Origin of the sequence: Paenibacillus sp. FSL E2-0178, from assembly GCF_038593005.1 — a bacterium.
GTDB classification, from domain to species: domain Bacteria; phylum Bacillota; class Bacilli; order Paenibacillales; family Paenibacillaceae; genus Paenibacillus_AQ; species Paenibacillus_AQ phytohabitans.
Genome location: NZ_CP151953.1, coordinates 1,556,740 through 2,018,112, shown reverse-complemented (window position 1 = coordinate 2,018,112; position 461,373 = coordinate 1,556,740). Strand labels below are relative to the sequence as shown.

Genomic DNA, 461,373 nt, shown 5'->3' with positions numbered 1-461,373 from the left:
AGCGGCGAATGCGCTGCTGGACGCGCATCCGTACCTCAGCCCGGGGTTTGCGCTGCAGAGCCGGGATGAGGCAGGCCGCAAGCTGCTGCATGGAATATTCATCTTCAATTATTCGGCCCTGGCCAGCTGCGGCTTGTCGGCTTCGGCGATCTCCGGCCTGAAGAATGCGATACCGAAGCTTGTCTGTGGTGTAGCCGACCAGTTGTTCATGGATGACCGCCAGCAGACCCTGCAGGCGTATTATGATTACGACGAGATTGAGTTTACCGGCAAATAATACAAGAAGAGGCTGTACCGGGGGTCAGGAAGACCTTTGGTACAGCCTTTGTGCTGTGGAGCGTGTCCAGAGAATTGGCCTGGTCTTACATGCTGCTGCCTGGCAGCCGGGTCTAGGTTGTGATCCTGGCATACACCGCGAAGAACAGCGCCAGCTCGCCCATGATCAGCACATTCGGAACATGGATTACGAGATCCAGCACGTAGAAGCAGATCAGGATAGCGGTGAGCAGCGCCAGATGCTTAGCCCCCAGCCGGTGCTGCTTATGTCTGAAGACATGGAAGACCAGTGTAGTCGAAGCGAAGTAGAGCAGGACTGAGCCGAAGAGCAGATTCAGCATCAGGTCATAATGAAGCTTATTCAGGAAGAGCAGCTGGATCGATGCGGCAAGCATACATAACGACAGATAGATAAACAGATGTCCGTAGATAATGGTCTGTCCGGCCGTTTGAATATGCATATCCACCTTCTTCTCCAGGTTATCATAATACTGCCACCACATCGCGATAATCAGTACGAAGGTGAGGGCGGCGAAGCCGACAGATTGTCCGGTCCAGGTACTGGACTGCAGTACGGCAAGAATGCTGACGACAGATTCACCCAGGAGAATTAAAGCGAACAGTGAGAACCGCTCCAGCAGATGATGGGTATTGGCAGGAGTCTTCACAAGAATCCGCCGGCCGGTCAGCGGGAGGATAATATCCAGCGCAATCCCGGCGTACAGCACGGCATACCGGAGCCAGGAATCGAAGAACAGCGAACAGGCCGAAATCACCAGTCCGATCCAAAAGCGTGTTCCTAAATAACGGGCGGTATTCCGCAGATGGCCGCTTTCTTTGGAATGTGCGTAGTGATACTGGACGGCGGTCATGATCCGGAGTCCGAGATAGCCAATCAGAAACGGCAGATAGTTGGCATCGAAATCCACAGACAGGCTGGCTGTCATGATCAGCACGAAGAATAATTGGATGATCAGAAAAATCCGGTGTGCCACCGTATCCTGTCCATAACGGTTGACGAAAAGCGTCTGGCCTACCCAGGCCCACCAAATCGGAATGAAGATCAGTACGAATTTGCCCAGTGTCTCAAGAGAGAGAACCTCGTCTTCTACATGCAGGAGCACATGGCTGGCCTTGGAGACCGCAGCGACAAACAGCAAATCATAGAAGAGCTCCAGCCAGGTTACTTTTTTGATAATCATTCTGCAAGCCTCCTTTGCCGTATGTTTACCGGAGCAGTCCGGTTAACAAGTATAATAAAGGCTCTGGATAGAAGAAGGCAAGACAGCAGGTGGATTAATCCAGGTTCATTCCGGCGGCAATTGACCTGGGCTGCGCTCTCACGGATAATATAGAGGTTCATATTCTTTACAGGATCGGGGTAGAAGCATGTCATATCGTAATATGGAAGAATGCATTATTGACTTGGAGAAGCACGGGCATTTAATTCGCATACATGAGGAAGTTGACCCGCATCTGGAGATGGCGGCGATCCATATGAAGGTCTATGAAGCGGGCGGTCCCGCGCTGCTGTTCGAGAATGTCCGGGGCTCGAAGTACCGCGCGGTATCGAATCTGTTCGGGACGATCGAGCGCAGCAAATTCATCTTCCGGGATACCTGGCAATCCTCCCAGGATGTTATCGCTTTGCGCAGCAATCCCATGAAGGCGCTCAAGCAGCCTTTCAGATATATTGGAACCGCCCTTGCAGCCAGAAAAGCACTTCCGCTGAAGAAACAGGGCAGTGCTCCTGCCGGTTTCGAGGAGATTCAAATCTCCGATCTTCCCCAGATCAAGCACTGGCAGGGAGACGGAGGGGCATTTGTTACGCTTCCGCAGGTGTATTCGGAAGATCCGGACAAGCCGGGGATCATGAACTCCAATCTTGGGATGTACCGGATTCAGCTTAGCGGCAATGAGTACGAGATGAATAAAGAGGTCGGTGTGCATTACCAGATTCACCGCGGCATCGGCATACATCAGTCCCAGGCCAATAAACGCGGCGAGCCGCTCAAGGTGAGCTGCTTCATCGGCGGGCCTCCGGCGCATACGCTGTCGGCGGTGATGCCGCTGCCGGAGGGCCTCAGCGAGATGACCTTTGCCGGCCTGCTGGCCGGACGCCATTTCCGCTACACCTATGTGGACGGATTCTGCATCAGCAGTGATGCCGATTTCGTAATTACCGGGGAGATTCATCCCGGTGAGACGAAGCCGGAAGGTCCGTTCGGGGATCATCTGGGCTACTACAGCCTGACCCACCCGTTTCCGGTGATGAGAGTGCATAAGGTCTACGCCAAGCGAGGGGCCATCTTCCCGTTCACGGTCGTCGGCCGTCCGCCGCAGGAAGACACCGCCTTCGGAGAATTGATTCATGAGCTGACGGGCGGGGCAATTCAGTCTGAGATTCCCGGCGTTAAGGAAGTTCATGCCGTAGATGCTTCTGGCGTGCATCCGCTGCTATTCGCCATCGGCAGTGAACGCTATACACCTTATCAGCAGCTTAAGCAGCCGGCGGAGCTGCTGACCATCGCCAACCGCATTCTCGGAACCGGACAGCTCAGTCTGGCGAAATATCTGTTCATCACTGCAGAAGAGGACCAGCCGGTCAGCACGCATGATATTGAAGGTTTCCTGACGTATATCCTGGAGCGGATTAATCTGCACCGCGATATTCACTTCCAGACGAATACCACCATAGATACACTGGATTACTCCGGCACCGGAATCAACAGCGGCAGTAAGGTGGTATTCGCTGCGGTAGGCGAGCAGAAGCGGAGCCTATGCACGGAGGTGCCTGAGATTCTGCAGGCACAGCAGAACTGGGGACCGGCTGCCATGATTATGCCTGGCATTGTGGCGCTGCAGGGCAAGCCGTTCGCGGATTATCAGTCAGCCGCGCAGGAAATCGCCAGCTTGTGTGCTGCCATTGCAGAGCAGGGGCCGCTCGATTCCTGCCCGATGATCATTCTGTGCGACGACAGCGGGTTCATGTCAGAGCATCTGAACAATTTCCTGTGGGCGACCTTTACACGGAGCAATCCCTCCCATGATATCCACGGAGTGAACAGCAGGGTGGAGCATAAGCACTGGGCCTGCGATAATATCATTATCGATGCCCGGGTGAAGCCGCATCAGGCGCCGCCGTTAATCCCGGACCCTGAGGTGCAGAAGAATATACAGCGGGTATTTGCTCCCGGAGCCAGCTTGGGCGGTATGCGGGGATAGAATGTGCTTACTCCCTTACGGGCACCTCGACTTTAATGTATTCACCTTCACTGTTTAAGACGGCGATTGCCTCTGCTGTAGGGATATCATTAATGGCGTATAGCTTGCTGCCTTCAGAGAAGGTAGTGGAGAAGTTGTTGGGAGTATCTGCGATAGGCTCCAGGGACTGCAATGTGATTTCGCCGATTTGTTCCCCTACATCAGTAACCAGTGTTTTCGTAATTTGATAGATCCGGTCATTCCATTTGACACATGGAAAGGCAATGGACCCCGCAGTGCGGACCTCTACGTGTTGGCTAGAGGGACCCGGCTGCGGGGTTTGTACTTCTTGGCCGGCAGATGAGCAGGCAGCGAGGAAAATTATGCTTGCGGCAACAATGAACTTCTTCATTCGTCTGGTTTGCTCCTTTCAGTAAGCTTATAGATGGAATAACGTCACTTAATTCTGCCCATATCTCCGATATCCCGTAAGATGGGTTAAATTAAGTGTTGTTTATCCAACTGCAACTCCAATGAGGAAGATTTCCCCGGAATTAGTTGACGTTTATCCACTTGTTAGCTTGTCTTGAATTTGTTCTATTCACTCTCCGCTGTCAGGCAGTGTATAGGTGTGCACAGTTTCTTTGCTGCCGTCCAGATAGTTAACCGTGAAGGTGAACATATTGCCCTCACGCTTGGTGAACTTAATATGGTCCCCGGGGAACATATAATCTATTTGCTCCACATCAAGCTGGCGTTCAGCACTAAGCAGCTCTTTGTACAGCAGGGTTTGCTCGCCGGTAGTACGATTGACGAGTGTCAGGAGGGCTGTATCCAGAGGGCGGACCAGCAGGACATCCTTGAAGACAGCTTCGACATTATAGTAGACATCTTTCGTGACGGTTGCACCCATCAGGTGCGGTAAATCAATCGTTTCACTGACCGCTCCCGTTCCATCCTCAATCAGCCGCAAAGTCTGCCCGTCATTCAATACCAGCTTCCCCTCAGACCACTGGGCGGCTGTGCCGAAGGAGGTGTAGGTATCTATATGCCCCTGACGAATGACGCTGCCATTTTTCAAAAGATAGGTGTAGTACCCGGCATGCAGATGCGGTTCGCGTAAACATTGCTTACACGCAGCAAAGTCAGGCCTGCCGGTGTATGCTCGAAGGTGAAGTCAATAACATCCAGACCTCTGCCCAGCGTAGCAAGCTTGTGCTTCGTGTTCTGCTTGGTGGTGAGGTACAACTCACCGCTGTCAAGGGATAGGGAATACACTCCGCCCTCGAAGGTTTCCGAATAGCTGCGGTACATATGCAGATGATTGACCAGCAGAGTCTTCTTTGCAGGGTCCCACCGGACAGGTCCCCCTTCAAGTGCCGCTGCAATAAATTTAACAGGTACATACAGCTCTTGATTTGACATATACGGAGTGCCGCCTAGCGGAACCTTCTGCCCGTCGAGCACACCGGTGGAGCTGCCCAGCTGCACACTGAAGCTTTTATTCCAGCCGCTGAATGTTGCAGTTTTAGACGCATTGTTCCACAGGATCTCAATTCCGGTAGCTTTCACCAGATTGGCGGGCATGTAGGAGATTCCATTCTTGATCTGTGCGTTCCCCGCTGAACTCCCCGATATACCGCTCTCACTGCTATAGGTAAAGTAGATCTTTACCTCAGACACAGACTTGGCGGAAGCCGGGACTGCCGGTGTGCCCGTTGCCATTGCAAGCGCAAGTGCGGGAAGGAGTAATATTTGCCGGGTAATCTTCATCGTTCCCATCCTTTCTATGAAAGCGTGGTTGCCATGGCTCTGGCATTAATCTTCTGTTCCATATAAACGAATATATAGACGAATATAACCATGGAAGGTTTCGGGTGTTTGTAAAAATATGGACGAAGTGATGTTGAGTATGCCCAGTCTCCTATGGATATGCTACTATGTTGTTTAGAGTGGCAGAATAGCGCTTTCATCCGAAAAGGAGCGAATCATATGACCAAAGAGCTTTGGCTTAATCTCCCTGTAAAGGATCTTAACCGTTCGCGGGAATTCTTCGGCAAGCTGGGGTTTGCGTTTCATCCGCGGCATGAAGGCAGTGATGAGATGGCGGGACTAGTCATCGGGGATCAGAAAGTACTGGTAATGCTGGTTCCGGAAGCAACGTTCCGCAGATACACCGGGCAGGAGATTGCTGACACCTCGCAAGGGACAGAAGTTCTCTTCTCTATCGATGCTGCCAGCCGGGAGGAAGTAGACGAACTTGTCCGTAAGGCGGAGGAGGCGGGCGGACATGTTTTTGGCAGGCCGAAGGCGGCGGGCGGAGGCTGGATGTACGGCGCAGGCTTCGCTGATCCCGACGGACACCGCTGGAATGTGCTCTATATGGATATGGATCAGATACCCGAAAGTTGAAATAAGGGAAAGTATACACTGTATGCAGGGGGAAACAAAGATGGATGTATTAGAAACGCAGCGGTTAATCTTACGGAGCTTCAGAGCAGAAGACGGGGACGATCTGCATGCCTATCTCTCGCAGGAAGAGGTTGTGAGATTCGAACCTTACGGCGTATATGACCAAGCTGCAAGTAAGGCCGAGGCAGAGCGGCGGGCAACCGATCACGCCTTCTGGGCCGTATGTCTGAAGGACAGCGGCAGACTGATCGGGAACTTGTATTTCCAGCAGCAGAACCCGCCGCAGTTTCAGACGTGGGAGCTGGGCTATGTGTTCAACAGTAACTATCAAGGAAAAGGCTATGCGGCAGAGGCTTGCCGTGAGCTGCTGGCGTATGGCTTCGGCACGCTTGGAATCAGACGTGTAACCGCACATTGTGATCCGGATAATCATCCTTCATGGCGGCTGCTCGAGCGGCTGAAGCTGCGCCGGGAGGGTCACTTTCTGCAGACAGGTTATTTCAAGCCTGATGAACAGGGCAACCCGGGATGGCATGATACCTATGCCTATGGTTTGCTTGGGAGCGAGTGGATGAGTATGAACCAAAGGGATGATGTTACCGGCAGATCGCTGTGAGGCTGGCGGGATACGTTCATTCCTTATGCTAGATTCGTTTAAGGCAGGATAGAGCCTCTTAAGTTAGCACTCTTGGCATAAATGTTGTACATTGTGCAGCTTTGATTCCTGAATATCTGGGTGTTCGGGAGGATTGTTGTATGAAATACAACAATAGTTCTGCTAAACCGCCAAGTGGGGGAGAAATGTTGCATTTTCTACAACAATATTGGTTTTTGGACTGGTATAGTGAGGAGAATGTTGTATTACGTGCAGGATTTTACAAAATCTTCGAAGATAGCCCCCACAGCCCCACTGTGTGGGGCTATTTCACGTATACGGCAGCGGCTTTACATTCAGTTTATGTAAATCTTCAAGTGAGCAAATACTCGTCTCCTATAGTAGTTAAAAAAGTAGTTAAAAAATAAACTATAGAGTATAGGAGTGACAATCACTTGAATTCATCCAGTAAAGCCATCCTTTCTCTTCTCCTCGCCGCAGAGCTTGCGGCCGGATCCGCATGGGCAGCAGGCCCGGTAGCCGCCGCCCCTTCGATACAGTCAGGCACTCCGTATAATGCTTCCGGCAGCTATGATGTTGCCGTTCCGCACATTGTCGTCAACCAGATTTACGGCGGTGGGGATGCCGGGACAACAGAGGGCTACTTCTCCAAAGGCTTCATTGAGCTATACAATCCTACAGATGCGGATGTGAATCTCAGCGGCTGGTCGGTGCAGTATTCCGATCCCGGCAAGAACGGTGTCTGGAGCAAGCTTGCACTGACCGGCACCATAAAAGCACACTCCTCCTATCTTATTACGGACGGTAAAGTGAACCCCGTCTATCAAAGTGACCTCAGCGGCAAGGGTGATCAGAGCTGGGATGAACTTCTTTTTAATAATCAAGGCATGAAGGTGGTCCTTCTTAGCAGTTCCGCTCTACTGGAGAACGCAAATCCGTTCCTGGACAAGTCACCGGATTATGTAGATATGATCGGTACAGCTGGCAATGACAACGGTTCGACGATCGATGGCTATGAGGCGGATTATCCTACGGGCAAAACCGGCGGCACCTCCAAGCAAAAGTCAGTGCGCCGCATGGATTACGTGGACACCGACAACAACAAAGCGGATCTTGCCCAGATTTCCTTCGCTGATCTTGATGGGGCGGCAATGAACCGGATGAAGCCGCATAACAGTGCCGATGGCGCGTGGGGGATAACGGTTCCTGCCCTGGGCATAGCGACCGCTTCCTTGCCTCAGGCGACTGCAGGGTCGCCCTATTCCGTATCGCTCTCAGTATATGGCGGAACACAGCCGTATTCCTACTCCGCAGCGGGTCTGCCTGACGGGCTGAGCATTGACTCCGTATCCGGTGCAGTTAGCGGCACTCCGCTGAAATCCGGAACGGCAACGGTCATTTTCTCAGTGTACGACAGCACTTCTCCTTCCATTAAGTCTGATGCGATGCTCCCGCTGACGGTCCAACCTGAGGCTGCTCCGCTTACGGAGGATGTCATCAGCATCACCAAAATTGGCGGGTATGCGGTCGGTACGACCAGTGAGGATGGCGGTGTAGCCGAGATCATTAAGTACAACCGTGATAACGGGAAATTCTACCTTGTCAACGGCTCGACCCATCCGGCATCGGTGGACATCGTGAATCTGAAGGATGGCATTCACCCGGAGAAGGAAGCCAGCATCAATGTGGAGCAGCTGTCAGAAACCGGAGGCTTCAGCTACGGTGACTTGACGAGTGTCGATATCAACACGGCCACCAAGCGGATTGCTGTTGCTGTACAGGAAGAAGATGCGCTGAAGAACGGTAAAGTGCTTGTACTGGATTATGACGGCAGGCTGCTGGAACAATATGAAACCGGCGTACAGCCGGATATGCTCAAATATACGGAAGACGGCCGCTATATTCTTACGGCAGACGAGGCTGAACCCCGCACACTTGCGGGTGATCCTGAAGGCAGTGTAACGATCATCAATACGGCTACCAAAGCAGTGAACCTTGTGAAATTCAACGATCCGGGGGTTATTGATGACCTTGTGCACATCCGTGGTGCTGTTGATCCCAAGACCAAGCTGATTACCGGGAAAGGGAGCAAGGCGGATGCTATACGCGATCTGGAGCCGGAGTTCATCGAGCTGTCCGGGGATCAGGCAACAGCGTATGTCTCGCTTCAGGAGAATAACGCGATTGCCGCGGTTGATGTTGTCTCCGGGAAGCTGCTATGGGTCAAGGGTCTTGGATTCAAGGATTTAAGCAAGCCGGAGAATAAGCTTGATTTGATAAATGACAGCACGATCCATCTGGAGAATGTGCCGTTTAAAGGAGTCTACATGCCGGACGGCATCAGCCAATACACAGTAAACGGCAAAACCTATTTGTTCACAGCCAACGAAGGGGATGCCACCGAATGGGACAGCAAGGAGAATGCAACCAAGATCAGCAAAGTGAAAGGTCTGCTGAATCCGGATTCTGCTGCGGCCAAGTTCCTGAACGGCACCACGAAATATGACGGGGTAGAAGTGATGTCTGATATGGGCAATGAGGACATCTATCTGTACGGAGGCCGTTCTTTCTCGGTATGGGATGCGGCTGACATGAAGCAGGTTTATGACAGCGGCAGCGATTTTGAGCAGATTACTGCGGAGCGTCTGCCCGGCTATTTCAACGTAAGCAACAGCAACACGACACTTGACAGCCGCAGCTCCAAAAAAGGGCCGGAACCTGAATATGTCAAGGTAGGCATAGTGGGGAAAAGGGCGCTGGCCTTCACCGGACTAGAGCGTATCGGCGGTCTGATGACCTACGATGTAACCAATCCCGGGCAGCCGCAGTTTGTGAATTATATCAATTCCCGTGAATTCACGCCTAAGAATAATCTGGAGACCGACACCGGGCCGGAAGGGATTGATTTCATCCCGGCAACGGCAAGTCCGACCGGTCTGCCGCTCGTGCTGGTCGCCAACGAGGTCGGGGGAACGGTTGCCGTCTACCAGCTGAACGTGACGAAAATTACACTGGACCAGTCCTCGTTGTCTCTGACAGCCGGAGGAACGGCAGCAGTGCTCAAGGCGACGGCCCAGGCCAGCGGAGGCACGAAGGGCACGCTCAGCTGGAGCTCATCCAATGCTGCTGTCGCTTCTGTCGATCAGACAGGCAAAGTAACACCGCATGCCGCGGGAACGGTTGTTGTCTCGGTATACAGCGCGGACGGCTACGGTGTAGCTGAATCGCAGGTAACGGTTGCGGCTGCTGGTCCGGTTGCCAGCTTACCGGGGGCGGGTTCTTCCGGTGGAAGCGGGGTTTCACCAGCTGTAGCAGGGGCTGCAAACGCAAGTGCTGCAGTTACTATAGAAGGCGGCAAAGCGGTCATGGAGCTGAAGGGACAAGTAGATGCTGAGGGTAAGCTCAGCCTGTCGGTAACCGCTGCTGAAGTGGCAGCAGCACTTGAGACCCTGAAGACTTCAAATGCCAGGGAGCTTGTATTGCATATCATTTCGGGTCATGCGGCCGAAGCGGTGTCCCTGAAGATTCCAGCCGCAGCATGGGCTCAGATTGCCGGCAGTTCACTGGAGGCAGTGAGTGTGACCGGAGGACCCGGTACAGTTACCTTCGACCGGGCTGCCTTCTCCGCCATTCACACGGCGGCAGGCAACGAAGATATCAGCCTGACCCTTGCCAAAGCCGAGCTCGGCAGTACCTTGACCGGTCAGGAAGCGGTGGGTTCAGCCAGCATCATTGGCAGCCGGCCGGTGCTAAGTCTAATGGTTCAGGCCGGAACGCAGACGCTTTCGAGCTTCGGTGAAGGTAAGGTGGATGTGAGCATCCCTTATACACTGGCGTCCGGTGAAGATGCCAATGCGGTTGCTGCCTATCAGGTGAGCGCAGGCGGCGAACTCGTTGTCCTTCCAGGCAGCAGCTATGATCCGGTGAACGGCCTGCTCTCCTTCTGCACGAATCATTTCTCGGTGTACGCGGTTGGCTACAATAAGCTTGCATTCGCGGATACGGCAAGCAGTTATGCCAAGGACTCCATTACGTATCTTGCGGCACGCGGCATTGTTACCGGGGTCTCCGCCGAGAACTTTGGCCTGAAAGGCAAGCTGAGCCGCGGCGATGCCGCGCTACTCCTGGCCCGTCTGGCCGGGGCAGAGCTGGAGTCCTCAGCTGCCGGCAGCTTTACGGATGTGAAGCCGGGGGACTATTATGCGGCCGCTGTGGATTGGGCGAATCAGAGCGGAATTGTCCAAGGAACGGGAGACGGAAGATTTGAGCCCAAGGCACCGGTCACACGCGAGCAGCTTGCGGTAATGATGATCCGTTTGTCAGATTCATTAAAATGGAGTCTGCCGGCAAACGGCGGCTCAACGGCCTTTGCAGATCAGCAGTTGATTAGCTCTTATGCGGTGGAAGCCGCAGCTGCTGCAGTGCAGGCCGGCATACTCTCCGGTCAGGCGAGCGCTGACGGCAGTGTCAGCTTCGCACCGAAGGCAGCCGCTACACGTGAGGAAACGGCGCATATGTTAGCCAAACTGCTCAAAGCAGTGCAGTAATAAACCATTTTAAATGATTCCTGAGGGGTGTTTAGAGGCCATGAAGCGGCTTCTGGACACCCCTTTGCCGTTAAAGGGAACAGTTAGATGCATCATGGAAAAATCCGGAACTTCGGGATAAGCTACAAGGGACGCATAAGGATGAGGATGGAGCGTGGAGCTGACCATGAAGATTAATCGTTTGCTGGGCATCGTAGTCTATCTGCTCAACCGGGAGACCGTCAGCGGGCGGGTGCTGGCCGGGAAGTTCGAGGTCTCGGCGCGGACCATTCAGCGGGACATTGAAGCGATCAGTCTGGCCGGGATTCCCGTAGGTTCGCTGCAGGGGCTGAACGGGGGCTACTACATCATGGACAGCTTCAAGATGAACAGGCAGCTGCTTCAGCCGCAGGATTATGCATACATTCTGGCAGCGCTGAGAGGTTTCGTGTCCGGCTATGACAGCAGGCAGGCTCAGGATACGGTAGAGAAAATGGTTGCGCTGTCGCCGGATAATGCGGCGGTTCCGCAAGCTTTTCAGCTGAATCTCGGGGTGCTTCAGGAAGGTGTGGGGACCGGCGAAACCATCGCTGTACTTGAACAAGCCATCCGTGAGAAGTATGCTGTCCTATTCCAGTATACGAATGCCCATCTCGAGGCTTCCTCCAGGCGGGTAGAACCGCTACTGTTGACGTACAAGTGGTATGCCTGGTATTTATTTGCCTATTGCTGTGAGCAGGAGGATTACCGCCTGTTCCGTCTGTCGCGGATGCGTGATATCTTAGTGCTGTCCGAACCGATCCCTTCGGATCATGGAGATGCGGAGCTTCTGCTGGCTGGGCATGGTGACAACCGGGTCTATATACATATTAAGCTGCTCAGTCCGGTAGAGTATAGAGTGCTGCTGGAAGAGGCTTTGCCGAATGCCAGATTGCTGGAAACACGCGGGCAGAAGCTGGTGATGGGCTTTACGGTGCCTGAAGAGGAGCAGGGCTGGTTCGGCATTATCCTGCAGCACAGCCATCAAGTCACTGTTCTGGAACCGGAGTCACTCCGGGAGAAGCTGCTGGCCAGGGCCAGAATGATTCTGGATACCTATAGCTGAATGAAGACAGAATGCTGTCTTATATAGCCCTGTGGTGACCGCCTGCCGCTTTGGTCCTATGCTGCCGCTTCCTGATTGCGTTTTTATAGTAAATAATTCGCATGATTTGCATTAGCCCTTCCGTTCTCCCCTTCGGAGTACAAGAAGGGCTAAATTTTTTGCTGAACAATGTCGAAAAAAAGAGTAGAGCTACGATGACATCTGCGTATAGAATAGATAAGCGCAGATTTCTTTTGCAGAATGATAAATTGATTGAGGCAAGGGTGGTAACGTCAGATGGATACACATAAAGCCAACACATGGTTAGGAGGATTGGCCGTCTACATTGTTGCCTATTTGGCAGCTGTGCTGCTGGATAATCATCTGATGTTTGGAATCGTCACAGTCATAGCGCCTATGCTGGCCTGTCTGTATTACCGGATATCCGGCCCGCCTCCCGCGCTGCTGAGAAGGCCCTTCCGGCTGATCAGTTACGGGTTTTTCCTGTGGATGATCTGTGATGCGCTGCTGCTGACAGGGTTATACGGCTTCCATTTCTCAGCTGACGACACGTCAACTTTCACCCTGACCGCACTTACGCTCTATTCGGTCACAAGAACGATTATTCTTGTTGCAGTCCTGCAGATGTATGGAATCTTCAGACAGGGCATCAATAAATTACAGGTGCTGTGGGATCAGATCACAACGCTGGAATGCATTGTGGGCAGTATCTGGTTTGTCTTTTTTCAGGACGGGTCATTCCGTTTGGCGGATATGAATTACCGTACCCTGATCCTCTTCTTCTATCTGCTGGCCCCCCTGCTGACCCTGGCCTCACTGATGCTGATCTGGGTGTACATGAAGCGGGAATACCGTACAACGGGCTTCAAGCTGCTGATTGCCTCCATTGCCCTGGTATCCTCCGTGGATCTGGTCCAGGCGCTGAATAATGGGATTATGTCCGGCTACCTCATAGACGGGCTCTATAAATTATCCATTGTGTGCATAGCCGCAAGTTGGATTCTGGTGCGCCAGTATCCGATACAGGCGGAGCAAGGCATTGCCGAACCCCAGCCCGTGACGGAAGGCCGGACCTTGAAGAGCGGAGTGCTGTTCATGGCGTATCCGGCACTGATTTTTATAATTAAAGGATTCTCTGTATATGTGTTTCTATATTTCACCATCATTATCATGGCTTATTTCATCGTCCGGCTGTATGCCAAACAGATCGCCTATACGAGAAAATTGCTGGACACCGAAAGGGAGTACAGCGAGAAGCTGCGGCTGTACATGGATGTGGTTGAACAATCCCCATTGTCTATAGTCATCACCGATATGGATAGCCTCATCGAATACATAAACCCTTATTTCACAGAAGTTACCGGTTATTCCAAGGAGGAGGCCGTCGGCAATAAACCGTCGATTCTGAGGTCGGACAAGAACCAGGCTGAAACGTACCGGAATATGTGGGAGACGCTGATACTTGAGGGCAAATGGCAAGGGGAATTCATTAACCGTAAGAAGAGCGGGGAAGAGTACACGGAAGCCGTCATTATCTCTTCTATTAAGAATGAACGGGGCCAGACCACACATTATGTGGGCATTAAGGAGAACGTCTCGGAATATAAGCGGATCAAAAAAGAGCTGTCGGACCAGCTGTATTTCACCTCCCAGCTGGTGGATACTTTACCGCATCCGCTATTCTATATGGATGCCGAAGGGAACTTTCTCGGCTGTAATACGGCCTATGAAGAAGCGTTCCAGGTATCCCGCAGGGTCTTTACGGGAACTCCGATGAGCCGGCTGCCGCATCTCTCGCAGGAGGGCTTCGGAATTCTGAGTGAGATGAAGGATGAAGTGACGGCCAGCGGACTGCCGGCGACCCGGCAGATCCAGCGTAACTTCGCCACCGGGGAAGAGCATGATATTCTCTATTCCCTGTCTGCTTACCGGTTATCTGACGGTACAGTGGGCGGTTACCTCGGGATTCTGACAGATATCAGTGATCTGAAGCATAAAGAGAAGGAGCTGCTCAACAGCCGCAATTTCCTGGATGCGATTATCAACCATATCCCGGTCATGATTAACGTCAAGGATGCGCAATCCTTGAAGATATTCAAGGCAAATCAGGCGGGAGCGTCCTTCCTCGGTATGACTCCGGAGGAGATGGAAGGCAAGGATAATTACGATTTGTACCCTGAAGAGCTGGCGGGTAAGCTGAACGGCAGTGACCGGAAGGTACTGGAGACGGGCAGGCTCTTCAGCGAAATTGAGATTGTTACCGATGATGCCGAGCTATGCAATCTGAAATATGTACTGGCTTCGAAGGTGCCGATTCTGGATGCAGAGGGGAAGCCCCTCTATCTCCTTAGTGTGTCCGAGGATATTACTGAAGTGAAGCGCAAGGAGGAGGAGCTGAAATCCGCGCTTAATCTGGCGGAAGAGGCGACAGCTGCCAAATCGCAGTTCCTGGCGAATATGAGCCATGAGATCCGGACACCGATGAATGCCATTATCGGGATGGCTTACCTGGCGCTGAAGACAGAGCTGGATCCCAGGCAAAGTGACTATATCTCCAAGATTCATAATGCCGGAACTTCACTGCTCGGTATTATTAATGAAATCCTCGATTTCTCCAAGGTGGAGTCGGGGAAGCTGGAGCTGGAGAATATTGATTTTGAGCTCCCGGATGTGATCGGGAATGTGGTCGATATCTCAGGACAGACTGCACTGGACAAGGGGCTGCAGATGTCCGTTCAGCTCCCTCCGGATGTTCCGCGCCAGCTCAGCGGCGACCCGCTGCGGCTGGGGCAGATTCTTACTAACCTTCTGAGCAATGCCGTTAAATTCACCGAGAAGGGTGAAGTGGTTATTCTGGTAGAAAGAATCAGCATGATCGACAGCATGACGAAGCTTAAATTCAGTGTGCGGGATACAGGGATCGGCATGAGCAAGGAGAGTGAAGGAAAGCTGTTCCAGGCGTTCACGCAGGCGGACAGCTCTACTACAAGAAGGTTCGGGGGCACAGGACTGGGTCTGGCCATCAGCCGGAAGCTGGTGGAGATTATGGGCGGCAGCCTGTGGGTCGAGAGTGAGGAAGGGCAAGGGAGTACCTTCGCCTTCACCGCCTGGTTCGGAATTCCTGCGGTGCAAGACTCAGGGGCAAGGGCAATGAGAGATGAAGCAACTGGTGTGAAGGACAAGGATTACGGCCTGTCCGGTGTACGGGTACTGCTGGTGGAGGATAACGAGATTAATCAGCAGATTGCGGAAGAACTGCTGCTGAGCCAGGGAATGATCATCGACATTGCCGGCAACGGAGCGGAAGCCGTGCAGAAGATTGAGGAGATGTCCGCGGATCAGCCTTATCAGCTGGTGCTGATGGATCTGCAGATGCCGGTCATGGACGGGTTCGAAGCGTCGCGGAGGATCAGGGCGGCAGAAGCTGAGCTGCCGATCATTGCCATGACCGCTAGGACCATGCAGGAGGAGCGGGAACGAAGCTTCGCGGCTGGCATGAACGGCCATGTGGCGAAGCCGGTCGATCCGGATATCCTTTTTGCCAAGATTAGCAGGTGGACATCGGATGTTTCCAGGGAGGAGCAGCCGGATTACGATGAACGTGAGCACGGCTGTCCGCAGGAGGCGCAAGGGACTTCCGGATTCCGCATAGAAGGTATTGATACGGAGAACGGCCTGAGACGTGTCGGAAATAATGAGGCGTTATATATACAGCTATTGCTGAAATATTCAGAGAGCCAGCTCGATACCGCCCGGAAGCTCCGCAGCTTCATTAAGCAGGGGGATGAGGAAGCCGTGTATATGCTGGCTCATAGTCTGAAGGGAGTAGCCGGTAACCTGGGGGTAAAAGAAGTGCAGAAGCTTGCCGATTCGCTGGGCAGATTGCCGAATTATCATGAGCAGCCTGAGAAGCTTGAGGCGCTGGTGCTGAGGCTGGAGGCGGCTGTGCTGGAGAGCTGTACAGCGATTCGCGGGCAATGGGGGTCTGACGAGCCCTCTGCCGCCCTGATGGCTGAGCTTGATCCGGAATCGGTTGCACAGCCGCTGGCTCCTATGGCCGGGAAGCTGCTCGGAATGCTGATGGACAGTGACAGCGAAGCCGTTGATTATTTCATTTCGGTGCGTAGCCAGCTTGCAGGATATATGCAGCCAGAGCAGCTGGTTCAGCTGGCTGACTGTCTGAACCGGTTCGAATATGAGGCTGCGATAGAAATGATTGAAACGGTAATACAAGAAAGTAATTATGAACAGAGGTTGATATAAATGCTGGACACTAGACCTGTAATCCTGGTAGTTGACGACACGCCGGACAATATCTCACTTCTCAGCGGGCTGCTGAAGGAGCAATACAAAGTAAAGGTAGCCACCAACGGGGAAAAAGCATTACAGGTGGCCAAAGCCTCACCTCCTGATCTGATCCTGCTGGATATTATGATGCCGGTTATGGATGGCTATGAGACCTGCCGCCGGCTTAAGGAAGACGGGGAGCTGAGAGAGGTTCCGGTAATCTTTTTGACGGCCAAGGAAGAGGTGGAGGATGAGAATCTGGGATTTGATCTGGGGGCCGTAGATTATATTACGAAACCGATCAGTTCGCCGATTCTGCTGTCCCGTGTCAAAACGCATCTCACCCTGAAGCAGTCCAAGGATTTCCTTGCGGACAAGAATGAGTTCCTTGAGGCAGAAATCTCCCGGCGGATTAAGGAAATCTCACTCATCCAGGAAGTCTCGGTTATGGCGATGGCGGCGCTTGCCGAAATGCGTGACTCGGAGACCGGCAATCACATTCAACGGACGAAGCTCTACATTGAAGAGCTGGCCACCCAGCTAAGCCGGACGGGAAAATATGCGGAGGTGCTGAGTCCGGAGCATATTAACCTGATTGTGACTTCCGCGCCGCTGCATGATATCGGCAAGGTGGGCATTCCTGACCACATCCTCCTGAAGCCGGGGGCGCTGACCCGCGAGGAATTCGAAGTGATGAAGACGCACACGACACTCGGCAGGGAAGCCATTCTGCGGGCAGAACGGCTTATGGACAAGCCGGAGACTTTTCTGCGCTTCGCCAAGGAAATTGTCTATTCCCATCATGAGAAATGGAACGGAACCGGATATCCCGAGCAGATTGCCGGTGAACAGATTCCTCTGTCAGCCCGGCTGATGGCGGTAGCCGATGTCTACGATGCGCTTACGAGCAAGCGGGTATATAAAGATGCAATGCCGCATGAGGAGGCGGTCGGCATTATAGTAGGCGATGCCGGAATACATTTCGATCCAGACATCGTGAAGGTATTCATGAAGAACAAGCATAAATTCAAGGAAATCGCCGAGCGGTATACCAGCGAGCTGGCAGGATGACTGGTCATGGATTGGCAAATTTTAAGGTTATACAGATCAATCTGGAGGACCGTCCGCTGCATATACGGATTGCGCAGATTGTTTATTTTGAGGGGGCGCTTGCTTCGTATTTGTAGGTAGGCGGTATGAAATAAGCTATAAGCTATAAAGATCTTTTTCTATCCCTTACGGGGTGGAGGAAGGTCTTTTTTTAGAAGCGATTTGGAGCCGCCGACCCGGGGCACAATCTGCTGCTTCGTACGCCTTGATTAGGGGGCATAAGAGAACGAGAGTGGAGACGAGCCGAATGTATGCGAAAAACCGAATACAATGTGCCAATGGTAGGGTAGACGAGCCGAGTTATTTTACTTTTGATGTGCCGCTTGATTCGCCCTCCGGGCGATTTTGTTATTACTTTGGAGATTAAGCACCGTTATCTTGGGGGGAGAGGGCTGGAGGCGGAAATGTAGGGGATAAATGGATGCTTGCTTTAAAGTGCACTTTAAGGATTATGATGGTTCATGAAGGTGAAGGCGATGAGGCAGGTGAGTTTGTCGGTTCCTATTAGTTATGTAGAGCCGGGTAGCCGGCCATGCGCCTGGAAAGAAACTTTACTTAGGAGGTACAACTATGCACAAGTATATAAATAGCAGCGCAACACCACAGGCTCCGATTGGGAGCGGTTTTGGTGCCGGGACTACGGCGGAACAAGTAATCGGCAACCTCAATTTGAGCGGAAAAATAGCCATCGTAACCGGCGGATATTCCGGCATTGGCCTGGAAACTGCACGTGTACTCGCCGGTGCCGGAGCTACAGTCATTGTACCGGCACGGACACCGGACAAGGCCAAGGCTGCAGTCGCAGGAATTCCGCGTCTGGAGCTTGAAGCCCTTGATCTCATGGACCCTGCTTCCATCGACAGCTTCGCCCGGCGTTTCCTGGATTCAGGACGGCCGCTGCATATGCTGGTTAACAGTGCCGGCATTATGGCTGCACCGCTGGCGCGGGATACCCGGGGCTATGAATCCCAGTTTGCCACCAACCACCTGGGGCATTTCCAGCTTACGGCCAGGCTCCTGCCGGCATTGAAGCAGGCAGGCAATGCCCGTGTTGTATCCGTAACATCGCGGGCACACCGCCTGGGCGGTGTCGATCTGGACGATCCTAATTTCATCTACCGTGAATATGACAAATGGACCGCCTATGCCCAGTCGAAGACGGCAAATGTACTGTTCGCCATAGCATTGGATGAGAGGGCTAAGGGTCAGGGAATCCGGGCCTTTGCAGTGCACCCAGGATTAATTCCATCCTCCGGCATTGGGCGCTTCTTGGAAGCGGAAGAGATTGGCGTCAAGCCGATCCCGGAGGCGCAGGATGTGAAGCATAAACAGCCGGCTGGCAGTGCCGGAGCAGACCGGATGAAGACGGTGGAACAGGGCGCGGCAACCAGCGTCTGGTGCGCAGTAAGTGAACAGCTGGCAGGTATGGGGGGAGTCTACTGCGAGGATGTTGATCTGTCTGAAGCTGTCCCGGCTGGCAGTGTGCAAGGCTCCGGGGTATGGCCCTGGGCAGTAGACCGGGAGACTGCGGAGCAGCTATGGACGCTCAGCGAGAAGCTGACAGGAGTGGAATTCGCGATTTAAGCGGATATTCTGCTGCGGGAATTCAGCGGACGATCCGCAGGTGAGAAGCTAGGGGAAGCACCACGCTGGCTCAGGGCACCCAGGTACTCAAGCACTCAAGCTTGACTTAAAGTGCATTTTAACCCCTATACTATAGGAAAAACTTGATCACTGCCGTGATCTGAGGGAAGTGACCGCTTTGAGTATATTGATCAAAGAAGCTGCGGCCAAGCTGGGGCTCCCCGCCCATACCATCCGCTATTATGAGAAAGAAGGGCTGCTGCCTTCTCTACAGAGGGACGGGCAGGGGAACCGTGTTTTTGAACAGGGTGATCTGGACTGGATCTCGCTTATGACCTGCTTCCGGGCCACAGGAATGCCAGTGGCCGGACTGAAGCAGATTGTTAACCTAGCCGCAGAAGGAGATTCCACGATACCCGAAAGGCAAGCCATTCTGGAGGCCCACAAGCTCGAGCTTCAGCGCAGGCAGGAGGAGCTGGACCGGGCTTTTACAGCGGTAAATATGAAGCTGTCACGGTATGAGACAATTCTGAAAGGCCAGCCGGACCCCGATGCAGGTAACCCTATGGGATTGTGCTGAACCTAGCTTTTATAGAGCATCGAGCTTCTGAACTTGGTCAAATATAGCTTCACCTACTGCCTGCGGCTGCTCTTGTCAATATAGTGGAGACGGTGGCCTTTCACTTCCGCGTAATACGAGTCGAACGGGAAGTCCGCGCGGATAGGAGGGGTGTCAGAACGAGCTCCGCCGGTTGATTAGTTGCTGGCAGTTCCACTATACTTCAAATTTAAGTCTATCTCCGCAAAAAAGACACTCCCGGGTCCGGGAGCATCTTATGAGTATCGTTATACTATTTTCTTAACAATAATATTCAAATATATACAGACCTAACCCTCACCCGCACCATGACCCATAGTAGAAATTAATTGGGAGCTATTAAGATCTGTTGTGAATCCGATACCTCCAACCGGTAAAATAATTACAAGTAGCAGACTAAACGAAGTTAGAAACATGATGAACTTTTTGGTCATTTGGATCCTGCACCTCTCTGATTAGAAATTTATACTGCACTTGCTCTTCTTCGCTGGCTTCATGCCGGTGCTGCTCAAACAAATTCACACATTTAATGATTAGGCTTTCATTATTAATTCTAACGGATGATTCCAAACTTTTGAGTATTACGCTAATTCCATCGTGCCGTTTGTTGTGCAGATTATACATGGCTAGCTCAGTGAGGAATCTGGCATGCTGGTCTGCAATAATCTGATGATTATATTTGCCGAAGCCGGAGTTGTAAGGTTCATAAGGAACATGCTTGGAAAACCTGGCAAGAATGTAATCTATATTCCATCCGTAGCGGTTTGCTGATTTAATGATATTATAGACAGCTGTAAAAACCTGGCCCTCGTGGTTAGAGATATAGTCTACATAATCCTGCAGCCCCTCATATTGCCCGGCCATTACACGGTAGAGGTGGGTGTTTGCCGTTCCCCAAAGCTTAAATTGAGCTAACGTCTCCCGGACCTCATCACTGTCTTCCTGTATCCAGTCTGCCTCCATATATTGTGGAATAAGATTCAGAGCCGCTGTATAGTCCCCATACTCTTCCTGCACACTGGAGCGCATAAGATAGGAATATAGAATGTAGAAGTATAACGGTTTCTCAGGAGCTTTCTCGCTTCTGTCCTTGCGGCCGGCGGGATACTGGAAATTGTAGCTGAGCGTAGCCAAACGGAGCATCTCCAGTGCCAGCTCATCTACCTTGTCCCACTTGTGCAGTGAATAATAGACATGCATCAGGTGTTTCAGCCCATCCAGCTGATCCGCTACCTCTAACCGCTCAATATAGCATTCAAAAAGAAGAGCCGCCTGCAGATTGAGGACTTGGCTGTCACCAATGGAAATGCGGAATAAGCGGTATTGGCATATAGCTAGCCGTTCGGAATGCTGATACTTCTCACTTGCACTCACATTCTTGTACAGAACCGCAGCTGCCTGCCATTGGCCCTCCTGAAACAAGCCTTCGGCCACTTCAAACAGCATGGGTGCATAGATTAAATTGTCGAGCAGATTCCTAACCACAAGTTCAATACAGTCAAGCCGCCCAAGCGCTGCTGAACTCAGAATGAACGGGCGCAGTCGCCGCCAGGTTGGTGCTGAATGATAGAAGCATTCATCCACATACAAACTATAGAAATGGTCCTCCGGTACTCCCATCCCCTGGGTAATCAATTCCAAATGACTCATGGCGATCGGCTGCTGGCCGTTAAGCAAACGGCTGAGCGTTCCCGAATTAATGCCGGTCTGTATGGAGAATTGATTAATGGACATATGCTGTGCAGAGAGATAAGCCTCTAATTGACTGCGAATCGTGGCTGCAGGCTCCAAAGAAACACCACCAATCTAATACCATAATTTAGGTCCTTAATGTTATAAGTGTATAATATGCGCCATTATACCACCGGTCAAGAGTGTGATTGGTAGAAACAGTGAACAACAGGAAAAAGCATCCCCAATGTAACAGGAACGCTCTCCCGAATTTTTGCAGATGGTGATAGGAGACGCTTAGCTTCTGAAGCTGGACTAGGCAGTGAAAATACCCGCCCCTCCTTTGCTCTTCCGGCTCTCGATCACCTCTTCGTAATCCTTGATCAATCCGTCGAAAATATGCTCCCAGGAACGTCCGAGCGCGAGGCGCCGCCCTTCCCGGCCCATAGACGCCCGCAGTGCATGCTGGGCGGCTAGGATACTAATCCCGCGTGCCAGCGCTGCCGGATTACGGGGTTCGAACGGATTCCCGGTGACACCGGGAACGACCAGATCCCTGGTACCGCCAGCATCTGCGGCGATGACCGGCAGCCCCGAAGCCATGGCTTCAAGCACGACATTGCCGAAGGTTTCCGTGCAGGAAGGGAAGACAAACAGGTCGGCTGAAGCGTACAGCTCCGCCAGCTCTTCGTCATGCTTCGCACCGGTAAAGGTTACGTTGTCCGGTGCCTGTGATCTGAGCTCAGGCAGGAGCGGCCCGTCTCCGACAATCAGCAGCTGCACACCGGAGCGTACGGATTCCGGCAGAAGCTGCATGGCGAGCAGCAGGGTGGTGATATCTTTTTCCGGGGCAATCCTCCCGACATAGAGCATAACCAGAGGCGCGCGCATACCATACCGCTCCCGCAACTCTTCACTTCGTTTCTCAGGAGAATAGAGAGTGCAGTCGACGCCTCTGGACCACAGGCGCAGTCTCATGAAGCCCTCTGCGCGCAGCGAGGCTAATGTCTCCTGGGAAGGGGCCAGCACAGCATCGCAGGAACGGTGAAACCACTTCATATATTTCCAGTAGAGCGGGACAATTCTTCTCATTTTGTAATATTCCAGGTAACGGTCGAAGTGGGTGTGGTAGGAGGCAACATGAGGGAGCTGCTGCTTACGGGCATAGCGGAGGCCGGATAAGCCGATGTTGAACGGGGTGGCCAGATGGATCAGATCAGGGGCGAAAGCCGTTAGCTCACTTTGAATAGAGGACATGCCCGGCAAGGCCAGCCTGCACTCGGGATACAGAAAAAACGGGATGCTGGCGATGGGGCGGACGGGATCTGGGTAGCTGCTCTCCGGTGCGGACTTAGGGGTAAACAACAGATGCTCAATCCCCCTGCGGTGCAAATGGCCGGTTAACCGGCTAAGCGTGCGGGCAACACCATTGGTCTGCGGAAGAAACGTGTCCGTGAATAGAGCCAGACGCATCGGAATCCCTCCCTGTATTCTTGTTGCCTTGAGCTTAGCAGGCGAATATTTCATGGAGATCAACCGCAGGTTAAACATCTGGCATAGAGGAAGATTGGGGAGTTTCGAATCCGCTTTTTTTTCAAGAAGGGATGGAGCGGGTATACATAGGTATCAGGAATGAAGGAGGTAAGAGGATATGAATAAAGATCTGCCGCCAGAGGTTCCACCGAAAGTTGTACCCGAAGTGAAGCCGGACATGATCCCTGAACCGGGACCGGTTGTGATTCCGCCGGAGGTTCCTCCGCAGGAGCAGCCGGAAATCATTCCGCAGACCCCGCCGGAGATTATTCCGAAGGAACCTTTGTAATTGTTGATATAAGCCGGGCATGGAACGGCATCGGAATTATCACGACATCGGGATAATAGGAACAATACGTGACAATAGGAACATTACCAGTGATTATAGGAACAGTACGTGATGATAGCAAAAATATAGGATGGATTACGAGGAGCGTCCGGGATGATGTTGTTCCAAAGTAAACATTGTAGTTGCTTCGCGCCAGTAATATGATTTGTCCTTTTCGCTGAAGTGGACTGAGATTCCGCTATTTCAGCAAAAAACCTCCATATGGCGGGTATGCGGACTGAGAATCCGCTATCTTGTTCAAATGGGGCTGAAATGAGGAGTAGTCGGACAAATAAGCGATTCTGAGTCCGGTTGGGCGGGTAATCGGCTTGTTTTGCTCAAATAGCGGATTTTCAGTCCGCATCATCAGCTGACGGGTCATGAAGTGACCGTCAAGCGCGGCCGGGAGCGGCGAAGTTACTGCAAAGTACCGCCGGGAGCGGCCAAGTTACTGCGAAACGCGGCCGGAAGCGGTGAAGTTACTGCAAGGTGCCGCCGGGAGCGGCGAAGTTACTGCGAAGTACCGCCGGGAGCGGCCAAGTTACTGCGAAGCGCGGCCGGAAGCGGTGAAGTTACTGCAAGGTGCCGCCGGAAGCGGTGAAGTTACTGCAAGGTGCCGCCGGAAGCGGCGAAGTTACTGCAAGGTGCCGCCGGGAGTGCCCAAGTTTCTGCCAAGCGCCCACCCGTTCCCCGCGCCGCCCCCTGGGCGGCTTCATTGCCCGGTTGAAACGGCGGCAGAGCCGGGTGAGACGCTGACTGCGATCAGCTGCCAGGCAGGCTGGTCCAGATGGGCTCTGCATATTGGTTCTGCAGGTTCATGCTGCATTCCTTGCCCGTATCATAAGAGCGGTCGCCCAGTACTGTGATGAACTGGTCGAGCTTGTGCCTTGCCGCGTCGTCGTCCGTACATTCCAGCCAATCAGCGAGCGCGGTGAGCACGGTCCGGCCTTCCTCCAGCGCCTGCTCCCACAGCTCCCAGACAGATTCCGTCCGGACCTCGGAATACAGTGCGGAATGCCGCCACTCGGAGTGCCGGTCATTCAGATAATCCAGCTGCTCTTCATGGGCAGTCAGCTTCCGGGAGAACAGACGGCGGGTACGGCCCCAGGCGAGGGCCTTCTTCCAGCCCTTCGGATCATAAAGACATCTGTGAGCCAGCACCATATCCCGATAGGAGCTCTGCCAGATCTCGGAGGGCAGCTTGCCCATGGCTTCCGGGTAGTGCCGGAGTGCAGTGGTGTGAAGAATATGATGAACCGGCTCAGACAGCCGGGGACCTGCGTCTATTCTTGTCCAGGCGGCATTCTGCCAGGTATTGACGCCCCGCAGCCGCTTCATGAACAAGGTATCCAAATCGATTTCGAACCGCTGGTGATCGCGGAATTTGTAGCCTGCCTTCCAGTTAATGTACGGATGCAGGTTCCGGTCCAGCAGATGATGGGTCAGGAAGCCAAGGAAGTAGAGCCGGGCCTGGTCTGCCTCCGGCCCTTCGAGAGTCCGCGCAGCTTCCCAGCAATCAATAAGCACAGGCCCGCAGTGCTGCGTATGCATCAGATCCCCGAGATGGAGGGCCCCCGCATCCTTGCTCCAGGGCAGAAAACTATGATACAGCAGGAAATCCGGGCCCTGACAGCCGAGATTATACAACTGTTCCTGCGGCTGAAGCTTATGTAAGAACGGGAACCGGCTGCGGAATTCCCCGGCCAGCTGTTGCCCGTATTCGAGATGCATCCAGATATTAGGCATGATTAATCCTCCTACAGGTTTTGTGAGCTCAGCTTAGTTATGATCTGAATCCATTGTAACGCCTGCATGTTAAAACAAAATGAGAAATGTGGATGAATTTTATTCCATCTGTAGACATTGCAACGGGCATAAGAGTATTCTTATATGGCTTTAATACAACCACAGCTATGAATTTACAACTGGCATTAGGAGGTATGTACGTATGAAGTCCAGTCTCTCTGACCTTATTAGAATACCTCCGGGATTCTGGGCAGGCATAAATCACTTAGGAATTGCCTCCCGCGACGTGGCCCGCCATGCACAGCTGCCGTTATCGATAACAACGGAATCCTCAGTCACCACTGCCCAATATTTCGCAATCTGGCAGGCGTATTCCGAGCTCACCGGAGACACTGCAGAGGGGATCATCAAGCTTGCAGCCGCCTTTGAAACCACGCAGTACCCTCCGACCGTCTTAGCAACATATCACGCCCGTGACTACCGCGATGCTCTGTACCGCATGGTCAGATACAAGCAGCTGTGTCCTCCCGAAAGCCTGCGGATCACGGAGGAGAACGGGCATTGTACAGTTGAACTGGAATGGCTGAATACCGAAGCATCCGGTCCTCCGGTGCTGGCGGGGATCACTTTGGCCTTTCTTCTGGAGCTTGGGAGGAAGGGGACAGGCCGTCCCTTGAAGGCACAGTCCGTCGAATTTACGCAGTCCATGGGCGATGAACGGGTCCTCGAAGCCTACTTCGGCTGTGTAATCCAGGCAGGCGGGCAATGTAACCGGCTGACGCTGCATCGAAGTGATCTGGACCTTCCCTTTGTATCGTATAACGAAGAGCTGCTGGAGATCCTGACACCCGCTCTGGACCGGTCACTCGTTGAACTGCATGACAACCGCTCTATTACCGGAAGAGTCAAAATGGTCATTAAACACAGCCTCGCAGGAGGATGCCCCGGCATTCAGGCTGCTGCGAAGCAGCTTAAGATGAGCGGCCGGACCCTGCAGCGCCGGCTGACTGACGAAAATACGACCTTCAAGCAGCTGTTGACAGAAGCCCGGCATGAGCAGGCCCGGGAGTATCTGGCAGACCCTTCGCTTGATATTAAAGAAGTGGCTTACCTGCTTGGCTACGAGGACCAGAACTCCTTCTACCGTGCTTTCCGTCTGTGGGAGGGGGACACTCCTTCGAAGTGGCGTGCTGAGCATCTTACGGATGCCGGCATTTCGTGAGCAGTATTTTTTGGCGTGTTAAACAAGAAGTTTGGCATATGGGGCTAGTTACTGAATAATCCCGGCGGGGTACAATAATCACTATCCGGAACACAGGAATGTCCGAATAAGGAGAAGTGGATTATGGATATGGGATTAAACAACACAACAGCATTAGTTACAGGATCTACGAAAGGCATAGGGAAAGCCATTGCTATAGAGCTTGCCAAGGAAGGCGTTAACGTATTGGTCAATGGACGAAATTACGAAGAGGCAGAGCGGACCGTCAGTGAATTGAAGATGAATTTCCCGGACACCACTCCTCAGAATGCCGCTGCTGATATAGTGGACGCTGCACAAAGACAAGCTTTATTCGCGAAATTCCCCAGCGTTGATCTTCTGATCAACAATATGGGCATTTATGAATTGATGCAGTATGAGGATGTTGACGATGACATATGGGAGAAGTATTTCCGCACGAATGTGCTTGCTGCAAACGGATTAACGAAATTATATATCCCTGGAATGTTGAAACAAGACTACGGCCGTATCCTCTTCATCGCCAGTGAAGAAGCCGTCATGCCTTCAGGACAGATGCCTCAATATGCAATGACCAAATCCATGCTGCTGTCCTTGTCCAAGAGTCTGTCCAAACTGACAGCAGGAACTGAGGTCACGGTTAATACAATCATGCCTGGACCTACACTGTCTGAGAATGTGCAGCAAATCATTGACGGGATGTATCCTGATGAGAAATTGACGTTTACAGAAAAAGAGAAGAAATTCATGGCTGCAAGTCTGCCGCAATCTGAATTACAGCGTTTCATTAAGCCTATGGAGATCGGCAGGCTGGCTGCTTTTGTATGCAGTCCCTATGCGGCAGCATTTAAAGGCTCTCCAATCCGTATGGATGGGGGAATGGTGCCGGTTATTTACTGAAGGAGGATGCACGAACTACGACAAATGGAGGCCGGCCTATGGTGAGGAATTATTACAGGACATTATAGGGACTCTCAAATTGGGCAGGGGAAAAAGATATTAAAGAACCATCGATAAGAGTATAGATCCCTCTCCTATATTAATCCATTATATCAAACGAAAGAGGGCAGGAGGCACCCTGGGGTGCTTCTTGCCCTCTTTTGCAAACGCTGACCAAACGATGCCCTTTTCTGCGTGGTTGGCTAGTGCATCACCTGACCGCCGGTTACATTGATAGCCTGGCCTGTCATGTAGGATGCTTTATCGGAAGCGTAGAAGATAACCGCATTGGCGATATCGTCATAGGTGCAGCCTCGTTTAAGCGGCACTTTGTCCGTATACACCTGCTCCACTTCGTCTGGAGCAATGCCTAGTTTAGCGGCATACTGGGGAAGCAGGCTTTGAAACATTGGTGATTTCAGCAGATTTCCAGGCATGATCGCGTTTACGCGGATATTGTGTTCGGCCAGATCCAGCGCTAGACTCTGGGTAAGACCCACGCCACCGAACTTTGAAGCGGAATAAGCGGAGTTATGCTTACTTCCGACTTTGCCTGATTTCGAGTTGATTTGGATGATGTTGCCGCTGCCTTGCTCAATCATGACTTTGGAGACCTCGCGTGCGCAGAGAAAATATCCGGTTAGATTGACATCAACGGTCTGATTCCAATCTTCAAGTCCGAAATCCGTAATTTTACGGCTTTTGGCTACACCAGCCACATACACCAGCAGATCAATCCGTTTAAGGGCAAACACAGCTTGCTGGACCATTTCAACAACCTCAAGTTCGTTCGTGAAATTCACCTGAACTGCCAAGGTTTCAACCTTATATTGCTCGCTTGTTTCCTTCGCAACTCTTTGGGCATTTTCTTCATTAATATCCGCGACAACAATTTCATATCCTTCTTCAGCCAACCGATGACAGAGCGCCTCGCCCAGACTTTGTCCGCCTCCGGCAACCAGTGCTACTTTTCTCTCACTCATATCTCTATCTCCCTTAATGATTTATTTTTTTATAATTTCGATTTCGCTGCCGATTTCGGGCTTGTGAATAGCGGTATTCTCCAAGTACAGCGTTCCCGGAAGGCCTTCGTCTTCCTTGCCGTCAAATTGAAGCGTGATATGTCCAAGCTGTTGCAGGTTCAGGGCCACTTTATTCCCAACGGATGTGATGGTGTAAGATTTTCCTCCGAGACGAAATAGATCTCCTTTTTGAATCTCGCCATTCACTTTCGAGAGCTCAATCAGCAGGCAGTATTCCGCCACGTCCTCGGGGGCATTGTTTCCGAACAGCACAAACACTTTATCTTCCATAAAATCAAAAGCTGCTGATCCGAATTTTGTGATACGGGTCTTATATATGGTCTGCATTACGCGTACCTCCATTATTGATATAATCCAAAGCTGGCTAGCCAGGCGATAAACACCGTAGGCGCACCGGTAAGAAAACGCGAGTAGAGTACCGAAGGAACTCCGACTTCAATCGTCTCAACCTCGGCTTCAGCGAGTCCAAGCCCTACAGGCACGAAATCTGCAGCAGCCTGGGAATTGATGGCGAAGAGGGCCGGGAGGGCCAAATGGGCAGGAATGTTGCCTTTGCCGATTTCAACGCCAATTAATGTTCCGATTACCTGCGCTATAACTCCTCCAGGTCCCAGAAACGGGGAAAGCAGAGGGAAGGAGCAGATCAGCGATATGATCAGCAAACCCGGAAGCGATCCCGCCAGAGGAGAGAGGAATTTGGCAATGATATCTCCGATGCCTGAAGCATTAATAATACCGATAAGCATGGCTACAAAGGCCATAAAAGGTAGAATAGTTTTAATTACAGTCTCAATTGTTTCCCGGCCTGCCTGATAAAAGACACCTATAATGGATCCCATAGCCATACCTACACGGGCAAGCAGACCTTTTGGCTTATGCTGTTCACTAATTTTCTTGTTTGCGCTATACTTAGGTTGTGTACTTTCTTTATCAACGATTTTTTCGGCTTGGGCTGTATGGGGTGTTCCAGCACCTTCATACGGCTCAATGTTCGAAACCTTAACCCCTGAAACATAAATATCTTCTGTAATATGTTTGGCTAAGGGTCCGCTTTTGCCGGTCGGTAGCAGATTAAGGGTCAGAATCCCTTTTTGCGGATATAGGCCACATCTTAAGGTTCCGCCGCAGTCAATAATCACACAAATGATTTCCTGCTCAGGGACACTAGTTTTGAATCCATCCACCAGCTCAGCACCCGTTAATTCTCCGATCCGATCTGCGATTGCCGGCCTTGTTCCTCCCGTCACGTAGACCACTTTGTTTTTCGCTTCTGTCGGGGTAATGATGAGTGGGCCGCCAAAACCGCCGGGTCCGGCTGATACCCTCACTGATTTGTAAGTCTCCATTTTATTTCTCCCTCCTTCCTAAAGATTCACAGTCTCTTTTAATTTGACACTTTGCTGCTTCGATACATAAGCTGTGGTTAAATCTGTGACCCAGCCTCTGAGGAAGTTCGTTACTATACCCACGAGGAAGTAGCGTACTGCTAACTCCGTAGTATCGAGTCCCAGAGTGGTTATGCCAGCCGCAATGCCCAGAAATACGAACAGTTCACCTGGATTCACATGTGGAAACAGTCCGTTATGGGTATGGCAGGAATAAGAAGCTGCGGCATAATAGCTGGGTTTATACTTCTCTGGCAGAAATCTCCCCAAAGATAAGGTCATCGGATTCGCCAAAATGAAAGTACCTAGGACAGGAAGAATGAAATAGCGTGTAAAGGGATTTTTGGCTGATTTACGTGCGACTTTTTCAACCTTGTCCTGGCCAATCAGTTGAATCAGCGAGTTCATGGCTACCAGTAGCATAATAAGCAGGGGAATAATTCCTGTGACCAGACTCATAAATGTTTCGCCGCCGGCACGGAACAAATCCATGAATCCTGAAGCTAAATTTGTAACTACATTCATACTAACCTCACCTCTTTTATTTTTTCGCAGGCATTAACCGTTCAAGCCAGGATTGTCTGACCTTAAGCTCACCTCCCTTCAGGATAATATCGCAGTTGTTCAGCGCATCCATGATGGCGGCACGGGTCAGCTGGTTGCAATGTAGCATCTCTTGCTCAGTCAAGCCAAGCAGATGCCGGCCTTCAAATCCCTTGAGATGCCGTACCCTTGAAAAGACTGTAACACCTTGCATTTGAGCGGCCTGCAGAATTCGGGCATCCTTATCAATAGCGAACATCACCACTGTTCCGGCTCTGATCTTTCCGGTTTTTTTGCCGATGGCTACGCGTCCAAGTCTTCTAAGCTCTGTATATTTTTTATTGAAATTTCTGATTTGCAGGAGTCCCAGCATTCCCTGCAGCAGCCAGGCGAGAGCGGCTATTATAATCAGTAAGCCCATTCGGATCATTCCCCTCCGTAGTAGAGTGTTATACCGCTGCATCCCCGGCCAGCCGGAGTACCTCGGCAGCGGTCTCTTCGTTAGTGACCAGGGCATTGATATATTTGCCGCGGATGGCTCCAAGAATCGAAGGTGCTTTCTCGATAGACTCGGCTAGTGCCAATGTAATTCGGGTATCACGCAGCCGTTCCAGTGGAATCGCAATTGTACGCTCGGCCAGCTCCGAATTCACCACATTTCCTTGTGAATCATAGAATCTGGAACAGATATCACCGACGGCATCATGGCTGTTCAGATGCTTGATTTCCTTATCTCCCAAAAAGCCGGTCCAGATCATATTGGAGTTGCTGATAGGGGCGCCAATACCAACTACTGCAACAGTAAGCTTATCCCATAAATCAGTGATTTTGCGGAAGTAGTTGGAGTTGATAATTTCATTCCTGGTTTCTTTGCGTTCGAGAACTGCCGCTGCATCAATCATATGTGCTTCCCCGCCAAAATCCGTTGCGATGCTGTAGACGATGGCATTGACGTGATATTTGGTTTCCATATCACCAGGGCCGCCGACAAGAGGCACGAAATGTGCGGAGCGCTGCGGGCAATCGTTAAACTCTCCGATGAGGCTGCCCATTGTTCTTCCCCAGGCAAACCCGACCACATCTTCGTCTTTAATCATCTTGCTCAGCAGTTCCGCACCAGCTCTGGCCACAGACTTAATTTTGTCATTACCGGACATACTCTCATTGGAAGCGACAATGATCACTTCATGGAGACCAAACAACTGCTTAAGGCGGCTTTCCATTTCAGAATGGGTACTGGCCTCATCTATAATGTTGATCTGTACGATGCCCTCATCCCGTGCCTTCTTGAGCAGACGGCTGATGGAGGTGCGGTAGATTCCCAGACGTTTGGATATATCGCTCTGGGTCAAATCCTCCAAATAGTACATTTTCGCGACCTGAACCAATATTTTCTTCTCATCATCGTTCATTAGAGTTACCTCGCCCTCATGTCACTTGCACAAATGTGCTAGTTGTTTAAATCAAATGTGCAATTATCTTGGATTTAGTATACGCTTACAGTTACTTCCCGTCAATATCATTGCCATAATTTTTTGCGATTTTTCGAACCTGATAAGGAAAAGGTATATTCACACATTTTAAAAATGAACGATATAGGACTGTTAGCCGTCCTCATTGGGTTGGGAGGTAAATTGAAGAATGAAAAACAAACAACATCCAATCCAAGTATCACCGGGAAAGGATGTTGTAAGGGGGGACTTAACCACTAGTATCAATCTTCAATTCTATACATGGGGTTCGGGGAAATCATGGACAGGAAATCTCACCTTTTCACCATAGCGTTCTGTACCAGGTAACTATCAACATATTGCTTGAATTTCATAATCTTCTGATCTTCAAGCTTCCACATATGCACAAAATCTGCTTCGAAGTATTTACCTGTTTGTTTATATGTTCCTGAATATACACCTACTGCAATGACGGTATCGCCATCTTCATAGAACTCGCTGACTTCTGCCGTGTATCCATCCCATTCCGTTCCCAGGCGAAAAAACACATTTTTAGAGATTTCATCATATATAATATATGTTCCAGCGTAGGGGAATCCTGCTGCCTCTGTCCATTCCGCATGTTCAGCCAAATAGGTTTGATACTTCGTACCATTCTCTTTAGAATCTCCTTCATAGGTGCTTTTGATGATTTCCAGATTACTCAGCATGGTTCACCCCAAAAGCTTTAGCGGCAAGGATCAAGCCAATTTCTACAGTCTTCAGTTCTGGAAAGCACGATTATACATTCGTAATGATTTGATCTGTTGTCGGTGATTCGCTTAATACTTCATCAAAAGCAATAAGGTAACGGCGGGTATGTGCAATTGCTTCAGGAGTATTCTCGGTATTATAAGCCTGATGTCCTGCAACCACGATTTCAGGATTCAGCGACTGAAGTTCATCCAGAGTCTGATGCCATGCCTGACGGGATTCTGCATTAGTCTCGAGTGTCCATACAAAGGTGTCATTATATACAATATCTCCGGTAATAAGCCCTTTAATTGACGGAATCCATACATAACTGTTATTTGGGGTATCACCTTGCAGGCGGCCCTTGATTTTCAGTTCGTTCCCTTCCAGTTCGATAACATCCTGAACGAGTATATCTGGAATTACTGGTGCGTCTGGAACGTTATTCCCCACAGTAGGCTTCCATGGATCAATCTTTTTGGCGAACGTATTCTTAATGTCCTCAACTGTTTCTGGCAGAGCGAGTACCTGGGCTTGAGGATAAGCCGATTTAACGACCTGAAGGCCGAAATAGTGGTCTGGATGAAAGTGGGTTACGTAGATGTGCGTCAGGTTTTTGCCCAGCTCGAGCAATCTCGCAGTCAGGCGGTATGCATCGCTGAGCAAAAACTGAGCATCGACCAGAACGGCATCCTTTTCCCCGTATACAATAGTAGAGTTGACGTTAAAGGCTTGAGCGGAACCTGTAAATACTTCTATGGATAAGTTGGGCATGATTATTTTCTCCTTAAAAATCGTCGGTTTTGTATTCACACCACTTTTTATTGTCAAGCATCTTATTCAATGAGAGGCTACTTCTCAGTTGCCAAAGTCTGACATGCAAGAGCATCTGCCAAATATAAACTACGTGTAGCTGTCGGTTCTTCTTGCAGGAGCTTTGTACTGGCCGCCTATCTATAAAAAGGACATAGCTCAAGGAATATCCCTGATCTATGTCCTTTGTTAATTGAAATTACAGGGTTACTTTCTCCATTTTCTGGCCACCCAAATTCACAATCGCTTCATTAAAATGAAATTCGTATACTTCAAATACTTTACCTGCTTCTTGGAGGATATATTCAAAGCCTGGATTGTTCTTAGTAAATCCGTCTTTCAAGTCGTAGACTGAATGCTCGCTTTTCTTGACGATAGCGTCTGTCACTCGTACCACCCGGCCCGTTGCATCAGGTATAGTAGTAAATGCTACTTTATCATTGGATGTGAATTCTGCCGTTTTCGGGGACTCTTTGGTGGTAGGGACATACACAATGCCCGTGCCCTCATCGTAGAAGTGACTCATTAGTCTGACATTTGGTTTATTGTCTTTTGCGGATGCCAAGGCAAAGTATGCGCTGCCCCCCATTATTTCTTTGAAGCCCTGTAAAAATTCCATGTTCATTCTCCCTTATATATGTATTTAACCGTGGGTTAACGGTTAATTGGATGATACCATATAGAATTATGACAACTGTATGTCATGGTTTTTGTACTACAATAAATAAAAGTGATGATAATGAAAAAGAACGGGGGGCATCATTTAGTAGGATATCCATGTAGAGAAGGTGGCTTTGCCGCTCTTGATTACTATATTAAAAGGACATAGATCAAGGGATATCCCTGATCTATGTCCCTTATAAATTGAAATTACAGGGTTACTTTCTCCATTCTCTGGCCCCCTAAATTCACAATCGCTTCGTTAAAATGAAATTCATACACTTCAAATGTATGACCTATTTCTTTTAGGATAAACTCAAAGCTTGGATTGTTCTTAATGAATCCGGCTTTCAAGTCGTAGACAGAATGCCCGCTTTTCTTGACGATAGCGTCTGTCACTCTTACCACCCGGCCGGTTGCATCGGGGATGGTAGTAAATGCTACCTTATCATTGGCTGCGAATTCTTCTGTTTTCGGGGACTCTTTGGAGGTAGAGACGTACACAATGCCTGTGGCTCCATCATAAAAGTGACTCATTAGTCTGACGTTTGGTTTGTTATCCTTTGAGGATGCCAAGGCAAGGTATGCGTTGACCCCCATTATTTCTTTGAAGCCGTGTATATATTCCATGTTCATTCTCCCTTGTATATCTATTTAACCTTGGGTTATCGGTTAATTGGATAATACCATACGCAATTATGACAATAGTATGTCATGGTTTTTGTGCTACAATAAATAAAGGTGATGTCAATGAAATTAGAGCGCTTAATTTCCATAATAATGATTCTGCTGGAACGAGATAAAGTAAGCAGCTCCCAGTTGGCCGAAATGTTTGAAGTCACGCCACGCACGATTTTTAGAGACATCGACTCTATTAACCAGGCCGGTATTCCGATTGTTACCTATCCCGGGGTTCATGGCGGAATAGCCATTATGGAGCAATACAAAATTGAAAAAAGACTGTTCACCGTTTCGGATATTACAGCTTTATTAACAGGTCTGGGGAGTATTCACACGACAATGGTGGGCGAGGAAATCCTGAATGCCACGGCGAAAGTGAAAGGTCTGATTCCGGAATTACAGGTGCGGGAGATTGAGCAGAAATCGAGTCAGGTTATCATCGATCATACACCCTGGCTGTGCAACAAGAAGCAGAAGCTTTACTTGCAGGAAATCAAGACGGCGCTGAATGAGCAGAGAATGCTGTCATTTATGTACAGCGACCAGCAAGGAACTAAGACCCGCCGGAATGTTGAACCGTACCGCCTGGTGCTTAAGGAGAACAATTGGTATTTGCATGGATATTGTTACTCCAGGCAGGATTTTCGTATTTTCCGTCTATCCCGTATTACAGAACTTGAGCTTGAGCCTGATACCTACACACCGAGGGAATTTGATCCCAGACCCATACGCCCGCCGGAGCAAAAGATGATCAACCTCACGCTGCTCATCAATGCTTCTTTACTGAATCTAATGTTGGAGTTATGCGGTGAAGACAATGTGGAGGCTTGCGGAAATCAGCAATTCATTGCCCGGTTTCCGTTCTCGGAAAATGATTTCGGGTACAATATGCTTCTGCGGATGGGGGACCAATGTGAATGTCTGGAGCCTCCGCATGTGCGGACCGAGCTTATACGGAGAATTAAAAAGGTATTGAGTATTTATGAATCAGGCTGAGCTGTTTGCACCAAAAAAATGTCACGCGGGTTGACTTTCTGACTGCATTTAAAGGCTCTCCAATCCGTATGGATGGGGGAATGGTGCCGGTTATTTACTGAAGGAGGAGGATGTATGGATAAACGGTTAACATTCAATGAGGATGCGGCGAATTACGATAAATGGAGACCGGCTTATTGTGCGGAATTATTCCGGGACATTATAGCGTATTCCCGGATCGGGCAGGGCGGGAAGGTCATTGAAATCGGGATCGGAACGGGCCAGGCTACCCGGCCTTTTCTGGAAACGGGCTGCGAATTAGCGGCCATTGAACTGGGGGCAGACCTTGCGGAATACTCACAACTAAAGTTCCGGGAACACAAGAATTTCAGAGTGCACAATACGACATTTGAAGAATTCACAGGCCCGGACGACAGCGTAGACCTCATTTACTCCGCTACTGCATTTCATTGGATTCCAGAGGACGTTGGTTACCCGAAGGTTCGTGAATTGTTGAAGAAGGGCGGAACAGTGGCTTTATTCTGGAACCGGCCTTTTGCAGCGCGGGAGGATGACGAATTACATCAGCATATTCAGCGTATTTACCAGCAGTACAGGCCCTCAAATACCAAATTAATCGAACATGATACGGAAAAATACCAGGCCATCTCACAGAATCTGCGTACCTACGGGTTCAAAGATATCCAGTTCAAGTTGTATCACCTAACCAGAAGCTTCTCCTCGGCGGATTACATTGCCCTGCTTAATACATATTCAGACCATAGAAGCATGCCGTCTGCTGTTAAAGAGCCGTTTGAGGATGAGATCAGAGCGGCGATTATGAAGTCCGGTGATGTGTTAACTATTTATGATACAATCGACCTGCATTTGGGCAGAAAATAAAGGATTTCCGATTATCGATTTCTGCTAGCTCGGTGGAATAGGTCATCTGCAATGACAATGAAACAGCGGCAGTTCAGGGACATTTAGGTCCTTGGCTGCCGCTGTTTGCTGTATCAGAGGGGCGTTTAGTCGATACTGATCAAGTCGCGGAATACGCCGGGAAAAGAATCAGGGACCGCAATCGCGCCGACAGTCTTCTCATAGAAAGGCACTGCGTCCACGACCCAGCCGATGATGGCGTAGCCATAGCCGTTCCGGTGCATCGCGGACAGGCATTCCAGCAGCAGTGCCTTCCCGATGCCGAGGCCCCGGTAATCCTCCAGCACGCCGGTCGGGCCGAAGAAGTTCTTCACAACAACATCGTGACAGGCAAAGCCGATCACTTCGCCCTGCTTCACGGCAATATAGCAGTGGACAGGCAGATGCGCGAAAGCCGTCTCACATTCATTCCGCCAGCTATTCGTGAAATGGCGGCCGACAAAGTCCACAATGGCCTGCTTATCCCCGGTCATCGCCCGTTTAATGGCAATTCCTTCTCCCCGCAGACGTTCCAGCAGCGCACTATTATCCGGCAGATCATATAACTTCACAAGCATATCAGGCATCAGCTATCCCCCGCTTTCTGTTCAATCATCTCAAGATCTGTAATCATCCCGCGCAGGTCTGCTTCGAATAATTCCGGCCGGTAGAACCGGGAGCGGATGAACAGCTCCGCCATCTGCGGCGGAAGCAGCTCTGCAAGCACGCTCTGCATCCGCTGCTTGGCTCTGAATAGATCGCCGTATCCGCTCCTGTACTTATCCCGGAGGAAGGTAATGACTTCCTCACTGCCTGGCGACATCGCTCCGCGGAAGAGGAACGTATGCAGCGGAGAGCGGCGCTGCGCCGGGATCTCATACTGAATCATTGCATCAATCAACTCGGCAGTGAGGCGGTTCTTCTTCACAGCCGGAAGCAGCTGCGGAATCAGGGCATAATAGTCGGTTACCGCATAATCTGCCCATTCTTCTCCACTCAGCTGGGCCGTATCAAGCCCGTGGAACTGGTGCAGAAAACGGGCCAGGAAGGATGAAATATCCGCCTTGGCATTCCAGCTCTGCTCTGCGGCAAAAAACGCCGGATAACGCGAGGTCTCGAACAGGCCGTAGGGACTGCCCAGTGAGAACGGGCATCCCCAATTCGTATGAATGATCCCGTCCAGCTGCTCCGATTGCGCCAGCTGAATCCAGTCTAGCACATTCTTGATCCGGTTATGAATGACCGGATAATTCTGGTCGCCGTTATCATCCCAGCAGCGGACAGAGGAGGCGCCGATGGTCTCGATGCCAGCGTCGCGCAGCTTGTGGAGAATGAGCCGGGCATCCGCCTTCATCCGGTGCCCGCCGTAGATCCAGACCACCACTACGACACGCTTGTCGAGTGCGGCGATCTCGTCCAGGGTGGCGTGCATGATCATGTCATGCCAGATCATTGGTGTTTTGCCGAGGCTGATTGTCTTCTCAGCCAGCTGATTGACAAAGCGGATGAAGGAGGCCTCCGGAGTAAGCCCGGAATTCCGGCAGTCTTCACAGGTGCCGAGCGTCCAGACCTCATCACAGCCCAGATGGAGATAATCGCTGTGCGGATGAAGCGCAGCCACTTCCTCCAGAATGCCGGCCATCATCTCGAAGGAGCCTGCGCGGTGCGGGCATAGCTCCGACACGGTCTCGGGGACTTCGCGCAGCCCGATATAGACCGGATGCTTCAGAATATATTCCAGATGCCCGAAGGACTGCTGCTTCGGAATCACGGTGACGAAATGGTTATGTGCAGTCTGCAGGAGCTGACTGTGTTCTTCTTCGGTGAAGGCGAATTCGGGATGGCGCAGGAAGCTCAGCTTGCGGAACGGCAGCTTGTCCTCATATTCGATGATCAGCGTATTGATCTTGTAGCTGGCCAGCTCTGCGATATATTCTAGCATATGCTCATAAGTCGGATAGACTGTGCGCAGATCAAGATAATCGCTGCGCAGCCGCAGATCCGCCCAGTCGGCAATGGTCACCGCCGGCACCGAGCCGCCCCCGGCAGCCAGCAGCTGATCCAGTGTCTTAAGCCCGTAGAACAATCCGGAAGCGCTAAGTGCGTATAGTTCAACCCGGTCTGTATCTGTAATCAGTACGTATCCGTCATGCTTGCCTTCTACCCGCCGGGCCATGCGGGGATTGAAGCGGGTTCCCTCCGAGACCAGCGCATATACTGCGCTGCCTCCAGGCTCCTGAACCTCTGTCACCCCCGCGAATATTCCTTGCGCTGCCGCCAATAACCGGACATCATTCCCCGGACTCCATAGCTGCGCCGTCCAGCCGCGGATGCCGCTGACCGGTTCCGGTCCCCGGCTCTGCACCACCTGAGGCTGCGGAATCAGTGGAATGTTCATAGCCAGCGGACCCGGCCCTTGAAGCGCTCAATGAAGCGGTTATTCCATTCATCCCCGCCGGGAGCATTGCCGCTGCGCCAGACCGGCACCTCAATCCCTTTTTCCCCGAGACAGGCAGCCGTGGTCATCATCAGTGAATTCAGCAGGAAAGCGTTGGCGAAGGTTGAGGTCGAGCCCATCTTCGGTTCAATCCCCTCAATATGCAGTGCAGCATCGCCCGGCTTGACCTTGCTGTCCAGAACATAGTCGCACAGCTCATACAGGTTCTGCCCCGAAGGATGGCGGGCAATATGATTCTTGGGGGTTGCTTCGGCATGGCCGACAGAGGTAACGGCAATCGTTGTAACCCCCCGGCGCCGCGCCTCCAGGGCAGCATCGACACAGGCGGTGTTAATGCCGTATGCATTGGCAAGAATCAGTATGTCACCCTCGCCCAGCCGGTTATCTTCTATAACAAGTGTTCCGTAGCCGGGAGTACGTTCAACGGCCATCGAGCGCAGAGCGCCGTTCGAGATCATCGTGCCTTCATCTAATATAGCGCTGATATGCATCAGGCCGCCTGCGCGGAAGAAGACCTCAGTCGCATTCATGTTGGAATGCCCGCCCGGACCGTACAGATAGACCAGCTTATCCTCTGCAATATGATCCGCAAGCAGCTCTGCCACCTGCACCAGCTTCTCCCTCGGCTCACTCCGTATCTCATTCAGCAGTTCTACAATGCTTTCCATATAAGCGGACATAATATCTGACTTTGCGTTCATTTACATTCCTCCTAATTATGTGCTTGCCTAGAAGATAACAAAGCGGGCAGGCGGAGTAAATCAACTATTTTGCGCAAATCGGCACCGTTTTTGACTGATTTGGCCAGCTGCATGCCATGATGTGTGCAAATCGCTGATTGGGACAACGGCAGGTAAAAATTTTTCTGAACGGGTCAGGATCGTGACTTATGTAAAATTCTTTGCTTTTCTATAATGAGAGATAACATCACGCAAGAGGGGGGACAGAGCCTTGAAGACGTCAGTTGCCTTGCCACAGTCCCGGGAGAATCCGGTCATCCGCCGAAACAAACGGAAATGGAAAGAAATATGGATGGGTTATCTGTTCACCGGGCCCATGCTGCTCGGAGTAATTGTATTTACGCTGATCCCTATGATTTTCTCCTTCATACTCAGTTTCACCAAGTGGTCGTTCGTCACCGGGTTTGACAAGATCCGCTGGAACGGACTGGACAACTTCCGCCAGCTGTTTCAGGATGATGTGTTTCTGAAGTCGCTGGGCAATAATTTCATTATGCTGCTGGCGGTACCGGTGGGAATGGCTATAGCGCTGATCCTGGGGGTGATAATCACCAATCATGTCTACGCGCCGGGTGCGTTCAAGGTCATCTACTTCATGCCCCAGATTTCCAGTGTCGTCGCTGTCGCAGTAGTGTGGCAGGTTCTGTTCCATCCCTCCTACGGTCCGGTTAACGGTTTCCTGTCGGCACTCGGAGTGGACAACCCGCCCAAGTGGCTGGCCGATCCTTCGTATGCGCTTCCATCGGTCATGCTGCTGATGATCTGGATAGACCTCGGGGTCTCGCTGATTATCTACATTGCCGGGATCAAGAATATTCCTGCCGATCTGTATGAAGCGGCGACGATCGATGGTGCTTCGAAGTTCGCCCAGTTCCGCTCCATTACTTTTCCGCTGCTGACGCCGACGACCTTTTTCCTGCTGGTGACCGGAATTATCGGCAATTTCAAATCCTTCGCGCTGGTCAAGGTGCTGACGGAGGGCGGTCCGGCCAACTCTACTTCGGTTGTGGTTTATGACATGTATCAGACCGCATTTGTGGATCTTCAGACGGGTTATGCTTCTTCCATGGTCATGGTTCTGTTCGTTATCGTACTCGCCATCACCGGCTTGCAGTGGCTGGGACAGCGCTATTGGGTCAATTACTAGAAAGGGAGGGACCCCTGTGAAATTAAAGAATCTGGACTGGGGAAAAGCGGTCATCACTCTACTAATGGCGCTGCTGGGCATCGTATTCCTGCTCCCTTTTATATGGATGCTGTCCGCTTCGCTTAAGCCTGAGGCTGATGTGTTCAAATATCCGATCGAATGGATTCCGCAAACCTGGAGAGCATCGTTCAACTACCACTCTGTGTGGTTTGGCAAAGCGAACTTTACCCTGTATTATTGGAACTCCATCAAAGTCACAGCACTCACGACACTCCTGTCCGTAGCCGTCTCCAGCATGGCCGCCTACGGCTTCACCAAAATCCGCTTCCCGGGCAGAAACGCATTATTTGTAGTGGTGCTGGCCACTTATATGATTCCTGCGGAAGCCACGCTGGTGCCGCTGTTCATCATGTTCCGCACCATCGGCCTGTATGACACCCATCTGGGCCTGATTCTGCTGGGCGGGTTCAGCGTACTGGGAACCTTCCTGCTCCGCCAGTTTTTCGCTTCACTCTCGAATGAATACATCGAATCCGGGCAGATCGACGGGGCGGGCCATATCCGCATTTTCCTCTCCATTCTGTTTCCGCTGGTCCGGCCGGCGATTGCCACTTATGCCATTCTGCGGTTTATCTGGACCTGGAATGATTTTCAGACGCCGCTGGTCTTCCTGAACAGCAAGACGCTCTATACCCTTCAGCTTGGCATGAATGCCTTCGCTGACCGTAACGGCGCATTCTATTCCCTCATCATGGCGGCTTCCGTCTCTGCAATCGTACCGCTGCTCGTAGTGTTCATCCTCGGCCAGAAGCAGGTCATCGAAGGCATTTCCTTGGGGGGGGTGAAGGGGTGAAGGCTGGCAAGTTCCCGGAAGTTGCATAACCGGAGGTGGGTGGAGCGGACGTGACTGTCAGTGAGTTGAACTTGAAAACTGACTAAAAGGATAAGTGACGGAGGGGGATTTTGGAACTGGAAGAGCGAATGCGTACGCCTTTGTCACCGGATTTCTACCGCGAAGAGCGGTTTAAATCAAGAAATCTGGGGACAACAGCGGCTGGAAGTCCAAATATTCACCGCAGTTACGATTAACCTATAGGAATATTTAAAGTTCAGCATACACATCGATAAGGAACAGCTGCCGGACAAGCTTCATAGGCAGGGAGAACTCACATTAGAAGGGGTGTTATTAATGAAAAAGAATGTATTCGCGTTGGTATGGATCACCGTGCTCCTTGTAGCCCTGGCGGGCTGCGGCAATTCGAACAACACTAATAACGCATCTCCCACTAATAGCAGCACTGCTGCACCGGATGCGGCGGAGAGTGCTGCACCTTCTGCAGAACCTGTCACGATCAAAGTCGCCAACTGGTCACCTGCGGCGGATATGGAGCCTATTCTGCAGGCGTACGAGGATTCCCATCCGGGAATTACACTGGAATACGTGGAGCTAGCTGACAACGGCGATTCCGTGGCCGGGATGAAGAAGCTGGATCTCCTCGTTGCTTCCGGCGAGAACCTGGACGTTGTGTTCATGCCGGGTGCAACCGACTACTCACAGCGTGCGGGACTCGGACTGCTGGCTTCGCTGAATGACCTGATCAGCAAGGAAGGCATCACGCTGGCGGATGAATATACGATTGATCCATCCGTAGACGGACAGGTGTATGCACTTCCCGATACACTGGAGAATTATTTCGTCCTGCTGAACAAGGACAAGCTGGATGCGGCTGGACTGGCTGTGCCTACGGAATGGAGCTGGGATGACTATCTTGACTATTCCGCCAAGCTGACCAGCGGTACCGGGCCGTCCAAGACCTTCGGCACTTATTTCCATACCTGGGCGATGTACTGGGAGCTGGCCATTATCAACCAGGAGAAGGACAACAATCTGGTCAATAACGGCATCGTAAATATTGACAGTGCGGGTATCCGCCAATCGCTGGAGCTGCGCAGCAAGGCAGAGGAATCCGGAGTGGCTGTACCGTATGCGGATACCATCTCCCAGAAGCTTGCTTACCGTTCTGAATTCTTCACCGGACATGCCGCGATGATTGTGACCGGCAACTGGATGATTGGAGAAGCGGGCGGATCGGAGGAATTCCCGGCTACATTCACCACTGCCTTTGCACCGATGCCTTCCAACAGCGCCGGACAGCCTTCCGGAGTCAGTATTGCCAACGGCAACTATGTGGGCATTCTGGAGAAATCGCAGCATCAGCAGGAAGCCTATGATTTCATCCGCTGGTATTCCACAGAGGGTGAGCAGATGCAGAATGTATATTCCGCCTGGAAGAAGCAGGATGTCGATCAATACATCGCCGGAGTGAAGGCCTCTGCTATGAGCCCGGACAAGATTGACGAAACCTCACTAGCCTATGTGATCAAGAATGCCAAGCCGGCTCCGCTAAGTGTGCCACCGACCTATCAGGGCGAGCTGGAAACTGCTTTTACCAAAGAAACCGAGCTGTACATCCTGAAACAGCAGGATCTGGAAACTACGGTCAGCAAAGCGCAAGCTGAACTGCAAAAGATCGTGGATGCCAATAAGTAAATAAGCCGAACCGTCACATTTTGTCGAGATATTACTGGGAAATGAATTACTGGAGGCGGAAAGCTGATATGATAGAAGCAAAGAAAACGATCGTCTGATTGTGAAGGGGGGATTGCCATTGCTGCCAAAAGGATGGAAACTCGGTTTTCGCAACAAGCTGCTCGTCGCTTCCTTGCTCTGTCTGCTGCTTCCCGCCTCCATTACCCTGTATATTTCCAATTCCTATACCGAGCACATCCTCCGCTCCCAGGTGATTCAGAATGAACGCCGTTCGCTGGAACAGGAGAGCATGTATATCTCGAACCTTCTCAGCAATATGGTGCTGGTGTCGAATTACATTCAGTTCGATCCCGGGATTACGCTTATTCTCAAAGAAAATTGGCAGCGCAGTAAGCTGCATCAGCCGGATACAGCCAAGAATGTACTGGAATTCAAAGAGGTTACCGAAAAGCTCGAAAGCGTGACCTCCATGATGGAGAAAACATTTGTCACCGTGCTTACCTCAGACGGCCAATATTATTCAAATTATCCTTACGCCAAGCTGGATGTCGGCGCCCTGCTGCTCCAGCCCTGGATGGAAAAAGCCCGTCAGCAGCCTGTCTTCGATCTCTACTGGGCAGGTGTGCTCGATAACTATATTCCTACCGTTGCCCAGACCAGCCCGCAGGTGCTGACGATTGCCCGCAATCTGAAGCTGTCCTCCAATTCCACTTATGCGACGGTCATTATCAGTATCGCCGAGAGCCGGATCAGCCAGATCTTCAATGATAACCGTAAGGGCCAGGAGACACTGCTGATTGCACCTGACGGAACTGTACTGGCCTCCCTGGACAAGACGAGGCTTGGTCAGCCTTTTACACTTGCGGATGAACTGACGGGCACAGCGGATTCGCGTTTCATGGACTACCGCAATGAGCAATATCTGCTCAGCAGCCTGGATATTCCCTATGGGAACTACCGGATCGTCAGCCTATCGCCTTACCGCGAGGCGGTCAGCCAGATCAGTGCAACCCACCGCTGGAGTACAGCCGTGCAGATCGTGTCGGGAGCGTTCTTCCTGCTGATTCTGGTCCTGCTGGTCCGTCAGTTCACAAAGCCGGTAATCAGGCTGGACAGCGTGGCGGCCAGAGTAGAGCAGGGGGAGCTTGGCATCCGTTCCGGCGTGCGCGGGTATGACGAGATTGGGCGGCTTGGCAAGTCTTTTGACCATATGCTGGACCGGGTGGAGAAAATGATCGAACAGATTAAGGTGGAGCAGGCGCAGAAGCGCAAGGCCGAGCTGGCGATGCTGCAATCGCAGATCAATCCGCATTTCCTGTTCAATATTCTTAATTCCATCCGCCTGCGCATTATGATGCGGGGGGATGAGGAGAATGCGGAGCTGCTGTTCTCGCTGTCCCGGCTGCTGCGGATGACCATTCAACAGCGCGATGAGTATACTTCTCTGCATGAAGAGCTGCATATTGTCAGGAGTTATGTGGAGCTGCTGAATTTCCGCCAGGCCGATGAAGTTACGCTGGATACAGACTGCACCTCGGAGAGCCTTGGGGTGATAATCCCGCGCTTCCTGCTGCAGCCGGTCATCGAGAATGCTTATATTCACGGCCTGCGCCAGGAGAGCGGACGCATTCTGATCCGTACCTGGACTCTGGACAGCCGTCTGTTCATAGCGATTGAAGATAACGGCCGGGGGATGGATGAGATTACCCTGAACCGGCTCCGGGCTGAGCTAGGCTCTGAGCTGCCGGAGCAGGAATCTATGCCGTCCAGCAGACTGGCCCATATCGGAATGTCGAACGTATACGAGCGTCTGTATCTGACATACGGTTCAGCCTTCCAGGTTACCATTGACAGTATCCCCGGACAAGGGACAACCTTCCTGTTTGTGCTTCCTGAAGAAATTCCGGATCAAGGTTAGGAAAGGGAGAGTGGGAACGATGTATAGCGTGATGCTGGTGGATGATGATTATCCGGTACTGGACTTTCTCTCGGCAGTAATTCCCTGGAACGAGCTTGGACTGACCCTTCATTCGGCCTGCAAAAATGGTCTGGTTGCCCTGGAGAAAGCGCAGGCTGGTATGCCGGATATTGTGATAACGGATATTGGCATGCCTTATATGGACGGCATTGAGCTGATCCGCGAGCTGAAGCTGATGAACGAAGATTTACGCGTTGTGGTGCTGTCATGTATGGATGATTTCACGTATGCGCAGCAGGCGGTGAAGCTGATGGTGAGTGATTACATTCTCAAGGAGATGATCAGCCGCGAGCTGATTACCGGTCTGCTGCAGGAGATTGGCGATGAGCTGCGGCGCAGGGATGCGGACAAAGCCCAGACGCTGAAATGGAAAAGCATGGCGGAGAATCAAAAGGTGCTGCTGAAGCAGAGTGTGCTGCGGCGGATTGCCGCCCGGGAGCTGCCGGACACCGAATGGCTTCCGGATGCCGCCGAGCTGGGGATTATACCCGATTTGACGGCGAATGTAGCCGTCCTATGCCGGGTCAGCGGCAGTACCGGGGAGCCGGTCCGGGATGATCTTGCGCTAATGGCACTGGTGGAATCCGCCGCCGAAGCGGTGCTTCAGGATGGAACGGCCGCCGTATGTCTGCCCTACAGCGGGCGGGACTGCGTGCTGGTCTTCACCGGAGGGATGGGCAATGGCGCAAGTGCCGGCCATATCTCCATGCTCGGCAAGCTGCGTTCTGCGGTTCAGAGCATGCCGGGGGTAGGGGCATCCTTTCAATATCTGTGTATTCCGCCCGGCAGCGGGCATTTCCGTGAAGGGATTATAACGCTGCTTACACAGGGGCGGGAGAATGCCTTTTATCTGAAGCCGGGCGAGCTGACCGGGCTGAAGGAGCTCCAGCCGTTCACCGGTGAGGATCTGTTTCTGCATTACACCGAAGCCTCCCGGGAGATCCGGGAAGCGTTCCTGGAGGAATCGGCCGGGAGGCTGGAGGAGCTGCTGTCCAAATGGATGGATTATATCCGGGTGAAGCGCTTTGCTCCGCGCCAGGTCAAGGAATGGGTGCTCAAGCTGCTCTATGATAACCAGATGCGGCTGATGGCCCGGCAACAGTTCCAGTCAACCTTCTCTCTGGAGATGCTGCATGACACTATCACTGCCATTGAGCATATTGACAGCCTGGAAGAGTGGTCCCTGCAATTCTTCTATGAACGTCTGCCGGTGATCCGGGAGATGTACCAGGAGACACGGCGGGATGAGATCAAGAAGGTGAAGCAGTATGTGGACCGGCATCTGAACCGTAAAATTACGCTGGAGGAGGTAGCCGAATACACTCATCTGAATTCGAGCTATTTCAGCCGCCTGTTCAAAAAAGAAACCGGGATGAGCTTCATTCACTATGTCACCCATACTAAGATGGAGCATGCCAAAGAGCTGCTGGACCAGTCTCCGCAAAGTGTGGAGCAGGTCGCCGAGCAGCTGGGCTACGAGAACAAAAGCTATTTCACCAAGCTGTTCAAGCTGCATACAGGCTTCACTCCGGGTGAATTCCGGGGTGAGGAAGGAACAAGGAACGGACAACCACAAGGCACAGGGAGGAACTACTCATGCTGAAAGTGACACCAATCCATACCGAAATGGCAGGTTCCATGCTTGTCCGTGTGTTTGAGAACCGGCAGCTGCTGGGATCTGCGGCAGGGCGTGAAGCAGCCGCGGCGATCCGGGCGCTGCTGGCGTCCAAGACCTTCGTAAGAATTATTTTCGCCGCCGCCCCTTCCCAGAATGAATTCCTTGCCGAGCTTGCCGCAGCCAAGGATCTGGACTGGAGCCGGATTACGGCCTTCCATATGGACGAATATCTCGGACTCCCGGAAGGCTCGCCGCAGAGCTTCGGCAGCTTCCTCCGGGAAGCGCTGTTCGACAAGGTGAAGCCGGGCAGAGTTCATTATATCAATCCTGCCGCAGAGCTTGAGGCCGAATGTGAGCGTTATGGCAGGCTTCTGGAAGAAGCTCCTATTGATATTGTCTGCCTCGGCATTGGCGAGAATGGCCATCTGGCCTTCAATGACCCTCCGGTTGCGGATTTCCATGATCCCCGGCTGGTCAAAGCGGTGATCCTCGATGCCGCCTGCCGCACCCAGCAGGTGAATGACGGATGCTTCGCCAGTCTGGAGGAGGTTCCGCAGCAGGCCTTGACCTTGACGATCCCGGTGCTGCTCTCCGCCAAGTGGCTGTTCTGCATGGTCCCGGGCCCGACTAAGCGCGGTGCAGTTACCCGTACGCTGCATGAATCCGTCTCCACAGCCTGCCCGTCCACAATCCTGCGCAGCCACGGGGATTGCCGGCTGTTTGTGGACACAGATTCCTTCGGAGCGGTTGTGCGATGATTGTGGATGCGCTGCATTACCGTACAGGCGAGCCGGTCCGTATCCATCTGGAGGGCAGCATTATTGCTGCCATTGAACCGTTGGATGGACCACTACTGCTGCCGCCGGACGAGTTGCTGGAGCTGCCGGTAGCCACGCCCGGCCTGGTAGACCTGCAGATCAACGGCTTCGGTGGCCATGACTTCAATCATCCGGTGCTGACCGCGGAGGCTGTCAAGGAAGCCATCCGCGCCTTGTGGACCGAAGGGATAACCACCTGCTATCCGACCGTGATCACCGGTGCTCCGTATACGATTCACGGCGCCATGCGGGCGATTGCCCGGGCCTGCGAAGAGGATACTGCCGCCTCTGCGACGATTGGCGGCATCCATCTGGAGGGGCCGTTTCTCTCGCCCGAAGACGGTCCGCGCGGAGCGCATAGTCTGGAGCATATCCGCCCGCCGAGTACGGCCTTGTTCGACCAGTGGCAGGAGGCGGCAGGCGGGCGGATTTCCATCGTGACGATGTCCCCCGAATGGGAAGGAAGTCCGGAGTTCATCCGCCACTGCGTGCGGCAGGGCGTTACGGTCTCCATCGGGCACACCTCGGCAAGCCCGGCGCAGATCTCGGAGGCGGCCGCTGCCGGAGCGCGGCTGTCCACGCATCTCGGCAATGGGGCGCATGCCATGCTGCCGCGCCATCCGAATTATCTGTGGGCCCAGCTCGCGGAAGAAGAGCTGTGGTGCACTCTGATCGCCGACGGCTTCCACCTCCCGGATGAGGTGCTGAAGGTGGCGATGAAGGTCAAGGGCAGCCGGGCGCTGCTGATCAGCGATGCCGTTGCCCTCGCCGGCCTGCCGCCCGGCAGCTACGACACGCCGGTCGGCGGCCGCGTCGTGCTGACCCCGGAGGGCCGGCTGCATCTCGCCGGCCAGCCCGGGCTGCTGGCCGGTTCGGCGCAGATGCTGCTGCGCCACATTGCGCGCCTTAGCGCCGCGGGCCTGGCCGATCTGCCGGACGCCTGGGACATGGCGTCCGTGCACCCGGCAGGCTTCATGGCCCTGCCGGAGGCAGCGGGCCTGGCCGCCGGCGCGCCGGCGGATATTGCGCTGCTCCGCCGGGGCAGCGCGGGGCCGTCGTTGGCGGCGCTCTGCAAAGCCGGCGAATGGGTGTACCGCCGGGGCTGATACCCGGCGGCAGTTTTTTTGCCGGGAGGGGCTGCGGGGTGCTGTGCCCGCCCCCGCACCTGCACTCGCGAGCGCATCTGCATCAGCACCTGAACTTACATCAGCACCCGCTCCCGAACTAGCTAACGCACCTGCCCCCGCACCCGCAGAAGCTAACTGCCCCGCACTCGTACTAGCTAATACACCTGAACCTGCATCTGCCCCCGCACGCGCACTAGCTAACGCCCCTGCATCTGCATCAGCAACCTTACTACCACTAGCTAACGCACTTGCACCTACATCAGCAACCGTACTACCACTAGCTAACGCACCTGCACCTACATCTGCCCCCCGCATCCGCACTAGCTGACACACCTGCATCTGCATCAGCAACCGTACTACCACTAGCTAACGCACCTGCACCTACATCTGCCCCCGCATCCGCACTAGCTAACACGCCTGCACCTGCAACTGCCCCTGCGATCGCACCGCCACCCACAACTTTTTGCCTGAGACAAGTTCATGCTATAATGGTGCGGAACACACTCCATGGATGCAGAGGTGATTAGAAAGTGGGATATAAGGCAGGCCAGCTTTTTGTTAATTTGCCGGTGAATAATCTGCAGGATTCGATCAACTTTTTTACCGCACTCGGATTTGAGTTCAACCCGCAATTCACGGATGAGAACGCAACATGTATGATCATCAATGATAATACGTTCGCCATGCTGCTGACCAAAGAATTCTTCAACACCTTCACTTCGAAATCAGTTGTGGATACTGCCGGACACACGGAGGTCATCCTCGCCTTCTCCGCAGCAAGCAGAGAGGAAGTAGACGAGCTGGTGCATAAGGCACTTGGGGCCGGCGGGAAACCGTTCAATGATCCGGTCGACCATGGGTTTATGTACAATTGGAGCTTTCAGGATATCGACGGACATCTGTGGGAAGTCATGTATATGGATGAGAGCGCGCAATAGCATAGTGGATATAGGTGTGCATGAGGACAGGCTTCCGGATGCGGGGGCTTGTTTTTTGTTTGATTCTAGAGGAATATGGTGAGAGTTCTCCTAGGCCTAGCCGGGTTTGCAGTGACACGATTACGGTATGCGGTATGCTTAAGTGCACTTTGTACAACTAAATCGCCTGATTTTCAACCAATTATTCGTTTAGTTGTATTCCGTGCAATTAAACTGCCCCTTATAGATGGGTTACGCCGCTTCGGGCAGATATAGTTGTACAGAATACACTTATATGAGGCATGCCTGCCTTTTCGCGGTTTTTAGTTGTACAATGTACAACTATCCTTTAAGTTTCCAGTTGAAGCTGAAACCGAATACATAGATTCTGCATGAAATAATGAACTCACTTCATTAGTTCTGAGATTGTACCAAGCCGGGCATTGTAGAATGGAGGAGGCGTACCTGAAAGACAGATTACTGGTGGTGTTCTGGAGCGAATGGCCGTCAGTGTGGCAGGACCGTCAGCTCAGCAGATGGCGATCAGCAGGAGAATGCGGACTGAGAAGACGCTATTTTGCCCAAAACACTGCATTCAACGCCCAAACGGACTGAGAATCAGTTATTTTGTTCATTCGAGCCTAAAATGTGGAGCTGGCAGCCATATAAGCGATTCTGAGTCCGCATGACCCGTAAAACCGCCTGTTTTACCCAAATAGCGGATTCTCAGTCCTATTCACGATCGTATACGCTCGTGAAGCTATTCATCCCCTGCCGAGTCCTGCCAAGTCCCGCCCAGCTCCCGCCGAGTCCCGCCCAGCCTCGCCGAGTCCCGCCGAGTCCCGCCGAGTCCCGCCGAGTCCTGCCAAGTCCCGCCGAGTCCCGCCGAGTCCTGCCAAGTCCCGCCAAGCTCCTGCCAAGTCCCGTCCAGCCTCGCCGAGTCCCGCCCAGCCCACGCCGAGTCCCGCCCAGCCCACGCCGAGTCCCGCCCAGCTCCTGCCAAGCCCCGCTCAGCTCCCGCCAATCCCCGCAAATTTCCCGCCAGTCCCCGCCAGCCCCCTAAATCACTCTCCCGCCAACTTCTCTAAATACAAGCAGTGCAGGATTTAATACTCCAGCAGGCGCCCGTTATCATGCCATTGGCCGTACATTGTATTGGCTCTGGTGTTTGCGATGAATTTCTCCAGTCTGCGCTGAAACACTTCAGGCTGATGGATATAGCTTTGTATGGTATCGATCCGCACCCGCCGGTAGAGCGCCGGAAAGGCCATGAAGTTCTCATATATCTGCGTTTCCTCTTTCAGCTTCTGTTCGATAACCTCATCTATTCTAAAAGAATTAATGTCCATATCAGGAAGGACCCGCCGTCCTTCCTCACGCATCAAGCCCAGCTTCTCCAGGCGGCGGACACGCTCTTTATTAAGCTCAGTCCATGAGCTCCGCTTGCTGCGGGGAGACAATCTCTGGACCAGCTTCGCTTCAGCGTTCATCTTCTTCACTCCATCGATCCAGCCGAAGCACAAAGCCTCTTCAACGGCGTCCAGGTACAGCAGCGTACCCGGGATTGGCTTCATAGTGGCTTCGACCCAGCAAAAGGGTTCAGCCGTACTATTCATAAGCAGCCAATTCCGCAAATCTTCCCTTGATGTAGCCGCAATCCAATTTTCAGCGCTCATAGTTACTGTACACTCCCTTCTGTCAACTTTATTACCCCAACAGGAACCTGCACGGACGTTTTACGTGAATGGCAGTTTGTATGGCGGGAAGACTCCCGCTTAAGTGCTAACTGTAGTTTCTCCTAGTCCAATTTGTACAATTATATTGAGCTGTCCCTGCAAGATACACAACTATCCGTTAGGTCACGATCCGCTTGAGAACGGTAGAGCTAGCTCTTCATTGATTGCACTTTGTGCAACAGATTCTGCGTTATCCTGCGCTAAAACCAGTTCTAATGTATTTCATACAATTGATTTCCAGCTATCTGCCCAAATTCACCAATTCCATAGATATCTATTGTACAAAGTGCTGCAGATTCTATTTTTCGGCGGATTTTAGAGCGATCTGTTGTACGAACCTGGCCCTCACAAGAAGACCAGGCAGCTTAGCTTAAAGGTGAAACAGTGGTGGAGAACCGATCGTGGTTCGTTGAGGTAATCCTGCACGAAATACAACATTCCCCTCGTCAGAACCGGCCCTGACCGAAAATTGTTGCACAAAAGGCATCAATTGTCCTCAACCAAGCAGCTAAACGGGGGAATTGTTGTACCGCATACAAGAATCCTTACGGGTACCCCAGTAACGATGAATTAATGTTGCAAAACGTACAACAACATCGACTTTTCAACTCATCGCTACAAGAATTATACTGACAATCAGCCCGGACAGGAAAAAGTAGCTCCCGCTAACCAGTCCGTAGACCAGCGGCCGGGGAATATTGGGGTTAATCCCGGTATTCACGGTTGTGGCCGCCAATAGTCCTGCTCCGACAATCCCGCCAAAGATGAGAGCATCAGCAAGGGTTTCGATCTCGAACGCATAGAACAGTACCGCCATCGCCACTGTTGTTACCAGTCCGCATACCAGGGGACCCAAGATGAAGCGGAGCGCCGGTTTTTCTTTGGAAGTAGAAGGATTCATATGTTGTTTCGTATGATTAACATTCCTTCCATTTCCCGCTGAACCGATACCGTCCTCCTTAAGGACGGCAACGCCGTTTCCACTTGGCGCATTCTCTTTTCCCAGAGCGTAGGCATACGCCTTGCCCCAGACCACAGTAAACCATAGGCCTCCCACCAAAGACAGCGCCAGGGTCCCGAGCACAACAGCCAACCCATTGATTTCCTGAATTACATTAAACATAATGTCCTCCTCGTGTGTTTAAGTCTGCTTACATCATAAAAAAAGAAGTTTGACAACAGCGTGTCATACTTCTTCATAAGGTTTGAGTGCGTTTTGCAGATGCTCTTTGATGACGGCGCGCAGGTTGAGGGGTTCGAGGACCTCGGCACCGCTGCCGAAACTGAGCAGAATGGCCCATAACCAGCGTGCGCTGAGCGGCTGATATACCGGAATGCGCATCGTCATACTTCCGTCTTCGTGAAACTGTTTGTCCATCTGCTGAAACTGATCCAGCGCGTCGGCCAACGCTTCCGGCCTTACCCGGATCACTACATCCTCCAGCTGGTTCTGCCGTGCGTGCTCTGAGGAAGCTGCCTCTTCCGGCACCTCCGGGTGCGGTCCGAAAGTATCCCCGGTCAGCATCAAATTCATCAGCCGGGACAGGCGGAACTCGCGATAAGCCTGACGGGTGCGGCAATATCCGAAAATGTACCAGTTCCGGTATTTGAAATGAAGCCGCAGCGGCTCGATATCACGGCCCGTACGTTCATTCATGGTGTCGATATAATCGAAGCGGATCACTATGCGCCCGGTGATGGCAGTCCGTATATGACGCAGCGCATCGGGTTCCGTCCGCAGGGTGTCGAGATCTACGGACAGGCTCTGCGTCAGATGCTCCGGTCCGATGGTCTGCAGCCGCTCAATAGTCCCCTGCGCACGCCCGTCTTCAAACACGGTAGAAAGACTGCGGAGCACGGTAATCAGGGCGTTAACATCATAAGTGCCGAGCAGGCTTTTATCCATTTTGTAGCCGTCCATCATACCATATCCGCCTTTCATCCCCTGATACGATACGACCGGGAAGCCCGCTGCACTGATTACATCGATATCCCGGTAGATGGTCCGCTGCGATACCTGGAACTCTTCAGCCAGCATGGCCGCAGACAACACCTCGTGATTCAAAAGCTTATAGATTATAGAGATCAGCCGTTCCAGTTTCATAGGTATACATCCCCGTCCATTGGTTCTATTTCCTTAAATATTGACGTTTTGTTAACAGTTTCGCAACATATTCTTTACGCTCAGCATACACAACTTAAGAGAACAGTTAATATCCGGCTTCTACAATGAGGATATTAGCAGAATATACCTATTGTAAAGACAAGCTAGATATGAAGGGATGATACTTTTGAAGGGGAACCTGCTGCACTTTTCGATGAAATGGAAGCTAATCTTCAGTTTCTCGGCAATTACGCTCATTTTTCTGGGCGTGGCTCTGTACCAAGGACATAAAATTAACCAGGTAGAGCTATCTATGGAACAGCAGAAGAGCGAAATGGAGAAAAGAATTACAGTCTCAACCATCACCCAGCTGCTGCAGGAGCTGAACCGTGCGGAGACTACCTTCGCTGAATCCAGTGATTTGGAGCTGGCGGAGCCATTACAGGAGAAACAGCAGCAGATGTTGGCTGAACTTGCCAAGGTGGAATTTGAGCAGGACACACCAGCATTCACTATGCTTGGACTTCTGGGCACTCAGGCCGCAGAATATGGGGAATTCATTACGGAACTGCTCGGAGCAATGTCGGATGAAACACTTGATCCACTAACTGTACTGGAACAGATTGATGTTATACATACGAAGGCGCTTGCGCTGAATCAATCCATGCTTGAGACAAACGGGAAGCTGTATGAGGCAGCCGCCGACAATGCAGAGCAGGCGCAGACGGTTTCTTTTAACCTGCTGGATGATACGGTCTCAATCGTGGCCTATGCTGCAGGCGGAGTGTTCCTGTTCATGCTGGTGCTGGCCTGGCTGCTGATCCGCTCATTCCTGTCGCCGGTCGGCAGGCTGCAGGCTGCACTCAGGCAGATTGCCGACGGGGATCTGCGGCAGCAGATCAACTCCCCGTATAATGATGAGCTGGGCCGGCTGAGCCATCACTTCGATCATATGGTGGGCAGAGTTCAGGGCATGCTGCGGCAGACCTTGTCTGCTGCGGGCTCACTGGCTGACTATTCGCATTCTTTTCAGCAGTCATCGGCGATTACCGCGCATACGAACCGGGATATTGTCCGGACGATTCAGGAGATTTCGCTGGGTGCCGACCAGCAGGCTGTTCAGTCTGAACAGAGTACGCTGCTGCTGGAGGAGCTGGCCCGCGGGGTACAGGATATTACCGAGTATACGGATGTGATGCTGACGACAAGTGAAGCGGCTAACCGGAATACGCAGCAGGGTTCAGATACCGTTACTGCCCTGCGCCAGATTTCACAGCGTTCCCGGGAGTCGATCAGCAAGGTTTATGTGGCGCTGGAGCAACTGGTGAACCAGTCCAAGGATATTTCACGCATCACCAATTCAATCACGGAGATTTCGAAGCAGACGAATATTCTCTCGCTCAATGCTGCGATCGAGGCAGCGCGGGCCGGGGCATCGGGAAAAGGCTTCGCCGTTATTGCCGATGAAGTCAGACATTTATCCGTGCAAACGAATGATTCCTCCGTGCATATCAGCCGGATTATCCAGGAGCTTCAGGCCGGCATGGCCGATTTCCAGGGATATATGATGGAGACCAGAGAAAGTCTGGAGCAGCAGGATCACCAGGTGGCGGAGACATTGGCATCCTTCGGGGCGATCGATGAATCCATTGCGGGCATCAGCACACAGATCGGGCAGATTCACCAGAAGGTGGAACAGACGCGTACGATCAACTCACGCCTTGCCGAATCTGTGCATTCCGTAGCCTCCGTGGCGGAGCAGACAGCGGCAGGGGTACAGGAAGTGAATGCCTCCAGCACCCAGCAGGATAAGGCGATCAGCGACATTGCACGGCAGGCGGAGGAGATTCATGAAATCTCGCAGCGGCTGTTCCGGGAGATCAATGTGTTCAAAATTGCGGACGGGCCTGAAGTGCGAGTGGACGAAGAAACAGCGGCAAAGGCTGGAGCGAAGATAGAAGCGACAGAAGTTGCGAGGACGAATACGTATACGAAAGAAGTGGACAATACGGTAGAGAAGACTTTGGAGAAGACTAAGGAGCAGACATCGGAGAAGCCGGAACCCAAGTCAGAAGCCGGAACGTTTGCGGAGCCTGAAAAAAGGACCGGAGCCGGAGTTCACCGGCCTCAGTCTGGAGTATTACGGGTGATGGAGGAATCCGCATCCGCAGACGGGCGGAGTGAATCGGAGGCTGATTTACTGGTGCTGGCGAAGTGAATGATTCAGCGAAGTGACCAGCTCCGGGAACCACCCGGATAATGTCAGGAAGCTGAAGCCCGCGGAGCGGGCTTTTGCCGTATCCATGACCCAGGATTCTTCGATGCCAAAGGGAGAGCTGTCCGAATCTGCGGTTTCCCGCCGGACCACGGCAGGTTTACCTGTTGCCGCTTCAACAATGGAGATAACTCCGCCGATGGTCAGTGTACCGTCCGAACAGGCATTCACCGGACCGATCAACGTGGAACTGCCCAGCCAGTGCAGGAAATCAGCGGCTTCATCGGAACGGATGAACGAGATCTCCGCTTGCGGATTCGGGATACCGATCGGCTGCCCTGCCTGTACATGCTCTATATGAAAATGCAGCCTGCGCGTATAGTCATCCGTGCCCAGCACAATCGGAAACCGCACCGCGGCCACCGGGAAGTCCGCTGTCTGCAGCAGAACGGTCTCGGCCAGTCTTTTGCCTTCCTGGTAACTAAAATCGGCCTTCCCGCCCAGCTTCAGCGGATAGTGTGCAGGATCGAAATCCGCTTCAGTCAAGATATCCGGCTGCGGATTATAGACAGACAGGCTTGAAGTCAGAATATACCGCTTCGTCCGGCCGGCAAATATCCGCACCGCAGCCGCAGCCTCATCCGGTGAGAAACAAATATTATCGTAGACGATATCCCAGTCTATATTCCTTACAGCACGCTCCAGCGCAGCTTCATCGGTGCGGTCCACGGCCAGCCGGGTTACCCGGTCACCGAAATCATCCTCTGTTACACCACGGGTCAGAATGGTTACCTGGCTGTCCCCGTCCCGGAGCAGCAGCTCCACCAGTCTTTTACCAAAAAACCGCGTTCCTCCGAGTACAAGTACCTTCTTCATTTGGCTACACTCCTAAAGTTTTGTGTGCGGGCTAAGATTCCAATGAATAAAGTTAAGCTGCCATCCGCAGCCCGGCATAGGTGCTGCTTCCATTCAGATAGGAGAAGCTTCCGCTTCCGGAATACAGGGCATGCACTGTGGTGGTGCTTACAGCAACAGTTACTTCTGCAGCAGTCTCCTGGCGGAGCAGCTCCAGCATCAACGGAATTTGACCCTGCTCATAGGCATGGGCCAGCGCCCGGAGATAAGCCCGGTAATCAGCATCCGGCGGAAGAGCGGGCCCCTCATTCTCAGCCAGTTCTTCCCGGACCCTCGATAAGGCCAGGCGTGCCCGGTGCAGAGCCGCCTTGACTGCCCCTTCGGTAGTGCTTAAGGTTCCGGCTGTCTCGGCGGCTGAATAGCCCAGAACATCACGGAGTACGAAGGCGGTCCGCTGCAAAGGGGAGAGATGCTTGATCAAGGCCTGAAAGGCCAGTTCGATTTCGGTGCGGTCTCCTTGCGCAGCCGGTGAAAGGGCTGAATCGGCCGGGGTTTCTGAACGTTCAAGCGCACGGATCAGGGAGCCTTTGCGCCGTGCGGCATCAATCCACGTATTCTTGGCAATCCGCAGCAGCAGGGCTTCAGGATTGGGGCTCAAGGTGAACTTGCTGTATCCGAGTGCCTTGGTCCAGGTCTCCTGGGCCAGATCTTCAGCGTCGAATGGGGAACGGGTCAGCGACAGGCAATACCGGTGCAGCGCAGTCCCCAGCTCCTGCAGACTCTGCTTATCCATATCCGCCCTGTCCGGCATACGGTGATGTTCAAGAATCGTCATCTTGGCCCTCTCCTTTGTGCTTTTTTGTTATGTTCTTGTATTCAGCTTATATAGCCATTGCTTCTATTATATAAACGAATGGCACTTTGTAAAAGATACGCTATCCCTGTATACCTGCCGAATTCCGTATGCCCGTATCTTTAAGCTTCCCTGGTCCGTCTACAGGATATATACACTAAGACAGATCAGAGGAGGCACAACCTAATGAGTATTATACCTTATGTCATTGAACAGACTTCCAGAGGCGAACGGTCCTACGATATTTATTCCCGGCTGCTGAAGGACCGGATTGTGTTCGTGGGTGCGGCAATCGATGACGGGCTGGCCAACAGCATTATTGCCCAGCTGCTGTTCCTGGCGGCGGATGAGCCGGATAAGGATATCCAGATGTTCATCAACAGCCCCGGGGGCTCGACTACCGCCGGCTTTGGTATTTATGATACGATGCAGGTAATCAAACCGCAGGTGAATACGATTTGCACCGGTTTTGCGGCTTCCTTCGCTTCGCTGCTGCTGTTGGCAGGAGCTACAGGCAAAAGATCCGCACTGCCGAACAGCGAGATCATGATCCATCAGCCGCATGGCGGTGCACAGGGCCAGGCCAGTGATATCGCCATCAGCGCAAGACGTATTCTGCAAATCCGGCACAAGATAGTCCAGATTACGGCGGAACGTACCGGCCAGCCGGCGGAGAAGGTGGAGAAGGACATGGACCGTGATTATTTCATGTCAGCTGAGGAAGCACTGGAATACGGGATCATCGACACGATTATTACCCATCTGTAGACGAAGGAGCGGATTAAGATGTTATCAGCATTGAAAGGGCAGGAAGTAACGATTCATTTTTTGGATGGAACCAGTGTCAGAGGAGGGGTTCTGGAGGAGCTGGATGAGAGGTTCGTGAAGTACAGCACGGAGTTCCAGACCCTCTACATTCCAATCACCTCGATCCGTGCAGTAGATGTGCAGACCAAAGAACGGGAACGGCCGCGTGTCGGTTTCGGGCAGTAGACAGTACATTCTCATAAAAGCAATCTAAACCCCCGGTTCTCCGCTCTATCAGGGAGAAACGGGGGTTTTTGGTTGGCATAGTGCAACTGCTGCTGATATTGCTGCTCAAGCTGATATTGGGCCTTAATATCCGCTTGAGGTTTATCCTCAGCCAGCCGCAGGGCTGCTGCGGTGCGAGGGCAGGATGAGTGCAGGAATCAATGCGATCACGGCAAAGCCGATCGACCACCAGAAGGCCGCATCGTATGCCCCGGCAATGCTCTGGAGACTTGAGGCTGATTGCCCGGCCAACTGGTGCTGGGATACAGTGGCCAGAATCGCTGCCCCGAAGGCGCCGCCGATCGTCTGGCAGATCCTCATGGAGATACTGGCATGGGGGATCTGATCCTTGCGCAGCCCTATATATGCGGATACCATTACCGGAATCAGGAGTCCGTTCAGGGCAGCCCCCCGGACTACCAGTGCTGCCGCGAGCAGGATCAGATTCGTATCCGAACCGGCGAAGGCAAAGGGAAGTGTCGCGAATATAGTGACCAGCAGGCTTAGAATGACGATGATCCGCGAACCGGTGCGGTCGGACAGACTGCCGATCCAGCTTCTGGTGAGCAGCATACCTATTCCTTGGGGAATCATCATCATTCCGGTATACAATACACTTTCACCGCGTACCTGCTGATAGTATAATGGCAGCAGGAGTAAAGCCCCGTTCATGACCATGCCGGACAGGAATACGGTGACATTCGATGCTGAGAAAATGCGCGACTTAAACAGACGCAGATCCAGCAGCGGTTCTATGCGCGTCCGCAAAGCGTAGACAATGAACGCGGCCATGAGGACAAGGCCAATCACCAGGGGAATCACCACTTTGCTGCTGTGCAGCCCCCCATAGGTGCTGATTTGGGCGATCCCGTAGATGAGGATAGCAAAAGCAGGGGACAGCAGCAGCAGACCGGTAAGGTCAAGCGTCTGTTTGCGTGTGGACGGCTCATCCGCCGGAATGCCGCGCCAGGCCAGCAGTATTGCGATAAGGGTAATGGGAATGTTCACGTAGAAAATAAAGCGCCAGCCCAGGCTGTTGATAATGACCCCGCCCAGCACGGGACCGAGAATGGGCCCCAGCAGGGTGGGAATGCTGATGATTGACATGATCCGTCCGATGTTGCGGCCCCCGGCAGTCTGGACAAGCACGGTTTGCAGGGTCGTAATTAATATTCCTGCGCCTACGCCCTGCAGGAGGCGGAAGCCGATCAGGCTGCCGGGATTCCAGGCCAGGGAGCAGAGGACCGAACCGGCCAGGAATACGGCGAGTGAGAACATGTATACTTTTTTGCCGCCGAAACGGTTGACTGCCCAGCCGGACACCGGAATTGCCATACCCATGGTCAGGACGTAACCGGTAATGACCCACTGGATAACGGCAACGGAGCTTTGCAGGTCTGAAGTAAGTGTCCTGATGGCAACGTTGATCATCGTGGAGTCGAATAACGGCGCGAGTGCACCGAAGACGAGAATAAGGGCTACTTTAAGAATGGCGGGATCAAGCTTCTCTTTCTGTGCTTTCTTGGGCTTGCTTCTTTGGTCTGACATAAAATTGCTCCTCTCAACATAATAAGGTACGGTACGTTGCGTACCTTATGTGAATAAGATAGAGTAAAAGCAGCCAGAATGCAACAAGAGAATTTTCTGCCCATTTTGTCCGCCAGAGGCAAGCCGCGTCTATACTGAAATATCCCGAAAGTAGGAAATGACATGGACGATATCAAACAAGAAAATCAGCCCAAAGGCGGACGCCGCCGCGGGGAGGTTCTCGAACAAGCCATACTGCAGGCCGCCTGGGAAGAGCTTGGCGAAGCGGGTTATGCCCGCCTGACGATGGAGGGGATTGCGGTCCGGGCGCAAACCAATAAAACCGCACTCTACCGCCGCTGGCCGAATAAAGCCAAGATTGTTGCAGCCGCGATTAAGAAGCATATGCCTAAGACTGCTCTGGCCGCTCCCGATTCAGGCGATCTGCGTACGGATATGCTGCAGCTGTTTGAGAGCTTCGCCAGGCCTTTGCAGGGCATCGGAGCTGAGACGATCCACGGTCTGCTGGTGGAGTATCACGGCGATAACCTTATTGCACTGCTGCCGAAGATATTGCCTCCCAAGAGCGGAGGCAAGCTGAACGCGATTATGAGAACGATTCTGGAGAACGCGGAGAAACGGGGAGAGGTCCGGCTGGACCGCATTCCGGACCGGGTAATTATGCTTCCCGCCGATTTATTCCGCTACGAGCTGCTTACCACCCATGAACCTGTTTCTGATGAGACAATCACCGGTATTATTGATGATATCTTCCTGCCGCTGGTCCGGATCAGGTGATGGGTCCCCAAGAGCACAAACAACCGCCGATACCGGAATATCATTCCGGTATACGGCGGTTGTTTGTGTTGAAGGCTGAAGCTGGTAAGGAAGTTCATTCACAGCGGAAGCGGAGATGGAAGCCGCTATCTCGGGGGCAGTGAGAAGGCAGGGTCCAGGCGGTGCACACCTTTGGGAGTATATCCAAGCGATGAGCTTACACCGCACAGGTCAGCCAGCAGATAGAGGATGCTCAGCCACATTTCGGTTCCCTGCAGACCCGTGTCCTGCTGCTGTGATAACTGGAAGGCGAAGCCGCGCTGCGGAACCCAGAATTTCAGCACTTCGCTGAGCATATTCTCCGCCCAGCTGCGGATCTCTGCACGGCGGTAATCGGTCTGCTTCAGGCAGAGCCAGAGCGGATGGACCACATCCAGCACGTTGCAGGCGTTAAGCACCTCTGCACGGAAGAACCGGCGGTCCCTGCTGTGGGCCAGCACGGTATCGATACTGCGCTCCGGATACGGCAGAGGAAGACCGAACTGCGCATAGGTCGCTCGGGTGAGCCGGTAGAAACCGTTCACCGGCTGCAGCCAGCCTTCCTTTGCGGTAGGGAGGCCCCAGAGGCCGGAGTCCCGGCGGCAATGGGTCGCCAGCCAGCCGAACAGATCATCCGGCCGTTTGCGGGACCCGAATGTCTTCAGGTTGTGGTACAGACCTGTGGCATAGCAGTCGATCCAGTCTCCGCCGCCCCAGGCGTTGTCCTCCCATGGCAGGTCATTCAGATATGGATACAACGCAGCGGTTTCCATATTCTCAGCAACGGTAACCGGATGAGGCAACGCAGAACCTAGCACTTCCAGTGCGTAGCCTACAGCGAGAAGATGGTACCGGGAGAGATGGTCGGTTAACAGCTCAGGCTGATCCTCAGGTCCGGGCGGAGTCCACGGGTCGGGCAGCAATCCTGTCCCGGCATCCTGGAATCCCTGCAATACAGCGGTAAGCTCTGCCCGCGTCCAGCCGGGCGGCAGGCTGCCGAACATCGCGGCAATCTCCACCGCATCGCAGTAAGCTCTAACCGTCCGCTTATATCCGGGCCGGTCGCGGAAGAATTTCTCTTCCCCCGTTGACTCTGAGTAGTACTCCAGCAGCGGGATCAGCTGGTCTCCTGCCAGCCTGCCGAAGTCAGCCAGCTGCTGTGAGAGCAGGCTGTATGCCGGTACACTTTCAGTAACTGGTTTCGTGTTTACGGCAGTGTCCTTATCCGCTGTAACAGCTGTATCAGCCGCATTTATACCCGTACCTTCTTTCACTGCTGTTCCTCCAGGTTGTGCATCCATTGTCATCCCTATATCCTCCTTTTGTTCAACTGCCGCGGCAATTGCTGCTGTATCCCCGGCCAGCCGGCTGCGGATTAACCTGGCCGGATTGCCGCCCACAATACTGTAGGCCGGCACATCTCTGGTAACTACGGCACCGGCGGCGACAATGCTGTGCGAACCGATCTGCACACCGTCCAGAATAACGGCATTGGCTCCAATCCATACGTCGTCCCCGATGACAATCCCTTGGACAGTGCAGGGCTGGCGGAAGACAGGGATATCGGTGGAGGCGAATCCGTGATTGAACCCGTACATACTTGCATGTGAAGCAACTCTTACGCCGTTTCCCATGGTAATATCGCCTGAAATTACACTGTAGCTGTTGAGTGAGCAGTCGCTGCCCATGACGAGCCGGGCACTGCGGACAATCGCTCCGCCGGCAATATAGCTCCGGTCGCCCATCTGAAGCTGATCCGGCAATACCACCGCCTGCGGCGAGACATAACAGGCTTCACCGAAGGTACAGGAGTATTCAGCGGTTAGCTGCTGCTGGTATAGGATCTGCTCTTGCTGCTCCTGTGCGGAGGGGCCGATCCAGGGCATGTAATCGAGCGCCTTCCGTGAGGCGGAACGTTGTTCGGGCATCTCAGTCTCTCCTCTATCACATAAGTCATTATTTCCTTAAGTGTAGCAGTAGAGGAAGGGAAGGGACATGGCATAAAGAGCATGATTAGCTTGTCAAAAACGCTTCAACATCTTATGCTGATTTCAGAGATGCTGCAGAAACGGGGGAGTCAGAGGGTGGAGAAGATTATACAGAATCTGGCCATAGATATTCACTGGATTCACGATAAGATCACGTTCCCGCACTGGAGGGATATCCGCCAGAATATCAATGTGCATAGCTTCTACTGGATTCAGGAAGGTCAGGGGATCTTCCGTACGGACAAAGACTATCCGGTATCGGCGGGAATGCTGTTCTATCTGCAGCCGGGGCTGGCTATGGAGATGAGCTGCGGAAGGGAGGAGCCTCTGCGGATCACGATGATCCTGCTCTCGCTCTATACCTTGTCGCCTTCGGCGGATAATCAGGGCAGGATAGAGCCGCTGGATGTGCTGCCGCTGCAGTTTATGCTGAAGCCGGAGGGGGAACAGGGCAAGCAGCTTGGTCATATGTTCCATAAAATTGCTGCGGATTGGGTCCCCGGAAGCACCGGGAGCCAGCTGATGACCCAGTCCCTGCTCTATGAGCTCATGTACGAATTGCTGCAGGTTCAGGCGAATGTCCAGCTGGGCCGGGGGCAGGGCTATGAGCTGTTTTTGCGGATCAAGGATGATATTGAACGCCGTTACAGTGAGCCTTTGCTTATTCACGAGCTGGCGGTGCGTTACGGGATTTCCTCCTCGTATTTACGCAGTCTTTTTCAGCAATATCTGCACAGGAGCCCCAAAAGCTACTTAAGTGAAATCCGTTATGAGCATGCAGGGAAGCTGCTGCTGTACACCAGACTAACCTTGAAGGAGATTGCAGCGGCCTGCGGTTACAGCGACGAATTTCACTTCAGCAAAAGCTTCAAACAACAGAACGGGCAGCCGCCTTCGGCTATGCGGACCCAAGACCATGGGAAGAGCGGATAATGCGTACCGGTTAAAATAATTCCTGTGACATTGCCAATGAGAATGATTATCAATATACTAAGGGTAGTTTTCATAACATTCGTTCAGATTTGGTGGTGTGCACTGTAATGGAACTTATCCAACAGAGAACTTCTATAGATAACCAAGATGATCCGGTCGATTGGGACCGGTTGTCTTTCCGGCTTCTGTCTGTACAGGCGCTGAAGGGAACGGGGGAGGTCCATCTCGCACAACAGCTGCTTTTCTCTTATGCCCTTGCAGTCGTGACAAGCGGTTCCGTCCAGTTCATTAGTGATCACAACCAGTATGAGCTGGCGGCAGGTTCAGCGGTGCTCTGCCTGCCAGATCAGACCTGCGGAACGGTACAGCCGGCCGGGGGACTGGAGATGTATATTTTCTATTTCGATGTGTACTGTTATGGCAAGTCAGGCGATATCGGAAGTTGTCTGCCGGTTAAGGATAGCGGGTTATACCAGGGGGACGGCAGGCTGCCGTTTCATCCGTCGAAAGAGATGTCGGCCAAATGCAGCAGGCTGTTTCTGCTCTCCGAACAGGGTGAACAGAGCATCGGCTTCCGGGCACAGATTGATTTTCAGGAGCTGCTGTACGATCTCCGCACGCGCAGCCTGCACCGGCCCAGAGATACGAATTCGGCGCTGGAGCAGGCGAAGCAGTACATAGAGGCCCATTATACAGAGGCGTTAACCGTAGAGCAGGTGGCTCAGTCCGCCGATTTCAGCGCCAAATATTTCGTTGACCTGTATAAGAAGAAATATGGCAAAAGCGCGCTGGAATACGCAGCCGAGCTGCGCATCGGGCAGGCCAAGCGCCTGATGGCGGAGAGCGGCGTTAAGCTGCGGGACATCGCTCACAGGGTCGGTTATGCCGATGAATTCTATTTCAGCCGCAAATTCAAGAAGATGATCGGCATGCCGCCCGCAGTCTATATGAAAAGCCGGCGGCGCAAGCTGGCCGCCTACACGCCCGGACTGCTTGGACAGCTGCTGCCGCTGAATATCACTCCATATGCGGCGGCACTGCATCCGAAATGGACCGAATATTACTACCGGAACTACCGCGCCGATATTCCTGTCCATATCAGCGCCTACCGCAACAATCAGGATTGGCAGGCCAATATTGAAGTGCTTAAGCAGTCTAACGCAGAGCTTATCCTGGCCCCGGCAGGTCTGGCAGATGATGAACGGACAGCGCTGGAGCAGGTTGCTCCTGTGAATTATCTGACCAGTGACAGCGCAGATTGGCGCGGGCAATTTCACGAATTATCCCGGCTGCTGGGTGAAGAGTGGCAGCGCGAGCAATGGCTTGCTGCCTTCGACTGGGAGGTGAACGCCGCTAAAGACCGCTTGCACGAAGGGCTGGGCCAGCAGACGGTTACAGTTATCCGTATGCTGGGCAGCCAGCTGTTCCTGCACTGCAACGAGGGAATGGCGAGCATATTGTACCGTGAGCTGGAACTGCACCCGGCTTATGAGTGTGAGGCAGAGGTATATAATGTTCCGGTCACTCCGGCGATGCTCGCGGAGCTGCCAGCGGACCATTTACTGATGCTGATCCGTCAGGAATATGACACGCTAAGGGAGTGGAGGAAGCTGCAGAACGACCCCCAGTGGATGAAGATTCCTGCAGTCCAGCGGCATCACGTACATGTCCTGAGCTCTGATCCCTGGCGTGAGGATTCCGCATATGCGCAGCTGCGGATGCTGCGGCAGATCCTTCAGCTGCTTCCGGCCAATCGTCCATAGTTGTTCCGCATTTTGTCCATGGTGCAGGGGACCCCGCTTCGTTATACTCGTAATTGATAATCATTATCAATACAAATGTACATAAAGAGTGGGATGACATGAAATGGACAGGCGGAATTAAGACGGCCTCCCTGCTGGTGCTGGGGGTTGTCCTTATCATTATTATTAGCGTGTTATCTGTAGCTTACGGAACGAAGCCAATGAGCTTCGGTACGGTGCTTAATGCCATTTTCCACGCCGATCCTGAGAATATTGACCATGTGATTGTGCGGACTTCTCGTATCCCGCGCACAGCAGGAGCGCTGCTGATCGGGGCATTCCTGGCGGTGTCGGGAGCCCTGATGCAGGGGATGACGCGGAATTATCTCGCTTCTCCGTCCATTATGGGGATCAGCGACGGCTCAGTGTTTGCAGTTACGCTGTGCATGGTATTCCTGCCGGGCGCTTCCTCCATGACAATGATTGTGTATTCGCTGGCCGGCTCTGCGCTGGGGGCATTGCTCGTCTTCGGTACGGCCAAGCTGCTGCCCGGCGGCGTATCTCCGCTGACACTGGCAGTGCTCGGCACGATCATCGGCACCTTTCTCGGCGGGGTCTCGCAGGCGCTGGCTGTCTACTTTCAGGTGTCGCAGAATATCAGCTTCTGGTACAACGCCCGGCTGCATATGATGGACCCGGCTGTGATCAGGCTGGCGCTTCCGTTTGCCGCTGCCGGTCTGGTGCTCGCACTGCTGATGGCAAGACCGGTGACGATGCTCTCGCTTGGAGATGAAACGGCCGCAGGCCTTGGACTTCGGGTGGGAACCATCAAGATGCTGACGATGCTGAGTGTGGTGCTGCTGACCGGGATTTCCGTAGCGATAGCCGGCAAAATCGCTTTTATCGGCCTCATTATTCCGCATATTGTACGCTTTCTGGTCGGGCAGGATTACCGCAAGATCATTCCGTTCACTGCGTTTGCCGGAGCCCTCTTCCTGACCTTGTGCGATCTGATCAGCAGGTATATTAACTTTCCGTTTGAGACACCGGTCGGTGTAGTTACCGCATTGTTCGGCGTCCCCTTCTTCCTCTATCTGATCAAAACGAGAGGGGGAGGCCATCATTCGTAAACATTCCAAGGATTCGAACAATTCTAAGGACGCGAAGAACTCGCTGTTAATGAAGCCCAAATCCAAGGCACTGGCCTTCTGGGGGCTGTTCCTGCTGCTCTCTGTTCTGATTGTCTGCGGGATGTATGTCAGTCTGACCAATGGCACCTTTGATATATCGGCGAAGGATGTCGTGCGCACCTTGCTGCGGATTCATCCTGTGGCGGATCATGATCTCGTCATCTTCGAATTCCGGCTTCCGCGCATTCTGCTCGGGGCACTGGTCGGCTTCGGGCTGGGAATCGCCGGGGCTGTACTGCAGGGCATTACCCGCAACTCCCTGGCAGACCCGGGAATTCTGGGCATTCATGCCGCTGCCGGGGCTTTTGTCGTCGTGTTCATGTTCTTTGTTGGCGGCACCATGAAAGCGCCCGGCTGGATTTCGGTCATGAGTATGCCGATGTTCGGATTCATAGGGGGCCTGTGCTCCATCGTTCTTCTCTACCTGTTCGCAAGAAATCAGGGGGAGTTCCACCCGCAGCAATTAATTCTTGTCGGGATCGCTTTGGCCTCCGGTTTCGGTGCGGTAACGCTATATGTTTCCCTGCGAATGGACCCGGAGAATTTCGAGATGGCTACCGTCTGGCTGGCCGGGAGCGTGTATAATGCGAACTGGAGACAGGTGCTCTCCACACTTCCGTGGCTGCTCATTCTGACTCCGGTAATCTGGCGCCGCGCGCCGGTGCTCGATCTGCTGCAGTTGCATGAGGTCAGTGTCAAAGGCATGGGCGTGGCGGTGGGCAGGGAACGGCAGATTCTGCTGCTGTGCTGTGTAGGGCTGGTCAGCGCCTGTGTGTCCGTGTCGGGCAGCATCGGCTTCGTCGGACTGATTGCTCCGCATATTGCACGGCGGCTGATCGGTAATAGCTACAGGTACATCGTGCCGTTGTGCGGCCTGATCGGAATGCTGATGGTGATAATTGGTGATTTTATCGGCAAAACCGTTTTCGCTCCCGTTCAGCTGCCGGTAGGCATTGTAATCTCCATCATCGGCGTGCCGTATTTCATATTCCTGCTGTTCAGAAACCGTGCCAGATAAACGCACCGCTTGCTGACGGAGGCCTAAAGGAGAAGTCACAGGATGGGAATAAAGTATATTCACATAGAGATACACGGCTGGAAATTGACTATACGTTTGCCATTCAGCTACGGTACGGAGCACAGGCGGTTTCCGGTAGCGTACCTGCAGGACGAAGGCAGTGTAATGAAGCATACGGCGAATTACCTGGACCATTTGTTCAGATCGCAGCAGCTGAATGAGCTGATCCTTGTCGGCGTTGCATCGAAGGACCGGAATCATGACTATACCCCGTGGCCCCTGCCGGAAGTGACCCCAGGAGCACCCTCGTTCGGCGGCGGAGGAGAGGATTATCTGCGGGCACTGGCGGAGGAGATCAAACCTTATATCGACAGCCATTATCTAACGTTACAAGAAGCCCGGTATACGGGGATTATCGGATACTCTCTCGGCGGACTGATCTCGTTGTATGCCTCTTACCGCTATCCTGAAGTGTTCGGGCGGATAGGCCTGTTATCGGCATCCTTCTGGTATGAAGGTATCCTGGACTACATGCGGGATCATCCCGTAGACAGAGCAGGGCAGCGGATATATATGTACTACGGAGAGCTGGAAGGCTGCTATAAGACCAATGCGCAGAAGGAAATGGCCGGACGCTCCAGGGCGGCGCATCAGCTGCTGCTGGAACAAGGCTTCAGCGGCGGTGATTTACTGCTGGAGTGTGATCCGCAGGGAACCCATGACCTGATGTTCTTCAGCCGGCAGTTCCCGCCGGCGCTGAAGTGGCTGTTTGGCGGGGCGTAGTCAGAATTCATATGTTTTGAAGTCCCCGCCAAGTGCCTTACTGTTTAAAGTTCTCCGCTCCCGGGACAATTTCAATATTAGTGATTAGATCCTTGGCAACAGTAAAGAAATAATAAAACAGTTGAGGACTACCCGTGAAGATACCACTGGTTAATGAACTTACAATTATTATTCCGTGTTTATTTTCCGCGTCAATCACTTTGGATTTCAATTCAAATTCGACAGATTTTTCACGCCATTCTTTAATTGCTTCAATTCCATTAAAATGATTGTTTTCACCGCTATCGTGGATGTGTGCATCTTTTGCCATGCAAGCATCTATGACCGTAGTATCATTGCTGTTTAACGAATCCATATAAATTTCAACAGGTTGCGGTAGTTGTTTTGACATTGTGTTACCTCCTCTTTTTTATATCCTAACATGACTAACTAGACTACTATATGTCACATTACCTATTACAACAGCCGGAACAACGATACACGCAATTCTGTATAAAAGCTTGACCGCACCCCTCAGAGCCCCATCTGCGGGGTTTATTTCTGCGTTCAGAGTATTGGATTACCTGCGTTACACATAATAACTCTATGGAGCTGCTGCCGGCACTTCCTGACGCAGCTGTGACGGTCAAGCAGTTAGTGCGGAGCGAAAAAGGGGTAAGTTACTATAATGTGCGGTATTTGCAGTTTTACACAACCACTTGGAGGTGAGCGGATTTGATCGGAATAGAGAGGGAAGACCAGCCGTTTCCACTTAATTTTAAAATAAATCGTATGAAGATTTCTTCTGCTGTGATACAATTATCCAGTTGGCCTTGTGCATGGTTAATCGTCCGGTGCTCTTGATGAGCCCGTGATTGAATGAAGCTAATAAGCGCAGGAAAACGAAGCATTCCAGTGTATTGCTGTGAATTACAGAGTATTAATGGAGAAACCAACAGATTTTACACGGAACATATCATTTTTTGTCGTTTTTTATTGATTTATTGAGAAGGTTTCTGTATAATCAGCCTTGTTGATTTTTCATAGGATGTAGCCTGTTCAGCTTGATGAAACGAAACGACTGACAACGAAACGGATCCAGAGCAGCAAGGCTAATAACTAATAACTTAAGCAAAATTAGGGGGTTATTAATTTGGGAAAAGCGTTAATTATTGGCGCTGGCGGTGTAGCGAGCGTTGTTGTTCATAAATGCTGCCAGAACCCGGATGTATTCGAAGAGATCTGCATTGCCAGCCGTACGGTGTCAAAATGCGATGCTCTGAAGGAGAAACTGGACGGGGGCCTGACAAAGATTTCTACGGCCAAGCTTGATGCTGACAACACGGAAGAAGTCATTGAACTGATCAAGAGCTTCCAGCCGGATGTCGTGATTAATGTCGCTCTCCCATACCAGGATCTGACGATCATGGATGCCTGCCTGGCTACCGGAGTGCATTATGTAGATACAGCTAACTACGAACCGCAGGATACCGCGAAATTCGAATATTCCTGGCAGTGGGCGTACAAGGAAAGATTCGAGAAGGCCGGAATTACGGCGCTGCTCGGCAGCGGTTTTGACCCAGGCGTAACCGGTGTATTTACGGCGTATGCGCAGAAGCATTATTTTGACGAAATTCATACGATTGATATTGTGGATGCAAATGCCGGTGACCATGGTTATCCGTTTGCGACCAACTTCAATCCTGAAATCAATATCCGCGAAATTACAGCGAACGGACGTTACTTCGAGAATGGCGAGTGGATTGAAACTGCACCGCTGTCCGAGAAAAAAGTCTACGATCTCCCGGAGATCGGTCCGAAGGATATCTATCTTTTGTACCATGAAGAGCTGGAATCCCTGGCTGTTAATATCCCTGGCGTGAAAAAAATCCGCTTCTGGATGACCTTCTCGCAGAACTACCTGACTCACTTGAAGGTGCTTGAGAATGTCGGCATGACCTCGATTGAACCGATCAATTATGAAGGTAAAGAGATCATTCCTTTGCAGTTCCTGAAGGCCATTCTGCCTGACCCGGCTTCCCTGGGCCCAAGAACCAAAGGTAAAACGAACATCGGCTGTATCATTCAAGGTACTAAAGACGGCCAGCCAAAAACTTATTATGTCTACAATGTCTGCGATCACGAAGAGTGCTACAGAGAGGTTGGCTCCCAGGCCATTTCCTACACTACCGGCGTTCCTGCAATGATCGGGGCTATGATGATTATCAAAGGCATCTGGAACAAACCGGGTGTACACAACATCGAAGAATTCGATCCGGATCCGTTCATGGATGCACTTAACAAACACGGGCTGCCTTGGCAAGAAGATTTCTCGCCGACGCTGCTGGATTAGGGCTTAAGTCATGAAGGATAAAGATATAGATATTGATATCAGCGCGCTGCCGTCCCCTGCCTATCTCGTGGACGAGCGTCTGCTGACGAAGAACCTGGAAACTCTGAACTACGTGCAGGAGCAGAGCGGAGCGAAGATTCTTCTCGCGCAAAAAGGCTTCTCCATGCATTCCATGTACCCGCTGGTGGGTAAATACCTGCATGGCGTAACCTCCAGCTCCCTGTTCGAAGCCCGCCTGGGCTTCGAGGAAATGGGCAAAGAGGTCCATGTGTATGCGCCGGCCTATGTAGACCGCGAGTTCGATGAGCTGCTCGGCTACACCGACCACATTGTGTTCAACTCGTTTGACCAATGGAGCCGGTTCAAGGAACGGGTGCAGAACGCACCGAAGAAGATCAGCTGCGGCATCCGCGTCAATCCGGAGTACTCCGAGATTGAAGTGCCGCTGTATGATCCTTGCTACAATTACTCCCGTATGGGCGTAACCCTGCCGAACTTCCGGCCGGAGGAGCTGGACGGCATCGACGGGCTGCATTTCCATACGATGTGCGAACAGAATTCAGACACGCTGGAGCGTACGCTTAAGGTTGTGGAAGAGAAGTTCGGCCAGTATCTGCACGGCATGAAATGGCTGAACTTCGGCGGCGGGCATCATATTACCCGACCTGACTATGACCTGGAGACGCTGATCAAGTGCATCCGGCATATGAAGGAAACTTATGGCGTGGAGATTTACCTGGAGCCGGGCGAAGCAATTGCCCTTAACACCGGTTACCTGGTGGCGACTGTACTCGACACGATGCATAACGGTATGGATATCGCGATTCTCGATACCTCAGCCGAATGCCATATGCCGGATGTGCTGGCAATGCCTTACCGTCCGGGCATCATCGGTGCCGGAATGCCGGGCGAATTCGCCCACACCTACAGACTCGGCGGCATGACCTGCCTGGCAGGGGATGTCATCGGGGATTATTCCTTCCCGGAGCCGCTGAAATACGGCGACAAGCTTATCTTCCTCGACATGGCGCATTATTCCATGGTGAAGAACCACATGTTCAACGGCGTGAACCTGCCGGCCATCGCTTCCTACAATGAGGAAGAAGGCATCAAGGTCATCCGCGAGTTCGAATATAGCGATTTTAGCGGCCGTTTGTCTTAAGTTAGTATAGAAGCGTTCCATCAGCTGCGGCTGATGGGGCGCTTTTTTGCGGTTTGAGGGGGGGAGGCTCAGCCCGGAGCTGCGATCCTGCGGCTGGCAGGTTGCTGTTTACTATTTGCACACTGTGTATTGCCCATTGCGCCTGATTGCTCACCAACTGCTGCCTATTGTCCATTAACCGTTCCCTGCCCATCAACCGCTCATTATACTACTTACAACCAACATAATGCTCACCATACAACACACCATACAACGCACGATACAACCTATGATAAAGGTCAGCGTACAAAACGCCATACTGCTCACCATACAACACATCATATTACTCAACATACAACCACCATACGACCCACGATAAAGCTCAACGTACAGCACGCCATACTGTTCACCATACGACCCACGATAAAGCTCAACGTACAACACGCCATACTGTTCACCATACGACCCACGATAAAGCTCAGCGTACAACACGCGATACTGCTCACCATACAACACACTATACTACTCAACATACAACCTACGTTAAACCTCAGCGTCAACACGCCATATTGTTCACCGTACAATACATCAATACAACCAAGCGTACTATCCGCTACTTACAGCCCGCCACTCCTGCTGCTCCCTAATCCGCCGATCTGCCGGAAATGTTGCATAAAATACAGGCGTGTTGATTACCCAGATACTGGATTGATTAATTCACAGAAATCTCCAGTATTTCTCCGGAGCAAATCAAACTGAACCTGCCACTCGACCGGAAGATTCTGGTTCTGCAGGAACTGCATAAATTCCAAGAAAGTAAGCTTTACGAAGCAAGGGACTTTGTCTTTCATTACGTCAAACAACCACTTTAAAAGAACATAGACCATGAACGCCGCAAACAACTGATTGTAGACCGAATTCTTTGTTTTTCCAAACAATTTAGGTACATTGAGATGCTGCTTGATCCAGCGGAAAAAGACTTCAATTTGCCAACGGGCTTTGTAGATTTCGGCAATGACTTCTGGGGACTCTTCTCTTAAATCGGTGACCACTCGGACCACTTGGTTACGGTCATTTTTGAATTCAACCACACGTTGACGCTCCGCAGAACGGCACTTTCCTTGGCCGATATTGCAGATGATATCTCGTACAATCTTGGGATCTCCTTGGAGTTGGCAGGTGTGTATTTCCGGTTCGACTAAGTGTAGATTGTCTTTAAGCCGAATCACAAAGGACTGGCCTATGGACACATAATGATCCAATCTCCCGATTTTCCCATAGGCCCGGTCCTGTACTATAATATAGTCTGGATTTGCCAATACTTCGCCTAACGGAGCGTCGTGGCGTCTGGCGATCGTTTCTTCCACCTGAAGGGGAGACTGCTGAGCATAGGAGAAGGCCGTGTGCATTTTGAGGCCCCCTCTGTGCTTTTTGTATTTCGCAAAGGACAGTTGATGGTTGGATGCCGTGATCGTCGTAGAGTCGATTAGTAATAAATCTTTGGGAAGATTCAGGTGACGCCGGGTTTCGCGATTACATTTTTTCACCAGGAGTCGAAAGACTCGTTTAAAGATCTCATAGGGAACCTCGCCGGCTTTTTTCGAGAGGGTTGAGTAGTGAACAGGAACTAAATCATGGGTTGGAGCTAGCCTTGCACACTCACGAAAACCGTCCCATTTCAGATAACTGGCTTGGGCGAGATAGTGCAGCATGGTATACACCGTGAATTTAGTTGCAGTGTCCGTATAGTCTTTCTCTTGCCCGGTTAGTTCGGCTACTTCTTCTTGGGTTAAAACTTGTTTAAATACAGCTAAGAATGGGTTATTCTTGTTCATGAGGTCGCCTCATTTCGGTTTGGTTTGGTGGTACTTACCATTACCCGAAATGGCGGCCTTTTTTGTCCTTTTTTTGGTAAATCAACACGCCTGCATAAAATACAACAATTCGCGGTGTAGATCGGCTAAATAAGGGAAATCTTGCACAAAATACAACATTTTGAAGTCTAGATCGGCTAATCAGCTTAAAATCTTGTAAAAAGTACAACAATTCGTGAATGCGACCGCCAAATGGACGGAAATATTGTAAAAAGTACAACAATTTGTGAATGCGATCGCCAAACGGATGCAAATCTTGCAAAAAGTACAACAATTTAGCTCCGTTGAGCTCCAAAAGGAAGCGAAGGAAGCGAAGAAAGTGAAAGAATCAAAAGAATCAAAAGAATCAAAACAGTCAAAGGAAACAAAAAACCTAAAAACTCCCTAATGTGAGTTTTTGCTGCGGGAGAAGGGACACTGCTGATGTGAAGCGTTCTGGCTTTTTTACGGTGATGTTTACTTGTAAAACATACTTAAAAAAGTTTGTTACATTGCCCTTAATCTGCATCTGGCGTAGCATTGAACAGAGAATGATTTGAACGTGAAGGGAGTGAGCGGCATGATTAAGATCGGCCGGGTTATACGAACGGGGAGCTGCAGCAGTTGCGGTGAGAGAAGCGCAAGACAGAAGAAGGAACAGAGAAGAACAATGAGTAAAGATAAAGGAAAGAGGATAGAGACAGAAAGCTGAAGACTGCGAGCCCAAGAATGGCGATTCAAGTTAATGCTGCGTCTTCCTCTGTTGACTAACCTATAGGGAGCTGCTATGCATGCTGAAATTACAATATCTACACAAGAATGAGGAACTGGCGGCGATGCTGCTGGGGAATTGGGAACATGATCCGGAGTCACTGCATCTGTTCCAGTATTACCGGATCTCTTCCAATGCGGTGTATCCGTTTGAGAACACAGGGCATAGCCAATTGCTGCGGTTCGCGCCAGTAACTGAGAAGCAGAAGGACAATATACTGGCAGAGCTTGAGTTCATCGCTTACCTGCGGGAGCACGGGTATGGTGTGCTTGAAGCAGTAGCCTCGCGCACAGGATCAGAGCTTATTGAAGCCGAGACCCCATGGGGGCCATACTATGCTTCCGTATTTAAGCGGGTAGCTGGGGTGCAGCTGGGCAGCACAGAGCTTAGTGATCACATCATATATAAATATGGTGAAGCGCTGGGCCGGCTTCATCAATTGTCCAATGAATACACGCCTGTACAGCCTGGCAGATGGACGCACAAGGCTGTGCTGGAATGGATTCTGTCCGTGTTGGCTGAGTTTCCCGGGGAAGAAGCGGCTGTGGCCGAGGTAAGGTTGCTGGAAGAATATTTTGCCGGACAACCTGTCACGCCTGAGAATTACGGGCTGATCCATTATGACTTTGAGCCCGACAATGTGTTCTATGATGAGGGCTCGGATACCATCAACGCCATCGATTTCGATGATGCGATGTACCATTGGTACGCTATGGATATTGAACAGGCACTGGATAGCCTGGAGGGAGAGGCAGCGCCGGAGGAATATGAGCACAAGAAGCAGATCTTCATGAACGGCTATGTCAGCCGCCGCCCGCTGCCGCAAGACGGACCCTCCATGGTAGCATGTAGACGGTTCGCCGATCTGTATGGCTATGCACGGATCTTGAGATCCGCAGCGGAGCAGGCAGAGAATGAGCCGGATTGGCTGACTTCGCTGCGGAGCCGGCTGGCAAATGCATGTGCGGCCAGGGCTTCGCGGTTTGGCGGGCCGATCGGGTAAGCATAATCTGGAATTAAGCTGACCTGTACAGCGGCCCGGCCCGGCTGAGTGGTGTCAGCAGACAAATCAGTAGTAGGCTTACCTGGAAACTGAAACAGCGACAGCAAAGGACGATAGAATGAAGTCCTGGACTGTCGCTGTTTTATTTAACTACCATTATACTACATTAGAATTCATCAATGATTTCTACGACTTCGATTATACCGTTAATCAGCAGCTCAGGAAGCTGGTTATGGTTATTGCCTTTCCAATATTCCCGGGCTTGTTCGATTTTGCGGGAGAAAGGGAGGCCATCCTCTTTTGGCAAAAGAGTACCGTCACCTTCAAAGATCCTCCCGTTCACGCGAAGTTTAACGATCTGCAATACTTTTCGATGATGAGAGACGAAGATTTCTTTCCATTTCAGAGCGTCTTCATAGCTCTTTGCAGCATATAAGCACGACAACCGGGAAGGATATTCAGGATATTCCTGCAATCTAACCATTTCAACGAGTGCTTCTCTTATCGCCCGGATGGTCTGTCCCATATATCTAAGAGCCACATCTGCATTCTCTTTATCCATGCTTATGCCGTCATTTGTATAGTGACCGTGCAAAATTTGCATAAAGTCTTCACCTTTGGAATTCATCTGTTCCTTCTCAAAAAAGAAGTGATATAAGGTGTTTTTTTGGTTTTGGTCAAAATTGATGATCTGCCCCAGGTTCATTTTGTTCCGGGTTACAATGTGATAAACATACCATTCGTTATCTTGCATAGACTGCTGCTCCCCCTATTTCAGACTTATTGCAATTCTGCTCTCCAGCGGCAGCCATTCAACCGTGGCCCCGAGCTGTTCGCTGATGAAGCGCAGCGGCAGATAGACGGCACCATTGACTACAAAAGGCGGAGTAAGCAGTGTAATGCTTTTACCATTTACTGTTGTGGCTCCACTCACGGTATTAATCACAATCGTCAATGGCGATTTGTCTTTCCCGGTGCCGGTAATGGTCGCTATCTTATCCATAGAATAACCGACGGTGGCCCCCATCTTGCTGAACAACGAGCGCAGCGGAATGAAATTCTGCCCGTTCCGGGTAATTACCCCGTTCGTGAAGGCGACAGATTCGCCGTTCAGGGTGACAGAAATCGGTTTTTGCATCGGGACAGGGTTTTTATAGCTGAACTCATAGGTGCCGTACCCGAGCTGAGCATTCTTGTTCACACCCCAGCCCCAGAGGGTGCCGTCTTTCTTTTGCATAATAATATGTCTTCCGCCGCCCTTCATGGACTGAACATCGGAAGTGAGCAGAGTGAACGGAGCGTCCGGGGACATCCGGGTCGTTTCAGTAGAAGCCGCATATACCTTACCGTCTGAGGTCAGCGCAACAATAGAGTGTTCGACGATGTAAGCATCGGTCACCTTGCTGATTCCTGAGAAAAGGACGGGAACGGGTTGATCCGCATAAGTAGTTCCATCGGAGTATCCTGTGACCGTTGAGCCCCAGAACCATAAACGGGATTGCCCGTCAATGGCGAGCCGGGTACGTCCGTTGTTGCGCAGAATACTTACGCTGGATAAGGCGGGCATGCGGGTGGCTGTAAGCTTAGAAGCATCGCCTAGAGTCTCCGGTTGATAAGAATTCTGGATAGGCCAGGTCCAGACGCTGCCGTCCTTGCGGAGTGCGTAATTCTGTTCAAGCTGGGTGATGTCCGTCAGACTAGCTACAGGCGTGAGGGTGGCAAATTCGTCAAAGGTGGTCCATACTGTACCGTCCGTCTTCAAGAACAGGAAACGCCGCCAATAGCTTTGCCCGTTACTCTCGCTGTATCCGGAGACAGCAGCAACTTGATCTATACCGGGGACTGGTGAAAAAGAAGTCGTCTCCGCACCGTCAGGTGTCGTCACTGCAATAAACACCTTGCCTTCTCCGGTGATTGCTACTCGGCGGCTCTCCAGGCTTAAGAAGTCCGTCATATTCGTTAATTCAGCGATCGGAGTCACTTCTATTTCCAACGTCCGGGCGTTGGTCTCCCAGTTCCAGACAGAGCCGTCCCTGGCCGTAACCAGTGCGCTGTTCCACAGGGGAAAAGAAGCTTGTACATCACTTAACCCCTGAACCTGTGTAGGGACAGATTTGGTGTCGCCCCAGACCCAGAGGGAACCATCATCCTTAATCAGATCATTGGCTCCATAAGAGGCGATCCCGGAAGCACTTGCGGCTGAGCCCGTCTCAGGATTACCAATGCTCAGAACTGCGGTCAGACCCATGATCAAGCTCACAAGCAGATTTCTTTTTTTCATAAAAGCACCCACTACCCTCAATGTTATTTTTACTGATATAGGTAAATAAAAGAATATATTTCCTTCCATATAGACGCTGTATGAGGGCGGAAAGTTTCTTTGAAAATTAACCGTTCATAGCCGGCCCTCCTGTGTTACAATGATTTAGTCTGTTTTTTGTGGAATTTGATTTGTGCACCGATATTTAATAAGCTGTACCCGGCATTGTCCGTATTTGAGGAGGAAATCAGCGTTAATGAAACATGCACCTTTTATAGCCGTGGAGGGTCCAATTGGAGCCGGTAAAACAACCCTCGCCACGATGCTCGCCAGCGAAATGCAGCTTCCGGTCATTAAAGAAATCGTGGATGAAAATCCGTTTCTGGACAAGTTCTATCAGAATATGGACGACTGGAGCTTCCAGCTGGAGATGTTTTTTCTCTGCAACCGGTTTAAGCAGCTTGAAGACACTACGACCCAGTACATAGATAAAGGTAAGCCGGTCATTTCGGATTATCATATTTATAAGAATCTGATCTTCGGGGAACGGACATTGAAGGGATCGAAACGGGACAAATACCGGGAGATCTATCATATCCTGACTGATGATTTTCCGAAGCCGGATATCATCTTCTACATTCGTGCCGATCTGGATACGCTGCTGGCCAGAATTGCCAAACGCGCCCGTACGTTCGAAGAGATCATTGCGCCTGCTTATCTGCAGCAGCTGATCGAAGATTATGACGATGCGATGGCTTCACTGGCCCGCCGCGAACCCTCTACGGTCATTATTACCATCGATGGCAACAAGGTCGACTTTGTAGAGAACCCGGAAGACTTCGCCGCAATCGCGGAACAATTAAAGGAGCTTATGAAATGAACTCATACAACATCCCGGACAATGCAATTATCACGGTAGCCGGCACGGTGGGCGTCGGCAAATCGACACTGACCGCAGCACTGGCGGAACGCCTGCAGTTCCAGACGTCACTTGAGCAGGTAGATCATAATCCGTATCTGGAGAAGTTCTACCATGACTTTGAGCGGTGGAGCTTCCACCTGCAGATCTATTTCCTCGCGGAACGCTTCAAGGAGCAGAAGAAGATGTTCGAGTTGGGCGGAGGGTTCGTGCAGGATCGTTCGATTTACGAGGACACAGGGATTTTTGCCAAAATGCATGCCGATCAGGGCACGATGTCAAAAACCGATTATGAAACTTACACCAGCCTGTACGAGGCGATGGTGATGACGCCGTATTTCCCGCATCCTGACGTGCTGATCTATATTGAAGGCAGCCTGCCTTCGATTCTGACCCGGATCAATGAGCGCGGGCGCGAGATGGAGATTCAGACGGATGTCTCCTACTGGGAGCATATGCATGACCGGTATTCCCAGTGGATTAACGAGTTCAGCGCCTGCCCGGTGCTGCGACTGAACATTGACGAATATGATGTGAAGGATGCTGCCTCCATGGCAAATATCCTACATAAGGTCGGCGCGGCGATTGGCCGGGCTCCAGTAGGGAAGTAAAGGTTTTATTTTAGCGGATGGTTTGTGAGATTGATAAGAGATAGGGATGTTAAGAAGCGGCACCAGTTCATCTGGGGCTGCTTTTTTTGGTGCGCCTCACAGTCGCACCATCTAGGTGGTTCAAATCCACCCGGTAACTTTACCCTTTAAAGTGCCGTAGCCGAAGTAGATATCCGGCAACCGAAGGTTGCACGGATAGGCAGGGTGTCTTCCGTGAGGAAGAATCCGAAGGGCCTGCAGGCAAAGTCCAGCCCGGAATGCAGTGAACCAGAGGTGGCGGCGATGTCGGGCGACCCGCCCGAAAAACGGGGAAGCCTATACGAGAACGTATATTTTACAGGAAAACAACCAAAGGGAAATGACCTGTAGAACTCATCGACGTGATTAGGGTCAGGATGGATGGAATAGAAGGTGCAGATAACTGAGGGAAGTCTCGTAGTCTCCTTGACGCAAACGCGGACAAGGTAGGGGAGGTATAACCGAAAGGGAAAGCCAAGCCGAAGGATTGCGAGATGGCGGATCGTTTCGTAGTAGTGAGTAAATCCGGGCCAATGAAAGCTGGTAACAGACTGGAGGAGAAAACCCGGATGAGTATGCGCCTGGATTTTTTTTTTTGAAAGGCAATTAGCCAGAAAAAAAAGTGGTGTCGCATACCCTGCTCTCACTCCAAAAGAGGAGAGACAGAGGCGAAGGGAACGTGCTTCGTCAAAGCCTGTGAGTGTTCGTGAGTGGAGATCGTAAACGTCTTAAACCAGCGAGGGTTTGACCGAGGGGGTACGTCCCGCCGAGAGCGAAAGAGCGCTTGGGGATGAGGCAAACTGGCGACCTGAGTACATCCAGGGCAGCAGGAGCGATTGAAAGTTTTTTTTTCTAACACGCAGTTGCCGGGATGGAATAAGCAAGGAATCGATCTATGTAGCGGAAACAAGACCAGCTTGGTGAGTAGCGGTAAAGGTGGTGAAACACCAATGAAACCGAAAAGACGTTATTATTCCTTAATCGATAAGGTTTACCAAATGAACAATCTGCACGAAGCCTGGCTATCGGTAAAGAAGAATCAAGGAAGTGGCGGTGTGGATGGCGTCAGCACCCTAATGTACGAGAAGAATGTGAGCATGAACCTAAGAGAACTCCAAAGGTTATTGCAGCAGGGGCGTTACGTTCCAGATCCCGTGAGGCGGCATTACATCGAGAAGGAGAATGGGAAGTTAAGGCCGTTAGGCATTCCCACGATCCGGGATCGGGTATGTCAGCAAGCGGTACGCCAAATCATTGAGCCTATCTTTGAAGAGGACTTTTACTACTATAGTTTTGGGTTTCGGGCAGGATACTCGGCGCATCAAGCCATACACACGATCCGGCGGGCCAAACGTAACGGATATGAATATGTAGTGGACCTGGATATTGTATCTTTCTTCGATGAAATTCCCCACGAAGGACTCATGGAGAAGGTAGGAGAGCGGATCACCGACGGAAAAGTGCTGACGCTCATTCGCGGATGGCTAACGGCGGGAATCATGGAAGATGATCAGTTCCATGAAACGGAAATCGGGTCTCCACAGGGCGGGGTTATCTCGCCGCTGCTGGCAAATATCTATCTGAATACGTTTGACTGGGGAATGAAGGAGCAGGGATTTGCCGTTGTCAGATATGCAGACGATGCTGTGATCCTATGCAAGAGTAAGGAGAAGGCAAAAGAGGCATATCTGGCAGCAAAGAAGATCCTGGAAGAGGACCTAGGGCTGCGGATGCACCCGGAGAAAACCAAAGTGGTGGATTTTAAAGAAGGATTTCGTTTTCTGGGATTTGACTTCAGGAGGAACTATGTGAGCTTGCCGGAAGCGAAAATGAAGAAATATAAGGAACAAATCCGAAACGCGACCCGAAGGCAGCAAGGAACCAACCTGGAGGGAATGCTCAAGAAGCTAAACGAAATCATCCGAGGATTTGGAAACTATTTTGGGATAGGAGATGTAAAGAAAAAGTTTGAACGTCTGGATAAATGGACGCGGATGAGGGTGCGAGCCTTCAGGCGCAAAAAGAAATCTACGGAGTCAAACCGGTTGATTCCAAATAAGGAACTGGAAGCAGCGGGAATGGTATTTCTAACAAGCTTACTCACCACGCGTTCCTAATTCAGGAGTGAAATAGGCAATCCGGCGATGGATGAAGGAAACTCACTCCTGAAGATGGGGAACTGACGAAGGAAAGCCGTGTGCGGGAAATCTGCATGCACGGTTTGACGGGGAGTCCGAGGGAGTAATCCCTCGTCTTACCCTACTGTTTTTAGACATTTTTTTTAAAGAAAACGCGACTTTTTTCATATTTTCGGGACATTTACCCTATTCAGGACCATTTGAAACGACTTTTGTCGAGAATTGTTAAGAGTTTGTTTAGAGCGGCCTGATAGAATGGATCGCAGATATGATAATTGCAGTAATAAGAATTTAATTGTTTTTGGTCCGCGGGAAGGCAAGCGAAAGGAGAATGCGGGAGCTAAGGGAGCTAATAGAAACTGCAGCGAATCTTGCTACACGCCGGACAGGAAATGATGAACGAATAAGGGGGAGCATCACATTGTTAATGAGCAGGAGATTGAAGAAATATACCTCGTTAAGTTTGATTCTCAGCATGTTGTTGTCGTTAATACCCGGTTCCTTTAGTGGCCTGGCAGAAGCTGCGGGTGATGATTTTGAGGTAACGTTTGCGAACGGACAACATGTCGGCAATCTAAGCTACGCTGCGGACAATACTTTTCTCAACTTTTATACCAAGGTGGAAGGCTTCAAGCAGACAGAGGAAGACAAGGATGCCAAATACGATTGGGCCAAAGGAGATATCTTTGCCGGTGTCGATGATAATGAAGCAACGGTTAAATTCCAGGTGAATGTAGCCGACAATACCATTCTAAGGAATATGGCGGAGAGCGGACATGCCGAGATGCTTACAGGGTTTGCCGTGCTACGGCGTCACTCCGGGTTCTTATGGACCCGTCATTCGTCCATTACCGTAAACATTGACGGAAAAAATATTATCAATGAACGAACAGGCAGCAGCCAGCGGTATAACAAGTCGGCCAAGGCCATCATCAAACCTAATTCTGTTATTACCATTGAGGTCTGGGGCGAAGGCGATGACGACGGTGAAGCAGCGGGTGTGCGCGGGTTCTACCTCAAGTTCCAGGATCTCAAGCGTCCGGTCATCGATAACTATACATTCACTGGCAACGGTGCTGAACGGCTGAACGAGAATATTAATCAGAAAGAGCTGTATGTAAAAAGAGATGAGAACATCACGCTCAGCTACAATTTCAGTGAGCCGGTCAGACCGACTACGGTAGTGAAAGATAACTCTGACTACTTCCTGCGGCACAAACTGTTCATTAATGATCCGGACACCGGACTTCCGGCAGCCGGACAGCAGCAGTATCTGCAGAATACAAGCTTTACTAGGGATACTTTAACTTCCTACCAAAAGAAAATTTCCTACAAATATACAGGAGTTCCTTTTCATAACAGCAGTAATCTTCCTCTGAGACCGCTAATTACCGGGGGAACCACCGGCGGGGCGCAAATGGATCTGTCGCTGGATAATAAATTGAAAGAAGCCGTGCTCAGTGATGCGGCGGGGAATAAAGCAGTTGTAAATCTCAACACTGTACCGAGCAGCGGCAGCAATGCCTGGCTGAATAATAAAAGCGGGAACCCGTTTGATTTCGATCGGGGCGGCTTTCGCGTCATCGTGGATGCAGTGCGACCGAAGTATTCCAAGACTGCTAACGGCATTCAACCGGAGATTCTGACTGGTGTGACGCTGAATAAGGGAGATGTTATTGACTTCACCCTGCAGATGACGGAAGAGGCAATTGCCAAAACCGGCTGGGATGAGAAGAAAACCTTCATCCTATTCAATAACGGAATGAAAGCTTATTATGTTGCAGGCAAGAATACAAGAAATTGGAGCTTCCGTATGACAGTGCCTGACGGACTAACTGTGGAAACACCGTTGCTCAAGGCCATCGCCGTATCTAATGATGCCAAGGGCGGCAGCTTGCCTATCAATATGGATACGGATGTTATCCAGGATTACGCAGGCAACCTGATGATTCAGCCCGCTAACTTCGATGGAATACATGAAGAGAAGATTCCTAATATTGATGGCGGTGACTTCTCGCTCGCCAACTCCAAGATTGACTGGGCGAACCTGTTCATCGACAATACAAAGCCGATTATCGGGTACCGGTTCGAGGCACAGGGCGCGAGTGATACAGCCTATTCGAAAAAAGGTAAGGTAACGATCGATGCCAATGATCCTTCGATTAAAGTACCCCACCTTGATCCGACTGAAGCAGACCGTGGTGCAGAACGGCCGAGCCGTGGAATCTACCGGCCTTCGAATATGAGTGCGGAAGCATCGCCTTCCGTTGGACTTGTCTACTACTGGTGGAGTCAGGATAAAGCGGATCCGTTTGCTTCTGTAGCCGGAGACAATAACGCGGCACTCAAGCGTTACGCGCTATCCGCCAAACAGCCTTCGGAAGAGCTGTATCCTGGAGAATTCGAGAATGTGCAGCTGTCTGTAGTGAATAACAAGACCAACCTGCTCTCTCCTCCGCCTGAAGCGTTCGAGGCCGGAAACAGCGGTGAATGGTATCTGCATACCTGGACAGCGGATATGACCTGGGATTCGGCCAGAGAACTGATGCAGTACGAGAAGAAAAAAGCTTATGTGGCGAGCCATCAGGCGCAGTATGATGCCTGGATTGCAGAAGCACCGGGTTCAAAGGCAGATAAAATCTTCTATGCTGACAATCAGGCGCTGGCCGCTGTTGGACAATACGGCGACCTGAGTGTCTGGAAGGTTGACGATTTCAAACAGGATGATTCCAACTGGACCCATGAAGTAGGTATCCTGAAGCTGGACAACCAGGGACCAGCCATTACAATGGCCGCAGAGGACAGCACCACTGTGCAAGCTCTTGTGAAGGACCCGCATAGCGGAGTCAAGAGCGTGCAGTATCAATGGGTGAAGGACGGGGATTCACCGCAGGAGATCAAGTGGGCCGATACATCATACTCCGGGACTACTGTAACCCGGTCTACCTATGAGGATATTGATGAGGATGGCGCTTACTGGCTCTATCTGAAGGCACTCGATAATGCGGGCAACGAAACGGTCAAGACACCGCAGGAAAAGGCGGTTGTTGTGAGTTCAGAGGCTACGATTCCGACGCAGTTCACACCGGAAGCTAATCCTGACTACGTTCGGAGTCATGATGTTATGTTCCAGATCAGCGGAGTGACCCCGGATTATGTGGGCTATGCCTTCAGCAGCAGCTCCATTCATCCTGAGTCCGACAATGAATATACAGGCCTTGAAGCAAGTACGGAGCTAATACAACCTCTGTCCGTGGACAATTCCTTAGACAGCGGGGAAGAGGCTACTCAGCCTGAAGCTCCAGCAGAGCCGAATGCTCCGGCAGAACCGGAAGTTACGGCAAACATCGGACCGGTGGCTATTCTTAAGCTCCTGTCCGAAGGACCGGTTCAGCCTGAACTGACCCCACTGGCGGCACCAGAGAGCGGTGCCGAGCCGGCAACTGCACCTGCTGCTTCAGCAGGCGCCACTGAACCGGCAGCAGAAGCAACAGAAGATAACACGGATTCCAAGCTGGCAGCGACGGGACTTAATGCTTCTGTAAGTGAAGCCACCTATAGCTATGTCATTCCGGCTAAATCTGAACTGAACGGAACGCAATACATTCATCTTATGGTGAAGCACAGCGACAGAACGTATTACTATTCGAAAGCTTATTATTTTGACAATGAAGCACCGGTGGTGTATTTCAGCCCTGATGCTATTGCTTACCCGTTGCCGCAGCAGAAAACGCGGATCAGCGTGTCGGAATTCTATAGCAAAACAAGACTTGTCAGCAAATATAAATGGGTCAAACAAGAAACAGGTGCAGAAGTACCTACAGAGTCTTCTACAGAATGGAAGGACGTTCCGGCAGGCGGTTCGGTGTCCATAGACGACAAATCGCTGGACGCGGGACAAATTGCTGAATACCGGTTATATGTACTCGCGGTTGACGGGGCAGGCAACAGCTCTGTGACGGCAAGCGGAGGAACCTTCAAGGTATCAGCATCTTCCAAACCGGAGGCACCTGTATCCGATGCGAAGTCTTCCCTTATCTATCTGTCCGGTGATGCAAAGGATGGATACACAGCGATTGTGAAGCTGAGCCTCGAGACAGAGGACAAAACGGGATATGAATATTCGGTATCACCTGATAACGGTGCAAGTTGGATCAACTGGAAGCCTTATACCAACTTCGTAGCCGTGAAGGTTCCGACTGGTGATCCGACACAGCTGCAGGTGTGGGTCAAGTACAGAACACCGGGCGGGTTGATCAGTGAAGCGGCCAAGCTTGATATCGAAGGCGCTTCTACAACCGAACAGCCCGTCTATGCGCTTGCAACGCTCAGCGTGAACAGTCCGGTAAATGCCACGGTTGGGGCAGATATTGAGTTCACGCTTCCGCCGGGTATCCGCGTGATGCCTTCGAAGATTAACCCTTCGGTGCCTGTGCGGACCGGAAACTCATTCAAGATCTATGAGAATGGCTATTACAGCTTCGATCTGACCGATCTCGGTGATCCGGACCGGACAGATACCCTGTATCTGGTTGTGAAGAATATTGACGGTACGCCTCCAGAGGGAACAGTTGAATACTCGAACATGGAGCGTACGAACGGTAATGTGGTTGCTTATCTTCAGAGCACCTCTGAGCCTGTAACGATTACGAACAATGGCGGCAAAAATGCCTACACCTTCAAGGAAAATGGCACCTTCGTCTTTGAGATTAAGGACGCGGCCGGGAATACAAATACCGTCGAAGCCACGGTAAAGAACATTAACAAAGAAGCTCCGAAGGTGAAAGTGGTCCGTTCCTACCAATATGGCCTGAACGGCAGCAGCACCTTCAATACCGTGAAGGATAATAACGGCAATGTACTATTCTCCACCGGCACTACAGTAACGGTTGAGAAGGCAGATGCCTCGGCTAAAGCTATTAACATTATCAGTCAGGCCAAGAGCATTACACTGACTGAGAATGGAACAGCCTCCTTCACAGTTGTAGATGAGTACGGCAATACGACAGTCATTAAAGAGAAGGTTACGAATATTCTCTCCGCACCGCCTGAAGCTGATAAAATTGCCTACACCTTTGTAGATGCGGAAGGCAAAGCGGTTCCGGCCGATCAGATTGTTACGATCGGCGGACAGAAATATGCCAAGGGTAAAGTGAAGGTTACGATTAGCGGCAGCGTCACAGCACCTAATAAAATGTTCTTCGGAGTAAGACCTATTGAGGGCGGAGCGGCGTATTCGAATCAGATCAGTAAAGCTGATGGAACGTTCAGCTACTCACGTGCCTTTGAGAGCAGCGGGTCAGCGGTAGTCGCCATCTCGGATCTTCTGGGCAATGTGAACAAGGTTCCGGTTACCATAGCGGGTCTTGATAACACACCGCCTGAGCTGACACTGAATAACGAAACAGCAGGTATTGTCCAGAACAAGAAGGACTTTAACTTCCGCGCAGATCTCGGCGGCTTCACAGTTTCCGATAATGTATCGGAAGCAGCGGATGTGAAGGTATCGGTCAGCGGGCTGGATCTGAGCAAGCTTGGACGCCAGCGTGTAGCTTATACGGCGGTTGACCAGGTAGGGAATGAGACGGTTGTATATCAGGATGTGGTGGTCGTGAAGGATGGCGGACTGCTGATCTTCGGTAACGATACCTTAATCTCGGCATCCTCCGGCGAGTCTGCACTGTTCAATACCAATACACTTACCTTTAAGGTATCAGGCTACAACATTATGAAGGTAGCCGGAGTAGACAAGGTCAATCAGGCAGGAACATTTGATATTCTGTATTACCCTGGTTTGTACCGCGAAGGACAGCTGAAGCTGGTGAAGCAGAAGCTGACTTATGACGAACTCGTGAGCAGTCAATTTAAAGTCACCTTCCCGAAAACAGGCTGGTACACGATTGTCGTGAGAACACAGGAGCGGGACCGCGAGTTTGCCACCTTCTTTATTGGCAACATGAAATAAATGAAAGATAAACAGGGGGAATACATGGTGAAGCTGCTCAAACGCGCTACCGCGCTCATGCTCACAATAATCATGGTATTTCTGTCCACCTCCGAGAGCTTTCATGCGCTTGTGGAGGCGGCCAGCAGTACAAAGACAACTGTTGTAGAGAATAACTTTATTAAGGTTACTGTGGATAATGAAACCGGACGCTACGGGATTCGGACCGTGGATGGCCAGCCCATCCGCAAGAATGACAACAACGTAAACTTGCTGTTCCAGGGAGATGATCCGGAAACGTCGTTCACGACGTTCCGGATTGACGGAACTGATTATATTTACGGGAATAAGTACAAGTTTGACAACAGTCATTATTCAGAGACTACTACACCCAAGGTGGTAGAGAATTCTAATGGCACGAAGCAGCTGGAGATGATCTGGAAGATTAAAGGCGTAGAGATTAAGCAGATTCTGATGCTCTACACCGACAGCAAGGATGCTGTCAATTCCGGAAATGTCAACATCCGCTATGAAGTGAATAACCGGAGCAATGCGCAGGTAGAGATCGGAAGCCGGATCCTGCTGGATACGATGGTCGGCGGCAACGACGGGCCGCAGTTCCAGATTGGAACAGCTTACAAGTCACCGCTGCAGGTAGAGCGGAAGCTGGTGCATAATCCGGAGGATAATGCCGGAATCCCTGAAGAGGACAGAGCTTACTTCAAGATTCCTTCTTACTGGGTAATGCGCGACAAGCTGGATTTGACTAATCCCCAGGCAACCAATGTCGTTGCCTATGGCTTCAATAACTTTGCCGAACAGAACATTAATATTGTGGATGAAATGATTGTCGGTCACTGGAACGGCCTGGCGAATACGAAATGGGATTATGAAGTACATCCCAACCTGGACTTCACCAGAGACACCAATGATTACGGCACGGCGGACTCCGCCGTTGCCTTCTATTGGAACCCGGATAAAGTGGCAGCCGGAGGCTTCCAGAGCTTCGAAACTGTCTATGGACTTGGAGAAATAACTGCTCCGGATAAAGTGTTCTCGATCCGCTATGTAGACCAGGTTCAACAGCTGGCTACGGCTGCGCTGGAACAAGGGGAGACGGTTCCGTCGAAGTATGTGGATAACGGAGTCTTCACGATCACAGCCGAGGTTGAGAATCTGCAAGCCTACAATATGGAGCACTCCAAGATCGAAGTGGAGATGACGCTGGAGAGCGGTCTCAGCTTCGTCAGGCAGGATGAGAGCGGCAAAGACGTCCTGGACGCAAATGGCAAGCCAGTCCTGGAGAATGACCGCAGCAAAATGCTGGAATTCAAAAAGTCAGCCTCTCCTGAGGAAGCTGCATTGGGAATTGAGCCGAAGTACAAGCCGGGTGATGCCATCACTGCGACTTTCCGTGTTCAGGCTAAAGGCAGACCTTGGCCGGTAACGCGGGATTACATGATTTCCGCGAGAAGCCCGGAAACACAGGGCAAGATTGAGGGCATTGAGGATGAAGGCATCAAAGCCCAGTATGAGTCGAGCCGTACAAACTTCATTCTGCTGCCGCCGGTAGGCGAAGCAACGGCTACGTATTCATACGCTCTGTCACCGGCAGAGCTGTATAGCTCAGATGTGAAATATCTGACTGTGAATCTGTCGAACATTGAAGCCTATAATACGGGCAATGCAACCACAGCACCGAACTTTGACCTGTACCTCAAGGATCTGGTATCCGGAAGCCGGTACAAGGTGAATGTGCAGGATGCAGTGGTTATGCAGCCTACAGACGATGGTTTCTCAGGTGCCATGCGGATTACTTACCGCGGCGGGGAACGGGTTGATGAAGGCGGCAATGTGCTGGAATCCGGACTGGGACCTGAGCTGCCGCTGGGTGAATACGCAGTGGAGATCGACTATAAAGGCGATGCGGGAGGCGACGAGGAAGTAGCAGCCCTTTACGATATTACTACCCCTCAATCCTTCCTGGTTACAGATAATGATGAGACGCGGATCCGTGAAGCCGGAGTTATGGCTGTGTACAGGGAAGCTGTGGATATCAGCGGCCTCGCGAACGGCGCCTCTGTAAAGGATGACTTGCTGGATCAGCTGAACTCGCTGTTCCCTGGTGAGCCATTTAAGAACGGCTCGTTCCTGTACTCTGCTGTCACCGAGTATAAGAAGACCAAGGCCTTGTTCGGAGCAGCCAGCAAGGCGGTTGATCCTGAATTTGATATCAGTGAATTCATGGATGATGAAGCGCTCAAAGAGACTCCGATGTATGCCTACAAATTGTTTGCAACAGAAGAGGACTTTGAAGCCTTCCAGGAAGAAGCAGAATCCGAGGACCCGGAATTCGACCGTGAGGTTCTGGTTACGGTCCGCGGAATGATCAAGCAGGTCGGCACGGGTGATGAAGAGCAGGTCATCGTGGATACCAAGACAGAACCGGCAATTATTAATGATGCTGTTGCCTATACAGGCAAGGATCTGGCTTTTGTACGCGGCAAGCTGGACATCTTCGGAAACAGCCTTCCGGGCGATCTTCCCTTCCTGGATACCTTGTTCATCAAGGGTGACGGAACGCTCAGTGTAGCGAGCAGCGGCTTCGTCTTCCATAAAGGTGAATGGACGCTTGATTTCTTCAACGGCTTCTCCAAATCCCTTGGAGATGAGAACTACAATCCGTCCAAGGTGGAGACGCCAGAGGATGACGATGAAGAGGAAGAAGGCAGTAAGGAAGATAAAGGAAATGACGGTAATCCGGAAGACGACAGCCAGAACGGCAGTCTGAAATGGGCTATCGGCGGTGTGGGCGACAGACTGAATCCGCTGCGCCAGGTCATGATCGGGGATGTGTACTTCAACAAGCAGTCCTTGTTTGGGGCTCCAAGCTTCGCGATTGACGGCTTTGGCTTCTCCTTCAATGATTTCATTCTGAGAGAGAATGGGATTTCCTTCGGCGGCTCATTGTCCCTGAAGATCATTAACTCAGAAATTAAGAATGTCATATTCAACAGCGCAGGCTTCTATGGCGTAGATGCCTCACTCGGCTTCGATCTGAATCAGGAGATGGGCTTGTTCGGACCGGATAAGAAGAAAGACGCGGATAAGAAGAAAGGTCCGGATGCTCCCAGCGGCAAGGTTACCATCAAGCATGCCGTGCAGGGCGGCGGAGTTGGTAATGAATATGGCCTGGAGTTCGCGGCACAGCTGAAGAACATGCTGGGTGTGGAGATTGAATTCTCGCTCAAAAAGGTAAAAGACGGCCGGATTCTTCCGGATGTAATCGCCTTTGGGGCTGAATTGCCGGCTCCGGGTATTATTGTCACCGGTGCAACCTATCTGACCGCTGTACGCGGTGCAGTGCGCGAGCTGGCGGATACCATTGCCGGCGGTACGGCGCAGGACCCGTTCCCGCTGACGATTGAAGCTGGCGTAGGCATGCGGTTCGGGATTGCCCCGGCGTACTTCTTCGGGGATGTTGACCTGACGGTGAAGCGTACCGGCCTCAAGGTGGAAGGACGGCTTGACTTCTCCGCAGACGCAGAAGCTGAGAAGGATGACCGGCTTCCAATGCTCACCAAAGCGCTGCTTGAAGCGCAATGGGTGACTCCATGGTTCGTGCGGGTAGAGGCAGCTATGGATATCGGCGGCTGGGATATCATCATCGGTAAGGCGGGAATCTTCGTCGGACAGAATCTGGAGAAGAACCGCACTGACTTTGAAGGCTATATCGGCTCCAAAGTACAGATCCCGAATAGTGTACCGGTTGTCGGTGGAATGCCGCTGTCCAGTATGTTCCTCGGGGTCAACAATGATAAGGTATGGGGCAGTATCGGCATTCTCTTCATCTCGCTGGGTATTACCTACTACTGGAGCGGAGGCATAGAGTTCGGTACATCAAGCGATCAGCTGCCGGAAGGTATGATTCATCTCGTAGTGGATGATCCCGATAATGGACCGCGCCTAATGGTTATTGGTGAAGGTGTAGAGACTCTTGCCACTTCGGCCGCCCCTGCTGCTGAGGAAGAGAATCAGGAGATTATCTACCGTGAAGTAGCAGAAGGTGTGAAAATTGTTGAGAACGGATCGGTTAATGTCGGCGTAGGCGGCATTGCGGTCAAGAACGGCGGCAGAATCCATGAGATTCCTATGGGGGCTGCAACCGGTAATGCCATTATCGAAATGGAATACAGCAGTAAGGATATGCCGGAATTTAAGCTGCAGGATGCAGCGGGCAAGGATTACCCGGTGGTATTCGAAACCTTTGCTAATCCGGACAAGCCTAATCCTAAAGCTAATGCTTTTACACAATATATTCCTGCAAGTGATGTATCACCGGATCCATCCAAGCTTAATGCTGAAGTGGATATCCGCAGAGCTTACATTATTATCCCTGAGAATGAAGCTAAGAAAGGCGGAACCTGGACGCTTACTGCAGTCTCGGCTGTAGAAACCAAGCTGATGAATGTTCCAACCCTGCCTCAGCTCAGCGAAGTAAATCTCGCTAAGGATAGCTCGAATGTCAATAAATTCACGGCATCCTGGAAAGTAGCCAACGCAGCAGAAGGAGATACAGTGAATCTGTACTTGGCTGAAGATGCGGTAACCACTGAAAAGACTATCGTGGAAGGGCAAGAGGTGCTGTCACCGGGAGATCCGGGGATGCTGATTGCCAAAGATGTGCCGGTTGGTGCCGGCGGTTCTGTCAGTGGTGGCATAACCAGCGGCAGTACAGTAATTGATGTAACGAATGTAACGCTGATGGGCAATCCCGAGGATATCCGCGGGCTGCTCAGACAAGGCAATTATTATCTGCGGGCCGAGCTGAAATCCAGCGCTACCTTCGGCACGAAGACTTCACCGCAGCGATTCGAGCTCATTGATCCGCTCGCACCGCAGGTTGTCAGTGATGTCTCGGTTGTACCTGCCGGTAACGGATTGTTCTCACTCTCCTTCAAGCCGGGAGCCAAAAAAGCGGGACATAACGCTTACGAGCATAGCTTCGTCATTGATGCTCAGGTCCAAGTGAACGGCAAGCTGGAGACTTATTCTCCATTTGGCGAAATTTTGTACACCGAAGAAGAACTTCAGCCTTACTGGAATGCAGCAACCGGTAAATATGAAGGTATTCTGATCGGAGGCTGGAAGGCCCTATCCACTTCGGATGAAGTGAATACGACCAGCCTGGAAGGAACGGTTACGGATGTGACCAAGGTGAAGTATACCGGTCTGGAAGTTGGAACGGAGTATGTTGTCGGTGTCACTGCAGCAACAGTTCCAACTGAAGATGCGGACAAGAATCAGAACTATCACTATGCTGAGCACCAGAACAGCAGCAAGAAGCTGCTGCCGGTTCCAAGCCTGCCGAAGCTTACTGTGGCAAGCGGATCTGGTACCGTGCAGGATACCGGAAATTACATTAACCTGCTGACCAGTGAAACGAAGCAGAAGCTGACGCTCACTTCAGACCAGTCCAATGTGACGGTGGAGGTCTTTAATGCTGAGAAGTCCATCGGGTCGGTAGCTTTGACGAACAAGGCCGGCGGCGGAAGCCAAGGCGTTCTGAATCTCGACCAGTTCCAGACAGACGGGCCGTTCGCTCTTGAACTGAGAGCCAGAAACATGACGACCAAGGATATTTCGGTCACGATGCTGTATATGACTGTAGATACGATCGCTCCAGTCTTGTATCTTGATCAGCCGGTAACGGGTGAACGTACCGCAAACGGCGCTGTTCATGTAGCAGGAACTACAACAACAGGAACTGTGCTGACAGCGAAATATACAGTGAACCAATTGCAGCCGGATGGCAAATACAAGGAAGTGGAGATTCCTACTACCCTTAAGGTGGACCCGCTGACGGGGGACTTTAATGGAACTGTGGAGATCAAATCCGATGAGCCTTCCGTGGCACTTAACATTGTTGCCTCCGATGAGGCAAAGAATCTGAACACAGCGGTTGTGGATATCACGAACGCTGGTTACAAGGTTCCTGTAGCACTGGTTTTGAAGGGAATGGAAAAGGACCTGGAGCCAGGGCAAACAGGCAAAGTTCAGGCTTATCTCAAGGTCTCGGATGGACAGGACGAGAATACCGGCAAGCCGAAATTCAAGGATGAGCCAATTGCAGATAAGGATCTGCAGAAATTGACTTATACAGTCGCCGTAGGCGATGCAGTGTCCTTGTCAGCAGAAGGCAGTGTTACGGCGCTTGCCACAGGCTCCAGCTTAATTGAAGCAGAGTATAAGGTGTCCGAGGGTGTAACGCTCAAAGGCATGGTTGCGGCCACAGTAGCCGTACCGAAACCAGAGAAGCTTGGTGCAATTCAAGCCAGCACTTCTTATATTTATGCAGACAGCAGCCGAACCAAGATCACCATTACTTCCTCCGGGGATATGACCGGACAGCAGATTGCGTATAAGGTTTATCGTTCCGGCGCCGTGCTGCCGGCCTTCGATGATAATGTCAGCTCTTGGCCGCTCCTTCCGCTGGACGGTATAATCAGCGCTTCTTACGGTGATGTAATCGTGCTCGCTAAGCGGACATCTACCGATAAGCTGGTTAAGGCAGCGGGTCAGGTTACAGCAACTGTATGGTCCAGCAGCGGTGCTGGAACAGGCGGTGGCAGTGGCGGCGGTGGTGGTGGCGGAGCTGCCACACCAGGCGTAGTAGAAGAGCAAGCACCAGATACAGCCGCACAAGTAACTGTTAACGGACAGCCGGTTGTCACAGAATGGAATGGGCTTACAGCGGTAATCCGGATTACCGATAAAGAAGCCGCAGCGGGCAGCGATCTCACGGTTAGTTCCGCAGATCCGGCTGCAAAAGCATTCAGTATCCATGTAGATCAGAATGTTGTGAAGCAGGCCGTTGCAGCGAAGAAGAAAGTGATTATCGAGGTGCCGATGGGTCGTTTGGTTCTTGAACCTGAGAATCTTACCGCATTAAATGGTGAGCTTGTGGTGGGCATTGGCCAGAACAGCACTGCAGATCAGCAGGCCATGAAGACCATAGCCGATCAGCAGGGCTTCACGCTTATGGCCGCAGGACAGGGTGTTACGGTAACGGCTAACCTGCCAGCAGGCAGCTGGACACCGGCACTTGCAGCCAAGATTGCCATTCCTTCGCCGCTTGCAGCAAACGAAATTACAGCAATTGTGCTGAAGGATGCAGCCGGTAACTGGACTACTGTGCCATGGAAACTGGACAGCAGCGGTACGGCAGTGAATGTGCAACTGACCGGAGAAGGCAGCCTCTACTTCATCCGCAATCAGAAGACCTTCAAGGATATGCCTGCAGGCTGGGGCAAGGACGGTATTGCAGCAGCCTCCGCCAAGCTGTTCGTATTAGGCAAATCTGCAGATACCTTTGATCCGACCGGCAAAGTGACCCGAGCAGAGTATCCAACGATTCTGCTGCGCGTCGCAGGTCTGATGAACAAGCAGGCACCTTCTGCAGGCTTCAGTGATGTCGGCAGCAGCAGCTGGTATAACCGCAGCGTCTCCATAGCTGCACAGCTGGGTATTGTCACCGGATTCGAAGGCGGCAAGTATGCGCCTCAGGGTACGCTGACACGAATGGAAGCCATGACGATGCTGGGCAGACTGCTCACCCTTGTCAGCCCAGGCAGTGAGATCAGTGATGCAGAAGTAACAGCAATTCTGGCTGGTTTCACCGATAAAGATAAAGTTCCCGCATGGGCAAGACAAGCAGTAGCATTGAGCATCAAGAACGGCATTATCCTTGGGGAAGGCAACAAGGTGAATCCGTCCAGTCCGCTTACGCGTGAACAGGCGGCAGCCATTGCTATCAGACTTGATCAATTGATTACAGCCAAGCAATAACAAGAATGTGCCCGTACCGCCTATTGTGGAGTGCGGGCACACTCTGCTGGGAATTCATAATACTATTTGGGTGGTGTCAAAATGGCTTTGAAGCGGAAATCAATTATAGGGTATTTAATAGCGCTGGCAGTGGTTGTCGTTGCGGCAGTTGCCGGCGGAATCATGGCTAAGGCTGATCCGCAGACCTGGGACAGCATGGCAAAGACCGAATGGTATATATCTACCAATGATACCTTCAAAATTGATAGTGAGGATAAGCTTGCGGGTGTTGCCAAGCTGGTTAATGAAGGCACTGGGAATGGTCTGCAAGGCAAAATTCTTGAAATTACGCGAGACATGGATCTCAAAAACTATCAATGGATTCCCATTGGTACAGCCGAACATCCATTCAAGGGTACTCTGATCACTGAGGGTGGTCTAATCAAGAAAATCTCCAATATGAATGTCGTTACAAATTTGTCCTATCAGGGTCTGGTAGGAAATATGGAGGGCGGGACAGTCGGCGGTCTGACTTTTGAAGAGTCTGGCTCCATCACTGTTACCGGTGTAACCTATGATGTATATGCAGGCTCTGCAGTAGGTAAAATGAGCGGCAGCAGCATCGTTTTCGATATTACCAACAATATCAGTATCAGCACTCATGCTTCTCCGTACCGCTCCTTCACGGGCGGAATTGTCGGAATGGGCGAAGGTATGATCTCTAACTCTATCAACAACGGAACCATTACGGCGCAAGGTTCAGCTGATATCGGCGGGATCCTGGGCTACGGTGAATCCAGAGGCATCATCATCAAAAAAGTGGTCAATAATGCAGCAATTCTCGCACAAGGTACTGACAGTGCCGTTCTCACTGCAGGCGGGATTGCTGGTCATACTACAGGACCGCTTAGTCTGAATGATGAAGATACTCCGATCATCAATAATGCTTCTGTCACCATCGCCGGCGGAAACCGGGTTGTGGCAGGCGGAATTGCCGGTAAAGTGGACAATACCGTAGTATTCTCTAACATGACTACCAATAAGGGTGCAGTTACGGTTAATGCAACTGCGGCAGAAGGCTCGGCAGCCGGAGCGCTTGTAGGAGCAACGGGTACGGTGGTCAGTCCGGAGGTTGGGATTACGTTTGTAAATACCGCACCGGTAGTGAATAACGGCGGCAAGAATGTATACACAGGAGGAATTGCCGGATACACCGGCAGCAAATTCACCTGGACACATGCTTACATCAACACGCAGCCGATTACAGCTACAGGTGCACAAAATGTATCCACTGGCGGATTTGTCGGACATGCTGCAGGCGGACTGGTAACCAGCAACGCTGCAGCAGGGGTGTTTGAGAATAAAGCGCTTGTCTCGGTTAACGGAGGAACAGGAATCTATACTGGCGGGATTGCCGGTTATGATGCCGGCGGGAATATAGGCCAAGCTTCCTCCACAGGTGCACTGAATGTAAAAGGTACAGCGGATGTATACACCGGCGGTATCGTAGGGTATGAAGCCGGCGGAACGATTACATCATCAGTAACCGGCAAAACCGCAAGCGATCTTCTGGCGATAACTTCGGATGGTACAATCGGCGGAATCGCCGGTTATCTGGAAGGTACCCTGAATGATTCTTCTGTTAAATATGCAACACTGCAGGTAACTTCTGCAGGCGGGATTGCCGGGGGGATTGCCGGTAATGCACAAGGAACCATGAACAACATCACTGCCGGAGATGCTTCCTCGGCAAGCTACAGCACGTTAATTCTGAAAGCTGTGGTAGCTGCTCCGGCAGACGGCCAGGATAACATCACGTTCGGCGGACTTGTAGGCGTGAACACTAAGCCTCTGGTTCTGACGGGCGGTAAGGCTGCCCGGATCAGCTTCCTGAATGAGGCCGGCAAAAGCGGATATACCATCGGCGGCGCAGCCGGTAAGCTTACTGCGGATGCGGTAATTGGCACTGTCGCCGTGCCTGCGGAAGTACAGGATTTGCTGGTTGAACTGAAGGCCGACAAGGTCAGCTTCGGCGGCGGCGCAGGGCATAACTCGGCTGCCCAGTTCAACGGACACACGAGCCGTACTGAAATTAAAGCTACAGGTGCTTCGGTAAAAGCTGGCGGAATGTTCGGTGAGAACCATTCGGCAGCAGCGGCTCCGTTCAATCATGCGGAGAATGTAGTCATCACTTCAACGGGTGCGGATAACGTACTCGGCGGTAATACCGGTCTCAATACCGGTCAACTGGTTAACGCTACCGTTACCCGGCTGTCTATTGAGGCGAATGGTGTACGTGCTGAAGCCGGCGGGATTGCCGGACATTCGGAAGGACCGGCAGCTCCTGCTGACCGGGCGGGAATGAAGTCAGCTGTGCTGAATGTTCCCGGGTATGACCCGATGATTACGCTGACTGCTGTGGAATCCAAAGCAGGAGCGATCGTAGGGGCTGCGAAAACTACGGATATTACTAATCCGGAGGTGAACGCAGCGGATGACGCGCAGGTGTTCATTCAAGCGCAGGCAGCTAAACCGTCTGTCGGCGGCTTGGCAGGTACACTTGAGAACAGCGCTATCTACAGTGACAGCAAAATAGTGAACTTGGAAAACATGTTGATTCTGGTAGCGCCAGCCGCTACAGATGCCTATATTGGCGGTATTGTCGGCTACAATGAAGCCTCCAAGCTTGACCGTCTGGTAGGTACAACGGTTAATCTGACGATTAATGCACCACGTGCTACTGCAGGCGGGGTGGCAGGGTACAACCACGGTAGTTCTTCAGGAATTATTGCGAACAGTTATATAAGTGCTCTGAATCTGAAGGCTAACGCCGGAGCAGTTTCATCTTATATCGGGGGGATTGTGGGCTTGAATGATGCCCAGACAATTGATCCCGTATTGAATCCGGCCACAGCGGTTAGTACGATTCAGAATACGCGCACACTTGGAACTGTATCCGCTGTTTCACCTACTGCAATCGTGGGCGGGATGGTCGGCGAGAACCGCACTCTGATTGCCAATAACAGCATTACTGATAAAATCACAGTAATCTCCAGAGGCAATTCTTCCATCATCGGCGGCTTGGCCGGGATGAACACGGCATCAGGAACTCTCTACTATACGTACTCCAATGCCAACTTGACCATTGAGGGTGTAGGCACACTGGCTGGCGGCTTGGCTGGTGAGAATGCAGGGGCAGTACTCGGCTCCTATGTAGATATCGACGTTACAGGCAATGCAACTGGAACAGCAAGCGGTTCGGTCTACCTGGGCGGACTGATCGGCAGAAACACAGCCGGTACGGTGGAGCAATCTTATACCTCCTCCAAGGTTACGGCAAACGGCGTATATACGAATGTTGGCGGTCTGGTCGGGGAACACTCCGGCGGTACCATCAAGAACTCTTATGTAGCCAAAAGTGTAGCAGCTGCCAAAGCCAATTCTTACGTTGGCGGTTTCATCGGCAGAATAACTAACGGTAAAGTGAACAATGTATACTCGGCGGCGGAAGTTACTGCTGGTTCGGGCGCTTATGCCGGCGGCTTCGCCGGACGTTATGACAATGCAAGCAAAGAGCTGCTCTACAAGTCTTATTACATTAAAGATGAAGCGCTCAACATCAACTCTGACCTGCCTGATTTCGCAGAGGGCAATCACCGCTGGCTGAATGTGCATGTGCGGCTGACTACGATCCTCTCGGAAACGCTGAAGGACAGAACGGTCTTCCCGGGCTTGTCAGGCTGGGATTTTGAAGGCGCATGGAAATACGGCTCGCTTAACGCAGTATACCAATATCCTGAAGTAAACCGTGCAGCCAATACCGGCGGTGATATCGGCAATGATGTCAATGCCAATATCAACTGGTACATGAAGGATAAGGATGCTATCAACTTCCAGATTACTACGGAAGCAGAGCTTGCCGGTCTGGCAGCAATTGTCAACGGCACGATTGCCGGAGCGGACAAATTCGACTTCACGGACAGAACGGTGACGATCATGAATCCGATCCATATCCAGTCCAAGCAGTGGGTGCCGATCGGCAACAAGGAAGCCAATCCTTTTGAAGGAACCTTCGAAGGAAACAATCACTTGATCGATGGCTTAACCTTGCAGCCGGTGTACACTCATTCCGGATTGTTCGGAGTCATCGGTACGAAGGCGGTCGTCCAGAATATCAATCTGGAGCCACTCTCTGTTGCAGGCAACCAGTATACCGGAGTCCTTGCCGGGATGAACCTGGGTACAGTGAACAATGTGGATCTTAAGCTGCTTGGCGGCGTGAAGGTCAGCGGCGGAATTGTCGGGGGGATGATCGGCAGCAACTCGGGCAGTATTACCGGGCTCCACCTTACGCTGGACGGCGGAAGCCGGATTGAGACGGTTGCTGACCACGGCATTGCCGGTGGACTGATCGGTGAGAATACAGCAGATTTCACAGCCGGGACTTATACCATTAAGGATATAGACGGAAGCACCGGCAGCGCTGCTGATCATGCGATTGTCGGCGGACTTATCGGAGTCCAGACGGGCGATGTAACAGGTCTTGAGCATGAAGTGAATTCGCGGTACCGGGTTTCGGCTACGGGGATGGAATCCACTGTCGGCGGACTCATTGGCCAATTCACCTCGGGCCAGGCGAAGGATATTACGCTGACCTTCGCTGACGGAATGCTTGAAGCGCGCGGACTCGGCTCGATTCTCGGCGGCATCATCGGCCAATCGAATGCCGGAAACAGCATCAGCAATGTCACAGTGACAGGCTTCGGAAGCGGTGTGCAGTTGACCGCCAACGGTACTGCCGGTGGTGTTGTAGGTGTTAAAGAAGGCAAGCTGGGCGGAATGTTGGCCCGGTCCATTGATCCGGGAAACAGCTTTGACATTGAACATGCAGCAGTTGAAGGCGTGAAGCTGTCTACTACGGGCGACAGCCTGAAGGCTGTTATCGGGGGGATTGCCGGATCGGCTGTCCATACGGCGGTTCATGATGTCCGGTTCAATGCTTCTCTGCAGGCCGCAGGTGAAGAGATTACTGCGGGAGGTATCCTGGGAGAGAGTGTGAATTCTATCCTGTACCATGCTGAGGCATCACCTGATCTTCAGGTTGCAGCGAAGAACGGCGATGCAGCAGTCGGCGGGATTGCCGGAACGGTCTCTGCGGATGATATCCACCGGGGCTATGATTTCGGCAAAGCCTATCCGCTGTACAGCGGCATTTACATTGCCAAAGTTCAAAGCGGCAAGATAACGGTCACTGGAGCAGACAATAGTGCTGATCTCTATGTGGGCGGTGTGGCAGGCAAGAACGACAATGCCTCAATCTATAGTTCAGAGGTTGCTTCCGGGCTGAATGTAACCGGCGGCAACACAGTAAATGCAGGCGGAGTTGCCGGATACAGCAGCGGTATCATTGTAGATACCATCGTGAAGACCGGTCTGCATGCGGATACCAGCAGAGTGTATAATGCCGGCGGACTTGTCGGCTGGGGATCAGGCGGCGAGATTCATTACAGCAAGGTGATCGCCGGATCTGGACAAGCTCTGACGGTTGGCACAGCGTTAACGCTGGGTCAATCTGTACCGGCGACACATGCCGGCGGGGTAATCGGTATGGGGGATACTATCAAAATTACGCATACCCATACGGATATTCCGGTACAAATCACCGATACCAATCAGGACAATACCATCTATGCGGGCGGTTTTGCCGGACTTCTGGGTGATAATGGTACGCTTGCAGGACAAATTCAGAAATCCTATGCAGCAGGCAAGCTGAATGTCAGCGGCAGATTAGGCTCTTATGTCGGCGGCTTCGCGGGTTCTGTAGATCATTATTCGATTACGGACTCTTATGCTTCCGGTGACATCAGCAATACCGGCTTCGACACACGCAGCGGCGGTTTCGCAGCAGCGGTGGAGAGAAGCGGCAGCATCAGCAATTCTTACGCATTGCAGAACAAGATTTCTACAGTCGGAGTGAAGTCTTCGACCCGTTCTTACAACGGCGGCTTTGCCGGTTATAATGACGGGACTCTGACAGGCGTCTATGCCAATGTTCCGGAGATTTCCGTTAATGTAGCAGGCAATAACGTCTCTACAGGCGCACTGGTCGGCTATAACTTCCGGGACGGCAAAATTACCGGTTCGTCGTATACGACAGGTACGCTTACGGCAGGACTGAAGGCAGTAGGCCACAATGCAGGTGCGGCAGCTGGCGCTGTGAGTTCAGCAGCGGTTAATCCGCTCAGCTCAGGCACATGGATTATGGATTATGATACCTCCTTCCTGAACGATCTGACAGACGGAACAATCACGGTCCAGACTCCGCTGCAGCTCGCGGGTGCAGTCATGTTCTATAACGAGACAGGCCTGAATTATTACAAGCTGTTCAACAGAACAGCTGACGACAAACCGGAGCTGGCAACCATCCTGCTTGGGGCGGATATTAATCTTGCCGGAAGCACTTGGACCGCTTTTGACAGCTTTAAGGGAGTATTTGACGGTCAAGGCTATACGATCAGCGGACTTTCACTGAAAACCCCAGAGCAGCAGACGGCCGGATTCATAAAAGAAAACTATGGCCAGATTCTGAATGTTAACTTTACCGGAGCGGATATTTCCGGCGCAGTAAATTCCGGTATTGCTGCAGGGATCAATCACGCAGGTGCAGTAATTCGCAAGGTTAACGTCAGTGGTTCTGTAGCTGGCAGTGCCACGGCAGGCGGAGCTACAGGTGTGAATCTAGGCCTCATTGAGAAGGCTGCTAATGACGGAGTGACTCTTTCGGGACAAGGCCGTAAAGGCGGAATTGCCGGACGCAACGCCGGAGTGATTCACCAGGCAGTGTCCAAAGGCAATATTGATGTTACTGCCACACTGGCAACCGGCGGCATCGCCGGCGAGAACAGTGCGGAAGGTACAATTTCAGAGTCGATTGTCTATGGCGATATCCATGTGGCTTCGGCCCAGGCTATAGCCGGAGGGATCAGCGGTCTGAACGCGGGAGAGATCAAGAACAGCTATTCTGCCGGTGCCATTTACGCAGAAGGAATGTCTACAGCATGGGCTGGCGGTATCGCCGGTCTGGCGGAGAGCGGAGCGATTACTTCTTCCCTGAATACCGGAGAAGTGAAAGCTGGAGTGAAAGGCAAAATTCTTCCGCTGCAGGCCTTCTTCGGAGGGATTGCCGGACAGAAGTCTGATCATGCAACCATCAGCCAATCCTTGTTCAACAGACAAATGCTGAAGAATAATATTGCCTTCTACAATCTGGATGGCCAAGCAGTGGCTGGCAACAGCAGCAGTGCAATGGGGCTGCTTGGCACAGAGCTTACCAGCTCGAATCTTCCAGCAGGTCTGGATGCCGGAATCTGGACAGCACAGAACACATTCTATCCGGTACTTCTGGCCTTTGACGGAACAGAAGAAGGAACTCTTGCTTCAGCGGCCGTAATACTGAACCCGCAGGATCTGATTAACCGTGTAGGTTCAGCATTCAGCTTGAGCGGCAGCGGAGCACTGGTATGGAGTGCAGATCCGTCCAAGGCAGATGTGAACGGTGCTGCAGGAAGCTTGAAACAGGGCGGCAGCGCAGTGCTGAAGGCAACAGCCGGAGGACAGAGCAGAAGCATTACAGTTAATGCGGCTGCACTGCAATACCCTGGCTCGGCAGCTGCACCAACTGCAACACCTGCGGAGCTGAGCTTCTCGACGGAAGTGAAAGTAGAGCTGACAACAGCGGAGCCGGGTGGCCAAATTTATTACACGCTCGACGGCACAGATCCTACGGAAGCTTCTCAGCTATACAGCGAAGCGATTGTGCTGAAGGACAAGACGACTGTTAAAGCCATCACCATTGTTCCGCGCAAAGAATACAGCAAGGTATCGGCCTGGACCTGGACGCTATTAGTTTCCAGCGGTGGTGGAGGCGGCGGCGGCGGTGGCGGTGCAGTTGTGCCGACCCCGACCCCAACACCAACTCCTGTTCCGGTGATTACCGCTATTGCCGGTACTACGACGGTGAATGGAGACAGTGAAGCTCCAGTGAAGATTGCCAAGAACAGCAAGCTGAAGCTGACCGCTCCGGAAGGGCAAACGATCTACTATACAACGGACGGAAGCACGCCGACAGTAAACAGCACGAAATATACCGGTGAGCTGTTGATTACCAAGACCATGACGATCAAAATGATCACAGATAAAGATGATACTGTGACTACTATTGAGTATGTAGTGGAGAATGCGAAGTACAGCCTGAAGAGCAATGCAGGAGAAATTAAGTACATCGCTGCTTATCCGAATGGTTTGTTTATGCCTAATGCAGCCATTACCAGATATGAGCTGATCCAATCCCTTGCTCCGCTGCTGGATATGGAAGACGTGAATGTAGGAAACCTGTTCAATGATGTAAGTGCAGGCAACGAGGCTTTGACCGGATTCTTCGCTTCGGCAGGCATTATTGAAGGCTATCCGGACGGCGGCTTTGGCGGAACGAAGGGCTTAACGAGAGCCGAGTTCTCCAAGATCATGACTACAGTGCTGAAGCTGGATGTTACAGATACCGGAGTTACGAAGCAGTCGGATCTGAAGGGCCACTGGTCAGAGAATTATGTGAATGCCCTGTCCAAAGCAGGTTATGTGCAAGGCTTCCCTGACGGCACATTTAAACCGGGATCACCGATTACCCGTGCTCAGGCTGTAGTGCTGATCAACCGGATTGCCGGTACGAAGAAGCTGGCTGTAACTGCAGTACGCTTCAAGGATCTTCCGGCAACACACTGGGCTTACAAAGATATCATGTCGGTTGTGCAATAATTTGTAATTCTTTTATGAAGGAGATTGGCGGATGAAAACAAAACTGCTTGCCGTAAGCCTGATCTTCTCGTTGATCTCGGCAGTGCTCTTCTATTCAGGCACTACCAGCGCCGATACACCAAGTGTGTATAACGCTGAACAGAGCTACGGAATTGCGAATGAAGCCATGTTCTATCTGCGGGTACTCAAAAGTGACGGCACCGCAAGTTCCACGGGGACAGGAATTATCCTGTCTCCGGCCGGAACAGCGGCAACGGCGTATCACGTGGTCAAAGGCGCGGAGCGGATGGAAGGGGTGATGGCGGATGGTAGTATTATCAGTCCGATCAAAGTCACGAAATTCGATGAGCTTAAGGATGTGGCTGTTCTTGAACTGCCAAGTCCTGCTGCTATGAAGCAGAAGGGCAATGCATATGCATATCTTCCTCTGCGCAAAGACGTGCTGAAGCATGGAGAAGCTGTATTCGCACTGGGCTATCCGCTTAAGAATACAGCGATCATCACCGAAGGGATTGTCAACACGCCTGCTGCGGAGATCAATGGAAGAAGCCGGATTCTGACTTCGGCCCAGGTGGCAAGCGGGATGTCCGGAGGTCCGCTGCTGGATACACATGGCCAGCTTGCGGGAATTATCTCCGGTTCGCTGCGGACCATGAACAACATTCATCTGGTTGTAAATATGGAGGATCTGCACAGCCTGCTGCCGGCAAACTTCAAGTAAAGTTCACTTCAGAAGCAGCTTAGACAACAATGAAGGCTGCAAAATAATAATAACAATGGCTGTCCTCTGACGTTTGGAGCAAACGGGGGGACAGCACTTTTTTTAGACACCTGTACCGATAGACTGCGTAATTCACCCGTCCGGAAGGAGGAGGAACCCGAGTGATCAAGGCATTTCTGCTGGATATGAACCAGAAGGATCTCTATAAGCTGTCTTCCATGCTGCAGCATACAGGCAAGGTGAATGTGATTGGAATGTCGGCCTATCCCGAGAATGTTGTGGACAAAATTGTTCTGCTGCAGCCCGATGTGCTGTTCCTGGATCTTCAGCTGCCCGGCCAGCAGGGAATAGTTGTAGCCGAACGTGTAAAAAAGAAGCTGCCGGATATTCAGATTGTGATTGTCACCGAGAGCAAACAGCATGCCCTATGGGCCTTCGACCAAGACATTGTGGATTATGTGCTGAAGCCCCTGGAGGAGGTCCGCCTGGGCCAGTCACTCGAGCGGCTGCATAAGGGAAGCTGAAGCGCCAGACTGAATCAGGATGCCGGAAGGCTCTCTCCATGTTACAATAAACGGATAAGCAGAAAGGATGGGGTGATTTTAGTTGAAGTATGATTTTAACCGTATCATTGACCGCCGCAATACCCGCTCATACAAATGGGACCAGTCCGAGAAGCTGTTCGGAGACAAGGAGATTCTTCCGCTTTGGGTCGCGGATATGGACTTTGAGAGTCCCCCTGCCGTGAAGGAAGCGATTCTGCGCCGTGTACAGGAAGGGGTGTACGGCTATAGTGTGACGAGTGACTCCTACAAGGAGGCGATTGCCGGGTGGTACCGCAGCCGTCATGACTGGGAGATTCAGAAGGAATGGATCACCGATTCTCCGGGAATTGTGACCTCGCTCAGCCTGTCCGTAGAGCTGTTCAGCCAGCCGGGAGATCAGGTGATTCTGCAGTCGCCGGTCTACTATCCTTTCTATGATGTAATCCGGATGAATGACCGCAAGGTGGCGATTAACCCGCTGAAGCTGGAAGAAGGCCATTATGTTATGGATTATATCCAGCTTGAAGAACTGATGGCCGGCGGCGCCAAGCTGCTGCTGCTGTGCAGTCCGCATAATCCTGGCGGCAGAGTGTGGGAGCGGGAAGAACTGCTGCGTCTTGGTGAGCTGTGCCTGCGGTATGGTGTAACGGTAATCTCGGATGAGATCCATTGCGATATGGCAATGCCGGGCTACAAGCATATCCCGTTTGCGTCCCTGTCGCCGGAGCTGTCGGATATTACACTGACTACGCTGGCAGCGACCAAAACCTTCAATCTGCCGGGCCTGCAAACCTCGTATATCGTAACCTCTAGTCCCGAGCTGAAGCGGAAATTCGAGTACAAGCTGAAGGCACTCAGTCTGCACATGTCGCCATTCTTCACGCCGGAGGCGGTTGAGGCGGCTTATAATGAAGGCGGAGAATGGCTCGATGAGCTGGTGCAGCATGTCAGCGGCAATGCCGAGTATGCTATCAGCTACCTCGCCGAGCATTTGCCGCAGGTGAAGCCAATGAAACCCGAAGCCACCTATCTGCTGTGGATCGATTGCCGTGCACTGGGGCTGGATGCGGACGGGCTCAAGAAGCTGATGTACCGTGAGGCCAAGGTGGCTTTTAACGAAGGTTCTGTCTTCGGTACGGAAGGCCAAGGCCATCTGCGCATTAATCTGGCATGTCCGCGTTCCATTCTTGCCGAAGCGCTGGAGCGGTTCACTCAGGCTGCTGCCCGTTATGTTCAGCAATAAAGCATATACGTATGCCTGTAGCTGCGGCATATAGTTGCATACTTTGCAATTACAAACAGCGAAAAGGTAGCGTACCATAAATCAGACGCTATATTAAAACATTTACAGTGATCAAGAAATCCGCGCCCTTAGGGGTAGCGGATTTCTTGTTATACCGCTGTCTGAGAAGGTTGAAGGTGTCCCGCCAAACTCTGCGTGAACACCCCTTGCTGCCCCTTCCCGGCATGCGCATCAACCACAACCGCTTATTGAGCAGACCGCAGAGCCGTGATAAGATGGGCAGTACGGCTGATAGTGTAAGTATATATAGAGAGTGGGAGAGATAGAGATGAGTAGCAGCAATACAACCCGGATGATTATTGATTGTGATACAGGAATAGACGATGCTTTGGCTATTCTTTATGCCCTCCGCACACCGGATGTGGTAGTTGAGGGGATTACGACGGTGTTTGGCAATATTGATGTGCTGCAGGCGGCGGATAATACGCTGCGGCTGCTTGCCCTCGCAGATCCCGGATACGACATCCCGGTAGCGCTTGGAGCGTCCAAGGCACTGGTGCGCGAACTGACTGGCTTCTCAACCCATGTGCATGGGGAAAATGGGATTGGCGGCGTTCAGCTGCCCCCTTCCCGGCAAGTGCCGGTGCAAGAGACGGCGGCGGAGTTCATTGTGCGGATGGCGGATGAGAACCCGGGTGAGATTGTGCTGGTAACGCTCGGACGGCTGACCAATCTGTCGCTCGCGCTGGATTTGGACCCGCAGTTGACCTCCAAGCTGAAGAAGGTAGTGGTCATGGGCGGCACGGTCTTTAAGCCGGGCAATGTGACTCCGGTAGCCGAAGCCAATCTGTGGGGCGACCCGGAAGCGGCTGACCGTGTATTCACCTCTGGGCTGCCTGTGCTGATGATCGGGCTGGACGTTACACTGCAGACACGGATTACCTCAGAGCATCTTGAGCTGCTGAAGCGCCATGGACGCGAAGAGAACAAGTCCATCATAGACTTCATGGAGGAGTCACTCGAATACTATTTCAAATTTTACCGGGAAGCCAACTATCTGATCAATAGTGCGCCGCTGCATGATCCGCTGGCCCTCATGGCTGCGCTGCAGCCGGATCTGGTGACTACGCGCCGGATGAAGGTTCGCGTGGAGCATCAGGGAGAGTTCACCTCAGGTATGGTCGTGGCAGATTTGCGGCCGCAGCCGAAGGTCGGACATTTCATCGAAGTGGCGGTGGATGTGGAGGCTGAACGGGCAGTTGGCGTCTTTTTGAGCGCGTTTATGTGAGTGTGAAGTAAGTGAAATGAAATTATGCATCAGCTACCCTACTTCAATAGCAGACAATTGAATCTCCCAATAGTTACAATCTCTTAATTTGCTATAATTTCCCGGTTTGGTAAAATGGTAGGGGATGTAAGATTGAGAGATTCATAATCTATCTATAAGAGAATGGGGAACTTATTAATGAAGCATCTGGCTAAAATAGTATTATGCGCAGCGATCGCACTGGGTAGCTACTCGGCACTCCCTGCAAGTGCTGCACAGGCGGCACCAGGCGGTGTCAGTATTCTGCTGGACGGCTATCCGCTGCCCTTTCCGGTAGAACCGGTAGTCATGAGCGGAACGACAATGGTACCTTTCCGTGCAATTTCTGAGGCACTGGGCATTGGGGTGGAATGGAACCAGGCGGCCCGCCAGATTACCGCGACGCAGAAGTCCGCTGCTGAAGCAGCTCCGGCAAAAGTTATCCTGACCCTGGGCAGTAAAAATGCATCCGTGAACGGAACCGTAGTGAAGCTTGATGTAGCGCCGCAGAATATCCGCGGGACGACGATGATTCCGCTCAAGTTCTTCAGCCAGCAGTTTGGAGCGGTTGCTTCCTGGAACCAGGCTTCCAAGACCGTATCCATTACATCGCCCAAGCGGGATCTGTACACTTTAGGATTCTATGCTCAGAAGGCCTACAGCGAAGTGTCGCTGATTCCAAGCTTTGATGCGGTAGCCTTTGGCTGGAGCCGGATTGACCCTGCCGGTCAATTCACTACAACCGGTAAGGATTTCTGGTGGCCGGAGGCTGCAGGAGAGGTGACGCCGGAATCCATTGTCCAGAATGCAGCAGCGGGAGGTACAGCCCCGTATCTGATGGTCTACTCCAGTGACTCAGCTCTGGAACTAAGCAAGAATCTGGAGGACCCGCAGCTGCAGCAGCAGACCATCGCCAGCATCGTGGACCTGGCCTCGCAGAAGGGATTTCAGGGCATCGGACTGGATCTGGAAGGACTGGGCTTGACCGGAGATAAGGCGCTTGTGCAGAGCCAGTATAATGCTTTTGTCAAAAATCTCTCCGTGGCCGCACGCGCGGCCAGTCTGAAGCTGACGGTGATTCTGCATCCGCTCAACAGCTCCTACAAAGGCTATGATTACAAGACTCTGGCTTCGCTCGCTGACGATCTGGTCATTATGGCCTATGCCTACGAGGGCGAGAAGGGGCCGGAGCCGATGGACAAAGTGGATGAAGGTATCCGGCTAGCCCTGCAGCAGGTCAGCAAAGACAAGCTGATTCTCGGCATTTCAGTATTCAGTGAGAATGATTCCTCCGTCAACGCGAAGATTGGCCTGGCCAAACGTTACGGCCTCAAAGGAATTGCCATCTGGCGTCTGGGTCTCATTGGCCAGCCGGTGTTCAGCAGAATGGGCGAATCGGTAGAATGGTAGCAGCAGGTGCTGCAAGTAATTATGCAAGGATAGCTATAATTAAATCTGGCTGAAGAGAGACTGCCGTATGGTGATATTAACCACGCGGCAGTCTTTTTGATGAATATATAATTGTATATTTTCATTTATATGAGTCCTCCCCATGCTTCTGCTTGTTATGCAGCCCCCTTGCATACTCAGCTTGGCGATATCAAATGTCACATTAACCTGACGGGCAAACCTGTATAATTTTAAAGGTTGACCTTTAAATTGACGATTCTAAATATAGGAGGACTATAGAGCATGAGTACGAAATACAAAGCACTGGAACTGGATAAACCGATGACTTATGAGCTGGAGGGGCTGGAAGTCGGGGTCACCTCGAACTGCAATTTCCGCTGCGATTACTGCTGCGCTTACAATAGAAATGATGGACAGAGCATTAACGGCAAGGAGGTTATCCGCATTCTGGAGGAGCTGCCTAATCTGAAGCGTGTGCGCCTCTCGGGCGGAGAGGTGACGCTGAAGTTCCAGGACTGCGTGGACATTGTGGCTTACTGCACCTCCCGCGGGATTCAGACCCAGCTGAACTCGAACGGCAGCCTGCTGAATGAAGAGCGGATCGGGCAGCTGGTGGATGCAGGCCTGACTACGATACATATATCCTTCAATTTCACCACTGCCGAAGCATTCTCTGCTTACTACAATATCCACACAAGCGTTTATAGCAAAATCAGAGAGAACATCACCATGTTCGCCAAAACAAAGGTAAATGTGGTCCTGGAAACGCTGCTGTTCAACGAAACGCAGGACAATATGCGCGAGATCAGCGATCATGTCTATTCCATGGGCGTAAGAACGCATGAGATCCAGAACAGCATTATTATGGGGCATACCGGCTGGAAAGCGATCGCGGCCCGGGAACAGCTGAAGAATGCCGTGAACGAGCTGATTGCCCGTAAACCGGCGGATACCACCCTCTATTTCACATGTATGGACCGGTTCATGGAGGCTATGGGCTTCGAGGAACAGCCGGGTGTCTACTTCCCGCACTGCATTGAGGGCATGAAGCAGCTTCACCTGCACGGCAATGGCGATATTCTGATCTCAGAGCTATGCCACCCGGTTATTATCGGCAATATTTACAGCGGCACCTCGCTGAAGGATCTGTACAGCAACATGCCTGCACCGCTCGAAAAGTATCTGGAGAAGCGGCCTTGCCCGGCGCTTGATGCGCTTTTCCCGCAAGGGGTATAGTCCGGACGCAGCAGAAGAGCTTATGAGCCGATATTGATATAACGCATTATATCAGGCAGGATTGCAGCACAACCGCTGTGGTCCTGCTTTTTGCTGGGAATGACTTTGAATGACAGGTATTTCTGACTTTATTTCAACTATGAATGAAAACTTTCATGTATAATCATCAGCATGAGCTGTATAACAATGCAGAAACCTTCTGCTTCATTACTATAGAAATAGAGATAACACATATGGACTGGGAGGATTTCATCATGATTTACGGGTTTTTACTATTGCTGCTGGCCTGCTGCTTCCAAGGCAGCTTCGGGCTGGGGATGAAGAAATACCAGCCGTTCTCCTGGGAAGCGTTCTGGACGATTTTCTCGCTGGTAGGGATATTAATTATTCCGGTAGTCTGGACATGGATTGAAGTGCCCAACTTCTTCAGCTATATCCGGCAGACGCCTGCTGATGTGCTGTGGACGGCTTCCTTCTGCGGTTTCCTGTGGGGCATCAGCTCGATTATGTTTGGCAAAGCGATTGATTCCATCGGTGTCTCGCTGACCTACGGTGTTAACATGGGGATATCGGCATCGCTGGGTTCGCTGATTCCGCTGTTCATCTTTGGTAATATCCCGGCGGCTGGCTCATTTACGGTACTGCTGACCGGCACAGCAATTATGCTGGCTGGTGTTGCCGTGATTACCAAGGCCGGATTGCTCAAAGAAAAGATTATCACCGCTTCCGGCCAAGGGACAAGCTCCGGTACTAACCTGACCAAAGGCCTGATTATCGCTTCAGCTGCCGGACTAGGCTCTGCTGCGATGAATATCGGCTTCTCCTATGCGAGTCAGGCGGCGGATATTGCCGTTGCCGATGGAACAGCCAGGATTAGCGCCAATCTTATTTCCTGGGTAATTACGCTGTCCGGCGGCTTCATCGCTAACTTCGCGTATGCTTTTATCCTGTTAATCAAGAACGGGACCTATAAGGATTATTTCGCCAAAGGTGCAGGCCCGGCCTACGGCAAGGCGCTGTTAACCGCTGCAGTCTGGTTCCTGGCACTCGGTGTCTATGCCAAGGCAACCGCATTACTCGGTCCGCTAGGCTCTGTCGTGGGCTGGCTTGCCTTCAACGGATTGTCGCTGATCATCAGCAATGCCTGGGGACTTAAGGACGGAGAGTGGAAAGGGTTCGCTGCTCCCAAGAAGCTGCTGCTGTGGGGGAATATAATATTGATTCTGTCCTGGATTGTGGTGGGGATCGCCAACAGCATGGCGTAGGATATTCCGCAAATTGGCAATTTTCCACTCTTCCGGGCGGCTTGGTTCTGTTATGATTTCATTAGAGGTGTTAACCAAGACCAAGAAATCTGCAGAGAAGGAATGTGTGGCCCGCCATACATAGAGGGATACAACATGCTTAGTGCAATAAGACGCGGATTAATATCTTCCAATGTTGTGCTTGAGAAAATCATGCCGCTGCTCACACCTACAGCCATTGTGGTTGGTGTGCTTAACGAGGCGGCGCTGCTGCCGTTTACCTGGCTGGTGCCGTGGATTTTTGCTTTTATGACGCTGATCGGCAGTCTGAAATCTAATTTCCGTGACTTGCTGGCAGTGTTGGCTAAACCGCAGAAGCTGATCATCCTGCTGATTATTCTGCATATTGTGATGCCGCTGATCGGCTGGCTGGCAGCGATGGCTTTTTTCCCCGGAGATCCGTATACAGTTACAGGGTATGTGCTGCTGTTCGCCATTCCGACCGGTGTTGTCAGTGTGGTCTGGGTGTCGATGCATGGCGGGAATGTTGCTCTTACGCTGGCGCTGATCCTGATCGATACACTGCTCTCGCCGCTGGTTGTACCCGGCACGCTGTATCTGCTGATGGGGGCGAGTGTGCAGATTGAGATTGGGGAGATGATGCGGGGCCTGCTCTACATGGTGGTGCTGCCGTCCGTAGCGGGGATGCTGCTCAATCAGTTCAGCAAAGGCAAGGTTACGGCAGTCTGCGGACCGCCGCTGGCGCCGTTTGTCAAAGTAGGCCTGTTCATCGTTGTGTCGATCAATGGCGCCAGCATTGCCCGTTATCTGAAGCATCCGGATGGCAAGCTGGTCCTGATTATTGCCGTTACCTTCGTTACAGTCTTACTGGGTTATGTCATCGGTGCTGTAGTCTCACGCCGTTTCCGCTGGGATTATGAGAATACTGTTGCCGTTCAGTTCAACTCCGGTATGCGCAATCTGAGTGCAGGTGCGGTACTGGCAGTGAAATACTTTCCGCCAGCCGTTGCCCTGCCCGTGATTTCAGGTATGCTGTTCCAGCAGATTCTGGCTGCCTGCTCCGGCATGTTCATCCGCAGCCGGGCCAAACGTCTGTTGCAGGCCGGACTGAAGGCGGAATCCCTGGGAGGGCCAAAGGTCACTCCTGCCGAGGGTCGCATTTCGTTATAAACGTTACCTGGAATCCCGCAATTCCTCCTTGTTCGGTACCGCTGTAAGCGGCTGGGGGACTTGCGGGTTTTTCGGGCTGAAAAGAAATGAAAATAGTTATATTTCACTATGATTCGACAAAATGCGATATTATTTCCGAAAATTCGTCTAGGAATATTAATTATTTCTGTGGGAAATCCGATAGTAATTGTAATAAATGTTACAGTTTTTAGCTGTTTAGGTACTAGTGGATTAGATAAAGGCGGAAGGGTGTAGAAAACTATGAAGATTCGTATGAAGCTATCGGTTATGATGATTGTCGTTACACTAATTTCTACAGCATTAATGGGGATTTTTACGTACACCAAGTCCACTGGCACCATCTTGAATCTGACTGAAGCTTCTATGGCACAAGTAAACACTAACAAAGCGCAGACTATTGCGGCCATGATCGATAAAGAGAAGCGGAGCATGCAGCTCGTTGCAGGTGAAAGCGAAATCGCGGAACTGCTGCTTCAGGCCGGAAACGGCGAACTTACTACCGGAGATGCACTGCAGAATGAAGTGAATGTGAAGCTTCAGGGCTTAGTCAAGGATGCAGGCAACCTTGAGCATATGTTTGTAGTTGATATGAAGGGAGTTGCGGTTGCAGACAGTGATACCAAGCTGGTCGGCACCGATTTCAGCGAAAGAAACTACACGAAGAATGTATTCAAGACAGGTGAAGCTGTCGTCAGTGAGACCTTGAAATCCAAATCCACCGGAGCTTATGTATTGGCCTTTGTTCATCCTGTAAAGAGCGGGGGCAAGATGATAGGTTTCGTCGCTTCGGCGGTTAATGCGAACAGTATTATTAAGTATCTGGCCGATGCGAAGGTGACCAATGCGCCTTCATCTTACGCCTACCTGGTGGACGAAACCGGCAATATCCTCTACCATCCGGATGAGACGAAGATCGGTTCCGTGGTTGAGAATGCAGCGATCAAAGCTGTTGTGGAGCGTGTGAAGGTGGGCGAGACCGTACCGGATGGAACGGTGCAGTACACGTATGAGGGCGCGGAGAAAAAAGCGGCGTTCACCGTTCTCCCGGAGACTCACTGGACCCTGGTATTGACCGGAGATCTGGAGGAGATCATGCTGCCTGTACAGAAAATGACGAATTTTATTATTTTACTCGGAGTGGGAAGCCTGCTGCTTACGCTGTTGATTGGGGTTACTGTAGCTACCCGTATCTCCTCACCGATTATCAAGCTTACCCAGCTGATTAACCGCACAGCAGAGCTGGATCTGAAGTATGACAACCAGTATGAATACCTCACCAAAAATAAAGATGAGACAGGCACCATTGCCAAGGCAATGTTCCATACCCGCGCCGTTCTGCGTGAGATGGCCGGAAGCCTGATCTCGATTTCCTCGAAAGTGCTGGATAATGCGGAGACGCTGGAGAAGCTGTCCATCGACGTCAGAGAGAATGCGCATGATAATTCAGCCACTACGGAGCAGCTGTCGGCAGGAATGGAAGAAACGGCGGCATCTACCCAGGAGATGACGGCAGCGATTCATGAGATTGAGAACAATGTCAGAATGATCTCCACCCGGGTAAAAGAAGGCTCCGGTGTATCCGGCCAAATTACGGAGCGTGCATTGGCGCTTCAGCATGATGCGGTCACATCCACCGAGAATGCCAAACAGATCTACGGCTCGGTCCGTGGTGAGATGCAGAAAGCTATAGAGCAATCGGGAGCCATCAACGAGATCAATGTGCTGGCGGATACGATTCTCTCCATTACAAGCCAGACGAATCTGCTGGCACTCAATGCAGCGATTGAAGCTGCACGGGCGGGCGATGCCGGGCGTGGATTCGCCGTTGTGGCGGGTGAAATCCGCAAGCTGGCCGAGAAGTCGTCGGAGACTGCGGCAGGCATCCAGGGCGTCGTCAAGAATGTCTACAGCTCCGTAGAGCAGATGATCGAGCATTCCGAAGCGATGCTGACGTTCATTGACCAGAATGTGCTGGGCGATTATGAGCGGCTGACCGAGGTCAGCCAGCAGTATAACAGCGATGCTTCCACAATTAACGAGCTGATGAACCAGTTCGAGGAGGCAGCCGATCACCTGAACGAAACGGTATCCAGCATCGCCATCGCCGTCAATGAAGTGGCGGCTACCGTGAACGAGGGCGCGATTGGTGTGCAGGATATCGCCGAGAAGACGGCGGATATTGTGGAGAAGACCTTCCATGAGGCCACCATGGCTGATGAGAATACGCAGAGCGCCAAGGAGATGCAGGTCCTGGTAGAGAAGTTCAAAATCTAAGCCGGTTTCAGCAGATTTTTACCCGCGCTTCATCTGATTTTAAGCTTTCGGGTTTATAGTAATCACATAACCCCCCTTTAATATAACTTAGACCCCGCCGGACGCTGGTGGGGTCCCTTTTTTTGTTGGTGCCGCGCAACCGTTAAGATTGAAATTCGTATCCAGGAAAATTGAGGTTCAAGTATGCTATATTAAATATAACCCAAGTCAGATAATGGAAGGAGGACGCTTCATGAGAAGATTAATGCTCAGCTCTACGCAAAGTCTATGGACGACATGGCAGTGGTTGTTGTGTAGAGCTGATAGCAAGTCTCCGCTGCAACGATTTGCCGCATAAAATGGTCTGTTCTATAGACTTTGCTGCCTTTACAAGTTCACTACTTTAAAGGAGCGGAGCTATATGAAATATGTAAATGCAGATCTGGTATTACCGCAGCAGCTGCTGCAGGAAGTACAGAAATATATGCAGGGCGGGATGCTCTACATCCCCAAGCCCGAGGGACAACGGAAACGGTGGGGGGAGAACTCAGGCGGCAGAACCTATCTGACGGCCCGGAACCAGTCCATTCGTGACCATTATGCCGGAGGCTTAAGCGTAACCGAGCTTGCCGAGCAATTTTGCCTGTCGGGTGACAGCATCAAGAAGATTGTATATGGAAGCAAGCAGATATGAGCAGCACTTATATTGAAATGAGAGAAGGAGTCGAACAGGACTCTTTCTTTTTTTGTGCAAAAAATGAATTGCAGCTGTTTATTATCTATGTCCTTCCGGTGAGCCGCCCATATAATTACAGACATACATATGCGGGAGGCAGGAAGATGACGGAACATAGTTTATGGAGCGGAATTACGGGTGAGCCCTCTCGGTCCCTCTGGAGATCGGGCAGGAATATAGCACTCCGGGCATTGGCAGAGTATGATCTGGAATGGAACAGGATTGAGCTTATCGGGATGTCGGATAGCGGCACCTTCCGGATTGAGACTGCAGCTGCCGGCAGCTTTCTGCTGCGAATTCATGGTGAGCGCTTCAGCCGGGAGGAGATCCTTTCGGAGCTGGAATGGACCCGGTATCTCAATCAGACGGCGGGCTTTGTGGTCCCGCAAGGATTGGCCAGTTCCGGCGGCGGCTATATCCTGGAGACTGGAAGCGAAGAGCGGCAGCTTGCCTGGGTAACGGTGATGCACTGGGTGGAAGGGGAGCCCGTAGAGGGCAATCTGCCGGATGATCATATCTTCAGGATGGGGAAAATGCTTGCCGGTATGCACGAAGCGGGTACACCGTTCGTTCCGTCTGCCGGCTTCACCCGTCCGGTATGGGGAGCAGCCAGCTTCAAGCTGGAGTGGAGCAAACTGGAGGAGCATCACGCGGTAATGGTAACGGAGGAACAATGGAAGCTCTATCAGGCTGCTGCCGCAAAAATACGGATTGATCTCGAAGCCATGCAGCCTGACCCTTCCATTTACGGCTTGATTCACGGAGATTTACATAGCGGAAATGTTGTTTTTGACCAAGGCGAGCCGCGTGCGATCGATTTCGGCCGCTGCGGATACGGATATTTCCTCTATGATATGGCCGCCGCACTGTTGGAGCTCTCCCCCGGGCAGCGCGGCAGCCTGATCCAGGGCTATAGCAGTGTCCGGGAGCTGGAGCCGGATTATGAACGGAAGCTGGAATGCTTCTTCGTTATGATCATGATCGGGAATTACAGCCATCACATCTCTAATCCGGATGAAATCCCCGGTCTGCGGGAAGAACAGCCGTATGCACTGGCTTATCTGAGAGAATATCTGCAGGGTGAGCGTTTTTTGTTCAGACGCATCGAACCCTTCGTGATAGAGTGAGGGCAGCGTCCAGTTGTACTTAATAAATAGCAGAGCCCTTTGCGGTCTGCTTCTTCAATATCAGCTGTTCCCCGGTGATAATGCCGGTGGGGCAGCTTTTTTTGATGTACTGGGAGGTATCTGATCAACCGTTTTATTGTGTAGTTTAAGAAATTATGCCGGAAAATTATGCGATGTTTGATGAGATTCCAGCAGTGAGTTATGGAGGAAATGAGCTGTAAAAGCAATGTGTCGCAGCGAGGGTAACCGAGCCAATTGTATGCGGAAAACCGAATACAATGTGTCGCTGCGAGGGAATAGGGTGGAGGAATTGTGCCCTCAGGGCGATTTTATTCTCCGGGAGCCGCCGTTGGATTCGGACCCCATGAGCGTTGAAGTCATCCGGCAGACCTCAGCCACGAGCCCGCCAATCTGTAAATATGTCCATTGATCCTAGACTGAGGACATTTTTTGCGATCCCCCGGGGAGGTAACATAAAGACATCAAAGAGCAGTCGTCTTTGAATCACGGGTAAAAGGGGAGTACACAGATGAAACGATCCATGCAAAAAGTAACATCACTATTACTGATGGTTATGATGCTGGCAATGGTAGTAGCCGCCTGCGGCGGGAACAATGCGAAGAACAACAGCGCAAATGCCGGTAACAGCGGCAAGGAGACGCAAGGAGAAGGCAGCAGCGGCGGCAAGAAGACAGAGCTTCTGTTCTGGTCACCGTTCTCCGGCTCGGATGGCCCGTTTATGAAGAAGATCGTAGATAAATACAACAGCTCCCAGGATAAATACAAAGTGAATTTCGTGATCCAGCCCAATGGTGAGTATTACAAGCAGCTGGATGTAGCGCTCAGCACCGGTAAGGAACGGCCGGACCTGATGATTATGCACGTGGATCAGGTGCCGACCTACCAGAGCAAGGATCAGCTGCAGCCTGTGGATGAGCTGGCGGCAACTGCCGGAATTAATTCTGCTGATTTTGCCGAAGCCCCGGTGAAGTACGCCACCATTGACAGCAAGCTGTACACCATTCCGCTCGACATTCACCCGGTGGTGATGTACTACAACAAGGATCTGTTCGAGAAAGCAGGAGTCACTGCCCCGCCAACAAACCGTGCTGAATTCGACGCGGCCGTGGAGAAGCTGACGGATAAATCCAAAGGAGTCTACGGATATGTAGTGCCTACCCTTTGGCCGCAGCAGTTCATCTTCCCGTCGCTTGTCTGGCAGAATGGCGGAGAGCTGTGGAATGGAACAGACGTAGCTTACAATTCCCCGGAAGCTGTAGAAATGGTACAGTGGCTGCGCGATATGGTCGACAAGGGCATCTCTCCGGCCAATGTGCAGCAGGACGGCGAGAACACCCTGTTCCTTCAGGGCAAGAACGCGATCCAGTTCAACGGACCGTGGATGAAATCGCAGTTTGATGAAGCCGGACTCAATTATGGCGTAGCCGTTATGCCGCAGATCGGCAAAGCGAAGCAGGCTATTTATGCAGGCTCCCACGGCTTTGTGGTTCCGAAGGCTGTGACAGACAGCAATACGCTAGCCGGCATCGGTGATTTCCTGAAATATGTCTCCGGCAACTCTCTGGACTGGGCCGAATCCGGTCAGGCGGTAGCTTCCAAAACCGTTATGGACAGTGCAGAATTCAAAGCTATGGAGTTCCAGAGTACCGTATCCCAGAGCTTCTCCTCCGTACAGTTTGCACCGAATGTGCTGAACTGGGGCACCATCGTCGAGCCGGTGTGGAGCGAGCTGAGCAATGCCATTCTCGGCAAAAAATCACCACAGCAGGCCATGGATGATGCTGTAGCCAAATCCCGTCAGGCGATGAAATAGCACTCATGACGAAGTGAACTTTTCGGTAAGCAAAAGCGGGAGCGCGGAATAGCTTCCCGCTTTTCTTTATACGAAGGAATGGAGGAATCTCTTTTGAAAAGCACATGGACTTCCCGCTTCACCTCATTTCTGTTCATACTGCCCTACCTTGCAGCCTTCGGATTGTTTCTGCTGTTTCCGATCCTGTACGGTGTTGTGATCAGCCTGCAGGACTTCGAGCTGCTGTCTGCCGCGCATCCCTTTGTGGGACTGCGGAATTATATAACGATTTTTACCCCGGGGACTTATGAGAACAGTATCTTCTTCCGCGGGCTGTGGACGACTTTCCAGTTTGTCCTGTACTCCGTGCCGCTGCTGATCGTTGTGGGGCTGGGAATGGCGATGCTGGTCAATGCACTGCCGGCGAAGCTCCGGGGGTTATTCCGGACGTTCTATTTCCTGCCTTATGCCTTGTCGGCTTCGGTTATGGCCGTGATCTGGCTGATGATGTTCGATACCAATGCCGGATTCATTAACAGTCTGCTGCAAAAGCTGGGCCTGACGGGGATCCCGTGGCTGACGGCTACGCCTTGGGTGTGGATTGCGCTGGTGCTCACGACGCTCTGGTGGACGATCGGGTTCAATATGATTATTTTTGTGAATGCGCTCAACGAAGTGCCTGAAGATTATTACGAGGCTGCTGCTATTGACGGGGCGGGCGCGTGGAGCAGGTTTGTGTCGATTACACTGCCTTCGATCCGCCCGGTGATGCTGTTCGTGATGATTACCTCAACGATCGCGTCCTTCAACATTTATGCCCAGCCGTTTCTGCTGACACGCGGAGGGCCGGGAGACACCACCAAGGTGCTGCTGATCAATGTGCTGGACCAGGCATTCGTGCGCAAGGATATCGGCTCAGCTTCCGCGATGGCGATTCTGATGGCGCTGCTGATCATGATGGTGTCCATCGTGCAGTTCCGTCTTACGAACCGGAAGGAGAAGGTATAAATGGGAAAAGTCAAAAAAACCGGCCTGCTGCTGCTGGCCATTCTGATTGCACTGTTCGTGCTGCTGCCGCTCGTGTGGATGCTGTCCACTGCGTTCAAAAATGACTTCGAAGCCCTCTCCGGGCGGATGAATTTCTTCCCGCAGAAGCCTACCCTTGATAATTTCGTTCAGGGGCTGAGCGGGGAGCTGATGAATACGCCGATTCTGCGCTGGATCATCAATTCCCTGTCAGTAGGGATTGCGGGCACAGCTATCGTGCTGCTGATTGATTCGATGGCGGCGTTTGCCCTGGCCCGGCTGCCGGATCTGCCGCTGCGCCGTACGCTGCTGTCCATGTTCATTGCCTCGCTGATGATTCCCAGTGTGCTGACCTTTCTGCCGATGTATATTGAGTTCAATACACTGGGGCTGATCAACACGTATCAGGCGCTGATTCTGCCGGCTACAGCCGGGGCATTCGGCGTGTTCCTGCTGTATCAGTTTTTTGTCTCCTTCCCGAAAGAAATCGAAGAGGCGGCACGGATCGACGGGGTGAACAAATGGAATCTGTATGCTAAGATCCTGCTGCCTTCCGCAGTGTCGATCATGATGACGCTGGGGATTTTTACCTTCATGGGGATCTATAATGACTTTGTCTGGCCGCTGTATGCAACCACCTCGCCGGAAATGCGGACGATCACCGCAGGGATTGCCATGATGGCCACCGGAAGCTACACCCAGAGTTATGGTAAATTAATGGCCATGACCACTATCGCTGCGCTCCCGGTACTGATTATCTTCATCGTCGGCCAGAAGTCATTCGTTAAGGCGATTACGAGCTCGGGTGTGAAATAACGGGTGATAGGAGGGATGCGGATGAGTATGAAACCTGATAGTCCGCACAAGGCATGGACAGGTAAAAACTCACGTAGAATAGTCTACTCGCTTGCGGCGATTATGTTACTTATACTGGCGGGAGGTGCTTATTTAGTGCTGCAGCACAATAATAGCGGGACAGATGAAGTCTATAACGGGCATGGCGGGACGTTCAAGAACACGCTTGCTGAGATTGATACTCCGGATCCGAGTGTGATCTACAAGGATGGATATTATTACATGACCTTCACCCATAACGGAACGGATATTATGGTGATGAAGTCACGCACAATGGATTTCCGCCAGGCCGAGCGGAGAGTGGTATGGTATCCGCCGGCGGAGACCGCCTACTCGGCGAATCTCTGGGCGCCCGAGCTCCAGTACATCCGGGGCAGCTGGTATATCTATTTTGCTGCGGATAATGGAATGAATGAGAATCACCGGATGTATGTGCTGCAGGGAGACAGTGGTGATCCGCTTGGCGATTATACCTTCAAGGGCCAAATAACCGACGACACCAACAAATGGGCGATCGACGGGCTGGCGATGGAAGTGGATGATGAGCTGTATTTCGTCTGGTCGGGCTGGGAAGGCGAAGTGAACGCTGCGCAGAACACCTATATTGCGCCGATGAGTGATCCGCTGACGATCAGCGGACCAAGGGTGCTGCTCAGCGAGCCGCTGCTTCCGTGGGAGCAGGCCGGAGGCCCGCCGTACATCAATGAAGGCCAGTCGGTCCTTCATCACGACGGCCGCGTCTTCATTGTATATTCTGGAGCGGGAAGCTGGACTCCGTATTACAACCTGGGCCTGCTGGCCCTGAAGCCCGGCGGGAATCCGCTGGAAGCAGTGGACTGGACCAAGCCGGAGCAGCCGCTGCTGGCGATGGATGAAGCCTCCGGAGTGTACGGGCCGGGGCATAACTCGTTTACGGTATCGCCGGATGGCAGCGAACAGTGGATTGTCTATCACGCGACTACTGGAGCGGCGGACGGCTGGAACAACCGCAAAGCACGGGCCCAGCCGGTCAACTGGGACGATGGCGGCCTGCCGGTGTTCGGGAAGCCGCTGGCGCTGAGCACGGCGCTTGAGGTTCCCGCTGGAATGGGAGTATTCGAGGCTGGGAATGCCATCCGCAGCGGGAACCGGCTGGAGTTCCCGTCCCTGCCGTCCACGGTGAATAGCGATACCCCGGTGCTGGTGCATTATGTGAATCCGGGTGGAGAACCGGCGGAGGCGGCAGTTTCAGTGAATGCTGGAACGCCGTCAAAGCTTCAGCTGCCGCCTACCGGGGGAGGCCAAACCGGATACGCCTATCTGAGCTTACCGTTCACAGCCGGGATGAATACAGTAGCCTTTGAGCTGCCGGAGGGAAGCGCAGCTGAACTGAAGGCCATAGAAATTCCCCGGTATGAAGGTGAAGCCCAGGCGATGGAGGGGGATGCTGATGCGGAGGATAACCCGTATGCCTCAGGGGGGGCAGCGGCAAACCTCAGCGGAAGCGATGCAGCGCTGCGCTTTAGCAATATTCATGTTCCGCGAAGCGGGGCCTACACTATCTCCGTAGCTGTTCTTAATGCTTCGCCGGACGCGAAGCTGGAGGTGGCGGTGAACGGGGATTCTACGATCGTATCGACCCTGGAATCTCAGGGACGAAACCAATTATCCTTCATGGAGCTGGAGCTGCAATTGCAGAGCGGTGCGAACGAAATCATTCTTTTTGACAGACAAGGCAGCTTCGGTATAGATTATATGGATATATGGCAGAAGATTGACTGAGCCGGCAGATTCATAGAATGCAAGCAAGACGGGGGCTTAACCATATGAGAGATACGAGACGCTTTAGCGGACACAAACGGAACAAACTGATTGCGCTTTCAATTCTGCTGCTGGTTATGCTTCTGGTGCTGGTGATGGGCGGCTGCGGTACAGACGGGGCAGAGGAATCCCCACAGGCTGCTGCTGAGCCGGTAACTCTGGAGTATTGGACTCCATTCAGCGGCGGAGACAACATTTTCATGACCGAGCTGGTGCAGCAGTTCAACCGGGAGCACGGGGATATCCGGATCGATCAGATCAATTCCCGGCTTGATGATTATTATTCGCGGCTGCGCACGGCGATTCTGTCCGGTAATGCACCGGATTTAGCCATTATTCACGCGACCAATCTGCCGCAATTCGTGCAGAACGGTTATATTGAGCCGCTTGACGGACTCGCTGCGGATACCGGGCTGGACTGGGGCCAGTTCAATGCCAAAATCGCTGAGTCCACGGTCTACGGCGGTGCCCATTATGCTGTACCCCTGGATACGCATACGTTAGTGCTCTATTACAATAAGAAGTTTTTAAAAGAAGCAGGGCTGCTGGATGCCGGGGACAAACCGCTGATCGGCAAAGGAGAGCAGGGGTTTACGGAGTTCCTGCAGCAGTTGAAGGCGGAGTTACCGCCCGGTGTGGCTCCGCTGGCTCTGCCCAGCACACGTATCGATTCCGTGTGGCTGTGGTGGAGCCTGTACAATCAGATGCAGGACGGCGGTGTCTTTTACAATCCGGAAGGTACACAGGCGGTCTTTAATAACGATGAGTCGCTTCAGGCACTGGAGTTCGTGAACAGCCTGTATCAGCAGGGGCTGATTCCGCCGGATATCAACGATGCATTCAAGCTGTTCTATGACGGTGAGGCGGCTATGCTGATTACAGGTGTGTGGGGAACTGGTGCTTTTGAGAAAGATGAGCAGCTGGAGCTGGGCGTCGTGCCGGTTCCGGTCATCTATGATCATCCGGCGGTCTGGGGAGATTCGCATACGCTGGCTATTCCGGCCAAAAGTGAGATGAGTGCGGAGAAGCGTAATGCTGCTATGATTTTTACCCGCTGGGCGGTGGAGCATGGAGTGATGTGGGCGGAAGCAGGGCATGTGCCGAGTTCCCGGAAGGTCGTGGAGAGCGAAGCTTATGCTGCACTGAAGTTCCGCAGTGATTATGCCAATACCGCCTACTCCGTAGCCTACTGGCCGAGAAATGTGAAGCAGTGGAGTATTAATGAAGAGATTATCCGGCAGTTTGAGAAAATGATCTACAAGGAGCAAAGCCCGGAGCAGGCTCTGCAAAATGCGGTGGACAGCATTAACCTTCAGCTGAAGAAATGACTGAGAGGGATTAAAGGGGAGAATGCGGTTGAAATCATTTCGCGGCTGGTTCAGGAATCTGGCGCTCGCGCGCAAGCTTATTCTTATCAATGTGGTATTCATTGTGCTGCCGCTGGGGCTGATGGGCTATTTCGCCTTCGCCCGCTTCACCGAAACAACGGAGCGCAAGGTTGGCGATTATCAGCTACAGACGCTGAAGCAGCTTACCCTGAATATCGACACCTATATGAATGAGCTGAACCGGCTGACCGTGATGCCCTATCAATATCCAAAAGTAACCGATTATCTCGCAACCAAGCGCACCTCCGGTGAACCGCTGACACTGGATGAGATCAGCGGACTGAACAGCTTCGTCACTCAGGTGTTTTTGAACGGCCGGGTAGATATTCTGGGTGTCTCATTATACGGCACCGGCGGTGCCTCTTATGTGGTCATGCCGGAGAGCCAGTATGTGACGACCTATAAGCTCGATGAAAATGTCAGCTGGCTGAATAAGTTCAAGGGTCACTACGGGCAGCCTGTGTATGTTGCCACACATGACTTAAGCTCAAGCGGCGGAAATGTGTATCAGGCCTTCTCCATTGTGCGGGAGCTGCGCAGCTTCGATGACGGGGTGACCCTCGGGTACATTGTCATTGATGTGGACCCCAAGTTCATCAGTGAGATTCTGTCCAAAGTAAAGCTGGATGCCAAGGAGCTGCTGTACATTACGGATGATTCCGGCAAACTGGTCATCGGTAAGGATCATGGACTGCCACAGGCAGCGCCTTCCCTGTCTCCGGATAATGCCAGTGAAGGGGTAAGACATGTGAAGTCGGAGGGGGAAGGGCTGCTGATGGCCCACGTAACTTCTGAAGTGACCGGCTGGACCACGGTGGGCGTTGTACCGGTCTCCAGTCTGATGAAAGATACCGAGGTTCTGCGCACCTACATTATTCTCATTGGCATCATCTCTGTAGGTCTGGCCCTGCTGCTGTATGTGTTCATCGCCTACCGGATCACCCAGCCGCTGCGCAAGTTGAGCCGGCTGATGCGCAGTGTCGAGCGGGGAGACCTCAGCAGGGCTTTTCCGGTGAGCAGTACGGATGAGGTAGGGATGCTGGGCCATTCATTTAACGGTATGCTTGCCAAGCTCAGCGAGCTGGGGTATCTGCTCTATGAGACGGAGATCCGGGAGAAGGATGCGCAGATTGCCGCGCTGCAGAGCAAGATCAATCCGCATTTTCTGTACAACACACTGGGCTCCATCAGCATGTACGCCGAGCTTGAGGGAAGTCCGGAGATTATTACGATGTCCAACAATCTCAGCAAGCTGCTGCGCTACAGCCTCAGCGGGCGCAAGGAGCATGTGACGCTTCAGGATGAGCTGGACCATGTCGGCGGATATATGGCAATCCAGCAGATGCGCTATGAAGAACGCATTCACTTCACGATGACTATCGAACCTTCGCTGCTGGACTGTGAGGTCATCCCGCTGATGATCCAGCCGCTGGTGGAGAATGCAATCAATCATGCACTGGACAAAGGTGTTGGCCGGGGCCGCATTTCGCTGACCGCGGACAGCAGCAGTCAGGTGCTTAAAATCACTATCGAGGATGACGGCATCGGCATGAATGCGGAGGCGCTTGAGGCGCTCCGGCTGCATCTGCTGAATACGAAGGAACTGGGTGGACGCTCAGGCAACGGTCTGCTGAATGTTCACCGCCGGATTGTGCTGCATTATGGCGATGAATATGGTCTTTCGCTGGAGAGTATGCCGTATCAGGGCTTCAAGGCAGTGCTGAAGCTGCCGGTTATTACCCATCAGGGCAGAGCAAGGGAGGATGACGGAGTTGCCTAAAATACTGATTGTTGACGATGAATCTGTCTTCCGCAAAGGTCTGCGCAAAATGATCACCAGCCTGGAGGGAAACTGGGAGGTGGTCGGTGAAGCCACTGACGGCTATGATGCGCTTGACAAGCTGGCCGAGCTGTCACCTGAAGTGCTGCTCACCGATATCCGCATGCCGCGAATGGACGGAATCCAGCTGCAGCAGATGGCGGGAGGACGTTTCAAGGGTCTGATGACCGTCGTGGTCAGCGGCTATGACGAGTTCGCCTATGTGCAGCAGTCGATGCGCCAGGGAGCGAAGGATTATCTGATGAAGCCGGTCGAACGCCAGGAGCTGGGGCGTGTGCTGGAGAGACTGGGGCGGGAACTGGCCGAGCGCAAGGCGCTTCCGGCGCGCAAAGATGAACCGTGGCAGGTCCAGCCTGTGCTGAAGCGGCATGTGGCCGGTCATCTGATCGAGAGTCTGCTGAAGGGCAAAACAGAAGACAGCGACCTGCAGCTGCTGCGGGAGATGGGTTTTGCCTTCGGGCATCCCTACTTCATCTGCATGGTGATCAAGCTGGATAAGCATTCGGTGGAGAAGGAGCGTTATCAGCGGGGCGATGCCTCCCTGTTCCTCCTGTATATCCAGCAGGTAGTCCAGGAAATGATTGACCGCCATGCTACAGGCATAAGCTTCGTGCTGTCGGATACCGAGGTCGTGGCTTTGCTGAACATAGCTGAGCCGCAGCATTCCTTATCGGCACCGGGAGCTCTAGGCGACCTGATCCGCAGGCAGATCCGCTCTTTGTCCAACCTGACGGTAACCATCGGGGTGAGTAATCCGGCGGAAGGACTGCCGGGCATTCCGAAAGCTTATAATGAAGCCGGAATTGCCCTCTTATACCGGCTGATCGAAGGCGGTGACAAGCTGCTCGATTATGCCAAAATGACAGAGCGCCCCCATTCCGGAAGCGGACCCTTGAAATGGTCATGGGAGATGCTGGAGAAGTCGATTACCGGGGGCAGAGTGGCCAGTATCGGCCCGATTGTTGAACATATGATTGAAGAGCTGTGCAGTATGGCAGAATCGCCGGAGAGCATTCATCAGCAGATCTGCAAGCTGCTGCTGTACTATTACGAGCTGTCCGAAGAGCTTAATGTTACCGAATCCTGGTTGGGGTCAAAGGATATCCGCAAGGTGCTGTTCGATGTATGCAGCCTCTCCTCGCGGCAGGAGCTGGCCGAGAAATGCCGGGGGCTGCTGCTAACCCTGACTGCCTGCATAGCGAAGTCCAGAGAGGTGAAGGATATCGATCCGGTAACTGCCGCCCAACGCTATATTACCCAGCATTATGATCATCCGCTAAGCCTTAAAGAAGTGGCGGACGAGGTGTATTTGAACCCGGCGTATTTCAGCAATCTGTTCAAGCAGAGGACCGGCGTCACTTTTATCGAGTTCCTGACGCATATCCGGATGGAAGAGGCCCGCAAGAAGCTGGCCTTCACAGGTGAGAAAATCAGCAGGGTCGCTGAGGAGACAGGTTTTGGAAATGTGCGCCATTTCAACCGGGTGTTCAAGAACTGCTGCGGTCTCTCGCCCAAAGAATACAGGGACAGCACTCGTAACGTACAGGCGGCTCTAATTGATAGGAAGGACTGACAGTAAGGACTAGTGAGGATTAAAAGGACTAGTAAGGACTAATAAGACTGTAGCAAGGCCGGATCGCATGAAATCTAATAACAAGGGAAACTGGAGGATGAAATAATGACGAATCAGCAACGTGCGGAATATCCGCGTCCGCAATTTGTACGCGATAATTGGGTGAATTTGAACGGGGAGTGGGAGTTTACTTTTGACGATGACAATGTAGGCAGCCGGGAGCAGTGGCATCTGGGAAATAAACCGCTGGCTCAGCGGATACAGGTTCCGTTTGCTTTTCAGAGTAGCCTGAGCGGAATCGGTGATCCCGGATTTCATGACATCGTCTGGTACCGGCGGGAGCTGGAGATTCCGGAGAGTTTTGTAGACCAAGAGATTCTGCTGCATTTCGGCGCTGTGGATTACGAAGCCTCCGTCTGGCTCAACGGGATCCTGGTGGCGAAGCATGAGGGCGGGCATACGCCGTTCCATGCCGGGATTAGCGCCGCACTGGCGCCTGCGGGCCAGCCTAATATTCTGGTGGTCAAAGCTGTGGATTACAGCAAGGACGTGACTTTGCCTAGGGGCAAGCAATACTGGAAAAGCGATTCGGCCAGCATTTTCTATACCCGGACAACGGGGATCTGGCAGACGGTGTGGATGGAGGCGGTATCGTCCGTCTATCTCGGCAAGGTGAAGCTGACGCCGGATATTGACCGCAAGAGCATTGAGATCCGTTCCTTCATTAAAGGTGCGCTGACCAGTAATGGAGAGCTGAACAGTGATTCCCTGAAACTTAAAGTGGAGATCACGTTTGAGGGTCAGCCGATTTCAGGTGATGTGTACTCTGTGCGCAACCCGGAAGAGTCCCGGAGCATTACCCTCAGTGATTTCAACGACCATGGGCACGGGCACTGGTGGTCGCCGGAGCAGCCGAATCTCTATGATGTTACCTTCACCCTGCTGGATGGCGGGAAGGTGCTGGATCAGGTAACCAGTTATTTCGGTATGCGCAAAATCTCGGTCGAAAGCGGCAGACTCTGCCTCAACAACCGCCCTTATTTCATGAAGCTGGTGCTGGATCAGGGGTATTTCCCGGACGGCAACCTGACACCACCCAGCGATGAGGCGATCCGCCGGGATGTCGAGCTGACCAAGGAGCTGGGCTTCAACGGTGCGCGCAAGCACCAGAAGCTGGAGGACCCGCGTTACCTGTACTGGTGTGACAAGCTGGGCTTACTCGTCTGGGGCGAAGCGGCCAATGCCTATGAATACTCGGAAGAGTATGTCCGCCGCTTCACCCAGGAATGGCAGGAGAGCATCGAACGGGATTACAACCATCCTTCGATTGTGGTTTGGGTTCCGCTCAACGAGAGCTGGGGCGTGCCGAACATCGCTGCCGACAAACAGCAGCAGCAGCATGCCCAAGCGATGTACCACCTGACCAAGTCGCTGGACGGGACGCGGCCGGTTGTCTCCAATGACGGCTGGGAGCTGGTCACCACAGACCTGTTCAACATCCACGATTACGAGTGGCGGCGCGAGGTGCTTGAGCAGCGCTATTCCTCCGTGGAGCAGGCCGTCAGCGGCCTGCCGGGTAACCGCAAGCTGGCGGTAGAAGGTTTCCCGTATGCGGACCAGCCGATTCTCATCACAGAATTCGGCGGCGTCGCCTACAAAAAAAGCGACTGGGACGGCTGGGGCTACTCCGGCGCAGAGAACGACGAAGACTTCGCCGCGCGTCTGCGGGCGGTGATACAGCCGCTGCTGCTCTCCGGGGTGGTGCAGGGCTACTGCTACACCCAGCTTACGGATGTGGAGCAGGAGATCAACGGCCTGCTGACGTATGACCGCGTACCGAAGTTGCCGCTGGAGCTGATCCGCGCGATTAATGAGGGGAAATAGGCTTTAGTCGTAATGCGTACTGGTGAAAATTATGACAGACACGAGAAAGATGCTTTCCGATATGGAATCTCATACGGGAGGCATCTTTTTGTTTATTAGAAATTTTGTATAGCAACTAAGTCTTGATTGATTACGATATACCAAATATTAGTACATAGATCATATTAAGTACTGTTAAAATTATGTAGAATTATTAATAATAATCTATTTTTGATAATCTTAATAAGGAGCTAATATTATGTTTCAAGTATTACCCTCTTTTAAGAGTAAAGAAAAATTGAAGTTTGAAAATTTATATACGAAATATAGATATCTATTATATAAGTGTGCTTTTGATATCCTAAAAAGGCAAAACTTAGCCGAAGATGCTACAAGTGAAGCTTTTATTAGAATATTTAAGAATCTGGATAAAATAAATGAGAATAATGAGAAGGAAACTATTGGTTTCATGGTGATCATTGTTAAGAATATATCCCTTACAATGTTATCTAATGAAAAGAGAAATAAAACGTTATTTTTTCAAGAGATTGATGAGGATATAGAAGAACATTTCAATTTGGAAGATGCAGTTATATCTAACCATCAATATAAGGAAATAGTCGAAGCAATAAGTAAATTAAAAGTTGAATTAGAAGCACCGTTTCTGCTCCGGTACGTTTATGGTTACTCCAGTAAAGAGATCGCTGAGATTCTGTGTATCTCTATAAATAATGTTGATGTAAGAATTTATCGTGCGAAAAAAGCCCTTGCTGATATTTTAGGGAAACGGGGTTTAAAAAATGGATAACGTAAAGTTAAAAAAGGAACTTTTTGATCTTATAATAGAACATGCGGCAACAGAATATTTATACGACGAAGCAGATGCGCTAAAAATAAAAACTGAAAAAAGTTGTGATGTCAAATTCTCTGATGGTTTTGAACGGAAAATAGATGTTTACATTCAATTAGAAAAGATTCGGCATGTGAGAAAAAGATGGGCAAAGCATCTGAAAGTTATTGCTGTTGCGGTAGTGATTTTTTCCTTGATTACCATATTGTCTATAAATAATGTAGAAGCATTTAAAATAGATTTTTATAATGTTTTTTACTCAGAGAAACCTAATTTTGTTGAAGTGAAAGCTATTAAGGAGGATTCTGATCTAATAATTGAAAAACTGCCAGACGGGTGGGATCATATCTATCTTCCGGACTATATTCCCTTGAATTACAGGTTTGAAAGTAGTTCCAATAATTCAAGTACCTTTAAAATAATATTTCAAGATAAAACAGATAAAAAGCTGGTTTTTAAGCAGAAAAACTATGTAAGGGATAAAACAGTGGCAGATAATGAAACCTCGAATTTTACAAGTATAACTATTGGCCATACGAAAGGTTACGCAGTTGAAAAAAATGGCGAGATTTTTATGTCATGGCAAAATCATAATTATTCGTTTGAGTTAGTTGGTTCAATAGATATAAAAGAATTAAGAAAAATGGCTGAAAGCCTTAAAATTCATAACTAAACATTTATTTCTATAATAAAAAACAGAAGAAGCAACAGCTTCTTCTGTTTTTTATGTTTTTTAGGAAAATGTGTAAGATATAGTGTTTGTTTGTAGTTTTATATATGAGAAGAAAAGAGAGGAGAGGTAGAATTTGTATGAAAAATAGATTTATGGCACTCTTTGCACTGCTTATGTTATTTCTGGTTCCTCAGCACATGTATGCAGGTGAAGTCAATGCGACTGTGAGTAATTTGGATCAGGATTACCAGATTCAAAGATTTAAGATCATTACCAACGTATCATTGAGGCTGTTTATCAGCAGTAGTGGTATCGCCGAGATGGATGTAGATTTAACTGCGTTTCAAGCTGACAAGACCTCTATAGTCTGTAACTTGCAGCAGTACAAAGATGCGGGATGGACCACACTAAAGACATTTAGTAATTCCATCAATAGCAACGATCTTAATTTGTTTCAAACATGGGCTGTGGCTAAAGGCAACAACTATAGAATTGAAGTTCATGCAACAGCCTATCTAAACGGTACTTCTGAGAGTACAGTACAGTACTATTACGCCGATTATTAACTAAAAGCAATGAAAGATATTGAAAATAGGCAGAGGTGAAATAAATGAGGAAAGCATTGTATTTAACTTTTGTTGCTTTATGGACTCTATGCTTACTTTTTGTATCGCAACCTGTAAGTTCTTACTCTGCAGGGAGTCAATCTTTGTATCAAAAGGTGGATATCTCGAATCCGATTACACTGGAATCTTCTATGTTGTACACAGGAGGCCCCTTGAACTCTGGCGAGGACCTCTGGTTTTCTTTTATTCCCAAACAGACTGGCAGTTATGAAATATCAGTGCGAGGGGAAGGTGGATTGTCTGGAACATTGTTTGACGCACACAGTTCTAAAATCATTATGCAAAATGAAACCGTTGAAGGCTCAGATATTTTGAAGCTAGCTAATACATGTTTAGCAGAAAAAAACTATTTTATAAAAGTATCATCAATACATCCAGGCGCATTTATCAATCAGTTGGAAATAGCTATTGAAGAATTACCTGCTCCTAACGATGAGTTCTTTAATGAGCAGTGGTCATTATTTAACCCGCTGAACGGAATAGATATTAACATCATTCCAGTATGGAAAAATTATAAAGGTTCAATTATTACTATTGGTGTGGCAGACACAGGGGTTGATTATCAGCATCCGGACTTAATTAACCGGTTGGATATGTCCCTTGCTTATAACTTTACCCATGATATGAAGGATGTCTTTCCAGAAAATGAGAAATCCTCTGCTTCTTCGGCCAGAGCGGGTCATGGTACTCATGTATCAGGTATTATATCTGCTCAGAGTAACAACAATCAGGGAATAGCAGGTATTACTTCGCAAGGTTCAGTAGTACCGCTTAAAGTGCTTGGGAGCAGACTGACAGATACCAGTGTGTATAACGGATCCATTGCTGCTTTTGTCAAAGCGGTAGAATATGCAAAAGCAAATGACATCCGAATCATCAATTGCAGCTTTGGCGGAGCAAATCCGGCTGTAACTGAGCAGGAGGCAATGTACCAGGCTAATGATATTTTATTTGTTATCGCAGCAGGGAATTCAGGGAGTAACCTGGCAGATTATCCGGAGTATCCAGCATCATATTATCATGACAATTCACTGGTTGTTGCTGCACAAAATATGGAAGGGAACTTAGCCGCTTTCTCTAATTATGGCGGACCAACCGACATAGCTGCACCGGGTGAATCTATTATCAGCACTTTTCCTAATTCGTTATATCTTTATAATAGCGGAACTTCAATGGCAGCTCCTGTTGTATCTGCGGTATCCGGTTTAGTTTGGGGGAATGCACCTTACTTGACAGCACTTGAAGTTAAGGAAATTGTGACAGATGTGAACAATGTAACTTTAGTAGATTCACTTTCAAATAAGGTACACAGTGGCGGTATGGTCAATGCTTTCAAGGCTATGATGTCTGCAGAACCCAGAACGGAGTCTCGCAGATTTGAGAATAAAAAGCGTGATATTTTTGGGAAAAATCTTAAATCATCTATCGACTCATACCTGCAAAAGGCAGATGAAGCTCTGAAAACAAACCAAATTATTGTCAAATTTGCTGCAGGAGTTAACGCGGAAGAGTACATAAACACGCTTGAAAAGGAAGAATTACTCACGGGAGTTCATTTCATTGATTACCTAAGTTCTGTTGATGCTTATGTACTTCAACTTTCAAACATGGAAGAAGCAGATAAAGCCATTACTGCTCTAAATAATTCCAACAATATTCTGTATGCAGAACCAAATTATTTAAGAGAATCAAATTAATTGGAAGGTTATTCACTGAATTACTTTCTTTATTGAAGGAATTTAGTGTTCATATACAACCCGGAAAGGAGATGATGCAACATGCGGGAGCCGCCTTTTTCTTATTTTGACGTACTAAATGTAAGGCTCGTGAATAATTCTATAATAAGAAGGAGTTAATTATGAAAAAGTTGATCGCAGTTCTTTCTTTGTTTGTATCCTTGTCTTTGACAACCAGCGCGTTTGCATCTGAAGTAGCACCAGTAAATGTTGTGGATAATAATTCGTACGGCATTACAGTGGAAGCACAGTTTGACGCTGTGAACAGTGAAATTTCGATTGAGCTTCCCGATGAACGTACTCCGCAATCTTTAAGTGATGTTACGAATTCTGATGATGCCTATGTCAAAGTGACGTTGAAAGCAAATTATTACTTTGATGCCTATACAAACCGCTTTACCTGGAGCACTATTGATAAGGTATTGGTAAATGCTAAATCTGGATATAGTTATAACAACCCTATTTACTCAGCCTCTTTTTTAGATGGTAATCGGACTTATGGAATTAGGCTGAGTGGGACTTTGGTTAATACTAAGGACGGCACCAGCAAGGATTATCCTATGTATGTGGAGTTTTACTTAAACCCGCAGACCGGTGCAATTTCGACAATATTATATTAAGAAAACGAGGAGGATTATAGTGAAAAAGTTTGTGAAAAGTATCACCCTTGTCGCCAGTTTTTGTCTTCTACTCAGCAGTGCCAATATAGTTAGTGCTTCAGCAACGGAAGCGAAAAGTGCCCAAACCAGCATTCAGAGCACGGCTACAGTTAACTTTTTTCAGAATATACTAAATAATGGAACACTGTCGGCTGATAAACAGTTAATCACATATGACGAAGCTGTATATGTGTATTCCGATATTGTAAGACATGCCAATGCTGAATCAGAGGTCCCCGAAGATGACAGGAGCCCAAGTGCAGGTTATTATATTTCTAATGATATTTCTTATGAATACACAGATATCAGTAATCCAGTTGACACACTGGATGCGACACCTGGTCAATCATTTTCTTTTTCGGCAGGTAACTCATTTGCAGCAACTGCCACCGCAACTGCTACATTAAAAGCATCTGAGGTCTTACAGATCGGGGTTTCAAACGGATACACTCAAACCTATACATTAACAAAAACGATATCAGACAAGAATAATACAAATCAAACCAAACGATATGGTCTATGCAAAATATATCGTGTTCATACATTTGATATTTATTATAAAAACATTTTTGGAAGCAATAGCTTTATTACGGCAGCAGTGTTTTATGAACCAGTCTCAATGGTTGTACGGGCGTTGAACTAGAATTCCGGTAGCTGTTCAAAAAAAGTAAACGTACAGATATAGAGATTGTACAAGAGCATCTCGTATGCTTAGTGTACAATCTCTATTGGTGTTATGCTGGGAAACTAACCGGCAATCCGCGCAACCGCCTCCCCCACCGTAACCAATCTCTCGCTCCCCAGCGTCATATCCTTGAGCCGCAGCTTGCCCTCAGCCTCTTCACTCTCACCAACCATAATGACATACCGGATGCCCTTGGCACTCGCTGCGGCCAGCGTTTTTTTGAGCTTGCGCGTGCCGGTGTCTACGCCCGTGCGGATGCCGGCGGCCCGCAGCGCAGCGGCGGCAACCAGAGCCTGCGGCAAATATCCGCCTATCGGAATGATCAGGACGCCGGAACGGTCCGCCGTATCCGCCGGACGTTCGCCCAGCAGGGCCATGATCGACTCCATGCCGAAGGAGATCCCGACCGTCGGGTACACGATATCATCACGCCCGACGAGCTTCCCGATGATCGCATCATATCTGCCGCCGCCGCCCAGGCTTGAGGTATAGCTGCCGGAAGCGTCGAAGATTTCATAGACGGTTCCGGTATAGAATGAGAGGCCGCGCGAGAGAAAGGCATCGAAGACGCAAACGGCGCCTAGTCCAATCGCGTCAATCAGCTGCTGCAGCGCAAGAACCTCCAGCGCCCCGGGCTGCCCGTCAAGCTTATACTTCTCCACCAGCCGCCCGAACCCTGGATTGTTAAGCGTAAGCAGCTCCGAAATCAGCTGAACCGTGTCTGCCGTCAACTGTTTGTCCCTCAGCTCTGCCAGCACTCCGCCGCTGCCGATCTTCGCAAGCTTGTCGAGGGTCAGCATGACGGAGAGCTGATCCTCCCCCGGAACACCGACCGCACCCAGGATCTCGCCCAGGAAGCGGCGGTTGTTCCACTTCAGCACCACAGGGATTTTCAGTCTGCGGAAGACCTCCGCTGCCAGCTGCATCAGCTCAGCTTCGGCCTGCGGGCCGGCAATACCGACCACGTCGGCGTCACATTGCAGGAACTCGCGCAGCCGTCCTTTTTTGACCGGCCCATCCCGGAAGACCTTGCCGATCTCATAGCGGCGGTAAGGGAATTCGATCCCTGGATTCAAGGCAATCACCTTGGCAAAAGGGATCGTCAGATCGTACCGCAGCCCCAGCCTGCGACCGCCCTGATCGGCCAGCTGGTACATCTCGCGCAGAATCTCATCACCGCCGGCGTATTTGGAGGTCAACAGCTCCAGCTCATTGAGCAGCGTTGTATCCATTGACTCGAACCCGTACAGCTCGAACAGCTCCTGAAGTGTAGTCCGTACATTCTGGCGGATGGCCTGTTCACGGCCGAAGTAATCATAAGTTCCTTTAATATTTTGCATCATTAGCAGCTCCTTTGTATTGAATTCTGGCAAGCAGAAACAACTTTGCTGTCCTTTTAAGGACGGTACCGTTTCAGCGAAAAATATAAGGATAATGAATAGCGCGAAGCCTATATATTCTTATATTTTTAAATAAAAAACGCGCCGGACCTCTTGGTCCTGCGCGCTTCGATATGCCGCAGGGAGGTCAAACGCGAAATGCGTTAGCCCTCCCTGAATGAATTCAGGTGTGCTAACGCTGCTTGTGATGATGAAGTTGATTCGGTATGATGGACAAGCGGTTCATTTGAATCAATTCCCTTCAGCCTGGATTACAGCACATTATAGCGGATCAGGGACGGCCGCGCAAGACCCGCATTCCCTTCAATCAAAAAGGAGCAATCATAATGGACCATATACAACTCATCACCGAAGCAGAGAACTTCGCCAAAGAGCAACTAGGCTTGGATACCACCGGCCATGACTGGTTTCACACTAACCGTGTGCGCAATACAGCGGCGCTGATCGCAGGGATGGAGGGGGCCAACGTGGTGATCTGCACAATCGCCGCGCTGCTGCATGATGTGGCCGACGAGAAGCTGAATCCCTCCAAAGAAGCAGGACTGCTCAAAGTACATACTTGGCTGGCCGCACATCTCCCGGATGAAGCTGCAAACAAGCAGATTATGGAGATCATCTCGACGATGTCCTTCAGCGGCGGCGGTGGCGCACCGATGTCTACGCTGGAAGGACAAGTGGTGCAGGATGCGGACCGTCTGGATGCGCTGGGGGCGATCGGGATTACGCGTACAATGGTCTTTTCAGGAGCCAAAGGCCGTCCGGTCTATGACCCGGAAATTCCGCCAAGGGACGAATCGCTGAAAGAGGAATACCGCAACTATTCCAAGGGAACGGCGGTCAATCATTTTTATGAGAAGCTGCTTAAGCTGAAGGACCTCATGAATACCTCTTACGGCAAACAGCTGGCGGAGGAGCGGCATCAGTTTATGCTGATTTTTTTGGAGCAATTTTATAAGGAATGGAATCAAGGGGCAGAGTAGGTGTTATAATGGAATAATGCGCAAGATGGATGGAACGCGGGAGACCCCGCTTGAACCGGAACAATCGGCATAGAAGAGGTTGGATACAATATGAGTGAAGTACAAGTACAGTTTAGTGATTATGGTTTAAATGAAGAGATTATCCGCGCGCTGGAGGTTCTGAAGTACGTAGACCCCACCGAGGTGCAGCGGAAAGTCATTCCGGTAGCGCTGAAGGCGCAGGATCTGATCGTGAAGTCACAGACGGGTAGCGGCAAAACCGCAGCGTTCGCCATTCCGCTCTGTGAGCTGGTCGATTGGAATGAGAACAAACCCCAGGCGCTGGTGCTGACCCCAACCCGGGAGCTGGCACAGCAGGTTCGGGAGGACATTACGAATATCGGGCGCTTCAAGCGGATTAAGGCGGTAGCGTTGTTCGGCAAGCAGCCTTTTGCCCCGCAGAAGATTGAGCTGACTCAGAAAACGCATGTGGTCGTTGGCACGCCAGGCCGTGTATTTGACCATATCGACCGTGGAACGCTGAATCTCAGCCGGATTAAATATCTGGTGATTGACGAAGCGGACGAAATGCTCAGCATGGGCTTCATTGAGCAGATTGAGAAGATTATCAAGCAGCTGCCTAAGGAACGTGTAACGATGCTGTTCTCGGCGACGCTGCCGGAAGTGATTAAGAATCTGTGCCGTAAGTACATGACGGAGCCGGTGGATATCGAGATCGAAGCCAGCGGAATTACGACGGCGTCGATTGAGCATGCGCTGATTGAAGTGAGACAAGCTGCCAAGTTTGGACTGCTGAGCGACCTGCTGACGGTGGAGAATCCGGATAGCTGTATTATTTTTTGCCGTACCCAGGAGCAGGTGAACGCCCTCTTCCGCGGAATGGCGGATCTGGAGTATCCGGTGGACAAAATCCACGGCGGCATGGAGCAGGACGAGCGTTTTGAGGTCATGAATGCATTTAAGCGGGGCCAGTTCCGTTATCTGATCGCCACCGACGTTGCAGCCAGAGGGATTGATATCGAGAACATCACCCATGTCATTAACTACGATATCCCGCTCGAAAAAGAGAGCTACGTCCACCGCACCGGCCGGACCGCCCGCGCAGGCAAAAGCGGTAAAGCGATCACCTTCGTTACGCCGAACGAGCACAAATGGGTCAAGGAAATCGAAGGCTACATTGGCTTCACCCTGCCGGAGATGAAAGCTCCTTCAGATGATGCCGTGGCCTACGCCAAACCGGCCTTCGATCTGAAGCTGGGCAAGCAGCAGGTCCGCAAAGCCGGCAAAACCGAGGTCATGAACCAGGACATCATGAAGCTGTACTTCAACGGCGGCAAGAAAAAGAAGCTGCGCGCTGTCGATTTCGTCGGCACTATCGCCAAGCTTGAGGGCATCACAGCGGCGGACATCGGAATCATCACGATCCAGGACAACGTAACCTACGTCGATATTCTGAACGGCAAAGGCTCGCTTGTGCTGCAGGCGATGAAGGAGACGACCGTGAAGGGCAAGCTGCTGAAGTGCCATATCGCCAAAAAATAAGCCGTTTCAAAGAGCTGTCACACCAATTGTTATACGGGGTGGCGGCTTTTTTGCGATTTATGATGTATGAGAGCCTGCGAACAAATGTATGCGAAAAACCGAGTACAATGTGCCACGAATGGAGTAGACGAGCCGAATGTATGCGAAAAACCGAATACAATGTGCCACGAATGGAGCAAACGGGCCGAATGTAGGCGAAAAACCGAATACAATGTGCCACGAATGGAGCAAACGGGCCAGATGTATGCGAAAAACCGAATACAATGTGCCTCCGGGAGGGTAATCAGGCCAAATGTATGCGAAAAACCGAATACAATGTGCCACCGCTAGCTGGGGAAGCCGATTATCCGGGAAATGTTGGAGGTAAAGGAGCAGATACGTTTAGCGGCGCCAAGGTTTTGTCCTGAGTGATACGTATGCTCCAGGACAACGTGACTTTTGCGGCTGCAAAAATCGCGGAGATCACGTAGATTTCAACATAAGTTATATGCACGATCTGGATGGGCGTGCTGTAAACTTGGCCGAAACGAGGATGAACTGGACTGAGTTGAACTAAACTGAACTGAAACTACCTAACCAAGGAGGATGGTGGACTATGAAAAGTGTGAGAAGCCGCGAGTTTGCCGTGCCCTTTCTGCAACGTCTAATCCAGGTGGATACCTGTAATCCTCCCGGCAATGAGCACAAGCTGTCTCTGCTGCTGCAGGAGGTGTTGCGGGAGCTGGGCATATCCAGCAGCATTACGATTGTGGAGCAGGGCCGGAGCAACCTGGAGGCGGTGATTGCCGGCTCCGGCAACCTGAAGCTGATGTTCTGCGGCCATCTTGATACGGTCAGTCCATGGAGCGCAGCAGCAGGCAGCTATCCCCCGCATGGTGCGGTGATTGAGGGGGGCCGGATGTATGGCCGGGGCACCTCGGATATGAAAAGCGGCCTGGCCGCCATGCTGCTCGCCGCAGCTTCCCTGCACCAGGACGGCATCCGGCTGGCCGGTGATCTGCTCTTCCTGGCGACCGCCGGGGAAGAGGTGGACAGCTGCGGCGCACGGCTGTATGCCGAGCAGCACAGGCACGACCTGCCGGAGCTGGACGGCCTCGTCATCGGCGAGCCAACCGGCAGCCGGGTGGCGGTCGGTCACAAAGGCGCCCTCTGGCTGCGCATCTCCCTCTTCGGGCGCAGCGCCCACGGCTCCATGCCTCAGCTCGGCCTCAATGCGGTGGAGGGCATGATGGAGATCATCGCGCTGCTGCACCGCCATGCGCTGGAGTGGCAGGCCACTGATCCGGTTCTTGGTTCCAGCAGCTTGTCTGTAAACAAGATTACCGGTGGTGTACAGACCAATGTGGTCCCGGATTCCTGCACCATCGATGTGGATATCCGCACCGTTCCGCCGCTGGAGCATGGTCCGCTGCTGCGGGAGATCGAGGACAAGCTGCAGGAGATTCAGCGGCTTCATCCGGACTACCGTTATCAGGTGGAGCAGCTGCTGGACCGGAGTGTGGTCTATACTGATCCCGGCCAGCGTTTGATTACTACGGCTTTGGAAATTGCTGCGCAGCAGAGGCGGCAGGGCCAAGCGGGAGGCCCTGCTGAAGAAGCAGAAGGTGATGCGGCAAGAGACGTAACTCCAATTCAAGGTGTACCCTATTATACGGACGGCTCCGTGCTGCATAATAACGGCAGGCTCCCGGTTCTGATCTACGGACCGGGCGACCACCGCCTCGCCCATCAGCCGGATGAATGGGTGGATATTGAGGCCTACCTGGAATCAATCGACTTTTATAGAGAGCTGGCGATCCGTTTTCTGGGCAAGGCGGATGATTAGAAGACGCAACGCTGACGAGGCAGATGCCACTCTTAAACGAACAAACTGAGGCATAGGTAACCCTGCAGTTTGGTTGATTGTACTTTATACGCCGTTTCTAAGGTTGTAATAAACTTCGGATTTCGTCGCCGACAATTCTGGTATCCCAAGGTGAAAAGAACACATTGACACCATCATCAACAAGAGTAAAGGAAAAGGCAAACGGCTCGCCGGTATATAGGACTACCTGATAATATTCCGGATCACCGTCCTTATTCTGAGGGCTGTAATTTTGGGTGTTTTTTCCGCTTTCCAGCAGGTGAACGAAGCGCTTGGTTTCATCATCGGTTAGAGTTTTGTAAGGCTTCACATCATCCTGATGATATAGTTCAACCCGCTCTATATTGTGTTTAATGACGTCGTTATATCGCTGCTGCAGGTTATTGGCGTAATCATCCTCTACATATAAGCGGTATCCGCCGATGCGTGTTTCATCTTTGGCGGCAATAACTTCGTCTGTCTTAAAGCCTTCAATGCGGTATAGCTTAGTTCCTTTTTCCAAAAAGGCAGCATCACCATCCTTCGTCTGGTAATGAGGATTAGTAACGACATCCGCGACTTTAAAGTTTACTTCGCCAACAGTTTCCGTGGTGACTTGAGCCGGATTCTTAATCACGTTTTCCCAAGATCCGGTGTAGGAATGTCCATTTAACTTTAGGAAATCCACCCAGTCAATTGCAGAGCCGCCCTTAATCCGAGTACTGCCCGAGCAGCCGCACAGGACTATAACAGCCGTTAGCACGATGAGTATTTTTATTTTCATCCTAAGACCCCCGTTTTCTTGAGTTGCATTACTTATACTAATTGACGAAACTATTCACGGGAGGTTGCGGGAATGAGGCCCGTGAACGCAAAAAAACCTTGCGAAGTGCAGCCCGCAGGCCGCATCTCGCAAGGTTTTTGATGTATACTCTTAAGCATTATACTGCGCCTGATACAGACGGCTGTAGGTTCCGCCGGCATTAACCAGATCCTCATGGCGGCCTTCCTCGGAGATGCCGTCCTCGCTGACCACGATAATCCGGTCGGCATTCTTGATCGTTGTCAGGCGGTGGGCGATGACAAGCGTTGTGCGGCCCACGGACAGGTCAGCCAGCGACTGCTGAATCGCCGCTTCGGTCTCGGTGTCGAGGGCCGAGGTGGCTTCGTCCAGAATCAGAATCGGCGGATTCTTGAGGAACATACGGGCGATCGCCAGGCGCTGCTTCTGTCCGCCGGACAGCTTGACGCCGCGTTCCCCGATAACGGTATCCATCCCGTTCGGCAGGCTGTTGATCAGCTCCTCCAGGTGAGCCTGACGTGCGGCCTGCCAGATCTCCGGCAGCTCTGCATCCAGCTTGCCGTAAGCGATATTCTCACGGATCGTGCCGGAGAAGAGGAACACATCCTGCTGCACGATCCCGATCTGCTTCCGCAGCGAGCTGAGCTTCATATCGCGGATATCGATCCCGTCGATGGAGATGGCTCCGCCGGTCACATCATAGAAGCGGGGAAGCAGGCTGCAGATCGTTGTTTTACCGGCGCCGGAAGGTCCGACGAAGGCAATGGTTTCACCGGCGTTAACGTTCAGGCTAATATCCGCCAGCACCGTACGGTCCGCTTCATAGCCGAAGCTGACATTGCTGAAGCTGATATCCCCGCGGAGTGAGCTTACTTCTACAGCATCCGGCTTGTCCGCGATATCGGGCTCGGTATCAATGACTTCAAGATAACGCTTGAACCCGGCAATCCCCTTCGGATAGCTCTCGATGACGGAGTTGATTTTCTCAATCGGGCGGAAGAAGACGTTAGCCAGCAGGATGAAAGCGACGAATTCCCCGATCTCAAGCTCTCCCTGAATGAAGAACCAGGCGCCGCAGACCATGACTACAATGGTAATCAGACGGGTCATCATATAGCTGACCGACGAGCTTTTGGCCATCAGCTTATAAGCCATCAGCTTGGTCTGGCGGAACTTCTGGTTGTCCACAGCGAACAGCTCTTTCTCATATTCCTCATTGGCAAAAGACTGAACCACACGAATCCCGCCGACATTGTCCTCGATCCGGGCATTAAAGTTACCCACATTGCCGAACAGACGATGGTAAGTTTCCGTCATATTGCGGCCGAAATGGATGATGACCCAGGCCATAACCGGCACGATGATGAAGGTGATCACAGCCAGCTGGAGATTGATATCCGCCATCAGAATAAATGCACCGATCAGTGTCATGACAGCGATGAACACATCCTCCGGCCCGTGATGGGCCACTTCGCCGATATCGTTCAGGTCATTGGTAATTCTGCCGAGCAGATGACCTGTTTTGTTATTATCGAAGAAGCGGAAGGACAGCTTCTGGATATGATCGAACATTTTTTTGCGCATATTGGTCTCAATGTTAATGCCCAGCATGTGCCCCCAGTAAGTGACAACATAGTTCATTGCCGTATTCAGCGCGTAAATTCCGAGCAAGACCACACAGGCAATCAGAATCAGCGGCCAGTCCTGACCCGGCAGCAGATCATCAATGAATTTATTGACCGCTACGGGAAAAGCAAGCTCCAGCAGACCGGCACCTACCGCACAGGTGAAGTCGAGGATAAACAGCTTCTTATAAGGACGGTAATAGGAGAAAAAACGACGCAGCATCTCTTGTTCACTCTTTTCTGTAGTGTTATGTATCTGGTTATTGAGATTGATTCTCAAGTGAACCTTATTCTTAGGATACTAAAGAGGGTTACATGATTTGTCAACGGTAAGATGTTTAAAATTACATGTAATTCATCTGATTTATTACCATTTCACCCAGTCGTGAAAGGCTATTTCCACATATTTTAACTGTATTCAAGTATAAAGGAGGAGTTAACATGAGCGAAAATGTTGGGGGATACGGCGGAGTATTCACTTCCACTGGCGCGATTCTGGTTCTGTTCATCCTGCTCGTAATCATTACTAAATCCTTCTGGATTTAATTAGGCTTCACCTATCTGTGCTGCCGCCGGTCCCGGAGACCGGCGGTTTTTCCTGTTGCTGATTTTGTTCAGGCGCATTGTCAAGCCTCTGAACTAACTTTAAGTTGTGCAGCCTTCAGCGTAAAGAGATATAATGGCCACATGTGCCATGGATCTGAACGTCTACTACATACAGCAGCTTTATTCCCTGACAAGCCCCCGGCTTGACGGGTGTTTTGCTGCGGCCTTGGAGGAACAACATGAAATTCAGCCGTCAAAAAAGCAACATAGCGGGGCCAGGCTTGTCCGCGCATGATTCAAATACCGCCAGCCGTTGGATGCTCATCACCGGTATTATTTGTGTCGCAGCTGCGCTGCGTGCCCCGTTCACTTCAGTCGGACCTCTGCTGGAGATGATCCGTGATGACCTGGGATTGTCTAATACCCTGGCTGGAGCGATCACGACCTTGCCGTTACTGGCCTTTGCGCTATTATCTCCGTTCGCTCCTCAGCTTGCCCGCAAAGTTGGACTTGCCAATATCCTCATGCTGGCTATGCTTACGCTGTCTATGGGGATTCTCGTCCGTTCAGCTTCCGGAACGGTTACCTTGTTTGCGGGTACGACAATGATTGGCCTGTCCATTGCCGTCTGCAATGTGCTGCTGCCGGGACTGATCAAGGGGAAATTCCCGCACCGTATCGGCCTGATGACCGGAATCTACACGGTCTCCATGAATATATGTGCAGCTGCTGCTTCAGGAATCAGTGTTCCTTTGGCCTCACATGCGGGGCTTGGATGGAGGGGAACCCTGGCTTTGTGGTTTATCATCTCTGCGCTGGCTACCCTGCTCTGGATTCCGCAGATGAAGAGCCTTAGCCCAAGCGGTACAGGCGCCGTGCGGTCTTCGGCTGTGCGCGTATGGCGCTCCCCGCTCGCCTGGCAGGTTACATTGTTCATGGGGCTGCAGTCTTTGCTCTACTATGTCCTGATCGCCTGGTTTTCGGTTATTCTCGGGGAGCGGGGAATGTCCTCCAGCCATGCGGGATGGATTCTCTCACTGATGCAGCTGGCACAGCTGCCGTTTACATTCTTTGTACCGCTCTGGGCCGGACGGATGAAGAACCAGCGTTTGCTGGTAGTTATTACTTCTATCCTGTTTATCATTGGCATCCTTGGAATTTGGCTGGGCAGCACGGAGCTGATGGCGGTGTGGGCGGTATGCATTGGAATCGGCGGGGGATTCGCTTTTGGACTGGCGATGATGTTCTTTAGCCTGCGCACCCGTACTACGCAGGAAGCCAGTGAGCTGTCGGGCATGGCCCAGTCTGCCGGTTATCTGCTGGCCGCGATGGGACCTGCACTGTTCGGTCTGCTGCATGATGCTACGAACAGCTGGAACACACCGCTGGCACTGCTGGCGGCAGCAAGCGTGCTCTTGTTCGCGGCAGGAATGGGAGCCGGACGCGACAGATACGTGGGTGACAGGGGATAGCGGATTATAATGAACACGGATATATTTATTATTTTCATGGATTACCTCACACATTCCATTTACAAACGGATGGTATATTAAGGATATCCTCAGCTTGTATGTGCTATATATGTTTATGAACTATGGACTCCGCCACTTGCTGGCGGGGTCAATTTTTTTGATAACTATAAGAATTTATATGTTTCACAGGATCACTTATCCTTCTATTTCTCGCTGAAACGTTACCGTCCATACACAAGGGCGGCAATGTCGTTCCCGCTTACAGCTAAATTCAATACGCTTAGTTTGTATAAGATTTTGGCAGAGAAAGTGCATTGAAAGCTGATCAGGACATGCTACTATTGTCATTAAGATTACATGAGAATGATAATCAATGAAAACAGACATAGGAGTGAAGAGAGAAATGACAAACCGGGGCCGGAAGTTTATCTGGACAATCGTACTTATGCTGGCAATGTCCGCTTTGGCGGCTTGCGGGACTGCTAACAAGGCTGCGGAGGGCAACGCTGTCCAAGCAGGGAATGCAGCGGAAGAGGCAGCAGTAGCCAGTACAACTCCTACAGAGAGCAGCAATAATGCCTCAGAAGAAGGAGCGACCCGTACGATTACCGGAGAATTCGGAGATGTAGAAATTCCCGTAAATCCTAAGCGGGTGGCGGGGATCTATGTAGAAGATTATCTGAAGGCACTTGGCGTTACTCCAGTGGTGCAGTGGTATCATCCAAGCTGGGGCAAGCAGGATTATCTGAATCTGGATGTGCCTGAATTCGATATTAGCGGCAGTATGGAAGCGTTGCTCGACAAAAATCCCGATCTGATCATTACCGATGGCGGTGCAGATGCCGCTAAGTATGAACAATATTCCATGGTGGCGCCAACCTACCGTCTGCCGGAGAGCGTGCTCCAGGATTCAAGGCTAATGCTCACAGCGATTGCCGACGCGCTGGGTATTCCGGAGAAGGGTGAGGCTGTGCTTGCGGAGTATGACCAGAAGGTAGCCGATGGTAAAGCCAAGCTGCAGCAGGCTCTGGGACAGGAAAAGGTAGCTGTAATCCGGCTTAATGTCGCGGACAAAACCTTTGCTCTTTTTGGAGTCAAAAACCGCTTTACCGGTGTGCTCTATGATCAATTCGGTCTGACACCTGTCCCGATGGCCGCTGAGATGACGGAATATCAGTCCATTATTTCCGAAGAAGTGATACCAGCGCTTGAAGCGGATCACATCATTGTATTCCCTGACAACGGAGACTGGGATACTGCGGCTAATCAGGAGGCGATCCAGATTCTCGATGGCCCTCTGTGGAAGAACCTGCCTGCGGTGAAGAACGGGAACATCTACAGAATGGAACGTTCCCACTGGCAGTCCGGTGCCATCACGGCAAATACGATGAAGCTTGAGGATCTGCTGAAGGTCATGGTGAAATAACATGATTTTGATGAAGCAAGTGAAAAGAAGGTCTATCAGCACAGTTGATAGATCTTCTTTTTTGTTTTACACTGAATTGGTGATAATGATTCTCAATAAGGTGGGGTAGAATGGCGGATCTAGTACAGGAAAATACCGGAAGAAGGCTATTCTATAGCCTGATTAACATAGAAACCGTTGCCCAGTCCCCGTCTGAAAATGAACCGACAGATGTGTACAAGGAACATACATTAATTATAGTTTCGGAAGGGCAAGGCTGGCTCAAAGCGGATGATAGGCAATATCCCTTGGAGAAAGGTGCCGGATTTCTGATAGAGGCCGGATCACTAAACAGAATCCGGGCCGGAGAGCGGGGACTGAGCTTTTACCGGATTGGCTTTGAAGTTATTCATACCGGAGGGAGCAAACCTAACGGAGTGGAAAGGAAGTCTGGAAATGGCATGCTCCGGCCGGGATTCCTTAACTGCAGACCTTATTCACAGTGTGTACTGCTGCTGGATTCCATTTATCATAGCCGCAGGAGTGCCGAGGATATTGAATGGTTTGCGGCTCAGACCCGTTTTCAGGAGCTCCTGCTGCTGATCATGCGGGCGAATTCTCCGGCGATGAAGACCAGGGATGATCATGAGGCGGTGGAGCGTTCGATCCGCTATATGGAGGACCATTTCAATGAATCCTTATCGGTCGACCAGCTGGCTGAGCTTGCAGGGATTGGCCGTGCGCGCTATACCCAGCTTTTTAGAGAGATTACCGGTCAGATTCCCTTGGAGTACTTGAATGGACTGCGTATTGAACGGGCACAGCAGCAGCTGCTGCTGACCAGGGACCGCCTGCATGATGTTGCACTGGCTGTCGGCTACAGCAATGAGTATTATTTCAACCGCCGCTTCAAAGGAACAGTTGGTGTAACTCCCGGCCAATACAGGAGCCTTCATCAGGAGGGAGTCCGCGTATTTGCCCCTTTTCTGGAGGATTATCTGCTGGCATTAGGGATTACTCCGGTGGTGCAATATTGTCATGCCCAGTGGGGGAAGCAGGAGTATCTGGGTCTTGATCAGGTTCCTGCCTTTGATATTTCGAGCGGAGACTGGCAAGGACTCTCCCGGTATATGCCCGAGCTGATTATGCTGGATGACGGCTTTCAGCGCTGGCAGCTGGGGGAATGCCGCCAGGTGGCCCCACTGCTCCGGCTTCCGTTCCATCAGGAGGACTGGCGGGCAACGCTCCGCTCCGCAGCCGCTGTCTTCGGCAGAACGGAACGGGTGCAGGAGGTCATCGGCCATTATGAGCAGCAAGCCCGGCAGGCCAAGCGGATGCTCAGCCGCAGCATCCGGGGACAGACGGTAGCGTTACTGCGGATTTCCGCTTATGGAGTTGCTCTGTATGGCTGTGATGAGCTGGGATATTCAGCAAGCGTTCTGCATGAGGATCTGGGGCTCCAGCGGCATGGATTGGTCAGCTGGCTTACCCGGGGACAAAAGCGTGTGAACCTGAGCCGTGAAGAATTGTCTGAGCTGACTGCAGATCATCTGTTTATAACTTTTGACAAGCAGGAAGGTGAAAGCCGGGAGCTGCTCGATACACAGCTATGGAGAAGCCTGCCCGCTGTGCGTAACCGCTGTGTGTACGAGGTTGATTTCATGGCCTGGATGAATTATGGTGTGCTGTCCCATCAGCGTAAAATCGAGGATGTGCTGAAGGTACTGGCGTAGACACCAGTCACAATCTGCGGATTGGTGAAGCAACAGCAATAAGCACCTCGATCAGCTTGGCGGCGGCGGCCAGCAGAAATACTGCACCGGGGGCCAATGCACCGCTCATCCAGCCGCCGAGTAATGCACCGGCCGGCATAGCCGTGCGGGTGAAGACTCTGGAGAAGCTTAGCACTCTGCCGAGCAGCTCGGGCGGAACCTTCTCCTGGCGGATGGAAGCGGACAATACGGACCAGGAGGTGTTGCAGGCAGCGACCAGGCCGAAGCCGATTCCCGGCGCCAGCCAGGAGTCGTTGAAGCCGGCCAGCACAAATCCGCAGGTTCCGGCCAGCAGCAGCACCGGAATCAGGCGGCCGCGCCTGAAATGCCGGTCGAGATATATGACCGCAAGGCTCCCGGCGACTCCTCCGGCAGCGAGCAAGGTATATGTCATGCCCATTTGACCTGTAGTTAAATGAAGATTGGTAATCAGGTAGTAGGTCAGGGTGGCATACGCTGCACTGTAGCCGAAGTTGCCGATGGCTGCCTGTATAGAGAGGGCCAATTGGACCGGGCTGCGTATCAGCCAGAGGAAGCCTTGGGACATTTCGGCGGCAAAAGCAGGCTTGGCGCTGCGTGACCGTGCGGGTTCCTGCGGAAGCCGGTACAGAACGCAGAGAATGACCGCGAAGGAAGCGACATCCAGCCACAGGATGGAAGTAATGCTCATAAGTGAGGCCAAGCCTCCCGCGACCGCCGGTCCGAGCATATCGGCCAGCTGGCCTGCGGTCTGAACTCCGGCATTCCCCCGGGTTAGATTCTTCCCGGACAGCGACGGAATGAGGGTTACAACCGCTATATCATAACCCGTTGATACAATGGATAAGAGCAGGGAAATGACGTACAGATGCCAAATGGCGAGCAGTCCGTAATGTGCCAGTATAGGAATGAGGGCAATGAGCCCCATTCGGATCAGATCGGCGCAGAGCATCAGCCGCTTGCGATTGAACCGGTCGAGGATCACTCCGGCAAAAGGGGCGAACAGTATGACCGGCAGCACACTGACGGCAAACAGCGAGCTCATTACCAGCACAGACCCGGTCAGCCTGTAGGAGAGCAGCGGCAGACAAAAGGTGTATAGGGCGTCTCCGATTCTGGAAATGAAATATCCGGTCAGGAAATGCGCCAGCTGGAGCGGGCTTTGCGGCCGGGAGGGACGCTGTGGTTCTTGCGGCAAAGCAGAGGCTGGATAAGCAGAGGAACCACGGGCGGTCTTCATAATCGTTGCCTCCAATAAGTGGACAATACGGTGAAGCTGCCGTATAAGCTGAACAGAACCAGTATGATTGCGGTGCCCAGGCTCAGGAACCGGCTGAAGCTGCCGGACAGCCTGCCCCTGATCAGGGAGATCAGGCCGGATAACAGCAGCCACCAGGCGAAGGAGCCCAGAGCAATCCCTGCCGGAAGAAACAGGGAGGCGCTGATTGCCTGGCCCAGTGAAGCGGCAAGCGCCATGAAGGACAGAAGTGTTGCCGGATTAGCCAGAGTCAGCAGGCAGGCGGAGGACAGGCTATAGATAATTCCGCTGCGCACGGCTGTTGTTACCGGATCTCCCTTGGCCGGAGCCGTCCATAGTGCCTTCAGCCCCAGATAGCCGAGAAACAGGCTGCCGAGCAGTCGAAGCGGAAGGGCGTAGACGGTGGTGAAATCATTCACAACCCGGAAGCTGGCAACGGTCACCAGCGCATAGAAGGCGTCAGCCAGCGCAATTCCGGCACCCGTAGCGAGACCGGCAGTGAAGCCGGACTTCAGGGTACGGTTCATGCACAGCAGAGACATCGGGCCGACAGGAGCGGCAATAATGAAGCCGAAGCTGAGGCCGCTTAACAGGGCCAGCCATGTGTTCATGGTGTACGTTCTGCCGGGGGCAGCGGTACATGCGGAGTTTCTTTGACCGTTCCGAGGATAATCGTAGTGCGGGTCCGCACGATACCCGGCAGGCCTTTGATCTCCTCGCTGATGATCCTGTCCAGATCCCTTGTTCCCCGGCAGCGCAGCTTCAGGATGTAATCATCATCCCCGGCAGTGTGATGGCATTCCTGAACCTCGGGCAGCTTCATCACGAGTTCTATGAAGCCTTGCCGGTGTTCCGGCCGCTCCAGCGATACGGCAATCAGTGCAGCCAATCCGTATCCGGCGGATTCAGCGTCAATCAGCGCCGTATATCCGGTAATGACACCTTGCTCCTCCAGCCGCCGAACCCTGTCTGCAGTGGCAGGAGAAGAAAGACCCAGCAGTCCGGCAAGCTCGGACCAGGTGATCCTACCGTTATTCATTATTGCCGAGATGATCTTGTAATCTAAAGAATCCATGTTATTCCTCCTTATATTATTAATCCATATGAGGAATATACATTATAATAATAAGTATTTCAATAATATTCCATACATATTATTGGTGGGCATTGAGTGGATAGCAGGACTTTCATAGTGCTGTAATAATCACCAATAAATAATTCTTGCAATTTATATTCAAAAAGAGTATAGTCTTAATTACGGTGATTGAATCACTGAACTACATAATATGCGGTCATGGCGGAATTGGCAGACGCGCTGGCTTCAGGTGCCAGTGATAGCAATATCGTGGAGGTTCGAGTCCTCTTGACCGCATCTGTTTTACAAATATGGCTCGTAATTGCTCAGGCAATTACGGGCCATTTTGATTTTTGAGCTAATGGGTGGAATGTAGGCTGGAAAGAGGCTGGGTGGGTGAATGAGGGGCAGAAGTGCCCCTGAATCCGCCGGAATTGGGCGGCAAGCGGAAATGAGGGGCAGAAGTGCCCCTGAATCCGCCGGAAGTAGGCGTTGTGGGGAAATCAGGGGGTAAAGTTCCCTCTGAGTCCACCAAAAGTAGCCAGATGGGCCGAATGTATGCGAAAAACCGAATACAATGCACCAGCGATAGGGCAAATGAGCCGGATGTATGCGAAAAACCGAATACAATGCACCAATTATAGGACTGATGTGGGCGGGAGAGAAACGAGAAGCCGCAAAAGATGCTACCCGGTAAGGGGAGCATCTTTTTTTGCGTGATGTGCGTGATATGCGTTTTGCGTGATGTGCGTGATGTGCGTACGTGGTGTGTGTGAATGTGCGCTATGTGAGGCGAAGCCTGATGCACTTACAACTTCATGCCGATCAACTTGCGTAGCGCGATGGCCTCTTTAAATGCCTTATTCACTGCCCGCTTCTCTGTTCCTGCTTCCGCAGGAACAGACTCAATACAACCCCGCAAAGTGCCAGACTCAGCGGAAGAAGGAAGGTGTCGTGGAACCCTGCAACCATCGCTGCAGTACGGGCAGAAGCTGCAGCGGAGCCGGCCTGGCTTATGTGCTCAGCAATGTTGGAAGACAACAGACCGGAGATGATGGCAATGGAGAAGGAGCCGACAATCTGCTGGGCGGAGGTGGTCAGCGGGGTTACCCGGCTGATCAGGTCTTTGGGTGCCGACTTGAGTACATGGGTGCCGAGCTGCATGGTGGTGAGACCCTGGCCCAGTCCCAGAAGGGCGAAGGATCCAATCATCGCATAGATCGTCGTATCGCTGTCCAGCCGTGACAAAAGAACGAGTGCAGCCGAGAGCAGCACAAGACCGGAGAACACAGGAATCCGTGCTCCGTATTTGTCAAGAAGTCTGCCCCCAGCCATAACGCCGGCGAAGCTGACCAGCGCCTGCGGGATGATCATCATCCCGGACTCCAAGGAGGAGAAGCCTCTAACCTGCTGCAGATATAAAGGAATCAACAAGATCGAACCGAATAACGCGATCTGGTTAATCCAGACCAGAATAATGCCTTTGGTGAACTCGAAGGAACGGAAGGATCGCAGCTCAAGCAGCGGCTCCTTCTGTCGCAGCTCTACAACAATAAATAATGACAGAGCAACTAAGCCGAAGATAAGCGGCAGCAATGTATAGGAGTCTGTCCAACCCTCCGCGCCACCTCTGTGCACTCCGAAGACGAGACTGGAGAAGGCCAGCGGGGAGAGGATCATTCCCCAAATGTCCAACTTGGCGGAGGTTCCTTTTTCGGAGACCGGAAGATACTTCATCCCTAAATAGATTGCGATCAGGCCGATGGGCAGGTTGATCAGGAAAATCCAATGCCAGCTCACATATTCGAGCAGCCATCCGGATAACACGGGGCCGAGCAGCGGAGCGATCAGCATGGGCATGGCGAGGAAGCCCATCAGCTCGCCTCTTCGCTCAGGCGGAGCGATTTTGAAGGATAAGGCCATGCCGATAGGAGCCACCATGCCGCCGCCAAGACCCTGCATAATCCGGAAAACAATCAGCTGAGCCGGGGACTGGGCCGCTGCACACAGCAGGGAGCCGATAGTGAACAATAGAATGGATACAAGAAAAACACGCTTAGCGGTAAATCTGTCCGAGAACCACCCTGCGAGCGGAATGATCATGGAGGTAGCCAGCGTGTAGCCGGTAATCGCCCATTGGATGGTCTTTAGGCTGGTGTGAAATACATTCTCCAGCTCAGGTATTGCCACATTCATAATGGTATTGTCCAGCATAACCAGCAGCATTCCGGCAATGAGCGCGAAGAGTACAGGGATAAGCGGTTTGATCGAAAAAGGCTTGCCGCCTTGCAGGGCGGCTTCTGTTGCGGATGGATTCATTGCAGTACACGTCCTCTTGAAATTAATATGGGTCATCCTGCGAAGCTTGAATAATGATCGGGAAGCAGCTGTCCCCTCCGGCCGGTAAGGATCTCTGCACCCTTAATCTAACGGTGTGAGATTAATATAGCACTGTCTTTTTTCACTGTAAAGGAAAATATCTAACGGTGTAAGTTTATTTTGCCGCATGAATTATCTAACGATGGTAGACCCTGTTTGCTGGATCGCTTAGAATAGAAACAGCTTGTACTCGGGAGGGCTCGTATGAGAATCAAAAATCTGCAAATTACCGAACCAAATATCATCAAGGCAGCCTGGGAGCTGCTTGACCAAATAGGCATTGAGGATTTCAGTATGAGGAAGCTGGCGGATCTGCTGCATATCCAGGCCCCTTCGCTGTATTGGCATTTCAAAAGCAAGCAGAGCCTGTTTCAGACGCTCGCCAATGAGGTGGCGAAGGAGGCCCTGCAGTCTGCTAAGCTCGAAGGAGAGTGGGAAGAGCAGCTGTTTCATTGTGCGTCGATGATCCGCAGCGTAATGATTAAGTATCCGTGTTCCGCCCAGCTCTTAATGAGAACGGTACCTTCCGAGCCGGACTATCTGGCCTTAATCAACTCGCTTCTGCAGATCGTGGATCATCTTCCCGTCAGCGACAGCGACAAGTTTTCCTCGATTGCCTGCCTGCTGAACTATGTGATTGCTTTTGAACTCGATAAATATGAGCAGCGCAGAGTCGATACAGCCATGAAGAAGGAAGCGGAGGGCGGAGCGCAGGGAATGTTTATGGATTCGCTTGCACGTCTGTCCGGAGGAGGGCCGAACGTGGTGCAGCGTATGCACCATAATGGCTTATTCCGCGAGCTGGGTTCGGATAACATGTTCCGTACAGGCCTGAAAATAATCATTGCAGGAATCGCACAGCTGGCCCAGCAGCAGGCGCGATAATTCATATGTTTTGGGGTCCCCACTTGGTGGGGTTCTTTTTTGCGGACAGACTGTAACCTTTTGCCGGAGGTAAACGAATAACCAGTAGATGGCTCAGCGGGAGAGGAGGCGGCGTAAGACGAACGGAAACGGAAGAGAACATGCGGAAGACCCTGAATCAGAGGAAGCGAAGGATAGTTCCGCGGAAGAAGAGGCTGTACTGGTCAGGTTCCGGGACGGAAGCCTTGAGGCTTTTGAGTGGCTGGTGTGTAAGTACCGGAAGCCGGCGGTACGTTTTGCGTACCACTTGACCGGAGATTATCATACGGCCGAGGATCTGGCGCAGGATTGTTTCGCTTATCTGCTGGTATATCCGGAGAAGTATGATCACCGTGCATCCTTCCAGACCTATCTGTTCACGATCCTGCGCAATAAAAGCATTGATTCCATCCGCAAGCGCAGCAGACAGCGTACCTTGACCGCGGAAGAGAGTCATAATCCGGAAGACCGCAGGACACAACGTGATGGTCCGGCAGACCGCGGCGGATTCGAGAGATACGGCAGCGTGCATACACAGGGAACAGACGATCCCGAGCGGCTGGCTATTATCCGTGAAGAAGACCTGGAATGGCGCAGAAGGCTGCACCAGATGAAGCCGGATTACTGCCAGGCGGTCTATCTGGTGGATGTGGGACAGATGTCTTATGAGCAGGCGGCAGCAGTAATGCGACGCAATATGGTTAGCTTCAAGGTGCTGCTGCACCGGGCGCGCAAGAAGCTTAGGCAGATTTACGAAAAGGAGGAGTGGGATTGTGAGGTCAAACGAACCGGAACAGTTATTTCTGGATGAGGTCTACCGCAAAGCCCGTCTGCTGGAATATGACAAGCGTGATGCAGAGAAAGTGCTGCATAACCGCAGGTTGCTGGCCAGACGCAAGGCAATGACAATATCATGCGTCACAATCTTTACGGCTGTTTTTGCCCTGATGATCTCGATTGGAAAGATCGATAAGGAACTATGCGTGGCGCTGTCACTCCTTCTGTTCGCAGCAGGTCTGCTGATTGAGAAGCTTGAATTGTCGTGGAGTCCGGAGAATGACGGGTGAACAGGGAGTTATAAGAACGGGGGAGAAGACTGGGATGGAGCTAATTATTAATCATTTAACCAAGACCTACGGAAACAAACAGGCATTGCAGGATATCAGCTTCCGGGTGGGCGAAGGCATTCACGGCCTGCTCGGGCCTAACGGAGCGGGCAAAACCACGCTGATGCGTCTGCTTGCCACCTTGCTGGAGCCTACCTCGGGTACGGTGGAGATTGGTGGAGTTACCTTGAAAGATAAGGCGCAGATCCGCGAACTGGTTGGCTATTTGCCACAGGAATTCGCCTTTTATCCGGGGATGACGGTAGTGGAGGCGATGGATTATCTGGCGCTGTTATCGGGCATAGCCGGCCGTGCGGAGCGGAAGCGGAGAATAGACAATCTGCTTGAGCTGGTTAACCTTACCGAGCAGCGCCGTACCAAGGTGAAGGCATTATCCGGGGGAATGAAGCGCCGGCTCGGCGTAGCCCAGGCAATGGTGCATGAGCCGAAGCTGCTGATCGTGGATGAACCGACTGCAGGGCTGGACCCTGAAGAGCGGATCCGTTTCCGGCGGCTGCTCAGCCGGTTTGCCGAAGGCAGAATTGTTCTATTATCCACGCATGTTGTTGAAGATGTGGAGTCCACCTGTGAGCAGATGACCGTGCTGCATAAGGGGCGTCTGCGTTATCACGGCAGAATAGGCGATTTGACTGCTGCGGCCGCCGGCCGTGTCTGGATAGCCGAGCTTGACCGGGTAGAGTGGGAGCGGGACCGCGACCGGTTCCCGGTACTGTCCGCTGTGCCGGAAGGAAGAAATATGCGGGTGCGGGTGCTGGCAGATGAACAGCCTTATGCAGGGGCACAGCAGACCGCGCCGTCGATTGAAGATGCTTATCTGCATCTCATGCGCAGGGAGGAATCCTTCGTATGATGGCACTGATCGGCAAAGAGATGCGCATGACGCTGCGCAGCCTGGTTTTTTATCTGTTTATTATCGCGAGCGTGTTCTTCTATTTCACCTCTTATGCTACGGAGGAAACCTGGGGCGAGCTGGGTTCCCCGGTTATAAGTACGCCGCAGAATGTAGGTACTATTGAACACCCGTATTACGGCTGGAAGCAGCCGGCGGATACCCGCGATTTGGCCGAACAAATGAGGAAGGAAATGGGCTGGAATCTGGATGCCGGAACGAGCCAGAAAATCAGGCTGGGTTTTCCATTCAAGGTTAAGCTGAACGAGAAGGAGAAGACAGCCCTGTCTGCAGCGATCTCCCAGCTGGATGAGGTTCTGAAGAATCCGGATAAATATACTATGGATGAGGTATACACTATCGCCGAGTCAGTGAACAATCAATTGGGCGGGACAAGTATATATCAGCAAGGGCTGGGGGAATTCGGTTCTGCCATTGAGTCAGTTGATGAAGCCATAAAGGCGCAGGAAGCGGATCTTGCCCGCTATAACGCTAAGGTGGATGCAGGTGAATTGCTGCCCGGAGCCGCACGCTACTTCAGTGATTATCTCTCGCTGCCAGCAGGGATCTTTCCGGTCTTTCTGTCTGCCTTTCTGCTGCTCCGGGACCGCTCCAGCCGGATGAATGAATTGATTTACAGCCGCAGGATTTCGCCATGGGTGTATGTCGGTTCGAAGTTTATTGCACAAGGTGTCATGTTATCTATGATCTACCTCATCCTGGCTGTCATCGGCGGCTGGCAGACCGTGGATACACTGGGGCTTACCGGCCAGACGGGACAGGCTATTGTAATCTTCCTTGGATACACAGCATGGTGGCTGCTGCCGACGTTATGGATTTCCGTTGCCTTCGGGATGTTCGGCTCGATGCTGTTCCGCCGGGGGATCGTACCCATCGCCCTGCAGATTGTCTGGTGGTTCATGTCGGTGCTGCCGCTGTTAGGCTCTTATGGGCTGAACCGGCTGTTCATCCGCTTCAACTCGCCTAATGACTACGAGTTATACTGGAAGTGGACGGATGAGATTGCACTTAACCGCAGCTTCTATTTGATACTCACCGTACTATTGGCTGCAGGAGCCGCCTGGTTATGGGAAAGAAACCGCAGCCGGCTGGATTCAGCCAAGATACTGAGCAGGAAGACCGCTAAAGGAAGTGTGGCGGCATCTGCAGCGGAGGCGCTTAGATGAGCCGGCAGATCATCCGCCCGCTGGCCGGGTACAACCTTAGGCTGACTGCACATTATTCCTGGCTCCTGTCCGCAGTGCTTCTGGCTGTCGTCCCGTTCTTCATGGAGCCGGCACTGATGAACAGGGTTCAGGCTGCGAAGCTGGGGGAACAGCTGATCAGCTTTGTGGGATTGATTGTCTTCCCCCACCTGGGCCTGCTGGAGGATGGCGGGATTGGTGAAGTGCTCTATGCCAAGCGGGTAAGGCATCATCCGGTATTTCTTTTCCGCTGGCTGCTCACCGTTCTCTATATCTTCCTTGTGGTGACTGCCTTATTCACATGGATGCATGGGAGCGGTGCTGATTTTGAACTGTGGCCGATCATCGGCGGGACGGTGATTACCGCAGTTGCGATAGGATCAGCGGGACTGACGGCTGCACTCTTGATCGGCAACACCTCAGCCGGATACATTGCCGGATTCTCCTGGTATCTGCTTGATTTCATGACCAAAGGCAAGCTGACCGGCCGCTTTTATTTATTCGGCCTGATAAATAGCGAATGGGATAATGATAAATGGCTGCTGGCAGGAGGTTCATTCGCCCTTGCGCTGTTCTGCGCCTTCTGGCTGCCGCGCAAGAGACTAGACTAGTAGAGGCCAGGCCCGTCTTATATCAGGAACAATCCAATATAATAAAAATCATATAACAACCGCCTTGACGTCATTTTAGTGACCGGGGCGGTTTTTTGACGCATTGAATATATTGCCTGATTATTGGAGTGACTTCAGAGCTGGAGCATATTATCCGAAAAAAAGGTATACTGATAATAATTTATGTCCCCCACTTTCACAGAGGAGGCTCGGAGCTTTGTCTGATACACTTTTTAAGCATTTGTATTTACGGTCTTCCATAGGCTATGCGGTAGTATCCATTGACGATGGTACAATGCTCATGGCCAATCCTGCCTTTTGCGGGATGTTCGGATATACAGAGGATGAACTTAAGGATCTGCGTTATTTGGATATTGCCTATCCGGAGGATGAGCATACCGTGGATCACGGCCTGATTATGAAGTATTTGCTGCGCAGTCCCGGCGCGGCTGTAGATAAAGAGAAGCGGTTTGCACGCAAGGATGGGGAGATCATCTGGGTGGCGCTGCATATATTTTTGATCTTTGACGAATCGACAGGCAAGCCCCTGCAGCTGATCGCGGAAATGACGGATATTACCGCACGCAAGGTAGCGGAGAAGAAGATTGAGGAGGATCACCAGCTCTACAAGCTGATTACGCAAAATACTCCGGACATGATCTCCTTTGCCGATCCGGATGGAACCTTGCGATATGTTTCTCCCTCTGTTGAAAAACTGATGGGTTATTCCGCAAGTGAGATGATCGGCAGGAAAAGGCCGGAGTATTATCATGAAGTTGACGCGCTAGAGATGACCGAGCGGGGGAAGCTTTACTCGGACAACGATGTCTTTACCCGCCGGGCAAGGCATAAAGACGGCCATTACATTTGGATTGAAAGCTCGTTTCAGGTTATGCGGGACCGTGAAGGTGAAGTGCAGCAGGTACTGACCATTGCCCGTGATGTTACAGAGCGGAAGAAATATGAGGAGATGCTGGCGTCTGCGCAGGAGCTTGGGCAGATGGGTTCGTGGGAATGGAATTCGGTCTATGCGGAGTTGACGGTTTCCAGCCAGATGAGGGCTATTTTTGAAATGGGCGGCTGTCAGGGCAGTCATACCCGGATTGATTATCAGCTGCTCCTGGATTGTGTGGTGAAGGATGATCTGGGGGCGCTGCGTGAGGAGCTGCACCATACACTGAAGTCAGGCACCCAGGGTGAGGCGACCTTCAGAATCAGGAACGGCAGCGGCGGGCGTAAGGTGATCTATGCGCACTGGGAGGTTATCCTGGATGCAGCAGGCAAGGTTCAGCAGATCCGCGGCATTGTGCAGGATGTTACGGAACGCCACCGGATGGAAGAACAGCTTCGTGACAGCGAACGGAATTACCGCCTGATCTCGGAGAATTCTCAGGACTTTATCTCACGCAATGCGACAGATGAACAGGCGACCTATCTGTATGCTTCCCCGGTCTGCCAGCAGATGTTCGGATATACTCCGGAAGAAATGGTCGGCACGAATGGGATGGATTATATCCATCCTGACGATTTTGCCTGTGTGCAGGCTTTTCTGGACGACAGTAAGAAGGGCTTGAAGCTGGAGCCTATCGTCTTCCGTTATCTGTGCAAGGACGGCTCTTATCTGTGGGTGGAGACTACGCTGCGGCATACGGAGACGGGAACCCCGGGAATTACAGAGATGATTGGAGTTACCCGGAATATCTCTGAGCGCAAGCAATATGAACTGAAGCTGCTGGAAAGCGAGAACCGGTACAAGTCGCTTTTCGAATATAATCCGTCCGCGATCAGTGCAATGGATCTGCAGGGCTGCATCCAGTCGCTGAATGCCAGTCTGCAGCAGCTCACCGGCTATTCCCGTGAAACACTGCTGCATTCAAGCTACAGTGAGATTATTGATGCGGATGAGCTGGCATTTGTGAATAACCGTTTTCTTGCCGCTGCCGGGGGGATGGCCCAGACCTTTGAGACCCGGATCATCCGCCGTGACGGGCAGACGGTTGAGGTTGGCATGATTTATGTGCCTATTCTGCTGGACAGCCAGGTGGTAGGCGTGTTTGCTATCACGAGCGATATCACCGAACGCAAACGGCATCTGGAACAGATTGAGAAGCTCAGTTATGAGCATGCGCTAATATTGAATTCGGTTTCGGAAGGGATCTTTGGCATCAATCTGCAGGGGGATACGGTCTTTATTAATCCGGCGGCTTCCATTATGCTGGGTTACGCTCCCGGAGAGCTGGCCAGCAATATCAAGCTGCAGACGATCGCCCAGACCTGGATGGACGGGGAACTCTACCGCGGAGGGCATAGGACCCTCGCAGAGCTGCTTACGACTAATCTCTCCTATGAGCGGGAGCAGGAAGGGGTTTTCTGGAGACAGGACGGTTCCAGCTTCCTCGTTAAATACCGCATGACGGCATTATATGATAACGGGGAACGCAAGGGTGCGGTAGTGGTATTCCGTGACATTACCGAGGAGAAGGCGGTTGTGCGTGCCAAGGAATCAGCGGAGCAGGCCGACCGGGCCAAATCAGAATTCCTGGCCATTATGAGCCACGAGCTGCGCACTCCGATGAATGGGATTATTGGCATGGCTGATCTGCTCTCGGGGACAGAGCTTACGGAAGAGCAGGAATACTACACGCAGATTATTAATAAAAGCGGTGGAGCACTGCTGCATATCCTGAATGAGGTGCTGGATTTCAGCAAGATTGAATCCGGTATGATGACGCTGGATCTGCAGCCGGTCGATGTCCGGCAAGTGATTCAGAATGTATGTGAACTCTTTTATCCGCGGGTCAAAGAAAAAGGGCTGACCCTGCGCAGCGAAGCAGCCCCGGAGATTCCCGGTCTTGTAATAACGGATGAAATCCGGCTGCGGCAAATTCTCGTGAATCTGGTCGGCAATGCGGTGAAATTCACGGAAGAAGGGGAAGTCGGTATTTCGGTGAAGCTGGAACCTGTACGGGAACCCGGGTCAATGATTCTCAGATTCTCGGTGACAGATACCGGTATTGGAATTCCGCAGGACAGCCAGAGCCTGTTGTTCCAGTCGTTCTCCCAGCTGCATCCTTCCATTAACCGCAAATACGGCGGAACCGGACTGGGGCTGGCCATAAGCAAGAAGCTGGTCGAGCTGCTGGATGGTGCGATCGGTGTGGACAGTACCGAAGATGAGGGCTCGGAGTTCTATTTCACGATTGAGGTTATGCCGTCTGGTGAGGTTGCGGGGCCTCCGCTGCCCCTGGAGATCCTTGCAGCGGAAGAGTATAAGAACGGAATTTTTGATATGGATTATCCGGAGGGGCAATATGGTCCGCTGTCGATCCTTATTGCTGAGGATCATCCGGTGAATCTGCATCTGCTGCAGAAATATTTGAATAAGCGCGGCTATACCTCGGATGTGGCCCTGAACGGGGAGCAGGCGGTTCACGCTGTGCTGACACGGCAGTATGATCTGGTATTCATGGATATTCAGATGCCGGTGCTGGATGGTATTGAAGCTACAGGGCGGATCCGCGAGGCGATGGGATTATCTCCGGTTATTATTGCAGTTACTGCCTTTGCCCGGAAGGAAGATAAGGAAATGTGCCTTCGAGCAGGGATGCAGGACTTCATCTCCAAGCCGATCCGGGTGGAAGAGCTGGACAGGGTTCTGCGGGAATGGTCGATTAATCTCCGGAATTAGCAGGCAGAGACATGAGGAGGAGCAAAGAGGAATGAGATGGATCATCTATATTTTATTTGCCATACTCTATGGGCTGACAACGCTATATGGGCTGGGGCCGGTGCTGCTGGCTGACGGATCGTTCCGGGAGCGGATGCTGACACTGGCCATTGTACTGCTGATCTATGCCGGAATTACCTGGTGGCTGCGGAGTTTGCTGAAGCGGCTGGGCAGACGTTGACAATCTTCCCCTGGCTAAACTATTATTTATAGGGATCGTAATTATTACGATTATAAAATAGTCAGTGAGAGGGTTACGGTATTGAAAACCATGAAACGTGGCGATTTCATCATGATCCTGGTCGTATTGCTTGCCGCCGGTTCCATTTACGGCTATAAGTGGTTCTCGAATCACAATGAGCATTATGCACAGGGAGATCTGAAGGCTGTTATTACAGTGAACGGCAAGGCGTACAAGACGGTAAACCTGACCAAGGAAGAACAGATTATAGAAATCCGTACCAAGTTCGGCCACAATACCCTGAAGGTGTTCGACTATGGGATACAGATGACTTACTCGGATGCTCCTCTGACCATTGCGCTGGATATGGGGTTCATCTCCAGGCCCAAACAGCAGATTATCTGTATTCCGGCCCGGCTTCTCATTGAGGTCGTAAATCCCGGTTCATCCATTGATGACGATGATGCGCTGGATGCGGTGATCTAAGCTGGCACTCAAGGCTGCAGCTCCTCCCAGGCCGCTGCGGCGTCGGCACTAGTGTATACATAAGGTGTGGACGGCTCAGGAACTGCGGTTAGGACTTCCGGAGTAATCTGCAGTGTCTCCACTCCCTGATAGAGCACCACATGAAGCTTGCCCCGAACCTCAATCCAGGTATCGGCGGGCAGGCTTATTTGTGTTCCCGGCTCCAGCAGAATACCGAACGGAGTGGCATCCGCCGTGCAGCACTGGACGAGGAACCGGCTGACCGCATAGCTGGTCTGGCCGGCACCCTGCGGCTCTCGGTAGAGAAAGCCGGATACCGAGATTTCCCTGCCCTCAAACTGTGATTTATACAGGTTGAAAGCGCCCAGGGTCTCAGAGAAAATCTCCGGGTATACAGGAATAACGGACTCTCCGTACAGCTTGCCGGCCAGCTCGGCAAATTCCGCCTCATAGGGGTTAGAGGGAGTGAACTTCGCGCCGCTGCCGGACTCTGCGGCTGTATAAGACAGGGTGAGGCCTTTTCTGGCCGCTGCAGCACTTCCCAGTGCGCGGTCAGGCAGGAGAAACCCGAGTAGCAGCGGAAGCAGGAACAGGCTGTATAGTGCGGAACTGCCCAGCCCGGAACGGGGCAGGCGGTGCTCACAGTCGCACAGGACACTGCTTTTGCCAAGGACGGCTTGAAGCCCGAGGCTCAGCGCCATCAGGGAGAGCGGAACCGGACACAGCCTGATCCAGCGTGCCAGCTTGGGGGCAACGTAGTAATGAAGCGCGTCCTGCTGGACCAGATGTCCGATATAGAGGGCGAAGGCGAGCAGAATAACCGCCCTCAGTAAATAGTGAAACCGGATGCTCCGGGCGTTATTCATACGGAACCTCCTAAGAGTTTGTGAGGGTTGCTCCCTGAGTTTCTGCGGACAAACTGCATCGGAAGCATATGCTGAGTTTGTGAGGGTTGCTACAGCCAGAGTGAAGCCAGCACCGAGCCGGTGAAGACGGCCGAGACAATCAGGAAGAACAGATAAAGCGCGAATCTGGTTTTGAACAGCGACAGCAGCATCAGCGAGTTTTTGAAGTCGAGCATCGGGCCCAGCACCATGAACGCCAGCAGTGATCCGGCCGGAAAGGAATGCAGGAAGGTAGAGGCGACGAAGGCATCTGAGGTGGAGCAGAGCGAGAGTACAAAGGCCAGCCCCATCATGAACAGGTAGGAGCCCAGCGGGCGCTCTCCGATAGCGGCCAGGCTGCCGTGATTCATGAAGGTTTGGATACCGGCGGTTAACAGGCAGCCGATGATCAGATATTTGCCCATTTCAAAAAACTCATCCGACGTATGCACAAAGACTGCGACTACCCGCCCGCCGCGGGTGGTGCCGTGATGCTCCTCGCCGCCCTCGCGGGGGATAGACAGACGCAGCGGTGATTTGCGGATGGTGGCAAAGATGACAAGGCCGATTAGGGCGGATACGGCAAAAGCCAGTCCCATCCGCGCATAGGCCAGTTCCGGATGGGAACGGAAGGCCGTCAGGGTGGCCCCGTAGACGACCGGATTCAGGATCGGACCGGACAGGATGAAGACGATGGCGACGTAGAGCGGCATGCCTTTGTGCATTAACCGGCGGACAAGCGGAATCATCCCGCATTCGCAGACGGGGAAAATGATCCCGAGCAGGCAGCCGAATAGAATAGCCGGAACCGGATGGCGCGGAATCCAGCGTGAGATCATCTCGTCCGGCACGAAGACGCGGAGCAATGAGGAGAGCAGCGCACCCAGGAGCACGAACGGCAGGGCTTCGAGCAGAATGCCGAGAAACGCTGTTTTGAACGTGTCCACATAACCGTTGTTAAGCAGCTCCGGATGACCGGGGAGCCAGAGAATGCCAATCGTGAGCAGGAAGGCAGCGGGAATGAGCAGCGGCAGTATTTTGAACGGAGAAAAGGTTGTCAAGGGCTTCATCGGCTCCTTCCCGCGCCTGATATTAGCTGAACAAGGCTGCCCAGCGGCGGCTGACCGCCCTCTCGTCCAAATTCAGGCCGATGCACACAATGTAAGGCTGGCCCGGATAACGCGAGGCTTCCCAGGTTGTGCGGTGCCCCGCATATTGCACAAGCTGCACGGAATCCTGCTCCGCAAGCTGGACATGACCTTTGGCTCTAAGCAGACTGTCTCCCCATTCCCGGAAAAAAAGCTCCAGCTGCTCCCGGCGGATCCTTCCGTTTCCCCCCTGCGGTACGGTCAGCGTAACTGCCGCTACCTGCGAGTAGGAGGTGCTTGGGCCGGACTCGGGCTCCTGTACAGCAGTCGCGCTCCCCCCGTAGCCTGGACTGGTTCGTTTAAGCGATGTGCCGTTTATAGTACCCGGTCCGCGCTGCGGCGCAGGCCTCCGCAGTTCACGGGCGGCGATGCCTGCCAGCAGCGGGGCCAGGTTAATCTGGCTGTAATGGGTAAATACAATTTCCGATTCAGAGTTTTGCTTATAGACCATTTTCTCGATTTTCCATAGGGTTTCCGGTTCGACCAGATCGCTTTTGTTCACGATAATCAGATCGGCCACCGTGAGCTGCTTGCGCAGAGTGCGGACCAGCTGTTTATCGGCAGAGAAGCGGCTGTTATAGTCCAGCGCATTCTCGGCATCTAGCAGCGTGATGGTAAAGTGCAGCTTCAGCCGGTCTGCTAAAGGCATCTCCAGCAGCGATTTGGCAATTTCATCGGGGTCCGCGACGCCGGTAAGCTCGATGTAGATGATATCCGGACGGCGCGCCAGCAGGGCGGCCAGGCTGCGCGGCAGCTCTTCCTTACGGCTGCAGCATACACAGCCGTCCAGCAGCTTTTCCACACTAGTGCCGGTATTCTCCTGCAGAATATAGCCGTCGACATCCTTTTTCCCCAGCTCATTCATGACTACGCCGGGATTAAGCCCCCGCCGCTTGCTCTCCTTCAGCAGACTTAACAGCAGAGTAGTTTTTCCGCTCCCCAGAAATCCGCTCAGTATGATCACAGGTATCTTCATGGCTCACTCTCCCGCTTCGTTCTTGGAATTGCAAGAATCATATTTTCTTTGTAATACAACCTTCGATGCATCTTACCAGAGCAACCGTCTGTTTCCTGCTGAAACGGCCCAGCTCTTGAAGGAGGCCAAGCCGTTTTCACTTGTAATTCCATCTATACGTAATTCCTCCGCAGGAAAGACCACAATTCTAAGAGAGTTGAAATTTTGCGGATCACCAGTTGACAGCGGACAGGCGGACCATGTAGAATGTGTAAATCGTAATAATTACGATTAAATATGAAGGAGTTGAATTCAGTGAGAGTAATCGTTACCTTGGCCTGCACAGAGACTGGCGACCGCAACTACACCACTACGAAGAATAAGAGAACCACGCCCGGACGGCTTGAGATGAAGAAATACTGCCCGCGCCTGAAGCGTGTAACGCTGCACCGTGAGACCCGCTAAGGATGCTGAGCCATACCTTGGGAAGGAAGAAGTTCTGATAGACGGACGGTGGGTGCGCTGCTGTCCTAAACTAAATTTGTGTAAGGAGTAAATCAATGAAGAGAATACCTGTTACTGTACTCAGCGGATACCTCGGTTCCGGCAAAACGACACTCCTGAATCACATTCTGCATAACCGCGATGGCCTGAAGGTGGCGGTCATTGTGAATGATATGAGTGAGGTGAACGTGGACGCGGGCCTGGTGAAATCCGGCAATACCCTCTCCCGGACTGAGGAAAAGCTGGTGGAAATGTCCAATGGCTGTATCTGCTGCACGCTCCGCGACGACCTGCTGCGGGAAGTGAATAATCTCGCGTCGGAAGGACGTTTCGATTATATTCTGATCGAGTCTTCCGGCATCAGCGAGCCGGTTCCGGTAGCCCAGACCTTCACCTATGCGAACCCGGAGCTGGATATTGATCTTACTGAGCTTGCCAGACTGGACACGATGGTTACGGTAGTCGATGCCAACCGTTTCTGGCATGATTTTGCTTCGGGGGACAGTCTGCTTGACCGCAATATGACTGCGGGCGATGGCGACTTCCGGGATATCGTTGATCTGCTGATTGACCAGATTGAGACCTGCGATGTGCTGCTGCTGAACAAATGCGATCTCGTGGACGAGCAGGAGCTGAACAAGCTGGAGGCTGTGCTGCGCAGGCTTCAACCGCGCGCGAAGATCATCCGTACGGTTAATGCGGAGGTCGACCCTTCAGAGATCCTGAATACAGGTCTGTTTGATTTCGAGCAGACCAGTCTGTCCTCCGGCTGGATCGCAGAGCTCGGCAAGGAGGAGCATACACCGGAGACGGAAGAATACGGCATCACCTCCTTTGTCTACCGGCGCAGAACGCCGTTCCATCCGCAGCGGCTGAGCTTCTTCTTCAGCAACTGGCCGGCTGAGGTAGTCCGGGCCAAAGGTCTGGTATGGCTGGCCGCGCGCGGGGATCTGGCCGCAACCGTCAGCCAGGCGGGACCGTCCATTCAGTTCGGTCCGGCCGGTTATTGGCTGGCGACGATGCCGGAGGACCAGCAGCAGGAGGTGCTGGCGGCCGAGCCGGATGTGAAGGCGAAGTGGGACAATCAGTGGGGCGACCGGCTGAACGAGATTGTGTTCATCGGCGTCAGCATGAACCGTGCAGACATCGAAGCCCGGCTGGACCGCTGCCTGCTTAGCGCGGAAGAAATGAAGCTGGACTGGAACGAGTTCAACAATCCGCTGCCATGGCCGGAAGAGGAGCTGCTTACGGCCGGGCAGGAATAGAGGGCTGAGGAGGAGCGTGCAGCGGGCGGAAGGTTAGGGTTTAAGAATTGAACTCGGGTGATACAGAGGATTTATATCCGGGTGGAATACAAGACAGGTATCTGGAGTTACGGTGGTATGCAAGACTAGTATCTAATTACGCGGAAGAGCCGGAATCGGGACTGTCGGTTCCGGCTTTTTGCTGCCTAGATTACGATGTTAATCAGTTTGATTACGATTAATTTTCGGTTTTGGGTTTACAGATCGTAATTATTACGATAATATCAATGGAGTCAAAACGTAATTGTTACGAATAAACTCATTATCTGCGAATGTTAATAGACTTTGCCGGTGCATCAGCTCCGTCTGAAGTTGAATGAAGAAGGGAAGACGATACGCTATGATTTTGTCATCCATGCAGGATGTTGTGTTCGGCTACGGGAACGAGCCGGTCATTGACCGCTTGTCGCTGAATATTGAAGCCGGGCAGTTCATCGGGATCACCGGCCCCAACGGAGCGGCGAAGACAACGCTGCTCAAGCTTATGCTGGGCCTGCTGAAGCCCTGGAGCGGAACGGTCTCCCTGAACAAGGAGCTTACCGGCGGGGGCGGGCTGGTGATCGGCTATGTGCCGCAGCAAGTCGCCTCCTTCAATGCCGGATTTCCCAGCAAGGTCATCGAGCTGGTCCGTTCCGGCTGCTACTCCAGGCTGGGATTGTTCCGCCGCTTCACGAAGGAACAGGAAGCGCTGGTGGAGAGCAGCCTGCGTCAGGTCGATATGTGGGAGTACCGCAACCGCAGAATCGGCGAGTTGTCCGGCGGGCAGAAGCAGCGGATCTGCATCGCCCGGGCGCTGGCCCAGCAGCCGCAGGTGCTGGTGCTGGATGAGCCGGCAACCGGCATGGATACTGCCAGCCGCAGCGGCTTCTACAAGCTAATGCGGCATTATGTCAGCCAGCATGGCCGCACCGTCATTATGGTTACACATGGCCTGGAAGAGACAAGATCCTATCTGGATACGGTGATCAGCCTGGAACGGCAGGAACAGGAGGGCTGGACATGCTTGGTTACGAATTCATGCAGCGTGCATTTTGGGCAGGAGGCCTGATCGGCATTATTGGTCCGCTGCTTGGCGTATATCTGATGCTGCGCAGGCAGGTACTGATGGCGGACACCCTGTCCCATGTCTCACTTGCAGGTGTGGCGCTGGGTTCAGTCCTGCAGTGGAACCCGGCCATCAGCGGTTTCGCTGTGGCCGTAGCCGGAGGGCTGGTTATCGAGCAGCTGCGCCGTTCTTACCGTACATACAGCGAGCTTCCGGTAGCTATCATTATGACCTCCGGTCTAGCTCTGGCCGTCGTGCTGATGAGCCTGAAGCAGAACCTGACCAAGAGCTTCAGCTCTTACCTGTTCGGCTCCATCGTTGCCGTGAGTGAAACCCAGCTTAAGCTGATTGCCATCGTGGCCGCCGCCGGACTCGTCTACTTCATTGTGCTGCGCCGGCCGCTGTACAACCTGACATTTGACGAGGAGACCGCCAGCATCGGCGGAGTCCATACCGGATTACTGTCCTTCTCGTTCGCCGTTCTTACAGGCATGACCGTTGCCGCAGCCATGCCTGTTGTAGGTGTGCTGCTGGTATCCGCTCTTATTGTGCTTCCGGCATCCATTGCGCTGCGGATTGCATCGGGTTTTACCGCAGCCATTCTGATTTCAGTCGTTGTCGGTTTGACCGGTGTGTTTAGCGGCTTAACGGCTTCGTATTATATCAACACGCCTCCTGGAGGCACGATTGCACTTATTCTGCTCGTATTTTTGCTATTTGCCATTGCTGTGCAACGACTGATTACCTTGAAAAACCGCCGCAACATAAGAAGTACTAAAGAAATTAACAAAAAGTGAAAGAAGCGGAGGGGAAATTTGGAACTGTAGGAGCGATAGCGACCGCCTGAAAGCTTTCCGCAGGAAAGCTCGCTACGGAAGCATAATCAGTCAACGGATTTCAACCGCGAACAGCGGTATAGATCAAGAAATCTGGTGACAACAGCGGCCGGAAGTCCAAATGTTCACCGCAGTGACGACTAAGCTTTCTAGTTCAAATCTTAAGTACGTCTTATATACATTCATAAATCTACAACCATTTAAGAAAAGGGGTCTCCAAAAAATATGATGAAGTCCAAATCAAAGTCCAAATTCAAAATCCGCCACCTTGCTGCCTTGTCTCTCACCGCTATGCTTATTGTCTCCGGCTGCGGAAACAATACTGCAGGCAATGCTGCCTCTACCGGCAGCCCTGCTAACGAACCGTCCTCTGCGGCTGCAGCTACAACCGTACCTGCGGCGGACAAGCTGAATATCAAGGTCAGCTTCTATCCGATGTATGAATTCACGAAGAATATTACCGGTGAGCTTGCGGATGTGGAAGTGCTGATTCCGGCCGGCACCGAGCCGCATGACTGGGAGCCGACCGCTAAGGATATGGCTGAGATTTCTGATGCGGATGTGCTTGTCTATAACGGAGCGGGAATGGAAGGCTGGGCGCAGCAGGTTGTGGACGGGGCTTCCGGCAGCAAACTGATTACCGTAGAAGCCAGTAAAGGGCTGGAAATCATGGAAGGAACGGAAGAGGAAGAGGGACATGACCATGACCATGAGCATGCCCATGAAGAAGGCACAGTGTCCGGCGAGGCTGATCACGACCACGAACATGACCACGAGGATGAACATGGGGAAGAAGCACATGCTGGAGAAGGCCATGATCACGGCGGTCTTGACCCGCATGTGTGGCTCGCCCCGGCTATGGCGATCCAGGAGGTCCGCACGATTGAAGCGGCTTTATCCGCAGCCTCACCTGAGAATGCAGCAGCCTTCAAAACCAATAGCGAAGCCTATATCGCCAAGCTGCAGCAGCTGGACCAGGAGTTCAAAGACGGGCTGAAGGATACGAAACGTAAGGACTTTATTACCCAGCATGCCGCTTTCGGATACCTGGCCCGTGAATATGGTTTAACTCAAGTGCCTATCGCCGGGTTGTCACCGGAGCAGGAGCCTTCCGCTGCTCAAATGGCAGAGATCGTAGAATTTGCCAAGGCGAATAACGTAAAAACGATCTTTTTCGAAACTCTGGTATCCTCCAGTGTGGCTGACACTATTGCCCAGGAAATTGGAGCCAAGACAGCTGTACTGAATCCGATTGAAGGACTGACGGAGGAAGACACCAGGAATAATCTGGATTACTTGGGCGTTATGCGCCAGAATCTTGAAGCTCTGAGCGCGGCGCTGAACGAATAAGAAGAAGAGAGGCTGATCCATACAATGGCTAAGAAGTCGAAGGTTGTCAAGGAACTGAAGCGGCAGGAGCTGGTGGCGAAATATGCGGACAAACGCAGAGAGCTGAAAGCGGCGGGAGATTATATGGCGCTGCAGAAGCTGCCCCGTGATTCCTCGGCTACCCGTCAAAAAAACCGGTGCACCGTCTCCGGCAGACCACGAGGGTACTTAAGCAAATTCCATGTTTCCCGGATCGTCTTCCGCGAGCTCGCACTCCAGGGACAAATTCCCGGTATCACCAAGTCCAGCTGGTAGACCGTTAACTTCATAGATGCTCTGCCGCAAGACGGCTGATTCTCTGGGATACAGGGGACCAGCCGTTTTGCCATATTCATTGACTTTGCCTGATGCAGCGGAGTGAATTATGATAGAGGAAAAAGATATTCCGCAGCTGAAGGAGGCTTCTAAATGAGCTATACCGATACTTTTATCCGTGTTGCTGAAGATTGCCCGGCAGAAATTGGCACAACCCCGGTCTCGGGACGGCCGCTTCCGCCCGCTCATGTCATTCAATACCAGCTGCTGGCCGGTGCTCCTTACCAATATAACCATGAAGAATTGCTATATCAGGTACATGTGCGGCACAAAGAAATTCCCGAAGAGGAGCGGGATTCACGCCGGGAGGAAATTTGGGCAGAGCTGTTTGCGAAGAATCATCCTTGCCTGCGGGCCTCCATGCTGCCCAAGAAGTACGGCTGGGGAGTCCACTATGATGCTGAAGGCAAAATCGCCTTGTACGCCAAAGAGTCTCCAGAGTACGATTATTATACTTCCAGCGGTGAAGCCGGGGTGAAGCTGCTGAATGCTATGCGCAGTAAGCGCCGCTGAGCAGGGAGCCGGGAGCGGGGAGCCAAAAGTACAGCATCACAATTTCCTGGATAGAAAGAAGGAAGCGTTATGTCACAGTATTGGAGTCAGCGGTTTGCCCGGGAGGGGATGATCTGGGGGAGCCGGCCCAGTCCGACTGCCGGGTGGGCCAAACAAAGGTTTATGGAAGACGGGGCATCTTCCGTCCTGGTTCCGGGTGCCGGTTACGGGCGGAACACCAAAGTGTTTGCCCCCGAATTTACCGTTTACGGCATAGAATTAAGTGAAGCCGCGCTGGAGCTGGCCGCAGAATGGGATCCCGGGACAACCTTTATCGCCGGATCTGCGCTGCAGCCGCAGCTTGAACATCCGGTGGATGCCGTGTATTGCTATGACGTGCTGCATCTATTCCTTGCGGATGACCGCCGCAGGCTGATTGAAGTGTGTCTTAAGCAGGTGCGCTCCGGAGGACTGCTCTATTTCACCAGCTTCTCCGATGAAGATCCCAATTATGGGTGTGGGAAGGAGCTTGAACCGGGCACTTATGAATACAAGGCAGATAAGTATGCCCATTTTTTTAGCGACGGCGATATAAGAGGGCATTTTGCCGGTACTGAGATTCTGGAGACGGGTGCATTTACCGAACCGCTGGAGAGTCCGCAGGGCGGGACCCATGAATACATACTAAGATACATTCTCGCACGCAAAAAATAAACAGGTGCAGGAGCGCAGCATCAAGAGGCCCTTCTCCAAACAGGAGGAGGGCCTTATTCAGACGTTTATTCAGGCGGTTACACTAGTGAAGCTCACAATCGGCGAACAGGATATGGCGCGGAATCCGGAAGAAATTCTCGGCTTTCTCCTGCAGCGCCAGCGTAGGCAGATGGCATTGGTGCAGCCACTTGCGGAACGTGCCGGGATGGACACCGATCCAGATGCTGACATCAGTTACCGAGAAGTCATACACCATGCAGAGTCCGGTCAGGATAGCATTGCTTTGCGGTGAACGGGCAATCGTTCTTTTCATGAAACGGGACGGGGTCGGCTGGCACACAATCGGACTCTGCCGCAGAAGAGCTTCATTGAACAAGATATGGGACGGATAACCGAGCAGGCGGCAGACCTTGTCCAGATTGGTTCTGGAGGGAATGCGGCCTTCATACACCCATGCGCTTACGCTGCGCGAGGAAACGGATAGCTCTTCTGCAAGTCTGGAGAGCTTCATGTCCTTAGCCATCAGAATGGCCAGCAGAACGCGGTTGCGGATCTGGCTGCGCTTTGGCCGGCGGAATCTTTTGACACGTACACCTTGTCCAAGATATTTGCGGTTGATCAGAGACCAGGCCTGAATTTTATGTGGTTCTTGCTGATTCTTAGGCATAATTCCTCCGATATACTGAATTAATGAAGTGGTAATTCTTCTAGTTTAGCTGTATATGACTTTAACATTACACCAATGCTTTCGTCCAGATCAAATGCCTCCGTTTCGTGCAGCGCTAAGTTTCTTTCAGTAATGCTGCTGTTTATGATATATTTTTAGTAATCAAATTTATATTAATCAAGAGCTGGGAGCGAGATAGATGATCAAGCATATTGTATTCTTCAAATTAAAGGACCGGTCCCCGGACAAAGTACAAGAGACAGTAGCCGTTCTACGCAACATGGAAGGAAGAATTCCGCAGCTTATCTCTATTGAAGTAGGAGCTGATCTGATTCACTCCGAGCGTTCGTATGATATTGCCCTGGTTACCGTTGTAGCCTCCATGGAAGATTTACAGGCTTATCAGGTTCATCCGGCCCACAAGGAAGTTATCGCCCACATTAACGAAGTCAAAGATGTTTCTGTGGCTGTGGATTACGAGATTTAGGCAGCATATGATCTGCAAGGCTGGAACCCATTAAGTACGGAAAGCGGTGACGGTTATGCGTGAGCTTGAGTATCCAATGGAAGCGTTAACGTATCTGGTTGTATTTTTGGCGGCTTGCTTCATTATGCTGTTCTGGCTGAAGCGCCGGGGCAAACGCGGGAAGTAGCGGCAGTTATTGAGTGGCAGGTCAAATTACCGCAGGGTGGAGGGTCATCTGTGTATTATGTCAACCGGAAGCAAATTGAAACGATACTTGAACAAATCCCTGATCTGAATAACGGTCTCCGGCACGCGGCATCTTCCTGGGATGGCAGTACGATACTTGGTCTTGTACAGGAACGCTGCCTGCATCTGGCGGTAGAAGTGGTTACCGATGTGGGCAGCTGTCTGATCGACGGGTTCATTATGCGGGATGCCGGGAGCTATGAAGATATTATTTCCATTATTCATGAGGAAAAGGTGCTGGGTGACAGCGGGATTTACCCTGATCTGACCTCGCTGGTAGCCCTGCGCAAGCCTCTGGTTCAGGACTATTATGTGTGGGAACGGAAGGCGCTGCATCCGCTGACGCTGGTGCTGCCGAATGTGCTGGAACAGTTCGCCTCCGAGGTGCGCGGCTATCTGGACCGGGAGCTGGGAATTGAAGTAACGGTGTAATCATAACGTAAAGTATGTAGTCAGACAGAAAGGAGGTCCTTTATGGCGAAGAAGGGTCAGGAAAGCGGTTCGACAAGGCGGATGATTATGACGCTGCTGAAGATGAAAGGGCCGCTGACAATCGGCGCTCTGGCGGAAGAGCTGGGCATTACCGAAATGGGCGTCCGCCGCCATGTGCTTCAACTGGAGCAGGAGTCGCTTGCCAAGACCAAGGTGGTGCGCCAGGCCATGGGACGTCCTATGCATGTATACTCACTTACCGAGCGGGCGGAAGATCATTTTCCCAAAAGCTATCACAATCTGGCGCTGGAGCTGCTGCGGGAGCTGGATCACGGGAGCGGGCTTGATGCGGTTAATGTGCTTTTTGAAGGCCGCAGGCGGCGTATGCTTGCCCAGTACACCCCTATGATGCAGAACCGCGATCTCGAGCAGCGTGTTGCCGAGCTGTCAGCGATTCAGAATGCCGGAGGGTATATGGCGGAATGGAGTAAGGAAGAGGACGGTTCGTATGTGATGCGTGAATTTAACTGTCCCATCCGCCAGGTCGCTACCCAGTACCGCAAGGCCTGCCAGTGCGAGCAGCATTTGTTCGAGGAATTGCTGGATGCGAAGGTTACCCGCAGTGAATGTATGGCGGAAGGCGGCCAATGCTGCCGTTATGCAATCACTCCGAACAAAAAGGAGAAAACTTCGGAAAACTCCAAATGATCAGTCACAGGACAAACTCTCTATGCTTATGATATACCAGAACTAGGCGATCGCCCGGGCGGCCGGGCAGAGGCACTTTGAATCCAAAGGAGAGATTGATGATGAAAAAGGATACCAAAAGCTTGCTCTGGGGTGTGCTTGCCGGCAGTGTGGTCGGAACGGTGACAGCATTGCTGTTCGCTCCTAAACCAGGTAAGGAGCTTCGCAAGGATATTGCCGAAGGAACAACTGAAGCGGTCGATAAGGTCCAGGAAATCGCCGGTCAGGCCAGTGAGAAGACTACAGAGATCTACGGCAAGGCTAAAGAAGCTGTAATATCGGTCGTCAGTGAAGTCAAAGAATGGAGCAAAGCCGTCACGGATACAGTGGAAGAAGCTAAGACGGCTACCGTAAGCGGAATTGCTGAAGAGGCTGTGGAAGCCTCAGAAGCGGATGAAGTTGCTGAGGCTGCTGACGCTGTGCTGGAAGAGGAAGCCGCTGAAGCTGAGATAGAAGCTGAATCAGACACGGATAGTGCTGTAGCTGAAAAGGTTGTTGACCGCAAAAGTGAAGGCGAGCTTTCCTAAGCTTACCCAACAATAGAGGAGCCGCTTTCCGCAGACTGGCGGGAGGCGGCTTTTGCCGTTCCTGTCCCTCCCCAGGTCTGGCCTGTTCCGGCCCGGGGCTGTGCCTGATGAATCCCTTACTTGAACTAAGCCGGTAAATGGGGTATTATCTGCAATTGGGGCTGAAATCCTGGTACACTTTATTCCGGCCTTACATAAGCTACACAAAACAAGTTAAAGGATGCGGTGTGTTCGTGCAGCAAGCAATAGCTATATTAGACTCAGGTGTGGGAGGATTGACCGTTGTCAAGGAAGTGATGCGACAGCTCCCCAGGGAGAAAATCATCTATTTCGGCGATACGGCGAGAGCTCCGTACGGACCCCGTTCGACTGAGGAAGTGAAATTGTTCACTGAACAAATCGTGGACTACTTAATTCAATTTAATCCTAAAATGATTGTTATTGCCTGCAATACGGCAACAGCGGCAGCTCTTGATTATATCTCCGCCAAGGTAGCCATTCCTGTGATCGGAGTCATTCACCCCGGTGCCCGCGCAGCCATCAGCGCTTCCAAGAATGGCCAGGTCGGCGTCATCGGTACCATCGGTACGATCAAAAGCGGTGCATATACGGCGGCGTTGAAGCAGCTGTCACCGTTCGTCCAGGTGGTCAGCCAGGCCTGCCCGGCGCTTGTCCCCTTTGTAGAACAGGGATTGTTCCGCTCGGAGGAGAGTCACCTAGCCGTAGCAGAGTCGCTGAACGGCATCAAATACGAGCCGATTGATACTCTGATTCTGGGCTGTACCCATTATCCGTTCCTGGTCGAGCCGATCGGTAAAGTAATGGGGCCGGGAGTCAAGCTGATCAGCTCGGCAGACGAGACGGCGCGGGAGATCAGCACCATTCTGTATGACAAAGGCCAGCTGGCGCGCGGGGATGAAAGCCCGATCCACCAATTCTTCTGCAGCGGCGATGCTGAGATGTTCCAGCGGATCGCCCGGGACTGGCTTGGCGAGCAGATTAGCCGTACCCCTGTAGTATGGCAGGTATCCTCGATGTAGGCTGGGATGCTCTCTGTGGTGAATTGAATAGGGACAAACCCCGAGGCATCATGGGGCGGATGTTACAAGCCGGGAGCGGGATTCCCGGCTTTTTGTATGTTCAAATCCTTCATGACATGGAGCTGCTGCTCATATACTAGGCTAGGGCTGTGTCCCGCCTGTATTCGCGGAGAGACCCGGACAGGCTGGAGGGGACGGCGGCTCAAGAGGGCCGGGAGGATGAGACATATGCAGCAATATATTGCCCGCAGGGGAGATACCGTAAGCCGTATAGCCGCAAGACACGGACTGACACCGGAGCATGTCATTCAAGGAAATCCATGGGCTGGAAGCCAGCCTTATTTATATCCGGGGCAGGTGCTGTTCCTGCCGTCTGCTCCGCGTAAGCGTTATGCGGTGCAGGAAGGGGACGATGCACACAGCATCGCTTCCCTGTTCGGTGTGGGGATTGACGAACTGGAAATGCTGAATCCGGGGGTAAGCTCGGGGCGCATATGCCTGCCGGGCAAGGTGCTTGTGATTCCGGCCGCAGCCCGCCGTGAGGAAGTCTATCTTCGCGGTGAATACGGACCGGCTGACCTGGAGGCGGATACCGTCAGGCTGGCGGACAAATATCCATTTGTCAGCACTGAAACCATCGGCACCAGCGTGCTCGGCAAGCCAATCACTCTGCTGCGGATCGGCAGCGGTCCAAGGCATCTGCATGTGAATGGCGCGCTGCATGCCAATGAATGGCTGACCTCGCCTTCGTTGATGCGCTTCATTGAAGAATACGCAGCAGCTTTTGCTTCGGGCAGCTCGTGGCATAGCCATCAGCCAGCGGACTGGCACCGGGACTGGACGCTATGGGCCGTGCCGATGGCGAATCCCGATGGTGTCGAGCTGGTGCAGGAAGGCGCGCTGCCGGATCATCCTTATTATGCTGCGCTGATGAAATGGAACAGCGGCAGGCGCAGCTTCCGCCACTGGAAGGCCAACATCCGCGGCGTGGATCTGGGCGATCAGTTCCCCGCCCACTGGGAAGAGGAGCGCGACCGGCGGCAGGTTCCCGGTCCGGCTCCGCGGGATTACAGCGGGCATGCCCCGCTCTGTGAGCCGGAGGCAGCGGCGCTGGCTGCTCTGGCCGAGCGGATTCCCGGCGATGCGGCCGTATCCCTGCACAGCCAGGGTGCAGAGATTTACTGGAACTACCGGGGCTACGAGCCGCCGGAGAGTAAGCGTTGGGCAGCGGGGCTTGCGGCAGTGAGCGGCTACCGGGCGGTCGAGCTGACCGGCAGCGATGCCGGATACAAGGACTGGTTCATCCAGCGCTTCCGCAAGCCGGGATTCACGGTAGAGCTGGGCATAGGCAAGAATCCGCTGCCAGCGGCTGATTTTGAGGATATGGCCCTGGAGACCGGACTCATACTCGGGGCGATACTCTCAAATTTGAAATAATAATGAAACAATGTCTGCAAATTTGCGTAAGATAACAGCAAAGGGCACGGCCGCAATCCTCCCTATCAATCCTCCGCGGCTGTATCCTTTTTTATTGTATTGCCGGTTGGAGACAAGCTGGTTGGAGACAAATCGGATCCATGGACCCGATTAATAGGCGCAATTATTAGGCGCAATAATTAACTCAATAATAAACGCACTAAGAAATCGTTCCTTAAAGAGCGGGCGGGCTGACCCCCCGACGCTTAAGGGGCGGTTTCTTTTTGTATTCGCTGGGGAGTAGGGGGGGAATGAGGAGCAGAAATGCCCCTGATTCCGCCTGGAGTGGGCTTGGTGAGGTAAATGAGGAGCAGAAATGCCCCTGATTCCGCCGGAAGTGGATTAGATGGACGAATGAGTTAGACTAATTTTTCCGGAGACTGCCGCTTGGTTAGTGGCTTGCCAAAATTGGTTACTGGTGATGCGGCAGCGGGCGCTCTAATGGAGGGACGCGGACTGAGAAGCGCTTATTTCACGAAAAAACTTAATAAGGGGGCTGAAGCGGACTGAGATTCCGTTAATTTATTCATTCGGGCTCAAAATGAGGTATATTCGGATACTTAACGGAATCTGAGTCCGTTTGACAGGAGATTTCGCCTGATTCCATCATTTAGCGGAATCTCAGTCCTCATCACTAGCTGAACCCGGCTGGGGTTCCGCTAGTAAACGCAAAGACAATGCACGCGCGCAGAGCATACATACGTCCATTCCTCCACACACCGCCACTCTCATACAAAGTGCTAACGTTACTCCAACGGCCTATACCAACTCGAACACCAACTCCAGCTCTAACTCTAGTTGGAAATCGAACTCCACTTCGAACGCCAACTCCCCAGCTCCCGCTCCAACTCGAACTCGAACTTAAGCTCCAACTTAAGCTCCAACTCGAACACCAGCTCCAACTAGAACACCAACTCCAGCTCTAACTCTAGTTGGAAATCGAACTCCACTTCGAACGCCAACTCTCCAGTTCCAGCTCAAACAACCACTCGAACCCCAGCTCAAACCCCAACCCCAACCCCAGCTCGAACTCGAACCCCAGCTCGAACTCGAACCCCAGCTCGAACTCGAACCCCAGCTCGAACCCCAACCCCAACCCCAACCCCAACCCCAACCCCAACCCCAACCCCAACCCCAACCCCAACCCCAACCCCAACCCCAACCCCAACCCCCTGAGTCTCCCGCCTAGGCATTTTATAGTCAAAATAATGCACATCAAGCCGTATGAAAGCTATACCGTACTCGCAAAAGTCTCTTGCTAAAATTAGCTTATAGAAAAGTGGCGGACGGATTCACGGAAAGAGGGCCGGCCGCCGGGAAAGTGAGGACCATATGGATAACGATACGTATACGCTGAAAAGTAAACAGATCCCGCTGAATTCCTCCTACGACGTCATTGTAGTCGGAGGCGGACCTGCGGGCTGCACCGCCGCAGCTGCGGCGGCAAGAGAAGGGGCACGGACGTTGCTGGTCGAGGCGACCGGCAGCCTTGGCGGAATGGGAACATCCGGCCTGGTGCCGGCCTGGTGCCCATTCTCGGATAAAGAAAAGATGGTCTACCGGGGTCTCGCGGCCAAGGTATTCAATACCTTAAAGGCGCAAATGCCGCATGTCCGGGAGGATGCGATGGACTGGGTGCCGATCGAACCGGAGAAGCTTAAGCGGGTGTATGACGATCTCGTAACGGAGTCGGGTGCGCATATCCTGTTCCTGACCGCGCTTGCGGATGTGGAGAGAGACGACCACGGCAACATCACAACACTACTCCTCCTGAACAAAAGCGGCCTGCAGGCCTTCCGCGCTACCGTCTATGTCGATTGCACGGGAGATGGCGATGTCGCCGCATGGGCAGGCGCCGAGTACGAGATGGGGGACGAAGCGACCGGCGAGCTTCAGCCGGCAACGCATTGCTTCATCCTTGGCAACGTGGATGATTACGCGTATTTGAACGGGCCGAAGCTGCATGCGGAGAACCCGCACAGCCCGATCCATGAAGTGGTCCGGTCAGGGGAATACCCGGCAATTCCGGACACCCATCTGTGCAACAACATGGTGGCTCCGCGTGCCGTTGGCTTCAACGCCGGACATCTCTGGGGAGTCGATAACACGAATTCCTTCTCCGTATCCGGGGCGCTGGTTGAAGGACGCAAGATGGCGGCTGCCTACCGTGACATGCTCGCCGCTGTCCATCCCGCGGCCTTCGGTAACGCGGTAGTGATGAGCACAGGCACGCTGATCGGAACGCGGGAATCCCGGCGGATTACCGGCGATTACGTCCTGACGGCGGAGGACTACATCTCACGCAAAAGCTTCGACGATGAGATCTGCCGCAACAGTTACTTCATTGATGTGCACGGCACACAGAAGGAGCAGCAGAGCGGCAGCGGGTCCAGCCAAGCGATCACGCTCTACGGTCCGGGCGAATCGCACGGCATTCCGTACCGCTGCCTTACGCCGCGCGGACTGCGCAATGTACTGGTCGCCGGCCGTTCCATCTCCTGCGACCGCAGGGTGCTGGGCAGTGTCCGGGTGATGCCGGTCTGCCTGGCAATGGGCGAAGCTGCCGGACTCGCTGCAGCACTGGCTGCCGCGCAGACCGGCGGTGACGTCCACACCATCGACACCGCCCGTCTGCGTACCCGTCTCCGGGAAGAAGGCGGCTATCTGCCGGACAACCAAGCTGAAACTGCAGGGGAGAGAATGCAATGAGTGAATCTGCTGTTACCCGTAAGACAACCGGGGCTGAGCCCAAAACTTACTGGACACGCAAAAGAAGGGAGCAGCTGGCGGGGTGGCTCTTTATCGCTCCCGAAGTGATCGGTATGCTGGTGATCGCCGTGTTCCCGCTGCTGTTCAGCCTTTTCCTCAGCTTAACGGAGTGGAATCTGGTCGGAGGCTTGTCCGCGATCCATTTTGTCGGCCTGGACAACTTCATCGAGCTGTTCCGAGACAACCGCTTCCTGCTGGCACTGAAGAATAACGTGCTGTTTACGATCGGCACGGTGCCGGTCACGATGCTGCTGGGGGTGGTGCTCTCGGCGCTGATCCATAAGAAGCTGTATGCCAAAACCTTTTTCAAAGTTGCCTTCTTCGTGCCCTACATTTGTTCAACCGTCGCGATTGCCGCCGTCTGGCAGGCGCTTTATCACCCGTCCAAAGGGCCGATCAACCAGATTCTGATGCAGATCGGCTTGTCCGAGCCGCCGCGCTGGCTGGTCGATACCAGCTTCTCGCTGATCGCCATTATGATTATTTACGTCTGGCAGCTGCTGGGCTATCAGATCATCATCTTCCTGGCCGGCATGACGAATATTCCGGAAGAGCTGTATGAAGCCGCAACGATTGACGGTGCGAGCGGGATCGGACAGTTCCGGCGGATTACGCTGCCGCTGCTGGGTCCGACTACTTTTTTCCTGGCGATCACCAGTACGATTTCGTCCTTCAAAATCTTCGACATGATCAAGTTCCTGACGGACGGCGGTCCCAACTATTCCAGTACGGTCATTGTGTACCAGATTTATGAGGAAGGGTTCGAGCGCTTCAAAATGGGCTACGCCTCGGCGATGTCCTGGGTGCTGTTCCTCATCATCATGCTGGTTACGTCGATTACCTGGATGACACAGAACCGCAAAGTCCATTATTAGTCTACGGCGAAAGGAACTAAGGCAATGACAATGAGAAAATTTAAGACCGGCAATCTGATCTTTACGGCCCTGTTCGCCCTGCTCTCGGTATTCTTTCTGATGCCGCTGGTCTGGATGCTGTCCGCAGCCTCCAAGACGGAGAAGGAGGTCTGGACCTTCCCGATTCAATGGATTCCGACCGACTGGAATCTGGTTGCTAACTTTAAGGCCGTGTGGATGGGCGACGTCGCGTTTGGACTATTTTATATGAATTCGATTAAAATCGCCCTGATATCCACCATAGCTACAATTGTGATATCGGCCATGGCAGGTTACGCGCTCGGCAAGCTTGATTTCAAGGGCAGAACCCTGATTTTCACCCTGATGCTGGCTTTCATGATGATCCCGGAGCAGGCGACACTCGTTCCGCGCTATATTATGATCAAGGAGCTGGGACTCTACGATTCGCATGCAGCGCTCATCCTGATGGGGATGTTCTCCAGTTATTTCACCTTCCTGCTGCGCCAGTTCATGATCGGCATTCATAATGATATGCTGGAAGCTGCCGAGCTCGACGGTGCCGGATTCTTCCGCATCTTCTGGAGTGTTGTGCTGCCGCTAAGCCGGCCGATCCTGGCTACGGTAGGGATTATCAAGTTCATCTGGACGTGGAATGATTACCAGGGACCGCTGATTATGCTGAATTCGACCAAGCTGTATACCATTCCGCTGGGGATGCAATTCTTCAAGGAAGAGTTCGGTACACAAATCTCCGTCATGATGATGGCTTCCGTAGCTGCGATTCTGCCGCTGCTTATCTTGTTCCTGGCCCTGCAAAAGCAAGTCATTGACGGCATTGCCATCGGCGGGGTCAAAGGTTAAAGTAATATCTCCGGGCAGCTATCCCTGCCCGGACCGGAAGGTCAAAAAAGTGTACGCGCACACCGCAAAGCTGTACACGGTGTGCGCGGGCCTTAGATTGTATAATGAGCCTGCAGACAACAAATCAAGGGGGAATTGCTTTGAAAAAACTATCTTTAGTATTAGCAAGTATGATTCTTATGCTCTCCGTTACCGCATGCGGAGGGAACGGCAACAGCAGTAATTCAGCCGCCACCGATGCGCCGGCTTCAGCTGATCCGGCTGCCGGAAGCAGCAGTACAGAACAGCCCGCAGGCAAGGCGAAGATCAAATTCTACACGTTCAAGGCCGATAAGCCGGAAGAACCGATCTACCAGGCCGTTCAGGCGTATAACGAATCCCAGGATAAAGTGGAAGTCGAATATGAATCACTGGTTCAGAACAGCGACAGTACTGATTTCATGAAGAAGCTGGATATTCTTGTAGCCGGCGGAGAAGTGGTCGATGTATTCATGACCGGTAATGAGGATGAACTGCTGGAGCGTGCTTCACGCGGTGTTGTGGAACCGCTTAACTCTTTCTTTGAGCAGGAGAGCATTACACCTGAGGATGAATATTCCAAGCTGCTGAAGCTGGATGACAAGGTATACGGCATTCTGCCGAGCTCCACCCAGTGGCTGACGGTCTTTAACAAGGATCATCTGGAAGCAGCCGGGCTGTCCCTGCCTGAGATGGGCTGGACCTGGGATGACTTCCGCGACTATGCCAAGAAGCTGACGACACCTGAGCACTACGGAACCTACTTCCACACTTGGGGTGAATATCCGAACATCATCGCTTACACCGAGAAGCCGCATCCGCAGCTGAGCGCAGATCTGAAGCCGATTTTCGATGATCCGTCCTTCGAGTACTTCTTCAATCTCCGCCGCACTATGGAGAAGGAAGATAAGAGTGTTGAACCGTATGCCGATGTGCTTGCTTCGAACTATCATGTGCTGCAGCAGTTTTTTGCCGGAAATGCCAGTATGCTCGCTGTACCAAGCTATGCTGTCCGGGCGGCGCTGAATCTGGAGAAATTCCCGCATGAGTTCCAGACGATGTACGCTCCGCTGCCGCGCTCCGTGGATACGCAAGAGATCGGCATGACGAATATTTCCGGCGGCGGCCTCGCTATGGGCGCGAAATCGGAGAATAAGGAAGCCTCCTATGATTTCATCCGCTGGATGTCCAAGGAATCCTATAAATTCACGAAAGAAATTCCAGCCTTCAAGGGTGTAGACGGAGCAGAGCTAATCAACGGCTTCTTCGGCGAAAATACAGATTTGATCGACACCGCATCGCTGTCCAAGACACTGTTCGATCCGAATATTCAAATGCCGGATACCTTCAGCGTCCCTTACGGAAGTGAGCTGAAAGCGATTGTGGAGAATGGCTTCGCCAGCTTTATCCTGGATAACCGCAGCTTCGATGAGGTCAAGACTGAAATGACAGCCGAAGTGGAGAAGGTAGTTCAGGCCAACCAGAAATAATGAATTAAGCTAAAGGCGGCAGCGATTATGGATTATAATAGGGACGTTGAATTTACATTACAGTACAAGGTGGATACGTTATGAAATGGTTAAGCCGTTTTTCTTTCCATCGCAGACTGCAGTTCACGTTCCTGATCCTGATCCTGCTGCCTTTTATTGTCGTTACCTTCTGGTCGTACACCTCTGTGAGAGAGAATGTGAGTGATAAAATCTCGCGTGCAGGCGAAGAGACGCTGAAGGTTATCGGGAGTCAAATTGAGAAAACCGTAGACAGCATCTCGTTTGTCTCGGTCTATTTCTCTGAGGCATATGATCCGGCCGTGCTGGAGAGTCTGCGCTATTTAAAAAACACCGGGAACTTCGGGAATTACGGAGTGTATACCCACTACAATAAACTCAAGACTACGGCCAATATATTGTCCGTACAGTCGCTGGATGCCGATCTGCAGATTATGCTGGTCAACCGGGAGAACCGGATTCTGATCGGCAACCAGAATATTCCCGTCTTTTCGGTCCTGCCGGAGCAGCTTCTAGAGGAGAGCAGCAAGCTGAATGAGCAGGAGAAGATCTCACTGCAATGGTTCCCCTACGGCGGCGACCCCTCTGCACCGGATTATTATTACGCTGTACGCTTTATTACCGATCCGCTGAATCAGGAGAAGCTGGCAACGCTGTACGTGGGCATTCCGAGCCATTATTTTCATAACCTGCTGGATACGGGCAATAGCGCCAACATTCTCTCCCTGGCTGACGGGCTGGGCAGAAGCATCGCGGTCACGGGCGGAGCGGATACTCCGAAGGAGAGTCAGATGCTGGTCAGCGAGGTCCGTATTCCAAAAGTGGGCTGGCTGCTCACCAGCAAGACGCCGCGCAGCTCCATCGACAGCCATATCAACCGGGAGTTTCTGGTCTCGATTTCGATCGTCGGTCTGTTCTTTCTGGCGTTTCTGATCCTGTCCATGCTGTGGGCCGGATATATCAATAAGCCGATCAGTCTGCTGCGGGCAAGCGTCAAGCAGTATGTCGGCGGCAACCGCGCGGTGCGGATTCCGGTCCGGGGCAAGGATGAAGTGGCAGTGCTGTCCTCAGCCTTCAACCAGATGCTGGATGATATGAATCAGCTGCTTCAGCAGGTCGAGAGTGAGCAGGAGGAGAAACGGCTACTGGAGCTTCAGGCCTTGGCGGCGCAGATCCGGCCCCATTTTCTGCTGAATACGCTCAACTCGATCAAGGTGGATCTGCTGCTCTCCGGGGACCAGCCCCATGGTGCGATGATTGATGCGCTGATGAAGCTGCTGCGCGTATATGTTCATGTAGATAAGCCGCTGGAGCTGGCGGAGGAGTGCAAGGTGCTGGGCAGCTATGTGCAGGTGATGCAGATCCGCAACCGGCTGGATATCGCTTTTGAATGCGTGCTGGACGAGAAGGTAGGCGAGGTTATGCTGCCAAGGCTGCTGCTGCAGCCTATTGTCGAGAATGCCATCAGCCACGGCTTCTCTGCACGTCCGGCGAAGCCGGCGATCCTGCTCGAGGCAGCGTTTGAAGACGATATGCTGAAGATCAGCATCAGCGATAACGGCCGGGGGATGCCGGAGGATAAGCTCCAGCGTCTGAACCGGCGGCTGCAAGGAAATGAAGACACGGCCCTGTGGCCGGAAAAAGGGGTCGGACTCGTGAACACGGCACGCCGGCTGCAGGTGCTGTACGGATACCGAGCGCGGCTGAGCGCGCAGGCAAGAACAGATGAGGATGGCATGACTTTTACCCTATATATCCCCATAACCAGTGAGAAGGAGGCGGTTCCCCTTGATGACCCTGATGCTGATTGATGATGATGTCCCGATGCTGGAATATGTAGAATATCTGCTCGGGTCACTGGGACTGGAGCTGCAGCTGGTGGCTTCGGCCTTCAGCAGTGAGGATGCGCTGGAGCAGTTCCATGCGGCTTTGCCGGATGTCGTCATTATTGATATCGGCCTGCCGGGCATGGACGGCCTGGAGCTGGCGGATGCCTTCCGTATTACGAAGCCGGAGGTGCGCCTGATCTTCCTGACCTGCTATGAGGATTTCCATTACTCGAAGCGGGCCATCCAGCTGGAGGCGGATGATTATCTCATTAAGGATGAATTATCCCCTGAACAGCTGAAGATCAGCCTCAGCAAAGCGATGAGCCGCTTCAAGAGCCGTGAAGAGCTGCTGGAGCGTTATTCCTTCCGCCAGGCGATTGAGCGCAATAAGGAAGTGCTGAAGCAGAGCTTCCTCAAGCAGCTGCTGTCCGGTACGGCAGATCAGGAGAATACGCTTGAATTCGGACAGCGCCTCGGGATCTCCTGGAAGCATCCTTATCTGCGCCACGGGTTTATCCATATGGATGCCGCCTTTGTAACCGAGCGTTACCGGTACAAGGATATACCGCTGATTCATTTTGCCGTGAACAATATAGCGCTGGAGCTGTCCGCCGGAGAAGCTTCCATTACTCCGATTATGAGCAGAGACGCAGACATTTATCTGGTTTGGAATGTAGCTGACCCCGGCTGCGCGGGGAACGGGCTGACTGATTTTATGCAATCCGTGCTGGACAAGGTAGAGCAGTACCTCAAGATTACCCTGCGGGGGTTCTATTCCGGGGCATCCGTGCCCTTGCGGAACTTCGACTCGCTGTATAAGAGGCTTATGGACAGCCGCGATCACAACTTCTATCAGGCGGTTACTCCTATTGCTGTCCTCGATGAACAGGCGGATTTCGGGCAGACCGCCGAATGGCGCGGAGATAAGGAACGCGGGATGCTGTCGCTGGCGCTGGAAGAAGGGCATGCCGCCTGGATTGATCTGGCAATCAATCAATGGACGCAGCAGGTCACCACGGATAAGCTGCTGCCCCGGCTGGTGAAGGAAGCCTGCGGCAATTTTGTGCGCCAGATGGCCTTTGAAGCCGGAGGCCTTGCCGAGGAGGACTTCTTCACCCAGCTGGAGCAGACGGTTCATATCCAGGAGGCTGCCCGCCTGACCAAGCGGGAGCTGCGGAATCTGTGGAGACAGCATACGCTGGCACCCGTGGCGGCGCAGGAGAAGGATATCCGGCTGCAGGAGGTGGACCGCTTCCTGGAGGAGCATGTCGACCAGATGGTGACCTCGACCGATATGGCGGAGCATCTGCATCTGAATGCCAGCTACTTCTCCCGCTATTTCAAGAAGCTGTCCGGCATCAATTTCACCGACTACGTCAATCAGTACAAAATGAATATGGCGATCACGATGCTGGCACGGCCGCATGAGACGGTGGAGAATGTAGCCTACACGCTAGGCTTCTCCGATCGGGCTTATTTCTCCAAAGTGTTCAAGAAATACAGCGGGAGAAATCCCAGTGAATACAAAGCCGGGCCGGTAGAAGAGGGCGGCGCTGAGGAATGAAAAGTCCAAACTTTTCACCGGAACAGGCAATCAGGCTGCACGCTCAGGAGCCCTCCATCTCACTATAATGGTGAGGAAAAAGGAAATAACAAAAAGCGAGAAGGATCGGAGGGGCGCGAAGAGCGGTACCATTCAAGAAATCTGGGGACAACAGCGGCCGAAAGTCCAAATATTCACCGTAGTGACGACAGAGCTTTAAGTTAGTTTTTTAAGTTCAGGTTATCTAGTATAGCTTCAAGGAGGAAGAACGATGAATAGAACAACGTTTAGATTACCTGCGGAAGAAATCGCCGTTTCGCATGAAGTGGATGTGCTGGTTGCAGGCGGCGGACCTGCGGGCGTGGCGGCTGCGATTTCCGCCGCCAGAAGCGGAGCGCGGACGCTGCTGATTGAGCAGCGCGGCTTCCTGGGCGGCATGGGCACCGTTGCCCTGGTACCGGCCTTCTGTCCCTACAGTGACGGGGAGAAGGCGGTGGTGCGCGGCATAGGCCTTGAGCTGCTGGAGCAGATGAAAGCGGAATGTGAGCCGGAATTCCGCGAACGCTTCGGCGCTGAGCTGGACTGGGTGCCTATCGATCCGGAGGTGCTTAAGCGTGTATACGATGATGCTGTGGCAGAGAGCGGAGCCGGGGTGCTGCTGCATACCATTGCCAGCCAGACTGTGATGGACGCAGACGGTCGCAAGATCGAAGGTGTCGTAATCGTCAACAAATCCGGCCGGAGCCTCATCAAGGCGAAGACGGTGATCGACGCGACAGGCGATGCCGATCTGGCCGCCCTGGCAGGAGCGCCGTTCCATAAAGGCGGAGAAGCGGGTGAGCTTCAGGCGGCGACGATGTGTTATCTGCTGGCTAATGTGGACCGAAAGCGCTTCCTGAAGTATTTGGATGAAAGCGGCGACACCGATCAGATCCATCGGGCGGTGCAGCAGGCCCAAGCGGACGGGAAGCTGCCGCAGGGCCGGGATTCGGTCTCTGGCCTGTCCTGGGTTGCCGATTATCTGGTCGGCGTCAACTTCGGCCATGTCTTCGGCATCGACGGCTCTAGAGCGGAGGATTTGACCCGGGGCGCCGTGGAAGGCCGCAAGCTGGTCCTCCGCCAGCTGGAATTCTTCCGGGCGTACGTGCCCGGATTTGAACAGGCCCACCTCGTGTCCACCGGAGAGCAGATCGGCATCCGTGAGACGCGGCGGATTGTGGGCGATTATGTTCTGACACAGGAGGACTTCATGAATATGGTGTCCTTCCCGGATGATATTGCCCGCAACAGCTATTTCATCGACATCCATATGGCGCGCAGCAGCGGAGCCATGCATATTCACCATCTGCCGCCCGGCGAATCCCACGGCGTTCCCTACCGCTGCATGCTGCCGGTTGGTCTCGATAATGTGTGGGTGGCAGGACGCGCAGCCTCCTCGGACCGTGTAGTGCAGGGCTCACTGCGTGTGATGCCCAACTGCTTCGCTATGGGGCAGGCGGCGGGAATGGCGGCAGCGATGGCTGCCGGTACGGACAGCCAGAGCCGGAAGGTAGATATCACCGCGCTTCAGCGCGGGCTGGTTCAGCAGGGAGCCTGGCTTGGTGAAGCATTGGCTGCTTTATAACTAATTGCGGGAGAGTGATTAGAATGACACGAACAAGTAAACGGGGCAGGCTGACCATCCTTGGCATCGTCGCATTTCTGCTGTTCAGTCTGGTATCGGGAGCATCAGGACCTATGGCCGCCGCCGCAGGGACGACGTATTACGTCGATTCTGCCCTGGGCAGCGACAATAGCTCCGGTACCAGTGAAACGGCAGCCTGGAAGACGCTGGGCAAAGTGAACAGCACTACCTTCAGCCCGGGTGACCGGATCCTTTTGAAGGCAGGCGGCGTGTGGACTGATCAGTATCTTGATCTGCAGGGCTCAGGCTCTGAGGGGAACCCGATCACAGTAGACCGCTACGGGAGCGGAGCCAAACCGCTGATTCATTTCGGCAACACCGCCGTGGGCGGTGAAGGCTTCGGGGTCAGATTGCGCAATGTCTCCTACTGGGAGATCAATAATCTGGAGATTACAAGCGGACAGCAGCCCACGGATATGCGGAGAAACGGCGTGCTGGTTGTGGGGGAAGGAGCAGGAGCGGGGAGCTTCCGGCATATTTATATCCGCAATCTCGACATCCACGATATCTTTGGCACGGACCGCAGAACAGGCGGAATTAATGTTCATGCCCGGGGAGCCAACACCGCACCGGAGAGCACCTGGGACGATATTCTGATCGAGAATAACACAGTCATCAACGTGGCGGATACCGGGATTCAGACGATGACGGATGCTTTTTTCAATAGTGCATGGACTCATAAGTTCGATGCTTTCAGCAATGTCGTGATCCGGGGCAATGTGGTGGAGAAAATCCACCGGGACGGCATCCTGGTCAGAGCCAGCGCCTCGCCGCTGATTGAATACAACAAGACGAAATCCATCGGAGAAGCCTGCGAGGTGAATACATCCATCGTCAATTACCTTGAGGATATCACTGTTGTTGCGGCGCAGTGGGCTTATTATACCAAGGGTGCTATATTCCAGTACAACGAGGCCTCCGATACCCGGATGCTGGGCGGAGACGGCCAGCCGTGGGACTTCGATATTGAGGTGCACGACAGCATCTACCAGTATAACTATAGCTATAACAACGAGGGCGGCACACTGCTGGTCATGAACAACACGAATAATAATATCTTCCGCTACAATATCAGCCAGAATGATAAGGATGCGAACGGGGTGTTCCATCTGGTGAACGGCGGCGGCAATCTGTACATCTACAACAATGTCATCTACCGTTCGGGAACACAGAATAAGGCGCTGACCCATGCGAGCAATACAGGAATGGCCTATTACACTAATAATATCTTTTATAATGCTGCCAGCGGGCAATACACGAACAGCCCCAGAATGACGTATGACCACAACAGCTTCTACGGGTTGAATTCGGGTGTTCCCAGCGATCCTAACAAAATCACCGGCAATCCCGGCTTCGTCAGTCCAGGCACGGCCACAGGACTCGCTTCGGCAGACGGTTATAAGCTGGCGCAGACCTCTCCGCTGATCAATGCCGGGGCGGTGGTTGCAGGCAACGGGGGTCTCGATTACTTCGGAAATACACTGTATAACGGCCTTCCGGATATCGGTGTATTCGAGTTCCAGGGTACAATCACACCGCCGGTTACGCTGCTGCAGGATGATTTCGAGGATAACAATTACAGCGGCTGGACGACTTCAGGCGGGGCGTGGAGCGTAGCGGATGACGGTACGAAAGCTTTGACGCAGACATCGTCGTCAGGGGAAGCGCTGGCGTATACCGGCGATGCCTCCTGGAGGAACTACACGTATTCGGCCAAAATTAAGCTGCTGAATGCCTTCGGCAACGCTGGACTGCTGTTCCGGTATGCGGATGCCTCGAATTATTACATGTTCAGACTGAATGATTCAGGCGACAAGGCGGAGTTGTTCAAAAAAACAGCCGGAACGCTCACGATGGTAAGCAGTGCCAATGTTGCCGTTACGCCCGGCCAGTGGACGGAGCTGAAGGTAGTGGTCAGCGGCAGTACGGTTACGGCTTTTGCAGGCGGTACCCAGCTGATCCAGTGGACCGATACGGCGGCGCAGCCGGCCGGAGGGAAGATTGGGCTACGGATGCATTCCAGCACCGCCCGGATCGACGATGTTGAGGTTACGGAATAAAGTTTAGCGGGATGATCCGGTCAAATTTTAGTTAAAAATGAAACGATTTCTGCAAATTTGCGTAAGATAACAGCAAAGGGTATGACCGCAATCCTTTCAACGGGTGTTTGGCGGCTGTGCCCTTTTCTCTTTTCTAATGATATAAGCAAATGAAGCAGGGAGGACTACTCAATGAAATTCAGAAAACTGTTGTCGCTCAAACAATGGTCTCATATATTCCGCAGCTCCTGGCAGTATATCATTTCACCGAACGTCTCTATGGGAGATAAGCTGCTGTTCACTATTCCGGCGCTGCTGTACTGGGTGCTGCCTGACTTCATGCCGTTCATACCAATAGATGACATCGGGGTAACGATGCTGCTGATGGGCTGGTTCGTCTCGCGGATGGACCGCAAATACCCGGCGCTGAAGAGCCTAAGATGACGGTTTTACGACAATTTTGACTGCTTTATCTGATGTATTTCTGCAATATGGTTGCTTTTACATCCTATATTCCTTAAAATGAATTATTGAGTATTTAAACTATAGATGCCCGGGAGATGGAATCGAATGAACGTCAAAATTACCCGCAATGCGGCTAAAGTGATAAAGAAAACTATGGAGCTTGAAGGCAACAGCGAGCTTAAACTGCGCGTAGCGATTACGCATTCCCACGGTGACCATGCCCACTACGGCCTGGATCTGGACACGCCTAAGGAGAACGACGTAGTCATCTCCACCGACAAAGAAATCGATGTTATTCTTGATCCGAACCAGCCGCTGCTGGACGGTGTGAAGATTGATTATCTCTACTTCCCTGAGGAAGGCTTCGTTATTACTAATCCGTCTAAAGGAAATCATGGCGATCACTAATTGATCCGCCCGTATTTTACGGACATAAAGAAGGGTTGCTCCATGGCTAACGATATAAGATTATGTGACGAGTGCAATCATATCAAAATGAAAAGCATCGTGCCCAAGCTGCTGAAGATGGCGCCAGACGCCGAGATCAAAACAGGCTGTATCTCCTACTGCGGACCCTGCGGCAAACGCCCGTTTGTCTATATCAACGGCCGTTACATCAGTGCTCCGACAGAAGATGAGGTGCTGGCCAAAGCGGAAGCTTTCGTCAAACAGCCGGCAGTGAAGAAATAGATCAGGTCTGACAGTATAGTTTTGATAGTGTGATAGAAAAAATACAGCCTCCGCATAAGTTTGCGGGGGTTGTATTATTGTGTGATTGTATGCAAAAAACTGAATATATTAAGCTGCTACATGCTGCTGCGAGAGTGAACGGGCCGAATGTATGTGAAAAACCAAATACAATGTGCTGCTGCGAGAGTGAACGGGCCGAATGTATGTGAAAAACCAAATACAATGTGCTGCAGCGAGGGGAATCGGGCCGAATGTATGTGGAAAATCAAATACATTTATTTTCTGTATTGTGTTTGCGGATTAAAAGTGGCACACTAGCGATAGATACAATCAACGCGGCAAAGAATGCCCCATCTCCCTTCCCTACCGGAAGGAGGTGGGGCTTTGTGCATTCAAAGACTAATATCATCGCAAAGTGAGGGGACGGAAATGGGCTTTGCAAGGGAACATGAGCAGTGGCTGCTCAAACATCTTAAACGGAGAAAGGGAGAGCGGCTTGATGCGCTAAGGCGGGGGCATGGCTATGGTAACCGATTATTTGTCGAACAGGTGTGGTGGCCGCTTGCCGGACATTTTCACGGACTGCATCCGGAATATGAAGTTAAGGACTGGCGTGGCCGATCCTATTTTGTTGATATTTTATGGGAGGTAGGTTCCTCGCGCATTGCATTTGAGATTATGGATTATGGGTCGCATGGCATGGACCGTAGCAAATACCGGATGGACCTGAACCGCGGCCTCTTTCTGCAGTCACAGGCTTGTACTGTGCATTATATTTCTCTGGATGAACTTAAGGAAAATCCGTCATTTATCCTTTCTGTGCTGCGGAACACGTTGTTTCCTTATTTGTCAGCAGAGATGCCTGCTCATAGAAGCACCGAGAAATCGTATTCCAAAATCGAACGGGATTTGATGCGCTCCGCCATCCGTCATCATCGTGTTCTGCGTCCGGTGGAGGCAGCGAGAGAGCTGGAATTGTATATTACAACAGTCATCAAATATAGCCGCATGCTGGTGGATAAAGGAAAGTTTCGCCCAGTGGCAAGAGGCGCATCACAGCGAATTAATTACTACGAGTACATAGGTACGCTCCAAAGTCCTGATCTAGTCTGATAATCGTTGCGACCACAGATTATATATGAAAAACCAAATACAATGTGCTGTAGCGAGGGTGAAGGGGCCGAATGTATGTGAAAAACCAAATACAATGTGCTGCAGCGAGGGTGAAGGGGCCGAATGTATGTGAAATACCAAATACAATGTGCTGCAGCGAGGGTGAACGGGCCGAATGTATGTGAAAAACCAAATACAATGTGCTGCAGCGAGGGTGAGCGGGCCGAATGTATGTGAAATACCAAATACAATATATTGCAGCGAGGGTGAACGGGCCGAATGTATGTGAAAAACCAAATACCTTTGGCCGTTTACGCTTATTGTGGCGTTATATTGAGGGAATTCTGTGCTTCAGCAGCTGGTTTAGCATAAACAAGCCTTAAGTCCGCAGCGCAACCCCGCTTCACGGAACTTAAGGCTTGTTAGGTGTGAGTTACCGGGCGGCATGACAGTTGGTGGAACGTTGTACGCCTCCTACTCGATAGGCCGCCAGTCTAAGTCACAGCTCCTCCTAATTACGCGGAGGCAGCGGGCCGAGGTATTGATAGTATTGGCATTCAATCCGGCCATTGTACAGCTTGCGGCGCTTGTCCGCTTTACGTCCGTAGTATTGCTCGAATTCCTTATACGGGCTGATGGCGAAGAAGGACCAGGTTGGCAGATAGAGCATCATCTCGCCGAATTGGCGGGTCAGCTTCTCCACTTCCTTATCGTTACTTATCCGCTCCCCGTATGGAGGGTTCGTGATAATACAGCCATACTCGCCTTCCGGGCGGGCCTTGGCGGCAGCGATATGCTTGAAGGTGATCTCACCGGAGAGTCCGGCGCTCTTGGCGGCGGCTTCGGCAATCTCAATCGCTGCCGGATCAATGTCAGTTCCGGTCAGCTGCAGCGGGTAGTCGTCGCGCACAGCGTCGAAGGCTTCCTCGCGGGCTTCCTCCCACAGGCGCTGCGGGATCTCCGGCCAGTGCTCGGACGGGAAGGAGCGGCGCAGACCCGGCGCGATATTCCAGGCGATCATTGCGGCCTCGATCAGAATCGTGCCGGAACCGCAGCATGGATCGTACAGCGGCCGGTGGCCGTTCCAGCGGCTGAGCTGGATCAGGGCCGCAGCCATGGTCTCCTTCAGCGGCGCTTCGGTGGCCTGGCGGCGGTAGCCGCGTTTGTGCAGCGCCGGTCCGGTGGTGTCCAGGGTGATCAGCGCGATGTCATTCAGCAGAATGACTTCAACCACATAACGCGGCCCGTTCTCAGGGAACCACTCGGTATGGTAGGACAGCTTCAGCTTCTCGACAATCGCCTTCTTGACGATACCCTGGCAGGCAGGAACACTCGTCAGCTGTGATTTGTGGGAGCGGCCTTCTACCGGGAATTCGCCGTTCTCGGGAATCCAGTCCTCCCAATTAATCGCTTTGACGCCTTCGAACAGCTCGTCGAAGGTTTTGGCCGGGAACTGGCCCATTTTGACCAATACACGGTCAGAGGTGCGCAGCCATAAATTGCAGCGGCAGATGTCGATGTAATCTCCGCTGAATAATACCCGTCCGTTCTCGACCGTGGTCTCATAACCCAGTTCGTTTAATTCACGCGCTACTACAGCCTCCAGCCCCATGGGGGCGGTGGCGATCAATTGTAATTTGCCCAAATGCTCTCAACTCCGTTTAACTTGTGGATAAATACGCAAAGCCAGTACAATAAGAGAAGCTTGCTCTCCATGTGAATGTGAACCATTAGAACGTTCAGATATCAGTATAGGGTAATGAAGAGATCTACACAATGCCCGTTCACGCTACACAAAATGAAATTTGAAGGAGAATACATATGCAGAATCAGGAAGAATACAGTGAACAGCTATATACAGAGGATGAATTACTATTAAAAGTCAAACAGGCCATCGCAGCAAACGGAATGCCGGAGGTGTCCATCGCTCCAGGCTACGGCAGACTGCTGACAATGCTGGTTACCCTTTCCCGCGCCACCCGGATACTGGAGATTGGTGCGCTGGGCGGCTACAGCGGAATCTCCCTGTGCCGTGGTTTAACGCAGAGCGGCAGCCTGACTTCCCTGGAGCTTAAGGCTGACTATGCCAAGCTTGCCCACAGCCATCTGGAGCAGGCGGGCTTCGGGGACGCGGTAGAATACAAAATCGGCCCCGCGCTGGACAGCCTGAAGCTGCTCGAAGCGCAGGGCCAAAAGTATGATTTCTTCTTCATCGATGCCGACAAGGAGAACTATCCGAATTATCTGGAATATGCGATCCGGCTCGCTTCCCCGGGCGCAATTATTGCCGGTGACAACATTTTCTTGCGCGGCCGCACGCTGAATACAGAGAAGAACGGACCTGCCGTTCAGGCGATTCGCCGCTTCAATGAGATGATTGCCGGCGATCCCCGCCTGACCAGCACACTGCTGCCGGCCTACGACGGACTAGCCTTGGCGATGGTTAAATAGCTTGTCCTCTGCAGGCTGAGCCCATATGCTCCACGCATACCAAAGCCTGCTAACGGAACAACCGGGGTTCTGTCTTCTTGTATAACTTGAGCCTTACCCAGACCGTATTAATCAGCAGGAACGCGCCGGAGATGATGAACAGCCCTTCGATCCCGATATATCCGGACAGGAAGCCGCCGATGACCGCGCCCAGCATATTGCCGAGTGCCAGTGTGCTGCTGTTGAAGCCGAAGGCCCGGCTCTCCTTGCCGTCGGGCGTATAGGAGCGGATGAGGGCGTTGACGCTCGGCAGCAGGCCGCCCATGAAGACACCCATCAGGAAGCGGACGAGGATCAGCTGCCACACGCTGGTCACGAAGGCCTGCGGGATAAGGAACAGCGCCGCGCCAATCAGCGCATAGGTCAGTATCCGGTGGGCGCCGACCTTGTCGCTGAGCTTGCCGAGCAGCGGAGAAGCCAGCATGTTCGAAATACCGGTGACGGCACTGACCATGCCTGCCCAGAAGGCAATATTCACAGCGGAGCCGTGCAGCTTCTCCACGTAGAGCGGCAGCAGCGACATCGGGCTGATCATGGCGAACTGCAGCAGGAACGTTACGCCGAACAGTGCCGGCAGCTGCGGAACCTTAGCCAGCTCCTTGAAGCCTTCGAGCACAGAGACCTGCGGCACCTGCGCAGCTTCCACCCGGTCGAATTTCTCCTTGACCAGGAATAACGCCAGCAGGGAGGCGACGAACAAGAGCGCACCCACGACATAAAAGATCGGGCGGAACCCGATCCAATCCGCCAGCAAGCCGCCGATCAGCGGACCGAGAATTGTACCCGCTACAGCGCCGGACTGCATCAGTCCCATCGCGAAGCCCATACGCGGCTTCGGGGTGGTTCCCGAGACCAATGCGATGGAGGCGGGATTGAAGCCGGAGATGGTTCCGTTTAGCAGGCGGAGCAGCAGCAGCTGCATCGGGGACTGCGCGAAGCCCATCAGCACGATGACAATTGCCATACCGAAGCTGGAGCGCAGCAGCATGATTTTGCGGCCGTATTTGTCGGCAAGCTTGCCCCACAGGGGCTGAAAGATGAACGAGGTCAAGAAGTTTGCGGCAAAAATAAGTCCGGCCCACATCCCTATCGCGTGATCTCCGGTCACACCCAGGTCTTTAGCGAGATAAAGGGACAGAAAAGGGGTAATCATAGTCATGCCGGCATTCACCAGAAACTGGCCAAACCAAAGCACCATGAGGTTGACTTTCCAGGTCTCCCAATTCTTCAAAGTGCTTTCACTTCCTTTCAGGGGATTCAAAGATAAATAGTTCACGAAAAATTGACATTATATCAGTATATCATAGTTTTTTAGCCGTGCAGTGCAACACTTGTCATAGTAATGTCATGGGATTGTCATTCCCTTAAGGGTGAAGCGGTTGTTACCCGCTGGCAAAAGGGGCATAATAATGATATGTGTTTTCTAAATATACTATCAAATCTAATGGAGATCTTATCATGACCTACAACGACACTTTTATCCGCGCCTGCAGACAGCAGAGCACGGAGCACGTTCCCGTATGGTACATGCGGCAGGCCGGCCGTTATGATCCCGAGTACCGTAAAATCAAGGAGAAATACTCGCTGCTGGAGATCTGCAGACAGCCGGAGCTTGCAGCTGAAGTAACCTTGATGCCTGTGCGCAAGCTGGGTGTGGACGCGGCCATCCTGTATTCCGACATTATGAATCCTGTAGCTTCCCTTGGCGTGGACTTCGACATCGTGAAGAATATCGGCCCGGTCATTGAGAATCCGATCCGCTCGTCGGCGGATGTCGACCGGCTGAAGCCGATTGATGTGGAAGGGGATCTGGGCCACATTCTGGAGACGATTGCCCTCCTCGACAAAGAGCTGGACGTGCCGCTGATCACTTTTGCAGGAGCACCTTTCACCATCGCCAGCTATCTGATTGAAGGCAGACCCTCCAAGAGCTATCACCGCACCAAGGAAATGATGTTCAGCCAGCCCCGCGTGTGGGAGAAGCTGATGGAGAAGCTGGGCGATATGGTTATCGCATATCTTCGCGCCCATGTCGCAAGCGGCGGCAAGGCGTTCCAGCTGTTCGACAGCTGGGTTGGCGCGCTGGCCCCGCGTGATTTCGAAGCATATGTGCTGCCGACAATCACCCGGATTTTTGCCGAGCTGTCTGATCTGGACGTTCCGAAGATTTATTTCCCCGGTGTCAGCTCAGGGGAGCTGCTCCCCAGCCTGGCCAGGCTGCAGGCCGATGTGATCGGACTGGACTGGCGTGTAAGCCTGACCGAAGGCAGACGCAGAACGGGCGGAGGATTCGCGATTCAAGGCAATCTGGATCCTTATCTGCTGACCGCACCAATGGACGTATTGAAAGAACGGGCTAAAGAACTGATCGATGAAGGCATCAGACAGCCGGGTTATATTTTTAATCTGGGCCATGGATTATTTCCTGAAGCTTCATTGGACACACTTAAGGAATTAACGGATTATGTACATGAGTATTCGGCAGCGGCATTGAAACAGGCAGCAGGACCGCTCGCGTAATTAAAGCAAGGTACATGAGATAGCAGCAATTGCTGCTCTCTTTGTTTTTTATGAGCATAATGGAATTGTGAAATGAGCAGGCGCAGGACATTATTCGTAAAAGGGGATGGAAACCGTGACCACCAAAATTGGAGTACTCGTGATGTCGTACGGCACGCCTGAAAGTCTGGAGGATGTGGAGGCGTATTACACGCATATCCGCAGAGGCAATGCACCTTCCGCTGAACAGCTGAAAGAGCTGAAGGACCGCTACGAAGCCATTGTAGGAGGCGTGTTCCCGCTCAGGGAGAATACAGACCGCCAGGTGGAGGCCCTGCAGGCCAAGCTGAACAGCGGGCAGATTCAGTATGTCTGCTACCAGGGGCTGAAGCATGCCAGACCTTTCATTGAAGATGGTGTGGAGGCGATGGTCCGGGATGGGATTACCCAGGCGATAGGCATTGTGCTGGCCCCTCATTACTCGGTGATGAGCGTTGGAACCTATATCAAGCGGGCCAAGGATAAAGCGGATGCCTGCGGAATTAATATGGAATTTGTCGAGAGTTACCATATGCATCCGGAGCTGATCGATGTGCTTAGCCGCCGGGTGACTGCGAAGCTGGATGAATTCGAGGAAACCGGAGCTGCGAGGGATGAAGTACGTGTACTGTTCAGCGCACACAGCCTGCCGGAACGCATTCTGGCTATGGGCGATCCGTACCGTGACCAGCTGCTGGAAACCTCCAAAGCCATTGCCGATCAGGCAGGTGTGGAGTCCTGGCAGTTCACCTGGCAGAGCGCGGGCAGAACTGCAGAGCCGTGGCTGGGTCCGGATATTCTGGATACGATGCGTGAGCTGGCCGAAGCTCAGGTGAAATATGTGCTGTCTGCTCCCATTGGCTTCGTGTCTGACCACTTAGAGGTCCTGTACGATCTGGATATCGAGGCGCAGGCCTTGGCTTCAGAGCTGGATATGCGGCTGCTGCGGATTGATTCATTGAACAGCGATCCGGCGTATATGTCTGTGCTTAGCGATGTGGTGCGTACGAAGGCCGGACAGTTACAGGTGAAGCAATCATGAGTGGTTCACCGCGCAAGGTAGTAATTATCGGCGGAGGCCTCAGCGGCCTCAGTACCGCTTACTACGTCCGCAAGTTTTACCGGGAAGCCGGGGTTCAGACGGAAATTATATTGATTGAGAAGGATAAATGCCTTGGCGGCAAAATCGAGACCCTGCACCGTGACGGCTTTGTCATTGAGAAAGGCCCGGACTCCTTCCTGGCCCGCAAAACAGCCATGGTTGATCTGGCCAGAGAGCTGGAGCTGGATCACGAGCTGGTGACCACGAATCCGAATGCCAAGAAGACTTACATATTGCAGCGAGGCAAGCTCCACCCGATGCCCGCAGGGCTTGTTCTGGGGATTCCTACAGAGCTGAAGCCGTTTCTGAAGAGCGGACTCGTCTCCTTCGGCGGTAAAATGCGGGCGATGATGGATTTCGTACTTCCGCCGCGCCGCAGCTCCGAGGATGAATCGCTCGGTGACCTGATCGAGCGGCGTCTGGGTACAGAGGTGCTGGAGAATATGACCGAGCCCCTGCTCGCCGGTATTTATGCCGGGGACATGCGCAAGATCAGCCTCCAGGCTACTTTTCCGCAGTTCGGCGAGGTCGAGCGCCAGTACGGCAGTCTGATCCGCGGGATGACGACCGGCAGGAAGCCGGCGGAGACCCATACCGGAACCAAGAAAAGCGCGTTCCTGACTTTCCGTCAGGGGCTGCAGAGCCTGGTGCATGCCCTGATCCATGATCTGCAGGATGCCCAGCAGCGGACCGGAACGGGAGCGGTGTCCATCAAAGTACGGAGCGGGGCGGGGGTATCCGCAGAGGCCTCTGCTGCACCGCGCTATGAGGTGGAGCTGGACAACGGTGAACTGCTGCAAGCTGATGATATCTATGTAACCGTACAGAATTTCGCTGCCGCAGAGCTGCTGCGTCCGCATGTGGATGTATCCGCGCTGGATGCTGTCAATTATGTGTCAGTGGCTAATGTGGTTATGGCGTTTACCAAGAAGGATATCGTTACCGAATATGACGGATCCGGATTCCTGGTCCCCCGCAAAGAAGGGCGGAACATCACGGCCTGTACCTGGACTTCTACGAAATGGCTGCATACCAGCCCGGATGATAAGGTACTGCTGCGCTGTTACGTCGGACGGTCGGGGGATGAACAGAATGTAGACCTGCCGGATGAGGCGCTGGCTGAACTGGTGCGCAAAGACCTGAAGGAAATTATGGGGATCTCTGCAGCTCCCCTGTTCACCGAGATTACCCGGCTCAGGCATTCCATGCCGCAATATCCGGTAGGCCATCCCGGCCGGATCGCCGGCCTGCGAAGTGAGCTGGAGGAGAAGCTGCCGGGTGTGTATGCTTTTGGCGCCGGCTATGACGGCATCGGCATGCCGGACTGCATTAAGCAGGCGAAGCTTACGGCTGAGACTGCTGCAGCCCATTTAGAGAAGCTGCCGGAACAACCGGCGGCTGTAACGGTATAACGGAAGCGGTGGAGCGGAGCAGTGGCGCTTCACCCTTTTTTTATTGGGGAATTTATAAAGTGCCGGAATAATCATTGAAGCCAAGGCCACGCTCCGCGGGGCGGGAAGACTATGGGTAACTTTGGAGCGACACGGAAGAGATATGCTATAATAGAAACACTTTAAGGGTAAAGGAGATTACCAGTACTCATGTATCCGCCGAGGTCACGCAGTAGACAGAGCAAGAAACATAGCAGCAAAAAGAGGCGCAGAACGGTCTGGGCATGGTTTAATGTAGTGTTGCTTCTGATGATAACTGGCCTGCTGGCCTATTCTTTCATGGATAACAAAGATAAGGAGAGTTCAGCTCCTCCGGTAGCAGTGACTGAGCCGTCACCTTCGCCTGAAGCTTCTGCAACAGCGGCAGCTCCTGTGGAGGTGGCACCTACAGCAGAGGCTACAGCCAGTCCGGAGCCAACACCAGATGCAACACCGGAGGCCACTGCGCTGCCTACGGAGACTGCGGAAGCCGTGATTACGCCTGTTCCAACGGTTAAGGAAGCGGCAACGGCTGAACCCCAAGCGACAACGGGAAATCCTGGCGGCCTGATATCAGGCTTGCCGGAGAACTCTTCCGGCGGTACGGTGAAGCTGAATTTTGCCGGAGATGTTATCTTTGCCGGTAAGGTAGCGGAGCTGCTGCAGAAGAAAGGGTACGATTATTCTTACAGTGCACTTGACGGGATGTTCAAAAAGGATGATCTGACCGTGGTCAACCTGGAGACGCCGATCACTACTGGCGGTGTAGGTGCCGCGAACAAGCAGTTTGTATTCAAGGGTGCTCCCGAAGCGCTGGATGCACTGAAATCAGCTGGCGTAGATGCGGTCAATCTGGCTAATAACCACACGCTGGATCAGGGGGAAGAGGGCTTGCTGGATACCCTGAAGCACCTGAGCAAGCGGGGCATTCCCTATGTCGGAGCAGGGAAGAACAGCAAGGAAGCTTACTCTGCGCAGTATTTTGAGCGGCAGGGTATCAGGATAGCCCTGCTCGGGTTCACACGGGTGATGCCGGTGATCGAATGGAAGGCCGAAGCAGGCAAGCCGGGCCTCGCCTCTGTCTATGACAGCGCAGAAGCACTCAAGGCCATTGCCGCTGCCAAGCAACAAGCCGATCTTGTCGTAGTCGTTGTCCATTGGGGCAAGGAGCGGATGGAGCAATATGACAAGACCCAGCAGACGCTGGGGCATAGCTTTATCGATGCGGGAGCCGATCTGGTGATGGGCGGACATCCGCATGTGCTGCAGGGGATTGAGCCTTACAAAGGGAAATGGATTGCCTACAGCACAGGCAACTTTATCTTCACACGTTCCAGTCTTCCGGCAACCTGGGAGACGGCTGTATTCCAGGCGGAATGCAGCAAGGAGGGACAATGTTCCCTTAAGCTGAGTCCGATGGATGCTGAGCTTGGACAACCGGTGCCGATGAATGAGGCGGATGGACAGCTTTTGCTGCATAAGGTGGAATCCTTATCTTCCGGTCTGGTCAAGATCCGCAATGATGGTACCGTTGTGCAGTCGGCCCAATAAATCCTACTTCTGCTGGAGGTGCCAATGATGATGAATAACATGTGTGTCGCCCACCGCGGATTTTCCGGCAAAGCCCCCGAGAATACGCTGGCGGCCGTCCGGATGGCGATAGCCCTGCCTTTTGTGCGGTGGATGGAGATTGATGTGCAGCTGACGAAGGACGGCGTGCCTGTGGTCATCCATGATTATTCGCTGGACCGCACGACCAATGGACACGGCAAGGTGAAGAACATGGATTATGAACATATACGGCGTCTGGATGCGGGGAGCTGGAAAGGGCGTGCTTTTCGCGGAGAACGGGTGCCCTCCCTGGAAGAAGTGCTCAGCCTGGCGTCCGGCAGACTGCGGCTTAACATTGAGCTGAAGACCAGCGGGGAGATGTACCCTGGCCTTGAGCAAGCGGTCATCGATCTGGTGAATACCATGGGAATGCGCGAGGATGTGGTGCTGACCTCCTTCGACGCCGGTGTGCTGCAGCGGATTAAGGAGCTGGACCCGCGGTTCCGTACCGGTCTGATCTATGATTCCAGGTCCGGCGATCCGGCCAAAAAGCTGAACGAGCTGGGCTGCTCCTTCTTATCCATCAGCTCCGACCGGCTTAGCCCGGTTCTGGCGAAATCCCTGGCTGAACGGGGCGTGAAGATCATGGCCTGGACAGTGAATAAAGGTAAGGAGATGCGGCGCTTATCCGCCATGCATTCGGATATCATGATCTGTACGAACCGCCCGGATATTTGGGGCGATATCTTTCTGCAGGCCTGACTTAGGATATAGACTAATCCATTTAAACGATCTATTCATTCTAATAATCTGAGAAGAAAGTGAGCTGAACGATCAATGAGTAGAGCGGTCAATAATGTGTACTGTGTGGGACGCAATTATAAATTACATGCGGAGGAACTCGGCAATCAGGTGCCGGCCGAGCCGCTGATCTTCCTGAAGCCGTCGCATGCTGCTGTTGCGCTTGATAAAGCGATCATCCATCTGCCCAAAGATGCGGGACTGATCCATTATGAAGGTGAGCTGGTGCTGCGTATTGCGCGTGATTACGTACCGGGGATGAGTGTGGAGGAATTGGTGGATGTGATGGCGCTGGGCCTCGACTTCACGCTCCGTGATGTGCATAATGATCTGCAGAAAAAAGGCCTGCCCTGGACACCAGCCAAGGGCTTCAAGAATGCGGCTCCGCTGACTCCCTACATTGCATTTCCGGAGCAGGAGGAGCTGGAAGCAACGGATTTCACCGTCCGCAAGAACGGAATTGAGGTCCAGCGCGGGAACGTGCAGAACATGATTTTCTCGCTGCAAAAAATTGTTGAATTCATTGCCTCCCGCTACGGGCTCGGCAAGGATGATATCATCTTCACCGGAACTCCTGCTGGCGTGGGACCTGTAGTGCCCGGCGATTCGTTCGAGCTGTTCTGGGGCGATACGCTAATGGGCACCTGCCTGATCGGTTAAGGCGATGCTATCAGGACTTGAAGTGCTGCAATGGCTGATCGGGGCCTGCGGTGCGCTGCTGGTCGCCGGGGCCGCTTACTGGAAGCAGTCGCTGAGCCTCTCGGGCATGCTGGCGGCGATTGTGATGGGGACGATCTACTTTGGGGCAGGCAATGCCTTCTGGTTCGGCATTCTGCTGCTGTTCTTCATCTCCTCCAGCCTGCTGTCGAAGCTTCATCATGAGAATAAGGCCGAGCTTGAGGCCACCTATGATAAGACAGGGCGCCGGGATGCCGGCCAGGTCTTCGCCAACGGCGGACTTGGCATGCTGCTGGTGCTGCTTAACGCGATTTATCCGCTGGAAATCTGGGGCTTTCTGTTTATCGGAGTCATGGCTACCGTGACCTCCGATACATGGGCAACAGAGATTGGGACGCTCGCTAAGCGGCCTCCCCGGTCTGTACTGACCGGGAAGGTGCTGCAGGCGGGCACCTCCGGCGGTGTATCGCTGCCGGGCACGCTGGCCGCCGCTGCCGGGGGTGCGCTGATCGGCGCAGCCTCCTGGCTGCTGCGGGCAGCCTCCGGCATGCCGCCGCATTCTCTGCTGACGCTGGCGCTTGCCGGACTGCTGGGCGGACTTGCCGGAGCTTTTGCCGACTCGGTGCTGGGGGCAACCGTGCAGCGGATGAACCGCTGCACGGTCTGCGGCCGCGAGGTGGAAGCCTCGATGCACTGCGGTAAGCCGACCGTGTACGCCCGGGGCTGGCGCTGGATGGACAATGATACCGTGAATGCTGTAAGTTCAATTATAGGCGGCGTGGTGGCCCTGCTGGCCAGCTACATAGGAGCGGGATAGGAGATAGGCGGGCCTTAGTTACGTTATCCGGCTACAATTTTATTATACAAGGTTGGGAGGTGAACCGTTGAGCAGCGCATCCGTACACAAACATGCAGCTATTCTGGATGCCGCTTACGAGCTTTTCGGTTCAGGCGGCTTCTACGAAACGAAGATGTCGGAAGTGGCAGAGCGTGCCGGAATTGCCAAGGGCACGGTCTATTTATATTTTGAAAGCAAAGAAGAGCTGTTCATGGCGGTTACCCGCCGGGATTGTGAAGGGTTCCTGGAGCAGCTTGAAGGCAAGCTGGGCACCTGCTCCAGACTGGCGGATAAGCTCTCCGTTATTGCCGAGCACCATCTGTTCTATTATTATGAACGCAAGCAGCATACGAAGCTGTTCTTCCGCGCACCCAATAATAATCCTGAGCTGGTAGACTATATGGCGCAGTTCATGGAAGCCTATATGCAGGCGGTAGTGAAGGTTCTGCTGGAAGGCGGGGCATCTGAGCCGGAATTGATGGCGCAGTCTTATATCGGTATGCTGGACCGTCTGAAGATGGATATCCTGTTTAACCCCGGCTTTGCGGAAGAAGATGCGTATAAGCGGGCAAAGTTTGCTGCGAACCTCTTCATCACAGGGGCGCTGGGCAACTTGAATTCGGCACTCGGTGACCTTCCGTCTGAATAATCCTAAGAGATACTGCCAGACCTGGTTTATAAATATAAGGCAAGCGAGGACAACTGATGAATATTATGACCGTGGAACACCTCTCCAAGAGTTACGGGGAGAAAACATTATTCCTTGATGCATCCTTTGGCATGGACGACAGGGACAAGATTGGCGTCATTGGTGTCAACGGAACGGGTAAATCGACCTTTCTGAAGATTATCGCCGGGCTGGATACACCGGACGCCGGACAGATTGCCATCGGCAATGACGTGCGTGTACAGTATCTGGCGCAGAATCCGCCGTATGAGCCTGGTAATACCGTGCTGCAGCAGGTGTTTGCCGGAGATGATCCGGAGCTGGCTACGATGCGGGAGTACATGGAGATTATGTCTCTGTTGGAGCAGAAGCCGGGTGATTCCGGGCTGGAAGCCAGACTTGTGCGGATCGGGCAGGCCATTGATGCCGCCGGCTCCTGGCAGCTGGAGAGCGAAGCCAAGATTGTTCTGACCAAGCTTGGAATTACACAATTTGATGCCCTGATGGAGAACCTCTCCGGCGGCCAACGCAAGCGTGTAGCGCTTGCCGCAGCGCTGATCACGCCTTCAGAGCTGCTGATTCTGGATGAGCCTACCAACCATATCGATACGGATTCCGTAGCCTGGCTGGAGCAATATTTGCAGAAACGGCGCGGGGCGCTGCTGATGGTTACGCATGACCGTTATTTCCTGGAGCGCGTAGCCAGCGTAATGCTGGAACTGGACGGAGGGAGCCTGTACCGCTATGAAGCGAACTACTCCCGCTTCCTGGAGCTGAAGGCTGACCGCGAAGAGCGCGAAGCCTCGGCGGAGCAGAAGCGCAAGAATCTGCTGCGCACCGAGCTGGCGTGGATCCGCCGCGGAGCCAAGGCACGCTCCACGAAGCAGAAGGCGCGAATCGACCGCTTCGAGAAGCTGAAGGAGAGTACAGGCGGCGCTTCATCAGCCTCGATGGATATTTCCGTGGCCTCCACCAGGCTGGGCCGCAAAATCATCGAGATCCAGGATCTCACGAAGTCCATGGACGGCCGGACATTGATCAAAGACCTGACCTATATCGCGGTGCCACAGGACCGGGTGGGCATTGTCGGCAAGAACGGCAGCGGCAAGTCAACGCTGCTCAATCTGATCGCCGGCAAGCTTACGCCGGACAGCGGCGAGGTTCAGCTGGGGACAACCGTGAAGCTCGGCTATTTCACCCAGGAGCATCAGGATATGGATCTCAGCATGCGCGCAATTGAGTATGTGAAGGAAGAAGCGGAAATAATCAAGACTGCCGATGGCAGTGTCATCACCGCCGGGCAGATGCTGGAACGGTTCCTGTTCCCGCCGGCGATGCAGTGGACCCCGATCTCCAAGCTCTCCGGGGGCGAGAAGAGACGCCTCTACCTGCTGCGCGTGCTTATGGGAGCGCCGAATGTACTGCTGCTGGATGAGCCGACGAATGATCTGGATATCGGAACACTGGCCGTGCTGGAGGACTATCTGGATGAATTCCCCGGCGTAGTCTTTACCGTATCGCATGACCGTTACTTCCTGGACCGTACCATAGATAAGCTGATTGCCTTCGAGGACGGATCAATCCGGCTGCATGTCGGGGATTATAGTGAGTATGAGGAATGGCTGGCGAAGAACGTGCCGTCCAGCGGCGGAGGCTCCGGCAAGTCAGAAGGCTCCGGCGGCCGCAGCGCTGCCGCTGTTGAGCAGAGCGGGAATGCAACGACTGCCGCGCCGTTCCGTGAGAAGCTGAAATTCACCTTCAAGGAGCAGAAGGAATACGAAGGGATTGACGAAGCCATCGAACAGGCCGAGCAGCATCTCGTAGATATCTCGGCACAGATGGAGGCGGCCTTTGCCGACTCCGGTAAGCTGCAGGAGCTAGTGGATAAGCAGCGGCAGGCCGAAGCGGAGTTGGAGCGCCTGATGGAGCGCTGGACGTATCTGAATGAGCTGGCGGAGAAGATCGCGGGTAAGGCGTGAGTTTTGCAGCGCTGCGGGGCTGGGTTGAGGTTGTGACAAACCTATCTCTGCTGCTCTCCTTCGTTGCGATATACAATCCTGCCCAAAATACAACATTTCCCTCATTTTATCGGCCCAAATCCCCGATTGTTGTATAAAAGGCAGGATTACAACTTTTTCAAGCGGCTTGGCAGGATTATTCTTGTATTTTGTACAACAATCCTCCTGAACAACTGGTTATTCATGAATCAAAGTTGCAAAACGTACAACATTTATGTCCGCGCTGCTGCTTCATAACTCTAAGAAGTTTCAATTTAGCCTGCAACGGATCAAGTGTGGGGAATTGACGATTGTCGTATCTCCGCCAGTCTCTCAGCAACTGGCCGGTAACTTGAAGGGGAGTTAAATCTTAAGAAGGAGGACGCTGCCAGTGACAATTACAATTGAGGCTGCCATAGCGCTGCGGACCTCCGGACAAGCGGAGGAAGCGAGAGTCATGCTGCTTCAGCTGCTGTCAGCGGATGACAGCAATGCCGAGCTGTACTATCAGCTGGCCTGGACACATGATGTGCTCGGCATGGAACGCGAGGCCGTGTCCTATTATGAGCAGAGTCTTGCTCATGGTCTTCCGGATGAGGAGCAGAAGGCAGGCGCAATGCTGGGACTGGGAAGCACGTACCGGACGCTTGGGGCGTACTCACAGTCCCGGGAGCTACTGGAGCAAGGTGTGCTTGAATTTCCGCATCGTGCGGAGTTCAAAGCTTTCCTCGCCATGACACTGCATAATCTGGGTGCGCATGCAGAGGCGATGGAGCTGCTGCTTAAGCTGTTGTCCGAAACCTCTGCCGATGCAGGTATTCATAGTTACAGTAAGGCTATTATGTTCTATGCAGATAAGCTGGAGCAGGTATGGTGATATGAACGCGTAATAGGAAACCCGGCACCTGAAGTTCAGAGGCCGGGTTTCTTTTTGCGCTCTAGACGGAAATACAACATTAGATTTCCCTGAAATAGCTATGTACTATATTAGACGCACTAAAAATAACAACTAGCGAAAGAAGCATAATCAGTCACCGGATATCCACCGCGAACAGCGGTAATAATCAAGAAATCTGGGCGCGGGCAGCGGCCGGAAGTCCAATGGTTCACCGCAGTGACGACTAAGCTTCAAATTCAAATCTTAAGTGCATCTTATATAGTAAATTTATGGTAGAATATTCTTGTGTATATGTGCTTAAATATAGAATAATTGTGGCTTCGATCTTACTGTTTGCGGAGGTGTGAATGATGAACATACGACTGAGAGATATAGGCTTAAGTGTCATGTTTGTTTCTGCTGTTTTCTTCTTCGGAAGGCCGGATGTGCCCGATGAAACCAATGATCACATAGAACACAATGCAGAGGCGCTCAAATATTACAATAATAGCTCTGCACCAGTTATAGCTCACCCTATTTCAACTGATAATAAGCTGTCCCGGAGGCATGAGGAAGCTTCAGAACAGAATCTGACTATAGCTGTAGTTGACTCTGGCAAAGGCCCCGTGCAGCTCATTCCGGTCTATAAGAACGGGGATACACCGCAAATTGAACTTGTGCCATCCCGGTAAATTTCAAAACATTACATTCTACTGTTGGATCAGTTGTTAATAGCTCAAACCTGAGAGTGAAGCGGACTGAGAGGCCGCTATATCTTCAAAAATACTCTTTTGGAGGGATGAAGCGGACTGAGTTTCCGTTATCTTATTCATTTAAGCCCGAAATGAGGCATAATCGGTCATATAAGGGCCTCTGAGTCCGCTTGGACAGCGAATCTGCTGGATCTGCCTCAAATAGCGAATTTTCAGTCCTCTTCACCCGGGAATTATTATTCTATAGTGAAAAAAGGTGTACGTGTCTCTCGCAGATACTTTCCTTAGTTCAGCTGATCTTATTCAGTTAACAGAAAGAGTGCTGTGCCAGTTATGAATAGAACTGGCACAGCACTCTTTGGTGTTATAGCTTAGGTTTAAGCGCTGTGGCGAGCAGGAAGGTCAGTGCCCGGGTATAGCCCCCGGGCCCCGGTTATTTCCCGCCCGCTATGGCAATCATCTGCACGACCGGCCGCGAGTCGCCGGTCAGCACCACCTCGTCAGCGTTCATCTGCGATGAACCGTCTCCGTCGAGGAAGATCCCTTCCCGTCCCTCGCCGGGGACGGCCCGCTGCACAGCGGTGCGGAACTCCGCCGCCGTGCAGAGCGAATTCGTGACGAGCAGCCACAGCTTGCCGGACTGGTCGTAGACCAGCCCGGAGCGCAGGCGCCGCTCGCCCTCAAAGGGAAGATGCTCTGCGGCCGCCGCAGCTGCCCACAGCTCTTCATGCTGCAGGTTCATGCTGATCCCGCCCTGCGCCCAGTAATTGCCGCGGTCACTTACCGCCAGGTCGCCGCCGGAGGCAACGACCTGTACGCTGAACGCTCCCGCGGCTCCATCCCACACCAGGGTTCCACGCTCGTACTTCGCGTTGAACCAGCCGGAGCCGTAGCCCTGCGGTGCGCCGTTCACCGGCACGTCGTTCATGATGGCGATGGACAGCAGGTCATCGCCATAGAAGAAGCCGCCATTGATCCCATAGGCGGCAATCTGTCGCAGCGGCTGCCCTGCGCGCCGCAGCACAATGTCCTCCGGCTTCACCGCCATCATATGCAGCTGAATCTCGTCTGAACTCTCCGCATAGGTGTAACTATGAGGGAGGCCGTCAAAGACCTCATGCTCATCATCATCCGTCAGCCTAAGCGCAGCCAGGATGACCGCAAACAACACCAGCAGGACAACTGTGGTAACCACAATCCACCACCTGCGATGCCCCCGCAAACTCTGCAGCCATCCCCCAAACTCAAATCGCGCCGACACAAGCATCCCTCCGCAAACTCCGCAGCATGTCTAATAGCCTTCATAGTCTCCATGATTCAGTCCGCATAGCCTAAGCTCTCCGCAAACTCCGCAGCATGTCTAATAGCCTTCAAAGTCTCCATGATTCAGTCCGCACAGCCTAAGCTCTCCTTGAACCCCGCAGCCATTTCTCTAGTTCAGTGCGCCCCAACATAAGCGGCAAGCAGCTTAGCCGTATTCAGCACGGCCTGCTTGTGTGTACGCTCCATAGAGTGGGAGGCATGCACGCCCGGACCGATCAGCGCGGCCCGGATGTTGTTCCCGCCACGCAGCGCCGCTGAAGCATCGGAGCCATACTGCGGATAGATATCTACCGCAAAAGGAATTGCCAGCCCGTTCGCGAGCTCAATCAGCTTGCTGGTCATGGCATAGTCATAAGGTCCGGAGGAGTCTTTGGCACAGATGGAGACATCGGTCTCCTTGCAGCTCAGATCATCACCCATAGCGCCCATATCCACTGCGATCATCTCGTTAATCCCGCTTGGAATCCAGGCTGCGCCGTGTCCGACTTCTTCGTAATTGGAGATCAGTAGGGACAGGTTATGGAGCGGCTTCCAGCCTTCGCGCCGGATGCTCTCCAGGAGGCCGAAGATGGCCGCTACGCTGGCTTTGTCATCGAGATGACGGGACTTCACATAACCGCTTGGCGTCAATACCGCACGGGCGTCAAAAGAAATGAAATCACCCACAGCAATGCCCAGCTTCAGCACATCGTCTTTGGTCGAGACCATTTCGTCAATACGAATTTCCATGTTCTCTTCTACGCGTTTGAAATCGCGCGCATCGGCATACACATGCACGGAAGGGTGGCTGCTCAGGATTGTACCGGTGTAGGTTAATCCGCTGCGCGTATGAATCGTGCAGTACTCATTCTCGATACTCTGCATGCTGAATCCGCCGACAGAGGTTAAGCGCAGGGAGCCGTTTGGTTTAATGGAGCGGACCATGGCGCCCAGTGTATCTACATGGGCACTGATCCCGATGGTGCGCGAAGGATCAAGTCCGGGAACAGTCAGGATCGCCCCGCCTTTCTCATTCCAGCTCAGCGGAATATTCAGTGCAGCCGCTTCTTCGGCCACAAGAGTCATCACCTGGGCGGTGAAGCCGCTGGGACTGGGAGTGTCGAGCAGTTTTTTGAGCAGGGTAAGGATATATTCTTCATTAGGCTGAATGTTAAGCAAGGGGTGTTCCTCCTATTCGGTGTATGGTTATACCTGGGCTGATCCTTCTGTAGAGAGGACATCATTAGGGACATTCAGAGAATCCATGGCATTGCCTGCATCACGGAGCTTGGTCAGCTCTGCGTTCAAGCTTTTAATCTGCTTCTGCAGCTTATATTGGCGGAAAATCCCGTAGGAACCTACAACAACGCCGCCGATCAGCGCGCAGCCAAGAATGACCAGAATAAGCGGGATGCTGACAACGTCGAAGCCGAAATTAACCGGTACCGTATCCACGTTCATGACTGCGAAAACAGCGGTCAGCAGTGCAAAGAATAAACCTAATATAAGTGACCATTGAAATTTCATAGTACTTCCTCCTCGGGCCATATTGACAATACAAATCCCCTGCCCGCAAAGGGCAAGGGATTACTGTAATACTAAGCTTTCTGCCTTACTTGGTCAACTGTTCCATCTGTTCAATCACACTTTCAAAGACGCTCATTGCTTCGCGGATCGGTTCAGGTGAAGACATATCGACGCCGGCTTTGGTCAGGATATTAATGGAATAATCACTGCCGCCGCTCTTCAGGAAGCCCAGGTAACGGTCAACCGCCGGTTTGCCTTCCTCCAGAATCTGTTTGGCGAAGCTGGTCGCCGCCGAGAATCCGGTAGCATATTTGTAGACGTAGAAGCTGTTATAGAAATGCGGAATCCGCGCCCATTCCATCTCGATATCCTTATCCACGACCATATCCTTACCGTAATACTTCACATTCAGGTCGTAGTAGATTGCAGAGAGGTCCTGAGGAGTAAGCGATTCACCTTCTTCAGCACGCTGGTGAATAATCTTCTCGAATTCGGCGAACATCGTTTGCCGGAACACGGTAGTGCGGAACTGGTCGGCATAATAGGTGAGCAGGTACATTTTTTCCTTCGGATCGGTCGACTTGTTCAGCAGATAATCCATCAGCAGGGCTTCATTGGTGGTAGAAGCTACCTCTGCCAGGAAAATGGTGTACTGGGCATCCCGGTATTTCAGCGTCGTGTCTGAATAGTAGGAATGCAGGGCGTGGCCCATTTCATGTGCCAGTGTGAACATGCTGTTGAGGTTGTCATTATGATTCAGCAGCACGTAAGGGTGGGTGCCGTAAGCTCCCCAGCTGTATGCGCCGGTGCGTTTGTTCTCATTCTCATAAATGTCAATCCAGCTATTGTCGTAGCCTTCCTGCAGCACGCTTAGGTAATCCTCGCCGAGCGGCTTAAGGCCTTCCTTAGTGATCTTCTTGGCTTCCTCAAAAGTAATATTCAGCTTGTATTCGTCCACGAGCGGAGCGAACAAATCGTACATATGTAACTCATCTACTCCAAGCAGCTTCTGGCGCAGCTTCATATAACGGTGCATCAGCGGCAGGCTCTCATGGATGGTGTCGATCAGATTAGTGTAGACTTCCTTCGGAATATTGTCACCGTAGAGGGACATTTCCAGCACGGAAGGGTATTTGCGCACGCGCGAGTAAAATACATTCTTGTTCACATTCGCACTAAGCGTAGCAGCGATGGTGTTCTTTTGCTTGCCGTAGGTCTCATAGACCGCTTTGAAGGCATTCTTGCGCACTTCACGGTCCGGGCTTTCCAGGAACTGGATGTAACTTCCGTGGGTGAGCTCAACTTCCTCGCCATCTTCATTCTTGACCTTCGGGAATTTCAGATCCGCGTTGTTCAGCATGCCGAACACAGTCTGCGGAGCCTGGGCAAGAGTGCCCACCTGAGCGAGCAATGCTTCTTCCGCTTTGGAGAGGACATGCGCTTTCTCACGCTTCATTTCCGTTAAGGTGAAGGTGTAGTCAGAGAGAGAAGGATCGGCAATGAACTGGTCCAGTGTTTCGTTTGGCAGAGCCAGAATTTCCGGTGTGACAAAAGAAAGAGCTTCCCCGGCTTCAACGCCCAGCTTCTTGGCTTTTGAGGAGAGTGCCTGATACTTAGGAGCCGCCGTATCTTCATCCTGGCGCATGTGCGCATAGACATAGAGGCGTTCAGTCAGCAGGGACAGCTTATCGTCCAGCTCGAAGCATTTCTTGAGGGCCTGAGGAGAATCAAGCTTGCCCTGGAAGTCAGAGGCGCTTGTGATTAGCTCCTTCACTTCCTTGTATTCGGCATCCCATTGTTCCTCTGAAGCAAACATATCTTCAAGCTTCCAGCGGTTCTCGGCGGGCACTTCACTTCTCTTGGGTAATTGTTCCATAGATATAATCCTCCTCGGTTGATGGGATGCAGCAGACATAGTCTCGGCTTGCGGCACTGCTGCGGACACATTCCCCGGCAGCAGGCCGAGAATAAGCAGCAGCGGGAGGGATTTGGAAGTAAACGACATGACAGCAGCCTCCTGAATCTTAAAGTAGGCTTAGTATGTCCTGCCAAATCCTGATTATTAATCTTAAAGTTACTTGCGGTGAAATTATGCGAGCATGCTGTAAATAATGAAGACAAAAGCGAGTGCAATCATGATGACTGCAGTTAAGGCCATGCCGCGTTTCAGACGCGGCGGCATCTTGTCCTTGCTCATAACGAGCACGGCACCCAGACACAGAACGACAATTACATAGATTACAAGGTTCTCATTGTTCATTCCCGCTTATACCTGTTTGAAGGCAGCGATGATATTCTTGTACTCTTCTTCATTGTCTTTGTAGGACTCTTTGTTGAAGCGGTTGTTGACCCACTGCATCATGGCCGGACGGCTCATGAAGGTATGTGTTTCTTCTCCCCATTGATCGGAAATTTCACGAAGGATAATATAACGTCCCTGAACTTCCACTGTCATCATATTCCATTTGTCTGTTTTGTATATTTCATGTTTTTTGATCATTATCATTACCACCCTGGCGATTTTTGGCTTTTGGCTCAATGATAACGCACCGGAGAAGGGAAAAGCAAATTAAATCACGAATACAGGGAAAAGATGGATTGCTTTACAAGTATAGATGGAGTATAATGTAAGCATACGCCATATATGGCGGTATTTTTAGGAGGTTGTTCATTTGAAAGGTACAGTAAAATGGTTTAACGCAGAAAAGGGTTATGGTTTCCTTCAAGTAGAAGGCGGCGAAGATGTATTCGTTCACTTCTCAGCAATTCAAGGCGACGGTTTCAAGACTTTGGATGAAGGCCAAGCGGTTGAATTCGATGTTACTGACGGTAACCGCGGTCCACAAGCAGCGAACGTAGTTAAATTATAAGATACGGTTAGGCAGAGCTTCTGCCAGCCGCAATATATATATTTGATGCAACACGCATTTGCATGAGTAGCAACAAGCAACTTAAGCAGCACACAGTTCTCCCGGGAACTGTGTTTTTTTATTTCTTCTATAGAATTAAGAAAGCCATGCTGTTCCCGGGAAGGGATAGCATGGCTGATTTTATAATTGCAGGTATACGGAAGCGGATTATCATCATAGCCTGTCACAATACAATACTCAGAGCGGAGTCCTGGCTTTTCTCCGGAACGGCCGGTCGGGGCCTCCCCCCACATCCATCAGATGCTTGGACAGGAAGCCGATAAAAGCAAGAATCGAGAATCCGGTAGCCACCATATAGAATACAATCCGTCCGGCATCCTGATAGATCAGGCCGCCGAAGGTACCGCTAAGCAGACCGGCACCGCTGGACCATACAACCGTGAACAGTGCCATTCCCGTTGCCCGGAGATGATCCGGGATAATCCGCGTGATATAACGGACGGCGGTTACATAATAGATGCCGAAGGAGACGCTGTGCATAGCCTGAATGGCAACTACAGCTCCCGGCTCCTGAGCCAGTGACATGAACAGGAACCGCAAGGCAAACATCAGGCTTGCGAAAGCAAGCAGCGGCAGTTCCTTGAACTTGTCACCGTATTTGCTCAGCAGGAAGAAGATCGGGATCTCACTAAGAGCAGAAGCCAGCAATGCCCAGCCGATAATCTCATCCCCGGCATTCATTCCCTTGAGGCTGATGGTCAGAAAGGCTTCATTCATGCGGTAACCGATAGCGAGCAGGAAGACACAGCTGAAGAACCACAGCACTTCTTTTTGAAATAGAATTTCTTTAAGTCCGCCGCCTTTAAGCGGTTTGCCGGAAGCGTCCCCGCTTACGTCTGCGGGAGCTGGCTCGCTGCGTTTCACATCCTTCAGTCCGAAGGTAATAAGCAGTGCGGTCACGACAATCACGATGCAAATGCCTACACTATATTCAGGACCAAGTGCTCTCAGCACATAACCGATCGTTAGGGCGAAGAACGAATACCCGAGCGAGCCGAATACACGGATTGCAATGAAGTTCCGGCCGTGACGCTGGGCAATTTTGATAGCCATGGTGTCCGCAAGCGGAAATACAGGGTAATAGAAGAAATAGAAAACGGACAAAATAAGCATAACACTCGAGAAATCTGCGGCTCTGGCGAGAATGATAGCGGTTACCAGCTGGCCTCCGAGCAGGAGGGCCATGATCTTCCGGACAGTGCCCAGACGGTCACTCATCATGCTCCAGAACAGATTGGAGAGAATGGAGATCAGCGGGCCGACAGAGTAGAGCAGACCCATCTGCGGGCTGCTGAAGCCCAGATGTGAATAGAATAAAGGGAAATAGGATACAACCAGCACACTGGTGCCGTATAGGGTGAACATAAAGGATCGCAGCCAGTTTTGATCGCTATATTGGCCGCCGCTCCGTCCTGCATACATGAACCTGCACTCCTCCGGATATGAAATAAGCCTAATCTCATACATTTAATGTCGAACGGGTAATAGTATAGCATAAAGCTGGTGAGGCAGGGGTTACGTGGAAAAACGTTTTTCTGAATCTTTCAAGGTTTTGCGAAAGTGATTTTGTTGTTTGTACAAATACGCTCTGCATATTATAATAATGATGATTTGGATAAGGAGACAACAATGTGGAGGCACTGTCATTGAATGAATTTGAGCAAGGCCGTTACCTTAGTCCGCGCGGTCCCATTGGACTGATGAACAGGGTCTACAAGTACGTGCTGCCGGAAGTGCGGGCATGCCTCGATTTCTGGCGCCAGGATGCAGAAGGGATTCCCGATCCCGAGCTCCGCAAGCAAGCGCTTGCCAGCATTGAAACGAAGCAGTTTCATTGCGAAGGCGGCGGTATTTATGCCGCCGGCAATTTGTCGATGAGACATATACTGATTCCGCTAATTGTTGCTTATCAGACGATCAGTGATTATTTGGACAACCTATGTGATCGCAGTACTTCGCTTGACCCTGCCGATTTCCGGCTGCTACATCAATCCATGCTTGATGCTATTAACCCTGAGGCGGAGCCGGTGAATTACTACGCGCTGCGCAGTGAACAGAATGACGGCGGATATTTGTACAGGCTGGTCCGCAAATGCCAGGAGATGACCTCTCAGCTTCCCGGATACGCAGCCGCCGCTGCTGAGATTCATGATCTGGCCGTATTGTACACCGATCTTCAGGTCTACAAGCACATTCGTCCGGAGCTCAGGGAAGCTGCCCTGAAGGAATGGTGGGAGAGAGAGGGCCATCGTGCACCTCATCTCGGGTGGAATGAGTTTGCAGCCGCAACCGGTTCAACCCTTGGCGTCTTTATGCTTTTTTTGGCCTCATGTGATCCCAAGCTGAGCCTGAACGCATCGGCTTCAATTCGTGCTGCTTATTTTCCTCATGTGTGCGGACTGCACATTATGCTGGATTATCTGATTGACCAGGACGAAGACCGGGCAGGCGGAGACCTCAATTTCTGCAATTATTATGATGACACTGATACTATGCTGAATCGGATCGCTTCCATCGTGGAGTGGGCCCGCAAGGATGTCCGGACTCTTCCCGAGACCTCAATGCATCGTATGGTCATCGAGGGGCTCTTGGCACTTTATTTATCCGATCCGAAAGTCAGCGAACAGCGGGAGGTTCGCTCTGTATCCAAACGGCTGATGAGAAAAAGCCCGCTGACCCGGCTATTCTTCTTCGTTAACAGCCGCTGGATACGCAAACACATGTATTAGTCGCACTAGATGCTGCCGGGGCTCTTTCCGACACGGAGGACATCCGGCGCAAATTTAAGGAGGAACAAACAGAATGGCAAACGTAAAAAAAATCGCAGTACTAACCAGTGGAGGAGATTCACAGGGCATGAACGCCGCTGTACGTGCGGTTGTCCGCAGTGCGATCTACTTCGGAATTGAAGTGTTCGGCATTCAGCGCGGATATCAGGGTCTGCTCAACCGTGATATTTTCCCGATGGATCTGCGCAGTGTGGGTGACATTATCCAGCGCGGAGGTACCATTCTGCAATCTGCACGCTGTCTGGAGTTCCTGAAGCCTGAAGGCCAGCAGAGAGGTGCTGACATTCTTAATGAAATGGGCATTGACGGCCTGGTAGTCATCGGCGGTGACGGTTCTTACAAAGGAGCCAACAAGCTCAGCAAGCTGGGTATTAACACCATGGCTCTGCCGGGTACCATCGATAATGATATTTCCTTCACTGATTACACGATTGGCTTCGATACAGCCGTTGGCGTTGTAGTGGATGCGATTAATAAGCTGCGTGACACCATGTCTTCCCATGAGCGTTCTTCGATCGTGGAAGTTATGGGCCGCCATTGCGGAGACATCGCGCTGCATGCAGGTCTTGCCTCCGGTGCAGAAACGATTCTTGTACCTGAAATGCCGTATGACCTGAATGAAGTAGCCGACCGGATGAAGGACAATTTCGCCCGCGGCAAACGCCACAGTATTGTAATTGTTGCTGAAGGCGTAGGCAAAGGCGAAGATGTGGCACAGGCGCTCAAGGACCGCCATGCTTCTCTGGATGCCCGCGTAACTGTTCTTGGACATATCCAGCGCGGAGGTACACCTACTCCTGGTGACCGCAACCTGGCCAGCCGTCTGGGTGACTTCGCAGTCCGCAAGCTGATTGAAGGCGAATCGGACAAAGCATGCGGAATTATCAAGGGTGAACTGACTCTTACTGATATCGATACCGTAGTTAACACGAAGAAAGACTTCGACACGGATCTGTATGAATTGGCTTCCCGTTTGTCCCAATAGAAACAGCGAACTATTATTTAATATGTTTAAACCCGCCTGGAGACAGGCGGGTTTGTTGCATCTTAGGGACCCAGGACCTTCAACATTTCTGAATTCCTGCACTAAATACAACAATCCCCGCAGTAAATCGACTATATTAATGAATTGTTGTATGAAATGCAGCATTTCCCCTCCTCCAAGCAGATTATCGAAACAATTCTTGTATTTCATACAACAATCCTTCCTAAATCCCAGAAATGTATGGACCCAAGTTGTAAAAACTGCAACATTTCATCTATTCAGAATGGGCTTAAGAAAATTACCTTGCCGCTGCGCGGGTGAACTAAGGATCCAACGCCCGGACTTCTGGGCTAAAAAAAGAACATCCCTCCGCCAACTTGGCAGCAAGGGATGTTCTTCGTCTGAGCTAACTAATCGGATCTAACTAATCACTTGCACTATACTTACTTGCACTTTCTGTGAACTATTTCTGTGAACTATTCCTGCCAAATGCCTTTGTAAAGTTCAAGCCTTCTCAACAGCGAATCTTCGTTGCACTCTGACCAGCCGCGACAGCAGCAGAATAGCTCCGATAGCCAGACCCGTAATCAGCCCAATCCAGTAGCCGTAAGCGCCCAAATCAGTATAAGTCGCGAGCAGGTATCCGACTGGAAGACCAATCACCCAGTAAGCAATGAAACAAATGATGAAGGCAGGATTGACATCCTTATACCCCCGCAGTACACCTTGAATTGGAGTTGCGATGGCATCGGAGATTTGGAAAAAGATTGCATAGATCAGGAAATGCTGAATTAGCGATATCACTTCAGGTTCATCCGAATACAGCCCGGCGACATGGCTGCCGGCAAACAGCAGCACCAGCGCGGTAAGCAGGGAGAGGACCGCTGCCGTTCCAATGCCCATGATCCCGTACTGGCGGGCATCCTTAAGCCGGCCGGAGCCGCTCTCGAAGCCGACAAGTATCGTCAGACTCATACAGATGCTCAGCGGAATCATATACAGGGTGGACGCGAAATTGATCGCTGCCTGGTGGGCTGCAATAGTAACCGTATCAAAGCGGCTCATAAGCAGTGTTACGGCTGAGAAAACCGCAGTTTCAAAAAAAATTGAGAAGCCGATAGGCACACCGATCTTCAGCAGTTCCTTAAAGCTGCTCAGCGACATGGCATGAAATTTGCGGAAGAGCTGCAGACCCCTGAAAGGCTCGGCACGATAGATAAAGACCAGGGCAATCAGGAAGATTACCCAGTATGTAATGGCTGAGGCTACACCGGCGCCTACTCCACCAAGGCGGGGGAAGCCGAAGTTACCGAAGATCAGCAGGTAATTCAGTCCCACGTTAACCGGAAGAGCGATCAGTGTGATGAACATCGAGACACGGGTCTGACCCAGTGCGTCAATGCAGCTGCGGACTACGGTATAGCCGAACAACGGAATGATGCCAAAAGAAATCGCCCGCAGGAACCGGAAGGCGATATCGCGTACCTCTGGCTCCAGATTCATGAAATTGAGTACCGGCGATAGGGCCAATCCGCCCAGAATGAGCACCAGCACCGATACGAGCAAGGAGAGCCACATGCCTTGCATGACCTGATGGGCAACATCTTTATTGCGGCGGCTGCCGATCAGATGGGAGACAATCGGCGTGATTCCCATTAGAATCCCGCTGAGTCCGGTCTGAATCGGAATCCACAAGCTTGTGCCGATAGCAACACCGGCGAGATCGTTCGTGCCGAATTTACCGGACATGTTCGTATCGAAGAAAGTAATGGCTGACAAGGCGATCTGTGTAATAAGGATCGGAAGCAGGATATGCAGAAACTGTCCGGCTTTTTGTTTAATGGAGGATGTCTGTTTCATAATAGTGGGTGCCTCGTTATCTTAATAGTAGTTGTAGGATGTACATGCTTAATTCTCAGTAAAAAACCCGGCAGCTGCCGGGTTCCGGATCGTCTTATAGTGATGTCTTATGGTGATTGGATACATCAGATAATTGCTGTAAGCTTATTGTTCGTAATCCACTTCCGAGGTATAACGGTTATTGGCGTTCCAGAGCAGGAATTCATCCACGTTCTCGTCCTTCAAGGCGCGGATCTGGTCTTCAACCTGCTTCTTGCCGTATTTGACATAATGGCCACTGCCGAGCCAGCTGGCGGTGAAATCCTGAATCCATGGACGAATTACAGGCTTGTAGCTGCCGAGCGGATCAAGCTTCTTGTGCGTATCGACCATTGAGCCTTTGATTGTAGCATAAGGGTCCTTGTCCGGATCTTTGACGTCAAACCAGCCGGTAGAGTAATGGCTTGGATAGATCATCGGGCTGATGACATCCACATTTTTCGATATTTTGACGAAATCCTGGCCAATGCCCTCTGCTGCAGGAACTGAAGCTGCATAGCCGAAGATATCAACAGATACACGTACGCCCAGCGGCGCGAGCTCTGCTTTGGCATATTTGACAAAGTCGGCAATGATTTCTACACGCGGTCTGTCACTCTTGGTGTATTTCAGTGTATCTGCACGTTTCTCGAAGCCTTCAGGGAAGCGTACATAGTCAAATTGAATTTCCTTGAATCCGAGCTTCGCGGCTTCTTTGGCAATATCCACATTGTATTTCCACACCGCTTCATTATAAGGATTCACGAAGCTGTCTCCGCCCTTGTTAGCCCAGACTGAGCCGTCGGTATTTACAAAGGATAATTCCTTGTTCTTCTTGGCCAATACAGAGTCCTTGAAAACAACAATCCGGGCAATCGGATATACGTCATGCTCCTTCAGACGTGTCATCAGCTTGTTGATATCTCCAATGAACGGCTGGGGATGTCCCATTTGCTGGAGCTCTGTGTTATCCGTTTTGTATGTGATGTAACCGGCGTCATCCTTGATATCGATGACCATGGAATTCAGCTCCGTCTTGTCGAGCAGGGCGAGCAGGGTTTCCATGCGTTCGCCCCCGGCGCTGTAGGCTGTTACATAAATCCCCTTAACCTTAGGTGCATCCGGCTGCGGATCGGTATGAAGTGCTGCGTCTGGTGTTGCGCTTGGTGAAGGTTCCGGCGCTGCCGTGCTGCCAGCTCCACCCGGTGTAATCGCTGTTGATTCTGGATTCGTAGTGTGTTCTGCGACGATGGGGGGATTCATGGCGCTCTGCAGTGCTGCTGCCACATCAGCGTCGTGGCCGTTATTCGGCACACCAACGCCTCCCAGGGCCATCATCAGTAATGCCCAGGTGATGTTCATTCGTTATTCGCTCCCTTTATGTACATTCCCTTAAAGTATAAAGTAACGGGTGCACTCAAAAAGAACAGACTTGTAACAATCCCCGTAATTTTTGGTGTCATAAAAAACCGCTCTTGTTGTTTATAAACGGGATGTACGGATTTTGAACCGCTGAATTAAAAAGTAAATGCCGCTCGGATCCGGCACGAAGGCCAAATCCGAAGCGGCAACTATAAAAACTTGCTCTTAGGGCAGCTTGCTCAGTGAAGATACGCAGAATTCTGATGCTCGCAAATGCTGTAATGGATGATATCCATGGCATCTGCCGGTTCCAGAATACTCAGACCGTCACGCAGAACGATTACAGAATTGAGTTCGTCCTGCTTCAGAAACGGTATCATATCGGGATACCACCTCATGACGATTGCTGACAGTTTTACCGTTTCCATTTCCACAAAAATCACCCTTTCCTTTTTCGAATCGAACTGAATTAGAATTCAGGGTCCACCCGGAAAAACGAAGTGCCTGGAAAAAAGAGGGGTAAATCACAATCTTCATGAAATTAGGGTCCTGCGTGGTACTAATATATCACAATTTTAAAATATGCGCATTTTTTTCGGAGCCTATCTTTTGCGGAAAGACCCCATAACCCCGACTGTTTCAACGATGTTCACAAAAGCCTGCGGGTCGCTTGTTTTGATGATCCGTTTGAGCTCTGCGAGTTCGTACCGTGTGGTCACTGTCATTAGCATGTCCCGTTCCACATGAGAATAAGCACCTTCCGTCTTAATCTTTGTGACACCGCGCTGAAGCCCCAGCAATTGCTGCAGAAGCTCATCCGTCCGGGTTGTTACTATATAGACGGTGACTTTGATGTGGCTGACATGAATCAGATCAACGACCTTGCCGCTTACATAAATGGAGACCATGGAAGCAAGTGCCAGGTTCCAGTTGTTATCGAAATAAGCTGCGGCCAGAATAACGAGCCCGTTAAGGCCGACCAGGACATTGCCAATCGGGAAATCGCGGTAACGTGTAATAATCGAGCCCAGAATATCGAAACCGCCGGACGAGCCGCCCACACGGAAAGACACTCCGGCCCCGACACCTACAAGCACCCCTCCGAAGACGGAAGCGAGCAGCATATCCGAGGATACCTGATGCACCGGTACCAGGGTCATCAGCCAGGTTGTGGCTCCGACAGAGAGGATACTGAGGATGATGAACCTCCGTCCGAGCTGGAACCAGCCGGCGGCAAGCAGCGGCACATTGAATAGTAAATACAGCAGGCTGATATTAAATGGAGTGAAGTAACCGACCAGCATGGCAAGGCCCGATACTCCTCCACTGAGCAGTCTGTGCGGGATCAGGAACAGATTGAAGCCGCAGGCAATCATCGCAGAACCGAAGATTACGGCCAGATAACTCCCGAATAGTCTGAGTTTCAACAAACAAATTCACCTCTATGTTTAATGTAAGTTTTAATGTAAGTAATGAAAGAAAGGAATGTACTGGTATTCCTGATCGGGTTTGTGATATAATGTATAGGATATTCTTGAGTAGGACGTTACAATGGTATTTTTGCATTGCTTAGAATGCGAAGTTACAGTTGTCAGGTATATGTAGTGGCCTGATCATAGGACATTTTTTTGTCCCAATACGCGCTAAACCATGCAGGAAATACGGCATGATTGGACAGCCTATAAATGTGTTTACCGCTACTTAAGAATACAGACAAGCATGTGGAATGTCCACTGTATAGAAGGAGCATGAATAATTTGAAAACATTCGCAGAATTCGGCTTGGAGCCAAAAGTGCTACAGGCAATCACTGAACTAGGATTTGAGGAAGCAACACCCATTCAGGAGCAGGCAATTCCGCTTGCAATGGCCGGATCGGATCTGATCGGCCAGGCACAGACGGGTACAGGTAAGACCGCTGCTTTCGGGATTCCCCTCATTTCCAAGATCGTCCGGGAAGAAGAAAAAATCGTTGCGTTGATTATGACGCCTACACGCGAGCTTGCTATCCAAGTAGCGGAAGAAATTGGCAAATTGACCCGCTTCAAGGGACTTCGTTCACTGGCTATCTACGGCGGGCAGGATATCGGCCGTCAAATCCGCGGACTTAAGAAGAAACCACAGATCATTATTGGTACTCCTGGACGTCTCCTGGATCATATCAACCGCAAAACCATCCGTCTTGATGATGTACAGACCATTGTACTTGATGAAGCTGATGAAATGCTGGATATGGGATTCATGGAGGATATCCAGACGATCCTCAAGCTCGTTCCGGAAGAACGCCAGACGATGCTCTTCTCGGCTACTATGCCTCCTAACATTCAACGTCTTGCCCAGCAGTTCCTGAAGAATCCACAGCATGTATCCGTAATTCCTAAGCAAATCAGCGCACCGCTAATCGATCAGGCTTATATTGAAGTTCCTGAACGCCAGAAGTTCGAAGCGCTCAGCCGTTTGATTGATATGGAGTCCCCTGATCTGGCTATCGTCTTCGGCCGTACCAAACGCCGGGTAGACGAGCTTGCTGAAGGATTGCAGAAACGCGGATATTCCGCTGATGGCCTGCATGGTGACTTGTCGCAGAACCAGCGCGATGCTGTAATGCGCAAATTCCGCGACGGCAGTATTGATGTACTGGTTGCTACAGACGTTGCAGCCCGCGGTCTGGACGTTTCCGGTGTAACTCATGTAATCAACTTTGACCTTCCGCAGGATCCGGAAAGCTATGTACACCGTATCGGCCGTACCGGCCGTGCCGGTAAAGAAGGAACTGCATGGTCCTTCGTGACTCCTCGCGAAATGGATCACCTGCACCTGATCGAACGTGTTACCCGTCACCGCATTACTCGTAAACCGCTTCCTACTATGGCTGAGGCTATTGAAGGCAAACAGCGCATTACAGCTGAACGTCTGCTGGCAATGGTTGAGGACGGCGGCGAACTGAACGAATACAAAGGTATTGCCATTCAATTGCTGGAACAATATGATTCTGTACAGCTGCTATCCGCAGCTATGAAGCTTCTTACCGGCGATAACAAGGATGCGCAAATCGAGCTGACTCCTGAAGATCCGATCCGCGCGAAACGCCGCGGAGGCAAGAACGATATCCGCAGCGGACGCAAGCCTAACGGCGGCGGCTATGGCGGTAACCGTACAGGCTCCGGAACTGGCAGCAGCAGTGGCGGCGGCTATCGCGGTAACCGTGATAATGCCAGCAGCGGCGGAAGCACACGTGGCGGCTACAGCAGCGGCTATGGCAGCAACAGCGGCAGCAGCTACGGCGGCGGCTACAAAGGCAACCGTGATGCGGGAGCAGGACGCGATGGCGGTGCAAGCCGCAGCGCAGACCGTAAACCTTCGGCACGCCCAAGCAGCACAAGCACCCGTCCGGCTAAACAGGATTACGACGTTTAAGCATTGCGTTTGACATAGGAAGAAGACGAGCGACCGCGAGCGGTTCTCGTCTTCTTTTTTTGCAGAGATAGGAAATTATATGCTTCTAGTAATACCTTATCCTTATCATGCACGTTTAGATGAAAGTGCGGGTAATAATGACGAGCAGAATGAACAGGACCAGAATGGTGCCGGTGGAAGTCCAAGGATTGCAGCAACCGGGTGCGGACATGGGGTTAACCTCCTTTAAACAGTGGTTGTTGTGGTTACGATTCTAATATATGGACGGATCACAGAGCTTGCGTAGACACTTACCTATAACTTGTAAACTTGGGCGCTGGAAAAGTCCGGGTCAAATAGGGTATAGTTAAGATACGCAGTATGCGCTAGATAGACAGGAGGAAGGGAATTGGAGTTTAAGGGAGCAATGGGCGGTTTATACCGCATCACAGAATGGATATCACGTATTGCCTTCAGTAATATTTTGTGGGCACTGTGTTCGGTTCCGTTTCTGTTCGCAGGAGTTATGAAGATGATTATGCTGGGTTCGGAAGCAGGCGGACCGAATGAGCAGATCACGCTCAACTGGGTACTTGGCGTACTCGCGCCATTCACTGTATTTCCCGCTACGGCGGCGTTGTTTACAGTGGTGCGCAAATGGGTGATGGGCAACACAGATGTAAGCACATTCCGCACTTTTTTTCAGGGGTACAAAGAGAATTATTTCAAAAGCATGCTTGGAGGTATTATCTACACCCTGCTGTTCGTGATTATGTACGTTGATGTTACCGTATACATGACACAAATGGCCAATTTCAAAATCGTCGGTATCCTGATGCTAGTGCTGATGATTATTTTGTTCGTTTCCATGTTCAATTTCTTCTCGATCGTGGTTCATTACCAGATGACCTTCAAGGAAGTGGTGACCAACTCCATTCTGTTGACCATCGCCCGGCCGATCCGTGTATTCTCTACACTAATTGGTTCAGCGGTTCTTCTCTATATAGGTCTGCGGTATCCGGTGCTCTACGCTCTTTGTATTCCTACATTCATTGCTATGCTTGCTTTCTTTAACTTCTATGCAACCTACAACAAGCTGCAGCTGCAGGTGGAGAAGAAGAAGCTGGCTGAAGAGCAGGCGGCGCTGGAAGCAGCCGAGAATGAAGGCATGCCTTCTGACGAGGATGATGAGGAAGCGGAAGAGGGTATTAACCTCAAGAAGAGTTAACATTCCGGTAACCGTAAGATCAATAATTTTGACGGAAATTTATTCCAGTGTTAATTAAAGCGCATACAGGTTTACTTTTTCGTTAAAACGCAATATAATATTAATAAATCCTGCGATGTACGTTATGGTTGCTCGTTGTTTTGAACCAATGATAATGTCTTGGGAGATCTACATGAAGCGCGGCTGAACAGCCCTGTCTATACGACTTGGGGAATTCAAAAACGACTTCTGCGGTCACCCACCTGCTATAGCAGGTTCAGAAGACACTGCAGCCGGACGGCATAGGCGGGTTTTCTACTGTTTTTGACAAGGCACCCTGTTACCTGCTCACTGCAGGAGTAGGGTGCCTTTTATGGTGTGTGTTCCGGTTTTTTTGTGAGCAGTACTTGTAAGTGCATTGCTGTACCCGCCAGCTAATGGAAGCGGGATGTTAGGACTGCCCTGCCTGGCTGGGCTATTTACCCGGACAAAGTGCGCTATGCTCTTTTGTTCCGGGGATAAGAGTGTTACACTTAGAGTAATGAACTTGGGATTTGAAGAGGGGGAAGAATTTTGTCGTTGAAAAGAACCTTGGTCGGTTTATTTCGCAGTCATGACGGAACAAGCGACCGTGCAAAAGATCCGACACTCAAAACACGTTATTACACTCTTTCAAGAGACAAGGCGTGGGATGAAGTATCCGCAACGCTGAAGAAGATTCCTGGATTCAAAGTGCTTCACGAAGTACAGTCTGTAGGGGAGATCACCCTGGAGAAGAGAACGGCATTCGGCCGCACATTGGATATCACCGTATCTGTGCTGAGTACCTCTCCGGTACGCTGTGCCGTAGATATGTATTCCGCATCCAGAGGATCGCTTGGCGATTTGGGTGCCAATTACCGTGTCATTCAGCGTTTGTACCAGTCACTCGATAAGAAGCTGGGCAAATATAAGGCTGACTAAGAGCAAGCTGCACTTTTCTGTCCAGAGATTGTATGCGGTTTCTAAGCGCGGTACAAGCCGTGCCGGGCATTAATAAATAGGGCTCATCATACGCAAAAAGCGGGAGAAGGATGACCTTCTGCCGCTTTTTTTCACAAAAGTAAGACTGAAAATGTATAAGTATGGTGCGCTTGCGGTTACAGCAGTGCCCGAACAGCAGAGATGGCAGCTTCATAGTCCGGATGCTCTGCCATTTCGCCAAGATATTCAACATAAGCCAGCTTGTCATTCTTGTCCACTACGAAGATGGAACGCATATCCAGACGGAATTCCTTGATCAGTACGCCGTAGGCTTGTCCGAAGGAGGTTTCCTTATGGTCGGAGAGTGTAATTACACTGTCAATGCCTGCAGCGCCGCACCAGCGTGCCTGAGCGAAAGGCAGGTCTGTGCTAATAGTGAGGATAACCACGTCATCGCCGAGACCGGCAGCCTCGCTGTTGAAGCGGCGGGTCTGTGCATCGCACACACCGGTGTCGAGGGAAGGCACAACGCTGATCAGCTTTATTTTGCCGGCATAATCACCGAGTGAAGCATCTTCCAGCAGATTCTTGCTTACCACGAATGCCGGTGCGGAATCTCCTGCCTTCAGTTCAGGTCCTACGAGAGTAATGGGATTGCCTTTAAAAGTAGCTACGCCTGTTCTTTCTTGCGTCATGTCCTTGTTTCCTCCTTGGATTGCAATATTGGATTGTTACTGCCACAATAAATTATAATCTTTTTAGAAGCTGAATGTCGAGCCGGACAAACATACATAAAAGGATGGGTGCTATGATTTTCATACGATACGAGAAGTGGAAAAGTTATCTCCGGTATTATCCGGTAACCTGTGTGCTGATTCTGGCCAATGTGCTGATGTTCATTGTACTGTCGCTGAATGGCGGCTCAACGAATCTGCAGACTCTCGTGAAGTTCGGGGCAACGGTAAATGTCGGACCGGAGAAAGAAGAGCTGTGGCGCTACGCTGCGGCCATGTTCCTGCATAACGGGTTTGCCCATCTGTTCTTTAACAGTTTCGCCCTGCTGGTATTTGCGCCTCCCCTGGAGCGGCTGATGGGCTGGTGGCGGTATGCGCTGCTGTATCTGGCCGGCGGGTTCCTGGCGAACCTTCTGGGGGTTGCCGTCAGCGGCCGCGGAGTAGTAGAGATCGGGATTGTCTCTGTAGGCGCCTCTGGAGCCATCTACGCCGTTTATGGAGCATTCCTCTACATTGCGTTACTGCAAAGAACGATGATGGACGAGGGCTCGCGCAAGACGCTGTACGGCCTCCTGGTGATGGGGATTATTATGTCGTTTGCCACACCGCATGTAGATTATATGGCCCATATCGGCGGTCTGGTAGCCGGCTTCTTCATTTACGGACTAATGATCCGCGTGTTCAAACGAAACCGACGATAAGAGAGGGTGTAGACGTGGAGCTTAGACAGCTGCAGTATTTTCTAAAGGTTGCCCAAAAGGAACATGTCACCAGAGCGGCGGAGGAGCTGCATGTCGCACAATCTGCAGTAAGCCGCCAGATTCATCAGCTTGAGCAGGAGCTCGGTGTAGATCTGTTCATGCAGAAAGGGAGGAACCTGCAGCTTACTCCCGTCGGACAGCTCTTTTGCAAAAGAGTAGAGTCGCTCCTTAATGAACTGGACCGTTCGGTGGCGGAGGTTCATGAATTCCTTGATCCGGAGCGCGGGGAGATCCGCATCGGGTTCCCGCATAGTCTCGGGACCCATCTCATTCCTTCCATTGTTGCGGAATTCCGCCGTCATTATCCGCATGTTAAATTCCGCTTTAAACAGGGGGCCTATCCGTCGTTAATTAAGGATGTGATTTCGGGTGAGGTGGATCTGGCCTTCATTTCTCCATTTCCGGAGAATGACGGGCATGTGGCCGGAGATATTGTGATGACTGAAGAGCTGTTCGCCATTCTGCCGCAGAATCATCCGCTGGCCGGAGAGGAAGTGATCCGGCTGGAACAGCTGCGGGAAGAGAAATTCGTCTTATTCAGCCAAGGCTACTCACTGCGGCCGATTGTATGGCAGGCTTGTCTGCAGGCGGGGTTCAAGCCGCAGATCGCTTTTGAAGGCGGGGAGACAGATACGATCCGCGGTCTGGTAGCTGCCGGGATGGGAGTAAGTCTGCTGCCGGAGATGGCGTTCTACCAGACCAATCCGATGCAGCCGGCGCAGGTCCGGGTCGTTGAACCCTCGGTTACAAGAACGGTGGGGCTGATTCACAGGGCGGACGGCAAGCTGCCGCTGGTGGCCCGTTCATTCCGTACCTTCCTGCTAACATATTTCAAAGACAGACAGCAAAACAATACCCCGGTCGGCTCATAGCCTACCGGGGTATTGTTTGTAATTATCTAAGGGTCCGCACTTAGTCGCGGTTCCCCAGGAACATGAGGATCAGCCGGATAAGCTCGAGCAGCGAGACTAATGCTGCTGCCACGTACGTGAGTGCTGCGGCATTCAGGACCTTGGCGACCCCGCGTTCCTCTTCATTGCGGATGAAGCCTTGCTGGACCATGATCTGGCGTGCCCGGCTGCTGGCATTGAACTCAACAGGCAGCGTGACAAGCTGGAAAGCTACTGCGGCCGAGAAGAAAATGATCCCCAGACCAATAAGATTCAATGAGCTGAAAATAAAACCGGCCAGCAGCATAAAGGGTGCAACACCTGATGCGAAGTTAACAACCGGGAACATCCGGTGGCGGAGTGTCAGCATCGGATAATGTTCCTTATGCTGAATCGCATGGCCAATCTCGTGACAGGCGACGGAAACCGCTGCGATGGAGCTTTCATAATATACGGGCTCAGACAGCCGGACAACACGGTTGATCGGGTCGTAGTGGTCGGAGAGGGTACCCCGTACCGGTTCAATAGGCACGTCGTACAATCCGTTGGCGTCAAGCATGCGGCGTGCGGCTTCATATCCGGTCAATCCATTCATGTTGGGCACCTTGGCCCATTTCTTGAAATTACCCTTGACCCTGAACTGGGCCCACACGGAGAAGATAAAAGCGATAATTAATAATAGATACATTAGGGGCATCATATGTCTCATTCCTCCACTTTAAGTTACAAGCTGTTACATTGGCGGCCCCTGCGTCAGCAGAAGCCGGATCGCTTCCATGCAGGCAACACCTTGCGGAATTAATGCTGCTAATGCCCGGTTGGCCTGTCCGGGCTTCAAACCGCTAATTACCGGTTCAAGAGCCTTGACCTCGCGTTCAAGCTGCTGCATCTGAATCTCAAGCTGAACCAGCTTGCCCGAGACCTCGGCTTCCGGTGTAGCTGCGTTCCATTTGCCCATCAGGGATTTGATTTCTTCCAATGTATATTTCTCCTGCTTTAGCTGATTAATACGTTGTAAATTGATCAAGGTTTCATGACTGTACAGCCGGTAGTTCTTCATGCTTCTTGATTCGGGTGTAATAAGTCCGAGCTTCGTATAATAATCAATGGTACGCTCACTCGTGCCGGCCGCCTTGGCCAGCTCACCAATACGATAAAGGGTCATATCTCCAAGTCATCTCACCTCGCTCGAAGCGGCAGGCTGTAATACAGCGATGTGCCCTGCTTCATTTATTATTCTTATAATTAATGATACCAAATCGCAAACCATACAGTCAAACGTCACACTTACTTAAAGTATATGCTGTAATTTCTGAAAGATTCGCTGTTTATTTATATGAGGGATACCTTCTTTGCGGAGTGCGGGAGCACAGATTTCCATAATGGTGGGGATTCAGACAGGGAAGGCAAAGTTTATATATAACACGACATGTGATGTATGGACTTAAGAACCCAAAATATCCCGGATATTCTAATCAGCCGCTTGGGAAAAGCGGTTAAACATATTTTATATTGAAGATAAACAAGGGTGATGTCAGGTAAAATCCGGCGTGAAAAGGTATGTTTACTAACTGATATTAATAAAAATACATAATGAAAGATCTTGAATCCTACGCGAAGTGTATGCGCTTGCATCCTTGACTGGTATGGAAGTTGGCGGTTTCTGCGGATTATCTGCGATCTGGCGGGGGAATTGTCATACGGTGAATAAATCGTGAGCTTCCGATAATAAATTAAAACATTCAAAAAAATAGTCTTGTCAATTTCCCTGACTTCTGATTATAATGACATTAAGAGTTTCACGCTTTGTTAGAAAATATAACATTGGGGAGTGGGGTAAAGTATGAAAAAAAAGATGTTGATGATGTTCCTGGCCATGGTTACACTGATGATCTATCCGGTCAGCGCATTTGCAGCTGAGGGTCCGGCAACACCGGATCTGCAAATCGGACTTGACACTGCGTTTACGTTCCTGGCATTTATCCTTGTATTCTTTATGCAAGCTGGTTTTGCAATGCTTGAAGCAGGTTCGGTCCGGATGAAGAATGCAGGCCACGTTGCCGGTAAGACGGTATTGACACTGGCCATTGCAAGCTTGTGTTTCTGGGCTCTGGGCTTTGGTCTTGGCTTCGGTAACGGCAATAGCTTCTTCGGTACTACAGGATTCTTCTACGGTGGAGATACAACGGCTTCCTCGTTCGAATCCCTGTTATTCTCCGATGTCACTCTAAATGTTAAATTCCTGTTCCAAATGGCTTTCGCAGCGGTTTCTCTGGCGATCGTATCCGGTGGTATGGCGGAACGTGCGAAGCTGAGCGTATACATCATCTTCGGAATTCTTTTCTCAGTAGTGATCTATCCGGTTGTAGCTCACTGGGTATGGGGCGGCGGCTGGCTGGCTGAGCTGGGCATGCAGGACTATGCAGGTTCCACGGTTGTCCATCTTACAGGTGCAACTGCAGCTGTTGTGGCAACAATCCTCCTTAAACCCCGTCTGGGCAAGTTCAATAAAGAAGGCAAACCGGTTATCATTCCTGGTCACAACCAGGTATTCACAGTACTCGGTGTTATCATTCTCTGGTTCGGCTGGTTTGGCTTCAATCCGGGTAGTGCATTGTCCCCGATGGGCGGATTCTTCGGCCACGTGGCTCTGACAACGAACCTGGCTGCAGCGGCAGGCGGTCTGGCAGCACTGATTGCTTCCTGGCTGTACTTCGGCAAGTCGGACATTCCGGCAATGCTGAACGGTGTTCTGGCTGCACTCGTTGCGATCACTGGTGCCTGCGCATTTGTAGAGCCTTGGGCGGCAATTCTTATCGGCTTTGTAGCTGGTGCCTTCACATTCATGACTTCGCAGTGGCTGGAACGTGCAGGACTTGACGATCCAATCTACGCCTTCTCTGTTCACGGTATTGCAGGGATGTGGGGAGCGATTTCTACAGGCTTGTTCGCAACACCTGAGCTTGTTGAAACTGTTGGTGTTGGTAAGGCCGGCCTGTTCTACGGCGGCGGGCTACACCAATTGGGAGTACAGGCGCTTGGTGTAATCGGTACCTTTGCTTTCGTGGCAGTGATGTCCTTCATTATCCTCTACGTGATGAAGATGGTTATCGGACTTCGTGTAACGGAAGAAGAAGAATTGATGGGTCTGGATATCAGTGAGCATGGTACTTACGGTTATCCTGAACAAATGAAACTGATTACAGAATCGGAATCCAAACCCTTGAAATAATTATATCTTCTACTCAATAGGGAGGCGGACCGAGTGGCTTCGATGGAGACAGCAGACTGGAACGAAGATGAAAGATACTTGTCCATCGTAACGGCCGGTTCGCCGCAGGAGCTTAAGGCCAGGCGTACCGCTTGTCAAAAAGTACTTCTGGAGCAATTAAACGTTATTCCGGTTGAGGAATGGATGTGCCGGGTGAATGCAATGCATGATCAGATTGCAAGAACAGCGGTACACATATGTGAGGCGCAGATGAAGGAGGCGGGCTATGGCCTGCCTCCCTGCGCCTATTCCTTTATTGTATTCGGCAGTGCAGGCAGACAGGAAGCTACGCTGTGGAGTGATCAGGATAATGGTTTGATTGTAGAAGGAGAGCTGGATGGGCTCAAGAAAAGCTATTTCGAAGCCTTTGGAGCCATGTTGTCCGATGTGCTTGAAACTACAGGATACGAGAAATGCGACGGCAAGGTGATGTGCTCCGAACCTTTGTGGCGTAAAACACTGCCTGAATGGGAGCATCAGCTGGCGGGATGGATGGAGCAGCTGGAATGGGAGCCTGTCCGTTACCTGATCATAGCTTCTGATATGCGCCATGTGGCCGGCAGCGTAGAGTTGTCCGCGAAGTGGAAGGAAGCCTTTCATGCCGGGTTTGCAGACAATCACAAACTGACAATGGCTGTGCTGCGCAATACCGTGCGTCATAAAGCAACGCTTAATCTGCTTGGACAGGTGCTCACGGAGCGGTTTGGCGATTATGCAGGCGGTTTTGATGTCAAATACGGGCTTTATATCCCGCTTGTCAATATTGTCAGGCATTTGTCGCTGCTGCACAGGATAGAGGATTCTTCGACGCTGAAGAGGCTTGAGCATTTGGCTGAACTGGACAACTACCAGCATCTTGAAGAGATCCGGCGGGCATTTCTGACGGCCTTGAAGATGCGTGTGAATACGCCTTATACGGTAGAGGACGGCTTGCTTGCAAGCAGTGATTACTATGCCGAGAATGATCTGAAGAATAAGCAGCTTAGAAGTGAGCTGCGGGAAAGTCTGCTGCTGGTCAGGCGCCTGCACAAGGCCCTGCAGCGTCAGCTCCGGTCCGCGGAAAGGAGACAGCCATGAAGGAGCCGAACAAAGGCGGAGGGTTCTGGAACAACCTGAGACAAGGTGGAATGCCATCCGCCATCGCTTCCATGAGAGGCGGAGAATCGGCGCAGCAAACCGCACAGCAGATGGCTTTTATCCGTTCTCTTATGCGCGAAAAACGGCGTCCGGAAGTGCTGCACACGCCGCTCTCTGAGCTGGAGACCGTTATATTTGATCTTGAGACTACCGGCTTCTCCCATCAGGGCGGGGATGAAATTATGTCCTTCGGGGCGATCCGTGTGGTAGGGGAAGAGATTAAGGAAGACGAATGTTTCTACACGCTCGTGAATTGCGGGACGGCTATTCCTGATAATATTACCAGGCTGACCGGGATCTCAGAGGAAATGACATCCAGTGCCCCGTCTTTGATGGACGGACTGCACAATTTCATGTCCTTTGTCGGACAGAGAGTACTGGTAGCGCATGGAAGTGCACATGATAAATCTTTTCTGAATGCCGCCTTATGGAAAACCTCCAAGGTCCAGCTGACCCACCGGGTACTGGATACGATGATGCTGGCCCGCTGGCTGGAGCCGCACCGCAGTAATTACACGCTGGATGAGCTGCTGGCCATCCACGAGATCCCGATTGAAGGCCGTCATCATGCGCTGGAGGATGCCAAAATGACGGCGAAATTATGGGTAGCTTATCTCCGGCAGATTTCCCAGAAGAACCAGGTGGAGACACTGGGCGATCTGTACGCTTATCTAAGCAGGACTTAAGGGCACATGCTGTAAGGCAGGTGTCTGTACAGAGCCATTGCTGTCCGTACGCTGTATTAGGAAGCCGTTCAACAGCGGAGTATCGGTATGACCGGTTCCCGGAGAGCCGATCAGGTATACCTTGAACTCAGGCCCCAGCGAAGACAGGCCGTTCAGATCGGCAAGAGAAGGCCAGGGCGCAGCATGCGGATGGGAGTGGAAGAATCCGACAGGTGCGGGTTCACGGTATACGGCTCTGATCCATTCTCCGGGATCAGGTACGAAAGAATGCAGCGGGTCAGGCGCTACGTTGCGTACCGGCACATAGTTGTCGATACACATGCCGCCCGCTGCGGCAGCTCCCAGCAGGATTCCGCAGGCTTCCTGCGGATAACAGGACAGCAGATGCTTCCCCAGCATATGCTGTACGGAAGAGCTCAGTCTGATGGACTGGGGGATTCCCTGGCTCGCTGTCATATCTTCACCCCTCTCTCTTCATGGGATTTCGTCTTTGACGGAATCCTCTTTTTTTATTGCAAATAACGTTTGAAACTGCAGCAGGTGGGGGTACAATAGAGGAAAATCCTCTAAGCAAAGGAACTGACTCCTATGAAAGCAGTCCATAAACGGAATTTGACTGTTCTGGCCCTGATTGTTTTTCTGGCCGTTCTTGCCATAGAGCATAGAAGCAAGGCTGAACCGAAAGCGGTCGCGGTCCTTCAACAGCAGGCGGAGCCGGAGACTGGTGCTTACGCAGGCTTGAGAGCCCCTTCATTCATCCTGCAGGAAGGCGACAAACAGTATGAAGTCGGGGGAGCAAGGGAGAAAGCGGTAATGCTGAATTTCTGGGCCTCCTGGTGTGATCCCTGCCAGCAGGAAGCTCCGGAGCTGAACAAGCTGGCAATGAAATACAGCGATGTGCTGGATATTTACGGCATCAATGTTACCAGCCAGGATTATAAACCCAACGCAGAACGGTTCGTCAAAAAGTACATGCTGGCTTTTCCGGTGATGTATGATCTGAAAGGCCAGATCTTCGATAAATATAATGGAGCTGTATTCCCGACCAATGTACTAATTGACAAGAAGGGTGTAATTAGCGAGATCATTCTGGGTGTCCTGACCGCTGAGGAACTGGAGCAGAAGATTATCTCCTTAACCGGCTCCTGACGAGGCCGGCAGCAAGGTGCTGCAAAGCCCCCCGGTGCGGATGTACTTCCGCACCGGAGGGCTTTTGCTTTTGAACAACCTATGGATAAAGGCAGTTAGTGATTGACTAAGCCTCTCGGCTCACTGCTGGCCTGGGTGCCCTGATCCAGTGAAATCTGTCCGAGCAGGGCATAGCGCATAGAATCGACCAGTGCCTCCCAGCTCGCTTCAATCACGTTGCTGGATACGCCTACAGTGCTCCAGGTGTCTCCGTAGTCTTTGGATTCAATGAGTACGCGAACCTTCGCTGCGGTCTGGTCCTGCTCGTCAAGCACCCGGACCTTATAGTCGGAGAGGTGCATATCCTTAAGCTGCGGGAAATACGTCTGCAGCGCCTTGCGCAGCGCGTTATCCAGTGCATTGACCGGACCATTGCCTTCTGCCGCAGTGTACAGGTTCTCGCCGCCGACCTTCAGTTTGACGAAGGCTTCAGAGACGACGGGCCGACCGGCAGTTTTCTCTACCAGCATCTTGAACGACTCGAAGGTGAACAGCTCGTTCATCTCCCCGGTAGCTTCCCGGAGCAGCAGTTCAAGCGAGGCATCCGCCCCTTCGAACTGATATCCCTGATGCTCCAGGTCCTTGATCTTATCAATAACCTTGCGGGCCTGTTCGCTGCTTGGGTCGAGACTGAGCCCCATCTCCTGGGCTTTGGACAGCACATTGCTCTGTCCAGCGAGTTCAGAGACAAGCACACGCTGTTTGTTGCCGACCAGCTCGGGAGCGATATGCTCATAGGTACGCGAATCGCGCAGAATGGCCGAGACATGGATGCCGCCCTTATGGGCAAAAGCCGCGGTTCCGACATAAGGCTGGTTTACCGGCATGTTCACGTTGGCGACTTCGCTGATGAACCGGGCGGTGTTGGTTAATTGGGGTAACGAATCTCCAGGTATACAGTAATACCCCATCTTCAACTGCAGGGTTGGAATGATGGAGCACAGATTGGCGTTGCCGCAGCGCTCGCCATAGCCGTTAATGGTTCCCTGAACCTGGCGTACACCCGCGCCGATTGCGCTTAAAGTGTTAGCTACCGCAAGCTCGCAATCGTTGTGTGTATGAATGCCCAGAGCAGCCCCCGGAAGCTGGATGCCCATGCCGGAGACAATCTCCTGAATTTCATGCGGCAGGGTGCCGCCGTTCGTATCGCACATTACAAGCCAGTCGGCTCCGGCTTCGCGGGCACGGGTGAGTACGGCAGAAGCATATTCGGGGTTGTTCTTATACCCGTCGAAGAAATGCTCCGCATCGAAAATGACCTCAAGTCCCTGACGTTTCAGGTAGGAGATGGAGTCGCCGATCATGGCCAGGTTCTCTTCCAGTGTAGTCTGCAGCGCAGTATGGACATGGAAGTCCCATGACTTCCCGACCAGGGTCGCTGCCGGAACACCGGCATCAATCATTCTTTGCAGCCCGTCGTCGTGCTCCGCTACTGAATTCTTGCGCCGGGTACTGCCGAATGCCGTGATTTTGGCATTCAGGTGGAGCTCCTGGACTCTTTTGAAAAATTCGATGTCTTTGCTGTTGCTTCCCGGATTGCCGCCTTCAATATAATGGACACCCAGATCGTCGAGTTTCCGGGCAATCTTCAGCTTGTCATCCGCCGACAGACTGATCCCTTCGCCTTGAGTGCCGTCGCGCAGGGTAGTATCGAAGATGGAGATAGACTTAGACATGAGTGTCCTCCTAAAAGTGTTGTTTGGCATAACTTCCTTGAAACCGCTTCGTGCAAAACTGGCCTCGGAAGCATTAGCATAAGTTGTAGTTGTAGTTAGCATACACATATATGAAATTAATTTTTATATTATAGCATTTTTACGCGGGAAAGTAACAAAGAACTTTTCACTTAAACGCCATAAGAGGCTCTTCTGCAAGTTGACCTCCCGCAAGGTGAAGAGGTATGCTGACAATAACAATGGAACCCTGAAGATAAGAAGGTAGATACCATGCAGAATGTGGATCAGTATTATCCGGCAAGCGGCAGGGTTATTCTACATGTGGATATGAATGCCTTTTACTGCTCGGTGCATGAGGCGGAGGATCCGGAGCAGTATAAAGGTAAAGCGACGGCCGTTGCCGGGAGCGTGGAGTCCAGACGTGGGATTATCGTCACTTGCTCCTACGCCGCACGCAGGCTGGGCATCTCAACCGGGATGCAGGTGCAGAAGGCGCTGCGAATCTGTCCATCCTTAATCCTTATTAAGCCGGACTTTCATTTATACCGCAAGTACTCGAATGCATTTATGCAGATTGCCTACAGCTATACTCCGCTGCTTGAAGCGGTATCGATAGACGAATGTTATCTGGATATTACCGGTTCGCGCCAATTCGGGACCCCTCCGCAGATTGCCGAGACGCTGCAGCGGCGTATTATGGAAGAGCTGGGTCTGCCCTGCTCCATCGGGATTGCCCCCAATAAACTGCTGGCGAAGATTGCCTCTGATCTCAAAAAGCCGAATGGCATATCCGTGCTGCGGCTGCGCGATGTGCCGTCCATTCTATGGAACAAACCCTGCAACGAGATGTTCGGAATCGGCAGCAAGACGGCCGAGAAGCTGAAGAAGCTGGGTATTTACAGCATTGGACAGCTGGCGGCAGCGGATGAGGCGATGCTGGTCGGACATTTTGGCGTGATGGGCTCGTGGCTGAAGCGGGCCGGCAACGGGATCGATCACGGGGTAGTGAACCCTGAGCGGGAACAGAGCAAGTCCATCGGCCACACGACTACGCTGCCGCGGGATGTGGTGGGGCTGGCGGAGGCGCGTCCGATCCTGCTGAATCTCAGTGATCAGGTGGCGCGGCGGCTGCGGAAGCAGGGTCTGGTCGCTGCAGGGGTGCAGCTAACGATCCGTACACCGGATATGAAGACGATTACCCGTTCGCGCCAGCTGGAGGCACCTACAGAGAGCGCTGAAGACATCTATAAGGCTGCCCTGGACCAGTTCGCGCGCCACTGGAAGGGCGACAAGCCGGTGAGGCTGCTGGGGGTGACCCTTCAGGGCCTGACACTCAAGGAGGATTCCGCCATTCAGCTGGACTTGTTCGATTACGAACGGCAGCCGAAGAAGGAATCACTGAATAAGGCGATGGATATGCTGCGCAACAAGTTCGGCGAGAATGCGGTGCTGACAGCAGGGATGCTCACCGACAGCCACTCGGCGCGGCTGCGCAATCACAAGGAGCGGGGAACCTCGCTGCAGAAGGACAATCTCAGTGGTGCGGACCGGGATACCGACTGAGATATCGGCCCGGAATTGCAGCCTGGATGCGGCCGTTTAATAGGGCAATACTGTAAACACATTGAAAATTCATTGAAATTGTATCCTATTTATATTAATATGAGAAAAATAACAGGCTGCTACTGCAGGCTGTATTGTTTAACGGGAGGCAGAGATAAAATGGCTAAGTACACTTGGGTCGAAAAAGATACATGCATCGCTTGTGGTGCTTGTGGCGCGACGGCCCCTGATATTTTTGATTACGATGACGAAGGTTTGGCAGAAGTGATCTACGAGAATGACGGTAACCACGGGAATGTAGTGATTCCGGACGACTTGTTCGATGACCTGCAGGATTCCGCTGACGGATGTCCAACAGACTCCATTAAGATTGCGGATGCGCCGTTCAACAAAGAAGGCTAAGTCCGGACTTCAATTCATCAGTACCTAATGTAAGGATCGGATATAGGGTGATACTTATATTTGATCCTTACATTAACATAAAGGCATCTCCTGACCGTGATAAATGCGGCTTGAGATGTCTTTTTTTAATGTCCTGACCGATATAAAATATAAAGAAACTAAGTTGAATCATAGATTCCCGGAGGCCAATGTGAAAAATTCGCAGCATCTTAAAGCATATGTGCAGATGCATCCTGATAACAAGATGGCATGGTACTTGCTCGGTAAGGAATACTATAAGAACGGTCAGCAGGGAAAAGCCAATTACTGCTTCAACCAGGCCGGCGAAGTGTATGAAGCTTTTGAGCACAGCAAGGTGCCGGCCGATATGCTGAAGCAATATGAGGATGGGCTGCTGCAATCCGCCCGGGAACGCCAGGCAGGCAGGCTGCGGAAACGCCGTGTGCTGCTGGCCTTGATGCTTCTGCTGCTGTTGCTGATCCCGGCTGCAGTGGCACCGGGGGTAAGTCAGGAAAGCTCTGAAGCACCGGACGGGGAGAATGCGGCTGTTGCCCTAACTGAGCTGCCGGCATCAGATGAAGAAGAGACTACGGCAGTTCAGCCAAGCCTGTCCTTCACCGCTGTAGGGGCAGATGCCGTTTCCGGCGGCCAGGGACTGGCGGGTATCCTGCAGAAGGCACAAACGCCTTCCGCCACGGCGATGCTGAGCATGGAGCGGGCGGGCAAGTGGCTGGTGTGGAAGAAGAAGCTTCCGCTGGCGGCTACGCTTGCCAAGAGCGGGGACGGACGCGTAGTGTACCAGTCCTATAATCCGGCTGTATGTGACTGCCAGCCGCCTGATCCGGCGGAAATCAAGAAGGAGGCGGAGCTGTGGCAGGAGAAGCAGGAGGAGCTTGCCGTGCTCTGGAGTGCCATGCGGGCCTATAAGACGGGCAAGGGGGCCCTTCCCGGTTCGCTACAGGAGCTGGCGAAGCCTTTTCCGGCCAACTGGCTGGGCGGCACGACACCGCTGATGAAGGAGGAGTTCGGTCCGCTCCGCGGGGCAGCAGCGGGACTTGCTGCAGTGCCAAGCCCCTCTCCGCAGCCTGCCGTAACACCGGCCGCCGGTTTACCGGGGCAAGGTCAGACAAGCGGGGGCAGTCCTGAGGCGGGCAGCGGAGCCGGCGGGGCGGATATGCCCTTTTTTACAGCACCGCTCACGATTATTGTAGATAAACAAAAACACCGTCTGGCAGTAACCAGCGGCAATATTATTCTGCGGAACTATGCAGTTGGACTTGGCGGTGACAACACACCTGAGGGGAATTTCGTCATTCGGGATAAAGTGGTCAATCCGAATGGACGTGATAACGGAGAATTCGGCAGCCGGGGCATGCAGCTCTCGGACAGTAATTATGCGATACACGGTACGAATGAACCGGAAAGCATCGGGAAGGATGAATCACTGGGCTGTATCCGGATGAGCCGGAAGGATGTGGAGGAGCTGTTCGCGATGGTGCCGATGGGCACGAAAGTACAGATTAGTAAAGGGGTTCTGCCTGAGGAGCTAGCCGTGCCGGAGGACCGGTTCCCTTCGGATGCGCCCCCAAATCAGACCAACCCCCATAAGGTCTACCATTGGTTGAATTAGTTCCCTGCTACGAGAAACAAAACGACAATGAGAAGAACCAGCAGTACCAGACTTGCACTGATCCATAGGATTGCCTTGCGGTTAACCTCTTCTTTTTTCTGCTGCAGGGTAGGAGGTTTGCGTTTAGTTGACATATTGTCATCCTTCTTTCTCTCTTTATCTGTGATTACCCTTACATTGTAATGCGTTTACAAGAAAATTACTATACTCTGAGGGACAGGCTGGAACAATCGCTGCGGCAAAAAACTTTTCTTTTCACCCGGAAACGGATAAAATTAAGAAGAAACCTATAGATACGGGAGTCGCCCTGCGATTTGTGGTTCCCTTGAAGGAGCGAGAACGGTGCTGTATCGACATTTTGGTAAACCAATTTTCTTTAAAATGGACCCGGAGAAGGCGCACCATCTCGTCATAGGCGGACTAAATAAAGCGAATTTAGTTCCCGGCGGAAGTGCGGCGATGCGCCTCATGTACGGTGTTCCTGAGACTGCTGATCTGGCAGTGGATCTGTTTGGCGTGCATTTCCCCACACCGGTAGGCTTAGCTGCAGGACTGGATAAGAATGCTGAAGCGGTAGGAGGCTTCTCTTCAATCGGCTTCGGATTTATGGAAGTGGGCACAGTGACGCCGCTGGGCCAGCCGGGCAATGACAGCCCCCGGTTATTCCGCTTATTGCCCGACAAGGCGCTGATTAACCGGATGGGCTTCAACAATGAAGGCGCAGCGGCAATGGCTGAACGTCTGAAGGGGATGAAGAAGCGCAGGATTCCGGTTGCGGTCAATATCGGGCGCAACAAGGCCACCCCGAATGAATTGGCGCATGAGGATTACCGCCAGTGTATCCGTACGCTATATCCGTACGGTGATTTTTTTGTGGTCAATATCAGCTCGCCGAATACGCCGGATCTGCGGAGTCTCCAGCATGGCAGCGAGCTCTCGAACCTGCTTAGCCAGGTGAAGGAAGAGATGGAGCTGCAGCGGGAGAAGACCGGAGAAGCCAAAGGGCTGCTGGTGAAGATTGCTCCTGATGTCAGCGACGCCGAGCTGGAATATATGGTACATACAATCACAGAGGCTGGGATGGACGGTGTGATTGCCACCAATACGACACTCGTCCGTGAAGGGCTGAAGAGTGACAAAGCCGGTGAAACGGGAGGACTCAGCGGCCAGCCGCTGCGTGACCGTTCCACAGAGATTATCCGCAGAATCTACAGCCAGACCGGCGGCAAGCTGCCGATTATCGGCTCGGGCGGGATTTTTACAGCCCAGGATGCTTATGACAAAATCCGGGCAGGCGCAAGCCTGGTCGAAATTTATACAGCACTCATCTATGAAGGACCGGAGGTTAACCGCAAAGTGCATGCCGGATTACGGCAGCTGCTGCGGCGGGACGGTTTCCGGGGGCTCCTAGAAGCGGTGGGCGCTGATCATCACTGAAGGATGAATGGACAGGAGGACAAGGCGATGGACGTCAGGGACTGGGGAACTTTTCTACTTCCATATGAACAGACTGTGGAGGAATTGAAGGTTAAATTTAAAACAATGCGCTCGGAACTCAAGAAAAGAGAAGAATATACACCGATTGAGTTCGTAACCGGACGTGTCAAACGGCTGTCGAGCATACTCGAAAAGGCTAAGCGGTTAAACGTGAAGATGGAGGATCTGGAAACGGGCATTGAGGATATCGCCGGCATTCGCATTATGTGCCAATTCGTCGAGGATATCCGCAGAGTGGCGGAGTACATCCGCGCCCGCAAGGACCTTGAAGTGTTATATGAGAAGGATTACATCACCAACTACAAGGAAAGCGGATACCGCAGCTTCCATATGATTATCAGATACCCGGTACAGACTGCACTTGGACAAAAGATTGTACTGGCCGAAATCCAGATCCGCACGTTGGCGATGAACTTCTGGGCGACCATTGAGCATTCGCTGAATTATAAATACCGCGAGAGCCTGCCGGATGAAATGCGGGTCCGCCTGAAGACGGCAGCGGAAGCGGCATCGATACTGGACAGCGAGATGTCCAGTATCCGTGAAGAGATTCTGGAAGCCCAGAAGACCTTCGAAGAGAACTCGAATACGACGACCCAGCTGCTCAAAGCCATCCATCAGCTGTATTTCTATCACCTCGTGAATGAAGCGATTGAGTGCCAGGAGCGGTTCAATGCCATCTGGCAGGTTCAGGATATGGATGCTATGCGGGAGCTGCTGGATCATGTGCGGGAGCTGCTCTCGAATGCCAAGAAGGGCAGCCAGCCGGATGGCCTATGAGCCGCTGTACCTGGAGTATCTGATCTATTTCAACCGGGACAGGGATTACTTCGAATGTCATGAGGTGCTTGAGGAGCTATGGCTGGAACAGCAGCGCGACCCGCTCTACAAAGCATTGCTGCAGGTAGCGGTCGGACTGTATCATTTCCGTAACGCCAATGTGCGCGGCGGACGGATCATGCTGAGGCAGTCCTATGAAGTACTGCGTCGATATCCGGCGGTTACCTTGGGGATTGATCTGGCGAAGCTCGTGCAGGAGGTGGGAGAGTATGCCGCCCGGCTTGAAGCTTATGAAGATCAGCCGTTTCCCTATTATGATCTGACGATCCGTATTGTTGACCCTGTGCTGGAAGAAGCGGCGGGAATGACTGCTCAGTCTCTTAAGCCGCAGCTTCCCCAGCGCCGGGGGCCGCAGCGGCCGGATAGACCCAGGCATAGAGCAGAATGAATATAGCAAGGCATAGAGCGGATTGAATATAGGAAGGCAACATTAGGAGCACCCGCAGGGGTGTTCCTTGATTATTTGAGCAGGAGGACGGCATCATGGCGGTACAACTGCCCGGGCTTTTCATGGAGCGCATGAAAGAATTGCTGGGAACTGAGTACGATCAATTTGTGGATACATATAAGCAGTCCCCCTACGGAGGAATCCGCGTAAATACGCTGAAAATTACTGTGGACGAGCTGCGCGGACGATCCCCTTTCGGGCTGGAGCCTATTCCCTGGTGCCCTACCGGTTTCTATACCGGAGAGGGAGCCAGACCCGGCAAACACCCGTATTATCATGCCGGGTTATACTATATCCAGGAGCCCAGTGCCATGGCACCGGTCGAATTGCTTGGCGTTCAGCCGGGTGACCGGGTACTGGATCTGTGTGCCGCGCCCGGCGGCAAATCCACGCAGATTGCCGCCAAGCTGCAAGGCGAAGGTATGCTGGTTACCAACGACCTGCATCCGGAACGGACGAAGGCACTTGCCAAGAATCTGGAGCTGTACGGGGTGCGTAACGGAATTGTACTGAATGAGAGCCCGGAGCGGATTGCCGCCGCATTTCCCGGGTTCTTCGACCGGATACTGATTGATGCGCCTTGCTCCGGTGAAGGCATGTTCCGCAAGGACGAGGATATGGTCAAGCAGTGGGAACCGGAAACTCCGGCCAAATATGCCGGTATGCAGCGGGAGATCCTTGCGGCGGCAGCGGCAGCGCTGAAGCCGGGCGGAACGGTCGTATACTCGACATGTACGTTCGCCTTGGAAGAGAACGAAGAGATGATTGACGGCTTCTTATCCGGTCATCCGCAGTTCTCGCTGGTACCGGTGGGCGGCAGCGGCTCTTTTGCTGCCGGATTAGGTCCATTGCCGGGTGCTGCACGGCTGTGGCCGCACAAGGTCAAGGGCGAAGGACACTTCATGGCCGTGCTGCGGCATGACGGAAGTCCTGATATAGCTGGAGAGGCAGATATAGAGGCGAGAGCAGACCTCATAGAAGCAAAGGCAGACCTCATAGAAGCAAGGGCAGACTTCAAAGAAGCAAAGACAGACTTCAAAGAGGCGCCCGTATCCGTATCTCCGCGTAACTGGGATACCAGGTCCGCTTCCCCTGCCAAAGCGTCAGCCGGCAGAGCAGATAGCGGGCGCGCAGGCAAGGGCGGACGGGGGCTTGGCAAAACTGGAGCTGCTGCCGGACGGCAGGTCCAGGGAACCGGAGAAGAAGCATCACTTGCGGTGTATGCTGGTTTTATTCAGGAGCTGCTTGGGAAGCTGCCCGCCGGATATCCGATATGGTTCGGAGATCACTTGTATATCTCGCCGCTGCCGCGTGAAGCGCTGGACGGACTGAAGACGATCCGTCCGGGCTGGTATGTCGGACATATGAAGAGCGGCCGATTCATTCCCGGCCATCCGCTGGCAACAGCCTTGCATCCTGCGGAGAGCAGCCGAAGTGTGTCGCTGTCCAGTGCAAGCGGTGAAGCTGTCTCCTACCTGAAGGGAGAGACCTTGTCGATTCCGGAAGAGCGCCTGTCCATTAAGGCCGGACATGCCTCCAAGGGTTACATGCTCGTCTGCATTGACGGCTTCAGCGCAGGCTGGGGCAAATGGCAGGACGGTATGCTGAAGAACGAATATCCCGCAGGCTGGAGGTGGACATAGGTTATGAGTGGAGCAGGAAATACGAATAAGAAGCAGCGGATCGATAAAGTATTGTCCCATATGGGCATTGGCTCACGCAGCGATATCCGCAAGCAGGCGAAGCAGGGGCTGATTACGGTGAATGGCGCTGTTGTCAAAGACAGCGGCTTTCATGTAGACCCCGGGCAGGACGTGATCGAGGTTGGCGGTGAGCCGGTTCTCTACCGGGAATACATCTATCTGATGATGAATAAACCGCCGGGCGTCCTGTCCGCGACTGAGGACAAACGCGACCGGACGGTTCTGGATCTGCTTAAAGCTGAGCATGCGCTGTTCGAGCCGTTCCCGGTGGGACGGCTGGATAAGGATACTGTGGGCCTCTTGCTGCTGACGAACGACGGCAAGCTGGCTCATGAGTTGCTGTCCCCGCGCAAGCATGTACCCAAAACCTATGAAGCTACGGTCGAAGGTGAGGTCGATGCGGCGGATGTGGCCGCTTTTGCAGCCGGAGTGGAGCTGGAGGATGGGTATGTGACACTTCCGGCAAGCCTGAGGATTCTGAGCAGAGAAAGAGGCAGCAGGGTGCTGTCGTATATCTCGCTCACGATCACGGAAGGCAAATTCCATCAGGTGAAGCGGATGTTCGTGGCGGTCGGGAAGAAGGTTGTCTTCCTGAAGCGCGTATCGATGGGTGAGCTGAAGCTGGATGAGAGCCTGCCGCTTGGCGCCTGCCGGGAGCTGACTGCTGAAGAGCTGGAGCTGCTGCGCCGGGGCGGGGCGGAGGAATAAGCTGGCGGGTATAAGTGATGCAGCGGCATATCCAGCAAATGAAGAGCGGACCTGGCAGATTGCCAGATCCTAAAGAGTGGAAGGCTAATACAACTTCGGCGGACCGCCGGGGCTTGGGCTTGCATGCAGTATAGCTGAAATGACTGTACGCCGGACCGTAGCGGATACTAGCTAGTGCAACTTCAGAACTGAAAAAGTGAGTGTATTCAACAACGCTGCTTTTGATGTGCTCAATCCAAATGAAAATTCAGAGATAGTTGTATAATGTACAATTAAAAACAGCGAAAAGAGATGCTTACGTCTTATAACTGTATTCTGTACAACTAAATCTGCCCGAATGGGTGAAAACCAAGGCGCAATGGCAGTTTAATTGTACGAAATACAACTAAACGGAGAATCGGTTGTAAATCAGACGTTTTAGTTGTACAAAGTACAATTAAGCATATTGCATACCGTAATCGGGTTACTGCAAACCCTCAGCAAGCGATGGGCCAACGTAGTTTTCACTGGTTTATATCTGACGTTAGACTATTGTGGAGATCTGGATGGCGGTGTATCAAGTCGGGTGCCTTTATATGCGGGCATTCACGCCGATTCCAGCTGCTGTGGAGGTGCGTGTTAGCGTTAAGGTCCTTTAGAACGAAAATACATTCTTGTTGGCGTAAATGCAGGTGTTGCAGTGTAGGATAGGAACAATTACGTGGATTGAGTTCAGGAGTTTTGAACTGACGGATGGCTCGCTTACGATACCTCCGAGACTCACGCACTATTCAGCCGATTTTGGGCAGCTGCGCGGGTGAAGGATTTACACAACCTTTGATATAAACGGAATCGTAGCTGATGGGGTACAGGTAAGCTTTTGATATAGAGTGTGTTGTAGATTATACAGAGAAATAAGGATGGTGGAGTATGAAATACAAGCTGATAGCACTTGATGTGGATGGAACGCTGCTGAACGATGATCATCACTTAAGTGACGAGAATAAAGCGGCCATTGCCGAGGTTACCCGCCAGGGCGGCCAGATCGTATTGTGTACAGGACGCAGCCCGCAGAATTCGATTCCGTTCATGGAAGAGATGGGCTTGTCGGGATATGTGCTGGGGCATAACGGAGCGGTGACCGTGAGTGTGAAGGACCGAAAAGTACTGCACCAATATGGAATGGACGCCAGGGGGCTCGATCCGTATATTGCGTATTGCCGCGAACATGATATTCATTTCGACGTTAACACTGCATTCGATATGTATGTCGATAATGTCGAGAACTTGACCAAGGAAGCCAACTTCATGTATGAGCATTTCCGGATTATGCCTGCATCTCTGCCGGCCTGGGAGGATTTCCGCGAACCGATTGTGAAATTCACCGTGTTCACGCAGTCTGATATTCTGGATGAAGCGCAGCGGGAATGGTCTACCTGGGGAGAGCAGTATAACATTCTGCGCAGCGGAGAGTTCTTCGTGGACTTCATGCACCCGGAAGCCTCCAAAGGCAATGCCCTGAAGAACCTGGCCGCAGAGCTGGGCATTCCCCAGGAGCAGGTCCTGTCGATCGGCAATTATTATAATGATATTTCTATGCTGACGTATGCCGGCCTGGGTGTTGCTATGGACAACTCACCGCTTGAGGTCAAGGCAGCAGCAGATGCGCTTACCGGAACGAATAATGACAATGGCGTGCGCGATGCGCTGGTGAAATACTGCCTGTCTTCCTGACTTCTGTCTTGATTGGCCCCGGCGGTGTGATAAGTGGAAAAACGTCATCTAATTATGCAGAAATCTCCGGACACAGGGCAGCAGTTGGAAAAAAGACACTTAATTCCACTCCCTCTGGAGAATATCGGGAATATGGGCGGATTTAGTGACGATTATCCACTTATTATTGGCAAAGCAGCAGAGACGGAATGATTAAGTGTTGAAAATCCAACTATTCCCACAGCCCGGGCTGCTTCGTCGCATTCAGGATCAGTGAAGCTTGCAGAAGACGAAGAACACATAAAGCATGGTTCAGTGCCTTGGCGGCTCTGTGCTGTGCTTTTTTTGTGGAGTTCCGTTCAGATAAAGACGCAAATAAAAAGTGAAAATGTAAAGTGGAAATGTAAAGTGCAAATGAAAATTGCAAATAAAAAACGCAAAAAAGCAGCCTTGCCGCTCCTGAAAGGAACGGCCGGGCCGCTTGTGTCTATACGCTATGCTGCTTAAGCGGAATTAGACAAACAACGAACGGGAAATGATAACGAGCAATATGAAGAGCACCAAAATCGCACCGGTCGATGTGAAGCCTGGAACTGCACCCATGTCTGATTCCTCCCTTGACTCATGTCTGTTCCCATTGCCGCGTTAGTAGTTCAGCGGAGCTCCATGGGATAATGACATCATATGCGTAAGGAGGCTCCCTGAACTGGTCAGCAGCCTAAACCTCATCAATATGGGCTTTCAGAATCCGCAGGCCCTTGGGCAGATGATTCTTCAGCTGGCCGGAGCTGGCTTTGCCCCAGCCTACGGGCAAGCCATCCACACTGACCAGTGTCCAGCCATGCAGGCTGGCCGGAACGGGCAGACTCTCTCCGCGCAGCCAGGCCTGGATTTCCGGACCCCCGGCAGGCATATCATAGCTCCGCGCCGCCTGATCCGGTCTCAGCGCCATAGCCAGAGCGTGGGCGGGTTCAATCCGGTTTTTCTTCAAGTGGGCAATATGCAGTCCGGCACGCGGAACCTTAAGGCCGTCCAGCAGGCCGGTGTGCAGCCGGTCATTGAATGCTTCAGGCAGCAGATACAGGGATTCACCGAAGAGAAGCGGTACGCCGCTTCCGGCAAACCCGGGCAGTTCTACCGACGACCAGCTCATAAACTGCTGATAGGCATCCCGGAGCGAGGAGCTTACTTTCGGACTGTTCTTGCCGCGGTCTCCGCGTTTGCTGCGGCCCTGACGCTGTGCAGGTTCGGCATCTTCCTCTACAACTGCCTTGCGCAGCAGGGCTACGAAATGCCCTTCGCCTTTTTCCAAATGAGGCCACAGCCGTTTCGTAACGATCAGCTCCATATCGGGATAGCTCTGTATGAAGTGTTCGATCGTCTCTTCGTTTTCTTTGCGGTTAAAGGTGCAGGTCGAGTAAGCCATACTGCCGCCCGGCTTCAGCATCAGGTAGGCATCCTGCAATATATCCCACTGTCTGGCCGCGCACATCTCCACATGCTTCGGTGACCATTCGCTTACGGCGGCAGGATCTTTGCGGAACATTCCTTCACCGGAGCAAGGCGCATCAAGCATAATCCGGTCAAAAACTTCAGGGAACCGCTTGGAGAGTTCCCCCGGGGTTGCCGAGGTGACAAGCGCGTTAGCTATCCCAAGCCGCTCTACGTTTTCTGCGAGTATTTTGGCCCGTTCCGGATGGATTTCATTGGATATCAGCAAGCCTTGTCCCTGCATCAGCGCGGCAATATGGGTGGTTTTGCCTCCCGGTGCGGCAGCCAGGTCGAGTACAGTCTCCCCGGGAAGCGGTCCAAGCAGCTCAGCTGCGGACATTGCCGAGGGCTCCTGAATATAATATAGTCCGGCGGTATGATAAGGATGTCTCCCCGGCCGTGCAGGCTCTTCATAATAAAATCCTGCAGGACACCAAGGGACCGGCGACAGGCTAAATTGGGATATTGCTTGTTCCGCAGCTGTGCGGCCCGGATCTGAAATGCTTTTTAAACCATTGAACCGCAGACCCTGGGTCCGCCGTGCATGATAGCTCTCCAGAAAAGCGTCTGCCGTATCCCCCAGCATCTCTCTAATGTCAGCGGTGTAAGCGGCAGGCAGCCGTTCTTCATTCATACGTCATTCTCCTCTAATCAAAATCCAAGATAAGTAAAGCTGTCATCTTAGTTGCTGTTTCAGGTAGATACCGATAAAATCAAAGTATGGACCTTAGCGTACCTGTAATTGTACTTCTACATATACACAACTATATCATAATTGCCGGGTCTCACCGTAATCAGGGCAATTGTAAAGGGAGATGTACCTTATGAACTTGCTGCAAGCGCTATTCTTCCCGCCGGAGCAGCCCGGTGGTGTATCTTCTATGATCCCTTATCTGCAGGAACGCTTCCGGTCCAGCCGCTGGGAGATGGATTTGTTCTGGCTGCCCAAACGGATCCGGGGTAAGGGACGCGAAGAGATTGTCTTTGAAACCTTTGACTGGACACAGTACGGCGAAAGTCCGGTTGTGCAAAAATATATCCAAACCTACCGTGATTATATTTGGTGGACGAAGCTGCGGATGAGCAAAAGCTATGATCTGATCCATGCCCATCACCCGATTGCCGGGCTGGCGATGAAGAGAATATATCCGGAAATTCCATTAATTCAAACGCTGCACTCCAGCTATGAACGCGAGCTGATTCTGAATGGAGCTATCCAGGAGGGCGGCCTGGAGCATCAGTTTCTGGTCTCGATTTACCGGGAGCTGGAGCATGTCAGCGACAGGCTGATGACGGTTTCGCGCGCTTTTGCCGAATATTTAACTCCATATATAGATCATCCTGCGAGCGTCGGTGTCATTCCCAACGGGTTCGACGAGAAGAGATTCAAGCCTGTGCCGCATGACAATGATATTCCGCAGCTGGTCACTGTTACCCGTCTGGTACCGGCCAAAGGGATAGATACACTGTTCAAGGCATGTGCCGAGCTCAAAAAGCGGGGTCATGAATATGTGCTGCATATTATCGGGGACGGACCGAGCCGGGCGGAGCTGGAGCAGCTGGCGCAGGACCTGGGGATTTATAATGAAACGATCTTTTACGGCTATACGCTGCATCCGGAGGAATTCATGCCGTTCTTTGATATTTTTGTCCTCCCTTCGCGGGCGGAAGCGTTCGGGTCAGTTTTTGCGGAAGCTGCACTCAGCTGCCTTGCACTTGTCGGGACGAATGTCGGCGGGATTCCCGAGCAGATTGAAGATGGCGTCAACGGGCTGCTGGTGAATCCGGATGATGAGCTTGGACTGGCAGATGCCCTTGAGAAAGTGATCAGTGATCCCGGCTACCGTTATGAGCTGTCCCGTTCGGCCTGGGATAAGGCCAAGAGCCTCTATTCCCTGACCCGGGTAGCCAATGAACTGAAGAAGACTTACCTGCAGTTTCAGCCGGGAATGAAGGGGTGAGGGTATGATTCCTTTTCGATTCCTGCATGCTGCGGATCTGCATCTGGATAGCCGCTTTGCAGGGCTGTCCCATCTTCCGCAGGCCATACGCTCCTATCTCCGGGAGTCCACCTTCGCCGCCCTCGGGCGGCTTGTTGGCGTAGCTATAGAGCAAAAGGTAGATTTCCTAGTGATCAGCGGGGATGTCTATGATGTCTCCGATGCTTCTCTTCAGGGTCAGCTCCGGTTCCGGGAAGCGCTGGAGGAACTCGGGCTGCACGGGATTCAGGTATTCCTGATTCACGGAAATCATGATCCGCTGGACGGCCCGCGTCTGGCAGAGGCACCGCCTGATCATGTTACAGTGTTCGGCGGCAGCGAACCGGAACAGGCTATCGCCCGCCGCAGAGAGGATGGCAGGGAGGTAGCCGTGATCAGCGGAATCTCCTATCCAACTGCCAAGGTGACTGAGAATACGGCGCTGCGGTATAACCGTCAGCCGGGCAGCAGCCTGTTCCACATTGCCCTGCTGCACGGCAATGTGGACGGGGATCTCCAGCATGAGACGTACTCTCCGTGCAGCCGCAAGGATCTGATCGGCAGGGGCTACGACTATTGGGCGCTGGGGCATATTCATAAACGCAGTATTCTGCATGATCGTCCGCCGATTGTCTATCCGGGAAATATTCAGGGACGAAGTATTAAAGAGACTGGCCCTAAAGGCTGCTATACCGTTAATGTGGATGCAGAAGGTGCTGCGTCGCTGACCTTCCATGAACTGGACAGTGTGCGCTGGCAGGTCCGTGAGATCCCGGTGGAGGGTCTGGCGGATGAGGCTGAGTGGACGCGGGCCGTTGAGAATGCGGTTGAAGACCTCCGGGCAGAAACACCTCAGCTGATGTCTGTCGTAAGGTTCCGTCTGACCGGGCGGGGAGCTGTACATAAGGTGCTAACGGAGAAGGGGGCTGCAGATGATCTGCTCGTTGAGCTGCAGCGGAGGGAAACGGTCCGTGCGGAACGTAAGGAGTATGCGGGGCTCGTATGGACCGAAGGCTTCTCTATAGAAACGGGACTGGCTATTGACCGGGGCCGTCTGCTGCTGGAGGACAGCTTCCTCGGCGAAATGCTGCGGCTTGCCGGACGGAGCGGCGGGAACGAGCAGGAGCTGGAGGAACTGATCTCTACCGCGCTAAGGCCGCTAATGGAGAATCAGGAGCTGCGCAAGCTGCTCATGTCCACAGGGAGCGAAGAGAAGCGGGAGTGGCTGGGCAGTGCTGCGGAGCTGGGCATTGTGCTGCTCAGCGGAGTAGAGGAGCAGGCTACTGTGCCGCAGAGTCCTGCGGCAGGAGAAGAGGTTGTGTCTGCCCGGGCCAACGGACCCTCGGAAAGAGACGGAGCCGGCGGATCAGCGGTGAATATGGTGATGCCGGAGGAAGAGGACAGTGACAGGGAAGCGGCAGACCTGACTGTATGGCGGGAGCGGGGGGATGCTGAATGAAAATTGAGTCTTTGCGGATTGACGGCTATGGCCGTCTGGCCCGGCGGGAGATGAAGCTGAACGAAGGGGTCACTGTGCTCTTCGGGCGTAATGAAGCCGGCAAAAGCACTACCCTGCAGTTTATCCGCGCGATGCTGTACGGCATCCCCGGCAGGGCGTATCCTGCCGAGCGGTATGAGCCGCTGCAGGGCGGAACACATGGCGGGGTGCTGAATGCGCGTGACGATACAGGCGCCCTCTGGACGATCCGCCGGTTTGCTTCCGGCGGTGAAGGACCGGGAAGAGGAGAGAAGCTGCAGATTACACTTAGCCATCCGGATGGAACCACTGAGGAGCTGCAGCAGGCTGAGCTGGAGCGCCGCCTGCTGGGCGGCATCTCGCGGAGTATGTTCCGCCAGCTGTTCGCCGTCTCGCTGGACGAGCTGCAGGAGCTTGGCGCGCTGCAGTCCGGTGAGATGAGCAGCTACCTGTTCCATGCCGGGATGGGCGGCGGCGGTGAGATTATGCGGGCTGAGAAACGCTTGGTTCAGGAGGCAGAGAAGCTCTATAAGCCACGGGGCAAGGTGCAGGATGCCGCCAAGATTCTGCAGTCTATTGAGAAGCTGGAACGGGAGGTAGCGGAGAGCCGTTCCTATCTGCCCAGATATAATGAGAATATCCTGGCTCTGGAAGCGGTAGAGCAGAAGCTGTTACAGATGAAAGATAGCCGGGAAACCGCGGCAGACCGGCTGCTTAAGCTGCGGAAGGCACAGGAAATCCGCGAGCTGTGGCTGAAATGGTCTGAAGCCCGGCTTGAGCTGGCAGAGCTTCCGCAGATCGATGCGTTCCCTGAAGCTGGAGTGGACCGCTGGAAGTCACTGGAGGGTGATCTGCGGGGGTTGCAGGGCGCGGCGTTCCGCCTGGAACGGCTGCAGGCAGAGCTTGCGGCTGAGCTTGCCGCGAATCCGCCTGATCCCCTGCTGGAGCAGCAGGGGCCGGCTCTCGAAGCGCTGGACCGCAGACGGGGCAGCTATGAGGACAAGCGCACGGAGCGGCAGCGGCTGACGGGTGAGCTTGCCGCGCTGGGCGAACAGCTCCAGCGTATCCTGCGCAGCATTGGCGCGGGCTGGAGCGCCGCTGAGCTGGCGGGCTTCGCAGCCAGCGCGGCGGACCGGGAAGCCGCGCGGCGCTACGCTGCGTCATTTGCCGGATACGACCGGCAAATGGAGACCAGAGGCGTGGAGCTGCTGAGCCTCCGCGCCAGAACGGCCGCAGCCAGTGCTGCGCTGCAGGCGGCTGAGCGCCAGCTTGCGCGCGAGCACGCGAGCGGCGCAGCGGACTTCGCGGGCATTGCGAAGCGCAGCCCGCGTGAACTGCTGCAGCTGTGGGACGAGCTGCAGCAGGCCGCAGAGCGCTGGCGCGAAGCGCTGCTCAGCGGCTCTGCAGGCGGCGCGGAGGTCCCGCGCCGCAGAGGCACGGCCGCCGGGGACAGCCGCCCCGGCGGGAACGGGCGCCGGGCGCAGCGCTACCGGCGCCTCCTGCAGGCGGGCGCAGCGCTTACGCTGCTGCTGCCGCCTGCGCTATGGCTGACCGGCGCGCCGCCGGTCAGCGCGTGGTCCGCGCTCGGCCTGCTGGCCGCAGCGGACCTGGGGCTGTGGGCCGCCATGCGCGCAGCGGCGGCCGTTAATCCGCCGCCTGCACCGGGCGGCGGGGAGGCAGGCAAGGCCGCAGCGGAGATGCTGCGGCTGCGCGGGCTTTTGCTCTCCGGGGCGAAGCCGGAGAGCGGCATGCAAGATGCCGGCGGGCTGGAGGCCGGGATGAAGGAGCTGCGCCGCCTGATGGAGGCGTGGAACGCCTGGCGCCAGCGCGTCGAACGGCAGACGGCCGAGGTCGAGGCCTGCCGCACGGAGCTCGCGGTGCTGGCCGGACAGGAGCGGGTACTGGCAGAGGAGCTGGACAATGCCGAAGCCAGCTTCACAGAGCTGGCCGCTCGTTATGAAGAATGGCTGCGCCAGCGGGGGCTGCCGGAAGGGCTGTCACCGGACAGCCTGCCGGATATCTTCGCCCTGGCGGAGCAGGGCAATGAACTGCTCCGCCAGCAGGGCAAATTATCCCTCCGGCTCAGCGGACTGGAGTCAGAGTGCGCTGCTTATGAGCAGGAAGGGATGATTCTGCTTAGGGATACTGAGGCTGCTGCCGAGGCCCGCAGGGATCACTCCTCTGTTACTTTGATCTCTTCCGCACATCCCGACTCACAATCGGGCCCGCAGCCGGAGCCCCAAGCGGAACCTCCTGCCGGAGTCCAGGCTTCAACTCAAGCTTCACCGGATTCTCTTTCATTGCTAACCTGGCTGGAGCTGCGGAAGCGGGAATGGGAGGCGCTGAAGACAGAGCTGCTGCGCAGGGAGAGTATAGAGGCGCGGCTGATTGAAGTTCATGAGGAGCTGGCTGCGAACGAGAGGGAGCAGGAGGAGCTGAACGGGCGGAGCAGCAGGCTCCTTCAGGAAGGCGGCGCTGAGGACGGTGAACAATTCCTGCGCCGTTCATCCGCCTGGATGAGGCATAGTGAGCTGACGCGGTCGGTACGGCAGTGGGAGCTGGCGATGTTTGGCGGATGGGAGCAGGAAGGCAAGGCAGAGCTGCTCTTGCTGCTGGAGCATCACGATGCACGGCTGCTTGAACAGGAACGTATGGCGGCGGAAGAAGCGGTGTTGAGCCTGGAGGAAGAACGCAGTTCCCTGCTCCAGCAGCGCGGCAAGCTGCTGCAGGAACGGGAGGACCTGAGGGGGCGGTGCATGGAGGACTCGGCGCTTCAGCAGCTGGAAGAACAGCGGGCGGCGCTGCATAATCTGGCCGGGCAATATGCGGTAACGGCGCTGGCGGCCGAGCTTATGGGACGGACGCGGCGGATCTATGAACAGGAGAAGCAGCCGCAGGTGCTGCAGCTTGCCTCTGTATATTTCTCCAAGCTGACGCATGGGGAGTACCGGCGGATCGTAATGACTCTCGGGCACAAGGAGCTTAAGGCGGAGCATAAAGATGCCGGGCTGATGGACAGCGGGATGCTTAGCCGGGGGACGGCGGAACAGCTGTATCTGGCGATCCGGCTGGCACTTTCAGAGACCATGAGCAGTCAGGTGAACCTGCCTCTGTTCTTTGATGATCTGTTTGTAAATTTTGATGAACACCGCCTGCATGCGGCTCTTGGATTACTTGGCGAATTGTCGGTATCCCGGCAGATTGTGATGATGACCTGCCACCGGCATGTAGCCGAAGCAGTTGCAGGAATTATTCCTGCCGCTGCGGTTATTTCCGTGTAGTCCGGATCACCGGCTTAACCGCCACAATGGTGATGCCCTTACCTCCGCTTCCAGAGGCAGGCGGACCGCTTGGCCGCGGCGGCTGTGACATGGGGGCACGCATCAGCATGACCGCCCACACCAGGCACAGGGCGCCGAAGATCGGGTAGAATACCCCGAGCAGGGAACTGAAGCCGAATTGGCTGAACACATAACAGACCAGCATCAGCAGCGGGGTTACCAGGGCTGGAGCGACCGGCAGGCGCTGCTGCAGTTGAACGCTAACCCCATAGATGTCAGCAACGAAGGTACTGAAGATTTCCATGAAGATCAGCAGCAGAAAAATCGTCTGCACGATGGGACCCAGCCGGAAGGCGATGCTGCCCATCGGAATCTCGAACTGCAGAATTCCCGGCATCTGTGAGCTCATGGCAAAATGGGCTGCCAGCAGCATGAATCCGATTCCGGCTCCGCCCAGAATCCCTCCGCGTACAAGCGCCTGCTCGTCTTCAGTATGCCGGGCCAGCGGAACAAGCACAGCCTGGGCCATGCCGAGATTGAAGGCGGTATACAGGAGCGGAGACATCCAGGCACTGAAGAAACTGTGGTCTGTCGGCAGGAACAGGAATCTTTCTGCACCGGGTACACCCAGCGTATTAAATACAATAATCAGCGACAGAGTAAGCATCAAAGGGACCACCAGGCTGTTGATTTGCAGGATTCCGGAAATGCCGCGCTTCAGGAGCAGGTAGGACCCGAGAATGGTGAGCAGCAGCCCCGCCTGATAGGGCATTCCGAGATGCTCCTTAAAAATAGCCCCGGCACCCGCCAGCATGATGCTGTTCACGCCAATCAGAATAATCATGGTGAACAGGCTGATGCTGGAGCCAACCTTTTCTCCAAACAGATGGCGGTTGAAATCTTCGTAGGAGTCTGCCTCGATCCGCCGGGCGATAATCATCATTTTGGTGCCGAGCCAAATAAATATCGCGGTGGAGAACAGGATGGTCAGCAGGGCCCAGTGGCCGTATCTTGTGAAGAAACGGAGAATTTCCTGGCCGGTGGCGAAGCCGGCACCCACAATGGTGCCAATATAGGTGAAAGCGATCTGCAATGTGCGGACTCGGGACTTCATGGCTCTCCTCCTCTGAATGCTGCGAAGATTTAAATAGCGGTGCGGGCAGGATTGCCTTGTGCAGTCCGCATAGTACAGGTTATGATGAGGAACAGAAGGACATGACTTCCGCCTTGTGAATAAGCTGGTATTACAGTGGAACGTCTGGAATTATAAAGGTAATGGAGGTTCAAAGTCATGGAAATATTGAAACAGCGGATTTTGGAGGAAGGGGTCGTCATTTCGGATCAGGTGCTGAAGCTGGACGGTCTACTCAACCACCAGGTTGATCCGATGCTGACGATGGAAATGGGACGGGAGTTTGCCCGCAGATTTGCTGATGCTGGAGTGACACGCGTAGTTACCGTGGAGTCTTCGGGTATTGCCGTGGCATTTGCCACCGCTTATGAGATGAAGGTGCCGCTGGTCTTTGCCCGGCGCAAAAAAACGCTGCTCGCTGATCCCGATGCCTTATGCGAACGGGTGCCGTCTTTTACCAAAGGGATCGTCACGGACATTATGCTGTCCCGCCAATACATCTCGGAGAATGACAAAATCCTCTTCATCGATGATATTATCGCCAACGGCGACGCCGCGCGCGGCCTGATCAAGATCATCCAGCGTTCCGGTGCCGAACTTGTGGGTCTGGGCGTAGTGGTCGAGAAAAGCTTCCAGGCTGGCGCCCGTACAATCCGGGAACAGGGTATCCGTCTGGAGTCGCTTGTCGATATTACCTCACTTAGTGAGGGAACGATTACTTTTGGGTAAGATTAAAGTGACAAATACAGGAACATAGCCTATTTTTGAAACATCTGCTTTTCACCCTATAAGTTTTCCTTTATAATAAAAATTAGACATGAGAGAGGAGGCGTCACAATGGGGAAAGAACCGGTGACAGAGCAATTTTTTATTGATAAACTAACCGAGGCTAAGGATCACTTCGAACGTGCGCTGGATTGCAAACATACGGAGTTCGACGATTTGTATCCCTATATGATCGAACATCCTCAGTTTTTCTGGTACAAACGCTACGTAGCTTGGTCGGAGCTTCTGACAATCACAAGTTTGTGTGAAGAGCTGTCCTTCAACTGGAGACAGAAATTCACCGATCATCAGGTAGAATATCTGGAACAACGGGTGATGTCCGCTAAAGTTCTTGACTTCTGGTTTGAGAAGAATGAAGCGCTGATATAAGAACTTCATAAGACATACAGACTTACCCAGTTCGTAACTAGACCCGGATGATTTATCATTTGGGTCTTTTTCATGATTCGATTTAGGCAAATATTGGACAAGCTAAGGACAGAGAGGGGAGTAGAACAATTATGATCAGTGATGAACAGCTGGATGCCTACCGGATTTCCGGTGAAAGGATACGTGTTGTGCGGGATGGACTGGAGAGCAATGATGTCAAGGGGATTGTGCTGGCCTGGGATGAGTCCCAGGTAATGATCCGGCGTCCGAATAAGCGTGTTGTGAAGCTGGACCGGAACTACCTGTATCAGCCGTTCAGCGAGCCGAGACCGGAAGCAGATACTTTGTAAAAAGCAAACAGGATTCGCTAGATGCCGTTTTTAAATACAGCTTTACACTCAGCTGAGTACGCTCCAGAGCGTACTTTTGCTGATTTTGCAGGACCCTTACATTGAACTGCCTAAGGAGGAGCATATGAACCATCAGAATAAAATCTCTGTCGTCACCGGCGGTGCTAACGGAATTGGACGCTGTATTACGGAGGAGCTGCTGAAGGCGGGAGCGGTGGTTGCCTGTATAGATACTGATCTTGCGGCCGGACACTGGCTGGAGGAACGGTATGGAGCGGAGCGGCTTTTTTTCTATCAGGGAGATATTGCTGAGCGTTCGGTTATTGAGGATTTCACCGCACAGGTTATCAGCAGATTCGGACACGTGGATTACCTGATTAACAATGCCTGCATCAGCAAAAAAGGCCTGCTGTCGGAGTGCAGCTACGAGGATTTCGAATATGTGCAGCGGATCGGGGTTACTGCACCGTATTATTTGACACTGCGGCTTAAGGAATATTTCGCTCCGGGAGCATCCATCGTGAATATATCTTCAAGCCGGGAGCGCATGTCCCAGCCGGATACGGAGAGCTATACTGCCGCCAAAGGCGGCATCGGTGCGTTGACCCACGGCCTTAGTGTAAGTCTGGCCGGTAAAGTGCGGGTGAATGCGATCAGCCCCGGTTGGATTGATACCACTGCCTATCATGGTACGGGAGAAGCAGCGGCCCCGGTTCATTCAGAACCGGACCGGCTGCAGCATCCGGCCGGACGGGTCGGAACACCGCCGGATATCGCGGCTATGGTGCTTTTCCTGTGCAGTGATGCTGCGGGGTTCATCACCGGGGAGAATATAAATATCGATGGCGGAATGTCCAAGCTGATGATCTATCACGGGGACGAAGGCTGGACGTATGAACCGGGAGGTCGGTCATGAAGCTGCCTGTAATTAAGAATGCGCAGGAGTTAGCTGATCTGGTACGTGAGATCGGTTTCCTTCCGTTATTCCGCTGTGAGATTGATGGTTTCTCCCTGCAGGAGTGTACTCCTGCGGGCTACTGGTTCGTGAAGGATGTGGAAGGACCGTGGGAGTGGCGTGAGGAAGTTGCGGCAGGGGGCGAGATCGCTTATGCGAAGCTTTTTAACAAAAAAGCCGGGTTTATCAGCAAAGCATGGTACCCTGACTTCGCCAATTACCGCAGGGACGGATACGACTTCGACGCCAGATATGATGATGGACTGGCCTCCATGCCCAGCAAACAAATTATGGATGTGTTAATGGAACACAATGAGGGACTGCTCTCCAATGAGCTCAAGCAGCTGGCCGGCTTCGGGAAAAACGGGGCCAAGGGCTTCGATACCGCAATGACGCATCTGCAGATGCAGACCTATATTACAGCCAGCAGATTCGAATACAAGCATGATAAAGAGGGGCGTCCGTACGGCTGGGGAGTCGGGCGGTATGCGCTGAGTGAGCATGTATACGGGGAAGAATGGGTTACCTCGCGTTACGCTGATAAGCCTGCGGACTCGAAGTCACGGATTGCTGAGCATGTGGCGAAGCTGTTCCCGGCTGCGGGGATGAAGGAGATTGAAAAGGTCATTAAGTAGAAGAGCGCTGGGCGCGATACAGATTGAACTTTTAAATTCTTGGTTATGGGTTGCCGTGACTACAGAGAATAGGTGAATTCCGGCCGCTATTGCCGCAAGTAATTCGTATCCCGATATTTGTATCAGAGATCACATTGCTTATAAAAATCCTGCACAGAATACAACATTTTCCTCCGGAATTCGGCCCTAATCCAAAATTGTTGTATAAAAGGCAACATCTCTCTTTGTTCTAGCGGTTTGGTGGAGGAATTATTGTATTTCATACAACAATCTGTCCGAATGCCCAGGTATCGAGGTATCTAAGTTGCAATACGTACAACAATTATGCTTATCGTGTTAATTTAACAATCTCAGGCTCGCTCTGCGGACAACGGGACAGGTATGAGGAAATGGAATGGTTCCGCTTTTGTTCAAATTCAAACTATATGGAAACTGTAGGGATGTGTAGGCACACAAAGAGCCTCGTCCAGTAAATAGGACGAGGCTCTTTGTGGATTAACCAGTAACGGCCTAAAAGGACAAGGCCATCTGCTCGACACGTTCTTCACGGGGAAGAACGGAGGCAAGCTCGGCACCCAGCCCGAGATAAGCGCGCATGCGCAGCATCATCTCATTACGGAAGCCGGGCCATAGGATATGGATATCCCCGGAGTATCCCCGGCAGGTATACTCGGCCGTAACTCCGCGCTGATCCTGGCGGATGGTATTGATCTTCAGCTGATGCGAAGTAAGCTCACGGGTAACCTCCTGCAGCATCAGCGAAGTCTTCTTCGTGGCGCTGGAGACCAGCTCCATGTAGAGCTGGGGAGTCTTGAAGAGACCGCTCTTACCAATAACTCGGCAATCGCGCTCAAACACTTTATGGATAAACGTTAGCAGCAGATAGCTTCTGACAAGGGACAATTCGTCTTTGGTTATATCTTCAGGAAGTGTTGGTGTGATTAGGGTGTTTCTCTTGGTAGTCGCCATATAAATCACCTCATTTATAGTATGCGAACCTTTGTTCTCATTATACATCCTTTGGGTAAGTAAATGCAATATTCATCTTGAAAATTATTGGAAATAATCAAAAATTAAAAAAAGATAAAAAGGTTGACTCTGAAATCCCAGCATGATAAGATCTATCTTGTGACTGCGTAAGCAAGTCAACCTAATATGCGGTCATGGCGGAATTGGCAGACGCGCTGGCTTCAGGTGCCAGTGATAGCAATATCGTGGAGGTTCGAGTCCTCTTGACCGCATCACTGATTTCAACAAAAGACCCGTACATTTTACCTTATAGGTAATGTACGGGTCTTTTGTTGTGGAGAATTGGAAATGAATACAGGCGGAGTCAGTCCAGATGGATCAGTATAGGCATTGTGTTAGGCAACATTTGTCTGGTAATATTATACACATGGAAAATTTTACTGGGAGTTCGATTGTTCAAGTCAGAGAAGAAATGTACGCCTCAACAAAATGGGCAAATAAAAGGAGGTCATTATGTGACTGCTGCAATAATTTTTGCATCAAATAAGTTAGGGGTAGTACATGACGATCAAATGCAGTTGATGCTTGATAAATTTAATTTAGGTAAACTTATTTCTTTCCAAAAAACTGTGAATGGTGCTATGGGACAAACGATGTATGTTTCCTCAAACGAAGGAGAATTTATTCTAAAAGGAAATCCATTGTATCCCGGACAATTCATTGAGGAAAAGTACTTTATAGAAAACATACATAAAAGAACGAATGTAACTGTTCCTACTCCCTATCTAATCGATGATTCAGAAGAGATATTTGGATGGAGCTACTCTTTAATGCCTTGCCTACAAGGCGAACATATGAATTCAGAACATCTAAAGATCACACTAAGTACAGCAGACAAGTTCAAAATAGCAGAATTAATTGCGAAGACTTTAGCTGATCTGCATAGCTGGAAAGTTACCCGCTTCGGCGAACTCGATACCAATAATCTCAATATTGCTGCCTTTGAGGGAAGTTATACGATATGGCTGTATAATCGAATTAAGTTTTGGTTAGAAGATGCTAAGAAGTATTCAGTAATAACAGATGAAGATTTAAGATGGGCCAATTTATTAATGGAGGACTCCAAAGAGGCATTTGATGATTTTACCTCTCCAAGCTTCGTGATGGGCGATTTCAAGCCTGGAAACTTCCTCATACACCCAGGAATGAACAGCTGGGAAATAAGCGGCTTATTTGATTTCACTAATTCATATTTTGGAGACCCTATTTCTGATTTGATAAAGATGATTACGATCTATTTAGATAACGGTGAAGCCGAACTCGCTAGTCATCTTTTAAAAGTTTATTTCGATGGTTCAGAAGAAAAGGAAGCCTTAAAAAAACGTATCAAAGTACATATGCTTCATCAACGAGTCTTGGATTGGGGCTGTGCAAAAGCAATGAATATGGTTACTTGGGATAATGAGTTGCCATTTTCGCATTGGGTAGAGAGCTATACCAATTCAGTTGCAAGTCTACTGGAATGAAATGGATGGATGATGTTATTTTAATCAACTAATCGGCGGAATACTTAATATTATTTTATAAATGTGAAGGAGGAGGTTTTTATAATGAGAGAAAGACGATGGGGGATTGTCAATCCTGTTGGGCTGCCGAACGGCTTGCGGGTTCTTAAAGAAGGTCAGAAAGTTGCATTCGACCTATTCGAATTCCCGAATCTATCAGACTCCCAGCGAAGAACAGCTAAGAATGTGCAAATTTTAGAGGATTGAAGGTGTCATGATCCTAAACAATATGAGGTAACTAAACAATACCAACATTTTTTAAAGGAAGAAGCAATTAAAACCTATCAACTTAAAACCAGCGTTGTCTTTTCTGTTCTCTTTCCGATTTTCTTTGGATTATTACTCGGTTTGCTAAGATTCTTTGAATTACTGCGGAAGACTGGAGAATGGACAATAAATTGGCTTAAACTCTGTATATTCGGCATTCCTTCACTCTATGTCTCTTTACTTCCATTATTATTTTGGTCGGGTCTATCTATTTCTTATTATGATTTACCTTTGGGCTACCTTGTGATCACTCCGGGAACAACAGCTCATACAATTAGCGGTCTGATGTTCGGTTTTTTATTATTCTACGTAATTGAAAGGAAAATCAAAGAAGCGTAGCACCGGGAGTTTCGCATGGTATTCTAATAAAAGGGATTTGACCAGGAGGGACAACGTTGACGGAAATAAAGTATCCAGTTAAAAATCCATCAAGGATTGGAACCATTATAGGCATGATTGCTATGATATCGAGTCAATCTGTTCTTGTAGTGAGATTATGGGATCAGAGTGGGGTATTCTACACTTCGTTAACAGTGGTTCTTTTGGGTTTAGTTCTACTATTACTTGCATTGTACAGAACCTTTTTTAAGAAACTAACCGAGTTATGCTTATCTAATGAGCAAATTATATTAAACGGGAATATTGTTGATTCAAAGGATATTAAAGTGATAATGATCAGGGGTTACTTTAAACCTGTTATTGGGATATTACCTTACAGGAGGAAGATCGTCCCATTGGATATGGCATTCAGGTATTCAAAGGATGAAGATAAAGGTATCTTGGATTTAAAGAGTTGGGCAAAAATGAACAATGTAAAGATGGTCAATAAATCATTTCAAACATGGATATAAGTGCATTCTAAAGTGTTTTTCGGTACGGTCTGCGACCAGAATTATCTTATTCAGAGGACGAGCTTAATCAATGTGACATGCTTGTTCGTTACGCGATTATGTGGTGGACTTGCGGACATGAGGGGCGTTATTTAGGATAAATGTCAAAGAAAGGGCGATAGTTTGAGGGAATAAGTGCATCTCAGTCCGCAAGACTCATAAAACATCCTATTTTCCGGATATAACGTCTCTGGTGTCCGCAAGGAGTAGTGGCAGCATAGACGTATAGTTCGATAACTCAAACCTCAACTAACCAACTAACTCCCAACCCAACCCAACCTCAACCCCTAACCGCGCTCCCAGCTCCACTTCAGCCGTCAGCCGCAGAAGCGCCAACAACTTTCTTCATACCAACCCAAGCTAACACCATCCCTATCAATATCGCTCCAACCCAGCTGTTTTCAATCCATCTATTCCCACCACACGTCATCCATCCGCCATATGTCATTATTAGCCTCAGGTCACCGATCCGCCTCGAATCATCCACTCGGTCTAGCGCCAGCATACCCAGCACTAATTATCCCCCCGTGTGTCCTTCCTGACAGTAACTCCTCCTGATAAGGAGGTATCATGTTAATATCGCACTTTTTCCTGCGGATAAGTCACTGGTTCACCCGGCAGAATCAACGTTTATCAGTGTTTTTGAGGCTGACAAGGCAGTGGAATTCACCGCGCAGAATTGTATTGACGCCTGAGCAACTAACATGTTAATATTTTCCCGAGACAAACTAACATGTCAGTGAGGCTATATAGCATGTTAGCATGTTATTCATATATTCCTATTACAGGAGGTTATTTTGTGGATGTGGCTAATGTTGTAATCGGTTTCATTATGGTTTTATCATTTTTTGGATTGGTGTGGTATTGCGTCAAGGGGTATAACCTCATGGTGGGTTTCTTCGTCATGTCGGTCCTGTGGACCTCGATTGCCCTGATCGGCAATTCTATTCATCCAACCTCCGTTATGGAGGGCAAGACCTTTATTGACGTCCTGACGAACGTCTTCCAGACGGGGCCGGAGAACTACGGTAAAGCGATTCTGGTTAATATCTTCTTCGGCGCCTTCTTCGGCAGAGTCTTGATCGACACAGGAATTGCTGCAACGCTGATCCGTAAGGTGGTAGAGCTCGGCGGAGACAAACCAAGAATTACGATGTCGCTCTTATGTATTGTTACTGCGGTAATCTTCACCTCTATGACCGGTATCGGTCCGGTAATCTCCATTGCCGTAATCGTACTGCCGATCATGCTGTCGCTGGGTATTCCTTCACCGATTGCCCTGTTCTCCTTCATGGGCTCCATTATGGCCGGTATCTTCGGGAACATTGTTAACTTCAAGCAGTATCAGGCTATTTTTGCTACAGCCAATGAAAGTTATGCCAGCTACGACTACAATACATACTTCAAATTCGGCATGATTGCGATGGCTGTCTCCCTGATCGTTGTTCTGGTGGTGTCTAACCTGTCGATGAACAAGAAGGTCTCACGTGCCTGGGCAGCCACTCCGGATGCCGGAGCTACGGTTGATGCCCCTGCAATCTCCTGGATTTCCATCATTCTGCCGGTAATCGGTGTAGTGGTGTTCAAACTCCCGATTATCTTCGGATTTATCGTTGCCGGTCTGTTCGCCTTACTGACCTGCGGCAAGTTAAAGGGTGGTTTTGCAAGCGTTTGCAGAATGCTGTCTAAGCAATTCGCAGACGGGGCCATCGATGTGGCGCCTATGATCGGATTCCTGCTCACCCTGTCCATGTTCAATAATGCGGCAACCTATGCTTCCCCTTATTTCAAAACCTTGCTTGACGGTGCAATGCCTCAGACGGCGTTATTGCTCTGTATCGTATTCGCCATCCTGACACCGCTAGGCTTCTTCCGCGGCCCGATGAACCTGGTCGGTTCCGGTTCGGCCATTCTGGCAGTAGTTGTGGCTACCGCAGCCTGGCCTGTACAGTTCCTGTATCCTTTGTTCGCCATCACTACAGTAGCGCCGCAGCATTTGGACGTTACCCAATCCTGGGTAGCCTGGGGCTTCGGATATACGAAGGTTCCGGCCAAGGAATATATGAAGATGTCCATTCCTACAGGCTGGATTATCGGGATTATTCTCTGCGCGATTGTATTCTTCATGTACGGCAATTTGGTGTAGCACCGCTTATGTCTTAACAGAACCGGCTGCTGCGTCCCTGTCCGTCAGGAGCCGGTTATTCAACCTTCAGTACAATTAATGAAGAGAAACGGAGAAATCATATGGGTAAAATGGTTAGAATGGGGATCGACGTCGGTGGAACACATACAAAAGCAGTTGCCATCGACAACGAAACACATGAAATTATCGGGAAATCGTCCGTCAAGACTACGCATGATCATGCGAGAGGTGTAGCCGCCGGTGTTGTGAAATGTTTTCAGAATTGTCTGAAGGAAAATAACATTAAGCCGGAAGATGTAGTCTTCGTAGCTCACAGCACGACGCAGGCAACCAATGCGCTGATTGAAGGAGATATCGCACAGGTTGGCATCATTGGCATGGCTAAGGGCGGCCTTGAAGGGTGGCTGGCCAAACGTCAGACCAAACTGCAGAACATCGATCTGGGTAACAGCAAAGAGATCAAAATCTACAATAGCTTCATTAATATTAAGAAAATGTCCGAAGCCTCCGTGCTGCAGGTCATCGATGATCTTAAGCGTCAGGGAGCACAGGTGATTGTGCCTTCCATGGCTTTTGGCGTAGATAATGGCAGACCTGAAGAGCTTGTATATATAGAAGCGGAGAAAAAAGGCATCCCGACCACCATGGCATCCGATATCACCAAATTGTACGGGCTCACCCGCAGAACTAGAACAGCAGCAATCAATGCAAGCATTCTGCCCAAGATGCTGGATACCGCCAATTCAACCGAACAGTCTGTAAGGGAAGCCGGCGTCCATGTACCTCTGATGATCATGAGAGGCGATGGCGGGGTTATGGAAATCAGCGAAATGAAGAAACGTCCTGTGCTTACGATGCTGTCGGGTCCGGCGGCCTCAGTCATGGGGTCTTTGATGTATCTGAGAGCCTCTAACGGTGTGTATTTCGAGGTGGGTGGAACCACAACCAATATCGGGGTTATCAAAAACGGCCGTCCGGCCATTGACTATTCAATCGTCGGCGGTCATCCGACCTATGTCAATTCACTGGATGTGCGCGTCCTCGGTGTCGCTGGCGGCTCCATGATCCGGGCGAACAAAAGCGGAGTAGTGGATGTCGGACCGAGATCGGCACATATCGGCGGCCTGGATTATTCGGTATTTACCGACCCGGACAAGATCAAGGGTGCCAAGGTCGAATTCTTCTCGCCCAAACCGGGTGATCCGGCAGATTATGTGGCCATCCGTCTGGAGAACGGGGAGCGTGTGACGATCACGAATTCCTGTGCTGCGAACGTGCTGGGCCTAGTGAAGCCGGAGCATTTCTCCTACGGGAATGTGGAAGCCGCCAGACAGGCGATGCAGGCATTAGCCGATTATTGCGGAACCACGGTCGAAGATATTGCCAAGCAGATTATGGAAAAAGCGTATGCGAAGATCGAACCGATCATTCTGTCGCTGGCCGAGAAATATAAACTGGAGAAAGACCAGATCTCTCTGGTCGGAGTTGGCGGGGGAGCCGCTTCGCTCATTGTCTATTTCTCTGAGAAAATGGGCCTGAAATACAGCATCCCTGAGAATGCTGAGGTAATCTCGTCCATTGGTGTTGCCCTGTCCATGGTGCGGGACGTGGTAGAGCGGATCATTCCATCACCTTCCAAAGAAGTGATTGCCGCACTCAAAATGGAAGCGATGAACAAGGCGATTCAGAGCGGAGCCACTCCGGAAAGCATCGAGATCCATATCGATATCGATCCGCAGACGTCCAAGGTTACCGCGATTGCTACGGGTTCCACGGAAGTGAAGACGACCGAGCTGCTGAAGGAATGTGATGAAGCGGAGCTCCGCGAGCTGGCCGCGAAGGATATGCGTATTTCCATCGACCGGACACAGCTGCTTGAGAAAACGAGGTATGTCAGCATTTTCGGCGAAAAGGTTGACAAGGCCGGTGAAGCGGGTGCAGTCCGCATCCTGGACACCAAAGGGTTCATTAAGGTGCAGCGAGGCCGGGCGATGGCCCTCAAGACAACTGCCGGAGATTACCTGAATGCCGTCAAAAAGCTCTGGGAGGCTATGGCCGTCTACCAGACCGAACTGATTGCCCGGCCGGACTTCTATCTGTGTATCGGTGCCCGGGTGATGGACTTTACCGCTTCCGATTTCGAACAGCTGGAGCTGCTGATGGATATCGAAATTTCCACGTTTGAGCCGGATACGGAGGTTATCGTTGTCGCTGCCAATGTCAAGCAGAGCTAACGCTAATCTATTGAAGTTATTCATAGCCATATTAATGAAGGAATGAAGAATGGGGGCAGCATGCAGGTGCAGATGAAGCTGGGTGTAATGATGCGTGATTTGCTGCAGGTAGAGGATGAGGCTTGGGGGCTGTACGCTTTTTCCAGGGACATTCTGAACCGGCGCATTCTGCCTGAAACCAAGACAGAGATGATTGCCAAAGCTACAGCCTGCGGCAAAGCCTATGCACAGCGGATCATCCGTGAATACGGAACCCGTGATGTCCGCGTGATCGCGGACAAATTGAAGCTGAAGCTAGAATTTCAAAGTGCGCTTATGACAGGGAAACGTGTGCTTTTTGCCTGCTATACCCCGCCGTACACAATCGAAATTATGGAGGAGCCCGTGCGCAGAGCGGCGGAGCTGGTCCAGGAGGAAGAGCCGGCGCTAGTTGAACTTTTTCAGCAAGCTGGTATAATGAATACTATCCTTGGACACGAAATTTTTCATTTTGTAGAAGACCAGTTTGCACATGAAATCTACACCCGGACTGAGAAGATTCTGCTATGGAACCTGCTTGGGTTCAAGAATTATTCTACAATACGCACCTTGAGTGAAGTGGGAGCCATGGCCTTTACACAGGAACTGAATAGACTCAGCTACGCGCCGTTTATTCTGGATGTTCTGTTGTATTACAGCTATGATACTGCCAGTGCGGAGAAAATATATCGTGATGTACTAGGAGTGAGTTCAGGAAGGTGTAGGGAACCCGTTGAAGATTATTAATAACAGTAATTCACTAAATGATGTAACTTACAATAAAATAAGAGAAGACATCATGAATATGACGTTGGAGCCGGGAATGGATGTCAGTGTGCAGAAGCTCTCTGAACGCTATGGCGTAAGCCGGACACCGGTACGGGAAGCAGTAGTCCGCCTTCAACAGTCTGGACTGGTGGAAATATATCCTCAGCGCAAAACAGTAGTCTCCAAAATTGATCTGCAGCGTGTCCGTGAGGAATGGTTCATCCGCACATCGCTTGAATCTGCCGTGATCGATGAATTCATCCGCAAGTGCAGTGAACTTGTAGCGGATACGATGCAGGAACTGATTAACAAACAGAAGAAATATATGGACAAGAAATATTTCCGGGAATTTTACTTCAAGGACAATCGTTTCCACCAGCTGATCTTTCAGACGGCCGGGGAAGAGCTATCCTGGTTCACGATTGAAGAGGTAGCCTCGCACTATAACCGTATCCGTCTGCTCTATGGCAAGATGGAGGGCGTGCAGCAATCCGATATTGATAAACATGTGAAGATGGTAGCGGCCACCCGCAAGCGTGATGTGGAGGGTATGCGCAAGATTGTGATGGAGCATTCCAATACATTGCTGGAACGGGTACAGGTGATGTCCAAGCAATACCCGCAATTTTTCTGAAATATGGTAAGCATATGTTTAAGGCGTATCCTTGAAGCCTGCTCCGTTTGGAGTATGACTTCCGGTATACGCCTTTTGTTGCGGTGCAATACCTACAGCCTCTTAAGCCGCCGGTAATACAGCCAGGTTCTGCCTGCGAATGAGCCGAAGAGAAGGATACTGAGGAACATAAGTGAAGTATTCCATGCCCGGGAAGCGGTGATTCCGTCTTGCAGCATGCCGTCAATAAATGCCGTCACATTCAGGCTGTAGAGCAGAATCATTGGAAGAAACAATGCTGTATAGCTGATGGCAATTTTACGGGCGTGCTTCAAGCGGTGGTACGGGTCACTGTAGATTTCCGGTTGTTCAGCACGGTCCAGCTCCTCCCGGCTCCAGAGGGTCCATTTCTGCAGAGAAGAGGATGAGCTATAGACCTTATCCCAGCCTGCCTGCCGGTGCAGCTCGAAATATTCTTCATCGCCAATGACCTGATAGTCGGCGTGATACTTCATGATACGTGGACTGCTTTTGCTGAAATGGAACAGGGTGCCTCCCGGGCCGACTTTATACAGATTCCAGCCCAGCCGTTCCTTATCCTCCAGCCATTCCTCCAGCCGGTCAGGAGCGTACATCCAGCCTAACTTCAACTTCGTCATCGTAACACCCGCTGGCTTCTGCGGTTCGTGAGACTTCTTGAAGTCCTCATGATTCAAGAGTAACGCCTTGCTGGCCGCCCGGAGCTTAATAATAGAGTAGATTGCAAGTACGAGCAGGATTACAGCCAAGGCTGCTGCGGCCCAGGTAACCGCCCACATAGGACTTGGCTGTACCTGAAGTGGAGTATCCTGGCTCAAGGAGAAGCCTAGAATAATCAGCGGAATCATTGCAATGAGCAGCAAATAAAGAAGTATTCCCATAAAAAGATATGAGATCTTGCGGTTTCGCCTCAAGAAATGCTTGCGGGAAGGGTAGGCCTTAATCTGTGACGGCATCTGATCATTCTCGTAGACGGTCCACTTGCCTTGCTGCAGGCGTTTGCTCCAGCCTTCAGCGGCAAGAGAGGAGGACATGGAAGGCTGGGAGGACGGAGCATAACCGATCTGATAAGAACGTTGTATCGGTTGATCTTGCCGGAAGGTGAACCGCCGGAGCAGCAGATTCCACTCCGTCAGCACCCAACCCTGACTAGCCATATCGGCCAGCCAGGCTTCTGACTTGGGCAGGTCGTAGCTCCAGAAGGGCCGAAATACCCTTTTCATACAAATTCCTCCTCACTGGTAATGGCATTGCGGTGAAGTTCCTTTAATCTGCTGATTTCTGCGCGCATTACTGCTTTCCCCAGATCTGAAACCTCGTACACTGTTTTTCTCTCTTCATCAGCGAATACAACAATCAGACCATCCTTGTTCATCTTCGTCAAAGTTCCATATACCGTACCGGAACCCAGTCTAAGCCGTCCCTCAGACAGCTCATCCACATGCTTGATGATTCCATATCCGTGGCGGGGTATGGTTAGGGACAACAGAATATAGAAGGCCGTCTCTGTCATCGGCACGTACTTTTTCAGAACTTTATCCATTGTGGACAACACATTCACCTGCTTCGCCAGTTCATTGTGCATAACTCATGGCCTTCAATACAATATGTCTTGCCGTGACTATGTCATAACGTGACTATATCACGATGCGACATAAGTTTCAAGGCTAGCGGCAATTAATGTGCCGTCAGAGTCAGCGGTTGACATACAGGCTGCCAGATCTCAGGAACCAGCTGCGGCTCCGAACAATAAACCGTTTGCAAATACCGGCTGAGCGGGGATATTTGTCCTTCGACCAGCACTTCCTTGATCTCCGATGGTTTGGTGGGTATCGCCTGCCCGGTTGCTGACATGAACTCTGTAAGGGGCAGCAGCATCCCGCAGCTTTTGCGGTAGGACATCCGGTGCGGGAATCTGGGCGAGCTGCCGGAATCATATTTGGATAGCCTGATCTGATCAAACTGTCCGGTGAGCAGTTCGCTGGCGTTGAATTTTAGGATGGCAAAAACTTCACCGGGCTCTCTACGGGAATACATCGCCGCCATCGCCAGGCAATCCCGCCAGGTCGGCCACAAGAAGACATGGCGGTCAAGGCAGAGACGGAATTGTTCAGGAGTTGTGCTCGGGTCCATCGCTTCAGGTGTGATGCGCAGATGGGAATTCAGGACAACCGGCTGACCGGCGTATTCAATCTGGAGGGCTGTAGTTCTGCGTGCTCCGGCTGCATGATCTGGACTTAATACGGCTGGGGCGAATAATGCGTCAAGTGCAGCCATGGCGGGCAAATTCCGGGCCCGGGTGAAGTGGTATAACGAAGTGCGGAGCGGGCTTTTGGTAATGGCTGCAATCAGTGAATGTTTCATAGTGTTATTTTATCCTTTGCGCGAAATCAATATTTTGTTATTTTAGAAAAGGAAATGCTGAAAGGGAAAGGATGAGAATGATGAAAGCTGAAGCACTCGAACATAGCAGAGTGGAGGCGTTTTTGAATTTTTGCCGGAAGCACCGGGACGAACTGGATGATTCTTATCTGATCGATGAGGAGCTTGCCGGATTCAGGCTTTCACCGGACCATCCTACATATATTGTTGCCAATTCCTCAGGTCAAATTACCGCAGCAGCCTCGCTCATTCTGAATGATTACAGCCGCAGAGGGCGCAAGGCCAGATTCAGAATCCTTCATGCGGACACCGAAGATGTAAATGTATACCAGGCTCTGCTAGAGGCGATTCTGCCCCATGCTGCCGGAATGGATAAGCTGAATCTGTTTGTTCCCGCGGTAAATACTGCGGCGATGGAGGCGTTGGCAGCCGTGCGGTTTGCGGTGGAGCGGTATACCTATGTCCTCGTAAGAGAGGAGCCGCACATTCCTGAGGTCAGCCTGCCCGCCGGTTACGAGCTCATTCCCTTCCGCGCCGGAACGGATGAAGCCGTCTGGTGTGAAGTGCGAAATGCCGGTTTCGCTAAGCTGCAGGGCAACGAGACGCCGGCCACACCAGCGATGGTGAAGCAGATGATCAGCGGAGCCGACTATATAGAAGGCGGCTTATTGATACTGTACCATAACGGAAAACCCGTGGGAATTGTACGCGGCTGCGCCGATGAGTATGAGGATAAGCCCGCCCTGAGTATCGGGCCGCTGGCAGTATTGCCGGAGGCTCAGGGGAGAGGGCTGGGCAGAATTCTGCTGCGGGCGGCACTCCGGTTCGCGGCAGAACAGTCGTATGTGCGCACCGTCCTGTGTGTGAATGCAGAGAACGAACGGGCGCAGGCTTTGTATATTGGGGAAGGCTTCAAGCAGGCGGAAGCCCTTGCCTGCCTGACTTACACGGTGAGTGAAGAAGGGTAGCGGGGGGCTTGATGCTATATGCTATGGAGTGGAGGCGCTGATCGGGGGAGGGAGAGTTGGATTGGTGATGTAGAGTTGAGATGCTGATTTCTCCCATCCAACCGTGACGGACTGTAGGGACCTTATTTTGCAGGAATCTGCAAATTTAGAGATGAAGCGGACTGAGAATCGCCTATTCAGCTTAGAACACCAGAATTATTCCCGTCATTCAGCGCATAGCGGAATCTCAGTCCGCGAAGCCGGCAAAACAGCTGTTTTTCCCGAAATAACGGAACCTGAGTCCGGGTGGAACGGCTGTTTGTGCTGCCTGTGTGCTGTTATTCGTGGTCTGCTTGCATCATCGGCCCCTTATTTATTGCCTTCTTGCAGGAGATGCACGTTGGATGTAGAAATTCAGGTCAGCAGGTTATTCAATCCAGTAAAAACCATTTACTCTCCATATGCACCATTATATTGTCAAACTCCGTCTAACCTGGACAGATTCACTATTGAAGGGGACAAGGAAATGAAAAGACTGGTGATTGTGGATGATGAGCCGTCGGTGGTGAACGGGTTGCGGACCTATGTGGACTGGGCGGCACAGGGGATTGAGCTGGTTGGAACCGCAGATGACGGGGACACGGGGCTGGCGCTGATCCGTGAGCTGAAGCCGGATATCGTACTGACGGATGTCCAGATGCCGTCCATGGACGGCATCCGCATGGCGGCTGAGGTCCGGGCGCTGCTGCCGGAGGCCAAGATCGTCTTCATCAGCGGCCACAACGATGCCGGATACCTTAAGTCCGCGCTGCAGATGCATGCGGCGGATTATATTTTTAAGCCGGTTAGCCGCAAGGAGCTGTCGGTGGTGATGGGCAAGGTGACTGCTGCGCTGGATGCGGAGACGCAGGAGCGCAAGCGGATCAAGGAGATGCAGGTGAAGCTGACGCAGAGCATGCCGCTGCTGCGCGAGAAGTTCCTGCTGTCCGTAATCAGCGATGGTGTTCATACCGCGCATATTCAGGACAAGCTGGAATTTCTGGGCTTGCAGCAGCTCGCGGCGGACAGCTACATCCTCATGGTCATTCTGCTCGATGATGTGCCGCAGGTGCTGGACACCCGCAGCGAGCAGGACAGACAGCTGCTGTCCTATACGGTGCTGAATATCATCCAGGAGCTGATTGACAAGCAGATGCGCGGCGTGACCTTCGAGAAGGAGCCGGGAGAGTACGTCGGGATTCTGCTGGCCGGACAATTGCAGCCGCAGGAGTTCAGCGAATCTCCAGAGAATGACCTGCTGGTGCTGGCAGAATCAATCCGCAGCAATCTGCGGCAATGGCTGAAGCTCAGTGTAACCATCGGTGTCGGCGAGGGGGTTGAGCACTTGCCGGAAATCCCGTCCTCCTACAAACAGGCGAGGGATGCAGCTGACCAGAAGTGGTATCTGGGCAAGAACCGGATTCTGACCATGGACAATATCGTGTCCGGAGAGCGCGGCGAGAATCTGCGTTACCGGTACGAGCCGGAGTGGGGGGAGCGGGTGTGGTCTGCCCTGAAATCCGGAGACCGCGGACGTCTGCAGACGGAGCTTGGTGACATCTTCAGTCTGCTTGGGCAGAACCGGGGACAAGGGGCGCGGTATGCGCAGAATGTCAGTCTGCATCTGATTCTGCAGTCCGGCCAGGTGCTGCTGGAGCTTGGCGGAATGACGGAGGAATGGGAAAAACGTGAGACGGCCGCCTGGAAACAGGTTGCGCGCCAGGAGACGATGCAGGATCTGCTGGGATATACAGAAGCCTATTTGCTTGAGGTCTGTGATTTCGTCGGGATGAAGCGCAGCGGCAAGACAAGCGAAGTGATAGAACGGGTCCGTCAGCTGATTGGAGAACGGTACCCGGAGAATCTGGCAGTGGCGGATATTGCGGCAGGCGTCTATCTCAGTCCGACCTATGTCCGGCTGCTGTTCAAGCAGGAAACGGGCGAAACGCTGTTCGAGTATCTGACCAAGGTCAGAATCGAGCAGGCGAAGAAGCTGCTTAGAGACCCGCAGAACAAATTCTACGAAATCTGTTATGCGGTCGGCTACAGCGATCCCAGCCATTTCAGTAAGCTATTCAAGAAAATAACCGGAATTACCCCCAGCGCCTACAGGGAGCAGAGTCTATGAGCAGGGGCAATCCTATGAAGATCAGGCCGCACAGGAATGTAAGCATGCCATATAAGGAGGCTGTGCAGTGAAAAAGGGCTGGAGCTATTTGACCGGACTGGGCCAGGGGATTCTGGCGGCAAGAAAGTGGCTGATTGCCTATGTGATACTCATTCTGCTGCCGGTATCCGTCATGCTGGCTTCCTTCTATCAGCGGTCCAGTGACATTCTGGAGCAAGAAGTCACCAGTACGATGCAGCTGACCCTTAAGCAGGCAGGGATGAATCTGACCTATAAGCTGGATCATATCCGTGACAGCAGCAATTCGGTGTTCATGAACCAGGTACTCTACAGTAATCTGCAGCAGAAGGACAGCATCACCGATGAGCTTAACCAGCTTAAGGAGCTGCGCAATTTAGCCGAAACCGCCCAGGAGAATGAGGATATTTTCCGGCTGCGGTTTTTTGTTGATCCTTCCCGGATGTACGGAGGCGACCGGGTGAATCTGTATCCGCTATCTGAGATAGAGCATTATCCGTGGTACAGGCAGGTGCTGGAGGCCGGGGGCGGTATGGTCTGGACCGGGGTGTATGAGGAGAGTTATATCGATTTCGGTGACAAAAAGATTTTCTCTGCCGCAAGGATGCTGCGCAATCCCAAGGCATATGAAGAGACCATCGGCATACTGGTGATGGATGTATCCCAGGATCTGATCGCAGAAGTCATGTCAGAGCTTCATTCCTCGGACAGCTATGCCCCTTATCTTCTGGATAGTGAGGGCCGGCTGATCTACAGCACCGGGGAGAACGGTCCGCAGGAAGTCAGCATGCTGCCGGAAGAACTGCTGGATACGATTAATCAATCGGAGGAGGGAATCGTTAAGCGGACCCTTGGGCGTGAAGAGGTTAATGTGGTCTATACCACGATCGGAACTTCAGGGTGGAAAATGATCTCCCAAGTCTCTGAATCAGAGATTTCGCATAGGGCAACAGCAATGAACCAGTTCACCAGCATTGCCACGCTGGCAGGGATCACGGTCATGTTCCTGGTACTCGTGTTTGTGCTGCTGATGTTCCTCGTGCAGAACATGCAGCGCAGAGTGCAGATGATTCTGCGGATGATCCGCAAGGAGGGCATCGGCTGGCTGGAGGATAGAAGGACAATGCCGGACGGGGACTTCCGGCTGCTGGAACGCAGTGTGGACCATCTGATCCACAAGGTCAACCTCCTGATGGAGGAATCCTATCAGGCGAAGATGCAGGAGCGGGAGGCGCAGCTGAGAACCCTGCAGGCCCAGATTAATCCGCATTTTCTCTATAATGCGCTGGATATGATCAACTGGTCGGCAATTTCGCATGATGCGGAGGATACGAGCCAGATGATTGAGGCGCTGGCCCGCTATTTCCGGCTTAGCCTGAATCAGGGGCGGGATAATGTCAGCCTTGCCGATGAACTGAATCTGGCCAAGGTGTTCATGGAGATTCAGCAGAACCGCTTTCCGTCCACCTTCACCTTCAGCGTCCAAGTAGAGCCGGGACTTGAACAGTATATGATTCCCAAGCTTACCCTCCAGCCGCTGGTGGAGAATGCGCTGCTGCATGGTATCCGCAAAACCCGCAAGAAGCAGGGGAATATCGCCATAACAGCCCGCCGGGAGCAGGAGGACATCCTTCTGGCGGTGTCCGATGACGGGATCGGCATGAGTCCGGAGCAGGCCAGACGGCTGCTGCTGGAGCCTTCCTCCGAGCTGCGCAGTGACGGGATGCCGGGCTCCTTCGGCCTCTATAATGTCAACGAGCGGATACGATATTTTGCCGGCAACCGGTATGGCTTGTCCATTGAAACCGAACCCGGCCAAGGAACTGTGATCAACATCAGAATTAAAGCGGTTCCATTCGAATAATCAGATTGCCTGATATACAGTCGCGTAAGACCAGAAATAATCAGATTACCATCTACAACCGCCCCCCGGTTTCTCAGTATAATCAACTCACAAACAGATGGGGGTGAATGAAATTGGGTGGGAGTGTCACGGATTTGAACCGGAAGAGCAAACTTCAGGCAACCAGAATCAGGTCCGCCAGCAAGTGGAGGCTCGCCTGGAGAAACAGGGATTATTATGTACTGCTGATACCCGGTCTGCTGTTTCTGCTGCTCTTCAAATATACACCGCTGTACGGAGTGCTGATCGCATTTCAGGATTTCAACATTTTCGAGGGCATCAGAGGCAGTGAATGGGTAGGGCTGGAGCAATTTCATAAGCTTATCCAATCAGACGAATTCGGAAGGGTATTCATGAATACACTGCTTATCAGTGTGTACAAGATTGTCCTGCTGTTCCCGGTGCCGGTCCTCATCGCGCTGGTGCTGAACGAGGTCAGGCTGATGTTCTTCAAACGGACGATCCAGACGATTATTTATCTCCCGCATTTTCTGTCCTGGGTGATTATTTCCGGATTGTTCGTCACCATCCTCTCCACCTCGGGCGGACTGGTCAATAATATCATTCAGTGGTTCGGCGGAGAACCGGTCAGCTTTTTTGTCAGCAATGATTATTTCCGCAGTGTGGTTGTCTTTACGGCCGGCTGGAAGGAATCAGGGTGGAATGCGATCGTCTTTATTGCCGCCATTGCCGGGATCGATCAGGAGCAATACGAGGCGGCTTCCATTGACGGGGCGGGGCGAATCCGCAGAATGCTGCATATCTCACTTCCCGGCATCCTGCCGACTGTAGTGCTGATGTTCATTCTCCGGCTGGGCTCGGTGCTCGATGCGGGAACGGAGCAGATTCTGACCATGTACAATCCGGTAGTCTATGAGACGGCGGATGTGATCGGTACCTTCGTCTACCGCATCGGGCTGGGCAAAATGGATTACAGCTTCAGCACGGCGGTTGGCTTGTTCAACTCGGTGGTAGGCTTCATCCTCATCGTTTCGGGAAATTATATCAGCCGGAAGCTGCTGAACCGCGGAATCTGGTAGGCGGGAAGGAGACAGTATAATCCATGACCAAACGAACCAAAGGCGACAGGCTGCTCGATATCTTTGTCTACCTGTTCCTGATTGCGCTCGGAGTGATGATGCTGCTGCCGCTGGTTAACGTATTATCGAAATCGGTCAGTGAGGAATGGGCAATTACTTCGGGAAAAGTAGGCATTCTGCCGGTAGGCTTCCAGCTCGACACCTTGCGGGAGGTTATCTCTTCCTCAATGTTCATCCGGGCGTTCTGCGTATCCGTAGGCGTCACGGTAGTGGGCACCCTGATCTCCATCTTAATGACGGCACTTACGGCCTATCCGTTATCCAAACGGAATCTGCCGGGCATTTCCTTTTTCATGGTGCTGTTCATCTTCACGATGCTGTTCAGCGGCGGGCTTATTCCCAATTACCTGCTGATGCGCCAGCTGCATCTGATCAATAATCTGTGGGTGCTTATCCTGCCCGGAATGATCAGTGTATTCAACATGCTGGTGATCAAAAGCTACTATGAGAGTCTTCCCGAAGCGCTGGAGGAGTCCGCGCGGATCGACGGGGCCAAGACGTACACGATTCTGTTCCGGATTATTCTGCCGCTCAGTATGCCGGTGATTGCCACGATTGCGCTTTTCTATGCCGTCGGGTACTGGAATGATTACTTCGGGCCAATGATCTACATCAACGATACCGCGCTTAAGACCTTGCAGCTCTATCTTCAAGATGTGGTGATGGACGCCAGTGCAGCCAACGCAGTTAATAAAAGTGTGGATGACCTGATGAACATGTCGCCGGAGGGCATACGCGCCGCAACTGTTGTGGCTTCAACGGTTCCGATTCTGTTCGTATATCCGTTCCTGCAGAAGTATTTCATCAAAGGTGTACTGATTGGCTCAGTTAAAGGCTGAGGCGGATTTTGTACGAAGTAAGACTGGAAGCTTAAGCACAAAACTTATAGGGGGTTATCTTAATGAAACAGACGAAGTGGCTGTCACTCCTGCTGAGTACCGGGCTGCTGCTCGCTGCAACTGCCTGTGGTTCTTCTAACAACACGAATAGTAATGGGGAGAACGCTTCAACAGCAGCACCAGCTTCTGCAGAAGCAACTGCCGCACCGGGAACGTCAGAGAATGCTGCCAAGCCGGAGTTGAAATCGCTTAATCTGTGGTCGAAGGATGATTACAATACGTATCCGCTGGCCAAGGTGATCGAAGAGCGGACCGGCTATAAGGTGAAGTATGAGATGCTTCCCGCTGACAAGGCGATGGATAAGCTCAATCTGCTGATCTCCTCTGCCGAGCCGTATGATGTTATTACCATTTCCGGTGAAAAAGCCGTGTATACCGATTATGCCAAAATGGGCGCACTGGTGGATCTGACCCCGCTCATCGAGGAGTTCGGCGATAATATCAAAGCTTCCATCTCCCAGGCGTCCTTCGATGCAATGAAAATTGACGGCAAAATCTATGGTATTCCCAACAGCTCCTCACAATTTGCCGGCGCCGATCTGATGATCCGCCAGGACTGGCTCGATAAGCTGGGGCTGAAGACGCCGACTACACTGGAGGAGTTCACCGAAGTACTGAAGGCCTTCAAGGAGAAAGATCCTGGCGGAACCGGGAACAGCGGCGCCCCGATGTCAATCGATGGTGCACTGGCAACAACGGCGAATATTACAGGGGCCTTCGGAATAGGCACGAGCTGGAATACGGTGGACGGCCAGCTGGTTCCGGCCCCGCTGCATCCGGGCTTCAAGGAATATTTGACGTACATGTCCGATTTGTATAAACAGGGTCTGCTCGATAAAGAATTTGCCGTGAACAAGGATGCTACTCTGAAGGAGAAATTCACCAGCGGCAAAATTGGAGTCATTCAGCTGCCTTGGTATGATATTCCCGGAATTGCCGATGCCCTGACCAAGAACTTCCCTGATGCCAAATATGCTTACCTTCCTGCCCTCAAAGGTAAAGACGGTCAAATGGGCCTCGGCATGAGCGGCGGGTTCGACCGCATTACTTTCATTCCGAAATCTGCGAAGCATCCTGAAGATGCGATGAAATGGATCAACGCCAAGCTGGAAAAGGAAACCTTCAAGCTGATCGCCATCGGTGAAGAAGGCAAACATCATACGTATAAAGACGGCGTATACAGCCCGATCCTGCCGCTGTTCACGGACGAACGCGGTAACGCCAGCAATTATCTGACCGGTATAGACGAGAAGCTGTACCCGATCTACTGGCAGGCCCGGGTGCAGAAGGATGCGCGTCTGTTTGCAGGCTTCTCTTATCTGAACAATGAGCTTCCGGCGGAAGCGAGAATTGCCGATCCGCTGGCGCTGGCACCATCTCTGCCGGAATATTCGAAGAACAACGCTTCGCTGAATCAGATGATTAATGATTTCGCCGTCAAAGTCATTGTCGGTGAAGAGTCCCCGGATGCTGTGGCTGATTTCGCCGGGAAATATAAAGCTGCAGGCGGAGAGGCCAGCACCAAAGAGGTAAATGACTGGTATGCTACAGTGAAGAAATAGAATCAAAGAAAACTTTTTAGGAGGTAAAAGAATGAACAGCTACAGGATGCGGAGCAGTGAAATTCCGCTGCAGGATTCCTGGGATGTCATCGTTGCAGGCGGCGGGCCGGCGGGTTGTACGGCGGCCGCTGCAGCAGCCCGGGAAGGGGCAAAGACGCTGCTGATCGAAGCGACAGGCAGCCTGGGCGGAATGGGCACATCGGGATTAGTGCCGGCCTGGTGCCCGTTCTCGGACATGAAGACGATCATCTACCGGGGACTGGCGATGAAGGTGTTTGAAGCCTTGAAGGCGCAGATGCCGCATGTAAGCCAAGAGGCGATGGACTGGGTTCCGATCGAACCGGAGAAGCTCAAGGTCATCTATGATGAGCTGGTAGCCGGAGCCGGGGCAACGGTGCTGTTCAATACGCAGCTGGGTTCCGTGGAGGCGGATGAGGAAGGTAATGTGCTGGCGCTGATCACTGCCAGCAAGAATGGACTGCAGGCGCTGAAGGCCAAGGTCTATATTGATTGCACGGGCGATGCCGATGTAGCGGCCTGGGCGGGAGCGGAATATCTCAAGGGTGATACGGCAACCGGTGAGCTGATGCCTGCCACGCACTGTTTTACCTTGGGCAATGTCGATGAATATGCTTATCTGAACGGTCCGCTGCTGCATAACAATAACAAAACCAGCAAGATCTTCGATATTCTGGGCTCCGGCAAATTCCCCTTGATTCCGGACTCGCATATCTGTAACAATGTCATTGCTCCCCGGACGGTGGGCTTCAATGCCGGCCATCTGTGGGATGTGGATAATACGGATGCCTTCTCCGTATCCGCTGCATTGATGCAGGGAAGGAAGCTGGCCTCCGTCTACAGGGATGCACTGGCCGAGTTCATGCCTGCTGCGTTCGGCAGCTCTTACGTAGCCAATACCGGCTCGCTGATGGGGGTGCGGGAGACGCGGAGAATTACCGGAGACTATGTGCTGAGTGTGGATGATTACGTTAACCGCCGCAGCTTCGCGGATGAAATCTGCCGCAACAGCTATTTCATTGATATCCATGGGACGGAGAAGGAAGAGAAGCAGGCGGGAGGCAAGCCGGAGGTCATTAAACGCTACGGTCCGGGAGAATCGCACGGCATTCCATACCGCTGCCTGACGCCGCGTACACTGAAGAATGTGCTGGTCGCGGGACGCTCGATCTCCTGTGTCCGTGAGGTGCAGGGGAGTGTCCGGGTGATGCCGGTCTGTCTGGCAATGGGCGAAGCAGCCGGGATTGCCGCAGTACTCGCCGCGGAGCTTCCCGATTATGACGTGCATGCGGTGGATGTAGCTGTGCTGCGCAAGCGGCTGAAGGAGGAAGGCGCTTATCTGCCGGATGCCACAGACGGAACAGGATTTGGTGATCCGGGTGCGGCGGCAGGAGAAGAGGAAGAACCGGTGAGGTATCACTGAGATACGAAGCAAAATGACGCTTAGCTAGCTTGAACTGAAGAAGACAATAACAGATGGGAATAACGGAGGGGGATTTTGGAACTGTAGGAGCGACAGCGACCGCCTTTGTCACCGGATTTCTACCGCTAGAAGCGGTAACAATCAAGAAATCTGATGACAACAGCGGCCGGAAGTCCAAATATCCACCGCAGTTATGAACAACATCCCCATTGGAATCATTTCAAGTTCAATCTATATAGCTAGCATTTAGCTGTTTCCAATCAGGCAATCTTCCGGGCGGCGGGGGATTGCCTGTCTTGTTATACAGGAATCGTACACCTTGCGAAAAACCGAATACAATGTGCCAATGATAGGGTGGACGAGCCGAATGTATGCGAAAAACCGAATACAATGAGCCCATGATAGGGCAGATGCGCCGAATGAGGCTGCATCCCTCTGATTCCAGCGGATGCAGCCCCAAGTTAGTTGCTGTTAAAAATACTGATAATCCGGTTATTTTACCGTGGCTCCGTTAACCTTGCGTTTGAGTAGGATCGCGTTGATCTCGCCGCCGGCGAGGATAATAATCGAGCTGATATACAGCCAGATGAGCAGAATCATTACGCCCCCGAGACTGCCGTAGGTTTTGGTGAAGTCACTGAACTGATTGACGTAAATGGAGAAGAGGACTGATGTAATAATCCAGCCGAGGGTCGAGAACAGCGCACCGGGCACCACCTCACGCAGAGCCAGCCTGCGGCTTGGGGCGATCCAGTAGAGCAGGGTGAACACAATGAACATGACCAGCAGCGGCACGGCGTATTGCAGCAGATCCCATAGCTTCTGGAAACCGTAAGGCAAATCGGTCAACAGGAAGACCTGTGTCTTGAGCCATGTACCAAGGACCAGCAGCAGAATGCTGAGCAATACGACAAAACCGATCGTCAGGGTAGCGAGGAAGGCGATCCCTCTTATTTTCCAGAAGGCCCGGCTCTCATCAATGTCGTAAGCGCGGTTGAGCCCCTTAATGATTGCATTGACCCCCTTGGAAGCGGCCCAGAGTGTTGCCAGCATACCGAAGGATAACAGCGCCTGACTGCGTCCCTCGGACACATCCTGCAGAATCTCTTCTATAATAGAGACGGCTTCGGCAGGCATCACCTGTTCCAGTTGCTGGATTTTGTCCTCCAGGGAAATATTCGCGTACCCGATCAGGGTCATAATGAAGATCAGAAAGGGAAACAGCGACAGAATTAGATAATAGGTCAGCTGTGCGCTGATCCCCTGGACGTCATCGGCTTTGATTTTTTGCAGCAGCTGTTTGATGAATGTGAATGTGCCGCCGGAACCGGCAGTCCTTCTGCTCATATAGCCCTCCTTCACTTATTGCGGTATAGGCTTGTTTATGAAAATATATCCATATATATGTGTCCCGCACAAAATTATCCTTAGGATCAGCAAGCTTGGTCTTATTTTAACACAGTGGGGTTGAAGAAGCAGAACGGCGGCGGTCCATCTTTTACCGGACGTTCTTTATAAGCTGAGGTAGTTGTGAAAGGAGATGCTACGCATGGCCAGAACCAAAAATCAGATGTTGATGGGATACTGCTCAAGCCGATGCATCTGTTCTGGGACCCGGGCTACGAGAATACGTCCGTTTCACCGAGCTAACGGTCTCCAGTGCAGTTATTTACTAGTATCCACCGGAAATCGGAAAAAAGACTCGACGAGAGGGCTTAAGCGCGCTGTGGTCCGTTAGCTGAGCTGAATGAGCCTAATTCAAGACATTAAGCGCCATACGATCCGCAGCGGCTCAGAGATAGCATGTACAAGCAATTATGATCTCAGCGGCTCGCCATAGCTGATATGCCAGTGCAGATGCTTCGAATCCTGATAGTCTCCAAGGTTCGTGCTCACTCTGCAAGCCCCATACTCTCCGGTTACCTGGGCGGCCACCTGCTTAATTACTCCGATAAGCTCAAGCAGCAGGTCATTATCACTGTCTTGAAGGGTGGTAGGCTAGCACATTGTCCGTTTCGATTACTTTTTGCACAACTGTTTTACCGCTTAATACTTCATCACAGTAGAAATCTTCAGTCATATGTATCCTCCTTGGCAATGAGTGTCCTCTTGTATTTTACTGGAAATCTCTTAGAATTATATGTGTGAAATCATAGCACTTGCTGAGAGCCGGTTCATTACTATTTTGCCAAAAGGAGATTGTTCATGAAGCTGCTGCTGGAGGATTATGAGGTTATACGGCGATGGATGTACCGCAATGCCCGCCCGCTGGACCTGGCGAGATGGAAGTTTCATTTTGAAAAGGGCGGAATACCGCCTGTGCTGGAAGCATTATCAGCCTATCAGAATGAAGACGGGGGCTTCGGACATGCCCTGGAAGCGGATGCCTGGAATCCGGATTCCACACCGGTCATGGCGGCAACGGCTGTGGAGAGACTGCTGGAATTGGAATTTGAAAATGGTGGCCATCCGGTGGTGCAGGGCATTCTGAAATATCTGGACAGCGGTGCGGACATGGAAGACCGGACTTGGAGGAATGTGGTAGCCTCTAACAACGATTATCCGCATGCTCCTTGGTGGCATACAAGTTCAGACAGTACTGCCCGCAGCATCTATAACCCGACGGCAATTTTGGCCGGATTCATCCTGAAGTATGCTGACAGGGACAGTGCACTGTATGAACGGGGGATGGACATCGCCCGTGAATTGACGGAGCTATTCCTGCAAGATCCTGCCCTTGAGATGCATCCGCTGAGATGTGTTGCCACGCTGCTGGAATGTATCGCCTGGGCGGAGCTGCAGGAGCAGTTCCCCTACGTTTCCTTGAAGGAAGCGGTCAAGATGCAGAGCACCCAGCTCATCAGCCGTGATGAGGGGCAATGGAACGGGTACAGCTGCAGACCGTCCTTTTTCCTGAAGTCGCCGCAAAGTCCGGGTTATGCAGAGCTTGCCGGGCTGATGCACCAGGAGCTGGATCATCTGCTGGAGACCCGAAATCCCGAAGGGGTCTGGAACCTGACCTGGACCTGGGCCGGTTATGAGCGGGAGTTTGCTATCAGCGAGAACTGGTGGAAAGCACATATTGTTATAGAGAATATGCTGCTGCTGCGGGAGTTTGGACGGATAGCAGAGCTTTAGGGATCAAAAGAGCAGCTGATCCTGACGAAACTTCCGGAGGCTTTTTCCGCTTAAACAGCGGAGAGGACGGACTGATTGTGAAAAAGCGGAGCGTTCGCCTTTGTGCCCGGATTTTTACCGCTAAGGAGAATAAATAGAATCTGGGCACAACAGCGATTGTAACAACGGTCCGTTCGTGGAGCGTCCGCCTATGTGCTCACGTTGATCCTACTTAAAAACCTCTTTGGTATGTGCAGCATTCCCAATGAATCAGGAGCTGCTGCCGGCCGTGCGGAACTCCTGCTGATAAATGGTCTGGATGTTCTTCAGAATAGTGCTGCTGTGCTCTGTGAATTTAAGCGGGGTCACCTGATTCTTGATCAGGAACACACCGGGCTTGCGGCTGTGCTCGCCGAGTGCAGCCTGATATAACAAGCCAGCTCCATGAGTGGGTTCCGGAAAGAACATGCGGATAACCGGTCTCAGCCAAAAAGGAATTCCGGATTTCTTGCCCCCGCGGATCGTATTGTTACCTCCGGGATCGGCACTGCGGATCAGGATGCCTTCCGCCGCAAGCGCCGGGGCAATCTCGCTGGTCCACAAGGATAGGGCAAGCTTGGTGTCCGCATAAGGCCCGGTCAGCTTTTGGAACTTGGCAGGATGCTCCAGGGCGGCCGGATCGAATTTGCGTTTCATCATAAAAGCGTTGGAAGAAGTATTAATCACTGTGCGCAGTGTGCCTTTCAGGATCAGCGGCTTCAGCTCCATCGTGAGGATATACGGAACAACCGTCTGCAGTTCATAGTGCAGCTCACGTCCCTGCTTGGAAAAGCTTAACTCCGGGAAGCTGCCGCCGGCATTATTGAACAGCAGATCAATCTGCTTTTCATGGCTTGTAATATCCTGCAAGGCACGCTTCAACTGGGCGAAATCGGAGAGGTCCGCCTTGTACGTCCGCAGCTGTCTGCTGCTGAGCGCCTCACGGATAAGGGAATCGTCCTCTGGAAAACCTGAACGGATGAGCGCGATAATCTCCCAGCCTTCGCCCAGCATTCGGCGGGTTAAGGCGAGTCCGATTCCATTATTCGCGCCGGTGATCAGCGCAGTGCGTTGTGCTTGTTGTATAGTCATAATAAAGGCTCCTTTGGAAATGTAATGGTGAATGGTGCCCATTGTATAACTTGGAGCCGACTCCAAGTCAAGGCCGGAAATTAACGATTGACTTGGAGCTGACTCCAAGTTATACAATAGAATGAACTGAAGACCATACAATTCAAATGAGGTGGGCCTATGAGTCTGGCTGATGCTAATATCATTCAAGGATATTCAATCAAAGAAACAGCCGAGCGGACCGGGATCCCGGAAGATACCATCCGGTATTACGAGAAGATCGGACTGCTGCCGCGGGCGCAGCGCAAGGGAAACAGCCACCGCATCTACAGCGATCAGGATCTGGAGATGATGAAGCTGATCAGTTGCCTCAAGAAGACGGGGATGTCGCTGGACGACATGCGTCCATATCTCAACCTGTCTCTTGATTCAGACCTGTCCGAATATCCGGAGCTGCATGAGATGATCCTGAATCATAAACAGAAGATCCTGGAGCAGATCGCTTCGCTGCAGCAGATTGTGGATTTTATTGACACTAAGATTGAGCATGGCAATCTTAGACCGCAGACATGTGAGCTGACCGGCGATACCCGCAAAATGCCTGAACGCCGCAAACGCTGACCTTATTACCGCACAGCCTCATTCCAAATCACTTTGGAGTGGGGCTTTTTGCTAATATTACGCAGGCATGCAGCTGTTTCACGTGATAACTCACCTATCAGGAAATAATACAATGGAACAATGTGTATAACTCCTATGAAGCGGCTAAAGCGCCGGGAACAGCAGCATTAGTATGGACTTGCTAAGTCGGCGGCAGGAATTAGGTGGATTTTCAACACTTGCTCATGACCGGAAGAGCCCCTCCCAGACAACAGTTGGAAAACCGGCACTTAATATGCGGCATAACGTTCAGCGTGGAGGGAATGCATGAGATTAAATGACGTTTATCCACTTACTTGCCTCAGATGGTCCAAAAGATCGAAATTAAGATACGTTTTTCCAATTGCTAATTTTGCAGAGCGGATGTGGCCCCTGTGAACGACATCGTATCTAACTACTATTTATATAACTGCTATTTATGTATCTGCAATTAACATAGGGATCAGCGGAGTTTGGTCATTGCCGGATTCCAGATTCTTCCTTAGAATGAAAAGAATTAGAACAGGAGGAATTCATCATGTCACAGATCATCTATTCACCGTCAAAATATATTCAGGGCAGCGGGGAGATTACAAGGCTGGGGGTGTATTGCCTGCAGATGGGGGCGAAAGGAGCCTACGCAATAGTAGATCCCTATATTCTCTCCTTGTACAGACAAGAGATCAGCAAGGGCTTCGCGTTGGAGCAGATTCCGCTGCTGCTGCGTGAATTCAAGGGCGAGTGCAGTCTAGCACAGGTGGACCAGATTGTGGCGGAGCTGGGTAGCAGCGGTGTGGATGTCATCGTGGGTATTGGCGGGGGCAAGACACTGGATACGGCAAAAGCCGTCAGTCATTTCGCCGGGCTCCCGGTGATGCTGGTGCCGACCGTAGCGTCAACGGATGCGCCTTGCAGCGCCCTGTCGGTTCTCTACAGCGAATCAGGCGAATTCGACCGGTATCTGCCGCTGCGCCGCAGTCCGGATATCGTGGTCGCGGATGTGGAGATTATCGCCAAAGCTCCGGTAAGACTGCTTGCTGCCGGAATGGGCGATGCCTTGTCGACGTATTACGAAGCAAGAGCCTGCAGCAGATCCGGAGCAGTTACCAGCGCGGGAGGTACAGGCACTTTGGCTGCCCTGGCGCTGGCCCGTACATGTCTGGATACGCTGCTCGCCGACGGTGCGCAGGCGCTGCAGGATGCCGCTGACGGATGCGCCACAGCCGCAGTTGAACGTATTGTCGAAGCCAATATATATCTCAGCGGCATCGGCTTTGAGAGCGGCGGACTGGCAGCGGCCCATGCCATTCATAACGGGCTGACGCTGCTTGAGGAATGCCGGACCGTGCTTCACGGGGAGAAAGTGGCGTTCACCACACTGGTGCAGCTGATCCTTGAAGGAGCAGCGGAAGCCGAGATCACCGGGGCGGTGGATTTCTGCCGGGGGGCAGGTCTGCCTGTAACGCTGGCGGAGCTGGGGTTGGCAGGTGTTGCACAGGACCGGCTGCTCTATGCCGCTGAGGCGAGCTGCAGCGAGGGCAGTCCGATGGCCAACATGCCGTTTGCCGTGACACCGCAGCAGGTGCTGGAGGCGATTCTTGAAGCCGACCGCCGCGGGGCAAAGGTTTCTTAAAAGATAATTTATATGTTTTGGGGAGTTAGTTTAAGCCTTGTTAATTATTGCGTAAGTTCAGCGTACATATTTATCCTCCGTGAGCCAAACAATGAGAACAATTGTTGAATCACGAAGGAGGTGTTCCATTTTGGAGAAAAGCAATCACAGCGTGAAGCACATCATTCTCTATCCTTTGGCCGCCGTAGTTGTTCTGATGACCACGCTGATTCCGTCAGCGCCTCAGTCCGTATCTGCCGCATCGCAACCTGGTGGGCACTCTGCCCGTAACCTTGAAGCTGCAGTCTCCACGCTCCGTCCGGTAACTGATACGCATGCAGACAGCAGCGGAAACAGCGGTTCAGTTGACCGGCAAGCGGAGAATAAGAAGTTGCCCAACCGGGTCGCCATCATTGTTGATGATTTCGGCAATAACATGCGGGGCACGGAGGAGATGTTCAAGCTGCCGGTCAAGATTACTGTTGCGGTGATGCCATTCCTGCCCTCGAGCGAGCAGGATGCACGCCGTGCACATGAGCTCGGCTTCGATGTACTGGTACATCTGCCCATGGAGCCGCGCCAGGGTAAGCCGGAATGGCTTGGACCAGGAGCGGTGCTGACTAGGATGAGTGATGCAGAAGTCCGCCAGCGGGTGGAGGCAGCGCTTGAGAATGTACCTTATGCGATCGGCATTAACAACCATATGGGCTCCAAGGTGACCGGTGACGAGCGGGTGATGGGTATTGTGCTCGCGGTCTGCAAGGAGCGCGGCCTTTTCTTCGTAGACAGCCATACCAATTATCGTTCCGTTGCCGGGAGAATGGCTCGGGAGATTGGACTCCCGCCAGTGGAGAACCACATTTTCCTGGACGACGTGCATTCTGCCGGCCATGTGGCTAAGCAGATGAAGCTGGTCCAGGAGCGGGCCCTGAGCCAGAGATACTGCGTGACGATTGGCCATGTCGGCATTCAAGGCAAAGAAACCGCAGCGGGCATCCGCAGCGGCATTGCCGGAATGAAGGACAGCGTTGAGTTTATCGGAATCTCCGAGCTTGTCCGGGAAGAGTGGAAATGGAATTCGCAGGTCACACTTCCATAAGGTACGCGGCAATTCCATTGGCAACCGCCTCGGCAATCTCTTCCTGACCCTTCGGGGTGCACAGCTTCTCGCGATCCGCCGGACTGCTTACAAATCCCGCCTCGACGATAACCGTTGTGGCGGTTATTTTGTTGAGCAGGTAGAAGGGTTTGCCTTGTCTGGGGTCGTTCTTCATTCCATACAGCCCGTTCAGCTGATCCTGAATTAATCTGGCCAGCAGGAAGCTGCGCCCTTCCTGGCGGTACAAGACAAGCGGACCATGCTTGGAGGGTGACTTTGCCCAATTGATATGAATGCTGACCACGACATTCGCCGGCAGCGTTTCGGCCAGTTCCTTGCGCTGGGCCAGATCACGCAGGTGCCGGGATTTACTACGCAGCCAGAGATTCTCATCGCTCGGCGCATAATCGCCGGTCCGGTTCAATATGGCATCGAAGCCGTCACTGCGCAGCAGGAGAAACAGCCGGCGTGAGATCGCCAGAGTAATATCCTTCTCCAGGATGGTGCCGTGTGAGGTTCCGCCGTCAATCCCTCCGTGTCCGGCATCAATCAGAATGATCCGCTGGTCATGACCGAGCATATGCTGGCGGTCTGACGGGTTGTCGGTTAAGTGGTTTACTCCCGGTGTGGCGGCCAGGATGGTCCCTGCATGTCCAGCTGTCAGCAGAGTCAGCACCGCTATCGAAGCCAGTATCCTCCGCAGCCCTCGCCCTAGCCGGAAATGTTGCCCAGGACGGCTGGCCCCTCCTGTATGATCTTCTTGTAAATGTTCCGAAATTCTCAAGTGAATAACCTCCCTGCCGGAATCATCCTCAGTATCTTTGGTGGAATCTCTGTTAGATTGTGCCTTAACAGCCAAACCTATACGAAGGTTAGCGGTTCCGGTTTAGAGAGCGGGGATTTGGAGCACACTAAAGTCATGGAGAAAAGGCAGGGCGGCAGGCGGCGACCCGCCAGCGCCTGCATGGGAGGGATAGTAATGGCATCCAGCGGAGATGATCTGGTGAAATACATTACGGAGAAAGTAGTCATATATATGGAGGACCCGCGCGCCGTACATGCACGGCGGAAGGCAGAGAAGCAGCCATGGGCCGAGAAATGGTTCGGCACGCTGCCGCTCGCCTGGTCGGTCTGGCGCAGCAAATGGAGCCGCAAGGATCGGGAGTAGCCAGCTTAGCAGCGCCGCAGCTCCCCCGAATTCCGAAACAGCCTTCCCTTAAAGCCGCTTGACACGGCTGAAGGGAAGGCTGTTTGGCATGTACAGCTGTATATAGGATTATCGCTGAAACCTTCAATATTAATGCGGTGCTGCGCCGAGCGTCGTTCCTCCTGATAGCGGCAGCGGCGGCTTGTGGAAGGTTCCGTACTTCTGGAGGGCCGTGAGCGGGAGGTACCGCTTCGCCCCTGGACCGGCAGCGGCGTATATAACTGCCGGTTCAGCACCCGCCTTACCGGCAGAGGCCGGAAGCCAGCTCTGGCAGCCTGTAATCATGAACGGAGCACCCAAGGCATCATTGCGTCCTGTCGACTGGAAGGCAAGGCTGCCGCGGCTTTTAAGCAAAGTATTTAAACTGCCTTCGCTGATAGTCTTCAGCTCAGGAGCAGTCAGCCACAGTAAATCTGCATACGGGTCATCCTGCCCGCCGCTGAGCAGAGCGGGCAGAGGAGTGCGGACTTGTTGTCCAGACCCGGTGTAGATCACCAGGGCATTAGCATCAAGCTGGCCGTCCAGGATTCTGTTTGCCTGGCTAAGGCTCCAAGGCAGTACCTGCAGTACTGAGGCATTGAGATACAGCGTCTTGTCCGCAAGCGTGAGCTTCCAGACCGGCAGCAGCGGAGCGTACAGCGCCGATAGTTCTATTTTACCGGAATAAGAGGAGGTAATCAGTCCTTCCTGCACCAGATACTGGCGCAGATCACTCATACTATAAGGGAGACCAAAGGTACCGGCTCCGTATTCACTCAGCAGATATTTGCCCCCGTCCGCAGCAGATATAATGAGGTATCCGATCCGCTGCTCCCCGTTCATCACATTGACCAGCCAGCTGCGTGTGCCCGGCCCGAGTGGATAGACCTCAGTTCCGGCATTCTTCCATTCCTTAAACGGAGCATCCGCCGACAATTGGCTAATTGTGAGACGGGTGAAATCCTGCAAGGTTTCAGATGCGGGCGCCTGTGTCATCACAAGTCCGGGCAGCAGCTCCTGCAGGACGGCTTGTGTGACAGTGGCCCGGCTGCCTATTGACGCGAGCGCCGGAGGCGGGGAGGCGCTGGCGGCGAACAGAGTCAGCCCGAGAGTCAGACAGAGGAGCAGGCGGGTACGCCGTCCGAGCGGCCCCTTCTGCTTCGCTTTGATTTTCATGTTATCGTTCACCTTTCCTGTTCCAAAGGTTAATCGCAAGAATTACCGGGTCCGGCAAACCGGAGCCCGGCAGGTTCTGCTTCATACTTTTAATTGTAGGGGACAAGCCATGAAAAGGCTGTTGCTTACTGTCGCGGCAGCCTGCAGGAATTCCGCTGTTTTTTTGTTTGCTTTTAGCGAGCCGGGTCGCATTCTATGTGCTGCGCAGGTGAAACAGCCCGTACGTTACGGCAGAAACTGCAATCTGCGGCTCATACTGCCAGGTGGTCTCTTTGCGGCGGCGGTTGTATTGCTCCTCTATGCCGAGGCGTTTCTCCTCATCCTGCTCCTTCAGCAGCTCCTCATAATAGATATCCACGATGCTCAGCTCCAGCCGCAGGCGTTCGCGGGCTTCCTCGGCCCAGGTGTAATCCAGCAGAGCCAGCTTCGAGGTCAGATATCCCTCCAGCCTGTCGGCTCCGGCAGTAACGGACAGCTCGGAAGGCTGGATGTGGATATTCTCCGGCAGCCTTGGCGTAAGCTCCCGCGAAGCCAGCCGGGCCTCGAAGTCCGGAACAATCAGCCCGGAGGTCAGTGACACCGCGATGAAATGCAGCTCTTCACGCTTAAGATCACAGGTCATCTCCACCTTATAGCAGACGGCAAGCCAAGGCTCGTAGGCGGCTGAGAACAGCGTGGTCCGCTGCCGGAGTCCCGGGTCCTCGAACAGCTGCAGGCATTTGCCCTCATCCCGTGCCGCTGACCAGATCTGCCGCAGGCGCTTGCTGCCGTAGGTCACATCCTCGCGGCGGATCATGCCCGGCCCGATGCGCGGCAGCTGCGGGACGATGCCGAAGTACCGGGCGAGGATGCTGTCCTCCGGATCAGCGGAGACCCCGGGCGGTACCACGCCTCCGGGTGCAGCTGCCGGTGCGGCGCCAGGCTCCGCGCCTGCCTCAGCATCCGCAGCACCCGCCGTGCCGATGCCGCCCGGCAGAGGTCCTGCCGCCGGGCGGACCGCCCCGCCGCGCGGCCGGGCTGCAGGCGCAGCTGCCTGCGCGGCCAGTTCATCGTACTTCTCCGGATCGAAGACGAAGCTGAAGGACAGGGTCTCCGGATCTACGCCGGTGCGCTCCACGAATCCCCAGTAATAAGGACGGTCCGTCAGCATCCGGTCCGCGCGCGGCGAGAGCTTCACCGTCACATGCAGCGGAGAGGATTCGAGAATCGTGCATTCTGTCGCTTCCAGATAATCCATGACCTGCTTGCGTACTTCAACAGGGGTTAGCATTAAGGAGCCACCTCGCTTTCATCCAGATTGGCATGGGTCAGCTCGCTGATCGTGTCACCGATCTGATCCAGCTCGCTGCGCAGCTCCTCGTCGCTGCGGGCCTCGAGGACGATTTTATATAAGCTTTTCTCAAGCGACTCCTTCTTCTCGAAGCGTTCCAGGATGACATCCAGCCCGCCGATAACCATCTCGAACATATTGATTTTTTCGTGCAGCAGGTGAAGAATATGCTCCTCGATCGTGCCTTCGGTAGAGAGATTGTAGATGACTACATCGTTCTCCTGGCCAAGCCGGTGTACCCGGCCGATCCGCTGCTCTACGCGCATGGGGTTCCAGGGGAGGTCGAAGTTGATCATATGGTGGCAGAACTGCAGATTGATCCCTTCGCCGCCTGCTTCCGTAGCAATCATTACCTGGGCGCGCCCGCGGAAGAGGTCCATCATCCAGTCTTTTTTGCCGCGGTTCATCCCGCCGGAGTAAGTGACACACTGCAGTCCATGCTCACGGAAATATTGCAGCAGATATTCCTGGGTCGCCCGGTATTCGGTGAAGACGATGACCTTCTCGTTCATTTGACGGATCAGCTCCATCGTTTTCTCCGCTTTGGTATTCGTCTTAACGGTACGGATCGTCTGGAGCAGACCCATCATCCGCTCACGTTTCGGTGAATCCGCAGGAAGCTTCTTGATCAGATTCACAAGCGTGACGAACACCGCATCCCGGCTGCTGCATACCTCGCGCTGGAGCGTAACCAGGGAGAGCATGCTGCTGAGATTGCCGCCCGCTTCCTGATATTGGTCTTTGACAAAGGCGGTGACGCCGTCATATAATTCTTTCTCCTCTAAAGAGAGGGTAAGCGGGATATTGCGCACTTTGCGCTTCGTGAAGTTCACGGGACCCTCGCCGCGGCGGTTGCGGATCATCACCTTGGAGAGCTCGCCTCTCAGCTGGACTTCGTTCTTCGGCTGGCGTTTATCGACCACGAAATTGGTAGCAAAATCCCCCTGATTCCCGAGCTGTCCCGGCTTCAGTAATGTGATCAGATTGAACAGCTCGCCGAGATCATTCTGCACGGGAGTGGCGGTGAGCAGCAGGCAGTACTTCTTGCGCAGCTGCTGTACGAACAGATAGTTCGTTGATTTCTTATTCTTCAGCTTATGGGCCTCGTCGATAATCAGCATGTCGAATTCCTGGCTTAGCAGCAGCTCCTTGTGCGGATCACGCTTCGCCGTATCCATGGAGGCGACAACAATGTCGTTGCCCCAGGAGTAAGCTTTCTTCTGTGCCACAGCTGAAATACCGAATTTACTGTTCAGCTCGCGCACCCACTGCAGGACAAGAGACGCAGGGACAAGGATCAGAACTTTACTTACGAGCCCGCGCACCAGATATTCCTTGAGGATCAGTCCGGCTTCTATCGTCTTGCCTAGCCCTACTTCGTCTGCCAGAATGGCCCGGCCTGACATTTCAAACAGCACCTTATGGGCGGTATCCAGCTGGTGGGGGAGCGGGGATAACCCGGACAGATGTTTCAGACACTGCAGCTCATCGAAGCTCGTAACGAGTCCCGATTGCTCTCCTTGTATGGCCAGCCGGGATAATCTCCAGTCTCCCCAGGGTCCGCCTTTATCGAGCTTCGACTCCAGGTCCTGCAGCCAGTTACGCTCAAAGGACAGAGGAACAGGCAGCAGCGGGGCAGGCGTACTTCCCCCTTGCGGCAAGGAATTGCGGAATAATTGCGTCATGTTGCAGCCTCCTCCGGCGCGGTTTCATATCGAAATGCGTAGCAGTAGTATGCGCGTAAAAGAGAGATTTCATAACCTGCTATCCTCCGGCTGCTGCCGTAGAGTAATCTTGCGGAGCCTTGCGGCGGTACTGCTGCTGGTGCTGCGGCGGCTTCGGCGGATCTTGAATATCCGTGGCGGAATCTGTCTTCCGGGCCCGGAAGCTTATCAATCTGGAACCTGTAAAAAAGCGAGAAAGAGGGAGAAAATCCACTATCTTTTACCGTTTTTCCGAAATTCCCGCCATGGGCCGCTTTTTTGGAAAAAGAACTCTGATACAATATGTGGTATAGTTGAAAAGCTGAGGTATACAATATATTGTTACAAAAGCTTGAAAATTTGATTATTCGCGGGTTTTTGCGGTTATTTGTTATTGACAAGAGGAACTTCCGCTGTATATGCAGGCTGCGGCCACTCAGGCGCCGGAAGTTGTTGTTGTGGGTTACAAAAAGTCTAAGCCCACACCAAGGAACGGAAGTATTACCTATCAATCATCCGGGAGGTTTTTCTATTGAGTACAGTGGAACGCAAGCAGCGTCTTGAGGGGCTGAGTGAAAAAATATTTTTGGACCGTTATGCCTGGAAGGACGCGGACACGAGCAATGCCAAGGTAGGGGATGTAGTGCTTGTCCTGACGAAGGATGATCCGAAATTTCCAACCAAGGAGGTTGGTGAGATTGTTGAGCGCACAGGCCGGATGGTTACGGTGAAGACCCGCAGCGGTGAACTCGTGCAATCGGATGTGGAGAAGCTGACACTGAATATTGAGAAGACTCCGGAGGAAATGTGGGACCGTCTTGCGGCAGCCATGGCTTCCGTAGAGCAGACTCCCGAGCTTCAGGAAGAGTGGACAGGCAAGTTCCGCTCTATTCTTGATGACTGGAAGCTGGTACCGGGCGGTCGGATTGCGGCAGGTGCCGGAGCAAGCGAGGAGCTTACGCTGTTCAACTGTTATGTTGTACCTTCCCCGAAAGACAGCCGCGGGGGCATCATGCAGACGCTGTCCGAAATGACGGAGATCATGGCCCGCGGCGGCGGTGTTGGCATTAACTTATCCTCGCTGCGTCCGCGCCGCGCGATTGTAAGAGGCGTGAACGGATCATCCAGCGGCTCAGTGTCCTGGGGCGGTCTTTTCAGCTATACGACCGGACTGATTGAGCAAGGCGGAAGCCGCCGCGGCGCGCTGATGCTGATGATTAATGACTGGCATCCGGATGTGGTGGACTTCATTACCGTGAAGCAGACGATGGGTCAGGTAACCAATGCCAACCTGTCGGTATGCGTGAGCAATGCCTTCATGAAAGCCGTCAAGGAGGATCTGGACTGGGAGCTGGTCTTCCCGGATACCACCGATCCGGATTACGATACAATCTGGGACGGCGATCTGGATAAATGGAAAGCGGACGGCCGCCGCGTCATTCCTTACCGTACCGTAAGAGCACGCGATGTGTGGCATACGATTATCGAATCGGCCTGGAAGTCGGCTGAGCCGGGCGTAGTGTTCATGGAATATTACAACCAGATGTCCAATAGCTGGTATTTCAACCCGATTATCTGCACCAATCCATGCGGTGAGCAGGGTCTGCCGGGCTGGGGCGTGTGCAATCTGTCGGCCGTCAACCTCTCCAAATTCTACGATGCGGAGAATCACGACGTGGACTGGGCAGATCTGGCGACAACGACCCGCTATTCCGTGCGTTTCCTGGACAATGTCATCGACAAGACACCTTATCATTTCCCGGAAAATGAAGCCAACCAGAAGCTCGAACGCCGCGTAGGACTTGGCACAATGGGATTGGCTGAGCTGATGATCAAGCTGAATATCCGTTACGGCAGCCCGGAATCTCTGGAGTTCCTGGACAAGCTCTACGGCTTCATGGCGCGCGAAGCTTATCTGGCTTCTGCTGAGATCGCTGGCGAGAAGGGATCTTTCCAGGCTTTTGATACCGATAAATATCTGCAGAGCGGCTTCATGCGTAATATCACCGAGGTCTATCCTGAAGTCGGCGAATCCATCCGTAAGCATGGCATGCGAAATGTTACGGTAATTACCCAGGCACCTACAGGTAGTACTGGAACCATGGTCGGCACTTCGACCGGTATCGAGCCTTATTTCGCATTCAAATATTACCGCCAGAGCCGTCTGGGCTATGACGAGCAGTTCGTGCCGATTGCCCAGGAATGGCTGGAAGCCCATCCGGGTGAAGAGCTCCCTGAATACTTTGTTACTTCGATGGATCTGTCCGCTAAGGATCATATCCGTGCACAGGCTGCGATTCAGCGCTGGGTGGACAGCTCGATCTCCAAGACGGCGAACTGCCCGTCCGACTTCACCGTTGAAGAGACTGCCGAGCTGTACGAAATGGCCTTCGACCTGGGCTGCAAAGGTGTAACGATCTACCGTGACGGCAGCCGTGACGTACAGGTACTGGAAACGACGAAGAAGGAAGAAAAGAAGGACGCTCCGGCGGCAGTTGAGACTGCTGAAGCTGAGCCCGTGGAAGCTGAAGCTGCTCCTGCTCCAGTCACAGTTGCAGCAGCACCTGCACCGCAGCCTGCGGCTAATGTAGTGGACAAACAATACAAGAAACGCCCGCAGGTGCTGCGTGGCGCTACTTATAAGATCAACACGCCATTCGGTATGGCGTATATCACCATCAACGATCTCGACCGCACGCCGGCCGAAATCTTCCTGAACGTCGGCAAAGCCGGCTCCGACGTCTTCGCCATGGCGGAAGCACTGGGCCGCGTCTGCTCGCTGTTCCTGCGCTACGGCGACCACGGTGAGAAGGTCGAGCTGCTGATTAAGCATCTCAAAGGCATCGGCGGCTCCGGCGCCATCGGCTTCGGTGCGAACCGCGTCGAGTCCATTGCCGACGCTGTAGCCAAGGCGCTGGAGACCCATGTGCTGAACAACGCCCATGACGATCACGTGCCTGCACCTATCGCAGCTACACTGGAGCTCGATTTCAACGAAGCGCTGAACGCCGAGCTGAAATCAAGTGTGCCAGCTGCGGCTACTGATGATGGGCACGGGGGCCATGGTGCGCATAGCCACGCAACTGCTTCGCGGGATCTCTGCCCTTCCTGTGGTAGTGCATCGCTGATTAATATTGAGGGATGCAAGACTTGCGGGAATTGCGGGTATAGCCGGTGTGGATGAGGTAGGTGGACTTGTAATTTATAGAATTGTGTGTGAAGGATCATCAAAGTTGCTAAAGTGACCACAAATGATGATAATAGTGGATCATGAATGTTATGCATAAATATTCTGCGGTGTTTTCATGCATTTAAACGCATGAAAATCAGCGGTGTTGAATTTTAATGAATACAATAAAAGTCCCGAATAGGAACCTCCTATATCGGGACTTTTTGATGTGGGAATTATGATTATAAATTACCATACCAAGCGTCATCGACTGGCTCTATGATCTCGGCAATTTCTTTTTGGGTGATTGCGTTTGCTTTATGAAGAGAAACCTCTTTATTTAGGAGAGATCGCCTTAAGTCTTTTTATTTGACTTAAAGTTAACTTTAAGTTGTAAGCTAAGTTGAGATATGGGGATTAACAATGCAAACTATTGATCAACTAAAGCTAACCGGAGAACGCGCATAATTTAAGAGTAAGAATCTTTTGATTCAAAATTCTACTTTTGCGGAAGGTGTCTGGTATAGGCATCATGTATATATGAATGACTGTGTCATTGAAGCACTTAAGATGTTTCGCCGGGCAAGAGATATCCGTTGAGAGTAATCAGGGGATGTGTTACGTGGAGAATGTGATCATTTAGGATGGAAGGATAATCAATACGGATTTGACTTTGAATATTCCACCATTCATGTGACAACAACTACAATGATTGACAGTGTCAAAAATCCAATCTCGGGAATCATTAAAGCGAAAGCGATAGGTATTAATCCTGGATGATAGAGCAATTGCTGCTTCAAATACTATCTATGAGCTGAATGATCAAATGAAATGAGCCTCTCAGCAAAGCGGATTTTTATATTTCTGATATTCTTAATATGTCACATTGGGGAAGTGTGGATCCCCGGACATGACTGCATTTAACTCCCAATTCACTAATAGGCCGTATTGAAGAAAAACTCAAGGCAACTTATGGTTGCCTTTTGTATTTTTATTTTAGGAGGAGAAATATGAACAAAAAAGCCCAAAAAAATACGACCTTATTCGCTTTGCTTTTGGCCGCATTCTCGGCATTAGGTCCATTTACCGTTGACATGTATCTCGCTTCGCTTCCGGAGATCATGGAGTATTTCAGAACCAATGCATCTATGATCCAGTCTACATTAACTGCCAGCTTGTTAGGACTGGGACTGGGGCAGGTAATAATGGGCCCGCTCAGCGATGTTTATGGTCGCCGCAATCCGTTATTAATCTCTATGATATTATATTTTGCTTCGTCTATTGTTTGTGCTTTTGCCCCGAATATTGAATTTTTTATTGTACTGAGATTCATTCAGGGTTTTGTTGCTTCGGCGGGGCTGGTCATTTCCCGAGCAATAGTTCGTGATATGTACAGTGGGGCAGAAATGACTAAGTTTGTTTCTTTGCTGACGATGATTAGTAATGTAACTCCTTTAATTTCACCACTGGCTGGGAGCAGTGTCATTTCTTATACCTCATGGACTGGAGTCTTTATTGTCTTAGGACTGCTGGGAGTTGTTCTGACAAGTTTGACGATATGGGGTGTAGTCGAAACTTTACCACAAGAGAACCGTGTCCCGAGTAATTTCAGGAATGTACTTAGTAATTATCATGTGTTGCTTCGAAACCGGACATTTATGAGCTACGCGCTAGGAAACGGAATTTTGTTTGCCGGTGTATTTGCTTATGTATCGGCGACTCCATTCATTTATCAGAATATTTACGGTGTTTCACCGGGATGGTTTTCAGTTTTGTTTGCCCTCAATGGGGTGGCTATTATGCTAGGATCGCAGTTAGTCAAAGTTCTGGCAGGGCATATGAATGATCAGCGTATTTTCGTAATAGGATTGACCTCTGCTTTGATTACAAGTGCCATCATTCTTGCAGTAGCCTGGTCCCATGGAGTGTTATTTGCAATGGTTGCTTCCCTTTTTTTATTTGCCTTCTCTATCGGAGTTATGGGGCCGGTTTCTTTCTCATTGGCGATGGAATCACAGGGCCACATTGCAGGAAGTGCATCCGCTGTCTTAGGTGTTCTGCCATTTTTCTTAGGTTCGTTCACTTCTCCGCTTGTAGGGATTGCAGGAGAATATTCTGCGAAGCCGTTTGGAATCGTAATTTTCACAGCAAGTTTGTTGTCTGTGGTTTTCTATATGATTTTGCAGAAGAAGTCTCTAAAAAGCATCTCAAAGGAAAATTAATGTATTATCCTCTCAACATTTTGTATTTGACTTTTAGTTAACCTTAAGTTGTATAATTCCCTAAAATTTTTGTTTTTCTCTCAAAACTTACGCGAATAGAGGAGGGTATCATCTGATGACATATGTGAAGCTTGGAAACACCGGATCGCATTGATTCAGGAATTGAAGTCTTCGGGAGTATGGAGGACGAGTTCACCGTAAATTGTACCTAATCCGGAGCTGCGGGCAATGGTGAACCGCGGAATCAATACCGATGAAGTGGCCGAACCGGGTGCTTCTGCAATTGAAGGAGTTATTGCTGCTTCTTCGGAAGGGCAACCATGGCTTGACGCACTGCTGGAATATTTAATGGTCAATAAGCAATGGATCGAATGTTTTATGGCAACAGAGCTTCCAGAGCTTAAGGTCATTCATTCAGAAACTACCTACCTGGCGTGGATTGACTGTACTGCAGTAACCAATGATTCCAAGGCTTTATGCGGATTTATAAGAAAAGAAACCGGGTTGTACATTTCTGAAGGAGCTATTTTTGGCAGGAATGGACAAGGGTGATTAATGAATAGGGTTCTGTATTTTGGACTAAACAGACAAATGATTTGAGCTTATGAGCAAAGCTTCTTTTCTTGTTTTCGGGTATTCTATAGGTAAAAGCTAAAAAAGGCGGAACTGCTCATGTCCATTAGCATCGGCAAAACAATTAAGGCACCGCAAGAGCTTGTAAATGCACCAGATAAAACAGGAAGCTTACAGCAAAACGGGCTATCTGTAATTACTTTCTGCCTTCATACTCAAGGGAAGAAAGGGTCGTACTTTCTAAAGGATCATCTCTTGCTGTACGTGAAATCAGGAAATTATACGGTTCGTTTCAGAGACCGGGAATACACCGTGCGGAGTAACGAAATGATGTTTGTTCACAAATCAACTCTAATCGAGTATGACAAGTCGGGAGAGCCCGGTTCCGAGTATGTGCTGGATTATATGATGTTCTTCCTAAACGAGAAATTACTGGAGGAATTTGTACAGTTCGCTGGAGTGAAGCCGGTTTATCCTGTGAGTGATGTTATTCCGGTATCAATCATTCCGATTAATGATCTAACCCGAACTTATTTTGAGTCATTGCAGCCTTATTTCGATAAGACTGGACAGGTCAGTGACGGGCTGGTTAAGATCAAACTGATGGAATTGCTGCTTCATCTGGCAGATTCAAATGAACGTTTTTTGTATCAGCTGCTACAGCCGGGAATCAATGATAATAACAGTATCAGCAGAATTATGGAGGAGAATTTCACGAATCCTGTTTCCCTTCAGGATCTGGCTTATTTGTCCGGAAGAAGCCTGTCAACGTTCAAACGGGAATTCCAGGCAACCTATCATACATCTCCCTTGAAGTGGATACGAAACCGGAGATTAGATAAGGCTGAGAAAATGTTACTGGAAACTTCGCTTTCCGTTACCGATATTTGTTACTCCACCGGCTTCGAGAGTATCGCCCATTTCTCCAAAGTGTTTAAGCTTCGGTTTGGACTCGCTCCTTCTGAATTTAGAATGAAATTTAAGCCACAGGAGAATGAAGTGAAGATATAAGATAAGTGTTAACGTTCCGCGGTAATTACCGTGGAACGTTTTTTTGTAGAAACTTGAGCTAAATGAACAAACAGAATGAGCCTGTGAGCAAAGAAAGGAATGATTTTTCTTGTTATTCTTATCTCATGCAGTAGAACAAAGAGATTACTAAACAGAAATAAGGAGAGATTCTAAATGAAAACACTGGTACTCGTATTTCATCCTAACCTATCTACTTCCCGTCTTAACCGCCGCTGGGCGGAAGAATTGGACAAGCAAGCCGGTGTAACTGTGCACCGTGTATATGAAGCTTACCCTAACGAGGAGATTGACGTTAGGGCCGAGCAAGAGTTATTAGAGCAGCATGACCGTATCGTTCTACAATTTCCTTTCTATTGGTACAGCACACCTTCATTGCTTAAAAAATGGGAAGATGCGGTTCTTACCTACGGCTGGGCCTATGGAAGCACCGGCAACAAACTGCACGGCAAGGAACTGCTGCTGGCAGTCAGTGTGGGGGCTTCTGAAGATTCTTATACACCTGATGGTACATTCAAATATACTCTTGCTGAGTTATTGCGGCCTCTTCAGGCAACGAGCAACATGATCGGTACTAGCTTTCTAGCGCCTTACGCAGCCTACGGAGTCATGCAGCTATCTGACGAACAAATAGAGCAAACTGCGAAAAACTTTCTCGCTTATGTGCTTAATCCAGAAGCAGCACTGCTCGCCGTACGCTAATTGCATCATTGCTGATGAAGGTTGCACTATGCGGAGGTTATTCATAATATTGAAAGGCGTGAAATTAATGAGAATGGTAAAAATGCAGAGTATCAATATTCCTTCCATCGCCCTTGGCACATGGTCATGGGGCACTGGTGCAAGTGGCGGAGATGCCATCTTTGGAAATCATCTTAGCCAAGAGGACTTGAAACCGGTGTTTGAAGCAGCGATGAATGCTGGATTCAATCTATGGGATACAGCAGCTGTCTATGGAATGGGCGCCTCGGAGAGTATACTCGGAAGTTTCACGAATAACCGCAATGATGTGTTGATTTCAGCGAAGTTCACTCCCCAAATGGCTGGGGGAAGCGACAATGCGGTCGAGGAACTGCTTGCTGGAAGTCTAAGCCGTCTTGGAGCAGATCATGCAGACATTTACTGGATACACAACCCGGCTGATGTAACAAGATGGACATCAAAACTGATTCCGCTAATGAAGAGTGGGAAAATAAAATACGCAGGTGTCTCCAATCATAACCTGGAAGAGATAAAACTGGCAGCAAGTATTTTGGCAGAAGAAGGCCTGAAATTATCAGCGGTACAAAACCATTACAGTCTAGTGTACCGTTCTTCTGAAGAAGCGGGAATTATTGATTACTGCAAAGAGAATGATATTGTGTTCTTTTCGTACATGGTATTGGAGCAAGGTGCATTAACTGACAAATACAATGCAAAACAGCCTCTCCCTAGCGGTACGAGGAGAGGTGAAGCCTTTAATTCAGAAACACTTGGCAAGCTGGAGAGCTTAATTCACGTTATGAGAAACATTGGAAGCAAATACAATGCTTCTACTGCTCAGATTGCAACGGCTTGGTCCATTGCTAAAGGAACGGTACCGATTATCGGTGTTACAAAATTAAACCATATTGAGGATCTCATAAAGGCTGCTGAAGTAGAGCTGACTCTGGACGAAATCCGAGAGCTTGAAACGGCAGCGAAAGAAACCAAAGTTGAAGTCAGAGGCTCATGGGAAAATCCGATGCATTAATAAATCGCGTTCTAAATTTCAAGGAGGAATTATCATGCCGGTAATCACTATTGAAGCAGGCAAATTGAATAAAGAACAGAAACAGTTATTGGTCAGTGAACTCACCACATCAGCTGCAACTATCATGAATGTGCCCGAGTCAGCGTTTATCGTATTGGTTAAGGAGAATGATCCAGAGAATATTGGGGTTGGGGGACAGCTAATAGCAGATCGTTAACATTGAGAGCTGTGGAGAAGACCATGAAGGGTATAGAAAGTGAGGGATGATTCAGATGGAGTACGTGAAACTTGGGAATACCGGGTTGGATGTTTCTAGACTTTGCCTAGGCTGCATGGGCTTTGGTGAACCCGGCCGTGGATTTCATAAGTGGGTACTTAATGAAGAGAACAGCCGTCCGATCATAAAAAAAGCAATGGAGCTGGGCATTAACTTTTTTGATACAGCAAATGTCTATGCGGAAGGAACAAGCGAGGAAATTGTGGGCCGTGCACTTAAGGATTATGCTAATCGAGATGAAGTCGTTATTGCGACAAAAGTGTTTTCCCGCATGCATGAAGGCCCTAACGGTGCCGGCCTCTCCCGAAAGGCAGTTATGAGTGAAATTGATAAGAGCCTCAAACGACTTGGAACGGACTATGTGGATCTGTATCAAATTCACCGCTGGGATGAACATACACCGATTGAAGAAACGATGGAGGCATTACATGATGTAGTAAAGGCCGGTAAGGCGAGATATATCGGAGCTTCCGTCATGCAGGCCTGGCAGTTCCAAAAGGCACTGCATGTCGCCGAGAAACATGGCTGGACCCGGTTTGTAACGATGCAAAATCACTACAATCTGATCTACCGTGAAGAGGAGAGGGAAATGATGCCGCTGTGTAAGGCAGAAGGCATTGGGGTCATTCCATTTAGTCCGCTTGCCTCAGGCCGCTTGACTCGTGATTGGCAGGAAACCACGCAGCGTTCAGAAACCGATCAGGTGCAAAAAGCCAAGTATGACGCTACTGCAGAAGCTGACCGGATAATTATCGATCAGGTTGCCGCAATTGCAGCAAAATATGACGTTCCCCGCGTACAAATTGCACTTGCCTGGTTATTGCAGAAAGAGCCGGTTACTGCTCCCATTATCGGTGCTACGAAAATCTCTCACCTTGAGGATGCCGCCGCTGCCCTTTCCATTACATTAACTTCTGAAGAAATATCGTTATTGGAAGATGCATATGTACCACATCCGGTGTATGGGTCTAATGTTGGTTTTAAATAAATATTGTCTTAATGAAATGACGAGATAAAAAGCGATAAGCAGGCCAGATAAAGGGCTTACTTATCGCTTTTTTATTACAATCTATTAAAATTAGTTTTTAGAAACGCCCTAATAAAGAATAAGGAAACTTGAGATTTATATAATTAGATTTCAAGAAATTATACAATAATTCTGTCTACTACATAAATATAAGAGCACCAGACGTCTGATAGTAGTCGTTCAGGTGCTCTTTTTTTATGAATCGAATATAGCAACAATTATAATCTAATTGTAGACTGATTAATGTATTCCTTATCTAATTTCTTTCCACTAATTTTAGTGATTTTCTTCGCAGTTACTTGTGCCGGATAAGAATCATCGCTCACGCTATAGGTTATTTCAATCTCATCACCCTGTTTGAATCTAGAGGGAGAAACTTTACTTACCCAAATGACCTTAGTGTACTCATTAGAATTGAGAAGTTCTTTGTAACTCTTATTGAAATCCTCTTCTTTTAAGCCAGATATAACTAGCAGTCTTTTATTTTCTATATCTATTGTGTGTACAGTTCCAATAAATACTTCAGCATCCTTATTACAAGAAGTAAGCAAGAACAAACAAATGAAAATTAAGATAGGAATCTTATTAAGGATAGTATTTTTAAAGATAGTGTTTTTTTGGGCCATTGATTTCTCCTTTTAATTTATGACATTTGATGGGGGATATATATTGAATTTCTGTTAACATCAGAATGTTCAGAGCAAATGCTGCAAATAAATGAAGAATTAGAAATAGCGCAATGATTCTAGTAACTGATCGTTGAAGACTCCTAACCTTTGGTATATAATGAGTAAAATAGCAATTATATAATTTCTTTTCTAATATGTTGATTATAACAAGGTCGGGCATTCATTCATCGGAAGGTCCGCCTGTCTCTAATCTTTTACTATTGGGGGATATTATGAGCTGGTACGTATTATTCGTTCGAAATGGCTGCGAAGACCGTGTGAAGTCATCTCTGCAGCGGCTATTTACCGGAGAGTTGCTCCGCTGCGTCGTTCCCAAGAAGCAAATTTCGGAAAGAAGAGCCGGTCAATATGATTTAATTGAAAGACTGTTATTTCCGGGCTATGTGTTCATCCAGACTCAAATGAATTACTCTACCTATTATATCCTTCAGAAGAACCCCCATGTCTACCGGTTATTAAACTACTGCAGCCGCAAGGATCTTATCTATAAGCACCAAGCTATGAATAATTTGGAGAACTCTGAGGAGCAGTATTTTAAGCAAATACCGGAAGAGGAGATTAGTCCTATATTGGGGCTGCTCGATCATGACGATGTGGCGGAGAATTCTAGGGTGTATTTTGAGAACTCCCGTATGAACGTCGTGTCGGGCCCCTTAACTGGAAAAGAGGAGCTCGTCACCAAAGTTGACAAACGCAAAAGGCGCGCGAAGGTGAGTCTTCAGTTGTTGGGCGGCGGGAGAACGATCGATTTAGGAATTATCCTTTTGGAGCCGGAAACGAATCTTGTACAGGAATAACTTTAGCTAATGAAACCGGAAGCTGTATAACCGATGTTTCGGCACGTTATATGGCAACCGATGGATATAGGATAGAAATGGTAGTGCCTTCCGGAAGGAAGCATGAAAGGGCGAAGCTGTCGACATTATGAATTCCAAATTTCAATACATATATATAAAGACTAGACACACCTGTGTCCGGTCTTTTTATTTTATCCGGGAAAGGGGAATGCGGCAGTATCGTTCCGGCAATGAACCCTAAGGAGGCCCTGCCAAAGGAAAGGAGGCGAGCAGCTCTGTCACCATAAGTATGATATGGAAGCGTAAGGCATTACGGATGGGGCTCGTCATATGCGCTGCTGCCCGACCGGGCTCTAGCGGAATGAATACGGCTATATGTCTTAGCAGATAGGAAGAAACTTAAAGCAGAGAGGGCGAGAATAGAATGCCTGTCGGAATTGAAGCGTTGAATGTCTATGGAGGGTCCGCCTTTCTGGATGTGCTGCAGCTGGCCAAGCATCGCGGATTGGATACAACCCGGTTCGACAATTTGATGATGAAAGAGAAGGCTGTCGCGCTGCCGTTCGAAGATCCGGTCACATTCGGCGTGAATGCGGCGAAGCCGCTTGTTGATGCGTTGCGGCCGGAAGAAAAGGATCGGATTGAGCTGCTTATCACCTGTACGGAATCAGGCATCGACTTCGGCAAGTCGATTAGCACCTATATACATCATTATTTGGGTCTGAACCGGAACTGCCGGTTATTCGAGATCAAGCAGGCCTGTTACTCAGGCATCGCGGGCCTGCAGACGGCCATCAGCTTCGTGCTGTCTCAAGCATCACCGGGGGCGAAGGCTCTCGTTGTCGCGACGGATATCTCCCGCTTCATGACTGTGGAGCCGGGGGAGGTGCTGACGGCTGATTGGTCGTTCGCCGAACCGAGCGCCGGGGCCGGCGCTGTTGCTGTGCTGGTCAGCTCCCGTCCGTATGTATTTCAGATCGACGTAGGGGCGAGCGGATATTACGGCTATGAAGTGATGGACAGCTGCCGCCCGGTTCCCGACAGCGAAGCCGGCGATGCCGACTTATCCTTGATGTCTTATCTGGACTGCTGCGAGCAGACATTCCGGGAGTACAAAAAAAGGGTGCCGGAAGCCGATTACAGGGAGACCTTTCAATATCTCGCTTTCCATACCCCTTTCGGGGGAATGGTGAAGGGTGCCCACCGGTCGATGATGCGGAAGCTGGCCCAGGCGAAGCCGCCTGAAATTGAAGCGGACTTCCAAAGGCGGGTTAGGCCCGGTATGGTGTACTGCCAGCGGGTAGGCAATATTATGGGCGCGACGGCACTACTCTCGCTGGCGAGTACGATCGATCATGCAAGTCTCGATACGCCGGGCCGAATCGGCTGCTTCTCTTACGGCTCCGGCTGCTGCTCCGAATTTTTTAGCGGAGTTGCTTCAGCTAAAGGGCAGGAGCTTCAGCGCAGTTTCATGATCGGCCAACAGCTCGATGAGCGTTATCCGCTATCGATTGACGAATATGAATCGTTGTTCCAGCCTGCGAACGCGCTTCGATTCGGCACACGCAATCTGAAGATTGATCCGGAAGTACTGCCCGGCGCACTGAAGTCTGTAAGCGGGAGTGCACGCCTCGTTCTGGAGGAAATCCGTGAATATCACCGGGAATACAGGTGGACCTCATGAACTATGACACGATTAAGGTCCGGGCTCAGGGGCAGGTCTGTTATCTTCAGCTGAACCGTCCGGAAGCCGGCAATACGATAAACGACCGGTTGGTCGAAGAATGCTCACACGCGCTGGCGCAATGTGAGGAAAGTTCGTCGGTCATTGTACTGGAAGGCATGGACGGTATTTTCTGCACAGGTGCTGACTTCAAGGGTATTCACGCCAAGCTGACGGTGGGGGAGCCGCTGGACAATCGTCCGGAGCCTTTGTATGCCCTGTGGCAGAAGCTGGCGACAGGTCCATTCATTACGATTGCCCATGTCAGAGGCAAAGCGAACGCCGGAGGGGTAGGCTTCGCAGCCGCTTGCGATATCGTGCTGGCAGACGAGAAGGCGGAGTTCAGCTTGTCCGAGCTTCTGTTCGGGCTTTTTCCTGCTTGCGTATTACCGTTTCTCATTCGGCGGACGGGCTTTCAGAAGGCTCATTACATGACCCTTACAACGAAGCCGATTCCGGTACAGGAAGCGCATGCGTGGGGGATTGTGGACGGGTACGGCCCGGACAGCGAAATGCTGCTCCGCAGGCATTTACTCCGGCTCAAGAAGCTGCCGAAACCCGCGATTGCGCATTACAAAACCTATATGAACGAGCTGCGCGGGATATTGACGACATCCAAACCGTTAGCTTTGGCGGCTAACGAGAAGATTTTCGCGGACCCCCGGAATCTGGAGAAGATTTACCGCTATGTGGAGAAGGGACAATTTCCTTGGGAGGACGAATAATCTATGCTGACGATATTGAACGATTATAGTAATGGCTATGTAGCCATTCCCGTCATTGCAGCATGCAGCAAGCAGGGACTTTTCGCGGAGCTGTCCTTGACGGACCCGGTTTCATTTCAGGAGCTTTGCGGGAAACTGAACGCCAACAAGGGTTCTTTACGCATCGCGCTGAACATGCTTGAATCGATGCATTGGGTGGAGAGAAGCGAAGGGGATGCTTATATCCGCACGGCTTCGGCCGATGTTCATGAACAGATGCGGGAGGAAGGCGTGCCGCTGTTGTCTTTTCCGATGAAATCATATTTAAAAAGAAACCCATCCAAGCTCACACTGGAGCATTGGATCGAACGGTCGGAGCGGCAGTGGGATATGCAGAACCCGGTCATGGCCCGGTTTATGGACGGCTTGCTGGTGATTCCGCTCCTCCTGGCACTGAAAGAAAACGGCCAGCTAAGCTACGGGCAAGACGGAAGCAACACGCTGCTGCTGAAGAACATGGGGGCGCGCACCCGTAAGGAGATTAAGCGTTACTTTTCACATCACGGCTGGCTGGCGCAAGTTAAGGAAGAGGATTGCCTGACTGATACGGGCCGCTTTATGGTGGACCGTATTTTCATTACCGCGGCGATGGCCGCCTACCGGCCGATGCTCATGAGTATGGACGAGATTCTGTTCGGGGATTCCAGGGCAGTCTTCGGACATGACGGGGAAGGGCATGAGCTGCATATCGACCGGACGTTGAATGTCGTGGGCAGCGGATTTCAGCATGAGAAATATTTCTCCGATATGGAGGAAATCGTCCTGGCGATATTCAACCGTGAGCCGCTCGCGGAGCAGCCGAAATATATCGCCGACATGGGATGCGGGGACGGCTCCCTGCTGAAGAAGATGCATGCCATCATCCGGGATAAAACGGTCCGGGGCCGGCATTTGCAGGAATATCCGCTTAAGCTGATCGGCATCGATTATAACGGGAAGGCGCTGGACGCGACAAGCCTGACCCTGCAGGGGACGGAGCATCTGGTGCTCAAGGGCAATATTGGCGATCCGGCCCAGGTGATCCGGGATTTGAGGGAGCTGGGGATCGGGGACCCGGAGCATATTCTGCATGTCCGTTCGTTTCTCGATCATGACCGCCCCTACCTGCCGCCGGCAGATCAGGTGTCGGCCGCTGCCCGCTCGCGGGTCCGTTTCGACCAGCCGTATACGGATTCGGAAGGGAATGAAATTCCGGGAACCGACGTGTTTCAAAGCCTGGTGGAGCATCTGGAACGCTGGGCATCCGTCATGGGTAAGGACGGTATAATCATCCTGGAGGTACACGGCCTGGAGACGCGGACTGTACGCGATTATATAAGTAAATGCGAAAGCTTGCATTTCGATGCTTACCACGCTTTCTCCCAGCAGCTTCTTGTAGGTGCAGAGCAGTTTCTAATGGCCGCATCCGAGGCGGGCTTGTTTCCGGATTCTAATTATTTCCGCAAATACCCAAAGACGATGCCCTTCGGCCGTATTACCTTGAACCGGTTCGAACGGAGAGACTATAGAATCCGGTATGCCCGTCTGGACGATATGCCGGCTCTAGAGGAGCTGGAGGAGGCATGCTGGGAGCCGGATCTACGGACGCCGCCCTCCTCTATCCGGCGCAGATGGGAGCAGGACCCGGCGGGTCAGCTTGTCCTTGAAGTGGATGGAAGAATAGCCGGAGCGGTATACTCCCAGAGAATTGGAGCATCCGGGCAGCTGAGGCAGGCTTCCTTCGGCCGGTTGGAAGAGCTGCAAGAGGAGAATGGACCGGTAGTCCAGCTGCTTGGACTGAACATTCTGCCCGGGATGCAGCACCGGAATTTGGGGGACCAGCTGCTGGAATTTATGCTGCTGCGATGCAGCCTGATTAGCGGAGTGCATACCGTAGCAGGCATTACCCGGTGCAAGAATTACTCGCGGAATTCCGGGGTCCCGCTGGAGGATTATATCCGGCTGCGCAACGAGCATGGCAGCCCGGCGGACCCGAATTTAAGATTTCATGAATGGCATGGGGCGGAGATCAAGCAATTGATACCGGGCTACCGGCCGCTCGATACCGCGAACGAGGGTCAAGGCGTCTGGATCGAATACGATTTGCAGCACCGGCATCAGAAGCATAAGCATGCACCATCGCCTTCGCTTGAAGAAGTGAAAGCGTTACCCGCGGCGAAGATGCCGCTGCCGGCCAGAAATGTTCCATCCCGAAACGGCTTGATCCGCGACTACGTGACGAAGGTTATCGGTCTCGTCCTGGGGGGCGGTCAAGAATTCTCCATGGACCAGCCTTTGATGGAGATGGGACTGGATTCGGCGGATCTGCTGGAGCTGAACGAACGGATCAGCCACGAGTTTTCTGTCCGATTAGAGCCGGCCTTTTTCTTTCAATATAATACGCCGCAGCTCATCGTTGCTTACTTGGAGGATCAGGCTGCCCCTCAGGAGCCGCAAGCCGAAGAGGAGGTTGCCGCTGTGAAGCCCGTTGATGCTCCGGATTGCACGGATAGCGGGAACCTGCGTCAAGCTGCTGCCAGGAATGGCGAAGCGGCACCGGATAACGGTATCGCTATCGTTGCCGCCGCCTGCCGGTTTCCCGGGGGCGTGTCCAATCTGGATGAACTGTGGGAGCTGCTGCAAGAAGGAAGAAACGCCGTCGGGCGTATGCCGGACGGCAGATGGGAGTGGCCGGATTCCATCGATACGGCTCAATCCCATAGGGGAATCGATAGGGGCGGTTTTTTGGATGATGTTTCGGGCTTCGATCCTTCGTTTTTCCGGATCTCCCCGAAGGAAGCCGAATGGATTGACCCGCAGCAGCGTCTGCTGCTTGAGCTTGCCTGGGAATGCTTCGAACACGCAGGTTATCCGGCCAAGGAGCTGGCCGGAAGCGATACAGGCGTGTTTATCGGAGCCAGCGGCTCTGATTATCAGAGGCTGCTGGATAAGCACGAGGTTTACTACGGTCCCGGCGCTTCTATGGCGGCCCTGCCGAACCGCCTTTCGTATTATTTTAATCTGCATGGTCCGAGTCTGTTGATCGATACGGCCTGCTCCAGCTCGCTTGTAGCCATACATGAGGCCGTACGTTCCATGACTGATGGAGAATGCGGGCAGGCGCTTGTGGGCGGCATCCATCTGATGTGCCACCCGGCCAACAGCATCACCTATTACCAGGCGGGGATGCTGTCGAAGGACGGCGCCTGCCGCACGTTCGATGCCGAAGCGAACGGATACGTGCGCGGGGAAGGAGCCGGCATGGTGCTGCTGAAACCGCTTGATCAAGCGCTGCAGGATCAGGATACCATCCTTGCCGTTATCAAAGGCACGGCTGTTAACCATGGAGGCCAGGCCGGAGGACTTACGGTTCCGAATCCGGCCAAGCAGGCCGATCTGGTAGCCGCCGCTCTTCTTAAGGCTGGCTTTGCTCCCGAAACGGTCGGCTATATCGAAGCGCACGGAACGGGCACTTCGCTCGGTGATCCGGTGGAGATCGGCGGCTTGAAGGAGGCGTTCACCAGGCTGTCCGGCGGTAAAACGGAGGATTTCCCGCAGCCTTACTGCGGTTTAGGCTCGATTAAGACGAATATCGGACATCTAGAGGGAGCTGCGGGGATCGCCGGGCTGCTTAAGCTTGTGGTCAGCATGCGGAACCGGAGTATTCCGGCTTCACTGCATTTTCATGAGCTGAATCCGCATTGCTCGCTGGACCAGTCCCCCTTCTTCGTTGCCTCGGAGCAGCAGTCCTGGCCTTTGCCGGAAGGTCATCCGCTGCGCAGGGGAGGCGTCAGCAGCTTCGGGTCCGGAGGTACGAATGCCCATGTGCTGGTGGAAGAAGCGCCGGAGCGGAAGATTCTGTCCCCGCTGGACCGTTCACACGAACTGCTGTGCATCTCCGCTAAATCGGAGCAAGCGTTACAGAACCGGGCGAGAGATTTACTGCTATGGCTCGAACGGAATGGAGAAGCGTACCGGATTGCCGAAGTATGCGCCGCATTGCTGAACGGCAGGGAGCATTTCGCAGGGGCACGGGCCGCCTTCGTCGTTCAAAGCCGGGAGGATATGAAGGATAAGCTCGAGGCGCTGCTTGAAGGACGCGATACGGGCGGGTATTTCAGTGCCGGGCATCTTGGCGTGAATGGGAAATTCCGCCGTCAACCGCTCTTCGAAGAGCTGGGACAGGGAATTATCAAGGAAATAGAATCGGTACGGGACGCGGCCCTGGAGAACGGCCTTCATGCATTGGCGGAGCTGTACGCCGCAGGCTACGATCTTGATTGGAAGGCGATGTACACCGGCGTTCCCGTTCCCCGGATTGGACTGCCAACCTACCCGTTCCAGCGGGAGCGGTATTGGATTGGTGACAGAAGGAGCAAAGTGGCCTCGGAGCAGCAGCCGAAAGCGCCGGACACTGCGCCGGCTCGATACGAGTCCGGTTCATACCCGGTGGTCTCCGCTCCGGCCGCGACAAAGCCGCATGTAGATCCGCAGACGGCTTCAACGGCTGACGCCCACACGCAGGAAGTTTCGGAGCTGCGGGGGATAACAGCGTTGCGGCCGGTAACCGAATACGGGTCCAAGAGCACCGTACAAGCGGCAGACCGTTCCAGACCTTTCATCTCGCTCAAGCCTTCCTCCGAATTGCTGCCCCCTACCGCCGGAGCGTCCAGCGGCAGGGAACCGCAGCGCAGGCCGGACCTGCGCGAAGCCGGTAACGAGCACGTGTTACAGGAAGAACTGGCACTTAGCTTGGCTGAGGCGCTCTACATGAAGCGCAGCGAGATCGACCCGGGCGGGAAGTTCGTTGATTTCGGGCTGGATTCCATTATCGGGGTTGAATGGATTCAGACCCTTAACAAACGGTATGGCACGAAAATTCCGGCAACGAAAGTGTATGAGTATCCGACACTACGGGATTTTTCCGGGTATTTGGTCCAGCTGATATCCCCATCATCCGAGGGGCGTATTGCTGATCTGCCGAAGGAGGAAGCGGTCCTTCACCCGCCGGTGTCCGCTCTATCCGCAGGGCGGTCGGATCTGCGGAAGCAGCTGGCTGTAAGCTTGGCGGAAGCTTTGTATATGAAGCCTGAAGAGATTGATCCTTCCCGGAAATTTGTTGATTTGGGGCTGGATTCGGTCATCGGCGTGGAATGGATTCAGACGGTTAACCGCCTGTTCGGCACAGCAATAACGGCAACCCAAATCTACGCCTATCCGACGCTGTATGATTTTGCGGAATACGTTGAGGAAACGCAGGCAGAAAAGGAAGGTCCGCCTAGCGCGGGCACAGCTGAGGCCGAGCTGTCGGTCGACGAGATATTGGAAAAGGTATACACGGGGACGCTGGACAGCGGCCAAGCCGGTCATTACTTGCAGCAGCTTCGCTATACGGGAGCTTCAAAATAAACGATGGGAGTGCGATAAGATGGTCTCGGTTGGAATCGAAGCGATGAATGTGTACGGCGGGTCGGCCAGCCTGGATGTTCTCGAGCTGGCCAAATTCCGCAGCCTGGACACCTCCCGGTTCGAGAATTTGCTGGTGAAGGAAAAAACGGTGGCGATGCCCTATGAGGATGCCGTTACGTTCGGCGTCAACGCCGCCAAACCGCTCCTCGATGATATGACACCGGAGGAGATCGGGCGGATAGAGCTGCTTGTGACTTGCACGGAATCGGGCATCGATTTCGGCAAATCGCTCAGCACCTACATCCATCATTATCTGGGTTTAAGCCGGAACTGCCGGCTATTCGAAATCAAACAGGCCTGTTATTCCGGTACAGCAGGATTCCAGATGGCCGTCAATTTCGTATTGTCGCAAACCTCGCCCGGAGCCAAGGCGCTGGTGATCGCGACGGACATCTCCCGGTTCTCGGCAGCTGACGCCGCCGAGGCCGAAGGGGCGGACTGGTCGTTCGCTGAACCGAGCGGTGGCTCGGGTGCAGCAGCGGTGCTGGTCGGCGAGAATCCGGCTGTATTCGAAGCCGATATCGGAGCGAACGGTTATTACGGATATGAAGTGATGGATACCTGCCGCCCTGTTCCGGATACGGAGGCGGGCGATGTGGATCTATCCTTGCTCTCCTACCTGGATTGCTGCCAGCAAACGTTCCAGGAATACAAAAAGCGGGTAATCGGTGCGGATTACCGGAGCACGTTCCAGTATCTGGCCAGCCATACGCCATTCGGCGGAATGGTCAAAGGTGCCCACCGCACCATGATGCGAAAGGAAGCAAAGGCAGGCCAAGCTGAAATCGAGGAGGATTTCCTCCGGCGTGTCATGCCGGGAATCAGTTATTGCCAGCGGGTAGGCAATATTATGGGGGCGACGCTGTTTCTGTCTCTCGCCGGCACCATCGACCAGGGCAGCTTCGAGACGCCGGGGCGAATCGGGTGTTTCTCTTACGGCTCGGGATGCTGCTCCGAGTTTTATAGCGGTGTCGTGACGGCGGAAGGCCAGCGGCGGCAGCGGCGTTTCGGCATCGAACGGGCGCTGGGCGAACGTTATCCGCTGTCAATGGCGGAATACGATGAGCTCTTGCGGGATACGCAGGCGATCAAATTCGGAACCCGTAATGCGAAGCCCCATTCACAGCTGATCCCGGAGGCTTGGCAGGCATTGCGGGGTAAAGGCCGGCTGGAGCTTGTGCAGGTCCGGGATTATCACCGTGAATACAGCTGGGGGGGCTGATGGCAATGTTCTCTTCGGTCGTTCGGCTGGATGAAGCGGAAGCAGGCATTTTCCAAATTACGATGGAGGACCGTGCTAACCGGAATATGTTCTCCGGAGAGCTGATCGCCGGGCTGCGGTCGGCCTTTGCGGAGATCGATGCCAATCCGGATGGCAAAGCGGTCATTCTGACCGGATACGATAGCTACTTCGCCTCCGGCGGTACCCGTGAGTCACTGCTAAGCCTTCATGAAGGCCGCGCCCGGTTCACCGATCTCGATGTGTACAGCCTGGCCTTAAATTGCAAAATCCCGGTAATATCCGCCATGCAGGGTCACGGAATTGGCGGCGGATTCGTGCTCGGGTTATTTTCAGATATAGTCATTCTTAGTTTGGAAAGCGTATACAATACGAATTTTATGAAATACGGCTTTACGCCCGGCTTCGGCTCCACACTGATCGTACCCCGTAAGCTGGGCATGAGCCTGGCGCAGGAAATGCTTCTCAGCGCAGGCAGCTATCGGGGCGCGGAGCTGCAGAAAAGAGGTATTCCGTTCCCTGTACTGCCAAGGAATGAAGTGCTGGAGCATGCGTACGGCGTAGCCAGACAGTTAGCGGAGAAACCAAGGATATCCTTAATAACGCTCAAAGACCATTTGACCGCGTCTCTGCGCAGGGAGCTTCCGGAAGTTGTGCAGCAGGAGCTTGACATGCACACCAAGACATTCTTTCAGGATGAAGTGCGGGACCGGATTATGAATTTGTTCGGGAATTGAATTTATGGCAAAAGAGGGAATGCCGATGAATGCGGAACAGATATTGCAGGCGCTGATGCGAAAGGAAATCCGGCCGGATGAAGCTAAGGCGCTTCTGGCATCCGGCAAAGGACAGACAGCCGCAGCCGAATCGTATACGAACATAGACGGGCGGCGGAATAAGCCTGCGGACCGGACGGTTGCCGGCCGGGAAGCCATCGCGATTGTCGGAATGTCCGGCAAATATCCGGAGGCTGACGATTTGCCGCAGTATTGGGACAATTTGTCGGCGGGAAGGAATTCCGTCAAGGAGATTCCCCCGTCACGCTGGAATACCGGCAACTACTACAATCCGCATCCTCAAAAAGGAAAAATATATGCCAAATGGCTGGGAATGCTCGAAGACTTTGCGGATTTCGATCCGCTCTTTTTTCATATATCACCGACGGAAGCGGAATGGATGGATCCGCAGCACCGGTTGTTTTTGCAGGAAGGGTACAAGGCGTTTGAAGACGCCGGATATAGCCCGCAGCGGCTGGACGGCATGAAGTGCGGTCTATATCTCGGCATCATGAGCAGCGAATATGGGGCGCTGTGCAGAGAGAGAGGAAAGGCGGACATGTCTTCCGGCTTTGGCTTTGCCCATACGACGGGAAGCAGCCACGCCATAGCGGCCGCCCGCTTGGCTTATTACCTGAACCTGAAGGGGCCGGCAATCCCGATTGATACGGCTTGCTCCTCCTCGCTTGTTGCTGTTCATCTGGCCTGCCAGGCGTTATTGAACCGGGAAACCGATATGGCACTGGCCGGCGGCGTGAGCTTATATTTGACCCCGGAAACGTACGTTTCGATGTGCGATGCGGGCATGCTCTCACCTGACGGGCAGTGCAAAGCCTTCGATAACAGTGCCAACGGGTTCGTACCCGGCGAAGGAGTCGGCGCCATCGTCCTGAAACGGCTGGGAGACGCAGAGGCGGACGGTGACTCCATTCATGGTGTCATTCTCGGATCGGGCATCAACCAGGACGGGAGAACGAACGGCATCACCGCGCCGAGCTTGAGCAGCCAGATGGAGCTTGTGCGGGATATCTATGAGAAATACGGCATTGATCCGGAGAGCATCGGTTATGTGGAGATGCACGGAACCGGCACCAAGCTGGGCGATCCGATCGAGCTTGAGGCAATATCGGCCGTATTTAAGGAACGAACGAACCGTAAAGGCTATTGCGCTATCGGCTCCGTGAAAAGCAATATTGGCCATACATCCGGGGCAGCCGGCATCGCCGGCATCCAGAAGGCCGTGCTGCTTATGCGTCATAAGAAGCTCGTCCCGACGCTGCACTACCGGGTGCCGAATGAGCACTATTCCTGCGAAGATTCGCCGTTCTATGTGAATACGGAGACGAAGGACTGGGAGAGCCGCGAAGGACCGCCGCGCCGCACGGCGGTCAGTTCGTTTGGCTTCAGCGGAACCAATGCCCATCTTGTCCTTGAGGAATATAACGACAAGAGACCTTCCGCCGGGACGGGCGTTCAGCCGTTGTTCGTGCTGTCAGCCAAAAGCGGTGAGCAGCTGGCGGACTACGCCCGAAGCCTGGCTGTTGTGATCGCTTCCCGGGAGCAGATCGATTTGGCCGATGTTGCCTATACGCTGCAGACTGGCCGTGATGCAATGGAGGTACGGCTTGCTTTTCAGGCGGATTCCAGAAAAGCGGTTATTGATGCATTGAACAGTTACCTGTCTGCTGGCGGGGGAGACGGTATGGTTACAGGCCGCGCACTCACCGACCGGCGCCTGCTGGAGCAGGAGCTGACTCCCCTGATGAACCGCTGTATCCGGCAAAAGAAGGCGAAGCCGGCGCTTGAGCTGTGGGTACAAGGGGCGGCGGCGGACTGGGACGCATGGTATGGGGACCGCAAGCCCCGGCGGATCAGCCTGCCGACGTATCCGTTCCTGAAGGAACGGTATTGGCTGCCGCCTGTACAAGGTGCCGGGGGCATCGCGGCGGCGGAACAGCACTGGCAGGAGGCGCAGCGTAATGGCGAAGACGCGCATGCGGGGCGCAGCCTGCGGATGCTGCGGAAGGAATGGGAGCCTTGCCCTCTCCGTGCAGAGCCGGGCAGCAACCGTGGAACGGTCGCCATTCTGGCGTCGGAGGAGACGAAGCCGTTAGCGCTGCTGCTGTCGCATAAGCTTGCTCCGGCCCGGATCATCGGCCCCGAGCAGCTGCGCGGCGAGCTGGACAAGCCCGCACCGGAGCAAGCGGTCTATTCGGGTCTCATTGATTTAATCGGCTGCGGGAAGCAGCGGAGCGGTGAGGAGGAAGACTGGATAACCTGGCTTCAGCGGCTGGTCGAATTCGGGAGCCGGGACGGTATGAAGCTGATAGGCGTAACCCGGGGGCTGGAGGCGGAGGATGGCCCGGCCAATCTATCGGGTGCTGTGCGGGCCGGCTTGTACCGGATGCTGCAGAGCGAATACAGTCATCTTCGTTCACGGCATGTCGACTTCGGGCCGGATTGCGGCGAGCCTATTATGGCGGAGACGATTGCGGCCGAGCTGCTGACGGATAGTCTGGAGGCCGAGGTGCGTTACCTAAGCGGGACGCGGTACCGCGCCTGCTTGGGTGAGCTGCCTATGGATAGCGGAGAAGCGACGCCCGTCTCGTTTCCGGAAGGGCAAACGCTGTGGATTACCGGGGGTACCCGCGGCATAGGGGCGCTCTGCGCGAAGCACTTCGTCAACCGCCGGGGCGTTAGGCGGCTGGTGCTGACGGGGCGGGAAGCATTTCCGCCCCGGGCGCAGTGGGAGGCATACGAGGCGGATGCAGACAGCGCGATCGGGCGGAAAATCCGGGCCGTAAGAGAGCTCGAGGCACTGGGGGCCGACGTGAAGGTGCTGTCCCTTGATCTGACCGATGAAGAGGCGGTGCGCCGCTGCTTCGATGAAGTCAGAGCCACCTGGGGCCGGATCGGCGGCGTGCTTCATTGCGCCGGGATCGTCGATCAGGAGACGCCGGCGTTTATCCGGAAATCAGGCAGCGGCATCCGGGAGGTGCTGGCTCCAAAAACAGCGGGGCTGGATGTATTGCTCCGCTGCATGAAAAGCGAGCCGCTGCAGTTCTTCATGCTGTTCTCGTCCGTGTCGTCCATTGTGCCGGCGCTTGCATCCGGACAGAGTGATTATGCAATGGCGAATGCTTATATGGATTACGCGGCACAGGCATGGCGCGGGGAAATCCCGGTTGTCAGCGTCCAGTGGCCCAATTGGAAGGAAACGGGCATAGGCGAAGTGAAGAGCCGGATCTATCGGCAAAGTGGTCTGCTGTCGCATACGAATGACGAAGGCTTAAGGCTGCTGGATCGTATTCTAGCCCGGGGTCTTGGACCGGTCGTGCTGCCGGCCGTCATCGATCCGCAGCGCTGGAAGCCGGAACAGCTGCTGCTTCGCAGCCTGGGGAGCGGGCAGGGGGAACCGCAGTCTCAGCCTGTGCGGCAGGGGACGGCCCATAATACCGGACAAGACGGGAGAGAAGGCCTTCTGTATTCCGTGTCGGCACTCTTGACCGGCATCTTTGCGAAGGAACTGAAGCTTGCGCAGTCGCGGCTTGATCCCGATACGCCGTTCACCGAATACGGCGTCGATTCCATAATGCTTGCCCAGGTGCTGCGAACCGTACGGCAGTCGGCCGGCATTGATCTGGACCCGTCGGTATTATATGAATATCCGACTATCCGCCTGCTGTCGGAATGGCTGGCGGATAAACACGGCGCATCGCTCTCCCTGGGGGCCGCAACAAATCCGGAAGAAGGAGCTCCGGATAAGGACAAGGGTATTCTCGGAGCGACGTTAAACGGCCGGGAGAAGCAGCCGGTTCAACCGACTCCCGCACCAAAGGCAGCCCCTGTTCCTGCCACGGCAGTGAGGACAGGAACGGGGCCGGCCGATATCGCGGTTATCGGCCTGTCCTGCCGTTTCCCGGGAGCGGAGACACCGGACGGCTACTGGCGGCTATTGTCAGAGGGAAGGTCGGCGATCCGAACGGTAACCCGGGATAACTGGACGGGTGGAGCAGCTGATTATGCAGGGCTGCTTGACTGTTCGCGCACGATGCCTGCCTCACATTTCCGCCTGTCGGAGGAAGACGCGAACGCGATGGACCCTCAAGCGCTGCTGCTGCTCGAGGAGAGCCTGAAGGCATGGCATCAGGCAGGCTATGTGCCGGAGGAGATCAAGGAACGCAGCATCGGAGTCTATATCGGCGCGCGGAGCCGGCACGAGCCGGACGAAGCCAGCCTGCTCCTGGCCCGGAATCCGATTCTGGCGGTTGGAACGAACTATTTGGCGGCTAACATTTCGCAATATTTTGACCTTCGGGGTCCGAGTGTGGTCTTGGATACGGCCTGCTCGTCGGCGCTCGTCGGCTTGAACGTGGCGGTACAGGCACTGCTTGCCGGCGAGATCGAATGCGCGCTTGTCGGCGGTGTCAGTCTGCTCGTATCCGATAAATCGCACCGGCTGTTCCGGCAGCGCGGCATCCTGAGTCCTGAGCCGCAATTCCATATCTTCGACGGGAAAGCGAGTGGCGTGGTGCTGTCGGAAGGAGCAGGAATCGTACTGCTTAAGCCTGTAGCGCAAGCGCTGATAGACGGAGACCGGATTTATGCGGTCATTAAGGGAGTTGCCGTGAACAATGACGGACGGACGGCGGGACCGGCCGCGCCGAATTATACGGCGCAGACAGAAGTGATGCGCCAGGCACTGGTCCGGAGCGGCAAGCAGCCGGAGGAGATCGGCTACATTGAAGCGAACGGGTCAGGATCGGAGGTGAACGATCTGCTGGAGCTGAAGGCGACCCAAGCCGTGTACCGCAAGGCAGGCGGACCGCCTCTTTGCATCGGGTCTGCCAAGCCCAATATTGGACATCCGCTGTGTGCAGAAGGCATCGCCGGCTTGATTAAGCTTGTCTTGATGCTGGACCGCCGGGGGTATGTTCCGTTCCTGTCCGGCCATACGCCGATGAAGCATTTCGATATCGGCGCTTCGCCTTTTTATTTCAGCAGGGAGCATCAGGAGTGGGCGGGTCCCCGTACCGCAGCGCTGAACTGTTTTGCGGACGGAGGCACGAACGCGCATATCATCCTCGAAGGCTGGGAGGAGCTTCGCGGGCCGGATGCGCTCCGCCGTCCGCTGCCGCTGCCGGCTATGGAGCCGGATGGAGGGCCGGGCGGCACCACTGGGCTTGAGGGGACTGACGATTCGCAGCCGGGTGAAGCGGAGAGCGAACCGATCATCTGGGAATCGTACGCCTAAAGGAGGATCATGAATGAAGCAGCAGCTGGTCTTTAATCAAAATAATCCGATGATTCGGCATCATCAGGTCTGCGGACAATCGCTTCTGCCAGGCCAGGCCTATATCGATATACTGTATCAAATCTTCCGGAAGTACAAATACCGGTTCAACGAGCTTGAACTGCGCAATCTGTCCATCCATCAGCCATTGACCGCCCGGCCCGAAGAGGATATTGTGCTCACCATCCAGGTGACGGAAACCGCAGAAGGCCGCTGGGCGGTACGCTTCGGGGGCCGGAGCAGGCTCAGCGGAATATACTCCGGTGAAGAAATCTTATATGCAGCGGCAGAAATGCACCGGATCGGACCGGTACTGTTCGATGAACAGCTCTATCCGGACGAATACAAGTCGGCCCCGGTACGTTCCCGGGATCTGGGCAGGATGTACGAGGAGTGGATGCAGCGCGGCGTCTTGCATACCGGTTTCATGAAAGCTGCGGGAACGTTATGGGCAACAGACGAAGCCTATATCATGGAAACGGCTGTCAGCGAGGAGGCGCTCCTGACGGCGGACAAATTTATGTTCCATCCCGTACTCCTGGACGGAAGCGGGGCCGGGATTCTCGGAGGCTTGTTCAAGGGTGGATTACAGACCGGGAAAGGTCTGCTGCTGCCGTTATTTTACGAATCGTTCCGCGCTTCGGGACTGCTGCAGACCGGCTGTTCCGCCAAGGTACTCTCCTCGTCCGTCCAACAAAGGGGAGAGCTGCTGTCGATGACGATCAGTTATTACGATAATCAAGGGAGTAAAGTAGCTGAGCTGACGAACTTCACAATGAAGCTGATCCGCCAAGACAATACGGGAGCGGAAATTATTATCGGGGAGTCTCGCCCGGACGGACAACAGCAGCAGAGCCATGCGGCGGGGGCTGCGGCAGCGCTGAAGCTCGTGCGGAAGCTTCTGGCGGAACAGCTGCAGAAGACGGAAGAGGAGCTGAATCCCCATGCCGGCTATTACGAGCTGGGTCTGGATTCGGCAGGCCTGCTTGCCATTGCGAATGCCATCGAAAATGAGATCGGAGACGCTGTGCCGCCAACGCTGCTGTTCGAGCATACGACGGCCGTGCAGCTGGCCGACTATTTGGCATCGGCCTATTCCGGACGTTTTGGTAGGAAGGATACGTACGGGAAGGAGGCGTACGAGAAGGAAACGTACGTGAAGGATTCGTATGGCAACATCCCGTCCTTCAGGACCGCCGGCGAGCCGCAAGGCCGGGAACAAGCGGCAGCGAACGCCCTGCCGTCGCCAGATGCCGGTGCAGACGGCGACATTGCTATTATCGGGATGGCCGGAAGGTATCCTGACGCGGACGGGCTAGCCGCCTTTTGGGACAATTTGAAGTCGGGCAAGGATAGTATCCGCCAGGTTCCGTCCACCCGCTGGCAATGGGAAAGTTATAAGGATATTGTTTCGCCTTCGGGCAAGCCGGTGTCCCGCTGGGGCGGCTTCATCGACGATCCGGATTGCTTTGACCCGCAATTTTTCCGGATCTCCCCAAGGGAAGCGGAGACGATGGATCCTCAGGAACGGTTGTTTTTAACGGTCTGCTGGGAAACGATTGAGGATGCGGGGTATACACCGGGTACGCTCGTTCAACCACGGGGCCGCCATAAGCGGCAGCCGGTCGGTGTATTTGCCGGCGTGATGCATAAGGACTATGCGATGCTTGGAGCGGAAGAGGCGGCGAAGGGCAATCGGTTTCCTTTGTCGCTCAATTATGCGCCGATTGCTAACCGGGTCTCTTATTTTTGCAATTTCCACGGTCCCAGCATGACCATCGATACAGTATGCTCCTCTTCACTGACGGCGGTTCATCTGGCGGCCGAGAGCATCCGGCACGGCGAGTGCGAGGTTGCATTGGCAGGGGGCGTGAATCTGTCCCTGCATCCGAACAAATACGTCTCCTACGGCCTGATGGATATGCATGCCAGCGACGGCCGGTGCCGTACATTCGGCGAGGGCGGGGACGGATACGTGTCCAGTGAAGGCGTCGGCGCCGTGCTGCTCAAGCCTCTTTGGAAGGCGGTCCGGGACGGAGACTCTATTTATGCCGTTATTAAAGGCAGCGTCATCAATCACGTAGGTACGGTCAGCGGAATTACGGTGCCCAGTCCGGTCGGCCAGGCCGAATTAATCAGCGAATGCCTGGACAAAACGGGCATCGACGCGCGGACTATATCTTATATCGAGGCGCATGGAACGGGGACGTCACTAGGCGATCCGATTGAAATGCAAGGGCTTGTCAAGGCGTTCAGGGACTACACATCCGACACCGGGTTTTGCTCGATCGGTTCGGTCAAATCCAATATCGGACATGCGGAATCGGCAGCCGGCATCGGCGGGCTGCACAAGGTGATTTTGCAGCTGTACCACGAGAAGCTGGTGCCCTCACTCCATGCGGAGGAGCCGAATCCGTACATTGATTTTGCCGGCTCACCTTTTTATATTCAGCGGACATTGAAGCATTGGGAGCGGCCGAAGGCCGTTATCGGCGGCAAGGAGACGGTCTTCCCGCGGCGCGCTGGTATCAGCTCGTTCGGGGCGACCGGATCGAATGCCCATATCATCCTTGAAGAATACATGCCGGAACCGGACATGGTGAAGCCACTAAACGCAGCAGGCCTTGAGCCGGGAGAACGGCTATACCTGATACCGCTGTCAGCCAAAAATAAGGAGCGTCTGCAAGCTTACGCCGCCAAGCTGGCTGCTTTTCTGCAAGCCTCCTTGCCTGAACAGAAGGCGGCAGCAGTCGGGAAGCAGCATGGCGCCGCTATTCTGGAAACGGCTGAGCACCGGGTATGCAGCATCGTCTCGGACATCATTCAGATGAAGGACGGAATCATCGATGCGGAGCAGGACTGGTCCGAATACGGACTGGAGCCGGTACATTTCATCCAGCTTCACGATAAATTAAAGACTGCCTTCGGCATAGAGCTCGGCAGCGAGACGATCCTGGCGCTTCGTTCGGCTGCCGCCGTGGCGAAACGGCTTGCCGAAGGGACGGCTGGTATTGAAGAGGAAGATGCTTCACCCGCCGTTGAAAAGTCCGGAGGTTCAGGCCGGCTGGATGCAGAGAACCTTGAAGCTATAGCCTATACACTGCAAGTGGGACGCGAGCCGATGAACGATCGCGTGATTTGCGTTGCCCGCAGCAGCCGGGAGCTGATCCTTCAGCTCGAACAAATTGCGCAGGGGAAAGAGAATATCGCGTCGGTGTTCCGGGGGACGGTCAAGCCAAGCGGCGAGCTGGCTTCCGTATTCCGGGCGGATGAAGATTTCGGCGAGCTGCTGCAGCGGTGGCTGAGCAAAGGACAGCTGGAAAAAATCGCGCAGCTATGGGTAAACGGCGTCGGTATTGACTGGAAACAGTTGTATGGGAGCAATGCTCCGAAACGGCTCAGCTTGCCGTCTTATCCGTTCGCGAAGGAACGGTACTGGCTGCCTTCAATGGCTGCATCGGAAGTTCGTGCATTTGGACAACAGGGATGGCCGCCTATGTCTGCCCGCCGTGATGGCGGGGCTCTACCGGCCGAGCGGAGCATGCGGATGCTGCAAAAGCAGTGGGAGCCATGTCCACCGCCAGCATCTATCTGCAGCCTGTCCGGAGCTGTGGCTATTCTCACGACGGAGGAGACAAGACCGCTTGCTCTCCGGCTCGCCCGGCAGTTGTCAGCTGCCCGGATACTGGGCTCCGAAGAGCTTCGCTCCGAGCTGGATGAGCATGTCTACTCATACGTCGTCGACTTGACCGGCTGTGGGAAAGAACAGACCGACGAGCCGGATGGCTGGATTCCCTGGCTTCAGCGGCTGATAGAGCGAGGGACGCGTGACGGCATGATGCTTCTGGGCGTGACCACGGGGCTGGAAGCAACGCAGGGGCAGAAGCAGGGCCCGGTCAATCTGGCCGGGGCTATGCAGGCCGGCTTATACCGGATGCTGCAAAGTGAATACAGCCACCTGCGTTCGCGCCACGTCGACTTCGCGCCGGATTGCGGCGGGCACGTTATGGCGGAGATGATTGCGGCTGAGCTGCTGACAGACAGCGAAGATGCCGAGGTGCGCTATCTACAAGGGATTCGGTACCGCGCCTGCCTGACTGAGCTGCCTATGGACAGCGGAGAAGAGGCGCCCGGCCCGTTTCCGGAGGGGCAAACGCTATGGATTACAGGAGGCACCCGCGGAATTGGGGCCTTATGCGCGAAGCATTTTGTCAGAATCCGGGGTGTACGCAGGCTGGTGCTGACGGGACGCGAAGCCATTCCGCCCCGCGAACAGTGGGATGACTATACGGCGGACGAGGCCAGCCCGACCGGGCAGAAAATACGCATGGTCCGCGAACTGGAGTCGCTCGGGGCTCAGGTGAAGGTACTGGCCCTTGATTTGACCGACGAGGCGGCCGTACGCCGCTGCTTAAGCGAGGTGAAGGCGGCGTGGGGCGGGATCGGCGGCGTGCTTCATTGCGCCGGGCTGGGCAATTTGGACACACCGGCATTTATCCGCAAATCAGGCGGCAGGATGGAAGAGGTGTGGGCACCGAAAGTGAAGGGCCTTAATGTCTTATACCGCTGCATGAGAGAGGAGCCCCTGCAGTTTTTTGTGCTGTTCTCGTCGGTGTCAGCGATCGTGCCGACACTGGCAGCGGGGCAGAGCGATTATGCGATGGCTAATGCGTATATGGATTACGCCGCACAGGCATGGAGCGGGGAATGCCCGGTGATCAGCATCCAGTGGCCGAGCTGGAAGGAGACGGGCCTTGGCGAGGTTAAGAGCCGTGCTTATGAACAGACGGGAATGCTTGCGCATACGGATGCCGAGGGCTTACTGATGCTGGACCGTATTTTGTCCGGCGGCCAGGGACCGGTTGTGCTGCCGGCCGTGGTCAATCCCCGGCGCTGGAAGCCGGAGAGGCTGCTGCTGCGCAGCCTGCGTGAGCTGGGGGATGCCCGGATTGAGGCAAGGAAGCCTGCGCCGCAAGAAGAGCGGGACGCAGAGAATGTGCTGCCGGCGGTACGGTCATTCGTAACGGGCGTGTTCGCGAAAGAGCTGAAGCTTGACCCGCTGCGGCTTGATCCCGACCTGCCTTTTGCCGAATATGGCGTGGATTCCATTATGCTGGCGCAGGTGCTGCGAATCATTAATCAGGGGGCCGGCACTGAGCTGGACCCGTCAATCCTGTATGAACACCCGAGCATCCGTTCCTTATCGGCGTGGCTTGCAGACAATCACGGTGATTCGTTCGCTGCTCACAGCAGGGAAGTGAGGGAGCTGCCGGGCCAAGGGGACAGCCGCCTGTTTCAACCGGCTGCCGCTTTGAAGCAGCCGCCGGTACCGTTATCAGGACCGCTGCCGCAGACTGCTGCCGCAGGCCGAATGATAGATTCGGGCACGGATGCGCCGAATATTGCGGTCATCGGCTTGTCCTGCCGCTTTCCCGGAGCGGAGACGCTGGACGACTACTGGCGCCTGCTGTCAGAGGGAAGCTCCGCCATCCGCCTTGTTCCGGCGGGGCGCTGGCCGGGGCCGGAGCTATATTATGCCGGTCTGCTCGGCCGGCAGCAGGCGATGCCGGCTTCTGTATTCCGTTTATCGAATGAAGATGCGCAAGCGATGGACCCGCAGGCGCTGTTGCTGCTCGAAGAAAGCCTCAAGGCATGGCATCATGCAGGCTATACGCCGGAGGAGATCAAAGAGCGTTCAGTAGGCGTATACATCGGTGCGCGCAGCAAGCATGATCCTGATGAAGCAAGTCTGCTTCAAGCCCGGAATCCGATTCTGGCGGTCGGGTCGAATTATTTGGCCGCCAACATTTCGCAGTATTTCGATCTCCACGGCCCGAGTCTCGTCCTGGATACCGCCTGCTCTTCGGCGCTTGTCGGCCTCAATCTGGCGGTCCAGGCCTTGCGCAGCGGAGAAATCGAATGTGCGCTTGTCGGCGGAGTCAGCCTGCTGACCTCCAGTAAGATACACCGGCTGTTTCAGCAGCGGGGCATCTTAAGCCCGGAGCCGAACTTTCACGTGTTTGACAGCCGCGCGCAGGGCGTGGTGTTGTCGGAAGGAGCGGGAGTCGTGCTGCTCAAGCCTGTAGAGCAGGCGGTTAAGGACGGGGACCGGATCTACGCAGTCATTAAAGGAACCGCCGTGAACAATGACGGGAGGACGGCAGGTCCTGCCGTGCCGAACCTGCAGGCACAGAAGGAAGTGATGCGCCAGGCGCTGGCCAGAAGCGGCAAACGGCCGGAGGAGATCGGTTACATTGAGGCGAACGGCTCCGGATCAGTAGTGACTGATCTGCTGGAGCTGAAGGCAATTCAGGCCGTGTACCGCAAGGACGGCGGAGTGCCGCTTGGCATCGGGTCGGTCAAGCCGAATATCGGTCATCCTTTATGTGCAGAAGGGATCGCCGGATTGATCAAGGTGGTGCTGATGCTGAATCATGGAGAGCAAGTTCCGTATTTGTCCGGCCAAAGGCCGATGAAGCACTTTGATATCGAAGCGTCACCTTTCTATTTCAGCAGGGATTGCGCCGAATGGCCGGGCCGCAGAACCGCTGCGCTGAACAGTTTTGCAGACGGAGGCACGAACGCGCATGTCATCATGGAGAGCTGGGAGGAGCTGCGCGCGCCGAATGCTGTCCGCCGTCCGCTTCCGTTGCCGGAGGAGGCCATTGAACAGCCTGCCGGCACAAGCGCGGTTAAGCCGAACTGGTGGCTGAAGCAGACCAAAGCGGCTGATGAGATTCGAGGATGAGCAGAGAGATTAAGACTGGAGGGTTAAGCGGGATGACAACAACAGAATTCCGGTTTCAAAGCGATCATCCGATCTTGGCCCATCATCAGGTGATGGGCAGCGGCATCCTGCCGGGATTGGCTTACATTGATATCTGTTACCAATGGTTCAGGGAGCAGGGATATGATTGCGCAGAGCTGGAGCTGCGCCAGGTTACCCTCTTCCGCCCCGTAACCGTCCGGGAGAACGAGGAGATCCGGCTGCAGCTTCATTGTGTGGAAGCGCAGAAGGGACAATGGCAAATCCGGGTGGAGCGCGAAATTACCGGGACGGAGGAAGAGTCCGCCGGGCCTTTCATGACCGCCGAGATGCACCGCTGCCCGCCGGTGCGGTTCGAGCATTCGATCGATGCGGACCGTATCCGTTCTTCGGCCGGCAGCAGGACAGATATGGCGCTGCTCTATGAGCAGTGCCGGGCTCTCGGACTTGTACATTCCGGATTCATGAAGGCGGAAGGAAGGCTGTTTGACGAGGCCGATTCGCTCTTGCTGGACCTGGATCTCCCGCAGGATAGCCTCGGGGAAGCAGATAGCTTCATGTTCCACCCGGCACTGCTCGACGGCAGCTGCGTCGGGGCCGGGGCGCACTTCATGCAATTGGCGGAGGACCGGCGGCTGTTTCTGCCTGTCTACATCGAATCATTTTGTGCTGCGGAGCTGATTCAAACGAACTGTATGGCCGTAGTCAAGCATTCATCGGTAATTCAACGGGATGGACTATTGTCGTTTACGCTGGCGTTTTTTAACCGGGATGGCCGGCAAATCGGCGAGCTGAAGAATTTCACGAACAAGCTGGTCCGCGGCGGGGAGGCAGAGAGCCCTGGTCAGCTCCTACCCCGGCAGCCGCAAGAAGCTTTGCCGGACGTAACGGAAGCGGCTCAGAGCGCGGCCGCCGCCGCACGCCGTTTTCTCGTCAGCCTGATTGCGGAGCGGATGGACCGGGACGAGAAACAGATTGATGTGCGGGCAGGCTATTTTGAAATGGGGCTTGATTCGGCCTCCATGCTTACACTGGCCAAGGCTGTGGAGAACCGTCTCGGGACGGCCATCTCCCCGACGCTTCTATTCGAGTACCCGACGGTTGAACGCTTAGCGCAGTATTTGGGAGCTGCCTATCCTGAGCAGCTTCGTCCGGAGCAGCCGGAGCTGAGCACGAATCTGCCGGCTGCAGACGGCGGCGTAAGGCCTGTGAATTCCGGTACGGCTGAACCGGCAGCGCACGCGTCTGCTCGCGGTGATGACATCGCGGTCATCGGCATGGCCGGGCGATATCCGTCCGCTGCGAACCTGGAACAGTTCTGGGCGAATCTGACGGCCGGCAAAGATTGTATCCGCGAGGTTCCGTCTTCCCGCTGGAAGTCAGAGCGGCTGGCGGGCCTTCGTTCCGCCTCGGGGAAGCCGATGTCCCGCTGGGGCGGATTCATCGACGATCCGGATTGCTTCGATCCGCAATTTTTTAGAATTACGCCGAGAGAAGCGGAGACGCTCGACCCTCAGGAGCGGCTGTTTCTGGAAACCTGCTGGGAGACCATCGAGGACGCGGGCTATACGCCGGATTCATTGGCAGTACCGGCAGGACCGCATCAGCGCCGCCGCGTCGGGGTATTTGTCGGTGTGATGCATAAGGATTACGCGCTGCTCGGAGCGGAAGCGGCGGCGCAGGGGCATCCGTTTCCGCTTTCGCTGAACTATGCCCCCATAGCGAACCGCGTGTCGTATGTTTGCAATTTTCATGGACCCAGCATGGCCGTCGATACGGTATGCTCCTCCTCGCTGACTGCGGTTCATCTGGCCATGGAGAGCATTCGGAGCGGAGACTGTGAAGCCGCATTGGCAGGCGGTGTCAATCTGTCGCTCCATCCGGCCAAATATGCCACTTACGGCATGATGGACATGCAGGCCAGCGACGGGCGCTGCCGCACGTTCGGCAGCGGCGGAGACGGCTACGTGTCGGGAGAAGGAGTCGGCGCCGTTCTGCTCAAGCCGCTCAGCAAGGCGATTGCGGACGGTGATCATATTTATGCTGTTTTGAAAGGAAGCATGATCAATCACGGCGGCTCGGCGAGCGGCATTACCGTGCCTAACCCTGTGGCCCATGCCGATTTGATCGGTGAATGTCTCCAGAAGGCCGGTATCGGCGCGCGGTCGGTTTCGTATATCGAGGCTCACGGGACCGGTACGCCGCTGGGCGACCCGATAGAGATGGAGGGACTCGTCAAAGCTTTCCGCTCCCATACGAACGATACCCAGTTCTGTTCGGTCGGCTCCGTAAAATCGAATATCGGCCATGCAGAGTCGGCTGCCGGCATTTGCGGGCTTCACAAAGTCATTTTGCAGCTTTACCACCGGATGCTGGTGCCTTCGCTGCATGCGGAGGAGCTTAATCCATATATCGATTTTGAACGGTCTCCTTTCTATGTACAGCGGAAGCTCGCGGCATGGGAGCGGCCAATTGTGACGGATAAGGGCAAGGAGATAAGCGTGCCGCTGCGGGCGGGCATCAGCTCGTTTGGAGCCACCGGCTCCAACGCCCATCTCCTGCTTGAAGAATACGACCCTGCGGCTCACGCGGCAGGCACGGTCCCGGTCAATCCGCCTCTTGGTGAGAACGGCCAGTGTCCCGCGCTTGTACTGCTCTCCGCCAAAAACAAGGAACGTCTTCACGCATATGCCGGCAAGCTGGCCGGCCATTTACAGCCGGATTCGGATTACCGCGCCGTTGATCTGCATGCGCTGGCCTACACGCTTCAAGTCGGCCGTGAGGCGATGGAAGAACGCGCTGCCTTCCTGGTGAGGGATGTACCGGAGCTTGTCGCCGGGCTGCGCCTGCTGGCAGCGGGAGAAGAGAGCACCGGCTCCGTATGGCTTGGCCGGTCGGATATTGACGCGGCTGAGGACCGGCTCGTTCCGGAGGCGGCTGCTGAAAGCTTGGCTTCCGCTGCCGCCGCATGGGTCCACGGACGGGAAGTCGACTGGAAGAGGATGTACGGTGAATTCGTACCTCTTCGCCTGAGCCTGCCATCGTACCCTTTTGCCAAAGAACGGTATTGGGTACCGGTATCCGGCCATCCAGCGGGTGCCAGGCTGTCCGCTTCGTCCTTGCTGCATCCGCTGCTCCACGAGAACGTCTCGGACTTCCGGGAGCAGCGCTTCCGTACGGTCTTTACCGGCAACGAGTTTTTTCTGGCAGATCATATTGTGAACGGACAACGTATGCTTCCCGCCACAGCATACCTGGAAATGGTCCGGGCCGCTGTGGCGATGTCTGCCGGCGAAATGCCGGACGGGCCGCTCAGTATCCGGTTGAAGCATATTGTCTGGTCCAACCCCTTCATCGCAGGCGAAGGAACGGCAAGTGTCGATATCGCGCTTTTTCCTGAGACGGACGATGAAATTACATTCGATATCTTTAGTCATGCGCCGGGAGAGGAGCCGGTTGTGTACTGCCAGGGAACTGCGGTAATTGCTTCCGGCACCGTAGAAGCCGCCCGGATGGATCTGGACCGGGTTCGCTCGGAATGTGCGGAGGATAGTCTGGATGCGCCAGCACTATACGGGCTGTTCCGGTCGATGGGAATCGAATACGGCCCAGCCCACCGCGGGGTGGACAGGCTTCAGCTAGGCGAGGGCCAGGCGCTTGCGCGGCTGACGCTGCCGGCGGAAGCGGCCGCTTCAGGAACAGAGGCATATGTCCTGCATCCGAGCTCTATGGATGCGGCGCTGCAAGCCTGCATCGGACTTGCTCCGGCGGCGGGCGCGGCAGGCAAGCCTTTGGTTCCATTCGCGTTGGAAGAGCTGGTTATTCACGGTGCCTGCACGGAACGGATGTGGGTCTGGACCCGCTATAGCCCGGGAAGCGGGACAGGCTCTCCGCTGCTCAAATATGATTTGGACCTCTGTGATGATCAGGGCAGTATGCTCGTTCAGCTAAAAGGCTTATCCGTTCGTCCGCTGGAGCTTGAAACGCTTACGGGTACGAAGACAGCACCGGCTTCTACACTGCTGCTGCATAAAGAATGGGAAGAACGGCCGGCTGCCTTCACGCATAGTTTATCCGGCCCGGACGTTAAGCATCTTGTTGTCCTTAGCGGACAGGAGGCGTTCGATTTAGCCGCGCTTCGTGCCAATCTGGGTGGTGCAGAATGCGTCCAATTCCCTCATGAAGGGGAGGGGACGGCCGCCCGTTACCGCAGGGCTGCGGCCGCTCTGCTCGAGCTTCTTCAGCGCGTACGCCCAAGCTCTCCGGCGGGGAGGCTGCTTATTCAACTCGCGGTCCCGAACCAGGGCGAGCTCCGGCTGTATGCCGGACTTTTCGGAATGCTGAAAACGATGCAGCTGGAGAACACCGGTCTGGCCGTGCAGCTAATTGAGCTGGAGCCTGAGGACAATGCCGGTTCCCTCGCGAACAAATTGAAGCAGGACAGCACAGATTTGGAGTGCGAACATATCCGTTACGAGCATGGGAAGCGGCATGTTGCCATTCGCCAGGCGGTTGACATTTCCGGCGGAGATGCCCCTCATTCGCTGCCTTGGAAAGATGGAGGCGTCTATCTAATCACCGGCGGAGCGGGCGGGCTTGGCCTGATTATTTCCAGGGAAATTGCACGTTCTGTTAACGCTTCGTCAATTATACTGGCTGGACGCTCCGAGCTGGACAAGGCAAAGGAGGCGGAGCTTGACGAGCTGCGCAGAAGCGGTACCCGCGTCCGTTACGTGAAGACAGATGTTAGCGACCTTACGGCAGTTTGCGGACTAATGAACAGCATCCGCTCCGAATATGGCACGCTGAACGGCATCGTACATAGCGCGGGCCTGGTTCGTGACCGTATGCTCATGCACAAAACGGCTGCGGAGCTGCAGGAGGTGCTGGCACCGAAGGTGGACGGGCTTGTCCATCTGGATGAGGCCAGCACCGGTTTTCCGCTCGACTTTGTTATCGCCTTCTCATCGGCAGCTGGGAGTCTAGGCAATTCCGGTCAGGCGGATTATGCGGCGGCCAACGCTTTCATGGATACTTATGCCGGGTTCCGCAATACGCTCTACCAGTCCGGCAAGCGGAACGGCCGGATGCTGTCGGTTGGCTGGCCGCTGTGGGCGGAAGGCGGAATGAGGCTGGAGGCACAAGCGGAGACAGCACTGCTTGGAAGCAAAGGCCTGATTCCTCTGCGGACGGCCTCCGGCATCCGGGCATTGTACCGGGCATGGGCTGCACAGAAGGATCATGTACTGGTACTTGAGGGAGACGCTGCCTGTATGCTGGACATCGATAAGCAGCAGCCCGCCACATGGGAACAACAGACCGGCGCCGGTGCGGACGGGACTTTGGCCGAAATAGATGTGCTTTACGGCTTTGCAGTACGGTATCTCACCAGGCTGTTGGCCGAAGTGACCAAGCTGCCGGTTAGCCGGATTGATGACGTCACCTCCTTGGAGGAGTACGGTATGGATTCGATCGTGGCGATGCAGCTGACTGCTGAAATGGAGAAAGGATTCGGGACGCTGCCGAAGACGCTGTTCTTCGAATACCGGAATTTGCAGGAATTGGCGGCATATCTGACCAAAGCTTACCCGGGCAGGATATCCGCATTGTCAGGCGAACCGGCCGGGCTGAAGGAGACAGCGGCCGCCAAGGTTCCGGCTGAGACTGCAAAAGACGGCACGGTGAAGAGGCACACGCCCCGCTCCCGGCCATCCGGCAGACTGCACCGCGGTAATAGCGAGGATACCGCTGCAGAGGCGGCGGGTCTGCCGGCTGCTGCAAAAGATATCGCCATTATCGGAATGTCGGGACGTTACCCGGGAGCATGGGACTTGGAGGAGTTCTGGCAGGTACTGAAGGACGGCAGGGATTGTATTACCGGAATTCCGCCTGCGCGCTGGGATAACAACCGCCACCGCAAAGGGAGCGAAGGCCGGAACGCTGAGCGTTGGGGCGGTTTTATCGATGGTGTCGACGAATTTGATCCGCTATTCTTCAACATCTCTCCGCGCGAAGCGGAGACGATGGATCCGCAGGAGCGGCTCTTTCTGGAGCGCGTCTATGAAGTGATGGAGGATGCGGGCTATGTGCGCCTGACAGGCGGAGCCTCCGCCCCGTATCATACGGGAAGTGTGGGCGTATACGTCGGGGTCATGTACGAGGAATATCAGCTCTATGGCGTTCAAGAGCAGATGCAGGGAAAAGCGGTGGCACTTTCGGGCAATTCGGCATCCATCGCCAACCGGGTGTCGTATTATTGCAATTTTCAAGGACCGAGTATGGCGGTTGCCACCATGTGCTCGTCCTCTCTGACGGCGATTCATCTGGCATGCCAAAGCTTGCGGCTGGGCGAGTGCAGGATGGCCGTAGCCGGCGGTGTCAACGTATCGGTTCATCCGAACAAATATATATTGCTTGAGCAAAACCAGTTCGTGTCGAGCAAAGGCCGATGCGAAAGCTTCGGTATCGGGGGAGACGGCTATGTGCCCGGCGAGGGAGTCGGTGCCGTGCTGCTTAAGCCGCTCGATCAGGCAATTGCCGACGGCGACCCGATCTACGGCGTGATTAAAGGAACGGCCGTTAATCACGGCGGCAAGGTAAACGGCTACACCGTCCCGAATCCGAACGCCCAAGCGGAGGTCATCGGCAAAGCACTTAGGGAAGCGGGACTCGATGCCCGGGAACTCACGTATATCGAAGCGCATGGAACGGGCACTTCGCTGGGCGATCCGATTGAAATCGCGGGGTTAGCCAAATGCTTCGAGACCTATACGCAGGATAAACAATTTTGTGCGATCGGGTCGGTCAAGTCGAATATCGGCCATTCCGAAAGCGCGGCCGGCATTGCCGGACTCACCAAGGTGCTGCTGCAGCTGCAGCATAAACAGCTCGTGCCATCGCTCCACTCGGAAGTGCTGAATCCTAATATCGATTTTACGAATACGCCTTTTACCGTTCAACGGGAGCTGGCAGAATGGCCAAGACCACTGCTTAACCTGGACGGAACGGCGAAGGAGCACCGGCGGACAGCGGGCCTGTCATCGTTCGGCGCGGGCGGCTCTAATGCCCACATCATTATTCAGGAATACGTACCGGCCGGAACGGAGGCAATGTACGGGGAGTCTGCGGGTACACCGGTGCATCCTGCTCTTATTCTGTTATCCGCAAGAGATGAGGAGAGGCTCCGGGAGCAGGCGAAGCGGCTTGTCGAGGCGATACGCTGTAAAGGACTGTCAGATACGGATTTGCCGCATTTGGCATATACACTTCAAGTCGGCCGCGAAGCCATGGAGGAACGGCTGGCGCTTGCGGCGGTGACGATGGCGGATGCGGTGCAGAAGCTGACGGTTTACGCAGAGAACCCTGCGGCAGCCTCCCTGGACATATACCGGGACGGGATCAGGCGCAATAAAGAAATGATGGCATTGCTCGCCCAAGATGAAGATATGGCTGCTGCAGTGGATCATTGGATGGCAAAAGGAAAATGGAACAAGCTCCTCGGGCTCTGGGTGAGGGGCGGGGCAGTGGATTGGTCCCGGCTTTACACCGGTTCCGGCTTCTTGCCGCGGCGGTTGCGGCTGCCTTCCTATCCTTTCGCCAGAGAACGGTATTGGGTTGCCGGCGGACAAGAACATGCCGATGTATCCGGCGGCAGTGCCGGGCTAGCTTATCTTCATCCTCTGCTGCATGTCAATACATCGGATCTGGCAGAGCAACGGTATACTTCTTTGTTTACGGGGGCGGAATTTTATCTGGAGGATCATGTGGTGAACGGGCAATCCATGCTGCCTGCCGCCGCATTCCTGGAGATGGCACGTGCTGCCGTAGAAGACGCGGCTGCAGGCTTGACGGACGAGCCGACAGCCATCCGGCTGTCCGGCGTAACGTGGCCCCGCCCGCTTATCGCGGGAACACAGCCCGTTCAAGTGCATATCGGACTCCATCCCGGTGAGCGGGATGAAATTATGTTCGACATATACGGGAACGGGGAAGATGGCAGTGCGCCGGTCTACAGCAGCGGCCGTGCAGAGCTGTATGCGGTAGAAGATGCACCGCATCTAGACCTGGACGCCCTTTATGCGGCCTGCAGCGGGCAGCAGTTCGATGCCGGTACCGTGTATGAAAGCTTCCGCTTGAGGGGGATCGGGTACGGGCCCGGCCACCGGGGGATCGAGAGGCTGCACACCGGCCGAGGACAAGTGCTGGCCGAGCTTACGCTGCCTGACTTCCTGGGGGGGACTGAGGATACCTATATGCTGCATCCGAGCTTGCTCGACTCGGCGCTTCAAGCGTCGGCAGGACTGCGCCTCGCTGAGTCTGACGCAGACGCAGGAAAGGCAGCGGACGCCCAGGGGCTCTATCTGCCTTTTGCTTTGGAGGAGCTGGAGGTGACGGGAGCGTGCGCTTCCCGGATGGTTGCCCATGTCCGTTACAGCGATGGAAGCCCGGCAGACGGGAGCACCGACAAATTCGATATTGATTTATGCGACCGGAGCGGGAAGGTCTGTGCCCGGTTAAAAGGGTTCACGGTTCGTAAAACCGGCCCGGAAGCGCTGCGCCAGCAGGAAGAAGGAGCGGCAGCAAGCACGCCGAAGCCGCAGATGCAGATATTAAGCCTGCTGCCGGTCTGGGATGCCGTTAAACCTGCAATGAAGCAGGACAATACACGGGATGGAGAAGGATTATTACTGATCGGAACGCCCGGGGTGATACGCGACCGGGTGATGCAGCGCTTTGCCGGTGCTTCCCTGATGGAGCTTATGGGGGGAGAAACGGCGGATATGATTGCGCAGCGGCTTCAGGCGCAGGGTCCGGTCCGCCATGTGGTGTGGATTGCGCCGCAGAATACGATCGAATCTCCTGCTAATGAAGCATGGATTGGGGAGCAGGAGCGCGGGGTGCTGCAACTATTCCGCCTGATCAAAGCGTTTCTTCAATTAAAATATGGCGGCCAGCCGCTGGAATGGACGCTTGTGACGGTGCAGTCGCAGCCTATCCATTCCTGTGACCCGCTGAAGACGGCACATGCCGGGGTTCACGGACTGGCAGGGTCAATGGCCAAAGAATATCCGGGCTGGCAGGTACGCGCTGTCGATCTGGAAGCGGGCCGGGAGTTCCCTGTTGATGATATGTTCAGGCTGCCGGCGGAACCGCAAGGAAATTCCTGGGTCTACCGTACGGGCGAATGGCACAAGCAGAAGCTCGTCCCGATTCAGGAAGCCGCTTCCGAACCGACGCTCTTCCAGGAGGGCGGCGTGTATGTAGTAATTGGAGGTGCAGGCGGCATCGGCCAAGCGTGGAGCGAATATATGATCCGGACCTACCGGGCCAATGTGATATGGATTGGAAGGCGGGAGAAGGATTCCGGCATTCAAGCCGGCATCGACCGGCTTGCGGCTCTGGGTCCGGCGCCCGGATATATCGCGGCAGATGCGGCCGACCTGCAGTCTTTTCAGCGCGCTTATCTTGAGATCAAGCAGCGCTATTCCCGCATTAACGGCATTGTGCATGCGGCGCTTGTGCTGCGGGATCAGTTACTTGCGAACATGGACGAAGAACGTTTCCACGCGGCCCTTGCCGCCAAGGTCGATGTATCTGTGAGGATCGGCCAAGTATTCCGGGACGAGCCGCTCGATTTCGTGCTGTTCTTCTCCTCCATCAATGCGTTTGCAAGATCCGCAGGACAAAGCAATTATAGTGCAGGCTGCGCTTTTAAGGATGCATATGCCAGCTATTTAGCAGGAGTGTGGCAGTGTGCCGTCAAGGTGATGAACTGGGGATATTGGGGAAGCGTCGGAGCTGTCGCATCCCGGGAATACAGCGAGCGCATGGCTAACAGGGGAATCGGCTCCATCGAGCCGCCGGAGGCAATGGCTGCGCTGGAGTCGCTGCTGGCCGGTCCGGTGAATCAGATGGCACTGGTCCGGACGGCGAACCCCGGAGCTATGGAAATGATCGATGTCCGGCAGGCAGCCTCGGTCTATCCCGCACAAGCGGCTGCTTCGCCGGGCGGCGGCATATTCCATCATATGGCGGATGATATCCAGGAAGGGCAGACCCGGCAGGCCAAAGCGCTGAGCAGCCCGGCGGCCCGTGAGCTGGAACAGCTGATAGCGCGGCTGCTGCTCAAGCAGCTTCGTACAACCGCTGCCCCCCTTGCTAACGGCAGGCTGGAGCGGCAGGCGATGTTCGGTAAGTGGCTGGAGGCAAGTGTACAACTGCTTGCGGAGCACGCTGGAGTGTCCGATCCGCTGAATGAATTGCCTGAGGAGGAGACGGCTGCACTCTGGCAGGAGTGGATCGGCCGCAGGCAGGAATGGCTGGACGCCGAAGGGTTAGAAGCACAGGTTATCCTGGCGGAGACGATGCTGCGCGCGCTGCCTGATATTCTAACCGGGCAGCGGCCGGCCACAGATGTCATGTTCCCGAATTCCTCCATGCATCTGGTCGAAGGAATATATAAGAACAATCCCCATGCCGATTACTTCAACGGCGTATTGGCCGACACGGCTGCCGCCTATGTGGAGCAGCGTATCAGGCACAATCCGTCCGCAAAGATCCGCATTCTGGAGATCGGCGCAGGGACCGGAGGAACGAGCAGCGGGGTGCTGTGCAAGCTGGAGCCTTACCGGGACCGGATCCAGGAGTACGCCTATACGGATCTCTCACGGGCGTTTCTTCAGCATGCAGAGAAGGAATACGGCCCGCGTTATCCTTATCTGGCTTATGGCATCTTTAATGCCGAGAACGGCATTCAGGAGCAGGGGTATGCGGCCGGCGTCTACGATGTCGTCATCGCGGCGAATGCTCTGCATGCGACCAGAGATATCCGCACGGCGCTGCGCAATGCGAAGGCGCTGCTGCGGAGCGGGGGCATTCTGCTGCTGAACGAAATCACACGCAGCGATTTGTTCACCCACATCACCTTCGGTCTGCTGGAAGGCTGGTGGGCGTATGATGATGCTGAGCTGCGCGCGCCGGGGTGTCCGGGGCTTGCTCCAGATACGTGGCAGGCTGTTCTCGCCGGGGAAGGGTTCGGGGAGATCATCTTCCCGGCCGGTGCCGCCCATGACAGAGGGCAGCAGATTATTGCGGCGCACAGTGACGGAATCGCAAGACAACGTCTCCAGGCCCAGCCGGACGGTAGTCCAAAGGTTCATAAGGAAGTAAAGGCGAGTCATGCGGCAGCAAAAGTTAAAGCCGTTAGCTTCAATAGGAACCAACCTGCGGCTGCTGCGGATACCCGTGTGCCGGAGGAGGAGCTGCGCGCGCGAAGCCGCAGCTATTTCAAACGGCTGATCGGGGACGTGCTGAAGCTGCCGGATCACCGGATCGACGCCTCAGAACCGTTCGAAAGCTACGGCATCGACTCGATTCTGGTCGTTCAGCTGACAGATTCACTGCGCGGAGCGCTACCTTCGGTCAGCTCAACCTTGTTTTTTGAGCACAGGACGATTGATTCGCTGGTCGAGCATTTCATTCTGACGCAGGAGGACGGATTGCGGAAGCTGGTCGGCATGGAGAACGGCATTGCGGTGGCAGCCGGATTACCGGAAGCTTCTGCGGCCGGTCCGGGAGCCGGTTCCGCGCCTTCTGTGCATTCCGCGCCGCTACGTCCACTTACGGCATCCTTGATGACCAAGCGCCGGTTTGTTTCCAGGACGGCAACGGAGCCTGAATCGATGCCGAGGCCGGTATCAAATTCGGAATCCAAGCCAACGTACGTGCGGGACGTCGCGGTCATCGGTTTATCCGGCCGGTTCCCGATGGCCGGCGGGGTGAACGAATTCTGGGAGAACGTGAAGCAGGGAAGAAGCTGTATCTCTGAGATTCCGCCGCAGCGGTGGGATTGGCGAAGTTATTATAACGAAGAGAAGGGCAAGAGCGGATCGATGTATACCCGGTGGGGAGGCTTTCTTGAGGATATCGACGCCTTTGATCCGATGTTTTTCCGCATATCGCCGAAGGAAGCCGCCCAGATGGATCCTCAGGAGCGGCTGTTTCTTGAATCTGCTTACGCTTCCGTAGAGGATGCGGGCTATACGCCTGCGAGTCTTAGCACCAGCCGGAAGGTCGGCGTATTCGCCGGGGTGATGAATGGCAATTATCCGACAGGGGCCAGCTACTGGTCGATTGCCAACCGGGTCTCATACCTGCTGAACTTTCAGGGGCCAAGCATGGCGGTCGATACAGCCTGTTCGTCTTCCTTGACGGCTGTGCATCTGGCGCTGGAGAGCCTCTACAGCGGGATGAGCGAATGCGCCGTCGTCGGCGGTGTTAACCTGATCGTGGACCCGGTCCATTATCTGAAGCTGTCGGCGGCAACCATGCTCTCCCCTGGCGATACCTGCAGGGCGTTCGGTGCGGGAGCGGACGGCTTCGTCGATGGCGAGACCGTGTGCACAGTCGTGCTTAAACCGCTGGAGGCCGCCCTCGCAGACGGCGATCATATCTATGGCGTTCTGAAGGGAAGCGCCTTGAACGCAGGCGGGCGGACGAACGGCTACACGGTTCCCAGCCCGGATGCTCAGCGAGGGGCGGTCGCAGAAGCGTTGCGGCGCTCAGGCGTTCCGGCCCGAACGGTTACGTATGTGGAGGCGCATGGCACGGGGACGGCGCTCGGCGATCCGATCGAAATTTCAGGTCTTACCAAAGCGTACGAACGGGAAACGTCCGACAAGCAGTTTTGCGCCATAGGCTCGGTAAAGTCCAATATCGGCCATACGGAAAGCGCTTCGGGCATGGCGGGGCTGGCTAAGGTGCTGCTTCAATTGAAGCACCGCAAGATTGCGCCTACTCTGCATGCGCAGGAGACGAATCCGGATATTACATTCGGCGAGACTCCGTTCTTCGTTCAGCAGGAGCTTGCGGAATGGCAAAGGCCGACTGTGGAGCTCGGCGGAATCCGCAGGGAATTTCCGCGCCGTGCGGGCATTTCCTCCTTCGGAGCAGGCGGAGCGAATGCCCATCTGATCGTTGAAGAATTTGTTCCGGAGGTGCGGAGCGAAAGACCCGCAGCGGCTGCGGCAGGCCGTCCGTTCCTGATTGTGCTGTCAGCGAGAAACGGGGACCGCCTGAAGGAGAGAGTCCAGCGTCTGCTTGCGGCGGCCGAAACGAATGGCTATTCCGATGCCGATCTTGCGGACATCGCCTATACGCTGCAGGTCGGACGCGAGGAGATGGAGGAACGGTTAGCGTTCACAGCGGTATCAATGGCCGACCTGCACCTGCGGCTTCACGAATATCTGCGCGGAGACGGCTATCAGCCGGAGCTGCACCGCGGTCATGTGAAAGCGAACCAGGAAGTGCTGGCGGCGCTGACGGCGGATGAGGATATGCAGGAAACCGTGGACAAATGGATTCGGCACGGTAAATTCGCAAAGCTCCTCGACCTATGGGTCAAGGGCTTTCGTCTGGATTGGAGCGGGCTGTATGATGGTCTGCCGGCTAAGCCGCGGCGCATATCGCTGCCGACCTATCCTTTTGCCAGAGAACGGTATTGGATGGAGGGAAGTCCCTTCCCGTCGGCATTTGCCATGGACACAGCAGGTGAGCAGCAGGTCCTCCCGAAGAACAGTCAGGCCGAACGGCCAAGTCGTCACCCGGCGCCGCAGGAGCAAGACGAACCCATGATCTTCGAGGAAATCTGGGAGGAAGAGAGCGGGGCAGAAATGCCTGCTGCCGGGCAGGTTCAGCTTGAAACGGTTGTGTGCTTCCTCTCGGACCGCCGGAGTCAGCAGATTCTATCCAATGCGGTGAGGCTTAGCTCACCTACTGCACGCATCGTCTTCGTCAGCGAAGAACCAGACGGCGGCGAGCGGCTTGAGGATACGTACAGGGTCCGGGGAGATGATAGCGCCTCCTTGGCAGAAGCTTTCCGTGACATAGCCGTCAAGTATGGTAACGCCGATGCGGTGCTCTACATGTGGCCGCTCGAAAATCCGCTGCATGTTCAAGATCCGTCTGCACTTGTTCATACCATTCAGGCACTTGCCTCTACGAAGTTCGAGGTCCGGAAATTAATAGCTGCGGCTGCCTATGCGAACGGGCTTGAACGCTGCTATGCCGAATCGTGGATCGGGATACAGCGCTCGCTTGGAGACGTGCTTCCCGATACGTCTATGGGGGTATGGCTGGCGGAGGCCGGATTACACGGGCAGGACGCGGACATGAAGGATTGGCTGGAGCAAATAGGCGCAGAGCTGCGCTCTTCCGGCGTACGGAATGTGCTGTATGTTGAAGGTAAGCGTAACGTCTGCACAGTACGCAGGGCAACAGATCATGTCTGTGTTCAGCCGGTATGGAAGAAGGGGGGCACCTATTTAATTACAGGCGGCTGCGGGGGACTTGGTTATCTGTTCGCCGAGCACGCTGCCAGGACGCACGGGGTTCAGCTTATTCTAACCGGCCGTTCGGCTGTGGATGACACAATTAAGAAGAAGCTCGGGACACTGGAGGCACTGGGCAGCAGTGTCGAATACGTGCAGGCGGACCTATGCAATCTTCCGCGTATGCAGGAGGGAATCGCCCGGGCCAAAGCACGGTTCGGCCCGATTAACGGAGTTATTCACGCTGCGGGTATCCAGGTGAACCGCAGCGTTATGGAGAAGAGTGCGGAGGAATTCCGGCAGGTGCTTCGTCCGAAGACGGAGGGCACGGCTGCCCTAGACGAGCTGCTGCTGGAGGAGCCGCTTGAATTCTTCTGTCTGTTCTCTTCAACCTCTGCCGTACTGGGTGACTTCGGTTCCTGTGACTATGCCGCCGCCAACCGGTTCCAGATGGCTTATGCGGATTACCGGAACGCCCTGCGGAAGCAGGGGCTGCGACGCGGCCATACGGCTGCCGTTGGCTGGCCTCTATGGAGAGACGGCGGCATGGGCTTCTCGGAGGAAGAGCAGAGCGGCATGTATCTGAAAGCGAGCGGACAGCGGTATCTTGAAGTGGAAGAAGGGCTTGCTGTATTCAGTGATCTCATCTCAAGGGCCGGCGGGCGCTATCTGGTGCTTGCCGGGGACAGCAGAAGAATCGGGCGCTTTCTGGGCATCGGTACCTCTTCAGCGGACTTCGTGCCTGTATCTTTCGTCCGCTCAGAGAGCTCAGCGGAGTATGCGCAGGGTCCTCTCCGACTGGAGGAGTACATGGAGCGGGATCTGAAGAATCATATCGGCAGCCTGCTCAGCATTCCGCTGGACAAGCTGGATTCCGGGGAGAATCTCGTAGACTATGGCTTCGATTCCATCTCGCTCACGCAGTTCGCCAGGCTGCTGGCCAAGCAGTATGAAATCGACTTCGGGCCTTCGTTATTTTACGCCTATCCGACGATTGAGAAGCTAAAAGAATATTTGCTTACGGACCATGAGAATGCTGTCTGCTCCTATTACCTGCGCGCTGAACAAGCGGATGTGCAGGCAAGTCTGGAACCTGTTGTCAACGAGGTGTCCGGTGAGATTTCCGGTGAACAGAAATCTGCCCAGGTATCCGAATCGTCCGGTTCGCCGCAGCCGGCGGCGCAGGTGCCGAAGGGCGCTTCAACGGCCGGTATTCCGGAGCCGGTTGCGATCATCGGCATGAGCGGGAGGTTCCCCGGAGCATCCGACATTGACACCTTTTGGAGCAATCTTGTGACGGAAACAAGCGCCATTTCGGAAATACCGCCCGAACGGTGGGATTGGAGGAAATATAGCGGCGATCCCCGCAAGGAGCCGGGAACCAGCGTGTCCCGATGGGGCGGGTTCGTTCCGGATATTGACCGGTTCGATCCTTTGTTCTTCGAGATCTCGCCCAAAGAGGCGGAGCTGATGGACCCTCAGCAGCGGCTGTTCCTCGAAGAAGCCTGGCACGCTCTGGAGGATGCGGGCTACATGGGCGAACGGATCAGAGGCAAGCTCTGCGGTGTGTATGTGGGAGCGGAAGAGAGCCAATATGCTGATGTCACCGGAGGGGAAGGGCAGATCAGCTCCAATCAGAATGCTACCTTGTCGGCACGGATCGCATACAAGCTGGATTTGAAAGGGCCGAATTTCACGTTGACGGCTTCTTGCTCCTCGGGACTGGTAGCAGTGCATCAAGCCTGCCTGGCGCTGCGGAGCGGGGACTGCGACATGGCGGTGGCGGGAGGCGTCAGCCTAACCGTATCGCCCCGTATGTATGCCGGACTCGGCAAAGCGAACATGCTGTCGCCGGACGGTACATGCAGCGTATTTGACGGCAGGGCCAACGGACTCGTTCCGGGCGAGGCGGCGGCAGTTGTCGTGCTCAAGCCGTTGTCGAAGGCAATCGCGGATAACGACCGCATCTACGGCACGATCAAAGCAAGCGGTGTCAATTATGACGGCCAGACGAATGGCATTTCCGCTCCGAACCCGTTAAGCCAGGAGCAGTTGATTAAGCAGATTTATGAACGCAGCGGCATACGTCCCGAACAAATCGGTTTTCTGATGGCACACAGCGTTGGCGCGAAGATCGGAGACTCGATCGAAATGGAGGCTCTTTCGTCTGCATTCCGGAAGCTTAGCGATGTAAAAGGCCACTGCGCTGTCGGTTCCGTCAAGCCGCTGATCGGTCATACCTTCGCCGCTTCGGGGGTTGTCAGTCTAATCGCAATGGTGACGGCACTACACCGGAAGACGATTGTGCCGGTGTCCGGCTTTGAATCGCTGAGCGAGCTGATTTCATTCAAGGAAAGCCCGTTTTATATTGCACAGGAAGTGCGGGAATGGACATCCCGGCCAGGCCAGGCCAGATTTGGAGCGGTATCCACGACCGGAATTAGCGGGACGAACGCGCATGCCGTGATTGAAGAATATATTCCTTCATTAGCGGAGCCGCAGGGGGAGTGCCCTTCACCGGCGGCTTATGCCGTTATTTTGTCCGCACAGAACGAGGAACGCCTGCAGGCGGCGGCCCGGCAATTAGCAGATTATATGGACAGCGGCCGTTCGGCTGACGTCGCTTTGCGCGACCTGGCTTATACGCTGAGCGTGGGCAGAGAGGCGATGAAATGTCGTCTTGCGATTGTGACACCATCGAAAGAAGCGTTGGTGCAAGGCTTAAGCGCTTATATCGAAGGAACGGCCGCAACGCTTCCCGGCGGGCTTGCCATCTATGGCGGAAGTTCCGGAACTCACGGACATCAGACGCCTGCATCCGCCACTGCCGGGACAGCCGGTAAGGCGGTGAGGGAGCGCGACCTTCTACAGCTCGCCTCGCTTTGGGCCGGTGGGATGCAGGTGCCGTGGGCTGAACTGTACGAAGCCGGAAGCGCCAGAATCGTTTCAGCTCCGGGGTATCCTTTCAGAAGAAGAAAATGCTGGCCGCAAGAGAACTGTAACGTATCCGTTCAGCATACGGCTGTCAGCCTGCCTCCTTCGGGGCCGGACGGCGGCAATAAGGCGGCGGAGCTGTACTCGTTCAACACCGTCGACCGCTCGGCGGAATTTCAGGAAGAATATTTAACGTTTTGCCCGTTCGAATCGCGGATTCCCGGCTTCTCGATGAGCAGGGTGCTGCTGAATCCGGAGCGGTATCCGGATGAAGCAGCCCTTGTCAAGGATAAACAGATCGAACTGCGGCAGGTATTGTTCTATAAAGCGGATTTCCGCCGTGTCCGCTCCGTACTGGATATCGGCTGCGGCCATGGTACCGATGTCATTCAAATCGCTTCGCTGTATCCAGATATCCAGGCGCACGGGTATACCATTTCGAAGGGACAGGCGGAGCTGGGCAACAAACGGATTGAAGGGCTGAATCTAAGCTCCCGTGCAGCAATTTATCACCGGGACAGCGCGGTTGACCGCTTCCCTGACTGCTACGATCTCGTCATCGGGATTGAGGTGTGCTGCCACATCCCGGACAAAACCGCATTGTTCGCGAATATTGCCGCTTCCTTGGCGGAAGACGGCCAAGTGCTGCTGATGGATTTCATCGCGAATCTGCGCGGGCCGATCGTTGATGCGGACATTGGCATTGCGATTGCGACTGCGGCGGAATGGGCCGGCGTGCTGGCGCGCTGCGGCCTGGCTATCGAGGAGATTATCGACGTTTCGTCCCGGGTCGCCAATTATTTGTACGATCCGGATTGTGAGCGGAACACGGAGGGATTAGTTCCGGTCGCGCGTGATTCGCTGCGCAGCTATGCCAATAACGCTATCTCGCTCGAGCGGGGCTGGACCAGCTACTGCCTGTTCAAGCTCTGTAAGGAGACGGCGATGACCGAAGCGGAGCTGAAATCGTTCAACGAAATCAGAATCGCGCACAAAACCCCGTACGCGGAAGCGCTGAACGAAATGAAGCATCTCGGGCAGAAGCCCTATCCGCCGGCGTCTATAACGCAGCAGGAGAGACCGTTGAAGGGAGCAATCTTATGATTTCTGGGAATAGGCCGGATTCACTTGAAGAAAGGCTGGATGTTGTTAGAGAAAGCTTGGTGCTCGTATTCGGGCAGGTCCTTGGTTTGGACCGGGAAGAATTGCTGGAGGCGGAATCGCTGAAGGAGCTTGGCATCTCGTCCGTTAATTTGGTCGAATTGCTGGAAGCAATCAACGTCCGCTTCGATTTGTCACTCCCGACCAGCATTCTCGTCGAATGCCATAATTTCGAAGCGTTGGCCGTTTATGTCGCCGGGCAGCTGCACGCAAGCGGTGCTCTGCCGTCCGCCGGGCCGGTAACGAAGGTGCCATCAGAATACGCGGCAAAAATAACGGGTCCCGCGGTGGACTTCGTTCCGGTTCCCGGACCGGCCGGAATGCCTGCCGGTGTACCTTCCCGCGAGGAGAAGGTGCAGCAATCGCAGCAACAGGGGAGTGTACCCCGGCCGCCGGAGGCGGGCCCTGCAGGGTCCGTCTCCGGCGGGATCGCCGTCATCGGGCTGTCGTGCCGGACCGCCGGGGCTGCTAATCAAGACGAGTTCTGGGAGATCGTTTCGCAAGGAAAGGACTGCACCCGGATGATGGACAATCCGGAGTGGATCGCTTACATCCAAGCGCATTCCTCCTCACCGGTGCCCCTCCGGTATGGCGCCATGGATGGGATCGAGCACTTCGATCCGCTGTTCTTCAATATATCGCCCAAAGAAGCGGAAGCGATGGATGCGGCGCAGCGCATCGTTCTGCAGGAATGCTACCGGGCGCTGGAAGATGCCGGATATGCCCGCCAGGGCGGACAGGTCGGCACGTTCATAGGCTCGATGGGGTATCCTTCCGCGCAGGATTATTCGCACCATACCATGCTGGGTACCGACACGAGTATTATGGCAGCCCGAATTGCGTATTGCCTGGATCTCAAAGGTCCGGCGCTTGCGGTCAACACGGCATGCTCTTCTTCCCTGGTCGCCATCGACCTTGCTTGCGAGAAGCTGCGGAATGGCGCTATTGATCTGGCCATTGCCGGCGGAATAACGATCTATACCCATCCCGGTGCCTTTCTGTTCATGAACAATGCCGGCATGCTGTCTCCTACGGGAATGTGCCGCCCGTTCGATAACGATGCGGATGGCATCGTCGTCGGTGACGGCGCAGGCATCGTCATTCTAAAAAGGCTTGAGGACGCTCTGCGCGACAACGATTCGATCTATGGAATTATTCGCGGGAGCGGCACCAATCAGGACGGTCAAACTTCAGGCATTACGGCGCCGAGCTTCCTCTCCCAGAGCAAGCTGCAGCAATCGGTGTATGAGCGGTATGGAATCAACGTGGAGGATATTCAATATACGGAAGCGCACGGAACGGCCACGAAGCTGGGCGACCCGGTTGAAATTCATGCGCTGAGCCATGCGTTCGGCAAATTTACATCTAACAAACAGTATTGTGCCATCGGCTCGCTGAAAGGCAATATCGGGCATACGACCGCCGCCGCAGGCGTGCTTAGCTTAATAAAAGTGCTGCTTAGCTTCAAGCATATGCAGATGCCGCCTTCGATCCACTTCCGCAAAGAGAATGAGCATATCGATTTCGCAGGCAGCCCTTTCTACGTGAACACCTGTCTGCAGGAATGGCCGCTAAACGCGAAATCGTCGCGGCTTGCTGCGGTAAGCTCGTTCGGCTTCAGCGGCACGAACGCGCATCTCGTCGTTGAGGCGCATGAAGCAGCCGTGCCGTTGGCGGATGACAGGCCGGCTGCCGTGGAACAAGGCTTGTTCATGCTCTCTGCGGCCAGCGAGGCAAGCTTGCGGGAGTACGCCCGGTCTGTGCATGCGTATTTACGTTCACACCCTGACGTGGACACCGTGAGCTTCCTGTATACGTATCAAGCCGCCAGAACCCCGATGGAATACCGGCTTGCGGCCGTAACCGGCAGCGTAGCCCAGCTTACGCAGCAATTGAAGGAACTGGCCGGGGAGCACCGGCTTGCTCCGGCACCGGCACTGGGCCGTTATGCCGGAGTGGCCGGCAAGAAGGAAGGCACTGATCTCGCCGACACGGCGGAAGGCAGACAATTCCTGCAGCAATTGCTGACGGGCGGGAAATACAAAAAATTGGCGGAGCTGTGGGTTGGCGGAACCGATGTGGGACAGGCTGTCCTCCAGTACCGCCAAACGGCCGCCAAGCGGCTGGCGGGATTGCCGACACATCCTTTTGCCCGGGAAAGGTTTGCTATTCCTGACATCCAGCCCGCCTTGAGCACAAGCTTGGCGGACAGGCTTGGTCCGGCAGCGCCGGGTCATCCTTTGCTGCAGCACAATACGTCCGATCTTGCCGGGCAGAAATTCACCTCCGTGTTCACGGGGGACGAGTTTTTCTTCAGGGATCATGTCGTCAGCGGCCAGCGGCTCCTGCCGGGATCGGCCTATCTCGAAATGGCCCGGGCCGCATTGGAGAAGTCGGCAGATGCTGCCGCACAGCAATCGCTTCGGGCCGGAACGGCAGGAATCCGGCTTCAGCATGTCTCGTGGTCCCGTCCTCTCGCCGCAGGGGAAGAGCCTGTTCACGTTCATATCGCGCTGTATCCGGAAGAGGACGGCAGCGTATCCTTCGAGATCACCGGCTCCTCAGCCGAATCCGGGGACATTGCGGCCGTACACAGCCAAGGCCGGCTGATGCTGGAGGCTTCATCCGAAGCGCGGAGCGTGATCGATTTGCATGCGATCCGCTCGCAATGTGGTACAGCGCGGATAACTGCCTCCGAAAGCTATGATCGGTTCGAAGCGATGGGAATCCGGTATGGCCCGGCCCACCGGGGATTGGAAGAAATGTATATCGGCAAGGGACAGGTGCTCGCCAGGCTGAAGCTTCCCGAAATGGTATGGGGAACGGGCGATGCCTTCGTTCTGCATCCGGGCATGCTGGATTCCGCTTTACAGGCGTCGCTCGGGCTGCTGATCGGGGAAGAAAGTCGGGCGCCCCTTCGCCCGCTTCTCCCCTTTGCCGTGGAGAACGTGGAGGTGATCAGTCCATGCCTTTCGTCGATGTGGGTATACATCCGCTCAGGTGAAGGAGAGGTGTACGGCGGCGTTCGGAAGCTTGATGCCGACCTATGCGATGAACAAGGAGCCGTATGCGTGAAGATCAGAGGTTTCTCCGTTCGTGCTTTGGATCACCCGGCGGAAGAAGATTCAACGGAAACGCTGCTGCTTGAGCCCGTCTGGGAAGAGCAAACAGCGGGCCAATCCGATCAGGGCAGCAGAACGGCACCGTTCGATCTTCATCTCGTCATGCTGTGCGGGCAGCAAGAGCTGGCAGACAGCCTGGATGCTTGCTGGAACGGCAGGCCGCTTAGCCGCCGCTGGCGCATTTGCAATCTGGTTGCTGCGGAGGAAGAAACCTGTCTGCGTTTCAGCCGGTACGCAGCGCTGGCACTGAACGAGCTGCAAGCCGTTGCGAACGATTCTTCCATCGGCTCGGCTCTGGTGCAGCTCATCATCTCCGGCAAGGGCGAAGAGCGGCTGCTGTCTGGATTGGCAGGAATGCTGCAGACGGCCGCCCTGGAGCATCCGAAGCTTGCCGTTCAGCTGATCGAAGCGGAAGCCGGAGCCGGAAGAAGTGCTCCGGACTTCGCCATTCAGCTGCAGAACGACGGCGGAAGCCCGCAGGACACGAGAATCCGCTATCAGAACGGCATCCGCTATGTATTACGCTGGGATGAGCTTGAAGCATCCGGCGGGCTTGCGGCTGAGCCGTGGAGAGAGAATGGAGTGTACTTAATTACAGGCGGCACAGGCGGCCTCGGCCGGCTATTCGCCAGAGAGGCAGGCCGGCAGGCCAAGCAGGCAACGCTTGTTCTGACCGGACGGTCTCCGCTCGATGCGGATAAGGAGGAGCAGCTCCGGCAGCTTCGCGCCACAGGCGTCCGGGTAGAATACCGGCAGGCCGACATGAACGACAGGCAGGCCATGTTCGGCCTTATACGGGATATCGGGGAACGCTTTGGCAAATTGCATGGTATTATCCACAGCGCGGGAATCGTGCGTGACAGCTTGATCGTGAATAAGGGCATACAGGAGCTTGCGGATGTACTGGCTCCTAAAGTAACCGGTTTAGCCTATCTGGATGAGGCGACCCGCCATCTCGAATTAGACTTTTTTGTGCTGTTTTCGTCCACTGCGGGCAGCATGGGGAACGCCGGTCAAGCCGATTATGCGGCAGCCAATGCCTATATGGATGCATTCGCTGCATACCGCAGCGAGCTGACGGCAGCCGGGCAGCGCCAAGGCCGCACGCTGTCCATCAATTGGCCGCTATGGAAGGACGGCGGGATGAGCGTGAACGTAAGCACGGTGAAGAGGCTCCAGGATACGTTTGGCTTCGTGCCGCTTCAGACGGACAGCGGCTTCTCCGCCTTTTATCGCGCCTTTGCTTCAGAGCGAAGCCAGGTCATGGTCGTCCAAGGCAAGCCGGCACAATTGCGGAGCGCCTTGCACAAGCTGGCGGCTAGCTCAAAGGTTGGGGCAACCCCGTCCCCGGCGCCAGCTCCTGTGAAGCGGAATACGGATGGCGGAACGAAGCAGAAGATTCTCGCTGCCGCAGTCCGTGCCGTATCCGGGTTGCTCACCGTTCCCGGCAGCGAGATTCATATCGATACCGATTGGGACGAATTCGGCTTCGATGCGCATCAGATGCAAACTGCCGCAGTGAGCATAGGCGAGGCCGTCGGGTTCAAGGTAACGCCAGTCGAACTGCTTGAATATCCGACCATTCGCCAGCTGGCAGAGCATTTGGCGGAACGTATGCCGGCTCCAAGGGAAGCTGAACCACTGGAGGCTCCTGCAGTGCATGCGGAAGGGGTTTCCTCCCCGCCTGCCGACTTGCCGGCCGCTTTCCGGGAGCAGGCAGTCCAATATTTTAAAAAGCTGCTCTCGTCTGCGATCAAGCTGCCGTCCCACCGGATCGACGAGCATGTCCCGCTGGAGAAGTACGGGATCGATTCGATTATGGTGATGGATTTGACCGGAGAACTGGAGAAAGTGTTTGGCCCCTTGTCCAAAACGTTATTTTTTGAATACCAGAACCTTGCTGCCTTAACGGACTATTTCCTCAGGGCGCATCAAGCCAAACTGAAGGAGCTTCTGGACTCCGGCAGACCACCTGCGGACGATAACAGAGCTGCTGCCAAGACAGCACCTCCGGTGACCGGGCTTATCCGGCCTTCTACAGGGAGGCAGCCCCGTTCCCGGGTTTCACCGGAGTTGGCGGCTTCAGGCACCCCTTCCCCGTCATTAAGGCAGCACGGGCAGGGCGGGCAGGGCGGTCCAATCGATATTGCCGTTATCGGCATAGCGGGACGTTACCCGGGAGCGCCGGATGTGGCGGAATACTGGCATAATTTGCAGCAGGGACGGGATTGCATTACGGAGATTCCGCCGGAAAGATGGGATCACTCCCTTTATTTCAACGAAGATAAGAACAAGCTGGGCACCACTTACAGCAAATGGGGAGGTTTCCTGGACGGGATGGATCAGTTCGATCCGTTGTTCTTCCAGATTTCGCCCCTAGAGGCAGAAGTAATGGATCCCCAGGAGCGGCTGTTTCTGCAATGCGTCTACCATACACTGGAGGACGCCGGTTATACGAGGGAATCGGTTGCGTTCAACCGGAAGCTGAACCGCCGGATTCCGGTGGGTATTTATGCCGGCGTCATGTATGAGGAGTACCAGCTGTACGGGGCGCAGGAGCAGCTTACGGGCAGAAGAATCGCTTACGCCGGCAGCCCGTCTTCGATTGCGAACCGGGTGTCCTATTGGTATAACTTCCAGGGGCCCAGCATAGCCGTCGATACGATGTGCTCTTCGTCCCTGACCGCCATTCATCTGGCCTGCCAAAGCATCCAGCAAGGGGAGTGCGGCGTAGCCGTTGCCGGAGGCGTCAACCTGTCGCTTCATCCGAACAAATATCTGATGCTTGCGCAGGGGAAATTCGTGTCTAGCAAGGGCCGCTGCGAAAGCTTCGGCGAAGGCGGCGACGGCTACGTGCCCGGGGAGGGTGTCGGCGCGGTGCTGCTCAAGCCGTTGTCCGAAGCGGTTGCGGACGGGGACCGGATTTACGGCGTGATCAAAGCAAGTGCAATCAATCACGGCGGCAAAACGAACGGGTACTCGGTTCCGAATCCCAATGCCCAGGCTGAAGTGATCAAGCAGGCGATGAGCAGGGCGGGTTTCGACCCGAGAACGGTCAGTTACATCGAGGCTCACGGTACCGGGACATCGCTCGGCGATCCCATAGAAATCGCTGGCTTGTCGGGCGCGTTCTCGGCATATACGGATGATAAGGCATTTTGCGCCATCGGCTCGGCCAAGTCCAATATCGGCCATTGCGAAAGCGCCGCCGGCATTGCCGGCTTGACGAAGGTGCTGCTGCAGCTGAAGCATGGGCAGCTGGCGCCGTCCCTGCATGCCTCCGTGCTCAATCCGAACATCGATTTCTCCTCAACGCCATTCGTCGTACAGCGGGAGCTGGCGGAATGGAAGCGGCCGGTCCTGCGTGAGTCCGGCTCGGTGCGGGAATATCCGCGCAGGGCGGGTATATCGTCCTTCGGGGCCGGCGGTTCCAATGCGCATTTGCTGGTGGAGGAATATATTCCTGCCGCAGAGGCGGGTGCGGATCCCGCGGCGGCTTATCCGCTGCCTGCGGTGATTGTACTGTCCGCCAAGAACGAGGAACGGCTGCGCGCGCTTGCGCAGGCGCTGCTGGATGCAGTTCGTGAAGAAGCGTTCACCGATGCCGACTTGGCCAGTATAGCCCATACGCTGCAGACCGGCCGGGAGGCGATGGAGGAACGGCTCGCACTTCTGGCAGACAGCATAGGCGAGGTTGAGAGCAAGCTGGCCGCTTACCTGCGAGGAGACCGTACGACCGGGGATCTGTTCTACGGCCGGGGAAGACTTAATGACGGCGCAGCGGCCGTCTTAACGGCAGATGAGGATTTGCAGCACACGGTCGATGCATGGCTTGCCAAAAGAAAGTATACGAAGCTGCTCGACTGGTGGGTGCAAGGGCTTACGGTCGATTGGAGCAGCATGTATCAGGGACGGAAGCCTCGGCGAATTGCCCTCCCTCTATACCCGTTCGCGAAGAACCGGTACTGGTCGCCGAAGCCGGGAGCGGATGCGGGAGACGGTCATACCGGCTCCGCAGGCGAGGGGAGCGGGTCCGCTGCTCCGGCCGGTGAGCTGCTGCATCCGCTGCTGTACGCCAATACATCCGACTTCTCGGAGCAGCGTTACAGCTCGGCCTTTACGGGAACCGAGTTTTTCTTTGCCGATCATGTCGTCAGGGGGCAGAAGGTGCTGCCCGGCGCCGCGCAGCTGGAGATGGCCATTTATGCTGCAGCCCAAGCCAGCGGCAGGAGTGAAGGCATACCGGTCGGCCTTCGGCTGAAGGAGGTTGTCTGGGTGAGACCTTGCACAATCAGCGAAGGGACGTCGAACGTTCATATCGGGCTGCGCCCGCAGGAGAGCGGGGACATCGCATTCGAGATCTACGGCGGCAATGCAGGAGCAAGCGGGGATAACCTCTACAGCCAAGGACGTGCGGAATGGAGCGGCAGTGAAATTGCTCCTGCACTGGAATTGGCGTCCCTGCGCGCAAAGTGCGGCATTCGCGTCCTGACGGCCGATGATTGTTATTCGGCGTTCCAAAGGATGGGGATTGAGTACGGCGCAGCCCACAGGGCTGTTGATTGCGTGTATGCGGGTGACGGGCGCGCGCTTGCGAAGCTGGTTCTTCCTGCATCGGCCATCCCTTCGGCGGACCGGTTCATTCTGCATCCGAGCTTGACGGACGCGGCGTTCCAAGCTGCGATCGGTCTGATGGACGGCATCGGGCAGGAGGATGCCGGCTTGAAGCCGATGCTTCCGTTTACACTTGAGGAGTTGACCGTTTACGGCCGTTACTCCTCCGTTGTATGGGCCTATGTCCGTTGGTGCGGGGGCGACACGGCCAGCGGCAAAGTACGGAAGATGGACATTGACCTGTGCAATGAGCAGGGCGGTGTTATCGCAAGTCTGAAAGGCTATTCCGTAAGGGGGATGGATGGCGATGCCGTACCCGCTGTTCGGACGGAGCCGAGTATTATGGCAACGGCGGCAGCGGATAGACAGACTCCTTCCGCTCTTATGACGTTACACCCTGTATGGGACACCGTGCCTGTCGAACGTGTTCAAGAGTGGCCGAAGCCTGATAGCCGCATAACGATTGTCGGCGATGCCGGTCCTAAGAACAGTTCGGCTTTGGAACAGCTGCTTCCACACGCGCAATCACTTAGGTTCCAGCCGGAGGATACGATCGAAGAGATCGCCCGGCGGCTTGCGGACGGAGGGATGCCGGAGCATATCGTTTGGATTGCACCGGATGCTGCCGAAGGCTCGCTGCCCGGTGTTTCGCTGACCCGCGCGCAGCAAGCCGGCGTCTTCCAGCTGTTCAAGCTGATCAAGGCCGTACTGCTTGCAGGCGGAGGAGGCAGCAAGACCGGCTGGACGGTCATTACCGGACAGACGCAGAGCGTAGGCCGGAGAGAAGAGGCCGATGCGGCACATGCCGGCGTGCATGGGCTGATCGGTTCGCTCGCCAAAGAATATCCGAACTGGAGCGTACGGTTAATCGATCTGGAGTCCGGCGGCCAGTGGCCGCTTCAGGAGCTATTGTCGCTGCCCGCAGACCGGCAGGGCAACGCCTGGGCTTACCGAAGCGGAGAGTGGTTCCGCCAGAAGCTCATTCCGGTCAACCGGAGTAACAATAATACCCCGGAACGGATTTTGTACAGAAAAGGCGGCGTCTACGTGGTGATCGGCGGAGCCGGCGGCATCGGCGAGGTGTGGAGCGAATATATGATCCGCAGCTGGCAGGCGCATATCGTCTGGATCGGACGCCGCGAGAAGGATGAATTGATCCAGGCGAAGCTTGACCGGCTGGGTGCCTTCGGTGAAGCACCTGTCTATATTTCCGGGGACGCATCCGATCGCAGTTCCCTGCAGCTTGCCTACGACGCGGCGAAGAAACGGTTCGGCCGCATTGACGGGGTTGTTCACTCGGCCATCGTGCTGGCGGACCAAAGTCTTGCGAACATGGACGAAGCCCGTTTTCGGTCCGCGCTTGCGGCCAAGGTCGATACAAGCGTCAATATGGCGGAGCTGCTCGCCGGGGAAACGCCCGATTTCGTTCTGTTCTTCTCGTCCATGAATGCCTTCATGAAATCGGCGGGTCAAAGCAATTACGCCGCCGGATGCACATTCATGGATGCTTATGCGCATCAGCTTGCCGCCCGCTCGCTTTACCCGGTCAAAACGATGAACTGGGGCTACTGGGGCGGCGTTGGTGTCGTTGCTTCCGATGCTTATCAGGAACGCATGGCACAGATGGGGATAGGCTCCATTGAGCCGGAGGAGGCGATGGAGGCGCTCGGCGGACTTCTGTCCGGCCCGCTGAATCAGCTGGCTCTGCTCAAGACCACGGGCCGCCTTGCAATCGAGGGCATTTCGCAGGACGAACAGCTATTCCTCCATCCGGACAACAGCGTTCAATCGGCGGAGCAACTTGCCAGTGTTCTCCCTGACCCGGCAGCCGCGGCGGCAGGACTTACCGGGGAAGGATATGCGGCGCTTCAGGACATGGAGTCGCAGCTCTGCCGGATGCTCGAAGGGCAGCTGCTTGCGTCCGGCATGTTCAGCCGGGCAGCGGACAATACCGGCTACGTGCAGGGAAACGGCGTACATGGCCGGTATTCAAGATGGCTTGATGCGAGTATTGCGCTGCTTAGAGAGCGAAAGGGTGTGCAGCAAGACAGCGCCGGCAAGGGGCTGTATCCAGCCAATGCCAGGATGGAGGCGCTGTGGTCCGACTGGGACCGCAAAAAGAAGGAATGGCTCGCCTTCGGCGGAATGGCGGCGCAGATTGCGCTCGCGGAGACGGCGCTGCGTGCACTTCCGGATATTTTATCGGGCAAGCTTCCGGCAACGGATATTATGTTTCCGAATTCATCCATGGAGCTCGTAGAAGGCGTCTATAAGCATAATCCGGTGGCGGACGCTTTCAATGAAGTGCTCGGCGATATCGTTGCCGCTTATGTGAAGCAGCGGATTCAGCTAGATCCGTCCGCCCGCATTCGCATTCTGGAGATCGGGGCGGGAACCGGCGGCACGAGTGCCGGCGTCCTGCGCAAACTGAAGGCATATGCGGACAACATTCAGGAATATCGCTATACCGATATCTCGCAAGCCTTCCTGATCCATGCGAAGGAGACATATGGACCGGACCATTCATTCCTGACTTATCAGCTATTCAATGTCGAGTCACCGCTATCCGGCCAGCAGATTCTTCCGGCCGAATACGATATCGCCATTGCGGCTAACGTACTTCACGCGACGAAGAACATTCGCCACACGCTGCGCAACGCCAAAGCTGTACTCAAAAAGAACGGCCTGCTGCTGCTGAACGAGCTGCACGGACAATCCATGTTTACGCATCTGACCTTCGGGCTGCTCGATGGGTGGTGGCGGTATGAAGACGCCCGGCTTCGTATGCCGGGCTCACCCGGTTTATCGCCGGGGACGTGGCTGAACGTACTTGAAGACGAAGGATTCCGTTCGGTCCATTTCCCTGCTGAGCCTGTCCACGCATGGGGCCAGCAGATTATTATGGCGGAAAGCGATGGCGTGGTACGTCAGCAGGTGAAGCCCGTTCAAGAGAAAAGCGAGGCGGCGGACAAGGAGAGTCGGGTTAGCGTTCTGCCCGTCCAGCCGGTGAAGGCAGGGGCAGGAGAGCGTTACGCAGGCACGCTGAGGGAGAAGACAATTGCGTATTTGCGCCGGCGCATAGCGGAGGTGCTCAAAATGCCAACCGGACAGCTCGATCCGAGGGAGCGGTTCGAAAACTACGGAATCGACTCCATTCTGGTTGTTCAGCTGACGAATGCGTTAAGTGAAGAGTTCGGCAGCGTGAACAGCACGGTGTTCTTCGAATATCAGACAGTCGAAGAGCTTGCCGGATATTTCTTGACGGCACATCAGGAGACGCTCGCGGTGCTGCTCGGACCGGACGAATCCGGGGCCGGCGGGGCATGGCCTAATGGCAGCGGTATCCAAGAGCCACAGCCGGAGCCGGCCCTTGCAGGCGCAGCCGGAAATCCGCGGCCGGGCAGCCGGTTTGCTTCGATTCCGCAGAATACTGCCCGGACATCCGCGGCCGTAACGGCGTCAGCCGATATCGCTATCGTTGGGCTGTCGGGGCGTTATCCGGGTGCCGGAAACATCCGGGAATTCTGGGCGCAGCTGAAGGCGGGAAGACACGGCATTACCGAAATTTCCAAGGATCGCTGGGACTGGGCGGATTATTATGAAGCGCAGCGCGGCAAAAGAGGGACGATGTACAGCAAATGGGGCGGATTCATTGAAGGATACGACCGGTTCGATCCGCTGTTCTTCGGCATCTCGCCGAAAGAAGCGAAGCAGATGGACCCTCAAGAACGGCTATTCCTCGAAACCGCTTATTCAAGCATAGAAGATGCGGGCTATACGCCTGCTACGCTATGCGCCAGCGGCAAGGTAGGCGTTTATGTCGGGGCGATGAACGGGAATTATCCGACGGGTGCCAGTTATTGGTCCATCGCGAACCGCATCTCCTATTTGTTCAATTTCCGTGGCCCGAGCATGGCGGTCGATACGGCCTGTTCCTCCTCGTTAACGGCGATTCATCTGGCCATTGACAGCCTGAACAACGGCACAAGCGAATGTGCAATCGCCGGCGGTGTCAATTTGATTCAGTCTCCGAACCATTATTTAAGGCTGTCGGCCATGAACATGCTGTCCTCCGGGGATCAATGCAGGTCGTTCGGTGCCGGAGCGGACGGCTTCGTTGATGGGGAAGGCGTAGGCGCCATTGTGCTGAAGCCGCTGGACAAAGCGGTGCGGGACGGAGACCACATCTATGGCGTTATTAAAGGAAGCATGCTCAATGCCGGAGGCCGGACGAACGGTTATACGGTCCCGAACCCGCTGGCCCAGTATGAGGTTGTTACTGATGCGCTCAAACGGGCCAATGTCCATGCCAGAACGATTAGCTGCATAGAGGCTCACGGGACTGGAACCGCGCTTGGCGATCCGATTGAGATCACCGGATTGACCCGGGCGTTTGAACGGGATACGCAAGATAAGCAATTCTGCTCTTTAGGATCGGTGAAGTCCAACATCGGGCACTCTGAGAGCGCAGCCGGCATCGCCGGACTGACCAAAGTGCTGCTAATGCTCCGCCACCGGCAGCTCGTCCCTTCTCTGCACGCGACAACGCTGAATCCGGGCATCGAGTTCGGTAACACGCCGTTCATCGTCCAGCAGGAGCTTGCCGATTGGAACCGGCCTGTCCTTACCATTGACGGCACCCGGCGGGAATATCCGCGCCGGGCCGGCATCTCTTCGTTTGGGGCGGGAGGCGCCAACGCGCATCTTGTCGTGGAGGAATATATGCCGAATCCGTACGCCGTGCCGCAGCAGGAGACGGATGCATCCAGGCCGTCCCTCATTGTGCTGTCCGCCAGAAGCGGGGATCAGCTTAAGCTGATCGCGCAGCAGCTTGCGTCTGCCATTCAGGAAGGACGGTATGACGAATCGGACTTGAGCCGGATCGCCTATACGCTCCAGACAGGGCGGGAAGCGATGGAAGAAAGAGCTGCCTGCGTTGCCGGAACACTTGAAGAGTTAGGCGCAGTGCTGCAGCTTCTCGGCAACGGTGTTTCGGAGGCACCGGGTCTATACCGGGGACGGGTTAAAGAGAACAAAGACACAATCGCCGCACTCAGCTCCGACGATGAAATGCAGGAGGTCCTGAGCAAGTGGATGCGGCAGCGCAAGTTCGACAAGCTGCTGAGCTTGTGGACGAGAGGCCTGCAGCTCCATTGGTCACAGCTCTACGACGGCCCGCATCCGCAGCGCATCAGCCTGCCGACCTATCCGTTCGCCAGAGAACGGTATTGGTTTACGGAGGGCGGAGGGGGAAGCAGCCAAGGTCAGCCACTGGCAGAAAAGCCGCCGGCGGAACAGCCGCCGGCGGAGCCGCTTGCGATCCCTGTCCCGCGTAAGGAAGAACCGGCAGCCGCGGGGCTCATGACGGCAGGAACCGGGACCCCCGGCATGCTGGTATCAACAGCTGTAAGCGGCTTGAGCAGCGATGTATTTGACAGCAGCTTCTACGGCAAGCTGCTGGATCGGATCATGGACGATTCCATCAGCATCGACCGTGCGGCCGATGAGATCCAATCGAATATAAGAGACGTGATCCGTCAAAGGAGGACCTATGGCTGAATTCCTGCAATATGTGTTGAATGAGATGAAACAGCATCGTCTGGCTAAGGCCGAGGCGCTTGATTTGCTGCGGCAATTTCACGGCAATGTGCTTGAAGAGCTGAACGGGGAGCTATCCGCTGCCCGTTCTTACTCTGACAACGCTGTGGCTGGTCACCAGGTGCAGCGGTTATCACCGGAAGCGGAGCCCGCAGTGTCTCCCCTGGCATCCGCGAAGCCGGGCGGCATTACGCTTCGCCCTGTATCCGAAGCCTTGCTGCCGGGCATTGCAGATGAAGGCCATTCCCGCGCTGCAGCGGGAACCGCAACTGCGGAGAAGCTGAGGGAAGAGCTGGCGGTAAGCTTGGCCGGCGTTCTCGACATGTTGCCGGGGGATGTGGACGCGGAGGAGCCGTTCACCCAATTTGGGCTGGACTCCATATCGGGGGTCGAATGGGTCCGGGACCTCCATAACCGCTTCGGCGTCCCGGTTACCCTGGAGGATATCCATGCGAACGCGAGCCTGCGGGAGCTTTCGGTATGGCTGGCTTCCGCCGTGAACGCAGAGGCGGCAGCGGTCCCTGCGGAACAGTTCCCTACTGTCACGCTGCCCATATATGCGCCTGTAGAAGAAGTGCATGCAACTGCTCGGGCAGCCCCAATTAAGCTGCCTGAGCGCTCTGAACCCGCCGGCCAAGCCGCCAGCTCACGGCCTTTATTTCCCGAGCTGATTGCGCTCAATCACCGCACTTCCGGCCGCCCTGTGTTTTGGATTCACGGAGGAAGCGCCATCGTCAGCGGCTACAAGCCGATCGCTCAAGAAGCTGAGCGTCCGATGTACGGCATCCAGGCCCGGGGCTGGATGTCCAGCCGCAAGCCGCTGCACGGCATTCAAGCGATGGCGGCGTACTATGTCCATATCATCATGTCTGTTCAGCCGCACGGTCCGTATGACCTCGGAGGTTTCTCGCTTGGCGGGCGTATCGCTTACGAAGTTGCCCGGCAGCTTCAAGAGCTTGGAGAGGGCGTTCAGACAATCGTCATGCTCGATTCTTATTTGCACACCCCTTACCGGGAAGCGCTTCAAGACGAGACATTCTATAGAAAAACGATTGCGCTGCAGGCGGTGAACTCGGCACTCTTATCCGCGTTATCGCCGGAGCCCAAATCATGGGCGGGCCGTCTTATCCATCAGGACGAGGCCCGTGCTTATTTGCACGAAGATCCGGAGTTGTTCCTGGAGCAGTTGCTCGGGATGGCCAGTGCACGGGGGTTGAACGGGTCCGAAGCAGCGTGGCGTGAGCGGCTGGCGCAAAGCATCCGGGTTCAGGAGGCTTACGGGCTTGACCGGTACGTTATTGCGCCACTGGATGTACCGGAAGAACCGTCCTGTTATTATTTCCGCTGCCGGGGCGGGTCATTTTATGGAGAGCTGGAGCCTTATTTTTGCCTGGATGACAACGGGACAGGACCGGCTGACGCTATCCCTTACTGGAAGGCGTGGGAAGAATGGCTGCCCCGCATGTCGGTTATGACGGCCGGATCGGACAGCCATTACCGGATGTTGTCCGATCTGCGCGCGATGGAAGCGGTACGAACGTTTTGCAGAATGCTGTACCGTATGGAAGGTCCGCCGGCCGAGGCGATCGCTGCGTTAATTGAAGAGAATCAAATACAGAGGGCGAATCATTAGAATGGGGGACTTACTCATGAGCAGGCAGCATTATAAGGTATATTCCGAAGGAAGAATCGGCAATCTCGTCATGAAAAACCGGCTGGTGCGCTCTGCTACAGGTGAGAGCCAAATGTCGACGGACGGGAAAATCTCGCAATCGGTTCTGCAGGTGTACAAGGATCTGGCGCTGGGCGGAGTCGGAACCATCGTTACCGGCGCCATGGCGGCAACGCCGACGGCCAAAAGAACGGAGGGCCAATATTGCATCTACGATGACGAATTCATTCCCGAGGTAGCCAAAATCGCGCACACCGTTCATGAGACCGATCCGGACTGCATCGTCATCGCGCAGTTAAACCATCCCGGCCGGCAGGTGCATCACTATGTAACGGCGGACTGCATCGCGCCCTCGGCTGTGGAGTCTCCGATTCTGATCAAAAAAGCCCGGGAGCTGCAGCCGGATGAAATCGGGCAAATCATCCAATATTTCGCCAATGCGATTGTCCGGGTTCAAAAAGCCGGGTTCGACGGTGTGCAGTTTCATGCGGCGCACGGCTATTTGCTCAGCTCCTTCCTGTCCCCTTATACGAATAGGCGTACTGACAGATACGGCGGTTCGGTGCAGAAGCGGGCGAACATTATCCGGGACATCGTTGCGCTGGCGAGAGAGGAAGTTGGAGACTTTCCAATCCTCATCAAGCTGAACTGCGACGATCACGTAGAAGGCGGCATTAACAAGGACAACTTCCCGGAGCTGCTGGACGAAATTGCAACGACCGGCGTCGACGCCATCGAGGTAAGCGGGGGCATGTGGGATTGTCTCGTCCGGACTGAGGACGAATTAGGCTTTACACCGGTCCCGATTCCCGAAGCAAGAACGAAGATTGGCGCGCTTGCCAAGCAGTCGTATTATTATGATTATATCAAGGATATCCGTCTCTCCATTCCGCTTATCCTGGTAGGCGGACACCGTAATATCGAGCGGATGGAAGAGATCGCGCAGAACGGAAACGCCGATTTCCTGTCGCTGTGCCGTCCGCTTATTTCCGAGCCGGATTTGCCTAACCGCTGGCTGCACGGGGAAGGACTCACTAGGGCGGATTGTATTTCCTGTAACGCCTGCCTGCTTGTACTGCGTAAGGAATTTTGCTGTCCGTATAAGAAATACGGTAAATTGAAGGAGTTATATCTCGCGACGAATGCAGAGAATTGGAGGGAGACCTTCAAGTAGGCATCAAGCCCGGCCGGTGACTGAAATGCCTGAATGCCTGAGCCTGTTCATAGGGTTCAGGCTTTTTTTGTATACATGGGCGTATGTCAATGACTACATTGCTGGTTAATGTTAAATAGTTGCCTCATACTTATAGTATTCAGAAAGCAATCAGATTCTATGACATAGGAGGAGACGGGGATGACGGAGCTTTTTATTAAGCAGAAGGTGTTCAGTCTAAGCGAGAAGTTTACGGTGAAGAATCAGCAGGAGCAGGATGTCTATTATGTAGAGGGCAGTTTTATGCGGATTCCAAAGACATTCTCCATTATGAATACAGCTGATGAGGAAGTCGCACTGATTACCAAGAAGGTATTCAGCTTTTTACCGAAGTTTTTTGTGGAGGTGGACGGCCGGGAGGTGCTCACGATTAAGAAGGAATTTTCTTTCCTGAAAGCACGATATACGATTGATTCGGCAGACATTGAGGTGCGTGGGAACTGGTGGGACATGGATTTTCAGGTCATCCAGCGCGGAGCTGTCATAGGTGAAGTCAACAAGAAGTGGTTCACCTGGGGCGATAGCTACAGTGTTCAAGTATTAAAGGAAGAGATGGAGGCCATCATCATCGCGATTGTGGTTGCCATTGATTGTGTGAAGGCTGACCATGCCGCGGCTTCCCAGCAGTAGGTATTTTTATAAAAGGTATTCATGTTACAGATACCAAAAAAGCTGCTCTTTCATCACTGAAAGCAGCAGCCTTTTTGGATAGGTATTCCTATTACCGTGCAGTTATCTGAAAGCTTTTCTATACTCTCCTTCAATCAGGACAGCGATAACGGAAGCCTCGTCCTGGCCCTTAACTTCATAAAATGGACTCCCCTTCGGGGCAATGGTTGAATCGCCATCCTGCTCCGGCAAGGATTTGTCCGGGTCGATGTACCTTTTTACAGTTCCGATTTCTTTGCCTATCCGCTCTGCTGCGATTGTGTCATCAGTAACTACATAGGCTTTGTTATTCCATACAATAACTGGTGGGTAGGGAAGTACGGGATATTCGGTAGTGTTATCCTTAAGCGAACACCCTTGAAATATAATGATGAATACAATCAAGATGAAGGTTTTTTTATAAATTTCATCCACCCACTTGTCTATTATTGAGAGTGATTACCAAATATTTTACGCGTTAACTTCAGAAACAGGAAATCAGGAAGCAGTGACATCCGAACGTTGTGAAGTGAAATCACTGAAAGGGTGGACTATATGAGTCTGATCGTTAGCATAATTAAAAAAAGAGATATAATTGTAGATACTGAATTATTGGAAGCGCAGGTACCAGAACCACATAATAATTTATTCGGGTTTGAGTCATACAGAGAAAAGCTCTGGGGAAACGATTTTATAAATGAGCTGGGATGTAAGATGTTATATTCTCTAGGAAGTACAAATATATATGCATATGATGAAGATTTAGATAAGCTGAGAAGTGAATTCCTGATTTTGCTGGATAATTTAGATGGTGTACAACTACATATAGACGATTTTAGAGACTTTATTGAATTTGCAGCAGGAAATGCTTTGGAAATGATAAAGATAGCACTTACGGAAAAAGATAAGGTTGGTATTGCGATTTGGTAAGTGTATTTTGATCATCAGCGTTAATGAAACTGCAATAATCTTAAGTCACATATTTAGTGGCAGCCATGGATGTAATAATATCCTTGACTGCCGCTGTTTTGTTGAGCTAATGTTCTACATTACTATAGCTGTGAATCCTTGTGGCGGGTATTAACCACGTTGACTTGACTTGCTGCCTACAAAACGGTTACTTGCTGCTCCTATACCGACTATGAAGAGTAGGACAGAAGCTCCAAGCAGAATGAAGAGCGGCAGGTTCCAGCTGTTTGTGGCATCATGCAGATAACCGATAAGGGCAGGGCCGATTGCGGCAAGAAGGTATCCGACGGATTGTGCCATGCCTGACAGTTCTGCTGCCTGATGCGCGTTATGAGTACGTAACCCGAAAAACATCATGGATAAGCTAAAGGCGAAGCCTCCGCCAATTCCGAGTATTATGATCCACAACAAAATGATATTGGAGCTTCCATAAAGCATTCCTAGCGTTCCTGTCAAAAGTAAAATGGTTGTGATGACCACCAGGGAACGCTGGTTTGACATACGCCCGGCTATAACAGGGACAATAAAGGTAAAGGGAAGCAGCGCTAATTGCATAATTGAGAGATACCATCCTGATTGGTTTAAGTCAATGCCTTGCTGTTGTAGAATTTCAGGCAACCAAGCGATCAGTACATAGAAAATCATGGACTGCGTACCCATAAACAGCGTCACTTGCCACGCAAGAGGTGAACGCCAGACATTCACATCATTGACAGCATGCTCTTGACCCGTCGGGGTTGTTTGCTTCGTATGATTTCTCATTTGAGGTAACCAGCAGAGGATCGATATAAAGCTTAGGATTCCCCATATTCCCAAGGACCCCTGCCATTTCAAACCAGCATCCGCGGCTAGCGGTACACTGATTCCCGATGCGACGGCTCCGGATAAACTCATTGAAATTGCAAAAATACCAGTCATGGAACCGATTTTGTGAGGAAAATTACGTTTGATTAGACTCGGTAATAATACATTACAAACTGCAATGGCGAATCCGAGAATTGCTGTTCCAATATACAGATTTACAGCGCCAGATAAAGAACGTACTCCAATACCAACAGTCAAAAAGATCAGGGCAATCAAGATTAAAAGTTCTACTCCATGCTTCCGTCCCAGTTTTGGGACTAGAGGCGATAATAAAGCAAAGGTAAGCAGAGGTACCGTTGTTAAGAGGCCCGCTAAAGTATTGGAAATATGAACGTCATCCCTTATAAGGCTTACTAAAGGACCGACTGAGGTTAAGGGAGCACGTAAATTAGCTGCAATAATGATAATGCCGAGTATTAGCAGCCCAATAGATGATGGTAAATTTTTTTTATTCGGCATTCTTCATTCTCCTTCAAGACAAAAATATATTATAGTATCCGCGCGGACAATGAAAGTATATTATAATATATTAAAATTGACAATAAGTATTTTATAATTAACGATTTTAAGGAATTTAATTCCTGGATATTTAAAATTTTTACATACGTCAAAAACAAAAATGCAACCCTGCGTTCCCATATATAAATGGAATACAGAGTTGCATATTATAGTGGGGCTTTGAATTTTAGAAACCATATTTCAAGGCTATATGGAGTACTGTTTCGCTATTCGTATTATTGGTATAAGAGTGAGGACTATCTGCACGGAAACTGATTGTATCATATTGATTCAAGGTGTAACGCTCTCCATTGACCTGAATTTCAATAGAACCCGTCATTACTGTGGCAATTTCAGTTGTATTCACATGATGACCTTCAGGGTGGTACGAACTATTAGGCTGTAAGTAAGCCCGGCACATTTCAATATCGCTGCTTGCATTTTTAAAGACGGGCTCTATACTCCAATTCTTTTTGTCATTCGAAAACCGGAGTCCTTCGCCTGCCCGGTACAAGCTAACAGGGTCTTCTGTTTTGAACAAAGCCAACAGCGGTAAAGATATGCCTTTTGAAATTTTCCATATCATCGCCAAAGTAGGGTTTGTCTCGCCGCGTTCGATATTCCCCAGAGTAAGTTTGCTTACGCCCGTTAATTCCGCTAAGTCATCCAGACTCATGTTTTTTTCTTTTCTGTACCTTTTCAAGGCACTGCCGATTTGTAATACAAGTTGTTTCGATTCATCGATTTCATCCATTTGATATTCACCTCAACAAATAACTGTATAGCTAGTATATTGTTTATTCTTACTCTTTACCATACGAGCAGTATTTGAGGGTGACTACCTAGACTTTGAATTTATTAATCTGTCCCTGCAGTTCTTCTGCCATCCTGGAGAGGAATTCTGCGGAGGATGCAATCTCTTCCATAGAAGCGAGCTGTTCCTCGGTTGCAGCAGATACATTATGGACCCCGCCGGATGCTTCCCCGGCAATGCTGGAGATCTGGCTTATATATCCGACCACTTCATCTGCGCTGGCTGACATTTCTTCTGAACCGGCAGATACTCCCTGAATGTCATCAGCGACCCTGTTCACGGCTTCGTAGATATGCTCGAATGCTTCTCCAGCCGCTGTAACAATCTCAATTCCGGCTTCGGTTTCATTGCTGTTCACCTTCACAGCCAGGATTGCATGGTTTGTATCATTCTGAATCAGCTGGACCAGATCGGTAATTTTCTGCGCGGATTTCGAGGATTCCTCGGCTAGTTTACGTACTTCTCCGGCAACAACAGCGAAGCCCCGGCCGTGTTCCCCAGCACGCGCAGCCTCGATAGCCGCATTCAATGCGAGCAGATTGGTCTGACTTGCGATAGTATTAATTACCCCGGTAATACTGCCAATCTCAGCAGAGCGTTCCCCCAGACCGGTAACCAGCTCGGTCAGTGAGGATATAGAAGTACGGACGGAGCCCATTTGTTCCACGGCCTGCCGGATAACCTTATTGCCTTCGGCCGATTGATTCGCCGCATCTACTGCCAATATGGATACGCTCTGGGCCAGGAGGGCGATCTGCTCTGAACCATCGGCCATCTCGCTCATTGCCTGTGAAGAATTATCCACCATCTTCACCTGATCAGAAGTCCCTGCAGCCAGTTGCTCGACAGTTTCGGAGATTTGCTCGGAGGCTTTCGCATTCTGCTCTGCACTCGCCAGCAATTCTTCCGATGAAGCGGCTACCTGCTCGGAAGTCATGGAGACGGATTGAATCATCGCACGCAAGTTACTTGTCATGATATTGAAGGAGGCGGCCAGTGTACCGAGCTCATCCTTGTTTTTAAGTGTGATCGTTTCACCGGTTAAATCCCCGTTCGCTATAAGCAACGCCGAAGCGTTCATTTTCTTAATGGGTTTCGAGATCATACCGGCTATGAAGAAGGCGATGAATAAGGCGATCAGGAAGGATATAATCGTTACCACCAGAATGATGGTAAATGCACGATTTGCTTCTGACAGTGAATCTTTGGTAGCCTGTCCTGATAAATCACTGCCCATGGCAATTAGCTTAGCGAGTGTATCATTGGCTGTGTACCATAACGGGTAAGCCTCTGTATGCAGCCTGCTGGCTTCTCCAAAGTTGTTAGCTATACCAAATTCGATAAATGCGGGCATTTTCTCCAGATAGCCGTCATAGTTGTTGCTGAAGGTATCATACATGGTCATCGCTTCGGCGCTGCCCTCAATGAGTGTGATCAGCTGTTTGCGCTCCTCCTCAATCTTGACCTGGAGCTGCTCCAAAGCTTCGTTCATCTTCACAATTTCATTCGGATCCGTCTCAACGATGACGGCAAGAGCCAGCCGCTCCACATCTGAAACGTCACCATTCATCATGCCAAGTAAGCTGACGCTCGGCATCCACTCCTGATCGATTTCATCGGCAGTTTCAGACATTGCATAAATCTGATTTAAGGCATAGGTGCTTACGAAGGCAAGCAGTGCAGCCACAACCAGAAACCCGGCCAATAATTTCATGCGAATCGTCAACTTCATTCTCCCCGATAGGTTTCTCTCTGTGTACTTCATGTTTCCCACTCCTCAATATGCTGCGCAAAAATAGGTGTCAAATGTATATCGACAGCATTTAGCATAAATTGAAGATATGAAAATTATAATCATGCAAAATTAATGTAAATTCCTGCGTAACAAAGGGAGACACGGAGTGGAAGATTTGGATAGGAAAAGCAAAGCGGAATGAAATAGTGTAACATGTAGTATTCGAGGGATACATATTTGCTTGACCACACTCAGGTCATTCTAGGTAATAGCTCTAAGAAAGCCCGGGTTGCCGAAGTTAGTGGGACTCCCCGCAGTGTCGCAATCCCGATCCGCCGTTCAGGAATTGGAGGATTCAAGGGAATTTCAACAAGCTTACGCGAACTCAGTTCCTCTGTGATGTAATTCCGCACGACAAAAGCAAGACCAAATCCGCTACTAGCGAATTGCACGAGAAGATCCACGCTTCCCAGCTCGAATTCAGGCTCCAGCTTCACTCCACATGAAGCGGCATACTGATCCAGATAACGCCTTGTGCTGCTTCCCGGCTCCAGGATCAGCAGCGGATATTGATGAAGGGCTTCGATGGCAAGCGGGCCTTCTGCCGCCAAATTCTGAAAGTCCTTTCCCCCGACAAGACTGTCCTGGATCGGTTGGCTCTCGTAGAATTCGACCTGTTTGTCAGAGGCAGGCAGGCTGACAATGCCGAAGTCGATTTTTCCTTCCTTAAGCAGCGCTATTGTCTCTGGTGTCGTCCGGTTAGTGACCCGGATTCTGATCCGGGGGTGCAGGGCATGAAACTGCTCCAGATACGGTAACAGGAAATATTTGCACAACGTGTCACTTGCCCCGATTGCGATTTCTCCGCTGTTCAAGTTATTCATCTCTGCAAGGGCCTTTTCTCCGATATCTACGAAATTGAAAGCCTGCTCCAGGTAATGAAACAGTACCTCGCCTTCCTTGGTTAAGATGACTCCTTTAGCAGTGCGGAAGAACAACTGTCCACCAAGGGAGTTCTCCAGCTGTTTAATGGTATGGCTGACAGCCGGTTGAGTGATATGAAGATGCTCTGCTGCCCGCGATAAGCTGCCAGTTCTGGCAATCCAATAAAAGACCCGATACCATTCCAAATTGATAGGCATTCATATTACCTCTCTTTATACCTAGTATTACTAATATGCATTATTCTAATATACTTTACTTAGATTATCATTAGTTTTGTAAGCAAATTAGGATTGGAGGCCATGAATATGACAGTAACAGCAATCGTGGGTGCAAATTGGGGAGATGAGGGCAAGGGGAAGGTGACAGACATGATGGCAGGTGCTTCTTCTTATGTGGTGAGATATCAAGGCGGAAGCAATGCAGGACATACGATAATTAATCCTTTCGGCAAATTCGCGCAGCGGATGCTTCCTTCCGGGGTTTTCTATTCCAATGTGGTGAATGTTATCGGCCCCGGAGTGGCTGTAGATATCGAAGTGCTGCTGCATGAACTGGAATCATTAACCGTTAGAGGAGTCCCGGCCCCTCAATTACGAATATCGGAGAGAGCCCAAATTGTACTGCCAGTGCACCGGTTGCTGGACGAGCTCGAAGAGAACCGGTTAGGAGGACGCAGCTTCGGTTCGACGAAACGCGGAATTGCCCCGTTCTATTCCGACAAATATGCCAAGCTTGGCATTCAAATCTCCGGCTTATTCAACAAGGCATATCTTCGTGAACGGCTGGAAAATCTGTTGGAGAGTAAAAACATATTGCTCCAGCATCTTTATGGTCAGTCTTCCATTAAGGTAGATGAGTGGTTATCCAAGTTAAGTGAGCAGGCAGAAGCTATTGCTCCTTACCTGTGTGATACGACATCGTTATTACATAAAGCCTATCGAAATGGAGATGGGATTCTGCTTGAAGGTCAGCTTGGGGCGCTTAGAGATCCTGACCATGGGATATATCCTTTCACGACCTCCTCCTCTACACTTGCCGGATATGCTTCAGTAGGGGCCGGGCTTCCGCCGTATTCGATTGAGAAGATCGTAGCGGTAACAAAGGCTTATTCCAGTTGCGTCGGCGCAGGGCCATTCGTTGTGGAACTGGAAGATATGGAAGGCGATGAGCTTCGAAGCCGGGGTGGAGATGCCGGTGAGTACGGAGCGGTAACAGGACGGCCTAGGAGAGTAGGGTGGTTTGATGCGGTCGCGACGCGATATGGCTGCAGAATCCAGGGAGCAACCAGCGTAGCTCTTACAAACCTGGATGTCCTGGGTTATTTAGATGAGATTCCGGTATGTGTGGGATACGAGATCGGGGGGGAAGTCGTAGACGAATTCCCTTACCAGGATAAGTTAAGCCTGGCCAAACCCGTATATAAGCAGCTTCCGGGCTGGAAATGCGATATATCGCAGATTACAAAGCTGGAAGACTTGCCGGAAGCCGCAAGAGATTATATCGATTATATAGAATCAGAACTGGGAGTGGGGATTACGACGGTATCTGTCGGCCCGAACCGGGAGCAGGTTATCCTCCGCCAGTCACAGGTGCATAGAGGGTAGACTAATCCGGAGTATTGCAGCTCAGCAACTAATTCACAATACTCGCGTCTAAAAGAATAGATTCCAGTATCATCCATTCGGAGCATTTCACAGGGGGATTTATTCTATGTACTCACATCGTTCGTTTATTCAGAATCACCGGCTGGCGGCAGTTTTGGCAGCGGGTTTGTTCGCGCTGGCCGCTTTCTTCGGGCTTGGCAGCGCATATGCCCATGCGGACCGCTGGGAGGTTTTTGACCAGGGCGAGCATTTATTTTTTCCGGAGGGGCCAATTGAGATTGACGGAGTGGTTATGGTGCCCCTGCGCTCGATAGCGGAGCGGTTTGGCTATACCTTTGTGTCCGTAAGCAATAAGGAAATTGTGCTTAAGAATGCGGAAGGGCACAGAGCCGTAGTCCGGCTGGGCACCAAAACAGCTTTGCTCGATTATGACGGCGGTTCGAAAACGCAGCTGATGGCGCAGATTCCCCGCAACTACAACGGTGCATGGTTTATTGATCTGGCGCTGGCAGGAGCTATGGGCGGGCAAGGACACTCTACAGTTCCCGGGACAAATCTGATTCAGCTTCGTCCCGTGTCAGGCGATGCCCAGGAGCAGCTGGAGCAGCAGTATTGGTTCAACTTCATGGATAAGGGCAAAACGGTATTTGTTAATAATCAGGGGCAGGAGCAACTACGGACTTCCAATACTCCGGTGTATGACTTTGGTTATGAAGAACTGCTTCCGGTGAAGACATCCGCCTATACGGCTGGCTTCATGAACCGGGCAGGAGAACTGGTGTTAGATACGCCGCATTATCAAGTGGGACAGTTCTATGAGGGGTTGGCCTGGTTCAAGGATATGGTCAAGACGGGAAGCGGCGGCTTTTCAGTGAAAATGGGCTTTATGAACCGTGCAGGTAAGATCGTCATTCCGGCAATCTACAGCCGTGTGTATGATTTCTCGGATGGGCTCGCAAAGGTGGCCGGAGGTAAAACCTTTTACATCGACCACAATGGAAAAATAGTTATACCAGGCGTATCCGGGCTGCAGAATAGCGAGTCGTTCTCGAATGGTCTGGCGCTCGTTACTGTACGTACCACAAGCGGCGGTAAAAGCGTCATCCGGACCGGCTTTATCGACACCAAGGGGAAATGGGCAATCAAGCCAATCTATGACTCTGCGAGTTCGTTCTCAGAAGGCGTTGCTACCGCGGCATTGAACGGCAAAAGCGGTCTCATTGACCCTAAAGGGAACTTCATCCTGAAGCCTGAGTTCAACACTGGCAGCGGATTCGTAGGGCGGTTCCACGACGGTTATATTGTGCTGACGCTGAGCGGGGGCGAACACGATTACAAGCAGCGGCTTGTTGATGCTAATGGGAATATTATTGCCATTCCGGGTGCCGAGCAAATTAATGGTTATGGCGATGGCATGATTTCTTATAAGGACGGCGGGTACGGCTTCAAAAATGTGGCAGGTGATGTGATCGTAAAGCCTGCTTTCTCAGAGGTACGGGATTTCAAAGCCGGAGCAGGCAAAGGATTCACAAATATCAACAATGAACAATCCGCATGTCTGATCAATAAAGCAGGAGAAATCGTCTGGAGTAGAGAATAAAGGTCATATATCCTTATATTTGAAAGGGAAGATGACTTTGGAAGCAGGCGGCGTTCGCCCGGGTAAGCTCAATGCGATAGTGTATGTATTATTTGGTTTGCAGCTTCTGTTCACTATTTTCAGTAACCGGTTTTATAGCTTTATCGCTTATATCGACAACAACCAAGGTTCTAGTGGTAGTATGGATGGCTTAATATCGATAGTAGCAGCCATAGCTGCAGTTGTCTGTGTGATATGGTTTGGGAGAAGGAATAGTCTGGTGCTGATGTTTCTGTCCGTGGAGCTGATATCTATTCTGTACCAGCTATGCCTGCACCCGTCGCAGATTCTACGGCCAACCAATCTGATCTATACAGTGGTTGTCAGCGTGCTGACGGTATTGTTTCTGGTTAAACTGCCGCCGGTAGAACCGGAAGAACCGGCCGGGAAGACGGAGCAGGAGAGCGTCAAATTGTCTTCCGGCAGTAACCCTGATTCCGGCCCAGTGGTAACCGCTAAGCTAGGTATGATTATGCTCTATATTCTGGCGGCGGTACCGGTTCTGTACAATATTTATTCCAAGTTTGGCGGATATGAATATACATTGCTGGTGGGTCCGTATCTGAAGTTGTCCTACTTCTTTGTCATTCTCAGTGTTATTTATTTATTCATCACGAATACATATTTGCAGGATCATTTGAAGGCAATTCTTACACTCATTGTTGTTTTTACCCTTATAAAATTCGTACTGCCGCTGTTGTATTTCATACCGGGCATCAATTATATCACTTTCTATGCCGGATACTATCTGGTTTACATTCTTCTTGCGGTTCTAATTATCGCTCCGGTCTACACGCTGCTGCGGGGAAGACGGCTGCCGCTGCTGTCCCGGCTGGCAGATCGAATATCTTTTTAAGCAGCGGATTTCCGAAATACCCACGTCCTCAATGAATCTCCTCACGGAAGCCAAACGCACGAAGACATCTGTAAGATGTTCTTACGTGCCGGCTTACCCGTAGGGGGATTTTTTTGTGGAGCCATTAACTCTGATTCACTAGAATGTTAGAATACATCAAATATGATTTGGCTTAGATCATTGTTTTAGATGGGGCGGTAAATTAGAATTTCTAGTATAAGTTAATGAAAACGCATTCACCTTCACAAAGGAGCCGGAAACATGCTTAGAATAATAAAAGTCGAAAACGGGACAGTCCAGGGACTGCCGGCAGCCGATCCCCGGATTACAAGCTTCAAGGGGATACCCTTCGCTGCTCCGCCTATAGGAGATAACCGCTGGCGGGCGCCGCAGCCGGCTGCAGACTGGGAAGGTGTGCTGCATGCTTACCAGTTCGCACCGGTCTCCATGCAGGTAAGGCAAGAGCTGGATGATAATAACATCTATACCCGCGAATGGGCCGTAGAACCGGACATCGCGATGAGCGAGGATTGTCTGTACCTGAACGTATGGACACCAGCTAAACTTCCGGGCGAGAAGCTCCCCGTATACGTATGGTATTTTGGCGGAGGTCTGCAGGTAGGCCATCCGGCTGAGATGGAATTTGACGGTGAACGTATTGCACGCAGAGGCATAGTGGTAGTGACAATCAACTACCGCCTGAATGCCTTCGGATTTCTTTGCCATCCGGAAATAACAGCGGAAGCGCCGGAGGCGCCCGCCAACTTTGGAAACCTCGATCAACAGGCAGCGACCCGCTGGGTGAAGCGCAATATTGCGGCATTCGGAGGCGATCCGGACAATATCACCATCGGCGGACAGTCAGCCGGCGGCGGGAGTGTCATGAGCCAGCTCACTTCACCACAGAACGAAGGTCTATTTCAGAGGGCGATTGTTGAAAGCGGGATTTTCACAAAGCTGTATCCGGGAACCCTGCTGCCTCCTCACCGCAGTGATCTGCAGGAGGCTGAGCATGACGGTACCCGGTTCTTCAATTACCTGGGCGTATCCTCACTTGCAGAAGCCCGGCAGCTGGATGCGGTCTATCTTCGGGACAAGGCCGTAGAGTACGGGGGATTCTGGGGCACGGTTGCAGACCAGAGATTCCAGACAGGCAACCCGTTCGAATTGTTTCTTCAGAACAAGCGCTTGAAGGTACCGGTAATGCTGGGTCATACCTCCTCGGAGTTCTTTAGTACCCCGGACGCCGGGACATTCGCCGAGCTCAAGAAGCTGGCCGCAGATATGTTCGGTGAGGATGCCGGTACATTCCTCGAGCTTTGCGGAGATCAGACAGTTCCAATAGAGGAAGCCAGACAGAGAGCTTCGGTTAGCGGAATAGAATATGCGATTCGCATTGCTGCGCGGGCCAATGCCGACACCGGCAGCGAAACTCCGCTTTACTATTATAATTTCGATGCTGAAATACCGGGCTGGGATAATCCCGGCACCTTCCACTCTGTGGATCTCTGGTTCTTCTTCGAGACGCTCGCCAAATGCTGGAGGCCTTTTACCGGCAAGCATTATGATTTGGCCCGGCAGATGTGCAATTATTGGGCCCATTTCATCCGTTCCGGAGACCCTAACGGCCCAGACTCCACAGGAGCGGAATTACCCCGGTGGGAGCCGTATACCCCGGACGCGCCGTACGGGATGCTGTTTGCAGACAAGGCGGAGTTTTCCGGACAACAACCGGAGGCCATGATGAATTTCCTTGTTCAGCAATATTTCAGGAACCGCGAATAAACCGGTTTGATTGAAGAGCTCCAATTCTAGCGTTTGGCCTGCTTCTGGAAATTTCTCGGCGTATGCCCGGTCATTTGCTTGAACTGCCGGCAGAAGTGTTCCACATTCTGATATCCGCACCTTGAAGCCACATCGGCAATGCTCTGGGCATTGTGAATGAGGTATTCCTTGGCCATACGGATCCGGCTGCTGATGACATCATCCATGCAGGAGATTCCGAATGTTTTTTTGTAAATGTTCTGAAGATAGCCCGGGCTAATGAGGAGAAAATCAGCCATTTTTGACACGGTCCAGTAATCCCCGGGGTTGCTCTGAATAGCCGTGCGCAGCTTCAGCAATTTGTAATATTGAGGTGTAATATTATCCTGGAAATAGGATTCCCACAGTTTGTTGAATAAGGTCCGGAGCAGATAATCGATGGAGGATTCTTTGCAATTCCGGTTGAAATTGTGTTCGCTGACCATCAGCTCAAGCAGCTTTTGGCAGTAGTCAGGGTCACTTAACGCAAAGGGCACACCAAAAGGAAGCGGAGATTCCGTGATATAAGGTTCATCGGATTCGAAGCGGAGCCAGTCATTGACGAATTGACCGGCGCTGGCCCGGTAATAGACTTTTTGCTGTGGACGATAGAGGATTACATTGTGAGCGGGATAGAGCTTAAGTCCGCCATGTACCCAGAACTCTGCTGGAGTCTTGGTAATAACAAGCAGCCAATGAGAGCCTACGGGAACATCAATAACAAAATTACCGGCGTGTGAAGTATTACACTCAACATAGTGTATAAGGGCCATCACGTTCTCCTCCTGGCAGGCATGGCGTACTAGCATAGCAAATATAAGAACCCGCCCCTGTCAGGAGCGGGTTCCCTGTCTATCTATAAATCCGGTAGTTTCCGCTCAGCGCCAGCATAGTGAAGAAGTACAGGCAGTTGTCGTAATACCGGCGCTCCCCTGTACGAAGCGGCGTATGCCAGAACAGCTTGACGAAAGGCCCGGCATCCGGTCCATCGGCTGCAAGCGAGGCCATAGCCAGTGTAGCCAGCAGGCCGACCGGATGCAGGGAAAGCTCGTCAAACGGCTGCCCGTCAATGGTATAACGCCGGTAATCCTCAGGCTTGGTGTCACGGAAGAACGCCTGAATCCGGTTAGACTGCTCCACCTGCCAAGGGTCACAGCGGAACCATTCATAGTCCAGCCCGATGTTGGCGGCGACCCGGTATGCATCGCTGAAGAAGTGGCGGAAGTCACCGTGCGGCTGGGGTTCAGCCGGAGTCCCGTCATAATTGGCGTATTCCGGCGACAGGCCGGTTTCGGGATGGCAGGCCTCATGCAGATAGGCTCTGCTTTGGGCTGCCGCATCCTTCCAGAATGCCCGGTCCGCTTCATCTGCCTGCAGAGCGAATAAATCATAGAAATGCGGCAAATGGTAGGAAGGGTCGCTGAATGGGGTCTCGGGAATGAACTTAATCAGCCGGGTTGCAGGGTCCCACATGGGATCGCCTTCTCCGTCTTCGCCTTTGTGTACACAGGCGCGGAGAATGATTCTGGCCTGCCCGGAATAGTTGAACGGCTCGGCGCCGTCGCCCCAGCGCGCCGACGCAAAGAACAGCGCCATGGCGAAGAACTCTTCACCGTCAGGCGCCGGACCGGGAGACAGCCGCGTGCCGTCCAGCTTGCAGTGCCAGGCAAAATAATCCTTGTAACGGCCTTCCTTATGCTGCATATAGACCTTGGCGAACTTCCAGAGCCGGTCGAATTCCTCCTTTTTATCCATTTGAACCGCCATCATCATCCCGTAGGACATGCCTTCGGTACGCACATCGGTATTGCCGGTATCTACGATATATCCCTTATCGTCACCCATAGGATGGTAGATTCGGACCCCGGGAGCGCCGTAGAACAGCTCGTTCCAGGTATCTTCAAGCCTCTGGGAGATCGCCTCTGCCTCCAGACCGTTCTCAAGGAACAGGTTTCTGTATTTTCCCGTATAAAAGGAGCCTTCTGTGAAAAGATTCATAACAATCCTCCAATGGATAGCATTTTGCCCAAAGTATAACATAACCGGCAGTATAGAAATTAAAGCGTTTTCCTTAAAATTTATAGGTGAGTCCGGCCGCGTCCAATCATCTAAGGATAGATCAATCTTAGGTGTCTATATGTCATGGACTTCGCTAAAGCGGCTTCTCTATACTGAAAGGGATAGGGACATACAGGTGACGGTGCTGGCGTAGCCCGACATATCAGGTAATAACGAACAACTAGGGGGACAACAGAAATGACGCAACAACAGGGATTCAATCCGTATCTGCCATCCTGTGAATATATTCCGGATGCTGAACCTTATGTATTTGAAGGCAGAGTGTATGTGTATGGCTCACATGACCGGTTTAACGGACACGCCTTCTGTCTGAACGACTATGCCTGCTGGTCTGCTCCTGAGGACAATCTGGCCGATTGGCAATATGAAGGTGTGATCTACCGGACTACGGATGACCCGCTGAACCCGGAAGGCAGCATGTGCCTCTATGCACCGGATGTGACGAAGGGCCCGGACGGACGGTATTATCTCTACTATGTACTGGACAAGGTTCCTGTCGTATCGGTGGCTGTCTGCGGCAAGCCTGGCGGCAAATATGAATTCTACGGCTATGTAACCTACGGTGACGGTACGCGTCTGGGCGAACGGGAAGGCGACGAGCCGCAGTTTGATCCGGGGGTATTGACCGAAGGAGACACCACTTACCTGTACACCGGCTTCTGCGGATACGGGGACAAGTCCAGACACGGCGCCATGGCTACCGTGCTGGGTCCCGATATGCTTACGATTATTGAGGAGCCTGTGTTCGTAGCGCCGAGTCAGCCTTACAGCGGGGGGACAGGATTTGAAGGCTATGAGTTCTTCGAGGCCCCGTCTATCCGCAAAAGAGGGGATATCTACTACCTGATCTATTCTTCGATCTCGATGCATGAGCTGTGTTATGCGACCAGTAAGCATCCGACCCGGGACTTCGTCTATCAGGGAGTCATTGTAAGCAATTGCGACCTGCATATTGATACGTATAAGCCTGCGGACCAGCCGATGTATTATGGCGGCAATAACCATGGCAGTATTGTAGAGGTTAATGGAGAATGGTATATCTTCTACCACCGCCATACCAACGGGACAGCATTCTCCCGCCAGGGCTGCATCGAGCGGATTGAATTCCGCGCAGACGGCACGATCCCCCAGGTGGAGATGACCTCCTGCGGTCCAAACGGAGGCCCGCTCGAAGGGCGCGGCGAATATCCGGCGTATCTGGCCTGCCACTTATTCTGTAAGGATCAGGAGATGTACACCGGAGGTTTCGGCCGGATTGGTGCCTGGATGGACAGCCGGTTCCCGAAGATTACCCAGGACGGCAAGGATGGCGATGAAGAGACCGGCTATATTTCCAATATGACCGACTCGGCTACCGCCGGATTCAAATATTTCAATTGTGAAGGGGTTACCCGGGTTTCCATTAAGGTGCGCGGCTATTGCCACGGCGAGTTCGAGGTGAAAGCGGCCTGGGACGGCCCGGCACTCGGACGTATCCCGGTAGGGTTCACGAATGTCTGGAAAGAATACACTGCGGAAGTGGCGATTCCGGACGGCGTTCAGGCGCTGTATTTCACGTACACCGGCAACGGCGGCGCCCAGCTTGCTTCGTTTACGCTGGAATAACCCGGAGAATATGCTGAATATGGCTTGATGCACAAGCAGCACTTGGAAGTTCCCGGGTGCTGCTTGTTGTTGCTGCAAGCTGTAAGCAGGAAGCAGGGAGCGAGCCGCTATGAAGGTAGCTAGGCTAAGCGCACTACCGCTACACCCCGGAAGAATAACGGGCCTTGTAGTCTGAAGGCGTCATGTTCATATAATGCCTGAACCACTTCGAGAAGTAGTTGACATGCTGATAGCCTGACTCCAGCGCAGCCTCCAGCACGTTGTATGACCCGCTGCGGAGCAGACTGGCCGCTTGGCTGATGCGGATATAGTTCAAATACTCCATTGGGCGCATGCCGGTCTGGGCTTTGAAAAACTTGCAGAAATGCGAGCGGCTAAGCGATACAACGGAGGCAAGCTGATCCAGCTCCAGCCTGTCACGGGAATGCTGCTCCATATAGCTCAGCACTTCCCTGATTTGCCGGTTGTATTCGCGCCTGTGGCGGGGTTCCGGCTCCGGATTCTTTCGGGTGAGCCCGTACTTCCTGCCATATGTCATTGATTCCACCGGCAATATCTCCTCGATGGAGGGTGCTTTTGGCCTGGTTGGGCATGGAGGAACGTTGACTTATGTCGGCTTGGTCAAAGGTGATATAACCTTTAATGATCCGGATTTCCATGCGCGGGAAATGACCGTGCAGGGGAGCAGAAATGCGACCCGGGAGGATTTTGAACAGGTGATTCGGGCCATCACTGACGGTTATATTGAGGTGGACAGCTATATTTCCCACCGCTGCTCATTCGAAGATATGACCGGCCAGTTCGAGCGCTGGCTGAATCCGGAGTCCAAGGTAATCAAGGCACTGGTAGAGCTGGATTAAATACGAAGGAGCGGAATAGCGATGACAAGCAAGGAACAGAGCCAGCAGCGGTTATGGTACAGTGAACCGGCGCAGGAATGGAATGAGGCGCTGCCGATCGGCAACGGGCGGCTCGGAGCGATGATCTTCGGCAGGGCAGCCGAGGAGAAGCTTCAGCTCAATGAGGATTCCGTATGGTACGGAGGTCCGCGTGACCGCAACAACGAAGATGCGCTGCCTCATCTGCCCAAGCTCCGCAAGCTGATCCTTGAGGGGAAGCTGAAGGAGGCGGAGGAACTCGCCGCGATGACGATGACGGGACTGCCGGAAGCGCAGCGCCATTATCTGCCGCTGGGCGAGCTGCTGCTGTCGTTCGGCGGGCATGAGCAGCCGGCTGCGGATTATAGACGGGAGCTTGATTTGGAGCGCGGCGTATCCCGGGTGAGCTATTCCACCGGCGGGGTCCGGTATACCCGTGAGCTGTTTGCGAGCTTCCCGGATCAGGCCATAGTGGTTCGGTTGACCTCCGACCGGAAGAACGCAATCTCCCTGAAGGCCAGGTTCAACCGCCAGAACTGGAGAATGCTGGAGAAGACGGAGAAGTGGCAGAACAGCGGACTGGTGATGAGCGGAGAATGCGGAGGCCGCGGAGGCAGCTCCTTCGCTGCCGTATTGAAGGCAGTTACGGAAGACGGCACCTGCCGCAATATCGGAGAATATTTGCTTGTGGAGGGGGCAAACTCGGTTACGCTGCTGCTTGCCGCAGGAACTACATTCCGCCATCCCGATCCGGCGCTGCATGCCAAGATGCAGATTGAAGAACTGAGCCGGGTTCCCTATGAAGAGCTGCTGGCCCGTCATATTGCGGATTACCGCAGCTTGTACGGGCGGGTTGCGCTGACGCTCCCTGAGAACCCGAAGCTACACGGGCTGCCGACCGGCGAACGGCTGAAGCGGTTTCAGCAGGGGGAGGAGGATCACGGGCTGATCACAACCTATTTCCAGTATGGCCGTTATTTGCTGATCTCCTCCAGCCGTCCAGGTTCCCTGCCTGCGAATCTGCAAGGAATCTGGAATGACAGCTTCACCCCGGCCTGGGATAGCAAATTTACGATCAATATCAATGCGCAAATGAACTACTGGCCTGCTGAAATCTGCAATCTGGCGGAATGCCATGAGCCACTGTTCGATTTGATTGAACGGATGCGGCAGCCGGGACGGGTGACGGCCAGGGTAATGTACGATTGCGGAGGCTTCACGGCGCATCACAATACGGACATCTGGGCAGATACTGCTCCGCAGGACACCTATCTCCCTGCGTCCTTTTGGCCGCTGGGTGCGGCCTGGTTATGCCTGCATCTGTGGGAGCATTACCAGTTCAGCCAGAACCGTTATTATCTGGCGCAGGTGTACGATACCATGAAGGAATCTGCGCAGTTCCTGCTGGATTACCTGATAGAGGATGAGGCTGGCCGGCTGATTACCTGCCCGTCCGTCTCGCCGGAGAATACGTATCAGCTGCCTGGCGGGGAATCGGGCGTGCTGTGCGCCGGGGCCTCCATGGACTTCCAGATCATTGAAGCGTTGTTCAAGGCCGTCGTCCGCAGTGCCGAGATTATCGGCCGGGATGAGGCGTTCCGCGAAGAACTGCGCTCTGCTCTGGACCGGCTGCCTGGACCGCAAATCGGGAAATACGGCCAAATTCAGGAGTGGATGGAGGATTACGAAGAGGTGGAGCCGGGACACCGTCATATCTCCCATCTGTTCGCCTTGTATCCCGGGGATGCCTTCACGGTAGAGCATACGCCGGAGCTGGCTGCAGCAGCCCGGACTACGCTGGAGCGCAGACTTGCAAGCGGCGGCGGACATACCGGCTGGAGCCGGGCCTGGATCATTAACTTCTGGGCCAGACTGCAGGATGAGAGCAAAGCCTACACGAATGTACGGGCATTGCTGGAGCATTCGACCCTGCCTAATCTGTTCGACAACCATCCGCCGTTCCAGATTGACGGGAATTTCGGAGGAACCGCGGGAATTGCCGAGATGCTGCTGCAGAGTCACACGGATACCATCAGACTGCTGCCCGCGCTGCCTGCAAGCTGGAGCGAGGGCAGTATGAAGGGTCTGCGGGCAAGAGGCGGCTATACCCTCGACTTCGCGTGGGCCGATGGACTCGTTACGGAAGCGGTGGTATCATGTACCGTATCCGGTCCTTGCCGGATCGAAGGCCCGGGGCTGGATCCCGTTTCGTTCACAGGGGAAGCGGGAGGCTCTTATACGTTTACCCGGTAAGCGTGAGCCGGAAGCTGACAGGGTAGAAGTTTATGGAAGATTGCGTAAACAGGATGTTGGCAGAGTTGATGATTATAGAAAATTGCGGAAACTGGAAGCTGGCAGAGCGGAGGATTAAAGAAGACTACGGAAACTGGAAGCTGGCAGAGCGGATGATCATAGAAGACTGCGGAAACAGGAAGCTGGCAGAGTAGCTGATTATAGAAGACTACGGAAACAGGATACCGTCAGAGTGGATGATTATAGAAGATTGTGCTGGGATTGGCGCATTTGCGCCAATCCTTTTCTGTGATTATGCAGGAAATTCTGCGTATAAAATAGACCTGCCCGAAAGTCGGCGATGCGCGGGAATGAAAGGGATAAATCCCACTAATTCCGCCGAAAGTGGGCGATGCGCGGGAATGAAAGGGATAAATCCCACTAATTCCGCCGAAAGTGGGCGATGTGCGGAAATGAAAGGGATAAATCCCACTAATTCCGCCGAAAGTGGGCGATGCGCGGGAATGAAAGGGATAAATCCCACTAATTCCGCCGAAAGTCGGCGATACACGGAAATGAAAGGGATAAATCCCTCTAATTCCGCGGAAAGTGGGCGATGCACGGGAATGAAAGGGATAAATCCCACTAATTCCGCCAAAAGTCGGTGATGTTCAGGAACGAAAGCGGGCGGTAAGAGGAAAAGAAGAGCAAAAGTGCCCCTGAATCCACCGAAAGTCGGCGACAAGAGGAACTGAGGAGCAAAAGTGCCCCTGAATCCGCCGAAAGTCGGCGACAAGAGGAAATGAGGAGCAAAAGTGCCCCTGAATCCACCGAAAGTCGGCGACAAGAGGAAACGAAGAGCAAAAGTGCCCCTGAATCCGCCCGATGTGCGCAGGCAAAAGAATAGTGAAAACTATCTATCTTGTTCTTCATTTATAGCTGCAATTGTGTAATCGTCAGCGGGTGCATTAAGTCAGTTGAAATACCAGGAGCGGATCAACAACCGCTGGCTGCTCCTGTACTAAAGAACGGAAATTCAGTTGCCGCGCAGCAAGCAAGCGTTTTCTTTTTATCGAATTTTCGGGGGGGAAGTACTATAGTTTATGAATTGTAAGCGCATTCTGAAAACGTATAATTAGAGATGTCAACAAGAGAATTTATAAGCATAAGCGATTAGCCAAAAAGGGGAGGCATAACAACATGCACAAAACGGCAAAACGTTCAGCCAAGGCCGCGGCAGCCGGTGTATTAGCACTCACACTGGCACTTACAGGCTGTGGTTCTGGCAACAACAGCAGCAATACCGGAAGCAAAGATAACGCCAGTGGAGGAAACGCCAGTCCGGCAGCAGCCGGAGACGATAATGCTCCGGTAACATTCTCGGTATTTATGAGTGGTCCCGGGCAGCAGCCGACACCTGACAACAAAATTCTCAAACTGATGAAAGAAAAAACCGGGGTCAGCTTCAATATGGAATTCCTGGTCGGCGACCTGCAGCAGAAGCTGGGTGTCATGATTGCCGGAGGTGACTATCCGGACATCATGTCAGGGGACGACAAGCTGATCAATGCCAAGGCTTACATTCCGCTTGAGGATCTGATTGAGAAGTACGCGCCCAACCTGAAGAAGCATTATGCCGATGTGTGGAACCAGATCAAGGATGAGAGTGACGGCCACATCTATGTACTGCCAAGCTATGGCGTATATCAAGGTAAAATTACTGAACCGACTTACCAGGGACCAGGCTTCTGGCTGCAAAAGAAGGTGCTGGAGGAAATGGGCTATCCAACGCCTAAGACCCTTGATGAATATTTCGATATCATTGCCAAATATAAAGAAAAACACCCGGATGTCATCGGGTTCGAATCGCTCAACTTCGACTGGCGTGTGTTCCCGCTGCAGAATGCGCCTGAGCATCTGTCAGGACATCCGAATGACGGAGCGGTGGTTGTAGACAACAATGTAGCGCAGATTTTTGCCGACAAGGATATGTCCAAGGACTACTACAAGAAGCTTAATGAGATTAACGCTCAAGGGCTGATGGATAAGGAAGCGTTCGTGCAGAACTATGACCAGTATCTGGCCAAAATCGCAAGCGGCAAGGTCGTCGGTATGTTTGACCAGCACTGGAACTTCCAGGACGGCGAGACTTCCCTGATCTCCCAGGGCAAAATCGAAGATACGTATATCGGCTTCCCTCTGCTCTATCCGGGTGCTGAAGAATGGTACCGTGACCGCGGAGCAGTCGGCACCAACCGCGGCTTCGGCATTTCGATCAATGCCAAGGACCCTGAGCGCATTATCAAATTCTGGGATCAGATGATCACTGAGGAATGGCAGAAGACGATCCAATGGGGAGTCAAGGGCGAGGATTATGAAGTGAATGCGGACGGTTCGTTCTACCGTACACCGGAACAACGGGCGAACGCAGACCAGACAAGCTGGCAGGTAGCTAACAAAATCACAGGTATGCACGGTTATATGCCAAAGATTCAAGGTACGTACAGCGATGGAAATGCAGCAGATCCGGGTACGCAGCCACAGGAATTCTTCGACAGCCTGAAGCCGTATGACCAGAAGATTCTGAAGGCGTACAACAAGAAATCCTGGTCTGAATTCTTCAAGGAACCCAAAGAGAACCATATCTACTTCCCGGCGTACTCCATCGTGCTTAAGGATGGCTCGCCAGCTCAGCTTGCACAGTCCAAGCTGAATGACCTTCAGGTTAAATTCCTGCCCAAAGCCATTATGGCCAGTCCGGATGAGTTCGAAGGCGTATGGCAGGATTATGTGGACAAAATCCACAAGCTGGACATCAAGGCCTACGAAGACCGGATTAATGAAGGCATCCAGCAGCGTATCGAAAAATGGAGCGTCAAGTAAGCGGCACTAAGGCTTGAAACGGAGCGGGAAATGAACTTTCCCGCTCTTCCTAAATAGGAGTGGAGAGAACGATTACACAGGAGGGAATACTACATGTCTGATGCCGTACTGGACAAACAGGTCAAGAAACAGAAGACCCGTAGAAGCAAAGTCGATCCGGAAATCGGTGTGAGCCTCAGCTGGAAGACGCTAAAGATACAGAAACAGCTTATTTTCATGTCTGTGCCGATTGCCATCTATCTAATTATTTTTAACTATGTACCCGTTTGGGGCTGGATTATGGCCTTTCAGAATTACCGCCCGGCGCTGTCCTTCGGCCAGCAGGAGTGGGTAGGCTTCCAGCAGTTCAAATTCTTATTCTCCGATGAGACCTTCATGCTGGTGCTGCGCAACACGGTAGCCATGAGCTTCATCAATCTTGTACTTGGTACGGTGACGGCCATCGGCCTGGCTTTGCTGCTGAATGAGATTAGACTCAAGTTCTTCAAACGTATCGTCCAGTCAATTTCATATTTGCCGCACTTTCTGTCCTGGGTTATCGCAGCGGGTATTGTGGCTACCTCCCTGTCCATAGATGACGGGATTGTCAATGTCATTCTAATGAAGCTTCACCTGATCAAAGATCCGATTATGTGGCTCAGTGAAGGCAAGTATTTCTGGGGCATTGTCGGAGCTTCCAACGTGTGGAAAGAAGTAGGCTGGGGCACGATTATCTATCTGGCCGCGATTACCTCCATTGACCCTTCCCTGTATGAGGCAGCATCCATCGACGGCGCTACGCGTCTGCAAAAAATGCGTTTTGTCACTCTTCCGGGAATTAAAGCAACCTTTGTGATTCTGCTGATTATGAATATCGGACATATTCTGGATGCCGGCTTTGAGCTTCAGTACCTGCTCGGCAACGGTCTTACTATAGACTATTCGCAGACCATCGACATCTTCGTCATTAAGTACGGGATCTCTATGGGGAACTATTCTCTGGCTACGGCAGCAGGGATCTTCAAGACCATCGTCAGCGTTATTCTCGTCTTCATGGCCAACTATACTGCCAAACGTCTCGGCGAAGAGCGGTTAATCTAAAGGAGGAAGCCCTTATGAAAGCTGTAGCTAAAGGATCAAGCCGCATAGAGCCGGTTGTGTTTCATACACTGAACACGCTGTTCATGCTCTTTGTGGTTGCTGTAACCCTGTATCCATTCCTCCACACGATGGCTGTTTCGTTCAACGACGGCAGTGACACGCTGGCCGGTGGAATCTATCTCTGGCCCCGTTCGTGGACGCTGGAGAATTACAAGGCGGTCTTTGTTTCAGGGACGATCTACCATGCCGCATTTATCTCGGTATCCCGCACGGTAATCTCAACGCTGCTCGGTGTTTTTCTCACCACTATGCTGGCTTATGCACTGGCGCAGCCACAATATATTTTCCGCAAAAAAATCGGCCTGCTGTTCATCCTGACCATGTATTTCAATGCCGGCCTGATTCCGAACTACTTCCTGATCAAGAATATGGGCCTGCTTCATAGCTTCATGGTCTATATCCTTCCGAGTCTGGTCAGCGCATTCAACCTGATCATTATGCGGACCTATATCCGCGGTCTTCCGTTCAGTCTAACCGAATCGGCGAAGATCGACGGGGCGGGTGATTTCCGGATTTTCTGGAAAATCATCTTCCCGCTGTGTACTCCTGTACTGGCAACAGTTGCTTTGTTCATTGCGGTAGGTTCATGGAATGCCTGGTTCGATACCTTCCTCTATGCTTCCTCTGATCTTAAGCTAAGCACTCTGCAATATGAAATGATGAAGCTGCTGGGTTCCACGATGAGCACGAACAATGATCCTTCCATGCTTGCGGGAGGCCAGAATAATCAGGTGCAGGCCTTGGTTACACCGGCTTCCATCCGTTCCGCAATTACGATCGTTACGGCTGTCCCGATTTTGTTCGTCTACCCTTTCTTGCAGAAGTATTTCGTGGTAGGGTTGAACCTGGGAAGCGTGAAAGAATAATTGTCATTTAGAATGATATAAGAAAAATATGGATAATATAACCGTTTCGGGTGAAGCCGAAGCGGTTTCTCCTGTTCAATACTGGTGAGCCTTGCAGAACTCAAAATACTTAAATAAAGAGGGTGATCCAATGCTTAAGGTACTGTTTGCCGACGATGAGCCGCTTATGCTGGAAGGGCTGCGATTCCTGGTAGACTGGGAGAAATTAAACTTTGAAGTATGCGGTGAGGCTCTGGACGGGGAGGACGCGCTGGAGCTGATTCACAGTACCCGCCCTGATCTGGTTATAACTGATGTGCGCATGCCGGTAATTGACGGTCTTGAACTAATAAAAAGAGCTTCCAAAACCGATTTCCGGCCCAAGTTTATTATCTTCAGCGGCTACGCCGACTTTGAGTATGCCACGCGGGCGCTTAAGTACGGGGTATCCAACTATTTGACCAAACCTCTGGATGAGAAGGAGCTGACAGAGGCGCTGCAGATCGTAACCGACCAAATCCATAAGGAGCGCAAGGTGTCCTCACGGCGCGAGGCTCTTTCGGCTCTGATGCAGGCGGATACGGTATCCCGGCTCCTGATGCGGGAGAACACGGAAGAGGAGCGGCAGAAGGGGCTGAAGAGCCTTGGGATCACCCCCGCCTCGCGGATATGCTGTATACTGGTCCATGGAACAGCGCCTGACAGTCTTCACCTGCGTGAACAGGTCTCTGCCATGGGCGGCAAGGAGCCGCTGCGCAGCCTGAGCGTCTATCCGTTCACCGCAGGAAGCGGGAAGCATGGATATTTGCTGGTGTCCCCGCAGGAAGGACCGGAGCTTGACCCGGCCATGCTCACAAGCTGGATGGATGAAATACGTTCCTTGTACAGCACTCCGGTCTGTTTCACGGCAAGCCTTCAGCATCACGGACCGGAAGCTCTGAATGCGGCTTATCAGGATGCGCTGGCTGCTGAGCTGTGCAGGCCGGATGCCGCGGAGGGCGGAGCGGCCGGCTTCTTCGAGAAGCAGGATAAGACTCAGATGGCGATGCTTCCGGCAGAGCTGAGAAGATCGCTGCTGCAATCCGTCACTGAAGGGAAGCTTGAGCACCTGAGCGGGCAACTCCGCGATGTGTTCAAGATATTCTCGGCGGAGGTGGCTTCAAGCTCATGGATCGACGCTTTTCTGGCCAATATCAAAGCTGAGCTGCTACGTGAAATTACCGCCAGAGGGGGAGACTATGCGCAGTGGGTAAATAAATGGTTTCCGTCCCGGTATACGGCCAGCTGCCTGCCTCTGCTGGAGAGGCAGACGGAGCAGGAGCTGTGCGAGGCTGCAGAATGGTTCGCAGCTGCTGCGGACGGCAGGCGGGAGGACCAGATAGTCTCTGCCGTGACGGAGTATGTCCGCAGGCATTATCAGGAGAAGCTGAAGCTGCAGGATATTGCGAAAGTTCTGCATGTGAATTCCGCTTACCTGGGACAACGGTTCAGGAAGCATTACGGCAGCTCTTTTAACGACTATCTCCATGAATACCGCATTGAAGAAGCCAAGAAGCTGCTGCGCCGGACCGATATGGGCATTTCCGATATCTCAAGCCGGGTGGGCTATGCGGACGCTGATGTGTTCGCGGCCAAGTTCAAGGCGCTCAACGGCGTTACGCCTACCGTATACAAGAAGAGCTAAATCAAGGGGGAGGAGGGGACTTGCATGAAGCATAAACGGAAGCCGTCTGCCTTCATCAATGATATTCCGCTCAAATACAAGTTTTTGTTTATCTACTTACTGTGTGTTCTCGTCCCCATACTCAGCATCAACGCCCTTTTTTATGTGCAGATCAGCCGCAACGTGGAAGTACGGGAGAGGGAGAATCTGGGGATTTCGGTAGACCGGGTGGTCTATGATCTGATGCAGATCGTGAATGAATGTGTGGCGATCAGCAATACGGTGGCTGCAGACCGGCCCTATATGGAGATGATGGATTATGCCTACCCGGATAATGAGGCTTATTATGATGCCTATAACGATTTTCTCAAGGACAAGCTGCGGCAGTACAGCAATCTCCACTCCTATATCTACTGGATGGGCATATATACGTCCAATCCGACAATCCAGAATGGCAGCAGCTATTTTATTCTGTCAGACAAGGATAAGCAGAGTGAATGGTACCGCAAAATATCAAGCAGCACAGACAAGGTATTGCTGACCTCCTACCAGGGGACCAACCCGCTTAATCCGCCCCAGCAGGAGGTGTTTGTCAGCCTGATCCGCAAGCTGGATAACTTTACGGGCCAGCCCTACAATAAGTATTTGCGGATTGATCTGCGGCTGAACAATGTGCAGGAGCTGTTCCAGAAGGAGCGCGATTATCTGGATTTCAAGCTACTGGATGAGAAGGACCGGATCGTGCTGGCATCGGGTCAATCCTTCTACTCGCTGGACGCCAATGCTCTGCTGAATGTGGACACAAGCCTGGATCAGCCATCGAAGCAAATTGTCCGTACGCTCAGCAGTGCAGCCTACACCAAGGGCTGGCGTCTGGTCGGAACTCCGGAGGGCCGGAAAGTGAATCATGAAATGGTACATGCCCTAAGGATCTCACTGATTCTTGCTCTATTAACTATAATCCTCCCTACCCTGCTCATGATTGTGATTATAAGGTCCTATAATCTGCGGGTCAGATTGCTCTACAAGCATATGAAGCTGGTCAAATATGAACAGTTCGAGAGCATTGATATGTATGAGGGGAAGGATGAAATCGGCGGACTGATCCGCAGCTTCAATCTGATGACCGGGAAAATCCGCAATCTGATCAATGATGTCTATAAGCTGGAGATTCAGAAGAAGGACCTGGAGCTTGAACGGGTACGGGCGGAGCTGAAATATCTGGAAAGCCAGGTGGACCCTCATTTCCTCTTCAATACGCTTAATGCCATATTGGTCATCTGCAAGAAATATAAGTATGAACAAGTCACGGATGTCATCCGCAATCTGGCTCTGATTATGCGCAGGCTGCTAAGCTGGAAGGATGATCTTATTACTGTAGAGGAAGAGGTCTCTTTTATCGAAATGTATCTGCAGATTGAGAAGTTCCGCTTTCAGAACCGGTTCTCTTATGTGCTGGATATTGAGCCGGAGGTGCTGAAATGCCGGATTCCCAAGATGAGCATACAGGCATTGGTAGAGAATTCCTGCAAGCATGGCCTGCAGTCGGTCAAATGGGCAAGGGAAATCCACGTGTCCGCGGCGAGGGATAACGCAGGCCTGCTGATCGTAGTGACGGACAATGGCAAGGGAATCGAGAAGGAGAAGCTGGAATGGATCAAGTCCCATCTGGAAACGGAGCAGGATTCCGGACAAAATGTCGGGCTTCGCAATGTGTATAAACGCTTGAAGTTGTACTATAACGGCAGAGCCAAGTTCAGCATTGAGAGCACCGAATATGAACAGACGGTCATTACCATCCGGATTCCCGAGGACTTGAGCCTGGATCTGGTAGTGGAGGGATCTCATGTATAAAGTGGTACTTGCGGATGATGAAACCATCGCATTAGAGGGATTGCGGACGCAGACGGATTGGGAAGAGCTGGGCTTTGAAATCTGCGGAGCCTGTGAGAACGGGGAGGAAGCGCTGGCTGCGATTGTACAAAGCTCGCCCGATCTAGTGATTACAGATATCCGTATGCCAGAGATTGACGGGCTGGAGCTGATAAGGCGCGTGCGCAGCCTGGAGATGGAGCAGCCGATCTTCGTCGTTCTCAGCGGCTACGGCGAATTTGAATATGCAAGAACTGCCATTCGTTATGGGGTAAGACACTATCTGCTGAAGCCGGTCGTTGAGGCCGAATGGGATAAGGTGCTTACAGACATTACGGATGAGCTGGAGCTGCGCGTTAAGCAGAGGATGCAGCAGAGCATGCTGGCGAGCCGGCTGCTGCCGCTGGCGATTGCACGCATGCTTGAGGGCCACTGGGCGGAGCCTGAAGAGGAGGCGGCCGAGCAGATGGACCGTCTGGATGAGACCGTCACGGGCTGGACGTATCTGCATGTGGAGGGCGATAGCAGCAATATCACAGACCTTTGCCGGGAGCTGGCCGGACCCGCAGGCGCCCTGTTCATTGACCTGCCCGGCGATCAGGCCGGACTGGTTGTGGAGAGCTCGGCGGGGACGGCCGGGCTGGCGGAGCAGCTATACGCCGGACTGATCCGCAGCGGTGTGAAGGGCTCCGTCAGCATCGGGCCGAGTGTGCAGTCACTCCGCGAGCTGCCTGTCTCCTACAGGGAAGCGGCAGGGGCTGCGGCCCGCCGCTATTTCTATTCAGACGGAAGCGGTCCGGTGCATTCGGCCATTGAGGGCGAGGGCCAGGTGAACTACAATCTCCCTGCCACAGAGTTGCTCGAGGAAATAATAAGCGCTGTGGAAAGGCTGCAGGAGCAGAAGGTTCAGGAGAAGCTGAACGAAATGTTCAGCGTGTTCAAGGAGAACCGGACAGATCCGGGAGTTGTACAGATGACCAGCATGGATATCATGCTGAGAAGCATGGAATTGCTGAAGGAATTCGGCGGAGCGGACGATCCGTGGATCGGCTCGCTTGATTTTTTCAGAACAGAGCCCAAATCGCTGGAAGCCCTGCAAGCCACCCTTCAGAGCGCGCTGGCAACAAGTATGAATTATATCCGGCAGCACAAGGAACGTAACTCCGAGCATCCGCTTATCCGCGTAGAATGCTTCTTGCGGGATCATTATTCCAGGCATTTGACTGTAAAAGAGATTGCCGAGCACTTCTATATCAATCCGGTGTACCTGGGCCAGGCCTTCATCAAAAAGCACGGGATCAGCATTCTGGAGTACATTCACAATCTGCGTATAGAAGCAGCCAAGAAGCGGCTGATCGAAACCCGCGACACAGTCAGGAGCATTGTGGAGAGTGTAGGTTATGTGCACTATCACCATTTCCTGAGAGAGTTTGAGAAACGGACGGCACTGAAGCCGGTGGCATTCCGCGAACAGGCCCAGTCTGATAAAGGATAGGTTCATAAATTTATTAGGGTCCATGTATTTAGTATGGTAATGGTAAACGCATACAAATTCGCTATGATAGAGATAGCTGTCCAACAATGCTGTTATTCACAGGAGGTCCACGGCATAGGCATGCAGGCCCATTGGAATATCTATGGCCCGTCCATTGAAGAAATCCGCAGCGCCCTTGAGCTGTACGCCTCTTTTGGGGCTCAAAATCCTGATTACGGAGCTGGATATCTCCATGTTCCGTCATGAGGATAAGCGCACAGACTTGAAAGCGCCAACATTAGAAATGCTGAGGCTCCCTGAGGAGCGTTATGCGGAGATCTTCGCCCTTCTGCTGGAATACAAAGCTTCCATTGATTCGGTGACCTTCTGGGGCGTGGCCGATGATTATATCTGGCTGGACGGCTTCGCAATCCTAATTGTTATAACCATCTTATCGCTAACAACAATGGAGGGAATTAAATGACAACTCAACTGAATCAGGCTGCCGGAAAGGTACCCCCTAACGGTAATCCGCTGGTAGCGCACAGATACGGAGCCGACCCTTATGCCCTGGTATTCGGGGACAGAGTCTACCTGTACATGACCAACGACGCTCTGGAATATGATGAGAGCGGCGTGGTGAAAGAGAACTCTTACAGCAGTATCAATACCATTACCGTCATCTCCTCCGCCGACCTGGTCAACTGGACCGATCATGGCGCGATTGCCGTGGCCGGACCGGAGGGCGCTGCGAAGTGGGCTACCCAATCCTGGGCACCGGCAGCAGTTCATAAGGTGATTGGCGGCAAGGACAAGTTCTTCCTGTACTTCGCCAATAATGCCAGCGGGATTGGGGTTCTCTCAAGTGACAGTCCGGTGGGGCCATGGGTTGACCCAATCGGGGAAGCGCTGATTCTGCGCTCTACACCGGGGGTAGCGGATGTGACCTGGCTGTTCGACCCGGCGGTTCTGGTCGATGACGACGGCAAGGGCTACATTTACTTCGGAGGCGGTGTCCCGGAAGGACAGTTCGCAGAGCCGGGCACAGCCCGGGTGATGAGACTGGGTGAGGATATGACCAGCGTAGTGGGTACTGCTGAAGTGATCCCGGCGCCATTCATGTTCGAGGACGCCGGGATTCATAAGCGGAACGGTGTCTACTACTATACCTACTGCTCGAACTTCTATGACGGGGAACGGCCGGAGGGCAGCCCTCCGGCGGGGGAGATCGCCTATATGACGAGTGACAGTCCCATGGGTCCCTGGACATATCAGCGGACGATCCTGAAGAATCCGGGACATTTCTTCGGAGTCTCCGGGAACAACCACCATGCGGTGTTTGAATTTCATGACAGCTGGTATATTGCTTATCACGCCCAGACCTTATCCAAGGCACAAGGGATTGCGAACGGCTACCGCTCCACGCATCTTAACCGCCTGACTCATCTTGACGACGGGTCCATTCAAGAGATTCATGCGGACTATGAGGGCGTGCAGCAGCTTGTCACACTGAACCCGTATGAACGCATCCCGGCGGCAACAATGGGCTGGAGCGCGGGGGTGAAGACAGAATTCCTGACAGCCGGAGGAGAGCAGATCGTAACGGATATAGAGAACGGCGGCTGGATCGGATTATCCGGAGTGGACTTCGGGAGCCGGGGAGCAAAAGCGTTCCAGGCTTCGGTTCTGGGTCTTGAAGCCGGCGGTGTACTGGAGCTGCATCTGGATGATCCGGCTGGCCCGCTCGCCGGCAAGCTGTCCGTGCCTGCGGCAAACGGGGCAGAATGGAAGGAGCTGAAGACGGAGGTCCATGGAGCCGTAGGGGTACATTCACTCTATCTGGTATTCACGGGCACGAGCGGCAAGGACTTGTTCAAGCTGGCAGCTTGGAAATTCACGACAGAAGCATAACTAACCTCAAGGAGGCCAAAGCATTGAATACCGCGATCATCACCAATCCTGTAATGTGGGCAGATGTCCCGGATGTGGATGTTATCCGGGTCGGCCCTGTATTCTATATGGTCAGCACCAGCATGCACTCCATGCCGGGCTGTCCGATTATGAAGTCAGAGAATCTGTACGACTGGGAAATAGTGAATTATGTCTATGACACCTTCGAGGATCATGAGGCCCACCGGCTGGAAAACGGCCAAGGGATATACGGCAGCGGTTCTTGGGCGGCCTCCCTCCGCTATAAGGACGGAATCTACTATGTATGCTTCTCCTCCAATGATATGGACCAGTTCTATATCTACCGGACCGGAGATATTGAGCATGGTCCCTGGGAGCGTTCGGTGATTCCGGGACTTCATCATGACCCGGCTCTGCTGCTGGATGAAGATAACCGCAATTATGTGATCTATGGGAACGGGGACATCATGATCAAGGAGCTGACAGCGGATCTGACGGCTGTGAAGCCCGGCGGAACGGATCAGCTGCTGCTGGAAGGCGAACGGGAAGACATCGGTCTGCGGATTGAAGGCTGTCATGCGCATAAGCGGAACGGCTATTATTATCTGTTCTTCATTGAATGGCCGAGAACCGGCAATCAGCGCAGACGCCAGCTGTGCTACCGTTCCCGTGAGCTGCCGGGTCCTTACGAGCGGAAGGTTATTCTGGATGAAGATCTGGGCTACCAGAATAACGGTGTCGCCCAAGGCGGCATTGTCGATACAACGGACGGTGACTGGTACGCGGTGCTATTCCAGGATCATGGGGCTGTCGGACGGATTCCCTGCGTCCTCCCCGTAAGCTGGGAGCAGGATTGGCCGGTGATCGGGGAGAACGGTGAAGCGCCTAAAGTGTTCCGGACGAAGCTTCCTGCGGGTGAGCCGAAGCCGCTGGTGATCAGCGATGAGTTCGATTATATCAGCGGCCGGTTGGCGCTGAACTGGCAATGGAACCATAATCCCGACAACGGGCTATGGTCGCTCACCGAGCGGCCGGGTTATCTGCGTCTGCACACCGGACGCACAGCAGACAGCATCCTGCGGGCGCGTAATACACTGACCCAGCGGACGGAAGGTCCGGCGTGCAGCGCGGAGACGCTGATTGATCTCTCAGGTATGCAGACCGGCGACAGGGCAGGTATGGTTGCTCTCCAGAACGGATACGGGACGGTCGAGGCTGCCGCCTTGGAGCAGGGCGGGTTCAGCGTGAATATGTGCGTCAACAGCGGTGACGGCTGTCCGCAGACGGTGGAGAGTATTCCATTCACCGGCAACAGGATATATCTCAGAATCGATTTCAATTTCCAGGATAGCGTGGACACGGCCCATTTCTTCTATTCAGCGGACGGGGCGGTCTGGAAGGCGATTGGCGGGACGCTGCATATGAAATATACACTGGATCATTTCATGGGCTACCGGATTGGCTTGTTCAATTATGCAACCGTCTCATCCGGCGGTTATGCCGATTTTGATTATTTCCGTTATCGCAGACAAGGCTAAGTCCGGGTCTTGAAACCGAACCCGGCAGCCTGGGATGCCGAAGGGCGGAGGGGAAATTTAAGAATACCTGCCAGAGGCAGCCACAGAGTGCAGGTGTGCTAATAGTGGCTTAATCAGCAAATGAGGGGCATTGGTTAATGCTTCTCATTTGTTTGTCGTCAGCCCGCACCCGCTCCAGCAAAACTGCCGAGATAACTACAATTGCCTATTCTTCCTGCCGGGTTTCTGGCTGTTTGGAAGCAAGCTTCTCGCGGTAGGCCCGGGGGGAGAAGCCGGTAAGCTGCCGGAACTGCCGGCAGAAATGCTCGACATTCGCATAGCCGCAGAGTGCGGCGATCTCCGCAATTTTGTGCTGGCCATAGCCAAGCTTCTCCTTGGCCAGCCGAATCCGGCAGTGAATGACATCCTCCATGCAGGAGATGCCGAAGGTGGATTTGTATATGGTCTGCAGGTAGCCTGTACTTATATGCAGATGCCCGGCCATAGAGGACACGGTCCAAGGGTGGCCGGGGTTGCTGTAAAGCGTCTTGCGCAGCTCCAGAAGATTATAATATTGCGGATTCAGCTTGTCCTCGGACGCCTCGGACAGCTTATTGAACAAGAGCCGGAACAGGTAATCAATGGATAGCTCCCGGTAATCGTTCTGGAAGGAGTTCTCCAGTGTCAGCAGCTGAAACAGCTGATGGCAATAGCCGGGGTCCGGCAGCGAGAATGGAGTGCCGACCGGTAGGACGGTCTCTGTAATATAAGATTCATCCGCATCAAAGCGGACCCAGTCATTCACATACTTCCGGGAGCAGGCCCGGTAATAAATGCTGTGCTTAGGCGGATACAAGACAGCAGAGTGAGCGGGGAATTCCTTCAATTCCCCATTCACATCAAACAGTGCCGGAGTCTGTGTCAGTACAAGAAGCCAGGCATCCAGCCCTTCCGGAATGCTGTACACGAAATCATGCTGATGCGCAGCGTCATATTCAACGTAGTGTATTGCGGGCATTGGCTTCTCCTTTCTTCGGATAGATCAATTAATGGTCAGTAAATATCATTGTTAGAAATTCGCTCAATCTCTATAATTTGTAGTGTGTATCACGAGCGTGACTGAATAATGACAGTGGAAGGTGTATTACTGGTTATTAGAAATTATCAATAAGAAGGAAGGTTGTTGATTAATGATACCACAACGAAACGAGGATCGGAATCAGATCCTTTGCTATACAAGGCTGCCGCAGGAGGATATGGTGTACGCTTCGAGGCTTGCCCACAGCATGCACTTGGCTTACAGCACAGACGGGCTTCTGTTTCAGGAATTGAATCATAACTCGGGTGTTCTGTTCGCCAAGGCGACGGAGAATGAAGACGGGACACTCCGGGCCAAGAGCCTGAATCATCCTTATCTTTTCCACTTGGCTGACGGGAATTACGGCGTAATTGCCGTGCGTACTGAGGCAGACGGTGAAGCCGATGAACAGAGTAAGGGGAAGGTGCTGTTGTTCTCCTCTGCCGATTTACTGCAATACAGCGAGGTGGGACTGCTGGAGCTTAAGGCCGATACCTTTGTAAGCGATGTCTCTTGCCAATACGATACGGAGCAGAACGGTTACCTGATCAGCTGGATAGATGAATATGGTCAGGGGTATGAGAGCTGGATGACCGACATCATGAGCCTCCAAAATGTCTCGGCTCCGGAAAAAGCAAAGCCGTTCACTCTGGATACCGTGCTTGCCGATATTGAAGGGATTCTGCCGCGCAATGTGATCTCTGTCTCTGCAGAGACAGCCCGCAGACTTTTCTTCAAGCTTACTGTTCCAGAGAACATTGCTATCGTGGTTCCGGACCGCGTAAGTGCGGCTTCGGTAGAGGAAGTGAAGGCTGTGCGGGCAACGGCTCTATACAGCGATGGTACGCAGGCGTCCAAAAAAGTGGATTGGAATATAGGCGCCATCGACTGGAGCCAGGCGGGAACCTACAGAATTACCGGGGAGATCCATCAGGAGCATTATCCGTTTCCAATCGCACTTGACCGTGCAGACCCCTGCATTGCACAGTGGAAGGGAAAATATTATTTCATTGCCACCAATGATGCGGATCAGAATCATACGCTGTATATGAGGGAAGCGGATACTATTCCCGGACTGGTAACGGCTGAAGAGGTGCTGATTCTCGATTCTTCCACCCATGAACAGATTCGCGGTCTGCTGTGGGCGCCGGAATTCCATGTCATTGAAGATGAGCTGTACATTTATCATGCGGCAACCTCTGGTGAATTCTTCTATGAAGAGTCGCATGTGATGAAGCTGCGGGCAGGTGGTCATCCGATGAACGCGGCGGACTGGACCATCCCGGAGCGTGTAGTGAAGAAGGACGGCACATATTTGTGTGAAGCAGGCAAGACGATTTCTCTGGACATGACTGTCATCCGGTGGAACGGCAAGCTCTATGCGGCATGGTCGGAGCGCCAGTTCGTGCCTGTCGATCTGGGGGCCTGGGTCTATATCGCAACCATCGATCCGCAGGAGCCGTGGAAGCTGACCAGTGATCCGGTGCTGCTGACCCGGCCCGACTATGGGTGGGCCAACAATCATACCTTTGTGGATGAAGGGCCTTTTGCCCTGTATTCGGATGACAAGCTCTACGTGACCTTTGCCAGCGCAGCGGTGGATGCCACCTATGTTGTCGGTCTCCTGACTGCAGATAAAGGGGCAGATCTGCTGGATATAGAGAGCTGGACCAAAGGCAATTATCCGCTGCTGACCTCCAGAAGTGTGCCGGGAGAATACGGTCCGGGCCATAATTCCTACGTGACGGACGAGGATGGTGTCATCTGGAACGCCTATCATGCGAGACCGGGAATTGACGGACCGCGAAGCTCGGGCCTACGCCGTGTGCATTTTGACATTGACGGTGCTCCGGTTCTGGATCTCACAGAGGAAAAGGACCTGAATCCGGAGCTGAAGCAGGTATCCATGGAAGTGAACGTAGGCTAGCTAGTGGGTCTGTTAGCCGCATCAGCGTCTCCCTGGAAGAGTGAACGCAAGAATGTATGGGATAATCATTGTGGACGATAACGCCCTTAATATGCAGAAGACTTGCAAGGAAGAGGAGGAATTGATTATGGAATATCATGTTGCCATTCAAGGGAGCGATCAGGCGCCGGGTACGGCGGAACAGCCATTCCGCTCCGTTTCCCGTGCTGCGGCTCTTGCGGTGCCGGGAGATACGATTACAGTACATGCGGGGATATACAGGGAATGGATCAGCCCGGCCAATGGAGGTACAGAGGAACAGCGGATTGTATATCAGTCTGCCGGGGATGGGGAAGTGGTTATCACCGGTGCTGAGCCTGTGGCCGATTGGACGGATGAAGGGGACGGCGTCTGGAGTACGGAGGTACCGAACACCCTGTTTGTTGTCCGCAACCCCTATAAGGTTAAATTGTACGGGGACTGGCTGTTTGAAGGCGCGTTCCAGCCGCATTTGGGAGAGGTATACCTTGACGGCAAGTCTCTATATGAATGTGATGGCGTTGACAAGCTGCGCAATCCCCAGGTTTGGCCTCAGGCCAAATATGCGGAGGACTCTCTGCTGCAGTGGTATGCGGAAGTAAGCTCCACGGCCACCACAATATGGGCGAACTTCGGCGGCAGGGACCCGCGCAAAGAGAATGTGGAAATCAATGTGCGCCCTTATTGCTTCTGGCCGGAGAAGACCGGCCGCAGCTACATAACTGTCAGGGGCTTCACACTCCGGCAGGCCTCACCCCAGTGGGCTCCGCCAACAGCTTTGCAGGAAGGGCTCATTGGCCCCCATTGGAGCAAGGGCTGGATTATTGAGGATAATCTGATCAGCGAGTCCAAATGTACAGGCATCAGCCTCGGCAAAGAAATTACCACCGGGCATAACGAATGGTCGGAGAACCGGATCAAGGGCGGAACGCAACGGGAGCAGGAGGTTATTTTCCGTGCTTTGCGCAAGGACTGGCACAAGGACCGGATTGGAAGCCATATTGTCCGCAACAATGTGATTCATGACTGTGAACAGGCTGGAATCGTAGGGCATCTAGGAGGTGCTTTTAGCCAAATCTATCAGAACCGCATTTACAATATCCATCATAAACGTATTTTCCACGGTGCAGAAGTCGGAGGCATCAAACTCCATGCTTCACTGGATACCCAAATTTGCGGGAATGTCATTTACAGCTGCTACCGGGCACTTTGGCTGGATTGGCAGGCGCAGGGCACCCGTATCAGCCGAAACACCTTTTACGACAATTTGTCCGAGGATCTCTTTGTAGAGGTCTGTCACGGCCCTTATATGGTGGATCACAACCTGTTCCTGTCTCCGATGAACTTTCGCAATATGGCTCAAGGCGGTGCGTTTGTTCATAATCTGTTTGCCGGCAGGTTTGTGGTGCGTTCCGAGCTTACCCGTTATACACCCTACCATATGCCTCATGAGACAGCTGTTGCCGGGTTCAGTAATATCACGGGTGGCGACGACAAGTATTATAACAACCTATTTATAGGTGATGACGATCCGCACAACGAGCCGCTGCCGATGACTTTTTTCGAGCATCTTCCACTCACTCCAAGAGAAAATCTGGACGAAAGCGGTGCCCCGGTAATGGACGGTATCCCGGATAACTCCCGCTGTTATCTTCACCCTGTGGGGTTGGGCGGGTACAACGATTACCCGGACTCCATGCACAAGCGGTGGTGGGAATATACCAAGGAAGAAATTGCGGCGATGGAGGAAGCCGGAAAGCCGTTCCAGCCCGATAGGATGGCACTTCCTGTCGCGATACAGGGCAATCTGTATTTGAAAGGCGCGGTGCCCGGTTCTCATGAGCCGGATGCAAGGGTCTATGTCAGCAATGGTGTTGAGATCGAAATCGATCCAGCTGTAAACAAGGTGCAGGTGCATATTAAGAGCCCTGAAATGATGCATGCTGCGGCTCCTGTGATAGTTACGACTGAGTTGCTCGGCAGAAGCTATCACGCGGAGATGCACTACGAGGAACCGGATGGCTCCGCTTACCGTTTTGACCACGACTTTTTTGGCAAACAGCGCCCGGATCAAAATATCACGCCCGGACCATTTGAATTGCTAGATGATAGTCCGGTGAAGATTGTGCTGTAACGCAGAATAACGGGCAAATCTCCCACACTTGGTTTATTAAATAAACTAAGTATGGGATATACATAAATTCAAGGAGAGGAATGAGGTACATTGAACGGGAATAATCCGAAGTATTTAACACAAAAGCCAGGGTATGATCAGGAGCGGGAAGGGATCAAGCGTGGCGAGATCACGATGATAGAATACCCCTCTGCGACAGTAGGCAACACGCGGAAGGCCCGGGTGTATACACCGCCCGGATATTCCAGTGCAGAGAAATACAGCGTCTTGTATCTGCTCCACGGCATTGGCGGAGATGAGGACGAATGGTATACCCACGGCAAACCGCAGATCATCCTGGACAATCTGTATGCCGATCAGCTGCTGAAGCCCATGATCGTTGTGCTGCCGAACGGCCGGGCGATGCTGAATGACCGGGCGGAAGGCGATATTTTCGCCCCCGACAAGGTGCATGCCTTTGCGACATTTGAATCGGATTTGCTGAACGATCTCATTCCTTATATAGAAGCGAATTATTCAGTCCTGACGGACCGGATGCACCGTGCCCTGGCCGGGTTATCCATGGGCGGTGGGCAATCGCTCAACATGGGTCTGAGCCAACTGGACCGGTTCGCCTGGATCGGGGCGTTCTCCCCGGCTCCCAATACGAAGGAGCCTGAGCTGCTGGTACCGGACCCGCAGCAGACGTCCGCAGCGCTTAGCCTGCTCTGGTTATCCTGCGGCGATCGGGACAGCCTCAAGTATGTCAGCGACCGGACGCATGCCTATTTCGCGGAGCATGCGGTGCCGCATATCTGGGTTGAAGAACAGGGCGACCATGATTGGCCGGTCTGGAAGAACGGCTTGTATCAGTTCTCGCAGCTTATTTTTTAAGTGGTTAGGGGCGTTCGGAATGGGCACCTCGTATGCCGCTGGAAGTGCTGCTATTGTAGCGGCGAAACGTCCTGCCGGACGTACACTGATTGTCCGTTGAGCAAGCGTTGAGCAAGCGTTGAACGAGTATTGATCGAGTGCTGACCGAGTACTGATTGAGTACTGATTGCGTACTGATTGAGTACTGATTGAGTACTAATCGGGCACTGGTCGAGCACTGATTAAGCACTGATTATCCGCCGTTTGCCCATCAATCGCCCACTAAAAACACACCCAACGTCCGCCGAACGCCAACTAATCAGCCTCTAATCACTCTCTAATCACTCACCTGTCGTCCACCGATCGCAGAAGACTGCATTGCACGCGGCATTGAGGTTGTTGGGAGGAAATAGTTGGATTTTATACACTTGCTGATAAACAAATATCCCTTACTGCAACTGTAGTTGGATAAACAGCACTTAATTCATTGCAATTCACCTTAAATGGAGAATACAGCTAAATTAGATGCTCTTTTTCCACTTGCTTGTCTGCAAACGCCGGAATCCGCTTAATTAAGATACGTTTTTCCACTTGTTTGCTGACGAGGGGGCTTGGTTGGATAGGAGCAGGCAGGTTGGCGATGAAGGGGGGCTTGGTTGGATAGGAGCAGGCAGGTTGGCGATGAAGGGGCGCTTGGTTGGATAGGAGCAGGCAGGTTGGCGAGGAAGGAGCGCTATAGGTTGGATAGGAGTAAGCAGGTTTGTGATGAGGGAGCGCTAGGTTGGATAGGAGTAGGCAGGTTGGCGATGAGGGGGCGATTGGTTGGATAGGAGTAGGCAGGTTGGCGATGAGGGGGCGATTGGTTGGATAGGAATAGGCAGGTCGGGGATGAGATGGTGCTAGGTTGGATAGGAGTAGGCAGGTTGGCGATGAGGGGGAGATTGGCTGGATAGGAGTAGGCGGGTTGGCCGAAGAGGGGCCAGGTTGGCTGGATAGGAGTAGGCGGGTTAGCCGACGAGGGGCTCAATTGGCCGGAGAAGTTGGCTTATAAATATTTAAGCGCGAAAAAGGCAACCCCAAGCCATTTACATGGCTCCGGGGCTGCCTTTTCTTTTATACCTGCGCCTTACCGGTCAGTGCTTATTTATTCGCAATCGCATCGGCACGCATTTTAACGATTTTGTCTGCTCTTTCTTTATCTACAGCAAAGACATCATTCCAGCCGAGACCTTCGACATCGCTCTTGAGCTTCGTCCAGAGCTGATCGAATTCGGCCTGATCCTTGGCGAAGATCATTTTCCAGGAGGTGTTCTTCACATAATCCGAGATCTGGCTGCGTTTGTTCTTAACATCCGAAGAATCGGAGCCGAGGCTTGTGTTAATGTTAGGTACGATATCGATCATGTTGTTCTTCTGATAGTATTCGGTAGGAGTGATCGCGTCATAGATTTTCTGCCAGTCTGTAGTCAGCGCTGTTTGGTTGGCTTCAATGGTGGAAGCCCAATAGGTGTTGTTGTAGAACTCCTTGGTTTCCGGGTCGACTACGAAATCACTCATAATCATCGAGTTCACCTTACTCTGGCCATCCTGATAACCGCCGCCGCCGTACTCATCAGGTACAGGGGTGTTTTCCTGGAATGCCGTTTGGCCTACTTCCGTCAGCTTGAATTTGCCGTCAGGCGTTTTTTCATAGTTGAAGCCTTCAAAGCCGTTGGTGTAGTAGCGCAGACCTTCAGGGGAAGACATCCAGTCCATCAGTTCCATGATTCTTTCCGGTTCTTTCGCTTTGGAGCCGATGGCAAAGACTCTTCCGTTCCCGAAGTAAGCATCACTGTTCTGGATCAGATGGGTGTCCGCAATCGGAACCGCAACGTTGCCGTTGCCCTGGTTGCCTCTTTCAATCGTGTTGTAGAAGCCTCTCTGCCAGGAGTACCACAGGAGAAGAACCTGTTTGTTGGTCAGCTTTTCGGACACCTTGTTCCAGTCCTGGGAAGGGGAGTCCGGGTCGACGAGGCCCATTTTGTTAGCGTCATAATAGAACTGCAGAATCTTCTTGTACATACTGTTGTCGTCTACGATCGGAACGATATCGCCTTTGGCATTCAGTTGAATGGTTGTAGTCCCGTTCGGCTGCTCGTAACCATACCAGTTGCTGAGCCAGCGGACATTCTCCATGCTTCCGCCGTCCCAGTCCTTCCACAGCGTGATCGGAACAATAGGCTTGCCGTCCGGAGTCTTCGGATATTTGGCCTGTATGTCCTTCAGGGCGGTCATCAGATCGTTCAGATTGTTCAGCTTCGGCGCGCCGATTCCCTTGTAATAGTCCCAAGGCAGAATCGGGCTGGAGTATGGCAGCTCTTCCGAGAAGGTGGTTGGCGAAGTATCGGCGGTGAAGGCGGGCAGGGCATAGATTTTACCGTCCGGATTCTGCTTCTCGAAGGCAACATTGAACGGCTTGAAGTGATTGTCTACATATTTGGACAGATGCTCTGTATTCTTGATCAAGTCCGTAAGATCCATAATCATTCCCGCCGGAATCAATTCTTCGAGCTGGCTGTTCTCAATAATCAGAAGGTCCCCGAGGTCTCCGGATGCCGAACGGGTTTTGTACAGCTGATCACCGGCCACCTGCGGAGCCAGAATGTTCAGCGTGATATTGAACTTGTCTTTCAGCAGTTTACCGTACCACCCGGTCTGCTCGCCCTGGTAGTTAGCTGCGTTGTCGAATACCGTAATGGTTAGAGGTTTGCTGTGATCAATGCCGCCAGTGTCCGGAACGGATGACTCTGCAGGTGCTCCGGGTTCGGCTGTTCCTGCCGTCCCTGCTGCAGGTCCTCCATTGTTGGAATTGCCGCTGCAACCACTTAGAGCCGTTGTTACCAGAAGAATGGTCGTCCCGAGTAACAGTGCGGATTTTCTTCCCAGCTTAATGTGTGTTCTCATGTGTAGCCCCCCGAATGATTAATGTATCATAATGGCGCAGGACTATTAGCCTTTGACTGCCCCAATTATAATTCCTTTGACAAAAAATCTCTGGAAGATCGGATAGACCAGCAGAATAGGTGCGACTACGATAATGGTAACCGTCATGCGGATGGAGGTAGAGGTCTGCTTGGTCGCCAGCGTTGCCATCGCCGTTGATCCGGCGTTCTGCAGATTGACCATAGTGGACAAGGAGCTTGCCTGATTGATGTAGTTATACAGAATGAACTGCAAGCTGTACAATTTGCTGTCCGTCACCAGCAGCAGCGTGTCCTGGAAGGAGTTCCATTGGTTGACTGCCGAGAAGATGGCAACGGTTGCAAGGATCGGCTTGCTGATCGGCAGAATGATTTTGTAGAAAATCGTGAAGATCCCGGCACCGTCAATGCTGGCCGCCTGCTGCAGCTCTTTGGGCGTAGCTTCCACGAAGGTTTTGACCAGGATGATGAAGAATGGGGCTACCACGGACGGAAGAATATACGCCAGGAAATTGTCGGTCAGATGCAGGGTTCTCATGGTCAGATACCACGGGATGATCCCGGCATTGAAGAACATCGTAATGATGGTGAAGCGGTACCAGAATTTCTTGCCCCACATATCCTCCTGCGCGAACATGAATCCCAGGAAGGCAGAAGCGCCGACAGTGAGAAGGGTACCTATTACCGTTCTGGCCAGCGAAATGACAAAGGCATTGCCGAGGCCCGGTATTTTGAATACATCGACATAGTTCTGGAAATGAATCCCCTTAGGCCAGAAGATAATCTCACCCTTGGCACTGAGATCGTTCGCGCTGATGGTATTGATAATGATCGAATAGAACGGATAGACACAAATGAAGGCGAAGAGGGAGAACAGGATATAGATGACGGTGGAAATGATTTTGTCGGTGGCGCTGACCTGCATTTTGACCGTTTTGGAGATGTCTATATCCCGGCGGTTTGGCGTAAGACCCGTCTGGCTGTCACTCATACGATGCCCTCTCCTCTCAACAATTTGGATAGTCCGTTTACCGAAAAGAGAAGCACCACACTAATCAGGCTCTTCAGCATACTGATGGCAACGGAGACGGAATAACTGCCGCCGCCCATGGCGAGGTTATACACATATAGATCCAAGACCTGAATAGTGTCCTTGTTAAACGCATTCTGGAAGACAAAATATTGCTCCAGTCCATTGTTCAGGAAGCTTGCAATCTGGAGCATCAGCAGCACGAAGTAGGTCGGCATCATGCTTGGCAATACGACATGCCGGATCACCTGCATCCGGGTTGCACCGTCCACATAAGCCGCTTCATACAGCGACTCGTCAATGCCCATGATGGCGGCGATATATAGGATCGCTGACCAGCCGAGTGTCTTCCAGGTAGCCCAGAACCACATGGTAAGCCAGACATGATCCGAGCTCTGAAGGAAAAGGACCGGAGAATCAGATAGCCCCGTCATGTGGAGGAAGCCGTTGACCATACCTTCACTGGAGAACATGGAGAAGGCCAGGGAGTAGACGAGGACCCAACTGATAAAGTTCGGCAGCGTGGTTACGGTCTGAATGAATTTACGGAACCGGACAGCCTTGATCTCGGTCAGGAAGATGGCGAAGATCATCGGGAGCCAGGAGAAGAGAATGCCCAGACCGCTAATGCCGAAGGTGTTCTTGATGACCTGGAGCAACTGGTCGACCTTCACCTGATTCTCAACCAGAGAGTGGAACCACTTCAAGCCGACAAACGGCGATTGGGACAACGGAATAGGCGGGGTATAGTCAAAAAAGGCATATACCCATCCGTAGAGCGGGTAATACGCAAAGACAGCAAGTAAAACCATAAAGGGCGAAATGTAAAGGAATTTCCGGAAAGAATTGCTTCTAATGCTCTGGCTGCGCATCGTTTCACTCCTCTTCGTATTCTCTTTGTATAATTGCCTCGTTGAAGCTTTCCAGATCTGCTATTCCTGGTAGTGTAAGTCTGCCGGTCATCCCCCTTTTTCAAAAGCAATTTCAACGGCCCCGAGGAGTGCGCTGTTCGTTGTTTCCCCTATTGTTTCCCCTAACCCTTCTATATTGATAACGCTTTCATATATGAAATCTATAATAAATTATCATCTACCTACTAACAATGACCGATCCTCACCACTTATTGATCTATTATGAGGTGAAATCCGGATGGGATCATGAGCATGCCCTCTCCGCAAAAGAAGTGGAAAAAGGACACTTAATTTTCTCGAATGATTCGATCTAAGATCATTAGGTGGAAAAAGTACATCTAATTAATTCAATATCCTGGTTTATGGCATAAACAGGATAATTAAGTGCTGTTTTTCCACTTGCTGCCGGACAGTAGCGTTACATCACATAATTAGTTGTACAATTTCCACTTACGTCCCATGTATGCCTGTTCTGCAATCCGTTGATTTCCATGCTTAACAAAAGCAACATTCGTCGATATGAAAGCAACGTCAAGCTATAGATTACAAGGGTCGTGTGTGATTAAATACATAAAGAATACAGCATTTGCTCTGGGACCTACATTTGGAATGATGCGAAAGGATGAATACGAATTATGGACAAACAACAACAGCTCGGCTTGACGCCTCCGATGGGCTGGAATTCATGGAACACCTTCACTTGGGATATTAACGAGCAACTGATCCGGGAAGCCGCCGATACTCTGGTGGCAGACGGCTACAAGGATGCGGGATATGATTACATTGTCATCGACGACTGCTGGAGCCTGAAAGAACGGGACAAGGATGGTAAGCTGGTCGCCGATCCGGTTAAATTCCCGAGCGGAATGAAGGCGCTTGCAGATTATATTCATTCCAAGGGACTGAAGTTCGGCATGTACTCTTGTGTAGGCACACATACCTGCGCCGGGTATCCGGGGAGCTTCGAGCATGAATTTCAGGATGCGGAATCGCTGGCCGAATGGGGCGTGGATTTTCTTAAGTATGACTATTGCTACAAGCCCAGACATATGTCGGGAGAGCTGCTGTACAAGCGGATGAGCTTGGCGCTTAAAAACTGCGGAAGAGACATTCTGTTCTCCGCGTGCAACTGGGGCGAGGACAACGTCTATCAGTGGATTCGTGAATCCGGCGCGCATATGTACCGTTCTACCGGAGATATCCAGGACAGCTGGGAATCCATCAAGACCCTGGCTCTGTCGCAGCTGGATAAAGCCGCCTACACCGGCGCCTACTGCCATAACGATCTGGATATGCTGGTAGTCGGCATGTACGGAGGCAGCAACAGCGACTTCATCGGCAGTCAGATCGGAGGCTGCACGGATGTGGAGTACAAGACCCACTTCTCACTATGGAGCCTGCTGGGTTCTCCGCTGATGATTGGCAGCGATATCCGCAAAGCTAATGAGGCCACCAGAAATATTCTGCTGAACCCGGATCTGATCGCGATCAATCAGGATGTGGAGAGCCGCGGGGCTTACCGCATCAAGCCGGAACCTCAGTGGTTCCATGCAGATGATGTATTCATGTTGGTCAAGGTATTGTCGGACGGAGACCTTGCGATCGGCTTCTTCAACCTGAGCGATGGACAGAGAGAGATGTCGCTGCAATTCTGGGATTTCGGACTTCCGTATGCCTCCGGCAAATCGCTGTCCCTGTATGACTGTTGGGAGCATAAAGAGCTTGGCGTATTCAGAGAAAGATATGCTCCGGTCGTTGCAGCCCATGATTGTCTGATTGTGCGGGCTAAATTGGTGTAGAGAAGAGAAGAGTGTGAACATGAATAGAACATGCAGACAATGCGGTGTTCCCCTGATGACGGATGATGTGGCGATTTACCTGAAGCTGGTCACGCGCAATGCCCAGGATTTCCTGTGTATCGATTGTCTTGGAGAGCAGCTGAAGTGCGGGCGCGAGCCGATTGAGCGGCTGATCAAATACTTCAGGGAGTCGGGGAAATGTGTGTTGTTCCGTTAAAACGCGTTACCTCCGCTGCTGCATTATATAGTGATGGAGTGTAAACAGAGACGTGGGAAGGGTAGGACAATGATAGAATACAGAACGGCTGCTCCGGATGAGCGTGTGGAAGTTTAAGCCTTTTGTGTAAGCGTAAGCCTGCAAGCCTTCTGTTATGGGGGGGCTTGCTTTTTTATATGACAACCCCGGGTTCGGCTGGGGTCTTATGTAATTAGTGGCGAGACGGGAGGGCGGACGGAGTTGGAAAAAAGGCTCTTAATTCTGCCCAAATGAGGGTCTGTGGGCATGCAGTTGGAAAAAGTACACTTAATTCCCCGGATCCTATGGATTCAGTAGAAGGCGGGCTGATTAAGTGTTGTTTTTCCAACTATTATTAATACTTGTACCTTTGCCGCCAAATTAGATGTACAAATTCCACTTGTATAAGTCCGCCGTGCTCCGAACTGTTTATCCCTGCTTGACGTACCTTCCAGGGGATACTCCGGCTATCTTCTTGAAGCTCCTGATGAAATTGGCATAATCGCTGAAGCCGGAAAGCTCACAGGCTTCGGCCACGGTCTTCCCTGCGGCCAGGTGGCTCATCGCCAGAGAGATGCGCTTGTCCAGAATGTAGGAGCGTATCGTAAGTCCTGTATGCTGCCTGAATTGCTGGCTTATATATTTGCCGCTGTAATGAAACTCCTGCTCCAGCTGCCCGGAACAGATAGATTCCGCCAGATGATCTTTGATGTAGGTCATCGTATTGCTGACCAGCTCCGGCATAAGATTCGCCGACCGGTATGTGGAAGACTGGTACAGGGTGTTGATGAACACAAGCAGCCGGATGGCATAAGACTCCGCCAGCAGATCCTGTCCATATGCCTCTGAGCGGAGGCAGGTAATCAATTTGCCGGCAAGACGGCAATACAGCACCGTTTGCTCCGGGGAGAGCCGGATCAGATTGTTCTGTCCGAAGGGATGGGATTCAAAACAGGATAACAGATTAGAGCGGTGGCTCGAAAGCCTCTCCAAGGCGGACCTCTTGATATTCAGACCGATCCGTTCATACATTTGATTGTCGATACAGATGCACCGGTGCATCTCGCTCGGGCTGATGATGATTAAATCGCCGGGGGCCAGCTTGTAGCAGGATTGCTCCAGATACATGTAGGCATTGCCTCTCAGGAACAGATAAATTTCGTAAGCATCATGGCGGTGATAAGGCAAGGACGGGTTGATCAGCTCCGAATCGGTTGCTTTATGAAAGCAGATCATTTCTTCTTTAATAGGTGTGAAAATATAGTTTGTATCCAGATTCATGGCATCCTCCCTTTAGTTGTATTTAATGTAACTATTGCTATTCGCGCAATATAATAGCGTTTAATTGCAAGGATTATACAGAAGATACTTATTATAATACAGTAAAAGGAAGCGCTTGCAAGTGCTGTAAGGAGTATGGACAAGCAGATGTGGTACAGCTAGCCGCTTCGGTCAGACAGGAGGTGATAAGAACAGGGTTTGGCGGAATTTACACGAAGAGGAGATGGGATAAATGATTTCACAGGTAAAAAAATCATTGTGTACCTTATTGGCAGGTGTAACGTTGCTGTCGGTAATGATGATTCCCGCACCGCCTAAAGTTTCAGCAGCGAGCGATGTGACCGTTAATTTGTCAGCCGAGAAGCAGGTGATCCGTGGCTTCGGAGGAATCAACCTCCCTGCCTGGATAGGGGATCTGACGGCAGCGCAAAGAGAGACCGCTTTCGGCAATGGTCCGAACCAGCTGGGATTCACTGTGCTGAGAATCTATGTGGATGATAATAGGAATAACTGGTACAAGGAATTAGATACGGCTAAGGCAGCTATTGCAAAGGGAGCTATTGTCTTTGCTTCGCCCTGGAATCCCCCAAGCGATATGACAGAGACCTTTAACCACGATGGAGATACCTCGGCCAAACGCCTCAGATATGACAAGTACGCTGCATATGCCCAGCATCTGAACGATTTCGTTACGTACATGAAGAATAATGGTGTAGAGCTTTATGCGATTTCTGTTCAGAATGAACCGGATTATGCACATACCTGGACGTGGTGGACTCCGGCAGAAATGCTAAAGTTCATGAAAGAAAATGCCGGATCGATCAATTGCCGGGTGATTGCCCCGGAATCCTTCTCCTACCTGAAAAACATGTCGGACCCTATTCTGAATGATTCCCAGGCGCTTGCCAATATGGATATTCTGGGTACGCATACGTATGGAACTTCATTTAACAACTTTTCTTATCCTCTTTTTAAGCAAAAAGGGGCGGGGAAAGAGCTTTGGATGACGGAAGTATATTATCCCAACAGTAATAATAACTCGGCCAACCTTTGGCCTGAAGCACTGGAGGTAGCCTATCATATGCATAATGCGATGACAGAGGCGGATTTCCAGGCTTATGTGTGGTGGTACATCCGCCGTCAATACGGTCCAATGAATGAGGATGGAACGATCAGCAAGCGCGGGGACAGCATGGCACAGTTCTCGAAATTCATCCGTCCAGGTTATGTAAGAGTGGATGCTACAAAGAATCCTAACACTAATGTCTATATCTCCGCATACAAAGGCGATAACAAAGCTGTTATTGTGGCCATTAATAAAGGTACTTCGGCTGTAAGCCAGAGCTTTGTCCTGCAGAATGGTACGGCCTCAAGCGCTTCAACATGGATCACGGACGCCAGCCGGAAGGTAGCCGCCGGGTCATCCTTTAATGTATCGAACGGTTCCTTTACAGCCCAGCTTCCGGCGCAAAGTGTGACGACCTTTGTAGCGGAACTCGGCAGCGGAAGCGGCATAGGCTCGGGAACCACTTATGAAGCTGAGACAGGCACCACATTGGCGAACGCTATAGCAGAGACCATCAACTCCGGCTACACCGGCAGCGGATACGTCAACTTTAACGGCGCAGCCGATGCCTCCATACAGTGGAACAGCGTATATTGTGCCGTTGCCGGGACCAAAAATCTGAAATTCCGCTACGCACTGGAGAGCGGTATAAGAAATCTGGATGTGTATGTGAACGGCAGCAAGGTCATCAGCAATACCGCCTTTGCCGCAACCGGCAGTTGGACAACCTGGGGAGAGAGCACAATTCAGGTTCCGATGAATATCGGAAACAATACGTTAAAAGTAGTGACGACAGGTACAGAAGGACCGAATGTAGACAGTATCAATGTGTCTGCCCAGTAGTGTGAAGCTTGTACCGGCTGACGAGCTTCATCAGTGTTAACGGATAATGTGCAGCTGAATAGCTATTGTTAAACATCTCTCCGCGAGCTGTTCCCGGTGCGTGAAAGCGCGCCGAGAGCAGCTCTTTCGTATGAATGCAACAGATAATAACTCATTATGGAGTTAGGGGCAATTCTCCCCCGCTGAATGACCCTCTATATTGCGACGGAGTGTACGAAGTTGCTTTTTTGAAGACCTTAGAGAAATACAGCGGGTCATGGTAGCCGACGGAATAGGATAAAGACTTTATAGATAACTGTGAATCGGCCAATAATGCACAGGCACGCCGAATCCTGAATGCGGTCAGATAACCGGAAATAGAGGTGCCCGTTTCTTTCTTGAACAGCCGGAACAAATAGCTGCGCTCAATTTTGACGAATTCCACTACATCCAGAACCGACAAGGAGGAATTCCAAAAGTTGGTTTCTATATATTCTTTTGCTGAAGAGACATAGTCCTTCTTGAGAAACGCTTGTTCACTGGGGTAGTACTCCATGTAATAGGACAATAACAGATGCAGCCCTGCCTCAGAACGTTCCCGTTCAAATGGCTCTATGCCGGCGGCCTTGACCTTGTGAAACAGAGGTTCTATATCCTGTGGAGGTGCCGCTGCAACCGGATGCTCCGGCGAAATATGAATCATCGACAACAGACGGGAGGCCTCAGTCCCGTTGAATTCAATCCAGAAATACTCCCAGGGGTCCTGCGGATCAGGGTAATAGTACACCTCCATATGCGGAAAAATAATGAAGCTCTCGCCGGTCTGCAACAGGAAGGTTGTCTGGCATGTCTTCAAATAGCCTCTCCCGCTTACAATATAATGCAGAGCATACACATCGCGGACGCCCGGTCCCCATTTGTGTAAATCGGGCGGTTTATATCCGTTTGCTTTAAACATCGGATTCTCGCTGAATCCGTATTCCAATGGCTTCATCGTCAGCACCTGTATCCTTTTAGCATCATAATACTAATAGGTTATAGCAAATTTATAAAGAAAGATATCTTATCGTTATCTTGCAAGTTGAACTAGAAAGAATTTAATAATATAATTGACTTAGTCAACTAATATATATATATATATATCAAGGAGGAAATATGCAGATAGTTAAAAGGTTAGACTCCACGCCCAAGATCATCCTGTTCATACTGGCCATTATTATTCTTGTTATCATTATTGCCGGTGTCATTGGTATTATCTACATGAACAATTATAAGAATCCCTGGGATAAGAAGCTTACAGAAGCAGGTATTACAGAGAAAACCTCTCAGGCGGGAGAGGTGAAGTTTAATTATGCCGAGGGACCGGACAATGGTCCGCCATTGCTTCTCCTACATGCCCAGCTGCTGGACTGGTATACTTACAGTGAAGCGCTGCCGGAGCTGTCCAAGAAATTCCATGTATTTGCCGTTGACTATCCGGGTCACGGGAAAACTGTAGTTCCAGATAATTATCCGATGACAGCCAATCAGATAGGAAGTGATCTGGCCACGTTCATAGATACGGTCATTCAGGAGCCGGCTTATGTCACGGGCAACTCATCGGGCGGATTATTGACAGCCTGGCTGGCTGCGAATGAACCTGAGCTCGTAAAGGCGATTGTGCTTGAAGATCCGCCGCTGTTCTCTGCGGAGTATCCAGCAATCAAACAGACGATTGCATACAAGTCATTTACAACCAGCTATAATGCGATACAGAATGGGTATAATAACGATTTTCTTATGTATTGGCTGAACGGCAGCAAAACCTTTTTCAAAAATAATGTGGGGCCATTTGCTGAACCTTTAATTGAATTTGCGGTAAATACCTACAGAAAAGCCAACCCTGGAGATCCGGTTGAAATTGTCTATCTGCCGCCGGTTGTACGGGAATTAATCAGAGGACTTAATTACTATGATCCGCTTTTCGGCAATGCTTTTTATAAAGGAACCTGGAATGAGGGCTTTGATCATTCGGAGGCTCTGGCAAAAATAAAGTGTCCGGCATTGCTTTTGCAGGCCAATTACACCATTACTGCAGAAGGCATACTGGATGGTGCAATGACCCAGGGGCAGGCGGAGCGGGCGGCTTCCTTAATTCCTGATGGTGAGTTCCAGCGGGTCGATTCTTCGCATGTTATTAACCTGGAGCATCCGGATCAATTTGCTGCAATTATTGAAGATTTCTTTTTAGGAGAATAAAACATATGGACATGGACAACACCCGAATCATAAGATCGTTTGGAATTCTAAACCGTACATTCTTAAGTTATATCTCCAAGTCCCTTATGCACAAGGATATTTCCTATTCAGACAGTATATTCTTAGTCAACATTGGCGGCAGGGAAGGGACTTCACAAGAGGAAATAGCCCATTCCCTGGCCATAGACAAGGCTGCTGTTGCACGGTCGGTGAAGAATATGGAGAGTAAGGGATACATTACTACCGTGCAGTCCCGGGCCGATAAAAGAGCGAAAGAACTGTACCTGACAGCGTCCGGCAAAGAACTGTATCAATTCATGCAGCAAATAAATGATCAGTGGGTTAGTCAGGTTATGCAGGATCTGGATTCTGATGAGGTGGAACGGTTCAATCAAACAATGGCTAAGATCAGTGAACGGGCCAAGAACGTTCATAAGAATTGATATCTTCATTATACCTTGGACTTCACATCATCCCCCGCTTTGCCTTCATGCACTTCAGATTATAGGTGCGGCCGTAGGCTTTGGCGTATCTGATCATTTGGTCAAGCATACGGGTGTCCTTCAGTTTGGTGAACGGGCAGGGATCGGGGGCGGTATTCACTTCCAGAATCCATGGGCTAAGCCGTCGGTCTAAGGCGAAATCTACGCCGATTTCATTCAGCGCCGGATAGGCAGAGCTTAACTGAATGGCAGACTTCACGCCAAGTTCGTTCATTTGCGTAATCAGAGCGCTGCGCTTCTTCAGGCTGGTGTGAACGCCAAGCAGTTCCTCGACCGGATATATGGTCCCGCCCTGACTTCCATTCGTAACCACCTTCTGCGGATGCGCGACGCGTCCTGCCGCTCCTGTAGCTTCCCACTTTCCCTGAGGATTGCGCTGCACCATTACGCGGATATCAAACGGCCGCCCGCCGTATGTCAGAAGACGGATACCCTTCTGTACTAAATAGGATTTCCCTCCGGTCTCCTCCATGATTGCTTGATATGCTTTGTCATAATCAGCGAATGTGCTCACCCGTGTACCTGCCTGATAGCGGTAGGTGCATTTTTGCGTCACGACAGAATCTCTCCCGCCAGAGCTGCCCCGGCTTGCAGGTGTCCTCTGTTCAACCCGGATAACCCCCTCGCCAAGTGAGCCGCAGCAGGGCTTAATATATACCATCTGGTATTTCTGCAGCATTGCAAGGAGAACACTCCGGCTCATTCTTCGTGTGTCCGGGATATGCCTCTTTAATTCCGGCTTCTCCGCCAGTACTCTTGTCTTCGTCAGTTTACTGGAAATACGGCTGATCTGCTTCTTCATCGTAACCCTCCGTCCGGTAGCTTATTATAGGCCATAGTACGGCAGAGAGCGGGCTTTTGATTGGGCAGACGTGATGGGCAGAACACACCGGGAGATTGCTACATATGTTATTGAAGGTGTGAATCCAAGGGGCTGCGGCATGCAGCCGGAGCAGGAGGCATCCATGATGCTGATGGACAATTGGCGGGATAAAGTACTTGAAGTCATCGGGCAGTTCCCCTGGTACAAGGGACTCATTAGCAGTGAGACTACGAACTACAGTCTGCAGAATCTTCCCCTGATAACCGCGGACATTCTTGAAACCCATTATTATAGCAGCTCACCCGATGCTTCACTCGCCGTATACCGGACATCGGGTACAAGTACAGGCCGGCGCAAGGCTATAGTCTACTCAGAAGAAGATGACGCCCATTATATCAATATCAAAACAAAGCTGTTCGGTGAGTTGATTGCAGGCAGCGGATGTACAAGGGCGCTGGCCGATATGGGAACCGGACATGCTGCGAATACGGCGCTGGCCATTTTCGAACGGCTGGGACTTGTCAGCAGCTCAATCCCCTTCGAGCTGCCGATAGAGCAGCATATCGAGCGGATTCAGGCATTTAAGCCCGACCTGCTGTATACGATGCCCTCTATCCTGGACCATATCGTATATGCTGCTGAAGATCCGCGTTCGCTCGGAATCCGCAAGATCATTCTGGTTGGTGAGATCGCTACAGTGGAGTGGCAGCAGAATATGGCCCGGCTGTTCGGCCTTGAGCCGCAGGACATTACCGATACGTACGGGTCTATTGAAATGGGCACCATCGCGTACTATTCGCATGATCTGGGCCGGTATATCTTTGCTGACGGAATTGTTGCGGAAGCCATCGGAACTGAGGCATTAGGGGAAGGGCTGGACCCTCTGGGAGTTGGCGAAGGCATCCTGGTGCTTACCTCAACTGTCCGCAGGCTGCTGCCCGCCATCCGTTTTGTTACCTATGATGTCGTAAGGGATTTCAGGACAGTGAAGATAGACGGGACGGAGAAGCAGAGCTTCGGTTCCATCGTCAAACGGGTGGGCCGCGAGCTGAAGCACGGGGAGAAGATCAGTATCTACGATATTGAACAGGTGGTCTACCGTCATCTCCAGGATGCAATGATCCGGGTCCAGGTCAGCAATAATGCATTAACTGTGTATATCCAGAGCAGATCTGCGGTTCCATCCGCAGTTCCGGCGATCAGGGAAGAAATCAGGGAATGCATTCCGGAAATTGGTCTGATGATCCGCAATCATCTGCTTGACGATATCGAGGTCATTCTGGCAGCAGACGGCGGGAAGCTCCAGACCGGACAGGTGAAGAACAAGAAGCTGTATTATCAGAAGGATGGAGTCAATGACAGGGCAGAGCTGAACCTGGACACCGGTATCTTGTCGGCCATCGGCAGGACGCCATTGATCAGGCTGGACCATCTGTTTCCGCGAGGCGGGTTCAGCGTCTACGCGAAGCTGGAGCTGATGAACCCGGGAGGAAGCGCGAAAGACCGTCCGGCACTGTGGATGATCCGGGAGGCTTGGAAGGAAGGGCTCATCGGGCCGGGTACAGTCATCATTGAATCAAGCTCGGGAAATATGGCGATCAGCCTGGCTATGATCTGCAAATATCTGGGGATGAGCTTCATCAGCGTTGTGGATTCCAGGACGACAGAGGTGAATCTTCAGATTCTGAAGGCCCTGGACGCAACCATCGATTATGTTGCCTGTCCCGATCCCGAAACAGGGGAATTTCTGCCGGCCAGACTGAAGCGAGTGCAGCAGCTGCTCGCGGAGGTACCGGGCAGCTACTGGCCGAACCAGTATGCGAACCCCAATAATTATCTGTCCCATTATCATACAACCATGAAAGAGATCGTGGCTGAGCTTGGACAGGTAGATTATCTGTTCTGCGCTGTCAGTACATGCGGGACGATCCGCGGGCTTGCAGAATACGTGAAGGACAACGGGCTGCAGACCCGGATTGTGGCTGTTGATGCAGCGGGCAGCGCAATTTTTGGCGGCAATCAGGAGAAACGGCGGTTCCCCGGCCTTGGTGCCGGTATTGTGCCGCCTTTTTGCAGAACAGATCTGATTGACCATATTGTGCATGTTACCGATTCCGATATGGTTCAGGGCTGCCGGGCGCTTGCGCGGAAGGAATCGGTTCTGGCCGGAGCGTCCTCCGGGGCAGTGCTTGCGGCCATCCGGCAGATGAAGCAGGAGCTCCCTCCCGGAGCTGTCTGCGCCGCTATTCTGCATGATAAGGGTGAACGTTATCTCGATACGGTATTCTCGGATTCCTGGGTTCAGAGCCAGTTCGGACTGCAGCTGCCGCCAGCAGATGAAGAGTTCCTAACTTGAACGCATAAGGAGGAGACAGGTTGCTGTACTTAAATGACCAGGATCTGCGGGCAGTGGGCCTGAATTGGGCTGCTCTTGCAGAATCAGCAGAAGCTGCGGTGCACCTCATCCATTCCGGTGATTATGTGCAGCCGGTAAAGCCCTACCTGAGGTACAAGAATCCCCGTAACCGGATCATTGCCATGCCGGCTTATGCCGGGGGGAATGTCAATACAGCCGGGATCAAATGGATTTCCAGCTTCCCTGACAATATCAGGTCGGGTCTTCCGCGTGCGCATAGTATCATCGTATTAAATGACCAGGGTACGGGCCAGCCCACAGCTATTCTGAACTCGCCGCTTCCCAGCATCGTCAGAACAGCTTCTGTCAGCGGGCTGATGATCCGTCATGTGCTGGAGTGCCGTTCAATGGAGCGGATTCAGCTTGGCATTATCGGCTGGGGGCCTATCGGGCAATATCATTGTCAGATGGCTATGGCTCTGTTCGGTGACCGGATTGAACGGATCCGTATCTACGATATACGGGGAGCAGACTTGTCAGGAATTCCATCTCCATACATGGAGCGGATGGAAGTGGCAGAGACGTGGGCGGATGTCTACTTGCATTCTAATATTCTCATCACCTGTACAGTGTCCGATCAGCGGTATATTGATATTCCCCCCGCCAAAGGCATGCTGCTGCTGAATGTTTCACTGCGTGATTACAAGCCGGAGGCGCTGGCTTCACTGAAAGCGATCATCGTCGACGACTGGGAGGAAGTATGCCGGGAGAATACGGATATCGAGCAGCTTCACCTGGAACAGGGGCTGACCCGTTCCGGAACACAGACGCTTGCCGATGTCGTCTGCCGCCGCAGTCTCAGTACATTCGCCGCCGATGATCCAATCCTCTTCTGTCCGATGGGCATGGCTGTTTTTGATATCGCTGTGGCGGTGCATTATGCTAAAAAGGCGAGAGAAATGGGGATTGGGACTGAGCTGGCTTAAACGGTGAATGTCCTGGATCTATGCATAATTTCGTCCCCTCCAGCAAATACCAACAGGAGGGGGATGGATGCCGCATGGAACAACAACAAACAGCCAAAGAGCATAATGAGCCAGAGAGATTGTATCCGGATCTTGCGTTCAACGTAGAACGGATGGAGCTGGAGTTTCTGGGCTGCTCTGATATTATGTACCGGAATTGCAGCATTGACGGGACCAACCGGGCAACACTGATCTATGTGGACGGGATGTGCGATACGCATGCCGTGGATGAATTTGTGCTGCAGCCGCTGCTGGAGCATTTCCGCAGAAGCACTAAGGTTAATGAAGGCAGAGAGGCAGAGCTGAAAGAGGTCTTTATTCCGACGCTGCAAATCCGCATAGTCTATGATACGAAGGAAGTCATCCAGGCCGTTCTGCGCGGGGAGACGGTCATTTTCACAGAGGGCAATGCATTTGCGATGGTGGCCAGCCTGATCAAGATGGAGAAACGTTCGATTGAGGAGGCTACCTCGGAGAAGGTTGTCCGCGGCCCGCGGGATGCATTCATGGAAACGCTGCGGACCAATACCTCGCTCCTCCGGCGGCGTATCCGCTCCTCCAAGCTGAAGCTGGAAAGTATGACACTCGGCAGTATCACGGAAACGGATATTGTAATCGGCTATATGGAGGGGATCGTCAAGGAGAGCCTGATCAAGGAAGTGAGAGCCCGTCTGCAAAAAATCCAAATTGACGGGATCATTCATTCCAGCAATATCGAAGAATACATTGAGGATAACGTATTCTCGCCTTTTCCGCAGATTCAGAATACCGAGCGGCCCGATGTGGCGGTCTCCAGCCTGCTGGAAGGCAAGGTTATTATTATTACGGACAACACGCCGTTTGTGCTCATCGTTCCAATGACCTATTGGTCCGGGCTGCAGGCTGTAGATGATTATACCGACAGATTTATGTATGCCTCCTTTGTGCGCTGGATCAGATATACCTTCGTCCATACTTCACTTTTATTGCCTTCCCTTTACGTGGCATTGACCACTTACCATCTGCAGGTCGTGCCTACACCGCTCGTGGTCAGTATTGCCTTTGCCAGAGAAGGCGTTCCACTTCCGGCAGTGTTTGAGGCTCTAATTATGGAGTTTATCTTCGAGGGTCTGCGTGAAGCGGGAATCAGGCTGCCCCAGCAGGTAGGGCCTGCGGTGAGTATTGCCGGAGCCCTTGTTATTGGACAAGCGGTAGTAGCTGCGGGAATCATATCTACACCCATGGTAATCATTGTATCTCTGACGGGGATCGCTTCTTTTGCTTTTCCGCTGTATAACCTGGGAGCTGCCTACCGGATGCTCCGGTTTCCTCTGCTCATTGCCGCCGGAATTCTCGGCTTCTATGGCATTGTATTGTTTCTGATTATGCTTTCGGTGCATATGGTGACGCTGAAGCCGTTTGGGATACCTTATATGGCGCCATATGCGCCGCTGTCCATGGAGAATCTGAATGATGTGCTTGTACGTGCACCCAAATATAAGATGCGCAGGCTGATGCCATGGCTGGCCAATGGCAAGACTGAGCGGTTCCCCAAACGCACCAAATAACCGGCAGGAAGGGACGGGGGCATATGTTCAGGAAAATAAGCTCTGTACTCCTCGCCTTATCCCTGATTCTGACCGGCTGCTGGGACCGTCAGGAATTGAACGACCAGGCGATTGTCCTGGGCTGGGGCATGGACTTGATGGAGAACGGAGAATATCTGGCTACGGCCAATCTTGTGCTGCCGCTGGTATCCAAATCAGGCGGTCAGGAAAGCGGAGGACAGAGCAGCACATCCGGGTTCATGACCGAAAGTGCCTTCGGCAAGAACAACAGGGATGCCGAACAGAATATGCAGAGAAAGCTTTCGCGGGTACTGTTTCCGGGACACCGGCGGAATATCTTCATCGGGGAGAAGCTGGCGGAGAAGGGGGTCTTCTCCATCATGGACGAGTATGGCCGAAGCCCGATGGTCCGCCCGCGGTCGAATATTTTTGTTGTCAAGGGCGGGACTGCGCAGGAGGCGATGAGCATTGCTTATCAGCTTGAAGCCAATCCGGCAATTGCCGTGCAGAAGATTCAGGAGAAAAGCGGGGCACCGATCAGCCGCTCACTGCTGGACTTCTTCATCATGGCCAATGGCACCGGTTGCGGCGTCATGCCTGCACTCTCGATTGAAACTCCGGAAGTAAATACGGACAAGAAGACACCGGAGGACAGCCCGCCGCAGACGACCTTAAGCTTATACGGGGCGGCTGTTTTTAATGAGAAGCTGAAGCTGGCGGGATATCTGAATTATGATGAATTCTGGGTCAGACTCTGGATTACGAACCGGCTGGCCTTCCGGAATTTCACTACAATTATCAACTCTATTGATGCAGACAAGCCGGGGGGAGCGGCAGCGGATGCCCTCTCTGGAGCAACCAGGGGCAAGACCGTGAGCATTAATGTGGACACCTTCAAGAGTCAAATTACACCGGTTATGACCGGAGCTCTGCCCAAATTCCGGATTCTGCTGGAGGGAAAGGGGTTCATTGAAGAGAATAATTCACCGCTGAACCTCTCCAGGCCGGACAATGTGCAAAAGGTCGAAGCCCGGATGAATCAATACCTTGAAGCAAGGATCAAGAAAGTCTTAACCAAAGTGCAGAAGGATTTCAAATGTGATATCTTCGGATTCGGAGATACGATTCATCACCGCCATCCTTATCAGTGGAAGAAGCTTGCTGCGGATTGGGACACGATCTTTCCGGATATTGATATGGACATTACGGTTAAGCTGGACCTCACCGGAACAGGCCTGACAGGACAATCGCTGCTGCCAACGAGAGACGGCGGTGAAGGGAAATGAAGATCAACAACCGGCAGCTGTTCTGGATGATCATGATGCTGGAAATCGGGATCAACCTGCTGATTTCGATGACAGCAACGATTCTTTATGCCAAGCAGGACGCCTGGATTTCCTACATTCTGGCTGGAGGCGCGGGTCTGGTCATTACCTATATTGCGTCCAAGCTCAGCTCCCGGTATCCCCGGCAGACTTTGATAGAGTACAGTGTGACTATTCTGGGAAAATGGGGCGGTAAGCTGATTGTCATTCCGTTCATTCTCCAATGGTTCTGGGTGATCAGTCTCATTCTGCGTGATGAATTCTTGTTCATACGCTTGAGTGTCCTCTATAAAACACCTGCCTGGGTAGTCATCGGAACGATGCTGGGCGTAGTTATATACACGGTCTATCATGGAGGCATTGAAGCCATCGGCAGAGTCAGTGAGCTGTGGGGGCCGATTCTGATGATTATTCTTGCGCTCACCTTTGCACTCACCATCAATAATCTCAACTGGCCTATGCTGCTGCCGGTCTATGCAGATACCGGACCCGGACCTATTATGCAAGGTGCTCTGGCGCCAGTCTCGCTGCTGGGCGAATCCGTTCTGCTCATGATGCTGTTCCCCTTTGTGGAGCATCCCGGCAAAGGAACCCGCAAGGCGGTGCTGCTGGGAGTGGCCTTATCCTCGGTAATGCTGCTGTTTGGCGTATTGTGGGTCATTATGACCTTCGGTCCGGCTGTAAGCGGACGGCTGCAATTTCCTTTTTTTGAGATGGTCAAGCTGGTCTATCTGATGGAGTTCATTCAGAATATGGATATATTTGTGATGGCGGTGTGGCTGGTCTGCATATTCGTCAAGCTGTCCATCTATATGTTCATTACCAGCTATGGCGTGGCCCAGTGGACCGGCAAGACCGGCAGCTGGAAAAAAATATCCCTGATCGTAGCCGCAGTCTCGTTCATCCTCACCATGCTGGTGATCATTCTGAATCCTCCGGCCGGGCTGCTGCTGAAGGGGGTATGGATCCGTTATGTGCTGCCTGTGAATATGATCGGAATTCCGCTATTCCTGTGGCTGGTTTCTGCTGTGAAAGCAAACTTTCATACAGATATCCGGCGCTAGTCTTACTGCGAAGAAGAGAAACGCAGTAAAATCCAATAAGATTGAACAAAGTCGCGAAATTTGCGACTTTTTTGTTTTATTTACGTATATGTATCTCTATATAGACTTAAATACGTAAAAAGGAGCGATGCATCTTGAATTTCATGAATGGGGATGGGAATAATCCGATCCCGGGACGCAAGCTTCCCGAGCTGAAACCGGGAATGTACAAGAAGATTGGATTAGGGGTAGCCGCTGCCGCTGTGTTGATTTATATTGGCGCAACTTCATTCTATACCGTGCAGGAGCAGGAACGTGCAGCTATCCTGACCTTCGGCAAATACACCAACGAGTCCTCGGCAGGACTTCATTTCAAATGGCCTTATCCAATACAGGAAGTGATAACGGTGCCTGCGGAGCTGACCCAGCGGATACATATCGGGTACCGCCAGGAGGCAGATGGAGCTGTAGCTGTTGAAGATGAGGCGATGATGATTACAGGCGATGAGAACATCGTATCTGCCGATGCTGTAGTACAGTGGAAGATCAGCAATGTCCGCAATTATCTGTATAACATTGATGACCCGGACAAATTTCTGCGTAACTCGGCCAGCTCCTCCATCCGTGCGGTCATTGGTTCCGAGAAGCTGGATTATGCTATTACAGACGGAAAGACGGTTATTCAGGATAAGGTCCGGGTGCTGCTCGTCGATCTGCAGAAGAAATACAACACCGGTATTCAGATCATTGATATCAAATTCCAGGATATTGAACCGCCGAGCGGCCAGGTAGAAGAAGCCTTCCGCGAGGTTACCAATGCCCGTGAAGAGAAGAACACGAAGATTAACAACGCCAAGAAATATGAGAACGATATCATCCCTAAGGCACGCGGTGAAGCGCAGGCGCTGATTGAGAGAGCCGAAGGCGAGAAGAAATCGCGTATCCTGAATGCGCAAGGCGATGTAGCCCAGTTTAACGCCATATTTGCCGAATATAGCAACAATAAGAGTGTAACCGAAAGCCGGTTGATTCTGGAGACACTGGAGACTATATTACCTAGCGCCAAAATCTTCATTACCAACTCGGATAGCGATACTGTGAATTATCTGCCGCTGAATGAGCTGATGCGCAGCACTCCGGTCAGCCCGTCAGCTTCGGCCACGCCGCAAGGAGGAGATACAGAGTGACAAGAAACCAGATCATCGGACTGATATCAACTATTGTTCTAGCTATTCTGCTTGCCGGCTCTTTGTATGTAGTAAAGGAGGGCGAATACAAGGTAGTCCTGCGCTTCGGTGAAGCGATGCGTACCGTTGAGGAGCCTGGACTGAGGCTGAAAATCCCTTTTATCGAGAATGTCTCAGCTCTCCCCAAGTATCAGATGACATACGAAAGCTCACCTACCAGCATTCTGACGAAGGACCAGAAGCCGATTGTGGTTGATAACTATACAGTCTGGAGAATTACCAATGCCTCGCAATTCCTGAGAACCGTACAATCGGTAGGCGGCGGGATTCAGCGTATTGATGAAGCGGTATATAACTCCGTGCGGCGCAAGCTGTCGGAAGTCAATTATGAGAATATTATCAGTGAAGACACCGGACGGGGCAATATTAACGATGAGATCACCAATGATGTCATTGCCGCCTTAACCCGTGATAATTACGGGATTGAAGTGATTGACGTACGGATCAAACGTACGGATTTGCCGGAGGAGAACAAACAAAGTGTGTACAACCGGATGATTTCGGACCGCCAGTCCATCGCTGCGCGTTATCTGTCCGAGGGTGACGAGGAATCCAAGAAAATCACCTCCAAGGCCGACCGTTCCTCAAGAGAGCTGATGGCCCAGGCCGAAGCCGATTCTAAGAAAATCATCGCTGAAGGAGAAGGGGAAGCCGCCAGGATCTATAACCAGGCCTATGGAAAGTCTCCCGAGTTCTATAGCTTCTATCGTACGCTGGAGAGTTATGTGACCACGCTGAAGAATGAGCCGGTTATCATGATGCCGATTGACTCGCCATATGCCAAAATATTGATGGGGCAATAACCTCATCTGATCTATTGGCGGAATGTAAATATGAGAGGCCCATGCGCAAACCGCATGGGCCTCTTTGATATGCTGCTGAGTGTATTCACCTATTTTTATTCACAACCTACGCCGTCACCATCCCGATCCAGTTTGCGCGAGTATCCTGGCTCTCCGGCGCGAATAGGATCAGCTCCTGCTGCCCGAACAGCATCACAATTCTTGTAATACACATCCTGGACAGGTGCTTTAGTGGCCGCAGGTTTTTTGGTGGCCTTGGGTTTTGTTGTGGTAACAGGTTTGTTGGTAGCCTTGGGCTTGGTTGTGGTGACGGGTTTGTTGGTGGCTTTGGGTTTGGTTGTGGTAACGGGTTTCTTAGTTGGAACAGGTTTCTGTGTTGGAATGGAGGCAAGTGTATTTCTTGAGACACCCGGCTCCTCTGTTGCAACAGACTTCGTAGTGGCCGCAGGAGCTGGTGAAGGTGAAGGGGCTGCGGCGCTTAAAGTCTGATCTTCGGTTTTGGGAATAATAACGATTGCAATAATGAAACAAAGGAGCAGCTGAATACCTGCGTACTTTGAAACCTTCTTCCGGTTACGGTTATCCTCATCCCCCCACCAGATCACTTTCTGAGGGAAGATCATTCCGAATAACCAGACAGGGATGGCGGCGAGGGCAAGGAAAAGGAAGTTGAAGGCGATTACTACAAGGAAAGGGAAGGATAATAGCAGGAGGATTTCAAACAAAATAACAACTGCACTAATGATGAGAGCTTTTTTTAAACGTGACATAATAAACCCCTTTAATGTATTAGTTGACTCCAATTAGTTTAACAATTAAAGGAAGTTTTTTCTATATAAAAAGACTCCATCTTTCGACAAAAATGCAAACGATTTTGGGGGTTATTTTGATAGAGAATTACACGAATGTCCATGCTATACTGATGGGGTGTCTTCAACTATCCCTCATTATAGAATCAAAAGGGGATATCACTTATTTTGTAAGGGGTATGTTATGCTTGTTAATTTGCTCATCAATTTTTCATTGCTTACTACGTTTATCTTTTTCGGGGATATGATATTGGCCCTCTTAAAAGGAAAGCGGGCGTTCTCCAAGCTTCAATTACATGCTTTATACGGAATCGGGTTTGGACTGTTTGGCATTGTTCAGCTGTATTTTGCTTTTCCTTTAGGCGATGGCACCATTATAGACTTCCGGCAAGTCTCGATCCTGGCAGCCACATATCTTGGCGGGCCTGTTACGGGGATGATTACGACAAGTTTAATTGCTTTGTTCCGGCTTTTTTTCCTTGGTGAAATTAATGAAGCGACCCTATTAGGTGTTGTAAATATTGCGATTACTTTTCTAGTGGGCGTTTTTGCTTTTTCGCTTAAAATCCCCGCATTTTACCGGTGGCTGGTTGCAGCTTGCGGGATGGTCATACTCTCCACCTGTATCCTGCTTCCGCTGGTGGGCTGGACTAACATAGGCACGATTCTTTTATTTGACATGATCTGTTTCATGGCATGCCTGTTTAATTATCTGCTCATTAACCACCTGGAGAAATCCCATGACGCATTAGAAATGTTTAAAGAGGCGGCAGAGCGGGATTTCCTTACGGGACTCCATAATCCCCGGTCCTTTAATCTGATTTTCAAAAAAACGGCGGAAATAAGCGCGCTCCAGAATGAACCGTTCTCTCTGCTGTTAATAGATATCGATCATTTCAAGGTTGTTAATGATACATACGGGCATGCGGCCGGAGATGTGGTCCTGTCCAAACTCGCTGATATTCTCCAGTCCGGTATCCGTATACGCGATTATTGTGCGCGCAAAGGAGGGGAAGAGTTCGCGGTTCTGCTTCTGCGGTGTACGGCGGATAAGGGCATGACGGTTGCCGAGAAGCTGCGTTCCTCGGTTCAAGACAGCATCTTTGTACTTCCTGACCAGTCCCAGCTAAGGATAACGATTTCTGTAGGGGTTTCTTCTTTTCCGGAATCTGCCCCGGCAGAAATGCTGGAGAAAGCCGACGAAGCTCTATATGAGGCTAAAGGAAAAGGCAGAAACCAGGTATGCTATGCTGAAGCGCGTCTTACATAAACTCGGTGATCAAGGCGGTTAACGGACGGGCGTATAGCGGAGCACCACGACGCCGGAGCCGAAGGTTGTGGTCCCGCTCAGCTTCAGATCCAGCCGGTCACGGATTCCCCCCAATAACTTAGGACCGTGTCCGGCAACGATTGGCTGTACCAGGAATTGATATTCATCCACCAAGTCTAGCCCTGCCAGAGTGGAGCCCAGGCCGGGACCGCCGTTAACGATCAGGCTCTTTCCTTCTGCCTTAAGCTGCTGCACTTCCTCTGATACGGTCCCCGTTAGCAAAAAAGAGTTCTGCCACGACAGGTGATCCAGCGTCCGCGAGAAGACATACTTCGTTTTCCGCTCGAGCTTACGTGCAAAGTCGACCATAAATGGAGGTCCTTCACCGCTGCTAGCAATGGCTGGCCAAGCACTCTCCATCAGCTGGTAAACTTTACGTCCAAATAGCAGACCATCGGCCTGGTCCATCAAGTCCACCGTGTACTGGTGCAGCTCTTTATCCGCAATTACCTGAGTGTGGTCACAGCAACCGTCCAGTGTCACATTCATCTGTAGAATTACACGTCCCATATGCAGCCTCCTTATGTTACATTTTAGCCCACTAAATACAGCTTAAGTTTAACGGACGAGCGAGGTTAAAACAAACCTGCCCTTTAACTTGATTATCAGCTTAATCAGATTAACAGCTATTGACAATCCGCTACTATGTGTTACTATGTAGTGGTAGTAAGTAATACTGAATACCAGTCATACAGAGTAGTAAGGAGGAATTGTGCTGGATAATCTAACGGAAATGCTCAAGGGTGTACTTGAAGGCTGTGTCCTTGAGATAATAAGCCGCAACGAAACCTACGGTTATGAAATCACAAGGCAGCTGAATGCCCTCGGCTTCGCTGATGTTGTAGAGGGAACGGTGTACACCATTCTGATCCGGCTTGAGAAAAGCCAGCTGGTCGATACCACTAAGAAGCCTTCGGATATGGGGCCGCCGCGAAAGTTCTTCGCGCTGAATGATGCGGGGCGTGAGGAGCTGCAGAAGTTTTGGGGGAAATGGGAGTTTGTATCATCCAAAATGAACGAGCTAAAGGAGAGAAATCAATGAATTTTTGGGAAAAGATCACCGGCAGAGATATGACCAAAGAATTCCAGGCTTTTGAGCTGCGGGTAAAAAAGCTCCCGGCTGATTATCAGGCGGCCTGGGAGAAAATTAAAGCTGAGCTTTGGCCGCACTCTGATTTCACCGGTCGTAACCTCATGCCCATTCTTGACGGTGTGCTTGGCCTGCTGGAAGAAACGGCGGCGGACGGCCAGAATGCCCGGGAGGTATTAGGTGACGATATCCGGGGCTTCTGTTCAGCGCTGGCGGGTGAAGAAGGGGCAAAGTCTTACCGCGACAAGTGGCGCCAGCAGCTTAATGATAATATTGCCCGGAAATTAGGGAAGTAGGAGGAGGATACAATGAAAATACGGGATATGATCGAGGGCAAAAAAGAGTGGCGGGCGCATGTTGCGCGTGTCAAAGCACTGCCGCAGGATTACCAGATTGTCTATAAAGAGCTGCAAAAATATCTGTTTAAGGTCGGTCCTGTGGAGCTGACAGAGGGGAATGGCTTGCTTTCGGGGATTGTCGATCTTTTTGAGGAGGGCGCTGCACTGGGGAAAGGGGTGCTCGAGGTGACGGGCAGTGACGTAGCGGCCTTCTGCGACGAGCTCATCAAAGATTCCAAAACCTACGCTGACCTCTATCAGGAATCTGTGGACCAGGAAGTAGCTAAGGCCATGAAAAAGGCTACGGACTAAACAAAGTGAACGGGGGAGCCGAAATGGGCAATGCCATTGAAGTGAAAGGTCTGCGAAAGTCCTTCAATAATATAGAAGTTCTGAAGGGCGTCGACTTTGAGGTGCGGAGCGGCGAAATTTACGCTCTGCTCGGTTCCAACGGTGCGGGCAAGACGACGATAGTCAGAACCCTTACTACGCTGCTGAAACAGGATGGGGGAAGTGCCACCGTAAACGGCTTTGATGTCGCATCGAAGCCAGATCATGTACGCCAGTCGATCAGCCTGACCGGACAGTTTGCTGCCGTGGATGAGATATTGACCGGGCGGGAGAATCTGATCATGATCGCCAGGCTTCGGCACCTTAACCAACCGCTTCAGATAGCAGACGATCTATTGAAGCGGTTCGGCCTGACTGAAGCCGGGAGCCGCAGAGTATCAACCTATTCAGGCGGGATGCGCCGGAGGCTCGACATCGCCATGAGCCTTGTGGGAGAACCGCAGCTTATCTTCCTCGACGAGCCGACCACCGGACTTGACCCCGAAGGGCGGATCGAAGTCTGGAAGACAGTCAAAGAGCTTGCCGCTAAGGGCACGACTGTATTTCTGACCACGCAGTATTTGGAGGAGGCCGAACAGCTGGCCGATCAAATCGCTATTCTGCATGAGGGCAGAATTATTGCCAGCGGCACACTCACGGAGCTGAAGAAGCTGTTCCCGCCTGACAAGGTGGAGTATGTGGAGAAACAACCCACATTAGAAGAGATATTCCTTGCCATCACCGGTAATAGGGAGGGAAAGTAAAATGGAAATGACAGCGAGACACTTCTTCAGTGATATGAGCGTTATGCTTGGACGTTCCATGCGCCATATTATCCGCAGCCTGGATACCATCATCACAGTCACCATCACTCCGATTGCCATGCTGCTGCTGTTCGTTTATGTATTCGGCGGTGCAATTCAGACCGGCGCGGAGAGCTATGTGAATTACCTGCTGCCCGGCATCCTGCTGATCGCAATTGCCAGCGGCATCTCTTATACGGCCTACCGGCTGTTCATGGATATGCAGAGCGGCATCTTCGAACGGTTCCACTCGATGCCGATTGCGCGCTCGGCGGCGCTCTGGGGACATGTGCTGACCTCACTCGTGTCCAATGCGATTTCGGTTGCCGTCATCATTCTTGTAGCGCTCCTTATGGGTTTCCGCTCTCCGGCTGGCGTATTGGCATGGCTTGCCGTGGCCGGTATACTCGCACTGTTCACGCTGGCCCTGACTTGGATCGCGGCGATTGCCGGACTGTCCGCCAAATCGGTGGACGGCGCAGGCGCCTTTTCCTACCCGCTAATCTTCCTTCCCTTCATCAGCTCCGCATTTGTGCCGACTGAAACCATGCCGCGGGCTGTCCGCGCCTTTGCCGAGAATCAGCCGGTGACCTCCATAGTGGAGACTATCCGCGCCCTGCTGGCGGGGCAGCCTGCCGGACATGACATCTGGACTGCACTTGCCTGGTGCCTGGGGATACTGATTGCCGCATATCTGTTTGCGATGCGCATATACAAACGGAAGGCGGCGTGAACGGCTGCCCGGTTTCTGATATTAAAAGCATGGCGCCTTCCCGAACCTTCCGGGACAGGCGCCATTTCTGCGTGCGGCCTAGGTATTGGCTCAGCGTTTCAATTGCTGGTGTTCTTTGACGCCTTAGCTGTGGTTTTACCGGTTCATCGGCTTTCTGTGGCTGATTTCTGATGACTTGTCATGAAATCCTGCACAGAATACAACATTTCCCCTCATATATCGCCCCAAATCCGGAATTGTTGTATGAAATGCAGGATTTTACCTTTTTCAAGCGGCTTAGCCGAATTATTCTTGTATTTTATACAACAATCCTCCCGGAAACCTAACTATCAATGATCCAAAGTTGTAAAACGTACAACATTTAGTCTACAGTGTTTACTGAAAAGTCTCCATCCTGCTGCAGCGCCCTCTGCCCGTATATTCCGTGAATCTAGTGAGCTTAATCTATATTTTTCACCCTATCCATTGGTAATTCAGGTTATAATGACCATGTATATTGCAGGATATTGGGAAGGCTATAGCCACTAAACCAGAGATTCTGTGATTTTACATCCCATTAACATGCTTCATATGTTCGCGTGATATAACTGAAACAATCGGTTATTGGAGGAGAAGATTAGATGAAGCTGAGTAAAGAGGAGAAATCATGGATTCTGTATGACTGCGGTAATTCTGCCTACTCGATGGCGGTGACTACGGCGCTTTTGCCCATTATCTTCGGCATGTTCACCACTGTGGGCAGCAGTATGGATTTGGGCTATTTCAATTCCATTGCCAGTATTCTGGTGGCGGTGCTCAGTCCGATCCTGGGGACGATTGCCGATTACAAGGACAGGAAGAAGCGCTTCTTTATCTTCTTCGCTGCGGTAGGCGTGCTTGCGACGGCTTCCCTGGCCTTCGTGTCACCGGATAGCGGACAATGGCAGCTGCTGATTGCCTTTTACATTCTGTCAGCGGTCGGGTTTGCCGGGGCCAATATCTTCTATGATTCCTTCCTGGTCGATATTACAGACGATGAGCGGATGGATAAGGTATCGACGAGAGGGTTTGCCTTCGGTTATATCTTCAGCTGTATTCCGTTCGGAATCAGTCTGCTGCTGATCTTCATGATGGGGATGGATAAGGCCATCGGCTATCAGATCGGATTCATCATCACTGCACTATGGTGGGGGCTGCTCACTGTGCCTATGATCAGAGATGTGAAGCAGCGCTACTACATTGAGCCTGAACCTAATCCGGTTGCAAACAGCTTCAAAAGAATGGCGAACACCTTCATGAATATCCGCCAGCACAAAATTGTATTTGTGTTCCTGATTGCTTATTTCTTCTATATCGACGGGGTAGATACCATTATTAAAATGGTGGTGCCGTATGCGACTTCGGTACTGGGCGGGGATTCCCTGGACACCTTCACCCTGCTGGGCATTCTGCTCATCATCCAGATCATTGCCTTTCCGTGTGCGATCCTCTATGGTAATCTGGCCAAAACCCACTCTGCCCGCAAGCTTATTATCTTCGGGATTTTCACTTATATCATTTCGTGTATTGCGGCTTTCTTCATCACCTCAGTGTGGCATATCTTTATTCTCGGCGCGCTGATCGGCTCGGCCCAGGGCGGCATCCAGGCGCTCAGCCGCTCGTATTTCGCCAAAATCATCCCGAAGGAGAATTCCAATGAATTCTTCGGCTTCTATAATATCTTCGGCAAGTTCGCAGCAATTCTCGGCCCGGCACTGATGTCTCTGACTACGACGTTAACGGGCGAGGCCCGCTTTAGCATTTTATCCATAATTCCGCTGTTTCTGATCGGATTCTTCATCTTCATCACACTACCTAAGGGGAACTGACATGGAACCGACAACGCCTCGCGCGCCATTAGCTAAACATCTGATCGTCATTTCCTACGATGCCTTCTCGGAGGACAACTGGGAATTGGCCAGCCGGCTGCCCAATTTATCCAAACTGATTAAGCAAGGTGCCCACAGCAACCGCTTGCGGAGCGTATATCCCACACTCACCTATGTGGTTCATTCCACCATCGCTACCGGCGTTCATCCGGACAAGCACGGCATTCACCACAACAATCCGCTGCAGCCGTTCGTGAAGGAGGAGGATCAGCGCTGGTTCTGGTTCCGTGAGTCGGTCAAGGTACCGACAATTTATGATGCTGCACGTAAGGCAGGGCTCAGTACCGCCGGACTCCTCTGGCCGGTTTCGGGCAAGTCCTCGATCCGGTATAATATCCCGGAAATCAGGGCGCTGAAAGGGGAGAATCAGGCACTTAAGGTGCTGAGAAGCGGCAGTCCCGCCTACTGCATCCGGATGGAGCTGAAATACGGCCGGATCAGGCAAGGGATTACCCAGCCTTATCTGGATGACTTTACAACGAAGTGTGCGATAGACACGATTAAGCGCAACAAGCCTAATCTGCTCATGATGCATCTGATTGACCTGGATGATGCCAAACATCTGTATGGGACAGACAGCGATGAGGTGAAAGAAGTCATCCTGCGCATGGATAACCGGCTGGGTGAGATCCTGCAGGCTGTGGAAGATGCCGGGATCAGGCAGGATACGGTAATTATGGTGCTCGGAGACCACGGCCAGTTCAATGTGCGCTACAAAGTGCATTTGAACAAGCTTTTGCAGGCAAAGGGTCTGATCTATGAAGAGGGCGGCGTAATGAAATGGCTGGCATACTTCCAGTGCGGCGGAGGTTCAGCGTACCTGCATGTCCGGCCGGGAGACGAAGAAGCAGAACGGCTCGCGCTCACGGCTATTGAAGAATATAGGCAGAATGAAATATCAGGGGTTGAAAGCGTATACCACAGAGAGACATTAGACCGTCTTCATGCAAGCCATTCCACAAGAGTGATGCTGGAAGCGAAGCGCGGTTATTGTTTTGATGAGAGTCTGGAGGAGCAACTGGTTGTCGATTTGCAGGCACATGGAGTTCGTTATGCTACGCATGGTTATTCTCCTGACAAAAGCGGCTACCGGTGCAATTTTGTCGTCTCCGGCGGCATGATTAAACAGGACTATTCCATCGGCGACATCGAAATGGTCGATATTGCGCCAACGCTGGGAAGAATTCTGGGGATCGATTTCGGGCACGGGGACGGGAGAGTGCTTGAGGAGATTGTCCGGGAATAAAAAAGTGCAAAACCGGCAAAAGAGTCCGATTGTCTTCTATATCCGGATGAATTAGTGTAGACGGGAAAAGAAAGGTGGATGCCCGTATGATATTTAACTATTCGTTTGTACCCGCACCAGAATGTCAGTATGACATGGAAAAGGGTTATGGCTTTGCCGCAGCGCCAGCAGGCTCGAAGAATGAGGAGCTCAAGGATTCATGGCCCGGGGATTACTTCTCTCCTATAGTACCGACGCTGCTGATGGATGTGCCGAATGGTAATTACACCGTAACGCTGGAGATCGGTTCGCCGGACACCTCCGCCGTTACTACCGTAAGAGAAGGACTCGGCCGGATCCGGCTGCTTGAGGTGAAGACCGGGCCCGGTGAGATCACCACCCGCATCTTTGCTGTGCATGTCGAGGATGGTGTGCTCAAACTGGCTTTCGGCGGTGCTGCACCAAGTGTGCGGCAGGTTACGGTTAACCGGGTAAGCCCCATCCCTACTCTATTTCTTACCGGAGATTCTACCGTAACGGATCAGGCCTCGGGGCAATTCCCTTATACAGGCTGGGGTCAAATGATCGGATTGTACCTGGATGAGGACATTGCTGTGGCGAATCATGCACGTTCCGGCAGAAGCGCCAGAACCTTTATTGAGGAGAGCCGTCTGCTGCGGATAGCCAAAAGACTGCGCAAGGGCGACTTCCTGCTTGTCCAATTTGCCCACAACGATGAGAAAGAAACAGAAGAAGGTGCGGGTCCGTTCACAACCTATCAGCACTACCTGAAGCAATATATTGATCTTGCGCGCTCAGCCGGTGCGTATCCTGTGCTTGTAGCGCCCATGCACCGGCGGTTCTTCGAGGAGGATGGGGCCATCCGGAATACCCACGGGGATTATATTGAAGCTATGAGGCAGCTGGCCGTCCGGGAAGCTGTACCCTTTGTGGATCTCGCTTCACTCAGCAAAGTATATTTTGAGGAGCTTGGTGAAGCGCGTTCCAAGCAAGTATTTCTGTGGGCGGAACCGGGCCAATATGCTAACCTTCCTGAGGGAGCAGAGGATAACACGCATTTCTCGGAAGCCGGGGCGATAGAAATGGCCAGACTGGTAGCGAAGGGGATACAGCAGTCAGAGGCGGACAAGCTCAAGCAGCATCTGATCAGCGATATAGGGGGCTCCTTAATTTAAGCCAGATATTCGAGTTTATTTGTGTTTATTTATATTCAATAAAGTTCATCTATACTTTATAATGTTCAATATAATAGTTCACTTAAGTTTTAACTACACCCCTATATGTCTGGAGAGCTGAACAGTGATTAGAAAAGCGAGTGTTATGCATGTTTATCCCGATGCTTATGAGGAGTACAAACGTCGTCATGATGAGCTTTGGCCGGAGATGGCTGAAGAGCTGAAGAACCATGGCGCACATAATTATTCTATTTTTCTGGATGAAGAAACGGGCAGCCTGTTTGCTTACGTAGAGATTGAAGACGAAGAGCGGTGGGATCAGATGTCACAGACGGAGATTTGCCGGAAGTGGTGGGTGTATATGGAGCCGTTAATGGAGACTAACCCTGATCACAGCCCGGTGTCCAAGAATTTGAAAGATGTATTCTACTTAAAATAACCGATAGCCAAGAGTGCCCTGTGATATTGCGGGGCACTTTTATATTGTATAGCTAGCAAAGGGGTCATAAAGTGCACCGCCGTTCGATCCGGGGAGGACATTCAAATAACAATGCCAAGCACGAAGCCGTCGTATCCCTTGCTGCCTACCGTCTGCAGTGCAGTAGCCTCGATTCGCGGCTCGGCGGAGAGCAGGTCCATAAACTGGCGGATGCCTTGTACGCGGTCATCTGTACTCTGCGCCTGAATGACCTCACCATCACGCACCACGTTATCGGCTACAATTACCGCTCCCGGCCGGGCCAGCTTCAATGCCCATTTCAGATAATGGGGATTGTTCGGTTTGTCGGCGTCAATGAAGATGAAGTCAAAAGGGCCATGCCCCCGGGCTTCAAGTGTCGCCAGCGTCTCAAGTGCCGGCCCCTCAATCACCTCCGTTTTATCCGCTAACCCGGCCATTCTCAGATTATCCTCAGCGACGACTACATGGTCATGCTCGAACTCGAGCGAAACCAGTCTTCCTGCTTCCGGCAACGCCCTTGCCAGCCAAATAGTGCTGTAGCCGCCCAGCGTGCCGATCTCCAGAATATTAACGGCGCCTTTCATTTTAGCCAGAAGATACAGCAGCTTCCCCTGGTTCGGAGCAACATCAATCGCCGGTAATCCTGCACCTTCATTAGCGCCCAGAACGGCGTCCAGCACCGGATCTGCCGCCAGCAGCTGGTCATTGAAATACGCGTCCACCTTACTCCATTTGTTCTGTTCTTTCATGTGAATCCCTCCGTTTGGTTAAGTGTTGTATTGGATCTGTTTTAAATATAAGGTAAAATAATTCATAAAACTAATATATGTTTTTGTAGTTTACATATAATTTGATTATGAATCGAGGCGATCTGCATGAACCTGCATGCACTAAGACTATTTTATTATGTTGCCGAGACGGGCAGCGTCACGAAGGCGGCTGCACGGCTCAATATCAGCCAGCCGGCGGTTACCAGCCAAATCAAGAAGTTCGAGAAGGATTTGGGACTGCCTTTGTTTAACCCCAGCGGCCGCGGAATTTCACTTACTTCCTTTGGAACAGAACTGGCGAAGCAGGCAGGGAATCTCTTCACCTATGAGGAACAAATGGATGAATTTGTAGAAGACTACCGCCAGGGCAAAAAAGGGAAGCTGCGTATCGCCGCTACTTATCTGCCGGCTAATTTCCTGGTTCCCGGCTGGGCTGCCAGATTCAAAGCGGGACATCCCGGGATTGAGATCGAGATTACAACAACGAACTCCCAGCAGGCCTTTGAGCAATTGCAGCGGCATGAAGCAGACGTTGCCTTCTATGGGGGCGGGGCCAAGGAGAAGCCGGAGGATGTCGACTGGCTGGAGCTTTTCGAGGATGAGCTGTGGTTCGTGGTAGCCCCTTCCCATCCCTATGCAGACCATACGGTTTCACTGCCGGAGATGATGCGGGAGCCGTTCATTATGCGGGAGGAGGGCAGCTCAACAAGAGAGCGCCTTGTCTCGTTATGTACGACTTATGGCCTGAAGCCGCCAGAGGTCGCATTGCAATTCAGCGGACTGGGTGAAGCCATCCGTTCGGTAATCGCGGGGTATGGTGCAAACTTCATCTCCTCTCTCGCCGTGCGCGAATATGTGGAGTGGAAGCAGCTCTCCCGTGTGCATGTGGAGGGGATTCACCTAAGCAACCATATTGCTGTCTGCACACGTAAGAATGAATCCCTGCCTGCCGCGCTGCAGCAGTTTATTGATATCTGCCGCCAATGAGTAACAGATAAACAATAATTAAATATCATATTTCGATCTAAATATATTGATAAACGATAAATTATGTGGTAAATTAAACTCACAATTCTGAAGTGAGGTGCTTTTACAATGAAACGCAAACCAGGGTCGACCACTTTTTTGAAGGCAGTGATTGTGCTGTTTGGATTGGCTGCACTTGCTCTATGTGTATTTGTAGTGCCGGAGATCGCGGGGTTTGCAGCAGAGCTGTATCCGGATATGGCTTACATACAGGCTCTCGTAATGATCGATCTGTACGGGGCGGCACTGCCTTTTTACATCGCACTCTATCAGGCCTTTAAGCTGTTAGGCTACATCGACCAGAACAAGGCATTCTCGGATACCTCTGTACAGGTGCTGAAGAATATCAAGAACTGTGCAGTCGCCATCAGCGGTATGTTTGTTATAGGCATGCCCCTGTTCTATCTGATGGCGGAGAGGGATGATGCCCCGGGGATTATCGTCATCGGAATGATCATTATCCTGGCTTCCATGGTGATCGCTGTATTCGCTGCAGTGCTCCAGAAGCTGTTGAACGAAGCTATTGAACTAAAATCTGAAAATGATTTGACAGTCTGAGGTGATGACCATGGGGATTATAATCAATATTGACGTGATGCTGGCGAAACGGAAAATGAGTGTAACTGAACTTACGGAGAAGGTGGGCATAACAATGGCTAACCTGTCTATACTCAAGAACGGTAAGGCGAAGGCAATCCGGTTCTCAACGCTCGAGGCGATTTGCAAGGCATTGGATTGTCAGCCGGGAGATATATTAGAATACACTCCGGAAGCTACAGAATAAAAGGGAGCGGGGAACGAGGAGAGGACGATGTTGAAATCATTGGTACGGCTGCTGCATTTCGGCTATCATCACGCGATGAGCTGCATTTTTCCCGTTGCGATCTTTGGAACCCTGATACTTACCAGTAAAGTAGAATTGCCCTTCATCCACCGGTATGATGCCATTCTGCTGATCCTGCTGACCGTGCAGTACCTTATGTACCGCAGCGGGCTGGAGACCCTCGATGAGATCAAGGTAATCTGCGTATTTCATGTGATTGGTCTGGTGCTGGAGATTTATAAAATAAGAATGGGCTCATGGGCATACCCTGATCCGGGATACACGAAGCTGCTCGGGGTACCGCTGTACAGCGGGTTTATGTATGCCAGCGTGGCAAGCTATATGTGCCAGATCTGGCGCAGGCTGAAGATGGACATGACCGGCTGGCCGGGGCTGGCCTCTGCGGGATTGCTGGGCGGAGCGATCTACCTGAACTTTTTCACGCACCACTTCATTCCGGATTTCCGCTGGTGGCTGACGGCGCTCGTGGTAATTGTTTTTTGGAGGACATGGATCATCTACCGGGTGCAGGAGCGGACGTACCGGATGCCGCTGACGCTGGCTTTTTTCATTGTAGGCTTCTTCATCTGGATCGCTGAGAATATCGCTACCTTCTTGGGTGCCTGGAAATATCCCGACCAGCACGAAGCCTGGCATCTGGTGGGCTTCAGCAAGATCAGCTCATGGTTTCTGCTGATTATCATCAGCGTCATTATTGTGGCTCAGCTTAAGCATGTTAAGGCAGGGCGTTCATAATTCAGGACGTTCATAATTCATAATCAGCACTCTTCACTAATCGGCTAAATGTGTCGATAATAATTCTAAACATTCACATTTAGGAGATGCTTATGGATAACTTGGCAGCATTGGTCGCAGCAGCACCTTTCTTCAAACAGATTCACGCACAGGATATTATGATCGGCATTACGGATCGGGAAATATTTCATTATTATGCACCCAGCAAAGTGCTGGATTTCGGCTTAACCAAAGGAAGTCCCGTTTCGCCGGATGATCCGTCACTCGGCAATGCCCTGGCAGGTCGTGCGACGACAAACCGGTTGTCACCTGAGCTGTATGGAGCAACTGTCATTTCTTCGGCAGTCCCGATTTACGGTACGGAGGGTGAAGTTATAGGGGCTTTCGCAATTGCCTATACGCTGGAAAATGAAGATAAAATGGAACAGCTGACGGAAAGCATCAATCAGATTAGCGGCCAGCTTGTGGATATGGTTCAGAATGTGGCGGCCCAGTCTCAGGAGCTGTCGGCGACAACCGCGCAGATTCTGGACAATTCCCGCAAGACGGTGGAAGAGTCCAAGCAGGTGAATAAGGTTGCCGGATTCATCCGGGAGATCTCCGAGCAGACGAATCTGCTGGGCCTGAATGCGGCAATTGAGGCTGCGCGGGTCGGAGAGCAGGGGGCAGGCTTCGGTGTGGTGGCGACAGAGGTCCGCAAGCTGTCGGTACATACGAAGGAAGCTACGAAGTCGATCGAGGATTCTCTTAGCACGGTGCAGCGCTCGATCCGGGAGATGGAGCAGGAGATTGAGGCAATTGCCAAGTCTTCCTCGGCGCAGGCTGAGCTCGTAACCCAGTTCAGCGATGTCATTGAGAAGCTGAATGAGACCAGCGGGGAGATGGCCAGATTCATTTCATCCGTAATCCAATAAAATAGCATAAACAAGGCGGCCGTTAGGTTAACGGCCGCCTTGTTGTATTCAGGAAGGCGTCAGGAATTAGAACTGCCCGGAGGATTGGCATTCAGGTGATCGATCTGCTGCTCCAGCACTGCGCCAGCTTTGCCCAGAAACTGAGTAATCAGCAGTAGCTCTTCTTCCGTATATGAAGCAGCCAAGGCAATCATAGCCGAATGAAGTGTGGAATAGGTCTCAATGACATCCGCTTTATGCTCATACAGCGGAACGATAATCACCTTGCGGCGGTCACCCGGGTCATTTTCTCTGCGGACATAGCCGGTTTTCTCCAGCCGGTCGATTAATGCGGTGACGCTGCCGGTAGTCAGTCCGGTTAGCTTCGACAGTTCTCCGGCGGTAATCGGACCTTTTTCACGCAGGATATCTACGGATATGAAGTCATTATTGTATAGTCCGAGGGCGGAGGCCACATTCTGCTGGTATTGTACCGTCCGGGTTCCCAGTCCGCGCATCAGCAGGGTGAATTGTTCCTGGAGCTCTGTCGGCTGAACGGGTTCTTGGCTGGACATGAGTAGTCCTCCTTAAGGAGAGATAGATAGCTTGGAAGCGCCAGAATTGCAAATTTAAGATGTTTGGCGGACGTTTAATGATTCATTTATTGTAGCGAATCGCTTCATTATTTGCAAAAAGAGAATCTATCGGACAGTACTCCGCGTCCAGAAAGTGACGCCGTTCAGAGGGTAGGCCATACTTACGCCGGTTCCGGCCTTCCCTGCGGATACCAGTGACAGACGGTTCCCGTCCGGCTGAAGTGTGAATAACTGCTCAATATGATAGACACCTGGCGGAGGTGCAGACTCGTAGAGGTCAAGGATTGCACCAGCGGCAGTTATTGCAGTAATGTCTGCTTCATGTACGCCTTCTATTCCATATTCTATTTGCATGGGCTTGCCGTTCTTCAACCCATAGGCATCCACTTTAACCGCGAAGCGTGCCGAGCCGAACCTGAATTTGCCGAAAGCCCGTACAGCGATGTTACGGCAGGTTCTGTTCCGCAGCAGCGCAGGCAGACCTAATCTGCGCAGCACAGCAACAGCGGAGGTAGAGATGCGGGAATCGAAGCAGAGCCGGGTGGAAACAGATGGAACGCCTAAAGTTACAGGCAGAGTCTGCTGATCAGAGAAGGGAAACCGGTAGGCTGTCCGGGTCCGCAGATCAAAGCCGAAATCGGTGGACTTGCTCCCGGTGAAGCTTGAAGCCGTGCGCGCTTTGCCGTGATCAGTAATCTCATAGGCTGCACCCAGATTATCCACGGTCCACTCCAGAGCGGCTTGTCCATGGCTGTCTCCAAGCCCGAGCATTATGGAGATATCAATGGACTCGGTATGCTCCAGTTCCTGCATGGCCCGTGCCGCGAGCAGGTTGGTCAGTCCTGGAGCCAGACCGACACTCAGCAGAGCGGCGGCCTGAAGGCCATTCTTCACCGGGTCCAGCTTCTGCAGCTTGCTGAGGAACTCGCCGCTCGCCGAGACATCTACATAATGCGTGCCGCTCTGTAAGCAGGCTTCTGCCAGCCGGGTATCCTGCTGGTCCAGGCACATCACAACCAGCTTCACCCGTTCAAGCAGCCTCTGGTCCAGCGGCTCCTCTGCCGCCAGACGCAGCGGCTTCACATAACCGCCCGTACTCCTGGAGAATTCTTCGGCACGTTTCAGGTTTCTTCCCGCCGCATAGACCTTCCCGGGATGCTTCCCGCCAAGAAGCCGGCAAATCTGTGACCCGACATGACCATAACCGCCGATGACTATAATATCTGTTTTCATTGTATCTTCTCCGTCCTTGAATATTGAATGTAAGCTTACCTGCGATATAATAAGAATTATGTTTCATTATCCGGATTTCAAGGACGGGAGACCATCCCACATATGTGGGATTTAGAGAGGACACCAAGATGAACGAGGCGATGAAAAGCATTCTGCAGCTGGACCCGGCCCGGGGCGGGGGAGCTATGAATTCACAGCAATACAGGGAAGCGGTTATTGCTAAACTCCGTTCCGTTATTCCGTTTGCCGCGGCCTGCTGCACGACAGTAGATCCGCATACGCTTCTAACCACCGGAGCGGTAACGGAGCAGGGACTTGCAGCAGTGCACTCTGTATTGTTCGAATATGAATATCTGCATGAGGATTATATGAAGTATGAGCACTTGGCCAAGGCGGAGCTTCCGGTAGCGTGCTTAAGCGGAGTTACCGGCGGAAGCCTTGAGAAGAGTGAGCGTTACCGCAAAGTACTGCAACCCGCCGGGTTCGGAGATGAGCTGCGCGCAGCGCTCATGGCAGGCGGGGTCTGCTGGGGTTTCCTGACTCTATTCCGTCCGCTGGATAGCCTTCCGTTTCAAGCGCAGGAATGTGCCCGGATCGCTTCCGTTGCTCCGCTGATTGCTGCCGGACTGCGCAGTTACGCCACATCGCAGCCCGGCAAGGATTCGGACAGCGGGGCACGGGAAGATAACGGAATTATGATGCTGAATGAGCAGCTGGTTCCGCTGAGTGCGAATGCAGCGGCGAATTATTGGCTGGAGCAGATGCGGCAGTTCGAACGTCTGGACCTGGGAGTATTGCCGGGTCCGGTCCGGGCCGTGTGCTTACGGGTTGTAGCGGAGGAGAGAGCTTCCGGTGCTGTCCCTTCAAGCGCTAAAATATGCCTTCAAACCGGGGATGGGACTTATCTGACCGTTACAGCCAGCAGGCTGGACGGTCCGGAAGGCATGCTGGCCGTTTCTTTTGTAAATGCCAGATCCTCCGATGTATTCCGCCTGCTGGCCGATGCCTTTACCTTAACCGCACGCGAGAAACAGCTTGCAGAAATGCTGCTGCTGGGGTTATCCACCAAGGAACTGGCGGAGTCGCTCCATATCTCTGCTTATACCGTTCAGGATCACCTGAAGTCAATCTTTGCCAAAGCAGGCGTGTCCAGCCGCCGGGAGCTGATCAGCAGGCTGCTGTCACGATAAGTAGGAGCGGGGGGCCCTGATGAATCATCTTAAAGATAGGATTAGACTTGTGCGTAAGGATGGAGGTATCGGCTGAACCTATAATTTCGGCCCGGATACAAAATTGTTGTATAAAATACAACATTTTCCTCATGATTTCGGCTCAAATCCAATAATGTTGTACAAAATGCAGCAATTCTCCCCCAGTATGCGGTTTAGCGGGACAATTGTTGTATTTCATACAACAATCGGCCTGAACACCCGGATTTATACCAATACAAGTTGCAAAAAGTGCAACATTTATGTCTACAAAGCTTTTTATATCTACAAAGCATTAATGTTTACAAAACTTGTCTACAAGCTTACCAAGTAGTCTCCATTCTGCCGGCGCCATTCCCACAGTGCTTGGACCAACGGTCTGTTCGCGCAGCATTCTCACATAGTTCCGCTATCTTATCTATCTATCCATCCATCCATCCATCTCAATGTAAAAAGGGGTCTCAATAGCCATTTCTGGCGGTTGAGACCCCTTTATTCCTTTATTAATAATAATGATGCGTTGCCACTACCCTTTATTTACTGACGCAAAGTCTTCAAGGCGCCGCTCCAGGCCAGAACCTGATCGAGCATGGCGTTAACGTTGGCGATATGCAGATCGGCCGGTTTGAAGACGGAGCCGTTCTCGAAGTCAGTGAACAAGGAGAGCAGAGGGTGTACGCGAACATCCGCTACGGACAGCTCGCCGAGAATTCCGCGTAAATGCTCAGCAGCGCGGACGCCTCCGGCTGAACCATAGCTTACGATACCGGCTGCCTTGTTGTTCCATTCTTCACGGGCGGAGTCCAGGGCATTCTTGAGTGCTCCGGTAAGACTGTGGTTATATTCCTGTACGATAAACACGAAGCCGTCCAGTGTTGCCAGCTTGGCTGCCCACGCTTGGGCTTCCGCATAGCTGTCGGTTTCACCGAGAAGCGGCAGTTTGAAGTCGGCAATATCCACGATTTCGTAATTGGCATCTCCGCGTGCGTCAGCAATACCTTTCACCCATTCGCCTACCTGTGGGCTAACGCGGCCTTGGCGGGTACTTCCCAGAATAATTCCGATGTTTAATGTTGTCATTGTAATTCCTCCTCGAATTTGGTTGTAAGTTTTTTGAAGTAGCTCTTATGTTTTTATTATAGCTTATAACTTAAATAAAGCAAGTTATTTTTAGAAACTATTATTAGGCGAATCTTACTAGACAGATATACTTGAAAGCACCCGGTCATCAGTGTTCAAAGCGGTACCATTCACAATGCTGTATGTATTGCAGCTTAAGGTAGCGCACCCGTTAACTTTTGCGGAAGATGGCCTGAATATACATCTATTAAGGTTTTGCTCTCTTTATGTCATGATGCATAACATTGACAGGTGCATTTTAGGCGAAATTACAAAAGGAATGGATTTGTAATTGATTTTAGTAGCGAAATCAGTTTAAAATATACACAACAAGTTAGTTATTCTAACATATAATTAAATCATCTTATGCATTCATAGCGAATTGAGAGGTGGAGCGGTCATGATAGAGGAAAAGAAACGGCAGGAACAACTGGAGCTCCCGCGTGATTGCACCTTCTCGCCAGAAGACTGGCGTATACTGGCCCAGTACTGGTATCCGGTGGCGAGGGCAGATGAGGTTCAGGATAAACCTGTTCCGGTGAAGCTGCTGGATATGAAGCTGGTATTGTACCGCAGCGAGGGCAAGGTGGTCATTGCCCGGGACCTCTGCTTCCACCGTGGAGCGCCCTTAAGCAAGGGCTGGGTTGAGAACGGTGAGATTGTCTGCCCGTATCACGGCTTCCGGTATAACTGTGAAGGAAAGTGTACGGCGGTGCCGGCGCATCCAAGCAGCAAGATCTCACCCAAATTGAAATTGATTGTCTATCCCGCCGTGGAGCGTTATGGCCTGATCTGGACCTGCCTGGGTGGCGCGCCGGAGCAAATTCCATCTTTTCCAGCCTGGGATGATCCCGATTACATTAATATTCTAATTCCGAGCTTTGATATTGCCGGTTCCTCCGGGCGGCAGATGGAAGGCTTCCTGGATGTATCGCATTTCGCTTACGTGCATACGGCAACCTTCGGTGACCGCAACAATACAGAGGTCCCCCAGTATAAGGTATGGCGTGAAGGGGATACGGAGCTGGTAGCGGAGTATTGGAGCACGGTCAGCAACTACGGCAAAGGTCAGGAGAACCCTGCACCGGAAGGGTTCATGTGGCTGCGCGAGTTCCGCGTCTTTGCCCCGTTCGCCGCTTCGCTGACTGTCTATTTCCCGGATGAGGGCAGGCTGAAGATTCTGAACTGTGCATCCCCGGTATCCGCCCGCTATACCCGGCTGTTCTGCCCGATCTCCCGTAACTTTGACAAGAGCGCCCCTGTAGAGGATACGATCAAGTTCAATCTGCAGGTGTTCCAGGAGGACGCGGAGATGGTGGAGTCGCAGACTCCGGAGGATCTGCCGCTCGATCTGCAGGCAGAAGCCCATATTCCGGCAGACCGGACATCGATTGCTTACAGACAGCTGCTGACCAGCCTGGGCCTGGGCAAGAACTATACGTCTTAACCCCCGGCGTAGCTCCTTCATACGATAGTTTATAAGTGTATACTTTCGCAAAATAAAAAAGCAGCCCTACGGTCAGCGAATGACTGGGGCTGCTTTTGTTTGTGTCTAGAATGAAATAAATGGCAGTAAAGTTTGAATATATAAAAACTATCCCTGGAGCTTGAGTGGTTGCTATAGGTAAAATATGGTGGTTGGGATTCCATACAGGAAATCGCCGCGCAAATTAGATTTGGAGGAGATATTATAAACTATATTGAGGTTGCCCAAAAAAGTACTGCACACTTACTTCCCCTGGTATCAGAATTGTACGGGTTATACGGCTACGAGTTCGGGCAGATTGAGGCGCATGAGGGAGGGCGTAATATTGTATACACCTGTGAAAAAGCAGGCGCCAGCCCCAAAATACTCAGGTTCGCTTTCCTGCCTGACCGGAGCCGCGACGATTTCCTGGGTGAACTGGAGTATGTCCGCTACCTGTATGAGCATGGAGGCAGCGTCGCGAATGTGATCAGCTCCCGGAACGGGAATCTGCTGGAAGAGATTACTCATGATAATCACAGGTATTTTGTCAGCCTGTTCACTAAGGCCGCAGGGAAAATGCTGGTGGAGCAACATTACCGGTACAGGGAAGGTGTGCCCATTACCGAATATTATTATAACTGCGGTAAAGTGCTGGGGAAACTGCATCAGTTATCCAAAGAGTACACACCGGTCCATCGCCGGTATAGCTTTTTTGACAAATACAATCCCGCATATCTGGATGAGCTGATTCCTGAATCCCTGACCTTGCTTAAGGGGAAGCTGATTGAGCTGCTTAACACCCTGCGAGAAGTGGAAGCGAACGGGGAGACTTTCGGAATGCTTCATTTCGATTACAATGACGGGAATTATTCAATAGATTATGATACCGGACAAATTACCGTATACGATTTCGACAATTGCTGTTTCGGCTGGTATATGTTTGAGCTGGCAGCTCTCTGGACACATGGAGTGGGCTGGATACAATTTGAACCCGATCCCGGGAAACGCAAGGAATTCATGGCTGATTACTTTGCAACCGTTCTCGCAGGGTACAGGTCAGAGACCCGGATTGAACCAGCGGTGCTGGATCAGTTGCCTTTATTCATCCAAGTCACCCTGATGGAAAGTGTTGTGGATGCCTTCGAGGTCATACGGAATAACGGCGGGGAACCGGAATGTGACGGGCGGCTGTCTTTTCTCATTAAATGCCTGGAAGACGATATTTTGTATAACGGATTTTTCGATGAGATTTACTCGTGCGATGATCCGTTCGAGTATGAAGGATGAAACAGATGCCGTCCCTTGGAGGACGGCATTGCCGTTTTTACCCGCCTAATTAAAATAGGTTGATAACCTACGTAATTTGTGCTTTAATTCAGTAGTACAATTTATGCCTACAACAAATGTGAGGAAGTGACCCATCGTTAGTCCTTCTATGGCAACAGCTGGAGCAAAGACCTCTTGTTATGCATATTATTGAAACGTGATGTAATTCTTTCTGAAATACAAGGAGATAGAGACCACTTATGAAAAAATCATTTGATATCCGCAACAAGCCTATATTGCTGTTCACTTTTCTCTTGCTGCTCAAGAGTGGGGTGGCGTGGTATGTTGTTTTTAATGACGGGCCTAACTGGGGCACCATGTTTACGGAAATTCCATTTTTCCTCATTGTATTCAGTCTCATCGAGTGGCTGGCACGCAAGCGGAAGATTCTCTATTATATGGTGGCCAATCTGTTTATAACGGTCATTTATTTCGCTGTGCTGATGTACTACAAGTATTATGGCGTCATTGCGACATATCATGCGCTGCAGCAGGCCGACAAAGTTACGAAGGTAGGGGAGAGCACCTATTCCCTTATCACTCCTTATTATCTGTTTATCTTCGTGGACGTCGTGTTCTTCCTGTTCCTGATGTTCCGGCCGAAATATATTTCGCGCTGGAAAGAAAGAGGTACCGTGCGGATGAGCCGGCCTGTGCTGACGGTGATCACTGCTGTCTCCATCGGACTGTGTATCTTCAATATCTGGCCGAACCATGCGAGCATGAATGAGATCAAGAAAGCCGAGAGTATGGGCATCCTCAACTATGAGGTATATACCCTGTTCGCCGATACTACGGAGAAGGAAGAAATCATCGACAGCAAAGAGATTACGCAGACAGCTGTGAATGAATTGAAAGGCATTACCGTGCCAGAGTCCCCGCAGTATTTCGCTGCCGACCAAGGCAAGAATCTGATCGTGGTCCAGATGGAATCCTTCCAGAACTTCCTGATCGGGCTGACCATTGACGGACAGGAAGTTACGCCGAACATTAACAAGCTGGTGAAAGACAATACCTATTTTAATAACTTTTATACGGATGCGGGTCAAGGTACAACCTCGGACGCGGAGTTCGTGGTGAATACTTCTTTTTATGTGCCCAAGAATGAACCGGCGACTTCTTCCAATTATATGAACAAAGCACTGCCGAGCCTGCCGGGTCTGCTGAAATCAAACGGCTATCATACGTATACCTTCCATACCAACAGCGTGGATTTCTGGAACCGCAAAGAGCTCTACGCAGCCATCGGATTCGACAAGTATTATGATCAGAGCTTCTATGGCGACGATGACCATATTGCTTTTGGTTCTTCAGACGAAGTACTGTTCGCCAAAACCGTTCCCGAGCTGGCCGCTCTGGACGCGAAGGAAGAGCCGTTCTATGCCATGGTTATCTCCATGAGTGCTCATCATCCTTTCCGTCTGCCGGAGGATAAGCTTAAGATGACTCTGCCTGAGCAGTATCAGGGGACCTTGCTTGGCGACTATATCCAGTCCCAGAATTATGCAGATTACGCGATGGGGCAGTTCCTGGATGAACTTAAGGCCAGCGGAGTGTGGGACGACAGCCTGATTGTATTTTACGGGGATCACCAGGGCGTACCGCTCTATGCGCTTGGCGATAACGAGAAGGATTGGCTGAAAGAGCTGATCGGGTATGAGTACGGTTATACGGATATGTTCAATATCCCGTTCATTGTGCACTCTCCGTCCGGAACGCTGCCCGCTGTAATTGAGCATACCGGAGGACAGATTGATATTCTGCCGACTGTAGCCAATCTGCTGGGCGTCTCCGTGCAGAATCAGCTTCACTTCGGGGAGGATCTGCTGAATCAGGAGACCAATCTGTTACCGGTCCGGCATTTCCTGCCGACGGGCTCTTTTATTAATAATTCAAGTATTTATGTAACCGGAGAAGCCTACGCGGACGGAACCAACTTCAGCCAGAAGGATAATTCGGTGCTTGCTGGCGGATCGACTGAGGTGCAGTTCAATAACGTGCAGCGGCTGCTGAATATGTCTAATAGTTACCTTGAACAGCTGCCGGACCGTCCGGATGTTCAGTCAGAAGAATAGATTTAAGTTTTACAAAAAAAAGGCAGACCCAAAAGCCGTAATGGCTGGCGGGTCTGCCTTTTTTGTAAGCTACACAGTATAATTCTCCAGCGAAACGATCCATTTGCCGGCCTGATTCTCGATGGTGTGCAAGCCGGTATAGGAAGCCGGGAATTTACTGCCGCGGTTGTTCCAGTCTAATTCTTTTATAATATGATAGATGATATTAATGACTCCGCCGTGAGTAACAATCATGAGGTTACCTTCCGGATGGCGGGTTGCCTGTTCTTCGCAGAGAAGAGCGAATGTATCCCGGATACGTGTGAAGAACTCCAGCGGGCTTTCGCCGCCGGGATAGCGCTCGTCCATCCGTAAACCGGAGAAATACAAACCCGGAAACCGTTCATTTACGATTTCGTTCGGCATGCCGGCGATCACGCCATTATTCATTTCCCTCCAGTCCATACTGCGCTCGAGCGGCAATCCGAGCTCTCTTGCCAGCTCACCAGCCGTATCCAGAGCCCGCTGCAGATCGCTGCTGACAATACGCTTTATGTTAAATGAAGACTGGTTATCTTGAAGATAGCGGCCGAGCTTCTCGGATTGTCGGTAACCTTGCGTGATAAGTCCCCGCTGGCTCCATCCTCCACGGAATCCTTCATCATCTTTGCCGTGTCTTACCAAATAAATCGCCAATTTTCCTTCGGCCTCCTGTTCTGTAGAGAGTAAGCATGCTTCCTTATGCGGGATGCCCTGCTAAGTTTATCACTCACTTTCCAGATTTATCAAGAGGAGAAGTTACAACCGGGATAACAAAGCTTGACGAAAATTCGGACACGGGCCTGCTGCTTAGGCGGGGCGGGTCAAGGAATTAATTAATTCTCCGGTACGAACACTGCCCGCTGCTGGCTGCCTGCCGGAGTATTCCACACTTCTTCAATCTTGGACAGCGGAAAAGCAATTGGGTTCGCAGTAAGCTTGCCTCCAGCAATCGCATCGATTAGCGCCGGGAATTCGGCCAAGTATCCGGCTGGAGTCACGGACCCTTGACCGCTGCCGATGATCTGGAAGTTGGCCGAGCGGAGTGCGGCAGAAGGGATAGCGGCATCTGCTCCGGCAACGGAACCAATCTGGATCCAGGTCAGCAGCCGGCTGCGGTCAGCCCGGCGGGTAAGCAGCGGAATCATAGCCAGCCCGGCAGGCTCGCCCCACAGATAGTCGAGAACGATATCCACTTCTGAAGCAGCCTCGCCTAGGCGCCGGGCAGCTGCTTGCGGATCACCCGCAAGCGAGACCGTTACATCCGCGCCGAGCGGCGTAAGCGAACGGAGACGCTCGGGGTCCCGCCCGGCAGCGATAATCTGACTGGCCCCCATAAGCTTGGTGATCTGGACCGCCATCTGTCCGGAATTGCCGGTTGCCCCCAGAATGAGAACCTTGAAGCCCGGCTGCGCCTGAACCCGGCGGCGCAGGGTCACCCAGGCTGACATGGCCGGATTCATAGCGGCAGCGATGAGTACAGGATCGGCATGAGCCGGAATTGGCACACTGCGCCGCAGGTCAATTACTGTTTTGTCGGCAAAAGATCCTAGAGCAGTGTCTGTTGTAACGAAATAGACCAACTGACCGTCCGGCAGCCTGCCTACCCCGTCAACACCAGGGATCAGGGGCAATTCATCCGTACTGGTGTAGTGAGAACCATTGGCTTGTGCCCGTACCCGGAGATGCAACCCGGCTGCAAGCACATCAACCAGAGCTTCATGTTCTCCCGAGGGTACCGGAGTATCGTGAATTTCATATTTCGGACCTGAATCGAAGGATCGTACAACAGCAGCATACATAATATTGGCCTCCATTTGCCCCATGGGCAGTTTTTTTGTTTGTGAAACAAACTAATAAGTTTGTAATACAAACAATATAGTTTGTTTCACGTACAAAGTCAACGGCGATTATGATACAATGTGGACAGCAGGTTAGATAAATGATGAATTCCGGAGGGGCGAATATGAGAAGTTATGATGATTCTTTTGATAAACTGGATGATCTGTCGATTGTGGACAGTCTGGTGCAGCTATCCTTCCTGATCCAGAACATTCTCGCCAGAATAGGGGCGGAGCATGATCTCTCGATCATTCAGATCCGTCTGCTGGGTATCCTGCGGGACCGGGAACCGGGTATGCTGCAGCTGGCTAAGCATCTGGGACTCGATAAATCCAGTATTACCGGACTCGTAGACCGGGCCCAGCGCCGCGGACTGGTTGAGCGTACCGTTTCGCAGAGTGACCGGAGGGGATTCAACGTGAGGGCAACTGCGGCAGGGTGGCAGATCATTCATGAAGTCGGAGAGCAGATTGAGCGTCAGATTACGGAGGTAACCGCAGGTCTTACTGAAGCGGAACGTGCACAGACTATTGCTCTTGCCAGTAAGATTCTGATTACTGCGCCTGGGGCGAGTCGCTGAATCTAAATATTAAAAAGCCCTACCCAAATATAGGTAGAGGCTGGTAAAGGAATGAGAGTCCTGATTTTAATTATGTTTTCTTAGAGAGACAATTTCAGCCTCGGACAGCCCGGATGCTTTGGTTATGATAGTTGTATCTACTCCAAGCCTGAGAAGCTCCAGGGCTATCTGGACAGCTTTCCTTTTTTCACCTTCAGCTAGTGCTCCTTCAATCATGGAAGCTTCATCATGAAGAAATTTTTGTCTGTCTTCATATAAACGGCGAGCTTCGGCATCCTGACTAAGAAACTCCAATGTGTCCATTGCTTTTTTCAGCACAGGTTCGTTCATCGTCAGTACCTCCCAATTGGATTTATCTACACCTTTCAGAAAAAGTAACCAGTTGACCAATCCACCACTTTCAACGGGGACCGCATGATCGCCAAGCTTGGACAGTTCGAGAAAATGCAGTTCCATGTCGTCTATAAGTGGTATACCGCTTCTAGCTTCACGTAAATGGAATACGTTATGATATTGATCATTGGGTAAAAAAGAGTAGTTCAGGATGTTGATAGTTACACATTTCTTTAACATTCTATAAGACTGACCTTCTTGAAGCTGTCCACTATAGAGCTTACTCCAATAGAACATTGTTCGTTTTTCGGTGTCGTATTTATTAAACAGTTGCATTTCAACATTGATAAGCTCGCCATCTGCTGTTTTTCCTCTAATGTCCAGTATCGATTGTTTATCGCGAGGAGCATCTTTTTCGGTATAAGGATTCAGCAAGATGATTTCTGTCAATGGGGGTCTGTCAGCCTCAAGCAGTATACCCAGGAGAAAAAAGCCGCATCCAAGCAAACCCTCAAAGGATAGCTCAGATTATTTATAGACTCCCCGATAGCCTTCGGGTAATAATTCTGCTATTTTTTTCATTATGTATGTGAGGGTGGACTCTTCATATTCTTTTTTATCCTGCTCCTTCGCCCGCTGGAGCAATTAAAATTGTTGTCCGATCTGGATATGCACATCTGCCTTATTGAACGTTTCCGCCTTCATATCGCCATCTTGATGAATAGGTAAAAGCTTCTCTGTCCCATATAAACCGACAGGTACAATGGGAGCTCCGGTTAATCTTGCTATAAGAAGGATACCTTTCTTCGCTTCAATCAAACTGCTGGTTCTGCTTCGGGTTCCTTCCGGGAAGATCAGTAAGCTTTCCCCTTGTTTAACAAGCTTGATTATCCTTTCGAGACCCTCTTTGTCAGCAGTATTGGGCTTAATAGTTGTAGTCTTTATTACATTGACACCGATGCTGGTCACTGCATTATTTGACAGCTTTTCCCCGGCTACAAAAGTAGGATTAATCGCTTTTAGAGCTTTGTCCAGCACTAATCCATCCGAATTGCTTAGATGATTACATACAAAAATAGTCGGTGTTTGTATCTCTTTTAAGTTTTCACTGCCGGTTATATGTATATTTGCATATTTGTTGAGGTAATTATTTATAATATTTTTCGATATGGATGTGACCCATTTATCCGGCAAGAAATTTATGATTCTTGCCGCTGTAGCGGTAATCATGTACGTATCCCCCCAATATTCACCTGTAATCTAGGATACCATTTGACAGCAATAATTCAAACATGATAACTTTACAGTAGATTAATAAAGGCAATGTAACCTAAGGGTTCAACCTCGCTGAGAAGTGGGGTTGGACCCTTTTTGCATTGCCGGACCAGAGGAGGATTCATATGCAGAGAACAGAATTGCTGCTGCAGCGGCTGGACGAAATCGGTAAGTCACTGGAGCGCACAGGTGATGCTCTATTATTATTAGGCGTTGGTTCCGTTGGGGTCGAGACGGCACGGATGGATGAGTATTCAGATTTGGATTTCTTCGTTATTGTGAAGCCGGGAGTGACCCGGAGATATATCGACCAGTTGGATTGGCTAGAAGACATACAACCCCTTGCCTATGCTTTCAAGAATTCGGACCTTGGATATAAGGTGTTGTTCGAGGATGGGATTTTCGCGGAATATGCTGTATTCGAGGAATCGGAGCTGGCGGACGCCTCTTACACGGAGGGCCGGGTGATATGGAAGAATCCGCTGTATGCCAATACGGCGATCGCCAGACCTTTAAGACCCCTCCCTTCTCCGAAGGAGGATTCCCTGGACTTTCCTTTGAACGAAGCCTTAACCAATCTATACGTAGGCCTCGGACGTTATGCAAGAGGTGAGCGTCTATCCGCTACGCGGTTTATTCAGGGATATGCTATAGACAGGATTCTGTCTGTACTCCATCTGCTGGAGGACGAGGTTGATTATTATCCCGACCCGTTTGGAAATGAAAGACGGCTGGAGAAGAGATACCCCCGTTTTGCAGAGATTATCGGCGGGATGATTCAGGGATACGATCATGTGCCCGAATCGGCACTATGCATTCTGGATTTCTTGGAAGAGGTGTATCCGGTCAATCCAAGGTTAAGCGATGAGATCAGGCGGTTGGCCAAGCTAATGTAAAGTAACGGCCTTGCTTCCTGTTATGGGAAAGAAAGGTTCTTGAATTTCTTTCCCGAAATGCAGCCGGGGTGGAATTTGTGGTATCTTATTTCCGTCCAAAGAAACAAACGATTAAACGAAAAGGGATGATTTCCGTAGACCAGGAACTTGTAGCTGCTCTTGCCATCGAATTTAGGAACTCGCTTAAGGTGCTGAACGCGGTCGGAGATGAGACCCGGCAGGCCATCCTGTTGGCCTTGCTTCAAGGGCCGCAGAATCCCGGTATGCGTGTAGGTGAGATAAGGGTGGAAACCCACTTATCCCGTCCGGCTGTTTCGCATCATCTGAAAATATTGAAAGAGGCACAGATTATAAGCGTCCGCAAAGAAGGAACACGTAACTATTATCGTCTGGACACCGGAAGTAAGCTGATGTTGTTGAAAAGCTTAGTAAGCGAATTGGAGAAGGCCCTTGCGCAATGTGACAGGTAATCATCGGAGCCGTAATCCGGAAGAGGAAGGGAGGGGGCCGTCAATGAATCAGACAGTTCAAGCGGTGAACGGTGTTAACATTCCCCAACTGGGGTTTGGCTTGTATAAGATCAAGAACGGGGAGGCCTTTGAGCGGACGGTAGAGAATGCTATCCGGAGCGGGTACCGCCATTTCGATACAGCGAAAATATACGGTAATGAAGCGGCACTGGGCCGGGTCATCCTGCACAGTGGCATTGACCGTGAGGAGTTCTTCATTACCTCCAAAGCCTGGACGACGGATCTTGGGTATCATGCGACGAGAAAGGCGTTCGAGCAGACTTGCCGGAAGCTGAACGTATCGTATCTCGATATGTATCTGATACATTTCGCGGGCCCTCATTATGTTGAGGCCTGGAAGGCGATGGAGGAGCTGTACGATGAAGGCAGGATCAAAGTCATTGGTGTTGCCAATTTCGGTATCCGGCATCTGGAGCAGCTCAAGAAGAACGCCCGGATCCTGCCGATGGTGAATCAGATCGAAACCCATCCGGAATTTCAGCAGAATGAATTGTATGACTATATGGTTCAGAACCGGATTCTTCACGAGGCGTGGGGGCCGCTAGGGCAGGGAAGCAAGGTGCTGCTGGAGCATCCGGAGCTGGCAGCAATCGCTCATGCTCACCGCAAGTCGGTTGCGCAGGTCATTTTGCGCTGGCATCTGGAGCGGGGGAGTATTGTTATCCCTAAGTCGTCCAATCCGCAGAGGATCCAAGAGAATAGCGAAATTTATGACTTTGCACTGAACGGGGAGGAAATGGACCGAATCCGGAGGTTGGACACGGGGAAGAGATATTCCGTAAACCCGGCAGGTCTTATGATTAATCCGGTGTACGTGACATTCATGAAGCTATTCATTCCAAGGTGACTCCGCATATAGACAATGCGCATAGAGAAGAGGCCAGCCCTCGAGGGGGTGGGCCTGGAATTACCCGTGAATTACCCGTAATAATGTATTGCGGCAGCCGTATCTTAAGTAGTCAGGGTGTTTTCGTTCTCTCCGCCAGTGTAGTAATTGACTTAATATCCTCATCGGTTAACTGGTCCAGAAAATGCTTGCGTATTGCCTTCGAGACTATGGGAAGGGCTGCCTCCAAGGCGGAGCTGCCGGCGGAGGTGATGATAATTTGTACACCCCGGTCTGTGTCCAGCGGTTTTCTTAGCACGAGCCCCCGTTTCTCCATCCGCGTCAGATGATGGGATAACCGGCTTTTATCCCAGTCCATAGAGTCAGCCAGCTCCTGTTGACGAAGCTTCCCCTCTCCGAATTGTACTAACCGGTCTAATACTCCGAAATCGCCCTCGGATAGCCCGGTATGCTCAGACATCTCTTTCACAACCCTGCCGAAGATACGTTTGAAGGAGCCTTTCCACATATTCCATAATTGCATTTCATCTTCGTTTAATTCGCTCATATTGTTCATAGAAGGATCATAGCATGGTTGACGTATCAACCACAAGATGCTATTGTGTGTTTATTGGTTGACATGTCAACCTTTAGATTCATAAACATACTAGGAGTGTGACTATTCAATGGAATATGTGAAGCTTGGACGAAGCGGCTTGGATGTATCGAAGTTAAGTCTTGGAACCATGAGCTTCGGGGTACCTGAGCGCGGCAATACCCCGTGGTCGTTGAATGAAGAGAACAGCAGACCGATTATTAAAAGAGCAATCGAATTAGGCATTAACTTTTTCAGTACTGCTAATATGTATTCCGACGGCACAAGTGAAGAAATTCTCGGAAGGGCAATAAGGGACTTTACCCGCCGGGACGAAGCGGTGATTGCCACGAAGGTCTTCGTCCCAATGCGTAAGGGTCCGAATGCTATGGGGCTTTCCCGTAAAACCATAATGACCGAAATTGATAACAGTCTACGACGGCTTGGAACAGACTACATTGACCTGTATCAGATTCACCGCTATGATCCGAATACGCCGATTGAGGAGACGATGGAGGCTCTTCATGACTTAGTGAAGGCTGGCAAGGTTAGGTACCTTGGAGCATCCTCTATGCTGGCATGGCAGTTTGCGAAGGCGCAGTCCACCGCAGAGCGAAACGGCTGGACAAGGTTTATGGCTATGGAGAACAGACTTAACCTGCTCTACCGGGAAGAAGAAAGGGAGATGCTCCCGCTTTGTAAGGATCAGGGGGTAGGGATCACACCTTATCTGCCTCTGGCTGCGGGCCGGTTAACCCGGGATTGGGATCAGCTCACGGAACGATCAGAGAATGACCAGGTAGCCAAGGCGATGTTCACCAGAACGGAGGAAGCGGACCGCAAGGTTGCCCAGAGAGTTGCCGAGGTTGCGGCGAACCGTGGACTTCCCCGGGCACAGATTGCCCTTGCCTGGCTGCTGCACAAGGAGGAGGTTACAGCTCCGGTCATCGGTTCGACCCGCATCAGCCAGCTTGAAGATTCGGTTTCGGCATTGTCTGTTCAATTGACACCTGAAGAAATCACAAGCCTGGAAGAACTTTATATCCCTCATCCAGTGATCTGAATAGCCTGAAGTTGTAATAAGAATGTGATTCTCCTATATAAAAAAGAAGAAGGGCGCCGGAGCTGCGCCCTTTTTTCCTGTTTGTAACATTTTTAACGCGACAGCTCTGCAAAAGCATGTTATTCTATAATCAATTACCGACAGACAGTCGGTCGGTACAACTTAAGGAGAACTAAACCATGAGAATTGTAAAAGAAGCCGAAATACGCAGAAATGAAATTCTTGACGCAGCGGAAGAGCTTTTCGGCCAGAAGGGCTTTGACGGAACCAGCACGGGCGATATTCTGGGCAAGGTCGGGATTGCACGGGGGACGCTATATTATCACTTCAAGTCCAAGGAGGATATTATGGATGCGCTGATTGAACGGACGAATGCCAATATTCTGGGGGCTGCGCAGCACATTGCCGCTGACAAGAGCATACCTGTCATTGACCGGATTCTCCGCGTGGTTATGGCACTGAACATTAGCGGCGGAAACGGAAGCAGCACGGAAATCATGGAGCATATTCACAAGCCGCAGAACGCGCTTATGCATCAGAAGATTCAAAAAGCGATTATCAGCGGTGTTCCGCCGATCCTGACGCCGATTATCTGTGAAGGCATTGAGCAGGGAATATTCAATACACAGTACCCCTATGAATGCATGGAAATGGTTGTGATCTATGCGAATACGATCTTTGATGATGACATGGTTGAAATGACGGATGAGGTACGCATGTCACGGGTGCTGGCTTTTATTTCGAATGTAGAAAGGCTGCTCGGGGCCGAAAGCGGAAGTCTGATGAGCGTAATGCAGATGTTCGGTAACGGAGAGGAAGCCAGAGATGAAGACGGCGAATAGATCCGGCAAAGGCTTCAGTAAATTTCTGCTGCTCTGGTCAGGGCAGCTGATTTCAGCAATAGGAAGCGGGCTTACCTCGTTCGGACTGGGCATTTATATTTTTCAGCAGACCGGTCAGGCATCCGCGATGGCACTGGTAACTTTGCTGGCGTTTATGCCTTCGCTGTTGTTGAGTCCGCTAGCGGGGGTGCTGGCGGACCGCTATGACCGCAGGCTGCTGATGGTGCTGGGCGACAGTCTTTCCGCAACAGGACTTATTTTCATTCTAATCTGTTTACTGAACGGAAAAGCGCAGCTGTGGCAGATTTGTATGGGAGTGACTATTAGCTCGGTGTTCTCCTCGCTGCTTGATCCGGCTTACAAGGCTACGGTTACGGATCTGCTCAGCGAGGAGCAATACACGAAGGCTAGCGGTTTTGTTCAGGTGGCCGGTTCGGCCAAATATCTGATTTCGCCTGTCATCGCCGGATTTCTGCTCGTTGTTTCAGATGTGAAGCTGCTGCTGATTATCGACATCTGCACATTTTTCGTAACTGTTGCTGTAACACTTGCTGTACGCAGCGGTCTTTCCCCGAAGAGCTCCGGGCAGGCACAACCCTTTATCCGTGAATTCAAAGACGGCTGGAGAGCTGTTTCCGGTAACCGGGGCGTGCTCGTGCTTGTGGTTATGACCTCTGTAATGACATTTTTTATTGGTTTCATTGAGACCCTGTCCATGCCGATGATCCTGACTTTTTCGGACAGTGCGGTATTAGGGACGCTTGAGACTATTATTGCTTCGGGGATGCTTGTGTCGAGTGTGATCATAGGAATGCTGCCGATGAAGAAGGGTTTTGTCAAAATCCTGTCAGTGTCACTCTTTTGCTCGGGAATTAGTATGGCGGCTTTCGGACTCCGTGAGAATATTGTGCTGCTTGGCATTTCAGGATTTCTCTTTTTTGCCATGCTGCCATTCACGAACACAGCCTTGGATTATCTGGTCCGCACCAACATCGATAATTCCGTTCAGGGAAGAGCCTGGTCACTGATTGGACTGGTGTCACAACTGGGGTTTGTCGCCGCTTATACGCTATCTGGTGTGTTGGCTGATTATGTGTTCACTCCATTGCTGGTGACAGGCGGAGTGCTTGCCGGCAGTGTGGGGAGGGTCATCGGCACAGGCAGCGGACGGGGCATGGGACTGCTTATTATTATCGCAGGGCTGCTGTTAAGCTTAGCCTCGCTCATCATTTATCATTTGAAATCAATTAGAAGCCTTGAGAACAGAGGTGACATATGTACTACCGAATAATCCGCAATGATATTCTCAAAAGCAAAGGGATTACCCTGACCACGATGATATTTGTGGCTGCCGCAGCGATGCTGATTTCTCTGTCAGCAATCCTGGTCGTCAATCTGTCCGGGGCCATTGATACGCTCATGAAGCAGGCCGGAACACCGCATTTCATGCAGATGCATTCCGGTGAACTGGATAAGCCGCGGTTTACCGCCTTTGCCGAGCAGAACAGCAAGGTTGACGAATTTCAGGTGCTCGATTTCCTCAATGTTGAAGGTACGAGGATTGTGATTGACGGCCAATCGCTTGCGGACAGCGTTCAGGATAACGGCTTCAGCACGCAAAGCGGGAAATTTGATTATCTGCTGGACCTGGACGGGAACGTGATTACGGCAGCTGACGGTGAGGTCTATGTTCCGGTTACCTATATGAAGGACGGCTCAGCAAAGGTTGGGAGTACGCTCGCAGTGGCCGGCAAGACTCTCAATGTAGCAGGTTTTTTGCGTGATTCACAGATGAATTCACTGCTTGCCTCGTCCAAGAGATTCCTCGTTAGCGAGCATGATTATGCAGAAATTAAGGATTCAGGAAGCACCGAATATCTGATTGAATTCAGACTCAAGGACTTGTCCACGCTTGGCGCATTCGAATCAGATTACACCGCAGCAGGTCTTGAAGCCAACGGACCGACCCTAACCTATCCGCTATTCAAAATGCTTAATGCCATATCCGACGGACTCATGATTGCGGTCATCCTCCTGGCAAGCGTGCTGGTGGTTATTATTGCATTTATGTGTATACGCTTTACGCTCCTTGCAACCATAGAAAGTGATTACCGCGAGATCGGTGTGATGAAAGCCATCGGATTACGTGTATCTGACCTGAAGAAAATCTATCTTGCGAAATACGCAGGTATGGCCGCGCTGGGCAGTATTCTCGGATTTGCGCTTTCGTTCCTATTCAGAGGTCTTCTGCTTGAGAATATCAGGTTATACATGGGGGAGAGTGAGAACTCGGCGCTTGCCTTAGCCTGCGGGGGCATTGGTGTTCTGCTTGTATTCCTTGCGGTTACCGCTTATGTGAATAGGGTGCTTACACGCTTCCGGAAGATTTCCCCCGCAGAAGCCATCCGCTTCGGTACTTCACAGGAACAACCGGCGGGCTCGAAGCGTTTCAATCTGAGCGGGAACCGGCTGCTGAATACGAATGTTTTTCTAGGCGTCAAGGATGTCCTGTCGAGGAAAAGTCTATACGGCACAATGCTCGCTGTACTCGTGATTTCTGCATTTATTATGATTGTTCCCCAGAACCTCTACAACACGATTGCCTCCAAAAGCTTCATCACCTACATGGGAATCGGGGACAGTGATCTGCGCCTGGATATTCAGCAGACCGGCAATATTGCCGTGAAGGCTGCAGATATTGCACAGGCTATGGAGCAGGATGCAGCCATCTCCCGCTATGCAGTGCTGACAACGCAGGCTCTTAAGGTGAAGCTGGAGGATGGATCGGAGGAACGGTTAAAGGTTGAGCTTGGCGATCATTCGATCTTCCCGGTGGCTTATTCCCAGGGAAACAGACCGGCTGCGGAGCATGAAATTGCCCTCTCCGCTGTGAATGCGGATGAACTGGGCAAAAAGCCCGGCGATTCTCTTAGCCTGATGATCGACGGGGAGGCCCGGGAGCTCACGGTAAGCGGCATTTATTCGGATGTGACCAATGGCGGGAAAACAGCCAAAGCGGTGTTCACTACGAAATCGGCTGAGGTCATGTGGTCTGTTATTTATGCGGAGCTAGCAGATCCATCGCTAACAGGCAGCAAGGTAACCGAATATGCGGACCGCTTCAATTATGCGAAGGTGTCGGGCATTGATGAATATGTTACACAGACCTTCGGCGCTACCATCAGCTCAGTCGGTAAGGCCTCCCGGGTAGCCATTGCCGTGATGCTGTTCATCAATGTACTGATAACGCTGTTGTTTATGCGGATGCTTGTGGCCAAGGACCGGCATTCCATTGCCGTCATGAAGTCACTCGGGTTTACAAATTCGGATCTGACTGTACAGTATTTCTCACGTTCGGTATTCGTGCTGCTTATCGGGATGGTTCTCGGCACACTGCTGGCAAACACGCTCGGGCAGGTACTTGCGGGGGTGCTGATTTCCTCGTTTGGAGCTTCATCGTTCAAGTTCGTAATCAATCCGCTTTCGGCGTATGTGTTATGCCCGCTGATGATGGCAGGCTCAGTGCTGATCGCCACGATTACCGGTACAGCAGGAACAGGGCGAATTCAAATATCCGGGAATATTAAGGAGTAGGTTATGGAGATGAAGAAGATGATTACCGGTATAAATATAACCAAACATTACGGCACCGGTGATGACAAGCGTAATGTTCTGGGCGGAGTGTCTATCGAAATTAAAGAAGGGGAGTTCGTGTCGGTTATGGGACCTTCGGGCTCAGGCAAGTCTACTCTGATGTTTGCGCTGAGCGGAATGGAGCGGATTGACGGCGGACGGGTTACTTTTGACGGCAGGGATCTGGGGACACTTGCGGAGAATGAGCTTGCTGACCTGCGCAGAACGGGAATGGGCTTTGTGTTTCAGCAGCCGACACTAATGAAGAACTTGAACATCCTGGATAATATTATTCTTCCCTCGATGCGTGACAACAGAAGAAATGCCGCGGGGATTACAGAGAAAGCAAGACAGCTTATGCAGAAGGTGGGAATCGCGGAGCTGGCGAAGCGGGATATTACGCAGGCCTCGGGAGGGCAGCTTCAGCGTGCGGGGATATGCCGCGCATTGATGAGCAGCCCGGGCATTATTTTTGCTGACGAGCCGACCGGTGCACTTAACCAGGCAGCGGCTCAGGGCATAATGAACCTGCTGTCTGAAATTAACGCGGAAGGTACTGCGGTCATGCTGGTCACTCATGATGCAACCATTGCTGCGAGGACGGAGCGGATTATGTTCATGTGTGACGGCAGAATCGTCAGCGAGATGCGTCTGCCGAAAGATAGCGGCAAGGACATAGAGGGCCGGGTGGAGATGATTACGGCTAAGATGCGGGAGATCGGGATTTAACGATTGCAAATGAACGATTAGGGAGGGTTGGACGTATTATATTTATTTGCAGACACCAATGAAGAGGTGAGAGAACATGCTGACGATTAAACATTTTACGAAGAGCTATAAGGGCGGGAAGAAGGCGGTAGATGACTTAAGCTTAGTGGTCGAGCGGGGCGATATCTATGGCTTCATCGGACACAACGGGGCGGGCAAAACAACGACCATCCGCGCTGTAGTCGGTGTTCTTGATTTTGAAGAAGGGGAAATAGAAATTGATGGAATCTCTATTAAAAAAGATCCGGTAGCCTGCAAGGCGAATATTGCCTATATTCCCGATAACCCCGATCTGTACGATCATCTTACCGGCATTCAGTATTTGAATTTCATCGGCGATCTATTTCGAGTATCCAAGGCAAACCGTGAGCGGCTTATTCAAAAATACAGCGATGCCTTTCAGCTTACGGCTAATCTGGGCGATATGATCTC

The 461,373-nt window shown here is 52.4% G+C and carries 356 protein-coding genes, 2 tRNA genes, 1 other RNA gene and 5 pseudogenes (2 of these 364 cut by a window edge); 259 read left to right on the top strand and 105 right to left on the bottom strand.

Annotation, left to right across the window (positions count from 1 at the left end; genetic code table 11):
• Positions 1-277: the 3' end of an NAD(P)/FAD-dependent oxidoreductase gene (locus MHI42_RS09160; protein ID WP_342424709.1), read on the top strand. It extends 1,127 nt beyond the left edge of the window; 277 of the gene's 1,404 nt are visible here — the last part of the coding sequence; its start codon lies beyond the left edge, outside the window; its stop codon occupies positions 275-277.
• A 112-nt stretch (positions 278-389) separates the two neighbouring features.
• On the opposite strand, the gene MHI42_RS09155 is transcribed toward MHI42_RS09160, so the two are convergent.
• On the bottom strand, positions 390-1,478 hold the full coding sequence (locus tag MHI42_RS09155) for a low temperature requirement protein A (RefSeq protein WP_342423570.1): 1,089 nt from the start codon (positions 1,476-1,478) through the stop codon (positions 390-392).
• Between the two features lie 187 nt (positions 1,479-1,665).
• Here MHI42_RS09155 and MHI42_RS09150 point away from each other — a divergent pair, with 187 nt between their 5' ends.
• Positions 1,666-3,501, top strand: a complete 1,836-nt coding sequence (locus MHI42_RS09150; protein ID WP_342423569.1) for a UbiD family decarboxylase — start codon at positions 1,666-1,668, stop codon at positions 3,499-3,501.
• A 7-nt stretch (positions 3,502-3,508) separates the two neighbouring features.
• On the opposite strand, the gene MHI42_RS09145 is transcribed toward MHI42_RS09150, so the two are convergent.
• From MHI42_RS09145 to MHI42_RS09135, 3 genes are all read right to left on the bottom strand, one after another.
• Positions 3,509-3,892: a hypothetical protein gene (locus tag MHI42_RS09145; RefSeq protein ID WP_342423568.1), complete on the bottom strand. Its 384-nt coding sequence runs from the start codon at positions 3,890-3,892 to the stop codon at positions 3,509-3,511.
• 189 nt (positions 3,893-4,081) lie between these two features.
• Complete coding sequence (locus MHI42_RS09140) at positions 4,082-4,561, bottom strand: hypothetical protein (protein ID WP_342423567.1); 480 nt, start codon at positions 4,559-4,561, stop codon at positions 4,082-4,084.
• On the bottom strand, positions 4,558-5,253 hold the full coding sequence (locus MHI42_RS09135) for a copper amine oxidase N-terminal domain-containing protein (RefSeq protein ID WP_342423566.1): 696 nt from the start codon (positions 5,251-5,253) through the stop codon (positions 4,558-4,560). Before MHI42_RS09135 ends, MHI42_RS09140 begins: the two co-directional genes overlap by 4 nt.
• Before the next feature lie 219 nt (positions 5,254-5,472).
• Between MHI42_RS09135 and MHI42_RS09130 the strand changes: the two genes are divergently transcribed.
• From MHI42_RS09130 to MHI42_RS09090, 9 genes are all read left to right on the top strand, one after another.
• A complete protein-coding gene (locus MHI42_RS09130) occupies positions 5,473-5,892 on the top strand; it encodes a VOC family protein (protein WP_042135519.1) in 420 nt (139 codons plus the stop codon).
• Positions 5,893-5,932: 40 nt separating this feature from the next.
• Positions 5,933-6,508 carry a GNAT family N-acetyltransferase gene (locus MHI42_RS09125; RefSeq protein WP_340788549.1) on the top strand — a complete coding sequence of 192 codons (576 nt, stop codon included), beginning with the start codon at positions 5,933-5,935 and terminating at the stop codon, positions 6,506-6,508.
• 140 nt (positions 6,509-6,648) lie between these two features.
• Complete coding sequence (locus tag MHI42_RS09120; RefSeq protein WP_342423565.1) at positions 6,649-6,915, top strand: hypothetical protein; 267 nt, start codon at positions 6,649-6,651, stop codon at positions 6,913-6,915.
• A 27-nt stretch (positions 6,916-6,942) separates the two neighbouring features.
• Positions 6,943-11,055, top strand: a complete 4,113-nt coding sequence (locus MHI42_RS09115; RefSeq protein WP_342423564.1) for a choice-of-anchor I family protein — start codon at positions 6,943-6,945, stop codon at positions 11,053-11,055.
• A 154-nt stretch (positions 11,056-11,209) separates the two neighbouring features.
• Complete coding sequence (locus MHI42_RS09110) at positions 11,210-12,139, top strand: YafY family protein (protein ID WP_342423563.1); 930 nt, start codon at positions 11,210-11,212, stop codon at positions 12,137-12,139.
• A 276-nt stretch (positions 12,140-12,415) separates the two neighbouring features.
• Positions 12,416-16,402 (top strand): PAS domain S-box protein, encoded by a 3,987-nt coding sequence (locus MHI42_RS09105; RefSeq protein WP_342423562.1) that lies wholly within the window; start codon positions 12,416-12,418, stop codon positions 16,400-16,402.
• Positions 16,403-17,497, top strand: coding sequence for a two-component system response regulator (locus MHI42_RS09100; RefSeq protein ID WP_171718558.1), 1,095 nt, complete (start codon positions 16,403-16,405; stop codon positions 17,495-17,497).
• 609 nt (positions 17,498-18,106) lie between these two features.
• Positions 18,107-19,120 carry an SDR family NAD(P)-dependent oxidoreductase gene (locus MHI42_RS09095; RefSeq protein ID WP_342423561.1) on the top strand — a complete coding sequence of 338 codons (1,014 nt, stop codon included), beginning with the start codon at positions 18,107-18,109 and terminating at the stop codon, positions 19,118-19,120.
• 178 nt (positions 19,121-19,298) lie between these two features.
• A complete protein-coding gene (locus tag MHI42_RS09090) occupies positions 19,299-19,700 on the top strand; it encodes a MerR family transcriptional regulator (protein ID WP_042135528.1) in 402 nt (133 codons plus the stop codon).
• A 414-nt stretch (positions 19,701-20,114) separates the two neighbouring features.
• On the opposite strand, the gene MHI42_RS09085 is transcribed toward MHI42_RS09090, so the two are convergent.
• Positions 20,115-21,452: a helix-turn-helix transcriptional regulator gene (locus tag MHI42_RS09085; RefSeq protein ID WP_342423560.1), complete on the bottom strand. Its 1,338-nt coding sequence runs from the start codon at positions 21,450-21,452 to the stop codon at positions 20,115-20,117.
• Positions 21,453-21,704: 252 nt separating this feature from the next.
• The gene (locus MHI42_RS09080; RefSeq protein ID WP_342423559.1) at positions 21,705-22,862 is read right to left on the bottom strand and encodes a glycosyltransferase family 1 protein; all 1,158 of its coding nucleotides are present in this window, start codon (positions 22,860-22,862) and stop codon (positions 21,705-21,707) included.
• 178 nt (positions 22,863-23,040) lie between these two features.
• Between MHI42_RS09080 and MHI42_RS09075 the strand changes: the two genes are divergently transcribed.
• Positions 23,041-23,211 (top strand): hypothetical protein, encoded by a 171-nt coding sequence (locus MHI42_RS09075; RefSeq protein WP_342423558.1) that lies wholly within the window; start codon positions 23,041-23,043, stop codon positions 23,209-23,211.
• Positions 23,212-24,012: 801 nt separating this feature from the next.
• Here MHI42_RS09075 and MHI42_RS09070 read toward each other — a convergent pair.
• Complete coding sequence (locus MHI42_RS09070) at positions 24,013-24,996, bottom strand: zinc dependent phospholipase C family protein (RefSeq protein ID WP_342423557.1); 984 nt, start codon at positions 24,994-24,996, stop codon at positions 24,013-24,015.
• A gap of 202 nt (positions 24,997-25,198) precedes the next feature.
• On the opposite strand from MHI42_RS09070, the gene MHI42_RS09065 reads away from it, so the two are divergent.
• Positions 25,199-26,218 carry a helix-turn-helix domain-containing protein gene (locus MHI42_RS09065; RefSeq protein ID WP_342423556.1) on the top strand — a complete coding sequence of 340 codons (1,020 nt, stop codon included), beginning with the start codon at positions 25,199-25,201 and terminating at the stop codon, positions 26,216-26,218.
• Between the two features lie 123 nt (positions 26,219-26,341).
• The gene (locus tag MHI42_RS09060) at positions 26,342-27,136 is read left to right on the top strand and encodes an SDR family NAD(P)-dependent oxidoreductase (protein WP_342423555.1); all 795 of its coding nucleotides are present in this window, start codon (positions 26,342-26,344) and stop codon (positions 27,134-27,136) included.
• 242 nt (positions 27,137-27,378) lie between these two features.
• On the opposite strand, the gene srlD is transcribed toward MHI42_RS09060, so the two are convergent.
• From srlD to MHI42_RS09010, 10 genes and pseudogenes are all read right to left on the bottom strand, one after another.
• A complete protein-coding gene (gene srlD, locus MHI42_RS09055; RefSeq protein ID WP_342423554.1) occupies positions 27,379-28,158 on the bottom strand; it encodes a sorbitol-6-phosphate dehydrogenase in 780 nt (259 codons plus the stop codon).
• 21 nt (positions 28,159-28,179) lie between these two features.
• Complete coding sequence (locus MHI42_RS09050; protein WP_342423553.1) at positions 28,180-28,545, bottom strand: PTS glucitol/sorbitol transporter subunit IIA; 366 nt, start codon at positions 28,543-28,545, stop codon at positions 28,180-28,182.
• A 14-nt stretch (positions 28,546-28,559) separates the two neighbouring features.
• A complete protein-coding gene (locus MHI42_RS09045; protein ID WP_342423552.1) occupies positions 28,560-29,564 on the bottom strand; it encodes a PTS glucitol/sorbitol transporter subunit IIB in 1,005 nt (334 codons plus the stop codon).
• An 18-nt stretch (positions 29,565-29,582) separates the two neighbouring features.
• Positions 29,583-30,128 carry a PTS glucitol/sorbitol transporter subunit IIC gene (locus tag MHI42_RS09040; protein WP_342423551.1) on the bottom strand — a complete coding sequence of 182 codons (546 nt, stop codon included), beginning with the start codon at positions 30,126-30,128 and terminating at the stop codon, positions 29,583-29,585.
• Between the two features lie 16 nt (positions 30,129-30,144).
• Positions 30,145-30,567 (bottom strand): transcriptional regulator GutM, encoded by a 423-nt coding sequence (locus MHI42_RS09035; RefSeq protein WP_342423550.1) that lies wholly within the window; start codon positions 30,565-30,567, stop codon positions 30,145-30,147.
• A gap of 28 nt (positions 30,568-30,595) precedes the next feature.
• A complete protein-coding gene (locus tag MHI42_RS09030) occupies positions 30,596-31,558 on the bottom strand; it encodes a sugar-binding transcriptional regulator (RefSeq protein ID WP_342423549.1) in 963 nt (320 codons plus the stop codon).
• Positions 31,559-31,911: 353 nt separating this feature from the next.
• Positions 31,912-32,307, bottom strand: a complete 396-nt coding sequence (locus MHI42_RS09025; RefSeq protein WP_342423548.1) for a nuclear transport factor 2 family protein — start codon at positions 32,305-32,307, stop codon at positions 31,912-31,914.
• Positions 32,297-33,103, bottom strand: a pseudogene (locus MHI42_RS09020) (MBL fold metallo-hydrolase). Before MHI42_RS09020 ends, MHI42_RS09025 begins: the two are co-directional and overlap by 11 nt.
• A gap of 238 nt (positions 33,104-33,341) precedes the next feature.
• On the bottom strand, positions 33,342-33,761 hold the full coding sequence (locus MHI42_RS09015; RefSeq protein WP_342423547.1) for a pyridoxamine 5'-phosphate oxidase family protein: 420 nt from the start codon (positions 33,759-33,761) through the stop codon (positions 33,342-33,344).
• A 251-nt stretch (positions 33,762-34,012) separates the two neighbouring features.
• On the bottom strand, positions 34,013-34,432 hold the full coding sequence (locus MHI42_RS09010; RefSeq protein ID WP_342423546.1) for a pyridoxamine 5'-phosphate oxidase family protein: 420 nt from the start codon (positions 34,430-34,432) through the stop codon (positions 34,013-34,015).
• Positions 34,433-34,546: 114 nt separating this feature from the next.
• Between MHI42_RS09010 and MHI42_RS09005 the strand changes: the two genes are divergently transcribed.
• Together MHI42_RS09005 and MHI42_RS09000 are read left to right on the top strand one after the other, a co-directional pair.
• On the top strand, positions 34,547-35,479 hold the full coding sequence (locus tag MHI42_RS09005; RefSeq protein WP_342423545.1) for a YafY family protein: 933 nt from the start codon (positions 34,547-34,549) through the stop codon (positions 35,477-35,479).
• A gap of 114 nt (positions 35,480-35,593) precedes the next feature.
• A complete protein-coding gene (locus MHI42_RS09000; RefSeq protein WP_342423544.1) occupies positions 35,594-36,361 on the top strand; it encodes a methyltransferase domain-containing protein in 768 nt (255 codons plus the stop codon).
• Between the two features lie 125 nt (positions 36,362-36,486).
• Here MHI42_RS09000 and MHI42_RS08995 read toward each other — a convergent pair whose 3' ends face one another.
• The 3 genes from MHI42_RS08995 to MHI42_RS08985 are packed head-to-tail and all read right to left on the bottom strand — an operon-like array spanning position 36,487 to position 39,538.
• A complete protein-coding gene (locus MHI42_RS08995) occupies positions 36,487-36,966 on the bottom strand; it encodes a GNAT family N-acetyltransferase (protein WP_042135541.1) in 480 nt (159 codons plus the stop codon).
• Positions 36,966-38,777, bottom strand: a complete 1,812-nt coding sequence (locus tag MHI42_RS08990) for a family 20 glycosylhydrolase (RefSeq protein WP_342423543.1) — start codon at positions 38,775-38,777, stop codon at positions 36,966-36,968. The genes MHI42_RS08995 and MHI42_RS08990 overlap by 1 nt, the downstream gene beginning before the upstream one ends.
• A complete protein-coding gene (locus tag MHI42_RS08985) occupies positions 38,774-39,538 on the bottom strand; it encodes an SIS domain-containing protein (RefSeq protein ID WP_039305225.1) in 765 nt (254 codons plus the stop codon). The genes MHI42_RS08990 and MHI42_RS08985 overlap by 4 nt, the downstream gene beginning before the upstream one ends.
• 250 nt (positions 39,539-39,788) lie before the next feature.
• On the opposite strand from MHI42_RS08985, the gene MHI42_RS08980 reads away from it, so the two are divergent.
• The 8 genes from MHI42_RS08980 to MHI42_RS08945 all read left to right on the top strand — a co-directional run bounded on the left by MHI42_RS08980 (position 39,789) and on the right by MHI42_RS08945 (position 49,754).
• Entirely contained in the window at positions 39,789-40,724 is a 936-nt protein-coding gene (locus MHI42_RS08980) for a sugar ABC transporter permease (RefSeq protein ID WP_340988023.1), read from the top strand.
• A 64-nt stretch (positions 40,725-40,788) separates the two neighbouring features.
• Positions 40,789-41,577, top strand: coding sequence for a carbohydrate ABC transporter permease (locus tag MHI42_RS08975; protein WP_047013965.1), 789 nt, complete (start codon positions 40,789-40,791; stop codon positions 41,575-41,577).
• A gap of 336 nt (positions 41,578-41,913) precedes the next feature.
• Complete coding sequence (locus MHI42_RS08970; RefSeq protein WP_342423542.1) at positions 41,914-43,275, top strand: extracellular solute-binding protein; 1,362 nt, start codon at positions 41,914-41,916, stop codon at positions 43,273-43,275.
• A gap of 118 nt (positions 43,276-43,393) precedes the next feature.
• Positions 43,394-45,193: a histidine kinase gene (locus tag MHI42_RS08965; RefSeq protein ID WP_342423541.1), complete on the top strand. Its 1,800-nt coding sequence runs from the start codon at positions 43,394-43,396 to the stop codon at positions 45,191-45,193.
• 19 nt (positions 45,194-45,212) lie between these two features.
• A complete protein-coding gene (locus MHI42_RS08960) occupies positions 45,213-46,856 on the top strand; it encodes a helix-turn-helix domain-containing protein (RefSeq protein ID WP_342423540.1) in 1,644 nt (547 codons plus the stop codon).
• Positions 46,850-47,629, top strand: coding sequence for a glucosamine-6-phosphate deaminase (locus MHI42_RS08955; RefSeq protein ID WP_342423539.1), 780 nt, complete (start codon positions 46,850-46,852; stop codon positions 47,627-47,629). The genes MHI42_RS08960 and MHI42_RS08955 overlap by 7 nt, the downstream gene beginning before the upstream one ends.
• A complete protein-coding gene (locus MHI42_RS08950; protein ID WP_342423538.1) occupies positions 47,626-48,795 on the top strand; it encodes an amidohydrolase family protein in 1,170 nt (389 codons plus the stop codon). The genes MHI42_RS08955 and MHI42_RS08950 overlap by 4 nt, the downstream gene beginning before the upstream one ends.
• Positions 48,796-49,346: 551 nt before the next feature.
• Entirely contained in the window at positions 49,347-49,754 is a 408-nt protein-coding gene (locus tag MHI42_RS08945) for a VOC family protein (RefSeq protein WP_342423537.1), read from the top strand.
• A gap of 1,085 nt (positions 49,755-50,839) precedes the next feature.
• Here the strand turns inward: MHI42_RS08945 and MHI42_RS08940 are convergent.
• The 3 genes from MHI42_RS08940 to MHI42_RS08930 all read right to left on the bottom strand — a co-directional run bounded on the left by MHI42_RS08940 (position 50,840) and on the right by MHI42_RS08930 (position 53,573).
• A complete protein-coding gene (locus MHI42_RS08940) occupies positions 50,840-51,409 on the bottom strand; it encodes a YdeI/OmpD-associated family protein (RefSeq protein WP_342423536.1) in 570 nt (189 codons plus the stop codon).
• A 664-nt stretch (positions 51,410-52,073) separates the two neighbouring features.
• Positions 52,074-52,592 (bottom strand): DUF1761 domain-containing protein, encoded by a 519-nt coding sequence (locus tag MHI42_RS08935; RefSeq protein WP_342423535.1) that lies wholly within the window; start codon positions 52,590-52,592, stop codon positions 52,074-52,076.
• A gap of 63 nt (positions 52,593-52,655) precedes the next feature.
• Positions 52,656-53,573, bottom strand: a complete 918-nt coding sequence (locus MHI42_RS08930) for a YafY family protein (RefSeq protein ID WP_342423534.1) — start codon at positions 53,571-53,573, stop codon at positions 52,656-52,658.
• Positions 53,574-53,787: 214 nt separating this feature from the next.
• On the opposite strand from MHI42_RS08930, the gene MHI42_RS08925 reads away from it, so the two are divergent.
• Complete coding sequence (locus tag MHI42_RS08925; RefSeq protein ID WP_342423533.1) at positions 53,788-55,791, top strand: methyl-accepting chemotaxis protein; 2,004 nt, start codon at positions 53,788-53,790, stop codon at positions 55,789-55,791.
• Here the strand turns inward: MHI42_RS08925 and MHI42_RS08920 are convergent.
• Positions 55,771-56,664, bottom strand: coding sequence for an NAD-dependent epimerase/dehydratase family protein (locus MHI42_RS08920; RefSeq protein WP_342423532.1), 894 nt, complete (start codon positions 56,662-56,664; stop codon positions 55,771-55,773). The two genes, MHI42_RS08925 and MHI42_RS08920, sit on opposite strands and share 21 nt — an antisense overlap.
• 52 nt (positions 56,665-56,716) lie before the next feature.
• Positions 56,717-57,478 (bottom strand): RNA polymerase sigma factor, encoded by a 762-nt coding sequence (locus MHI42_RS08915; protein WP_342423531.1) that lies wholly within the window; start codon positions 57,476-57,478, stop codon positions 56,717-56,719.
• A 168-nt stretch (positions 57,479-57,646) separates the two neighbouring features.
• Here MHI42_RS08915 and clpP point away from each other — a divergent pair, with 168 nt between their 5' ends.
• Positions 57,647-58,264 (top strand): ATP-dependent Clp endopeptidase proteolytic subunit ClpP, encoded by a 618-nt coding sequence (clpP, locus tag MHI42_RS08910; protein ID WP_256704061.1) that lies wholly within the window; start codon positions 57,647-57,649, stop codon positions 58,262-58,264.
• An 18-nt stretch (positions 58,265-58,282) separates the two neighbouring features.
• Positions 58,283-58,489 (top strand): hypothetical protein, encoded by a 207-nt coding sequence (locus MHI42_RS08905; protein WP_039303983.1) that lies wholly within the window; start codon positions 58,283-58,285, stop codon positions 58,487-58,489.
• Between the two features lie 147 nt (positions 58,490-58,636).
• Here MHI42_RS08905 and MHI42_RS08900 read toward each other — a convergent pair whose 3' ends face one another.
• On the bottom strand, positions 58,637-60,076 hold the full coding sequence (locus MHI42_RS08900; protein ID WP_342423530.1) for an MDR family MFS transporter: 1,440 nt from the start codon (positions 60,074-60,076) through the stop codon (positions 58,637-58,639).
• Between the two features lie 162 nt (positions 60,077-60,238).
• On the opposite strand from MHI42_RS08900, the gene MHI42_RS08895 reads away from it, so the two are divergent.
• Positions 60,239-60,853 carry a TetR/AcrR family transcriptional regulator gene (locus MHI42_RS08895; protein ID WP_171718533.1) on the top strand — a complete coding sequence of 205 codons (615 nt, stop codon included), beginning with the start codon at positions 60,239-60,241 and terminating at the stop codon, positions 60,851-60,853.
• 125 nt (positions 60,854-60,978) lie between these two features.
• On the opposite strand, the gene MHI42_RS08890 is transcribed toward MHI42_RS08895, so the two are convergent.
• Positions 60,979-62,799 (bottom strand): acyltransferase, encoded by a 1,821-nt coding sequence (locus MHI42_RS08890; RefSeq protein WP_342423529.1) that lies wholly within the window; start codon positions 62,797-62,799, stop codon positions 60,979-60,981.
• A gap of 114 nt (positions 62,800-62,913) precedes the next feature.
• Between MHI42_RS08890 and MHI42_RS08885 the strand changes: the two genes are divergently transcribed.
• From MHI42_RS08885 to MHI42_RS08865, 5 genes are all read left to right on the top strand, one after another.
• The gene (locus MHI42_RS08885; protein ID WP_342423528.1) at positions 62,914-63,792 is read left to right on the top strand and encodes an AraC family transcriptional regulator; all 879 of its coding nucleotides are present in this window, start codon (positions 62,914-62,916) and stop codon (positions 63,790-63,792) included.
• A gap of 107 nt (positions 63,793-63,899) precedes the next feature.
• Positions 63,900-65,555 (top strand): helix-turn-helix domain-containing protein, encoded by a 1,656-nt coding sequence (locus MHI42_RS08880; protein ID WP_342423527.1) that lies wholly within the window; start codon positions 63,900-63,902, stop codon positions 65,553-65,555.
• A gap of 98 nt (positions 65,556-65,653) precedes the next feature.
• The gene (locus MHI42_RS08875) at positions 65,654-66,664 is read left to right on the top strand and encodes an iron ABC transporter permease (RefSeq protein WP_342423526.1); all 1,011 of its coding nucleotides are present in this window, start codon (positions 65,654-65,656) and stop codon (positions 66,662-66,664) included.
• 49 nt (positions 66,665-66,713) lie between these two features.
• Positions 66,714-67,742, top strand: coding sequence for an iron ABC transporter permease (locus MHI42_RS08870; protein ID WP_342423525.1), 1,029 nt, complete (start codon positions 66,714-66,716; stop codon positions 67,740-67,742).
• A 42-nt stretch (positions 67,743-67,784) separates the two neighbouring features.
• Positions 67,785-68,525 carry an alpha/beta hydrolase-fold protein gene (locus tag MHI42_RS08865; RefSeq protein ID WP_342423524.1) on the top strand — a complete coding sequence of 247 codons (741 nt, stop codon included), beginning with the start codon at positions 67,785-67,787 and terminating at the stop codon, positions 68,523-68,525.
• 37 nt (positions 68,526-68,562) lie between these two features.
• Here the strand turns inward: MHI42_RS08865 and MHI42_RS08860 are convergent, their stop codons facing one another.
• On the bottom strand, positions 68,563-68,916 hold the full coding sequence (locus tag MHI42_RS08860) for a nuclear transport factor 2 family protein (protein ID WP_342423523.1): 354 nt from the start codon (positions 68,914-68,916) through the stop codon (positions 68,563-68,565).
• 741 nt (positions 68,917-69,657) lie between these two features.
• On the opposite strand from MHI42_RS08860, the gene MHI42_RS08855 reads away from it, so the two are divergent.
• Both MHI42_RS08855 and nspC read left to right on the top strand, forming a co-directional pair.
• Positions 69,658-70,857 carry a saccharopine dehydrogenase family protein gene (locus tag MHI42_RS08855; RefSeq protein ID WP_036702452.1) on the top strand — a complete coding sequence of 400 codons (1,200 nt, stop codon included), beginning with the start codon at positions 69,658-69,660 and terminating at the stop codon, positions 70,855-70,857.
• 25 nt (positions 70,858-70,882) lie between these two features.
• Entirely contained in the window at positions 70,883-72,019 is a 1,137-nt protein-coding gene (gene nspC, locus MHI42_RS08850) for a carboxynorspermidine decarboxylase (RefSeq protein ID WP_042140990.1), read from the top strand.
• A 671-nt stretch (positions 72,020-72,690) separates the two neighbouring features.
• Here nspC and MHI42_RS08845 read toward each other — a convergent pair.
• Positions 72,691-73,833 (bottom strand): IS4 family transposase, encoded by a 1,143-nt coding sequence (locus tag MHI42_RS08845; RefSeq protein ID WP_342423522.1) that lies wholly within the window; start codon positions 73,831-73,833, stop codon positions 72,691-72,693.
• 265 nt (positions 73,834-74,098) lie between these two features.
• Here MHI42_RS08845 and MHI42_RS08840 point away from each other — a divergent pair, with 265 nt between their 5' ends.
• Together MHI42_RS08840 and MHI42_RS08835 are read left to right on the top strand one after the other, a co-directional pair.
• A complete protein-coding gene (locus MHI42_RS08840; protein ID WP_342423521.1) occupies positions 74,099-74,260 on the top strand; it encodes a hypothetical protein in 162 nt (53 codons plus the stop codon).
• A gap of 382 nt (positions 74,261-74,642) precedes the next feature.
• The gene (locus tag MHI42_RS08835; protein WP_342423520.1) at positions 74,643-75,626 is read left to right on the top strand and encodes a phosphotransferase; all 984 of its coding nucleotides are present in this window, start codon (positions 74,643-74,645) and stop codon (positions 75,624-75,626) included.
• Between the two features lie 166 nt (positions 75,627-75,792).
• On the opposite strand, the gene MHI42_RS08830 is transcribed toward MHI42_RS08835, so the two are convergent.
• Positions 75,793-76,380 (bottom strand): DUF2441 domain-containing protein, encoded by a 588-nt coding sequence (locus MHI42_RS08830; protein WP_342423519.1) that lies wholly within the window; start codon positions 76,378-76,380, stop codon positions 75,793-75,795.
• A 15-nt stretch (positions 76,381-76,395) separates the two neighbouring features.
• The gene (locus tag MHI42_RS08825) at positions 76,396-77,907 is read right to left on the bottom strand and encodes a stalk domain-containing protein (protein WP_342423518.1); all 1,512 of its coding nucleotides are present in this window, start codon (positions 77,905-77,907) and stop codon (positions 76,396-76,398) included.
• Positions 77,908-78,142: 235 nt separating this feature from the next.
• Here MHI42_RS08825 and MHI42_RS08820 point away from each other — a divergent pair, with 235 nt between their 5' ends.
• The 31 genes from MHI42_RS08820 to MHI42_RS08670 all read left to right on the top strand — a co-directional run bounded on the left by MHI42_RS08820 (position 78,143) and on the right by MHI42_RS08670 (position 134,532).
• Positions 78,143-78,766, top strand: a complete 624-nt coding sequence (locus MHI42_RS08820) for a deoxynucleoside kinase (RefSeq protein WP_039303946.1) — start codon at positions 78,143-78,145, stop codon at positions 78,764-78,766.
• Positions 78,763-79,416: a deoxynucleoside kinase gene (locus MHI42_RS08815; protein WP_342423517.1), complete on the top strand. Its 654-nt coding sequence runs from the start codon at positions 78,763-78,765 to the stop codon at positions 79,414-79,416. Before MHI42_RS08820 ends, MHI42_RS08815 begins: the two co-directional genes overlap by 4 nt.
• A gap of 968 nt (positions 79,417-80,384) precedes the next feature.
• Positions 80,385-81,551 (top strand): group II intron reverse transcriptase/maturase, encoded by a 1,167-nt coding sequence (gene ltrA / locus MHI42_RS08810; protein WP_342421450.1) that lies wholly within the window; start codon positions 80,385-80,387, stop codon positions 81,549-81,551.
• Positions 81,552-81,999: 448 nt separating this feature from the next.
• A complete protein-coding gene (locus tag MHI42_RS08805) occupies positions 82,000-87,537 on the top strand; it encodes a hypothetical protein (RefSeq protein ID WP_342423516.1) in 5,538 nt (1,845 codons plus the stop codon).
• Complete coding sequence (locus MHI42_RS08800) at positions 87,538-95,364, top strand: S-layer homology domain-containing protein (RefSeq protein WP_342423515.1); 7,827 nt, start codon at positions 87,538-87,540, stop codon at positions 95,362-95,364.
• Positions 95,365-95,445: 81 nt separating this feature from the next.
• Positions 95,446-104,154 carry a chitobiase/beta-hexosaminidase C-terminal domain-containing protein gene (locus MHI42_RS08795; RefSeq protein ID WP_342423514.1) on the top strand — a complete coding sequence of 2,903 codons (8,709 nt, stop codon included), beginning with the start codon at positions 95,446-95,448 and terminating at the stop codon, positions 104,152-104,154.
• Between the two features lie 31 nt (positions 104,155-104,185).
• Positions 104,186-104,875, top strand: a complete 690-nt coding sequence (locus tag MHI42_RS08790) for a serine protease (protein WP_342423513.1) — start codon at positions 104,186-104,188, stop codon at positions 104,873-104,875.
• A 161-nt stretch (positions 104,876-105,036) separates the two neighbouring features.
• Positions 105,037-105,399: a response regulator gene (locus MHI42_RS08785; protein ID WP_171718521.1), complete on the top strand. Its 363-nt coding sequence runs from the start codon at positions 105,037-105,039 to the stop codon at positions 105,397-105,399.
• An 82-nt stretch (positions 105,400-105,481) separates the two neighbouring features.
• Positions 105,482-106,663 (top strand): MalY/PatB family protein, encoded by a 1,182-nt coding sequence (locus MHI42_RS08780; protein ID WP_342423512.1) that lies wholly within the window; start codon positions 105,482-105,484, stop codon positions 106,661-106,663.
• Positions 106,664-106,991: 328 nt separating this feature from the next.
• Positions 106,992-107,951 (top strand): nucleoside hydrolase, encoded by a 960-nt coding sequence (locus MHI42_RS08775; protein WP_342423511.1) that lies wholly within the window; start codon positions 106,992-106,994, stop codon positions 107,949-107,951.
• A 177-nt stretch (positions 107,952-108,128) separates the two neighbouring features.
• On the top strand, positions 108,129-109,379 hold the full coding sequence (locus MHI42_RS08770) for a stalk domain-containing protein (RefSeq protein ID WP_342424708.1): 1,251 nt from the start codon (positions 108,129-108,131) through the stop codon (positions 109,377-109,379).
• 282 nt (positions 109,380-109,661) lie between these two features.
• Positions 109,662-110,615 carry a radical SAM protein gene (locus MHI42_RS08765; protein WP_342423510.1) on the top strand — a complete coding sequence of 318 codons (954 nt, stop codon included), beginning with the start codon at positions 109,662-109,664 and terminating at the stop codon, positions 110,613-110,615.
• A 143-nt stretch (positions 110,616-110,758) separates the two neighbouring features.
• Positions 110,759-111,880 carry an L-rhamnose/proton symporter RhaT gene (locus MHI42_RS08760; RefSeq protein WP_342423509.1) on the top strand — a complete coding sequence of 374 codons (1,122 nt, stop codon included), beginning with the start codon at positions 110,759-110,761 and terminating at the stop codon, positions 111,878-111,880.
• A 135-nt stretch (positions 111,881-112,015) separates the two neighbouring features.
• Complete coding sequence (locus MHI42_RS08755; protein WP_171718503.1) at positions 112,016-113,050, top strand: bile acid:sodium symporter family protein; 1,035 nt, start codon at positions 112,016-112,018, stop codon at positions 113,048-113,050.
• A gap of 261 nt (positions 113,051-113,311) precedes the next feature.
• Positions 113,312-115,345, top strand: a complete 2,034-nt coding sequence (locus tag MHI42_RS08750) for a methyl-accepting chemotaxis protein (protein WP_342423508.1) — start codon at positions 113,312-113,314, stop codon at positions 115,343-115,345.
• 400 nt (positions 115,346-115,745) lie between these two features.
• A complete protein-coding gene (locus MHI42_RS08745; protein ID WP_042135602.1) occupies positions 115,746-116,018 on the top strand; it encodes a CD3324 family protein in 273 nt (90 codons plus the stop codon).
• A 146-nt stretch (positions 116,019-116,164) separates the two neighbouring features.
• Positions 116,165-117,187 (top strand): phosphotransferase, encoded by a 1,023-nt coding sequence (locus MHI42_RS08740; protein ID WP_342423507.1) that lies wholly within the window; start codon positions 116,165-116,167, stop codon positions 117,185-117,187.
• A 529-nt stretch (positions 117,188-117,716) separates the two neighbouring features.
• Complete coding sequence (locus tag MHI42_RS08735) at positions 117,717-119,021, top strand: ABC transporter substrate-binding protein (RefSeq protein ID WP_342423506.1); 1,305 nt, start codon at positions 117,717-117,719, stop codon at positions 119,019-119,021.
• Between the two features lie 93 nt (positions 119,022-119,114).
• The gene (locus tag MHI42_RS08730) at positions 119,115-120,008 is read left to right on the top strand and encodes a sugar ABC transporter permease (RefSeq protein WP_231575329.1); all 894 of its coding nucleotides are present in this window, start codon (positions 119,115-119,117) and stop codon (positions 120,006-120,008) included.
• Positions 120,009-120,842: a carbohydrate ABC transporter permease gene (locus MHI42_RS08725; RefSeq protein ID WP_342423505.1), complete on the top strand. Its 834-nt coding sequence runs from the start codon at positions 120,009-120,011 to the stop codon at positions 120,840-120,842. It begins immediately after the preceding gene.
• A gap of 21 nt (positions 120,843-120,863) precedes the next feature.
• Positions 120,864-122,642, top strand: a complete 1,779-nt coding sequence (locus MHI42_RS08720) for a family 43 glycosylhydrolase (protein WP_342423504.1) — start codon at positions 120,864-120,866, stop codon at positions 122,640-122,642.
• Positions 122,643-122,686: 44 nt separating this feature from the next.
• A complete protein-coding gene (locus MHI42_RS08715; protein WP_342423503.1) occupies positions 122,687-124,009 on the top strand; it encodes an ABC transporter substrate-binding protein in 1,323 nt (440 codons plus the stop codon).
• A 28-nt stretch (positions 124,010-124,037) separates the two neighbouring features.
• The gene (locus MHI42_RS08710; RefSeq protein WP_342423502.1) at positions 124,038-125,849 is read left to right on the top strand and encodes a sensor histidine kinase; all 1,812 of its coding nucleotides are present in this window, start codon (positions 124,038-124,040) and stop codon (positions 125,847-125,849) included.
• Complete coding sequence (locus MHI42_RS08705; RefSeq protein ID WP_342423501.1) at positions 125,842-127,482, top strand: response regulator; 1,641 nt, start codon at positions 125,842-125,844, stop codon at positions 127,480-127,482. The genes MHI42_RS08710 and MHI42_RS08705 overlap by 8 nt, the downstream gene beginning before the upstream one ends.
• Before the next feature lie 105 nt (positions 127,483-127,587).
• On the top strand, positions 127,588-129,366 hold the full coding sequence (locus MHI42_RS08700; RefSeq protein ID WP_342423500.1) for a sugar-binding domain-containing protein: 1,779 nt from the start codon (positions 127,588-127,590) through the stop codon (positions 129,364-129,366).
• Positions 129,367-129,604: 238 nt separating this feature from the next.
• Positions 129,605-130,153 carry a sigma-70 family RNA polymerase sigma factor gene (locus MHI42_RS08695; RefSeq protein ID WP_042234899.1) on the top strand — a complete coding sequence of 183 codons (549 nt, stop codon included), beginning with the start codon at positions 129,605-129,607 and terminating at the stop codon, positions 130,151-130,153.
• Positions 130,146-130,868 carry a DUF4367 domain-containing protein gene (locus tag MHI42_RS08690; RefSeq protein WP_342423499.1) on the top strand — a complete coding sequence of 241 codons (723 nt, stop codon included), beginning with the start codon at positions 130,146-130,148 and terminating at the stop codon, positions 130,866-130,868. Before MHI42_RS08695 ends, MHI42_RS08690 begins: the two co-directional genes overlap by 8 nt.
• 137 nt (positions 130,869-131,005) lie before the next feature.
• Complete coding sequence (locus tag MHI42_RS08685; protein WP_342423498.1) at positions 131,006-131,434, top strand: hypothetical protein; 429 nt, start codon at positions 131,006-131,008, stop codon at positions 131,432-131,434.
• 44 nt (positions 131,435-131,478) lie between these two features.
• A complete protein-coding gene (locus MHI42_RS08680) occupies positions 131,479-133,191 on the top strand; it encodes a S8 family serine peptidase (RefSeq protein ID WP_342423497.1) in 1,713 nt (570 codons plus the stop codon).
• A 161-nt stretch (positions 133,192-133,352) separates the two neighbouring features.
• Positions 133,353-133,850 carry a hypothetical protein gene (locus MHI42_RS08675; protein WP_042234907.1) on the top strand — a complete coding sequence of 166 codons (498 nt, stop codon included), beginning with the start codon at positions 133,353-133,355 and terminating at the stop codon, positions 133,848-133,850.
• Between the two features lie 19 nt (positions 133,851-133,869).
• Positions 133,870-134,532 carry a hypothetical protein gene (locus tag MHI42_RS08670; RefSeq protein WP_042234909.1) on the top strand — a complete coding sequence of 221 codons (663 nt, stop codon included), beginning with the start codon at positions 133,870-133,872 and terminating at the stop codon, positions 134,530-134,532.
• Between the two features lie 104 nt (positions 134,533-134,636).
• Here MHI42_RS08670 and MHI42_RS08665 read toward each other — a convergent pair whose 3' ends face one another.
• A complete protein-coding gene (locus MHI42_RS08665; protein WP_342423496.1) occupies positions 134,637-135,917 on the bottom strand; it encodes a histidine--tRNA ligase in 1,281 nt (426 codons plus the stop codon).
• A gap of 383 nt (positions 135,918-136,300) precedes the next feature.
• Between MHI42_RS08665 and MHI42_RS08660 the strand changes: the two genes are divergently transcribed.
• The 3 genes from MHI42_RS08660 to MHI42_RS08650 all read left to right on the top strand — a co-directional run bounded on the left by MHI42_RS08660 (position 136,301) and on the right by MHI42_RS08650 (position 140,321).
• A complete protein-coding gene (locus tag MHI42_RS08660; RefSeq protein ID WP_342423495.1) occupies positions 136,301-136,954 on the top strand; it encodes an HD domain-containing protein in 654 nt (217 codons plus the stop codon).
• A 90-nt stretch (positions 136,955-137,044) separates the two neighbouring features.
• Positions 137,045-138,496: a DEAD/DEAH box helicase gene (locus MHI42_RS08655; RefSeq protein ID WP_171718491.1), complete on the top strand. Its 1,452-nt coding sequence runs from the start codon at positions 137,045-137,047 to the stop codon at positions 138,494-138,496.
• A gap of 595 nt (positions 138,497-139,091) precedes the next feature.
• Positions 139,092-140,321: a M20 family metallopeptidase gene (locus MHI42_RS08650; RefSeq protein ID WP_342423494.1), complete on the top strand. Its 1,230-nt coding sequence runs from the start codon at positions 139,092-139,094 to the stop codon at positions 140,319-140,321.
• Between the two features lie 97 nt (positions 140,322-140,418).
• Here the strand turns inward: MHI42_RS08650 and MHI42_RS08645 are convergent, their stop codons facing one another.
• Together MHI42_RS08645 and MHI42_RS08640 are read right to left on the bottom strand one after the other, a co-directional pair.
• Positions 140,419-141,123 carry a hypothetical protein gene (locus MHI42_RS08645; RefSeq protein WP_342423493.1) on the bottom strand — a complete coding sequence of 235 codons (705 nt, stop codon included), beginning with the start codon at positions 141,121-141,123 and terminating at the stop codon, positions 140,419-140,421.
• A gap of 150 nt (positions 141,124-141,273) precedes the next feature.
• Positions 141,274-142,989: an ABC transporter ATP-binding protein gene (locus tag MHI42_RS08640; RefSeq protein WP_342423492.1), complete on the bottom strand. Its 1,716-nt coding sequence runs from the start codon at positions 142,987-142,989 to the stop codon at positions 141,274-141,276.
• A gap of 218 nt (positions 142,990-143,207) precedes the next feature.
• Here MHI42_RS08640 and MHI42_RS08635 point away from each other — a divergent pair, with 218 nt between their 5' ends.
• The 4 genes from MHI42_RS08635 to MHI42_RS08620 all read left to right on the top strand — a co-directional run bounded on the left by MHI42_RS08635 (position 143,208) and on the right by MHI42_RS08620 (position 147,922).
• On the top strand, positions 143,208-143,312 hold the full coding sequence (locus MHI42_RS08635) for a YjcZ family sporulation protein (RefSeq protein WP_216626667.1): 105 nt from the start codon (positions 143,208-143,210) through the stop codon (positions 143,310-143,312).
• Positions 143,313-143,551: 239 nt separating this feature from the next.
• The gene (locus MHI42_RS08630) at positions 143,552-144,784 is read left to right on the top strand and encodes an MFS transporter (protein WP_342423491.1); all 1,233 of its coding nucleotides are present in this window, start codon (positions 143,552-143,554) and stop codon (positions 144,782-144,784) included.
• A gap of 403 nt (positions 144,785-145,187) precedes the next feature.
• The gene (locus MHI42_RS08625; RefSeq protein WP_342423490.1) at positions 145,188-146,210 is read left to right on the top strand and encodes an ABC transporter substrate-binding protein; all 1,023 of its coding nucleotides are present in this window, start codon (positions 145,188-145,190) and stop codon (positions 146,208-146,210) included.
• Between the two features lie 110 nt (positions 146,211-146,320).
• Positions 146,321-147,922: a helix-turn-helix domain-containing protein gene (locus tag MHI42_RS08620; protein WP_342423489.1), complete on the top strand. Its 1,602-nt coding sequence runs from the start codon at positions 146,321-146,323 to the stop codon at positions 147,920-147,922.
• A 7-nt stretch (positions 147,923-147,929) separates the two neighbouring features.
• On the opposite strand, the gene MHI42_RS08615 is transcribed toward MHI42_RS08620, so the two are convergent.
• From MHI42_RS08615 to MHI42_RS08605, 3 genes are read right to left on the bottom strand one after another with little or no spacing between them, the layout of a single operon-like run.
• Positions 147,930-149,180, bottom strand: a complete 1,251-nt coding sequence (locus MHI42_RS08615; protein WP_342423488.1) for an MFS transporter — start codon at positions 149,178-149,180, stop codon at positions 147,930-147,932.
• Positions 149,177-149,809 carry a LysE family transporter gene (locus MHI42_RS08610; RefSeq protein WP_342423487.1) on the bottom strand — a complete coding sequence of 211 codons (633 nt, stop codon included), beginning with the start codon at positions 149,807-149,809 and terminating at the stop codon, positions 149,177-149,179. Before MHI42_RS08610 ends, MHI42_RS08615 begins: the two co-directional genes overlap by 4 nt.
• Complete coding sequence (locus MHI42_RS08605) at positions 149,806-150,273, bottom strand: Lrp/AsnC family transcriptional regulator (RefSeq protein ID WP_042234929.1); 468 nt, start codon at positions 150,271-150,273, stop codon at positions 149,806-149,808. Before MHI42_RS08605 ends, MHI42_RS08610 begins: the two co-directional genes overlap by 4 nt.
• A gap of 213 nt (positions 150,274-150,486) precedes the next feature.
• On the opposite strand from MHI42_RS08605, the gene MHI42_RS08600 reads away from it, so the two are divergent.
• Positions 150,487-150,570, top strand: a tRNA-Leu gene (locus MHI42_RS08600).
• 567 nt (positions 150,571-151,137) lie between these two features.
• On the opposite strand, the gene MHI42_RS08595 is transcribed toward MHI42_RS08600, so the two are convergent.
• Positions 151,138-152,592: an MDR family MFS transporter gene (locus tag MHI42_RS08595; protein ID WP_342423486.1), complete on the bottom strand. Its 1,455-nt coding sequence runs from the start codon at positions 152,590-152,592 to the stop codon at positions 151,138-151,140.
• 264 nt (positions 152,593-152,856) lie between these two features.
• Here MHI42_RS08595 and MHI42_RS08590 point away from each other — a divergent pair, with 264 nt between their 5' ends.
• The 9 genes from MHI42_RS08590 (at position 152,857) to MHI42_RS08550 (ending at position 161,781) form a co-directional block, all read left to right on the top strand.
• Entirely contained in the window at positions 152,857-153,537 is a 681-nt protein-coding gene (locus MHI42_RS08590; protein WP_342423485.1) for a TetR/AcrR family transcriptional regulator C-terminal domain-containing protein, read from the top strand.
• Positions 153,538-153,625: 88 nt separating this feature from the next.
• The gene (locus MHI42_RS08585; protein ID WP_342423484.1) at positions 153,626-154,366 is read left to right on the top strand and encodes an RNA polymerase sigma factor; all 741 of its coding nucleotides are present in this window, start codon (positions 153,626-153,628) and stop codon (positions 154,364-154,366) included.
• Positions 154,329-154,622, top strand: a complete 294-nt coding sequence (locus MHI42_RS08580) for a hypothetical protein (RefSeq protein WP_342423483.1) — start codon at positions 154,329-154,331, stop codon at positions 154,620-154,622. The genes MHI42_RS08585 and MHI42_RS08580 overlap by 38 nt, the downstream gene beginning before the upstream one ends.
• Before the next feature lie 34 nt (positions 154,623-154,656).
• Positions 154,657-155,532 (top strand): ABC transporter ATP-binding protein, encoded by an 876-nt coding sequence (locus tag MHI42_RS08575; RefSeq protein WP_171718478.1) that lies wholly within the window; start codon positions 154,657-154,659, stop codon positions 155,530-155,532.
• The gene (locus MHI42_RS08570; protein WP_342423482.1) at positions 155,529-156,758 is read left to right on the top strand and encodes an ABC transporter permease; all 1,230 of its coding nucleotides are present in this window, start codon (positions 155,529-155,531) and stop codon (positions 156,756-156,758) included. Before MHI42_RS08575 ends, MHI42_RS08570 begins: the two co-directional genes overlap by 4 nt.
• The gene (locus tag MHI42_RS08565; protein WP_342423481.1) at positions 156,755-157,387 is read left to right on the top strand and encodes a hypothetical protein; all 633 of its coding nucleotides are present in this window, start codon (positions 156,755-156,757) and stop codon (positions 157,385-157,387) included. Before MHI42_RS08570 ends, MHI42_RS08565 begins: the two co-directional genes overlap by 4 nt.
• A gap of 217 nt (positions 157,388-157,604) precedes the next feature.
• Positions 157,605-161,075, top strand: a complete 3,471-nt coding sequence (locus tag MHI42_RS08560; RefSeq protein ID WP_342423480.1) for a PAS domain S-box protein — start codon at positions 157,605-157,607, stop codon at positions 161,073-161,075.
• Between the two features lie 31 nt (positions 161,076-161,106).
• Positions 161,107-161,295 (top strand): hypothetical protein, encoded by a 189-nt coding sequence (locus MHI42_RS08555; protein ID WP_042135652.1) that lies wholly within the window; start codon positions 161,107-161,109, stop codon positions 161,293-161,295.
• A 90-nt stretch (positions 161,296-161,385) separates the two neighbouring features.
• Entirely contained in the window at positions 161,386-161,781 is a 396-nt protein-coding gene (locus MHI42_RS08550) for a NusG domain II-containing protein (protein ID WP_342424707.1), read from the top strand.
• An 8-nt stretch (positions 161,782-161,789) separates the two neighbouring features.
• Here MHI42_RS08550 and MHI42_RS08545 read toward each other — a convergent pair whose 3' ends face one another.
• The 3 genes from MHI42_RS08545 to MHI42_RS08535 all read right to left on the bottom strand — a co-directional run bounded on the left by MHI42_RS08545 (position 161,790) and on the right by MHI42_RS08535 (position 164,789).
• On the bottom strand, positions 161,790-162,647 hold the full coding sequence (locus MHI42_RS08545) for a TIGR03943 family protein (protein ID WP_342423479.1): 858 nt from the start codon (positions 162,645-162,647) through the stop codon (positions 161,790-161,792).
• An 89-nt stretch (positions 162,648-162,736) separates the two neighbouring features.
• Complete coding sequence (locus tag MHI42_RS08540; RefSeq protein WP_342423478.1) at positions 162,737-163,735, bottom strand: permease; 999 nt, start codon at positions 163,733-163,735, stop codon at positions 162,737-162,739.
• Between the two features lie 22 nt (positions 163,736-163,757).
• Positions 163,758-164,789 (bottom strand): GTP-binding protein, encoded by a 1,032-nt coding sequence (locus MHI42_RS08535; protein WP_171718473.1) that lies wholly within the window; start codon positions 164,787-164,789, stop codon positions 163,758-163,760.
• A gap of 294 nt (positions 164,790-165,083) precedes the next feature.
• On the opposite strand from MHI42_RS08535, the gene rpmG reads away from it, so the two are divergent.
• From rpmG to MHI42_RS08495, 8 genes are all read left to right on the top strand, one after another.
• Positions 165,084-165,233 carry a 50S ribosomal protein L33 gene (gene rpmG, locus MHI42_RS08530; protein WP_042135659.1) on the top strand — a complete coding sequence of 50 codons (150 nt, stop codon included), beginning with the start codon at positions 165,084-165,086 and terminating at the stop codon, positions 165,231-165,233.
• A 95-nt stretch (positions 165,234-165,328) separates the two neighbouring features.
• Positions 165,329-166,537, top strand: a complete 1,209-nt coding sequence (locus tag MHI42_RS08525) for a GTP-binding protein (RefSeq protein WP_342423477.1) — start codon at positions 165,329-165,331, stop codon at positions 166,535-166,537.
• 379 nt (positions 166,538-166,916) lie between these two features.
• The gene (locus tag MHI42_RS08520) at positions 166,917-167,624 is read left to right on the top strand and encodes a metal ABC transporter ATP-binding protein (protein WP_342424706.1); all 708 of its coding nucleotides are present in this window, start codon (positions 166,917-166,919) and stop codon (positions 167,622-167,624) included.
• On the top strand, positions 167,570-168,418 hold the full coding sequence (locus MHI42_RS08515; protein ID WP_342424705.1) for a metal ABC transporter permease: 849 nt from the start codon (positions 167,570-167,572) through the stop codon (positions 168,416-168,418). The genes MHI42_RS08520 and MHI42_RS08515 overlap by 55 nt, the downstream gene beginning before the upstream one ends.
• A gap of 264 nt (positions 168,419-168,682) precedes the next feature.
• Positions 168,683-169,807 carry a metal ABC transporter substrate-binding protein gene (locus MHI42_RS08510; protein WP_342423476.1) on the top strand — a complete coding sequence of 375 codons (1,125 nt, stop codon included), beginning with the start codon at positions 168,683-168,685 and terminating at the stop codon, positions 169,805-169,807.
• Between the two features lie 24 nt (positions 169,808-169,831).
• Positions 169,832-170,101, top strand: a complete 270-nt coding sequence (rpsN, locus tag MHI42_RS08505; protein WP_039308720.1) for a 30S ribosomal protein S14 — start codon at positions 169,832-169,834, stop codon at positions 170,099-170,101.
• A gap of 153 nt (positions 170,102-170,254) precedes the next feature.
• Positions 170,255-170,674 (top strand): DUF6157 family protein, encoded by a 420-nt coding sequence (locus MHI42_RS08500; protein WP_342423475.1) that lies wholly within the window; start codon positions 170,255-170,257, stop codon positions 170,672-170,674.
• Between the two features lie 69 nt (positions 170,675-170,743).
• The gene (locus MHI42_RS08495) at positions 170,744-171,367 is read left to right on the top strand and encodes a class I SAM-dependent methyltransferase (RefSeq protein ID WP_342423474.1); all 624 of its coding nucleotides are present in this window, start codon (positions 170,744-170,746) and stop codon (positions 171,365-171,367) included.
• Positions 171,368-171,449: 82 nt separating this feature from the next.
• On the opposite strand, the gene MHI42_RS08490 is transcribed toward MHI42_RS08495, so the two are convergent.
• A complete protein-coding gene (locus tag MHI42_RS08490; RefSeq protein ID WP_039308727.1) occupies positions 171,450-172,034 on the bottom strand; it encodes a helix-turn-helix transcriptional regulator in 585 nt (194 codons plus the stop codon).
• A gap of 199 nt (positions 172,035-172,233) precedes the next feature.
• Between MHI42_RS08490 and MHI42_RS08485 the strand changes: the two genes are divergently transcribed.
• The 6 genes from MHI42_RS08485 (at position 172,234) to MHI42_RS08460 (ending at position 176,929) form a co-directional block, all read left to right on the top strand.
• Entirely contained in the window at positions 172,234-172,521 is a 288-nt protein-coding gene (locus MHI42_RS08485; RefSeq protein ID WP_039308729.1) for a Dabb family protein, read from the top strand.
• 216 nt (positions 172,522-172,737) lie between these two features.
• A complete protein-coding gene (locus MHI42_RS08480) occupies positions 172,738-173,178 on the top strand; it encodes a HepT-like ribonuclease domain-containing protein (protein WP_340987919.1) in 441 nt (146 codons plus the stop codon).
• Between the two features lie 42 nt (positions 173,179-173,220).
• Positions 173,221-173,886 carry a metalloregulator ArsR/SmtB family transcription factor gene (locus tag MHI42_RS08475; protein WP_171718466.1) on the top strand — a complete coding sequence of 222 codons (666 nt, stop codon included), beginning with the start codon at positions 173,221-173,223 and terminating at the stop codon, positions 173,884-173,886.
• A 98-nt stretch (positions 173,887-173,984) separates the two neighbouring features.
• Complete coding sequence (locus MHI42_RS08470) at positions 173,985-174,452, top strand: YtxH domain-containing protein (protein ID WP_342423473.1); 468 nt, start codon at positions 173,985-173,987, stop codon at positions 174,450-174,452.
• Positions 174,453-174,685: 233 nt separating this feature from the next.
• Positions 174,686-175,492, top strand: a complete 807-nt coding sequence (gene racE, locus MHI42_RS08465) for a glutamate racemase (protein ID WP_039308737.1) — start codon at positions 174,686-174,688, stop codon at positions 175,490-175,492.
• Between the two features lie 228 nt (positions 175,493-175,720).
• Entirely contained in the window at positions 175,721-176,929 is a 1,209-nt protein-coding gene (locus tag MHI42_RS08460) for a M14 family zinc carboxypeptidase (RefSeq protein WP_342423472.1), read from the top strand.
• Between the two features lie 967 nt (positions 176,930-177,896).
• Here MHI42_RS08460 and MHI42_RS08455 read toward each other — a convergent pair.
• A complete protein-coding gene (locus MHI42_RS08455; RefSeq protein ID WP_342423471.1) occupies positions 177,897-178,058 on the bottom strand; it encodes a hypothetical protein in 162 nt (53 codons plus the stop codon).
• A gap of 242 nt (positions 178,059-178,300) precedes the next feature.
• Here MHI42_RS08455 and MHI42_RS08450 point away from each other — a divergent pair, with 242 nt between their 5' ends.
• The 12 genes from MHI42_RS08450 to MHI42_RS08395 all read left to right on the top strand — a co-directional run bounded on the left by MHI42_RS08450 (position 178,301) and on the right by MHI42_RS08395 (position 192,362).
• Positions 178,301-179,677: an FAD-dependent oxidoreductase gene (locus MHI42_RS08450; RefSeq protein ID WP_342423470.1), complete on the top strand. Its 1,377-nt coding sequence runs from the start codon at positions 178,301-178,303 to the stop codon at positions 179,675-179,677.
• The gene (locus MHI42_RS08445; protein ID WP_076244203.1) at positions 179,674-180,612 is read left to right on the top strand and encodes a sugar ABC transporter permease; all 939 of its coding nucleotides are present in this window, start codon (positions 179,674-179,676) and stop codon (positions 180,610-180,612) included. Before MHI42_RS08450 ends, MHI42_RS08445 begins: the two co-directional genes overlap by 4 nt.
• Positions 180,613-180,636: 24 nt before the next feature.
• Positions 180,637-181,473 (top strand): carbohydrate ABC transporter permease, encoded by an 837-nt coding sequence (locus MHI42_RS08440; RefSeq protein WP_171718460.1) that lies wholly within the window; start codon positions 180,637-180,639, stop codon positions 181,471-181,473.
• Positions 181,474-181,613: 140 nt separating this feature from the next.
• Positions 181,614-182,981: an extracellular solute-binding protein gene (locus MHI42_RS08435; protein WP_342423469.1), complete on the top strand. Its 1,368-nt coding sequence runs from the start codon at positions 181,614-181,616 to the stop codon at positions 182,979-182,981.
• A gap of 80 nt (positions 182,982-183,061) precedes the next feature.
• Positions 183,062-184,810 (top strand): histidine kinase, encoded by a 1,749-nt coding sequence (locus MHI42_RS08430; RefSeq protein WP_342423468.1) that lies wholly within the window; start codon positions 183,062-183,064, stop codon positions 184,808-184,810.
• A complete protein-coding gene (locus MHI42_RS08425) occupies positions 184,791-186,392 on the top strand; it encodes a helix-turn-helix domain-containing protein (protein ID WP_342424704.1) in 1,602 nt (533 codons plus the stop codon). Before MHI42_RS08430 ends, MHI42_RS08425 begins: the two co-directional genes overlap by 20 nt.
• Before the next feature lie 250 nt (positions 186,393-186,642).
• Positions 186,643-187,995 carry an FAD-dependent oxidoreductase gene (locus MHI42_RS08420; protein WP_342423467.1) on the top strand — a complete coding sequence of 451 codons (1,353 nt, stop codon included), beginning with the start codon at positions 186,643-186,645 and terminating at the stop codon, positions 187,993-187,995.
• A gap of 23 nt (positions 187,996-188,018) precedes the next feature.
• Positions 188,019-190,115: a family 16 glycoside hydrolase gene (locus MHI42_RS08415; protein WP_342423466.1), complete on the top strand. Its 2,097-nt coding sequence runs from the start codon at positions 188,019-188,021 to the stop codon at positions 190,113-190,115.
• Between the two features lie 171 nt (positions 190,116-190,286).
• Complete coding sequence (locus MHI42_RS08410; RefSeq protein ID WP_342423465.1) at positions 190,287-190,538, top strand: hypothetical protein; 252 nt, start codon at positions 190,287-190,289, stop codon at positions 190,536-190,538.
• Positions 190,539-190,664: 126 nt separating this feature from the next.
• Positions 190,665-190,967 (top strand): heme biosynthesis protein HemY, encoded by a 303-nt coding sequence (locus tag MHI42_RS08405; protein WP_039308768.1) that lies wholly within the window; start codon positions 190,665-190,667, stop codon positions 190,965-190,967.
• Positions 190,968-191,009: 42 nt separating this feature from the next.
• Positions 191,010-191,249, top strand: a complete 240-nt coding sequence (locus MHI42_RS08400) for a DUF1450 domain-containing protein (RefSeq protein WP_039308771.1) — start codon at positions 191,010-191,012, stop codon at positions 191,247-191,249.
• A gap of 429 nt (positions 191,250-191,678) precedes the next feature.
• Positions 191,679-192,362: a hypothetical protein gene (locus MHI42_RS08395; RefSeq protein WP_171718454.1), complete on the top strand. Its 684-nt coding sequence runs from the start codon at positions 191,679-191,681 to the stop codon at positions 192,360-192,362.
• 511 nt (positions 192,363-192,873) lie between these two features.
• Here the strand turns inward: MHI42_RS08395 and MHI42_RS08390 are convergent.
• On the bottom strand, positions 192,874-194,007 hold the full coding sequence (locus tag MHI42_RS08390; RefSeq protein WP_042135686.1) for a class I SAM-dependent RNA methyltransferase: 1,134 nt from the start codon (positions 194,005-194,007) through the stop codon (positions 192,874-192,876).
• Between the two features lie 176 nt (positions 194,008-194,183).
• Here MHI42_RS08390 and MHI42_RS08385 point away from each other — a divergent pair, with 176 nt between their 5' ends.
• Positions 194,184-194,813, top strand: coding sequence for an O-methyltransferase (locus MHI42_RS08385; protein WP_342423464.1), 630 nt, complete (start codon positions 194,184-194,186; stop codon positions 194,811-194,813).
• A gap of 49 nt (positions 194,814-194,862) precedes the next feature.
• Here the strand turns inward: MHI42_RS08385 and MHI42_RS08380 are convergent, their stop codons facing one another.
• Positions 194,863-196,083 (bottom strand): MFS transporter, encoded by a 1,221-nt coding sequence (locus MHI42_RS08380; RefSeq protein WP_042135690.1) that lies wholly within the window; start codon positions 196,081-196,083, stop codon positions 194,863-194,865.
• 227 nt (positions 196,084-196,310) lie between these two features.
• On the opposite strand from MHI42_RS08380, the gene hemE reads away from it, so the two are divergent.
• The 11 genes from hemE to MHI42_RS08325 all read left to right on the top strand — a co-directional run bounded on the left by hemE (position 196,311) and on the right by MHI42_RS08325 (position 208,023).
• Positions 196,311-197,372 carry a uroporphyrinogen decarboxylase gene (hemE, locus tag MHI42_RS08375; protein ID WP_342423463.1) on the top strand — a complete coding sequence of 354 codons (1,062 nt, stop codon included), beginning with the start codon at positions 196,311-196,313 and terminating at the stop codon, positions 197,370-197,372.
• Positions 197,373-197,487: 115 nt separating this feature from the next.
• Positions 197,488-198,432, top strand: coding sequence for a ferrochelatase (gene hemH, locus MHI42_RS08370; RefSeq protein ID WP_340987909.1), 945 nt, complete (start codon positions 197,488-197,490; stop codon positions 198,430-198,432).
• Entirely contained in the window at positions 198,429-199,904 is a 1,476-nt protein-coding gene (gene hemG, locus MHI42_RS08365) for a protoporphyrinogen oxidase (RefSeq protein ID WP_342423462.1), read from the top strand. The genes hemH and hemG overlap by 4 nt, the downstream gene beginning before the upstream one ends.
• Before the next feature lie 318 nt (positions 199,905-200,222).
• Positions 200,223-201,473, top strand: a complete 1,251-nt coding sequence (locus tag MHI42_RS08360; protein ID WP_342423461.1) for a CapA family protein — start codon at positions 200,223-200,225, stop codon at positions 201,471-201,473.
• A gap of 30 nt (positions 201,474-201,503) precedes the next feature.
• Positions 201,504-202,235 carry a glycerophosphodiester phosphodiesterase family protein gene (locus tag MHI42_RS08355; RefSeq protein WP_342424703.1) on the top strand — a complete coding sequence of 244 codons (732 nt, stop codon included), beginning with the start codon at positions 201,504-201,506 and terminating at the stop codon, positions 202,233-202,235.
• Between the two features lie 75 nt (positions 202,236-202,310).
• Positions 202,311-202,934 (top strand): fumarylacetoacetate hydrolase family protein, encoded by a 624-nt coding sequence (locus MHI42_RS08350; RefSeq protein WP_039310261.1) that lies wholly within the window; start codon positions 202,311-202,313, stop codon positions 202,932-202,934.
• Between the two features lie 25 nt (positions 202,935-202,959).
• Complete coding sequence (locus tag MHI42_RS08345; protein ID WP_342424702.1) at positions 202,960-203,769, top strand: DUF92 domain-containing protein; 810 nt, start codon at positions 202,960-202,962, stop codon at positions 203,767-203,769.
• 67 nt (positions 203,770-203,836) lie between these two features.
• Entirely contained in the window at positions 203,837-204,439 is a 603-nt protein-coding gene (locus MHI42_RS08340; RefSeq protein ID WP_342423460.1) for a TetR/AcrR family transcriptional regulator, read from the top strand.
• A gap of 56 nt (positions 204,440-204,495) precedes the next feature.
• Positions 204,496-206,436, top strand: a complete 1,941-nt coding sequence (locus MHI42_RS08335) for an ABC-F family ATP-binding cassette domain-containing protein (RefSeq protein ID WP_342423459.1) — start codon at positions 204,496-204,498, stop codon at positions 206,434-206,436.
• A 409-nt stretch (positions 206,437-206,845) separates the two neighbouring features.
• Entirely contained in the window at positions 206,846-207,331 is a 486-nt protein-coding gene (locus tag MHI42_RS08330) for a tetratricopeptide repeat protein (protein ID WP_342423458.1), read from the top strand.
• A gap of 368 nt (positions 207,332-207,699) precedes the next feature.
• Positions 207,700-208,023, top strand: coding sequence for a hypothetical protein (locus MHI42_RS08325; protein ID WP_342423457.1), 324 nt, complete (start codon positions 207,700-207,702; stop codon positions 208,021-208,023).
• A 454-nt stretch (positions 208,024-208,477) separates the two neighbouring features.
• Here the strand turns inward: MHI42_RS08325 and MHI42_RS08320 are convergent, their stop codons facing one another.
• The 6 genes from MHI42_RS08320 to MHI42_RS08295 form a co-directional block, all read right to left on the bottom strand.
• The gene (locus MHI42_RS08320; RefSeq protein ID WP_342423456.1) at positions 208,478-209,239 is read right to left on the bottom strand and encodes a hypothetical protein; all 762 of its coding nucleotides are present in this window, start codon (positions 209,237-209,239) and stop codon (positions 208,478-208,480) included.
• A 242-nt stretch (positions 209,240-209,481) separates the two neighbouring features.
• A complete protein-coding gene (locus tag MHI42_RS08315; protein ID WP_171718446.1) occupies positions 209,482-210,525 on the bottom strand; it encodes a M42 family metallopeptidase in 1,044 nt (347 codons plus the stop codon).
• 27 nt (positions 210,526-210,552) lie between these two features.
• Positions 210,553-210,873: a lipopolysaccharide assembly protein LapA domain-containing protein gene (locus MHI42_RS08310; RefSeq protein ID WP_342423455.1), complete on the bottom strand. Its 321-nt coding sequence runs from the start codon at positions 210,871-210,873 to the stop codon at positions 210,553-210,555.
• Between the two features lie 85 nt (positions 210,874-210,958).
• A complete protein-coding gene (gene pepF, locus MHI42_RS08305) occupies positions 210,959-212,749 on the bottom strand; it encodes an oligoendopeptidase F (protein WP_342424701.1) in 1,791 nt (596 codons plus the stop codon).
• A 213-nt stretch (positions 212,750-212,962) separates the two neighbouring features.
• A complete protein-coding gene (locus tag MHI42_RS08300) occupies positions 212,963-213,133 on the bottom strand; it encodes a hypothetical protein (RefSeq protein ID WP_042212004.1) in 171 nt (56 codons plus the stop codon).
• Positions 213,134-213,139: 6 nt separating this feature from the next.
• Complete coding sequence (locus tag MHI42_RS08295; RefSeq protein ID WP_036702226.1) at positions 213,140-213,373, bottom strand: hypothetical protein; 234 nt, start codon at positions 213,371-213,373, stop codon at positions 213,140-213,142.
• Positions 213,374-213,545: 172 nt separating this feature from the next.
• Between MHI42_RS08295 and MHI42_RS08290 the strand changes: the two genes are divergently transcribed.
• Positions 213,546-213,743, top strand: coding sequence for a cold shock domain-containing protein (locus MHI42_RS08290; RefSeq protein ID WP_036725228.1), 198 nt, complete (start codon positions 213,546-213,548; stop codon positions 213,741-213,743).
• A 237-nt stretch (positions 213,744-213,980) separates the two neighbouring features.
• Here the strand turns inward: MHI42_RS08290 and MHI42_RS08285 are convergent, their stop codons facing one another.
• A complete protein-coding gene (locus MHI42_RS08285) occupies positions 213,981-215,225 on the bottom strand; it encodes an MFS transporter (RefSeq protein WP_342423454.1) in 1,245 nt (414 codons plus the stop codon).
• Positions 215,226-215,449: 224 nt separating this feature from the next.
• On the opposite strand from MHI42_RS08285, the gene MHI42_RS08280 reads away from it, so the two are divergent.
• Both MHI42_RS08280 and pfkA read left to right on the top strand, forming a co-directional pair.
• The gene (locus tag MHI42_RS08280; RefSeq protein ID WP_342423453.1) at positions 215,450-216,532 is read left to right on the top strand and encodes a tetraprenyl-beta-curcumene synthase family protein; all 1,083 of its coding nucleotides are present in this window, start codon (positions 215,450-215,452) and stop codon (positions 216,530-216,532) included.
• 73 nt (positions 216,533-216,605) lie between these two features.
• Positions 216,606-217,577 carry a 6-phosphofructokinase gene (gene pfkA / locus MHI42_RS08275; RefSeq protein ID WP_042212012.1) on the top strand — a complete coding sequence of 324 codons (972 nt, stop codon included), beginning with the start codon at positions 216,606-216,608 and terminating at the stop codon, positions 217,575-217,577.
• A gap of 504 nt (positions 217,578-218,081) precedes the next feature.
• Here the strand turns inward: pfkA and MHI42_RS08270 are convergent.
• From MHI42_RS08270 to MHI42_RS08255, 4 genes are all read right to left on the bottom strand, one after another.
• Positions 218,082-219,437 (bottom strand): MATE family efflux transporter, encoded by a 1,356-nt coding sequence (locus MHI42_RS08270; RefSeq protein ID WP_342423452.1) that lies wholly within the window; start codon positions 219,435-219,437, stop codon positions 218,082-218,084.
• A gap of 144 nt (positions 219,438-219,581) precedes the next feature.
• Entirely contained in the window at positions 219,582-220,817 is a 1,236-nt protein-coding gene (locus tag MHI42_RS08265) for a putative glycoside hydrolase (protein WP_171718442.1), read from the bottom strand.
• A 239-nt stretch (positions 220,818-221,056) separates the two neighbouring features.
• A complete protein-coding gene (locus tag MHI42_RS08260) occupies positions 221,057-221,245 on the bottom strand; it encodes a hypothetical protein (protein WP_171718441.1) in 189 nt (62 codons plus the stop codon).
• Positions 221,246-221,419: 174 nt separating this feature from the next.
• Entirely contained in the window at positions 221,420-222,244 is an 825-nt protein-coding gene (locus MHI42_RS08255) for a YitT family protein (protein ID WP_039299805.1), read from the bottom strand.
• A 330-nt stretch (positions 222,245-222,574) separates the two neighbouring features.
• Between MHI42_RS08255 and MHI42_RS08250 the strand changes: the two genes are divergently transcribed.
• Positions 222,575-224,233 (top strand): DEAD/DEAH box helicase, encoded by a 1,659-nt coding sequence (locus MHI42_RS08250; protein WP_042235034.1) that lies wholly within the window; start codon positions 222,575-222,577, stop codon positions 224,231-224,233.
• A gap of 115 nt (positions 224,234-224,348) precedes the next feature.
• Here the strand turns inward: MHI42_RS08250 and MHI42_RS08245 are convergent, their stop codons facing one another.
• Positions 224,349-224,444: a hypothetical protein gene (locus tag MHI42_RS08245; protein WP_039299719.1), complete on the bottom strand. Its 96-nt coding sequence runs from the start codon at positions 224,442-224,444 to the stop codon at positions 224,349-224,351.
• Between the two features lie 177 nt (positions 224,445-224,621).
• Between MHI42_RS08245 and MHI42_RS08240 the strand changes: the two genes are divergently transcribed.
• The 3 genes from MHI42_RS08240 to MHI42_RS08230 all read left to right on the top strand — a co-directional run bounded on the left by MHI42_RS08240 (position 224,622) and on the right by MHI42_RS08230 (position 226,382).
• A complete protein-coding gene (locus tag MHI42_RS08240; RefSeq protein WP_076244234.1) occupies positions 224,622-225,440 on the top strand; it encodes a DUF624 domain-containing protein in 819 nt (272 codons plus the stop codon).
• A 104-nt stretch (positions 225,441-225,544) separates the two neighbouring features.
• Positions 225,545-225,736: non-coding RNA, 6S RNA (gene ssrS / locus MHI42_RS08235), on the top strand.
• Positions 225,737-225,992: 256 nt separating this feature from the next.
• Entirely contained in the window at positions 225,993-226,382 is a 390-nt protein-coding gene (locus MHI42_RS08230) for a DUF1499 domain-containing protein (RefSeq protein ID WP_039299722.1), read from the top strand.
• Between the two features lie 176 nt (positions 226,383-226,558).
• Here MHI42_RS08230 and tpx read toward each other — a convergent pair whose 3' ends face one another.
• Positions 226,559-227,077, bottom strand: coding sequence for a thiol peroxidase (tpx, locus tag MHI42_RS08225; protein ID WP_171718439.1), 519 nt, complete (start codon positions 227,075-227,077; stop codon positions 226,559-226,561).
• A gap of 113 nt (positions 227,078-227,190) precedes the next feature.
• On the opposite strand from tpx, the gene MHI42_RS08220 reads away from it, so the two are divergent.
• Positions 227,191-227,817 carry a rhomboid family intramembrane serine protease gene (locus tag MHI42_RS08220; RefSeq protein ID WP_039299735.1) on the top strand — a complete coding sequence of 209 codons (627 nt, stop codon included), beginning with the start codon at positions 227,191-227,193 and terminating at the stop codon, positions 227,815-227,817.
• A gap of 14 nt (positions 227,818-227,831) precedes the next feature.
• On the top strand, positions 227,832-228,749 hold the full coding sequence (locus tag MHI42_RS08215; RefSeq protein WP_039299738.1) for a LysR family transcriptional regulator: 918 nt from the start codon (positions 227,832-227,834) through the stop codon (positions 228,747-228,749).
• Positions 228,750-228,789: 40 nt separating this feature from the next.
• Here the strand turns inward: MHI42_RS08215 and MHI42_RS08210 are convergent, their stop codons facing one another.
• Together MHI42_RS08210 and MHI42_RS08205 are read right to left on the bottom strand one after the other, a co-directional pair.
• On the bottom strand, positions 228,790-229,464 hold the full coding sequence (locus tag MHI42_RS08210; protein WP_039299808.1) for a zinc metallopeptidase: 675 nt from the start codon (positions 229,462-229,464) through the stop codon (positions 228,790-228,792).
• A gap of 36 nt (positions 229,465-229,500) precedes the next feature.
• Entirely contained in the window at positions 229,501-229,932 is a 432-nt protein-coding gene (locus MHI42_RS08205) for a MerR family transcriptional regulator (protein WP_042135737.1), read from the bottom strand.
• A 678-nt stretch (positions 229,933-230,610) separates the two neighbouring features.
• Here MHI42_RS08205 and MHI42_RS08200 point away from each other — a divergent pair.
• Genes MHI42_RS08200 through MHI42_RS08190 form a run of 3 tightly spaced genes read left to right on the top strand, consistent with a single transcriptional unit; the run spans position 230,611 to position 233,861 of the window.
• Positions 230,611-231,999, top strand: coding sequence for an ammonium transporter (locus MHI42_RS08200; protein ID WP_171718436.1), 1,389 nt, complete (start codon positions 230,611-230,613; stop codon positions 231,997-231,999).
• A 42-nt stretch (positions 232,000-232,041) separates the two neighbouring features.
• A complete protein-coding gene (locus MHI42_RS08195; protein ID WP_342424700.1) occupies positions 232,042-233,115 on the top strand; it encodes a DUF294 nucleotidyltransferase-like domain-containing protein in 1,074 nt (357 codons plus the stop codon).
• A complete protein-coding gene (locus tag MHI42_RS08190; RefSeq protein WP_042135741.1) occupies positions 233,112-233,861 on the top strand; it encodes an exonuclease domain-containing protein in 750 nt (249 codons plus the stop codon). The genes MHI42_RS08195 and MHI42_RS08190 overlap by 4 nt, the downstream gene beginning before the upstream one ends.
• Here MHI42_RS08190 and MHI42_RS08185 read toward each other — a convergent pair.
• Positions 233,847-234,317, bottom strand: coding sequence for a M67 family metallopeptidase (locus tag MHI42_RS08185; RefSeq protein WP_342423451.1), 471 nt, complete (start codon positions 234,315-234,317; stop codon positions 233,847-233,849). The two genes, MHI42_RS08190 and MHI42_RS08185, sit on opposite strands and share 15 nt — an antisense overlap.
• Positions 234,318-234,449: 132 nt before the next feature.
• Between MHI42_RS08185 and MHI42_RS08180 the strand changes: the two genes are divergently transcribed.
• Positions 234,450-235,010: a TlpA disulfide reductase family protein gene (locus MHI42_RS08180; RefSeq protein ID WP_342423450.1), complete on the top strand. Its 561-nt coding sequence runs from the start codon at positions 234,450-234,452 to the stop codon at positions 235,008-235,010.
• A 95-nt stretch (positions 235,011-235,105) separates the two neighbouring features.
• Here the strand turns inward: MHI42_RS08180 and cimA are convergent, their stop codons facing one another.
• Positions 235,106-236,725: a citramalate synthase gene (gene cimA, locus MHI42_RS08175; protein WP_342423449.1), complete on the bottom strand. Its 1,620-nt coding sequence runs from the start codon at positions 236,723-236,725 to the stop codon at positions 235,106-235,108.
• 270 nt (positions 236,726-236,995) lie between these two features.
• On the opposite strand from cimA, the gene MHI42_RS08170 reads away from it, so the two are divergent.
• The 3 genes from MHI42_RS08170 to MHI42_RS08160 all read left to right on the top strand — a co-directional run bounded on the left by MHI42_RS08170 (position 236,996) and on the right by MHI42_RS08160 (position 240,320).
• Complete coding sequence (locus MHI42_RS08170) at positions 236,996-238,288, top strand: DNA polymerase IV (protein ID WP_042235047.1); 1,293 nt, start codon at positions 236,996-236,998, stop codon at positions 238,286-238,288.
• Between the two features lie 159 nt (positions 238,289-238,447).
• A complete protein-coding gene (locus MHI42_RS08165; protein WP_036702186.1) occupies positions 238,448-238,690 on the top strand; it encodes a ferredoxin in 243 nt (80 codons plus the stop codon).
• A 226-nt stretch (positions 238,691-238,916) separates the two neighbouring features.
• Positions 238,917-240,320 carry a L,D-transpeptidase gene (locus MHI42_RS08160; RefSeq protein ID WP_342424699.1) on the top strand — a complete coding sequence of 468 codons (1,404 nt, stop codon included), beginning with the start codon at positions 238,917-238,919 and terminating at the stop codon, positions 240,318-240,320.
• On the opposite strand, the gene MHI42_RS08155 is transcribed toward MHI42_RS08160, so the two are convergent.
• Entirely contained in the window at positions 240,317-240,454 is a 138-nt protein-coding gene (locus MHI42_RS08155; protein ID WP_171718430.1) for a hypothetical protein, read from the bottom strand. The two genes, MHI42_RS08160 and MHI42_RS08155, sit on opposite strands and share 4 nt — an antisense overlap.
• Before the next feature lie 208 nt (positions 240,455-240,662).
• On the opposite strand from MHI42_RS08155, the gene MHI42_RS08150 reads away from it, so the two are divergent.
• The 8 genes from MHI42_RS08150 (at position 240,663) to MHI42_RS08115 (ending at position 247,715) form a co-directional block, all read left to right on the top strand.
• Complete coding sequence (locus MHI42_RS08150; RefSeq protein ID WP_342423448.1) at positions 240,663-241,757, top strand: quinone-dependent dihydroorotate dehydrogenase; 1,095 nt, start codon at positions 240,663-240,665, stop codon at positions 241,755-241,757.
• 27 nt (positions 241,758-241,784) lie between these two features.
• A complete protein-coding gene (locus MHI42_RS08145; RefSeq protein WP_039299775.1) occupies positions 241,785-242,597 on the top strand; it encodes a GTP pyrophosphokinase family protein in 813 nt (270 codons plus the stop codon).
• Complete coding sequence (locus tag MHI42_RS08140) at positions 242,563-243,045, top strand: DUF309 domain-containing protein (protein ID WP_342423447.1); 483 nt, start codon at positions 242,563-242,565, stop codon at positions 243,043-243,045. Before MHI42_RS08145 ends, MHI42_RS08140 begins: the two co-directional genes overlap by 35 nt.
• A gap of 95 nt (positions 243,046-243,140) precedes the next feature.
• On the top strand, positions 243,141-244,748 hold the full coding sequence (locus tag MHI42_RS08135; protein ID WP_342423446.1) for an RsmB/NOP family class I SAM-dependent RNA methyltransferase: 1,608 nt from the start codon (positions 243,141-243,143) through the stop codon (positions 244,746-244,748).
• A gap of 3 nt (positions 244,749-244,751) precedes the next feature.
• Positions 244,752-245,516: a pseudouridine synthase gene (locus MHI42_RS08130; RefSeq protein ID WP_342423445.1), complete on the top strand. Its 765-nt coding sequence runs from the start codon at positions 244,752-244,754 to the stop codon at positions 245,514-245,516.
• 909 nt (positions 245,517-246,425) lie between these two features.
• Positions 246,426-247,229 (top strand): Cof-type HAD-IIB family hydrolase, encoded by an 804-nt coding sequence (locus tag MHI42_RS08125; RefSeq protein WP_342423444.1) that lies wholly within the window; start codon positions 246,426-246,428, stop codon positions 247,227-247,229.
• A 33-nt stretch (positions 247,230-247,262) separates the two neighbouring features.
• On the top strand, positions 247,263-247,421 hold the full coding sequence (locus MHI42_RS08120; RefSeq protein ID WP_171718426.1) for a hypothetical protein: 159 nt from the start codon (positions 247,263-247,265) through the stop codon (positions 247,419-247,421).
• Positions 247,422-247,481: 60 nt separating this feature from the next.
• Positions 247,482-247,715, top strand: a complete 234-nt coding sequence (locus tag MHI42_RS08115) for a hypothetical protein (RefSeq protein WP_342423443.1) — start codon at positions 247,482-247,484, stop codon at positions 247,713-247,715.
• A gap of 6 nt (positions 247,716-247,721) precedes the next feature.
• Here the strand turns inward: MHI42_RS08115 and MHI42_RS08110 are convergent, their stop codons facing one another.
• Both MHI42_RS08110 and MHI42_RS08105 read right to left on the bottom strand, forming a co-directional pair.
• Complete coding sequence (locus MHI42_RS08110; RefSeq protein ID WP_197073075.1) at positions 247,722-247,811, bottom strand: sporulation protein YjcZ; 90 nt, start codon at positions 247,809-247,811, stop codon at positions 247,722-247,724.
• Between the two features lie 115 nt (positions 247,812-247,926).
• Complete coding sequence (locus MHI42_RS08105) at positions 247,927-249,333, bottom strand: RsmF rRNA methyltransferase first C-terminal domain-containing protein (RefSeq protein WP_342423442.1); 1,407 nt, start codon at positions 249,331-249,333, stop codon at positions 247,927-247,929.
• A gap of 190 nt (positions 249,334-249,523) precedes the next feature.
• Here MHI42_RS08105 and MHI42_RS08100 point away from each other — a divergent pair, with 190 nt between their 5' ends.
• From MHI42_RS08100 to MHI42_RS08090, 3 genes are read left to right on the top strand one after another with little or no spacing between them, the layout of a single operon-like run.
• A complete protein-coding gene (locus tag MHI42_RS08100) occupies positions 249,524-250,660 on the top strand; it encodes a glycosyltransferase family 4 protein (RefSeq protein WP_171718424.1) in 1,137 nt (378 codons plus the stop codon).
• Positions 250,661-250,664: 4 nt separating this feature from the next.
• A complete protein-coding gene (locus MHI42_RS08095; protein WP_342423441.1) occupies positions 250,665-252,137 on the top strand; it encodes a DNA repair exonuclease in 1,473 nt (490 codons plus the stop codon).
• Positions 252,134-255,436, top strand: coding sequence for an AAA family ATPase (locus MHI42_RS08090; protein ID WP_342423440.1), 3,303 nt, complete (start codon positions 252,134-252,136; stop codon positions 255,434-255,436). The genes MHI42_RS08095 and MHI42_RS08090 overlap by 4 nt, the downstream gene beginning before the upstream one ends.
• On the opposite strand, the gene MHI42_RS08085 is transcribed toward MHI42_RS08090, so the two are convergent.
• Complete coding sequence (locus MHI42_RS08085; protein ID WP_342423439.1) at positions 255,423-256,550, bottom strand: hypothetical protein; 1,128 nt, start codon at positions 256,548-256,550, stop codon at positions 255,423-255,425. The two genes, MHI42_RS08090 and MHI42_RS08085, sit on opposite strands and share 14 nt — an antisense overlap.
• Before the next feature lie 177 nt (positions 256,551-256,727).
• Between MHI42_RS08085 and MHI42_RS08080 the strand changes: the two genes are divergently transcribed.
• From MHI42_RS08080 to MHI42_RS08060, 5 genes are all read left to right on the top strand, one after another.
• The gene (locus MHI42_RS08080) at positions 256,728-257,297 is read left to right on the top strand and encodes a xanthine phosphoribosyltransferase (protein WP_342423438.1); all 570 of its coding nucleotides are present in this window, start codon (positions 256,728-256,730) and stop codon (positions 257,295-257,297) included.
• 108 nt (positions 257,298-257,405) lie between these two features.
• On the top strand, positions 257,406-257,723 hold the full coding sequence (locus MHI42_RS08075; RefSeq protein WP_039309077.1) for a hypothetical protein: 318 nt from the start codon (positions 257,406-257,408) through the stop codon (positions 257,721-257,723).
• A gap of 131 nt (positions 257,724-257,854) precedes the next feature.
• Positions 257,855-258,073, top strand: coding sequence for a hypothetical protein (locus MHI42_RS08070; RefSeq protein ID WP_076244252.1), 219 nt, complete (start codon positions 257,855-257,857; stop codon positions 258,071-258,073).
• Positions 258,074-258,197: 124 nt separating this feature from the next.
• The gene (locus MHI42_RS08065; protein WP_342423437.1) at positions 258,198-258,989 is read left to right on the top strand and encodes an SDR family oxidoreductase; all 792 of its coding nucleotides are present in this window, start codon (positions 258,198-258,200) and stop codon (positions 258,987-258,989) included.
• The gene (locus MHI42_RS08060; protein WP_342423436.1) at positions 258,986-259,663 is read left to right on the top strand and encodes a hypothetical protein; all 678 of its coding nucleotides are present in this window, start codon (positions 258,986-258,988) and stop codon (positions 259,661-259,663) included. Before MHI42_RS08065 ends, MHI42_RS08060 begins: the two co-directional genes overlap by 4 nt.
• Positions 259,664-260,173: 510 nt before the next feature.
• On the opposite strand, the gene MHI42_RS08055 is transcribed toward MHI42_RS08060, so the two are convergent.
• Complete coding sequence (locus tag MHI42_RS08055; protein WP_042135775.1) at positions 260,174-260,632, bottom strand: hypothetical protein; 459 nt, start codon at positions 260,630-260,632, stop codon at positions 260,174-260,176.
• Between the two features lie 188 nt (positions 260,633-260,820).
• Between MHI42_RS08055 and MHI42_RS08050 the strand changes: the two genes are divergently transcribed.
• From MHI42_RS08050 to MHI42_RS08015, 8 genes are all read left to right on the top strand, one after another.
• A tRNA-Leu gene (locus MHI42_RS08050) sits at positions 260,821-260,904 on the top strand.
• A gap of 243 nt (positions 260,905-261,147) precedes the next feature.
• Positions 261,148-262,158 carry an aminoglycoside phosphotransferase family protein gene (locus MHI42_RS08045; RefSeq protein WP_342423435.1) on the top strand — a complete coding sequence of 337 codons (1,011 nt, stop codon included), beginning with the start codon at positions 261,148-261,150 and terminating at the stop codon, positions 262,156-262,158.
• An 84-nt stretch (positions 262,159-262,242) separates the two neighbouring features.
• A complete protein-coding gene (locus tag MHI42_RS08040) occupies positions 262,243-262,404 on the top strand; it encodes a hypothetical protein (protein WP_342423434.1) in 162 nt (53 codons plus the stop codon).
• Between the two features lie 455 nt (positions 262,405-262,859).
• Complete coding sequence (locus MHI42_RS08035; protein WP_342423433.1) at positions 262,860-263,315, top strand: hypothetical protein; 456 nt, start codon at positions 262,860-262,862, stop codon at positions 263,313-263,315.
• A gap of 838 nt (positions 263,316-264,153) precedes the next feature.
• Positions 264,154-265,500 (top strand): citrate transporter, encoded by a 1,347-nt coding sequence (locus MHI42_RS08030; RefSeq protein WP_081956470.1) that lies wholly within the window; start codon positions 264,154-264,156, stop codon positions 265,498-265,500.
• Positions 265,501-265,601: 101 nt separating this feature from the next.
• Positions 265,602-267,734 (top strand): hydantoinase/oxoprolinase family protein, encoded by a 2,133-nt coding sequence (locus MHI42_RS08025; protein WP_342423432.1) that lies wholly within the window; start codon positions 265,602-265,604, stop codon positions 267,732-267,734.
• Positions 267,735-267,776: 42 nt separating this feature from the next.
• On the top strand, positions 267,777-268,499 hold the full coding sequence (locus MHI42_RS08020) for a hypothetical protein (protein ID WP_342423431.1): 723 nt from the start codon (positions 267,777-267,779) through the stop codon (positions 268,497-268,499).
• Positions 268,486-269,154 carry a GntR family transcriptional regulator gene (locus MHI42_RS08015; RefSeq protein ID WP_039309052.1) on the top strand — a complete coding sequence of 223 codons (669 nt, stop codon included), beginning with the start codon at positions 268,486-268,488 and terminating at the stop codon, positions 269,152-269,154. The genes MHI42_RS08020 and MHI42_RS08015 overlap by 14 nt, the downstream gene beginning before the upstream one ends.
• 92 nt (positions 269,155-269,246) lie before the next feature.
• On the opposite strand, the gene MHI42_RS08010 is transcribed toward MHI42_RS08015, so the two are convergent.
• The 3 genes from MHI42_RS08010 to MHI42_RS08000 all read right to left on the bottom strand — a co-directional run bounded on the left by MHI42_RS08010 (position 269,247) and on the right by MHI42_RS08000 (position 271,536).
• A complete protein-coding gene (locus MHI42_RS08010; protein ID WP_342423430.1) occupies positions 269,247-270,395 on the bottom strand; it encodes a DUF2812 domain-containing protein in 1,149 nt (382 codons plus the stop codon).
• Positions 270,392-270,757, bottom strand: a complete 366-nt coding sequence (locus tag MHI42_RS08005; RefSeq protein WP_342423429.1) for a helix-turn-helix transcriptional regulator — start codon at positions 270,755-270,757, stop codon at positions 270,392-270,394. The genes MHI42_RS08010 and MHI42_RS08005 overlap by 4 nt, the downstream gene beginning before the upstream one ends.
• Before the next feature lie 92 nt (positions 270,758-270,849).
• On the bottom strand, positions 270,850-271,536 hold the full coding sequence (locus MHI42_RS08000; RefSeq protein WP_342423428.1) for a hypothetical protein: 687 nt from the start codon (positions 271,534-271,536) through the stop codon (positions 270,850-270,852).
• A 77-nt stretch (positions 271,537-271,613) separates the two neighbouring features.
• Here MHI42_RS08000 and MHI42_RS07995 point away from each other — a divergent pair, with 77 nt between their 5' ends.
• The 7 genes from MHI42_RS07995 (at position 271,614) to MHI42_RS07965 (ending at position 281,591) form a co-directional block, all read left to right on the top strand.
• The gene (locus MHI42_RS07995; RefSeq protein WP_342423427.1) at positions 271,614-272,522 is read left to right on the top strand and encodes a GNAT family N-acetyltransferase; all 909 of its coding nucleotides are present in this window, start codon (positions 271,614-271,616) and stop codon (positions 272,520-272,522) included.
• A gap of 505 nt (positions 272,523-273,027) precedes the next feature.
• Positions 273,028-274,668, top strand: a complete 1,641-nt coding sequence (locus MHI42_RS07990; RefSeq protein WP_342423426.1) for a response regulator — start codon at positions 273,028-273,030, stop codon at positions 274,666-274,668.
• Positions 274,669-274,735: 67 nt separating this feature from the next.
• Positions 274,736-276,550, top strand: a complete 1,815-nt coding sequence (locus tag MHI42_RS07985) for a sensor histidine kinase (RefSeq protein WP_342423425.1) — start codon at positions 274,736-274,738, stop codon at positions 276,548-276,550.
• A gap of 107 nt (positions 276,551-276,657) precedes the next feature.
• Positions 276,658-277,629, top strand: a complete 972-nt coding sequence (locus MHI42_RS07980; RefSeq protein WP_342423424.1) for an ABC transporter permease subunit — start codon at positions 276,658-276,660, stop codon at positions 277,627-277,629.
• 23 nt (positions 277,630-277,652) lie between these two features.
• The gene (locus MHI42_RS07975) at positions 277,653-278,528 is read left to right on the top strand and encodes a carbohydrate ABC transporter permease (RefSeq protein WP_342423423.1); all 876 of its coding nucleotides are present in this window, start codon (positions 277,653-277,655) and stop codon (positions 278,526-278,528) included.
• Between the two features lie 62 nt (positions 278,529-278,590).
• Complete coding sequence (locus tag MHI42_RS07970) at positions 278,591-280,150, top strand: extracellular solute-binding protein (protein ID WP_342423422.1); 1,560 nt, start codon at positions 278,591-278,593, stop codon at positions 280,148-280,150.
• 31 nt (positions 280,151-280,181) lie between these two features.
• On the top strand, positions 280,182-281,591 hold the full coding sequence (locus MHI42_RS07965) for an FAD-dependent oxidoreductase (protein WP_342423421.1): 1,410 nt from the start codon (positions 280,182-280,184) through the stop codon (positions 281,589-281,591).
• A 492-nt stretch (positions 281,592-282,083) separates the two neighbouring features.
• On the opposite strand, the gene MHI42_RS07960 is transcribed toward MHI42_RS07965, so the two are convergent.
• Positions 282,084-282,938, bottom strand: coding sequence for a YihY/virulence factor BrkB family protein (locus tag MHI42_RS07960; protein ID WP_342423420.1), 855 nt, complete (start codon positions 282,936-282,938; stop codon positions 282,084-282,086).
• 468 nt (positions 282,939-283,406) lie between these two features.
• Positions 283,407-283,671 (bottom strand): annotated as a pseudogene (locus MHI42_RS07955) (HIT family hydrolase).
• Positions 283,672-283,796: 125 nt separating this feature from the next.
• On the opposite strand from MHI42_RS07955, the gene MHI42_RS07950 reads away from it, so the two are divergent.
• Positions 283,797-284,729, top strand: coding sequence for a hypothetical protein (locus MHI42_RS07950; RefSeq protein ID WP_342423419.1), 933 nt, complete (start codon positions 283,797-283,799; stop codon positions 284,727-284,729).
• A 249-nt stretch (positions 284,730-284,978) separates the two neighbouring features.
• Here MHI42_RS07950 and MHI42_RS07945 read toward each other — a convergent pair whose 3' ends face one another.
• A complete protein-coding gene (locus MHI42_RS07945; protein ID WP_342423418.1) occupies positions 284,979-285,839 on the bottom strand; it encodes an SDR family NAD(P)-dependent oxidoreductase in 861 nt (286 codons plus the stop codon).
• Positions 285,840-285,998: 159 nt separating this feature from the next.
• Between MHI42_RS07945 and MHI42_RS07940 the strand changes: the two genes are divergently transcribed.
• The 3 genes from MHI42_RS07940 (at position 285,999) to MHI42_RS07930 (ending at position 289,168) form a co-directional block, all read left to right on the top strand.
• Complete coding sequence (locus MHI42_RS07940) at positions 285,999-286,439, top strand: MerR family transcriptional regulator (RefSeq protein ID WP_342423417.1); 441 nt, start codon at positions 285,999-286,001, stop codon at positions 286,437-286,439.
• Positions 286,440-286,995: 556 nt separating this feature from the next.
• Positions 286,996-288,090, top strand: coding sequence for a glycerol dehydrogenase (locus MHI42_RS07935; protein ID WP_342423416.1), 1,095 nt, complete (start codon positions 286,996-286,998; stop codon positions 288,088-288,090).
• A 130-nt stretch (positions 288,091-288,220) separates the two neighbouring features.
• Positions 288,221-289,168: a divergent polysaccharide deacetylase family protein gene (locus MHI42_RS07930; protein WP_342423415.1), complete on the top strand. Its 948-nt coding sequence runs from the start codon at positions 288,221-288,223 to the stop codon at positions 289,166-289,168.
• Here the strand turns inward: MHI42_RS07930 and MHI42_RS07925 are convergent.
• Positions 289,155-289,844 carry an N-acetylmuramoyl-L-alanine amidase gene (locus tag MHI42_RS07925; protein ID WP_256703877.1) on the bottom strand — a complete coding sequence of 230 codons (690 nt, stop codon included), beginning with the start codon at positions 289,842-289,844 and terminating at the stop codon, positions 289,155-289,157. The two genes, MHI42_RS07930 and MHI42_RS07925, sit on opposite strands and share 14 nt — an antisense overlap.
• A 303-nt stretch (positions 289,845-290,147) precedes the next feature.
• Between MHI42_RS07925 and MHI42_RS07920 the strand changes: the two genes are divergently transcribed.
• Complete coding sequence (locus tag MHI42_RS07920; protein WP_042135853.1) at positions 290,148-290,336, top strand: YqzE family protein; 189 nt, start codon at positions 290,148-290,150, stop codon at positions 290,334-290,336.
• A 129-nt stretch (positions 290,337-290,465) separates the two neighbouring features.
• Here MHI42_RS07920 and MHI42_RS07915 read toward each other — a convergent pair whose 3' ends face one another.
• From MHI42_RS07915 to MHI42_RS07900, 4 genes are all read right to left on the bottom strand, one after another.
• Positions 290,466-291,530, bottom strand: coding sequence for a hypothetical protein (locus tag MHI42_RS07915; RefSeq protein WP_342423414.1), 1,065 nt, complete (start codon positions 291,528-291,530; stop codon positions 290,466-290,468).
• 193 nt (positions 291,531-291,723) lie between these two features.
• Positions 291,724-292,800, bottom strand: a complete 1,077-nt coding sequence (locus MHI42_RS07910) for a YqhG family protein (protein ID WP_342423413.1) — start codon at positions 292,798-292,800, stop codon at positions 291,724-291,726.
• Entirely contained in the window at positions 292,800-294,545 is a 1,746-nt protein-coding gene (locus MHI42_RS07905) for an SNF2-related protein (protein ID WP_171718000.1), read from the bottom strand. Before MHI42_RS07905 ends, MHI42_RS07910 begins: the two co-directional genes overlap by 1 nt.
• A 79-nt stretch (positions 294,546-294,624) precedes the next feature.
• Positions 294,625-294,756, bottom strand: a complete 132-nt coding sequence (locus tag MHI42_RS07900; protein ID WP_342423412.1) for a hypothetical protein — start codon at positions 294,754-294,756, stop codon at positions 294,625-294,627.
• Between the two features lie 339 nt (positions 294,757-295,095).
• On the opposite strand from MHI42_RS07900, the gene MHI42_RS07895 reads away from it, so the two are divergent.
• The 9 genes from MHI42_RS07895 (at position 295,096) to MHI42_RS07855 (ending at position 304,553) form a co-directional block, all read left to right on the top strand.
• The gene (locus MHI42_RS07895; protein WP_342423411.1) at positions 295,096-297,747 is read left to right on the top strand and encodes an adenosylcobalamin-dependent ribonucleoside-diphosphate reductase; all 2,652 of its coding nucleotides are present in this window, start codon (positions 295,096-295,098) and stop codon (positions 297,745-297,747) included.
• 471 nt (positions 297,748-298,218) lie between these two features.
• Positions 298,219-298,332 (top strand): DUF3737 family protein, encoded by a 114-nt coding sequence (locus MHI42_RS07890; RefSeq protein ID WP_342423410.1) that lies wholly within the window; start codon positions 298,219-298,221, stop codon positions 298,330-298,332.
• Positions 298,333-298,742: 410 nt separating this feature from the next.
• Entirely contained in the window at positions 298,743-299,954 is a 1,212-nt protein-coding gene (locus MHI42_RS07885; protein ID WP_342423409.1) for a multidrug effflux MFS transporter, read from the top strand.
• A 228-nt stretch (positions 299,955-300,182) separates the two neighbouring features.
• Positions 300,183-300,506 carry a hypothetical protein gene (locus MHI42_RS07880; RefSeq protein WP_342423408.1) on the top strand — a complete coding sequence of 108 codons (324 nt, stop codon included), beginning with the start codon at positions 300,183-300,185 and terminating at the stop codon, positions 300,504-300,506.
• Positions 300,507-300,626: 120 nt separating this feature from the next.
• Positions 300,627-301,538 (top strand): AraC family transcriptional regulator, encoded by a 912-nt coding sequence (locus MHI42_RS07875; RefSeq protein WP_342423407.1) that lies wholly within the window; start codon positions 300,627-300,629, stop codon positions 301,536-301,538.
• A 174-nt stretch (positions 301,539-301,712) separates the two neighbouring features.
• Entirely contained in the window at positions 301,713-302,258 is a 546-nt protein-coding gene (locus MHI42_RS07870) for an NAD(P)H-dependent oxidoreductase (protein ID WP_342423406.1), read from the top strand.
• A 67-nt stretch (positions 302,259-302,325) separates the two neighbouring features.
• Positions 302,326-303,288, top strand: a complete 963-nt coding sequence (locus MHI42_RS07865) for an aldo/keto reductase (RefSeq protein ID WP_342423405.1) — start codon at positions 302,326-302,328, stop codon at positions 303,286-303,288.
• A 34-nt stretch (positions 303,289-303,322) separates the two neighbouring features.
• A complete protein-coding gene (gene dmpI, locus MHI42_RS07860; protein ID WP_342423404.1) occupies positions 303,323-303,505 on the top strand; it encodes a 4-oxalocrotonate tautomerase DmpI in 183 nt (60 codons plus the stop codon).
• A gap of 55 nt (positions 303,506-303,560) precedes the next feature.
• Complete coding sequence (locus MHI42_RS07855; protein ID WP_342423403.1) at positions 303,561-304,553, top strand: aldo/keto reductase; 993 nt, start codon at positions 303,561-303,563, stop codon at positions 304,551-304,553.
• Between the two features lie 257 nt (positions 304,554-304,810).
• On the opposite strand, the gene MHI42_RS07850 is transcribed toward MHI42_RS07855, so the two are convergent.
• Positions 304,811-305,218, bottom strand: a complete 408-nt coding sequence (locus MHI42_RS07850) for a DUF3221 domain-containing protein (RefSeq protein ID WP_342423402.1) — start codon at positions 305,216-305,218, stop codon at positions 304,811-304,813.
• 263 nt (positions 305,219-305,481) lie between these two features.
• Between MHI42_RS07850 and loaP the strand changes: the two genes are divergently transcribed.
• From loaP to MHI42_RS07785, 13 genes are all read left to right on the top strand, one after another.
• Entirely contained in the window at positions 305,482-306,078 is a 597-nt protein-coding gene (loaP, locus tag MHI42_RS07845; RefSeq protein WP_342423401.1) for an antiterminator LoaP, read from the top strand.
• A gap of 424 nt (positions 306,079-306,502) precedes the next feature.
• Positions 306,503-307,762 carry a hydroxymethylglutaryl-CoA synthase family protein gene (locus MHI42_RS07840; protein ID WP_342423400.1) on the top strand — a complete coding sequence of 420 codons (1,260 nt, stop codon included), beginning with the start codon at positions 306,503-306,505 and terminating at the stop codon, positions 307,760-307,762.
• Positions 307,759-308,526, top strand: coding sequence for an enoyl-CoA hydratase/isomerase (locus tag MHI42_RS07835; protein ID WP_342423399.1), 768 nt, complete (start codon positions 307,759-307,761; stop codon positions 308,524-308,526). The genes MHI42_RS07840 and MHI42_RS07835 overlap by 4 nt, the downstream gene beginning before the upstream one ends.
• Before the next feature lie 3 nt (positions 308,527-308,529).
• On the top strand, positions 308,530-313,953 hold the full coding sequence (locus MHI42_RS07830; RefSeq protein ID WP_342423398.1) for a beta-ketoacyl synthase N-terminal-like domain-containing protein: 5,424 nt from the start codon (positions 308,530-308,532) through the stop codon (positions 313,951-313,953).
• Positions 313,954-313,972: 19 nt separating this feature from the next.
• Entirely contained in the window at positions 313,973-315,235 is a 1,263-nt protein-coding gene (locus MHI42_RS07825; RefSeq protein ID WP_042135870.1) for a hydroxymethylglutaryl-CoA synthase family protein, read from the top strand.
• A 5-nt stretch (positions 315,236-315,240) separates the two neighbouring features.
• Entirely contained in the window at positions 315,241-315,990 is a 750-nt protein-coding gene (locus tag MHI42_RS07820; protein WP_039293177.1) for a polyketide synthase, read from the top strand.
• A 4-nt stretch (positions 315,991-315,994) separates the two neighbouring features.
• On the top strand, positions 315,995-321,283 hold the full coding sequence (locus tag MHI42_RS07815; RefSeq protein ID WP_342423397.1) for an SDR family oxidoreductase: 5,289 nt from the start codon (positions 315,995-315,997) through the stop codon (positions 321,281-321,283).
• 13 nt (positions 321,284-321,296) lie between these two features.
• Positions 321,297-328,070: a beta-ketoacyl synthase N-terminal-like domain-containing protein gene (locus MHI42_RS07810; RefSeq protein ID WP_342423396.1), complete on the top strand. Its 6,774-nt coding sequence runs from the start codon at positions 321,297-321,299 to the stop codon at positions 328,068-328,070.
• Positions 328,067-346,453, top strand: coding sequence for an SDR family NAD(P)-dependent oxidoreductase (locus MHI42_RS07805; protein ID WP_342423395.1), 18,387 nt, complete (start codon positions 328,067-328,069; stop codon positions 346,451-346,453). The genes MHI42_RS07810 and MHI42_RS07805 overlap by 4 nt, the downstream gene beginning before the upstream one ends.
• Positions 346,450-359,805 (top strand): SDR family NAD(P)-dependent oxidoreductase, encoded by a 13,356-nt coding sequence (locus MHI42_RS07800; RefSeq protein WP_342423394.1) that lies wholly within the window; start codon positions 346,450-346,452, stop codon positions 359,803-359,805. Before MHI42_RS07805 ends, MHI42_RS07800 begins: the two co-directional genes overlap by 4 nt.
• Positions 359,798-361,477 carry a thioesterase domain-containing protein gene (locus MHI42_RS07795; RefSeq protein ID WP_342423393.1) on the top strand — a complete coding sequence of 560 codons (1,680 nt, stop codon included), beginning with the start codon at positions 359,798-359,800 and terminating at the stop codon, positions 361,475-361,477. Before MHI42_RS07800 ends, MHI42_RS07795 begins: the two co-directional genes overlap by 8 nt.
• Before the next feature lie 16 nt (positions 361,478-361,493).
• The gene (locus tag MHI42_RS07790) at positions 361,494-362,690 is read left to right on the top strand and encodes an NADH:flavin oxidoreductase (RefSeq protein ID WP_342423392.1); all 1,197 of its coding nucleotides are present in this window, start codon (positions 361,494-361,496) and stop codon (positions 362,688-362,690) included.
• Positions 362,691-362,870: 180 nt separating this feature from the next.
• The gene (locus tag MHI42_RS07785) at positions 362,871-363,359 is read left to right on the top strand and encodes an LURP-one-related family protein (protein WP_171718035.1); all 489 of its coding nucleotides are present in this window, start codon (positions 362,871-362,873) and stop codon (positions 363,357-363,359) included.
• Between the two features lie 102 nt (positions 363,360-363,461).
• On the opposite strand, the gene MHI42_RS07780 is transcribed toward MHI42_RS07785, so the two are convergent.
• Positions 363,462-363,782, bottom strand: coding sequence for a hypothetical protein (locus MHI42_RS07780; RefSeq protein WP_342423391.1), 321 nt, complete (start codon positions 363,780-363,782; stop codon positions 363,462-363,464).
• 150 nt (positions 363,783-363,932) lie between these two features.
• On the opposite strand from MHI42_RS07780, the gene MHI42_RS07775 reads away from it, so the two are divergent.
• Positions 363,933-364,307, top strand: a complete 375-nt coding sequence (locus MHI42_RS07775; RefSeq protein ID WP_342423390.1) for a hypothetical protein — start codon at positions 363,933-363,935, stop codon at positions 364,305-364,307.
• 150 nt (positions 364,308-364,457) lie between these two features.
• Here MHI42_RS07775 and MHI42_RS07770 read toward each other — a convergent pair whose 3' ends face one another.
• The 4 genes from MHI42_RS07770 to MHI42_RS07755 all read right to left on the bottom strand — a co-directional run bounded on the left by MHI42_RS07770 (position 364,458) and on the right by MHI42_RS07755 (position 369,399).
• Complete coding sequence (locus MHI42_RS07770) at positions 364,458-365,669, bottom strand: MFS transporter (protein ID WP_342423389.1); 1,212 nt, start codon at positions 365,667-365,669, stop codon at positions 364,458-364,460.
• Between the two features lie 226 nt (positions 365,670-365,895).
• Positions 365,896-366,462, bottom strand: coding sequence for an XRE family transcriptional regulator (locus MHI42_RS07765; protein WP_342423388.1), 567 nt, complete (start codon positions 366,460-366,462; stop codon positions 365,896-365,898).
• An 88-nt stretch (positions 366,463-366,550) separates the two neighbouring features.
• Positions 366,551-368,254: a methyl-accepting chemotaxis protein gene (locus MHI42_RS07760; RefSeq protein ID WP_342423387.1), complete on the bottom strand. Its 1,704-nt coding sequence runs from the start codon at positions 368,252-368,254 to the stop codon at positions 366,551-366,553.
• Between the two features lie 254 nt (positions 368,255-368,508).
• The gene (locus tag MHI42_RS07755; protein ID WP_342423386.1) at positions 368,509-369,399 is read right to left on the bottom strand and encodes a LysR family transcriptional regulator; all 891 of its coding nucleotides are present in this window, start codon (positions 369,397-369,399) and stop codon (positions 368,509-368,511) included.
• A 108-nt stretch (positions 369,400-369,507) separates the two neighbouring features.
• Here MHI42_RS07755 and MHI42_RS07750 point away from each other — a divergent pair, with 108 nt between their 5' ends.
• From MHI42_RS07750 to MHI42_RS07735, 4 genes are all read left to right on the top strand, one after another.
• Positions 369,508-370,806 (top strand): adenylosuccinate synthase, encoded by a 1,299-nt coding sequence (locus tag MHI42_RS07750; protein ID WP_342423385.1) that lies wholly within the window; start codon positions 369,508-369,510, stop codon positions 370,804-370,806.
• Between the two features lie 106 nt (positions 370,807-370,912).
• A complete protein-coding gene (locus MHI42_RS07745; protein WP_342423384.1) occupies positions 370,913-372,406 on the top strand; it encodes a WG repeat-containing protein in 1,494 nt (497 codons plus the stop codon).
• A gap of 31 nt (positions 372,407-372,437) precedes the next feature.
• A complete protein-coding gene (locus tag MHI42_RS07740) occupies positions 372,438-373,301 on the top strand; it encodes a hypothetical protein (protein ID WP_342423383.1) in 864 nt (287 codons plus the stop codon).
• 261 nt (positions 373,302-373,562) lie between these two features.
• On the top strand, positions 373,563-375,086 hold the full coding sequence (locus MHI42_RS07735; RefSeq protein WP_342423382.1) for a carboxylesterase family protein: 1,524 nt from the start codon (positions 373,563-373,565) through the stop codon (positions 375,084-375,086).
• Positions 375,087-375,112: 26 nt separating this feature from the next.
• Here the strand turns inward: MHI42_RS07735 and MHI42_RS07730 are convergent, their stop codons facing one another.
• Together MHI42_RS07730 and MHI42_RS07725 are read right to left on the bottom strand one after the other, a co-directional pair.
• On the bottom strand, positions 375,113-375,877 hold the full coding sequence (locus MHI42_RS07730; protein ID WP_076244356.1) for an AraC family transcriptional regulator: 765 nt from the start codon (positions 375,875-375,877) through the stop codon (positions 375,113-375,115).
• 79 nt (positions 375,878-375,956) lie between these two features.
• Positions 375,957-377,102 (bottom strand): glycosyl hydrolase family 8, encoded by a 1,146-nt coding sequence (locus MHI42_RS07725; protein WP_342423381.1) that lies wholly within the window; start codon positions 377,100-377,102, stop codon positions 375,957-375,959.
• A 258-nt stretch (positions 377,103-377,360) separates the two neighbouring features.
• On the opposite strand from MHI42_RS07725, the gene MHI42_RS07720 reads away from it, so the two are divergent.
• Positions 377,361-378,788, top strand: a complete 1,428-nt coding sequence (locus MHI42_RS07720) for a family 43 glycosylhydrolase (protein WP_342423380.1) — start codon at positions 377,361-377,363, stop codon at positions 378,786-378,788.
• 139 nt (positions 378,789-378,927) lie between these two features.
• Here the strand turns inward: MHI42_RS07720 and MHI42_RS07715 are convergent, their stop codons facing one another.
• The gene (locus tag MHI42_RS07715; protein WP_342423379.1) at positions 378,928-379,224 is read right to left on the bottom strand and encodes a helix-turn-helix transcriptional regulator; all 297 of its coding nucleotides are present in this window, start codon (positions 379,222-379,224) and stop codon (positions 378,928-378,930) included.
• Positions 379,225-379,297: 73 nt separating this feature from the next.
• Between MHI42_RS07715 and MHI42_RS07710 the strand changes: the two genes are divergently transcribed.
• From MHI42_RS07710 to MHI42_RS07655, 12 genes and pseudogenes are all read left to right on the top strand, one after another.
• A complete protein-coding gene (locus tag MHI42_RS07710) occupies positions 379,298-379,648 on the top strand; it encodes a zinc-binding dehydrogenase (protein ID WP_342423378.1) in 351 nt (116 codons plus the stop codon).
• A gap of 21 nt (positions 379,649-379,669) precedes the next feature.
• Entirely contained in the window at positions 379,670-381,919 is a 2,250-nt protein-coding gene (locus MHI42_RS07705) for a glycoside hydrolase family 95 protein (protein ID WP_342423377.1), read from the top strand.
• A 68-nt stretch (positions 381,920-381,987) separates the two neighbouring features.
• A complete protein-coding gene (locus MHI42_RS07700) occupies positions 381,988-382,113 on the top strand; it encodes a hypothetical protein (protein WP_342423376.1) in 126 nt (41 codons plus the stop codon).
• A gap of 985 nt (positions 382,114-383,098) precedes the next feature.
• Positions 383,099-384,781, top strand: a complete 1,683-nt coding sequence (locus MHI42_RS07695) for an extracellular solute-binding protein (protein WP_342423375.1) — start codon at positions 383,099-383,101, stop codon at positions 384,779-384,781.
• A 93-nt stretch (positions 384,782-384,874) separates the two neighbouring features.
• Positions 384,875-385,861 (top strand): ABC transporter permease subunit, encoded by a 987-nt coding sequence (locus MHI42_RS07690; protein ID WP_340946716.1) that lies wholly within the window; start codon positions 384,875-384,877, stop codon positions 385,859-385,861.
• Between the two features lie 14 nt (positions 385,862-385,875).
• The gene (locus tag MHI42_RS07685; RefSeq protein WP_042135910.1) at positions 385,876-386,787 is read left to right on the top strand and encodes a carbohydrate ABC transporter permease; all 912 of its coding nucleotides are present in this window, start codon (positions 385,876-385,878) and stop codon (positions 386,785-386,787) included.
• Positions 386,788-386,917: 130 nt separating this feature from the next.
• The gene (locus MHI42_RS07680) at positions 386,918-388,450 is read left to right on the top strand and encodes a response regulator transcription factor (protein ID WP_342423374.1); all 1,533 of its coding nucleotides are present in this window, start codon (positions 386,918-386,920) and stop codon (positions 388,448-388,450) included.
• Positions 388,451-388,474: 24 nt separating this feature from the next.
• A complete protein-coding gene (locus MHI42_RS07675) occupies positions 388,475-390,283 on the top strand; it encodes a histidine kinase (protein ID WP_342423373.1) in 1,809 nt (602 codons plus the stop codon).
• Positions 390,276-391,796 carry a response regulator gene (locus MHI42_RS07670; protein ID WP_342423372.1) on the top strand — a complete coding sequence of 507 codons (1,521 nt, stop codon included), beginning with the start codon at positions 390,276-390,278 and terminating at the stop codon, positions 391,794-391,796. Before MHI42_RS07675 ends, MHI42_RS07670 begins: the two co-directional genes overlap by 8 nt.
• A 105-nt stretch (positions 391,797-391,901) precedes the next feature.
• Positions 391,902-392,202: pseudogene (locus tag MHI42_RS07665) on the top strand (endo-1,4-beta-xylanase); the annotation flags it as partial.
• Positions 392,203-392,255: 53 nt separating this feature from the next.
• A complete protein-coding gene (locus MHI42_RS07660; protein WP_342423371.1) occupies positions 392,256-393,686 on the top strand; it encodes a glycoside hydrolase family 43 protein in 1,431 nt (476 codons plus the stop codon).
• Positions 393,687-393,709: 23 nt separating this feature from the next.
• Complete coding sequence (locus MHI42_RS07655; protein ID WP_342423370.1) at positions 393,710-395,224, top strand: glycoside hydrolase 43 family protein; 1,515 nt, start codon at positions 393,710-393,712, stop codon at positions 395,222-395,224.
• A 205-nt stretch (positions 395,225-395,429) separates the two neighbouring features.
• Here the strand turns inward: MHI42_RS07655 and MHI42_RS07650 are convergent, their stop codons facing one another.
• Complete coding sequence (locus MHI42_RS07650; protein ID WP_342423369.1) at positions 395,430-396,221, bottom strand: AraC family transcriptional regulator; 792 nt, start codon at positions 396,219-396,221, stop codon at positions 395,430-395,432.
• Between the two features lie 172 nt (positions 396,222-396,393).
• On the opposite strand from MHI42_RS07650, the gene MHI42_RS07645 reads away from it, so the two are divergent.
• The 3 genes from MHI42_RS07645 to MHI42_RS07635 all read left to right on the top strand — a co-directional run bounded on the left by MHI42_RS07645 (position 396,394) and on the right by MHI42_RS07635 (position 401,233).
• Positions 396,394-398,208: a family 43 glycosylhydrolase gene (locus tag MHI42_RS07645; protein WP_342423368.1), complete on the top strand. Its 1,815-nt coding sequence runs from the start codon at positions 396,394-396,396 to the stop codon at positions 398,206-398,208.
• Positions 398,209-398,335: 127 nt separating this feature from the next.
• The gene (locus tag MHI42_RS07640) at positions 398,336-400,360 is read left to right on the top strand and encodes a right-handed parallel beta-helix repeat-containing protein (protein WP_342423367.1); all 2,025 of its coding nucleotides are present in this window, start codon (positions 398,336-398,338) and stop codon (positions 400,358-400,360) included.
• A gap of 90 nt (positions 400,361-400,450) precedes the next feature.
• Entirely contained in the window at positions 400,451-401,233 is a 783-nt protein-coding gene (locus tag MHI42_RS07635) for an alpha/beta hydrolase-fold protein (protein ID WP_342423366.1), read from the top strand.
• Positions 401,234-402,352: 1,119 nt separating this feature from the next.
• Here the strand turns inward: MHI42_RS07635 and MHI42_RS07630 are convergent.
• Genes MHI42_RS07630 through MHI42_RS07620 form a run of 3 tightly spaced genes read right to left on the bottom strand, consistent with a single transcriptional unit; the run spans position 402,353 to position 406,014 of the window.
• Positions 402,353-404,155, bottom strand: a complete 1,803-nt coding sequence (locus tag MHI42_RS07630; protein ID WP_342423365.1) for a hypothetical protein — start codon at positions 404,153-404,155, stop codon at positions 402,353-402,355.
• Between the two features lie 45 nt (positions 404,156-404,200).
• Positions 404,201-405,163 (bottom strand): carbohydrate ABC transporter permease, encoded by a 963-nt coding sequence (locus MHI42_RS07625; protein WP_342423364.1) that lies wholly within the window; start codon positions 405,161-405,163, stop codon positions 404,201-404,203.
• Positions 405,160-406,014 (bottom strand): ABC transporter permease subunit, encoded by an 855-nt coding sequence (locus MHI42_RS07620; RefSeq protein ID WP_256703880.1) that lies wholly within the window; start codon positions 406,012-406,014, stop codon positions 405,160-405,162. Before MHI42_RS07620 ends, MHI42_RS07625 begins: the two co-directional genes overlap by 4 nt.
• A 734-nt stretch (positions 406,015-406,748) precedes the next feature.
• Here MHI42_RS07620 and MHI42_RS07615 point away from each other — a divergent pair.
• Both MHI42_RS07615 and MHI42_RS07610 read left to right on the top strand, forming a co-directional pair.
• Complete coding sequence (locus MHI42_RS07615) at positions 406,749-407,912, top strand: glycoside hydrolase family 27 protein (RefSeq protein WP_342423363.1); 1,164 nt, start codon at positions 406,749-406,751, stop codon at positions 407,910-407,912.
• Between the two features lie 19 nt (positions 407,913-407,931).
• Positions 407,932-408,129: a hypothetical protein gene (locus MHI42_RS07610; protein ID WP_042135931.1), complete on the top strand. Its 198-nt coding sequence runs from the start codon at positions 407,932-407,934 to the stop codon at positions 408,127-408,129.
• Positions 408,130-408,576: 447 nt separating this feature from the next.
• On the opposite strand, the gene MHI42_RS07605 is transcribed toward MHI42_RS07610, so the two are convergent.
• On the bottom strand, positions 408,577-409,428 hold the full coding sequence (locus MHI42_RS07605) for an AraC family transcriptional regulator (RefSeq protein ID WP_342423362.1): 852 nt from the start codon (positions 409,426-409,428) through the stop codon (positions 408,577-408,579).
• A gap of 232 nt (positions 409,429-409,660) precedes the next feature.
• On the opposite strand from MHI42_RS07605, the gene MHI42_RS07600 reads away from it, so the two are divergent.
• On the top strand, positions 409,661-411,337 hold the full coding sequence (locus MHI42_RS07600; protein ID WP_342423361.1) for a carbohydrate-binding protein: 1,677 nt from the start codon (positions 409,661-409,663) through the stop codon (positions 411,335-411,337).
• Positions 411,338-411,491: 154 nt separating this feature from the next.
• On the opposite strand, the gene MHI42_RS07595 is transcribed toward MHI42_RS07600, so the two are convergent.
• Entirely contained in the window at positions 411,492-412,310 is an 819-nt protein-coding gene (locus MHI42_RS07595) for an AraC family transcriptional regulator (RefSeq protein WP_342423360.1), read from the bottom strand.
• A 161-nt stretch (positions 412,311-412,471) separates the two neighbouring features.
• Here MHI42_RS07595 and MHI42_RS07590 point away from each other — a divergent pair, with 161 nt between their 5' ends.
• Positions 412,472-413,554 carry an alpha/beta hydrolase gene (locus tag MHI42_RS07590; protein WP_342423359.1) on the top strand — a complete coding sequence of 361 codons (1,083 nt, stop codon included), beginning with the start codon at positions 412,472-412,474 and terminating at the stop codon, positions 413,552-413,554.
• A 5-nt stretch (positions 413,555-413,559) separates the two neighbouring features.
• Complete coding sequence (locus MHI42_RS07585) at positions 413,560-413,997, top strand: MarR family transcriptional regulator (RefSeq protein ID WP_342423358.1); 438 nt, start codon at positions 413,560-413,562, stop codon at positions 413,995-413,997.
• 22 nt (positions 413,998-414,019) lie between these two features.
• Here the strand turns inward: MHI42_RS07585 and MHI42_RS07580 are convergent, their stop codons facing one another.
• Positions 414,020-414,859, bottom strand: coding sequence for a YheC/YheD family protein (locus MHI42_RS07580; protein ID WP_342423357.1), 840 nt, complete (start codon positions 414,857-414,859; stop codon positions 414,020-414,022).
• A gap of 73 nt (positions 414,860-414,932) precedes the next feature.
• Here MHI42_RS07580 and sbnA point away from each other — a divergent pair, with 73 nt between their 5' ends.
• From sbnA to MHI42_RS07545, 7 genes are all read left to right on the top strand, one after another.
• Positions 414,933-417,236, top strand: a complete 2,304-nt coding sequence (sbnA, locus tag MHI42_RS07575) for a 2,3-diaminopropionate biosynthesis protein SbnA (protein ID WP_342423356.1) — start codon at positions 414,933-414,935, stop codon at positions 417,234-417,236.
• 20 nt (positions 417,237-417,256) lie between these two features.
• Complete coding sequence (locus MHI42_RS07570; RefSeq protein WP_342423355.1) at positions 417,257-418,222, top strand: 2,3-diaminopropionate biosynthesis protein SbnB; 966 nt, start codon at positions 417,257-417,259, stop codon at positions 418,220-418,222.
• A 74-nt stretch (positions 418,223-418,296) separates the two neighbouring features.
• Positions 418,297-419,808 (top strand): spore germination protein, encoded by a 1,512-nt coding sequence (locus MHI42_RS07565; protein ID WP_340946674.1) that lies wholly within the window; start codon positions 418,297-418,299, stop codon positions 419,806-419,808.
• A 23-nt stretch (positions 419,809-419,831) separates the two neighbouring features.
• A complete protein-coding gene (locus tag MHI42_RS07560; protein ID WP_342423354.1) occupies positions 419,832-421,094 on the top strand; it encodes a Ger(x)C family spore germination protein in 1,263 nt (420 codons plus the stop codon).
• Entirely contained in the window at positions 421,091-422,197 is a 1,107-nt protein-coding gene (locus tag MHI42_RS07555; protein ID WP_342423353.1) for an endospore germination permease, read from the top strand. Before MHI42_RS07560 ends, MHI42_RS07555 begins: the two co-directional genes overlap by 4 nt.
• A gap of 143 nt (positions 422,198-422,340) precedes the next feature.
• Complete coding sequence (gene hflK, locus MHI42_RS07550; protein ID WP_342424698.1) at positions 422,341-423,363, top strand: FtsH protease activity modulator HflK; 1,023 nt, start codon at positions 422,341-422,343, stop codon at positions 423,361-423,363.
• On the top strand, positions 423,360-424,226 hold the full coding sequence (locus MHI42_RS07545; RefSeq protein WP_171718047.1) for an SPFH domain-containing protein: 867 nt from the start codon (positions 423,360-423,362) through the stop codon (positions 424,224-424,226). Before hflK ends, MHI42_RS07545 begins: the two co-directional genes overlap by 4 nt.
• Before the next feature lie 95 nt (positions 424,227-424,321).
• Here the strand turns inward: MHI42_RS07545 and MHI42_RS07540 are convergent.
• Positions 424,322-424,435, bottom strand: a pseudogene (locus MHI42_RS07540) (excalibur calcium-binding domain-containing protein); the annotation flags it as partial.
• Positions 424,436-425,285: 850 nt separating this feature from the next.
• Here MHI42_RS07540 and MHI42_RS07535 point away from each other — a divergent pair.
• Positions 425,286-426,305, top strand: a complete 1,020-nt coding sequence (locus tag MHI42_RS07535; RefSeq protein WP_342423352.1) for a diguanylate cyclase — start codon at positions 425,286-425,288, stop codon at positions 426,303-426,305.
• 18 nt (positions 426,306-426,323) lie between these two features.
• On the opposite strand, the gene MHI42_RS07530 is transcribed toward MHI42_RS07535, so the two are convergent.
• Positions 426,324-426,875, bottom strand: a complete 552-nt coding sequence (locus tag MHI42_RS07530) for a dihydrofolate reductase family protein (RefSeq protein WP_342423351.1) — start codon at positions 426,873-426,875, stop codon at positions 426,324-426,326.
• Positions 426,876-427,098: 223 nt separating this feature from the next.
• Here MHI42_RS07530 and MHI42_RS07525 point away from each other — a divergent pair, with 223 nt between their 5' ends.
• The 9 genes from MHI42_RS07525 to rhaM all read left to right on the top strand — a co-directional run bounded on the left by MHI42_RS07525 (position 427,099) and on the right by rhaM (position 434,426).
• On the top strand, positions 427,099-427,407 hold the full coding sequence (locus tag MHI42_RS07525) for a PadR family transcriptional regulator (protein WP_342424697.1): 309 nt from the start codon (positions 427,099-427,101) through the stop codon (positions 427,405-427,407).
• Entirely contained in the window at positions 427,404-427,751 is a 348-nt protein-coding gene (locus MHI42_RS07520) for a DUF1048 domain-containing protein (protein WP_171718051.1), read from the top strand. The genes MHI42_RS07525 and MHI42_RS07520 overlap by 4 nt, the downstream gene beginning before the upstream one ends.
• A gap of 12 nt (positions 427,752-427,763) precedes the next feature.
• Positions 427,764-428,105 carry a DUF1048 domain-containing protein gene (locus MHI42_RS07515; RefSeq protein WP_171718052.1) on the top strand — a complete coding sequence of 114 codons (342 nt, stop codon included), beginning with the start codon at positions 427,764-427,766 and terminating at the stop codon, positions 428,103-428,105.
• Between the two features lie 23 nt (positions 428,106-428,128).
• Positions 428,129-428,887 carry an ATP-binding cassette domain-containing protein gene (locus MHI42_RS07510; RefSeq protein WP_336102199.1) on the top strand — a complete coding sequence of 253 codons (759 nt, stop codon included), beginning with the start codon at positions 428,129-428,131 and terminating at the stop codon, positions 428,885-428,887.
• Between the two features lies 1 nt (position 428,888).
• Positions 428,889-429,659 (top strand): ABC transporter permease, encoded by a 771-nt coding sequence (locus MHI42_RS07505; RefSeq protein ID WP_342423350.1) that lies wholly within the window; start codon positions 428,889-428,891, stop codon positions 429,657-429,659.
• A 620-nt stretch (positions 429,660-430,279) separates the two neighbouring features.
• On the top strand, positions 430,280-431,506 hold the full coding sequence (locus MHI42_RS07500; protein ID WP_039308881.1) for an MFS transporter: 1,227 nt from the start codon (positions 430,280-430,282) through the stop codon (positions 431,504-431,506).
• 1 nt (position 431,507) lies between these two features.
• Positions 431,508-432,812, top strand: a complete 1,305-nt coding sequence (locus MHI42_RS07495) for an ectonucleotide pyrophosphatase/phosphodiesterase (protein WP_342423349.1) — start codon at positions 431,508-431,510, stop codon at positions 432,810-432,812.
• Positions 432,813-432,898: 86 nt separating this feature from the next.
• Positions 432,899-433,987 carry a rhamnogalacturonan acetylesterase gene (locus tag MHI42_RS07490; protein ID WP_342423348.1) on the top strand — a complete coding sequence of 363 codons (1,089 nt, stop codon included), beginning with the start codon at positions 432,899-432,901 and terminating at the stop codon, positions 433,985-433,987.
• 124 nt (positions 433,988-434,111) lie between these two features.
• Positions 434,112-434,426 (top strand): L-rhamnose mutarotase, encoded by a 315-nt coding sequence (gene rhaM / locus MHI42_RS07485; protein ID WP_039308886.1) that lies wholly within the window; start codon positions 434,112-434,114, stop codon positions 434,424-434,426.
• A gap of 101 nt (positions 434,427-434,527) precedes the next feature.
• Here rhaM and MHI42_RS07480 read toward each other — a convergent pair whose 3' ends face one another.
• Positions 434,528-435,196 carry an O-methyltransferase gene (locus tag MHI42_RS07480; protein WP_342423347.1) on the bottom strand — a complete coding sequence of 223 codons (669 nt, stop codon included), beginning with the start codon at positions 435,194-435,196 and terminating at the stop codon, positions 434,528-434,530.
• A 126-nt stretch (positions 435,197-435,322) separates the two neighbouring features.
• Here MHI42_RS07480 and MHI42_RS07475 point away from each other — a divergent pair, with 126 nt between their 5' ends.
• From MHI42_RS07475 to MHI42_RS07455, 5 genes are all read left to right on the top strand, one after another.
• A complete protein-coding gene (locus MHI42_RS07475; protein WP_342423346.1) occupies positions 435,323-436,204 on the top strand; it encodes a LysR family transcriptional regulator in 882 nt (293 codons plus the stop codon).
• A gap of 108 nt (positions 436,205-436,312) precedes the next feature.
• Entirely contained in the window at positions 436,313-436,801 is a 489-nt protein-coding gene (locus tag MHI42_RS07470; protein WP_039308893.1) for a DUF2975 domain-containing protein, read from the top strand.
• A gap of 10 nt (positions 436,802-436,811) precedes the next feature.
• Positions 436,812-437,027, top strand: coding sequence for a helix-turn-helix transcriptional regulator (locus MHI42_RS07465; protein WP_042135991.1), 216 nt, complete (start codon positions 436,812-436,814; stop codon positions 437,025-437,027).
• A gap of 30 nt (positions 437,028-437,057) precedes the next feature.
• Positions 437,058-437,822, top strand: coding sequence for a DUF817 domain-containing protein (locus MHI42_RS07460; RefSeq protein ID WP_342424696.1), 765 nt, complete (start codon positions 437,058-437,060; stop codon positions 437,820-437,822).
• A gap of 92 nt (positions 437,823-437,914) precedes the next feature.
• A complete protein-coding gene (locus MHI42_RS07455) occupies positions 437,915-438,736 on the top strand; it encodes a methyl-accepting chemotaxis protein (protein ID WP_042135993.1) in 822 nt (273 codons plus the stop codon).
• A 59-nt stretch (positions 438,737-438,795) separates the two neighbouring features.
• Here MHI42_RS07455 and MHI42_RS07450 read toward each other — a convergent pair whose 3' ends face one another.
• Both MHI42_RS07450 and MHI42_RS07445 read right to left on the bottom strand, forming a co-directional pair.
• Positions 438,796-439,290 carry a MarR family transcriptional regulator gene (locus MHI42_RS07450; RefSeq protein ID WP_076246756.1) on the bottom strand — a complete coding sequence of 165 codons (495 nt, stop codon included), beginning with the start codon at positions 439,288-439,290 and terminating at the stop codon, positions 438,796-438,798.
• A gap of 126 nt (positions 439,291-439,416) precedes the next feature.
• A complete protein-coding gene (locus MHI42_RS07445; RefSeq protein ID WP_342423345.1) occupies positions 439,417-440,544 on the bottom strand; it encodes a saccharopine dehydrogenase NADP-binding domain-containing protein in 1,128 nt (375 codons plus the stop codon).
• Between the two features lie 104 nt (positions 440,545-440,648).
• On the opposite strand from MHI42_RS07445, the gene MHI42_RS07440 reads away from it, so the two are divergent.
• A complete protein-coding gene (locus MHI42_RS07440; protein WP_342423344.1) occupies positions 440,649-441,734 on the top strand; it encodes a helix-turn-helix transcriptional regulator in 1,086 nt (361 codons plus the stop codon).
• 555 nt (positions 441,735-442,289) lie between these two features.
• Here MHI42_RS07440 and MHI42_RS07435 read toward each other — a convergent pair.
• Entirely contained in the window at positions 442,290-442,832 is a 543-nt protein-coding gene (locus MHI42_RS07435; protein ID WP_039308902.1) for an NADPH-dependent FMN reductase, read from the bottom strand.
• A 439-nt stretch (positions 442,833-443,271) separates the two neighbouring features.
• On the opposite strand from MHI42_RS07435, the gene MHI42_RS07430 reads away from it, so the two are divergent.
• From MHI42_RS07430 to MHI42_RS07420, 3 genes are all read left to right on the top strand, one after another.
• The gene (locus MHI42_RS07430; protein ID WP_171718063.1) at positions 443,272-444,318 is read left to right on the top strand and encodes an aromatic ring-hydroxylating dioxygenase subunit alpha; all 1,047 of its coding nucleotides are present in this window, start codon (positions 443,272-443,274) and stop codon (positions 444,316-444,318) included.
• A 303-nt stretch (positions 444,319-444,621) separates the two neighbouring features.
• Complete coding sequence (locus MHI42_RS07425) at positions 444,622-445,626, top strand: phosphotransferase (RefSeq protein WP_342423343.1); 1,005 nt, start codon at positions 444,622-444,624, stop codon at positions 445,624-445,626.
• Between the two features lie 239 nt (positions 445,627-445,865).
• Positions 445,866-447,740, top strand: a complete 1,875-nt coding sequence (locus tag MHI42_RS07420) for an LTA synthase family protein (protein ID WP_342423342.1) — start codon at positions 445,866-445,868, stop codon at positions 447,738-447,740.
• A gap of 69 nt (positions 447,741-447,809) precedes the next feature.
• On the opposite strand, the gene MHI42_RS07415 is transcribed toward MHI42_RS07420, so the two are convergent.
• On the bottom strand, positions 447,810-448,415 hold the full coding sequence (locus tag MHI42_RS07415; RefSeq protein ID WP_171718065.1) for a histidine phosphatase family protein: 606 nt from the start codon (positions 448,413-448,415) through the stop codon (positions 447,810-447,812).
• 179 nt (positions 448,416-448,594) lie between these two features.
• Positions 448,595-449,560: a zinc-binding alcohol dehydrogenase family protein gene (locus tag MHI42_RS07410; protein ID WP_342423341.1), complete on the bottom strand. Its 966-nt coding sequence runs from the start codon at positions 449,558-449,560 to the stop codon at positions 448,595-448,597.
• 164 nt (positions 449,561-449,724) lie between these two features.
• Between MHI42_RS07410 and MHI42_RS07405 the strand changes: the two genes are divergently transcribed.
• Positions 449,725-450,180, top strand: coding sequence for a MarR family transcriptional regulator (locus MHI42_RS07405; protein ID WP_342423340.1), 456 nt, complete (start codon positions 449,725-449,727; stop codon positions 450,178-450,180).
• A 66-nt stretch (positions 450,181-450,246) separates the two neighbouring features.
• On the opposite strand, the pseudogene MHI42_RS07400 reads toward MHI42_RS07405, so the two are convergent.
• A pseudogene (locus MHI42_RS07400) lies at positions 450,247-450,984 on the bottom strand (Rpn family recombination-promoting nuclease/putative transposase); the annotation flags it as partial.
• Between the two features lie 174 nt (positions 450,985-451,158).
• Positions 451,159-451,743: a lysophospholipid acyltransferase family protein gene (locus tag MHI42_RS07395; RefSeq protein ID WP_342423339.1), complete on the bottom strand. Its 585-nt coding sequence runs from the start codon at positions 451,741-451,743 to the stop codon at positions 451,159-451,161.
• A 170-nt stretch (positions 451,744-451,913) separates the two neighbouring features.
• Between MHI42_RS07395 and MHI42_RS07390 the strand changes: the two genes are divergently transcribed.
• The 3 genes from MHI42_RS07390 to MHI42_RS07380 all read left to right on the top strand — a co-directional run bounded on the left by MHI42_RS07390 (position 451,914) and on the right by MHI42_RS07380 (position 454,061).
• Positions 451,914-452,684 (top strand): hypothetical protein, encoded by a 771-nt coding sequence (locus MHI42_RS07390; RefSeq protein ID WP_342423338.1) that lies wholly within the window; start codon positions 451,914-451,916, stop codon positions 452,682-452,684.
• Between the two features lie 125 nt (positions 452,685-452,809).
• Positions 452,810-453,154, top strand: coding sequence for a metalloregulator ArsR/SmtB family transcription factor (locus MHI42_RS07385; protein WP_342424695.1), 345 nt, complete (start codon positions 452,810-452,812; stop codon positions 453,152-453,154).
• Between the two features lie 43 nt (positions 453,155-453,197).
• Positions 453,198-454,061: an aldo/keto reductase gene (locus tag MHI42_RS07380; RefSeq protein WP_342423337.1), complete on the top strand. Its 864-nt coding sequence runs from the start codon at positions 453,198-453,200 to the stop codon at positions 454,059-454,061.
• A 112-nt stretch (positions 454,062-454,173) separates the two neighbouring features.
• Here MHI42_RS07380 and MHI42_RS07375 read toward each other — a convergent pair whose 3' ends face one another.
• Entirely contained in the window at positions 454,174-454,617 is a 444-nt protein-coding gene (locus MHI42_RS07375) for a MarR family transcriptional regulator (RefSeq protein WP_342423336.1), read from the bottom strand.
• A gap of 109 nt (positions 454,618-454,726) precedes the next feature.
• Here MHI42_RS07375 and MHI42_RS07370 point away from each other — a divergent pair, with 109 nt between their 5' ends.
• The 6 genes from MHI42_RS07370 to MHI42_RS07345 form a co-directional block, all read left to right on the top strand.
• Positions 454,727-455,698 carry an aldo/keto reductase gene (locus tag MHI42_RS07370; RefSeq protein ID WP_342423335.1) on the top strand — a complete coding sequence of 324 codons (972 nt, stop codon included), beginning with the start codon at positions 454,727-454,729 and terminating at the stop codon, positions 455,696-455,698.
• 179 nt (positions 455,699-455,877) lie between these two features.
• A complete protein-coding gene (locus MHI42_RS07365) occupies positions 455,878-456,540 on the top strand; it encodes a TetR/AcrR family transcriptional regulator (protein ID WP_042136024.1) in 663 nt (220 codons plus the stop codon).
• Positions 456,524-457,831, top strand: a complete 1,308-nt coding sequence (locus tag MHI42_RS07360; RefSeq protein ID WP_342423334.1) for an MFS transporter — start codon at positions 456,524-456,526, stop codon at positions 457,829-457,831. The genes MHI42_RS07365 and MHI42_RS07360 overlap by 17 nt, the downstream gene beginning before the upstream one ends.
• On the top strand, positions 457,816-460,134 hold the full coding sequence (locus MHI42_RS07355) for an FtsX-like permease family protein (RefSeq protein WP_342423333.1): 2,319 nt from the start codon (positions 457,816-457,818) through the stop codon (positions 460,132-460,134). Before MHI42_RS07360 ends, MHI42_RS07355 begins: the two co-directional genes overlap by 16 nt.
• A 9-nt stretch (positions 460,135-460,143) precedes the next feature.
• On the top strand, positions 460,144-460,902 hold the full coding sequence (locus MHI42_RS07350) for an ABC transporter ATP-binding protein (protein WP_342424694.1): 759 nt from the start codon (positions 460,144-460,146) through the stop codon (positions 460,900-460,902).
• 76 nt (positions 460,903-460,978) lie between these two features.
• Positions 460,979-461,373, top strand: partial view of an ABC transporter ATP-binding protein gene (locus MHI42_RS07345; protein ID WP_039308926.1) — the 5' portion only. Its footprint extends 319 nt past the window's final position; only the first 395 of its 714 coding nucleotides appear in the window; the start codon lies at positions 460,979-460,981; the stop codon falls past the right edge of the window.

What these genes read in the sequence shown, in the direction of transcription:
- MHI42_RS09155 (WP_342423570.1), bottom strand. Translation starts at nt 1,478, where the DNA reads ATGATTATCAAAAAAGTAACCTGGCTGGAGCTCTTCTATGATTTGCTG.
- MHI42_RS09150 (WP_342423569.1), top strand. Translation starts at nt 1,666, where the DNA reads ATGTCATATCGTAATATGGAAGAATGCATTATTGACTTGGAGAAGCAC.
- MHI42_RS09145 (WP_342423568.1), bottom strand. Translation starts at nt 3,892, where the DNA reads ATGAAGAAGTTCATTGTTGCCGCAAGCATAATTTTCCTCGCTGCCTGC.
- MHI42_RS09135 (WP_342423566.1), bottom strand. Translation starts at nt 5,253, where the DNA reads ATGAAGATTACCCGGCAAATATTACTCCTTCCCGCACTTGCGCTTGCA.
- MHI42_RS09130 (WP_042135519.1), top strand. Translation starts at nt 5,473, where the DNA reads ATGACCAAAGAGCTTTGGCTTAATCTCCCTGTAAAGGATCTTAACCGT.
- MHI42_RS09125 (WP_340788549.1), top strand. Translation starts at nt 5,933, where the DNA reads ATGGATGTATTAGAAACGCAGCGGTTAATCTTACGGAGCTTCAGAGCA.
- MHI42_RS09120 (WP_342423565.1), top strand. Translation starts at nt 6,649, where the DNA reads ATGAAATACAACAATAGTTCTGCTAAACCGCCAAGTGGGGGAGAAATG.
- MHI42_RS09105 (WP_342423562.1), top strand. Translation starts at nt 12,416, where the DNA reads ATGGATACACATAAAGCCAACACATGGTTAGGAGGATTGGCCGTCTAC.
- MHI42_RS09100 (WP_171718558.1), top strand. Translation starts at nt 16,403, where the DNA reads ATGCTGGACACTAGACCTGTAATCCTGGTAGTTGACGACACGCCGGAC.
- MHI42_RS09095 (WP_342423561.1), top strand. Translation starts at nt 18,107, where the DNA reads ATGCACAAGTATATAAATAGCAGCGCAACACCACAGGCTCCGATTGGG.
- MHI42_RS09085 (WP_342423560.1), bottom strand. Translation starts at nt 21,452, where the DNA reads ATGTCCATTAATCAATTCTCCATACAGACCGGCATTAATTCGGGAACG.
- MHI42_RS09080 (WP_342423559.1), bottom strand. Translation starts at nt 22,862, where the DNA reads ATGCGTCTGGCTCTATTCACGGACACGTTTCTTCCGCAGACCAATGGT.
- MHI42_RS09075 (WP_342423558.1), top strand. Translation starts at nt 23,041, where the DNA reads ATGAATAAAGATCTGCCGCCAGAGGTTCCACCGAAAGTTGTACCCGAA.
- MHI42_RS09070 (WP_342423557.1), bottom strand. Translation starts at nt 24,996, where the DNA reads ATGCCTAATATCTGGATGCATCTCGAATACGGGCAACAGCTGGCCGGG.
- MHI42_RS09065 (WP_342423556.1), top strand. Translation starts at nt 25,199, where the DNA reads ATGAAGTCCAGTCTCTCTGACCTTATTAGAATACCTCCGGGATTCTGG.
- MHI42_RS09060 (WP_342423555.1), top strand. Translation starts at nt 26,342, where the DNA reads ATGGATATGGGATTAAACAACACAACAGCATTAGTTACAGGATCTACG.
- srlD (WP_342423554.1), bottom strand. Translation starts at nt 28,158, where the DNA reads ATGAGTGAGAGAAAAGTAGCACTGGTTGCCGGAGGCGGACAAAGTCTG.
- MHI42_RS09050 (WP_342423553.1), bottom strand. Translation starts at nt 28,545, where the DNA reads ATGCAGACCATATATAAGACCCGTATCACAAAATTCGGATCAGCAGCT.
- MHI42_RS09045 (WP_342423552.1), bottom strand. Translation starts at nt 29,564, where the DNA reads ATGGAGACTTACAAATCAGTGAGGGTATCAGCCGGACCCGGCGGTTTT.
- MHI42_RS09040 (WP_342423551.1), bottom strand. Translation starts at nt 30,128, where the DNA reads ATGAATGTAGTTACAAATTTAGCTTCAGGATTCATGGATTTGTTCCGT.
- MHI42_RS09035 (WP_342423550.1), bottom strand. Translation starts at nt 30,567, where the DNA reads ATGGGCTTACTGATTATAATAGCCGCTCTCGCCTGGCTGCTGCAGGGA.
- MHI42_RS09030 (WP_342423549.1), bottom strand. Translation starts at nt 31,558, where the DNA reads ATGAACGATGATGAGAAGAAAATATTGGTTCAGGTCGCGAAAATGTAC.
- MHI42_RS09025 (WP_342423548.1), bottom strand. Translation starts at nt 32,307, where the DNA reads ATGCTGAGTAATCTGGAAATCATCAAAAGCACCTATGAAGGAGATTCT.
- MHI42_RS09015 (WP_342423547.1), bottom strand. Translation starts at nt 33,761, where the DNA reads ATGGAATTTTTACAGGGCTTCAAAGAAATAATGGGGGGCAGCGCATAC.
- MHI42_RS09010 (WP_342423546.1), bottom strand. Translation starts at nt 34,432, where the DNA reads ATGGAATATATACACGGCTTCAAAGAAATAATGGGGGTCAACGCATAC.
- MHI42_RS09005 (WP_342423545.1), top strand. Translation starts at nt 34,547, where the DNA reads ATGTCAATGAAATTAGAGCGCTTAATTTCCATAATAATGATTCTGCTG.
- MHI42_RS09000 (WP_342423544.1), top strand. Translation starts at nt 35,594, where the DNA reads ATGGATAAACGGTTAACATTCAATGAGGATGCGGCGAATTACGATAAA.
- MHI42_RS08995 (WP_042135541.1), bottom strand. Translation starts at nt 36,966, where the DNA reads ATGCCTGATATGCTTGTGAAGTTATATGATCTGCCGGATAATAGTGCG.
- MHI42_RS08990 (WP_342423543.1), bottom strand. Translation starts at nt 38,777, where the DNA reads ATGAACATTCCACTGATTCCGCAGCCTCAGGTGGTGCAGAGCCGGGGA.
- MHI42_RS08985 (WP_039305225.1), bottom strand. Translation starts at nt 39,538, where the DNA reads ATGAACGCAAAGTCAGATATTATGTCCGCTTATATGGAAAGCATTGTA.
- MHI42_RS08975 (WP_047013965.1), top strand. Translation starts at nt 40,789, where the DNA reads ATGGCGCTGCTGGGCATCGTATTCCTGCTCCCTTTTATATGGATGCTG.
- MHI42_RS08970 (WP_342423542.1), top strand. Translation starts at nt 41,914, where the DNA reads ATGAAAAAGAATGTATTCGCGTTGGTATGGATCACCGTGCTCCTTGTA.
- MHI42_RS08960 (WP_342423540.1), top strand. Translation starts at nt 45,213, where the DNA reads ATGTATAGCGTGATGCTGGTGGATGATGATTATCCGGTACTGGACTTT.
- MHI42_RS08955 (WP_342423539.1), top strand. Translation starts at nt 46,850, where the DNA reads ATGCTGAAAGTGACACCAATCCATACCGAAATGGCAGGTTCCATGCTT.
- MHI42_RS08950 (WP_342423538.1), top strand. Translation starts at nt 47,626, where the DNA reads ATGATTGTGGATGCGCTGCATTACCGTACAGGCGAGCCGGTCCGTATC.
- MHI42_RS08940 (WP_342423536.1), bottom strand. Translation starts at nt 51,409, where the DNA reads ATGAGCGCTGAAAATTGGATTGCGGCTACATCAAGGGAAGATTTGCGG.
- MHI42_RS08935 (WP_342423535.1), bottom strand. Translation starts at nt 52,592, where the DNA reads ATGTTTAATGTAATTCAGGAAATCAATGGGTTGGCTGTTGTGCTCGGG.
- MHI42_RS08930 (WP_342423534.1), bottom strand. Translation starts at nt 53,573, where the DNA reads ATGAAACTGGAACGGCTGATCTCTATAATCTATAAGCTTTTGAATCAC.
- MHI42_RS08925 (WP_342423533.1), top strand. Translation starts at nt 53,788, where the DNA reads ATGAAATGGAAGCTAATCTTCAGTTTCTCGGCAATTACGCTCATTTTT.
- MHI42_RS08920 (WP_342423532.1), bottom strand. Translation starts at nt 56,664, where the DNA reads ATGAAGAAGGTACTTGTACTCGGAGGAACGCGGTTTTTTGGTAAAAGA.
- MHI42_RS08915 (WP_342423531.1), bottom strand. Translation starts at nt 57,478, where the DNA reads ATGACGATTCTTGAACATCACCGTATGCCGGACAGGGCGGATATGGAT.
- MHI42_RS08905 (WP_039303983.1), top strand. Translation starts at nt 58,283, where the DNA reads ATGTTATCAGCATTGAAAGGGCAGGAAGTAACGATTCATTTTTTGGAT.
- MHI42_RS08900 (WP_342423530.1), bottom strand. Translation starts at nt 60,076, where the DNA reads ATGTCAGACCAAAGAAGCAAGCCCAAGAAAGCACAGAAAGAGAAGCTT.
- MHI42_RS08895 (WP_171718533.1), top strand. Translation starts at nt 60,239, where the DNA reads ATGGACGATATCAAACAAGAAAATCAGCCCAAAGGCGGACGCCGCCGC.
- MHI42_RS08890 (WP_342423529.1), bottom strand. Translation starts at nt 62,799, where the DNA reads ATGCCCGAACAACGTTCCGCCTCACGGAAGGCGCTCGATTACATGCCC.
- MHI42_RS08885 (WP_342423528.1), top strand. Translation starts at nt 62,914, where the DNA reads ATGCTGATTTCAGAGATGCTGCAGAAACGGGGGAGTCAGAGGGTGGAG.
- MHI42_RS08880 (WP_342423527.1), top strand. Translation starts at nt 63,900, where the DNA reads ATGGAACTTATCCAACAGAGAACTTCTATAGATAACCAAGATGATCCG.
- MHI42_RS08875 (WP_342423526.1), top strand. Translation starts at nt 65,654, where the DNA reads ATGAAATGGACAGGCGGAATTAAGACGGCCTCCCTGCTGGTGCTGGGG.
- MHI42_RS08870 (WP_342423525.1), top strand. Translation starts at nt 66,714, where the DNA reads ATGAAGCCCAAATCCAAGGCACTGGCCTTCTGGGGGCTGTTCCTGCTG.
- MHI42_RS08865 (WP_342423524.1), top strand. Translation starts at nt 67,785, where the DNA reads ATGGGAATAAAGTATATTCACATAGAGATACACGGCTGGAAATTGACT.
- MHI42_RS08860 (WP_342423523.1), bottom strand. Translation starts at nt 68,916, where the DNA reads ATGTCAAAACAACTACCGCAACCTGTTGAAATTTATATGGATTCGTTA.
- MHI42_RS08845 (WP_342423522.1), bottom strand. Translation starts at nt 73,833, where the DNA reads ATGAACAAGAATAACCCATTCTTAGCTGTATTTAAACAAGTTTTAACC.
- MHI42_RS08835 (WP_342423520.1), top strand. Translation starts at nt 74,643, where the DNA reads ATGCTGAAATTACAATATCTACACAAGAATGAGGAACTGGCGGCGATG.
- MHI42_RS08830 (WP_342423519.1), bottom strand. Translation starts at nt 76,380, where the DNA reads ATGCAAGATAACGAATGGTATGTTTATCACATTGTAACCCGGAACAAA.
- MHI42_RS08825 (WP_342423518.1), bottom strand. Translation starts at nt 77,907, where the DNA reads ATGAAAAAAAGAAATCTGCTTGTGAGCTTGATCATGGGTCTGACCGCA.
- MHI42_RS08820 (WP_039303946.1), top strand. Translation starts at nt 78,143, where the DNA reads ATGAAACATGCACCTTTTATAGCCGTGGAGGGTCCAATTGGAGCCGGT.
- MHI42_RS08815 (WP_342423517.1), top strand. Translation starts at nt 78,763, where the DNA reads ATGAACTCATACAACATCCCGGACAATGCAATTATCACGGTAGCCGGC.
- ltrA (WP_342421450.1), top strand. Translation starts at nt 80,385, where the DNA reads ATGAAACCGAAAAGACGTTATTATTCCTTAATCGATAAGGTTTACCAA.
- MHI42_RS08805 (WP_342423516.1), top strand. Translation starts at nt 82,000, where the DNA reads ATGAGCAGGAGATTGAAGAAATATACCTCGTTAAGTTTGATTCTCAGC.
- MHI42_RS08800 (WP_342423515.1), top strand. Translation starts at nt 87,538, where the DNA reads ATGAAAGATAAACAGGGGGAATACATGGTGAAGCTGCTCAAACGCGCT.
- MHI42_RS08795 (WP_342423514.1), top strand. Translation starts at nt 95,446, where the DNA reads ATGGCTTTGAAGCGGAAATCAATTATAGGGTATTTAATAGCGCTGGCA.
- MHI42_RS08790 (WP_342423513.1), top strand. Translation starts at nt 104,186, where the DNA reads ATGAAAACAAAACTGCTTGCCGTAAGCCTGATCTTCTCGTTGATCTCG.
- MHI42_RS08775 (WP_342423511.1), top strand. Translation starts at nt 106,992, where the DNA reads ATGAGTAGCAGCAATACAACCCGGATGATTATTGATTGTGATACAGGA.
- MHI42_RS08770 (WP_342424708.1), top strand. Translation starts at nt 108,129, where the DNA reads ATGAAGCATCTGGCTAAAATAGTATTATGCGCAGCGATCGCACTGGGT.
- MHI42_RS08765 (WP_342423510.1), top strand. Translation starts at nt 109,662, where the DNA reads ATGAGTACGAAATACAAAGCACTGGAACTGGATAAACCGATGACTTAT.
- MHI42_RS08760 (WP_342423509.1), top strand. Translation starts at nt 110,759, where the DNA reads ATGAAAACTTTCATGTATAATCATCAGCATGAGCTGTATAACAATGCA.
- MHI42_RS08755 (WP_171718503.1), top strand. Translation starts at nt 112,016, where the DNA reads ATGCTTAGTGCAATAAGACGCGGATTAATATCTTCCAATGTTGTGCTT.
- MHI42_RS08750 (WP_342423508.1), top strand. Translation starts at nt 113,312, where the DNA reads ATGAAGATTCGTATGAAGCTATCGGTTATGATGATTGTCGTTACACTA.
- MHI42_RS08745 (WP_042135602.1), top strand. Translation starts at nt 115,746, where the DNA reads ATGAAATATGTAAATGCAGATCTGGTATTACCGCAGCAGCTGCTGCAG.
- MHI42_RS08740 (WP_342423507.1), top strand. Translation starts at nt 116,165, where the DNA reads ATGACGGAACATAGTTTATGGAGCGGAATTACGGGTGAGCCCTCTCGG.
- MHI42_RS08735 (WP_342423506.1), top strand. Translation starts at nt 117,717, where the DNA reads ATGAAACGATCCATGCAAAAAGTAACATCACTATTACTGATGGTTATG.
- MHI42_RS08725 (WP_342423505.1), top strand. Translation starts at nt 120,009, where the DNA reads ATGGGAAAAGTCAAAAAAACCGGCCTGCTGCTGCTGGCCATTCTGATT.
- MHI42_RS08720 (WP_342423504.1), top strand. Translation starts at nt 120,864, where the DNA reads ATGAGTATGAAACCTGATAGTCCGCACAAGGCATGGACAGGTAAAAAC.
- MHI42_RS08715 (WP_342423503.1), top strand. Translation starts at nt 122,687, where the DNA reads ATGAGAGATACGAGACGCTTTAGCGGACACAAACGGAACAAACTGATT.
- MHI42_RS08700 (WP_342423500.1), top strand. Translation starts at nt 127,588, where the DNA reads ATGACGAATCAGCAACGTGCGGAATATCCGCGTCCGCAATTTGTACGC.
- MHI42_RS08695 (WP_042234899.1), top strand. Translation starts at nt 129,605, where the DNA reads ATGTTTCAAGTATTACCCTCTTTTAAGAGTAAAGAAAAATTGAAGTTT.
- MHI42_RS08690 (WP_342423499.1), top strand. Translation starts at nt 130,146, where the DNA reads ATGGATAACGTAAAGTTAAAAAAGGAACTTTTTGATCTTATAATAGAA.
- MHI42_RS08685 (WP_342423498.1), top strand. Translation starts at nt 131,006, where the DNA reads ATGAAAAATAGATTTATGGCACTCTTTGCACTGCTTATGTTATTTCTG.
- MHI42_RS08680 (WP_342423497.1), top strand. Translation starts at nt 131,479, where the DNA reads ATGAGGAAAGCATTGTATTTAACTTTTGTTGCTTTATGGACTCTATGC.
- MHI42_RS08675 (WP_042234907.1), top strand. Translation starts at nt 133,353, where the DNA reads ATGAAAAAGTTGATCGCAGTTCTTTCTTTGTTTGTATCCTTGTCTTTG.
- MHI42_RS08665 (WP_342423496.1), bottom strand. Translation starts at nt 135,917, where the DNA reads ATGATGCAAAATATTAAAGGAACTTATGATTACTTCGGCCGTGAACAG.
- MHI42_RS08660 (WP_342423495.1), top strand. Translation starts at nt 136,301, where the DNA reads ATGGACCATATACAACTCATCACCGAAGCAGAGAACTTCGCCAAAGAG.
- MHI42_RS08655 (WP_171718491.1), top strand. Translation starts at nt 137,045, where the DNA reads ATGAGTGAAGTACAAGTACAGTTTAGTGATTATGGTTTAAATGAAGAG.
- MHI42_RS08650 (WP_342423494.1), top strand. Translation starts at nt 139,092, where the DNA reads ATGAAAAGTGTGAGAAGCCGCGAGTTTGCCGTGCCCTTTCTGCAACGT.
- MHI42_RS08645 (WP_342423493.1), bottom strand. Translation starts at nt 141,123, where the DNA reads ATGAAAATAAAAATACTCATCGTGCTAACGGCTGTTATAGTCCTGTGC.
- MHI42_RS08640 (WP_342423492.1), bottom strand. Translation starts at nt 142,989, where the DNA reads ATGCTGCGTCGTTTTTTCTCCTATTACCGTCCTTATAAGAAGCTGTTT.
- MHI42_RS08635 (WP_216626667.1), top strand. Translation starts at nt 143,208, where the DNA reads ATGAGCGAAAATGTTGGGGGATACGGCGGAGTATTCACTTCCACTGGC.
- MHI42_RS08630 (WP_342423491.1), top strand. Translation starts at nt 143,552, where the DNA reads ATGAAATTCAGCCGTCAAAAAAGCAACATAGCGGGGCCAGGCTTGTCC.
- MHI42_RS08625 (WP_342423490.1), top strand. Translation starts at nt 145,188, where the DNA reads ATGACAAACCGGGGCCGGAAGTTTATCTGGACAATCGTACTTATGCTG.
- MHI42_RS08620 (WP_342423489.1), top strand. Translation starts at nt 146,321, where the DNA reads ATGGCGGATCTAGTACAGGAAAATACCGGAAGAAGGCTATTCTATAGC.
- MHI42_RS08615 (WP_342423488.1), bottom strand. Translation starts at nt 149,180, where the DNA reads ATGAAGACCGCCCGTGGTTCCTCTGCTTATCCAGCCTCTGCTTTGCCG.
- MHI42_RS08610 (WP_342423487.1), bottom strand. Translation starts at nt 149,809, where the DNA reads ATGAACACATGGCTGGCCCTGTTAAGCGGCCTCAGCTTCGGCTTCATT.
- MHI42_RS08605 (WP_042234929.1), bottom strand. Translation starts at nt 150,273, where the DNA reads ATGGATTCTTTAGATTACAAGATCATCTCGGCAATAATGAATAACGGT.
- MHI42_RS08595 (WP_342423486.1), bottom strand. Translation starts at nt 152,592, where the DNA reads ATGAATCCATCCGCAACAGAAGCCGCCCTGCAAGGCGGCAAGCCTTTT.
- MHI42_RS08590 (WP_342423485.1), top strand. Translation starts at nt 152,857, where the DNA reads ATGAGAATCAAAAATCTGCAAATTACCGAACCAAATATCATCAAGGCA.
- MHI42_RS08585 (WP_342423484.1), top strand. Translation starts at nt 153,626, where the DNA reads ATGGCTCAGCGGGAGAGGAGGCGGCGTAAGACGAACGGAAACGGAAGA.
- MHI42_RS08575 (WP_171718478.1), top strand. Translation starts at nt 154,657, where the DNA reads ATGGAGCTAATTATTAATCATTTAACCAAGACCTACGGAAACAAACAG.
- MHI42_RS08570 (WP_342423482.1), top strand. Translation starts at nt 155,529, where the DNA reads ATGATGGCACTGATCGGCAAAGAGATGCGCATGACGCTGCGCAGCCTG.
- MHI42_RS08565 (WP_342423481.1), top strand. Translation starts at nt 156,755, where the DNA reads ATGAGCCGGCAGATCATCCGCCCGCTGGCCGGGTACAACCTTAGGCTG.
- MHI42_RS08555 (WP_042135652.1), top strand. Translation starts at nt 161,107, where the DNA reads ATGAGATGGATCATCTATATTTTATTTGCCATACTCTATGGGCTGACA.
- MHI42_RS08550 (WP_342424707.1), top strand. Translation starts at nt 161,386, where the DNA reads ATGAAACGTGGCGATTTCATCATGATCCTGGTCGTATTGCTTGCCGCC.
- MHI42_RS08545 (WP_342423479.1), bottom strand. Translation starts at nt 162,647, where the DNA reads ATGAATAACGCCCGGAGCATCCGGTTTCACTATTTACTGAGGGCGGTT.
- MHI42_RS08540 (WP_342423478.1), bottom strand. Translation starts at nt 163,735, where the DNA reads ATGAAGCCCTTGACAACCTTTTCTCCGTTCAAAATACTGCCGCTGCTC.
- MHI42_RS08535 (WP_171718473.1), bottom strand. Translation starts at nt 164,789, where the DNA reads ATGAAGATACCTGTGATCATACTGAGCGGATTTCTGGGGAGCGGAAAA.
- MHI42_RS08525 (WP_342423477.1), top strand. Translation starts at nt 165,329, where the DNA reads ATGAAGAGAATACCTGTTACTGTACTCAGCGGATACCTCGGTTCCGGC.
- MHI42_RS08520 (WP_342424706.1), top strand. Translation starts at nt 166,917, where the DNA reads ATGATTTTGTCATCCATGCAGGATGTTGTGTTCGGCTACGGGAACGAG.
- MHI42_RS08510 (WP_342423476.1), top strand. Translation starts at nt 168,683, where the DNA reads ATGATGAAGTCCAAATCAAAGTCCAAATTCAAAATCCGCCACCTTGCT.
- rpsN (WP_039308720.1), top strand. Translation starts at nt 169,832, where the DNA reads ATGGCTAAGAAGTCGAAGGTTGTCAAGGAACTGAAGCGGCAGGAGCTG.
- MHI42_RS08500 (WP_342423475.1), top strand. Translation starts at nt 170,255, where the DNA reads ATGAGCTATACCGATACTTTTATCCGTGTTGCTGAAGATTGCCCGGCA.
- MHI42_RS08495 (WP_342423474.1), top strand. Translation starts at nt 170,744, where the DNA reads ATGTCACAGTATTGGAGTCAGCGGTTTGCCCGGGAGGGGATGATCTGG.
- MHI42_RS08490 (WP_039308727.1), bottom strand. Translation starts at nt 172,034, where the DNA reads ATGCCTAAGAATCAGCAAGAACCACATAAAATTCAGGCCTGGTCTCTG.
- MHI42_RS08485 (WP_039308729.1), top strand. Translation starts at nt 172,234, where the DNA reads ATGATCAAGCATATTGTATTCTTCAAATTAAAGGACCGGTCCCCGGAC.
- MHI42_RS08475 (WP_171718466.1), top strand. Translation starts at nt 173,221, where the DNA reads ATGGCGAAGAAGGGTCAGGAAAGCGGTTCGACAAGGCGGATGATTATG.
- MHI42_RS08470 (WP_342423473.1), top strand. Translation starts at nt 173,985, where the DNA reads ATGATGAAAAAGGATACCAAAAGCTTGCTCTGGGGTGTGCTTGCCGGC.
- MHI42_RS08460 (WP_342423472.1), top strand. Translation starts at nt 175,721, where the DNA reads ATGCAGCAATATATTGCCCGCAGGGGAGATACCGTAAGCCGTATAGCC.
- MHI42_RS08450 (WP_342423470.1), top strand. Translation starts at nt 178,301, where the DNA reads ATGGATAACGATACGTATACGCTGAAAAGTAAACAGATCCCGCTGAAT.
- MHI42_RS08445 (WP_076244203.1), top strand. Translation starts at nt 179,674, where the DNA reads ATGAGTGAATCTGCTGTTACCCGTAAGACAACCGGGGCTGAGCCCAAA.
- MHI42_RS08440 (WP_171718460.1), top strand. Translation starts at nt 180,637, where the DNA reads ATGACAATGAGAAAATTTAAGACCGGCAATCTGATCTTTACGGCCCTG.
- MHI42_RS08430 (WP_342423468.1), top strand. Translation starts at nt 183,062, where the DNA reads ATGAAATGGTTAAGCCGTTTTTCTTTCCATCGCAGACTGCAGTTCACG.
- MHI42_RS08425 (WP_342424704.1), top strand. Translation starts at nt 184,791, where the DNA reads ATGACCCTGATGCTGATTGATGATGATGTCCCGATGCTGGAATATGTA.
- MHI42_RS08420 (WP_342423467.1), top strand. Translation starts at nt 186,643, where the DNA reads ATGAATAGAACAACGTTTAGATTACCTGCGGAAGAAATCGCCGTTTCG.
- MHI42_RS08415 (WP_342423466.1), top strand. Translation starts at nt 188,019, where the DNA reads ATGACACGAACAAGTAAACGGGGCAGGCTGACCATCCTTGGCATCGTC.
- MHI42_RS08410 (WP_342423465.1), top strand. Translation starts at nt 190,287, where the DNA reads ATGAAATTCAGAAAACTGTTGTCGCTCAAACAATGGTCTCATATATTC.
- MHI42_RS08405 (WP_039308768.1), top strand. Translation starts at nt 190,665, where the DNA reads ATGAACGTCAAAATTACCCGCAATGCGGCTAAAGTGATAAAGAAAACT.
- MHI42_RS08400 (WP_039308771.1), top strand. Translation starts at nt 191,010, where the DNA reads ATGGCTAACGATATAAGATTATGTGACGAGTGCAATCATATCAAAATG.
- MHI42_RS08395 (WP_171718454.1), top strand. Translation starts at nt 191,679, where the DNA reads ATGGGCTTTGCAAGGGAACATGAGCAGTGGCTGCTCAAACATCTTAAA.
- MHI42_RS08385 (WP_342423464.1), top strand. Translation starts at nt 194,184, where the DNA reads ATGCAGAATCAGGAAGAATACAGTGAACAGCTATATACAGAGGATGAA.
- hemE (WP_342423463.1), top strand. Translation starts at nt 196,311, where the DNA reads ATGACCTACAACGACACTTTTATCCGCGCCTGCAGACAGCAGAGCACG.
- hemG (WP_342423462.1), top strand. Translation starts at nt 198,429, where the DNA reads ATGAGTGGTTCACCGCGCAAGGTAGTAATTATCGGCGGAGGCCTCAGC.
- MHI42_RS08360 (WP_342423461.1), top strand. Translation starts at nt 200,223, where the DNA reads ATGGATAACAAAGATAAGGAGAGTTCAGCTCCTCCGGTAGCAGTGACT.
- MHI42_RS08355 (WP_342424703.1), top strand. Translation starts at nt 201,504, where the DNA reads ATGAATAACATGTGTGTCGCCCACCGCGGATTTTCCGGCAAAGCCCCC.
- MHI42_RS08350 (WP_039310261.1), top strand. Translation starts at nt 202,311, where the DNA reads ATGAGTAGAGCGGTCAATAATGTGTACTGTGTGGGACGCAATTATAAA.
- MHI42_RS08335 (WP_342423459.1), top strand. Translation starts at nt 204,496, where the DNA reads ATGAATATTATGACCGTGGAACACCTCTCCAAGAGTTACGGGGAGAAA.
- MHI42_RS08325 (WP_342423457.1), top strand. Translation starts at nt 207,700, where the DNA reads ATGATGAACATACGACTGAGAGATATAGGCTTAAGTGTCATGTTTGTT.
- MHI42_RS08310 (WP_342423455.1), bottom strand. Translation starts at nt 210,873, where the DNA reads ATGAAATTTCAATGGTCACTTATATTAGGTTTATTCTTTGCACTGCTG.
- pepF (WP_342424701.1), bottom strand. Translation starts at nt 212,749, where the DNA reads ATGGAACAATTACCCAAGAGAAGTGAAGTGCCCGCCGAGAACCGCTGG.
- MHI42_RS08300 (WP_042212004.1), bottom strand. Translation starts at nt 213,133, where the DNA reads ATGAACAATGAGAACCTTGTAATCTATGTAATTGTCGTTCTGTGTCTG.
- MHI42_RS08295 (WP_036702226.1), bottom strand. Translation starts at nt 213,373, where the DNA reads ATGATCAAAAAACATGAAATATACAAAACAGACAAATGGAATATGATG.
- MHI42_RS08285 (WP_342423454.1), bottom strand. Translation starts at nt 215,225, where the DNA reads ATGTATGCAGGACGGAGCGGCGGCCAATATAGCGATCAAAACTGGCTG.
- pfkA (WP_042212012.1), top strand. Translation starts at nt 216,606, where the DNA reads ATGGCAAACGTAAAAAAAATCGCAGTACTAACCAGTGGAGGAGATTCA.
- MHI42_RS08270 (WP_342423452.1), bottom strand. Translation starts at nt 219,437, where the DNA reads ATGAAACAGACATCCTCCATTAAACAAAAAGCCGGACAGTTTCTGCAT.
- MHI42_RS08265 (WP_171718442.1), bottom strand. Translation starts at nt 220,817, where the DNA reads ATGAACATCACCTGGGCATTACTGATGATGGCCCTGGGAGGCGTTGGT.
- MHI42_RS08260 (WP_171718441.1), bottom strand. Translation starts at nt 221,245, where the DNA reads ATGGAAACGGTAAAACTGTCAGCAATCGTCATGAGGTGGTATCCCGAT.
- MHI42_RS08245 (WP_039299719.1), bottom strand. Translation starts at nt 224,444, where the DNA reads ATGTCCGCACCCGGTTGCTGCAATCCTTGGACTTCCACCGGCACCATT.
- tpx (WP_171718439.1), bottom strand. Translation starts at nt 227,077, where the DNA reads ATGACGCAAGAAAGAACAGGCGTAGCTACTTTTAAAGGCAATCCCATT.
- MHI42_RS08220 (WP_039299735.1), top strand. Translation starts at nt 227,191, where the DNA reads ATGATTTTCATACGATACGAGAAGTGGAAAAGTTATCTCCGGTATTAT.
- MHI42_RS08210 (WP_039299808.1), bottom strand. Translation starts at nt 229,464, where the DNA reads ATGCCCCTAATGTATCTATTATTAATTATCGCTTTTATCTTCTCCGTG.
- MHI42_RS08205 (WP_042135737.1), bottom strand. Translation starts at nt 229,932, where the DNA reads ATGACCCTTTATCGTATTGGTGAGCTGGCCAAGGCGGCCGGCACGAGT.
- MHI42_RS08200 (WP_171718436.1), top strand. Translation starts at nt 230,611, where the DNA reads ATGAAAAAAAAGATGTTGATGATGTTCCTGGCCATGGTTACACTGATG.
- MHI42_RS08195 (WP_342424700.1), top strand. Translation starts at nt 232,042, where the DNA reads ATGGAGACAGCAGACTGGAACGAAGATGAAAGATACTTGTCCATCGTA.
- MHI42_RS08190 (WP_042135741.1), top strand. Translation starts at nt 233,112, where the DNA reads ATGAAGGAGCCGAACAAAGGCGGAGGGTTCTGGAACAACCTGAGACAA.
- MHI42_RS08185 (WP_342423451.1), bottom strand. Translation starts at nt 234,317, where the DNA reads ATGACAGCGAGCCAGGGAATCCCCCAGTCCATCAGACTGAGCTCTTCC.
- MHI42_RS08180 (WP_342423450.1), top strand. Translation starts at nt 234,450, where the DNA reads ATGAAAGCAGTCCATAAACGGAATTTGACTGTTCTGGCCCTGATTGTT.
- cimA (WP_342423449.1), bottom strand. Translation starts at nt 236,725, where the DNA reads ATGTCTAAGTCTATCTCCATCTTCGATACTACCCTGCGCGACGGCACT.
- MHI42_RS08170 (WP_042235047.1), top strand. Translation starts at nt 236,996, where the DNA reads ATGCAGAATGTGGATCAGTATTATCCGGCAAGCGGCAGGGTTATTCTA.
- MHI42_RS08165 (WP_036702186.1), top strand. Translation starts at nt 238,448, where the DNA reads ATGGCTAAGTACACTTGGGTCGAAAAAGATACATGCATCGCTTGTGGT.
- MHI42_RS08160 (WP_342424699.1), top strand. Translation starts at nt 238,917, where the DNA reads ATGCATCCTGATAACAAGATGGCATGGTACTTGCTCGGTAAGGAATAC.
- MHI42_RS08155 (WP_171718430.1), bottom strand. Translation starts at nt 240,454, where the DNA reads ATGTCAACTAAACGCAAACCTCCTACCCTGCAGCAGAAAAAAGAAGAG.
- MHI42_RS08145 (WP_039299775.1), top strand. Translation starts at nt 241,785, where the DNA reads ATGGACGTCAGGGACTGGGGAACTTTTCTACTTCCATATGAACAGACT.
- MHI42_RS08140 (WP_342423447.1), top strand. Translation starts at nt 242,563, where the DNA reads ATGCCAAGAAGGGCAGCCAGCCGGATGGCCTATGAGCCGCTGTACCTG.
- MHI42_RS08135 (WP_342423446.1), top strand. Translation starts at nt 243,141, where the DNA reads ATGGCGGTACAACTGCCCGGGCTTTTCATGGAGCGCATGAAAGAATTG.
- MHI42_RS08130 (WP_342423445.1), top strand. Translation starts at nt 244,752, where the DNA reads ATGAGTGGAGCAGGAAATACGAATAAGAAGCAGCGGATCGATAAAGTA.
- MHI42_RS08125 (WP_342423444.1), top strand. Translation starts at nt 246,426, where the DNA reads ATGAAATACAAGCTGATAGCACTTGATGTGGATGGAACGCTGCTGAAC.
- MHI42_RS08110 (WP_197073075.1), bottom strand. Translation starts at nt 247,811, where the DNA reads ATGGGTGCAGTTCCAGGCTTCACATCGACCGGTGCGATTTTGGTGCTC.
- MHI42_RS08105 (WP_342423442.1), bottom strand. Translation starts at nt 249,333, where the DNA reads ATGAATGAAGAACGGCTGCCTGCCGCTTACACCGCTGACATTAGAGAG.
- MHI42_RS08100 (WP_171718424.1), top strand. Translation starts at nt 249,524, where the DNA reads ATGAACTTGCTGCAAGCGCTATTCTTCCCGCCGGAGCAGCCCGGTGGT.
- MHI42_RS08095 (WP_342423441.1), top strand. Translation starts at nt 250,665, where the DNA reads ATGATTCCTTTTCGATTCCTGCATGCTGCGGATCTGCATCTGGATAGC.
- MHI42_RS08090 (WP_342423440.1), top strand. Translation starts at nt 252,134, where the DNA reads ATGAAAATTGAGTCTTTGCGGATTGACGGCTATGGCCGTCTGGCCCGG.
- MHI42_RS08085 (WP_342423439.1), bottom strand. Translation starts at nt 256,550, where the DNA reads ATGAAGTCCCGAGTCCGCACATTGCAGATCGCTTTCACCTATATTGGC.
- MHI42_RS08080 (WP_342423438.1), top strand. Translation starts at nt 256,728, where the DNA reads ATGGAAATATTGAAACAGCGGATTTTGGAGGAAGGGGTCGTCATTTCG.
- MHI42_RS08075 (WP_039309077.1), top strand. Translation starts at nt 257,406, where the DNA reads ATGGGGAAAGAACCGGTGACAGAGCAATTTTTTATTGATAAACTAACC.
- MHI42_RS08070 (WP_076244252.1), top strand. Translation starts at nt 257,855, where the DNA reads ATGATCAGTGATGAACAGCTGGATGCCTACCGGATTTCCGGTGAAAGG.
- MHI42_RS08065 (WP_342423437.1), top strand. Translation starts at nt 258,198, where the DNA reads ATGAACCATCAGAATAAAATCTCTGTCGTCACCGGCGGTGCTAACGGA.
- MHI42_RS08060 (WP_342423436.1), top strand. Translation starts at nt 258,986, where the DNA reads ATGAAGCTGCCTGTAATTAAGAATGCGCAGGAGTTAGCTGATCTGGTA.
- MHI42_RS08055 (WP_042135775.1), bottom strand. Translation starts at nt 260,632, where the DNA reads ATGGCGACTACCAAGAGAAACACCCTAATCACACCAACACTTCCTGAA.
- MHI42_RS08040 (WP_342423434.1), top strand. Translation starts at nt 262,243, where the DNA reads ATGAGAGAAAGACGATGGGGGATTGTCAATCCTGTTGGGCTGCCGAAC.
- MHI42_RS08025 (WP_342423432.1), top strand. Translation starts at nt 265,602, where the DNA reads ATGGGTAAAATGGTTAGAATGGGGATCGACGTCGGTGGAACACATACA.
- MHI42_RS08020 (WP_342423431.1), top strand. Translation starts at nt 267,777, where the DNA reads ATGAAGAATGGGGGCAGCATGCAGGTGCAGATGAAGCTGGGTGTAATG.
- MHI42_RS08010 (WP_342423430.1), bottom strand. Translation starts at nt 270,395, where the DNA reads ATGAAAAGGGTATTTCGGCCCTTCTGGAGCTACGACCTGCCCAAGTCA.
- MHI42_RS08005 (WP_342423429.1), bottom strand. Translation starts at nt 270,757, where the DNA reads ATGCACAATGAACTGGCGAAGCAGGTGAATGTGTTGTCCACAATGGAT.
- MHI42_RS08000 (WP_342423428.1), bottom strand. Translation starts at nt 271,536, where the DNA reads ATGAAACATTCACTGATTGCAGCCATTACCAAAAGCCCGCTCCGCACT.
- MHI42_RS07995 (WP_342423427.1), top strand. Translation starts at nt 271,614, where the DNA reads ATGATGAAAGCTGAAGCACTCGAACATAGCAGAGTGGAGGCGTTTTTG.
- MHI42_RS07990 (WP_342423426.1), top strand. Translation starts at nt 273,028, where the DNA reads ATGAAAAGACTGGTGATTGTGGATGATGAGCCGTCGGTGGTGAACGGG.
- MHI42_RS07980 (WP_342423424.1), top strand. Translation starts at nt 276,658, where the DNA reads ATGAAATTGGGTGGGAGTGTCACGGATTTGAACCGGAAGAGCAAACTT.
- MHI42_RS07975 (WP_342423423.1), top strand. Translation starts at nt 277,653, where the DNA reads ATGACCAAACGAACCAAAGGCGACAGGCTGCTCGATATCTTTGTCTAC.
- MHI42_RS07970 (WP_342423422.1), top strand. Translation starts at nt 278,591, where the DNA reads ATGAAACAGACGAAGTGGCTGTCACTCCTGCTGAGTACCGGGCTGCTG.
- MHI42_RS07965 (WP_342423421.1), top strand. Translation starts at nt 280,182, where the DNA reads ATGAACAGCTACAGGATGCGGAGCAGTGAAATTCCGCTGCAGGATTCC.
- MHI42_RS07960 (WP_342423420.1), bottom strand. Translation starts at nt 282,938, where the DNA reads ATGAGCAGAAGGACTGCCGGTTCCGGCGGCACATTCACATTCATCAAA.
- MHI42_RS07950 (WP_342423419.1), top strand. Translation starts at nt 283,797, where the DNA reads ATGAAGCTGCTGCTGGAGGATTATGAGGTTATACGGCGATGGATGTAC.
- MHI42_RS07945 (WP_342423418.1), bottom strand. Translation starts at nt 285,839, where the DNA reads ATGACTATACAACAAGCACAACGCACTGCGCTGATCACCGGCGCGAAT.
- MHI42_RS07940 (WP_342423417.1), top strand. Translation starts at nt 285,999, where the DNA reads ATGAGTCTGGCTGATGCTAATATCATTCAAGGATATTCAATCAAAGAA.
- MHI42_RS07935 (WP_342423416.1), top strand. Translation starts at nt 286,996, where the DNA reads ATGTCACAGATCATCTATTCACCGTCAAAATATATTCAGGGCAGCGGG.
- MHI42_RS07920 (WP_042135853.1), top strand. Translation starts at nt 290,148, where the DNA reads ATGGCATCCAGCGGAGATGATCTGGTGAAATACATTACGGAGAAAGTA.
- MHI42_RS07915 (WP_342423414.1), bottom strand. Translation starts at nt 291,530, where the DNA reads ATGAAAATCAAAGCGAAGCAGAAGGGGCCGCTCGGACGGCGTACCCGC.
- MHI42_RS07910 (WP_342423413.1), bottom strand. Translation starts at nt 292,800, where the DNA reads ATGCTAACCCCTGTTGAAGTACGCAAGCAGGTCATGGATTATCTGGAA.
- MHI42_RS07905 (WP_171718000.1), bottom strand. Translation starts at nt 294,545, where the DNA reads ATGACGCAATTATTCCGCAATTCCTTGCCGCAAGGGGGAAGTACGCCT.
- MHI42_RS07885 (WP_342423409.1), top strand. Translation starts at nt 298,743, where the DNA reads ATGAACAAAAAAGCCCAAAAAAATACGACCTTATTCGCTTTGCTTTTG.
- MHI42_RS07880 (WP_342423408.1), top strand. Translation starts at nt 300,183, where the DNA reads ATGGTGAACCGCGGAATCAATACCGATGAAGTGGCCGAACCGGGTGCT.
- MHI42_RS07875 (WP_342423407.1), top strand. Translation starts at nt 300,627, where the DNA reads ATGTCCATTAGCATCGGCAAAACAATTAAGGCACCGCAAGAGCTTGTA.
- MHI42_RS07870 (WP_342423406.1), top strand. Translation starts at nt 301,713, where the DNA reads ATGAAAACACTGGTACTCGTATTTCATCCTAACCTATCTACTTCCCGT.
- MHI42_RS07865 (WP_342423405.1), top strand. Translation starts at nt 302,326, where the DNA reads ATGAGAATGGTAAAAATGCAGAGTATCAATATTCCTTCCATCGCCCTT.
- dmpI (WP_342423404.1), top strand. Translation starts at nt 303,323, where the DNA reads ATGCCGGTAATCACTATTGAAGCAGGCAAATTGAATAAAGAACAGAAA.
- MHI42_RS07855 (WP_342423403.1), top strand. Translation starts at nt 303,561, where the DNA reads ATGGAGTACGTGAAACTTGGGAATACCGGGTTGGATGTTTCTAGACTT.
- MHI42_RS07850 (WP_342423402.1), bottom strand. Translation starts at nt 305,218, where the DNA reads ATGGCCCAAAAAAACACTATCTTTAAAAATACTATCCTTAATAAGATT.
- MHI42_RS07840 (WP_342423400.1), top strand. Translation starts at nt 306,503, where the DNA reads ATGCCTGTCGGAATTGAAGCGTTGAATGTCTATGGAGGGTCCGCCTTT.
- MHI42_RS07835 (WP_342423399.1), top strand. Translation starts at nt 307,759, where the DNA reads ATGAACTATGACACGATTAAGGTCCGGGCTCAGGGGCAGGTCTGTTAT.
- MHI42_RS07830 (WP_342423398.1), top strand. Translation starts at nt 308,530, where the DNA reads ATGCTGACGATATTGAACGATTATAGTAATGGCTATGTAGCCATTCCC.
- MHI42_RS07825 (WP_042135870.1), top strand. Translation starts at nt 313,973, where the DNA reads ATGGTCTCGGTTGGAATCGAAGCGATGAATGTGTACGGCGGGTCGGCC.
- MHI42_RS07820 (WP_039293177.1), top strand. Translation starts at nt 315,241, where the DNA reads ATGTTCTCTTCGGTCGTTCGGCTGGATGAAGCGGAAGCAGGCATTTTC.
- MHI42_RS07815 (WP_342423397.1), top strand. Translation starts at nt 315,995, where the DNA reads ATGGCAAAAGAGGGAATGCCGATGAATGCGGAACAGATATTGCAGGCG.
- MHI42_RS07810 (WP_342423396.1), top strand. Translation starts at nt 321,297, where the DNA reads ATGAAGCAGCAGCTGGTCTTTAATCAAAATAATCCGATGATTCGGCAT.
- MHI42_RS07805 (WP_342423395.1), top strand. Translation starts at nt 328,067, where the DNA reads ATGAGCAGAGAGATTAAGACTGGAGGGTTAAGCGGGATGACAACAACA.
- MHI42_RS07800 (WP_342423394.1), top strand. Translation starts at nt 346,450, where the DNA reads ATGATTTCTGGGAATAGGCCGGATTCACTTGAAGAAAGGCTGGATGTT.
- MHI42_RS07795 (WP_342423393.1), top strand. Translation starts at nt 359,798, where the DNA reads ATGGCTGAATTCCTGCAATATGTGTTGAATGAGATGAAACAGCATCGT.
- MHI42_RS07790 (WP_342423392.1), top strand. Translation starts at nt 361,494, where the DNA reads ATGAGCAGGCAGCATTATAAGGTATATTCCGAAGGAAGAATCGGCAAT.
- MHI42_RS07785 (WP_171718035.1), top strand. Translation starts at nt 362,871, where the DNA reads ATGACGGAGCTTTTTATTAAGCAGAAGGTGTTCAGTCTAAGCGAGAAG.
- MHI42_RS07775 (WP_342423390.1), top strand. Translation starts at nt 363,933, where the DNA reads ATGAGTCTGATCGTTAGCATAATTAAAAAAAGAGATATAATTGTAGAT.
- MHI42_RS07770 (WP_342423389.1), bottom strand. Translation starts at nt 365,669, where the DNA reads ATGCCGAATAAAAAAAATTTACCATCATCTATTGGGCTGCTAATACTC.
- MHI42_RS07765 (WP_342423388.1), bottom strand. Translation starts at nt 366,462, where the DNA reads ATGGATGAAATCGATGAATCGAAACAACTTGTATTACAAATCGGCAGT.
- MHI42_RS07760 (WP_342423387.1), bottom strand. Translation starts at nt 368,254, where the DNA reads ATGAAGTTGACGATTCGCATGAAATTATTGGCCGGGTTTCTGGTTGTG.
- MHI42_RS07755 (WP_342423386.1), bottom strand. Translation starts at nt 369,399, where the DNA reads ATGCCTATCAATTTGGAATGGTATCGGGTCTTTTATTGGATTGCCAGA.
- MHI42_RS07750 (WP_342423385.1), top strand. Translation starts at nt 369,508, where the DNA reads ATGACAGTAACAGCAATCGTGGGTGCAAATTGGGGAGATGAGGGCAAG.
- MHI42_RS07745 (WP_342423384.1), top strand. Translation starts at nt 370,913, where the DNA reads ATGTACTCACATCGTTCGTTTATTCAGAATCACCGGCTGGCGGCAGTT.
- MHI42_RS07740 (WP_342423383.1), top strand. Translation starts at nt 372,438, where the DNA reads ATGACTTTGGAAGCAGGCGGCGTTCGCCCGGGTAAGCTCAATGCGATA.
- MHI42_RS07735 (WP_342423382.1), top strand. Translation starts at nt 373,563, where the DNA reads ATGCTTAGAATAATAAAAGTCGAAAACGGGACAGTCCAGGGACTGCCG.
- MHI42_RS07730 (WP_076244356.1), bottom strand. Translation starts at nt 375,877, where the DNA reads ATGGCCCTTATACACTATGTTGAGTGTAATACTTCACACGCCGGTAAT.
- MHI42_RS07725 (WP_342423381.1), bottom strand. Translation starts at nt 377,102, where the DNA reads ATGAATCTTTTCACAGAAGGCTCCTTTTATACGGGAAAATACAGAAAC.
- MHI42_RS07720 (WP_342423380.1), top strand. Translation starts at nt 377,361, where the DNA reads ATGACGCAACAACAGGGATTCAATCCGTATCTGCCATCCTGTGAATAT.
- MHI42_RS07715 (WP_342423379.1), bottom strand. Translation starts at nt 379,224, where the DNA reads ATGGAGCAGCATTCCCGTGACAGGCTGGAGCTGGATCAGCTTGCCTCC.
- MHI42_RS07705 (WP_342423377.1), top strand. Translation starts at nt 379,670, where the DNA reads ATGACAAGCAAGGAACAGAGCCAGCAGCGGTTATGGTACAGTGAACCG.
- MHI42_RS07700 (WP_342423376.1), top strand. Translation starts at nt 381,988, where the DNA reads ATGATTATAGAAAATTGCGGAAACTGGAAGCTGGCAGAGCGGAGGATT.
- MHI42_RS07695 (WP_342423375.1), top strand. Translation starts at nt 383,099, where the DNA reads ATGCACAAAACGGCAAAACGTTCAGCCAAGGCCGCGGCAGCCGGTGTA.
- MHI42_RS07690 (WP_340946716.1), top strand. Translation starts at nt 384,875, where the DNA reads ATGTCTGATGCCGTACTGGACAAACAGGTCAAGAAACAGAAGACCCGT.
- MHI42_RS07685 (WP_042135910.1), top strand. Translation starts at nt 385,876, where the DNA reads ATGAAAGCTGTAGCTAAAGGATCAAGCCGCATAGAGCCGGTTGTGTTT.
- MHI42_RS07680 (WP_342423374.1), top strand. Translation starts at nt 386,918, where the DNA reads ATGCTTAAGGTACTGTTTGCCGACGATGAGCCGCTTATGCTGGAAGGG.
- MHI42_RS07675 (WP_342423373.1), top strand. Translation starts at nt 388,475, where the DNA reads ATGAAGCATAAACGGAAGCCGTCTGCCTTCATCAATGATATTCCGCTC.
- MHI42_RS07670 (WP_342423372.1), top strand. Translation starts at nt 390,276, where the DNA reads ATGTATAAAGTGGTACTTGCGGATGATGAAACCATCGCATTAGAGGGA.
- MHI42_RS07660 (WP_342423371.1), top strand. Translation starts at nt 392,256, where the DNA reads ATGACAACTCAACTGAATCAGGCTGCCGGAAAGGTACCCCCTAACGGT.
- MHI42_RS07650 (WP_342423369.1), bottom strand. Translation starts at nt 396,221, where the DNA reads ATGCCCGCAATACACTACGTTGAATATGACGCTGCGCATCAGCATGAT.
- MHI42_RS07645 (WP_342423368.1), top strand. Translation starts at nt 396,394, where the DNA reads ATGATACCACAACGAAACGAGGATCGGAATCAGATCCTTTGCTATACA.
- MHI42_RS07640 (WP_342423367.1), top strand. Translation starts at nt 398,336, where the DNA reads ATGGAATATCATGTTGCCATTCAAGGGAGCGATCAGGCGCCGGGTACG.
- MHI42_RS07630 (WP_342423365.1), bottom strand. Translation starts at nt 404,155, where the DNA reads ATGAGAACACACATTAAGCTGGGAAGAAAATCCGCACTGTTACTCGGG.
- MHI42_RS07625 (WP_342423364.1), bottom strand. Translation starts at nt 405,163, where the DNA reads ATGAGTGACAGCCAGACGGGTCTTACGCCAAACCGCCGGGATATAGAC.
- MHI42_RS07620 (WP_256703880.1), bottom strand. Translation starts at nt 406,014, where the DNA reads ATGGTTTTACTTGCTGTCTTTGCGTATTACCCGCTCTACGGATGGGTA.
- MHI42_RS07615 (WP_342423363.1), top strand. Translation starts at nt 406,749, where the DNA reads ATGGACAAACAACAACAGCTCGGCTTGACGCCTCCGATGGGCTGGAAT.
- MHI42_RS07610 (WP_042135931.1), top strand. Translation starts at nt 407,932, where the DNA reads ATGAATAGAACATGCAGACAATGCGGTGTTCCCCTGATGACGGATGAT.
- MHI42_RS07605 (WP_342423362.1), bottom strand. Translation starts at nt 409,428, where the DNA reads ATGAATCTGGATACAAACTATATTTTCACACCTATTAAAGAAGAAATG.
- MHI42_RS07600 (WP_342423361.1), top strand. Translation starts at nt 409,661, where the DNA reads ATGATTTCACAGGTAAAAAAATCATTGTGTACCTTATTGGCAGGTGTA.
- MHI42_RS07595 (WP_342423360.1), bottom strand. Translation starts at nt 412,310, where the DNA reads ATGAAGCCATTGGAATACGGATTCAGCGAGAATCCGATGTTTAAAGCA.
- MHI42_RS07590 (WP_342423359.1), top strand. Translation starts at nt 412,472, where the DNA reads ATGCAGATAGTTAAAAGGTTAGACTCCACGCCCAAGATCATCCTGTTC.
- MHI42_RS07585 (WP_342423358.1), top strand. Translation starts at nt 413,560, where the DNA reads ATGGACATGGACAACACCCGAATCATAAGATCGTTTGGAATTCTAAAC.
- MHI42_RS07580 (WP_342423357.1), bottom strand. Translation starts at nt 414,859, where the DNA reads ATGAAGAAGCAGATCAGCCGTATTTCCAGTAAACTGACGAAGACAAGA.
- sbnA (WP_342423356.1), top strand. Translation starts at nt 414,933, where the DNA reads ATGGGCAGAACACACCGGGAGATTGCTACATATGTTATTGAAGGTGTG.
- MHI42_RS07565 (WP_340946674.1), top strand. Translation starts at nt 418,297, where the DNA reads ATGGAACAACAACAAACAGCCAAAGAGCATAATGAGCCAGAGAGATTG.
- MHI42_RS07560 (WP_342423354.1), top strand. Translation starts at nt 419,832, where the DNA reads ATGTTCAGGAAAATAAGCTCTGTACTCCTCGCCTTATCCCTGATTCTG.
- MHI42_RS07555 (WP_342423353.1), top strand. Translation starts at nt 421,091, where the DNA reads ATGAAGATCAACAACCGGCAGCTGTTCTGGATGATCATGATGCTGGAA.
- hflK (WP_342424698.1), top strand. Translation starts at nt 422,341, where the DNA reads ATGAATGGGGATGGGAATAATCCGATCCCGGGACGCAAGCTTCCCGAG.
- MHI42_RS07530 (WP_342423351.1), bottom strand. Translation starts at nt 426,875, where the DNA reads ATGGGACGTGTAATTCTACAGATGAATGTGACACTGGACGGTTGCTGT.
- MHI42_RS07525 (WP_342424697.1), top strand. Translation starts at nt 427,099, where the DNA reads ATGCTCAAGGGTGTACTTGAAGGCTGTGTCCTTGAGATAATAAGCCGC.
- MHI42_RS07520 (WP_171718051.1), top strand. Translation starts at nt 427,404, where the DNA reads ATGAATTTTTGGGAAAAGATCACCGGCAGAGATATGACCAAAGAATTC.
- MHI42_RS07515 (WP_171718052.1), top strand. Translation starts at nt 427,764, where the DNA reads ATGAAAATACGGGATATGATCGAGGGCAAAAAAGAGTGGCGGGCGCAT.
- MHI42_RS07510 (WP_336102199.1), top strand. Translation starts at nt 428,129, where the DNA reads ATGGGCAATGCCATTGAAGTGAAAGGTCTGCGAAAGTCCTTCAATAAT.
- MHI42_RS07505 (WP_342423350.1), top strand. Translation starts at nt 428,889, where the DNA reads ATGGAAATGACAGCGAGACACTTCTTCAGTGATATGAGCGTTATGCTT.
- MHI42_RS07500 (WP_039308881.1), top strand. Translation starts at nt 430,280, where the DNA reads ATGAAGCTGAGTAAAGAGGAGAAATCATGGATTCTGTATGACTGCGGT.
- MHI42_RS07495 (WP_342423349.1), top strand. Translation starts at nt 431,508, where the DNA reads ATGGAACCGACAACGCCTCGCGCGCCATTAGCTAAACATCTGATCGTC.
- MHI42_RS07490 (WP_342423348.1), top strand. Translation starts at nt 432,899, where the DNA reads ATGATATTTAACTATTCGTTTGTACCCGCACCAGAATGTCAGTATGAC.
- MHI42_RS07480 (WP_342423347.1), bottom strand. Translation starts at nt 435,196, where the DNA reads ATGAAAGAACAGAACAAATGGAGTAAGGTGGACGCGTATTTCAATGAC.
- MHI42_RS07475 (WP_342423346.1), top strand. Translation starts at nt 435,323, where the DNA reads ATGAACCTGCATGCACTAAGACTATTTTATTATGTTGCCGAGACGGGC.
- MHI42_RS07470 (WP_039308893.1), top strand. Translation starts at nt 436,313, where the DNA reads ATGAAACGCAAACCAGGGTCGACCACTTTTTTGAAGGCAGTGATTGTG.
- MHI42_RS07465 (WP_042135991.1), top strand. Translation starts at nt 436,812, where the DNA reads ATGGGGATTATAATCAATATTGACGTGATGCTGGCGAAACGGAAAATG.
- MHI42_RS07455 (WP_042135993.1), top strand. Translation starts at nt 437,915, where the DNA reads ATGGATAACTTGGCAGCATTGGTCGCAGCAGCACCTTTCTTCAAACAG.
- MHI42_RS07450 (WP_076246756.1), bottom strand. Translation starts at nt 439,290, where the DNA reads ATGTCCAGCCAAGAACCCGTTCAGCCGACAGAGCTCCAGGAACAATTC.
- MHI42_RS07445 (WP_342423345.1), bottom strand. Translation starts at nt 440,544, where the DNA reads ATGAAAACAGATATTATAGTCATCGGCGGTTATGGTCATGTCGGGTCA.
- MHI42_RS07435 (WP_039308902.1), bottom strand. Translation starts at nt 442,832, where the DNA reads ATGACAACATTAAACATCGGAATTATTCTGGGAAGTACCCGCCAAGGC.
- MHI42_RS07430 (WP_171718063.1), top strand. Translation starts at nt 443,272, where the DNA reads ATGATAGAGGAAAAGAAACGGCAGGAACAACTGGAGCTCCCGCGTGAT.
- MHI42_RS07420 (WP_342423342.1), top strand. Translation starts at nt 445,866, where the DNA reads ATGAAAAAATCATTTGATATCCGCAACAAGCCTATATTGCTGTTCACT.
- MHI42_RS07410 (WP_342423341.1), bottom strand. Translation starts at nt 449,560, where the DNA reads ATGTATGCTGCTGTTGTACGATCCTTCGATTCAGGTCCGAAATATGAA.
- MHI42_RS07405 (WP_342423340.1), top strand. Translation starts at nt 449,725, where the DNA reads ATGAGAAGTTATGATGATTCTTTTGATAAACTGGATGATCTGTCGATT.
- MHI42_RS07395 (WP_342423339.1), bottom strand. Translation starts at nt 451,743, where the DNA reads ATGATTACCGCTACAGCGGCAAGAATCATAAATTTCTTGCCGGATAAA.
- MHI42_RS07390 (WP_342423338.1), top strand. Translation starts at nt 451,914, where the DNA reads ATGCAGAGAACAGAATTGCTGCTGCAGCGGCTGGACGAAATCGGTAAG.
- MHI42_RS07385 (WP_342424695.1), top strand. Translation starts at nt 452,810, where the DNA reads ATGATTTCCGTAGACCAGGAACTTGTAGCTGCTCTTGCCATCGAATTT.
- MHI42_RS07380 (WP_342423337.1), top strand. Translation starts at nt 453,198, where the DNA reads ATGAATCAGACAGTTCAAGCGGTGAACGGTGTTAACATTCCCCAACTG.
- MHI42_RS07375 (WP_342423336.1), bottom strand. Translation starts at nt 454,617, where the DNA reads ATGAACAATATGAGCGAATTAAACGAAGATGAAATGCAATTATGGAAT.
- MHI42_RS07370 (WP_342423335.1), top strand. Translation starts at nt 454,727, where the DNA reads ATGGAATATGTGAAGCTTGGACGAAGCGGCTTGGATGTATCGAAGTTA.
- MHI42_RS07365 (WP_042136024.1), top strand. Translation starts at nt 455,878, where the DNA reads ATGAGAATTGTAAAAGAAGCCGAAATACGCAGAAATGAAATTCTTGAC.
- MHI42_RS07360 (WP_342423334.1), top strand. Translation starts at nt 456,524, where the DNA reads ATGAAGACGGCGAATAGATCCGGCAAAGGCTTCAGTAAATTTCTGCTG.
- MHI42_RS07355 (WP_342423333.1), top strand. Translation starts at nt 457,816, where the DNA reads ATGTACTACCGAATAATCCGCAATGATATTCTCAAAAGCAAAGGGATT.
- MHI42_RS07350 (WP_342424694.1), top strand. Translation starts at nt 460,144, where the DNA reads ATGAAGAAGATGATTACCGGTATAAATATAACCAAACATTACGGCACC.